The organism is Novosphingobium malaysiense (assembly GCF_000802225.1).
GTDB lineage: Bacteria > Pseudomonadota > Alphaproteobacteria > Sphingomonadales > Sphingomonadaceae > Novosphingobium > Novosphingobium malaysiense.
This window is the reverse complement of sequence record NZ_JTDI01000005.1, coordinates 1-459,273: the sequence shown is the minus strand read 5'-3', so window position 1 is coordinate 459,273 and position 459,273 is coordinate 1. Positions and strand designations below refer to the sequence as shown.

General features: G+C 61.5%; 415 protein-coding genes, 6 pseudogenes and 1 riboswitch. Of the genes and pseudogenes, 182 read left to right on the top strand and 239 right to left on the bottom strand.

Annotation, left to right across the window (positions count from 1 at the left end; all coding sequences use genetic code 11):
* Together LK12_RS24710 and LK12_RS25375 are read left to right on the top strand one after the other, a co-directional pair.
* Positions 1-893: cytochrome P450 (locus LK12_RS24710; RefSeq protein ID WP_231568410.1), on the top strand; the 893-nt coding region annotated here is incomplete at its 5' end.
* The gene (locus tag LK12_RS25375) at positions 814-1,260 is read left to right on the top strand and encodes a cytochrome P450 (protein ID WP_407938171.1); all 447 of its coding nucleotides are present in this window, start codon (positions 814-816) and stop codon (positions 1,258-1,260) included. The genes LK12_RS24710 and LK12_RS25375, both read left to right, overlap by 80 nt.
* Before the next feature lie 310 nt (positions 1,261-1,570).
* Here the strand turns inward: LK12_RS25375 and LK12_RS24315 are convergent, their stop codons facing one another.
* The 4 genes from LK12_RS24315 to LK12_RS17770 all read right to left on the bottom strand — a co-directional run bounded on the left by LK12_RS24315 (position 1,571) and on the right by LK12_RS17770 (position 6,556).
* A complete protein-coding gene (locus LK12_RS24315; protein ID WP_082010609.1) occupies positions 1,571-2,629 on the bottom strand; it encodes a TetR family transcriptional regulator in 1,059 nt (352 codons plus the stop codon).
* 157 nt (positions 2,630-2,786) lie between these two features.
* Positions 2,787-3,596 carry an enoyl-CoA hydratase/isomerase family protein gene (locus LK12_RS17780; RefSeq protein WP_039286757.1) on the bottom strand — a complete coding sequence of 270 codons (810 nt, stop codon included), beginning with the start codon at positions 3,594-3,596 and terminating at the stop codon, positions 2,787-2,789.
* Between the two features lie 120 nt (positions 3,597-3,716).
* Positions 3,717-5,123 carry an MFS transporter gene (locus tag LK12_RS17775; RefSeq protein WP_039286754.1) on the bottom strand — a complete coding sequence of 469 codons (1,407 nt, stop codon included), beginning with the start codon at positions 5,121-5,123 and terminating at the stop codon, positions 3,717-3,719.
* A 149-nt stretch (positions 5,124-5,272) separates the two neighbouring features.
* Positions 5,273-6,556: an amidohydrolase family protein gene (locus LK12_RS17770; RefSeq protein ID WP_039286751.1), complete on the bottom strand. Its 1,284-nt coding sequence runs from the start codon at positions 6,554-6,556 to the stop codon at positions 5,273-5,275.
* A 390-nt stretch (positions 6,557-6,946) separates the two neighbouring features.
* Here LK12_RS17770 and LK12_RS17765 point away from each other — a divergent pair, with 390 nt between their 5' ends.
* On the top strand, positions 6,947-7,771 hold the full coding sequence (locus tag LK12_RS17765; protein ID WP_039286748.1) for a coniferyl-alcohol dehydrogenase: 825 nt from the start codon (positions 6,947-6,949) through the stop codon (positions 7,769-7,771).
* Positions 7,772-7,810: 39 nt separating this feature from the next.
* Here the strand turns inward: LK12_RS17765 and LK12_RS17760 are convergent, their stop codons facing one another.
* Together LK12_RS17760 and LK12_RS17755 are read right to left on the bottom strand one after the other, a co-directional pair.
* On the bottom strand, positions 7,811-8,125 hold the full coding sequence (locus LK12_RS17760) for a hypothetical protein (RefSeq protein WP_039286746.1): 315 nt from the start codon (positions 8,123-8,125) through the stop codon (positions 7,811-7,813).
* 79 nt (positions 8,126-8,204) lie between these two features.
* Entirely contained in the window at positions 8,205-8,993 is a 789-nt protein-coding gene (locus LK12_RS17755) for a VOC family protein (RefSeq protein ID WP_039286744.1), read from the bottom strand.
* Positions 8,994-9,223: 230 nt separating this feature from the next.
* Here LK12_RS17755 and LK12_RS17750 point away from each other — a divergent pair, with 230 nt between their 5' ends.
* Entirely contained in the window at positions 9,224-10,870 is a 1,647-nt protein-coding gene (locus tag LK12_RS17750) for a class I adenylate-forming enzyme family protein (RefSeq protein WP_039286742.1), read from the top strand.
* Between the two features lie 95 nt (positions 10,871-10,965).
* On the opposite strand, the gene LK12_RS17745 is transcribed toward LK12_RS17750, so the two are convergent.
* From LK12_RS17745 to LK12_RS17715, 7 genes are all read right to left on the bottom strand, one after another.
* Positions 10,966-11,721, bottom strand: coding sequence for an SDR family NAD(P)-dependent oxidoreductase (locus LK12_RS17745; protein ID WP_052223558.1), 756 nt, complete (start codon positions 11,719-11,721; stop codon positions 10,966-10,968).
* Between the two features lie 17 nt (positions 11,722-11,738).
* The gene (locus tag LK12_RS17740; protein ID WP_052223557.1) at positions 11,739-12,539 is read right to left on the bottom strand and encodes a carotenoid biosynthesis protein; all 801 of its coding nucleotides are present in this window, start codon (positions 12,537-12,539) and stop codon (positions 11,739-11,741) included.
* A 90-nt stretch (positions 12,540-12,629) separates the two neighbouring features.
* Positions 12,630-13,766 carry a hypothetical protein gene (locus LK12_RS17735; protein WP_052223556.1) on the bottom strand — a complete coding sequence of 379 codons (1,137 nt, stop codon included), beginning with the start codon at positions 13,764-13,766 and terminating at the stop codon, positions 12,630-12,632.
* Positions 13,767-13,794: 28 nt separating this feature from the next.
* Positions 13,795-14,886 (bottom strand): phosphotransferase, encoded by a 1,092-nt coding sequence (locus LK12_RS17730; RefSeq protein ID WP_197063581.1) that lies wholly within the window; start codon positions 14,884-14,886, stop codon positions 13,795-13,797.
* A 33-nt stretch (positions 14,887-14,919) separates the two neighbouring features.
* On the bottom strand, positions 14,920-16,224 hold the full coding sequence (locus tag LK12_RS17725; protein ID WP_052223555.1) for a dihydrolipoamide acetyltransferase family protein: 1,305 nt from the start codon (positions 16,222-16,224) through the stop codon (positions 14,920-14,922).
* 69 nt (positions 16,225-16,293) lie between these two features.
* Positions 16,294-17,310, bottom strand: coding sequence for an alpha-ketoacid dehydrogenase subunit beta (locus tag LK12_RS17720; protein WP_052223554.1), 1,017 nt, complete (start codon positions 17,308-17,310; stop codon positions 16,294-16,296).
* Positions 17,311-17,337: 27 nt separating this feature from the next.
* Positions 17,338-18,321, bottom strand: a complete 984-nt coding sequence (locus LK12_RS17715; protein WP_052223553.1) for a thiamine pyrophosphate-dependent dehydrogenase E1 component subunit alpha — start codon at positions 18,319-18,321, stop codon at positions 17,338-17,340.
* Between the two features lie 233 nt (positions 18,322-18,554).
* Here LK12_RS17715 and LK12_RS17710 point away from each other — a divergent pair, with 233 nt between their 5' ends.
* The 4 genes from LK12_RS17710 (at position 18,555) to LK12_RS17695 (ending at position 22,702) form a co-directional block, all read left to right on the top strand.
* On the top strand, positions 18,555-20,045 hold the full coding sequence (locus LK12_RS17710) for an aldehyde dehydrogenase (RefSeq protein ID WP_052223552.1): 1,491 nt from the start codon (positions 18,555-18,557) through the stop codon (positions 20,043-20,045).
* A gap of 53 nt (positions 20,046-20,098) precedes the next feature.
* Entirely contained in the window at positions 20,099-20,821 is a 723-nt protein-coding gene (locus LK12_RS17705) for a dienelactone hydrolase family protein (RefSeq protein WP_039286738.1), read from the top strand.
* Positions 20,822-20,886: 65 nt separating this feature from the next.
* A complete protein-coding gene (locus tag LK12_RS17700) occupies positions 20,887-21,654 on the top strand; it encodes an SDR family NAD(P)-dependent oxidoreductase (protein WP_039286736.1) in 768 nt (255 codons plus the stop codon).
* 91 nt (positions 21,655-21,745) lie between these two features.
* Entirely contained in the window at positions 21,746-22,702 is a 957-nt protein-coding gene (locus LK12_RS17695) for a zinc-dependent alcohol dehydrogenase family protein (protein WP_331454149.1), read from the top strand.
* A gap of 29 nt (positions 22,703-22,731) precedes the next feature.
* Here LK12_RS17695 and LK12_RS17690 read toward each other — a convergent pair whose 3' ends face one another.
* Positions 22,732-23,595, bottom strand: coding sequence for a LysR substrate-binding domain-containing protein (locus LK12_RS17690; protein ID WP_231568409.1), 864 nt, complete (start codon positions 23,593-23,595; stop codon positions 22,732-22,734).
* Positions 23,596-23,706: 111 nt separating this feature from the next.
* Here LK12_RS17690 and LK12_RS17685 point away from each other — a divergent pair, with 111 nt between their 5' ends.
* Positions 23,707-24,639, top strand: a complete 933-nt coding sequence (locus LK12_RS17685; protein ID WP_039286723.1) for an AEC family transporter — start codon at positions 23,707-23,709, stop codon at positions 24,637-24,639.
* Positions 24,640-24,675: 36 nt separating this feature from the next.
* Here LK12_RS17685 and LK12_RS17680 read toward each other — a convergent pair whose 3' ends face one another.
* The 3 genes from LK12_RS17680 to LK12_RS17670 are packed head-to-tail and all read right to left on the bottom strand — an operon-like array spanning position 24,676 to position 27,531.
* Positions 24,676-25,518: an amidohydrolase family protein gene (locus tag LK12_RS17680; RefSeq protein ID WP_039286722.1), complete on the bottom strand. Its 843-nt coding sequence runs from the start codon at positions 25,516-25,518 to the stop codon at positions 24,676-24,678.
* 25 nt (positions 25,519-25,543) lie between these two features.
* On the bottom strand, positions 25,544-26,716 hold the full coding sequence (locus LK12_RS17675) for a thiolase family protein (protein WP_039286719.1): 1,173 nt from the start codon (positions 26,714-26,716) through the stop codon (positions 25,544-25,546).
* Between the two features lie 59 nt (positions 26,717-26,775).
* Positions 26,776-27,531 carry an SDR family NAD(P)-dependent oxidoreductase gene (locus LK12_RS17670; RefSeq protein WP_039286718.1) on the bottom strand — a complete coding sequence of 252 codons (756 nt, stop codon included), beginning with the start codon at positions 27,529-27,531 and terminating at the stop codon, positions 26,776-26,778.
* A 399-nt stretch (positions 27,532-27,930) separates the two neighbouring features.
* On the opposite strand from LK12_RS17670, the gene LK12_RS17665 reads away from it, so the two are divergent.
* Both LK12_RS17665 and LK12_RS17660 read left to right on the top strand, forming a co-directional pair.
* Positions 27,931-28,257: a 2Fe-2S iron-sulfur cluster-binding protein gene (locus tag LK12_RS17665; protein WP_039286717.1), complete on the top strand. Its 327-nt coding sequence runs from the start codon at positions 27,931-27,933 to the stop codon at positions 28,255-28,257.
* Positions 28,258-28,281: 24 nt separating this feature from the next.
* Positions 28,282-29,559 (top strand): cytochrome P450, encoded by a 1,278-nt coding sequence (locus LK12_RS17660; RefSeq protein WP_231568407.1) that lies wholly within the window; start codon positions 28,282-28,284, stop codon positions 29,557-29,559.
* Between the two features lie 126 nt (positions 29,560-29,685).
* Here the strand turns inward: LK12_RS17660 and LK12_RS17655 are convergent, their stop codons facing one another.
* The 10 genes from LK12_RS17655 to LK12_RS23955 form a co-directional block, all read right to left on the bottom strand.
* On the bottom strand, positions 29,686-30,993 hold the full coding sequence (locus tag LK12_RS17655) for an amidohydrolase family protein (RefSeq protein ID WP_231568406.1): 1,308 nt from the start codon (positions 30,991-30,993) through the stop codon (positions 29,686-29,688).
* Positions 30,994-31,045: 52 nt separating this feature from the next.
* A complete protein-coding gene (locus LK12_RS17650) occupies positions 31,046-32,482 on the bottom strand; it encodes an aromatic ring-hydroxylating oxygenase subunit alpha (RefSeq protein ID WP_052223550.1) in 1,437 nt (478 codons plus the stop codon).
* A gap of 264 nt (positions 32,483-32,746) precedes the next feature.
* Positions 32,747-33,736 carry an alpha-ketoacid dehydrogenase subunit beta gene (locus LK12_RS17645; protein WP_039286713.1) on the bottom strand — a complete coding sequence of 330 codons (990 nt, stop codon included), beginning with the start codon at positions 33,734-33,736 and terminating at the stop codon, positions 32,747-32,749.
* Positions 33,733-34,671 carry a thiamine pyrophosphate-dependent dehydrogenase E1 component subunit alpha gene (locus tag LK12_RS17640; RefSeq protein WP_052223574.1) on the bottom strand — a complete coding sequence of 313 codons (939 nt, stop codon included), beginning with the start codon at positions 34,669-34,671 and terminating at the stop codon, positions 33,733-33,735. Before LK12_RS17640 ends, LK12_RS17645 begins: the two co-directional genes overlap by 4 nt.
* Before the next feature lie 261 nt (positions 34,672-34,932).
* Positions 34,933-35,718 (bottom strand): SDR family oxidoreductase, encoded by a 786-nt coding sequence (locus LK12_RS17635; protein WP_039286711.1) that lies wholly within the window; start codon positions 35,716-35,718, stop codon positions 34,933-34,935.
* A 19-nt stretch (positions 35,719-35,737) separates the two neighbouring features.
* Entirely contained in the window at positions 35,738-36,568 is an 831-nt protein-coding gene (locus LK12_RS17630) for an NAD(P)-dependent oxidoreductase (RefSeq protein ID WP_039286708.1), read from the bottom strand.
* Positions 36,565-37,311 (bottom strand): SDR family NAD(P)-dependent oxidoreductase, encoded by a 747-nt coding sequence (locus LK12_RS17625; RefSeq protein ID WP_231568405.1) that lies wholly within the window; start codon positions 37,309-37,311, stop codon positions 36,565-36,567. The genes LK12_RS17630 and LK12_RS17625 overlap by 4 nt, the downstream gene beginning before the upstream one ends.
* Positions 37,312-37,332: 21 nt before the next feature.
* Complete coding sequence (locus LK12_RS17620) at positions 37,333-38,121, bottom strand: carboxymuconolactone decarboxylase family protein (protein WP_039286702.1); 789 nt, start codon at positions 38,119-38,121, stop codon at positions 37,333-37,335.
* 2 nt (positions 38,122-38,123) lie between these two features.
* Positions 38,124-39,605, bottom strand: a complete 1,482-nt coding sequence (locus LK12_RS17615) for an aldehyde dehydrogenase family protein (protein ID WP_039286699.1) — start codon at positions 39,603-39,605, stop codon at positions 38,124-38,126.
* A 58-nt stretch (positions 39,606-39,663) separates the two neighbouring features.
* Positions 39,664-40,461: a TetR/AcrR family transcriptional regulator gene (locus tag LK12_RS23955; RefSeq protein WP_156135542.1), complete on the bottom strand. Its 798-nt coding sequence runs from the start codon at positions 40,459-40,461 to the stop codon at positions 39,664-39,666.
* A 434-nt stretch (positions 40,462-40,895) separates the two neighbouring features.
* Between LK12_RS23955 and LK12_RS17605 the strand changes: the two genes are divergently transcribed.
* Complete coding sequence (locus tag LK12_RS17605) at positions 40,896-42,302, top strand: aromatic ring-hydroxylating oxygenase subunit alpha (protein ID WP_231568404.1); 1,407 nt, start codon at positions 40,896-40,898, stop codon at positions 42,300-42,302.
* A 183-nt stretch (positions 42,303-42,485) separates the two neighbouring features.
* Here the strand turns inward: LK12_RS17605 and LK12_RS17600 are convergent, their stop codons facing one another.
* The 6 genes from LK12_RS17600 to LK12_RS17575 form a co-directional block, all read right to left on the bottom strand.
* On the bottom strand, positions 42,486-43,274 hold the full coding sequence (locus LK12_RS17600; RefSeq protein ID WP_052223548.1) for a hypothetical protein: 789 nt from the start codon (positions 43,272-43,274) through the stop codon (positions 42,486-42,488).
* Positions 43,275-43,375: 101 nt separating this feature from the next.
* Positions 43,376-44,179 carry a helix-turn-helix domain-containing protein gene (locus LK12_RS17595; RefSeq protein ID WP_052223547.1) on the bottom strand — a complete coding sequence of 268 codons (804 nt, stop codon included), beginning with the start codon at positions 44,177-44,179 and terminating at the stop codon, positions 43,376-43,378.
* Between the two features lie 290 nt (positions 44,180-44,469).
* On the bottom strand, positions 44,470-45,969 hold the full coding sequence (locus LK12_RS17590; RefSeq protein ID WP_039286696.1) for a class I adenylate-forming enzyme family protein: 1,500 nt from the start codon (positions 45,967-45,969) through the stop codon (positions 44,470-44,472).
* A 75-nt stretch (positions 45,970-46,044) separates the two neighbouring features.
* On the bottom strand, positions 46,045-46,335 hold the full coding sequence (locus LK12_RS17585) for a hypothetical protein (protein ID WP_039286693.1): 291 nt from the start codon (positions 46,333-46,335) through the stop codon (positions 46,045-46,047).
* A gap of 339 nt (positions 46,336-46,674) precedes the next feature.
* Positions 46,675-47,514 (bottom strand): CmcJ/NvfI family oxidoreductase, encoded by an 840-nt coding sequence (locus LK12_RS17580; protein ID WP_156135540.1) that lies wholly within the window; start codon positions 47,512-47,514, stop codon positions 46,675-46,677.
* 10 nt (positions 47,515-47,524) lie between these two features.
* On the bottom strand, positions 47,525-48,685 hold the full coding sequence (locus LK12_RS17575; protein WP_197063580.1) for an FAD-dependent monooxygenase: 1,161 nt from the start codon (positions 48,683-48,685) through the stop codon (positions 47,525-47,527).
* Here LK12_RS17575 and LK12_RS17570 point away from each other — a divergent pair.
* Positions 48,662-49,426, top strand: coding sequence for a TetR/AcrR family transcriptional regulator (locus LK12_RS17570; protein WP_197063579.1), 765 nt, complete (start codon positions 48,662-48,664; stop codon positions 49,424-49,426). The genes LK12_RS17575 and LK12_RS17570 overlap by 24 nt on opposite strands.
* 47 nt (positions 49,427-49,473) lie before the next feature.
* Here the strand turns inward: LK12_RS17570 and LK12_RS17565 are convergent, their stop codons facing one another.
* The 5 genes from LK12_RS17565 to LK12_RS17545 all read right to left on the bottom strand — a co-directional run bounded on the left by LK12_RS17565 (position 49,474) and on the right by LK12_RS17545 (position 56,126).
* A complete protein-coding gene (locus tag LK12_RS17565) occupies positions 49,474-50,829 on the bottom strand; it encodes an MFS transporter (protein ID WP_052223546.1) in 1,356 nt (451 codons plus the stop codon).
* 136 nt (positions 50,830-50,965) lie between these two features.
* On the bottom strand, positions 50,966-51,790 hold the full coding sequence (locus LK12_RS17560; RefSeq protein WP_197063578.1) for an MBL fold metallo-hydrolase: 825 nt from the start codon (positions 51,788-51,790) through the stop codon (positions 50,966-50,968).
* Positions 51,791-51,843: 53 nt separating this feature from the next.
* On the bottom strand, positions 51,844-52,500 hold the full coding sequence (locus LK12_RS17555) for a hypothetical protein (RefSeq protein ID WP_156135539.1): 657 nt from the start codon (positions 52,498-52,500) through the stop codon (positions 51,844-51,846).
* Positions 52,501-52,575: 75 nt separating this feature from the next.
* Positions 52,576-54,216, bottom strand: coding sequence for a GMC family oxidoreductase (locus LK12_RS17550; protein WP_039286677.1), 1,641 nt, complete (start codon positions 54,214-54,216; stop codon positions 52,576-52,578).
* A gap of 257 nt (positions 54,217-54,473) precedes the next feature.
* Positions 54,474-56,126, bottom strand: a complete 1,653-nt coding sequence (locus LK12_RS17545; protein WP_039286674.1) for an MFS transporter — start codon at positions 56,124-56,126, stop codon at positions 54,474-54,476.
* A 387-nt stretch (positions 56,127-56,513) separates the two neighbouring features.
* On the opposite strand from LK12_RS17545, the gene LK12_RS17540 reads away from it, so the two are divergent.
* The gene (locus LK12_RS17540) at positions 56,514-57,650 is read left to right on the top strand and encodes a sulfotransferase family protein (protein ID WP_156135538.1); all 1,137 of its coding nucleotides are present in this window, start codon (positions 56,514-56,516) and stop codon (positions 57,648-57,650) included.
* Positions 57,651-57,886: 236 nt separating this feature from the next.
* Positions 57,887-59,191, top strand: a complete 1,305-nt coding sequence (locus LK12_RS17535; RefSeq protein WP_231568403.1) for a malonyl-CoA decarboxylase domain-containing protein — start codon at positions 57,887-57,889, stop codon at positions 59,189-59,191.
* A 171-nt stretch (positions 59,192-59,362) separates the two neighbouring features.
* Here LK12_RS17535 and LK12_RS17530 read toward each other — a convergent pair whose 3' ends face one another.
* Entirely contained in the window at positions 59,363-60,772 is a 1,410-nt protein-coding gene (locus tag LK12_RS17530; RefSeq protein ID WP_039286668.1) for an alpha/beta hydrolase domain-containing protein, read from the bottom strand.
* A gap of 295 nt (positions 60,773-61,067) precedes the next feature.
* The gene (locus LK12_RS17525) at positions 61,068-63,440 is read right to left on the bottom strand and encodes a TonB-dependent receptor (RefSeq protein WP_197063577.1); all 2,373 of its coding nucleotides are present in this window, start codon (positions 63,438-63,440) and stop codon (positions 61,068-61,070) included.
* Between the two features lie 632 nt (positions 63,441-64,072).
* Between LK12_RS17525 and LK12_RS23950 the strand changes: the two genes are divergently transcribed.
* The 4 genes from LK12_RS23950 to LK12_RS17505 all read left to right on the top strand — a co-directional run bounded on the left by LK12_RS23950 (position 64,073) and on the right by LK12_RS17505 (position 70,139).
* Positions 64,073-64,738 (top strand): TetR/AcrR family transcriptional regulator, encoded by a 666-nt coding sequence (locus LK12_RS23950; protein ID WP_052223544.1) that lies wholly within the window; start codon positions 64,073-64,075, stop codon positions 64,736-64,738.
* Positions 64,735-67,059: an arylsulfatase gene (locus tag LK12_RS17515; RefSeq protein WP_039286663.1), complete on the top strand. Its 2,325-nt coding sequence runs from the start codon at positions 64,735-64,737 to the stop codon at positions 67,057-67,059. Before LK12_RS23950 ends, LK12_RS17515 begins: the two co-directional genes overlap by 4 nt.
* Positions 67,060-67,134: 75 nt before the next feature.
* Positions 67,135-68,601, top strand: coding sequence for an SMP-30/gluconolactonase/LRE family protein (locus tag LK12_RS17510; protein WP_039286662.1), 1,467 nt, complete (start codon positions 67,135-67,137; stop codon positions 68,599-68,601).
* 545 nt (positions 68,602-69,146) lie between these two features.
* A complete protein-coding gene (locus LK12_RS17505) occupies positions 69,147-70,139 on the top strand; it encodes an AraC family transcriptional regulator ligand-binding domain-containing protein (protein WP_039286659.1) in 993 nt (330 codons plus the stop codon).
* Positions 70,140-70,203: 64 nt separating this feature from the next.
* Here the strand turns inward: LK12_RS17505 and LK12_RS23945 are convergent, their stop codons facing one another.
* From LK12_RS23945 to LK12_RS17460, 10 genes are all read right to left on the bottom strand, one after another.
* Positions 70,204-71,037 (bottom strand): amidohydrolase family protein, encoded by an 834-nt coding sequence (locus LK12_RS23945; RefSeq protein WP_052223543.1) that lies wholly within the window; start codon positions 71,035-71,037, stop codon positions 70,204-70,206.
* Positions 71,038-71,139: 102 nt separating this feature from the next.
* Positions 71,140-72,561, bottom strand: coding sequence for an aldehyde dehydrogenase family protein (locus LK12_RS17495; RefSeq protein ID WP_039286657.1), 1,422 nt, complete (start codon positions 72,559-72,561; stop codon positions 71,140-71,142).
* Positions 72,562-72,642: 81 nt separating this feature from the next.
* Positions 72,643-74,370, bottom strand: a complete 1,728-nt coding sequence (locus LK12_RS17490; RefSeq protein ID WP_039286656.1) for an N-acyl-D-amino-acid deacylase family protein — start codon at positions 74,368-74,370, stop codon at positions 72,643-72,645.
* Positions 74,371-74,481: 111 nt separating this feature from the next.
* A complete protein-coding gene (locus LK12_RS24705) occupies positions 74,482-74,913 on the bottom strand; it encodes a hypothetical protein (protein ID WP_156135537.1) in 432 nt (143 codons plus the stop codon).
* A 6-nt stretch (positions 74,914-74,919) separates the two neighbouring features.
* Positions 74,920-76,521, bottom strand: coding sequence for a GMC family oxidoreductase (locus LK12_RS17480; RefSeq protein WP_039286652.1), 1,602 nt, complete (start codon positions 76,519-76,521; stop codon positions 74,920-74,922).
* 96 nt (positions 76,522-76,617) lie between these two features.
* Positions 76,618-77,610 carry a class II aldolase/adducin family protein gene (locus LK12_RS17475; RefSeq protein ID WP_231568402.1) on the bottom strand — a complete coding sequence of 331 codons (993 nt, stop codon included), beginning with the start codon at positions 77,608-77,610 and terminating at the stop codon, positions 76,618-76,620.
* A gap of 33 nt (positions 77,611-77,643) precedes the next feature.
* The gene (locus LK12_RS24310; protein WP_331454148.1) at positions 77,644-78,177 is read right to left on the bottom strand and encodes a lytic transglycosylase domain-containing protein; all 534 of its coding nucleotides are present in this window, start codon (positions 78,175-78,177) and stop codon (positions 77,644-77,646) included.
* A gap of 109 nt (positions 78,178-78,286) precedes the next feature.
* Entirely contained in the window at positions 78,287-81,250 is a 2,964-nt protein-coding gene (gene mobF / locus LK12_RS17470; RefSeq protein ID WP_039286648.1) for a MobF family relaxase, read from the bottom strand.
* The gene (locus tag LK12_RS17465; RefSeq protein WP_039286647.1) at positions 81,247-83,358 is read right to left on the bottom strand and encodes a type IV secretion system DNA-binding domain-containing protein; all 2,112 of its coding nucleotides are present in this window, start codon (positions 83,356-83,358) and stop codon (positions 81,247-81,249) included. The genes mobF and LK12_RS17465 overlap by 4 nt, the downstream gene beginning before the upstream one ends.
* A 157-nt stretch (positions 83,359-83,515) precedes the next feature.
* A complete protein-coding gene (locus LK12_RS17460) occupies positions 83,516-83,815 on the bottom strand; it encodes a CopG family transcriptional regulator (protein ID WP_039286645.1) in 300 nt (99 codons plus the stop codon).
* A gap of 466 nt (positions 83,816-84,281) precedes the next feature.
* Here LK12_RS17460 and LK12_RS17455 point away from each other — a divergent pair, with 466 nt between their 5' ends.
* Positions 84,282-84,638 carry a hypothetical protein gene (locus tag LK12_RS17455; protein ID WP_231568400.1) on the top strand — a complete coding sequence of 119 codons (357 nt, stop codon included), beginning with the start codon at positions 84,282-84,284 and terminating at the stop codon, positions 84,636-84,638.
* Positions 84,639-84,797: 159 nt separating this feature from the next.
* Here LK12_RS17455 and LK12_RS17450 read toward each other — a convergent pair whose 3' ends face one another.
* From LK12_RS17450 to LK12_RS17430, 4 genes are all read right to left on the bottom strand, one after another.
* A complete protein-coding gene (locus LK12_RS17450) occupies positions 84,798-85,778 on the bottom strand; it encodes a DUF2493 domain-containing protein (protein WP_039286643.1) in 981 nt (326 codons plus the stop codon).
* 410 nt (positions 85,779-86,188) lie between these two features.
* Positions 86,189-86,431, bottom strand: coding sequence for a DUF6117 family protein (locus tag LK12_RS17440; protein ID WP_039286639.1), 243 nt, complete (start codon positions 86,429-86,431; stop codon positions 86,189-86,191).
* A gap of 68 nt (positions 86,432-86,499) precedes the next feature.
* Positions 86,500-87,498, bottom strand: a complete 999-nt coding sequence (locus LK12_RS17435; protein ID WP_039286637.1) for a DUF2493 domain-containing protein — start codon at positions 87,496-87,498, stop codon at positions 86,500-86,502.
* Positions 87,499-87,591: 93 nt separating this feature from the next.
* The gene (locus LK12_RS17430; RefSeq protein ID WP_039287020.1) at positions 87,592-88,053 is read right to left on the bottom strand and encodes a DUF736 domain-containing protein; all 462 of its coding nucleotides are present in this window, start codon (positions 88,051-88,053) and stop codon (positions 87,592-87,594) included.
* Between the two features lie 194 nt (positions 88,054-88,247).
* On the opposite strand from LK12_RS17430, the gene LK12_RS17425 reads away from it, so the two are divergent.
* The gene (locus tag LK12_RS17425) at positions 88,248-88,439 is read left to right on the top strand and encodes a hypothetical protein (protein ID WP_039286635.1); all 192 of its coding nucleotides are present in this window, start codon (positions 88,248-88,250) and stop codon (positions 88,437-88,439) included.
* A gap of 84 nt (positions 88,440-88,523) precedes the next feature.
* Here the strand turns inward: LK12_RS17425 and LK12_RS17420 are convergent, their stop codons facing one another.
* The 24 genes from LK12_RS17420 to LK12_RS17305 form a co-directional block, all read right to left on the bottom strand.
* A complete protein-coding gene (locus tag LK12_RS17420) occupies positions 88,524-88,736 on the bottom strand; it encodes a DUF5818 domain-containing protein (RefSeq protein ID WP_039286633.1) in 213 nt (70 codons plus the stop codon).
* Between the two features lie 186 nt (positions 88,737-88,922).
* On the bottom strand, positions 88,923-89,084 hold the full coding sequence (locus tag LK12_RS17415; RefSeq protein ID WP_197063576.1) for a hypothetical protein: 162 nt from the start codon (positions 89,082-89,084) through the stop codon (positions 88,923-88,925).
* Between the two features lie 56 nt (positions 89,085-89,140).
* Positions 89,141-89,530, bottom strand: a complete 390-nt coding sequence (locus LK12_RS17410; protein WP_039286631.1) for a type II toxin-antitoxin system VapC family toxin — start codon at positions 89,528-89,530, stop codon at positions 89,141-89,143.
* Entirely contained in the window at positions 89,527-89,772 is a 246-nt protein-coding gene (locus LK12_RS17405; RefSeq protein WP_039286629.1) for an AbrB/MazE/SpoVT family DNA-binding domain-containing protein, read from the bottom strand. Before LK12_RS17405 ends, LK12_RS17410 begins: the two co-directional genes overlap by 4 nt.
* Positions 89,773-89,916: 144 nt before the next feature.
* Positions 89,917-90,123: a hypothetical protein gene (locus tag LK12_RS17400; protein ID WP_039286628.1), complete on the bottom strand. Its 207-nt coding sequence runs from the start codon at positions 90,121-90,123 to the stop codon at positions 89,917-89,919.
* Positions 90,124-90,293: 170 nt separating this feature from the next.
* The gene (locus LK12_RS17395; RefSeq protein ID WP_231568399.1) at positions 90,294-90,635 is read right to left on the bottom strand and encodes a DUF5983 family protein; all 342 of its coding nucleotides are present in this window, start codon (positions 90,633-90,635) and stop codon (positions 90,294-90,296) included.
* Positions 90,636-90,654: 19 nt separating this feature from the next.
* A complete protein-coding gene (locus LK12_RS17390) occupies positions 90,655-91,860 on the bottom strand; it encodes a hypothetical protein (RefSeq protein WP_052223572.1) in 1,206 nt (401 codons plus the stop codon).
* Between the two features lie 115 nt (positions 91,861-91,975).
* Positions 91,976-92,677 carry a hypothetical protein gene (locus LK12_RS17385; protein ID WP_039287013.1) on the bottom strand — a complete coding sequence of 234 codons (702 nt, stop codon included), beginning with the start codon at positions 92,675-92,677 and terminating at the stop codon, positions 91,976-91,978.
* 30 nt (positions 92,678-92,707) lie between these two features.
* Positions 92,708-93,343 (bottom strand): hypothetical protein, encoded by a 636-nt coding sequence (locus tag LK12_RS17380; RefSeq protein ID WP_039286624.1) that lies wholly within the window; start codon positions 93,341-93,343, stop codon positions 92,708-92,710.
* The gene (locus LK12_RS17375; RefSeq protein WP_039286622.1) at positions 93,336-93,821 is read right to left on the bottom strand and encodes a hypothetical protein; all 486 of its coding nucleotides are present in this window, start codon (positions 93,819-93,821) and stop codon (positions 93,336-93,338) included. Before LK12_RS17375 ends, LK12_RS17380 begins: the two co-directional genes overlap by 8 nt.
* A 113-nt stretch (positions 93,822-93,934) precedes the next feature.
* Complete coding sequence (locus LK12_RS17370) at positions 93,935-98,227, bottom strand: strawberry notch-like NTP hydrolase domain-containing protein (protein ID WP_039286620.1); 4,293 nt, start codon at positions 98,225-98,227, stop codon at positions 93,935-93,937.
* A gap of 141 nt (positions 98,228-98,368) precedes the next feature.
* Positions 98,369-100,441 carry a ParB/RepB/Spo0J family partition protein gene (locus tag LK12_RS17365; protein WP_039286618.1) on the bottom strand — a complete coding sequence of 691 codons (2,073 nt, stop codon included), beginning with the start codon at positions 100,439-100,441 and terminating at the stop codon, positions 98,369-98,371.
* 32 nt (positions 100,442-100,473) lie between these two features.
* Positions 100,474-101,400, bottom strand: a complete 927-nt coding sequence (locus LK12_RS17360; protein WP_039286616.1) for a DUF7146 domain-containing protein — start codon at positions 101,398-101,400, stop codon at positions 100,474-100,476.
* A gap of 253 nt (positions 101,401-101,653) precedes the next feature.
* Positions 101,654-102,784 carry a MucR family transcriptional regulator gene (locus tag LK12_RS17355; RefSeq protein ID WP_039286614.1) on the bottom strand — a complete coding sequence of 377 codons (1,131 nt, stop codon included), beginning with the start codon at positions 102,782-102,784 and terminating at the stop codon, positions 101,654-101,656.
* 355 nt (positions 102,785-103,139) lie between these two features.
* On the bottom strand, positions 103,140-103,979 hold the full coding sequence (locus LK12_RS17350) for an alpha/beta fold hydrolase (RefSeq protein ID WP_039286612.1): 840 nt from the start codon (positions 103,977-103,979) through the stop codon (positions 103,140-103,142).
* 36 nt (positions 103,980-104,015) lie between these two features.
* Positions 104,016-104,447 carry a lipocalin-like domain-containing protein gene (locus tag LK12_RS17345; RefSeq protein WP_039286610.1) on the bottom strand — a complete coding sequence of 144 codons (432 nt, stop codon included), beginning with the start codon at positions 104,445-104,447 and terminating at the stop codon, positions 104,016-104,018.
* A complete protein-coding gene (locus tag LK12_RS17340; RefSeq protein WP_039286608.1) occupies positions 104,444-104,734 on the bottom strand; it encodes a hypothetical protein in 291 nt (96 codons plus the stop codon). The genes LK12_RS17345 and LK12_RS17340 overlap by 4 nt, the downstream gene beginning before the upstream one ends.
* Positions 104,731-105,558, bottom strand: a complete 828-nt coding sequence (locus LK12_RS17335) for a DODA-type extradiol aromatic ring-opening family dioxygenase (protein WP_052223540.1) — start codon at positions 105,556-105,558, stop codon at positions 104,731-104,733. Before LK12_RS17335 ends, LK12_RS17340 begins: the two co-directional genes overlap by 4 nt.
* Entirely contained in the window at positions 105,558-107,276 is a 1,719-nt protein-coding gene (locus LK12_RS17330) for an FAD-dependent oxidoreductase (RefSeq protein WP_039286606.1), read from the bottom strand. Before LK12_RS17330 ends, LK12_RS17335 begins: the two co-directional genes overlap by 1 nt.
* A gap of 10 nt (positions 107,277-107,286) precedes the next feature.
* Positions 107,287-107,847: a cupin domain-containing protein gene (locus LK12_RS17325; RefSeq protein ID WP_039286604.1), complete on the bottom strand. Its 561-nt coding sequence runs from the start codon at positions 107,845-107,847 to the stop codon at positions 107,287-107,289.
* Between the two features lie 51 nt (positions 107,848-107,898).
* A complete protein-coding gene (locus LK12_RS17320) occupies positions 107,899-108,366 on the bottom strand; it encodes a flavin reductase family protein (protein WP_039286602.1) in 468 nt (155 codons plus the stop codon).
* A 28-nt stretch (positions 108,367-108,394) separates the two neighbouring features.
* Positions 108,395-109,810 (bottom strand): amidase, encoded by a 1,416-nt coding sequence (locus LK12_RS17315; RefSeq protein WP_039286600.1) that lies wholly within the window; start codon positions 109,808-109,810, stop codon positions 108,395-108,397.
* Positions 109,811-109,864: 54 nt separating this feature from the next.
* Entirely contained in the window at positions 109,865-110,359 is a 495-nt protein-coding gene (locus LK12_RS17310) for a nuclear transport factor 2 family protein (RefSeq protein WP_156135536.1), read from the bottom strand.
* Positions 110,360-110,363: 4 nt separating this feature from the next.
* Positions 110,364-112,028, bottom strand: a complete 1,665-nt coding sequence (locus LK12_RS17305) for a tannase/feruloyl esterase family alpha/beta hydrolase (RefSeq protein WP_052223539.1) — start codon at positions 112,026-112,028, stop codon at positions 110,364-110,366.
* 514 nt (positions 112,029-112,542) lie between these two features.
* On the opposite strand from LK12_RS17305, the gene LK12_RS17300 reads away from it, so the two are divergent.
* Entirely contained in the window at positions 112,543-113,019 is a 477-nt protein-coding gene (locus tag LK12_RS17300; RefSeq protein WP_156135535.1) for a nuclear transport factor 2 family protein, read from the top strand.
* Between the two features lie 53 nt (positions 113,020-113,072).
* Here the strand turns inward: LK12_RS17300 and LK12_RS17295 are convergent, their stop codons facing one another.
* The 4 genes from LK12_RS17295 to LK12_RS17280 all read right to left on the bottom strand — a co-directional run bounded on the left by LK12_RS17295 (position 113,073) and on the right by LK12_RS17280 (position 116,137).
* The gene (locus tag LK12_RS17295; protein WP_039286595.1) at positions 113,073-113,777 is read right to left on the bottom strand and encodes a carboxymuconolactone decarboxylase family protein; all 705 of its coding nucleotides are present in this window, start codon (positions 113,775-113,777) and stop codon (positions 113,073-113,075) included.
* Positions 113,778-113,859: 82 nt separating this feature from the next.
* Positions 113,860-114,504, bottom strand: a complete 645-nt coding sequence (locus LK12_RS17290) for a hypothetical protein (RefSeq protein ID WP_039286593.1) — start codon at positions 114,502-114,504, stop codon at positions 113,860-113,862.
* 67 nt (positions 114,505-114,571) lie between these two features.
* Entirely contained in the window at positions 114,572-115,348 is a 777-nt protein-coding gene (locus LK12_RS17285) for a hypothetical protein (protein ID WP_156135534.1), read from the bottom strand.
* Positions 115,349-115,375: 27 nt separating this feature from the next.
* Entirely contained in the window at positions 115,376-116,137 is a 762-nt protein-coding gene (locus LK12_RS17280; RefSeq protein ID WP_231568398.1) for an IclR family transcriptional regulator, read from the bottom strand.
* Between the two features lie 157 nt (positions 116,138-116,294).
* Between LK12_RS17280 and LK12_RS17275 the strand changes: the two genes are divergently transcribed.
* The 5 genes from LK12_RS17275 to LK12_RS17255 all read left to right on the top strand — a co-directional run bounded on the left by LK12_RS17275 (position 116,295) and on the right by LK12_RS17255 (position 122,271).
* On the top strand, positions 116,295-117,083 hold the full coding sequence (locus LK12_RS17275; protein WP_039286589.1) for a fumarylacetoacetate hydrolase family protein: 789 nt from the start codon (positions 116,295-116,297) through the stop codon (positions 117,081-117,083).
* 9 nt (positions 117,084-117,092) lie between these two features.
* On the top strand, positions 117,093-118,037 hold the full coding sequence (locus LK12_RS17270) for an acetaldehyde dehydrogenase (acetylating) (protein ID WP_039286588.1): 945 nt from the start codon (positions 117,093-117,095) through the stop codon (positions 118,035-118,037).
* Positions 118,034-119,077, top strand: a complete 1,044-nt coding sequence (dmpG, locus tag LK12_RS17265) for a 4-hydroxy-2-oxovalerate aldolase (protein ID WP_039286586.1) — start codon at positions 118,034-118,036, stop codon at positions 119,075-119,077. Before LK12_RS17270 ends, dmpG begins: the two co-directional genes overlap by 4 nt.
* Positions 119,078-119,141: 64 nt before the next feature.
* On the top strand, positions 119,142-120,584 hold the full coding sequence (locus LK12_RS17260; RefSeq protein WP_039286584.1) for an aldehyde dehydrogenase family protein: 1,443 nt from the start codon (positions 119,142-119,144) through the stop codon (positions 120,582-120,584).
* 157 nt (positions 120,585-120,741) lie between these two features.
* Positions 120,742-122,271 carry a carboxylesterase/lipase family protein gene (locus tag LK12_RS17255; RefSeq protein WP_039286582.1) on the top strand — a complete coding sequence of 510 codons (1,530 nt, stop codon included), beginning with the start codon at positions 120,742-120,744 and terminating at the stop codon, positions 122,269-122,271.
* Between the two features lie 92 nt (positions 122,272-122,363).
* Here LK12_RS17255 and LK12_RS17250 read toward each other — a convergent pair whose 3' ends face one another.
* The 3 genes from LK12_RS17250 to LK12_RS17240 are packed head-to-tail and all read right to left on the bottom strand — an operon-like array spanning position 122,364 to position 125,700.
* Positions 122,364-123,698, bottom strand: coding sequence for a hypothetical protein (locus LK12_RS17250; protein ID WP_197063575.1), 1,335 nt, complete (start codon positions 123,696-123,698; stop codon positions 122,364-122,366).
* Positions 123,695-124,240, bottom strand: a complete 546-nt coding sequence (locus LK12_RS17245; RefSeq protein ID WP_039286580.1) for a UGSC family (seleno)protein — start codon at positions 124,238-124,240, stop codon at positions 123,695-123,697. The genes LK12_RS17250 and LK12_RS17245 overlap by 4 nt, the downstream gene beginning before the upstream one ends.
* A gap of 38 nt (positions 124,241-124,278) precedes the next feature.
* The gene (locus LK12_RS17240; protein ID WP_052223537.1) at positions 124,279-125,700 is read right to left on the bottom strand and encodes an aldehyde dehydrogenase family protein; all 1,422 of its coding nucleotides are present in this window, start codon (positions 125,698-125,700) and stop codon (positions 124,279-124,281) included.
* Between LK12_RS17240 and LK12_RS24970 the strand changes: the two genes are divergently transcribed.
* The gene (locus tag LK12_RS24970) at positions 125,693-125,980 is read left to right on the top strand and encodes a hypothetical protein (RefSeq protein WP_197063574.1); all 288 of its coding nucleotides are present in this window, start codon (positions 125,693-125,695) and stop codon (positions 125,978-125,980) included. The genes LK12_RS17240 and LK12_RS24970 overlap by 8 nt on opposite strands.
* Here the strand turns inward: LK12_RS24970 and LK12_RS17235 are convergent.
* The 4 genes from LK12_RS17235 to LK12_RS17220 form a co-directional block, all read right to left on the bottom strand.
* A complete protein-coding gene (locus LK12_RS17235; protein WP_052223536.1) occupies positions 125,975-127,624 on the bottom strand; it encodes a tannase/feruloyl esterase family alpha/beta hydrolase in 1,650 nt (549 codons plus the stop codon). The two genes, LK12_RS24970 and LK12_RS17235, sit on opposite strands and share 6 nt — an antisense overlap.
* A 61-nt stretch (positions 127,625-127,685) precedes the next feature.
* On the bottom strand, positions 127,686-128,633 hold the full coding sequence (locus LK12_RS17230) for an alpha/beta hydrolase family protein (RefSeq protein WP_052223535.1): 948 nt from the start codon (positions 128,631-128,633) through the stop codon (positions 127,686-127,688).
* Positions 128,634-128,785: 152 nt separating this feature from the next.
* Complete coding sequence (locus tag LK12_RS17225) at positions 128,786-131,029, bottom strand: TonB-dependent receptor (protein ID WP_039286578.1); 2,244 nt, start codon at positions 131,027-131,029, stop codon at positions 128,786-128,788.
* Between the two features lie 445 nt (positions 131,030-131,474).
* On the bottom strand, positions 131,475-133,196 hold the full coding sequence (locus LK12_RS17220; RefSeq protein ID WP_231568397.1) for an MFS transporter: 1,722 nt from the start codon (positions 133,194-133,196) through the stop codon (positions 131,475-131,477).
* Between the two features lie 242 nt (positions 133,197-133,438).
* Between LK12_RS17220 and LK12_RS17215 the strand changes: the two genes are divergently transcribed.
* Genes LK12_RS17215 through LK12_RS17195 form a run of 5 tightly spaced genes read left to right on the top strand, consistent with a single transcriptional unit; the run spans position 133,439 to position 137,835 of the window.
* Positions 133,439-134,230 (top strand): SDR family NAD(P)-dependent oxidoreductase, encoded by a 792-nt coding sequence (locus LK12_RS17215; RefSeq protein ID WP_052223534.1) that lies wholly within the window; start codon positions 133,439-133,441, stop codon positions 134,228-134,230.
* Between the two features lie 8 nt (positions 134,231-134,238).
* The gene (locus tag LK12_RS17210; RefSeq protein ID WP_039286576.1) at positions 134,239-134,952 is read left to right on the top strand and encodes a CoA transferase subunit A; all 714 of its coding nucleotides are present in this window, start codon (positions 134,239-134,241) and stop codon (positions 134,950-134,952) included.
* Positions 134,949-135,608 (top strand): 3-oxoacid CoA-transferase subunit B, encoded by a 660-nt coding sequence (locus LK12_RS17205; RefSeq protein ID WP_407938170.1) that lies wholly within the window; start codon positions 134,949-134,951, stop codon positions 135,606-135,608. Before LK12_RS17210 ends, LK12_RS17205 begins: the two co-directional genes overlap by 4 nt.
* A complete protein-coding gene (locus tag LK12_RS17200) occupies positions 135,605-136,777 on the top strand; it encodes an acyl-CoA dehydrogenase family protein (RefSeq protein WP_231568396.1) in 1,173 nt (390 codons plus the stop codon). Before LK12_RS17205 ends, LK12_RS17200 begins: the two co-directional genes overlap by 4 nt.
* Positions 136,774-137,835 carry a phosphotransferase gene (locus LK12_RS17195; protein WP_039286574.1) on the top strand — a complete coding sequence of 354 codons (1,062 nt, stop codon included), beginning with the start codon at positions 136,774-136,776 and terminating at the stop codon, positions 137,833-137,835. Before LK12_RS17200 ends, LK12_RS17195 begins: the two co-directional genes overlap by 4 nt.
* A gap of 73 nt (positions 137,836-137,908) precedes the next feature.
* On the opposite strand, the gene LK12_RS17190 is transcribed toward LK12_RS17195, so the two are convergent.
* From LK12_RS17190 to LK12_RS23935, 10 genes are all read right to left on the bottom strand, one after another.
* Positions 137,909-139,006 carry a 6-phosphofructokinase gene (locus LK12_RS17190; protein WP_039286573.1) on the bottom strand — a complete coding sequence of 366 codons (1,098 nt, stop codon included), beginning with the start codon at positions 139,004-139,006 and terminating at the stop codon, positions 137,909-137,911.
* A 73-nt stretch (positions 139,007-139,079) separates the two neighbouring features.
* On the bottom strand, positions 139,080-140,057 hold the full coding sequence (locus tag LK12_RS17185) for a VOC family protein (RefSeq protein ID WP_156135532.1): 978 nt from the start codon (positions 140,055-140,057) through the stop codon (positions 139,080-139,082).
* Positions 140,058-140,221: 164 nt separating this feature from the next.
* A complete protein-coding gene (locus LK12_RS17180; protein WP_039286571.1) occupies positions 140,222-142,006 on the bottom strand; it encodes an N-acyl-D-amino-acid deacylase family protein in 1,785 nt (594 codons plus the stop codon).
* Positions 142,007-142,382: 376 nt separating this feature from the next.
* On the bottom strand, positions 142,383-142,703 hold the full coding sequence (locus LK12_RS23940) for a putative quinol monooxygenase (protein WP_052223532.1): 321 nt from the start codon (positions 142,701-142,703) through the stop codon (positions 142,383-142,385).
* A gap of 12 nt (positions 142,704-142,715) precedes the next feature.
* Entirely contained in the window at positions 142,716-143,696 is a 981-nt protein-coding gene (locus LK12_RS17170; protein ID WP_052223531.1) for a transketolase family protein, read from the bottom strand.
* Complete coding sequence (locus LK12_RS17165; RefSeq protein WP_039286569.1) at positions 143,693-144,556, bottom strand: transketolase; 864 nt, start codon at positions 144,554-144,556, stop codon at positions 143,693-143,695. The genes LK12_RS17170 and LK12_RS17165 overlap by 4 nt, the downstream gene beginning before the upstream one ends.
* Before the next feature lie 43 nt (positions 144,557-144,599).
* Positions 144,600-145,064, bottom strand: coding sequence for an organic hydroperoxide resistance protein (locus LK12_RS17160; RefSeq protein ID WP_039286567.1), 465 nt, complete (start codon positions 145,062-145,064; stop codon positions 144,600-144,602).
* A gap of 25 nt (positions 145,065-145,089) precedes the next feature.
* Positions 145,090-145,635 carry a nuclear transport factor 2 family protein gene (locus LK12_RS17155; RefSeq protein WP_039286566.1) on the bottom strand — a complete coding sequence of 182 codons (546 nt, stop codon included), beginning with the start codon at positions 145,633-145,635 and terminating at the stop codon, positions 145,090-145,092.
* Positions 145,632-146,615: an SMP-30/gluconolactonase/LRE family protein gene (locus LK12_RS17150; RefSeq protein ID WP_082010594.1), complete on the bottom strand. Its 984-nt coding sequence runs from the start codon at positions 146,613-146,615 to the stop codon at positions 145,632-145,634. Before LK12_RS17150 ends, LK12_RS17155 begins: the two co-directional genes overlap by 4 nt.
* Entirely contained in the window at positions 146,540-147,904 is a 1,365-nt protein-coding gene (locus LK12_RS23935) for an LLM class flavin-dependent oxidoreductase (RefSeq protein ID WP_197063572.1), read from the bottom strand. Before LK12_RS23935 ends, LK12_RS17150 begins: the two co-directional genes overlap by 76 nt.
* A 343-nt stretch (positions 147,905-148,247) precedes the next feature.
* Here LK12_RS23935 and LK12_RS17140 point away from each other — a divergent pair, with 343 nt between their 5' ends.
* Together LK12_RS17140 and LK12_RS17135 are read left to right on the top strand one after the other, a co-directional pair.
* Positions 148,248-149,033: an HpcH/HpaI aldolase family protein gene (locus LK12_RS17140; protein ID WP_052223529.1), complete on the top strand. Its 786-nt coding sequence runs from the start codon at positions 148,248-148,250 to the stop codon at positions 149,031-149,033.
* Between the two features lies 1 nt (position 149,034).
* Complete coding sequence (locus LK12_RS17135; RefSeq protein WP_039286563.1) at positions 149,035-149,787, top strand: IclR family transcriptional regulator; 753 nt, start codon at positions 149,035-149,037, stop codon at positions 149,785-149,787.
* Positions 149,788-149,988: 201 nt separating this feature from the next.
* Here the strand turns inward: LK12_RS17135 and LK12_RS17130 are convergent, their stop codons facing one another.
* Positions 149,989-150,798, bottom strand: coding sequence for a phytanoyl-CoA dioxygenase family protein (locus LK12_RS17130; protein ID WP_039286561.1), 810 nt, complete (start codon positions 150,796-150,798; stop codon positions 149,989-149,991).
* A gap of 381 nt (positions 150,799-151,179) precedes the next feature.
* On the opposite strand from LK12_RS17130, the gene LK12_RS23930 reads away from it, so the two are divergent.
* Positions 151,180-152,064: a phytanoyl-CoA dioxygenase family protein gene (locus LK12_RS23930; RefSeq protein WP_197063571.1), complete on the top strand. Its 885-nt coding sequence runs from the start codon at positions 151,180-151,182 to the stop codon at positions 152,062-152,064.
* 85 nt (positions 152,065-152,149) lie between these two features.
* Here the strand turns inward: LK12_RS23930 and LK12_RS17120 are convergent, their stop codons facing one another.
* The 7 genes from LK12_RS17120 to LK12_RS23925 form a co-directional block, all read right to left on the bottom strand.
* Positions 152,150-154,369, bottom strand: coding sequence for a DUF6351 family protein (locus LK12_RS17120; protein WP_052223527.1), 2,220 nt, complete (start codon positions 154,367-154,369; stop codon positions 152,150-152,152).
* Positions 154,370-154,444: 75 nt separating this feature from the next.
* Entirely contained in the window at positions 154,445-155,962 is a 1,518-nt protein-coding gene (locus LK12_RS17115; protein ID WP_039286559.1) for an amidase, read from the bottom strand.
* Positions 155,963-156,019: 57 nt separating this feature from the next.
* Positions 156,020-157,126 carry an alpha/beta hydrolase family protein gene (locus LK12_RS17110; RefSeq protein WP_039286557.1) on the bottom strand — a complete coding sequence of 369 codons (1,107 nt, stop codon included), beginning with the start codon at positions 157,124-157,126 and terminating at the stop codon, positions 156,020-156,022.
* Between the two features lie 51 nt (positions 157,127-157,177).
* Positions 157,178-159,079, bottom strand: a complete 1,902-nt coding sequence (locus LK12_RS17105) for a tannase/feruloyl esterase family alpha/beta hydrolase (RefSeq protein WP_039286555.1) — start codon at positions 159,077-159,079, stop codon at positions 157,178-157,180.
* Positions 159,080-159,141: 62 nt separating this feature from the next.
* The gene (locus LK12_RS17100; protein WP_039286553.1) at positions 159,142-160,419 is read right to left on the bottom strand and encodes an MFS transporter; all 1,278 of its coding nucleotides are present in this window, start codon (positions 160,417-160,419) and stop codon (positions 159,142-159,144) included.
* A 103-nt stretch (positions 160,420-160,522) separates the two neighbouring features.
* Positions 160,523-163,543, bottom strand: a complete 3,021-nt coding sequence (locus LK12_RS17095; protein ID WP_156135530.1) for a TonB-dependent receptor domain-containing protein — start codon at positions 163,541-163,543, stop codon at positions 160,523-160,525.
* A 362-nt stretch (positions 163,544-163,905) separates the two neighbouring features.
* Positions 163,906-164,775, bottom strand: a complete 870-nt coding sequence (locus LK12_RS23925; protein WP_052223526.1) for an SMP-30/gluconolactonase/LRE family protein — start codon at positions 164,773-164,775, stop codon at positions 163,906-163,908.
* Positions 164,776-165,169: 394 nt separating this feature from the next.
* Between LK12_RS23925 and LK12_RS17085 the strand changes: the two genes are divergently transcribed.
* The gene (locus LK12_RS17085) at positions 165,170-165,853 is read left to right on the top strand and encodes an SDR family NAD(P)-dependent oxidoreductase (RefSeq protein WP_039286549.1); all 684 of its coding nucleotides are present in this window, start codon (positions 165,170-165,172) and stop codon (positions 165,851-165,853) included.
* Positions 165,854-166,087: 234 nt separating this feature from the next.
* Here LK12_RS17085 and trxB read toward each other — a convergent pair whose 3' ends face one another.
* The 6 genes from trxB to LK12_RS17055 form a co-directional block, all read right to left on the bottom strand.
* Positions 166,088-167,050, bottom strand: coding sequence for a thioredoxin-disulfide reductase (gene trxB / locus LK12_RS17080; protein WP_039286547.1), 963 nt, complete (start codon positions 167,048-167,050; stop codon positions 166,088-166,090).
* A 14-nt stretch (positions 167,051-167,064) separates the two neighbouring features.
* Positions 167,065-167,259: a hypothetical protein gene (locus LK12_RS17075; protein ID WP_231568395.1), complete on the bottom strand. Its 195-nt coding sequence runs from the start codon at positions 167,257-167,259 to the stop codon at positions 167,065-167,067.
* Between the two features lie 9 nt (positions 167,260-167,268).
* Positions 167,269-168,246: a winged helix-turn-helix transcriptional regulator gene (locus LK12_RS17070; protein WP_039286544.1), complete on the bottom strand. Its 978-nt coding sequence runs from the start codon at positions 168,244-168,246 to the stop codon at positions 167,269-167,271.
* Positions 168,247-168,315: 69 nt separating this feature from the next.
* Positions 168,316-169,809 (bottom strand): class I adenylate-forming enzyme family protein, encoded by a 1,494-nt coding sequence (locus LK12_RS17065; protein WP_197063569.1) that lies wholly within the window; start codon positions 169,807-169,809, stop codon positions 168,316-168,318.
* Between the two features lie 93 nt (positions 169,810-169,902).
* Complete coding sequence (locus tag LK12_RS17060) at positions 169,903-170,616, bottom strand: SRPBCC family protein (protein ID WP_039286541.1); 714 nt, start codon at positions 170,614-170,616, stop codon at positions 169,903-169,905.
* The gene (locus LK12_RS17055; RefSeq protein WP_039286539.1) at positions 170,616-171,758 is read right to left on the bottom strand and encodes a zinc-dependent alcohol dehydrogenase family protein; all 1,143 of its coding nucleotides are present in this window, start codon (positions 171,756-171,758) and stop codon (positions 170,616-170,618) included. Before LK12_RS17055 ends, LK12_RS17060 begins: the two co-directional genes overlap by 1 nt.
* Before the next feature lie 130 nt (positions 171,759-171,888).
* Here LK12_RS17055 and LK12_RS17050 point away from each other — a divergent pair, with 130 nt between their 5' ends.
* The 8 genes from LK12_RS17050 to acs all read left to right on the top strand — a co-directional run bounded on the left by LK12_RS17050 (position 171,889) and on the right by acs (position 180,487).
* On the top strand, positions 171,889-172,359 hold the full coding sequence (locus LK12_RS17050) for an acyl-CoA thioesterase (RefSeq protein ID WP_039286537.1): 471 nt from the start codon (positions 171,889-171,891) through the stop codon (positions 172,357-172,359).
* A complete protein-coding gene (locus LK12_RS17045; RefSeq protein ID WP_039286535.1) occupies positions 172,356-173,135 on the top strand; it encodes an enoyl-CoA hydratase-related protein in 780 nt (259 codons plus the stop codon). Before LK12_RS17050 ends, LK12_RS17045 begins: the two co-directional genes overlap by 4 nt.
* Position 173,136: 1 nt before the next feature.
* Entirely contained in the window at positions 173,137-174,015 is an 879-nt protein-coding gene (locus tag LK12_RS17040; protein ID WP_039286534.1) for an FAD binding domain-containing protein, read from the top strand.
* The gene (locus LK12_RS17035; protein ID WP_039286960.1) at positions 174,012-174,500 is read left to right on the top strand and encodes a (2Fe-2S)-binding protein; all 489 of its coding nucleotides are present in this window, start codon (positions 174,012-174,014) and stop codon (positions 174,498-174,500) included. The genes LK12_RS17040 and LK12_RS17035 overlap by 4 nt, the downstream gene beginning before the upstream one ends.
* Positions 174,497-175,258: an N-acyl homoserine lactonase family protein gene (locus LK12_RS17030; RefSeq protein WP_039286532.1), complete on the top strand. Its 762-nt coding sequence runs from the start codon at positions 174,497-174,499 to the stop codon at positions 175,256-175,258. Before LK12_RS17035 ends, LK12_RS17030 begins: the two co-directional genes overlap by 4 nt.
* Positions 175,255-177,657 carry a xanthine dehydrogenase family protein molybdopterin-binding subunit gene (locus LK12_RS17025; protein WP_039286530.1) on the top strand — a complete coding sequence of 801 codons (2,403 nt, stop codon included), beginning with the start codon at positions 175,255-175,257 and terminating at the stop codon, positions 177,655-177,657. Before LK12_RS17030 ends, LK12_RS17025 begins: the two co-directional genes overlap by 4 nt.
* Positions 177,654-178,412, top strand: coding sequence for an SDR family NAD(P)-dependent oxidoreductase (locus tag LK12_RS17020; RefSeq protein WP_039286528.1), 759 nt, complete (start codon positions 177,654-177,656; stop codon positions 178,410-178,412). Before LK12_RS17025 ends, LK12_RS17020 begins: the two co-directional genes overlap by 4 nt.
* A 125-nt stretch (positions 178,413-178,537) precedes the next feature.
* Positions 178,538-180,487, top strand: coding sequence for an acetate--CoA ligase (gene acs, locus LK12_RS17015; protein ID WP_039286525.1), 1,950 nt, complete (start codon positions 178,538-178,540; stop codon positions 180,485-180,487).
* 144 nt (positions 180,488-180,631) lie between these two features.
* On the opposite strand, the pseudogene LK12_RS17010 reads toward acs, so the two are convergent.
* Together LK12_RS17010 and LK12_RS25205 are read right to left on the bottom strand one after the other, a co-directional pair.
* A pseudogene (locus tag LK12_RS17010) lies at positions 180,632-180,976 on the bottom strand (ATP-binding protein); the annotation flags it as partial.
* A gap of 2 nt (positions 180,977-180,978) precedes the next feature.
* Positions 180,979-181,580 (bottom strand): annotated as a pseudogene (locus LK12_RS25205) (IS630 family transposase); the annotation flags it as partial.
* Between the two features lie 174 nt (positions 181,581-181,754).
* On the opposite strand from LK12_RS25205, the gene LK12_RS17000 reads away from it, so the two are divergent.
* Together LK12_RS17000 and LK12_RS16995 are read left to right on the top strand one after the other, a co-directional pair.
* Entirely contained in the window at positions 181,755-182,036 is a 282-nt protein-coding gene (locus tag LK12_RS17000; RefSeq protein WP_039286523.1) for a type II toxin-antitoxin system RelE/ParE family toxin, read from the top strand.
* Between the two features lie 11 nt (positions 182,037-182,047).
* On the top strand, positions 182,048-182,335 hold the full coding sequence (locus LK12_RS16995; RefSeq protein WP_039286522.1) for a HigA family addiction module antitoxin: 288 nt from the start codon (positions 182,048-182,050) through the stop codon (positions 182,333-182,335).
* Positions 182,336-183,231: 896 nt separating this feature from the next.
* On the opposite strand, the pseudogene LK12_RS24300 reads toward LK12_RS16995, so the two are convergent.
* From LK12_RS24300 to LK12_RS16970, 6 genes and pseudogenes are all read right to left on the bottom strand, one after another.
* Positions 183,232-183,462: pseudogene (locus LK12_RS24300) on the bottom strand (SMP-30/gluconolactonase/LRE family protein); the annotation flags it as partial.
* A 45-nt stretch (positions 183,463-183,507) separates the two neighbouring features.
* On the bottom strand, positions 183,508-184,629 hold the full coding sequence (locus LK12_RS16990) for an NAD(P)/FAD-dependent oxidoreductase (RefSeq protein ID WP_039286521.1): 1,122 nt from the start codon (positions 184,627-184,629) through the stop codon (positions 183,508-183,510).
* 1 nt (position 184,630) lies between these two features.
* Complete coding sequence (locus LK12_RS16985; RefSeq protein ID WP_039286519.1) at positions 184,631-185,719, bottom strand: type III polyketide synthase; 1,089 nt, start codon at positions 185,717-185,719, stop codon at positions 184,631-184,633.
* Complete coding sequence (locus LK12_RS16980; RefSeq protein WP_039286518.1) at positions 185,716-186,933, bottom strand: beta-ketoacyl-[acyl-carrier-protein] synthase family protein; 1,218 nt, start codon at positions 186,931-186,933, stop codon at positions 185,716-185,718. Before LK12_RS16980 ends, LK12_RS16985 begins: the two co-directional genes overlap by 4 nt.
* Entirely contained in the window at positions 186,930-187,160 is a 231-nt protein-coding gene (locus tag LK12_RS16975) for an acyl carrier protein (RefSeq protein ID WP_039286515.1), read from the bottom strand. The genes LK12_RS16980 and LK12_RS16975 overlap by 4 nt, the downstream gene beginning before the upstream one ends.
* Positions 187,157-187,588, bottom strand: coding sequence for a DUF2147 domain-containing protein (locus tag LK12_RS16970; RefSeq protein WP_039286514.1), 432 nt, complete (start codon positions 187,586-187,588; stop codon positions 187,157-187,159). The genes LK12_RS16975 and LK12_RS16970 overlap by 4 nt, the downstream gene beginning before the upstream one ends.
* A gap of 421 nt (positions 187,589-188,009) precedes the next feature.
* Here LK12_RS16970 and LK12_RS16965 point away from each other — a divergent pair, with 421 nt between their 5' ends.
* Positions 188,010-188,675, top strand: a complete 666-nt coding sequence (locus LK12_RS16965) for a methyltransferase domain-containing protein (RefSeq protein ID WP_156135549.1) — start codon at positions 188,010-188,012, stop codon at positions 188,673-188,675.
* A gap of 394 nt (positions 188,676-189,069) precedes the next feature.
* Here the strand turns inward: LK12_RS16965 and LK12_RS16960 are convergent, their stop codons facing one another.
* The 5 genes from LK12_RS16960 to LK12_RS16940 all read right to left on the bottom strand — a co-directional run bounded on the left by LK12_RS16960 (position 189,070) and on the right by LK12_RS16940 (position 193,858).
* Entirely contained in the window at positions 189,070-189,483 is a 414-nt protein-coding gene (locus tag LK12_RS16960; RefSeq protein ID WP_052223525.1) for a cupredoxin domain-containing protein, read from the bottom strand.
* A gap of 103 nt (positions 189,484-189,586) precedes the next feature.
* Positions 189,587-190,573 carry a CDF family Co(II)/Ni(II) efflux transporter DmeF gene (dmeF, locus tag LK12_RS16955; protein WP_039286510.1) on the bottom strand — a complete coding sequence of 329 codons (987 nt, stop codon included), beginning with the start codon at positions 190,571-190,573 and terminating at the stop codon, positions 189,587-189,589.
* 10 nt (positions 190,574-190,583) lie between these two features.
* Positions 190,584-191,153 (bottom strand): TMEM165/GDT1 family protein, encoded by a 570-nt coding sequence (locus LK12_RS16950; protein ID WP_039286508.1) that lies wholly within the window; start codon positions 191,151-191,153, stop codon positions 190,584-190,586.
* A 1-nt stretch (position 191,154) separates the two neighbouring features.
* A riboswitch (yybP-ykoY riboswitch) is annotated at positions 191,155-191,343 on the bottom strand.
* Positions 191,344-191,571: 228 nt separating this feature from the next.
* A complete protein-coding gene (locus tag LK12_RS16945; RefSeq protein WP_082010588.1) occupies positions 191,572-193,284 on the bottom strand; it encodes a M61 family metallopeptidase in 1,713 nt (570 codons plus the stop codon).
* Between the two features lie 94 nt (positions 193,285-193,378).
* A complete protein-coding gene (locus LK12_RS16940) occupies positions 193,379-193,858 on the bottom strand; it encodes an Lrp/AsnC family transcriptional regulator (RefSeq protein ID WP_039286506.1) in 480 nt (159 codons plus the stop codon).
* 136 nt (positions 193,859-193,994) lie between these two features.
* On the opposite strand from LK12_RS16940, the gene LK12_RS16935 reads away from it, so the two are divergent.
* Together LK12_RS16935 and LK12_RS16930 are read left to right on the top strand one after the other, a co-directional pair.
* Entirely contained in the window at positions 193,995-194,963 is a 969-nt protein-coding gene (locus LK12_RS16935) for an ornithine cyclodeaminase family protein (RefSeq protein WP_039286504.1), read from the top strand.
* On the top strand, positions 194,963-197,053 hold the full coding sequence (locus LK12_RS16930; protein WP_039286502.1) for an amidohydrolase family protein: 2,091 nt from the start codon (positions 194,963-194,965) through the stop codon (positions 197,051-197,053). The genes LK12_RS16935 and LK12_RS16930 overlap by 1 nt, the downstream gene beginning before the upstream one ends.
* A gap of 42 nt (positions 197,054-197,095) precedes the next feature.
* Here the strand turns inward: LK12_RS16930 and LK12_RS16925 are convergent, their stop codons facing one another.
* The 5 genes from LK12_RS16925 to LK12_RS16905 form a co-directional block, all read right to left on the bottom strand.
* Positions 197,096-198,412, bottom strand: coding sequence for an APC family permease (locus LK12_RS16925; protein WP_039286500.1), 1,317 nt, complete (start codon positions 198,410-198,412; stop codon positions 197,096-197,098).
* Positions 198,409-199,950, bottom strand: coding sequence for a S10 family serine carboxypeptidase-like protein (locus LK12_RS16920; protein ID WP_231568394.1), 1,542 nt, complete (start codon positions 199,948-199,950; stop codon positions 198,409-198,411). Before LK12_RS16920 ends, LK12_RS16925 begins: the two co-directional genes overlap by 4 nt.
* Positions 199,947-201,113 carry a pyridoxal phosphate-dependent aminotransferase gene (locus LK12_RS16915; protein ID WP_039286943.1) on the bottom strand — a complete coding sequence of 389 codons (1,167 nt, stop codon included), beginning with the start codon at positions 201,111-201,113 and terminating at the stop codon, positions 199,947-199,949. The genes LK12_RS16920 and LK12_RS16915 overlap by 4 nt, the downstream gene beginning before the upstream one ends.
* An 80-nt stretch (positions 201,114-201,193) precedes the next feature.
* Complete coding sequence (locus LK12_RS16910; protein WP_039286498.1) at positions 201,194-204,220, bottom strand: TonB-dependent receptor domain-containing protein; 3,027 nt, start codon at positions 204,218-204,220, stop codon at positions 201,194-201,196.
* A gap of 146 nt (positions 204,221-204,366) precedes the next feature.
* On the bottom strand, positions 204,367-205,821 hold the full coding sequence (locus LK12_RS16905; RefSeq protein ID WP_231568393.1) for a S10 family serine carboxypeptidase-like protein: 1,455 nt from the start codon (positions 205,819-205,821) through the stop codon (positions 204,367-204,369).
* Positions 205,822-206,013: 192 nt separating this feature from the next.
* On the opposite strand from LK12_RS16905, the gene LK12_RS16900 reads away from it, so the two are divergent.
* Both LK12_RS16900 and LK12_RS16895 read left to right on the top strand, forming a co-directional pair.
* On the top strand, positions 206,014-207,288 hold the full coding sequence (locus tag LK12_RS16900) for an aminotransferase class V-fold PLP-dependent enzyme (RefSeq protein WP_039286495.1): 1,275 nt from the start codon (positions 206,014-206,016) through the stop codon (positions 207,286-207,288).
* Positions 207,289-207,296: 8 nt separating this feature from the next.
* Positions 207,297-208,808 carry a S10 family serine carboxypeptidase-like protein gene (locus LK12_RS16895; RefSeq protein WP_082010617.1) on the top strand — a complete coding sequence of 504 codons (1,512 nt, stop codon included), beginning with the start codon at positions 207,297-207,299 and terminating at the stop codon, positions 208,806-208,808.
* Positions 208,809-208,975: 167 nt separating this feature from the next.
* Here the strand turns inward: LK12_RS16895 and LK12_RS24700 are convergent, their stop codons facing one another.
* From LK12_RS24700 to LK12_RS16880, 4 genes are all read right to left on the bottom strand, one after another.
* Positions 208,976-209,116, bottom strand: coding sequence for a hypothetical protein (locus LK12_RS24700; RefSeq protein WP_156135529.1), 141 nt, complete (start codon positions 209,114-209,116; stop codon positions 208,976-208,978).
* 134 nt (positions 209,117-209,250) lie between these two features.
* Entirely contained in the window at positions 209,251-209,931 is a 681-nt protein-coding gene (locus LK12_RS16890) for a glutathione S-transferase family protein (protein WP_039286493.1), read from the bottom strand.
* On the bottom strand, positions 209,931-210,263 hold the full coding sequence (locus LK12_RS16885) for a putative quinol monooxygenase (RefSeq protein ID WP_039286491.1): 333 nt from the start codon (positions 210,261-210,263) through the stop codon (positions 209,931-209,933). Before LK12_RS16885 ends, LK12_RS16890 begins: the two co-directional genes overlap by 1 nt.
* 55 nt (positions 210,264-210,318) lie before the next feature.
* Complete coding sequence (locus LK12_RS16880) at positions 210,319-210,606, bottom strand: putative quinol monooxygenase (RefSeq protein ID WP_039286489.1); 288 nt, start codon at positions 210,604-210,606, stop codon at positions 210,319-210,321.
* 110 nt (positions 210,607-210,716) lie between these two features.
* Here LK12_RS16880 and LK12_RS16875 point away from each other — a divergent pair, with 110 nt between their 5' ends.
* Positions 210,717-211,499: a dienelactone hydrolase family protein gene (locus LK12_RS16875; RefSeq protein WP_082010586.1), complete on the top strand. Its 783-nt coding sequence runs from the start codon at positions 210,717-210,719 to the stop codon at positions 211,497-211,499.
* Between the two features lie 51 nt (positions 211,500-211,550).
* Here LK12_RS16875 and LK12_RS16870 read toward each other — a convergent pair whose 3' ends face one another.
* The 4 genes from LK12_RS16870 to LK12_RS16855 all read right to left on the bottom strand — a co-directional run bounded on the left by LK12_RS16870 (position 211,551) and on the right by LK12_RS16855 (position 215,694).
* Positions 211,551-212,297, bottom strand: coding sequence for an enoyl-CoA hydratase/isomerase family protein (locus tag LK12_RS16870; RefSeq protein WP_052223524.1), 747 nt, complete (start codon positions 212,295-212,297; stop codon positions 211,551-211,553).
* Positions 212,278-213,909, bottom strand: coding sequence for an AMP-binding protein (locus LK12_RS23920; RefSeq protein WP_052223523.1), 1,632 nt, complete (start codon positions 213,907-213,909; stop codon positions 212,278-212,280). The genes LK12_RS16870 and LK12_RS23920 overlap by 20 nt, the downstream gene beginning before the upstream one ends.
* Before the next feature lie 117 nt (positions 213,910-214,026).
* On the bottom strand, positions 214,027-214,485 hold the full coding sequence (locus LK12_RS16860; protein ID WP_052223522.1) for a VOC family protein: 459 nt from the start codon (positions 214,483-214,485) through the stop codon (positions 214,027-214,029).
* Between the two features lie 36 nt (positions 214,486-214,521).
* Positions 214,522-215,694, bottom strand: a complete 1,173-nt coding sequence (locus LK12_RS16855; RefSeq protein WP_039286485.1) for an LLM class flavin-dependent oxidoreductase — start codon at positions 215,692-215,694, stop codon at positions 214,522-214,524.
* Between the two features lie 340 nt (positions 215,695-216,034).
* Here LK12_RS16855 and LK12_RS16850 point away from each other — a divergent pair, with 340 nt between their 5' ends.
* From LK12_RS16850 to LK12_RS16825, 6 genes are all read left to right on the top strand, one after another.
* Positions 216,035-216,841 (top strand): IclR family transcriptional regulator, encoded by an 807-nt coding sequence (locus LK12_RS16850; protein ID WP_197063567.1) that lies wholly within the window; start codon positions 216,035-216,037, stop codon positions 216,839-216,841.
* 45 nt (positions 216,842-216,886) lie between these two features.
* Positions 216,887-217,318: a PaaI family thioesterase gene (locus LK12_RS16845; protein WP_052223521.1), complete on the top strand. Its 432-nt coding sequence runs from the start codon at positions 216,887-216,889 to the stop codon at positions 217,316-217,318.
* Between the two features lie 9 nt (positions 217,319-217,327).
* Positions 217,328-217,738 carry a PaaI family thioesterase gene (locus LK12_RS16840; RefSeq protein ID WP_039286481.1) on the top strand — a complete coding sequence of 137 codons (411 nt, stop codon included), beginning with the start codon at positions 217,328-217,330 and terminating at the stop codon, positions 217,736-217,738.
* A gap of 100 nt (positions 217,739-217,838) precedes the next feature.
* Positions 217,839-218,732 carry a nuclear transport factor 2 family protein gene (locus tag LK12_RS16835; protein ID WP_197063566.1) on the top strand — a complete coding sequence of 298 codons (894 nt, stop codon included), beginning with the start codon at positions 217,839-217,841 and terminating at the stop codon, positions 218,730-218,732.
* 51 nt (positions 218,733-218,783) lie between these two features.
* Positions 218,784-219,539: an SDR family NAD(P)-dependent oxidoreductase gene (locus tag LK12_RS16830; RefSeq protein WP_039286925.1), complete on the top strand. Its 756-nt coding sequence runs from the start codon at positions 218,784-218,786 to the stop codon at positions 219,537-219,539.
* A gap of 50 nt (positions 219,540-219,589) precedes the next feature.
* Complete coding sequence (locus tag LK12_RS16825) at positions 219,590-220,825, top strand: MFS transporter (RefSeq protein ID WP_039286477.1); 1,236 nt, start codon at positions 219,590-219,592, stop codon at positions 220,823-220,825.
* Here the strand turns inward: LK12_RS16825 and LK12_RS16820 are convergent.
* The 4 genes from LK12_RS16820 to LK12_RS16805 form a co-directional block, all read right to left on the bottom strand.
* Positions 220,822-221,388: a nuclear transport factor 2 family protein gene (locus LK12_RS16820; RefSeq protein WP_039286474.1), complete on the bottom strand. Its 567-nt coding sequence runs from the start codon at positions 221,386-221,388 to the stop codon at positions 220,822-220,824. The genes LK12_RS16825 and LK12_RS16820 overlap by 4 nt on opposite strands.
* Before the next feature lie 18 nt (positions 221,389-221,406).
* The gene (locus LK12_RS16815) at positions 221,407-222,252 is read right to left on the bottom strand and encodes an SDR family NAD(P)-dependent oxidoreductase (protein WP_039286472.1); all 846 of its coding nucleotides are present in this window, start codon (positions 222,250-222,252) and stop codon (positions 221,407-221,409) included.
* 7 nt (positions 222,253-222,259) lie between these two features.
* Positions 222,260-222,787: a YybH family protein gene (locus tag LK12_RS16810; RefSeq protein WP_039286470.1), complete on the bottom strand. Its 528-nt coding sequence runs from the start codon at positions 222,785-222,787 to the stop codon at positions 222,260-222,262.
* Between the two features lie 124 nt (positions 222,788-222,911).
* On the bottom strand, positions 222,912-225,308 hold the full coding sequence (locus tag LK12_RS16805; RefSeq protein ID WP_039286468.1) for a TonB-dependent receptor: 2,397 nt from the start codon (positions 225,306-225,308) through the stop codon (positions 222,912-222,914).
* A gap of 355 nt (positions 225,309-225,663) precedes the next feature.
* On the opposite strand from LK12_RS16805, the gene LK12_RS16800 reads away from it, so the two are divergent.
* Both LK12_RS16800 and LK12_RS16795 read left to right on the top strand, forming a co-directional pair.
* A complete protein-coding gene (locus LK12_RS16800) occupies positions 225,664-228,018 on the top strand; it encodes a molybdopterin-containing oxidoreductase family protein (protein WP_082010583.1) in 2,355 nt (784 codons plus the stop codon).
* A 75-nt stretch (positions 228,019-228,093) separates the two neighbouring features.
* On the top strand, positions 228,094-228,498 hold the full coding sequence (locus tag LK12_RS16795; protein WP_039286466.1) for a nuclear transport factor 2 family protein: 405 nt from the start codon (positions 228,094-228,096) through the stop codon (positions 228,496-228,498).
* Positions 228,499-228,515: 17 nt separating this feature from the next.
* Here LK12_RS16795 and LK12_RS16790 read toward each other — a convergent pair whose 3' ends face one another.
* Entirely contained in the window at positions 228,516-229,283 is a 768-nt protein-coding gene (locus LK12_RS16790; protein ID WP_039286464.1) for a GntR family transcriptional regulator, read from the bottom strand.
* Between the two features lie 301 nt (positions 229,284-229,584).
* Entirely contained in the window at positions 229,585-230,088 is a 504-nt protein-coding gene (locus tag LK12_RS16785; protein ID WP_039286462.1) for a nuclear transport factor 2 family protein, read from the bottom strand.
* A 103-nt stretch (positions 230,089-230,191) separates the two neighbouring features.
* On the opposite strand from LK12_RS16785, the gene LK12_RS16780 reads away from it, so the two are divergent.
* From LK12_RS16780 to LK12_RS16720, 13 genes and pseudogenes are all read left to right on the top strand, one after another.
* Positions 230,192-231,418 carry a CaiB/BaiF CoA transferase family protein gene (locus tag LK12_RS16780; protein ID WP_197063564.1) on the top strand — a complete coding sequence of 409 codons (1,227 nt, stop codon included), beginning with the start codon at positions 230,192-230,194 and terminating at the stop codon, positions 231,416-231,418.
* Positions 231,418-232,110, top strand: a complete 693-nt coding sequence (locus LK12_RS16775) for a GntR family transcriptional regulator (RefSeq protein ID WP_197063563.1) — start codon at positions 231,418-231,420, stop codon at positions 232,108-232,110. The genes LK12_RS16780 and LK12_RS16775 overlap by 1 nt, the downstream gene beginning before the upstream one ends.
* A 5-nt stretch (positions 232,111-232,115) precedes the next feature.
* Positions 232,116-232,697, top strand: coding sequence for a cysteine hydrolase family protein (locus tag LK12_RS16770; RefSeq protein ID WP_039286917.1), 582 nt, complete (start codon positions 232,116-232,118; stop codon positions 232,695-232,697).
* 156 nt (positions 232,698-232,853) lie between these two features.
* Positions 232,854-234,062, top strand: coding sequence for an FAS1-like dehydratase domain-containing protein (locus LK12_RS16765; protein WP_039286459.1), 1,209 nt, complete (start codon positions 232,854-232,856; stop codon positions 234,060-234,062).
* A gap of 11 nt (positions 234,063-234,073) precedes the next feature.
* Positions 234,074-235,258, top strand: coding sequence for a CoA transferase (locus LK12_RS16760; RefSeq protein WP_039286457.1), 1,185 nt, complete (start codon positions 234,074-234,076; stop codon positions 235,256-235,258).
* A gap of 4 nt (positions 235,259-235,262) precedes the next feature.
* Positions 235,263-236,456 (top strand): CaiB/BaiF CoA transferase family protein, encoded by a 1,194-nt coding sequence (locus LK12_RS16755; protein WP_039286455.1) that lies wholly within the window; start codon positions 235,263-235,265, stop codon positions 236,454-236,456.
* 49 nt (positions 236,457-236,505) lie between these two features.
* Positions 236,506-237,429, top strand: a complete 924-nt coding sequence (locus tag LK12_RS16750; protein WP_052223519.1) for an NAD(P)-dependent oxidoreductase — start codon at positions 236,506-236,508, stop codon at positions 237,427-237,429.
* 22 nt (positions 237,430-237,451) lie between these two features.
* Positions 237,452-238,402, top strand: a complete 951-nt coding sequence (locus tag LK12_RS16745; RefSeq protein WP_039286453.1) for an SMP-30/gluconolactonase/LRE family protein — start codon at positions 237,452-237,454, stop codon at positions 238,400-238,402.
* 3 nt (positions 238,403-238,405) lie between these two features.
* Complete coding sequence (locus tag LK12_RS16740; RefSeq protein ID WP_052223518.1) at positions 238,406-239,728, top strand: MFS transporter; 1,323 nt, start codon at positions 238,406-238,408, stop codon at positions 239,726-239,728.
* Complete coding sequence (locus tag LK12_RS16735; protein WP_156135527.1) at positions 239,725-240,555, top strand: FAS1-like dehydratase domain-containing protein; 831 nt, start codon at positions 239,725-239,727, stop codon at positions 240,553-240,555. Before LK12_RS16740 ends, LK12_RS16735 begins: the two co-directional genes overlap by 4 nt.
* Positions 240,555-241,364: an HpcH/HpaI aldolase/citrate lyase family protein gene (locus LK12_RS16730; RefSeq protein ID WP_039286449.1), complete on the top strand. Its 810-nt coding sequence runs from the start codon at positions 240,555-240,557 to the stop codon at positions 241,362-241,364. Before LK12_RS16735 ends, LK12_RS16730 begins: the two co-directional genes overlap by 1 nt.
* A gap of 55 nt (positions 241,365-241,419) precedes the next feature.
* Positions 241,420-242,898 carry an aldehyde dehydrogenase gene (locus tag LK12_RS16725; RefSeq protein ID WP_039286447.1) on the top strand — a complete coding sequence of 493 codons (1,479 nt, stop codon included), beginning with the start codon at positions 241,420-241,422 and terminating at the stop codon, positions 242,896-242,898.
* Between the two features lie 451 nt (positions 242,899-243,349).
* A pseudogene (locus tag LK12_RS16720) lies at positions 243,350-243,772 on the top strand (IS5 family transposase); the annotation flags it as partial.
* A 130-nt stretch (positions 243,773-243,902) separates the two neighbouring features.
* Here the strand turns inward: LK12_RS16720 and LK12_RS16715 are convergent.
* Together LK12_RS16715 and LK12_RS16710 are read right to left on the bottom strand one after the other, a co-directional pair.
* Positions 243,903-244,628 (bottom strand): hypothetical protein, encoded by a 726-nt coding sequence (locus LK12_RS16715; RefSeq protein WP_156135526.1) that lies wholly within the window; start codon positions 244,626-244,628, stop codon positions 243,903-243,905.
* Between the two features lie 249 nt (positions 244,629-244,877).
* Positions 244,878-245,438 (bottom strand): TetR/AcrR family transcriptional regulator, encoded by a 561-nt coding sequence (locus tag LK12_RS16710; RefSeq protein WP_039286441.1) that lies wholly within the window; start codon positions 245,436-245,438, stop codon positions 244,878-244,880.
* Positions 245,439-245,722: 284 nt separating this feature from the next.
* Here LK12_RS16710 and LK12_RS25200 point away from each other — a divergent pair, with 284 nt between their 5' ends.
* The 3 genes from LK12_RS25200 (at position 245,723) to LK12_RS16690 (ending at position 249,272) form a co-directional block, all read left to right on the top strand.
* Complete coding sequence (locus LK12_RS25200; protein WP_039286439.1) at positions 245,723-246,004, top strand: SDR family NAD(P)-dependent oxidoreductase; 282 nt, start codon at positions 245,723-245,725, stop codon at positions 246,002-246,004.
* A 19-nt stretch (positions 246,005-246,023) separates the two neighbouring features.
* Positions 246,024-248,333 (top strand): outer membrane protein assembly factor BamB family protein, encoded by a 2,310-nt coding sequence (locus tag LK12_RS16700; RefSeq protein WP_052223517.1) that lies wholly within the window; start codon positions 246,024-246,026, stop codon positions 248,331-248,333.
* A 333-nt stretch (positions 248,334-248,666) separates the two neighbouring features.
* Entirely contained in the window at positions 248,667-249,272 is a 606-nt protein-coding gene (locus tag LK12_RS16690; RefSeq protein ID WP_039286435.1) for a TetR/AcrR family transcriptional regulator, read from the top strand.
* 12 nt (positions 249,273-249,284) lie between these two features.
* Here the strand turns inward: LK12_RS16690 and LK12_RS16685 are convergent, their stop codons facing one another.
* Complete coding sequence (locus tag LK12_RS16685; protein ID WP_039286434.1) at positions 249,285-250,571, bottom strand: hypothetical protein; 1,287 nt, start codon at positions 250,569-250,571, stop codon at positions 249,285-249,287.
* Positions 250,568-251,743 (bottom strand): sulfotransferase family protein, encoded by a 1,176-nt coding sequence (locus tag LK12_RS16680; protein WP_052223516.1) that lies wholly within the window; start codon positions 251,741-251,743, stop codon positions 250,568-250,570. Before LK12_RS16680 ends, LK12_RS16685 begins: the two co-directional genes overlap by 4 nt.
* A 506-nt stretch (positions 251,744-252,249) precedes the next feature.
* Here LK12_RS16680 and LK12_RS16675 point away from each other — a divergent pair.
* Together LK12_RS16675 and LK12_RS16670 are read left to right on the top strand one after the other, a co-directional pair.
* Positions 252,250-254,643 (top strand): TonB-dependent receptor, encoded by a 2,394-nt coding sequence (locus LK12_RS16675; protein WP_052223515.1) that lies wholly within the window; start codon positions 252,250-252,252, stop codon positions 254,641-254,643.
* A 105-nt stretch (positions 254,644-254,748) separates the two neighbouring features.
* Entirely contained in the window at positions 254,749-255,966 is a 1,218-nt protein-coding gene (locus tag LK12_RS16670) for a cytochrome P450 (protein ID WP_231568392.1), read from the top strand.
* Between the two features lie 58 nt (positions 255,967-256,024).
* Here the strand turns inward: LK12_RS16670 and LK12_RS16665 are convergent, their stop codons facing one another.
* Genes LK12_RS16665 through LK12_RS16650 form a run of 4 tightly spaced genes read right to left on the bottom strand, consistent with a single transcriptional unit; the run spans position 256,025 to position 259,377 of the window.
* A complete protein-coding gene (locus LK12_RS16665) occupies positions 256,025-256,954 on the bottom strand; it encodes a TIGR03619 family F420-dependent LLM class oxidoreductase (protein ID WP_039286430.1) in 930 nt (309 codons plus the stop codon).
* A 52-nt stretch (positions 256,955-257,006) separates the two neighbouring features.
* Positions 257,007-257,822 carry an SDR family NAD(P)-dependent oxidoreductase gene (locus tag LK12_RS16660; RefSeq protein WP_082010580.1) on the bottom strand — a complete coding sequence of 272 codons (816 nt, stop codon included), beginning with the start codon at positions 257,820-257,822 and terminating at the stop codon, positions 257,007-257,009.
* Between the two features lie 40 nt (positions 257,823-257,862).
* On the bottom strand, positions 257,863-258,480 hold the full coding sequence (locus LK12_RS16655) for a sulfotransferase family protein (RefSeq protein ID WP_039286428.1): 618 nt from the start codon (positions 258,478-258,480) through the stop codon (positions 257,863-257,865).
* A gap of 27 nt (positions 258,481-258,507) precedes the next feature.
* Entirely contained in the window at positions 258,508-259,377 is an 870-nt protein-coding gene (locus LK12_RS16650) for an SDR family NAD(P)-dependent oxidoreductase (RefSeq protein WP_039286426.1), read from the bottom strand.
* 136 nt (positions 259,378-259,513) lie between these two features.
* On the opposite strand from LK12_RS16650, the gene LK12_RS23915 reads away from it, so the two are divergent.
* Positions 259,514-260,359 carry an IclR family transcriptional regulator gene (locus LK12_RS23915; RefSeq protein WP_156135523.1) on the top strand — a complete coding sequence of 282 codons (846 nt, stop codon included), beginning with the start codon at positions 259,514-259,516 and terminating at the stop codon, positions 260,357-260,359.
* Positions 260,360-260,471: 112 nt separating this feature from the next.
* On the opposite strand, the gene LK12_RS16640 is transcribed toward LK12_RS23915, so the two are convergent.
* The 7 genes from LK12_RS16640 to LK12_RS24695 form a co-directional block, all read right to left on the bottom strand.
* Positions 260,472-261,308 carry an SDR family NAD(P)-dependent oxidoreductase gene (locus tag LK12_RS16640; protein ID WP_052223512.1) on the bottom strand — a complete coding sequence of 279 codons (837 nt, stop codon included), beginning with the start codon at positions 261,306-261,308 and terminating at the stop codon, positions 260,472-260,474.
* Positions 261,309-261,392: 84 nt separating this feature from the next.
* Complete coding sequence (locus LK12_RS16635) at positions 261,393-262,340, bottom strand: LLM class F420-dependent oxidoreductase (protein WP_052223511.1); 948 nt, start codon at positions 262,338-262,340, stop codon at positions 261,393-261,395.
* 4 nt (positions 262,341-262,344) lie between these two features.
* Complete coding sequence (locus tag LK12_RS23910; RefSeq protein WP_052223510.1) at positions 262,345-262,833, bottom strand: VOC family protein; 489 nt, start codon at positions 262,831-262,833, stop codon at positions 262,345-262,347.
* Between the two features lie 24 nt (positions 262,834-262,857).
* Complete coding sequence (locus tag LK12_RS16625) at positions 262,858-263,370, bottom strand: VOC family protein (protein ID WP_039286424.1); 513 nt, start codon at positions 263,368-263,370, stop codon at positions 262,858-262,860.
* A gap of 12 nt (positions 263,371-263,382) precedes the next feature.
* Positions 263,383-264,609, bottom strand: a complete 1,227-nt coding sequence (locus LK12_RS16620) for a sulfotransferase family protein (protein ID WP_197063562.1) — start codon at positions 264,607-264,609, stop codon at positions 263,383-263,385.
* A 9-nt stretch (positions 264,610-264,618) separates the two neighbouring features.
* Positions 264,619-265,449, bottom strand: coding sequence for an SDR family NAD(P)-dependent oxidoreductase (locus tag LK12_RS16615; protein ID WP_082010577.1), 831 nt, complete (start codon positions 265,447-265,449; stop codon positions 264,619-264,621).
* Positions 265,391-266,650 carry a hypothetical protein gene (locus LK12_RS24695; protein ID WP_052223509.1) on the bottom strand — a complete coding sequence of 420 codons (1,260 nt, stop codon included), beginning with the start codon at positions 266,648-266,650 and terminating at the stop codon, positions 265,391-265,393. The genes LK12_RS16615 and LK12_RS24695 overlap by 59 nt, the downstream gene beginning before the upstream one ends.
* A 347-nt stretch (positions 266,651-266,997) precedes the next feature.
* On the opposite strand from LK12_RS24695, the gene LK12_RS16605 reads away from it, so the two are divergent.
* Positions 266,998-268,305 (top strand): cytochrome P450, encoded by a 1,308-nt coding sequence (locus LK12_RS16605; protein ID WP_039286418.1) that lies wholly within the window; start codon positions 266,998-267,000, stop codon positions 268,303-268,305.
* A 34-nt stretch (positions 268,306-268,339) separates the two neighbouring features.
* On the opposite strand, the gene LK12_RS16600 is transcribed toward LK12_RS16605, so the two are convergent.
* The 7 genes from LK12_RS16600 to LK12_RS16570 form a co-directional block, all read right to left on the bottom strand.
* The gene (locus LK12_RS16600; RefSeq protein ID WP_039286416.1) at positions 268,340-268,804 is read right to left on the bottom strand and encodes a hypothetical protein; all 465 of its coding nucleotides are present in this window, start codon (positions 268,802-268,804) and stop codon (positions 268,340-268,342) included.
* Positions 268,805-268,892: 88 nt separating this feature from the next.
* Positions 268,893-271,238 (bottom strand): TonB-dependent receptor, encoded by a 2,346-nt coding sequence (locus LK12_RS16595; RefSeq protein ID WP_197063561.1) that lies wholly within the window; start codon positions 271,236-271,238, stop codon positions 268,893-268,895.
* Between the two features lie 224 nt (positions 271,239-271,462).
* Complete coding sequence (locus tag LK12_RS16590; protein ID WP_039286413.1) at positions 271,463-272,221, bottom strand: SDR family NAD(P)-dependent oxidoreductase; 759 nt, start codon at positions 272,219-272,221, stop codon at positions 271,463-271,465.
* Between the two features lie 331 nt (positions 272,222-272,552).
* Positions 272,553-273,218 carry a TetR/AcrR family transcriptional regulator gene (locus LK12_RS16585; protein ID WP_052223508.1) on the bottom strand — a complete coding sequence of 222 codons (666 nt, stop codon included), beginning with the start codon at positions 273,216-273,218 and terminating at the stop codon, positions 272,553-272,555.
* A 127-nt stretch (positions 273,219-273,345) separates the two neighbouring features.
* Positions 273,346-273,696: a 2Fe-2S iron-sulfur cluster-binding protein gene (locus tag LK12_RS16580; protein WP_197063560.1), complete on the bottom strand. Its 351-nt coding sequence runs from the start codon at positions 273,694-273,696 to the stop codon at positions 273,346-273,348.
* Entirely contained in the window at positions 273,693-274,199 is a 507-nt protein-coding gene (locus LK12_RS23900; RefSeq protein ID WP_052223507.1) for a nuclear transport factor 2 family protein, read from the bottom strand. Before LK12_RS23900 ends, LK12_RS16580 begins: the two co-directional genes overlap by 4 nt.
* Positions 274,200-274,347: 148 nt before the next feature.
* Positions 274,348-274,848: a TetR family transcriptional regulator gene (locus LK12_RS16570; RefSeq protein WP_039286411.1), complete on the bottom strand. Its 501-nt coding sequence runs from the start codon at positions 274,846-274,848 to the stop codon at positions 274,348-274,350.
* 145 nt (positions 274,849-274,993) lie between these two features.
* Here LK12_RS16570 and LK12_RS16565 point away from each other — a divergent pair, with 145 nt between their 5' ends.
* From LK12_RS16565 to LK12_RS16555, 3 genes are all read left to right on the top strand, one after another.
* Complete coding sequence (locus tag LK12_RS16565) at positions 274,994-276,271, top strand: cytochrome P450 (RefSeq protein ID WP_039286409.1); 1,278 nt, start codon at positions 274,994-274,996, stop codon at positions 276,269-276,271.
* Between the two features lie 79 nt (positions 276,272-276,350).
* Complete coding sequence (locus LK12_RS16560; RefSeq protein WP_197063559.1) at positions 276,351-277,115, top strand: SDR family NAD(P)-dependent oxidoreductase; 765 nt, start codon at positions 276,351-276,353, stop codon at positions 277,113-277,115.
* Positions 277,112-278,140, top strand: a complete 1,029-nt coding sequence (locus LK12_RS16555; RefSeq protein ID WP_039286407.1) for a zinc-dependent alcohol dehydrogenase family protein — start codon at positions 277,112-277,114, stop codon at positions 278,138-278,140. The genes LK12_RS16560 and LK12_RS16555 overlap by 4 nt, the downstream gene beginning before the upstream one ends.
* A 71-nt stretch (positions 278,141-278,211) precedes the next feature.
* Here LK12_RS16555 and LK12_RS16550 read toward each other — a convergent pair whose 3' ends face one another.
* Complete coding sequence (locus LK12_RS16550; RefSeq protein ID WP_197063558.1) at positions 278,212-279,414, bottom strand: MFS transporter; 1,203 nt, start codon at positions 279,412-279,414, stop codon at positions 278,212-278,214.
* Between the two features lie 161 nt (positions 279,415-279,575).
* Between LK12_RS16550 and LK12_RS16545 the strand changes: the two genes are divergently transcribed.
* Positions 279,576-279,893 carry a DUF4286 family protein gene (locus LK12_RS16545; protein WP_082010570.1) on the top strand — a complete coding sequence of 106 codons (318 nt, stop codon included), beginning with the start codon at positions 279,576-279,578 and terminating at the stop codon, positions 279,891-279,893.
* 2 nt (positions 279,894-279,895) lie between these two features.
* Here LK12_RS16545 and LK12_RS16540 read toward each other — a convergent pair whose 3' ends face one another.
* The 5 genes from LK12_RS16540 to LK12_RS16520 form a co-directional block, all read right to left on the bottom strand.
* Positions 279,896-280,510 (bottom strand): TetR/AcrR family transcriptional regulator, encoded by a 615-nt coding sequence (locus LK12_RS16540; RefSeq protein ID WP_052223505.1) that lies wholly within the window; start codon positions 280,508-280,510, stop codon positions 279,896-279,898.
* A gap of 164 nt (positions 280,511-280,674) precedes the next feature.
* On the bottom strand, positions 280,675-283,143 hold the full coding sequence (locus tag LK12_RS16535) for a TonB-dependent receptor (RefSeq protein WP_156135520.1): 2,469 nt from the start codon (positions 283,141-283,143) through the stop codon (positions 280,675-280,677).
* Positions 283,144-283,376: 233 nt separating this feature from the next.
* On the bottom strand, positions 283,377-284,540 hold the full coding sequence (locus LK12_RS16530; protein WP_231568390.1) for a hypothetical protein: 1,164 nt from the start codon (positions 284,538-284,540) through the stop codon (positions 283,377-283,379).
* Between the two features lie 144 nt (positions 284,541-284,684).
* Positions 284,685-285,503 carry a helix-turn-helix domain-containing protein gene (locus LK12_RS16525; RefSeq protein ID WP_039286403.1) on the bottom strand — a complete coding sequence of 273 codons (819 nt, stop codon included), beginning with the start codon at positions 285,501-285,503 and terminating at the stop codon, positions 284,685-284,687.
* A 149-nt stretch (positions 285,504-285,652) separates the two neighbouring features.
* Complete coding sequence (locus LK12_RS16520) at positions 285,653-286,072, bottom strand: aldehyde dehydrogenase family protein (protein WP_039286402.1); 420 nt, start codon at positions 286,070-286,072, stop codon at positions 285,653-285,655.
* Between LK12_RS16520 and LK12_RS25195 the strand changes: the two genes are divergently transcribed.
* The gene (locus LK12_RS25195; protein WP_231568389.1) at positions 286,045-286,362 is read left to right on the top strand and encodes an AMP-binding protein; all 318 of its coding nucleotides are present in this window, start codon (positions 286,045-286,047) and stop codon (positions 286,360-286,362) included. The two genes, LK12_RS16520 and LK12_RS25195, sit on opposite strands and share 28 nt — an antisense overlap.
* A gap of 264 nt (positions 286,363-286,626) precedes the next feature.
* On the opposite strand, the gene LK12_RS16510 is transcribed toward LK12_RS25195, so the two are convergent.
* Genes LK12_RS16510 through LK12_RS23895 form a run of 3 tightly spaced genes read right to left on the bottom strand, consistent with a single transcriptional unit; the run spans position 286,627 to position 288,972 of the window.
* Positions 286,627-287,718: a DUF2332 domain-containing protein gene (locus LK12_RS16510; protein ID WP_039286398.1), complete on the bottom strand. Its 1,092-nt coding sequence runs from the start codon at positions 287,716-287,718 to the stop codon at positions 286,627-286,629.
* The gene (locus LK12_RS16505) at positions 287,718-288,137 is read right to left on the bottom strand and encodes a cupin domain-containing protein (RefSeq protein ID WP_039286395.1); all 420 of its coding nucleotides are present in this window, start codon (positions 288,135-288,137) and stop codon (positions 287,718-287,720) included. The genes LK12_RS16510 and LK12_RS16505 overlap by 1 nt, the downstream gene beginning before the upstream one ends.
* 16 nt (positions 288,138-288,153) lie before the next feature.
* Positions 288,154-288,972 carry an alpha/beta fold hydrolase gene (locus LK12_RS23895; protein ID WP_052223503.1) on the bottom strand — a complete coding sequence of 273 codons (819 nt, stop codon included), beginning with the start codon at positions 288,970-288,972 and terminating at the stop codon, positions 288,154-288,156.
* A gap of 71 nt (positions 288,973-289,043) precedes the next feature.
* On the opposite strand from LK12_RS23895, the gene LK12_RS16495 reads away from it, so the two are divergent.
* Positions 289,044-289,751 (top strand): TetR/AcrR family transcriptional regulator, encoded by a 708-nt coding sequence (locus LK12_RS16495; RefSeq protein WP_039286393.1) that lies wholly within the window; start codon positions 289,044-289,046, stop codon positions 289,749-289,751.
* Positions 289,752-289,759: 8 nt separating this feature from the next.
* On the opposite strand, the gene LK12_RS23890 is transcribed toward LK12_RS16495, so the two are convergent.
* A complete protein-coding gene (locus LK12_RS23890; protein ID WP_197063557.1) occupies positions 289,760-290,680 on the bottom strand; it encodes an isocitrate lyase/PEP mutase family protein in 921 nt (306 codons plus the stop codon).
* Positions 290,677-292,041, bottom strand: a complete 1,365-nt coding sequence (locus tag LK12_RS16485; RefSeq protein WP_052223501.1) for an MmgE/PrpD family protein — start codon at positions 292,039-292,041, stop codon at positions 290,677-290,679. Before LK12_RS16485 ends, LK12_RS23890 begins: the two co-directional genes overlap by 4 nt.
* A 151-nt stretch (positions 292,042-292,192) precedes the next feature.
* Between LK12_RS16485 and LK12_RS16480 the strand changes: the two genes are divergently transcribed.
* The 7 genes from LK12_RS16480 (at position 292,193) to LK12_RS16450 (ending at position 298,671) form a co-directional block, all read left to right on the top strand.
* A complete protein-coding gene (locus tag LK12_RS16480) occupies positions 292,193-293,089 on the top strand; it encodes a TauD/TfdA dioxygenase family protein (RefSeq protein WP_052223500.1) in 897 nt (298 codons plus the stop codon).
* A 176-nt stretch (positions 293,090-293,265) separates the two neighbouring features.
* Positions 293,266-293,505 (top strand): hypothetical protein, encoded by a 240-nt coding sequence (locus LK12_RS25190; protein WP_039286391.1) that lies wholly within the window; start codon positions 293,266-293,268, stop codon positions 293,503-293,505.
* A gap of 286 nt (positions 293,506-293,791) precedes the next feature.
* Complete coding sequence (locus tag LK12_RS16470; RefSeq protein WP_039286389.1) at positions 293,792-294,814, top strand: ketopantoate reductase family protein; 1,023 nt, start codon at positions 293,792-293,794, stop codon at positions 294,812-294,814.
* A 197-nt stretch (positions 294,815-295,011) separates the two neighbouring features.
* Complete coding sequence (locus LK12_RS16465; protein ID WP_039286387.1) at positions 295,012-295,218, top strand: SDR family oxidoreductase; 207 nt, start codon at positions 295,012-295,014, stop codon at positions 295,216-295,218.
* 162 nt (positions 295,219-295,380) lie between these two features.
* Complete coding sequence (locus LK12_RS16460) at positions 295,381-296,595, top strand: thiolase family protein (RefSeq protein WP_039286385.1); 1,215 nt, start codon at positions 295,381-295,383, stop codon at positions 296,593-296,595.
* Between the two features lie 2 nt (positions 296,596-296,597).
* On the top strand, positions 296,598-297,011 hold the full coding sequence (locus tag LK12_RS16455; protein WP_039286383.1) for a Zn-ribbon domain-containing OB-fold protein: 414 nt from the start codon (positions 296,598-296,600) through the stop codon (positions 297,009-297,011).
* 358 nt (positions 297,012-297,369) lie between these two features.
* Entirely contained in the window at positions 297,370-298,671 is a 1,302-nt protein-coding gene (locus tag LK12_RS16450) for a glycosyltransferase family 4 protein (protein WP_039286381.1), read from the top strand.
* Here the strand turns inward: LK12_RS16450 and LK12_RS16445 are convergent.
* Positions 298,658-299,641 carry a glycosyltransferase family 2 protein gene (locus LK12_RS16445; protein ID WP_231568388.1) on the bottom strand — a complete coding sequence of 328 codons (984 nt, stop codon included), beginning with the start codon at positions 299,639-299,641 and terminating at the stop codon, positions 298,658-298,660. The two genes, LK12_RS16450 and LK12_RS16445, sit on opposite strands and share 14 nt — an antisense overlap.
* Before the next feature lie 155 nt (positions 299,642-299,796).
* Between LK12_RS16445 and LK12_RS16440 the strand changes: the two genes are divergently transcribed.
* From LK12_RS16440 to LK12_RS16430, 3 genes are read left to right on the top strand one after another with little or no spacing between them, the layout of a single operon-like run.
* Complete coding sequence (locus LK12_RS16440; RefSeq protein ID WP_039286858.1) at positions 299,797-300,951, top strand: glycosyltransferase family 2 protein; 1,155 nt, start codon at positions 299,797-299,799, stop codon at positions 300,949-300,951.
* Positions 300,948-302,936, top strand: a complete 1,989-nt coding sequence (locus tag LK12_RS24285; protein WP_082010566.1) for a glycosyltransferase family 2 protein — start codon at positions 300,948-300,950, stop codon at positions 302,934-302,936. The genes LK12_RS16440 and LK12_RS24285 overlap by 4 nt, the downstream gene beginning before the upstream one ends.
* Positions 302,929-304,722 carry an ABC transporter ATP-binding protein gene (locus LK12_RS16430; protein WP_039286377.1) on the top strand — a complete coding sequence of 598 codons (1,794 nt, stop codon included), beginning with the start codon at positions 302,929-302,931 and terminating at the stop codon, positions 304,720-304,722. Before LK12_RS24285 ends, LK12_RS16430 begins: the two co-directional genes overlap by 8 nt.
* On the opposite strand, the gene galE is transcribed toward LK12_RS16430, so the two are convergent.
* Together galE and LK12_RS16420 are read right to left on the bottom strand one after the other, a co-directional pair.
* Entirely contained in the window at positions 304,705-305,700 is a 996-nt protein-coding gene (gene galE, locus LK12_RS16425; RefSeq protein ID WP_039286375.1) for a UDP-glucose 4-epimerase GalE, read from the bottom strand. The two genes, LK12_RS16430 and galE, sit on opposite strands and share 18 nt — an antisense overlap.
* Positions 305,697-306,674 carry a UDP-glucuronic acid decarboxylase family protein gene (locus LK12_RS16420; RefSeq protein WP_039286372.1) on the bottom strand — a complete coding sequence of 326 codons (978 nt, stop codon included), beginning with the start codon at positions 306,672-306,674 and terminating at the stop codon, positions 305,697-305,699. The genes galE and LK12_RS16420 overlap by 4 nt, the downstream gene beginning before the upstream one ends.
* 372 nt (positions 306,675-307,046) lie before the next feature.
* On the opposite strand from LK12_RS16420, the gene LK12_RS16415 reads away from it, so the two are divergent.
* Both LK12_RS16415 and LK12_RS16410 read left to right on the top strand, forming a co-directional pair.
* A complete protein-coding gene (locus tag LK12_RS16415) occupies positions 307,047-308,357 on the top strand; it encodes a UDP-glucose dehydrogenase family protein (RefSeq protein ID WP_039286371.1) in 1,311 nt (436 codons plus the stop codon).
* A gap of 142 nt (positions 308,358-308,499) precedes the next feature.
* Complete coding sequence (locus LK12_RS16410) at positions 308,500-309,609, top strand: GGDEF domain-containing protein (RefSeq protein ID WP_231568387.1); 1,110 nt, start codon at positions 308,500-308,502, stop codon at positions 309,607-309,609.
* Positions 309,610-309,619: 10 nt separating this feature from the next.
* Here LK12_RS16410 and LK12_RS24690 read toward each other — a convergent pair whose 3' ends face one another.
* Positions 309,620-309,796, bottom strand: a complete 177-nt coding sequence (locus LK12_RS24690; protein ID WP_156135519.1) for a hypothetical protein — start codon at positions 309,794-309,796, stop codon at positions 309,620-309,622.
* A 231-nt stretch (positions 309,797-310,027) separates the two neighbouring features.
* Here LK12_RS24690 and LK12_RS16405 point away from each other — a divergent pair, with 231 nt between their 5' ends.
* The 12 genes from LK12_RS16405 to LK12_RS16350 all read left to right on the top strand — a co-directional run bounded on the left by LK12_RS16405 (position 310,028) and on the right by LK12_RS16350 (position 322,845).
* Complete coding sequence (locus LK12_RS16405) at positions 310,028-310,480, top strand: helix-turn-helix domain-containing protein (RefSeq protein WP_052223499.1); 453 nt, start codon at positions 310,028-310,030, stop codon at positions 310,478-310,480.
* Positions 310,481-310,739: 259 nt separating this feature from the next.
* Positions 310,740-311,204, top strand: a complete 465-nt coding sequence (locus LK12_RS16400) for a formate dehydrogenase subunit gamma (protein WP_082010565.1) — start codon at positions 310,740-310,742, stop codon at positions 311,202-311,204.
* Positions 311,201-312,754 carry a formate dehydrogenase beta subunit gene (locus LK12_RS16395; RefSeq protein ID WP_039286369.1) on the top strand — a complete coding sequence of 518 codons (1,554 nt, stop codon included), beginning with the start codon at positions 311,201-311,203 and terminating at the stop codon, positions 312,752-312,754. The genes LK12_RS16400 and LK12_RS16395 overlap by 4 nt, the downstream gene beginning before the upstream one ends.
* 162 nt (positions 312,755-312,916) lie before the next feature.
* A complete protein-coding gene (gene fdhF / locus LK12_RS16390) occupies positions 312,917-315,757 on the top strand; it encodes a formate dehydrogenase subunit alpha (protein WP_039286367.1) in 2,841 nt (946 codons plus the stop codon).
* Between the two features lie 11 nt (positions 315,758-315,768).
* Complete coding sequence (locus tag LK12_RS16385) at positions 315,769-315,999, top strand: formate dehydrogenase subunit delta (protein WP_052223498.1); 231 nt, start codon at positions 315,769-315,771, stop codon at positions 315,997-315,999.
* Positions 316,000-316,126: 127 nt separating this feature from the next.
* Positions 316,127-317,059 (top strand): MBL fold metallo-hydrolase, encoded by a 933-nt coding sequence (locus tag LK12_RS16380; protein ID WP_039286363.1) that lies wholly within the window; start codon positions 316,127-316,129, stop codon positions 317,057-317,059.
* A gap of 150 nt (positions 317,060-317,209) precedes the next feature.
* Positions 317,210-318,022 (top strand): bifunctional DNA-formamidopyrimidine glycosylase/DNA-(apurinic or apyrimidinic site) lyase, encoded by an 813-nt coding sequence (gene mutM, locus LK12_RS16375; protein ID WP_039286361.1) that lies wholly within the window; start codon positions 317,210-317,212, stop codon positions 318,020-318,022.
* 135 nt (positions 318,023-318,157) lie between these two features.
* Complete coding sequence (gene rpsT, locus LK12_RS16370) at positions 318,158-318,418, top strand: 30S ribosomal protein S20 (protein ID WP_039286359.1); 261 nt, start codon at positions 318,158-318,160, stop codon at positions 318,416-318,418.
* 541 nt (positions 318,419-318,959) lie between these two features.
* Entirely contained in the window at positions 318,960-320,393 is a 1,434-nt protein-coding gene (dnaA, locus tag LK12_RS16365) for a chromosomal replication initiator protein DnaA (RefSeq protein WP_039286357.1), read from the top strand.
* A 286-nt stretch (positions 320,394-320,679) separates the two neighbouring features.
* Entirely contained in the window at positions 320,680-321,534 is an 855-nt protein-coding gene (locus LK12_RS16360) for a GGDEF domain-containing protein (RefSeq protein WP_039286355.1), read from the top strand.
* Between the two features lie 125 nt (positions 321,535-321,659).
* A complete protein-coding gene (locus LK12_RS16355; RefSeq protein ID WP_039286353.1) occupies positions 321,660-322,058 on the top strand; it encodes a DUF983 domain-containing protein in 399 nt (132 codons plus the stop codon).
* Positions 322,059-322,071: 13 nt separating this feature from the next.
* Entirely contained in the window at positions 322,072-322,845 is a 774-nt protein-coding gene (locus LK12_RS16350; protein WP_039286351.1) for a HesA/MoeB/ThiF family protein, read from the top strand.
* 292 nt (positions 322,846-323,137) lie between these two features.
* On the opposite strand, the gene LK12_RS16345 is transcribed toward LK12_RS16350, so the two are convergent.
* On the bottom strand, positions 323,138-323,479 hold the full coding sequence (locus LK12_RS16345) for a GFA family protein (protein ID WP_052223497.1): 342 nt from the start codon (positions 323,477-323,479) through the stop codon (positions 323,138-323,140).
* Complete coding sequence (locus tag LK12_RS16340) at positions 323,476-324,174, bottom strand: NAD-dependent deacylase (protein WP_039286349.1); 699 nt, start codon at positions 324,172-324,174, stop codon at positions 323,476-323,478. The genes LK12_RS16345 and LK12_RS16340 overlap by 4 nt, the downstream gene beginning before the upstream one ends.
* Before the next feature lie 104 nt (positions 324,175-324,278).
* Between LK12_RS16340 and dapB the strand changes: the two genes are divergently transcribed.
* The 5 genes from dapB (at position 324,279) to LK12_RS16315 (ending at position 327,905) form a co-directional block, all read left to right on the top strand.
* A complete protein-coding gene (dapB, locus tag LK12_RS16335) occupies positions 324,279-325,007 on the top strand; it encodes a 4-hydroxy-tetrahydrodipicolinate reductase (RefSeq protein ID WP_039286347.1) in 729 nt (242 codons plus the stop codon).
* Positions 325,008-325,016: 9 nt separating this feature from the next.
* A complete protein-coding gene (locus tag LK12_RS16330) occupies positions 325,017-325,790 on the top strand; it encodes an ion transporter (RefSeq protein ID WP_197063556.1) in 774 nt (257 codons plus the stop codon).
* Complete coding sequence (gene nth / locus LK12_RS16325; protein ID WP_039286343.1) at positions 325,787-326,458, top strand: endonuclease III; 672 nt, start codon at positions 325,787-325,789, stop codon at positions 326,456-326,458. The genes LK12_RS16330 and nth overlap by 4 nt, the downstream gene beginning before the upstream one ends.
* Positions 326,459-326,540: 82 nt before the next feature.
* On the top strand, positions 326,541-326,936 hold the full coding sequence (locus LK12_RS16320) for a hypothetical protein (protein WP_039286341.1): 396 nt from the start codon (positions 326,541-326,543) through the stop codon (positions 326,934-326,936).
* Between the two features lie 222 nt (positions 326,937-327,158).
* Positions 327,159-327,905 carry a lipoyl protein ligase domain-containing protein gene (locus LK12_RS16315; protein ID WP_039286339.1) on the top strand — a complete coding sequence of 249 codons (747 nt, stop codon included), beginning with the start codon at positions 327,159-327,161 and terminating at the stop codon, positions 327,903-327,905.
* Here LK12_RS16315 and LK12_RS16310 read toward each other — a convergent pair.
* Positions 327,875-328,837, bottom strand: a complete 963-nt coding sequence (locus tag LK12_RS16310; RefSeq protein ID WP_039286337.1) for a helix-turn-helix domain-containing protein — start codon at positions 328,835-328,837, stop codon at positions 327,875-327,877. The genes LK12_RS16315 and LK12_RS16310 overlap by 31 nt on opposite strands.
* Positions 328,838-329,123: 286 nt before the next feature.
* On the opposite strand from LK12_RS16310, the gene LK12_RS16305 reads away from it, so the two are divergent.
* Both LK12_RS16305 and LK12_RS16300 read left to right on the top strand, forming a co-directional pair.
* Entirely contained in the window at positions 329,124-329,549 is a 426-nt protein-coding gene (locus LK12_RS16305) for a cupin domain-containing protein (RefSeq protein ID WP_039286335.1), read from the top strand.
* A 32-nt stretch (positions 329,550-329,581) separates the two neighbouring features.
* The gene (locus tag LK12_RS16300) at positions 329,582-331,204 is read left to right on the top strand and encodes an AMP-binding protein (protein ID WP_039286333.1); all 1,623 of its coding nucleotides are present in this window, start codon (positions 329,582-329,584) and stop codon (positions 331,202-331,204) included.
* A gap of 97 nt (positions 331,205-331,301) precedes the next feature.
* On the opposite strand, the gene LK12_RS16295 is transcribed toward LK12_RS16300, so the two are convergent.
* The 6 genes from LK12_RS16295 to LK12_RS16270 all read right to left on the bottom strand — a co-directional run bounded on the left by LK12_RS16295 (position 331,302) and on the right by LK12_RS16270 (position 337,906).
* Positions 331,302-331,532 carry a biotin/lipoyl-containing protein gene (locus tag LK12_RS16295; RefSeq protein WP_039286331.1) on the bottom strand — a complete coding sequence of 77 codons (231 nt, stop codon included), beginning with the start codon at positions 331,530-331,532 and terminating at the stop codon, positions 331,302-331,304.
* Positions 331,529-332,560: an alpha-ketoacid dehydrogenase subunit beta gene (locus LK12_RS16290; protein WP_039286329.1), complete on the bottom strand. Its 1,032-nt coding sequence runs from the start codon at positions 332,558-332,560 to the stop codon at positions 331,529-331,531. The genes LK12_RS16295 and LK12_RS16290 overlap by 4 nt, the downstream gene beginning before the upstream one ends.
* Positions 332,547-333,536, bottom strand: a complete 990-nt coding sequence (locus LK12_RS16285) for a thiamine pyrophosphate-dependent dehydrogenase E1 component subunit alpha (RefSeq protein ID WP_197063555.1) — start codon at positions 333,534-333,536, stop codon at positions 332,547-332,549. Before LK12_RS16285 ends, LK12_RS16290 begins: the two co-directional genes overlap by 14 nt.
* On the bottom strand, positions 333,533-334,324 hold the full coding sequence (locus LK12_RS16280) for an SDR family oxidoreductase (protein WP_039286328.1): 792 nt from the start codon (positions 334,322-334,324) through the stop codon (positions 333,533-333,535). Before LK12_RS16280 ends, LK12_RS16285 begins: the two co-directional genes overlap by 4 nt.
* Before the next feature lie 128 nt (positions 334,325-334,452).
* Positions 334,453-335,637, bottom strand: coding sequence for a thiolase family protein (locus LK12_RS16275; RefSeq protein WP_039286326.1), 1,185 nt, complete (start codon positions 335,635-335,637; stop codon positions 334,453-334,455).
* A 28-nt stretch (positions 335,638-335,665) separates the two neighbouring features.
* Positions 335,666-337,906 carry a TonB-dependent receptor gene (locus LK12_RS16270; protein WP_039286324.1) on the bottom strand — a complete coding sequence of 747 codons (2,241 nt, stop codon included), beginning with the start codon at positions 337,904-337,906 and terminating at the stop codon, positions 335,666-335,668.
* Between the two features lie 433 nt (positions 337,907-338,339).
* Here LK12_RS16270 and LK12_RS16265 point away from each other — a divergent pair, with 433 nt between their 5' ends.
* Positions 338,340-339,794 carry an aromatic ring-hydroxylating oxygenase subunit alpha gene (locus LK12_RS16265; RefSeq protein ID WP_039286323.1) on the top strand — a complete coding sequence of 485 codons (1,455 nt, stop codon included), beginning with the start codon at positions 338,340-338,342 and terminating at the stop codon, positions 339,792-339,794.
* A 232-nt stretch (positions 339,795-340,026) separates the two neighbouring features.
* Here the strand turns inward: LK12_RS16265 and LK12_RS16260 are convergent, their stop codons facing one another.
* From LK12_RS16260 to LK12_RS16240, 5 genes are all read right to left on the bottom strand, one after another.
* A complete protein-coding gene (locus tag LK12_RS16260; protein WP_039286321.1) occupies positions 340,027-340,962 on the bottom strand; it encodes a TauD/TfdA dioxygenase family protein in 936 nt (311 codons plus the stop codon).
* Between the two features lie 177 nt (positions 340,963-341,139).
* Positions 341,140-341,775 carry an NrsF family protein gene (locus tag LK12_RS16255; RefSeq protein ID WP_039286319.1) on the bottom strand — a complete coding sequence of 212 codons (636 nt, stop codon included), beginning with the start codon at positions 341,773-341,775 and terminating at the stop codon, positions 341,140-341,142.
* A 3-nt stretch (positions 341,776-341,778) separates the two neighbouring features.
* Complete coding sequence (locus LK12_RS16250) at positions 341,779-342,309, bottom strand: sigma-70 family RNA polymerase sigma factor (protein WP_039286317.1); 531 nt, start codon at positions 342,307-342,309, stop codon at positions 341,779-341,781.
* On the bottom strand, positions 342,299-342,763 hold the full coding sequence (locus LK12_RS16245; protein WP_039286315.1) for a DoxX family protein: 465 nt from the start codon (positions 342,761-342,763) through the stop codon (positions 342,299-342,301). The genes LK12_RS16250 and LK12_RS16245 overlap by 11 nt, the downstream gene beginning before the upstream one ends.
* 6 nt (positions 342,764-342,769) lie before the next feature.
* The gene (locus LK12_RS16240) at positions 342,770-343,057 is read right to left on the bottom strand and encodes a BufA1 family periplasmic bufferin-type metallophore (protein WP_039286313.1); all 288 of its coding nucleotides are present in this window, start codon (positions 343,055-343,057) and stop codon (positions 342,770-342,772) included.
* Between the two features lie 169 nt (positions 343,058-343,226).
* On the opposite strand from LK12_RS16240, the gene bufA2 reads away from it, so the two are divergent.
* From bufA2 to LK12_RS16200, 9 genes are all read left to right on the top strand, one after another.
* Positions 343,227-343,511 carry a BufA2 family periplasmic bufferin-type metallophore gene (gene bufA2, locus LK12_RS16235; RefSeq protein WP_039286311.1) on the top strand — a complete coding sequence of 95 codons (285 nt, stop codon included), beginning with the start codon at positions 343,227-343,229 and terminating at the stop codon, positions 343,509-343,511.
* A gap of 88 nt (positions 343,512-343,599) precedes the next feature.
* On the top strand, positions 343,600-344,439 hold the full coding sequence (gene bufB, locus LK12_RS16230) for an MNIO family bufferin maturase (RefSeq protein WP_039286309.1): 840 nt from the start codon (positions 343,600-343,602) through the stop codon (positions 344,437-344,439).
* Entirely contained in the window at positions 344,436-345,239 is an 804-nt protein-coding gene (locus tag LK12_RS23885) for an HvfC/BufC N-terminal domain-containing protein (RefSeq protein WP_052223495.1), read from the top strand. The genes bufB and LK12_RS23885 overlap by 4 nt, the downstream gene beginning before the upstream one ends.
* Before the next feature lie 172 nt (positions 345,240-345,411).
* On the top strand, positions 345,412-345,738 hold the full coding sequence (locus tag LK12_RS16220) for a UrcA family protein (protein WP_039286307.1): 327 nt from the start codon (positions 345,412-345,414) through the stop codon (positions 345,736-345,738).
* Positions 345,735-345,881, top strand: a complete 147-nt coding sequence (locus LK12_RS24685) for a hypothetical protein (RefSeq protein WP_156135517.1) — start codon at positions 345,735-345,737, stop codon at positions 345,879-345,881. Before LK12_RS16220 ends, LK12_RS24685 begins: the two co-directional genes overlap by 4 nt.
* Before the next feature lie 198 nt (positions 345,882-346,079).
* Positions 346,080-346,673 carry a CC0125/CC1285 family lipoprotein gene (locus tag LK12_RS16215; RefSeq protein ID WP_231568386.1) on the top strand — a complete coding sequence of 198 codons (594 nt, stop codon included), beginning with the start codon at positions 346,080-346,082 and terminating at the stop codon, positions 346,671-346,673.
* Between the two features lie 38 nt (positions 346,674-346,711).
* Positions 346,712-347,416, top strand: coding sequence for a hypothetical protein (locus tag LK12_RS16210; protein ID WP_156135516.1), 705 nt, complete (start codon positions 346,712-346,714; stop codon positions 347,414-347,416).
* A gap of 281 nt (positions 347,417-347,697) precedes the next feature.
* Positions 347,698-350,088 carry an outer membrane beta-barrel protein gene (locus LK12_RS16205; RefSeq protein ID WP_039286304.1) on the top strand — a complete coding sequence of 797 codons (2,391 nt, stop codon included), beginning with the start codon at positions 347,698-347,700 and terminating at the stop codon, positions 350,086-350,088.
* Between the two features lie 152 nt (positions 350,089-350,240).
* Positions 350,241-351,359 (top strand): hypothetical protein, encoded by a 1,119-nt coding sequence (locus LK12_RS16200; protein WP_156135515.1) that lies wholly within the window; start codon positions 350,241-350,243, stop codon positions 351,357-351,359.
* 145 nt (positions 351,360-351,504) lie between these two features.
* Here the strand turns inward: LK12_RS16200 and LK12_RS16195 are convergent, their stop codons facing one another.
* The 3 genes from LK12_RS16195 to LK12_RS16185 are packed head-to-tail and all read right to left on the bottom strand — an operon-like array spanning position 351,505 to position 354,723.
* On the bottom strand, positions 351,505-353,709 hold the full coding sequence (locus tag LK12_RS16195) for a xanthine dehydrogenase family protein molybdopterin-binding subunit (protein WP_039286302.1): 2,205 nt from the start codon (positions 353,707-353,709) through the stop codon (positions 351,505-351,507).
* The gene (locus tag LK12_RS16190; RefSeq protein ID WP_039286301.1) at positions 353,706-354,188 is read right to left on the bottom strand and encodes a (2Fe-2S)-binding protein; all 483 of its coding nucleotides are present in this window, start codon (positions 354,186-354,188) and stop codon (positions 353,706-353,708) included. Before LK12_RS16190 ends, LK12_RS16195 begins: the two co-directional genes overlap by 4 nt.
* A 49-nt stretch (positions 354,189-354,237) precedes the next feature.
* Entirely contained in the window at positions 354,238-354,723 is a 486-nt protein-coding gene (locus tag LK12_RS16185) for a c-type cytochrome (RefSeq protein ID WP_039286300.1), read from the bottom strand.
* Between the two features lie 151 nt (positions 354,724-354,874).
* Here LK12_RS16185 and LK12_RS16180 point away from each other — a divergent pair, with 151 nt between their 5' ends.
* The 9 genes from LK12_RS16180 to qhpE all read left to right on the top strand — a co-directional run bounded on the left by LK12_RS16180 (position 354,875) and on the right by qhpE (position 365,362).
* A complete protein-coding gene (locus LK12_RS16180; protein WP_039286299.1) occupies positions 354,875-355,537 on the top strand; it encodes a TetR/AcrR family transcriptional regulator in 663 nt (220 codons plus the stop codon).
* A 77-nt stretch (positions 355,538-355,614) separates the two neighbouring features.
* Positions 355,615-356,799: a hypothetical protein gene (locus tag LK12_RS16175; protein ID WP_052223494.1), complete on the top strand. Its 1,185-nt coding sequence runs from the start codon at positions 355,615-355,617 to the stop codon at positions 356,797-356,799.
* 461 nt (positions 356,800-357,260) lie between these two features.
* Positions 357,261-358,982 (top strand): quinohemoprotein amine dehydrogenase subunit alpha, encoded by a 1,722-nt coding sequence (gene peaA / locus LK12_RS16170; RefSeq protein WP_039286298.1) that lies wholly within the window; start codon positions 357,261-357,263, stop codon positions 358,980-358,982.
* Positions 358,979-360,445 carry a quinohemoprotein amine dehydrogenase maturation protein gene (peaB, locus tag LK12_RS16165; protein ID WP_231568385.1) on the top strand — a complete coding sequence of 489 codons (1,467 nt, stop codon included), beginning with the start codon at positions 358,979-358,981 and terminating at the stop codon, positions 360,443-360,445. Before peaA ends, peaB begins: the two co-directional genes overlap by 4 nt.
* Positions 360,442-360,774 carry a quinohemoprotein amine dehydrogenase subunit gamma gene (gene qhpC, locus LK12_RS16160; protein ID WP_039286296.1) on the top strand — a complete coding sequence of 111 codons (333 nt, stop codon included), beginning with the start codon at positions 360,442-360,444 and terminating at the stop codon, positions 360,772-360,774. The genes peaB and qhpC overlap by 4 nt, the downstream gene beginning before the upstream one ends.
* A 50-nt stretch (positions 360,775-360,824) precedes the next feature.
* Positions 360,825-361,910, top strand: a complete 1,086-nt coding sequence (locus LK12_RS16155) for a YncE family protein (RefSeq protein ID WP_039286294.1) — start codon at positions 360,825-360,827, stop codon at positions 361,908-361,910.
* A gap of 14 nt (positions 361,911-361,924) precedes the next feature.
* Positions 361,925-362,920 carry a hypothetical protein gene (locus LK12_RS16150; RefSeq protein ID WP_052223493.1) on the top strand — a complete coding sequence of 332 codons (996 nt, stop codon included), beginning with the start codon at positions 361,925-361,927 and terminating at the stop codon, positions 362,918-362,920.
* Complete coding sequence (locus tag LK12_RS16145) at positions 362,917-364,653, top strand: ABC transporter ATP-binding protein (protein WP_052223492.1); 1,737 nt, start codon at positions 362,917-362,919, stop codon at positions 364,651-364,653. Before LK12_RS16150 ends, LK12_RS16145 begins: the two co-directional genes overlap by 4 nt.
* Before the next feature lies 1 nt (position 364,654).
* The gene (qhpE, locus tag LK12_RS16140) at positions 364,655-365,362 is read left to right on the top strand and encodes a subtilisin-like serine protease QhpE (protein WP_082010559.1); all 708 of its coding nucleotides are present in this window, start codon (positions 364,655-364,657) and stop codon (positions 365,360-365,362) included.
* A 106-nt stretch (positions 365,363-365,468) separates the two neighbouring features.
* On the opposite strand, the gene LK12_RS16135 is transcribed toward qhpE, so the two are convergent.
* Positions 365,469-368,069, bottom strand: coding sequence for a TonB-dependent receptor (locus tag LK12_RS16135; protein WP_052223491.1), 2,601 nt, complete (start codon positions 368,067-368,069; stop codon positions 365,469-365,471).
* Positions 368,070-368,627: 558 nt separating this feature from the next.
* Between LK12_RS16135 and LK12_RS16130 the strand changes: the two genes are divergently transcribed.
* On the top strand, positions 368,628-370,676 hold the full coding sequence (locus tag LK12_RS16130) for a tetratricopeptide repeat-containing sulfotransferase family protein (protein WP_039286288.1): 2,049 nt from the start codon (positions 368,628-368,630) through the stop codon (positions 370,674-370,676).
* A gap of 238 nt (positions 370,677-370,914) precedes the next feature.
* Here the strand turns inward: LK12_RS16130 and LK12_RS16125 are convergent, their stop codons facing one another.
* The 3 genes from LK12_RS16125 to LK12_RS16115 form a co-directional block, all read right to left on the bottom strand.
* Positions 370,915-372,192: a cytochrome P450 gene (locus LK12_RS16125; RefSeq protein ID WP_039286286.1), complete on the bottom strand. Its 1,278-nt coding sequence runs from the start codon at positions 372,190-372,192 to the stop codon at positions 370,915-370,917.
* A gap of 192 nt (positions 372,193-372,384) precedes the next feature.
* On the bottom strand, positions 372,385-373,437 hold the full coding sequence (locus LK12_RS16120; protein WP_039286284.1) for an NAD(P)H-dependent amine dehydrogenase family protein: 1,053 nt from the start codon (positions 373,435-373,437) through the stop codon (positions 372,385-372,387).
* 11 nt (positions 373,438-373,448) lie between these two features.
* Complete coding sequence (locus LK12_RS16115) at positions 373,449-374,255, bottom strand: SDR family NAD(P)-dependent oxidoreductase (RefSeq protein ID WP_039286282.1); 807 nt, start codon at positions 374,253-374,255, stop codon at positions 373,449-373,451.
* Positions 374,256-374,673: 418 nt separating this feature from the next.
* On the opposite strand from LK12_RS16115, the gene LK12_RS16110 reads away from it, so the two are divergent.
* The gene (locus LK12_RS16110) at positions 374,674-375,531 is read left to right on the top strand and encodes an SDR family NAD(P)-dependent oxidoreductase (RefSeq protein WP_039286827.1); all 858 of its coding nucleotides are present in this window, start codon (positions 374,674-374,676) and stop codon (positions 375,529-375,531) included.
* 67 nt (positions 375,532-375,598) lie between these two features.
* Here LK12_RS16110 and LK12_RS23880 read toward each other — a convergent pair whose 3' ends face one another.
* Positions 375,599-376,231 (bottom strand): TetR/AcrR family transcriptional regulator, encoded by a 633-nt coding sequence (locus LK12_RS23880; RefSeq protein WP_197063553.1) that lies wholly within the window; start codon positions 376,229-376,231, stop codon positions 375,599-375,601.
* Between the two features lie 88 nt (positions 376,232-376,319).
* Between LK12_RS23880 and LK12_RS16100 the strand changes: the two genes are divergently transcribed.
* The 4 genes from LK12_RS16100 to LK12_RS16085 are packed head-to-tail and all read left to right on the top strand — an operon-like array spanning position 376,320 to position 378,771.
* On the top strand, positions 376,320-377,024 hold the full coding sequence (locus LK12_RS16100) for a hypothetical protein (protein WP_052223488.1): 705 nt from the start codon (positions 376,320-376,322) through the stop codon (positions 377,022-377,024).
* Positions 377,021-377,869 (top strand): hypothetical protein, encoded by an 849-nt coding sequence (locus LK12_RS24960; RefSeq protein WP_197063552.1) that lies wholly within the window; start codon positions 377,021-377,023, stop codon positions 377,867-377,869. Before LK12_RS16100 ends, LK12_RS24960 begins: the two co-directional genes overlap by 4 nt.
* Before the next feature lie 14 nt (positions 377,870-377,883).
* Positions 377,884-378,495, top strand: a complete 612-nt coding sequence (locus LK12_RS16090) for a cytochrome c oxidase subunit 3 (protein WP_052223486.1) — start codon at positions 377,884-377,886, stop codon at positions 378,493-378,495.
* A gap of 3 nt (positions 378,496-378,498) precedes the next feature.
* On the top strand, positions 378,499-378,771 hold the full coding sequence (locus LK12_RS16085) for a cytochrome C oxidase subunit IV family protein (RefSeq protein WP_039286280.1): 273 nt from the start codon (positions 378,499-378,501) through the stop codon (positions 378,769-378,771).
* A gap of 30 nt (positions 378,772-378,801) precedes the next feature.
* Here LK12_RS16085 and LK12_RS24280 read toward each other — a convergent pair.
* Positions 378,802-379,130: pseudogene (locus LK12_RS24280) on the bottom strand (acyl-CoA dehydrogenase family protein); the annotation flags it as partial.
* 101 nt (positions 379,131-379,231) lie between these two features.
* On the opposite strand from LK12_RS24280, the gene LK12_RS16080 reads away from it, so the two are divergent.
* Positions 379,232-380,158: a LysR family transcriptional regulator gene (locus LK12_RS16080; protein ID WP_052223485.1), complete on the top strand. Its 927-nt coding sequence runs from the start codon at positions 379,232-379,234 to the stop codon at positions 380,156-380,158.
* Positions 380,159-380,431: 273 nt separating this feature from the next.
* On the opposite strand, the gene LK12_RS16075 is transcribed toward LK12_RS16080, so the two are convergent.
* From LK12_RS16075 to LK12_RS16060, 4 genes are read right to left on the bottom strand one after another with little or no spacing between them, the layout of a single operon-like run.
* Positions 380,432-380,833: a thioesterase family protein gene (locus tag LK12_RS16075; RefSeq protein WP_039286278.1), complete on the bottom strand. Its 402-nt coding sequence runs from the start codon at positions 380,831-380,833 to the stop codon at positions 380,432-380,434.
* The gene (locus LK12_RS16070; RefSeq protein WP_197063551.1) at positions 380,830-382,503 is read right to left on the bottom strand and encodes a thiamine pyrophosphate-binding protein; all 1,674 of its coding nucleotides are present in this window, start codon (positions 382,501-382,503) and stop codon (positions 380,830-380,832) included. Before LK12_RS16070 ends, LK12_RS16075 begins: the two co-directional genes overlap by 4 nt.
* A 25-nt stretch (positions 382,504-382,528) precedes the next feature.
* Positions 382,529-383,731 (bottom strand): CaiB/BaiF CoA transferase family protein, encoded by a 1,203-nt coding sequence (locus LK12_RS16065; RefSeq protein ID WP_039286274.1) that lies wholly within the window; start codon positions 383,729-383,731, stop codon positions 382,529-382,531.
* 37 nt (positions 383,732-383,768) lie between these two features.
* Positions 383,769-384,725, bottom strand: a complete 957-nt coding sequence (locus LK12_RS16060) for a TauD/TfdA dioxygenase family protein (RefSeq protein ID WP_052223484.1) — start codon at positions 384,723-384,725, stop codon at positions 383,769-383,771.
* A 119-nt stretch (positions 384,726-384,844) separates the two neighbouring features.
* Between LK12_RS16060 and LK12_RS23875 the strand changes: the two genes are divergently transcribed.
* Entirely contained in the window at positions 384,845-385,804 is a 960-nt protein-coding gene (locus LK12_RS23875) for a LysR family transcriptional regulator (protein WP_052223483.1), read from the top strand.
* Positions 385,805-385,959: 155 nt separating this feature from the next.
* Here the strand turns inward: LK12_RS23875 and LK12_RS24955 are convergent, their stop codons facing one another.
* Complete coding sequence (locus LK12_RS24955; protein ID WP_197063550.1) at positions 385,960-386,169, bottom strand: hypothetical protein; 210 nt, start codon at positions 386,167-386,169, stop codon at positions 385,960-385,962.
* Between LK12_RS24955 and LK12_RS16050 the strand changes: the two genes are divergently transcribed.
* From LK12_RS16050 to LK12_RS16035, 4 genes are all read left to right on the top strand, one after another.
* Entirely contained in the window at positions 386,147-386,761 is a 615-nt protein-coding gene (locus LK12_RS16050; protein ID WP_039286272.1) for a TetR/AcrR family transcriptional regulator, read from the top strand. The genes LK12_RS24955 and LK12_RS16050 overlap by 23 nt on opposite strands.
* 118 nt (positions 386,762-386,879) lie before the next feature.
* Positions 386,880-388,220, top strand: coding sequence for an aromatic ring-hydroxylating oxygenase subunit alpha (locus LK12_RS16045; protein WP_039286271.1), 1,341 nt, complete (start codon positions 386,880-386,882; stop codon positions 388,218-388,220).
* A 9-nt stretch (positions 388,221-388,229) separates the two neighbouring features.
* Entirely contained in the window at positions 388,230-389,000 is a 771-nt protein-coding gene (locus LK12_RS16040) for an SDR family NAD(P)-dependent oxidoreductase (protein WP_039286269.1), read from the top strand.
* Positions 389,001-389,094: 94 nt separating this feature from the next.
* Complete coding sequence (locus tag LK12_RS16035) at positions 389,095-391,260, top strand: TonB-dependent receptor (protein WP_231568383.1); 2,166 nt, start codon at positions 389,095-389,097, stop codon at positions 391,258-391,260.
* A gap of 93 nt (positions 391,261-391,353) precedes the next feature.
* Here LK12_RS16035 and LK12_RS16030 read toward each other — a convergent pair whose 3' ends face one another.
* A complete protein-coding gene (locus tag LK12_RS16030; protein WP_039286264.1) occupies positions 391,354-392,316 on the bottom strand; it encodes an AraC family transcriptional regulator in 963 nt (320 codons plus the stop codon).
* A gap of 152 nt (positions 392,317-392,468) precedes the next feature.
* Between LK12_RS16030 and LK12_RS16025 the strand changes: the two genes are divergently transcribed.
* Positions 392,469-393,932 (top strand): flavin-containing monooxygenase, encoded by a 1,464-nt coding sequence (locus tag LK12_RS16025; RefSeq protein ID WP_039286262.1) that lies wholly within the window; start codon positions 392,469-392,471, stop codon positions 393,930-393,932.
* A 71-nt stretch (positions 393,933-394,003) separates the two neighbouring features.
* Here LK12_RS16025 and LK12_RS16020 read toward each other — a convergent pair whose 3' ends face one another.
* From LK12_RS16020 to LK12_RS16010, 3 genes are read right to left on the bottom strand one after another with little or no spacing between them, the layout of a single operon-like run.
* A complete protein-coding gene (locus LK12_RS16020) occupies positions 394,004-394,645 on the bottom strand; it encodes a TetR/AcrR family transcriptional regulator (RefSeq protein WP_052223481.1) in 642 nt (213 codons plus the stop codon).
* Between the two features lie 12 nt (positions 394,646-394,657).
* Positions 394,658-395,827, bottom strand: coding sequence for a hypothetical protein (locus tag LK12_RS16015; RefSeq protein WP_052223480.1), 1,170 nt, complete (start codon positions 395,825-395,827; stop codon positions 394,658-394,660).
* An 18-nt stretch (positions 395,828-395,845) separates the two neighbouring features.
* Complete coding sequence (locus LK12_RS16010) at positions 395,846-396,829, bottom strand: phosphotransferase family protein (RefSeq protein ID WP_039286260.1); 984 nt, start codon at positions 396,827-396,829, stop codon at positions 395,846-395,848.
* A gap of 179 nt (positions 396,830-397,008) precedes the next feature.
* Here LK12_RS16010 and LK12_RS16005 point away from each other — a divergent pair, with 179 nt between their 5' ends.
* Both LK12_RS16005 and LK12_RS16000 read left to right on the top strand, forming a co-directional pair.
* Entirely contained in the window at positions 397,009-399,039 is a 2,031-nt protein-coding gene (locus LK12_RS16005) for an oxidoreductase (RefSeq protein WP_039286258.1), read from the top strand.
* A gap of 21 nt (positions 399,040-399,060) precedes the next feature.
* Complete coding sequence (locus LK12_RS16000) at positions 399,061-400,245, top strand: acyl-CoA dehydrogenase family protein (protein WP_039286256.1); 1,185 nt, start codon at positions 399,061-399,063, stop codon at positions 400,243-400,245.
* A gap of 17 nt (positions 400,246-400,262) precedes the next feature.
* Here the strand turns inward: LK12_RS16000 and LK12_RS15995 are convergent, their stop codons facing one another.
* From LK12_RS15995 to LK12_RS23870, 4 genes are all read right to left on the bottom strand, one after another.
* A complete protein-coding gene (locus LK12_RS15995) occupies positions 400,263-400,979 on the bottom strand; it encodes a TetR/AcrR family transcriptional regulator (protein ID WP_052223479.1) in 717 nt (238 codons plus the stop codon).
* Between the two features lie 87 nt (positions 400,980-401,066).
* Positions 401,067-401,864, bottom strand: coding sequence for a helix-turn-helix domain-containing protein (locus LK12_RS15990; protein WP_052223478.1), 798 nt, complete (start codon positions 401,862-401,864; stop codon positions 401,067-401,069).
* Positions 401,865-402,096: 232 nt separating this feature from the next.
* On the bottom strand, positions 402,097-403,095 hold the full coding sequence (locus LK12_RS15985) for a cyclase family protein (RefSeq protein WP_039286253.1): 999 nt from the start codon (positions 403,093-403,095) through the stop codon (positions 402,097-402,099).
* A gap of 2 nt (positions 403,096-403,097) precedes the next feature.
* A complete protein-coding gene (locus LK12_RS23870; RefSeq protein ID WP_052223477.1) occupies positions 403,098-403,502 on the bottom strand; it encodes a nuclear transport factor 2 family protein in 405 nt (134 codons plus the stop codon).
* 108 nt (positions 403,503-403,610) lie between these two features.
* Between LK12_RS23870 and LK12_RS23865 the strand changes: the two genes are divergently transcribed.
* Positions 403,611-404,084 (top strand): acyl-CoA thioesterase, encoded by a 474-nt coding sequence (locus tag LK12_RS23865; RefSeq protein WP_052223476.1) that lies wholly within the window; start codon positions 403,611-403,613, stop codon positions 404,082-404,084.
* Between the two features lie 7 nt (positions 404,085-404,091).
* Here the strand turns inward: LK12_RS23865 and LK12_RS15970 are convergent, their stop codons facing one another.
* On the bottom strand, positions 404,092-405,639 hold the full coding sequence (locus LK12_RS15970) for an AMP-binding protein (RefSeq protein ID WP_039286251.1): 1,548 nt from the start codon (positions 405,637-405,639) through the stop codon (positions 404,092-404,094).
* Between the two features lie 217 nt (positions 405,640-405,856).
* Here LK12_RS15970 and LK12_RS15965 point away from each other — a divergent pair, with 217 nt between their 5' ends.
* From LK12_RS15965 to LK12_RS15955, 3 genes are read left to right on the top strand one after another with little or no spacing between them, the layout of a single operon-like run.
* Positions 405,857-406,237 (top strand): nuclear transport factor 2 family protein, encoded by a 381-nt coding sequence (locus LK12_RS15965; RefSeq protein ID WP_082010548.1) that lies wholly within the window; start codon positions 405,857-405,859, stop codon positions 406,235-406,237.
* 11 nt (positions 406,238-406,248) lie between these two features.
* Positions 406,249-407,073 (top strand): sugar phosphate isomerase/epimerase family protein, encoded by an 825-nt coding sequence (locus LK12_RS15960; protein ID WP_052223475.1) that lies wholly within the window; start codon positions 406,249-406,251, stop codon positions 407,071-407,073.
* Complete coding sequence (locus LK12_RS15955) at positions 407,070-407,948, top strand: SMP-30/gluconolactonase/LRE family protein (protein ID WP_039286247.1); 879 nt, start codon at positions 407,070-407,072, stop codon at positions 407,946-407,948. The genes LK12_RS15960 and LK12_RS15955 overlap by 4 nt, the downstream gene beginning before the upstream one ends.
* A 27-nt stretch (positions 407,949-407,975) precedes the next feature.
* Here LK12_RS15955 and LK12_RS15950 read toward each other — a convergent pair whose 3' ends face one another.
* On the bottom strand, positions 407,976-408,716 hold the full coding sequence (locus LK12_RS15950) for an SDR family NAD(P)-dependent oxidoreductase (RefSeq protein WP_156135514.1): 741 nt from the start codon (positions 408,714-408,716) through the stop codon (positions 407,976-407,978).
* Positions 408,717-408,937: 221 nt separating this feature from the next.
* Here LK12_RS15950 and LK12_RS15945 point away from each other — a divergent pair, with 221 nt between their 5' ends.
* A complete protein-coding gene (locus LK12_RS15945) occupies positions 408,938-409,732 on the top strand; it encodes an SDR family oxidoreductase (protein ID WP_039286243.1) in 795 nt (264 codons plus the stop codon).
* Positions 409,733-409,812: 80 nt separating this feature from the next.
* On the top strand, positions 409,813-410,631 hold the full coding sequence (locus LK12_RS15940) for an enoyl-CoA hydratase-related protein (protein WP_052223562.1): 819 nt from the start codon (positions 409,813-409,815) through the stop codon (positions 410,629-410,631).
* A 48-nt stretch (positions 410,632-410,679) separates the two neighbouring features.
* On the opposite strand, the gene LK12_RS15935 is transcribed toward LK12_RS15940, so the two are convergent.
* The 3 genes from LK12_RS15935 to LK12_RS15925 all read right to left on the bottom strand — a co-directional run bounded on the left by LK12_RS15935 (position 410,680) and on the right by LK12_RS15925 (position 414,152).
* Complete coding sequence (locus tag LK12_RS15935; protein ID WP_039286241.1) at positions 410,680-411,678, bottom strand: Rieske 2Fe-2S domain-containing protein; 999 nt, start codon at positions 411,676-411,678, stop codon at positions 410,680-410,682.
* Positions 411,679-411,775: 97 nt separating this feature from the next.
* Positions 411,776-413,014 (bottom strand): acyl-CoA dehydrogenase family protein, encoded by a 1,239-nt coding sequence (locus LK12_RS15930; protein WP_039286240.1) that lies wholly within the window; start codon positions 413,012-413,014, stop codon positions 411,776-411,778.
* Positions 413,015-413,027: 13 nt separating this feature from the next.
* The gene (locus tag LK12_RS15925; protein WP_039286238.1) at positions 413,028-414,152 is read right to left on the bottom strand and encodes an acyl-CoA dehydrogenase family protein; all 1,125 of its coding nucleotides are present in this window, start codon (positions 414,150-414,152) and stop codon (positions 413,028-413,030) included.
* A 261-nt stretch (positions 414,153-414,413) separates the two neighbouring features.
* On the opposite strand from LK12_RS15925, the gene LK12_RS15920 reads away from it, so the two are divergent.
* Positions 414,414-415,268 carry an amidohydrolase family protein gene (locus LK12_RS15920; protein WP_039286236.1) on the top strand — a complete coding sequence of 285 codons (855 nt, stop codon included), beginning with the start codon at positions 414,414-414,416 and terminating at the stop codon, positions 415,266-415,268.
* A gap of 18 nt (positions 415,269-415,286) precedes the next feature.
* Here the strand turns inward: LK12_RS15920 and LK12_RS15915 are convergent, their stop codons facing one another.
* The 3 genes from LK12_RS15915 to LK12_RS23860 are packed head-to-tail and all read right to left on the bottom strand — an operon-like array spanning position 415,287 to position 417,519.
* Positions 415,287-416,057 carry an SDR family NAD(P)-dependent oxidoreductase gene (locus LK12_RS15915; protein ID WP_039286787.1) on the bottom strand — a complete coding sequence of 257 codons (771 nt, stop codon included), beginning with the start codon at positions 416,055-416,057 and terminating at the stop codon, positions 415,287-415,289.
* Between the two features lie 5 nt (positions 416,058-416,062).
* Positions 416,063-417,199: a thiolase family protein gene (locus LK12_RS15910; RefSeq protein WP_197063548.1), complete on the bottom strand. Its 1,137-nt coding sequence runs from the start codon at positions 417,197-417,199 to the stop codon at positions 416,063-416,065.
* On the bottom strand, positions 417,199-417,519 hold the full coding sequence (locus LK12_RS23860; protein ID WP_082010547.1) for a Zn-ribbon domain-containing OB-fold protein: 321 nt from the start codon (positions 417,517-417,519) through the stop codon (positions 417,199-417,201). The genes LK12_RS15910 and LK12_RS23860 overlap by 1 nt, the downstream gene beginning before the upstream one ends.
* A gap of 329 nt (positions 417,520-417,848) precedes the next feature.
* On the opposite strand from LK12_RS23860, the gene LK12_RS15900 reads away from it, so the two are divergent.
* From LK12_RS15900 to LK12_RS15880, 5 genes are all read left to right on the top strand, one after another.
* The gene (locus LK12_RS15900; RefSeq protein WP_039286232.1) at positions 417,849-419,945 is read left to right on the top strand and encodes an acetate--CoA ligase family protein; all 2,097 of its coding nucleotides are present in this window, start codon (positions 417,849-417,851) and stop codon (positions 419,943-419,945) included.
* Entirely contained in the window at positions 419,942-420,850 is a 909-nt protein-coding gene (locus LK12_RS15895; protein WP_052223471.1) for an enoyl-CoA hydratase, read from the top strand. The genes LK12_RS15900 and LK12_RS15895 overlap by 4 nt, the downstream gene beginning before the upstream one ends.
* The gene (locus tag LK12_RS15890; protein WP_039286230.1) at positions 420,847-422,007 is read left to right on the top strand and encodes an acyl-CoA dehydrogenase family protein; all 1,161 of its coding nucleotides are present in this window, start codon (positions 420,847-420,849) and stop codon (positions 422,005-422,007) included. Before LK12_RS15895 ends, LK12_RS15890 begins: the two co-directional genes overlap by 4 nt.
* A 5-nt stretch (positions 422,008-422,012) precedes the next feature.
* The gene (locus tag LK12_RS15885) at positions 422,013-423,041 is read left to right on the top strand and encodes an acyl-CoA dehydrogenase family protein (RefSeq protein ID WP_039286228.1); all 1,029 of its coding nucleotides are present in this window, start codon (positions 422,013-422,015) and stop codon (positions 423,039-423,041) included.
* Between the two features lie 117 nt (positions 423,042-423,158).
* On the top strand, positions 423,159-423,365 hold the full coding sequence (locus tag LK12_RS15880) for a hypothetical protein (protein ID WP_197063547.1): 207 nt from the start codon (positions 423,159-423,161) through the stop codon (positions 423,363-423,365).
* A 103-nt stretch (positions 423,366-423,468) separates the two neighbouring features.
* Here LK12_RS15880 and LK12_RS15875 read toward each other — a convergent pair whose 3' ends face one another.
* Positions 423,469-423,894, bottom strand: a complete 426-nt coding sequence (locus LK12_RS15875; RefSeq protein ID WP_052223470.1) for a nuclear transport factor 2 family protein — start codon at positions 423,892-423,894, stop codon at positions 423,469-423,471.
* 137 nt (positions 423,895-424,031) lie between these two features.
* On the opposite strand from LK12_RS15875, the gene LK12_RS15870 reads away from it, so the two are divergent.
* Positions 424,032-425,180, top strand: a complete 1,149-nt coding sequence (locus LK12_RS15870) for a CaiB/BaiF CoA transferase family protein (RefSeq protein WP_231568382.1) — start codon at positions 424,032-424,034, stop codon at positions 425,178-425,180.
* 3 nt (positions 425,181-425,183) lie between these two features.
* Here the strand turns inward: LK12_RS15870 and LK12_RS15865 are convergent, their stop codons facing one another.
* From LK12_RS15865 to LK12_RS15855, 3 genes are read right to left on the bottom strand one after another with little or no spacing between them, the layout of a single operon-like run.
* Positions 425,184-425,978 carry an enoyl-CoA hydratase-related protein gene (locus LK12_RS15865; protein ID WP_039286224.1) on the bottom strand — a complete coding sequence of 265 codons (795 nt, stop codon included), beginning with the start codon at positions 425,976-425,978 and terminating at the stop codon, positions 425,184-425,186.
* A gap of 57 nt (positions 425,979-426,035) precedes the next feature.
* Positions 426,036-426,971 (bottom strand): alpha/beta hydrolase, encoded by a 936-nt coding sequence (locus tag LK12_RS15860; RefSeq protein WP_039286222.1) that lies wholly within the window; start codon positions 426,969-426,971, stop codon positions 426,036-426,038.
* A 4-nt stretch (positions 426,972-426,975) separates the two neighbouring features.
* Positions 426,976-427,761 carry an SDR family NAD(P)-dependent oxidoreductase gene (locus tag LK12_RS15855; protein WP_052223469.1) on the bottom strand — a complete coding sequence of 262 codons (786 nt, stop codon included), beginning with the start codon at positions 427,759-427,761 and terminating at the stop codon, positions 426,976-426,978.
* 353 nt (positions 427,762-428,114) lie between these two features.
* On the opposite strand from LK12_RS15855, the gene LK12_RS15850 reads away from it, so the two are divergent.
* The 3 genes from LK12_RS15850 to LK12_RS15840 all read left to right on the top strand — a co-directional run bounded on the left by LK12_RS15850 (position 428,115) and on the right by LK12_RS15840 (position 431,227).
* Positions 428,115-429,602 carry an aldehyde dehydrogenase gene (locus tag LK12_RS15850; protein ID WP_039286220.1) on the top strand — a complete coding sequence of 496 codons (1,488 nt, stop codon included), beginning with the start codon at positions 428,115-428,117 and terminating at the stop codon, positions 429,600-429,602.
* 103 nt (positions 429,603-429,705) lie between these two features.
* Complete coding sequence (locus LK12_RS15845; RefSeq protein WP_039286218.1) at positions 429,706-430,782, top strand: Zn-dependent alcohol dehydrogenase; 1,077 nt, start codon at positions 429,706-429,708, stop codon at positions 430,780-430,782.
* 37 nt (positions 430,783-430,819) lie between these two features.
* Complete coding sequence (locus LK12_RS15840) at positions 430,820-431,227, top strand: GFA family protein (RefSeq protein ID WP_039286216.1); 408 nt, start codon at positions 430,820-430,822, stop codon at positions 431,225-431,227.
* 68 nt (positions 431,228-431,295) lie between these two features.
* Here the strand turns inward: LK12_RS15840 and LK12_RS15835 are convergent, their stop codons facing one another.
* Complete coding sequence (locus tag LK12_RS15835; protein WP_197063546.1) at positions 431,296-433,467, bottom strand: TonB-dependent receptor; 2,172 nt, start codon at positions 433,465-433,467, stop codon at positions 431,296-431,298.
* A 524-nt stretch (positions 433,468-433,991) separates the two neighbouring features.
* Between LK12_RS15835 and LK12_RS23855 the strand changes: the two genes are divergently transcribed.
* Genes LK12_RS23855 through LK12_RS15815 form a run of 4 tightly spaced genes read left to right on the top strand, consistent with a single transcriptional unit; the run spans position 433,992 to position 438,919 of the window.
* Positions 433,992-434,963: an acyl-CoA dehydrogenase family protein gene (locus LK12_RS23855; RefSeq protein WP_052223468.1), complete on the top strand. Its 972-nt coding sequence runs from the start codon at positions 433,992-433,994 to the stop codon at positions 434,961-434,963.
* Between the two features lies 1 nt (position 434,964).
* Positions 434,965-436,143 (top strand): acyl-CoA dehydrogenase family protein, encoded by a 1,179-nt coding sequence (locus tag LK12_RS15825; RefSeq protein ID WP_039286212.1) that lies wholly within the window; start codon positions 434,965-434,967, stop codon positions 436,141-436,143.
* Between the two features lie 3 nt (positions 436,144-436,146).
* A complete protein-coding gene (locus tag LK12_RS15820) occupies positions 436,147-437,238 on the top strand; it encodes a Gfo/Idh/MocA family protein (protein WP_082010544.1) in 1,092 nt (363 codons plus the stop codon).
* Positions 437,239-437,251: 13 nt separating this feature from the next.
* Positions 437,252-438,919 carry an AMP-binding protein gene (locus LK12_RS15815; RefSeq protein ID WP_039286210.1) on the top strand — a complete coding sequence of 556 codons (1,668 nt, stop codon included), beginning with the start codon at positions 437,252-437,254 and terminating at the stop codon, positions 438,917-438,919.
* Between the two features lie 10 nt (positions 438,920-438,929).
* On the opposite strand, the gene LK12_RS15810 is transcribed toward LK12_RS15815, so the two are convergent.
* From LK12_RS15810 to LK12_RS15790, 5 genes are all read right to left on the bottom strand, one after another.
* Positions 438,930-439,805: a MaoC family dehydratase gene (locus LK12_RS15810; RefSeq protein ID WP_052223466.1), complete on the bottom strand. Its 876-nt coding sequence runs from the start codon at positions 439,803-439,805 to the stop codon at positions 438,930-438,932.
* Positions 439,806-440,021: 216 nt separating this feature from the next.
* Positions 440,022-440,705, bottom strand: a complete 684-nt coding sequence (locus tag LK12_RS23850; RefSeq protein ID WP_052223465.1) for a TetR/AcrR family transcriptional regulator — start codon at positions 440,703-440,705, stop codon at positions 440,022-440,024.
* Between the two features lie 203 nt (positions 440,706-440,908).
* Positions 440,909-442,609 carry an FAD-dependent oxidoreductase gene (locus tag LK12_RS15800; protein ID WP_039286208.1) on the bottom strand — a complete coding sequence of 567 codons (1,701 nt, stop codon included), beginning with the start codon at positions 442,607-442,609 and terminating at the stop codon, positions 440,909-440,911.
* A gap of 136 nt (positions 442,610-442,745) precedes the next feature.
* Positions 442,746-443,636 (bottom strand): crotonase/enoyl-CoA hydratase family protein, encoded by an 891-nt coding sequence (locus tag LK12_RS15795; RefSeq protein WP_039286206.1) that lies wholly within the window; start codon positions 443,634-443,636, stop codon positions 442,746-442,748.
* Positions 443,633-445,324 (bottom strand): class I adenylate-forming enzyme family protein, encoded by a 1,692-nt coding sequence (locus LK12_RS15790; protein ID WP_197063545.1) that lies wholly within the window; start codon positions 445,322-445,324, stop codon positions 443,633-443,635. Before LK12_RS15790 ends, LK12_RS15795 begins: the two co-directional genes overlap by 4 nt.
* A gap of 519 nt (positions 445,325-445,843) precedes the next feature.
* Here LK12_RS15790 and LK12_RS15785 point away from each other — a divergent pair.
* Positions 445,844-447,820 carry a flavin-containing monooxygenase gene (locus LK12_RS15785; RefSeq protein ID WP_052223464.1) on the top strand — a complete coding sequence of 659 codons (1,977 nt, stop codon included), beginning with the start codon at positions 445,844-445,846 and terminating at the stop codon, positions 447,818-447,820.
* Between the two features lie 72 nt (positions 447,821-447,892).
* Here the strand turns inward: LK12_RS15785 and LK12_RS15780 are convergent, their stop codons facing one another.
* Positions 447,893-448,960 carry a cyclase family protein gene (locus tag LK12_RS15780; RefSeq protein WP_052223463.1) on the bottom strand — a complete coding sequence of 356 codons (1,068 nt, stop codon included), beginning with the start codon at positions 448,958-448,960 and terminating at the stop codon, positions 447,893-447,895.
* A 156-nt stretch (positions 448,961-449,116) separates the two neighbouring features.
* On the opposite strand from LK12_RS15780, the gene LK12_RS15775 reads away from it, so the two are divergent.
* The 4 genes from LK12_RS15775 to LK12_RS15760 all read left to right on the top strand — a co-directional run bounded on the left by LK12_RS15775 (position 449,117) and on the right by LK12_RS15760 (position 453,379).
* Positions 449,117-450,343: a CaiB/BaiF CoA transferase family protein gene (locus LK12_RS15775; RefSeq protein ID WP_156135511.1), complete on the top strand. Its 1,227-nt coding sequence runs from the start codon at positions 449,117-449,119 to the stop codon at positions 450,341-450,343.
* Between the two features lie 29 nt (positions 450,344-450,372).
* Complete coding sequence (locus tag LK12_RS15770) at positions 450,373-450,708, top strand: hypothetical protein (RefSeq protein ID WP_039286200.1); 336 nt, start codon at positions 450,373-450,375, stop codon at positions 450,706-450,708.
* Positions 450,708-451,808: an epoxide hydrolase family protein gene (locus LK12_RS15765; RefSeq protein ID WP_052223462.1), complete on the top strand. Its 1,101-nt coding sequence runs from the start codon at positions 450,708-450,710 to the stop codon at positions 451,806-451,808. Before LK12_RS15770 ends, LK12_RS15765 begins: the two co-directional genes overlap by 1 nt.
* 191 nt (positions 451,809-451,999) lie before the next feature.
* Positions 452,000-453,379 (top strand): aromatic ring-hydroxylating oxygenase subunit alpha, encoded by a 1,380-nt coding sequence (locus LK12_RS15760; RefSeq protein ID WP_052223461.1) that lies wholly within the window; start codon positions 452,000-452,002, stop codon positions 453,377-453,379.
* A 137-nt stretch (positions 453,380-453,516) separates the two neighbouring features.
* On the opposite strand, the gene LK12_RS15755 is transcribed toward LK12_RS15760, so the two are convergent.
* Both LK12_RS15755 and LK12_RS15750 read right to left on the bottom strand, forming a co-directional pair.
* Positions 453,517-454,839: an amidohydrolase family protein gene (locus LK12_RS15755; protein WP_039286196.1), complete on the bottom strand. Its 1,323-nt coding sequence runs from the start codon at positions 454,837-454,839 to the stop codon at positions 453,517-453,519.
* A 43-nt stretch (positions 454,840-454,882) separates the two neighbouring features.
* On the bottom strand, positions 454,883-456,124 hold the full coding sequence (locus tag LK12_RS15750; protein ID WP_039286194.1) for a cytochrome P450: 1,242 nt from the start codon (positions 456,122-456,124) through the stop codon (positions 454,883-454,885).
* A gap of 260 nt (positions 456,125-456,384) precedes the next feature.
* Between LK12_RS15750 and LK12_RS15745 the strand changes: the two genes are divergently transcribed.
* The 5 genes and pseudogenes from LK12_RS15745 to LK12_RS15725 all read left to right on the top strand — a co-directional run.
* The gene (locus LK12_RS15745; protein WP_039286191.1) at positions 456,385-456,585 is read left to right on the top strand and encodes a ferredoxin; all 201 of its coding nucleotides are present in this window, start codon (positions 456,385-456,387) and stop codon (positions 456,583-456,585) included.
* A 41-nt stretch (positions 456,586-456,626) separates the two neighbouring features.
* Positions 456,627-457,142 carry a cupin domain-containing protein gene (locus LK12_RS15740; protein ID WP_039286189.1) on the top strand — a complete coding sequence of 172 codons (516 nt, stop codon included), beginning with the start codon at positions 456,627-456,629 and terminating at the stop codon, positions 457,140-457,142.
* Between the two features lie 122 nt (positions 457,143-457,264).
* Positions 457,265-458,122 (top strand): enoyl-CoA hydratase, encoded by an 858-nt coding sequence (locus LK12_RS15735; protein ID WP_039286187.1) that lies wholly within the window; start codon positions 457,265-457,267, stop codon positions 458,120-458,122.
* Between the two features lie 42 nt (positions 458,123-458,164).
* A complete protein-coding gene (locus tag LK12_RS15730) occupies positions 458,165-458,938 on the top strand; it encodes an SDR family NAD(P)-dependent oxidoreductase (protein WP_039286185.1) in 774 nt (257 codons plus the stop codon).
* A 47-nt stretch (positions 458,939-458,985) separates the two neighbouring features.
* A pseudogene (locus LK12_RS15725) lies at positions 458,986-459,273 on the top strand (acyl-CoA dehydrogenase family protein); the annotation flags it as partial.

Below are 459,273 nucleotides of genomic sequence, written 5' to 3'. Positions count from 1 at the left end.
CCTTGCGCAGCCACTTCGAATTTATGAGTTCACGACCTAAAACGGGAGCGTATATGGATTTGAAGGGCAGTGAAACGTTCAGGTTCAGGCTGGCGAACGAGGTTAGCCTCGACGACAACATCGACTATGATCGCGATGACATTCCCGACTGGTTCGAGCGTCTGGGCCGCTTGCGGGATGAAAAGGGCGCTGTATGGCTGCGCCGGGGTACGGAGGCGCGACTGACGCTTTTGCGCTATGACGATATTAGAGAAGCCTTTCGCAATTCAGCTGTCTATTCCAAGTCACTGGTACTTCGCCCGGCTACCTTCCCGTTCATGGGCCCTAATATCCAGGGGTACGATGGTGCCGAACATCGGCGGAAGAGGGCGCTGGTGCTGCCCGCCTTCACAAAGCGCAAGGTTCCAGAATACGTAGTTCCCATGTTCCGGCCAATTGCTGAAGCGCTAGTCGATGAGTTCGTGCAATCTGGCGAAACCGATCTCGTCACCAGCTTTTCGCGAAAGTATCCACTGCGCATCACGGCCCAACTTTTGGGCATCCCGGCTGACCATGAGGATTGGCTGGAGCGGTGCGCTCTTGCGATGCTGGCATATCCAGACGTCGAAACCGTCGCACAGGCCAATCGGGACTTCACGAACTTCATTTTGCCAATCATCGAGAAACGGCGCTCAAACCTTGGCGAGGACCTAATTTCTGAATTGTTGCGTACCGAGGGTCGATGGCGAGTGGCTCGACGAGGAGGAGATCCTCGGTTTCCTTCGATTTTTGTTTCCTGCCGGGATCGACACGACTTGGTTGACGCTCGGCAGCATGATGATGGCCGTCCTGGATCAGCCCGCCATTCATCCGCGCCTCCTTGCCCATGCGGAAGAACGCAAATGGGCTGTTGAAGAGAGCTTACGCTGGAGCGCAGCGACAACTTCTGAGCCGCGCATGACCTTGAAGGACGTGATTGTCAGCGGCGTTGAAATTCCGGCTGGAGAGGTTGTCAGTCTCTGCCCGCCTATCGGGAATCGCGATCCGTCAGTCTTCACTGATCCCGATCGCTGGGACCTCGACCGGCGTCCAGGAGAGCACGTCGCGTTCGGTTTGGGGCCGCATTTGTGCCTAGGAGCCTTTCTGGCCCGGGAAGAGCTTGCAGTGGCGCTCGAGGTCCTGCTCCGGCGTCTTCCAAACCTGCGCCTGTCCCGGCCGGCAGTGATTACGGGCGCGATGCTTCGGGGCCCAAGATCGCTTTGGGTGCAATGGGACACCTAGTCGGCGGTAGTGAGAATGCCTAGCTGCGGGGCAAGTCAGGTCCTCTCCATCTCCTGGTGCCGGCCCCAATTGGGATGACGCCTCGGTCCGAACATTGCCATGCACGACACAAAGCTGGCCGCAATGCAAAAATAAATCAACAACGCATAACTGCCAGAGAGGTCATCGGTGACCCGACGGACCAAAGCCGGCTCAAGCCGCGAATTTCACGTCGCAGGGCTATGCTTCAAGCGTCCGGACAACGATGGAGTCATAAACTCCAGGGTTGGCCTAAGCCGAATAGCTGTTGCCCTTACCGGAGCCCCGCAGCTCAGGCCCCTGCCTGCTTTCGAGTGGCACGCCCCTTGCGCGGCGCAGATTTGGGTTTTGCTACTTCAACATGAGATGCGTTCTCGCCACTCAGGAAAAGTGAAATAACGGCATCAGCAATATCGTCGGCAGAAACTGTGCCCTGAGGTCTGTACCATTCTTTGATCCAGACCAAACACCCCATCAGAAGTTGCCGTTGAACGCCCGGGTCTATGTCGGCCCGCAAGGATTTCTCGGCAGCAGCTTCCCGGATGAGTGTTCTCCACACCTCAAAATAACCTTTGGCCTCGTCCCGGACACCTGCCCTCAATTCGGGCGAAACTTGATCATAAATTTTCCAGAATGCCGCGCCCACGTCGTCCCGGATGGAATCGACCTGCACATATTTGCGGATCATGACCTTCAGCTTTTCGGAAGCCGACTGGCCATCCATTTCCTCAACGAGAGCCTGATAACGTGAGTGAAGCCGGGTCGCCGCATATTTTAGCAGCGCATCAACCAGTGCATCACGGCTCTCGAAATAATAATAGAGTCCAGCTGTATGAATTTTCAGCTTCTTCGCCACATCGACGAGCGTTGTCTCGGCGTAGCCTTTGCGCGCAAAAATCGAGGCAGCCGCTACAATGATTTCCTGTCTCTTGGCATCGGCCTTGGACAGCTCCGGGACACTGGCCGTATTCACGCGCTTTGTCTTTGTGACGCGCCGCCGCTTCTGCGGGCCGCTTGCGGAGGGAGCCTGTGGCCGCCCTTTCTCGGCAGATGCGGCATTCTTGCCATTGCTGTCATCGGCAGCACCAGCCGCAGCAGCACTGCGCGTGCCGCGGCTGCCACTCGCCCCCTTGCTGCGCCGGGGCTTATTGCTCGGAGAAGCCCCCGCAACCGAATGTTCCGCGCCAGCGACCTGAGGTACAGTCACATCTTCAGCCAAAGCTGCCCGACCGGCGTCTTTCCGCGCAGACACCCCGCTCGTTGCCACTTCTTGCTTTTTTGCAGCAGCCTTGGGACGCGAAGCCCTCGCCTTGACCGCGGCTCGCTCTGCCGATGATGCACCGCGTGCCATCTTGCCTCCAAATTCAATCTTAAATTAACAGAAATTCCTATCGAATGGACTGCCTGCAGACAAGCGCTTTAACCCGCCCGTCAACAACTACATTGGCAACCATATTGACAACGTGCATGGGCTCGTCCCGCAACTCGTTGCGGTTTCGGAACAGGGCTCATTGCTCCAGCGGATCCGGCCACCCACCCGCAAAACGCGCCTCTCGCTTTTCCGAGAACGCCTTTATCCCCTCAACCATATCGCCAGACAAAAGCACTCGGTGGGCCACCGCCTCGTAGTGGCGATAGTGCTCGCTGAGCATGAGATCACGCCAATAACGCAGAACCAGCTTGGTGCCCCATAAGGCTGATTGCGAAGACTTCGCTATCGATTCCGCTCGCCGCATCACTGCTGCCATCAAATCACCTCTTTCCGTCACCTCCTGGACAAAGCCGAACCGAAAGGCATCGTGGGCAGTGAGGCGTTGCCCGGCCAACATGATATCTGCTGCCACACCGTAAGGCAGATGGCGCGGCAGGTTCATAGCCGACACCCCCGCGATAAACCCGCGCTGCACCTCGGGCAGTCCAAACCAAGCTTCTTCGACTGCAACCCTGATGTCGCAGCATTGAGCAATCTCGAAACCACCCCCAACAGCCAAGCCGTTAATCGCTGCGATTACAGGCTTCTCACACGTTGCAAGCCCATACATTTCGGCCGACTTGGCGATTGGAAGAGAGCGCTTCTGATCACCTCCTCCCAGCTGTTCTTGAGCGCCTCGGGCACGCTTCAAATCCCAGCCGGAACAGAATGCCTTTTCCCCTGTCCCGGTGACGACGAGAACACGCTGATCCCCATCAGCCTTGAAGTCCGCGACCGCCTCAGCCATCGCCGCAGAAAGCGATGGTGAAAGTGCATTGTGCCGCTCGGGACGATTGAGCGTCAACGTCGTTATGCCTGCCCTGCTGTCGATAATGAGATCCGGCATCCTCAAGTATCCTCCTTGCTGGAAGGTGCCGACGCGTCGCCCCTCCCACCGGCCAACCTGGCCTCAACCGCACTGACTGCTTTACGCATATCGCGGCTCCATATTCGAAATTTCCATTATTTAATTTGAATTCATATTTTTATCAACACTTAAGCATTGTCCATCCGTAGCGGCCCTGATCTTCCGGGGCATGGCAAAGGCGAGCACTGCAGCAAATCCCGACAAAGACGCGATCCAAAGCATCACGGACCGAAAGGACTGCGCCGACGGAAGCATGACGCCACTCTGAGAAACTGCATGACTCGCGAACAGGATCGTCACGATCTGTGCGCCTGCTCCCATGAACAGGCCACGCAGGACAATCATTGCTCCAATGACATCGCCCGTGCTGTTGACCGGGACGGCCGCCACCATGGCATTGGGAATGGCCGCAAAGAGAATGGTGGTGCCAAAGGACACGCCGCAGATCAAAGCGACGACAAGATATATGTTGTCCGGAAGCACAGTCGCTGCAAGCCAACTCACCGTGACCAGGACCGTGCCAGACAGCAATGCAGTGCGGTTCCCGGCCCGTTGCGTCAGCCATCCCGAGAATGGCCCGGCGAAGAATGAAAGGAAATTTGACGGAAGTTTGGCAAGCCCAGCCACCGTGGCGCTAAGCCCCAGGCCAACCATCGTCCAGGAGGGCGACTGCACATAGGACGAAAAGACCAGGGTAATCTGCATCGTTCCCAACGCGACCAGGACAGTGATCAGATTGGGTATCGCAACATTTCGCCTCGCCAGCAGCCGAAGATCAAGGAAGGGATGGCTCAGGCGCAAGCTGCGCCATCCCCAGAAAACGAGCGCAAAGCCTCCTCCGGCCAGCAGACCAAGAACAAGCGGATCGCCCCAGCCGGACTGCCTGGCACTGCTGACTGCCAAGAGGATTGCACAGATAGCAGGAACGGGGAGGAAACCGTCGATCAGATCGATCCGGGGTACGACTTCCTGGCGCTCCCCGCCGTGCACGAGCAGCCGGACGGCCAGCCACGCACAGCATAGCAGAAGCGCTGATGCGCCGAACATCCAGTGCCAGTCGAAATTATCGAGAATGATACCACCCAGGACCAAGCCCGATGCGGCACCGATGGAAGCGGCTGAAGTGATCAGACCCAAGCCGACCGGAATGCGTTGAACAGGCCAATGCACACGCAGCAGGCTGATGGATAGGGGAAATACGGCGGCGCCGACACCCTGCAGGGAACGCCCGGCCATGAGCATCGGAAAGCCGTTGCTGAATGCACATATGGAGGAGCCTGCCATAGCGCAGGCCAGAAACGCCAGCATAGACCTGCGCACGCCGAACATCGCCCCGATACGCCCCGCCATCAGTGCAGCGCTTGTCGCGATCAGACTATGGCCGGTGACGAGCCAACCTACCGTCACCGGATCGCCGAATTCGCGCATCAGGCGAGGCAGCGCGGCATAAACGATCGTCCCGCCGAAACTCTCGGCCAATTCGGCGGCGAACAGTGCGAGAAGCAACAGGTTTTCCGGACGCAAAAACCGCCTCGCCCCCATGCGCCTCCCCTCTCAAACCTGACGCGCGAGCGGTGCCTGCCCCCGTTGAGATGCAGGCCCGCCCATCGTCATCTGTTCAGTGCGAGTAACCCCGCACCGATTTTTTCCCTGCGTCAGAACGGCAGATTGTAGAGTTCCACAGCATTGCGCTCCAGAACCTGCTTGCGCACTTCGTAGGGGTGGTCGCCAAGCACCTTGACAATGTGATCCTGCACGCCCGGATAGAGGCAGGTCGGGTGCGGGAAATCGGTCTCGAACATGACGTTGTTGATGCCGATCTTGTCCAGCATGTGCTTGGGCGCGTACTCCTCGAACCAGAAGGTGACCTTGAAGTGGTCGTGGAAGTATTCCCAGGGACGGCGCTTGGGCTGAACCTTGCACGCCCCCATCATCTCGCGGAACTGGTGTTCAAGGGCTTCGATCGCGAACGGCACCCAGCCGATACCGGTTTCGATCAGGCCGATCTTCAGCTTGTCGAACTGGTCAAGGCGGCCCGAAACGATCCAGTTGCCGATCGTGGCGGAATTGCAGATCGAGTACATCGTGGCGACGACAGACAGAACCTGCTCGAACTCAAAGCCCTTCCAGACCATGCCGTCCGGATTGACGGCGGCGTTCAGGTGGAAATTAAGCGGTGCACCGCGATCATTGCAAAGCGCGAGGAAATTGTCCCAGTAGCTTTCGTTGAACGAGGGAATCCCGAGCCGCTCAGGCGTATCGGGAAGGACGAAGCCCTTCAGGCCAGCATCGAGAACGCGCTCGGCCTCTGCTTCCATCGCCGCCTTGTCCCAGATCGGCAGGTGGGCCATCGTGAAAAGCCGCTGGCCGGATTCCTCTTGACGCTGGATCGACGCGTCGTTGTACATTCGCAGAACCGTCTTCGCGAGTTCGTTGTCGCCAAGCGACATCAGCGAGCCGGCCTGCGTGACGCCGGAATTCTGGAAGCAGATTTGGGCATAGACACCCATGTCGTCCATCGCCTGCAGGCGGTCCTTGATCTGCCAGGCTCCGGGATGCCCCTGCTCCAGCTTCGGGAATGACAACCGGCCGAGGAGCTTCTGATGGTCGGCACGAATGACGTTGCCGCCCAGCGAACCGAAGTCACGATCGCCCACCTTCCAGCGGTCCACGCCATTGACGCGTACGACGCGCGGAAGCTTGTCCTTCAACCCTACAGGAGCGTTCGCAAAGATGTCCGGTGATTCGACGATGTGCGTATCGGTATCGACGATCTTGATGCCCTCGAGTTCTTTGGGAAGCCCTTTTGCCAGGCCCGCGTAGTCCACTTTGCGAAGTACGCCGCCTTCGGAATAACCCGCTTCCATCCAGTAGCTGGCCGCATCGTCGGCGATATCGTTCTTTTCCTTTTCGACGGTTTCAACTTGGCTGTCAGACATCTCTCATCCTCCATTGGGCTGGCTTCGATCTCCCCGGGGAGGCCGCCCGAATCAGGACGGCATCGACCTAGGGTGGTCACGTCACCAACCTTCTAACAATTTTTTTAAACACAAATCAAATTATAACGACAAGCCCAACGTCTGCAACTTTCGCACGATGCGCGCGAGCAGGTGATACCTGGCTTCATTGTGGTGGCGAACTCAAACCGTCATGCTCGTTTTGCACGGCAAAGCAGACGCCCGGTGGCAGCCGCAGCAGCGTGTCCACAGCCTCATGCTTGACGCGCCGCACCGATGTTATTTTAATCTAAATTATATTTTCTGCATGGAGTCGCTTGCTCGCAACAACGCGCACCGATAACAGGCGCAACAATCAGGAAAGGATCGAAGATGTCTGATTTTCTAGGCTATCAGGGCAAACGCGTCATCGTCAGCGGGTGCTTTTCCGGCATGGGTGAGGCGACCGCACGCATTCTGCTCGACCTCGGCGCCGAGGTGCACGGCTTCGACTACAAGGACTGCGCGCTTCCTCTCGCCTCCTTCACTCGCCTCGATCTGCGAGACGAGGCTGCAATCGACAGTGCCGTAGCCGGACTTTCTGGCAAGTTTGACGCGCTTTTCAATTGTGCCGGCCTGCCCAATATTGCACCTGTCCTCGACATCATGAAGGTGAACTTTCTGGCTGCGCGCAAGATGACGCAGGCGATCACCCCGCTGCTGAAGGAAGGTTCTGCCGTCGCCAGCATCGCCTCGACCGCCGGCGCCGGCTGGCCGATGCGTCTGGAAACGCACAAGGCGCTGGCCTCGACGCCTGATTTCGCTTCGGGCCTGAAGTGGTGTGAAGAAAACATCGGCGAGATTTGGGAAGGCTATGCCTTTGGCAAGGAAGCTCTGATCGTCTGGACGATGATGGAGGCTTGCCACCTGATCAAAAAGGGCATTCGCCTGAACTGCACGCTGCCTGGCCCGACGCAGACGCCGATGATGCCCGATTTCGAGAAGGCCGCCCCCAAGAGCGTGATCGACGGCATCACGCAGCCCATCAACCGCTATGCAACACCGGAAGAACAAGCCCGGCCGATGATCTTCCTAAACAGCGAGGCAGCCTCGTACATCAACGGCGTTCCCCTGCTGGTCGATGGCGGCTTCACTGGCGGCAGTGCCACCGGCCAGATCGACATGAGCTTCATGTCGGTATTCCAGGAGGAAGCCTGAGTCCACACCAGGCGCGGCTTGTCCGCGCCTGGTTCCGGTTCAGAGCGCCTGGTATAGCCAGATCTTGACGCTCGACATGTCCAAGGCAGGGGACAGGCCGATCTCCCCCGTTTCGGAACGCCGGACAATTTCGGCCAGAACGCCTTGCGGATCTTCGGTCTCGATCTGATAGATTGCCAGAAACTCCGCAGGAGGTACATCATCCGTCAAGGCCTGCGCCTCGTAGCGGGAAGCGACCTGCACCCCGGGTACCTTCAGCAAATCGGCCAGATGCTGCCCACCGTACCAACTGTTGTAGGCGCCAGCCTGACCTTCAACCGGGCTACTCGGAATGACGAGAATATACTGACCCACACTAAGCTCCTGTTACCGAATTACAATATCACGCTCTTGCTACGCGCCTGTTAAATGCGCGGAATGTACCGGTTTCCCCTCAGCGTTCCGCCTCTATCTCAAAGATTGCACCGGCATTCGCTTCCGAGGGAATGGAAAGTCGGCCTTCGCACGACCCGGCGCCCACCAGGATGCCGTGCTGATCGAACCAGTCCCGCACCAGATCAAGATCGCGCGCTGCAAAGATCGTGGAGTGAATGCCTTGGCCATACCGCGCCAGGAACCGAGTCAGTGCCCCTTCTCTCTCCGGAGCCACGAGTTCGATGCGGGAATCGGCCAGGTCCAGGCAGATCGCGCGGGCTCCAAGCGCGGGGCGCGTTTCCTCGCCCAGCACAGTGCAATCGAACAGCGCCGACATGCGCGCCAGCGCGGCATCGATATCATCGACCGCTATCGCAAAGCCTTTCAGGCGCGACAGCCCAAGCGGATGCTCATTGCGCCAGAAGGATGGAGGCGCCATCGGCCTTCCCAGTTCTGGAAAAACCTTCTCCGTGAACTGCAGACCATAAAACTCGAACGAAACCCCAAGAGTATCGTCGGGATGCGTGTGCAGCGCTTTCCCGAGATCCCGGATGAGCCTGACATCATGCGATGCCAGTACGTCGCGTACTTCGTTCATGTCCGCCTGGTATTCAACCCCCAGATGGAATGGCCCGAATCGCGCCGAGAGGAGCCAGGCGTTCGGCGCAAACAGTTCGAACATGCCGCCACCGAAACCAAGCAGGCAGGCATGAAACTCCGCCGAAGGGAGATCGGCCAGAAACTCGGCGCCGTATACGCGTTCAAAATGTGCTACCGCGGCCTCGAAGTCTCCCACGACCAGATTCATGTGGTTGAGCCGCAGGGGGCTTATTCTTCGTGTCATTCTTCCCCCTCCTGTCACTCCGCCTACTGGCATGGAGCTGACCGTTCGGCTACGCATTGCGAGAAAATTTGACTTTGAACTAAAATCCCATCTACCGGAAGAGCAAAGAGGACGGCGAAACGGCAAGCCTGCACGCAACAGTTCGGGTATGAACCGCCGCTTTTCTCCGGGCAAAGTTTGAATGAGGATCCAGCATGAAATCCCTTCCGCGTCCTGTCGACCCCGGCTTCGTGCCGACGGTTCCGAACCTCATTGCCCATGCTTCCGCGGGATTTGCCGACCGCCCTTTCCTGATCGACAACGAACGCACGATAAGCCATGCTGGCGCTGAACGAGCTTCTGCCGCGATCGCGCGCGGTCTTCTGGCGCTTGGCGCCTGCAAAGCATCACGCGTCGCACTGCTGGTTCATAACTGCATCGAGTGGGTGCTGTGCTGGCAAGGAGCTGCCCGCATGGGAGCGCTGACCCAGCCATTCAGCACGCTCTACAAGCCCGCCGAAATTGCGCACGCGCTCGATCACAACGACACCGAAATCCTCTTTCTGGCATCGCAATATGCCGGAACCAACTTCATAGAACGCATCGAGGCGGCGATCCCCGGCCTTGCGGCCCAGAACGGCACGACGTTGCACCTGAGCAGTCATCCCTACCTGCGCCACATCATCGTTCTGGGCGATTGTGACCGCCCCTGGGCGATCAAGGGGTTGGATGGCCTCCAGGCAGTCGGCGATGCCGCCTCCAACATTTCCGATGAATTTCTCGCGCAGGTGGAGAAACGGGTCACACCGGCGGACCTAGCTGTCACGATTTCCACTTCGGGCACCACGGCCTATCCCAAGTCCGTCGTGCACACCCACGGGACGACCGTTCGGGTGCCCCACGAGTTTCTCGACTACATCGATTTCCTGCCTGACGATCGCAATCTGGTGAACATGCCCCTGTTCTGGGTGGGCGGCTTCAATGGCAATCTCATTCCCGCCCTGCATTCCGGCGCAGCCCTGGTTTTCGCGCGCGGTCCTGGCATGGCCGACATGATCGATGCCATCGAGCGGCACCGCGTTACCCGCATGCCGGGCTGGGTCACCCAGCGCGAGGAACTTGTCAGGACAGCTGCCGCCGCCGGTGCCGACCTTTCGTCCATCCGTGGCCGTCTTGACGCCTTCGTGGACGAACATGGCAAGGTCATTCCCGTGCCTTTGCGCGGCGGCAATTTCGGCATGACCGAGACGTTCGGTATGCACACCATCGAAAGGCGCCGAAACGCTATCCCCCGCTCCAAGGCGGGCGCCATGGGCCGCCAGTTGCCGGGTATCCAGCGCCGTATCGTTGATCTGGATACTGGCGCCGAGTTGGGGGCCCGCCAACAAGGCGAATTGCAGGTTCGCGGCTACTCCATGATGTCCGGATACTACAAGGTCGAACGGGAAGACTGCTTTCTGGCGGGGGGCTGGTTTGCCACCGGCGACGTCTGCTCGATCGACGAGGATGGATATCTCTATTATCACACCCGCAGCACCGAAATGATCAAGACAGCCGGTGCGAACGTGGCTCCGCTGGAAGTCGAACGTGTTCTGAAAACCGGCGAAGGCGTGATCGAAGCCTATGTGTTCGGCCTTCCCCACCCGAAACGGGGTGACGCGGTCACGGCCGTCGTGGTGGGAAAACCGCAAACGACGCTCGACACGGCAGTGCTCCTGCAACTGACCAAGGACCAGTTGTCGTCGTACAAGGTGCCGCTGGCGATCATCCAGATGGAAAGGGAAGACATTCCCCGCACCGCGGCTGGTAAGGTCAACAAAAATGCCCTGGCGAATGCCGTTTCCGGCATGATCGATTGGTAAGAGTTTCGACAGCCGGCCCGCTTTTGCGCCGGCTCTGATCAATACCACACGTTGGCGGCGCACGGACGCAAACCGTCCGCGCGCCTTGCATCACATTAGATCTTCCACAATTGCCCGCTGATCATCTTGGCATCGTCCGACGCCAGGAATTCCACGACGGCCGCAATGTCGGCGGGCCGCGTTGCTTCCTTCATCAGCGTGTGACTGACGAACTGCTCGATCTGCTCTTCAGTGAAGAGGGCTTCGAGACCTTTGGTCAGCACTGCCGGGAGGATCATCGTGTTGCAGCGGATCTTGTACGGCGCAAACTGGGTGGCCATGTAGTGCGTCATGGAGTTGAGCGCGCCCTTGGACGCGCCATAGGCCGACATCGTCAGTTGCCCGTGACCGGACGCCCCGGAAGACGAGTTGATGATGGCCCCGCCTTTTCCCCGTGCGATCATGTGCGGCGCAGCCGAGCGAACCAGTTCCATGCCTGCTCGCACATTGCCTGCGAAAATGTTGTCCCACACCGTACTGTCCATTTCCAGGAAGCCGCCGTCGGCGTTGAATGCTTCGGGTGGATTATAGACGGCATTGTTGTGAAGGACATCAATCTGGCCGAACTCGGCCATGGTGACCGACACAAGATCATTGATACTGACGGTATCCAGCAGATCAAACTGCACGGCGACAGCGCGGTCACCGCCAGCGCAAATTCCATCTGCGATCTTGCGGGCGCTTTCAATGTTGATGTCGGCGACGACCACTGCAGCACCCGCTTTCGCCAAACGCTCGCAGGTCGCCTCGCCGATGCCGCCCGCCCCGCCGGTGATGATTGCAACTTTGCCTTCAAGCCTTCGCTGTCCCATAGCTTCTCTTCTTTCCGTCATCTTCCAACCAGACGATAAATTGCGATCAGTGCCGGAAGCACCATCGAGAACAAACTGCCGATCAGGGCCGCTTCATGAATGTCCGCAATGACGAACGTGCTTTCACCCAAGTTTACCGTTCCGCCTGGCGCGCCGAGCCACGAGAACACGAACTGCAGCGGCATCGCCAGCCACATCAGGCAAGGCAGCAACCAGTACCTGCGGGACTGGACAGCCTCACAAGGAGGAAATCGCTTCTCGATGAGGCTGAACAACTGAAACAGCACCCAGCCGGTGAATATCCAGCCCAGATAGTTCGAAAGCGGCACTCCAAACTGGCCGCCGGGATGTGCGTACGTCCAATCCCCCTTGATGGTCGCACCGATTGGATCGTTTGGATAGTCAAGACCGCAAAGGATGAATGCCGCGACCAGCGGCACTGCCACGTATCCGGCGCCACCGATGCGATCCGGCTGATCCAGCAGGATCGACCTGCCGATCGCCCAGGCATACCAGCCAGCCAGCACATAGACCACGATCGCCTGGATCGGCACGCCCAGCGGTTTAGGGCCCGGCGTATTATGGACATAGCTGCCGAAGGGAAAGCCATTGGCGACGCTGCTGGCTTCCAGCCCGAAACCTATGGCCGTTCCCATGGCCAAGTAGACACCAAAGCCGGGCCAGCCGTAGAGCATCGAGCCGTGCACCGCCACGATGGCGATCAGCATCAGCACCATGATGCCGCCCGCTGCGGCACCTGCCCCCGTACCGGCCATCAATTGGGACAGGAGAAACGAAACGAACCAGATGGTCCCCATCGCCCAGCAAATCCGCAACCGCATGCTACCGTCTCTCGCGCTTGCCTTCGCTTTGTCAATCACGCTTGAGCACCCTCCCCATTCTTCCGGTCAGGCTTCGCTCGCGCCAAGCGGCGCCAGCCCAGGACCGAAACCATAGCGGTGATGCGGTCCGATCACGGACTGCTCAAGCACGCCGTGGCCGACCCGGTCACCATGGGTGACACGGATGACCTGCTGACAGTGCTGAAGATGCGGCGTGAGCTTATCGACGTCGTTGACGTTCCAGTGCTCGCTGGTCCAGGCGAGATCGCCCTTCCACATGCCATGACCCCATTCCGGATGGGCGTAACCGATGCCGTACATGTGGAAGCGCAACAACGGCTCCACCTTCACAGTGATCAATTCCCCATTGTCGATGAGATCGAACTCGCCGCCTGTGACGAAACGGGATTCCGGATCGTTGAATTCCAGCCGATGCTGACCCGCTTCGATATTCCGGAACCCTGTGGGATCCATCACATCGAACTCGGTGTTATTGTCATACAAGGGGAAGATCTGGGCGAAGCTCTTGAGCGGCACGCCATCGGCGTTTTCCCAGGTGCTGTAATGCGTGCAGCGATCATCCCAGAATATGGGGGCCCACAGGTAGAATGCCTGAGATGGACGAAGGCGGTGCGTGCCGCCCTGCGGCTCTCCGCAGAATCGCCAACCCCAGGAACGGTCGCGCATGCCGCAGGCATTGACGATCGCCTGCTTTTCACCCTTCACCCCAATGAACCCGTTCCAGCGGCCAAACTGGGTATAGCGCTTCATCTGGGCCACCATGCGGACCGCCCCTTCCTGGCGGACGCGGTCTGTGGGCTCCTCGTGCACGGGCGACGTCGCTGTGAACGTAAGGTCGGCGGTAATCCCCGTGTCGTTGTCCTCGATGGTCACGCGCAGCACGCGCATCAACTCGGTGATTTCCAGCTTCAGTGGCCCGACCTGCATCTCGGTGCGATCGATCGGGCACCGCCGGGAGGCGCGAAAACTATCCTGGGAACCGTCCTTGCGCACAACGCTGAGCGCGCAGTCCATCACTTCCCGGTTGGGATACATCGCAAACGCGATCCCGAAATAGAATTCGCCTTCCGGATCGTATCCGTTGAACCAATAGCGCCCGTAAGCGTCGCGATCACTCGTATCCAGGTAGGCAAGCGATTCCACGGTTTGCTGCAAAGGCAAGTCGTCGTACTTGATCAGCATTTTGAAATCCTTCAGGAAAAATCCACGGTCAGAGCAAAAATTCACCGGCTCCGAGGTCTATGATCTGTCTGGCATGGCGCTGCGCCATCGCCGTGAACAGCCGGTCGCCGCGTTCCGTCTGTTTTGCGAAGACCATGCCAGCCATGGCGTTCATGAGGCCGTGATAGGAGGCCTGCCGGTAATCGGACCAGCATGTGTCGAAATCATAATCCGCGACGCCGCTTGTACAGAGCAAGGCGTGGTATTCGCGGACCAGATCGCGCTCTAGGCAACTGCGCAACTCGGGCAGCAGGCAGCCCCCGATGAAATACGATACATCGCGCATGGGATTCCCCGTGCCATAAGTCTGCCAGTCCACCACACGCAGGGTGGCCACTGCGTCAGACGGCACGAACAGGAAATTATCGAGCCGGTAGTCGTTGTGAGTCAGGCAACGTGCCTGCAGCCGAGGATGTTCACTCGGCAACTCCTCGCATTCGGCCACGCGCTGGATCAGTGCAACTTCATCCTTTTCCAGCTTGTCCGCACAACGCACCATAAAGTGCGGAAGCCCGACACGGTAGATCCGGTTCATGATGCCCCTGGCACGTTCCGGAACGCTTGTATAACTGACAAGGTTCGAACCCAGCATCGCCGAATTGTTCCAGCTTGGCGCATGCAGGCCGACGAGTTCCATGACCGCAGCCCGCGCGAATTCCGCGTCGCAACCAATGAGCTGGTCGCCTTGATCGGCAGGTGCCAGATCTTCGAGCAGCAAGGCGAACCGGCCACCGCTTTCATCGCGCTCTGCCAGATAGCTGCGCGGCGTCCTGATCGAAAGCTGTGACTGAAGACTGCGATAGAACTCGATTTCGCGCGCATAGGTCCCAGCACTGGCACCGGATGTGCGACTGGCCTCGTCGTCGGACGGAAATTTCGTCACGATCGAACGCGGCAGGCCGGCGCGCGGGCGGGAATATTCGGGCAGGATACGAAAACAGCCTGCGGCCTGCCCGGTGCCGACCGGCCTGGTCGTGAAACTGACAACCTCAGCGCCGTCGAAGCCTGCGCCTTCAAGAACCCGGCTCAGCCAGGTCGCAGATATCTCTGCGACCTGCGAGACTTCCGGTGCGTCAATCATCATCAATCATCCAATCCGCGAAGCCAAGGTCAATCAAAACAGGATCAGTTCATTCAGGTCTGCGCTGGTGTTCTCCATGATGTCCTTCAAGACGCCCAGGAACTTTTCAGCTGCAGCGCCGTCAATGACCCGATGGTCGTGCGTCAGGCTATAGGGCAGCATCGGCGCGATCAGGATGCCTTCTCCGCGCACGATGGGCTTCTTCTGTAGGCGGCCGATCCCCAGAATGCCGGATTCCGGCGGATTGATGATTGGCGTCGAATAGGAACTCACCCCCAACGATCCGAAGTTGGTGACCGTAAATGTGCCGCCCGACATTTCCGGAGCGCCCAGACGGCCTTCGCGTGCCCGCTTGCCCAGATCTTTGGTAGCCTTGGAAATCTCGACGAGCGTCATCTTGTCGGCATTTCGGATAACCGGGACAACCAGCCCCCTGGTGCCGTCGTCGCCAAGCGCTACGGCCATCCCGATATTGATTTCGCCCCAAATCCGGATTTCGGACCCAATCAGGCTCGAATTCATCAGCGGAAAGGCTGCAAGGGCTTTCGCTACTGCATGAATAACAAGGTCGGCGTAAGTGATGCGCGTTCCCAGGCGGCTTTCGTGCTGCACGAAGTTTTCCCGGTACTTGGCCATGATCGTGAGATCGTAATCACCCGACATGGTGTTGGGCGCATTGATTGCCAGGCTGCGCATCATGTTTTCGCCGATGGCCTTGCGCATACCGGCATAGGGAATCGTTTCGCGCACCCTGCGCTCGCCGGCCTCCTTTTCCGCAACGGGTGTGTACATGGCGGTCGGCACACCTTCCGGGGCGGAAACTGGAGACGGGAGCGCAGGCGATAACTTACGCCGTTCGATGGCCTTGTGCACATCGTCTCGCTGGATCCTTCCCCGCGGACCGGTACCCGCGATTGCGCCCAGATCCAGCCCAGCCTCTTTTGCCAGCCTGCGCGCTATAGGCGTTGCGAAAGTCCGCCCGGCATCGGCCTCCTCACCAGTTTCTGCACCTGCTTGCATGTCTTGCGCAAGCGCACCTTGCGGCGCCTGCGGCCCATCTGCATCGTCCGCCTCGCCGGCAGTGAGCGCCGCATATTCTTCCTCGTTCAGCGCGATGAGGCCCACCACGGTATTGACGTCGGTCTCGACGCCCTGCGGCGCAAGAATATGAAGAATGCCGGAAATGGGCGCCGGCATCTCGAAGGTGGTCTTTTCAGCTTCGATGTCGAGAACGGTGTCTCCCTTTTCAACCCGGGCACCTTCCTGGGCTTTCCATGCGGTCAAAGTGACGACCGCAGCAGCCATGCCGAGTTTGGGGACAATGAGCTCTTCTGCCATTACACAGAATCCTTGGTATCAAGGCACGGCATGGCGTGACGCTTGCTCGCGTCCGCTGCCGCACCAGTTTCACCGGCGCGCGAAGGACTTGCCGGCCTGAATGTTGACTTCGACCCGGTCGGCATGGACCAGCGACGTGACTGCGTCCGCGATTTCCTGCGGCTGCGGCAGGACGAACCTGTCCACAGACGTTGCCGGAACCCAGCCTTTCGCGCCGATGCGTTTCACGGGCTCATCAAGGTAGTCGAACGCGTGCTCCATGATCTGCATCGCGATCTCGCCGCCTACACCGCAGGTGATATAGTCTTCATCGACGACGAGAGCGCGGTTGGTTTTCTTCACCGACTTGACGATCGTTTCGATGTCCAGCGGCACCAAAGTGCGCGGATCGATCACTTCGACACTGATGCCCTTGGCCGCCAGCTTTTCCGCGACATCGAGACACAGCTTCACCTGATAGGCCGTCGCCACGATGGTAACGTCGGTTCCTTCGCGCTTGATGTCGGCAACGCCAAACGGGATCGCGCCATCGTCTTCGGAAACTTCGCCCTTTTCGCGCATCAGGCGCTTGTGAAAGAAATAGACCACAGGATTGTTGTCTCGGATGGCCGTCTTGAGCAGCCCACGCGCATCATTGACAGTGCTGGGGACCACCAGCTTGAGGCCAGGCATGTGCATGATCTGCGATTCCGGGCACCCGGAATGCTCAGCGCCCAATCCCAGATAGCCGCCCATCGTGGTGAGGATGACCATCGGGATGTTGAGCTTGCCCCCGTGCATGAAGCGATTCTTGCCCGCCACGGTCATCGCCGCATAGGCAGGCGTAAGGAAATCCGCCATCATCGGATCGATGATCGGACGGTATCCGCGCTCGGCCATGCCGATGCCCGCCGCCACCATGGTGTTTTCCACCAGCCCGGTCTCGATGACGCGGGACGGCCCGAACTTCTCGTAAAGACCTTGCGTCATACCCATTGCGCTGCCGACAACGCATTCGCCCATGTAGACGACCTTGGGATCGCGCTCCATCTCCTCTACAAGAGTCGTGTTGAGGACTTCCAGCATCGAACGTTGCTGCCTTACCATTTGACCAGTTCCTTCCCGGGATTTTTCTTATTCGGCGAACAGCAGCGACTGGAGATGCTCGAAATTGGGGATCGGCGGGGCATCCAACGCGGACTGGTAAGCCTCCTCGATCTCTTCGCGAACATCGTGCTCCATCTGATCGATGTCCGCCTGTGTCACGATCCCGCCCGCGATGAGCTCTCCACCGAACAGCTTGAGCGGATCCTTGTCGCGAAGCCACATGTCAGCTTCATCCTTGGGACGGGGCTTGTCCATCGAGACGTTCGGCCCCCCTTCGGAATGGCCACGCAGCCGGTATGTCTTGCATTCGATCATCGATGGACCACCGCCCGCGCGCGCCCGTTCGACAGCCTCCTGCACAGCGTCGAGAACCGCGACGACATCCTGGCCATCTACGATCTTGCCCGGCACGCCGATACCCTTGGCGTAATTGGCGACATCCTTGTTGAGCAGGTAAGTCTCGATCGGGGTGTGCTGGCCCATCTCATTGTTTTCGATGACGACAATGAGCGGCAAGCGATTGGCTGCCGCAAAGTTGAACGCCTCGTGGAATTCAGCCTTGGCAACCGCAGAATCGCCCTCGAAGGCGACCACGACGCGCTGCTTGCCATCGAGTTTGTGAGCCATCGCCGTCCCGCACGCCAAGCCCAGATTCTCGGCAATCAGTGCCGTGTACATCGGGAAACCCTTGTCCGGCACACAGGGATGCCACCCCGATGCACCGCCGCAGTAACCCGTCAGCTTGCCGTAATGCTCGGCCATGATCGATTCGATACTGACTCCGCGCGGAATGAGCTTGCTGATGCCGTGCCCACGATGGGTGGCATAGACGGAATCTCCATCCTCCAAGAAGGTGCATGCACCCACGCCAACCGCTTCCTGCACCTGAGTACTATGATAGAACAACGGCAGTTTACCGGCCATCAAGGCATCGATGAACCACTGATCAAGTTCCCGGACACGTATGAGATTGTTCAAAAGAGTCTTCTTTTGATCATCCGTCAGCTTCATCTGTCCTGCTCCCTATCCCGGCCTGGGCCGGCACAACATTTTTGATCCTAGATTAAAAATTTTTGCAACGCCAGTCCTCCGGCCAAGAAACCCGCCAGAATGCGATTTAATGCCGCATTGCTCGCTATTTATGCCGCAGGTGCGATGTTCCGACATGTGGCATATTGATTTAACTGCGTTTAAAATTTAAGCCTGCAAAACCCAAAATGACGCAAACACGGGAGAACGCAAAAATGGCCGGTACGGAAGGTAGTGCAACGCCATGGCTGGGAGAACTGAGCCCGGATCGTGCCTACCATCTTTTGATCGACGGCCAACTGGTCCAGGCTGAAGACGACCGCACCTTCCAGTGTGAATATCCCGCCACGGGTGAAAAATGGGGCGCAGTCCCCTCCGCCAGCATTGGCGACGTAAATCGCGCGGTTCTCGCTGCCCACCGGGCGTTCGAAAGCGGCTGGGGCCGGACGCGGCCTGCCGAACGGGCCAAGCTGCTGCGCAAGCTGGCCGAACTTCTGGCCGAGGATCGCGAAATCCTCGGCTATCTGCAGGTCCACGAAAACGGCAAGCTCCTGACCGAGATGCTGCCAACGGCCGACCGTATGGCGGAACACGCACATTTCTATGCCGGGCTGGCGGAGAGTGCCAGTGGCACATCATCGATGTCGAACCTGGCCAACATGACCAGCTATTCGGTGCGCGAGCCGATCGGCGTCGTCGCAGCGATCACCCCGTGGAACAGCCCGCTTGCACTGCTTGGCTGGAAGCTGTTCCCCGCGCTTGCGGCCGGCAACACCGTCGTTGTGAAGCCTTCGGAAGTGACTCCGCTATCAACCCTGCGCATCGGCGAACTTTGCCTCAAGGCCGGTTTTCCGGAAGGCGTGGTCAACATTGTAACCGGTGACGGGACGACAGGTGCTGCGCTGGTGGAACATCCGCTTGTCGAGAAAATCGCCTTCACCGGCGCGACCTCAACCGGGCTCAGGATCGCGCAAGTCGCGGCGGCGCGCAACGCGCGGGTTACGCTGGAACTGGGCGGAAAATCGCCCAACATCGTCTTTGACGATGCCGATATGGACAAGGCCATCAACGGCGTGATCGCCGGCATATTCACGTCCACCGGGCAGGCATGCATCTCGGGCTCCCGAATTCTTGTCCAGGATACAATCGGCGAGGATTTCTTCAAGGAACTGGTCCGCCGGGTCGAAGCGCTGCGGATCGGCGACCCGCTTGATCCTGCCTCGCAAGTCGCTCCGCTGGCCTGCCGCCCTCACTTCAGCAAGGTGACGGGCTATTTCGATATCGCCGAAAGGCAGGGCGCCGTCCCGATAACCGGTGGCGGCACCCCGAGCGATCCGGCACTCGCCAATGGCCTCTACGTCCTCCCGACACTGTACAGCGGCGTAGAAAACCATTTTCGCATCGCCCAGGAGGAAGTGTTCGGCCCCATCGGCGCGATCATCCGTTTCAAGGACGAGGACGACGCCGTCCGCATCGCCAACGATACCGAGTTCGGCCTTGCATCGGCGGTGTGGACCGAAAGCGTCCGCCGCGCGCACCGCATGGCGCCGCGCCTGCGCGCGGGAACCGTCTGGGTCAACACCTACCGTCCTGCCGAAATCGGGCGCCCCTTCGGTGGATACAAGAAGAGCGGCATCGGCAGGGAAATGGGGCCACACGCCCTTGATCACTACACTGAAGAAAAGTCCGTCTACATCGCTCACTGAAGAAATGGCTCGCAGCATTTGCACGAGGGCAACCGGGATGAGGAATTGACTGGATGATCGAAACTAGAGACCTGACCTACGACGTCGCTGGAACGATGATGAAGAGCCGCTTCTATTATGACGATGAAGCCACTTCGCAATTGCCGGGAATTCTCGTGTTTCCGGATGCAGCGGGGCTCGACGACGTCGCCTACGACAACGCTCGGCGCCTTGCCGAAGAAGGCTTCACCGCTCTGGCATGCGACTTCTATGGAGATGGCCGCTATATCGCTGATCCTGACGAAGCCATTCCACTCGCCAAGAGACGGGCCAAGGATGCCGGCCTCATGGCGCAGGCTGGCCAGGCAGCCATAACAGCCATTTCCACGCAGCCAGAAGCAGACGCAGCGAAGCTGGCAGCCATCGGCTATTGCTTTGGCGGCAACGTGGCGGTTGAAGTCGCCCGCAGTGGCTTGCCGATTGCGGCAGCAGCTGCATTCCATGGCGGTGCGGTCGCGCCCGATCCAGAGCGCAGCCGCCAGATCACGGGCAAGATCCTAGTGTGCACCGGATCCAACGATCCGATGATCCCGATCAGCATGCGCAACGCATTCGAGGAAGATATGCGTGCCGCCGATGTCGATTTCAGGCTTCACATCTACGGCCGGGTCTACCACTCCTTCACCAACCCTCGTGCCGCGGCAATCAACCGTCCGGACGCCGTACGCTACGACAAGTGCGCTGAAGAGCGATCGTGGTCAGAAATGAAAGCGTTGCTGGCGGAAGTCTTTCCCTGAAGAGAAGCCTGTTTCCCAGTTTCGCCCCCCGATCGTCCAATGAGCGGCATCCGGCCTGGAGGCACATGATGAGATACGAAGGCAAGACAGCCATCGTCACTGCCGCGAACAGCGGGATCGGGCGTGCAATCACCGAGCGGCTGATCGCGGAAGGCGCAAGAGTACTGGCTACCAGCCGCAGCGGCACGGAGGCACTGGCCGGGGAGCTCGGCGAGCGCTGCCTGCCGTTGGCGGTAGATATCGCCAGCGAGGAGGATATCGCCCGCATGGTCGATGTCGCCTGCGAGCGGTTCGGCAGGATCGATTCCTGCTTCAATGTGGCAAACACGTCGAAATTCGGGCCTATCCTCAAAGGCTCAACGGCAGACTGGAGGGTCGCGTTCGATAGTTCCGTAATCGGCACCTACAATTGCGTGAAGTATGTCAGCAGGCACATGATCGATACGGGCATCAAAGGCGCGATCGTGAACATCGCTTCCGTGAATGCCACTATGCCGGCCTACGGGCTCAGTTCCTATGCTTGCGCGAAAGCGGCCATTGTCATGCTCGGCAAATCATGCAGCATCGAACTGGGTCCACTTGGCATCCGCGTGAACACCGTTTCGCCCGGCCTCACCCATACCGCTGCCAACGCGAACATGCCCGGCGCGATGCGCTCGCTCTATCTCGAACGCATTCCGATAGGCCGCCCCGCAGCCGCAGCGGAACAGGCCGAAGCGGCCTTGTTTCTGGCCAGCCATGCGGCCTCGTACATCAATGGCGCCGATCTCGTAGTGGATGGTGGCTGGTCGAACGCCGCGTACCCGGATTTGAGCGCGTTCATCGGCGGCTGACACTTCCTGCAGAATTGGTTGAGGGCATAGGAGCAAGACTATGAAGGCAATCCGCATCGGCGCGCCTGCGTCGCTCGATACACTTGCATTCGTGGACGTCGCGGAACCGCCTGCCCCCGCTGCGGATGAAATCCAGGTGCGCTTGCACGCAAGCTCACTGAATTTTCACGACTACAGCGTGGCCGCAGGCCTGGCTCCGCGCCGGGCTGGCCTGATCCCCCTGTCGGACGGGGCGGGCGAAGTCGTCGCAATCGGAGCAGACGTGGAGGAATTCAGCGTTGGCGACACCGTGATCTCCACGTTTTTCCCCAAACCGCCCATGAGCGGAGATTTCACAACCATCTTCAAGAACGTGCCCGGCGACGGCTTGGATGGTTTCGCATGCGAGATGGTGACCGCGCCCGCCGCGAACTTCACCCGCGCCCCGCAAGGCTGGTCGTATGCGGAAGCAGCAACGGTTCCCTGTGCCGGATTGACCGCTTGGCGCGCACTGGTCGCCGACGGGCAACTTCGCGCTGGCCAGACGGTGCTGGTTCAGGGAACCGGCGGCGTTTCGATATACGCGTTGCAGATCGCCAAGGCGCTTGGCTGCAGGGTCATCGCAACATCCTCGTCCGCCGCGAAGATCGAACGCCTGCTAACCCTGGGCGCAGACCAGGTCATCAATTACCGCGATATGCCGGACTGGGGCGTGCAGGCACGTGCCCTAACCGGCGGGCGCGGGGTCGATCATGTGGTGGAAATCGGCGGCGGCGGCACTCTCGCCCAATCGATCCAGGCCTGTGCCATGAACGGCCATATCGCTGTGATCGGAAGCCTCGCGGGCTATTCCGGCCAGATTCCCACCGCCACCATCCTGGCACGGCAAATTCGGTTGATCGGCCTGTTGGTCGGCTCTCCAGCCCAACAAAGCGAGTTCGTAGCGGCTCTGGAAACAACCGGAATACGACCAGTCATTGACAGCCGCTTTCCCTTGTCTGCTCTGGCAGACGGGTTTCGCCGCCAGGAATCCGGCGCGCATTTTGGTAAGATCGTAATAGACATCTAGCAAGAGCCTAGCCGGGATTTGTCACGGCATCAGCGCGTAAAACCTGCAGCGATGTCCAGGAGCGGCGGCAGGGATGGATTGAGATTGCCTGGATGCCAGACGATCACATGCTCGACTTCAGGCGGCTCGTGCAGCTGGCGAAGCACCACCCCGGCAGGCAATTGACCACCTAGCGATTCCGGCACCAGCGCAACGCCGATTTCCTGCGCAACGAGGCTCACGATAGTCTGCTGCAACTGGGTTTCGAGCCGGATATGCGGCCGCAATCCTGCCAAGCCAAAATACGCATCAATTGCACCGCGCAGCGACGGTGCGATATCTGCCGGCGTAGCTATCAGAGGTTCATTCGCGAGTTTCGCGGCAGAGACGATCGGCGCGGCTGCAAGGCGATGACCTTCGTAGAGCGCAAGGATCAGCGGCTCACGATAAATCCGCCGGGATTTCAGCGTCCCCATGCGCGGCTGGGCGAAGGTAATCCCCGCATCGAGAGCACCGGAAAGCACCTGCTCGCCGATGGACGAAGGTATAGTCTCTTTCAGCTGCAGCTGAACGCCAGGCCTTGCCGTCAGAAATCGCTTCACAAGCGGAGGCACGCTGCTGCGAGCAGCATGCATCATGAAACCCACTGTCAATTCGCCAAGCTCGCCGTCGTGTACCTGGCGGGCATTCCGGCAAGCCTGATCCAGCGATGCGAGCACCGCCTTGGCGTCGGCCAGGAAACGTTCGCCGGCAAGCGTCAGGCTGGCCTTGCGCGAGTGGCGCTCCAGCAGTTTGACCCCCAGGCCTTTCTCGAGCGCTGCGATTTGCCGGCTGAGCGGCGGCTGGCTGATGTGCAGCTGGCCGGCCGCGCGTCCGAAGTGCAGTGTTTCGGCCACCGCCACGAAATAGCGCAACTGGCGAACATCAATCATGATACGCAAATAGCATCAATCAAGCCCAGGAAAAGCATTGGATTGCATGGATTGCTGCAGCTAACCCGACTGGCGAACTGAGCCAGGCAACCCATGTTATCCGTTCTTTCGACCGTCACCCCGATCTTTGCGCTGATATTCACGGGCTGGTCGGTGCGAAGAATGGGGATATTCAGCTCCCAAGCGGTGAGCGAACTCAACAGGTTCGTCGTCTACCTCGCGCTGCCGGCACTCCTCTTCGACATTATCGCCAAGGCGCAATGGACTGAAATCTGGCGACCAGCCTTCATGGGAACATTCGGTCTCGGCACTCTGGCGCTATTCGGCGTGACAGTGGCCATTCGCCTGCGGCGCCCCCTGCACTTGGCGGATGCTGCGATCGACGGCCTCAATTCAGCCTACGCGAATACCGGCTTCATGGGGTTCCCGCTGGCTGTCGCAGCATTCGGCCACCAGGCGCTGACGCCCACGCTGATCGCAACGATCATCACGGCATGCATCGTTTTCGGCCTTGCGATGATCCTGATCGAGGTTGGCCTGCAGTCGGAACAGCACCCCCGGCACATGGTCAGGAAGATCACAGGATCGATAATACGCAATCCGCTTATCGCGGCACCGGCAGCGGGGGCAGCCGTTATGGCCATGGGGACGGGCCTGCCCGTGCCAGCAGAGAAGTTTCTTGCCCTTTTGGGCAGCTCCGCATCGCCCTGTGCACTGGTTACGCTTGGACTGTTCATGGCCGAAAAGCGCGAAAGTGCCGCAAACGGCCATGAAGCGGTGGCTCTTTTGACCATCATGAAACTGATCGTTCATCCCGCGATGACCTGGGCGATCGGCGCATGGATATTCAGGCTGCCCAAGGACCCGCTGCATGTGGCCGTGCTGATGGCTGCCTTGCCCACCGGCACCGGGCCATTCATGGTGGCGGAATTCTACCGCCGGGAAGCGGCAACGACGTCAAAGGTCATCTTGACATCGACGATCATCTCGCTGGCGACAATCACGCTCTATCTGGGCGTCATCTGACCGAACGCCGCACGCCAAGGCTCCGGCGCAGGCAGGTCAGAGCCAGCCGAGAACTGTCCGCACCGTCTTGCCCAGCACCCATTCCAGATCGGTTTCCGACAGGTCCGGATTGCACCGCATGTAATATAGCGCCTCGGACCAGCTCACAACAGGCCCGCCTCGCATTCGCTGGATCATCGGTTCTGCCGTGAAGTCACTGGCCCACATGATCCGCTCCCTGCCAAAAGCAGACATGGCACGGTCGAGATACGGGCGGACTTCGGGATAAGGGAATGCCCCGCCACCAAATAGACAGGGGGCGTGACTCCATTTGAGATAGGCGTTGGGATACTGGGCGAGCCGCAACAACGCATCGAATGCGTCATCATCAACGGCAAAACCGCAGTGGTCGAAGACGATTGGCAGCGACGGAAATTCACGCAGGTACCGCTCGAAGAAAGGAGCCTTGGCGTGCGAGGCGACGAAAGCAGGCAGACCGTTCGCCGTGGCGGCAGCGAAAAATGCCCGGCGCCCTCCGTCCAGAACCGCCTGCTCGTCCGCGGGGCCTCCCAGCAGGTAGCGCACGGCCCGGAAACCGGGCGTGGCCGCGGCCTGCGACATCCAGTTTTCCAGATCGGGATCGAGCGGGTTCATTCGCAGCAGATAGCTGAAGCGGTCCGGATTTCGCATCGCGGCGATCTGTGCACCAGGCCCGACCGGACGATATTCGCCGGTCGGCAACTGGTAATAGGGCCGTGCGGCATGCGCAGGCCGACCTTCACCGAAGTCCCAGCATTCATCAACCAGTGCGGAGCGGATCGTCAAGGCATCCATCACCGCCAAAGCCGTGGCTTCGTCAAGCGTATGGTGCAGGTGGATCTGGGCGTCGACGATGTCCATGAGCACGCTTCACCTTACCCTGTCATCAGACTTCGATCAGCACGGCCCCGGCCTGACCTCCGCCCGCACACATGGTTGCGATTCCAAGACCACCGCCGCGACGTTTCAGGTCATAGGCAAGCGTCTGGATCATGCGGCCGCCGGATGCGCCGATCGGATGTCCAAGCGAACATCCACTGCCCGAAATGTTTACCGTATCCTCGTCAATATCCATGACTCGGCAGGCGGCTACCGGGACTGCCGCAAACGCTTCGTTGATTTCCCAAAGCGCGATGTCCTCCCGCCTCCGGCTGGTGCGTGCGAGGATCTTTTCCACCACCTTGGGGACGGACAGGCCCGTGTCCTTCGGGTCGATGCCGATCGAGGTCCAGCCGAGGATCTTCGCCAGGACATCAAGCCCCTCCTCTCGGGCGATGTCCTCCCGGGTCATGACCATGGCGACCGCCGCATCATTGGTGCCGCTGGCATTGCCAGCCGTGATGCTGAAACCCTCGATTTCCGGATGCAGCGGCTTCAGGCTGGCCAGCTTCTCCAGTGTCGAGTCGCGCCTGGGGTGTTCATCCACTTCGAAAACGAACTCATTTCCCTGAGCGTCGATCGCCATGACCGGCACGATCTGTTCCTTGAAGTGCCCCTGGTCGATCGCTGCAATTGCCCGCTGATGGGAACGCAATGCCCACGCGTCCATTTCCTCTCGAGTCAGCCCGAGAGTACTCGCTGCATTCCAGCCTACCGTGATCGACATGTCCCGGTTCGGCGCCTCCGGACTGTCAGGATGCGTTGGCGGCATCCACCAGTCTTCGGTTTCACCGGTGTAGGGATTGCGCTGCTGCATATGCGGCATCATCGAGGATGAATTGACGCCGCCCGCGACCACGAACCGCTCCATTCCGGAAATGATTGCGCCAGCGGCAACGCCAGCCGCCGTCAAGCTTCCCGCGCAATGGCGATTTACAGCCATTCCCCCGGAATTAAGCAAGCCGGCCTCGACGGCAGCGTAGCGCGCAATAGCCCCCCCTCCGGATAGCGACTCGGCCATGACCACGTCGTCGATCTGATCGAACCCGACGCCCGAACGTTCAATCGCGGCCCGCAGGACCGTCGCCGCCAGCCGCTCAGGCGGCGTATTGAAAAGCGAGCCCTTGCGGGCGGTTCCGATCGCGGTCCTCGCGGTTCCGACGATGACAACATTCGTCATAGCAGCTTCCTCGTATTCATCCGCAAGCCTGCCAGCCTGCAATTGCGTTCAATCCCGGATCAGCCAGGGTTGCCGGAAAGCGGGCGCCTTGCACCGATCGAAATCGCCTTGACCGTAAGATCCGAAGGCAAGTCGGCCAGAGCCGTGAACGTGCCAACGACCGATGAAAGTTCGCTGGCGAAGCCCATGACATCCGCTAGGCCGCGCTTCTGGCATGCTTCCACGAACCGCATTGCGGTTTCGGGCTGCCAGTTTGGCGGAGCCTTTCCTTCTTCCGTCATCGACCCCGCCCGGACAGTCGTCACGCGCACACCCATTTCCTCGAGTTCATCGGCAAGAGACTTGGAAAACCGCTCCAGTCCGGCTTTTGACGTCTGATAGAGCGAAAGCATCGCAAACGGCATTTCGACCGATTCACTGCTTACATTGATGATGCTGGCCCCTTCGTTCAGCATCGGAATGGCCGACCGGCAGCACAGGATCGGCCCGATCAGATTGGTATTGATCATGGAGTAGATCTGGCTGTCAGTGGCTTCTGCCACCGTGCAAGGTTCATAGGTTGCCGCATTATTGATCAGAACATCGATGCCGCCATGGCTCTTGGCGATCTCGGCGAATGCGGCAGTAACGGATTCCGGAGACGACACATCGCATTGCACCGCCATTGCGGCGCCATCGATCTGGCCTGCCGCTTCCTGCACCTTCGACAGGGTGCGGCCGAGCATCACGACACTGTCCCCGCGTTCGGCAAATGCCTGCGATAACGCCCGGCCAAGCCCCTGCCCGGCTCCGGTAACTACGACGACCTTTCCCATCACTATCCCGCTTTCACTGGCTCTTGCACACCGCGCGGCACCAATCCGGCCGCACAAACATGAGGCAAGGACTAGAGCCCGAATCTTCTAATGCCAATTAAAATTTTCCCCCTTTGCGCACCTCGAGAAATGTTGAATTTCATTTCAAAATAATCTAACCCACCATCACCGATGAAGATGGCACTGCGAAACGAACCCCGGGCCAGTGCATGACCGGCCAAGCGTTCCCGGATTGCGGACGGACATGGAGAACATTGATATTGGTCAAGGCTTGCCGCAATACCACTGCGCAACAATCTTGACGCCCGATGTCCGCGAATGCCGCCCGGCCTGCTGATTTTCCAGTGGTCGTGGCGGAGTTGAGAAAATTCAGGGCCGTGCCCAAACGACGAGAGAGCGATGCCGAAAGTAACCTACATTGAATCAAATGGAACCGAGCACACTGTCGATGTTGCCGAAGGCGAAAACGTCATGCGCGGCGCGCTCTACAACGGCATTCCGGGTATCGAAGGCGAATGCGGCGGAGCCTGTTCCTGCGCCACCTGCCACGTCTACATCGCCCCGGCATGGTGGGAGAAGGTCGGCGCGCCCGAGAACGAGGCCGAAACAGAACTGCTCGAAGGCGCCGCGGCACCTGTCAAGGCCGAGAGCCGCCTGAGCTGCCAGATCGAGGTCACCTCCCAGCTCGACGGTCTTGTCGTGCACATGCCCGAAACCCAATACTGACCGGTCCGGCGGGAGTATAAAATCGTGAGCGACCAAACCTTTAAGGACTATGTGCAGGATCCGGCCAATCCGGTTCCGCCCAACCTGCCGAACCAGCCCGCAAGCGCTGGCCTTCCCTCCCATGTTCCGCCAGAACTTGTCGTGACCCAATGGCCTTTGAACACGCAGGAGTTTCTGGCCGCCCCCTATCAATTCATGGCGGATATGCATAACAACTATCCGCCGGTCTATTACGGTTTGGATCCTGTGCGCAGCAGCTGGGGTCTTCTCAAACATGCCGACTGCCTGCACGTGCTGCGCAATGCGGACACGTTCCGCAACCTGGAGGCTGTGCCGTTCCCCCGGGACAAGGAGAACTATTTCTTTTTCATCCCCCAGGAGATCGATCCTCCTCATCACCGCAAGTACCGCAACATCGTCGATCCACTGTTTTCGCCGGCCGGTATCAAGAAGCTGGAAGGCAAGATCCGTGGCCGCGTCAACGAATTGATCGACCAGTTCATCGACGATGGCGAATGCGAGTTTACTCTCGCATTCGGCCGGACATTGCCCGTCTCGATCTTCCTCGACATCATGGGCCTGCCTCAGGACATGCTCTTCACTTTCGCTTCTTGGGGCGATGAGATGATCCACGGCGGTTCGCCTGAAGTCTCAGGCGCTGCCCTTGCCAAGGCAGTGGAATACCTCACTGGTGCCATCGAGGAAAAGAAGCGGAATCCGGATGATGGCGTGATCAGCCTGATCGCCCACGCCGAAATCGATGGCCGCAAAATATCCGACAAGGAAGCGTTCGGCTTCGTCTGCTTCCTGTTTCTGGGGGGACTGGACACTGTCTACGCCACGCTCAACAATATCTGGGCATGGCTTGCCCAGAACCCCGACCGCGTGCAGGAAATCATCGACCGTCCCGACACGGACATCGACAAGATCATCGAAGAGCTGCTTCGCCGCTTCTCCGTCGTCCAGGCCTCCACGCGCTTCGTGATGAAGGACATCGAAATCGGCGGCGTTCAGATCAAGGCGGGCGATCGGGTGAACACGCTGCTACCGGTGGCCAACTTCGATCCGGACGTGTTTCCCGATCCCCTGACAGTCGATTTCGATCGTCCGCGCAAGACCACGCTGGCGTTCACAGTCGGGGTGCACAGCTGCATGGGCGGCCATCTTGCCCGCATGGAAGTCAAAACCGCGCTTCAGGAATGGCTCCGCCGTATCCCGAAATTTTCGATCAAGCCCGGCGAGAAGATAGAATACAAGGCGGGCGGTGTCATTGGGCCGGACAAGGTCCCATTGGTCTGGTAAATTAGGCAACGGGCTAGCCGGGAAATACCATCGGCCTGCACAACGAAACAGGGGCCGTCCTGGTGGACGGCCCCTGTTTCGTTGTGGAAACCCGGGAGCAGTTCTGGCTGCTCCCGGTCATTTGCTTCAGGCCGGTTCCTCGGCCTTTTGTTGCGACATGACCATCCGGGCAATATCGCCGGAAGTGACAACCCGCGGGTTCTCTGTCGGCTTGACTCCGCCGTAGGATACCGGGGTGGTATCGACCCCCGCCAGACGCGCCTTCTCGCGCAGCGCACCAACAGTGATCTCCTCGCGCTTGAAGTGCGAGAACAGGTCGAAGTTGTAATGCCTCATGACGTTACCGTGGGTAATCTTGTCAATCTGCACGTCGGTGAGGTGCTTGACCGAACGCCACAGGTATTCCGGCACTTCAGGCCACAGACAATCGGAATGCGGATAGTCGCATTCATAGGCGACCATGTCCTCGTTCAGATCCTCGAGATGCTTCAGGCCGAAGATGTCGTCCACGAAGCAGATCATGAAGTGACGCTTGAAGATGTCGCTCGGCTTGTCGTTACCGAAATCGATGTGCGTCCAGGCCTTGTGCCGCCAGTTTGCATAATCGGCACGTTCCATGAGGTAGGGCACCCAACCCAGCCCGCCTTCCGAGACGCAGATCTTGAGCGTCGGATAGTCCCGCAGGGCCTTGAGATAGAGCCAGTCGGCCATGCCCACATTCACTGACATCGGCATGGTCGTGATCCACGCCTCGATCGGCGTCTCGTCCGACGCATGCGGCGCCGGATTGCCCGCACCAATGTGCAGGTTGATCACCATGTCATGATCGGCCAGAGCCTTGAACATGGGATTCCAGTACTCGTTGTGAATACTAGGCAAACCGGCCTTGGTGGGATTATCATTGAGGCTGACAGACGTGACACCCTTGGCGGCCTGCCGCTTTATCTCTGCCACGGTCTCTTCCATGTTCCAGGTCGGCAGCAGGGCGTTGGGGATCATGCGTCCAGGATAGGCCCCGCACCACACATCCAGATGCCAGTCGTTATAGGCACGAAGGTGGATGAGGGCCGCATCCTTGTCCTTGGCCTTCTGGAACAGTCCGCCATCGAAACCCGCCATCTGTGGATAGTTCAGCGAAGCGGCGATACCGTTCACATCCATATCGGCAATGCGCGCATGGACGTCCCAATGCCCGCGGCGATGCTGCGCGAGGTTGGTGGGCTCCATCCCGTATTCCTCGGGCGGCCTTCCCGTTACAGCGCCGATTCCGACATAGGGAATAATCATCCCCTGGTATTCCCAGTAGTTAGTGCCGTCCGGCGTTTCCTTGTGTTGCGGCGCGCTAGCAAGGACATCGCCCTTCAGCTGCGTTTCAAACATGTCCGGCGGCTCGATGATGTGATCGTCAACGCTGATGAGCACCATGTCGTTCATTTGCATAGTTCAATCCTTCCCAATCAAAGAGCAGAAATCCTGAGGTCAAATTTCAACCGGCGGCCACGCTGGCTGGCACCTCGCCCTGTGCGATGTAGCGATCGATCATCCGGTGCAGGTTGCGGCAGCGGATTTCGGAATAGCGTCCGAAGTGGACCGGTCCCTCACCAAGCGCACGCAAGCCCTCCTGCACGAACGGGATATTGGACTCGTCCTGATCGTAGACACCGGATAAATACCCGAGCACGTCGGTTGCCACCGACCATGGCTCGTCCGGTTCCAGCATCCGCAATTCTGCGGGTGGCGGAGGTGCCTCGTTCAGTGGGGCCAGCTTGTACAAGAAGACTTCCATCAGGCACTTCTCGTGATCGAGCCCGACCGGACGGAACCGATAGGAGATCTTGGTGGCAAGACTGCCCCAAATATGGAAGTTGGGAAACAGATCATGCGAGAAGCCGTCGGTGAAATCGGCATCGCAGCGGTTACTCAGGTCCCGGCCGGTCCGCTCGGACAAGTTCTTGCGGCCAGTCATCGCGAGGAAGTGGCGTTCGGTCATTTCCGGCCCGAACTCCAGCCCTGCTGGCTTGCCGGCCTTGTTGCCGTTCTTCATCGCCAGATCTAGGATCTCTGCCGGAGAAAGTGGCGGGCCATCATAAAGCAGGCCGGGAATACCGTGGTAGGAAACGGCGCGGGTAACATGGTCCGACAAAATGTCATACTGCGCGTTGGCATCGGGCGTATAGGGCGAGACCTGCGGGTGCGTCACTCCAACGTGATGATTTTCCAGGAACGCTTCCTGTACCACCTTCCAGTTCGCATTCAGCACCTTGCCGACATGCGCCGCCTTGTAGACGTCGTCGATCATCCAATAATCCATGTGGCGCGGAAGCGGGGCGGCGACGTCCTCGAACGGGGCGCAATGCGGATCGTAGTTCACGAACACGAAGCCGCCCCATCGAGCGACCTGGACTTCCTTTAGACCGAACTTTTCAGGTTCGATCGACGGAAAGTCCCAGGCGACCGGCCCCGGCTCGAAGCTGCCGTCAATGTTCCAGGTGAAACCGTGATAAGGGCACCAGAAGTTCGTCCTGCAGCCGCCATGATCGACGAGCTTGCGGCCGCGGTGGAGGCAGATATTCTCGAACGCCCGCACCGATCCGTCACGCTGACGCACAACCAGCAAGGGGCGCTGCACCAAGTCAAACAGATAGGTATCGCCGGTTTCCGGGATTTCCTCCTCGCGACAGGCATATTGCCAAGTCTTGAGGAAGACGTGCTCCACTTCCTTCGCGAAGAAGGCAGGGTCGGTATAGCGCTTTGCGCTGACCGGCTCTGTGCCCAGATCCACCACGCGATGTTCACGCACAATAGACGAGGTATGCTGGAATCGGTCATCGGTATCGAGGACGTCCTGATACGTCGGGCCGTCCCACCTTTCAGTTTCGAGCCGCTTGCCCGGCCTTACTTCGATGTCTGCATATGTTGCCATGTCGCAATCCTTTCCCTGCCTCGGGATTCCCCTTGCGATGGGAACCAACGGGCAGCACAGTGCGGCATCGGCCTGATCGTCAGATATGATTTTAATCAAATTTCAAATTTGAGAATCTTCAATGCTCGCAGCAATCGGTGAAACTCTACCGAAAAAAAATGGGCGGCTGCCCAAAAGCAGCCGCCCGGCATGCATCCCGGTGGAGATCAATGCAAATCCGGCGGCGTCAGCGCCGCGCGGAAATTCCAGCCTCGTCGGGCAAGATCACTCACCCTTGACGAGGGCTATCGCCGCAGCGGCAATCTTCGCAGCATCTGTCATGTGAGCTGTTTCCAGCGGCTTTGAGAAAGGTACCGGATTGAACGATGCCCCCAGGCGCTTCACCGGCGCCTTGAGTTTACCGAACAACTGATCCTGCACCACGGCCGCAATTTCCGCACCGCAGCCGAAGGGAACGACAGCCTCGTGCGCGATGAGCAGGCGCCCGGTCTTTTCGACGGAAGCAAGCACGGCCTCCTGATCCCACGGCTGTACTGTCCGCAGATCGATGATCTCCGCGCTCACCCCAGCGCCACTAATGGCCTGAAGCGCGCCGAGAGCTTCCAGAACTGTGCGCGAATAGGAGACAATGGTGATATCAGTGCCCGGCGAGAGGATATTCGCTTTGCCGAGCGGAACCCGGTGACCGGCTTCCGGCTTTGGCCCCTTGGTCCAGTAGATAGGCATGTTCTCGACGACCATGACCGGATCCGGATCATCGATAGCACTGCGCAGAAGCCCGTAGGCATCCTCGGTGGTGCTGGGGCAGACCACCTTCATGCCCGGAGTGTGCGCGAACCATGCCTCGTAATAGTCGGAATGTTGCCCACCGGTGGACATCCCCGCCCCGGTCATCGTCCGGATTACCAACGGACAATGCGTCTGCCCGCCAGACATGTAGCGCAATTTGGCGGCGTGGTTGACGATCATGTCCATTGCCACGGTGGTGAAATTCATCAGCATGATCTCGGCAACCGGCCGGAAGCCGACGAGACTCGCGCCCACCGCAGCACCGATGATCGCTTCCTCCGAAATCGGCGTGGTGCGCACCCGGAGCTCGCCAAACTTGGTGGACAACCCCTTTGTCAGGCCAACCACGCCACCTTCCTCGGGGTCGGCGATATCCTCGCCGAGCACCAGCACCTGATCATCATCGCTCATGGCATCCGATAGGGCCTGGTTGTAGGCCTGCAACACCGTGATCTGCGCACTCATGCGACTTCTCCGTAAACGTCAGTGCACGCCTCTTCAGCGGCGGGAAAAGGAGAGGCGAGAGCAAATTCCACTGCTTCATCCAGCGACGCTTCATGCGCGGCCTCGATCGCGGAAAGTTCCTCTTCGGTCGCAATCGCCTCGGCAATCAGGCGCGCCCGGAACAAGGGATAGGGATCCCTGGCCTTGGCTGCTTCCATCTCCTCCTTCGGAATGTAGCCGCTGGCATCACCGAAAACATGCCCCTGAAAACGGAAGGTAACGGCCTCGATCAATGTCGGCCCCTCTCCTGCGCGTGCACGGGCAACGGCTTCACAGAAAGCCCCATAAAGTTCGACTGGATCGTTCCCATCAACACAAATGCCCGGCATGCAATAAGCTGCGGCGCGATCCGCGATGCGTTTGGCGCTCGTTGATTTTTCGTAGGCCGTATGTTCACCCCAAAGATTGTTCTGGCACACGAAGATTGTCGGAAGCTTCCAGACTGACGCCAAGTTCAACGCCTCATGGAAAGCACCGATGTTGGACGCAGCATCGCCGAATGTGGCCACGGCGACGCGGTCTTCGCCGCGAAGCTGCGACGCCCAGGCAAGACCATTTGCAATTGGCATTGAGGCACCGACGATACCCGTGGTAACCATGACGCCGTGCTCGACATCGGTCAGGTGCATAGGCCCACCCTTACCCTTGCAGGTCCCCTCAACCCGGCCAGCAATTTCGGCCCAGAGCGACTTGAGCGGCAATCCCTTGGCAAGCATGTCGTGAATGCCCCGGTAGATCGTGCAGAGATAATCCGTATCCTTCAGCACGACTCCCATCGCGGCAGGAATCGCCTCCTGCCCGCGGTAAGAATAATAAGGCATAATGAGCCGCCCTGTGGTGATAACCTTGCGGCTGCGCTCGTCGTTGGCCTTGAGAAGTGCCATCTTGCGGAACATTTCAAGCTTGGTCGGCCCATCAGGCACATAGGTGTTGGTAGACAAGTCCCTCCCACTCCTCAATCTGCGGGTATTCCCCGGGAAATACCGTTGTTTAAAGGCTGTCGCAGGACACAGCTGCAGCCCGGGTCAAGCGAACGACCTGCGAGCATCTCCAGCCCAAGGACAGTCGAATAATTTTAATTTAATATAAATTCATGAAGCATTTTCCGCAAGGGCAATCGGCCTATCCTTTCTGGCAGGTACGATCTGCACCCACATTCACGGACGAATTACCCAGCCGCCATCAACGTGCAGCGTCTGTCCCGTTATCCAGGCGCCGGCAGATGAGCACAGGAGCATCAAGGCACCGACCAATTCGTCCGGGGTGCCGCGGGCACGCCCGGCCACAACGGAATCGAGATATTGGAGGAACGGCGAATCGTCGGGCAACAGCATGTTGCCGGCGTCGGTAGAGACACTGCCCGGCGCGATTGCATTGCAGGTGATCCCTTCCTTGCCCAATTGTTTCGCCAATGCCGTGGTCAATCCTACGAGAGCGATCTTGCCGACACCGTAAATCGATGTTGCAGGGAAAGCCCCGCCGGAAGACTGGTTCACGATCCTGCCGCCTCCCCTTGTCCGCATCATCGGGATGACGGCCTGACTGCACAGGAGCGCTCCAGTCAGGTTGACGTCGAGCATCTTGTTCCAGGCATCGAGGGGCACGTTTTCCACGGGCTCATATCCCAGTTCCACCATCAACGCGGCATTGTTGACGAGAATGTCCACGCCTCCGAAGGAAGCTTGTGCGGCTTGCGCCATGGAGAGTGTCGAAGCGCGATCGGCGACATCGACTTTCACGCCGATCGCCCTGCCGCCTGCTGCAGTGATTTCGGCAGCGATAGCCTTGGCACCATCCTCATTAAGATCCGCGACGACTACCGAGGCGCCGGCATTGGCAAGACCTACCGCGTAAGCACGGCCGATCGAATTGCCTCGTCCGCCGCCGCCGGTCACGATAGCGACCTTGCCATCGAGCCGAAACTGATCAATTGAAAAGTCCATTCTCTCCAACCTCTTGATGTTATTTTACATTGAATTCCGACAAAAATCCGTGCGCCGCCGCAGCGAGAGGCCCAGCGCCGTTGCCTTGCGGCACCACGGCTTCGAGCAAGCCGATGTCCTTGCGAAGCAGCACAGCGCCGGCCGAGAAATGGGCCAGATCAGAAAGACTGGCATAGATATCGAAACCATAACTGCGCCCGCTGCTCACTGCCACCAGTTCGGCCAATGCGGCCGTGTCAATCTCTAGCGACCGCGCCGCGGAAAATGCCGCGTGAGCCAGCCCCATGTGGGCTGCCATCAACGCGTTGTTGACGATCTTCGCCCGCTGGCCTGCCCCGGGAGGCCCCAAGCGCAACATCTTGCCTGCGAACGTTTTGAATACCGGGAGTGCCGCTTCATAATCGGCAGCGCTTGCCCCGCACATGATCGTAAGCGTGCGGTTTTCCGCACCTTCGGGCCCGCCACTCACCGGCGCATCGATCAGCGCTATCCCTTGAGCGTCGCAGATTTCCCCCAGCCGTTCGATAGTCTCCGGCAGGACAGTAGAGTGGATCGCCAGGCGAGCACCGCGGCGCATCGACGGAAGAAGCTGCTCGCAAACGTCCAGCACGTCACGATCATTCACCACGCAAATGCCGACGTGATCACTCTTCCCGGCCAGTTCCTGGATAGAACCTGCAACATTGGCCCCCGCTTTTGCGAAAGGCTCTGCCGCTTCCGGCCTCCTTGCCCAGACCGTAAGCGGGAACCCTTCTGCGGCGATACGCCGGGCTATTGGTGCCCCCTGCAAGCCGAGTCCGATGAAGCCAACACGCTCTGCTGCGGAGCCATCCTGAATACGCTCGCTCATCCTGCGGTGATCCCGGCATCGATGTTGATACAAGCACCATGGAAACTGCGGCCCGCCGGGCTGGCCAGCATCACGATTTGCGCTGCGACATCTTCCACCTGCACCAGCCCGCGCAGCCCGGAATAGCGTTTAATCAAGTCAAAGTCCGCGCCTTCAGGGGGGAGGAATGTAGCACCCATCCCTGTATCCATGCCGCCCGGCGCGACAGTATTGATGCGAATTGTCTCGTGGGAATATTCCATGGCCAAAGCCTTCGTCATGGCGACCAGCCCCGCCTTGCTGGCGCAGTAGCTTGAAGCATAGGCTTCTCCCACGAATGCGGCTGATGAAGCGACGTTGACGATAGCTCCGCCGCTTGCGATTAGGTGCGGGATGGCGGCACGGGCCAGCAGAAACGGCGCGGTGAGATTGACCGCGATGACACGGTTCCAATCTGCCAGCAGCATTTCGTGTGCGTGCGCGGCTACGATTATCCCGGCGACATTGCACAACGCATCTAGCCGTCCAAACTCGCCCACTGCAGCCTCGACAACCTGCCCGCATTGGACGGGATCGGCGAGATTCACCTGGCGGAGTTGCGCATGGCACTCCTTAGGAAGCCGCCGGGCCGTCTCCTCCAGCCCTTCCTCGTCGATATCCACAAGGCACAGACCGGCGCCGCGCTGTCCCAATGCCAGGGCACTCGCCCGCCCCAGGCCCGAGCCGGCTCCGGTGACTATGGCCACCTTGCCTTGCATATCCATCTCCATTGCTATCCCAGCCCCCTAGATTGATGCATTCCAGGCGAGGCCGGCCTCGACCTTCCTGGCCATGTCGATTACCACGGCCTGCACGAGCGATGCCTTGGGCCAACCGGCATGTGTGCCGTACTGGAGCGCAAACTCGTGCATTTCCCCAGCGGTGCAGTTGCCCGTGGCCATCGCTGCGTGAATGTGGGTCTTGAGAGGCTGTTCGGCTGCTGCATCGCAAACACTGACAAGCGTGATCCAGCGGCGGGCCCGCTGGTCGAGCCCTCTGCGGCACCACATTTCGCCGAAGACGAACTCCTGTATCTTCTCGTAATAGGGCGTAACCGCCGGCGCCGGGTCCATCAGCATCACGTCGCGGAACTCCACAGTCCCTTCAGCGCGCGAGACATCGAGTGCCCACGGCTCGCCGCGCAAGGGAGGGACGCGACCGCCGGTCATGTTCAGTCGCTGCATCGCCCGTGAGACGGCATCATCCAATGCCCTGCCCCTGGGCCAGCCGGCATATATTGCCAGCTGGAGCGCCGCCTCGCGAAGTTCGCTGGCAGTCAGCGCCTCGCTGCGCAGCGCGCCGAAAGCGAGATCCTCGATCGCCAGGGCAGTGGATCCTGCGATTATTTCTCCCGAAAGTCCAATTAGATAGCGCGATCGCATGTCCAGCGCTGGTCGGCTCCACACTTGCGCGAACACGAAGTCGCGGATGCTTTCATCCAGCAATGAGGCCGGGCTGTCCGGTGCGGAGCCCAGTACTGCCTTTGTAACGGTCATGCCCTGTTCGGCGCGCTGAACGGGGTCGAGAAGTGCCATGCTCACATCGCCTCCGGCGCAAGATTCATCCAGATATTCTTGGGCTGGAGAAATTCATGCAGCCCTTCAATCCCTCCCAGACGCCCGTGGCCGCTCTGCTTCCATCCGCCGAACGGGACGTTTGGCTGGCTCGCCTCGCCGCTGCCGTTGACGTGAATTTGACCGGCCTGCAATTGCGCAGTGACGTGATGGGCCCGCCGCAGATTGCTGGTATGGACGTAGGCACCGAGGCCATATTCGGTATCGTTGGCGAGGCAGATAGCCTCTTCTTCGCAATCAAACGGCATAACCGCCAGCACGGGTCCGAAAACCTCCTGCTGGGCGATCTCGCTCTGGCTCTCAACGCCCGCCAGCACTGTTATGGGCAGGAAGTACCCATCAGCATGCTGGCCGCTCAAGCGCGCCCCCCCGCAAATCAGTTCGCCACCGGCAGAAACGGCGCGATCCACCATCCCGAGAATCCGGGTCATCGAGTTTTCACTGATCATCGGCCCCACCGCAGTCCCTTCAGCGAAGGGATCGCCGACAGCTATGTTGCTTGCAGCCTGGGCCATGAGTTCAAGATAACGCTCGTAAACCGTCCGCTGTACCAGCAGCCTTGTGCCATTCACGCAGCCCTGGCCGCTGGCATTGATGGCGCCGGAAAGCCCTCTCCCGACCGCTCCCTGCAGATCGGCATCGTCGAACACGATCACGGCAGACTTGCCGCCGAGTTCGAGACCGCAAGGCTTGAGCGTACGGGCCGCAGCGGCAAGTACCTGCTTGGCAGTCTGGCCGGAACCGATGAACTCGATCTTGTCGATACCCGGGTGGGCGACCATCGCTTCGCCGACTTCCACCCCTCCGGTAACCAGATTGACGACACCGGGTGGCATCCCGGCCTCCAACATCAGTTCCACCAGCAGCATGACACTGTAGGGCGCCAGATTGGGAGCCTTGAGCACCACGCAATTGCCAGCCGCCAGCGCAGGCACGATGACCATCGTCGCGGCGAAGAGTGGGCCATTCCACGGGACAATCGCACCAATAACCCCATAGGGCTCGAAACTTACGAAGTCATGGGCAGGTCCAGTCCACATGGGGATCGTTCGCCCATGGATCTTGTCGGCCCAGCCACCGAAATAGCGGAATTTCTGCGCCGCATCGTAGGGCATGTACCGGGCGGCACCGAGCACCGAGCCGTTTTCGGCGACCAGCGCGGGGACAAAGCTCGCGGCCCTAGCCTCGATAAGCTCAGCGATGCGAAAGAACAGATTTCGCCTCTGATCGCCTGGCATCGAGCGCCAGGCGGCCATAGCGGCCCGGGCCGCTGCCACGGCGCGATCAACGTCCTGTGCTCCCCCCATGGCGATCTCGGACGTGACCCGCCCTGTCGCGGGATAAATATGTGGCTCCCGGGAACCCGAACCTTCATGCTCAAACTTGTCGCCGATAATCACCGGATGCAACGGCAGGTCCGCTACTGCAGGATGCTGGAATGCCATGCCCTCTCCTTAAAAATTATCATTTTTTGCCAAATTCTTGTATAAATTATCGCAAACGTCAGAATACAGAATGACTAGCACGCCGATTATTGCGTTTCGGAAAACCAGACGGGAACTCGCGTCCTTGCATCCTGGCGATCTGGTGCAGAGTACGCGCGGAAATCGGACAGGTCAGAGCTGCGGTCAGCGTATCCACAAGGTTCGCCGCAATCAAAGAGACCTCGTCCTCCCCCAGAGAGCCCTCGTTCGCGAGATGCTCAACGTTGGCCAACGCGGAGATCGCGTTGTGCATCAAGTCTCGCATGCGTGCGCGGCGAATTCCCTGGGGAAGGTAGGGCAGCAACGCCTCGATCTTCTGCGCCGCGAAATAGGCGGCGGGACTCGTCTGCTGGAGCGGTCGCACGTCCATCGATGAGAGGTGATATTGCGCGAGAAACCTGAGGTAGAAGCAGCCCATTTCGCGAGGCAGCAATAGATCGGCCAGAGGCAAAACGTAGGCCTCCACATAGAACCGGACTTCCAGCTCATGATCTGCCGCTGTGGCGAGAGCAAGCAGCTCCGACCGCCGGCCGTCGATCGCGGTCGCCCTGTAGCGGTGAACCGCCCGGCAGAGCCCTTCGCGTGAACCGAAATGGTAATGCGCGGCTCCTAAATTTCTGTGCCCCGCAGCCAGATTTACCTGACGCAGGGACACCCCGAGCACCCCATGCTCAGCCATGAGCCGCTCAGCAGCGAGAATGAGGGCAATTTCACCTGGGCCGTACTGCAGCACACTGCCATCATAATCGCGCGTTAGTACGGTTTGACCACGGAAATCAGCACCCGGCAAAGCCACAAACCCTCCCGTCGCGAGCAAGCTCAGGACCGGCAAACTACACGATTTAAATTTGAATTCAATACTGAGTTATACGCCTGCACGAAAAACCACATCACACCCAACAGTCAGCAAAGATCATAATTTTTTCCATATGAAACAACATCTTTAGGCGTGTGCGAGCGCGGCAACATCATCGTTCAGCGGCATCCTGTAACGACGAACCTCCCGCTGCTAAATCGTGTGCTTAATCGCCGGCGCCGCACAATCCCGTGCAAGGCGCACCCGATATCTGCCAAGCCGGACCGGCGTTGCCGAGACCCGCAAAAACGCACCGAATTCCCCATTTAATTTTAATCCAATTTCATATAATTGAGAAAAGTCAAAGAGCGAGCGCTCGCGAGGGCACAAACCGCCTCCATATCGAATTTCGGAGTGCGGCTCCGGCATGGGCATCCCTAACTAGGAAAACGGAAATGGCTGAGATGGATCCTGCAAAATTCACGCCTAAAAATGAGTTCAAAATCACGGACCCCGAAAGGATCCCCTCAAAGCGCTATTTCAGCGATGAGTTCTTCGAACTCGAGAAAGAGCTCCTCTGGCCGAAAGTCTGGCAGATGGCCTGCCGGCTGGAACAAATCCCCGAAGTGGGAGATTGGGTAGAGTACAAGAATCTCGACCAGACCGTCATCGTCGTGCACACCACCAGCGGCGTGAAGGCATTCCAGAACCATTGCCGCCATCGTGGCGTCAAGCTGGTGAGCGGCGACGGCAATTGCGCCAAGTCGGGCTTCGTCTGCCCGTTTCACGGCTGGCGCTGGAATATGGACGGCAAAAGCACGTTCATTTATGGCCGTGAGCGGTTTTCCGAAGAAGCCCTTGACGCCGCAGAGGTTAACCTGAAGCCGGTGCGTTGCGAAACCTGGGGCGGCTGCGCCTTCATCAATTTTGACGAGAAGGCACCGAACCTGCGCAAAACCTTTGGCTCCCAGTTGGACCAGCTCGAAGCACACGGCGTCGATAAAGTGCGTTCCCAATGGTGGTTCGGAACGGTCCTTCCGGCAAACTGGAAATTGGCCATGGAAGCCTTCATGGAAGGCTACCACGTCATGACCACACACCCGGAAATGCAGCGCGCAGCCCCTGAACTCACGAATGCACGCTACGACGAGGATACAGGCGGTCTGGGCGTGCTCTCTGACCCCGGCAAATCGACCGCGCAGCGGATCAAGGACTACATCGAATATCTTCAGGCGATCTGCACCGGTATGGGCGGCGGCATGTGTCAGGAAAAGGAAATGGAGATCATTCGCGAGCTTGCAGATCTCGAACTTCCGGACGACACAGGAGAGGCCATGCAGGCCTGGTACGGCGCGGTACATGTACGACTGAAGGAAAAGCTCGGCGAGAAGGGGGAAGTGATCCCGGACCTCAACCTGGCAGCGATGACCACCGGGCCGACGAGTGCAGTGGAATTCCTGTTCCCGCACTACTTCGTCCTGCGCATGTTCAGCAGCTACTCTTCATACCGCATACGTCCCCTGGGGCCTGAATCATGCTTCTTCGAAATCTGGTCGCTGACTCATTTCGCTGAAGGCGAGGAACCCGAGGTGCCGCACGAACCCACGGTTCTGCCGTACGACAGCAAGGAATTCCCGCTCATTCCCCAGCAGGACTACTCCAACATTCCGCTTCAGCAGATCGGTTTGCATGGTCGGGATTTCGAATACATGCGCCTCAACAAGGATAATGAAGGCATGATCAGCGATTATCAGCGGATCATCGATGGATATATCGATGGAGTGGACCAGTCTAAGCTGACTGCCGCGATCCACAAGCTGACGAACAATTTCGACGGACCAATCAACGAACTCGGTTTCTGATTCTCAAACCTTCCGATGCTGGCAGGGTGCGGCATGCCGAGCCGCTTTCCCTGCCAGATCGTGAGTTCAAATCCGCGCGCAGAGAATTGGCTGCTCTTGGCAATGCCTGAGGTTCTGCATCGCCTGCACTGTCACGCCACGCAATTCCAACGATAAAGTGATCTGCGATCAATACGATCGCCATCACAGCAGCCTATCGGGACACGCGCTTGCCTGACTCTCGGGCGCGGCTGTGAAGGCCTCGCTGCGATCCGCCAGAGGATCAGCACCAAGCACGCTCCAGTCAATGTCCGCCCCTTCACGGCGGAATGAACTCTTCGCAATGGAGGGGTCAAAATTGTAACAGCGGCCGGCCGGAAACGCGGTCGCCGCAAGGTGCGGGGGGATCACCATTGCCCTGCCCTGCGCAACCATGGCAGCCCAGCGCAGGATCCGCACGGCCTCGGCGCCCTTTCCGTCTTGCGCCGCAATGTGCGCGCCCAACTCGGTGAGTTCAAGTCCCGAAACTTCCGCTGGCCCCGTAACCATGAGACCGGTCAGGGACCACTCCAACACCAACGCGCCATCGCGCCAAAGCCGGACCATCCGCTGGCTTTCGCTGGAACCTTCAGGGACATCGCCGCAGTGTACCTCATAAGCCGTCGCCGCGCGGTCACCTGCATGCACTGCTGCGAATACCGCCAGGTCATGCAGATGGGTACAATTGCGATTCTTTTCGCCTGCGCCTGCGCAATCCGTCAAGCGACACCCCAGGAACGTTTCGCGCAGCCGCTGCATGGCCCCCGGACATCCGGTCCACGGCGACCGCTTCATCTCGCTCGTCACGTCCGTGACGACGCCGTCCGTGTGGTATAAAGATACCACCATGCGGTGATAATCGTCTTCCAGTTCGGCAACGGAGCACCCATTTTGGGGCTCGATCAGAATTCGGCGGCGATATCCCGGCCCAAGGCGGGTGGTTTGATCAGACATCGGAACCTCCCCTCCAGAGCTGTCCCATCCGTGCCGCGGCACACCCTGAACTGGCTGAAACTGCAATGATCATTCCGGACGATGTCGCCATGTCCCAGAATTCAGGCAGCGTCAAAAAACGTCTCCCCGGCCTCCTGGTATGCCAGACCACAAAGACATGACTGTATGGAATCATTAAGACATATCAAAAGGTTACTGGAATCCACATTGCCTTCGGCGCCGCAGAGGATGCCAATCACGATTGGATCGGCTTCTGGTCGTGGGGGAAGCAACGAAAACACCCCCTCGCCCCCTGGACAAAAGCCTGCTGGACCAAAAACGCCGAACTTGCCCCGCAACTCTTTGATATCATTCATCATGGCGGTAAAGTTGAATTTGTCCGCCTCACTAGCCTCCGCATTCAAGCGGCGAACGATATCCTTGCAATGCTGGGACTGAAGCGTGGACAACAACAGCTTTCCTGCGATGCTCTCAAACAGCGGCCCCTTGGCGCCACGAGCGAATACAGTTGCCGGCTCAATGCTGCGTGTGCCTCTTTTCAGAGCGACAATCTGGGCATCCACCCCCACTCTGGATAGCAGCAAAACGGTGAACCTTGTCTGCGCGGCAAGACGATCCATCAACTGAACGATGCTTCCGTCACGAAGGAACGAGGGCTGGTCAATCGTTCCCAGAAATGCTGCACGCGGTGTCAGGGCATAGGCCCGCGTTCCAGGGGCCCTGCGCACCAAACCCATTTCCAGCATAGTATTTAGCAATTCTGCAGTGCTAGTGATCGGGCGATCATAATGCCGAGCGATTTCCATCACAGTGGCTTCCAGATGACGCTCATCGAAGTAATCGAGCACTTCGAGAACCCTGGCGGCATACTTGACGTTAGCTGAGGGGGTTCTGCTTTTGGACAAGCCTGCTTTCCTCCACTTTTGCCACCAGCCGCGTCAGCATTTCACCTAGGCCATGGCAGAAACACAGCGCTTCCCGCAACGCCGGCCGATACCACATGAATGTAGGGGGCAAGCGGCCCTGGGCACCGCGCAAATTCAGTGCCTGTGCACAGAATACAGGACCAGTACCAGCACGCCCCACGCACAACACTGGATATTGAATTTTATTTTGATTTCAAGTTCTTTCAGAACTCGCCATCAACGGGCTTGCAGGAATCAGCCCATGGCCCACAAACCACCGCGACCTATCTTCAGGCACTGAATGCAACTTTCACCTTCCTGCGCAGCAACTTACCCATTTCGTTATAAGGCAGGGCGTCAACAAAAATGATCTTTTCGGGCACCCGTGATGAGCGCAGGCGCGAGCGGACAAGACTTCTGAGATCATCTTCGCTGGGCAAGTCGCAGCCCTCACGTATGACGAGCGCGGCTCCCACCGATTCCCCCCACTCAACCGAAGGGACCGCGCATGCGCAGGCGTCGGCGATTGAAGGATGCATCAGCAGCACGTCCTCGATTTCGCCTGGAGACATGTTCTCGCCGCCACGCACGATCACGTCATCTGCCCGCCCGGAGAGAAATAGATACCCATTTGCGTCGAGATAGCCTGCGTCGCGCGTAGGGAACCATCCTTCCGCATCAAGTGCGCTCTTCTCCCTGTACTCGCCGGATACCTGCTCGCCTCGGACATAGATCTCGCCCGCCTCGTTCGGCCCCAGAACCTCTCCGCTTTCGCTTCGAATTTCCAGTTCGATGGTCGGAATCGGCTTGCCCAGCGAGGTCAGGCGCGCCTGCACGTCAGGGTTCCCGGAAGCAAACGCCTCACGATGATCGTCAGGTCCCAGCAGCGCGACAGTGGAGCTCGTTTCGGTCAAGCCATAGGCATTGGTGAAACCTGCATCCGGAAAGAGTTCAAGCGCCCGCCGGATCACGGTCAAGGGCATCTTGCCGCCGCCATAGGCTATCGCGCGCAGTGTCGAGACATCGGAGCTTTGCCCACGGTCCAGGGCATCGACAATTCGCGCCAGCATGGTGGGAACGACGAAAGCGTTGGAAATCGCTTCGGCAGCTATCAAATCGAGCCAGGCTTCTGGAGAAAAGACCGGCAGCATCACGATCCGACGCAGAGAATAGACCGATGAAAGCAGCGCCGAGATGCCAGCGATATGGTAAGGCGGAACCACCACCAACGCTGAATCCGACTCCTCCGCCCCGGCGAACTCGACCGTGCCAAGAATATAGCCGAGCAAATTGGAGTGGCGCAGAATGGCGGCCTTCGGCGCAGCGGTGGTACCGCTGGTGAAAAGCTGAATAGCAACCCCCTCGCCCGGATCGTATTCACGCGAGTCGGGCTCGGGCACTGCTTCCTGCGCCTTGAGCGTAAACTCCTGCCGCGCCATGACGGTGTGTCCCTGATCGCTGGCGATCCGGGAAATCCGTTCCTCATCACCGATCACCAGCGCGGGAGATATACGGCCGAGCAAGGCTGCGAGGTCCGCATCGGGCAAGCGATAGTTCAACGGGCAATAGGGCACACCGGCCAGAGCCGCACCGAAGACGGCGATCACGGCCGCCTCGCTGCTTTCATCGAGCAGGGCTACATATTCGGCGTTGGACTGCTCGATCAGTTCAAACGCCCCGCGAGCCGCGTCGAGCAGGGCGCCATAAGTCCAGCGCTTCCCGTCGCAAACGAGACCGACGCGATCCGGGGCAGCTTCCGCCGCCATTTCGAGAAGTAGCGCTAAGTTCATTGGATCCCCTGCCCTGATCTAGGATGCCATGGTTTGAAAACGCATTTGCCTTGCGCGGCTTGTGCAAATGACAGTTCAGTCCGAAGCGGGAAGAGGCTTGGCATCCTTCACGACAAGCGCCACACCATCGACCGCAAGCGAGCCCTTCCCCGGCTTGACACACAGCAGTTCGTAAGCGCCATCAGCATCGACATAGCGCTTTCCCATCAGCGTCCCGGCTGAAAAATCAGCGGTCAGTGCAGCGGCTTCGGCCGGCCGGTCCACGCCCATCGGGGCGCCGCCGCACTCGATCTGGCCATCAGCACACCGAATGACCATGACCTCGGTATCGCAGGCGGCGCTTTTGAGACGGGAACCATGCTTCATTTTATTTTCCTTTAAAATTTTTGCCAAGTTTGTCTTTAGCTGCGCAAGCGGTGGAAGCAACGGGTAATTGCTGCATCCAAACGCCATCCCGACCGCAATAGGCCCCGGCTGCTGCAATTGGCGAAACAGGCCAGGATCGGGAAGGAAAAGTCGCGGAGCGGATTATGTTGTGCCGCACGAGGGCCTGGACGCCCGTCGCCTTGCATGCCGCACAAGTGCGAACGGGACCGCTCTGCTGTTTGCTTCGGCACTGCAGCCGTCTGCGCCGGGTCTTACAAGTTCTGTTACCGCAGTGCCGGATCATCCGATAGTACACCGGTAGGTCCGGCACCGTTCACCTCACTCGAAAACAGCCAGAATTCTGACTTCGACACTGGTTCGCGGCACGCACTGCCCGGCATCGCCCGGCGCATCGATAGCGGTGTGCGCAGAACCCACCGGAGCATTCGCGTCAAAGTCACACGAGAGGAAAACCAGCGATTCGCCAATGTGCATGTCCGGCGTGTAGTACAACGTCAGCGCCTCCTTGGGAGGCACAAGACCGATGTAAGGGTAGGAACCCGCCTTTTCTCCCACTTCGACCAAAGTGTTGCCGATCACGAAATCGTCCGGATCCAGAGCGCGGCGATCGGCTACCGCCAGTGGCTGGTCCTGCGGCGGCTTGGAGGTCGCCTTCCAGACGTTGTATATTGCGCCTCGGTGAAGCTCGATGCCCTGCTCGCGCGCTTTGCTACGTGCTTGCGCAAAGTAGGAATCGCGCGTCTGGTCCAGGTGAATGAAGCCGGCGGGGATTGAAGTCCCCTCTGCATCTGCTTTGCTGCGCACGATCGGAGGGTACATGTTCAGGGTCGCCTTGGCGCCGGTAAGCCGCTTTATCAGATCGACGCAAGAATCCACGAAGGCGCCATCCAAAAAGGCCCTGTCGTCGTAGTTTCCTTCGACATCGTGTTCGACAAGCGCAAAACCTTCCCGGTCGAGACTTGGAGCCTCAGCCAGGTTGCGAATGTTGACGACGCGCGTCGGGACTGGCTGAACACTGAGCTTCCTCAGCTTTTCGTCCCATTGTCCAAATGTGCCCGCATCGGCATGGCTCACCTGGAAATTGACGTCTGCGACAGTCACGTCTTCACTGACATCCTGCATAATCTTTCCTCTCCGCGATTTCAGATGGTCGTCCATTGGTACCGCCTCAAGCGGCTTCAGAACTCATGATCGAACATGCCTCATTGCGCCGCCTTTTCAGCAGGCTACGAGTCCCCATTCGCATCAGTTGGTGACGCAGCCGCGAACGCAAGCGGGATGACGGAACGAATACCTCTGCCTTCATCATGGTGATGATGCGGTGTTTCCGGATGAAAGGACGCATTCCGGCTTCCCAGTCGCGCAGCGCGCGCAAGATATCGCCAGGGCTGGCCGCAATGGCGTCGGCGAGTTCCACCGCCCCCTTCATCGCGGAGGTCGCCCCCATTCCGGAATAGAGCGTGAGACACCAGGCCGCGTCACCGAGCATGACAACGCGGCCCTTGTGCCATCTATCCATCTGCACCTTGTTGACCGAATCGTAGAGATATTCCCCTTCACCCTTGCGTTCGAGCTGATCGAAGATTGCGCCCAGCATCCGCTTGTGCGGAGAATCCCCGTAAACTTCCCGAACGACGTCAATGGGTCTGCGCGTAAACTGGCTGTCATCATCATCGACGCGCCACGTGAGCAGGACTGTCGGGGGTTTGTCGGACAGCGGGAAAACCCACAAGGCGCGGTCGACCTCGCAGATCATGATCCCGTCGCGCGCTTCCAGCGTCGGGATCGGCGCGTCCATTTCGAAAGCACAAATCATCGAGTTCACCGGTTTGATAAACTTCTCGCGCGGACCGAACACGATATCCCGGACAGTCGACCGCACGCCATCCGCTCCAATCACCAGATTGAAACTCTCTGTTGTCTCCGCACCGTTAGCTATGTCGCGAAGCCGCACGTTGACCACGTCGCCGCGCTCATCGATGGCACAAGGCACGGTATTGAAGCGCACCGTGCAGATATCCTTGGCCACCTGCCAAAGTCCTTCCTCAAGATCGCCGCGAAGCGCCCCCTCGATCCCCCCCTGCTCCTCATCAGCAGGCTGATCAAGAAAGCCAGGAGACCAAAGCCGGTCACCATTCGGCCTGATGTCCCAGGTTTCTGTGCCTTTTGGTGTCCGGAAATGAAACTTGTCGAAGACGCCCAATGCCTTGGCCGCCTTTTTCCCTTCAGGAAAGAACCCGACAAAATATCCGCCGCGGCGCCGTCCCGGAGCCCGCTCGACAATCACCGGCTCCCAGCCCGCCTTTTGAAGGCTGATCGCCGCAGACATTCCCGCGAGACCGAACCCCACAATCAGAACCCTCTTTCCGTCAGCCATCTGCTCAATCCCATTTTTACGACTCATAGTCGCCAAATATCATTGCGACGCATCGTCGTAAAGTGTATCGGAGTGAACATGCCGAGAATACGCGCCGGAAATATCGAAGAGCACAACAGGGCGATCTGGAGCGCTTTGGCGGCGGGGCTGGAAAAGCTGCTGACCAAAAGCCCCTACGAGGCGATCACGCTTGCAGACATTGCCGCGGAAGCCGGTATCGCCCGCAATACTGTCTACAACTACGCGAAGGACAAGCCTGCACTTGTGGCCGCATTGACGGCGGCCCAGGCACAAATTCTTTACGATGAGGTTGTCGCGATCTGCGGCACATCCGAGAATCCCGGACCACAGCTCGCTCGCGCACTTCATGCCATAGTCACTTGGTTCGGCAATGCCGAGCACCGTCATCTGATCCTTTGCGCCCTGTTCGGACCGGCGCTGAAATCGGCAACTCTGACCGCGAGCGCGCCCTTGTTGCGGATCAGCAGCGCAGTCGAAGCCGTCATTTTGCGAGGGATCGAAACCGGACATTTCCGGCCGATCCGGGATGTTCGCCTCACAGTCGACATGATGGGCAAGGCTGCCGAAGCTGCCGCATTCCACGTCGTGAAGAATCCCGAGACCCTCGAAACGACCTCGAGCGAGCTTCGGGCCTTCATCCTTCATGCGCTTGGATATCGAGGGGCGGCCTGATACGCCACCGAACGCTGCCGGCCTGAACTGTCCGGGCCTGACCGGCTTCATGGCATCTGGCACTCTTGGACGGCACGCTCAGGATCGCAGGCTTTCGAGGATGCAGGGAACGGTGGTTGCTCTGTCCGGGGACTATCGCTGCGCAATTGGGTCTGCTGCCACCCGCCGGCGCGCGGGAGCAGGAAGATCAACACCCCGGAGATCGCGCAACCAACGCCACCTCCGACAAGGAACGGGCCATAGCTGCCGAAGCTGTCGAAAATATAGCCTGCCAACAACGGTCCGATCGCCCCTCCCAGGGCGATCAGGCTGTTCATCAGCCCATAAATCGAGCCGTAGTTTCGCATGCCTGCGTGACGCACGGTCAGATAGCTGCAAATCTGGAACTTGGTCCCCTGCGTGTAGCCGTTCACCACTACAGCCAACGCGATCAGGGCAGGCGTATGAACGCCATCGATCAGCATGAAGAACGAGATGGCCGTCGCACCAAGCGTAATTCCACCTACCCAATTGGCTGAAAAACGATCAAGCAGCGCACCCGTCACCAGCTGTCCGGCAAACGCCGAACCGCCCAGCAGGCTGAACAGAACGGCCGCCTGACCGCTGCTCACGCCCGCATCGAGCAGAATCGGGACAGTGTGTATCGAAAACCCCGACGTCAGCACGAGGATGATGAGGGTCGATGTGCCGATCTGCCAGAGAGCCCGACTGCGCCATGCCTGCCCAATGGTCAGTCCAGGCAAATCCGTCCCGCCTTTTTCCGCACTTGATCTCTTAGCCGCGCCCTTGTGTGATCGGCGCTGGTTGCGCGCATCGAACAGAAACAACCAGCTCAGCGCAAAAGTCACCGCCCCCCACCCCAGGCCAAGCGCGACATAAGCCAAACGCCAGCCAAAGCCGGCCAGGAGCCAGGTCGCCAGAGGGCCTATCAGGACATGCGCACCCGCGATACCGGAGAGCGTCACTCCCAGAGCCAGCCCTTGCGCACTCGAAAATGTACTGGCGACAGGTGCCGTCCACACAGTTGGCTTGACTGAGATCGAGACGAGTGCGTAGCCGATCCACAAGGCAAACCAACCCGTCGAAGAGCCGTCGGTCAGCGAAAAGGCGGATATGGCGAGGGCGGTCAGAACGATGCCCGGCAGGGCAATTCTGCGAGATCCAAACCGATCGACCAACATGCCGAAAAACGGTGACATCGCGGCCGTGAACAGCATTGCGATCGTGAAACCCAGCGAGATGAAGGTCCGGCTCCAGCCGAATTCCTGCCCCAGGGGCTCAATGAAGAAACTGAGTGATCCGGTCTGGACGGCAAGGAAAGAGACGCCAGCAAACGTTGCCGCCACCAGGGTCCAGTGCTGTTGCCACTCCTGCCTGGCGGAAACCTGCGAATGCTTGTTCATGACCCGACGGCTCCTCCCATCGGCACCTGACATCATTTTTTCTTAATTTCAAATAAAATTTATGCAGTCCAGCACCGGGATGCGGACGGGCACTTGGCAAACCGGACCGTACTCCATGCTAGCCGGACAGCCGCAGTCAACATATGATCGCGAAACTGTCATCCCTTCGCGAGATCTTCACGCCATGCGGGGCGGAGAAATGCGCAGGAAGAAGCCATGCACCTGTTTCAGCACAGTTTTCCAACAACTCACGGCGCGTGGCTATGCCCTGTGCCGGATCCTTGTCGACAATGGCAGGCCAGTGCCACAGGGGCACTTGCACGGGAAAATGCAAGGCATCTCCGCTGAACACCGCGCGCTCTCCGCGCGATTCCAGATGTATCGCCACGTGTCCCGGTGTATGTCCATGCGCCGGTTCCAGCCTCAGTCCTGGCAGCACCACGCAGGACGAAGCGGTCAGCTCCAGGAGACCGGCCTCCTCGATCGGCAAGACGCTGTCGTTCCAGGTCATCCGCTCTATGGGGTGCGTTTCCGGGCGTGCAATGCGTGCGAGCATCGTTTCCAGTTCCTGCCGCGCCACCAAGTAACGTGCATTGGGAAATGTCGGAACCCAGCGCCCGCCTTCCTGGCGCGTATTCCAGCCGACGTGATCGACGTGCAGATGCGTGCACAGGACGATGTCCACATCCTCCGGCGAAACGCCAGCCGCATGCAAGCGCTCGAGGTAGGGGTAGTTCAACTGATGAAATCCCGGCCAGCCGGGGCGATTCTTGCCATTGCCGCAGCACGTATCGATTAGGATGACCTTGCCATCGACTCGAAGCAACCAACTGTGAATGCTGGCCATCAACTGGCCGGTCTTCCAATCATAGGCATTGGCCGGACAATGCGCCAATTCTGCCTCGAACACAGCACGATCGAACGGACCGAACCATCGTTCCGGCGTGGCCAGCGGCTCCACGACCTCTTCGATCCTGCCAATCTCGAACCGACCGATGCTGCGAAAGAAACTTGTCATTGCCCTGCTCCTGCATCCGATTCAGGAGCCCTGATGCAAACCCGGTGCCATCCCGGCGCTGGCTCTTCCAACTGGCGGTATTCGTTGACCAAGGCAGCACCGGGTCCTTCGATACTGCCCCCATCCTCGGCCCAGCACATGCGGAACACGGCGACCTCCGAGCTTTTCCGCTCAATCAAGCCCGCAGCCGTGAACCCGAGCTTGCAGCATACGTGATTGTCGATCACCCTCCGTGCTCCCGCCGGGACTGGCGGGAGTGCGACTGCATCAGCGAAAGCCGAAATCGTCTTGCCCCCCGGTGTCATCGCGCCCTGAACGAAGGGCGGTGCGATCCCCGGAACGACCTCCTCTTCGCGTTCGACGACGTAGAGTTCGAAACCTGCGAACAGATCCCGGTCGTCGGCAAGGACCATCTCGAAATCCTCCATCGAACCATACGCGGTCAGCGGATCGAGAATATCTGTCACCTTGTGAAGCCACTGCTCGGTATAGGCATCCGGCCCATTCTCAGCATGGGTGATGTTCACCCTGTAACCTGACGAACACCGCAACAGGGTGCGGCCAAGAGCCGCATGCCGGTTGACGTAATAGTCTTCGAAATCGGCCATCGCACGCGATGGGTGTCGCTTGAACGCGAATATTGCCTTCTCCACCTTCCGTTCTCCCATTTCCTTGCCAACCCCGGCACACCGGAAGAGTAAATCCGGCGAAAGCAGGGCATGGTGGCATCATCCCGCCCGAATGATGTCGCTGGCCTTCTCCGCGATCATGATCGTCGGCGCATTGGTATTGCCGGAAACGATGCGAGGCATGATGCTGGCATCTACCACCCTGAGCCCGGACACCCCGCGAACCCGCAGTTCCGCATCGACTGGTTTGTCCGGCCCCTGCCCCATCTCGCATGTTCCAACGGGATGATAGATGGTATTTCCGGCGCGGCGTGCATGGGCCAACAGTTCATCGTCGGTATTAATGGCATCGCCAGGCATCATTTCGAAATCGACAAGCTCTTTTAGCGGGGACTGGCTTGCGATCCGGCGCCCCCACTTCAATCCTTCCACCACCACTTTCTGGTCGGTTTCGGCTGAAAGGTAATTGGGCATGATCGCGGGATGATCGCGCACGTCCTGTGACTTGATGCGGACCCATCCCCGCGATTCCGGTCGAAGCTGGCAAGGCGCGATCGTCAATCCGGGATCGCGGTCAAGCTCAAGCTTCATGTTATCCTTCATGCTGCGCTTGGACGTCGCTGGCAGGATGTGGAACTGTATGTCAGGCGTCGCCAACTCCGGGCTCGACTTGCAGAAAGCGGCGACATGAGAGGATGACATGGCGAATAACCCGCGCCGCGAAGCGAGATACTCCAGTCCCTGCCCCAACAGCCGCACGCCATGCGTAAGCTCGTTGATCGACGGCACCCCGGCACGCAGACGGTAGTTTTGCGCAACAACGTAATGGTCCTGTAGATTCTCTCCTATGCCGGGCTGGTCGGAGATTACGTCGATGCCCTGACCGGCAAGAAGGGAGCCGGGCCCGATACCTGAAAGCTGGAGAATTTGGGGCGATGCGATCGAACCTGCAGCCAGGACTATCTCCGCTCTCGCCCTGATGACCTTGCGAGCGTTACCTTGCCAGTATTCCACCCCTACTGCCCGGCCTTCTTCGAACATGATCCGCGAAGCCAGAGCGTTTGAGATGACCATCAGGTTGGGCCGGTGCATGGCCGGATGCAGATAGGCAACCGACGCGGAACAGCGGCGCCCGTTGCGAATCGTGAGCTGAAACCAGGATACGCCTTCCTGCTCCGGCCCGTTGAGGTCGCGTTCCGGCAGGCCCACAGCGCGGCAGGCCTCGACTACTGCTTCGGCGACCGGATGCCGCATCGTGCTTTCCGAGACGTTCAAGGGTCCGCCCACGCCGTTGAGTTCATCCTCACCGGCTTCCTGATTCTGCGACTTGCGAAAATAGGGAAGCACATCGTCCCATCCCCATCCAGGGCAGCCCGCATCCCGCCATCCGTCGTAATCCTCGCGCTGACCGCGCACATATAGCATCCCGTTTATGGACGAGGAGCCTCCAAGGACCTTTCCTTTCGACCAGGTCACTGACCGGCCGCCGATGCCCGCATCCGGCTCTGTCTTGTACATCCAGTTGACGCTGGGGTCCTGGATGGTCTTGGCATAGCCGATCGGCACCGTGATCATGATGTTCGATATCAGCTGTTGCGGATTGTGCAGAAGCCGGTCGTCGCCGCCCGCCTCAAGCAGGATCACCTTCGAACGGCCGTCTTCGCTGAGCCGGTTGGCAAGAACGCAACCTGCCGACCCGCCCCCAACCACGACATAGTCGGCATCCAGAACATCACCCATTCCCAACTCCCGATCCAGTAGCCTGTTCGACGTCGTCGCCGTGCAAGCCTGCGCCCATTGGCGCCCGAAGCCTGCATTCCGGCATTTGCCTGCACCGCATTCGCCACATTTCTTTAATTTTTTTTTAAACTAAACAAACCAGCAAGCATTCAATCAGCAAGTCGTGACGTAATCCCTGTAAAATGTTCCCACTTGACGAAAGTGCAACGCAGACAGGCGCTGCAATAGTATCCGAAAAGGGTCATACCGCTTACATCTTATGGCGTGATCAACGCGACTTCGCCGTCCATTGTGTCCGGCGTTTCGGCATCCTGCCGGACCGAGCCCAACGGACGCTCAAGCATCCGGCGCACGCGCAAGCCCGGGACATCGTCGATTACGAACCCCTCCACCTTCTGTTGCGCCACGATATCTTCTTCCGTCAGCCGGCTACGTTGCCGCAAATAATCGCCCCAGGTCGGGCAGTGGTATCGCTCTGTCCACAATTCCCGATCTGCAAGATGACGCGCGAGCGACCAGCCGAAGGCTCCACTGCGCATTCTTGCCGAACGAACGGCTGTCATCGCATTGTAGAAGCTGCGCGCGTTGTCCGTGGCCACCCGGTAGTCGATTTCGATCACCACGGGCCCGGAACGCTCGGTGACGGCCAACTCGATTTCGGGAAGGTCAGAGGGACTATGACTATCCTGCGCAGGCACGAAGACATCGGGCATCCGCAGCCCAAGACCAATAAGAATGCAGACACCGATAGCGAATGCCGAACAAAGCAGTGCCTCCCGCAGGCCAAGATGGCTGGCGACTTTTCCCCAGAAGGCCGCCCCGAGAGTCATGCCTGCCGTCACTGAACACGTGTAAGTGCTGACAGCGCGCGCCGCGACCCAACGCGGCGCGGAAAGTTGTATGCAGACACTGCTCAACGAATTGGTCAGCATCCAAGCGGCACCGAACGCAGCGAGCGCGCAACAGCTCAGGAACAGCAGCCGCGAAGTTGCCAGCACGACCACCGCGACGCCGGCTGCCGCGAGCAGACCGCGTATCGCGGTCTCGGTAGACTGGCCGGAGCGCACCCGCTCGACAAAGAATGCGCCTATGATCGCGCCCACGCCATACGAGCCCAGCAAGAGACCATAGATGAAGGACTCACCGCCCAGCAGATCCTTGGCCACCAACGGCAGCAGGGCCATGACCGAAGAACCGGCACACCCGGCGCAAAAGGTCCTGACGAGGGAAGAACGGATGGGGGGTGAATGGAGCGCGTACCGCATGCCGGAAATCACAGCCCGCCACATTGTCTCCGGCGGCAACCGCGAGGGCTTGACTGGCCGCTTCCAGAGAACAGCAGCAAGGATCATCGGTAGGTAAAGCAGGGCATTGCTGCCGAACGCCGCAGCGGCTCCAAATGCCGCGAGGAGGAGACCGCCCAGCGCAGGCCCTAGACTGCGTGCAATGTTGTAACTGATCGAGTTGAGCGCAATCGCTGAGGGAAGGTGCGCGGACTCAACCTGCTCTGGCACCGACGACTGCATCGCCGGCGCATACAGGGCAACACCTGTTCCGATCAAAACGCAAGAACCAAGGAGCAGCGCCGGGCTGCCAACCCCGGCGATGATCGCAATCGTAAGCGATGCGGCGCAAAGACAGGCAAATGAGAGACCGAAAAGCGCCACTTTTCGCTTGTCCACCATGTCCGCCAAGGCTCCGGACGGGAGCGTCAACAGCATCATGGGAAGCATGCCCGCGCTCTGGACGAGAGCCACCATCTCGATCGAATCCGTGAGACGCGTCATTTCCCACGCCGCGCCTACGTTCTGGATCAACTGCCCGAGATTGGCCAAGAGGCCAGCAGCCCAAAGACTGCGAAACGCCGGACTCCGCCGGAGAGGATCGGAAAGTCTAACCCGCGCACTCATGGACGCACATATCGTGAATTGCTGGTCATTCGATATTTCTGAATTTGAATTTCATTTCAATAATCACGACTGAAACCTGCCAGTCAAGCGGATTGCGTGGATTCCGCTCGCGCTGGTGGGGTCGGCACAAACGTTTAAACGGTCCTGGCGGCTGCTTCGCTCCGTCGAGCCACCGCCCTCAACAGGCTCTAGCCGGGATTGCCTCACGCCTGCCAGACAAGAAATATCAATTGAATTCTATTTAAATTTATTCGACACACCAAACCCAAAATGCGCACGGCATATGCATGACCGAGAGCGGCTCGCCGCTCTCTGCAGCAAGGAACAAAATACACGGAGAGCGTAGTGCCAGTCGATTTGCGGCCCAATATTGACCAGGTGCCATTCATGGCACAGGCACAGCGGATAGCAGAAGCGTCCGATTGGGGGGACGACGGCTTTGAGGAGGCATTCACACGGTTTGCGTTGTCGCTGAACAGCGAAGCCGAGCTTGCGCCTGAAGGACTGAAGCGCATCCGCAGTCATGTCATGAAGACGCTGGTCGCACGGCTCCGCCTGATCGACGACCGCAAGAAATATCCCGCCATCGAACATGAGGCCATCGAAAGGCCGATCATCGTAACCGGACAAGCCCGATCAGGCACCTCCTACCTCAATGCCCTGCTTGCTTGCGATCCTCGCAATCTTGCCCCGCTGCACTGGCAAGTGTGGATGCCGTCCCCGCCCCCAGGTCTGGCAGACGTCGATCATGCCCCTCAGATCGCCGCAGCCGAGCGCTGCATCGAGCAGGAAGGATGGCAGGATCCTGATGTGCGCCGAACGCACGACTACACCGCCACGAACGCGTCCGAGGACACCTTCATCCAGGAAATGTCGTTCCGCGGTGTAACGCTCCCCTTCTTTCTCAACGTTCCCTCTTTCGGCAGGTGGCTCGAAACCGCCGACCGCGCGCCTGCCTATCGCATCCAGCGAAAGGTCATGCAGGCAATACAGTTTGGCCAGAAAAGGAGCCAGTGGGTCGTCAAAGGCCCGCCCCACCTCGGTATGCTTGACTACCTGTTCGGTGAATTTCCCGATGCCTGTGTCGTGGTCAATCACCGGGACCCGGTCAAAGCCTTCGCATCGTCAAAGAGCATGCTGATGGCTCATCGCGCCCAGTTCGGAAACCCGCCCCCTGAACTGCCCCGCGAAATGGCACTGGCGATGTTGCATGGGACCGCCGGAATGCTCAGAAAGATGATAGAGCGCCGCAAGAATCCCGCTGCCGAAAGACATTTTACCGATATTAGCTACAAGGATCTGGAACGAAACCCATTGGATCAAGTCGCTAAAATCTATCAGAAATTCGACATCGAATTTACGCAAGAAGCGTGCGATGCAATGAAGGCGCACATTGCCGGCAACCGTAAGGGCCAGCACGGGCAGCACCTCTACGACATCCGCGAAATGGGGCTGACCATTGAAGAGGTGCGCGAAATGTTCCGCTTCTATACGGATCATTTCGGCATCGAACTCGAGTGCTGAAAACAACGGGGGCCTCATGCCGCTGCATATCCCTTGGTGTCTTCTTCACCCTCGTTGCTGAAAGCTCATCGGCCTGCGTCCAGTGCCCGCCTGGAAATTGCGCACGGCACATGCCTCGCCCCCAACAGACTGGCGCGCGAAGCCCCGACTCGCGCGCATGAAATTTTATTTTATTTTCGTTTTAATTTTTTGGCGAAGCAGTGCTATCCTCGGGCGGTCAGTTCAAAGGGCTTCGGATGAACCTTGTAATTACTCGCCCCGCCGCGCCAGGCGAAACCCAGCCTGTAAAATCACTCGAAAAGACCATGCGTGCACGCCTGCAGCGCTTGCTCGCACGGTTAGGCATCGCAGCAACGAGCCAGCAAGACGAGGACGACCTGCTCGACCTTGCCAAGACGCTGCTTTCGCTGCGGGGTGAGGCCTCGGGCCCAGCACTCGCATCGGCACTGCTCGATCTGTATGATGCCACCCCGAAGGACGCGCGCCAAGCCTTCCTCGAGCAATTGCCGCAACATTTCGAACGGGACAGCAAGGCCATAGAGGCAGCCTTTGCCAAATGGCAGGCCAGCCGGTGTGAAGTCGATGCCATTGCCCTTGAGGAAGCCATCGAATCCCCACTTTCCCGCCTCATCCGGCGCATGAACCTCGGCCCCTCGGGCACCAGCAGACTGCTCAGGATGCGTGAGGATGTACTCGCCGCCAAGGGGCCTACCCCCGGGATGCGGGCACTCGACGATGCCTTTGAAGATGCATTCACTGCCTGGTTCAATGTCGGACTGCTCGAATTAAGGGCTATACGCTGGGATTCCCCAGGCGAACTTCTCGAACGAATTATTCGCTACGAGGCAGTCCATGCGATCCACGGCTGGGATGAATTGCGCCGCCGCGTCCAGCCTGCAGACCGGCGCTGTTATGGCTTTTTTCATCCGCAGATGAAGAATGACCCGTTAATCTTCGTCGAAGTCGCTCTAACCAGAGAAATACCCCGATCAATCGATACGGTGACTGCCAGCGAGCGAGAAATTTTATGGCCTCACGAAGCCGAATGCGCTATCTTTTATTCGATTTCCAACTGTCAGGATGGCCTTCGCGGCATTCCATTTGGTAATTATCTTATAAAGCGCGTCGTGGAATTGCTGCGTGCGGAACTTCCTCAACTCAAGCGCTTTGCAACTTTGTCGCCGGTTCCAGGTTTCGCGCGTTGGCTTGAAAGCATGACCGGCAAGGGCGCCGTCATTCCCTCTGAAAGTGAATTGGCCAAGCTTGCAGCCCATTACCTCACAACGGCTCGAAATCCCAAAGGCATGGTCCTCGACCCTGTGGGCCGCTTTCACCTTGGAAACGGTGCCAGGCTGGAGGCCATCAATACCAGTGCCGACCTCTCGGAGAACGGCCTGCGGCAGTCGCACGGCGTCATGGTGAATTACCTGTACGACCTGGACAAGATCGAAGCGAACCTGTTCGCCCTCTCTGAACTCAAGCAAGTCATGGCGTCAAAGACGGTAAAGGACCTTGCTGCATCGGCAATCTTGCCCGCCTGAATACAACCAGCCCGATTTCATAGGGGCCTCCCGCCCCCCGGGGTCTAGTGCCCCCTGTGGCCTCCCGGAGCAAGTTTGCCAATATGGCCCTCAAGTCATTGAAATGCCGCACGATGAATGTTGCAGGATAACATTTCGCATACCCTGTCGTGGCATTGGCCAGCACATACTCTATTCCTGAGAATACATCAGTTCAGCCAATTCCAAAATCTCTTCACGATCAGCCGCCAATATATGGCCACACGCAATCGACGAATCGAGGCTGGTTTCAAAAGACCGCAGATATTGGGGTTTACCCATCGGATAGAGGCACCGCAGGTGTTCATTTGAAAACATTTCAGATGAACCAAAAATGGCCGTCATGAGACTGCCCGAATTGCCCTCCCCGGCAAGGCGAGCGGTCGGCACATCGATCCACGGCGTACGAACGCCGCCTTCCGCGATGCCATTTGCATCGACCGACAACTTCGCTTCGGATTTCTCCAGTTTAATCCGGGGCGCACTGGAGGGGGGCACTCCTTCGGAAACCCAGTTGCTGAGTGCAGAAAGCGCTGCTTGAACCGTGTAATGATGCTGGGGCCCAAAATTGATCGGTGACTCAACCGGCAAGCCCATAATGCTAGACATCGGCGCGTATGCAGCCGCGAGCTGATCGATAGAAGCCTTGCCACTATCCAGAAAGGACACCGCGATCGTGTAATTGTCTGCATGCGAAGCTCCGGCCACTTCCCAGGTCCGCAGCATTTCACTGTCGGGCTGTCTCGCGGCAAAATAGCCCATTACGCCGGGAAACCCGAGAAGATCTCCTTCCGTGATGTAGTTCATGACGGGCACCCGCAAATCAGGACGGAATTGGATCGCGTTCGCCGACGTTTCGTCTTGGGCAAGATCCATTTCGCCGTGGATACTGGCCACGGCGCCAAATCTGGAATGAACGAGAAACCCGTCATAAACTTTCGCCAAGGGATCAACAGCGTTGATATAGGTGGAAAGGAACGCTGCCGACTGTGATTCGCCCACACCAATGACATGTTTCGCCTTGAGCCTGCCCAGAAGCCCGTTCGGCCCCGACAACAATGCCAGACGTCCTGCCTGTGAAAAGATATCAAAAGCGTAAGCATCACCTGGATGAGCAAGGTCGCTGTAACGTCCCGGATTCGTACTCTTGAGTGAATTATCCGGCCCCATAATGCCGCCGCCACCTTCAACGCCAGCCTCCTGCGCCGAGACGGCCATATAGGCGTAACCTGCTCTCATTATTTCTCGGTGCGCCATCAGCCAAAAGGCGGGAGAATCCGTACCGCCTGTCACGTTGAGCCATTCGACAATTACGGTACCGTTGAACCGCTCGATGTCTTCGGGCGCAAGGACGACCACCCTTGTTGTAAACGACGCGTTTTCAAAGGCTACGGCGTCCCATCGTCCGTCGGTGGGCAAGTGTCGTTGCGGCAGAACGTAAGACGTTGCCTCTCCCGAAACGAAGTATTCCTGCATTGTATAGCCGACGGTGTCGGCTTCATACGCACCGAACAGGAAGTCCGGTCTTCCGGAGATCGGCGACACTGTCGAAAACGGGATCATCGGTTCACAAACTCCCAATCTTGCGGCGCCAGACACGTGCAGTTTGTTTCGCACAAAGACGCAATGCCTCAGCGTGATCCAAATTTTCAAAATAACGCGCGTAGCAAGCTACATCGGCTCAACCTTTTTGGCAGCGGCAGCCAACTTTGGTGCGATTGTCCATTTGAAACCTGTGTTCGAAAAGGAGCGCAGCAAGCCGCCGGAAAAAGAGGGGGATCAAGCCAGCGCAGCCAGCCTGATCCCCATCACGGGCCTGAGAGAGAGAGAGAGACCAGGTCCGCAGTCCAGAAAGACCTCAGAAATCAATCGTCAAATCAACACCATAGGTTCTCGCGGGAGTATACGTCGACGTGACAATGCCGACTCGGAAATCGACCGGGAATGCGGGAACCCTCTCGTTAGTAAGGTTTCGCCCCCAAAGCGCGATCTCACCGTTGGCACCACCGATGTCGAGGTCCCGAAGTGCAATACGCCCGTTTAGCATCCAAACTGCATCAGAATACTTGACCGCATTTCCGCCAGCGGCGGAAGGAGTTCCCTGGAGGTTGGTGATTTTTGAACGGTAGTTCCCATCTACGTGGAACATAAGGTACGAATTTCCAAACACGGGAGGCGTATCATACTGCGCCGACAAGTTGACCGTCCAATCCGGCCTGAGCGTTGTTTCATATGTCGTGCGTACCAGGGGGTTGATATTCTTAATGGTCGAATCCGTGTATCCCGTCGCACCTCTCAAAGTCAGACCCTCAACTGGAAGAGCCGTCAGTTCCAACTCGAAGCCCTTGGCAGTAAGGTCTCCCTCTCGAAGAATGAGAGTTCCGACATCGTAGTTGGGTGTAGGCAGGTTCGCCCCGCCTGCAACTGCCTGCAAATTCTTGTATGTAACATCGAAAAGCGCAAGGTTGGCCTGAAGCCTGCGGCCAAACCATTCAGATTTTATGCCAGCTTCCCACGATTTTGCTGTCTCCGGCTGGTATGAAAAGCCAGAAACCGAGCCCCCCGACACGTATCCAGTCGAATACTTCCCATATAGCAGAAGCTCCTGAGTTGGGCTGTAATTCACACCGAGAGAAAATGAAGGCCGGGTATCCTTGTAAGTTGATGGATAAACGAACTGCGCATTGCTGGTAGTAGACCAGTTGTAACTTGTGTTCGATTTCTCGTCGCGTGTTATGCGCGCACCGCCCACTATGTCGAGCTGAGGTGTAGCGTGGATTTCTGCTTGCACATAGGCTGCGTAAGACTTCCCATGGTAATAGCTGACATTCTGCTGACCACTGGGGATCACGCCGCCGAACAGGAAATTTGTGAACAGAGCTCCATAGCTCACGAGATTTTCGGGAGAACCGTTGGAAGTACGAATGTCGAAATATATCCCGCCAGCAGTCAGCGTCAGGAGGTTGGAGGTATAGTTGAATTGAATTTCGTCACTCCACTGCCGCGCATGGGATTCAGAAATAGAGGTGTCGTTCGTGAACACGGATCCGGCCAGCGGTCCAAATAAATCTGGAACAATAGTATCGTAACCACCGATCGACGACACCGCGATAAGTTCACTCTTTCGATAACCGAATACATTCTTCACCGAAAGACGATCATTGATCTGGTACGTCATGGTGAGATTGTGCCCCCAGTTACGCGAAAGCCCGGGGACGGTCAGGATATTCTTGGCGGTGGACGGACCCGACTGCCCGGCCTCCACCGGCGGATCGAAAAGTTGCAGCGTCGAGATAAGGTCGCCGAAACCGGGACTGAGGTAATTGAGAACCGCAGGATCGTATCCAACGAGCTGGTTCGCCTCAGGCGTGAAGTGGTTCTGGTTCCAGTCAAACTTGTAGACGGCCTTGAAGTCACCATTGCCCGGCTCGAATTTCAGCGCGGCGAACACCGAGTCGCTGTTCCTGTCGCCGAACCGCTTGACGGTGTTCGTGTTGATTTCGTGGATCAGTGAGCCGGGCGCCGCTGCCGAGTAGTCCCAATGCACCAGCGGACTGAGGTTCTTCACATCGCCATGACGTTCACTATGGGTGTAGCTGATCGATGCGCTGAACGGTCCGATTTGGGGCAGTTCGACACGCGTCGAAGTGCGCATTTGGTCATAATTCCCAAACGTGATCTGCTGACGTCCGCCCAGTTCACCGGAAGGATCGCGGGTCACAATGCTGATGGCACCAGCCGTCGAGTTTCGGCCGAACAGGGTACCTTGCGGACCACGCAGAACTTCGACGCGGGCGAGATCGGGAAGATCGAAGGCCGAACCGTAGGCCCCACCCATGTAGACGCCATCCAGATATACCGCGATCGTCTTGTCCTGACCCGACACCGACCCGTAGGTCACCGAACCGCGCATGGTATAGCTGGGCACGTCAATACCGCCGGCGGCTGGGCGAATGGTCAGGTTCGGAGCCTGCGCACTGAGATCCAGAACGCTTGTGATACGATTCGTCGTCAGCGCTTCCGAGGTAAGGGCTGTAACGGCGACAGGGATATCCTGAACGCTCTGCTGACGCTTTTGCGCCGTGACAATGATCTCCTGAATTCCCTGCGGTTGGGAACCCGCATCCTGAGCCAGCGCCGTTCCATCAAAAGCCAAAAACGCCAACGTACTGCATCCAAGCAACGCAGCACGACGCTGACGAAGCGAAACCATCATTGTGAATTTAGTCACTTCCCTCTCCTGATCAGCCAGCCATGACAAGTGGCAACAGCCCCTCGCACCAAACGCGGGCATCGTAATTCATGTTAATTTGAATTCAAATTATATTTATGTGCGAGCGAAATCAATCCTCTTTGTATCGCGTCGCAAGGTTTTTTTGGTGAAGCGTACCCAGACCAGGATTCCAGAGGCAACGAGCCCGGCAATCTTGCCCGGGGTGGCGAAAACCGCCCGCCCCCGATCTTACCAGGCCACTGCGATAACGGGTGCGCAATTGCCCGGCCACCTCGACACGAGCCCTGCAAGCGCCAGCGCAGCCTCGAAGGACAAGGCAATCAGGTGCCCTCCATTAGAGCCTTTCGCCGCCGCACGGCCGGCAGACTGGCGTTTCCATTTTTCCCGTGGATGTTGAGAATTTAGCGACAGGGCGAGGCAACAGCGCAACAATTCGAACTGGTTGAAATGCCCTGGGTCGCCGGAAACACCAAAAGCCCGAGCGGTAAGCCCAATTACCTCACTCATCCGGGCAAGGCAGACCGGCTCGGACGCACAGCCATGCTGCGATGCCGTGACCGACCGCATTTTTTAACTTGACATTAAATAACGCATTTGCCTTATTTAATGCGGGAAGGATATCGAAGGCCATGTCAAGCAAGCAGCGTTCCCGGCGCGACCCCCGGCGTGAGGCCACGCGTTCCGCGTTGATCGAAGCGGCAGAATCTCTATTCGCCGAGGCCGGCGTGGATGGCGTTTCTACACGCCAGATCGGGGCAGCCATCGGGTCACTCAACACCAATGTCGTTGCCTATCATTTTGGCGACAAGGAGAGCCTGATCGAGGCCGTCTACCGCCATCGCCTGCCTGAAATCGATCGGCGGAGGGGCCAACTTCTGGACGAAGCGGATCTTGCGGGAACCTGCATGGACCTCACCCTGCTGGTCCGGATACTCGCCCAGCCATTTCTTGAACAAGTCGATGCTCGTGGTCAGCACACCTATGCACGATTTGTGGCCGGCTTGGAACGCTCTGGACTTAGCACGTTGCGCGGAAAATTCACCGACGACTTCCCGGCTACCGAGCGCTTAATACAGCGCATCGCCGCCTTCTTGCCGGACGGTGGGCTCACGCTCCTCCATACGCGGCTACGATTGGTAACTGCCTTGCTTTCGTCCTCCTTGCTCATGATCGACAGGGAGGCCGCCAACCCCGGTGAGGGCGAACGTCTGTTTGACGATGCTGTCGCCATGGCTGCGACCGCACTTGCCGCACCATTTCAGCCTGAATTCACTTCATTAGGATGCCCGGAATGAAGAAGCACCTCTCCATTTCCCCTTCGCTGATCGCACTGTTTGCCATGGGCGCGGCCAATGCTGAAGCGAACAGAACGACATTGCCAGTGCCACGCCCACCCTTCGACGGCAAAATTGCAGAGAACATCGTCGACTCACGCCCGTCGACGCCCAGCCCCGTCGAGGCACCTGCTGGCGCGCCAAACATCTTCCTCATGATGGCAGACGACGTCGGCTTTGCCATGTCCAGCACCTTCGGCGGCCCGGTGCCGACGCCGAACATGGACCGGCTGGCTGCTGCCGGTGAACGCTACAATCGTTTCCATACGACTGGAATATGCTCGCCAAGCCGAGCCGCGCTCCTGACAGGAAGGAATCATCACGCTAGCGGCGTCGGCTACCTGAGCGACGGATCAGTCAATTATCCAGGATACGGTGGCCGCATTCTTCCCGAAACCGCCACTATCGCGCAGGTGCTGCGGCTCAACGGCTACAACACCGCGATGTTCGGCAAGCACCACAATGCCCCCGGAAACGAGCGCAGCGAGGCAGGGCCGTTTGATGCCTGGCCAACCGGTTTGGGATTTGAGTATTTCTATGGATTCCCGGCCGGTGACAGCGATCAGTATTCACCCATCCTCTATCGCGGCACCAATCGCGTGGAAGATGATACAACCCACACCAGCCTGCTCGACGGCCGGTTGGCGGACGACATCATCCGCTGGGTACACAACCAGAAGGCGGCGGCTCCTGAAAAGCCCTTCCTCGTCTATTTCGCGCCTGGCTCAACCCATGCGCCGCACCAGGCTCCGCCGGAATACATAGCGCGCTTCAAGGGCAAGTTCGATCAGGGCTGGGACAAATTGCGAAAGGAGACCTGGCACCGCCAGCTGGCGGAGGGCATCATTCCCAAGGGGACACGCCTGACTTCGCGTCCGGCGGAAATCCCGGCCTGGACCTCACTAACACCAGCCCAGAAGGCGTTCGCGGCAAGAACGATGGAAGTCGCGGCGGCGCAGCTGGTATACCAGGATGAGCAGCTGGGCCGGGTGATGGACGAACTTCACCGCATGGGACAGTCCAACAACACATTGTTCGTGGTCGTCCAGGGCGATAACGGCGCCAGCGGCGAGGCTGGCCCCAAGGGCACCATAAACGAATTGCGATCGATCCTGGGTCATGACGAGAACGAGCAATGGATGCTCGCCAATACGGACAAGCTGGGTGGGTCAATGACCTACGAAAGCTATCCCGTCGGCTGGGCCTGGGCCATGAACACACCATTGCGCTGGGTGAAGCAGTATGCGTCGATGCTGGGCGGCATCCGTAACGGGATGATCATGTCCTGGCATGGCCATGTCGCCCATCCGGGCGGCATCTGCGCGCAGTTCGGCCATCTCGTGGACATCGCGCCCACCGTGCTGGATGCCGCCAGGCTTCCTGCACCCGACACCGTCTACGGTGTCCACCAGAAGCCCATGGATGGCCAGAGCCTGCTTGCCAGCCTGACGGCTTGCGACCCCGATCATCCCCGCACGCAGTATTTCGAGATCGGCGGGAAGGTCGGGCTTTACAAGGACGGGTGGTTCCTGAGCGGGGAGGACGGCCGCCCGTCATGGGAGGACATGCCGTCCGCCGGACCGCGACCTCCCATCGAATGGACGCTGTACGACCTGTCAAAGGACTATTCGCAAGCGACCGACCTTTCTAAGAAGGAGCCCGCCCGGCTGAAAGAGATGCGGGCCATCTGGCGGCGCGAGGCTGAGCGCAACAACGTTTTCCCGCTCGATCACCGGTTTGCTATGGCACGCACGCTCGGCGGGCCGCCCGCCGGCCCCGGCCGCAAGAACTACGACTTCTGGGGCAAGGACATCAGCCTGCCGGCCACTCACGGCCCGATTCCCATCGGACGCTCCTTCAGGCTTGATGCCGACCTGCGTCTCGACAGCGGAACCTCTTCCGGCGTGGTCATGGCCATTGGCAGCCGCTTCGGGGGCTGGAGCCTCTATCTTGACCACGGGCACCCGGTCTTCACCTGGGCACGCTCGACCGATCCGGCCGAGATGGCGACAATCCGGTCTGATCAGCTGCTGCCCCAGGGCGCATCCACGCTGACATTGCGCTTCGCGGTACCGGCACCAATGAAGCCAGCCGAAGTCATCCTGAGCGCGGATGGCAGGGAAGTAGCGCGCGGCGCCCTGCCGGGAAGCATTCTCGTCCCCTCCGGTAACGGGGAAACATTGGACACCGGGCGCGATCTCGGTGTTCCGGTGACGGATTACGCCACTCCACAGGGCGCCCTCCAGGGCGACATCGCGCATCTTTCAATTCGCTTCGACTGATCATCGACTGGCGGCGGCCAATGTCGCCGCGCTGCGCTGATGAAAATTCGTTGGCAAGACAAGGGGACAATTAACATGCTGGCTCACAAACTCGTGCCAGTCGCCACCGCTGCGGCCATTTCTCTGGCAATCGCCGGACCAGCCAGCGCAAGCGATCCCGGCGCCCTTCCGGCGACGCAAGCCATGGCAAAGGCAGACCCGCTGCCACCGCTGCCCATGCCCAAGCATCCCTTCCAGAACAACGATGGCTATGCCGGCGCGCATGCCGACAGCTATAACAGCGCAGTCATCCCGGCAGCGGGTCCGCTGAGCAAGGACACCACAATACACGCATACCGGTCGAAGCAGGTGCCAGCGTTCTGCTCGACACAGCACTTCGATTCCAAGGGACGTGTCATTACGCTGTGCGTCGGCACGCACAATCCCGGCAAGCTGTTGCTGCTCGATCCAGCCACCCTCGATGTGCTAGCAGAACAGCAGTTGCCGCCCATGGCCGGCTATTACTTCAAGCTCGACGAAAAGGGCCGCGTGGTCCTTCCGGCTGGAGATCTCTCGATCCGCAAGTACGAAATCGACGAGAGCAGCGGCGCGCCGAAGTGGCGTCTGGTCAGGAACTTCGACATCGGCGCAGCCGTGCCCGCTGCGAAGCGCGTACCGTGGTCCATCCCGCTCGACATCGTGGCGGACTGGCAGGATAACTGGTGGTTCGTCATCATGCAGCCTGCAACCGTGGGCTACGTCACTCCGGCCGGCAAGGTGCACTTCGTGCGACTCGAAGGGGAAAATATCGCCAACGGCATCGCCGCCGATCCCGACGGCGTCTATTTCGTCACCGACACCTACCTCTACGGGATGCGCGCAGAAGCGAGCGGGCCGAAGACATTCATGAAGTTCGCTTACGAGACCGGAACGGGCGACGCCGGTCCAGGTGCCGGCCAACTTGGTACCGACGACACCGGTGAACTCGACAAGGGCTCGGGCACCACGCCCACCATCTTCGGTAACAAGCTGATCGCTTTTGGTGACACCGCCGACCCGCGGCCCAATGCGGTCGTCTACCGGATCGACGACGTGCCAGACAAGGACCGCCTCGTCTGCAAGGTTCCGCTTTTCAAGCCCGGCCGCGCAGTGCTGGAAAACTCGTTCATCGGATACGACCATTCACTCGTGGTCGAGAACAACAAGGGCATGACGATGGGCGGGGATTCGTCGGAAGGCGAACCCGGATTCGTGCGCATAGACGTGCGCAAGGACCTTTCCGGGTGCGACACGGTATGGGAGAACTACGAAGTCCGCGCCGGGACGGGAGCGAAACTGTCGACCGGGAACGGCATGATCTACGTCCACGAACTCCTGAAGGGTACCGCAGACGACTGGTATCTGACGGCTATCGACTTCCGGACCGGCGACGTGGCCTGGCGCAAATATCTCGGCAAGGGACTGGACTGGGACAACGCCTTGCTTACGCTCTCGATAAGCCCGAACGGGTTGCTCACCTCAGGTATGTACGGTGGGGTCGTCTCGGCAAAGGACGCCAAATGAATGGCACAGGCCGGCATACCAATGGCCAAAACCGAAGAACCTCAAGCGCTGAGCTAAACTCTCGCCGAGACTATTTGGTATGACCTGCCGGCCGTCATTGAGCGCAGCCGCAAGCTGATGATGAATGTCGGTGCAGCACACCTCGCCGTTCAATGTGACATCCTCAGCCTGCTTCATAATTAACGCGATTGGCGCCTACCAGAACCTCGTGTTCTTCATCGGTCACTCCGTGTCCCCGCCCGCCAATCGTAACGGGAATTTTCGAACTCAGAATGGCCTAGGATGAGGGGCAGATCGCGCCGGTAGCGTTGCTCTCCGTGTCAGCGGCACATGGCCCTCCCTTACCTCTGAACACTGGATCGGCTCCGTCGTGTGGTCCAGGAGCAAGGAGCAGCTCAAGACGACAATGCACTGAAAATCAACCCGGACCACTCTGTGGGAACCGATCACAGCGAACCAATCGATCCAGCCTGATTTACAGTGAGTTGCATCCGTCGAATACGCGGTGCCAATAGAGTGGCAGCAACCACTAGACGAGTCTCGAGATGGAACCGTTTCTGATCAGGCTGGCCGAAAAGATCCAGGCCTCCAGGGCAGATGTCGTCGCAACGGTACGTGTGGACGAACTGGCTGAACCATTCGCTCGCTGGAAAGGCGAGCATTTCATGCGGTTTATCGAACGGGTACGGCAAGCGACAGGTGACGAGCACATGGGCCTTGGAGAACATCCGTGGCCGCTGGGTTCTTCCGACTTCATTGTCGAAGTGGGTGCAAGGTGCCAGACGCTGCGCGAGGCGATTGGTATAACTATACGCTACTGGGCGATGACAACCCGGAATATATTGCTGGAACTTGTGGAGTCAGAAAGTCATGCAACGCTTGTCCTTCGCCAGCCTGCAAGTGGTAGAGACGCGGAGTTCGCGCTTTCTGACTGGTCGCTAATTTCTTTGTACACGACACTGCAATGGTGGGTCCAATCAGACCTGTCCCTGGACCGGATCGAGTTTTGCCACCCGCTGGATTGTGACTACTCGGCATATTTCCAGATGTTTTCCGGCGAATGCGTGTTCAAGAGTAATGTATGCAGCATAAAATTTCCGCGTGCCTACCTAGACCGGCCCGTTCTCCGGACAGCAGAGGAGGCTGTCCGGCTGGCCCGCCACAAGGGTGGGAAATTCTCGAAGCAGGCTCTGCTCTTCCGGTCATGGCGCCAGAGGGTAAGCAATGAAATACAGCAAGGGCTGCGAGACGGCAGCGGCACTGTGACGCTTGAACAGATTGCCGCCAAATTTAACATGAGCGTTCAGACAGTACGGCGCAAACTTAGGTCGGAAGGCCAAAGCTATCGCAGTGTGAAGGCCGAGGCACGCCGGCAGGCCGCTATGCAGGTCCTCTCCAACCGCCCCCAGAACATTGAGGCAGCATCGGCCGCCGCCGGGTTTGCCGACGCGAATGCGCTCACCCGTGCCTTACGGCACAGTACCGGGCTGAGCGCGACGGAGCTGCGCGAACAAGTGCTCGGCTGGCAGGAAGATTGAACGCAGCGCCACGGCAGTGCCCGGCGAGCGCCGGTAGTCCTGGTCAGGAAGTTTCCCGAGACAATCAGTTCGCATCGGGCGGCGACCATCCATAGATCTTCTGCAGACTGCCCCCCATCAGCTTTGCTCTTTCCGTTTCGCTCAAGCGATTACTGAGTCGAATGGCATCGACGGCGTCCTGGTACGTTAGAAACTCTACGGCTCGAGTCCAGTCGCTGCCCCACATGCAACGGTCCAAGCCGAACGCATCGAATACGCGCTCCATTGGTTCCCACAGGTCCGCAAAGGGATAGCCCTCCGCCGACATGGTGCCCACGCCGGAAATCTTGATCGCAATGTTGTCGAAGGCCGCATATTCAAGAACCTGCGGCAGTTTGGCGAACGGATTAGCATGCAGCGGCGGGACACGGGGCGGCCGAACCCCCATATGGTCGATCGCGAACTGGCAATCTGAATGTGTACGAGCCAAGGTCGCGACTTGGCCGTGATGGTCGAAGGTCAGCAGGTTGACTGTCAATGAATGCCGCTGGGCCGCCGCGATGGCGCTGTGTAAGCCTGGATGGTCAGGATCTTCCGGAAATTCGAAAATGCGGATGCCAACGGCCCCATCGATGCCGGCCCATTCGTCGATCGTTTCGGCAACCGCGGGACTGGAAATATCGACTGGTGCCACCAATGCAAAACGCTCAGGGTAGGCCTGCCCGACGGACACCGCATAGGACCAGTCGTAGCGATACATCGTCCAGGCTGAGACCAGAATGGCGGCGTCCACGCCTGTACCGTCCATGGCGGCAACCAACTCTTCGCCGGTCACCGAGGGTGGCCCCGGCAGGACGTTGACCCATGGCCGGGCAGGATTATCCGCCTCGTATGCGTGGACCTGGCAATCGACGATCATCTGCGAGATTCCCTATGCATGCTTTCGCGCGCTAGCCGGACATACCTTGCCCGGAACAGGGCGGCAGGGGCCTAGCCCCCTGCCTGCTTTCGGATGGTATCTTCAGACGGCGAAGCCGGGGATCGACTTGATTTCCAGATAGTCATGAAAACCATAAGCCCCCCATTCGCGGCCGTTACCGCTAAGCTTGTAACCGCCAAAGGGTGCGTTGACGTCGAACGCGCCATTGATCGCGACCAGTCCAGCGCGGATTTCCTTGGCGATTTCGCCGCACAACTTGACGTCTGCACCGTTTACGTAGCCGGCTAGGCCATATTCGGTGTCATTCGCGATCGCGATGGCCTCGGCGATGTCTTGATAGCTCAGGATGACCAGAACCGGACCGAAGATCTCTTCGCGCGCGACGGTCATGCCCTGCGTAACATCAGCGAAAATTGTTGGCTTGACGTAATGCCCCTTTCCAAGGCCATCAGGCCGCCCAGGACCGCCTGCGACGAGCGTCGCGCCATCATCGATCCCGCTCTGGACATAACCTTGGATCTTGTCGAACTGCGCGCGCGATACCACCGGGCCGAGCGTGAAGTTGCCGGTTGGATCACCCACGGTAATTCCTTCAGCGGCAGTCCGGGCAGCGGCAATTGCTTCGTCCTTGCGGCTGGCGGGGACCAGCATACGAGTGGGGGCATTGCAGCTTTGACCCGAGTTCATCATCATCGTGGCCACGCCGCGTGCCACGCCGGCTGCAAGTTGCTCATCGTCGAGCAGGATGTTCGCGCTCTTACCCCCCAGTTCCTGGGAAACCCGCTTGACGCTGGCCGCCGCATTTTGCGCGATCGCGATACCCGCCCGGGTGGAACCGGTAAAGGACACCATGTCCACGTCCGGGTGACCGGAAAGTGCCGCTCCTACGCCGGGGCCATCGCCCTGGACCAGATTAAATACGCCAGCCGGGACGCCGGCCGCTTCAAGCACTTCCGCGAAGATCTGGGCCGAAAATGGTGCGATCTCACTTGGCTTCAGCACCATCGTGCAACCCGTGGCGAGCGCGGGATAGACTTTTACCGCGACCTGATTGATCGGCCAGTTCCACGGCGTGATCAGAGCGCAAACACCGATCGCTTCCTGGCGGATCAGCGTGGTGCCCTGCATCTTCTCGAATTCGAACGACTGCAGGGCATTTATGGCCGCATCAAGATGGGCCAGGCCGAGGCCTGCCTGCGATGATGTCGCCAGTGCCACTGGCGCGCCCATTTCCTCGGTTATGGCAGCCGCGATGTCCGCATAGCGCTTCTGGTATTCAACCTTGATAGCCTGCAGCAGCTCAAGTCGCTCCTGTCGGGACGACCTGGACCATGTGGGGAAGGCACGGCGCGCGGCCGACACCGCGCGATCAACATCCGCCGGGCCGCCCAGAGCAATGCGCCCACAGGTTTCCTCGGTCGCCGGGTTTTCGACGTCCAGGACCTTGAGTTCGAGGGGATCGGCCCATTGGCCATCGATGAAAAATTTCAGATATTCACGCATACAGGCATCTTCCTGAATCTGTGGCCATCAGCCTGCAGGGTGGCATGCGCCCTGCGGGCTTTGGTCTGGCCAGCCTAACTCTTAGCGGGCAGCCAACTGCGCGCTGCGGATCAACTGGCCAGGCAAGGCGTCGGTAGGCATGTCGAACCGCTGGGTGATCTGCCCTGTCAGAATGGTCGCATCATATCCGCGTGGGGGTTGAATCAGGCGCGCACCGCCTGCGGGAAGGTCGTTCACGACAATCGGAGGCGAAAGCGTCAGGTTGTCATAATCAATGACATTAAGGTCAGCCTTGAAGCCCGCCTTCAACAACCCGCGATCATGGAACCCATAGACCTGAGCGGTATCCCGCGTCAGCTTCTTGACCACTTGCTCCAGCGGAATGCGAGGACCTCGCTTCCTGTCGCGAGCCCAGTGCATCAGGGTTGTGGTAGGGAAGCTTGCATCGCAGATCTGGCCGCAATGCGCCCCCCCATCACCCAGCGAAAGCACGGTATTAGGGCGGTTCATGAGTTCGAAGGCATGGTCGAGATTTTGCCGGCTATAATTAATCGCAGCCAGCATAACCTTGCCCCGGCCGCCGTTCGCCATAACAGCTTCATACATGATCTCGTAAGGCGAGACACCGCGGGCCGCCGCAAGGCTTGCCACGTTCTGCGAGGGCAGCGGCTCATAGTCGACCGGGTCCGACATGGGATAGAGATGCTCGAAACGGTGGGTTGCCTCATACAGAGGAAGGCTGGGCTGGCCTTTGTCAGCCAGCAGCGCCGCCTTGACTTCGGGTTTCTGCATTTCCGCAACCCGGACCTCGAAGGGCAAGGACGCCAGTTTGTCGACATAAAAGGGCAGCGCCGAAAACGGGCACAGGCTGCTATCGAGTCCAAGCATGGCACCAACAGGCCGGTTGAAGATCTGCGCGGTAATCGTCTGGCCGTTTGCATTGTCCCGGTCGATCGACGCCATGACATCGCGCCACAAGTCAGGCGCCTCGTTCGTCGAAAGGAGGGTATATGTCAGCGGGCGGTCTGCGGCGCGCGCGATCCGGTGGAATTCCTCGAAATCCTCAAGGCATTGGTTTTCGGTGATAAGCACCGCCTGCAGCACGCCGCGTCCGGCATCGTTCATGCCCATCGCGATTTCGCGCAGTTCCTCTTCCTCGGACTTGAAGCAGGGAACCCAGCGCTTGTCCTTGGTATAGTGGAACACATCGCGCGATGTGCTGAAGCCGATCGCACCGGCTTCCATTGCCGCTTTGGTGATGGCGCGCATTTTTATGCGATCGTCTTCATTGGCCGGTTCCAGGTCGATGGCACGCTGTCCCATGACGTAGACTCGCATGGGCGAGTGCGGCAGCAGGACGGCATAATCCATGTCACGCGGCTTGCTCTCGATCGAATCGAGGAAGTCGGGGAAGGTTTCCCAGTTCCACGGCAGTCCTGCGGTCAAAACGTCCCCGGGAATGTCTTCGACGCCTTCAAACAGCTTCAGGATTTCCTCGCGGTCTTCGGGCTTGCAAGGTGCAAAGCCTACGCCGCAATTACCCATGATGCCGGTCGTGACGCCATGGGATGAAGAAGGGGTCAGCCTCTGTGACCAAGTGATCTGGCCATCGTAATGCGTATGGACATCGACAAAGCCCGGTGTGACAAGCTTGCCCTTCGCATCGATTTCCTCAGCACCGCCCCCTAAAAACTCACCGATTGCGGCGATTTTGCCATCCTTGACTGCAACATCGCCCTCATAAAGGCCAGAGCCAGTGCCATCGGCAATCGTGCCGCTCCGAATAACTATATCGAACTCTTTAGGCATTTCACTGCTCCGCTTTAAAAGGCCATTTTTCTATTTTGCTCGTTCAGATGCGACCTAGATTTATGCTGATGCGCCCGGACGTACCGAAGCCGTTTTCGGCATGGTCAATGTTCATCCGTTTACCTTTCGTGCGTCGCGCCATATTGATCCACGCTCCCGAACCGGAGCGAGTAGAGACCAGTCCCCTTCTGCGATTTCGAAACCTTTGGGATAAGGCGCGCGCACTTCCATTCCGAGAGCGCGCATCACGCGGTCGTCACGATAAAATGTCCGCGCAAGAGCGGTGGTCAGTGCCTGAAACACTGGTGCATGCTCATTCCTGGCGCAATTGATCTGCTGTTCGAGCGGCTCGTCTTGCGAGCAGGCTGCAATCATCGCACCAAGGCCATCCGGAAACTGCCCATCCGTGCAAAGCGCGGCCACCAGCCGATCAAAAATCGCGGTATCGCCCGCGCCGGGAATTCCGCATGCCTCATCAGCGGGGATCATGCGATCCACGAGCGCTTTTAAGGAATTCCGTTCGATCTCGGTCAATTCTGCCATGGCGTTTCAATCAAACAGTGTGGCGAGGCGCTGCTTCATCTGATCCGCGATGTAGAGCGCCAATGCCTGAATGGTGGAGGTGGGATTAACGCCGGCCGACGTCACGAAAATGCTGCCATCGACGATGAACAGGTTCTTGACGTCGTGGCTGCGGCCCCATTCGTTGACAACTGAACGCGCCGGATCGGTTCCCATGCGCGCAGTTCCCATCAGGTGCCAGCCGCCACCCGCGATCGGGAGTTGGCTTTGGACGTCGATCGCCCCCGCGGCGCGCAAGGCTTCGGTTGCCCGTTCCGTGCCATGGCGCAGAATCCGCCAGCTGTTTTCGCTTAAGCGATAGTGAATCTTCGGGGCCGGTATACCATTGGAATCTGTCAGTTCGGGATCGAGGGTTACACAATTGTGCTCTTCGGGCAGATCTTCGGCCATGACGATCAGCGAGGTATAATGATTAAAAAAGCGACGCATTGCTTCGTGATGGCCTTCCCCGAAGGGAATGCGGCCGGACATCATGCCCCGCAGCGCCGTCATGACCGGGCCGCTGCCCCGGTTGGCTTCCATCGTATAGCCTCGCACGAAGCCGCGCGACAGATCGGTCTCGTAGAATTCCTGGCTGGCAAGCCAGTTGTGAGGCCCCCTGAAACCGTCCTGTTCTTCCTCGAAAGTGCCCACGACATAGGCACACGGGTGGAACATGAGGTTCTTGCCGACAAGTCCGCTCGAATTGGCGAGGCCATTGGGAAAACGCCGCGACACCGAATTGAGCAGAATGCGTGGTGTGCCGACGCCATTGGAGGCCATGATGACCACCTCCGCAGGCTGGAACTGCTCGTTGCCATCCGCATCGAAGTAGGCAGCGCCTGTGGCAAAGCCATCGTCGTCGCACAGGATCCGGCTCACCCGGCAATGCGTGCGTAACTCAACCCCGGCCCGGATCGCCGCTGGCCAATAGGTAATGTCGGTACTTCCCTTGGCACCTTGCGCACACCCAGAAGTACATAGCCCCAGATTGATGCAGGGCGCGCGGCCTTCGTATTCCTGCGTCGCGATGGTGCTGTCAGTTGGCCACCAGTGCCAGCCCAGCTTGTTGAAACCACGTGCCAGCGTCTCTCCGGAACGGCCCAGCGGCAGGGGCGGCATGATCGCTTCCTTGGGCGGATAGGCAGGATCGCCTGCCAGCCCCGAAATGCCCATCATGCGTTCGTTTTCGGCATAGAAGGGGGCCAGCGTATCATAGTCGATCGGCCAGTCGTCCGCTACGTTGTCCTGCGTGCAAACCCGGAAGTCAGATGGGTGAAACCGCGGGAAGTGCCCGCCATAGAGTACTGTGCCGCCGCCAACGCCGTTGAAATTGACGATCTTGATGGGGGAATCTCCATCGTTGATCGGATAATCTTCCGGGGCCCGGCGATCATTGGGGTTCGTGTTGAAATCGGTGTATTGGCGAATTTCCCAATCGCGCTCAGTGCTGGGAAAACGCTCGGGCACGGGCCAGCCGCCCTGTTCAAGACACACAATCCGCATGCGGGTTTCCACAAGCCCCCACGCGACAGCCGCAGCGGAGGCACCGGCGCCTACAATCAGAACGTCTACCTTATCGAGTGCCAAGGGACTCTCCAGAAAATCCAAAATGCTGCCGGCAGAGAAATGCCACGTCTTCGGATTGTGGCAGTGCCTTCATGATCGCGCCGGAGGTGGCGCATCTTAGTGCCTGTATTCCGGACACAGCCGGTCAAGCTTGCGCAATATCGCGGGCCAGAACAATTGACGCGCATATTGTGCGGCATGCTTGTCCCTGCGGCCGTAGTTGTCGCGAACATCCGCGATCACCGCTTCATCAGGCCGGTGCCAGGGCAGTCCCGTCGCCAGAGTATAGACCTGATATTCGCAGGCCCGCTCCAACTGGTACATTCGCTGGAATGCTTCGGCTATCGTTGCGCCGACGGCCATCGTCCCGTGATTTCGCAGGAACATCAGGTCGTGGGCGCCAAGTGCCTTGGCCATTCGTTCGCGTTCGCCCAGACTTACGGCAGGACCTTCGTATTCATGCACGCCGATCTTGTCGCGAATGATCAGCGCGGTCTGGTTCAAGGGAAGTAACCCGTCTTCCAGAGCCGACACCGCAACGCCAAACCGCCCATGCAGATGCAGCACACACCCGGCATTTTCGCGAGCCCGATGCACCGCGCTGTGGACCACGAAACCAGCCTTGTTGACCGGATAGCCGTTATCAGAAAGGATGTTACCCTCGACATCGACCTTGACGAGCGACGAGGCCGTGATTTCCTCGAACATCAGTCCGAACGGGTTAATGAGGAAAGCCTCTGGTTGACCTTCGGTTGCGGGCAGGCGCACCGTGAAATGGGTGCCGATCATGTCATCCCAGCCGAACATGGCGGCGGCTCGGTAAGCCGCGGCCAGATCGAGGCGCAGTTGCTCTTCGGTTTGTGCGGGAAGTGCCTGCGGGTCCCCCACTTCCTCCTGTTTGCTCATGATCAGTGACGTTTTCATAATTCGCCTCGTCCCAACCTGGTTCAACCACCCTCGTCGCACGCTGCAATCCCGGGCATCTGCCTGAAACGCTGCAGCAATGCCGGAAAACGCGAACGACTTTCCATCGAGTTTCGCCCCGCATATTCCTGTGTCAGACGGTGATCCAGCGCAGAAGCGGACAGCACTGAACTCAAAATGTGCCAACGTCTCTGGGCTTGAGCGTGTTTTGTCAGTATTTCAGTGACTGCGTATTGGGACATTGTCAGGCCAATTACGGCCAGGCGAGCGTGGCGGCCGACTTACGTAGTAGACTGGTGAATGGCTGGTCTGAAATATGTCTTGACCAAATCGTTGCCACATGTGTTTTGCAACATCCAGAGAATAGCGCCGCTGCCGCCAAGCCGTCGGGCTATGATAAGCGCCAACCGCCTTCCAGAAATCACCGGTGTCTCTTAGCGCCGCGAGAAATATCCAGCGGGCCGCATCCACGTTGAAGCAGGCATCGAAGCGGAGCCAATTGCGGACCTCAGGCCCTGACCTACCCATTAGCTCTGCAATCCTCGGTACCCACCAACTGTTGATCTGCAAGGGGCCAAGATCGTGTGTGCCATTGGTGTTGCTGACTTCGGCGCCGATCCAGCCCGCCTCCTGGTCCCGCAGGCCCCAGAGGGTCTTTTCAAGCCAGGGACGGCCCGCGGCGGCGTCATGAATGCAACCGGCAATACGGGCTTCATCGGCCTTACGCACCGCGGCATGAACCGGCGTCGCCATAAGCATGAACGCCGTCGCGGGCAACCAAAGCCGAGACGCTTGCCCGAATAGCGTGGGTCGAAGGAAAGTAGTGGTCACGGGCGAACTCCCTCACGGTTGAACAATGGCATCAGCGGTCAAAGCCGGGTCGAACGTTGGAGTTCTGGTGATCTTGATCAGCGACGGGCGAAGAATGTCCCCTGCCTGCGTGCGCATGACTGCGGTCGGCGCTGGCTCGGCGCTCAAGTGCCGACTTCAGGATACGATCCATGATTTCCGCAATGCCGCGCGCGCCTTCCGCGAGATGCTCACTCAACCCCTCCGGGGAGCGGCGCTGATCAAGCTGGCGTTCCAGCAGTTGGTCGCGCCGGTCCTGACGCATGCGTTGCTGATCGTCACGCTCCTGCGCGAGGCGGCCTGCATGACGATCGGCAAGGGCGCGCGCGGTATCGCGATCGAGCCGGCCGAGCCCTTCCAACGCCGATGTCTTCTCGCCGGACCGGGCTTCCAGCTTTTCGACGAGCTTCTTCTCGTTTTCGGTCCAGAGCTTGACGCCCAGACGCGCGCGCGTGATCGCCGTGTAGTAGTTCTGGCCATTGACTAGGGCGGAATTGACCGGCGCCAGGACATAGACCCGCGCATAGGTCTTCGACTGCGCGGAATAGACCGTCTCAGCATAGCCGTGATCCCAGGTCTTATGCTCGCTAAGATCGATGGTCTGGACGCGCTCCCCGCGATCCCAGCGGATGGTGGCGAGGCTCCCTTCCAGCTTCTCGACCGTACCGCGCTCTGCGTTCTTGAGGTCCAGTTCGCAGTTGACGAGCCGCCACTGGATACGGTCGCCTTGCGCAAGGTCACGTTCCTCGCGGTGGAACACGTTGACGTGACGCGCTTGCCCCAGGCGCGGATCCCACCGGATCATGCGGCCATTCTCATCGACAAGCCTAACGACCTGTCTGCCATTGGCATCCTGGCTGAGACCGGCCACCCGGTACTCGGTGTCTCGAGCAATGCCGGGACCAGCCAAATCGCGCGCGAAGGTCACGACCTGGCCGCCAGAATAGAAGCGCGCGAAGTGCTTTTCCTGGGCGGTCATGCCTGCGGGAGTGAGCACGGAAAGGCGGGTATCTTCCGCTGCGATCGCGCTTTCGGACTTAAGGGTCTCGCGAATTTTCGCGTTGACCAGGAGTCTGGTTTCGTTTTCGAGCACGAGAATATTGGTCGTTGCGCGGGTCTCCGGCTTGAGCCGGGTCCATTCTTCGACAAGCCCTCGCGCCAGGCGCTCCGCGCTTGCCCCGCTGACCACCTTGTCGAGCTTTTCCATCGAGGCGGCATAGTTACCGGCGCGGGCTTCGGTTACCGCGGCCTTCATCGTCCGCGTTTCCTGCCGCATCGATTCCGTCAGCTCGGCGGTCGGGAGTCCCAGGCGCTGAAGGAGCCAGAACGGCTTGCCCTGCTCGATCGCGCCAGTCTGCCGGTTGTCCCCCAGCAGGATGAGCCTCGCTCCCGTCTCGCGGCTGATCTGGAGCAGGCGCTGTGCCTGCCGGTTCCCCAATTGCCCCGCCTCGTCGACCAGCAGGACGTGGGTATTGGTGATCCCGTGCCCGCCGCCTGCCAACAGGCTGGCGACAGTCCGCGCCTCCACGCGCGCCCCGTCGCCAAGATTGGCGGCAGCCGAGGAAGTCGGCGCTAGAGCGAGAAAGTGCGTTCCCGGTTCGGCCGCCTCGGCAAGCGTACACATCAGCATCGACTTGCCTGCACCGGCGACGCCATGGAGCCCCGTCACGCGGTCGCGCGATGTTGCGAGCATGACCAGCGCCTGCTCCTGCGCCGGATTGAGCCCGGCCTGTTCGAGCCGGGTCAGCAGGCGATCGGACGAAGCAATGGGCCGGGCATCATCCAGTGCAAGGGCAAGTTCGCGCGACAAGGCCTGCTCGAGGCGGGCACTGCGCCGCGTCGTGCGCCCCCTGGTCAGGGTATGATCACCGGTCGGCTCGCGTGCCGCTAGCAGCTTGTGCCGCGCTTCATGCTCGGTGATGAGCGGGCGCACATCGGTGAGGCCGACCTCCCCGACATGGCTTTCCAGCGCATGACGGTAGAGTGAGCCCAGGTTGGAGACGGCCTCGCGGGTTTCAGCTTGGCGGATTCCGAACAGGGCTGCGCGCCTGCTCACCATGGGATCGCGCTGCAGTCCCTGTACTTCGCGCTCTGCCGCTCGGGACCCAAGGTCAGCCAGCTCCTTCACATAAGGTTTTGCGCGCTCGGCCCACTGCTCTTTCAGATCCTCGAGCCCCACCTTCACTTTGGCACCGCGCGTTTCGTAGAAGGAGGCACGCCGTGCGGCCTGCCCGGCCAGGCCATGCTCCTGCGCATGAGCATCGATCTTTCGGGAACGCTGCGACGTATCGCGGATAAAGTCCTTCGGCACCCCGGCGATTTCGAAGAGCCCCCTGCGCGGGTCGAATTCGATCTCGAAGCCCTGTTGGCGCAGGTCCCGTGCGAGTTCGTTGCGATAGACCTGACCTGCCACCATCTGCTCGGCGAACATGGCCCGGGTCTCTAGGCTGGCCATGGGCCCGGCCGCTTCGCGATTGGTCATGTTGAGAACGACGACGTGCGTATGAAGGTGCGGGTCCAGGTCCCGGCTCGCATGCTCGGTAAAGCGCGCGAAGAGCAACCGGCCCGTCGTTTCGTGGATGATCTCGCCGTCCTCGCGGCGCCGGAGCGAGGCATGTTCTTCCAGATAGGAGAGCGCCGCCGTCACTGCGCGTTCGTGAGCCTCAATGATCCGATCGTCACCCGCGACCAGCGCCATGATCGAAACGGACTTGGGCGCATTGACGGCAAAATCCCATCCGGGATGGTGCTGGAGTTCTCCATCGCTGCGATGCCGCCCCAGCTGCTGGCCCGCAACGTGCCCGGCAAGCAGTTCGGCGAAGACATGGGGATCGACTTTGCCCTCAAGGCCAAGTTCAGGCGCGAGCCATCCTCCCCATTGGCTGGGTTCGTCACCGCCCTTCGTATAATAGTCGCCCACCGTGTAGTAGCGCGCGATATTACCCGAAGTGCCCTTGAGACGGCGGGGATGGATCATGCCGGCCGGGCCTTGCGATGAGGCCCGCCAGCCCGGTCATAGACGTCGATCTCGATACGCGGATGGCCGCGACGCGGTGCAAGCGAAATGCCCTGGACCTGTCGCGTTTGCGCAGGCTCCCGTTCTGGTTCGGCTCCCGCTTCGCTCTCTTTGGAGAGCGGCATTTCCTCTGGACCGGCTTCGACGGGTGCGTCGTTCTCTGACGGCACTTGCGCAAACAGGTCCGGTTGCCGCCCGCCCGGTTTGCTGTTGCTTCCCGGTTTTGGAGATTGGCGCGAACGCTTGGCCTTCTTCGCCGGGGCACTTTCCTCGCCCGGCATGCCAGAGTGATCCTCCCCTCCTTCGGCATGAAGCGTGGCGATGATCGCTTCGCCATCACTGTCGCGCACGGGCGGCGTATCGCGCTCGACGAACCCTTCCGTTACTGTCGGTACGGTGTTGAAGGTGTCGGCAAAGCGCACCACGGGAAGGTTGCGCCCGAAACGCAGGTAGCCCGAGAGGTTGGGGAGATTGGTGACCTCAGTATGCATGACCAGTGGACGCGTGACCTGCATGCGCGAGAGGTTCACCCCATCGCGCATGTCGTTGACGCCGTAGGACATTCCTTCGTTCGCCTCGATCTGCTCGACCTGCCCAAGGTTCTCCGAGACATGCTTGGCGGTGGGGGTATCGTTCGCGCGCAGCGCCACCCAGGTCGAACAGTAACCGGTGATCGCCGCGGCATCCTGTATGCCGTAGGTCGCTTCCAATTGCGGATAGGACTGGAAGCCCAGGATCCCGCAGCCACCGTACTTGCGCGCGCGGGCCAGGAAGTCGGAAAGCGAGGGCAGTTTCTGCAGCGAAGGAAGCTCGTCGATGATGCAGTAGAGCCGCCGCCTGCGATCGGGCGCCAGGCTCATGATCGCCGAGATCGCGATGTCGAGCCAGACGGTTATGAGCGGGCGGAGCGAGGGGAGCTGGTCGGCCTTGACGGTAATGAAGAGCCAGTTGTCCCCCTCTTCGTTGGTCACCCAGTCGCGGATCGAAAGACCTGTCCGGGTATCGTCGAGGTAGGAGAAGCTGCGCATTACCGAGGCGAGTTCGGCCTGGATACCGGCAGAGGTCCGTTCGCCCTCGAGGCTGATGAAGGCGGCCGCATCGGTTCCCGCAGCGAAGGCGGCAAGATCCTTGAGCCTGGAGCGCAAAAGCCGGTCGAGCAGCACCGAGACCAGCATCTCGCCTTCCCGGGCAAGCTTCCTCAGAACAGCGACAAGCGTCCCGCGTGCAGCCTTGGCCCAGAAGGGATCACCCGCCTTGTCGGGGATCGTCGATTCCGCGATCTGGTCGTAGTGATACTCGCGCGGGACGTCCCCCCACGGCGACCAATGGGCGGTGCGTGCATCGAGGGGATTGAGAATGATGTCCTTGTCCGGACGGTAGAACTTCTCGACGAATGTCCCTGCCGTGTCGTAGACGATCGCCCGCTTGCCTTCCTCGCGGATGCCATCCAGCATTTTGACGATGAGGTTGGTCTTGCCGGTACCGGGTGCGCCGCACAGCAGAATATGTTCCGGCTCGAACGCATCGGGCACAGGAACCCCGCCGATCGAAAAGCTCCCCTTCTGCTGCCTCCAGAGCGCGCGCCGCACCTGCCTGACGGTCCCGAAACGCGCCCCGCGCAGGTATTCATTGGAACCCAGCCCCCGTCCCGTCCGGGTGAAGGCGAACCAGGCGAACAGAAGCGCCACGAGCGAGAACACGCCTGCCACGATGGCCCCGTGGATGAGTTCGGTCTCGAAGGCATGGAGGGTGCCCTTCGCAAGGGGGGAGACCATCAGTGCATCAGCAGACGTCCAGTAGGGGTGGCCATCGGGCGTCTTGAACAGGACCGGATCGTTGGTCTCGGGCGCCGCATCGGTCTTGAAGCTGCCTTCCACGAGCTTCATCGCGACGTATCGCTGGTAGGCCGTGGTATGCTCGAGTGCCCACCAGACCGTGCCCATGATCCACAAGGCCAGGCCTGCCATGAAGGTCTGGAAGAAGACCTGCGTGGTCATCCTCACGTTGTGGACGATGGACTGGCCGCCCCGCGTCCAACTCCCCAGGGTGTCGTTGCGAAAGATGCTCATGACCGCCTCCCCTCCTGCGCAGAAGGGAATGCCCCAGCGCCGAAACACAGGCCGGGTTGGACCCGATCGAGGAAAGCATCGTGCCCGCACCGGCGAACAGCTGGCGTCGACCAAACCGCACCCTTTGGGTGCCGCCGGCCTCCTGACATGCTCCCCTTCATCGGTCCTGCTCCGGATCGAGGAGGCCCCGTTCGCCGAGGATCGCGCGGGCATCGAGCATCCCCCGCTCGAGAAGCTCCGGCGCGCGGGCACCGATCGAGGTGGCGAGCAAGGTCAGAATCTGGATCGAGGTCGCCAGAACCTCGTCCTGCGAGGAATAGATGTAACGCCCATCGGGATCGGCTGCTTCGCCCAGCACTTGGCGAACAAACTCGGACAAGGTGAGGTTTGCGCCGTAGGCCCGGCGCTGAAGTTGCCGGTAAAGGGTGTCGTCCACCCGAACGCTTATTCTGTGCATGCCATTGCTCCGCTGCGCGAAGCCCGGCGTCAGAATGTCATGAAGCAGGAGTTTTTTACCGCAAACCGGCAAAAAACTCAAGAAATGCGGCTGTCCGCCACGGCACACGCGAGAAAAGCGAGGAAGCCCAAGACCTTCGCAGGGCCGGGTGCCATCGCAATACTACCGGTATGACGCCAATGCGAACCAGCGGGTGACGCGGCACCCTCGGCAAGCCTCTGACCTAGCGAGAGAAATCCACGCAGCACCCGTGCGTACGGTGCATTACAAAACGGCCACGGCCGTGCGTCCTTTCATGCGCAGCGATTTCTCGCTGCGTCGCCACGTCCCGGAAGGGGCGCGGCTCCCCGAAGGGGGCCTTGTCCTTTCGCCGGTGGGACACCGGCAGGCTGATCATAGTGCCGCATAGGGGGAACCTCCGAATTCATGATGACCTCCACGTCCAGGGATTGCAGGCCGCCTTCAGGTGGCCAATAAAGGGGACGGCGGGCAGACCATCGAAGGACCGATGGACATGCCCAAGAAGACTGACCGTGAACGCCTCGCCGACCTTGAAGCGCGCCAACGCATGATGGCCGAAGAGGTGGAAAAGACCCGCCGCGCCTTGCGCGGCAAATGCGCCGAGATCGTCACTGACCTTCCAGTCGAAGACCTCACCGAACGCGAATTTCGCGATCTGCTTGCCGCCGCGATCCGATGTGGCGGCGCCGCTGCCGTGACTGCCCTTCGCGCCCTCCCGGAGGCATGCACCTCGTCCCAGCCGGGTACTCCCACGAATACCAGGTCATCCCGCAGGGATGGCCCAGCGACGAGCATGGCGTAGCCACGCGCAGGAGGCCGGAGCCACACTCGTGGCTCCGCATCGCCCCGCGACGGGCGCGAAGCCGAGAGGCTTCGGGTCCCTGAGCGGGGGTGAATTTACCGCCGGCAAAAGGAAAGGGACCGGCCGAGCCGAAGCCCGACCGGTCCCTTTCCTAGCCGTTTATGCCGCCGCCTGATTGGTGCGCTGGTCCTTCAGCGCGAAGAAGCGCGCCGGTACCCGCTTGGCCCTCACCTCACGGGCAAGATGCGACTGCAGCCCGGAACCTTCGCAGACGATCGCTTCGACCGGACACAAGCCCAGGAGTTGCTCGTTGCGGGCAAACCCCGCCCGCTTGCCGAGGCGCCGGTCGAGCGTAAAGGCGATAAGCATGGTGCCGCTGCGCGCCGCCCAGGCCGCTGCGATGGCATCGCAGCCCTTGTCCTGTGCTGTGGTCGCCAGAACCATGTTCGGCACGCGTGCCTTTACCGCATCGAGTGCGTTGGTGAGGAGTTCGTGATCCTCCCAGGACTGCCCTCCCGAGAAGATCACAACCGGACCTTGCGGGGCGTGCGCCTCGGCCTTGCGCATCCGCCGCGCGGCGAGAAAGTCCTGCGCGGCAATGACCGATGCGGTGCGCTTGGAGGAGACCAGCGAGCCCCTCGGGGAGCACCATGGCCGCCCGCTTTCGGCAAGGTAGGTTGCCGCAGCGTGATCGCGCATGCAGGCCACCGCCTCGCGCGCTTCGTCAAGCGACTGGCAGAGCACCTGCGCTTCCTCGAGTTCACCCATGAGCACCTCGCTGCCGTCGGCATCGCGGGCGAGATCGCGAACCTTCATCGCGGCCCGGTCGGCTTCGCCATCGAGCTGCTCGGCCACCTTGTGGAAGGAGTTGACGATCCCCCAGGCGAGACGCGGCGCAAGGCTTTCGATGCGGGTATCGCGCAGCACGTCGAAGAGCGTGGCGACCAGCATCTCGGTGGCGAGCTGGGCCTGCATGGCATCCGGCATGTCGCAGGTCAGTTCCTCCTCGGCGACGCCCATTCGGCTCTCATCGAGCCCGGTTTCGAAAGCGGTGGAGAAGCCATCGGCCGGTGTCAGAGTTTCCGCGGCGATGAGATCGGCGATTTCGGAAAAGTCGCGAATGGTGCGCTTGGTGTTCATCGTAGCCTCCTTGAAACTAGGAAAAGAGGCTTCCCCTCCTGCACGGGCTGCGAGCGCCGGGGTCAAGGACCGGGCGCAGCCCGGCCGCGAAGCGGGCGACGGAGGAACCGATTTGCGCAGCAAATTGGAGGGGCCGTCGATCCTTGAGGCCGGGGCTGACCCCGTGCCATACTTGGACTTGTTGGAAGAGAGAATAATACACGGGCGCCTGCCCCATACGCCCGAGCCTTGGCATGGGCTCGATGCCCATGACGGGGCTTTTGACAGCAAATGGTTGCATCTTTGACGGAGGGATCAGCGGAAGGTGTGAATTCCCCGGCAGCACAAAAGTGGGCTGGCGCGCGAGGAGTGCGGCCAGCCCGAATTGTCCGGTTCAGTCGCGCGGACGAATTATGTCTACGCCGGTGTCGTCACGCGCGCGGCTGTACCCCATCGCCTGGATCGGGCGGAATATAGTCCTCGAAAGGGTTCCCATCGCAGAGATGTCCAAACGGAGTCATGACGTAATCGCCTTCGTCGCGGCCCACGGCCGTGACGACGTAGCGGGGCACACCGGTCCGGGCATCGGTGCACTCCAGGAGTGCGAGATTGCCATCGGCCGCGGCGCGAAGCAGCGTTTGGAAATTGCGGCGATAGGGTTCAGGGATTGCCATGCGAACCTCCTGTCATGGGAATATGATTGGGCAGAACAAAGGCCCTGCCCCGGATGATCAGGCCGACTTCACGCCCGCATACGCGGGACAGCGGTGTCAGCGATCTGGTCCGCCTTGCGGAAGGCATGGATCGGAACATTGGCCTCGCGCAGAACCTGATAGAGGTTCGCCTGCAGGCCCGATCCTTCGCACAGTAGCGCTTCGACCGGCTTCAATTCAGCAAGCTTGCGGTTGCGGGTAAAGGCCGTCTTGCGCCCCGAGCCGTAGAGACCATAGGCGACGAGCGGCACGCTGTTCTCCGGCCGCGCAGCCCAGGCCGCCGCGATCGCATCGGCGCCCTTGCGCTGCCCGGTCGTCACCAGCGTCATGTGCGGTACCCGCGCCTTGATCTCGTCGAGCCGCGCCCACAGCGTCTCCCAGTCGTGCCATTGGGCTGGGCCAGAGAACACCACGACAGGTCCCCTGGGACTGTGCTTCTCGCGCGCGGCCAATTCGCGGGCGCGCAAGAAATCGAGTGCCGCGATCTGGCTGGCGGACGAGGCCGAGGAGGCCTTGCTGCCGCGCGCCGGGGACCATGGCCAGCCCGACTGCACGCGGTACATCTCGGCAGCATAGTCGCGCATGCATTCGATCGCGGCGCGCTGCTCGGCGAGCGACTGACACAGGAACTGCTTTTCTTCGAGCTCGTTGTTGTAGACCTCGCTCATGTCGGGATGGCGCGCCAGATCGCCCAGTTCGAGCGCGATGGCGTCCTCGCGCCGTTCCAGCTTTCCGGCGACGAAGTGGAAGCTGTTGACGAAGCCCCAAGCGATTTCGGCGCCAAGCGGTTCGAGCCGTGTGCCGGTGAACAGGTCGAAGATCGCGGCGATTACACCGCCGCATTCAGCCTGCGCCTCGAAGGGTTCCGGCATGTCATGTTCACCCGGTTCCTCGCCGGGCTGTGTGATGGAGACGGAAAGCGGATCGCCGAATGCCGCCTGGAATTCCGGAGTAGCGGTCATCTCGGCGTAGAGGGTCTTGAGGTCGGCGAAGCGATCGACGCTGCGCGTGAGGTTGGTGCTGGTCATGGCGAAGGCCTTTCACATTTCGGGATCTGGACAAGAAAAGGCCGGAGGCGCTGATTGCGCCCCCGGCCTTCGCAAGGTGCTGCTCGTGCAGGATCAGAACAGCGGTTCGTCGCCCTCATCGGCGCCCGCGCCCATCAGTGCGCCATCGGCTCCTGCGGTGCTGCCGCCGAAGCCTTCCTGCCCACGCTCGTCGTAGGAGCGCTGCATCCCGCCGAAGCCACCGGCAAACTCGGACCGCATGGTCTCGCGCCGCCAGGCGATGGTGTAGCCGCCGTCTTCGGTCGGGAAGAGCGCGACGGGCAGCGGTTCGGGAAGGCCCGGATCATCGACCGATCCGGCAAGGAAGGCTTCCCCGGTCTTCTTCGAGAAAGCCTCCCACAACGCTCCGATCTGCACCCAGCGCCGGGCGACGTTAAGCGCCAGGATTTCGTAGGCGGGCGCGCGGTCGCTCATGCTCTCGACCTTGCGCAAACCGATACGTGGCAGGTCGATGGTGCGGGTGGCGATGGAGCCAGTGAGGCGGCCATTGACGCTGCGGATTTCTCCAATGTTCATGATCTTCACTCCTTGATGATGTCGCTCTCGAACCATTTCTTCGCGACACCCTCTTCGGACCTCCTCTCCTCTGTATCCCGCCCGCGCGGCCTCGCCCCCGCGTGGCCGGGCGCAACGCCCTCGCCTCCCGCGGTACGCCGTCAGCCAACCTGTGCGGACTGGCCCGCTCCTCATTTCAGGGGTATTCTTGGGCGATGGACTCGGAAACGCTTCGCACCGTCGCGGACCTTGCCCGCAAGCGTGCAGCGCGCGAGTGCTCGGGCATGCATGGCGACGGCATGATGCGACTGGGGGCGGCGCGTGCTCTCACCCAGCTCGCTGTGGATCTGGAAGTTTCCGCGGCCGAACTTGAGCGCACTACCGGTTCGCGGCGTAAGCGGAACTGATCGGCGCCTTGGGGATGAAGGGGCTATCCGGTCGCGTTCCGAATCACCGCACCTCAGTTTCCAATCACACGGTGCATGTCGAGGTCAGGCTGAAGCTGAAGCGATCCAGGTCAATGTGAGGCGGTCTGGTCCGGCCATCTGGCCCTCGGCGACAACTTGTTGTTCATGGAATGGGGCAAGATCGTCCTCGGAAACGAGGAAGATCAATTCCCCATCGCCCGTTTCGAGAACGGCGCTGCGGCCGTTGAGGCGCAGCAGGCCAGTAAGGCGGCGATAGGTAGGATGGTGCGACGCCATCAAACCATGGCTTTCAAGCGCAGCGCACCGTGTGCGCCAGTGTGAGCACGGAACGTCCAGCAATTGATTCGCGGCAAGACCATGCGCCCCCTGTCCGGCGATCCTCCGCAATGATCAAGGCTTAACATATGGCAGATGCTATCCTGGTGTTTCCGCGTCGCGGCGCAGAAGAAGGCTGCAGATCGATCACCTGTTCGTAGCGCCGGCGGCGATGCCGGCGATCCGTTTGCGGGCGTTCGCGAATACCTGATCGCCGGAAATGCCGGGGCCGCTGGTGGCGCCATGCTCGATCTCGGCGCGAAGCGCATGGAGCCGCACCTGACGCGTTGCTTCCTCTTCCTTGAGCAAACCAAGGCTATCGCTAGCGGTTCGACGATAGGGTCGACGGCCCGTTCCATCCGTATTCAACGAATGGCGACCACTTCAACACCGACCTTTTCGGCAACTGCGCTCCACTGTCGGTCCGATGTCCAGGCCGGCACATTCTCGATCGAGGCCAGGGCCAGACAGAAGCGGTCGCCCAGGGACAGTCCGGCGTCGGCAGTCAAAACGCGCAAGTGCCCCGCAAGCCGCGCGATATCGGGATCAGCCGGAACAAGGGAGATTGGCAAGGGATGCAGCATGTCATCTACTTCGTGTGGGGGCATGCCATTATGAATGAAGTGGCTGACGACTTCCGCGTAGTTGACCACGCTCATGCGCGCATCGCCAAGCGCTTCGGCCACTTTGTCACCGCCCGGCTCCTCCCGGAGCATGGCCAGGAGCGCGGACGCATCGAGAATGAATGCGCTCATGCCCCGCTGTCTTCACGACGGTTCGCGAGAAACGCATCGACCGAGGCATCAGGCCGGTCAGCGGTATATTTCCGGGCGAGCGCGCGAGCATGCGCGACCGACTGGGCAACAGTGCGCAAGATCACGCCATCAGGGGTTTCCTCGACGATCAGCGAGCCGCCCCCTGCAAGGCCGAGCCGCTTGCGGATATCGGCGGGCAAGCTCAGCCTGCCGCTGGGTGTTATCGAAATCTGGATTGTCATAGCGCAGGCCTATATGGCTAATGATCAACATTGTGACATGAATGAGAATATATGCCACAACTTGCACCTCTTGTCATGCGCCGATGGTTACAGATTAGCTCTACAACGATTGACGGCAGCAGGTCAGGCGAATGGCCAGTCCCTTCATGCGACAAGCGCGAGAATGATTTCGTCGTTGCCAGGCGCCAGACAGCTTGTGCGGATAGGCTGAAACGGATTGCCGGTGGCGACGATAAACTGGCGCATGCCCGTTTGCCGGCGCGCGCGAAGGGCAACATTATAAGCCTGATCGAAGCTCGTGAGTTCTGCTCGCCGCGGCGATAGCCCGTGACTGAAATTGGCATTGTGCATGAAGCGTCTCCAGTCCGGGGGCGTGGTGATCTTCGGCTGTGCCCGAGCCAGCTGATCGTCAACCGCTCGCGCCATTCTCAAGATCGCGCAGATGCGCCATCACCGCAATTGCATGCCCTAGGGCGCAACGACAGGCACGCTCTGCGGAACGTCGGCAGGGCTCATGCCGTTCACCACGGGAACACCGGCAGGGCATCGATGACGTCGGCATCGCAGTCAAACAGCAGGTAGCTGCACCCCAGATCCCGGGCAAAGCGCATGGCCGCCAGCAGCTCGAGGGGAACCTTCCGGCGGTAAGGTTCGGGGATCTCGCGGCTGGCCACGAACCAGCCTTCATGTGTCGAAGCGACGGCCAGCGGCCGAAGCGAGCGATCGAGTCCGGCCCAGGCATCGAGCCGCTCGGCTGTGCTCAGGCGCACATGGGATGTGCTGAGCACAAGATAGCGCCCGAATTCCACAGGCACCTCCAACAGTAGTGAAAATGGAGACGTGCCGGCCAATGCGAGGATCACGCGGCCGGCACGTGGCGGTTCAATTGACCTTTTCGAGGATCTTGCGCGCCTTGCCCTCGATCTCGAGCCGGGCGTCCTGGTTGGTCTTGCTCCGCGCGTGGGCAGTAATGCCCTGCACGAAGTCATAGAGGCTCTCGGGCGGACGACCTTCCTCGGCGAGCACAGTGGCAATGATCTTGCCGGTCTCGGCCTTGGAAAAGCCGCGCTTCCTCAGGAAATCCTCGCGGTCCTCGTCCTTGCGGGCAACAATGCGCTCGCGGGCCTGTTTGATGCCGTCGACGAAGCTCCGGGGCGAGGAATCCGCGAAGTGCGCCAAGGCAGGTGCAGCCTCATGCGCGAAACGGTTTGCGGCAAATTTCGAGTGGCGGATGTTGATTTCCTCGAAGTTCTCGACGCCCCACAAGTTTCGATTCATACACACCGCGCGAAGGTAAAACGTCGCGATTCCCAGCGTCTTGGAGCCAACCTCGGAGTTCCAGGCATAGAAGCCGCGGAAGAAGAGATCGGGCTCGCCATTGGGCAGCTTGCCGGCCTCGATCGGATGGGTGTCATCGACCAGGAACAGGAAGACATCGCGGTCGGAGGCATAGAGCGTCGTCGTTTCGCTGCTGACATCGACATGGGGGTTGTAGACCATCGAGCCCCAGTCGAGCACGCCGGGGACCTTCCAGCGGGTATCGCCAACGCCATCTCCGGCAATCCGCATGACCGCGCTCACCAGTTCGTGATCCCAGATGCGGCCATAATCGGGGCCAGTGACCGCACGCAGTTCGGTGCGACCGTCGTCGGTCTGGAGCAACTTCACCTGCTCACCGCGGTGCGAGAGCAAGCCATGTTGCATGTTGATGCCGGCAAGTGCTGCGGGAAGCGTACGCAGATAGGAGGCGGGCGCGCCTACCAGGCTCGCGAGCTGCCCGAAGGACCAGTTGGTCGGCGCGATCGGCGTGTCGTCGCCGGGCGCGATCAGCGTGAGCAGTTCCGGATCCTCGCTGCGCGCCTCGACACGCACCTGCCTGCTTTCGACGATGCGTGTTGTGGCCTGGTCGGCCCGGCGGCGCACGCTGGCGTGAAGGTCGGTGAGCGAGAGATAGCGTTCATCGTCGGGGCGCGAGAACCATTCGGACGAAACGCGCGAGATATTCTGGCCGCGCGAGATATCGACGCGGTATCCGCCGCTGGCGGGCGCGTCAGACGGGTTCTCGATGATGCGGGCGAATGTGGTCATGGCAGGCTCCTCGGAAGGGGAAAGGGACATGAGCCGGAGCGTCGCTTGCCCCGCACTCGCCCTTCCCCACCTCCTCCCCTTCGCGGCATGCTTGCAGGACCTGTCCCGCACGGCGTCACCCGCCGATGGCTCGCCATTCGTAAAGGAGATGCGCATCCGGATCGTGTTCATTCCCGATCGCGATCCGCACCAGGCGTCCATCACAGGCAAAATTGCTGGCGCGCGGGAAGTCACAGTAGCTGCGCCCTTCGAACACGAAATCCCGCGAGCGGACCTGGATCACCTTGCGCGCCGCGCCCAGCGCGCGATGGTTGAAGGGCGCGTGCAGGAGAGTGAGGGTATCGCCGGGTTTGAGACGCTTCCTGAAGCTCGCGAGCGAGACGAGACTGGCGACCGGATTGGCCTTCCCGCGCCGGGTCGCAAGCGCCGCCCAGTAGGCCTGCCTTATGGCGACTTCCGCATAGAACGAGCAGTTCCAGTAATCCTGGAGCGGGTTGGTGCGGCAAAAGCCGAAGCGCTCGATCTGATCGCGCACCGTCGTAATGAACGTCTCCTGCGCGTCGCGCGTGGACAGATCGCCCGGAGCGTCGAGAACTTCGGCCGTGATCTTGCGGCCGCCGGTAAATCCCTCGCTGCGAAGGACGAAGCGGATTTCAGGGAAATAGCTTGCAAGGTGCGTTTCGATCCGGCGGCACAATGTGCTCAGGTCCTCGGACGCACGATAGAGGTCGCCCTGGTAATGGAAATTACCCCGCTCGTCGTAGGGGGTCTCGCTGTAGAGGCGCGCAGGCGCCTCCACCGGGGTGGTGGATGGCATCATCGTATCCTTTTCAATGAGGAAGGAGGGTCAGGCCCGGTCCAAGGCAACCCAGGCCCAGTAACCAAGCCGTGTGCCGCCATCGGCAACTTCGGCCTGCCAGTCGGCGACGGGGTATTCGGGATCCTCGCTCCAGCCGTTGCGGCTTTCGGCGGCAGTGGCTGCATGAGATTTTCGCGACAGCATGTCATTCAGCACGGCGCCTGTGGTCTTGAAGACCATACCATCGGCAAAGATCGCGCAGGCCCCGCCCCCGAATTCACCCACCTTGGGACGAGAGCAACTGCATGCCCATTCGAACCCGATGGGCGCCTGACGCAGGGTTTCCTGGCAGCAATGCCGGATCAGCTGCGCGAGAGCATCCGGCTGGAAGTCAGTGGTCGAATAGAGGCAGACGGTGGATAGTTCCGGACGGTCACGCGGGTTTTCGGCTTCGAATTCCACCCCGAAGTCCGGAAAATCCGGATCGGGAAAGATGGCAAGAAACCCGTTCCACAGATCGCCTGAATTGACCGGCGGAAAGGCAGCCAGAAACTCCGGGGACGGGTCCTTGGGCGTATCTTCGGCCATGAAAGCGTAGCTCGCCTCGAATGCCTCCTCGATCAGTGCCAGTTCGGCATGGGTGCAGCTGAAGGTGAAACTGCCCTGCACGTAAGAGTCAGCCATTGTCCGTCTCCCCATTCTCGACGGTGTCCGCAGTGCCACCTGCGATATTGATCGGCGGCGGCTGAAACTCCGCGCTTTCGAACCAAGCTTCGATCGCCTCCATGGTTCCGAGCGCGCGGATCATGCTCAGGGCCAAGACGATTTCCTCATTCTCGGTCATGTCGAACTGTGCAGGCGTGCCGGTGCTGAAAAAGACCACGCGCTCGGGGCCGAACGCGCCGCTGCAGCTGCCGGAATCGCGCACAAAGGCGATGCCATGGTCTTCGCAGAACTGCTCGGTCCACTCGAACATGCCGCCAGGCTGCGCATAGGCGAAGGCCGCGAGGGTCTCGCCGGAACGCAGCGATGCAGGATCGACTTGTTCGCCTTCCCAATCGGCCCGCCCTCCGTCGAGCTCGATCGCTTCGAAGAGGCCGGAAATACACGAATGAGGAATCACGCCGCCAATGCGGATCGACGCACTTGCCCGGTCAGCCATCTGGGTTCTCCTTATTTGAGGTTCAGAAATGTGCGCCCGGCCAATCGGACGCACATCCCATCCCCCACTCCCTTCACGAGCCAGGGCGTGATGGTGCGGATGCCGAAGCCGGGTCAGCCTTGCGATATCGCCGTCAGCACCTCTTCAGCCCGATCGCTGGGCACGAAAATGCGCGTGGTGTACTGGATGACCTCGGTGAAGCAGCCCCGCGCCTTGAGCCAGTCGCGGTCACCGGGGGCCGCCCCGCGCAGTTCCAGGCGGCGGCTGTTGTTGACGAAGACCGAGGCGAGACGAACGCCGTCGAGCCCGGGGACAGGAACACCACCATCGCTGCGCGCTGCGGCAACTAGTTCGGCCGGGGTCAGGCGCACCGATGCCGTCAGGCCAAATTCGGCCTGAAGCTTCTCGACGGCGGCAGGCACAACGATCCGGCCGAGAAGAGCCTCGCCGGTCCTGTCGGTAATCCTCCAGACCCGAACATCGTCCGATGGGAGCTTGTGCCAGACCGGCAGCAGGAGCCCGGTCGCCAGGCTGATGGTCTCGACATCAAGCTGGACCGAGGCTGCCGTCACTTCGGCCTCCCACAATGTGCGGAACGCATCCTGCTCGATCGGCTGCCAGTGGGTGCCCTCCAGGGCATGCGCGGACAGGCGTTCGCTTCCTGTGGGCCGGACCAGTTGGCACATGGGCACCGGGCGCCCCTCGTCATCGGTGATCGACCAGGAGGGAACCCGCAGCGCGACCTTGCCCGAGCGGCCGTTCCGCAGCCAGGCAACGCCCTCGGTACCTTCCCACATGCGCGTGAGCCGCGCCCATGACGTGGTGCGAGGCTTGGTGTGCAGTTCGAGGCGCAGTAGGCGCGTCTGTGCACCGGTGACCGGATCGGTCCGCAGGACCTCATCGCCAAGCACCACGATCCGTTCGGCGACAATGGTCTCGACCCCGAGATCGAGTGTACCCGCCTCGCGCGCAGCATCGATACGGGCCTGGATGAGGCCGCCATATTCCTCGAAGATGGCATTTTGCACCGCGATCCTGAGCGCCAGAATGCGATTGAGCCAGCGCTGGATCGGCGGCAGGCGTTCGAGCAGGGCGCCGCTGTCTTCCTCGACCAGTTTGAGACCGGTCATGTTGGTGAAGTCGGGAAGTGTTGTGCTGGAAAGCTTGCCGGCGTGCAGCAGGCGATACCACTGGGTCAGGGCTTCGCGCGCATGCGTGCTTTCCAGGCTATCAGCCGGATCGAACAGGTTCTGACCTCCGGTCTGGCGCTGGCCGCGCGTTAGTGCCCCCAGGCTGTCGAGCCGCCGTGCGATCGTGCTGATGAACCGTCGCTCGCCTTTGCAGTCGGTGGTAACGGGGCGGAAGACCGGCGCACTTGCCTGGTTGGTGCGATGGGTACGCCCGAGCCCTTGGATGGCACTGGCGGCCTTCCAGCCCGGTTCGAGCAGGAAGTGAATGCGGCGTTTCCCGGCGCTGCCGCTGCCCAGGTCCGCGTGGTAGGAACGCCCCGTGCCGCCGGCATCGGAAAAGGCGAGGATCGGCTTGCGCCCGGCCATGAAGGCATCGCTGTCAGCCTTGCGCGCGCCGGGGCTGCGCGATTCCAGTTTCTGGTTGCCGTGCGGATCGAGAACAATGCGTTTGGTCCGGCCAGTCACTTCAGCGACTGCATCGCTGCCGAAGTGGGCGATCAAGGCATCGAGCGCGGCTGGTATAGGCGGCATGCCGCACAGCTGCTCGATCAGATCGTCGCGCGCAGCCATGGCTTCGCGGCACGGCACCGGCGTACCATGTTCATCGACCATCAGTTCGGAACGGGCGGTACCGTCACTGGCCGTGAAGACCCGCATCTGCCGGGTTGGAAAGGCATTTCTGAGATAGTCGATCAGCCCGTCCCTGGGCGAAACGTCGACGACGAGATGCGCGCGTTCCTGCGCGGACAGGCCTGACAGGCGCCGTTCAAGGACGGCTTCCCCCGTCGTCACCAGTTGCACGACAGCGGCATGGCCGACCGCCACTTCGGCTTCGATCGCCCGGATCAGGCTCGGCATCTTCATCGACAGGAGCACCTGGCTGAAGAATCGCTGTTTGGCACTTTCGAAGCGGGAGAGTGCCGAACCCTTGGCCTGCGAGTTCAGGGTATCCCCCGACATGCGATCAACAATGCCTGTGGCTTTCAGGGCCTCATCCAGGTGCCTGTGAATGATGCTCCAACTATCAGCATAAGCATCATAGATCGCGATTTGGTCCGGCGTCAGCTTATGTTCGAGGGCCTCGTATTCAACGCCGGAAAAGCTGAGAGCCCGGGCGGTATAGAGCCCCATGGCCTTCAAATCGCGTGCGACAATTTCCATGGCGGCAATGCCGCCGTCCTCCATCGCCGCCATGAACCCGGCCCGGTCGCGAAAGGCCGTGCCCGGCCCCCACAGGCCGAGACGGGCGGCGTAGCACAGGTTCGCCGGATCGGTAGCGCCAGTCGCAGAGACATAGAGCACCCGCGCACGGGGAAGTGCATGTTGCAAGCGCACGCCGGCAAGCCCTTGCTCCGAGCCCTTGGCCGCGCCGAACTCGGTCTCTGTTCCCGCGGCATTGGCCATGGCGTGCGCCTCGTCGAAGACCAGCATGCCTTCGAAGTCTTCGTCCAGCCAGGCACGGATTTGCTGGAGCCGTGAGGCCTCGTCGTGACGTGAAGATCGCAAACTCGCGTAAGTCAGGAACAGGATGCCGCTCGCCATGTCAATCGGCTGGCCAAGCGGGAAGGCATCGAGCGGCTGGATATCGATGGGCAGCCCCCCGAGCGCTGCCCAATCGCGGCGGGCATCCTCGATGAGGCCGGAGGCAAGCGATATCCACACCGCCTTGCGCCGTCCCCGGTTCCACTGGTCGAGGATCGCGGCGGCGACTTCGCGCCCCTTGCCCACGCCCGTGCCATCCCCAATGAAATACCCGGTGCGATAGACATATCCATCCGCGGCTTCGGCCAGTTGATCGCCGGCTTCGTTGGGCACAAAGGCACCAGGCAGATCGCGCTCGAACGCCTCGCCGGCCTGGATCACCGTTTCGAGCTGGGCATCGGAGAGCGCGGCGACGGCACGGGCTTGCAGCATGGGATGGTAGCTGGGCACTGGCGGCAGGACCGAAGCCATGGCGATAGATTCCACGAGCTGATCGGGGTGCGCGGCAGCGCGGGGAATTTCGAGGCGGGAAAGCCGCCAGGGTACATAGATACCGGCAGGATCGCCCGCTGGCAGCGGCGTCTCGCGCACGGTGTATTCGAGCGGTTTCGCCGCATCATCGACGTGTGGGTCCCGCCTGGGTATGGTGCGACGCGACGATGCGAGCCCCGAGAACAAGGGCGAGGCGGCAGGCCGCGCCGCGGCGCGCACTGGCGGTTGCAGCAGTGCCGCCGCAGGTGGCGGTGTCGGCGAGGGATCAAGCCGGGGCGGCAGTGCCAGAATGACTGGCAAGGCCTCTTCCAGCGAATGGACGCTGTGGCGCTCCACCGGCCCCGCCCAGCCCTTGTCGTAAACAAGCAGACGCACCGCGATGCTCGTGCCGTGCTTGGCGAAAGGGCTGCCCAGGATCGTCAGTTCCATGCGCGGCGGCGCAACCTCGGCCACTGCGGTGTAGCCCGCCGAGGCGCTGCCGTCACAAGCGAAACCCGGAGGCATGATCGCCACGCAGCGCCCGCCATGGACGAGCCGCAGAAGTGCCGAGCGCAGATGGCGCGCGCCGGCATGACGATCAGCGCCGCACCCCTCGCTGCGGCTGAATGGCGGATTGATCAGAACAACGTCGGGTGAAGCGCCAGAAGGCAGTTTGTCGTGGATGAACTCGGCATCGTGCGTGTTGACCTCGCGGCCCAGCGCCATGCCCAGCAATGCGGCACGGCCGGGATCGCGTTCGTTGAGCAGCAGCCGCGCACCGGCCCGTGCCGCATGGACCGCGAGCATGCCGGTCCCCGCTGAAGGTTCGAGCACGAGGTCCGACCGCACAATTCGCGCTGCCATGGCTGCTAGCCAGGCCAGGGCTAGCGGTGTGCTGAACTGCTGCAGACCGACCTGTGTTTCGGACCGGTAGGTCTGTGTCGGCAAACATTTTTGCATGTCGAGAAGCGCAGCGAACACGGCACGGGGATCGTCACCATGCCGAGGCTCCCAGTCGTTGCATTGCAGGAACAGGACCTGCCCGGTCTCGAGAGCATCGTAGGCATCGCGCATCGACCAGGCGCCATCGGCGTCCGATGCGCCAAACGTCTCGGCCATCAGCTGCGTGAGGTCTCGGCGGAATATGGGATGAGACCGTGACAGCCTGTCGGCCAACACCCTGGCAACGTTGAGCAGCTTGTCGGCTTTGGTGGTACCGGCAGCGCCATCGGCCCCGGCGAGATTGAGAAGCGGCAGGTTCATCGAGGCGATCCTTGGGTAAATCAGGCGGCTCTTCCGCCACCTTGCCCATCCCTCCTTTCCCCCTCGGTCGTGTGAGCGGGACGCAAGGAAACGGGGCCGCGACATGATCGTCACGGCCCCGTGAGGAGGGTTCAGTCGAGTTCAGGCGGCTGCGGCGATCGGATCGCTGTCATCCTCGTCCGCCGGGGTCGGGTCGGTTTCCATGTCGGGACCGGTTTCCATTTCCGGCTCGCTGCTCGTCACCACGGTGCCGTTGTCATCATATGCGAGTGCTGCGCCGTCCGCAGTGTCGAGCGGCGCGAAGCGCATGGCATCGGGCAGCCAGGCCAAGGCTCGCTCCTTGATGTCGGACTCGACCAGAATGTCGCCGGCAAACAGCTTCTCGGCCGAGGCGGCAAGGTCGTGCTTCTTCGAGGCGCCGTAACGCTGGCGAAGTTCGCCGCCGCCGACTTCGTCGAACAGATCAAGGATCGCGGGCTTGGTGATGCGATCGAAGTAGTTGCGGGCCGTAGGCCGCCACCAGGCCGCGACATCAATATCCAGCTTCGTGCCCAGATGGTCGATGAAGGCACTGCCCGTTGCACCTGCCGGCACAGCGTCGAGCGTGCGCGCAACCGCCCACCCCAGCCAGGCCGCGATGGCTTCCTCGGGAAGCGCGCAAAAGGCATCGTAGCGCATTCGGACATCGTCGTGATCGCACCAGCTACGATCGAGTGTGCTCTCGATCCGTGCACATTCCTCGGCCGCCGGCGTGCCGCTCTCGAAGTTGGAAACGCGAGGTGATGGAACCCGGGCGCGCAGGTCGCTGGCAAGCTCCATGCCGCCGTAGAGCCGGGTTGCCGCATCAGCCATAATAAAGGTCCCGAGATCCAGCGCGAAACGCGGATCGCTCGCGACATGAACCGCCAGCATTTCCGTCTTCATCATGGCGAGTTCGTCGATGAGACGCTGGCTGTGCGCGGGCCTGGATGCGGCTTCCGTCTGAGCGTCCTCACCATCCTCGTCATCGCTGCCATGGGCTTCCAAATCATTGTCATCGCCGATCGGCTCGTCGACCGGTGCGACGTAGAGCTGTTCGTGAACCTTGGGCTGGCCGTCGCGGCCAATCACCACATAGGCGAGCGACGACGCCTTCTGCTCGTCAGTGAGGATGGGGACCCGATTCTGGATCGCTTCGTATTCCGCCTCAAGCGCCTGGACGCGGGTTTCATCATCGGCGGTGTAACCCTCGCCGTCCTCGTCGGCGGCCGTCTCTTCGATCGCCTCGATCTCGGACTGGATCGCCTCGCAGCGCGCTTCCTGCTCCTCGGTAAGCGGCGGCAGTTCGCCATCGACATGGCGCAGGGAATAGGTCTCGGTGTAAGGTATGTAGGAAGCCGGAACCGCACGGATCTGGGCGTAGCCTTCACGTGTCCGGATGGCTTCAGCGGCGGCGGTAAGCTTTTCCTCGGCGAGGTGATCGAGGATATCGCCGTCGATCCACATCTCGTTTTCCTCGTCGGAAAAGAGATCGGCATCGATACGGCCACCCGAAGCGACATAGGCTTCGCGGCCCACCAGAAGTGCTTTGGGGTCGCTGCCGCGATAGCCACCCGAGGCAAGCTGACGGCGGATTTCGCTGAGATTGCTGCGGTAGTAGCCCTGCCCCAGTTGCTCGAATACCGAGGCCTGGCGTGCGGTGTCCGACGTGCTGGCGTAGGCCATGGCGACATCGAGCGTAATCTCGCCTTCGCGCAGGGCCTCGAAGACCGGTTCGGCGAGGTTGGCCAGCCGCAAGCGGCCGAGCACGAAGCGTTCGGTGAGCCCAAAGCGCTTGGCTATGTCTGCGGGCGTCTTCTTTTCGGTCTCGATGATATCCTGGAAAGCACGGCAGGCATCGGCAGGCGACATGGTCAGCTTGAAGAAGTTCTCCGAGAGGCTGATCTCGATGGCATCGTTGGCGTCGGCGACGACCATGACCGGGAGTTCGGTATCGGCGGGAAGGTCACCCTTTTCGATCGCGCGGTGGACGGCATCGAGGCGGCGGCCGCCGGCGGTGATGCGGTAGTGGCCCTTCTTGCGCGTGACCGGCAGGCCGATGAGGTTCTGGATTACGCCGCGCGCGACAATGCTGGCTTCGAGCTGGGCGTCGGCCTCGGGATCGCTTGTCTTGCGCACGTTGCTCGGCGACTTCGTCAGTTTCGAGGCCGGGACGAAGATGATGGGCTGGGACATGGATGTTCTCCTGGCGGACGAGGCCCGACCATTCAGGCCGCTTGCCGCGTCCCCTGCCCCACCCCCTTCCTCCCTACCCGAAGGACATCATTCCAGTCGTTGAAGCCCCCAGGCGGCCAGACTGTCTCGATGCTCCGGCCTGGCAGAACATGGACCTCGCTGGCCTTGGCCGCGCCTATGCGCCCCGCCCGGTCATTGTCGGGCAGCAGGATCAGGCGCGTTACGGTTGCCGGTACAGCGACGTGAGCGAAGCGTTCACTGCCCAATGTTGCCCATACCGGGATGGCGAGCAGGAGCATGGCCGAAAGGGCCGATTCCACACCTTCGGCAAAGCCCAGCACCTCAGTCGCCGGTGCGAGCAAGACCGCGCCTCCGCCCGGTTGGGCAAGAGAGCGGCGCGGATGGGCAAGGTCACGGGCGCGGCGCGGTTCATGGGCGTCCAGAAACGTCCGCTGGAGCGCGACGAGGCGGTCATGCTCGTGGATTGCGGCGAGCATCGCGGGACGAAACACAGCAAGCTTACCTCGTCCAAGCGGCGTGCTGGGGTGATATCGCAAGACCGACGGCGTGAGCGGGATCGCGCGGCGGCGGAGGTAGGTCTGGGCCGGTGTTCCCGCGATCGGCAAAGCCTCGTCCCACAAGTCCTGTGCACGGCGTCGACGCCAGGACGGGCTGAGGGGCGAGCTGGGTGATCCGGCGAGCCTCTCGCCACCAGCAGGGATGCTCATGTCGAGACGCTGTATTGCCCGCATGACATCGATGGTCTCGCATCCCGCGAAGCATTTGAACAGAAGAGCCTTATCGCCGACACGAACCGACAGGCTCGGCGTACGATCATTGTGCGCCGGGCACCGGCACATCCCGCCGCCCGGCGACCAGATCCCGCCAAGGCGTTTAACGAGATTGGCCGCCTCGCTTTCCAGATCTCGATAGGGGTGAATGATGGACAATGTGGGCATGGCGGCTCCCCGAACGGCACATGCCCTTCCCCCTCACCTCCTCCAGCGCTCAGAAGCCATGTTCGACTATCGGTGAGTTCCGGCGGCAGGTTTCGGGGACTTGAGAGTTGGTCGATCTCGCAACCGCCACAACTCGCATATCAGCCCAATTGCCCCTCTAGAACACAAGCGCCCTGCTGGCCGATCGTGACCGACCTGCAGGGCTTCGGGGATTATTCGGACTTGTCGCGCCGATCTGTAGCTTGCCGGCAATTCAGCGATAGGCTGGTGTCAGCGTCTTGCGCTCCTTGCGGGCAGGCTTGGCCTTGGCACCGTCCTCAGACATTGCAGCCCCACCACTGGGTTTTCTGGATCTGCCCTTTGTCGGCTTGGCCGCAGCAGGTGCGGCGGCTGGACCGGCTTCGGTGGCCTCAGATGCTTCGACCGGAGCCGGAATTGCTGTAACATCGGCCGAAGTGGTCTCCGCTGCCGGTTGCCTTGCCATGCGCCGTTTGGGGGCCGGCTTTTTGGCTGCGGTCTTCTTTGGCGTTTCGACTGCCTTTGTCGTCTCTGTCTGCGGTGTGGTCTTTACCTCAGATGCCGGTGCCGGGCTGGAATTCGGGGTTTCCGGAGATGCCGGGACGGCATCGGCAGCATTTACCGGTGCGGCACTGGCCGGGGCGCCCTTAGCGCGGGGTCGCCGGGCGGGTGCCTTCGCGGGAGCAGCGGTTTCCGCGAAGGCAGCCTTCTTGGGCGGAGCCGCCTTCTTCTTCGAAGCGCTCTTTTTGGAAACAGCCTTCGATTTGACCGGCTTGGCAACTTCTTCCGTGACTGCAGGTGCCGGTGCTTCCACGGCCTTGTCCCCTGCACCGGCATCCTTGGCACTGGCATGCATCCGGGTCGCCACATCGCGACGAAGCTTGGCATAGGCCGGCGCGACCATCGGATAGTCATCGGGTAGATTGAAGCGAACTCTGTATTCGGCCTCGGTCAGACCATGTTTGGTCAGGTGCCGCCTCAACATCTTGAATTTCTCGCCCGTGATCAGCGAGACGATGACGTTGGGGTCGGCCAGTGATTCCTCGATGGACACCACGGGTGTATTGGCAGCTGAAGCCTTTGACGCGGGCTTGGGCGCCGAGGCTTTCGTTTTTGTGGCCGTTGCCGGTGCAGCCGTTGTTGCCGCAGGCTTTGTTTCAGGCGCATGTGCGGCCTCGGGTTCAGCAACAATCTCGGCCTGCTTGCCTGTCAGCTCGACGGTTTCTCTTGCCTGAACTTCAAAGCCGGAAATCGCCTTGAATACATCGCCGAGCAAGGTCGGCAGCTCGGTAGCGCTGAGCTTGTTGTTGTTCACAAACGCCGTAACCAGATCAAGCGAAGCGCGGCGCGCGTCAAAGTCGTCCATAACTGTCCATGGGGAAATTTTGTGCAAGGAGCGGTGAACACGTGCTGCCCCACGCCAGGTTGAATGTCAAATTGTGGCGTCCCTGGCCGCCATCAATGCCAGAATTTCGGATTCGACAATGCAGCACCTATGGAACGGTGGAACGTAGCCCGGTAACAGGAAGCCGTGAACACACCAATTGTGGTCGGGATGCAGGACTTGGGGGGACTATTCTGACTTGCCGCGCGGATCTGCGGCTTGCGGGATGATCAGCGATAGACCGGCGACAGTGTCCTGCGCTCCTTGCGAACGGGCTTGGCTTTGGCACCGTCCTCGGACATTGCAGCCCCACCACAGGATTTTCTGGATTTACGCTTCACCGGCCGTTTTTTCCTTCATCGAAGAAGTTTCCGACGAGCTGGGTGAAGCGGGCGGCCTGTTCGATCTGGGTCCAGTGCCCGCAATGGCCGAAGATGTGGAGCTGGGAGTTGGGGATCCAGTCGAGCATGGTGAGGGAAGTCTGCGTGGGGATGACCTTGTCGTCGCGGCCGTGGATGATGAGGGTTTCGTGGGGGATGGCGCGGATGGCCGCTTCGGGGTGGGCCATGGCCTCGACCCAGCGCTGGCGCGGGGCGGGGAACATGGCGGCATAGGCCTCCTGGACGCCTTCGCGGGCCGAGGCCTTGTAGCGCAGCTCGATGAGGTCGTCGCCGATCAGGTTCTGATTGTAGGCGAAGTAGGCCATGATCGCCTTCATGTTCTCGAACGAGGGCTCGTAGCCCCAGACCGCATCGAGCCCTTCGGTGAGTTCGAAGGGAACGCCCACCGCGCCCATGGTGACTAGGCGGCTGACGCGCTCGGGATGGGCGATGGCCAGCGCCAGCGCCATCGAGCCGCCGAAGGAGTTGCCGATCACATGGACCTTGTCGAGCTTGAGGGTGTCGAGGAAGCCGACGAGCTGCTCGAGCCAGCGCTCGCGCGAGTAGACCCCGTCTGTGGCGCGATCGGAATAGCCGAAGCCGAGCATGTCGGGTGCGAGCATCCGGTAGCGGCCCGACAGCGCGCCGATGGTCAGCCGCCAGTTCGCCCAGGCACTGACACCGGGCCCGGACCCATGGATCAGGAGCACGGGATCGCCTTGGCCCACGTCGTGGTAATTGGTCGTCACGCCGCCGGCGTTGATGGAAAGGCCGATTTCCGGATTTTCGTTGCTCATCGGTTTACCTTGTCTGGAATGGAGGAATAGTGCGGCTTAGCGCCGCCAGAGGATCCGGGCCGTGCGGGCCTGGCCCGTGCCTTCCTCGAGCCGGGCCTCCAGCGCCAGTTCACCGCCGCCGGTCGATACCAGCCTGCGCCTCTGGGTGCCGCCGATCCAGCCGGGATAGAGGCAGATCTCGACATGGTGCAGGACGTGGTCGCCGGTAAATTCATAGCGGCCGGCATAGGCGAGCATCGCCTGGTAGGCGGCGGCCTTCTCGGCGTCGCTGGCGTCCCATTGGCCGCCGGTGGTGAAGGGCGCGCGGTCCTTGCGCGAAATCATCACCGCAAAGCTGCCATCCTCGCGGTAGTCGATGAAGCCCTCGAGCGCCTCGCCCATGGGATGGATCAGGCGCCCGTCGTCATAGTCCTGCACCCAGCTGACGATGTGCCAGAGGCCGCGCAGCGAGGCGCTATCCTGCGTCATGCCGGATCCCCGGCCGTCTTCTCGCCCGCATCCTTGCCGCCGAGCAGTTCTGCCCAGCGCGCATCGATGGAAAAGCCCATCACGCGCGAGAGCTGGATCAGCGAGAAGGGATGGACCCCCATGGCGTCGAGCAGGTCGACCCGGCCTTCGAGCATGGCCTGGGCTTCATCGAGGCTCATGTCATGCGCGGTGGCCAGCTGTGCGGGATCCGATGCTCGCACCGCGGCCGCAGTTGCAGGATCGATGGTGCATTCGCGCAGGCATTTCATGATTGTATAGGCGCTCATGCTACCGTCTCCGGCTCGATATGCGAGATGCCCGCGCCGACATACCAGGGATAGAGAGGATCATAGTAGATCGACTCGGCAGGAGCGTTGCCAAGGGCACCGCGCACGGTGAGCCAGTTACGGATCTCGTGGCCGCCATTGCCAGCCAGCTCGATGATCTCGTCATCTGTAAAGCTGGTGAGCCATTCGCGGTCATTGGCCGCGAAGCGGCGCATGAACTCGTGATCGAATTCGGGGTTGAGTCGTCCGTGCTCGGGCCCGCCTAGCCAGTGCGACAGGCCGCCGCTGCCGATAATCACGATCCGCTTGTCGTCGGGGCTTGAGGCGATGGCGTTCGCCAGCGCCTCACCCAGCGCCAGCGAGCGCTTGAGCGTCGCCAGCGGGTAGGTGATGGTGTTCTGGAAAACCGGCACGATGGGAATGTCCATCTTCGGGGTGACGAAATGGAGCGGGCCGAAGAATGCGTGGTCCAGCTTCATCTCGTTCGAGAAGGCCGGCTCGAAGCCCTGCTCGAGAAGGCTGGAGATTATGTGGTTGGAAAGGATAGGATCGCCGGTGGCCTTGTACATCGGGATATTGTCGGCCCAGCCCGAATATTCCTCCGCGCGTCCTACGCACCATTGCGGATAGAGGTCGTAGAAGAAGTTGTTGAAGTGGTCCCCGCCCACGACCACCAGGCAATCGGGGGCGAGGGCCGCAATTTCTTCGCGAACGCGCTCCAACGCCGCATAGCACCGGCCGCGAACTTCGGGCTCGACGAGTTCAGGCTGGCTGACCATCATCGAGCTGTGCGAGATCGCATATCCTGCGACAATTTGTCCCATCAGTTCTTTCCAGCGATATGGTTGGCTGCCACGTAGGCAAAGGTCATGGCCGAGGAGATCGTGGCGCCGGGCCCTGCATAGCTGCGGCCCATGACCGCGGCCGAGGTATTGCCCACCGCGTAGAGGCCCGCAATGACCGAGCCATCGGCAGTGAGGGCGCGGGCATGTTCATCGGTGACGATCCCGCCCTTGGTGCCCAGGTCGCCCGGGTGGATCTTGAAGGCGTAAAAGGGCGGATGGATCACTTCGGCCAGGTTGGGATTGGGCAGCCGCGGGTCGCCGTAGTAGTGGTCGTGGACGCTGTCGCCCTTGCCGAAGTCCTCGTCGCGGCCCTTGCGGGCCAGGGCGTTGAAGCGTTCGGCGGTCTTGCGCAGCGCATCGGCGGGCACGCCGATCTTTCCAGCCAGTTCTTCCCAGCTCGAGGCGATCTGAACCAGGCCCTCCTTGATGAGGGCCGGGGGGATCTCCTGTCCGGTGGGTACCGGGGAAAACGGGATCTTCGGTAGCGGGAAGTGGCCCGAGAACATGTAGGTGCGCCACGACTTGTCGTCGATGATGACCCATGACGGAATATGGGGGATCCCGCTTTCGCGGTGCTGGCGGATCATCGCCTGTCCGAACTCATGATAAGCGGCGGCCTCGTTGACATAGCGCTCGCCTGCACCATTGACCACGAACAGGCCGGGGATCGAGCGGTCGGCCGGGCCGCAAAGGCCGATGGTCCCGCCGGGCTTGTCATAAACAGGAACCCACCAGGCATCGTCCATCAGATCGATAGCCGCGCCCACTTGCTGTCCTGCCAGAATGCCATCGCCCGTCAGTTCCGGGATTCCCGCGCTCCAGTCCTGCTGCACGGCAGGTTGATATTTCTTGCGCATCTCCAGGTTGTGGTCGAACCCGCCGCTCGCCAGGATCACCGCGCGGGCCTTGACCTCGACGGTCTGGCCCTGGTGCTCAACGATCGCGCCGGTCACCGCGCCATCGGCACCGGTCATCAGCGAGCGCATCGGCGTATCGAGCCAGATGGGAATGCCGCCCAGCGCCTTCTGCGCCAGCCTGAGGCGGGCGATCAACGACTGGCCCGGCCCGGCGATGCGTTCGCCGGTGATCCGCGTGCGCACCATCCGCCCGATGACCTTGAGCAGGCCAAGCTTGCCGCGCAGGCCATAGCCCATCGAGATGAGGTCTTCGAGATCGTTCGAGGTGACCCAGGCTCCCTTGGGCGCGCCCATGAAGCGTCCCGCCCCGTGCAGGTCCTTCTCTTCCTCGCCTAGCTTGCGCAAGTCGAGCGGCACGGCATGGATCGAACGACTCTCCGCCGAGCCGCCGGGGGCTTCTGGGTAATAGTCGGGATAGGCTATCTTGCGCTCGAAGCGAATGTCCGGGCTCAGACTTTCGAGGTATGCCAGCATCTGCGGCACCTCGCGCACGAGCGTCTCCAGCCTGGCCTGCGGTACTTCACCGCCGGTGATATGCTGCAGGTAGGTGAGCGGGGCCTGCGGGTCCTCGCTGGTCCCTCGATCCCTCACGATCACGGGCGCATTGGGTGCCCAGATCCCGCCGCCCGACGTTGACGTTGTGCCCCCGAACGTGGAAGCCTTCTCGACGACCATGACATCGAGGCCGCGGGCCTTGGCCACCAGCGCGGCGGTCATGCCGCCCGCACCGGTACCAACTACCAGGACATCGACTGTGTTCGCTGCATCGCCCGGTGCCATCGGTCCGCCTTCACTTGCCCCCTGTGGGCTCGCCGCCCTCGGCGCGGGGGACGCCCAGGTTCAGGATGTAGATCGTGCAAGGCTTGTCGGTCCGGTTCTGCCAGGCATGCATGGCCCCGTTCTGGACATAGAGATCGCCTTGCCTCAGCGTCACTTCCGCCCCGTCATCCTGGATCGAAACCAGTTCACCCTCTATCACGATCCCGAAGTCGATCGTGTTGGTCCAGTGCATTCCCGTCTCCGGATCGGGATGCACGCCGCCCGGGTCCTGCGCCTTCGCCAGCTTCATCATCTCTTCCGAGGGCATGGGATCGCCGGTCTGGGTCAATCCGAATTGTGGCGGAAAAACGATGGCGTTGATCCGCATCCCGTCCTTGCCGGGAAACACGCTGCGTGGTTCATAACTGCCTTCGTAAAGGTAAGGCAGCGTTGGCAGTTCGTCCCAACCCCAGACGCCGTACCACTTCATTCCCTGCTGCAGGTCGCGGCGGCGCACTTCCTCTACATGGCTGAACACGCTCTTGCCTTCGGGAGTCTGCCCGGTGATGACCCGGCGTACCTTATCTACCATGACCCATTCTCCATTTCCTCTCCTGCAGCCCGCTTGCGGCCCAGGGCATGATCAAGCCACTGCGGTGAAGCGGCCATCGCAATAGACCAGCGGATCGGGCTGTCCTCCGAGGATGACCTGCTCGACATTGCCGATGAATATGCCGTGGGTGCCATGCCTTATAGAATTGACATTGCTGCACACGATCGCGGCCTGCGCTTCGCCGAGAACCGGTACGTCAAGGTCCGAAGCAGACCATTCGCCAACCTCGAACCGGGCCTCACCCTTCAGCTTACCCGCGCAGCAATTGGCGATGTCCATCTGATCCTTGTTCAGGATGTTGATGGCAAACGGAGCGCCCTGCCCCAGCACTGGACAAAGCGATGCGGTCTGGTTGACGCAGACAAGCATCGATGGCGGATCGAAACTCAGTTCGCTGACCGCGGTTGCCGCCATGGCGTAACGTACACCGTCCTTCACCGTGGTGATCACGACCACCGCCTTTGCGAGGCAACGCAGTGCCAGTCTCAGATCTTCCATGGTTGCTCCTTTGCGATGATACGGGAAGTCATGCTGCCGATGCGGGCGGATAGGGCACGGGGTGCGCTTGCTCGATGGCTTGAGCGATCCGCAGCATCAGGTCTTCCTTGCCGGGAAGGACCATAATCTGCAGGCCTACCGGCAAGCCGTTGTGGAAACCGCACGGCACCGACATCGCGGCCACGCCGATCACGTTGGCGAGAGCGGTATGCGCCGAATAGCTGGTCATCGTGAAATCGCGCCCGCCAAGCCCCCATTCTGCGAGCGGCCGGGGTTCCATCGGCGTAGTCAAACTGAGAATGGCGTCATGATTTTCGAGCGCACCATAGAACTCGTCCAGAAGCGCAGCGCGCGTTTCGGCGGCCTGGCGATACATTTCCGCATCGGGTTCAGGTACCTCGGGCATGGTGAAGCCAGTGCCGTCGACCGGCCATCCCCAGGCTTCGTCGATGGCATTCACCCGCTCGCTATAGTGTTCCATGTCCATCGGCGGCTCGTAGCCCATGGCCGAGAAAATTCGGCCCAGCATGAACATGGAACCGCGCGGCTCCTGGAAGTGGAGCTGGGGCGTATCGACAGTGGCGCCCTTCTCTGCCAGTTCCATCGCCGCCTTGCGCGCGATCGCAGTCAGATCCTCGGTCTCATCCACCCACTGCGCGCGCGACCAGCCGAAATCATCGGTCCACGCGAGACGCAGCCCGTCGATGCCTTGCTCAAGCGCGGCCTGATAGTCGGGCAGAGCGAACTGCGTCGAGATGAAATCCCGTCCATCGCGTCCGCCGATTACCTGAAGGACCAGCGCGCAATCGCGCGCGGTGCGGGCGATAGGCCCCATGGTCTGCGTGAGGACAAGCGACGGATCTTCATAATCCACGTGCGCTACGAGCCCGCGAGAGGGATTTACGCCCTGACACCCGCTCCACGAGGCCGGCAGGCGGGTCGATCCTGCACCATCCATGCCGATCGCCACCGGAAGCATGCCCGATGCGACCGCCACAGCGCTGCCACGGCTGGAATTGCCGGAATCGCGCGTCAGGTCCCAGGGATTGCGCGGACGATCGAGCGGTTCCCAGTAGTACGTCGCCGTCGTTCCCACGATGATCGCACCAGCCTTGCGCAGCCTTTCGACGCACAATGCATCGTAAGCCGCGGCATCGCTGCCCCACAGCGGATTGCGAAAACCCTTGACCTTGATACCGTCCATAATGCCGACAGGAATGCCGTGCAGCGGGCCGAGCGGCTCGCCTTTGTCGACGGCCTCCTGCGCTGCCAGCGCCTGTTCCCGCGCGCCTTGCGGATCGACGACGTCGAAGGCGTGCAGCACTGGATCGAGCTTCGCGATACGGTCCAGAAAGTGATCGATGACCTCAACCACCGAAAGCTTGCGCTCTGCGATGAGGCGGCGAAGCTCATGGCCAGGCAACCAGGAAATATCTTTGCTCACGACACTGAACCTCTCTCGTTTTCTTGTCGTTCTTCGGTTTGGAACAAAGCCCTGTTAAAGGTCGATCTGTTCCGAAAAATCAGACCTATAGGCCCGATGATAGTCGAAAAAATCCTCGTAGCAGCGAATACGGGCGATCTTGCCGTCTCGAAAGTCCATCAGGATCGCTGCCATGTGGCTGGCAATCCGGATGCCGGTCTTGCGCACCGTGTACGGTGCCTCGACCAGCATGATCACGCGATCGCCATTGGCAACGAACTCCGGCTCACGCGTCCGGGGAAAGGCGGTATCTAGCCGTGCCTTTTCCTCCAGTGCCATCGCGGCGATCGCCTCCTTGCCAACCAGCGCGCGCGGGCCTTCTCGCGAAGGATCGTAAAGTGTTGTCCCGCCATAAACAGGCGTGTCGCACGGAAAGCAGAATTCAAGCACTACATCGTCCGTGAGCACATCGAGCGGCCGCTCGCTCGATCCATCTTCGAGCCCATGAAACTTGCGGGCTATACCGACATTGCGCCGGGCCAGCTCGTCCATGAAGTGCTCTGTATTCACCGGTTCATGCATCCGCGGGAAGCGCCGATGTATCCCGCACGCGCCTGGGCTCGATGCGCACAGCCTTGTAACTTGACGCGATAGCGGGATCGCCCTCGCCCTTATAGCGCGTGACATAGGGATAGGGATACGCAGGCCGCGAAGCGAGCAGCGTATCCGTCTGCGGATCGTAGCGTTCAGCCACGATTTCATCAGGGGCCACGCCATGCTCCACCCAGTTCATGAGCGCGGAAATACCCCCGGCAAGCGTAAGGCCGGGACCATAACCGAAATTGAAGCTGTGCTTGTCACCATCGGTCACGAAGAAGCGGGCGTAATCAGTCACGGCATCGAGACCGCCCATGGCCTCGACCACACGCTGATAGTAATCGACCGCACTTTCATACGGCAGAACTTCATCGTCGGCAGCCTGGCTGATGATCAGCTTGGCTCCGCTGTCGCGCAATGCGGAGAGGTCAGGATCGTTCGTTGCCGTAGAGGCAAGCTTTTCGACCCCAAGATCGAACAGCTTCTCGAACATCGCGAAGTCCATGGTCTTCCAGTCGAACGCGGGATCTTCCAGCACCCAGCGAAAATGCGCGGGCGCGATCCAGAACGGCATCGGCTCAAGGATGCCGTCGACCTCGACGGTCATGCAAATGCCAACATCGCTCCAAGCGTCGATGCCGGGCCGCAGACCGAACCAGAGGAACGAACCGTCAGCACGCCGGGGGCCTTCCCAAATCCGCCGCATCACCTCTGCATCGGTGGCTGTAATCGCCCCGGCTTCGGTTTGCTGGCCGACGATCGAGGCCGGATCGAAATCGCAAGGATCGAAAGCGCCGAGAAAGCCGTCCATCACGCCGTCGCTGCCATCGCAGGCGGAAATCGCGGCCTGACGGAATGCCTCGAACTTCACTTTGGGAATGGCATTGTTGGCCAGATGCATGACGATGGCCGGCCACAGCGCCGCCCCCATGACCTGCGGCCAGTTGATGGCAGGATCCGACGACCAGTAGCCATCGTATAGCTCGGGATGCTGCTGCGCAATCGCCAGGGTCTGGCGACCGCCGCCGGAGCATCCCATGAGGTAGGAATACTTCGGCGCCTCTCCGTAGAGGAACGTAATGATGGCCTTGGCGATAACGGTCATGTCGTGCGTACTGCGCACGACCCAGTTTTCGATCAGTTCCTCGTCCAGCGTGCCGTCCTCAGGACGCATAGCCCAATCGAACGGACGCGGATCGCGGTTCCCGCCATCGGTGGCCGCCGTCGCAAACCCGTTGCGCACTGCGTTGGGCAGGGTGAGATTGCGGATGTACTTGAGATCATGCATCTGCATGGTGCGGCTGCCCGCCCCCACTGTGCACAGAAAGCGTTCGTTCCACTGTAAGGGCGCCCACACGAAGATCTCCGCAACGTGGCCGCCGGGCGTAGTCTTGCGCGCGAGGACTTCACAAAAATCGGGGAGATCGGTCATGAGTTGTGCCGGCGGGCCGGCAGGACCGAACGGAGCAGGCGGCAGGAATTCGCCGGTACGGTTCACCCGGGCCGAGACGATCTCGTAACCATCGAATTCGCGCGTCGCATCAGCGATGGCCTCGACAGTGCAACGCTGCTCGGCAAGGCGCGATGCCGCAACATCATCGACCGAGACCCATTTCGCCCAGCCAGTATGTTCGACTTGCAAATTCCCAACCCCCTCAACCTGGCCTTACTCGCAAACCCCGGTCGACGGCGGATCAACGCTGGCGGGGAACGCAATTTGCCATGCCATTTCGAACAGCCGGAGAGACTGTGGCAGAAGCGCCGCCAGCCCAATTTCACGCGCCATTCGCTTGAGGAAGGAGCTATCCCTTCCGTAAAAATTGGGCAATGACAATACACTTGTGGGTCGGAATATCTCATATGAGAAAGCAGCTCTTTTCCCAAATTCCATATGAGAACATTTGGATTTCACTTAACAAACTCGCCGATAAATTGGATTTTTCGCTGTGAAAGGCGAATTATGCGACCGGTTGGGGATGTGGCAGCCGACCTCGAAATCAAGGTTTGCCCCCGGCCCAAGCAAATTCGACAGCTTGCCACATGCTTGTCCGCAGAGGCGATCTTGGGAAGTTCATCCCTCGCTTCTTCGTGCAGCAACGCCCGAAACGATGCCGGGAAGCATCTAAATAACAGTAGAATATTGAGGGAGGCAAAACGTGAACAGGCGAATTGTCGAGGAAATGGAGCTCATCGATCTGGTCCACTTCTATTCGACCGCGATCGACGCCAAGGAATGGACCGCGTTAAACCGCGTCTTCACCCCTGACTGCAGGATCATCTATCGCAGCGGAACGCAGAGCGGGGATGGAGTTGCCCCCATGCGGGTCTTCGAGACCTGCGACGAAATTATCGACGCCATAGCGCCCTTACACGATCACCTGGAAGCAAGCCTTCATCACATGACGAATATCGTGATCCGCTTCGAGGACGAAGATCGCGCCGTGGGCCGCACATACGGACGGATCCTCCTCATTCACAGCACGCACCCCGGCGGACCGGCCTACCAATCCGCCGGCATCTACGACGATCGTTTCGTACGCACGGCCCAAGGGTGGCGTATTGCGGAGCGGACGTGGACCCGCCTCTACGCCGAAGGCAATGATCGGATCCTGGAGAAACCGCAGACAGACTGATCAGAGGTGGTATCGGTGCATTGGCCGGCGGAAATCGCTGGCCAGCCACCAACTCACTCCGGCGTCACATCCAGATGGCGGTCGGGATGAAAGAACCAACCTTCGTATGCCTCGAGGCGCCCTTCCGGCAGCACGCCCGCCCTGGCGGCGGCCAGCATGCCCTCGATGTCGTCCCTATTGAAGCCGCGTTGATCGGTAAAGGCCTGCGCCGTGCGGATCGACATCAGGATATTCAGGATAAGCGCCGTGAATTCGACGATGGCCCGGTCGGACATTCTGCCGGCGATGGCCGCGAACTGGTCGTTGGTTACCGTGCCAGAAACGACGCCGCGCACATAGTCGACGATCGCCCGATCCGCCGGATCGATGTCATCCCGGCCTTGCCATAAGGCCTCGATCGCCTCGAGGGGAACGCCGGCGGCCAGCGCAAGGGGAAGGTGCGCGCCGACAAACTCGTAATATTCCGTATCGAACGCCACCACGACGCAGGCCAATTGATGCTCGTACTGCCCGAAACCCGGGTCGAGGCGTTGGCCCTGAATTGCCGCGATGCCGCGCGCTGCACTGGCCCAGGCCAGCAATGGGCTGAGCAGAGCCGCCCCGCCCACGCCGGCCACCTGCACCTTGGGCATGACAACGCCTGAACGAATGGCCTCGAACTGCTTTGCCCCGCTCCATTTGCCATGGAGCAGGTCCAAAGCGCGCAGTTCCTCCTCTGAAAGCTTGGAAGTATCGAGCTTGGCGAGGATTCTTGTCATTGCGGTGCAGCCATTCGATCACGTGCGTTGGTTTGTCGTCCGGACCAGGATCACAGGTAGACGGCCGATTGAAAGTCCATACTCAGGGTATGACTCGGAAAACGAAACCGTCCTCGGCTTGCCAGCGGCTGCCCGGATCGGTTTCGTCACAAATTGCAGCGTGCAACCATGTCCTGCCGTCGATGTCATTGCCGATGCTGAAGATGCGCGCAGGCCCACCTTCAAGAGTGATCGGCGGCATGGCGGCAAAGTAAAAGGAGCCGGGCCGCTGGTCGCGATGGGCAATGCGCAGGTAGGCGACATCGGAGGGACGGCACAACTCCAGCCCCAGCGCCTTGAGCCTTTGCCGATCGAACAATTCGCTTGTCTGGCCGCTTTCGGTGATGTCCTTCACCTTGGCATAGGCAAAGCTTGCCGTGTGCACCTCGCCAGGTTCGGCATTGGCGATGGCAAGCAGGTGCCGGGCGTAACCCGAAGGCCCCATCTTTTGGGCAAGCATGGCCTCGATCAGCTGATCAGACGTCATCCCACCGACTTCGATCGTGGTTCCGAACGGAAAATTGGGAGCGGTATGCGCCCAGACCGGTTCTCCATCGAGAAGCTTGCGCAGGGCAGACTTCCACGCATCGGCGTGCGGACCCGTCAAGTGACGCTGGATCATCGTCTCGGGTGTAAAATCGAGCGTCGAGAGTATCCCTGCGATCTGCTTGGTTACGATATCTGTCATTGATCCATCCTCGGGGAACAGGCTTGTGTGGCAGCCACGGCCCAAGGCCGGCCTGCCGGGAAAAATGTCAGCCGAGACGGTAGATCAACCGGTCGTGCATGCGGAAAGGGTTGGTGTAATCCGGTACGGGCCTGGTGTCGGCCCGCAGCCAGCGCCGCCCGGACTCATAGCAACCGGCGACGAATACACGCAGGCAGCCATCGGAGGCCGCGATCGGATTTCCGACGACGCAATAGGATTCGCCTGGTGCGATCTCCAGGCCGGAAAGCGCGAAATAGGGGCCGTCCTGCGCTTCGCAGGGTACTACCCCTCTGCCGTGCATGTACATTTCATCGAGGATTTCACCCAAGCACGGTGTCTCCTGAAAGATGTCGATGATGCGAAAACGCGCGAACGAGACTTCGTGTGCTGCGTCGGCAAGTTTAAAACCGGGCTGGAGTATAAGGTCGCGCGCTTCGGGATAGAGATCAAGGCTGCTCTCCAGCCGAGCGATCAGGCCTTCCTTACTATCGCCGCCGACAGCGAACGTTTCGGCCTTGAGCTCCAGCGGTGCGGGGTTTGCCTTGTGTACGAAACGGGCAAGAGTCACTTTCCAGGCTTCGCCGTCCGGCCCGTCCAGCCTTTGCTGCAATTCCGCGAGCAGGTCGGCTGCTTCGGGCTCGATCTCGGCGGTCGCCGTATCGCTCATCTCAGGTCTTCTCCCATCACGACCGATTGCCTGCTCGACCTCGCGCGGCGCGGTCGAAGCTTTAATTGCGTGTTTGACGCTAGCTGGACAACCGGCGTCTTCAAACCATTCGCCTACCCCAAAACACAATAGCACAATGAGGAATTCGGACCGCAAATATCATTGCATATGCGATTAAGTTGATCACATATCTTCGACGGGTTCTTTCGCGTCACCGACCTCGGTCGTGCACCGATAAGCTCTGGCGATGCGCTTGAGCGAACGCGCGACGCGCCGGATTGTCTCGCGATCGAGCGATCCCAACAGGAAACTCACCGAAAGTCCGCCGACAATCCTCTCGGCCGCATCGAATACCGGCACCCCGACGCAAAACAGATCCTTGCGTATCTCGTTGCGATCCAGAGCGAATCCCTGCTTGCGAACGGTCTCGAGTTCGAACCGGAGTTCATCTGCGCCTGTAATGGTATGGGGCGTAAGCGCCACGAAGGGGCCGTCAGCCAGATAGTTCTCGATCTGATCACCGGGGAGCGAGGCCAACAACGACTTGCCGATTGCAGAGCAATAGGCCTCCTGCTGACTTCGCTCCTTCGTCCAGAGTTCGCTATCGGTGCCGTTTTCCTTGATGAGGTAGGTCACCATCCCGTCCTCGAGCGTTCCGAAATGGCCGAAAGCGCGGTATCGGCGCGCCAGCCTGGCGAGCGGTGCGCGAAAGAACGCCGCCGCGGCGGACTCTCTATCCATCGCCCCGATGCCGATGCCCTGCAGCGCCGGGCCCAGTCGGTAATGCCCCTTGCGAATAGGGACGATGAAGCCTTCGTTCTGCAGGCTCAAGGCCAGGCGGTGAGCGGTCGCGAGCGGAATATCCGACGCAGCCGCAACGCCAGTCAAGCTCGTGCGCCCTTCGTCAAGCGCGATCGCCTTAAGCAGGCGCAAACCCTTCGCCAACGTAGAAGAAGGCAGCGTGACCATGCCCTTTGTTTACCATTAATCTCCCGAAATACAAGAGTTCTGCATCCTCTCAGATTGGCAACATCCTACGAAATCGGCCAACCTGTGACTCGAGCCGGCAACGTCGACCGGACGAGAGGATAGACTTAACTCCATGAATACCCGCGAAGATTTTTCGGCTGCTCTCTACAGCGCACTGCGTGATCGGCGATCAATCGCACCGCTGGTCGAGCAATGCGACTCGCTGACGGTGGACGATGCCTATGCGATCAGCCTGGGCTTTCTGGCTCGCCGGGAAGCGGATGGTGAGCGCGTTGTTGGCAAGAAGATCGGTGTGACGAGCAAGGCGGTGCAAGACATGCTGGGGGTGCACCAGCCTGACTTTGGCTTTCTGACCGACTGGATGTTCGTGGAAGGCGACATCGACGTCGAAGCCAAGAAGCTGATCGCGCCGCGCGCGGAAGCGGAAATCGCCTTTATCCTGAAGGAAGGGCTGAAAGGCCCGGGCGTGACGCCGGCCGATGTTCTGGCGGCGACGGAAAGTATCGCGCCGTGCTTCGAGATCGTGGACTCGCGCATACAGGATTGGAAAATCGCGATTGTCGACACGGTTTCCGACAATGCGTCCTGCGGCGTTTACGTTCTGGGCAAGGAGCGCCTCGATCCGGCGGGCCTCGACCTGCCGAACCTGCATGTCGCGGTGACCAAGAACGGCGAGCCGTTGTCGGAAGGCTATGGCCATGCCGTGCAGGGAGACCCGGCGCAGGCGGTAGCGTGGCTGGCGAACACTCTGGGTGCTTACGGCGTGAGCCTGGATGCCGGCGACGTGATCCTGTCGGGCAGTCTGGTGCCGTTGGCCCCTGCACAGGCGGGCGACTGCTTCGAAATGATCCTGAGTGACGCGAACGGTCCTATCGGTTCGTGCACCGCGAATTTTGTGTGAGGTGAAACTATGGCACGCGTAAAAGCGGCGATCATCGGTTCGGGCAATATCGGCACCGACCTGATGATGAAGATGATCAAGTATCCGCAGAACATGGAACTGGCCGTCGTGGTCGGCATCGATGCGAATTCCGAAGGCCTGGCGATGGCCCGTGAACACGGCATCGCCACAACGCACGAGGGGATCGAGGGCCTCAAGGCGATGCCTTGCTACGGCGAGATCGGCATCGCCTTCGATGCCACCAGCGCCTATGCCCACAAGGTGCACGACGAGGCCCTGCGCGCCGACGGCATCCAGGTCGTTGACCTGACGCCCGCCGCGATCGGGCCCTTCACCGTGCCGCCGGTCAACATGCACGCCAATCTCGATGCACCCAATGTCAACATGGTGACGTGTGGCGGGCAGGCGACGATCCCGATGGTCGCCGCGGTCAGCCGCGTTGCCAGCCGCGTTCCTTATGCCGAGATCGTGGCCTCGGTATCCTCGCGCTCGGCAGGCCCGGGCACGCGCGCCAACATCGACGAGTTCACCCGCACGACCGCCAACGCGATCGAGAAGGTGGGCGGCGCCGAAAAGGGCAAGGCGATCATCATCCTCAACCCGGCCGAGCCGCCGATGATCATGCGCGACACCGTCTTCACCCTGTCCGAAGGGGCGGACGAGGACATGATACGCCAGTCGGTCAAGGACATGGTCGCCGAAGTGCAGAAGTACGTGCCCGGCTACCGGCTCAAGCAGGAAGTGCAGTTCGAGCGCTTCGGCGACAACAACAAGCTCAAGATCCCGGGGCGCGGCGAGTTCACCGGCCTCAAGACCATGATCATGCTCGAGGTCGAAGGCGCGGGCGACTACCTGCCCAGCTATTCCGGCAACCTCGACATCATGACCGCCGCCGCCAAGGCAACCGGCGAACTGCTGGCCGAGCGGCGTATGGCCGCCAGGGAGAATGCATGATGGCCAAGTTCGATGTCGCCGCGGGCGAGAAGCTCTATATCCAGGACGTGACCTTGCGCGATGGCATGCATGCGATCAAGCACATGTACGGTCTCGACCATGTGCGCGCGATTGCCGGCGCGCTCGACAAGGCGGGCGTGGACGCGATCGAGGTCGCCCATGGCGATGGCCTGTCGGGCATGAGCTTCAACTATGGCTTTGGCGCGCATACCGACTGGGAATGGCTGGAAGCGGTGGCCGAAGTGCTGGAGAACAGCGTGCTGACCACGCTGATCCTGCCTGGCGTTGGCACAGTCGAGGAACTCAAGCGCGCCTATGACCTGGGCGTGCGCTCGGTGCGCGTGGCGACCCATTGCACCGAGGCGGACGTTTCGAAGCAGCATATCGGAATTGCCCGCGATCTGGGCATGGACGTTTCGGGCTTCCTGATGATGAGCCACATGATCGAGCCCGAGGTGCTGGCGCAGCAGGCTGTGCTGATGGAAAGCTATGGCGCGCAGTGCGTCTACGTGACGGACAGCGGCGGCGCGCTCGACATGGACGGGGTGCGCGAGCGTCTTGAAGCGTATGACCGGGTACTCCAGCCGGAAACGCAGCGCGGTATGCACGCGCATCATAACCTTGGCCTGGGCGTCGCTAATTCGATCGTGGCAGCGCAATGCGGTGCAGTGCGTATCGATGCCAGCCTTGCGGGTATGGGCGCTGGCGCTGGCAACGCACCGCTTGAAGTGTTCATCGCAGCCGCCGACCGCAAAGGCTGGAACCATGGCTGCGACGTCATGGCGCTGATGGATGCGGCCGAGGATCTCGTCCGCCCGCTGCAGGACCGCCCGGTGCGCGTCGACCGCGAAACACTGGCGCTGGGCTATGCCGGCGTCTATTCCAGCTTCCTGCGCCACGCCGAAAAGGCCGCACAGGAATACGGCATCGACACCCGCGCCATCCTCGTCGAGCTCGGCCGCCGCAAAATGGTCGGCGGCCAGGAAGACATGATCGTCGATGTCGCTCTCGACATGATCAAGGAACGCGAAACGCAATGAGCTTCCACCCGGCGTGTTGGTCCACAAGTACGCCGGGCAGATTGAAAATACTGGGAGATATGAAATGGCATTGGATCTGTTCAACGATTATACGATGACGATTGACGGCAAGGCCGAGACGGCCGCTGCTACGATCGAGGCCCACAACCCGGCGACCGAGGCAGTGATCGCCCATGTTCCCGATGCGAGCCGCGAGCAGCTTGACGCAGCGGTCGCCTCCGCCAAGGCGGCTTTCCCGGCCTGGGCCGCGCGCCCGGTTGAGGAGCGCCAGGCGCTGGTCGCGAAGATCGGTGAAGTGATGCAGGAACACGCCGAGGAACTCTCGCGCCTGCTGACGCTGGAGCAGGGTAAGGCCAAGGCCGGTGCCGACTGGGAAATCGGCGGCTCGATCGCCTGGTGCGGCGGCATCGCCACCCAGTCGCTGCCCGTGCGCATCATCGAGGAAGACGAGCACCGCACGGTCGAGATGCGCCATGTGCCGGTAGGCGTCGTCGGTGCGATCACGCCGTGGAATTTCCCGATCCTGCTGGCGATCTGGAAGATCGCGCCAGCGCTGGTGGCCGGCAACACGATGGTGCTCAAGCCCTCGCCCTATACGCCCCTGTGCACGCTCAAGATCGGCGAGATGCTGCGCGGTGTCCTGCCCGACGGCGTGCTCAACGTGGTTTCGGGCGGCAACGACCTTGGCGCCTGGATGACCGGACATCCCGATATTGCCAAGATCAGCTTCACCGGCTCGACCGAGACGGGCAAGAAGGTGATGCAGTCGGCCTCATCCAATCTCAAGGGCATCACGCTGGAACTGGGCGGCAACGATCCGGCAATCGTGCTGCCCGATGTCGATCCAAAGCAGATGGCCAAGGAACTTTTCTGGGCCGCCTTCCAGAACAGTGCGCAGTTCTGCTGCGCAGCCAAGCGCCTCTACATCCATGACGACATCTACGATGAACTGCGCGACGAACTGGTTGAATATGCGCGCACCGTGAAAATGGGGGACGGTTCGCAGCAGGGTGTGCAGCTCGGACCAATCCAGAACAAGATGCAGTTCGAGAAGGTGAAGGACCTGCTCGCCGATGCGAAGGCCAACGGGTACGAGGCCGTGCTGGGCGGCGAAGTCCCCGAGGGCGCTGGCTACTTCGTGCCGGTGACGATCTACGACAACCCGCCTGAGGATGCGCGCGTGGTCAAGGAAGAGGCATTCGGCCCGGTTCTGCCGCTGATGCGCTTCACCGACATCGAGGACGTGATCGCCCGCGCGAACGACACCGACATGGGGCTTGCCGCATCGGTATGGTCGTCGGACTGGACAAAGGCCAAGGCCATCGGCGAGCGCATCGAGGCCGGTGTCATCTGGATCAACGAAATCCACACCTTCTCGCCCTTCGCCAGCTTCGGGGGGCACAAGCAGTCGGGCATCGGCGTGACCAATGCTCATGAGGGTCTGGCCGAGTTCACCAACCTCCAGACCATCAACACGCGCAAGGAACCCGCCGTCACCATCGCGTAACGGCCAGCAAGGCAGGACGGCATCCGGTCGCCCTGCCCTTTCCCTTCCCGGCGATCGAGCCGCGGCTGCCCCGTACCTTTCGCAAGGACGGGGCATTGCCGGTGATAGAGCTTTCGCTCGACCACCTTTTTGAAATGATTGAAAGGCGAATGTCGCGATGAGCGCAGATGCAAATCCGCTTCTTGGTGTCACCCAGGTATTTCCGCCAGCGCCCAACCCACCGCTGACGCCGGTTGTAGAGACGACCCTGGGGCGCGTGCAGGGCCTGGTCGCCGCAAATGGCGTCAATGCCTATCGCGGCATACCCTATGGTGCCACGACCGGCGGCACCAACCGCTTCCTTCCGCCCAAACCGCGCGAACCCTGGACGGGCGTGCTTGACGCGAGCGAATATGGCCCGATGTGCCCGCAGCTTCCCGGTCTGCTGCCCGGCACGATTTCGGAGGACTGCCTCCGGGTCAACGTCTGGACGCCCTCCGTCGAAGGCTCGCGCCCGGTCATGGTGTGGTTCCACGGCGGTGCCTGGTATGGCGGCTCGGGCATTGTCTTCGGCGATGTCGAATCCGGCCCCGGCGAACTCGTTGCCGATGGCGATGTGGTCGTCGTCAGCATGAATCATCGCCTGAGCCTGTTCGGCTACCTCGCGCTGGGCGAGGAATTCGGCCCCGAATATGCTGACGCCGCCAATGTTGGCATGCTCGACCTCGCCGAAGCACTCAAATGGGTGCGCGACAATATCGCCAACTTCGGTGGCGATCCTTCAAACGTCACCATTTTCGGCGTTTCCGGCGGCGGTGCGAAAGTTTCGCATGCCTTGGCGATGCCCGCGTTCGAGGGGCTATTCCACAAGGCTGCAATCATTGCCGGTCACGACTTGTGGAAGCGCAATTCGCGCGAATCCGCACATCGGCACACCGATCAGTTCCTGCGTCACCTGGGCATCGCAAACGGCGATATCGCCGCGCTGCAGGACATCAACTCTGCAAAGCTCATCTATGAATTGCAGGAGATGTCGAAACAGTCTCTGCCCGATCCCGAATGGGGCGTGCCAGGGTACATCTACTACGATCACCTTGCCCCTTCCTTCGACGGGGACAGCCTGCCTGCCCGTCCGATCGATGCCGTGGCTGCCGGAGCGTCATCGAATGTTGCGCTCATGCTTGGCGCGGCGCGCTACGATCACTGGCTGCCGATGCTCAAGGCCCCTGCCAATTTCGGCAAGCTCACTTTTGAGGATATCGCTCGCGAGGCCCGTCCCTACCTGACCGACAATACCGATGCGGTGATCGCAGCCTATCGCGAAAGCTATCCCGGCGCGACGCCCTCCACCCTGTTCGCGGACATGATGACCGATCAGGACTGGTGGCTCCCCCACGTACGGATGGCCGAGGCGAAGTTCGCGGGTGGCGGCACACCGGCATGGTTGTTCAGCGACTTCCTCAACTTCGACACGAAGACCATTGCCGCGGTCTTCGGGCCGAACGAGGTGGTGGCCAAGTCGGGCCAGCAGCAAGTGCGCGATGCCTTCGTGAATTTCGCGCGTTCGGGCAATCCGAACGGTGGCTGCGTACCGGGATGGAGGCAGTTCACGGCTGATAACCGCCAGGCGCTGCGCTTCGACTATGATTCGCAAATGGTGCCGGCTTGCCCTCCGGCGATCGACAAAGCGTGGGAAAACCTGCGCTGATGCCCAAGAAAACGCCCCTTGCCACGAAATTGGCAAGGGGCGTTTTTTTTCAAGCCCGGTCAAGCCAGGGTACCGGGCGGCGGCAATAGCGACTAGTGGCCGATTTCGGCCGCTGCGGGATAGATCATTTCCACATCGCTGTCAGCAATCTCGATCCCCGCCTTGCGTATCGCGAGAGCAGCCATCGGCCCCATGATCTGCGCGGGAGCAAGACACGTCGGGCACACATCCCCGATGGGCTGAATCTCAACCGAGACCCGCCCGCCTTCGAGCGGCGTGGTGATCACGTTGTAGCCCTCGGCGACAAGCCCTGCACTGAAGCCGCTGATCGCCTGCTCCAACTGAGCCTTGTCCAGCATGGGCCGCTGTGCTGCAGCGCCAAAAGTGTCGACAGGCCGGGTAACCGCCAGAGAGTGCGAGAAGCCAGGCAGCATTGCCGAGTGCAGCGATCCTTCGGAACCGCACACTATGATGTTGAGGTCCGTCGGAGCCTGGAGCAGTTGCACGAAGCCCTTCTCGTCAGCACGATGGGCAATACTCTTGGCGTAGACGGGCGGGAATTCATCCAGCGAAAGCCCGGCCTTTTGCCAGATGAGCTGTTCGACTTCGGTGATATCGGGGTGCTCGTTCGCCACGATCGTGGCCCAGACCGGGTTGAGCGCGATCGTGAAATCGGAAAAGCGCGTGACCGCCAAAAAAGCATTCGCGCCCATGTAAGCGATCGAACGCGCCAGCATGGTGAGGATTGCATCGGCCGTATCGGCGAAGGTATCAACGATATTGGCCGTGCCCATCATCGGTATCACGGTGACGGCATCGCCGGAAACCCCGCGACGTTCCGCGAATGGAGCCCAGGGAGATTTTTCCTCCCATTCGCCCATTACCATTCCGCACACTCGCGCGGGTTGGCCGAAGACCGATTGGGAAGTCGTACCGCCTTCCTGTCCGCCAACATGGCGCATGATCAGACGCAGTGTGCGCCCTATCGCAGGAGCAGTGCTGCGCATACCGCCAAACACACTATGGGACATCGGCAAGCCAAGTTCATGGCGCATCGGACCGTTGACAATCAGGCCCTCAACCACCGGCGCAGTCGTCGAATTCACGCTGGAAAGCGCGAAATCGCCATCGCCCATCGCACGCAGTGCTGCGATGAGCAGGGGCATCGCCGCTTCGGGCGCCCCGGTCATGGCCGCATTGATCGCAACATTCTCTACCGTGCAATCGCTAAAACGCGGCGGGACGTTACACACAACAGTATCGGCGGAAATACCTGCTGCATCGATATAACGTGCCACGACCTCGGGCGTAGGCGGAAGCAAGGGCAGACCATCACCCCAGCCGATCTCCCACGCCTCGCGGTTGAAGGCATGCGCGTCCAGATCCACTTCGATCCGCTCACTGGAAAAATCAGGCAACTTGCTCATGCATAGACCTCTGCGCCCAGATAGCTGAGCATGGATTCATAGTTATCGCGCGCGATCTGCCTGATCTTCTCCTCGGGCAGACCTTCAAGCGGGTACGGCAACGGTGCGATGCGGATTTCGTCGCGCCCGCCCTGGTTCGCAAGAAGCTGATTGAACTCCACGAACTGGTCAGTCGAGACCACGACCGTCGGAATATCCTTGTCGAGCGCGCGCAAGGCGTCGTGTATCACCCACTGGCTGCACGCGCCGCAATTGGACAGGCCGACCACCACGCCATCCACTTCGGAAAGGAACTGATCAAGCTCGGAGAGCATCTGCTCCATCTGCCTGCCCGTGGGAGCATAATGGCGCCAGTAGCGCACCTCGGCGCCATCGCGCTCAGCCAGTTTGGCCCATTCGTCGGTCACTGCGTCCCAGCTGGTCCAGTAGATATCCCGACGCAGACCCAGCACCTTACCGCTGAGCGGGCCAAGCGGGGGACCGGCCGGATTGTCGGGAGCCTTGAGGCGTACCACCGGATCAAGCACATAGCCCTTGGTCATCGCGTTTCGCTCCTGTTCTTGTTTTGCCATTGCACCATTCAGAGCGCCCACTGGATATGCTGGGTCTCGAAAAAGGCCTCGATACCGTCTTCACCGAATTCGCGGCCAATACCGCTTTGCTTCCAGCCGCAGATCGGCACATCGCACCGGATCGGGCCACCGCCATTGATCGTCACGGTGCCGGCCTTGATCTGCCTGGCAACGTCGATGCAGGTATCAAGATCGGAACCCCACACCGATCCTGCCAGCCCCATCTCCGTTTCGTTGGCGATTGCAATCGCTTCCTCGACCGTGGCATAGAACATGACAGCAGCGACTGGACCGAAGATCTCCTCGCGGCAGACCTTGGCGTCATTGGTCACACCGCCGATAAGGGTCGGGTTGACATAGAAACCCTTGTCGATGGGCGGACGACCGCCACCCGCGATGATGTAACCACCTTCGGCAAGGGCGGATTCGACGTAGGCTTCGATCTTGTCGCGGTGGGCCGCCGAGATTACCGGCCCCATCACGCTGCTCTCGCTGCGCGGATCGCCCACGACGACGGTCTCGTACATGCGCCGCGTCAGCTCGATAAAGCGGTCCTTGAGCGCCTCGGGCACCAGCAGCCGCGTCGAAGCCTGGCACGCCTGCCCCGAATTGCGGATATAGCGATAGTGCAGCGGCTGGATGATCCGTTCGAGGTCGGCATCCGGCAGGACGATCGCAGCCGACTTGCCACCTAGCTCCAGTACCACGCCCTTCAGGCTGGAAGCGGCCTGCGCCATCACGATCCTGCCGATCGGCGTGGATCCGGTGAAGGTGATCCGGTCCACCTCACCACTCTGGCACAGGGCCTGCGCCACATCGACGCCGCCTGCCAGTACGTTGACAACGCCGTCTGGGAAGCCTGCCTCGCGCACCAGACGGCCAAGGATCAGGGTGGAGAGCATGGTCTGCGCCGACGGCAGCAGCACCACCGTGCAGCCGGCCGCCAACGCGGCACCAAGCTTGGCCGCGGCCATGAAGATCGGGTAGTTGTAGGGTGCGATGGCAGCTACGACACCGGCAGGCACCTTCCTGACAAGGCTGGCGCTTGGCATCGGCGGCGCGGTATCTTCGGGACGGCTGGTACGGTCCTTCGTCGCCATGTCAGCATTCCAGCGCAGGAAGCGAATGCCCTGCCCCAGCTGGAGCGGACCTGCCACAGACACGACTGCCCCGACATCCTCGATGATCGAATCTGTCATCTCTTGCGCGTTTTCTTCGAACAAGTCGGCTAGGCGATGAAGTGCCGCCTTGCGGATTTCGCCATTACGCGACCATTCGGTGGTTGCGAAGGCCCGACGGGCGGCCTGCGTGGCCTGGGCCACCTGCTGCAATGATGCCCCGCGTACCTGGGTGAGGACGTCCTCGGTCGAAGGGGATTGCGCGATAAGCGTTTCTCCTTCGCCATCGACGAGTTGGCCGTCGATGAGCAACCGCGTTTCCCACCGATGCTCAGCTACGGATGCAAATGCGGCCTCAGGCCCTGCTCCCAACATAGATATCCACCATTGTTCTTGCGGACTTCTGGCGCGGGGCATCAGTCCTGTTCTTTCTGGAATTGGCGCATCGCGCAATGGCCTGGCGCAAACCGCTCCTGCACCGACCAGTCGCATCTTAGCGAAAAATCCGGAACAAGTCGCGGATATCGGGCGCAATTTCAGAAATCATAAAGGCGATCCGGAAATCACCATCCTGATTGCTGCTTCGTCATGAAACCGCGCAAGACGACGTGAAGCTTTCGGCCTCATTGGGGTCGCCCTCACCGCGATAAACCGGCATGCAGGGATACAGATATGCCGGGCGCGTAGCAATACGTTCAAAACTGTCCCGGTCAAACCGCTCGGCCACGATCATTGCGGGAGCCTTGTCCTGCTCAACCCACTCCATCAGCGCAATCATCGCTGATGCGTTGGTAAGGCCAGGCCCGCGATTGATGCAGAAAGCATGGCCATCCCCCTCGGTCAGAAAGAACCGCGCGAATGGAACGGTCGCCGCATGGCCGCCCATCTTGGCCAGAACGCTCTCGTAGTAGCTGATGCACCCTTGCGATGGCAGAATGTCGTCATCAGCACCCTGGGTCAGCAACAGTTTTGCGCCACTTGCCGCCAGCCCGGAAAGATCCGGATCGTTGCCCGCTGCGGGCGCGACTTCCGCCAGCCCACTCTCGAACAGCTCGGCATAGCGCTCGAACGTCAGCGAATCCCAGTCGAGCGCTTCATCGTGCGCAGACCAACGCAATTGGGCGAAAGCCAGTTCGAACGGAACGGGCACAAGTTTGCCATCGCGCGTCTCCGTCCTGCACAGCCCGTCCATCCCCCAACTTTGCACGCCAGGGCGCAAGCCGAACCACAAGGGCGTACCGTCGGGCCGGCGCGGCCCATCCCAGATTTCCTGCATGACTGCAGCATCTGCCTCGGTGATGGTCCCCGCTTCGGTCTCGTTACCGACGATGGACCGAGGGTCGAAGGTGCAGCGATCGAAAGGTCCAGCGATCCCATCAGCCAGGCTCCGATCAGGGCACGATGCCGCAGCCCCGTCGCGGAAGGCGTCAAGCTTTGCGTCCGCCAAAGCCACGCCCCGTTCTTTCATGACAAGGGCCGGCCAAATGCCAGAAGCGATGGTCCTGCCCCAGTGTACGGCGGGATCGGCGGCCCAGAAGCCATCGTAGTCGTCAGGGTGATGTTGCGCCTGTGAAAGCGTCATGCGGCCACCACCGGAACAGCCTGCAAGGTAAGAGTAGGCCGGCGGCTCACCATATAGAGCCTCGATGACCGCCTTTGCCACTTTGGTCATCTCGTGGGTCGCCCGATAGGCCCAGCTCAGGATCAGGTCCTCGTTCAGCGAATCCTCGCCTGGAACGATCGCCCAGTCGAAAAAGCGCGCATCGCGGTTTCCACCATCGGTCGTCGCCGAAGCGAAGCCATTGCGGATAGCGTGCGACAGGCGCGGATTGCGGCCCGGCCATGGCGGCTCGCGCCAATAGACAGTCTGGCTGGATCCCCCTGCGGTGCCAAGGTAGCGCCCGTTCCAGACGAGCGGCGCCCAGACGTAGATATGCGCTTCGTGGCCTCCCGGCGTTTCGTAGCGGACCTGAACTTCGCAGAAGTCCGGCAGTTCCTTGTATGGCGGGGGCTTGGGCAGGGTCAGGTTGTTTATCGGCGCCGTCCAGTAGAACGGCGGCTGATATTCGCCATCGCGATTGATCCTGGCCGACATGACTTCAAACGCGCCTAGCTGCGATAGCACCGGCTGCAGGAAATCAATGGTGCATCGCTCGGCGACGCCAGCCACCTCACCAACGCCTTCCATGGACATCCAGTTCTGCCAGTCGATGTGGCGAATCTCACCCTTGAGCAATTCGTCTTTCCTCCTGCGTAAGCGAAATCGCGGCGACCGCCGTTACGGCTTCCCGCGACCTTCAGCCGTTCGCGTTGTCCGTGATCCAGTCGACCATCAATTGCGCGATCTCGTCACTGTTTGAGTTCTGCAGCATCATGTGGCCATTGCCCTCGAAGCCCAGCGCCGTCAGCACCTTGACTTCGGCATGCCCGCCCGCTGCATTGATGCCCTCGGCCATGGCACGATCCTGCTCGGCATTGCTCATCATGGCACCGGGGATGGCGTTGCGTTCTTCCGCCCAGATGCACAAGACGGGCGCATCGACATAGGCCTCGAAATTATCCGTGGGCGGCGCCGCAGGCTCCACGCCGATGACAGCCGCCACGAGGTCGGGCCGCAGACGCAGCGGAGCGAAAACCTCTCCGCCGCCCTGGGAGTGGCCGATCAGGATGGCCGGACCGATCCTCTCCAGCAACGCTACCAACGCTTCATCAACGACCGGACCACCAGCACTGATACCGTGATTACCGGGCAGCGCGAGAGTGAAGTCCGGTACGGTATCCTTGATACCGATCAAGATGTCTTCCTTGGTCGTGAGCGTGCCGAAGCCCCAGCTTCCCGCTTCCAGCACTTCCGTACAAGCCGGGCTATGAATCTCCGGGATCAACGAAGCGTCGCCCTCAAGCGCCGCGCGGTTGATCGCCGTCGGGTTGAAACCCGACCGTCCGCGCCAAGGTTTGTCGACCCAGTACGTATCGAAACCGGCTCGCACGAAGTAATTGGCCCAGCCCTCATTACCGTCGGGCTTGGTCTCGAAGCATTTACCCGTACATCCGCCACCATGAACAAACACGACCGGGTACTTGAACTTCTGCTTGGCCGGCTTGACGAACTGGACATACATCTGGTCCACCCAGATTGTCCCGGGAAACCCTTCGGTCGCGGACATGGTAGTCCTGATAACAGCCTTTTCGAGCCTTCCACCGACCATGAAGCTTCCGAATGTCGATACTTCCATCGGCTTCATCTCAGTTCCTTTTTAGCGGCCTGTACGTGCATCCATCCGAAAAGGATGCGAAAAATTTGCTGCCTGCCGTTCCCGGTCGAGTGATATCGAATCCGCACCCGGATCTCGCCCGATTTGCTAAACCCAATGGTTTGCGATCCGCAAACCCGGTTTCAATAGTTGAAGGTCAAATCGACGCCGAAAGTCCTGGCCGGAGTATAGCTTCCCACTGCGAACAACGGCGTGTTCGGCGTGGAGAAGCTGATGCCGCCCGGTGCTACGGGACCATCCGCATCGCCAAGGTTCATCACCCATGCCGAGACATCGACGGTGTGATCGCCAAGCGCGATGTTGCGCAAGGTTGCCCGGGCATTGACCACCCATTCGGACGGTGTCGTGGCCACACCCTGATACGCTGCGGGGATCGGCTGATATTCGAAGTTGTTGTAGGCACTGTGATACGTGCCGGAAAGGCGGAACATCAGCGTCGTGTCATCGAACAGCGGTAGCGTTTCATAGGTCGCACCAAGGTTGGCCGTCCAGTCCGGGCGACGCGCCAGCACATAGGGGCCGGAAGCGGTGAGCAGCGGATTGATGTTCTTCAGCTTCATGTCGGTGTAGCCGACCGAGCCGTTGAGCGTCAGGCCTTCGAGCGGAGTGGCGGTAATTTCGCCTTCAAAGCCCTTGGTCTTGAGATCGCCCGCCGAACCGATGCAGGTCACGCCGGTGGTAATGCCGATGTTGAAGCACGCGGTCGCGAACTGTTCGTCGGTGTAATCGGCCTTAAACAGGGCGACGTTCAGGCGGACACGGCGGTCAAGCAGATCCCCCTTGAAGCCCAGTTCCCAGGAGTCGACAACGGTCGGCGCAAAGTCCAAGCCGCTGAGATTGCCGCCCGAGACATAGGCATTGGCATACTTGCCATAGACGAGAACGTCTGGGTTGATCTTGTAGTTGACACCCAGCGAGTATGAAAGACGCGTGTCGGAATACTTCGAAGTATTGGCCGTCACACCATCGGTCGATGTTGACTTCTTGTCGTTGGTCAGACGGATTCCACCAATCAGGTCCAGGCTATCGGTCGCATGCAATTCGACCTGAGTGTAGCCGGCGAGCGACTTGTTGAGCGCGCGGTTGGTTGCATCGGCAAGCGGGCCCTGCGGAATTACGCCGCCCGGAATGATCGCCAGAGCCTGGGTAGAAGCCTGCCCCGGTTCGCCACCAAACGTGGTGCGGACATGAACATAGAGCGCACCGGCCGTCACAGTCACCAAGTCGGAGCTGTAGTTGATCTGCAATTCGTCCGACCACTGCTTGGCGGTTGAAACCACGCTAGCATCGAAGATACGATAGGATTCGCCGATCAGGCTGTCGAACGTACCGGCAGGGACGCCTGAGATCAATTCGAGGAAGCCGGCGTAAGCAGCGTTGACCTTGAGGCCACCCATGCCCTGCGCGAAGTTCGAATAGAGGCTGTTCTTGCGCAGGCCGAACACGTTCTTGATCGAAAGCTGGTCGGTGATGTCGTACGTGGCCGTCAGGTTATGGCCATGTGCGCGCTGCTTGGAAAGCGTCGCCCAATCGGCATTGATGGCATCGGGACGATGCAGGCCGGACAGCGGGAACGGGTTATCCGCATACATCGAAGCGATCAGGTCACCGAAGGGCGAACCCATCGATTCAGGCGTGAACTGCAGGATACCGTTCGCTTCCGGCGTGAACTCGCTGTCCATCCAGTCGAACTTGTAGACCATCTTGAACGAATCGCTGGGCTCGAATTTCAGCTGAGCAAAGACGCTTTCCTTGTTCGAGCTGCCCAGCCACTCTGGAGAGACCGCCACGCCCTGACCACTGATGTCGGAAGTGCGATCCCAGACTGTCCCCGCGCCAAGGTTGCGCACATCACCACGACGTTCGTTGTGGGTATAGCTGATGGATGCGCTGAACGGGCCGAACTGCGGCGTATCGATGCGGGTCGAGGTACGGAACTGGTCGTAGTTGCCCACGCTGATAGTGCTGCGCGCATCAAATTCACCTGCCGGATCGGCGGTAATGATGCTGATCGCACCGGCCGTCGAGTTGCGGCCGAACAGGGTCCCCTGGGGACCACGCAGAACTTCGATACGCTCAATGTCGGGAAGTTCCAGCGCCGTGCCCAACGTACCGCCAAGCCACACACCATCTAGATAGATCGGCAGCGCAGTATCCTGACCGGGGAATGGCGCGGTTACCAGTTCGCCACGCATCACGATCTGCGGCGCGTTGTTCGAGCGGTTGGCCATGAAGGTGACGTTCGGCGCGATCGAGCCGAGATCGTTGATCGAAGTGATGCGGTTGGTCTGCAGCGCGGTCTGCGACAGGGCGGTGATGGCGACCGGCACATCCTGCAGGCTCTGCTCGCGCTTTTGCGCGGTCACGATGATTTCCTCAATCTGTCCGGAGTTATTGTTGTTCGTTGATTGCGCACAGACAGGCGAGGATATTGCCATTGCCCATGCGATTGCGCCAATCGAACCCGATGCCCTGAATGTCGACATCTCTTCCCATCTCCCAAACCATGTTTTTGCGACGGTAAGAAGAGCTTCCAGTTCTTCCAGAAAGCTATCCACTACCCTTGAGCCCAGTAGCTCTCTCATTTCATTTCGCACAATATCGATCGACATCGGATTGCGCACAATCGCAGACGTGGGCGGCGTGCAATAATTTTCATCACATATGCGAAGATGGTTCGTGCAGTCCTTGAGCCAACACGCGGGACAGGGATCAATGGCATCAACAATCCCGCAGCTTGATTAAGGCCTCCAGGCGCGCACCTTCACAGCCGGCTGGCAAAGCGACGACTTCAGATGACATAACTAGCGATCATGTCCCCAAGGGGCGTCCTGATTCGATGACATTGATATCGTTATCAACGATTTCTTCGCTTGCACGTACCGAACCATAGGGGCGTTCGAGCCATCGCGACGCATGTGATTGCCCATCAATGCAGATCGCGTTGACATCGTCCTGCAACTGCATGTCAGCCAAACTGTAACGATCACGCATGCGCAGATAATCACCCCAAGTGGGGCACTGGTATCGCTCCAGCCACACACGTGGCTCGGCGATGTTGCGAGAAAGCGACCAGTTGAACGCTCCGATTCTCAAGCGCGCGCGACGCAACTTGTTCATTGCCTTGTAAAACTCACGGGCCAGGTCAGGATCGACCTTGTAAGTAACCTCGATGACGACCGGCCCGGAACGTCGCGTGATTGACATGCCCACATTCATGGCTCCGCGCGGCTCGATCTCGTCATTGGACTCTTCGCCGATATTGGGCAACCGGAACCGGAAACCGATGGCCATGCTGGCGATCGAACAGATACCCGCGATGGCGAAGGCAGGGCCAACGCCGAGTCTGTCGGCCAGCGCCCCCCATGTCAGGGCACCGATCGCGATCCCCCCTGTCATGGCAGAGGAAAACAGCGAAAGCAGGCGCGCCACCACCCATCTTGGCGCAGACATCTGGATCGTCACATTCATCAGCGCGGCAATTAGGATATAGAAAATCCCAAACATGAAGATGAGCACGGTGGTGAGAACAAGCCAAGGGCTGAGGCCGACCCCGATGATGACCAGCCCTGCCAATACCACCAGTGCCCGTATGGCTTTCTCATTCTCATATCGCTCACTGATCCGGCTGACGAACATGGCGCCACCTATTGCACCGATACCCTGGGCGCCTAGCAGAACGCCCAGCACGAAGGCGCTTCCTCCGAGGATATCTTTCACCACCAGCGGCAGCATTGCCTGGATGACCGCGTTCGTAGCAAACCCAAAGGCGAAGGCACGCAAGAGCACTGCCCGGACACCGGGAGAATGAATGGAATAACGCAATCCCGAATAGATCGCACGATCGATCCGTTCGGGCGGCAAACGAGAAAGCGTAGTCTCGCGCTTCCAGGTCAGGAATGCAAGAAATAGCGGCACATAGAAGAGCGACGTGAAGACAAACACCGCCTTGGCGCCCCATGCCACTATGATCGCACCACCAATGGCAGGCCCGAAACTGCGCGCGATATTGTAGCTGATCGATGTCAGGCTAATCGCAGCAGGAAGGTTCTCGCGCGAGACCTGCTCCGAAATGGAAGACTGCCAGGCAGGCGAGAAGATCGCGGTTCCGATGCCGATCATCACGCACGCTGCCAGCAATGCAGCCGGGGTGGTAACTCCGGTATAACTGACGAGCGAGAGAATCGCGGCCGAGACGGACGAGACCACAAGTCCGATCATTGCCAGCTTGCGCCGGTCGAACATGTCGGAAAGCGCACCTGCAGGGAGCGTCACGATCATGATCGGGATCATCATCGCTGTCTGGACGCTGGCCACGAGGCTCGACGAGTCACTCAGGCGCGTCATCTCCCAAGCTGCCCCGACCCCGAAGATGAGTTGTCCGAAATTGCTCAGCAGACTTGCCGACCAGATCCGGCGGAACACTGGCTCGCTCAAGGGGACCAGAGCACCGCCCCGCCGTTCATCACCTTCCGGCGGCTGACGCATGCGCCCCTGCTTCTCTTCCTGCCCAGAGGTCACATCGAAACCCACCGATGATGGAGGCCTTTTCTAGTGCTTAAGCTGTCCAACACTCACCCGCAATCGGGCGAACGGCCCGACCTTTTTATGAAAATTTTTGCATCTGTTAGCTCTACATCGGCGCTGACGTGCAGACTTCCCACTTGTGGCCGTTCGTATTGCATATGCGTTTTTGATTCCAAGCCACACATCGCGCATGAAATTCTCGGCGACCTCGCCCGCAACTGACGTGCATCACAACACTATCTTACGCCATGAAGCCCGCAGCGGCGGAGATCGCCGAAGTGGGGAGAATACGCTTGGAGGAACTGAACGGTAAAGTCGCGCTGGTTACCGGGGCATCGTCTGGCCTTGGAGCCGGTTTTGCAAGTACACTGGCACGGGCCGGCGCTCAAGTCGTCCTCGCTGCACGCCGGGTAAAGAAGCTGGAAGCGACAGCCGAGGCCATCCTGCGCGAGGGCGGCCGGGCCACCACACTTGCGCTCGACATTTGCAACAAGGCCGCCATCGATGAAGCGCTGACACAGCTCCCCGCACTGGACATCCTCGTCAACAACGCCGGCATCGCCCGATCCGCCGCTGCGCTCGACGTCAGTGAGGAAGATTGGGATGCGGTAATCAACACCAACCTCAAGGGCATGTTCTTCACAGCGCAGGCCGCGGCACGCCAGATGCGCGTGTATGGGCGCGAAGGATCAATCATCAACATCGCGTCGATCCTGGGGGTAAGGCAGGCAGGGTCAGTCTTGCCCTACGCGGTATCGAAATCCGGCACGATCCAGATGACCAAGTCCCTGGCTCTTGAAGTCGCGCGCTTCGGGATCCGTGTCAATGCCATCGCGCCGGGCTACATCTCGACCGAGCTGAACCAGGAATTCTTCGAGAGCGACGCAGGCAAGGCCATGCTGCGCCGCATCCCCCAACGCCGCCTGGGCGAACAGCCCGATCTCGACGGGGCGCTGCTCCTGCTCGCATCGGACGCATCGCGCTACATGACAGGCAGCGTGCTGGTCGTCGATGGCGGACATCTCCTCAGCTCGCTCTAGGAAAAGACATGGCAAGCAAGATCTATCCCGACGCGGCAAGCGCGCTCGATGGCCTGCTATTCAATGGCATGAGCATCGCGGCAGGCGGCTTCGGACTTTGCGGCATTCCCGAAACCCTGATCGACGCGCTCGTGGCAGCGGGTACAAAGGATATTACCGCGGTATCGAACAACGCAGGCGTCGATGATTTCGGCCTTGGCAAACTGCTGGACCGCCGCCAGATTCGCAAGATGATCTCGTCCTACGTGGGTGAGAACAAGGAGTTCGAGCGCCAGTTCCTCGCCGGAGAACTCGAAATCGAGTTCAGCCCCCAGGGCACGCTGGCCGAGCGCATGCGCGCAGGCGGCGCGGGTATCCCGGGCTTCTATACCCGCACAGGCGTCGGCACCGCGCTGGCGGAAGGCAAGCCGACGATGGACTTCGAGGGCGAAACCTTCGTTTTGGAACGCGGAATCGTGACCGACATCGCCATCGTCAAGGCTTGGAAAGCCGATCCGTTCGGCAACCTGATGTTCCGCAAATCGGCGCGCAACTTCAATCCGATGGTCGCCACATGCGGGCGGATCACAATTGCGGAGGCGGAAGAGATCGTCAGCCCCGGCGAACTGGAGCCGGACCTGATCCACACGCCCAGCGTGTTCGTCCAGCGGGTCATCCTTGCGACCTGCAACGAAAAGCGCATCGAGAAGATGACCGTCAGCGACCGGGAGACCCTATCGTGAGCAACCAGATCACTGGCTGGACGCGCGATCAGATGGCCGCGCGCGCCGCTGCGGAATTGCATGACGGCTATTACGCAAACCTCGGCATCGGCATTCCCACGCTCGTCGCAAACCACATTGCGCCCGACATCGACATCACCTTGCAATCGGAGAACGGAATGCTGGGTCTCGGCCCCTTCCCTGACGAAATTGACGTCGACGCCGATATCATCAATGCCGGCAAGCAAACCATCACCGAACTGCCCCGTACCAGCTACTGCTCCTCGGCGGACAGCTTCGGCATGATCCGCGGAGGGCACATCCAGCTTTCGGTGCTGGGCGCCATGGAAGTGGCCGAAAACGGGGACCTGGCCAACTGGATGGTGCCGGGCAAAATGGTGAAGGGTCCCGGCGGGGCCATGGACCTCGTCGCCGGCGTCAAGCGCATCATCGTGCTGATGGACCACGTCTCGAAGAACGGGACCCCCAAGTTCCGCAAGTCCTGTACCCTGCCGCTGACCGGTACCAACGTGGTGGACATGATCATCTCCAATCTCGCCGTTTTCGAGCGGCCCGACCGGCAATCGCCCTTCGTGCTGCGCGAACTCGCACCCGGCGCGACGCGCGAAGCCATCGCGGCGCTCACCGAAGCGCACTATCTGGAGGAACTCTCGTGATCGAACCCGTAGCCGGCAGAGCATATGGAATTGCCGACAAGGTCGAAGCCTTCGTACGCGAGACCATCATCCCCTTCGAACGCGATCCGCGCGCGACATCGCACGGGCCGAGCGATGAACTCGTCATGGAAATGCGCGCGCGGGCCCGTGAGGCTGGTGTTCTGACCCCCCATATCCTGGCCGATGGATCGCACCTCACCCAGCGCGAGACCGCCATCGTCCTCCAGCGTTCTGGCCTGTCGCCACTGGGCCCGCTGGCCTGCAACACCATGGCCCCTGACGAGGGTAACATGTTCCTGCTGGGCAAGGTCGCAACGGACGAACAGAAAGCCCGCTTTCTTGGCCCGCTGGTATCCGGCGAGGCCCGCTCGGCCTTCTTCATGACGGAACCGGCAGAGGAAAACGGGGCCGGTTCCGACCCCTCGATGATGATGACGACGTGCGTGCGCGACGGCAACGACTGGGTCATCAACGGCCGCAAGAAGTTCATCACCGGCGCTGACGGTGCCAAGGTGGGTATCGTCATGGCCCGGTCCGAGGACGGGGCCTGCATGTTCCTGACGGACTTGCCCGACCCCGCGATCCGCACCGTGCGCGTGATCGACACGATCGACAATTCCATGCCAGGCGGCCATGCTGTAGTCGACATCGTAGATCTGCGCGTGCCCGCATCTCAGATGCTCGGACAAAGCGGAGAAGGCTTTACCTATGCACAGGTCCGCCTCTCTCCCGCCCGCCTCTCGCATTGCATGCGCTGGCACGGTGTGGCCACCCGTGCCCAGGAAATCGCGACCGACTACGCGAACCGGCGCATGGCATTCGGCAAGGCACTGATCGACCATGAAGGCGTCGGCTTCATGCTGGCGGAAAATCTCATCGACCTCAAACAGGCCGAATTGATGATCGACTGGTGCGCAAGCGTACTGGACACCGGATCGGCCGGCACGATCGAAAGCTCCATGGCCAAGGCATCGGTGTCCGATGCACTGTTCCGCGTTGCCGACCGCTGCGTTCAGGTCATGGGCGGCACCGGCGTGACCGGGGACACCATTGTCGAGCAGGCCTTCCGCGAAATCCGCGCCTTCCGCATCTATGATGGCCCGACCGAGGTTCACAAATGGAGCCTCTCCAAGAAGATCAAGCGCGACTGGAAAGCGGCAAACGCATGACCGACTTGGCGCACGCGAACAGCGGCACCACAGCCGTGCGCGAAGGGTACGAGCTGGACGTCACCGTGCTGGAAGCGTGGCTGCGTGCCAACGTCGAGGATTTTTCTGGGCCCCTGTCTGTCGACCAGTTCCGCGGTGGCCAGTCGAACCCGACCTATCGCTTGTCCACTCCGCGCGCGGATTATGTGCTGCGCAAGCAGCCGCCGGGCGAACTGTTGCGCGGCGCCCATGCCGTTGACCGCGAAGCCAAGGTGCTGACCGGGCTCAGCCGCGCAGGATTTCCGGTGCCGCGCGTCCACGGACTTTGTAACGATGCCAATGTGCTCGGAACAATGTTCTATGTCATGGACTTGGTGGAGGGGCGCATCTTCTGGGACGCCACGATACAGCACGCAAGCCGGGACGAACGCGCCGCGCTGTTCGATGCCATGAATGCGACCATGGCGCAGTTGCACAACGTGGACTACGAAGCAGTTGGCCTGGGCGACTATGGTAAGCCTGGCAATTACTTCGAGCGCCAGATCTCGCGCTGGTCACGCCAATATCTTGCCGACGATCAGGCCGGACGCTACCCGCTGATGGACGAATTAGTGGAATGGCTGCCCCGGCACATTCCGGCAGGGGACGAGACTAGCGTCGTCCATGGCGATTATCGCATCGACAACCTGATCTTCCATCCCAGCGAAGCCCGGGTGCTCGCGGTGCTCGATTGGGAGCTGTCGACCCTGGGCCATCCCGGCGCCGACTTTGCGTACCATGCGATGATGTATCGCATGCCGCCCTACATCGTCGCAGGCCTTGGCGGCGCCAACATCGCGGACCTCGGCATACCGGATGAGAAGGCCTATCTCGACGCCTATTGCATGCGGCGTGGTCTCGACGCGATGCCGGGTTACGATTTCTATGTAGCGTTCAATTTTTTCCGGCTCGCTGCGATTTTCCACGGAATCAAAGGGCGCGTATTGCGCGGCACGGCTTCCTCGGCGCAGGCGAAAGAACGGGTCGCAGTCCTGCCTGAACTGATCGAGCTAGCATGGATGCAGATGGCAAAGGTCTGATCCGGATGTCGTTCCTTCAACCCCAGTCAACGGCCACAATCCGGCGCCAGGATCAACTTTTTCGACGACTGCGCTAGTACACGAACATCGGCATACCTTCTACATCGCGCAGCCTGGCACGAAAGATTGCTGGATCGTAGAGTCCTGGCACATTGACCCGCCGCGTCCCTTCCAGAAGCATCCCGGCATCGACGCAGCTGTACTTGCCGTCCTGCAAACAAACCATCTTGCCTGTACGCCCCTGTTCGATGAGTTGCACAGCATAGGCGCCATACGCGAAGCCGACCATCCGGTCGATCGCATCGGGTTCTCCCGCACGCATGAGATAGCCGATTTCCTGTACGAGCGAACTTTCCTGTGAACGGCTGGCGATCATCCGGGCAAGGCGAGTACTTACCTTCAGGTTGCGGCGCTCGATGTTGGAAACGCCCATCTCGTCATGCACATCCTCGCCCAAGATGGTGGCCCCCTCGGATATCATGCAAATCGCATATCCGTTCGGGTTGTACTTCTTGTCGTGTAACAGAAGGGACAGAAGCCCCTCGAAGTCGACAGGCACTTCTGCAATCGCGATGCGCTCAACCTGGCTGAGGAAGCCCGAAAGCAATGCCGTCTCGCCCGAGCGGCGCCCGAACAGTTCGACGATACCGATACGCTCGTGACTGGCGCAGGTCGTGCGCAGTGAATTGGTCATTGCGACAGAGCGTGTTACCGCAGTTGAAAATCCGAGGCAGTAGTCCGTCCCGAACACGTCGTTGTCCATTGTCTTGGGAACTGAAATCACCTTCACGCCGAGCTGAGCAAGATACGCCGAAAAGCGAAGCGTACCGTCCCCACCCATGGTCACGAGAGCATCGACACCCAGTCGGTCGAGATTGCGAAGGGCCAGTCCGGTCTGGTCGCCGCTGTCGGTCGTGCGCGGGTCAAGCCGGGAGCTGTGCAGGATCGTGCCGCCCACGTTCTCAATTCCTCGAACGGCATCGCGGTGGAGCATTATCGTATGACGGGCACGGCTCTCTGGATCGTCAGGATCGATCTCCAGTACGCCCTGCCAGCCCCTTTTCAAACCGATGACTTCCCAGCCCCTCTCTCTTGCAGACAGAGTAATCGCGCGGATGCACGGGTTAAGTCCGGGCACGTCACCTCCGCCCGTCAGAATACCAATTCTCACTGTATCAAAGTCTCTTTAAATCCCACTCGGGCCGCGACCATTCGCGGTCGCCGATCCGCCGCATCCGATCAGTTCATGCGAAACGTGGATCGCCCGGAATGTGGACGGAAGCAAAACCCCAGGGGATGCCCATGCTGGTTGACGGTTCGGTTATCAGCGCTTTGCCGGAGCGAGCACGGATTCGCACGCCCGCGCTTTCAAGATGGGCTGCTGCCTTGTCCAAGTCCGCCACCGTCCACGTCAACGCATGGTATGTATCGTGGCTGAAACCGGGTTCTTCGGCCTGCACAGGATAGGAATCCAGATCTCGTTCGGCATCGCTCCCTGGATCCGGCACCGCGTATTCGAACGTCGCGTCGCTCAGGGCGACATAGGTGCTGCTGGTGGCGCGAAGTTCATCGCGCCCTTCGTGGATGATAGTGCCGCCCAGCACGTCGACCATGAACTTCAGCGCTCGCGCCGGCTCTCGCGTCAGGAACGTGTGATGGCTGCAGCGTACAATGCCCAACGGATCGGCCGGGTCCTCGGGCGGGAGAGTCCAGCCCCTGTCCATCCGCTCGTCGATAGCAAGGTGGCTGCCCTTGTTCGGATTGTCCGACCGGCCGAAGCTGGTTGGCACGAACTGATAGGTGACGCCCGTATCCAGCTTCGAGGTGACGTAGTTGATCTGGCCGTTGAGCGTGAATGGTGCCGGATCTCCGCCCTGCACAGGCGGCTTGTCGCGGACCTTGCTGTCCGGGCCAACGCAGCGAATGCCCATGTCCTTTAGCCGGTAAAACAAGTCTGCGATGCGGTCCTGATCGACGTACCAGCCCGTGTGCGAAAGATGTGGTATCCCCTCTTTCGAGAAGAATTCGACGTTCATCAGTTCCTTGATGCGGATCGGACTGATCGTATCGATCAGGACGTCGCGGATCGTGGTGAACATGCCGAACGTGGATTCGATCGTCGGGAACTTGGCCAGCGAGGATGAACTTTCCTGACCAAATACGCGGCGAAAGAACGCCGCTGTTTCAACAAGATCGGGAGCCAGCAGTGTCGGGTGAAACATTTTGTTCACTCCGTAACCGGATGCAGCGTTCTGCCCTTCAGTCATCGCAATCCTCCAGATGTGGGCGAGCCTTCAATCGGGCTCGCTGCCGTGTCTACCGCCATGAAAATCCCGGTCCCGACAACGACCTCAACGATCGTGCCGGGACCGGGACTGGCGGGCTCTTACGCTTCAGCCAGTTCCTTGGGCTGCCTGACTGGCTTGGGCTGGTTGCCACGCACTAGACCACCGGGACGAACGCCGGTGCTTTCGTCATTTTCCCGCACGATCTGGCCCGACTTGATCGTGGCACGATAGCCGGCGACACCCTGGATGAAGCGGCGACCGCCCGAGGGAAGATCGTGCACGACCTTGATCGGCTTAAGCGCGAGGTTGTCGTAATCGATCACGTTTACGTCGGCGAGGTAGCCCGGGGCCACGACGCCGCGATCGAAGAAGCCGAACGCATTTGCCGTACGCTGGGTCTGGATGTGCACAGCCATTTCAAGCGGCATCTTGTCACCCTTGCGGTCGCGGACCCAATGCGTAAGCACGAAAGTCGACATGCCGGCATCGCACATCGCGGTCAGGTGGGCGCCGCCATCAGCAAGGCCCGGAATGATCGACGGATGCATGAGCAGTTCGCGCATCGAGTTGAAGGTGCCGTTCACGTCCCAGTCGAGAGCCAGGTACAGCAGGCCCAGACCGTCGTCCTCGCACATGGCGTCATAGGCAACGGCCAGCGGCGTCTTGCCTTCGCGTTCGGCAACGGCCTTCACGCTCTTTTCCGGGCCGGGTTCGTAATCCGGCGGATTGCCCAGAACGTACATCTGGCCGCCTTCCATCGCGCCGTGCATGGCGTTGACGATGTCGTGATGGGTCGGGCGATCTTCCTCGAGGATTGCCTTACGGATCTCCGGGTCTCGTAGCTTGACGATGCGCTCTTCCAGCGGGAGGCCGGCGATGGCGAGGTAGTTTTCGTGCACCGAGAAGAGGTGACGATCCGCTTCCCAGCCCAGCATGATCGAGGTCGGCTTGCCTGAAGTCTCGGGGATCAGCCAGGCACCTTCGCGGTTGCGCTGGAGAGTGCGTTCCAGCGTGCCGCGCCATGCATCAGGCACGTTCGTGCGGTTGATCAGCAGGAACATGGCCGGGCTCTGGTTATGACGCGAAACGTCGGCCAGCCAATCCAGCTCGGCTTCGGTATCTGCCCACTTGTACTCGCCGTTTTCGTCACGCTCCGGGCGGATCGGCAGGTCGCTGGCAACGAGGAACACGCGGTGCCCCATGCCCTTGATGGTGCCCGCGATTTCGGTCAGTTCCGAATAGGGCGCGAAAGTGCCCGAAGCAGGCTCGCCGTTCTTGGCGCGGTGCATCGGCATGCGGTTGGCGGAAATGCCGATCGCGCCGGCTTCGAGAGCTTCGCGCGCGAGACGGGCCATCTCGGACACTTCTTCCGGCGTTGCATCGCCGTTGTTACGCTCGGCGCCGAGCACGAAAGCGCGCAGCGGACCGTGCGCGAGCATGCATGCGACATCCAGCGCGCGCGGGGTCTTGGCGATCTCGTCGAGATACTCGGGGAACGATTCCCAGTTCCAGGGCATTCCGGCGATCAAATCCTGCGCGGGAATGTCTTCCACGCCTTCCATCTGGTCGATCAGCCAGCCCTTGTCCTCGTTGCGAACCGGCGCGAAGCCGACACCGCAGTTGCCGGTCACGATGGTGGTGACACCGTGCCAGTTCGAAGGCGTAAGGTCGGCGTCCCAGAAAACCTGACCATCGTAATGGGTATGAACGTCAACGAATCCGGGCGTGACGATCATGCCCTTGGCGTCGATGACTTTCTTTGCGGGTGCATCGATGCTGCCGACCGCAGTGATGCGATCGCCGTCGATCGCGACATCGGCGATACGACCGGCAGAGCCGGTACCGTCAAAAACCGTGCCATTCTTGATAAGGATATCGTGCATAGTACTTCACCCAAAAAGTAGTTATTTTTAGTCGTTATTCAGTCACTTGCGTATGCGCCGCAATGCTAGAACAACCGTTTGTCCCGCCTGGACATGCGAAGCCAGGCCATTAGCTCCCGGGCATGTCCGTGCCAGACGCGCTCACCGCGCAGACGGAAAGACATCGATTCGCCAGGAACGAAGGCCAGCGTACCGGAGCCGTGCCGGTCCCGCTCTTGCGTCGCCCCTGACGCGAAGACATCGGCGCGCGCCTGAGAGCGAACATGCGCATGCCGTGGCGATCCAGTCCCGGCGTACGGTTCACTTTCGGGCATCGAGCGATCATTGCTTGGCGGCTCCTGTGTTCAGCTTATCAGTTCTTTTCCATGCCGCGTCGTCAAAGAGGCGAGAACGCGGCGACTTCGTAGACATTCACCAGGCGGTCGGTAATCTGCGGCATGGCCTTCGCATCGGTGGGGCGCGAACCGGCTTCCTGAGCGCGTTCGTTCTTTTGCGCGGCAAGATGATTATCGAGCATCGCGCGTGACTGCCAGCGTTCGGAAACGACGATACGCCCGGCATCGATCGGGTCCGCCGCCACGACATATTCCAGGCAACCCTCACGCTGGCGCGAAACCTCTATCACTCCTGCAAGGAACTCAAGCATGCCGGGACGATCCTGGGGATCGACACGAAATGAGCCCTGAACAATGATCATCTCCAGCCGCGCCTACCCCAGCATCTCAATCACTGCTGCGACGATGCCGCCGCGGTCATAGCCGTATTGCGCCCAGTTCACCTGCGGGCTGCCGAAACCACTGTATATCTGCGGCACGCCGAGACGGCGGAAAGAGCGCGGCATCACGCGCTCGTCCATCAGAGCATCCGCGATGGAAGAAGCCAGGCCGCCAAAGGTAAGGTGGTCCTCTACCACGACGATATGCCCGGTTTCCTCGACGCAGCGAAGCAGAAGTTCCTTATCGAGCGGCTTGATCGAATACATGTCGACGACGCGGGCATTCACGCCGGTTTCCGCCAGAGCCTCGGCTGCCCTGAGCGCCTCGAACACAAGGTCGCCATGCGCCAAGATCGTTGCATCGCTGCCTTCGCGCGCCAAGATGCCCTTACCGATTTCCACGCTGATCGTTTCCGGATCGTACAGGCAGGGATCACCCTTGCCCACGCCGAAACGGATGTAGAGCGGGTGCGGATGATCCATGCTGGCGCGCATCAGGGCGCCGACCATGTTGGGATCGCCCACCGATACCACGTCCATGTTCACCAGCTGCTTCATCAGCGCGATGTCTTCCATCGCGTTGTGCGTGGAGCCGCCGCCGGTGGTAAGACCACCATACCAGGCCACGAACTTGACCGGCAGGTCCTGGTAGCAGACGTCCGAACGCACCTGTTCAAGCGAACGCATCGAGATGAACGGGGCCATGCCCGCCACGAAGGGGATCGCCCCTTCAAGGGCCAGGCCAGCGGCAATGCCCACCGATGTCTGCTCGGCAATGCCGACATCGATGTAGCGGTCCGGGAAGGCCTTGCGGAAAGAGCCGAGATACGTGCTCATGTCGGCACACACCGTCCACACATCCTCGTTTTCGGTGCCGAGATCGACCAGCACCTGGTCCATCACACCGCGACCGGCGGCCTTGTCGCCCAGCTTAACGACGTTTTTCGCGGGGCTGTTCATGACTGCGGTACTCATGCCACCGCTCCTTCAAGCTTGGCAGCAGCGGCATCGATCTCGGCCATGGCGATATCGAAAAACTCCTGATTGAGGTTGTTCGCGTGCCACGCGATCGAACGCTCCATGAAGGAGACGCCCTTGCCCTTGATCGTATGCGCCACGATCATCGTCGGGCGATTGCCATCGGCCGGCGGAAGGTTATCGAGCACATCGCAGATCGCAGCCATGTCGTGCCCGTCGACTTCGATGGTGTTCCAGCGAAATGCCCGCCACTTGTCGGCAAACGGTTCGAGGTTCATCGTGTTGCCGTTGAGGTTGGTCATCAGCTGCTTGTTGAAATCGACGACGCCGACAAGGTTGCCCAGTCCATAGGAACCCGCAGTGTTCGCCGCTTCCCAGATGGACCCTTCGCAAGACTCGCCATCACCGATCAGCGTGAACACCCTGTGCGTCTGCTTGCGCTGGCGCGCCGCGAAAGCCAGCCCGACCGCAATGGGCAGGCCATGGCCGAGCGAGCCAGTAGAACTTTCGAGCGCGGGAAGCTGGGTACGGCACGGATGCATGCCGTAGGCGCTGCCGAACTGGCCATAGGTCGCCAGAATGTCGTCGAATTCATAGAACCCGCGCAGGGCCATGGCGATGTACATGCCAACCGCGCCATGCCCCTTGCTGAGGATGAAACGGTCCCGTTCGGCGGCTCTGATGTCCGCCGGGTCAACATTCATTCCATAATGATAGAGTGCGATGAGCAGTTCGGTCATCGACATGTCGCCCCCAAGATGGACGGGGCCGTCGAACGAAAGTGCCAGGCGCAACAAGTTGCGCCGCATCTCGACGGCCATTCCTTCCAGATGACGGACCTGTTCGCGGTCAGCCATGCATCGCACTCCTAATCATACGGAAACTCAATCTAATTTACGATCAAGCCTGTTCAAGCTTGCTTACGCTTCCACCGGACTTGACCGACAGATCGACACTCGCATTGCCGCGCAGCGCTTCGGAATAGGGGCAAAGCTGGTGGGCGGTTGCCACAAGCTGCGTCGCCAGTTCCGCGTCTGCCTCTGGGATGGTCACCTCAAGATCGACATGCAGGCGATACTTGGGAACCGAATTCTTGGTGAGCGAGACCGACGCAACGACCGAAGGTTCGCCGACCTTGGCCTTGGCACGCATGATCGTACCCTTCAGGGCCGACAGGAAGCACGCGCCGTAACCGGCGCCGAAAAGCTGCTCGGGGTTGGTACCCGGGCCATCATCGCCACCCATGGCCTTGGGCATCGAAACAGCCAGGTCGAGACGACCGTCATCGGTCGACACAGAGCCGGTGCGACCGCCGGAGACAGTCACGTGCGTGGTGTAAATGGACTGGAATTCATCGGCACTCATAAGGTGTCCTCCATCAGGTCGAGAATTATGATTTCGGGATGATCAGGTTGCCGTCCGCATCGCGTTCCATGAAGTTCGCGTAAGGGTCCACACGGCGCTTGGCGGGATCGGCCCAGGACTGATCCGACGAAGGCGCGAAGACCCGGGGATCGAAACACATCTTGCGGAAACGCCAACCGGCGGGCGTGCGGTGGTAGACGTCGTCGTAGCGACCTAGGACCGTGTAGGCGATCCCATTAATGACGGCCTTCGCCTCCTGATAGCAGAAACCTGTTGCAAGATCGCCCGTGACCTCGACGACGTGATGGTGCGGGAACTGCTGGAAGAACTGCGAGCGGTCCTTCAAGTTGGTGAAGTATTCGCGCACATTGCTCCCGCGGCTGACCGGGCCGAAGTCCCATTCACCATCGTTGGTAAAAAGGTCGGCAATGCGTTCTGGCGTCCTTTCGTTCACGTACGTGTGGTAGAGACGCCGGATGTTCCGGATCTCCTCGATGTCCAGAAGGTAACGCACATTGGCCTCGAGTGCGGCTAACCTGCCTTCCTTCTCCCAACCTTCCATAATCGTCATTGTGCATTTCCATCCGATTTTCTGATTCCGGGTACGTCCACTCGCACGGATCTTATCCGTCCCAGTGGCGCATCGGGTTGAACGGGATAAGGTGCCTCGAGCAGAAACAGCGTACGGCCGTCTTCCCCGCCCAGTTCACAAGCAAACCCTCCCAGACCGTCTCCGTCTACCGTGGCGATGACTTCTCCCCCTTCCCGCACGTGCAGGAAGGCAGGCTGGTCGAGCGGGGTAGCGACCCAGATTGCGCCTTGCACATCCAGGCAGATCCCATCCGGCCTGATGGGAAGGTCAGCCCACACCCGCCTGTTTGCAAGCCCCCCGTCTTGATCGATATCGAATGCGGTCAGGCGCCGACCTGCCGTTTCCGCGACGATCAGGGTTCTGCCGTCTTCGGAAATGACCATGCCGTTGGGCATGTGTAGGCCGGTTGCCGCAATATTCACGCGAATATTGTCAAGATCGCGAAAATCAACACATGCAACGGCAGCCATGGGCGAATTGTCGATCCGCTCCCAGGCCGTTGCCCCCTGGCTTGCCGGGAAGCTGCCCACATAGGCCCAGCCGCGCGCATCGACGACCATGTCATTGCACCGATCCACCGCGCAATCGCCGATGGATACCAACACGTCTGCCGAGCCATCCTTGCCTACCACCCTGATCTTGCGATCGAGCATCGAGACTACGATGAGGCGCCCATCGGGCAACCAGCCGAGGCCGGAAGGTTGCTGCGTGACCCTCGCCAGCGTCGTTACGACACCGCAACCGGAAAGAGCCGCAACGCGATGGCCAAACATGTCGGAAAAGATCAGTTCACCATCCCGCCAACGCGGTCCTTCCGGCAGGACCAACCCGTCGGCACAGAGCTTGGCAGGCAATCCATGAACCACGTAGCTGCCCTTCCGGATTACTCGGCCGCCTCCACTACCGGCTCGTAGACGTAACGCTCGATCTTCTCCGGATTGGCCAGCAGGTCGGGCCATACGCGGTCCTTTTGGACTGCGGCCGGGAATGCGGGCATCACTTCCTTGGCGAAACGCTCCATCTGCTCGAGCATGATACCCGAGTGGGTCAGTTCAGGCGGATGCAGGATCAGGGTCTCGAGAGCCGGATACTTCTCTTCGAGGCGCTTAAGCGAGGCGATGATCTCGTCGGCGGTGCCATAAAGGAGGGCCGAGTTGTCCTTGGCACGCTCAGCCAGAGGCTTGTAGCCCATCTTTTTCGCAGTCGCGCGCGCGGTTGACGGATGGCCCAGCGCCATCAGGTCCTCCACAGAGTGCATGAAACGACCCTGGAAAGAGGGATCGGTCGGGAGACCGCCGATGCCGGCCTGGCGCTTGAAGCTTTCTTCCTCGAAAATCTCGACTTCGGCAGTCGCTTTTTCGCGCGATTCGGCCATATGGCAGTAGAGATAAGCGGCCATGTTCTCGCCCACGCCCAGATCTTTTCCGAATTTGCGCGCAGCTTCCTGATACATCAGGCAGATCGGATCGATCTCGTCACCATCGATCTTGATGAGCGGATGAATACCCTTGATTCCGTAGCGCGCCTGCAATTCCACGCCCTGGGCATTTCCTGTCGAGATGGGCTGCCAGATTTCCTTGTTGTACAGAGGTTTGGGGACCAGCGTGATCTGGTCCATCAGCTTGCCGCGGTAATAGGAATCGCGAGGCGGAATATTGTAGTTTTCGCTGTAGTGCGAGAAGTGCTCTTCATTGAAGGCCTTCATCAGAAGTTCCAGGTTATCCGCCATCAGCGCACGGTTGGCGCGCTGGTCGGACATCGGTGCACCGAGACATTCGGCCTCGCGCGTCTGCGTGCCACGACCCACGCCGAAGATAACACGACCGCGCGTGAGGATGTCGGCCATCGCATAATCTTCGGCCAGGCGCAGCGGGTGCCACTGTGGAAGGATGTTGACGGCCGTGCCGAAGCGCAAGTTCTTCGTAATACCGGCGAGGTGAATGCCCAGAAGCTGAAGGTTTGGAAAAACCTCGATCCCCTCAGGCTGGAAGTGGTGTTCCGTTGCGAAGAGCGCATCGTAACCGAGCGGGTCCATCGTACGCGCCATCTTCTCGAAGGAACCGTACGCGGTAGCCAGGAATTCTTTGGTGTGATGGCGCGCATCGATTGGCGTGCCTTCAAACCCAACGTCTTCCAGATCGACCCAGCCGACGAAGTTCCAAGAAATGCTCTTTAGCAATGCCCTCTCCTTTGGCGAAACTTCCAAGTTCGTTGCTCGAGCGGTGGGCCAACGCTCGAGAGCGAACAACCAAAAACAACATTGCGATCTTGGATATTTCATTGATGTTTTTCCGAGCGCTCGGCATATCATCCCTGAGATACAGGAGCCTCCTGCCGCGGTTTCGATTTGAGATGTGCGGCAGCGACTCTAAGCCGGCGAGACAGGCAACACCTGCCCGCGAATTGGGAGAGCACGGATGCGCCACAGGATTCACGCCCCGCGATGGGACGCAAGGCCTTGTGACAAGCTTGCAGGCCATATGAATGTATTCAGCTCGAACGCGACGCGATGACGTATGCGCCTTGGCTGGTGATCAATGCCGATTGCGAGCGCAGCGGCTGACCGAACATAAAATATAGAATGGAGAGCGATGCGCGAATTCCTCCCTCCCAATCCTGCCCTTCAAAAACTGCGCGCACAGGAACAGTGCACAGGCACGTTCATATTTTCAAGCGACCCGTCCATAACGGAAATCATCGGACTAAGCGGTTTCGATGTGGGCATCATCGATCTTGAGCACGCTACGACGAGCTTGGCCATGCTGCCCGGTCAGGCACGGGCAGCCCATGCCGGCGGAATGTCCTGGTGGATTCGGGTCGGCACGATCTCCCCGGAACCGATCGCCCGCTCATTGGACGCTGGGGCGCAGGGCATCATCCTTCCCCACTTCGGCCTCGACATGGAAGCGTCGATGCTGGGCTTGCGCGCTCTGAGCTATGCGCCCGACGGGATCCGTCCGTCTTGCACCGGCACGCGCGCATCCGGTTATGGCCAGGATTTCGGGTCCTACGCCAGGCGCAGCAACGACGAGGTGTTTGGTATCGGCCTGATCGAGGATGCCGAAGTTGTCGACCGCATCGAAGAGGTTTTCGACACGACTGGAATCGGCATCGTCTTGCCGGGCGGCGCCGGCGACCTCGCGACATCGCTCGGCGTCCACGGGCAAGGCAACCATCCCAGGGTGCTGGCCGCTATCGAGCGCGTTCATCGCGCAGCGAAAGCGAGGCCGCACATGCGGATCGGAGCGTATGTCTCCGATTTGTCCTCGCTTCCCGCCCTGAGGGAGTTGGGCTTCGACTTCTATATCTATTCGATCGACTACAAGGTCCTCGCCGCCGCATATCACAGCGTGTACAAAGCCATAACGGAGCGCTGAAATGACCAAACGAGATGTAAAGTCGGCGATCCGCGTTCTGGAAATTTTCGAGTTGTTTTCCGAACACCGCAAACCGCTTCGCCAGAAAGATATCATCGACGAGCTGGACTACCCGCAGTCAAGCGCCACGATCCTGCTCAAGAGCCTTACCTCACGCGGGTACCTGAGATACGATCTAAACAATCGGCAATATTTTCCGACACTTCGCTTGAGCCAGATTTCAAGCTGGATCAGCTCCGTCGTCGACGATGATCTGACCCACCTTCTGCGTGAATTGCAGCACCAGACCAACGAAACTGCCTTCATCGCGTTGCAGAACGACATCAACGTCCAGTACGTGAAGATTATAAATTCCAACCAGGAAATCCGTTTCAACGTGCGTACCGGCAGCATGCGCCTGCTGACGGAGGCCAGTGCGGGCTGGATGCTTTTAAGCCGCCTGCCGCCTGAAGAAGTGAACCGCATTCTTTGGCGCATCAACCAGACCCGATCCCAGGACGACTTGATCGACATCAGGGAATTTTCCCGGAAAATCGACGCCCTCCGAAATCAGGATCACTGCTATGTCCCAAACCTTCCCATGCTCGGCGGTGGCAGCCTGTCGATGATGATTGCTCGCCACTATCGTGATATCGACATGGTTGTGGGCGTAGGTGCTCCCACTGTTCGCCTTGAGCAGAATTTCGACAAGATTCGCCAGGCGCTTCGGGAACTTGTGATGCGCTATGACGGCAACGGCCCCACATTGACTTGATCATACCGTCAGTACCGGCGTACGCATGCGAGGTAATCGCAGATGCGATACGAGGAGCACTGTATTTTGCTCATCTCAAGTCTGCCGACGAAGCAAATTCGTCAATCGCCTTGACCGCAAAGATGAGTAGAAACGATTTTTACTGTGGCGCGATCGCAATTGACACAAATGGTACGTGGATGGCCTTTCGTCCGAAGCGTGTCAGTCTGGACGATACATCAACGTAGCTGTTGAAGTGTCGAAGGGGCCGGTGATCCGATCGCTAGCGATGAATCCCGTATATTTTGCATCGCCTGGCGTAACGGCGTGAAAATAGGCCCAGCGCGGCGCGTTGCCCTTGTTCTCCGTGGCACGATGCAACGTGAAGTTGCCATGAACCGTGGCGTCGCCCGGCATCAGGTGGGGAATTTCGGAAATCGTGCAGCGCTTCTGGTTAGACCAGGTTCCGGGAGAAACATCTGCTCCGAAATAGGCGCCGCCGCCAATTGGCCCCAGCCGATGCGACCCGTTCATGAACTGTAGCGGCCCCTGTTCGGGCTTCACTTCGTCCAAGGCGATCCAGAAATTCAACCCCATCCGATCGATCGGCCCGACAGCATCCTGATGGAAGGGCGTCGGCTTGTTCAATGGCGAATCTCCTGCCAGCTTTACAGCGATAGTGTTGGTGGCAAGGTATATCTCGCTGTCGCGCCCCAGCAGCTTCGCGGCATTGCGCCCCAGCGCGGAATGCCGCGTCAGATAGGCGAAACCGGGATCATCAAGATGAGGCTTCGAATAGGCGTTCCAGGCGTTGGAATGATCGATGCCCTCACGCGCGGTATGTGACGTTGCATCGACCCCCATCAAGCGCTTCGCAGCGGCAAGCAATTCAGCCGCGAACTCGGGATCGAGCAGCCCGCGCAGCATCGCCCAACCGTGTTCGAAGAAATGTCCGATCTCGGCATCGGTGACATCACGCATGCAATCTGCAGGGCGCACCTTCTCATCAGACATGTGTGGCTGATCGTTCATTGCCATGCCTCTCCAAGCCCTTACTGCTTTGCTTTGTTCGGTTTGCGCTTGGGGAGCCTTCCGCCCCCCCGCCTGCGCTCACACTTCTTAGTGACGAGTACAAAAGACCCGCGATTCGCAAACGCGGAATTCGTCTTCACCGACCATTATCCTGTAAGCGTTGTCCGACTGCCTCGCATGTCATATTCGCGATATTGCAGAAGATCTGATGGGTTTTCTTGACGTAGTGCGCAACTCAATCGCATTCGAGTTGCCGAACGGCGAAAGGCCGGCACGCACTTCCGGAAAAAGCCGGACAGAAAAGTCAGGTTACCGTCAGGGTCGACGAAACCGCGCTTGAACGCCTGCAGCGAGGGGATTGCGACGATGTCCACACAGGAAATGTCCAAAGATGAGTTCACGGCCGAAGATGGCCGGGACGTACCGCGCTACCAAGCCCTCAGCCGGAGCGAGATCGAAAAGATTGCTGAAAATCCAATCGAAGTACGCGATGTCACGGAGGACGAACGCAGCTTCTATTACGAACATGGCTGGGTGAAATTGCCCGAGCTCATTTCTCCAGAACAGGCGGCGGAGTTCGCACGTCTGGCAGAGGAAATTGAAGCTTCAGAGCCCCCGCTAGCCTTACCCGCGCATCAGGACGCCGGCTTCCGCGCCTGGTCCCAAGTTTCGATGAGGCATGAAGAGTTCGCTCGCCTTTGCTACGCCCCCAATCTGGGTAAGGTTGCGGCAAAGCTCATGTCGAACCCATACTTCGGGAAGCGTCAGGCGCTGCGTTCATCGGACACGCTCCAGCGCAAGGCACCGGAAAAAACCGGCGGCGCCCCCACCGACTGGCATCAGGACGTGACCTACTTCCCGCTCGACCGCGACGGCATGCTCGTCGTCTGGATCGCGCTCGTCGACATGACGCCGGACATGGGCACCATGCGCTTCGTCGACAAGAGCCACCACATGGGGCGGTTCGGCCTGTCGCCATCATTCCTCGACAACAACTTGCTGGACGTCTTCCCGGGGATCGCGGAAAACAGCACCATCTCCCCGCCACTGACCATGCGCGCAGGCGATGCCACTGTCCACGATGCTGGTACGATCCATTCCGCCCCCTCAAACACCACCGACCGTAAACGCTGGGTCTATGCCTGCGGCTATATCCCCGCAGATGCCCGCTACACCGGCGGGAAGCACCCGGCCTACGACAGGTTGAATCTTCCGGTCGGCGAACCGCTCAACCACCCAACCATGCCGCTTGTCGGCACGTTCTGAGCCAGACGCCGGTCGCACAAGTGAGGCGAGCCACCCTTTTTACCTCGGGGTTGGCTCGCCTTATCATTTGCGAAGATAATGTTCGTCAGGCCCCGCCGAGGGGAGACGCGACGCCCGGCTCAGGATACGATAGCCAGCCAGATTGCAGCGCCTGAAATCCCACGCCCGGCCTGGTGAAATCGCATACTCCGGTGGGAAAAACGACCTTCAGACGCGCTACCTGTTTCGCGTCGAGCTTGGGATAGTCAGCCGCGACGAGCGGCTTGAGCTGACACTTGAGGACATCGTCGGTCAATGGCGCGCCAGCAATCATGCGCGGATCGGATGCGTAAGGCATTACTTGTCCGCAACGACCGCCGTTGGCCGCGTCCGCCACTTCCTCGATCCGTTCGCCGTCGCTGGAATAGCAGACATCGACCATGCCGGAGGGACGGTTGGCCACGACCTTTGCGTGGGCATCAGGATACGAGCGCTTGTCTGACGCAATCGCACTGAGCCACGCATCCATAGTGTGAAGCGTCTCATCCTCCATGTGATGCCATTCCGGCGACATGTACTCATAGTTGGGATAGCGCACGATCACATGGTTGTCGGCATTGCCGTTGGCCCGGACCATGCGGGCGCGCATCACAACTGAACGCGCCGCATCGTGCAGGTTTGCCTTGTCTCCTGAATCGGCGCGGTAGTCATAGACCGGGATCGAGCCCAGGTTGCTGGCGTCGTTGATCCGGCCGAACCGATACAGGTTCTCCAGTGCCTGCCTATCCGCCTCAGTCCGGCCCGGCTGGTAGTTGCCGTCAGTATCGAACCCGCCGGCCAGTTCATTCAGTTGCACGAACTGCTCAGGCGAAATGGTCCCCGCTTGCATGGCCTTGAGCCCGTACATGACGCCCACGTTGTCAAAGGCGCGCAGGGCATATCCGGTTGCCGGATCGATGCCGATCTGGTTGCGTATCGACGAATAGATGTCGCAGCGCGCGCCCTTGGGCTTGCGACCACGGTCGTAGGTCAGCGACCGCGAAACAATGAACGAGCAATTGTTAGTGTCGGCAAGGAAATCGCCGGTTACACGAAACACCTTGTTCCGGCTTTGCATCGCCTGCGCCCACATCGGCGCATAGACTGCCCTCCACTGCCGGCAGGTTTCCGAGGTATTGTATCCCAGCGCCGCGGTTTTCTGCTCGGCCGTCCACTCGCTCTTCGAAGCCACCATGGCCTTGTCCAGCAAGGCGCAATCCAGCGTGGGGGGGACCATGCTGTGAAGATCAGGAAAGGAATTTTCAGGCGTGATGCCATCGAGAATTCCCGGGTAGTTGTTGGCGATCAGGTGCTGTTGCATCGAGCCACCCGAAAGACCCCAGCCCATCGTGTAGATCGGGGCACCCCAGGTCTCGATGAAACGCTCCTTCACCATCGATGCTGTCTCTGCCTGAACGACATCATTGGCCCGGATCGCGTTGACGTTGAGCGTCGATCCAAGCACCGCGAAACCGCGTGAAAGCATGTTGCGTTCAAGGATACCGCTTTCCAGGCCAAGGAAGCTGCCCTGCCGATAGCCCGAAGAAGCGCCTCCGCCGAACACGAAGACGATCTTTCGGTTCCAGCCTTTTTCCGCCTTCCACGGATCAGGGCCGGTTTCGCTAGTCGGATCAAACAGCACTGCCGTCTGATAGATCGCGCGGTTGATCGTGCCGGTTTCCACGCGCACGACGAAGGGAACTGTCCTTCCATCGCTTGTGGTGGTGCTGCTCACGTCTACGGGAAGTTGCTCAGTCGATTCCAGCGGTTTGAACTTCGTCTCACCGTTCGGAAGGTAGACAAAAGTCAGCTTGGTCGGCGCATTGCACTCAACGTCCTCGGGATAGCCCAGGGTCGTTCCGTCCGGCAGCTTGAAGCTGTTCGTCTCGCACACAAACGGGGCCTGATGCGGGCCGGAGATGATCGGCCCGTTGCGATCATGGTTGGAAAGCACGACAGTACCAAGCGAACGCCCTTTTGCCTTGGCGCTCACGATGGTTTCGCCCAGCGGCAGATCAGCCACCAGTCCCACGAGCCGGCCATTGGCAGGCTTGAAAGCGGCGGTGATGTCCTTGCCGCCCGCCAGTACCCGCACGTCTTGCTGGCGAATGCCTGAAGGCAGTCGTAGAGCCACTAGGGCGGATCCGTCGCTGACCATGTCGGGGCGGCTCGAAACCACTTCGAAAACCGGGCTTTGCGGGTTTGCCTTGGCGGTATCCTGCGCATGGCCCGGATGAGCGGCGGCAAGCGCCAATATCGCGGTCGTGAAAGCCAGTGTTGATTTCATGGCGTCCTCTCAATGTTCAGATTGTTTGATGTTGCGCGGGGGAGCGGTTCGTCTCGGTCGTGCCGCCCGCCTGCCTCACGCGCCGATTGATGGGGGGCGCGTGAAGGGATGGCTGTCCATGAAGGCCTGGGCAGCCCCGAGCAGTACGGGTTCGCTGTCCGGTGGCCCGATCAGTTGCAGGCCTACTGGAAGCCCGCGGACGAACCCGGCCGGTATCGACATCGCCGTCAGGCCAAGCATGTTGACTTGGATGCAATGGCTCCACGGGAAGTAGCCTTCGGTCCAGCGATCCCAGGTGATGGGCACAGTGCGAACTGTCGGACACATGATGATATCGAATGTTTCAAACAGCTTGCGCATGCGTCCCAGCAGTTCGGCGCGATGCTCCAGCGCCTGCACGAACTGGGTGTCCACCTTGAGAAGAGACGTGACACCGTCGCTGCCGGCAGACTGGTTGCAACGCGCTGTTTCCCGCCGCGATGCAGCCATTATAATGCCAGTATAGAGGTCTGCCAGTCCGTGGAGGTTGATCGAGGGCTCTTCCACGACGGCCCCCATGTCCGAGAATTCCAGTGCAGCCTTCCTCAACACGTCCAGTGTCGCAGGCGTATCGGCATCGTCGTGGTTCGATGGCATGCCCAGATCACTCGACCAAGCCATGCGCAAGCCCTGCACCCCTTTTTCCAGCCTTGCAGAATAATCCGGCACCGGTGTAGGCCAAGCGGCGAGGTTGCGGGGATCGTTGCGGGCAATGACCTGCAGCATGGTGGCCATGTCGCGCACATCGCGAGAGATCACGCCCGCGCTGCCCATGCCGCACAAGGCGAAGAAGTTGGCCGCATAGACATAGGACGGCGAACGCTGGGGCGTGGGATGGATGCCCACGAGCCCGCAGAACGCCGCAGGCATGCGGCACGACCCGCCGCCATCGGTGCCCAGCGCCAATGGCGCCACGCCGGTTGCCAGTGCAACCGCACCCCCGGCCGTCGATCCGCCCGGCATGCGGTCTGCAGCCCAGGGATTGATCGAAGGTTGCTCCACCACGCCCGGCTCGCGCCGTCCGGGCACGTTCGTCTTGCCCAGAAAGACCGATCCTGCGCTGCGCATGAACTCGACGGCGGGGTGATCGACAGGGGCGACATAATCGGCCATCGATGCCTCGCCATAGCTGCACAGCTCGCCCGAAACCTCGAGGTTATCCTTGATCGTGATCGGGATGCCATCGAGCGCGCCGCGACATTCGCCAGCAGCTATGCGCGCATCCGCTTCGGCGGCCTGTCGCAGCGCCAGTTCGGGCGTAGTCGCGAAAAAGGCATGATGGCGGCTTTCGATCCGATCCATGCGGGACAGGAAGAAGCAGGCCAGCTCGGTCGAACTCAGCTCACGACGATCCAGCATCTCGCGCAGACGCCATGCCGGAAGCCAGGCCAGGAGCTGGTCGGAACTGTCATTCTTGGCCAAACCCGCCGCATGCGCATCGGCGCCGAGGCTCGTCCCGGCGTAAAGCGCCCCCAGTCCCGCGACCGTTCCACGGATCATTGCCCGGCGCCCGATCGAACCTGCAAACGCGCCGTCCGCCATCCGATCGTCCATTGTGCTTTCTCCCTGGCCACTTTCTGATCCTCTCCGCAAATTCCGCCGCAGGGCATGTCAGCCCAGCTTGGCGGCGAGCCAATCCACCATGACTTGCGCAACCTGATCGCTGTTGGTGTTCTGCATCATCATGTGCCCGTTGCCGTGGATGCCCAGTTCGGTCAGCACCTTGACTTCGGCATCGCCGCCTGCAGCATTGATGGCCGAGGCCGTCTTGCGATCGGCCTCGGCGTTGCTCATGTGGCTGGTTCCGCCTACCACGCGCTGCTCGGCCCACAAGGTCATGATCGGCGCCCCCGTGTAGTGCTCGAAGCCTTCGGTGGGCGGGACCGCCGGTTCCACCGCCATCACGCCAGCAACAAGATCGGGCCGCTCGTGCAATGGGCCGAAAACCTCGCTGCCGCCCTGAGAATGGCCGATCAGAACGGCCGGGCCGATGCGTTCGAGCAGGGCAATCAACGCGTCGTAGATGATCGGCCCGCCATCGGTAATGGCCTTGGCGCCTTCCAGGGAGATTGTGAAGTCGGGCACCGTTTCCTTGATCCCGGTCAGGATCGTCTCACGCGTGGTCAACTCGCCAAAGCCCCATGACGCCGCGTCCAGAACTTCCTTGGCGGCCGGGCTGTGGATGGAGGGAATCAGGCTGGCGTCGTTGCTTTCCAGTGCCCGATTGATCTGGGTGGGATCGAAACCCGAACGACCGCGCCACGGCTTGTCCACCCAATAGGTATCGAACCCCTGCCGGGCGAAATAGTGCACCCAGCCTTCGCGGCCATCCGGCGTTTCCTCGAAGGACTTGCCCGTGCAGCCCCCACCATGGACGAAGACCACCGGATATTTGTGGCGCTTGTGCGCAGGTATCATGCACTGGACATACATCTGGTTTGCCCAGATCGTCGCTTCATAGTTCGCGTCGGTTCCGTCACCCAGGGTATGGCGCAGGAGGGCCGGCTTCAGCTGGCCACCCACCATGAAACTACCTACGCGTGAAAGCACGAGCGGCAGTTTCGATCCGCTTGCCGGGCCTTCCACATGCCCTGCCATCGCTGCAGGTGCAACGCCAAGCGAGGCTGTGGAAGCAAGCGCCACCGACCCGGCAAGCACAGCGCGCCGATCGATGTGCAACCCCGCTTTACGCCCCTGCTGTTCGCCCCGATCATCCATTGCCTTGCTCCATTTTGATTACCCTGACGCCAGACACCGTGTCGCACGTCGTCATTCCTGCACTCCCGCGAGACGCCCTGCTTCGCCTACCGCGAGCATCGAGCGATCACCGGCAAGGCAGGACCAGTTCTTCGCCTCGTTGATGTCGCCCGTGCCGCGATAGCGCGCCATCGCCGGGTACATGCACAAGGGCATGGTGCGCGTGGCCTGCTTGCCGACGATGGCCTCAGGGTCATCGACATCGTAAAGGGTGGCGAGCATGGTTTCCGGCGCCTGCCCACGCTCTACCCAATCCTCCATTGCCGTCAGGGAATCGAAGTTCTTGGGTCCCGGGCCATCGCCACGTCCTTCCGAGACACCGGGCAGGCCGAACAGGCGCACGTTCTTCTGCAGAGCATCGTACCCGCCAAAGCGCGACGCGGCCTTGCGGTAGTAATTGACCATCCCGTATGGCGACAGCATGCGGTCTGCGAGGCCGAGCCAGATCAGTAGCTTGCCGTCACGCCTGATGAACTTTGCCAGCCGTTCGGGCGGATCGACCCGGGCCGACTTCGTCCGTTCTGCCGCAAGAGCCGCCATCTTCGCCGGGACGACGGCATGGTAGCTATCGACTTGCCCCTTTGTGCCATCCTCGAAGCGGAACAGGCTGCGGTGGGTGTATCCGGGCACGTCGGCGAAAGCCATGTAGCGCAGCACCGGTTCGCCAAGCGACCACAACCCGTGCATCGGCCCGCCCGGGGGGTAAGGCTCGGCGGCCGCGATATCCTTGGGCCACGGCTTGAGCTTGAAGGTTTCGTGGGGAAGATAGAACTCGCCGATCGAAACGCCCGGATGCACGATCGCGCCGTTCTCGTCAGTAACGGCGGACATGGCGACGCTCAACGTGCGTATCTGTTCCGCGGTAAAGCAGCGCGTTACGGCCTGCGTTCCGTCGCAGCGGGGCAAGTCGCGATCGGCACGGAAATCGCACGCCGCCGGATTCTGGATAATGTCGTCGACAAGGCCGTCTTTGCCGTCGCATCTGGCCTTCACCACGCCATTGACGCGCGCCAGCAGATAATCGGGGACATAGGCCCCCTGCGATCTGATCTGACCAAGGCCCATGCCGATCAGGTACATGCCCAGGCCAGCCGGATCGAGCACGGGATCGCCTGCGATAATGCCGTCGAATTCTTGCGGATAGCGGGTAGCGGCGATGAGCACATCGCGCCCGCCACCGCCTGCCCCATTGAAATAGGCACGCTCGATTTCGCGCCGCCGGCCGGTGGCCAGCTCGTATATATTCACCGTGGCTTGCTTGCCCGCCACCGCCAGTTTCTTAGCCGCACGCCAGGCCCAGTCCTCAATCGCATCCTGGTTGGGCTTGCCCTCTGGCGTCACCGCCCAGAAACTGTTCGAGGAATCGTGTCCGCCGTCTGTGCCGAACGTGGCATAGCCGCGCACCAGCGGATCAAGAGGATAGCCTTCCATCGCATGGGGATTGGAATAATCCTCGATTGTGCGCACATGGCCGCAGTTGCCACCGCAACCGAACTGGAGGTACTTGCCATTCCATGCTTGTGGCAGGGTAGCAATGTAGTGCGCCGTTTTCCCCGTCTTGACATTGGTGACGAAAGTGCCGGTGAATTCACAATAGGCCGGGATCTTGCCCGCAGCCGGCACATAGCGGGCGCCGCCGGGAATAGCAGCAGCCACTATCACGCCAGAAGTTAGACGCTGGAGAATATTCGGGATCTCGCCAACCGTCATTGTGGGCGAGACACGGGCGACGGCCTTGCCCAGCACCTGAGGCGTGCAGACCGCCTGGAGGTCGGCGATCCTTGTCTTTTGGTCCGGAGTGCTCCGCGCGCCAGCAGCATGTGCACTGCCGGCGGACCAGAGCGCACAAGTCGCCGTGGCGAGCACTGCAATCCGGCGCAGGACTTGCACCACGTTCGTCGATCTTGCTGCCATTCTCCTCGCCTCTCCCTGCGATGTGGATGGTTTGTGCAATCGCACCGTTCCGTTTCAGAGCGTCACGCGACGCCTCGTGCCAGCTTGCCGCCTGCCGATTGGTCATCGGCTTGCTTGCGCCTTTGCGCGATCACGTAATGCCGCAAGGGCACGGCCATAAGCACAGTCAAAGCACCAACGATCGCGTAGACCACGAATAAGAGGTGGTAAGAGCCTGTCCGATCGTAAACTTCGCCCGAAAAGCGCATACTGACCGCGTTGATCAGCGCCATCAACGGCGCGAACATTCCGCGCGCCGTCCCGAACGATGCCGAAGTAAACAGGTCGACCAGCAGAATCTGGAACAGCGGCAGAATGACGCCATAGACTGTTCCCAGGATGATCGCGCTGATCACAAAGGTGATGTAACTGTCATCGAAGATGAACAGAACGAACAGGATCGTACAGGCAATACAGGTCACAATCGTCAGCAGCGGCCGGTCCACCCTGTCACCGAAATAGGCCAGCGCCAGCTTGGCAAGGAGCCCGGCCACAGACGCGATGGAAATCAGGCCCGCCGCTTCCAGCGCGGACATGCCTTTTTCGATGCCCAGCGGCACGAATGTGATCATGAAAGACGCCGTCAGAGCCATAACTGTCGCCCCGACCGCCGAGGCAAGCCAGAACGGAGGTGAACGCATTAGGCCGCCGACAGTCATTTTTGCCATGCCCCTCCCACCACCGCTTCCCGCGGTAGCGGCTAACTCCGGTCCGGGCTCAACGTCATCAGGCCCCGGACTCTCACGAATGATGGCTGTGCTAACGACAAAAACCGCGATTACCACAATGCCGACCGAGACAAGGGTCATACGCCAGCCCACAGCTTCAATCAGGATTGCCACCAGCGGCGGCATGGCGACGCCGCCTGCAGAGAGCCCCATGGCCGCAAGCGTCATCGCGCGGGCGCGATATTTCTTGAACCAGCGCGCGACGATATTGGGCAAGGTAATCGAAACCGTACCGTCCGCGCCGATCGGGAACAGAATGGCCAGCGCCAGCGCGCTGATCCAGATCGATGGCGAAAGGCCGATAACGATCATCGCCAGGCCGAAGCTGATGCCGGATATCAGCAGGATCGGCCGGTTTGGAAATTTGTCCAGCAGACGCCCGATGAAAGGTGCCGCTACGGCATTGCCGACGCTGGCAATGACGAAGGCGGTATTGACGTTCGCGCGGGACAAACCCAGGTCTTCGGTAACCGGCAGAACGAACAGGCCGAACGAGCTTGTGGTCGCCCCCATCACGATCATTGTCGAGATGATCGTTACGGCAACGACGACCCAGCCGTGATAAATTCTCATGCATCTCGTCCTTTTTGCCTGACAGCGACCATAGCGCGCGAAACATGTTGCAGAACTTGCAAAAAATGGGGGGCACCGCAGACACCCCCCACATTGGCTTCGCTCAGAAGGTGGCCGTAACGCCCATCGAATAGGCACGTCCGATGGGATCGTAGAGACGGAAAGACGTCAGCCCCTGCACATCGCCCAGGAAGTTGGGCTTCCTGTCGAAGACATTGGTAATTCCGCCTCGCACCGTGAAAGTATCGTTGATCTGGTAGCTCGCGTGCACATCGAATACATCGTACGAAGCGGTGTCCGGGAGTGGCGATGACGGCGATGTCACTTGCGTGAGATCCTGCATACCAGAAACATGGCGCCAGATCATGAAAGCATCGAATCCGTTGATATTGTAACCTACATTGGTGGTTGCCTTGAAGCGGGGGTGGTGATCTCCAAAGATCCCCAGGAAGTTGTCCGCCGAAAGCCCGGCGTAGTCCACGAAAGGCAGCCCTGCAGACCGCTGGAACGCGAATTCCAGAAGGAAGTTCATGTAGGTTCCCACCCGTAGTTTACCCGGTCCAAGGTCTACCTTCCAGTCGATCTGGACGTCGATGCCCTTGGTCTTGAGCGCGCCGATGTTCTGCGGAACGACGATGACATTGGACAGCAGTCCCGAAGAATCACGACTTATCTGCTGGCAGTTGATGTCGTTGGGATCGTAGCCGGGGTTCGACTTGCCATCGACGTTGTAGCATGACGTCACCACGTCCGATGCCGTGGGACGCGAGATTAACCCCTTGATCTTGATGCTGTAGAAATCAATCGTCGCATTGAAGTTGCGAACCCAGTTGGGACCGAAGTCGGGCTGGAAGACCAAGCCCAGGGTGACCGTGTCCGCCTTTTCAGGCTGGACAGTTCCATTACCCTGCGTGGTGTAAGGCAGGTAGTTCGGCAAGGCAACCGAGCCATCGTAGTATGACGACGGAACACCCGTTGCGATACACAGCTGGCGCAGGGCATTACCGCCTGCGGCATTGGCGTTCGTGTCGATGCTGCACGGATCACCACCGACCGGCGGCGTGGGCAGGAACTGGCTCTGCGTGTATGAAGGCGGAAGGAACAGTTCCGAAAAACTGCCTGCGCGAACGGCCCTTTCATATCCGCCGCGCAGCATGACCGAATCTACGGGACGATAGTCCGCCTCGACGCGATAGGTCTCCACGCCACCGGCCGTGCTGTAGTCGGAATAGCGCCCGCCGAGGTTGATGTTGAGCGAGCGGGCGAAAGGCACGTCCTGCAACACCGGGATCAGGAGTTCGCCTGCGATCTCCTTGACTGTCACTGTCCGGTAAGGAACCGCCTGGCCTCCGATGGGAACCTGAATGATGCCGTTCGCCACCTCGTCGGAGGGCGTATAGGACATACCGTTCTTGCGCCAGGTCCCGGTCAGGGCAAAACGCATGGGGCTGGCGCCGAGACCGATAGGAAACAGCTTTCCGCCGACCGTTGCCTCGACCACGTCCTGACGGCTCTTGGTCATATCTTCTGCATCGGTGGTCAGATAGTCCGCGCATTCCTGCGAGACATGCTGATACGAGAACATGTTAAGGCCGCCTTCGCAAATCGACGCGCCCCCGTCAGGCGCGTTGATCAGCGCGAGACGCCGCTTGGTGTTGATATAGCCGAAATACTGGTTCGCAAAGTCGATCGACGTATGCGAATAGTAAATATCCCAGTTGATATCAGCAAAATCGAATGTGCCCCGCAGGCCGCCCACCGCCTGCCAGGTCTGTGTTTCAGACCCCCAGTCGGTGGGAAGATCGATGAATGAGTTGAACAGTGTGAAATTGGCATCAGGGTTCGAGCGCGATGCCAGCAGAGTCTGCAGATCTGTCGGAATAAAAGGGTTCGTAACGGGAACTGAGGCGATCAGCGCCGTAGTATTGACAGCCTGACCGCGGATTTCTTTCGCCTTGGTGTAGATGCCCTGCGCATAAACGGTGACATTGTCCGTCAGTTCATAGTCCGCCTTGACGAACGCGCTGTACTTGTCCGTCTTGCTGAGTGCGAACTGGTTGGACGGGAAGCCCGCCACCACAGCTCCGTTCACGATGGAGTAGTAGCCATCGAGACCAGTCGTATCGAGATTGGTTCCCCCGACGCCCGCAAAGAGCGTACCGTCGGGGTTGATGCCGATGTTTGTCGTCGCGGGCACCGTGCCCGGGGCGAAACCGTAGCTGCCGAAGACCTGATCGATAGCCGACTGGGAAAACGGCGATCCGCCGATCACGTTGGCCGAGCCGTACAGCGGTGTCGTAGGCCGGTTCAGGTAAGGACGGGCCGGGAACTGCGCCACCTCGCCGCGCCGCGTATAAGAGCCTGCAAGCATGATGTGACCACGCTTGTCCGGACCAAAATCACCACCATAAAGTAACGAGAGGTCGACGTTCTCACCATCGCCGACTTCCGCAATGCCGTAATCGAAGCTGACCTCGACTCCGTTGAAATCATCGCGAGTCTTGATGTTGACCACGCCAGCCACGGCATCCGCCCCGTAGACCGCAGAGGCGCCGCCTGAAATCACTTCGATATTGCTGATCACCGCATTGGGAATGAAACTGATATCAGTGATACCGGGGGTAAACCCGACGATCGTCGAAGGCGGAAGGCGACGCCCATCGAGCAGCGGCAACGAGCGGATCTCGCCCAGACCGCGCAGGTTGATTGCCTTGGGCCCCGGGAATGCCGCGATGCTCGCACCGTTACCCACGCCGTTGAACTGCGGCAGCAGAGCCAGCGCTTCATCGACGTTGGTCTTGCCCGATCCCTGGAGGATATCTTCACCCACGGTAACAAGGGGGCTGGCAGTCACATAATCGCGCCGCTTGATGCGCGATCCGGTTACGATAATGGCTTCATTCGATGCATCGGAATTGTTTGACTGCTTGCCATCGGCTTTTGCAGGAACATCTTGCGCCGATGCGGGTGAACCAAGCACCAGTTCCATTGCAATCCCCGCGAAAAGCGCGCACTTAACCTGCCGCAAAAGCGTGCCTTTTGCCATTGCCCCTCTCCCAATAATGTTTACCCGCCCCACTTCTTCTTGGTGAGGCGTGGGATTTAAGTGCTGCAATCCGCGCAAGGCATGCAAGGGAGATTTCGGCTTCGGTTTTCTTATTTCCCACCAAATTTCATGAACACGGAAATATCATCAGTGGGATAAACAAGGACTTCTGCACAAAAATCTCTCGATACACGATCTCGTAAATACGAGAGACTGAATGTAAAGGCGTTACCTGCAAGCAATCGCAAACACAGTTCGCTGAATAGAGGAAGTGCACACCTCCCGAAGGAAATTAAACCTGCACCTATTTTCCGCCAGGCCGCAGAATTTTTCCTGCAGACTTTGCCCGATCTGGTGAGAAAAATGCCTGCCCAACCAGCAAGGCATGCCGGTTGGACCGGTGCTGAATACCCTGCTGCAATTGCGCTTTCAGGGAGCCTTCACACCACGCCAGGAACAGGCACTTCGACGCAGCGTATCCGCCCGCTCGTCTTGTCCTTGTGAGCCGAATTCGAAGCTTCCATGAGGAACAGCGTGCGAAGGTCCTCACCGCCAAGTTCGCAAGCAAATCCGCCGCCGTCGCTCACATCGATGGAATCTACGATCTCGCCGCCTTCGCGCACGCGCACGAAGGACGGCTTGTCCAGCGGCATCGCCACCCAGGCGGCTCCTTCGGAGTCAAGACAGAACTTGCCGGGCCGTCCCGGCAGGTCGGCCCAAGTCCGCCGGTTCGAGAGGTTACCATCCAAGCCGATATCGAACGCCACCAGTCGGCGCGCCGCTGTTTCTCCTACGATCAGGGTCGTGCCATCCGGCGTGACCTTGATACCCTGCACCATGTGCATGTCATCGACGACTACTTCGATTCCGATGTTGCTCCGATCCGATAGGTCGACCTTCACCAGCGGCGAGATCGGGCAGTTATCCACCCGGTCCGCAGGCGTTGCCCCCTCACTGTTGGGCAGGCTACCGACATAAGCCCAGCCGCCGGGATGCATGCTCATGTCATTGCATTTGTCGACGATCGCATCGCCAAGCTCGACAACCGCTTCCTCGGCCCCGTCCTTGGAGAAAATCCGCAGAGACTTGTCACGCATGCTAACTGCGACAAGTTCGCCTCCGGACAACCAGCCCAGTCCGAGCGGCCATGGCTCGACATCGGCGAACTTTCTGATCGATCCGTCAGTGCCCAGCACAGAAACGTGCCCGGCCAGCATGTCTGAAAAATAGAGTTCACCACCGTGCCAGCGTGGGCCGTCCGGCAGAAAGAGCTCTTCGGCGCACAGCTTTATAGCAGACGTGTCGATCATTAATCCTCTCCGATGGACTCCGATCGGGTCGGTCGTTCAATTCGAACGTCCGTAGCTGTGATCGAGTTGGCTTTTCTATGCAATCACCTGGGCCGGACGTCCAGCGGGACGCGATTTTTCACATTTGCAATACCGCCTGCACTTTTTCATCATCATGCGGTTGCCTGCCATCAATGAGATGCGGGAAGACCAGCAGCCCCCCAATAAGGTGGCCTCGTCGATCGAACCATGGTGCGACTTCGTCAAAAAATTCCCCATGCGCTGAGAGACGCCGCAATCGGGCTTAAAATGCGATAACGCTCAGTAGTTCACGTGGCGGCCCTTCTGCCCTGTTGCGACGGCCTGCAAAATCCCTACCCCGCTTTCGTTACTTCCAATCAGGAGCGGAAATCTCATGGCGCGTTCGGTAATCGTAACCGGTGGGTTTGGTGTATTGGGCCAAGCGGTAGCCCAATCCTTTGTTCAATCAGGCGACAAGGTAGCGCGCATCGATTATGCCGCTGCCCCAGCAGTGATGATGAGGAACGCGCTCGACATTGGCGGGATCGATCTGACAGACATTGTCGCTACTCAGTTGGCCGTCGACACGGTCATCGCCGCACATGGCGGACTGGACATTCTCATCAACATCGCGGGAGGGTTCATCTGGGAAACTCTCGAAGATGGCGATCTGGCCAGTTGGGCAAGGATGCACGCCATGAACCTCATGACCGGGGTAACGATCACCAAGCTCTCGTTGAAGGCGTTGAAAACGTCCGGGGCGGGACGGATCATCAACCTTGGCGCTGGCGGCGCCGTCAATGCGGGTATGGGCATGGCACCCTATGCCGCTTCCAAATCCGGCGTTCACCGCCTGACCGAAGCACTGGCCGAAGAACTGGCCGGCACCAGTGTGACCGTCAACGCCGTCCTACCCTCGATCATCGACACGCCGGCCAACCGGATGGACATGCCCGATGCGGATTTTTCACAGTGGGTACAACCGGATGGGATCGCGAAAGTAATCCAGTTCATCGCCTCCCAGGATGGCGGCGCAATAACCGGCGCGCTCATTCCCGTATCACGGCGAACGAACTGATTCACGTTATTTGGATGTCCCTCGACTGCGAGCATCAAGCAGCGCGATTGAGGCGGACATCCGGAAACCTTTTGCCCGCCTAGTTAGAACTAATACGACTTCCGCGGGATCGACCAGCAGCCGAACCCCACCCTCGATAGCCATCAGCCCGAGCCACTTTTAAGGCTCGAGCCGATGAGGCATGGTGTTTTGCACAGCGGACATCTCAAAGATCGGGGATTTGCCAGTGCAATACTAGGCTTGCACCGCATCCTTCGCGAAATCGAGAGTACCAAGGAAGCGTTCGGCATCCAGCGCAGCCATGCAGCCGGTACCGGCCGCCGTCACAGCTTGGCGGTACGTGTGATCCATCACGTCGCCGCACGCGAACACGCCCGGAATCGCTGTCTTGGGAGTGCCCGGTTCCACAACCAGGTAGCCACTTTCGTCCATTTCAAGCTGCCCTTTAAACAACTCGGTTGCCGGAGCATGGCCAATGGCGACGAAAGCGCCTTCTGTGGCGAAATCCTGTATCTCGCCGGAAATCGTGTCCCTTAGACGGAGAGCATTCAGCCCCTTCTCGTCTCCCAGGAATTCATCGACGGTCTTGTTCCAAAGCACGTTAATCCTGGGATCGGCGAAGAGACGTTCCTGCAAGATTTTCTCCGAACGGAGTTCTTCGCGACGGTGGATCAGGGTGACATCGTCCGAGTGGTTGGTAAGGTAGAGCGCTTCTTCGACCGCCGTGTTGCCACCGCCAATAACCACGACCTTTTTGCCCCTGTAGAAGAAGCCATCGCACGTGGCACAGGCCGATACGCCTTTACCCGAGAACGTCTGTTCGCCGGCAACACCAAGCCACTTCGCTTGCGCCCCTGTGGCGATCACCACGACATCGCCGATGTACTCATCCCCACTGTCGCCAATGGCCTTGAACGGAGAACCATTGACCAGATCGACGCTGGAGATCATGTCCCACATCATGCGTGTACCGACATGCTCTGCCTGCGCCTGCATTTCCTGCATCAGCCAGGGTCCCTGGACCACATCGCGAAAGCCAGGATAGTTCTCAACATCGGTGGTGATCGTCAGTTGGCCGCCGGGTTGCAGCCCCTGCACCACGATAGGCTTCATTCCAGCGCGCGCGCCGTAGATCGCGGCAGAAAGACCTGCTGGCCCGGAACCTATGATCAACATGCGCGTGGTATGAGTTGTCATCGCGAATTCCTTTTCTATCTGAACTTCAATTCGTGGCTTGGAGGAAGCGGAAAACCGGCTACCAAACGTGCACCGCTAGCTGTGATCTCGATGCCGCGCCACGCGAAGGGATGATTTGCTTCCAGCACCATGCCGCCTTCTGAGACGCTCCATGCGGTAACGAAATTGTCCTGATTGCAAAGATCGCCGAGCACGTTTGGCTTTGCCAATTTTTGAATTCACGCATCGCCTTCCACTTTGCCCAATAGGGCCGGAGAACGCGCAACGGCTTCCGGGAAGGCATAGTTCAGCCTGTAGCGCACGGAGCCTGCATCGACTGGCTCACGGCAATGGCTGCAGACGATGAGAGGCTGGAAATCTCTGCCGCAGGTTGTGTGAGTGAGGATCAGGGGCGCCGGATATCCTAGCCAGTGATCGCCCCATGAAAGCATCTGGATCAGCGGAAGATAGAGATCGCGACCCGCCGGCGTCAGGTGATACTCCTTGCGCACGGGACTTTCAGAATAGACCTGCTTGATCAGAATTCCCCGCCTGACCAGATGGCTCAACCGGTCGGACAGGATATTTGGTGCGATGCCCAGGTTCTCGCGCAACTGTTCGTAGCGCCGCACGCCGAAAAAGAACTCCCGCAAGATCAAGAAGGTCCAGCGTTCGGCAACGACCTCTACCGTCCGCGACACGGACGAAGGGCGGTTGCGCTCAAAGTTCTGCGCACCTTTGCGGCGCCGGCGTTGTTGTCTGTCCTGTCTCGGCGCGAACCCGGCGCCTGGCCCATCTCGATAAGTGACATTGCCCGAATGGACCGCGCCACCGCATTCAGAACAGGCAGTATCCGGCGTAAAGGGATGGCCGCACCCATTATGTATCAAGGTCAGCGGCGGGCCGTGCTCATCCAGCAGGTGCTTGTCGCCAAAACGCATCAGCGCCAGCATGACGAGATAGAGATCCTTGCCGCTCTCGGTTAGACGATATTCTGAACCACGTTTTTCGATCACGCCTGCATCGGTCAATTGCGCAAGCCGGTTCGAAAGCGTGCTGCGCGGCGGTTCAAGGGCTGCATGAATTTGCGCGAACCGGCGCGCGCCCATGTAGAATTCGCGAAGGATGAGGAATGCCCACGCGTCCCCTACAATGGCGAGGGTCCGCTCCACCGAGCAGTTGCGGATCAGGTGTGGTGGGTCTGCCTCGTTTGTCATTGCGCTACATCGAGGAAACGGCAAAGCTTTGGCAAGGCCCCCGCCATCGTGATCAAGATCCGTCGCCATTCAACTTTTGACTGCATCACGCAATTGGTAGCGAATTATCTTGCCCGACCCGGTACGCGGAATTGCCTCTACCGCATGAATCACCGTGGGCACCTTGTATGACGAAAGGTGTTGGCGGCAATGTTCGATTACCACGTCCTGATCGAACCCACTGTCGCGCGGGATCACGAACAAGCCGACGATCTCGCCCAGGCCTTCATGGGGCAATCCAACAACTGCGCAATCAACGATGCACTCCAGCTTCGCGACAACCTCCTCGACTTCGGCCGGAGCAATGTTCTGACCGCCTCGAATGATCAGTTCCTTGATCCGGCCGGTAATGGTCAGAAAGCCATTGCGATCAGACCGGGCAAGGTCGCCCGTATGATACCAGCCGTTTCGTATGGCCTTGGCTGTCTCCTCGGGCTTGTTGAGGTAGCCGGTCATCACGTTCGGGCCGCGAACGATCAATTCGCCTTCCTCACCCGGATCGCAATCGCGCATCGTTTCAGGGTTCACCACACGCACCGCCAACCCCACGATGGGTAAACCGCAGGACCCGGGCACGCGTCCGCCCTCAGGACCATTCATCGTGACCATCGTCGATGTCTCGGTGATGCCATATCCATCCAGCAGCTTAACACCGAAACGGCGCTCGAATTCGTCGTTAAGGGCAGCAGGAAGGATGGCACCTGCCGTCACGCACAAACGAAGGTTAGACAGGAGGAAATCACCTTCCTTGCGCGCCGTTTCGATCAGATAATGGAAGATCGTCGGGACGCCCGGAAACAGGGTAAATCCGCCGCCGCGCAACAGACGGGTCGCCTCACCCGTGGAGAAACGTTCCATCAGGTATATCGAGGCACCGGTCGCGACAATCGAGACGACACACAGGTTCAAGGCATAGGAATGGAACAGAGGCAGCGGCGCCAGCATCGTATCGTCAGGTCCCAGGCCAATCATCGGGGCCCAGCATGAGGCCGTGACCCACAGCATGCTGCGCTGGGTGAGCAAAACGCCCTTCGGCTGGCCGGTCGTGCCGGACGTGTAGACGATAAAGGAAGGCGCATCGATGTCCCCGCCCTCGCAGGCGGGCATAGTGCCCGGTGCCATTGCCATGTCTTCCAGGGTCAGCAAGCCTTCGCCGCCCACGGTAACGATCGCTTCCAGAGCGGAAGTTTCTGCCCTGACCGCTTCGACCACCGCGACCTTTTCCGGCAGCGTCACGACCACGCGGCACGCAGAATCGGACAACCGGTAGGAGACTTCGCCATCCTTTGAATCGATGCTGACCGGGACCGCCACGGCTCCTGCCCGGACCACGGCGAGCACGCTTTCCACCCAGGCCACAGAATTGGGCAGATATACGGCCACCGTGTCGCCCGGGACGACGCCCAGATCCGCCAGACGGCTCGCAATGTTCGCGGTGCGCTGTTCGAGGCCCGACCATGTCACACTGCCGCTTGCATCGCGGAACGCGACGCGATCCCCGCGCTGCGCGGCGTGCCGCTTCAAGTGGCTGGCAATCGGTTCAATAAGGTCAGACCGGAACATGCAAACTCCTCTTGCCCAATCATTCAAAGCCTGCCCAAATGGCAGGCCGGCGGGTTAGATCCGCCGCTGCGCGCCCGGCAATCTGGCCGCTACAAAGCCCGCCAGCGCGGCAAGCACGACGTGTGCCAGACCAATGCGGTCCTCACTCGCGGCCTCCCCGGTCAACAGGGCAATCGCACCAAGGACGATGCCCGCAAGAAGCCACAGCCAGCGCCCGGTTGGCGCCATTTCCGGCCCTGCGGACGCAGTGGCCAGTGCCGGGCGGGGCGGTGCCGATTGCTGACCTGCGGTCGCCTGAGGCGCCTTGCCCGCTGCCGCGCCCCCAGCTGGTGCGGTGACTTCCTGCGCGAACTGTTTGAAAAAGGCCCCAGCCATGGTGCGCGCCGTCGCATCGATCATGCGTCCGCCCAATTGCGCAAGCTTGCCGCCGATCTGGGCCGAAACCTCATAGGCAAGCACGGTCTCGCCGCCATCTTCGGCCAGGCGGACGACGGCACCGCCGCGCGCGTGACCGGCAACACCACCCTGTCCTTCGCCGGTGATGCGATAACCGTTGGGGGGATCCATGTCGGAGAGGGTTACCCGTCCCTGGAACCGCGCGGAGATCGGGCCGACCTTGACCAGCGCGATCGCGGTCATTTCGGTGTCGGATTCCTTCACCAGTTCCTGGCATCCGGGAATGCAACGCCGCAGGACTTCGGGATCGTTCAGCGCTTCCCAGACCTGTTGCCGCGGCGCGGGAATTCGCTGTTCGCCGGTCATTTCCATCAGGCAGCCTCCCCGAAGTCAACGACGAGGCGTACCACCTTGCCTTCGTGCAGACGGTCGAAGCCCTCGTTGATATCCTCAAGGCCGATCTTGTCCGTCATCAACCTGTCGATCGGCAGGCGGCCCCGGCGGTACAGGTCCATGTAGCGCGGAATGTCGCGCACCGGCACGCAAGTGCCGATGTAGCTCCCCTTGAGCGTGCGCTCCTCGCCCACGAGGCTGACAATGTTGACGCCCAACTGCGCATCGGGCGGCGGCAAACCGGCGGTGACCGTGGTTCCGCCCCGCTTGGTCATCTTCCAGGCGTTTTCCAGCGCACGCGGTACGCCCGCAAATTCCAGCGCCACATCCACCCCGCCGCGCGTCAATTCACGCACGGTATCGACGCAGGCCGGATCGGCGGCATTGACCGCATCGCTGGCGCCAAGCTCCCTGGCCAGAGCCAGCTTCCCATCATCAAGATCGACGGCCACGATCTGCCCTGCCCCGGCAGCCACCGCGCCCAGCACGGCGGCGAGCCCCACGCCGCCCAGGCCGATGACGGCAACGCTCTGCCCTGGCCTGACAGCTGCGGTATTCACCACAGCGCCCATGCCCGTCAGCACCGCGCAGCCAAACAAGGCTGCATGATCGAAGGGAATATCCTTGGCGACTTTCACAAGCGAATGGCGCGAGACGACAGCATGATCGGCAAAGGCCGAGCAACCTAAGTGATGATGTAGCACCTGGCCGTCGGCGATCTCATGCAGACGCAGGCCACCGGCCAGAAGCTCACCCTTCCCGTTGGCGGCAGCGCCCGGTTCGCACAAGGCGGGACGGCCTTCCGAACAAGGCAGGCAATGGCCGCAACTCGGCATGAAGACCATCACGACATGATCCCCCGGCTCGAGGTCATCGACGCCTTCACCGATCTTCACGACCACCCCTGCCGCCTCGTGCCCCAGCGCCATCGGCATGGGACGCGGACGGCTGCCGTTGATGACGGATAAGTCGGAATGGCACAGTCCGGCAGCCCGGATCGAAACGAGGACTTCGCCGCTACCCGGCTCGTCCAGTTCCACATCCTCGATCCGCAGGGGGCGGCTTTCCCCGTAAGGATGGGCTGCGCCCATCTCGCGCAAAACGGCGGCCTTGATCCGCATTGGGTATCCTCTCCAACTTGACAGCGGCGCGCTCATGCGGGCTGCCTCGGCATCGATTCACGCCTTGACTCTCCTCCAAGTAGTCCATTAATGCAAGTGGCTATTGTTAGAAGACCATGGAAGAGGCCTGATGAGCTGCGACTCCGGCAATGCGCCCACGGGCAAACAGCGCGACCAGCGCTCGGATTACGTCCGATTCCACCCGATCCTGACGCGCTGGATGGACAACGACGTCTATGGGCATGTGAATAACGTGGTCTATTACAGCTACTTCGATACCGCGGTGAACGCGGCACTCATTGCTGAGGGCCTGCTCGACCCGTTGAACAGCGAAAGCATCTGCCTGGTCGTCGAGACCGGCTGCCGCTATTTCGAAGCCCTGAGCTTTCCGGAAGAGATCGAGGCCGGCATCCGGGTCGAACGGCTGGGCAATTCCAGCGTCCGTTATGGCATCGGCCTGTTCCGCAAGGGCGAGGACATCGCCGCCGCCGAAGGCCATTTTGTCCATGTCAGCGTGAACCGCGACACGCGCAGGCCATCGCCGTTCTCGCCGGAATGGCGCAGCTTCCTGTCCTCGCTGGAAAAGTCACCGGAAGCATGAGCCACCCCGCGATCCCCGTGACCCGCGATGGCGCCATTGCCACCGTCACGCTCGAGCAGCCCGGACGCCACAACGTCGTCAACTTCAAGATGTGGCTGGCGCTGAAGGAGATCTTCGAAGGCTTTGCTGCCGACAAGACCTTGCGCGGCGTGATCCTGACTGGCGCAGGCACTTCGTTCAGCGCAGGTGCGGACATCTCGGACTTCGATGAAACGCGCGGCACCACCGAACAGGGCATTGCCTACGAAGTAGCCGTCGATGAGGCCTGCGACGCCATTGCCGCGCTAAGCGTGCCGGTAATCGCAGCGATCCGGGGATATTGCTATGGCGGTGCCTGCAATCTTGCCATGGCCTGCGATTTCCGCTTCGTGGCGCCTGACGCCAAGCTGGCCATTCCCGCCGCCAAGCTCTCCATCGTCTACAGCTCCCGCGGCATGGCCCGGCTGGTTTCCCTGGTGGGCGTGTCCGAAGCGAAGCGGATCTTCTACACGGCCCGCCCCTTCGACGCCGAGCACGCCCTGCGCACGGGCTTTGCCGACGAGATCGCGGGAGATCCGCAGGCCGCCGCGCACCAATGGCTGGATGGCATCAGCGCCCTCGCACCGCTTTCGATTGCGGGCTCCAAGGCGATCCTGACGATGATCGCGATGGCTGATCGTCCGTTCGACCTGCAGCTGGCCCATGACGTCACCGTGAAGGCCCTCGTCAGCCACGACTATTCCGAGGGCCGCCTGGCCTTTGCGGAAAAGCGCACGCCCGCCTTCCGGAACGAGTAACGTGAAGCCGGCTCCCTTCGCCTATGTCGCGGCCACCAGCGTGCAGCACGCAATCGAGGCTCTCGCTGCAGCGGGCGGCGACGGCAAGATCATCGCGGGCGGGCAAAGCCTGATGCCGATGCTCAATTTCCGGCTGGTGCGCCCCAGCGTGCTGGTGGACATCAACCGCATCCCGGGCCTCGACAGGATCGAGGATACCGGCAAGATGTTGCGTATCGGTGCGCTCGTGCGCCATCGGCTGACCGCGTCCGATCCGTTGATCGCCCATCATGTGCCCGTGCTGCACGAAGCGATGAACCACGTCGCCCATCATACGGTGCGCAATCGCGGGACTTTCTGCGGCAGTCTCTGCCATGCCGATCCGGCGGCCGAAATGCCGATGATGGCGCTGCTGCTGGACGCTGTTGTCGAAATCACCGGGCCTGCCGGCACGCGCCACTTGCCAGTACGCGAATTTCTGGTCGCCTCGCTGACCACGGACCTGGCACCCGACGAACTGGTTACCGCGGTTGAGATTGCCAAGCCCGCCCCCGGCACCGGCTGGGGCTTTGCCGAATTCGCGCGGCGCCATGGCGATTATGCGCTGGCCTGCGTCGCAGCGCTGGTCGAAAGCCGGGACGGTGCCGCCTGCAATGTCCGCATTGCCGCCATGGGCATCGGCGATACGGCTCTGCGCCTGTCAGCCGCAGAAGCCGCGCTGGAAGGCAGCGGATTTTCGGACGAGGAAATCACGCGAGCGGTGAGCGCGCTGCGCGACGAGATCGAACCCATGTCCGACTTGTCCGGCTCTGCCGATTACCGCCGCCATCTGGCCGGTGAACTGGCCCGCAATGTGCTGGGCGAGGCATGGCGACGCGCCGCGCCGGAGGTGCCGGCATGACCGATACCGGCACCGTCGCCATCACCGTTTCCGTCAACGGGGTGGCCCACACCCGCGAGGTAGAACCGCGCTTGCTGCTGAGCGATTTCCTGCGGCACAAACTGGGCCTCACTGGCACCCATGTCGGCTGCGAACACGGCGTATGCGGCGCCTGCACCGTCCTGCTCGATGGTTACAGCGCCCGCTCCTGCCTGACATTGGCCGTGCAGGTCGACGGATGCACCATCGAGACGGTGGAAAGCCAGGGCACGCAGGACGCGCTCGGGCCGATCCAGGCCGCCTTTCGCGACCATCACGCCTTGCAATGCGGCTATTGCACCCCCGGCTTCATCATGACCGTCGCCGACCTGCTCGAACACCATCCACTCGAGAACGACGAGGACATCCGCGAAGCTCTGTCGGGCAATATCTGCCGCTGCACCGGATATCAAAACATAGTCGCTGCCGTGCGCGAGCTGGCGAAAGCAAGAGGACCCCTCACATGAAAATGCATTTCCTTTCCGGTGGACGCCTGCGCATGCGCAAGTCCGTCTACTTCCCCAGCGCCGAAAAAGGCGAGACCTTCGAGCTGCCGGTGATCTGCACGCTGCTCAAGCATGAGCAGGGCAACGTCCTCTTCGACACCGGATGCAGCCCCGACGCGGCTGAAAACGGCGAGGAGCGCTGGGGCGGCATGGTCAAGGTAATGAACCCCATCTTCCGGCCCGAGGATGCCGTCACCGGCCAGCTGGACAAGGCCGGCCTTACCCCTGACGACATCGACGTCGTGATCTGTTCGCACCTGCATGCCGACCACTGCGGCTGCAACGCGCATTTCCGCAAGGCGACGATCATCGCGCACGCCGCCGAAGTCGCCGCCGCCACGGCCGAAAACGGTCCGGCGATGGGCTATCTTCCGGTCGAATGGGACCAGCCGCAGGGCTTCGACGCCTTCGAAGGCCAGCGCGACCTGTTCGGCGATGGTCGCATCATCCTGCTGCCCGTGCCCGGCCATACCCCCGGCATGACCTCCGCGCTTGTCACCCTTGACGAAGCGGGAGAATTCCTGATCGCGTCCGACGCCATCGCGGTCGAGGCCAATCTCACCGAAGGCTATGCCCCCAAGAACAGCTGGGACCTCGAAAAGGCCAACATCGCCATCGAAGAGCTGCGCAAGATCGGCGAACGCGGCGCCCAGATCATCTTCGGACATGATGATGCGCAGTGGAACCGGCTGCGCAAGGGCGCCGATTTCTACGCATGAAGGACGCTGGCCTCTCGGTTGAAATGCGGCCCAAGATGGTCGGCTCCCGCGTCAAGCGGACCGAGGACCCGCGCCTGCTTTCCGGAACCGGCCAATACGTCGACGACCTGCATCCGGCGGAGATGGTCCACGTCGCCATCGTGCGCAGCGATCAGCCCCATGCCCTGATCCGCGACATCCGGGCAGACGCCGCACTGGACGTGCCGGGGCTGATCGGTGTCTACGATTTCACCGACCTTGAAGGCGAGGTCAGCCCGGCCATCCCCTCCTCGCGCATGCGCAATTACTACGCCACACCGATCTGGCCGCTGGCGCGCGGCAAGGTGCGTTTCGTGGGCGAGGCCGTGGTCGCCGTCGTTGCCACCAGCCGCTATGCCGCCGAAGATGCGGCGGGACTGATCGAGATTGACTACGATCCCCTGCCGTTCGCATCCGACCCCGCCGACGCGGCCTGTCATGATGCGCCGCTCCTGCATGAGGAAGCCGGCACCAACGTCATCATCAGCCGCGAATTCCAGCACGGCGACATCGACGAGATACTTCACACAGCTCCCGTCGTGGTGAAGGGCCGCTTCCGCATGACGCGCAAGTCGGCCAGCGCGATGGAATGCCGCAGCTACCTGGCGCAATGGGACAAGCGCTCTCGGGCGATAACGTTCCACACCTCGAGCAACATCCCCGGGATCGTGCGCGACGTGCTGTCCTCCTCGCTCGGGCTGCCGGGCCACCGGCTGCGCGTGATCGCACCGGAAGTGGGTGGCAGTTTCGGCGGCAAGGGCTCGCTCTATGCCGAGGAAATCCTCGTCTGTGCGCTGGCCCGCAAGCTGGAGCGCCCGGTCAAGTACGTGAGCGACCGGCTGGAGGAACTGTCATCGTGCAGCCAGGCCTTTGACGAATGGATGGACGCGCAACTGGCGGTCGATGAACAGGGCCACTTCCTGGGCCTCAAGGCCGACGTCATCGGCGATATCGGCGCCTATTCGATCTATCCCTGGACCGGCGCGCTGGAACCGGTCCAGGTGATCAGCTTCATGCCCGGCCCCTATCGGGTAGAGCACTATCATGGCCGCGTGCGCGGCGTGCTGACGCCCAAGCCGGCCACTGGCCCTTATCGCGGCGTCGGCCGTCCATCCTCGACCTTCGCAATGGAGCGGCTGGTCGACATGGCCGCGCGCAAGCTGGGCATGGACCCTGCCGAAATCCGCCGCCGCAACCTGATCCGCGACGAGGAATTCCCCTATCGCACCGCACCGGGGATTATCTGGGACAAGTCCGCGTTCCAGGAATGCTTGGCCGCTGCATGCGACGGCGCAGACTACACCGCGATGCGCGCGTGGCAGGAGGAAGCCCGCGCGCAAGGCCGCTGGGTCGGCATCGGCTTCGCCAGCTACGCCGAATTGACGGGCATCGGCTCGCGCATCGCGGTGGCCCCCGGCATGCCGATCAACACCGGCACCGAAACCTCCACGATCCGCATCGATTCCACTGGTGCGATTACGGCCGACTTCGGCATCGCGTCGCATGGCCAGGGTCTGGAAACCACATTGGCGCAAGTGGTGGCTGACGAGCTGGGCTGCGCGTTCGAGGATGTGCGGGTGCGTCAGGGCGATAGCGAAGTAGCCCCGCAGAGCACCGGCACGTATGCGAGCCGCTCTGCCGTTCTGGCAGGCGGCGCGGCCACAAAGTCCAGCCGCGTGCTCAAGGCCAAGGTGCTGCGTGCCGCCGCCATGCTGCTCGACGTAAGCGAAGAGGACCTGGAGGCCAACGGCGGCGTGATCCGTTCGCGTTCCTCCAACGCCGTGCTCACCTTCCGCGAAGTGGCCGATGCTGTCTACAACCGGATGGGCGCGATCCCGCACGACAAACGCGAGGATCTCGTCTCGACCGAGACCTATGATCCCTATCTGGGCACCGCCTGCTCATCGACTCACCTGTGCATGGTGGAAGTCGATCTGCAGACCTTTGGCGTTACCATCCATCGCTATTTCGTGGCCGAGGATTGCGGGCGGATCATCAACCCGATGATAGTCGACGGGCAAGTCCATGGAGCAGTAGCGCAAGGCGTTGGCGCTGCGCTTCTGGAAGAGATCCATTACGGAACCGATGGCCAGCTTCAGACCGGCAGCTTCGTGGATTACCTGCTTCCGCTGGCCAGCAACATGCCGGATATCGGTATCGCCCATGTCGAGGCTGAATTGCCGAACAACCTCGGCGGATTTCGCGGCATGGGCGAAGGCGGCACGATCGGTGCGCCGGCGGCCATCGCCAACGCCATATCCGACGCGCTCTCCCCGCTCGGCGTCGAGATCGAGACTTTGCCGGCCACCCCGGACAGGCTCTTCAGGCTGGTTACTGCAAAGACCCAGGAAATTTCATCTCAGGAAGGAAACAAGAAATGAGCGGAACGCTCGAAGGCAAGGTAGCCCTCATCACCGGCGCGGCACGCGACGTCGGACGTGAAATCGCCCTGACAATGGCTGCCGAAGGTGCAGCAATTGCCATCAACTACCATTCCAGCGCCGAAGCCTCGGAAAAGGTCGTGCAGGAAATCACGGAAGCGGGCGGCAAGGCCAAGGCCTGGCAAGCAGACGTCGGTGACTTCGACAGCACCAAGGCGATGGTCGATGATATCGTCAAGACCTTCGGCGGCATCGATATCGTCGTCAACAATGCTGGCGTGGCCGAGCGCGCCCGGTTCGTCGAAACCACATCCGAACAGTGGAAGCGACACATCGACATCGGCCTCATGGGCACGGTCAACACTGCCCGCGCGGCACTTCCCTACATGATCGAGGCCAAGAAGGGCGGACGCATCATCTCGCTTGGCGGCGACAGTTCGCGCGTGGGTGAGGCAAACCTCTCGATGGCCGCGGCAGCACGCGCAGGCGCGATTGCCACCATCAAGTCGATGGCAAAGGAAGTCGGCCGCAACGACATTACCTGCAACGCGGTCATGCTCGGCATGATTCAGTCTGCCCACTCAGACCCGAAGTGGCTTGAGGAAATGATGCCGAAGATGGTCAAGAACTATCCCCTCAAGCGCATCGGACAGCCTTCCGATGTCGCACCGATGATCGCCTTTCTTGCCTCGGACGGTGCAAAGTGGATCACGGGTCAGACGATCAGCATCAATGGTGGCTTTGCCATGGTGTGATCGCGAGGTAGGGCGCGCAACGCCGCTCCGGCGGCGTTCGCACTCCTCTTATCCCGGCATCGACACTGACCAGTCCATTAAAATTATCCCATTTAGCAAGTCGACAAAAAGAGAGATGTGGTTCCATGGTTGACGCTGTCTATCCCGTTCTAGCCAACTGGTCTGAAGGCGCTCTGATCGATAACGATCGCTATCTGGAGATGTACGCGCGCTCGGTGTCGGACCCGGAGGGGTTCTGGCGCGAGGAAGCGCAGCGGATCGACTGGATCAAGCCGTTCAGCGTGGTCAGGCAGACGAGTTTCAACGAGGCCGATTTCGGCATTTCGTGGTTCACCGACGGCACGCTGAACCTGTCCGCCAACTGCCTCGACCGGCATCTGGCCGAGCGCGGCGATGCGGTGGCGATCCTGTGGGAACCCGATGATCCGAAGAACCCCGAACGCCGCATCACCTACCGCGAGCTGCACGAGCAGGTCTGCCGCTTTGCCAACCTGCTGAAGAGCCGCGGCGTGCAGAAAGGCGAGCGGGTCACGATCTACCTGCCGATGGTGCCCGAGGCGGCGGTTGCGATGCTCGCCTGCGCGCGGATCGGCGCGATCCACTCGATCGTCTTTGCCGGATTCTCCCCCGATGCGCTGGCAGGCCGCATCACCGACTGCGACAGCCGCGTGGTGCTCACCGCCGACGAAGGGCTGCGCGGTGGCAAGAAGGTTCCGCTGAAAGCCAATGTCGATGAGGCGCTGGCGCAGTGCGATGGCGTCGATACCGTGATCGTGCTCGAGCACACCGGTGCGGGCGTGCCGATGCATGATGGCCGCGACGTGGACTGGGCCAGTGCGGTCGCGCAGCAGAGCGCCGAATGCGCGCCCGAGGAGATGAATGCGGAAGATCCGCTGTTCATCCTCTATACCTCGGGTTCGACCGGCAAGCCCAAGGGCGTGCTCCACACCACCGGCGGCTACTCGGTCTGGGCCTCGATGACGCACGAATACGTCTTCGATTACCGCCCGGGCCAGATCTACTGGTGCGCCGCCGACATCGGCTGGGTCACCGGGCACAGCTACGTCGTCTACGGCCCGCTGATGAACGGGGCGACGACGGTGATGTTCGAGGGCGTGCCCAACTTCCCCGATCCCAGCCGGTTCTGGCAGGTGGTCGACAAGTTCGATGTCGAGATCTTCTACGGCGCCCCCACGGCGCTGCGCGCGCTGATGCGCGAGGGCGACGAATGGGTGAAGAAGACCTCCCGCAAGAGCCTGCGCCTGCTCGGTTCGGTGGGCGAGCCGATCAACCCGGAAGCCTGGGAATGGTACCACAAGGTGGTGGGCGAGGGGCGCTGCCCGATCGTCGACACCTGGTGGCAGACCGAGACCGGCGGCGTGATGATAACCCCGCTGCCCGGTGCCACCGCGCTCAAGCCCGGCTCGGCCACGCGCCCGATGTTCGGCGTGCAGCCCAGGTTGCTCGACAACGACGGTGCCGAGATCGTGGGCCCCGGCGATGGCTGCCTTGTCATCACCGATTCCTGGCCCGGTCAGATGCGCACCGTCTGGGGCGATCACGAGCGCTTCTTCCAGACCTATTTCAGCACCTTCAAGGGCACCTACTTCACCGGTGACGGCTGCCGCCGCGACGAGGACGGGTACTACTGGATCACCGGGCGCATCGACGACGTGATCAACGTCTCGGGCCACCGCATGGGCACCGCCGAGATCGAGAGCGCGCTGGTCGCGCACCACAAGGTTGCGGAAGCCGCCGTCGTGGGGATGCCGCACGAGATCAAGGGGCAGGGCATCTACGCCTTCGTCACCTGCAATGCCGAAGTCGAACCCGACGAGGCGCTGCGCAAGGAACTGGTCGCGTGGGTCCGCCACGAGATCGGCCCGATCGCCACCCCCGACGTGATCCAGTTCGCCCCGGGCCTGCCCAAGACCCGCTCGGGCAAGATCATGCGGCGTATCCTCCGCAAGATCGGCGAGAACGACTTCTCCAACCTCGGCGATACCTCAACCCTTGCAGATCCTTCCGTCGTCGATAACCTCATTGCCAACAGGCCGCAGGTGGCGTCAGTCTGATCAGACGGCCAATCGTTTTGCCTCCCGTGCTTCTGCATACTGCCGTTCTCATGGCAGCGTTGCCAACCTGTCAATGGGCACCGAAGTTTCCGCAGATGTGGGCGCCCAAAATTCCCTGTGCTGGCGTTTTGGGACGATCGGTGATCAGCCGTATTCGGGATCGGGTTTTCCTTTCGTCGGTGGTCGGCCACGGCGTTTTGGCGGTGTCGGATTGAAGGCGGCGGCGCCTCGCACGTTTTCGGGCACAAGCGCAGCGTGCTCACGCATACGGTAGCTGGAGCCTTCGATCTGGATGACGACGGCATGGTGCAGCAGTCTGTCGAGTAGCGCGGTGGCGACTACGGCATCTCCGAAGACCTCGCCCCATTCCGCGAAGCCGCGATTGGAGGTGAGGATCATGGCGCCCTTTTCGTAGCGGGCGTTGACCAACTGGAAGAACAGGTTGGCGCCGCCCGGTGTGACAGGCAGGTATCCGATCTCGTCGACGACATGTGCCACCCGGCCTGATCAAGCATGAGCACGGCGTGAGCGCCGGGTGCGACCTGGCTGCTGATTTCAGCGAGATGCATGTCCATGGCCTCGCTGTTGCAACGAGGCATGACCAGCGCGGCGCCTTTGCCTTCTGCGGGACAGATCGCCCCGAAGATCCATGCCGAAGCCCGGCGCAGATCACGGGGCGCGACGGGTCTCGTGCCGCGTTTGGCCCAGCGCCGGGTGATTTGCGTCTTCTGCCCGATCCGGGCCTCATCTTGCCACCACAGCTCTATCGGCGTGCCTTTGGGCAGGCGCTTTCGGATTTGCGCCAGACGGGCGGGGAAGGCTTTTTAAAAGCGGCAATATCTTCAGGGTGCTGCCCCTGATGGCGTGGCCGGGCCGAGAGCTTGCGATAGCCCATGGTCCGAAGTTCATGCCCCAGCGCCTGCTTGCTGATCGAGACTTCGAACTCTTCCCATAGCCATTGGACGAGGTCGATGATCCGCCAGCGAACCACACCATGAATGGCGGGAATGGGACCGGCCTCGATGATATCTGCCAACGCGCGGCGATGACAGTCGTCGAGGATGGTATCCGGCCCCGGCGCTTTGCGTGTTACCCATTCGGGCGTGAGCGGAGGTTCGAGTGTCGGGCAATGGATGGCGTATGTTGGTCGCGAGCTTCCGCAATAGTGGACGGACCGCACCTCGGGACCGAGATCTGATCGCTGTTCGTCTCATAAGGGTCGGTAAACCCCTTGCGCCATGTATCACGAGATGATACGTATCATTTTATGATACAGAGCACCAAAGGCAAGCTGGTTACACAGGTGCTGGCGGGCAAACCGGGCAAGGGCTTCCCGAACGACATCTTCCGGGCTGCGGTGCGGAAGCTGGCCATGCTTGAGGCGGCGGTAAAACTGGACGACTTGCGGTCGCCTCCGGGCAACAGGCTGGAAGCCCTATCCGATGATCGTGAGGGCCAGCATTCGATCCGGATCAACGACCAATGGCGTATCTGTTTCGTCTGGACCGACAATGGCCCGAAAGACGTAGAAATCGTGGACTATCATTGAAGGGAGTCGTCATGACCATGTTGAAAACCCCGGTCCATCCCGGCGAAATCCTCAAGCATGAGTTCCTTGAGGAGATGGGCATTTCTGCTGGCAAGCTGGCAAAGCACATCCATGTCCCTCGCACCCGCATCGAGCGGCTGTGCGAGGAGAGGACTTCTGTCACGCCGGACACGGCCAAGCGTCTATCCAAGGCACTTGGTACGACGCCGGAGTTCTGGCTCAACCTTCAGACGCATTATGATTTGCTGGTGGATCAAGCCGCCGACATCGAAGAAATCAAGCCGCTGCTGGCGGCTTGATTCTCCACGTGCGATCACAACGCTAACCTTTTTATGCGCTTCAGCCACCTGAAAGCTGGCAGGTCGATTCCGGCGAGGTTTTGGGTGCGTAGATTGGATAGCTATCCTTGCGGATCTGAAGATCGATAATTGCCTGCCGATCGGCAACAAGGGATCGCCCCCGGCATCCGACTTCGAGGTATTGGGATGTCTGCTATCCCATTTTCATGTCTGTGAAGCCTTCGCACGGGGTCGTCTTGCAAAAGACGGCATTCGAACGAACACAAATTCTCGACAAGACACTCCGTCCGGCGCAAAATACCTGCAACTCAACGAATAGTCCTAAATTAGCCCACAACGGCCAGAGATAGCTCAAAATCTCGGGCTGATTTTGTTGGCAACTAGCCAATTTTCAAATATAATTTACAATTATGTCAAATTTTTACTTCATAAATTCGAATCCTGCCGCCCCAGCCAATTTCATATTTAATAACAACTTTTTAACACAACTTCTTCAGCCAAAGATTGCATTCTAAGGTTGTGGATCCAAGCCTATGATTATCATGGAAATCATGGGATCCTGGGTAAACGGTCTCGAAAACCGTTACCCTAAGCCCATAGCCGATCACGCGAGCAAACCCGATTCACCTCGTTTCTATTAAATCAATCGCTTAGACAAATAGCGCGAACATTAGCCCCTCCTCTGAAGCGTCACTTGGACAGGGCTAGACATCTGTTGTGTCAGGATTTTCGCAGCACATGCTGAAACGAGAAGTCATTTGCCCACGTGTAGGAGTTCCTGCCGGGCAAGATAATGCCTGACCAACATATTCGTCAGAATCCGTCTCTGGAAATGCGCGCCCGGTGTGATGGCAATTTTCGCTTGGGAGAGAACTATCTCGGATTTTTATCCGATTTCAGACAGCCCGCTGAAAGTCCTGAATTCGCAGTTCGCACATCCCGGCCATTTCGAACCGATATATTGTGCGCAGCGCGGAATCGGAATGATAGAACCATCGCCCGCAGGACGAGAGAGCCGGACCATCAGGCACCATGTAGCCGCTGCCCATCAGCTCGGACGTGCCGTCCGGAGCGAGACGATAGAGTGCCCCTCGGGCTTCTTCTTTCTGAGTATCTAGGCAGCAGGCGCCGACAAAGCAGTCGTACCGCGGCCCAACACCCGCCCCGTCAGTTCATGCGGGCTGATCCGGCAACGGAGTACCACCGTCCCACTCCGGCAGCCGTGTTGCGCTGGCTGCGGCGGTAAGCAGGGGAGGATGAAGCCTTGCCAGGCTACAGGCTGCAAGGCGTAGTGCTGGTGAATTCAATGCGTTCTGAAGCAGCATCGCACGGCGAATTTGCCGGTGCGTTTGCGCGGCGAGGCGGCGATGGTAGGCCTGCATGTCCTCGCCTGCGAGGATGCATTGCGCGGCCAGGAAAGCGCTGCGCAGGGCAATGGCCATGCCATCACCTGTAAGCGATGCCGTCATTGCCCAGCGGTCGCCCAGGCGCAGCGCCGGTCCTTCGAAGGAATTTTGGGACGGCAGGCCATAGATCAGGTTGGCGATTGTTGCCGGGCGTTCGAACAGCGGCTCTGCGTCGGCCAGCATTTGCCGCAGGTGCGGGCTTTCATCGAGCCAGCCGCGCAATGATTGCCAGTCGCCGCCGAGATCCAAGAACGCCTGGCGGCGCAGCACGAGGCATAGGTTCGCGCGGCCCGCCTCGACCATCTGTAGCCCCGCATATCCGCCATCGAACAGGGCCAGCACAATTGTTCCGGCCAACCGTTGTGCGGCTGGGGGAGCAAGGCAGTAGTGCATCTTGAAGCCGATGAAGCCATTTGCCGCGCGGCCGACAGCGGCCGCCCCCTGTTCCCGAACCGGCAATTTGCCAGTTGCAAGGAGAACATGGCGGCCTTCGCGCTCTCCTCTGCTGGTGCGGGCGGTGTTGCCATTCAGTTCCAGCACGCGCACGCCCTGTTCGACTTTGACACCATTTGCCCGGGCATGGCCGAGCAACGCCTCGTCCAGTGCATATCGGCTCAGTCCGAGCGCCGTGAACGGAAGCGGTGCCTCGACCTCCATCCGGCCGCGGACGAGCCGGATCCGCTCGATCGGTACGGCGCCGAGATCCGGCGGGTCCAAGCCAAGTTGGCGCAGATGCTTCACCGTTTCGATCGACAGGAACTCCCCGCAAACCTTGTGATGCGGCCCTGCTTCGCGTTCGACCAGATGCGCATCGGTCCCGGCGCGGGCAATCAGGCAAGCTGCCGCGCTGCCAGCAATGCCGCCGCCGAGAATGAGCGCTCCGGCCACCTCAGTCCTCGATCGCGAAGCGGAAGCTTTCCGCCGCCATGCCGGGGCCGAATGCCAGCGCCAGACCCGCACCGCGCATGCCGTCCGCCAGCATCCTTGCGAGAATGAACATCAACGTGGCGGAGGACATGTTGCCCTTGTCGTAAAGTATCGACCGTGACGGCGCGAGCGCTTCGACGGGAAGATCGTAACCCTGTTCCACCGCATCCAGCACAGTGCGCCCGCCGGCATGGACCGCCCACAATGCGAAATCGTCGGGCGCCTGGCCGCGCAGCAGGCCGAGATCGTCGTTGCGCCGCGCATCAGCCGCAAGCGCCGCGGCAATGCGCGCGGGAACCTCGCCGCCAAGGTGCATGTCGAAGCCTTGGTCGCCGATGGTCCAGGTAATGGCATCTTCCGTCCCCGGAATCATCGCGGCCCGGAAATCCTGCAACGCGATGCCGCCCGGTTCGGCGCTGACGAGTGCGGCGGCGGCACCGTCGCCGAACAGCAGCATGGCAAGCAGACTGGCCAAATCCTGGCTGCGCTGGAAATGGATGCTGCAAAGTTCGAGTGTCACGACAAGCACCCGCGCGCCAGGCTCCGACCTGACAATATGATGTGCGAGCCGCAAGGAATTGACTGCGGCATAGCACCCCATGAACCCGACGACCGTCCGTTCAACGCCAGGGTCCAGACCGGCGCCTGCGACGATCGCCTGGTCCAGCCCCGGTGCCATGAAGCCGGTGCACGAGGCGACGACGAGATGCGTAATGCCCGCCTTGTCGATGTCCTTATCGAGCGCGGCGATGGCATCCAGTGCCAGGCGCGGCGCATCACGCTCGTAGCGCTGCATGCGCGCCGCGGTCGAGGGCCAGGACCCCGTGCCGTAAAAGCTGTCGGTGTCGGTCACCGTCCCGTCGCCCAACGTTACCGGCTCGAGAAAGGAATAGCGCTGCGCTATTCCAGAACGGGCCGCCATGCGCGCGAACAGGTTCCGTGTCTTCTCGTCCGGCAGTTCGGAGGTGACGAAGCGAACAAAGGCGTCGTGAACCTCGAACGGAGGATTGGCGGTTCCAATGCGGTTGATGCGAGCAATCGTGGAAGTCATGCGCGCCGCCCCACCAAAACGGTATTGAGCCCGCCGAAAGCGAAACTGTTGGATATGAGCACATCGGGCTCGAAAGCTTCCGGCTCCAGGACCAGCGGCAAGTCGCAGTCGGGGTCAGGGCCAAGATAGTTGAGTAACGGCGGCGCTGCATTGTCGGTAAGTGCCTTCAGGCCAAGCACAAATTCGATCGCGCCGGTTGCACCGATCATGTGACCGTGGGCGGACTTGGTCGCAACCACACGGTGGCGGCCAAGGGCTGTCCCGTAGACCCGATGCAAGGCAGCAGATTCTGCCGGATCGTTGAGTGCGGTGCCGGTGCCGTGCGCCGATATGAGCGCGGGAGTATCAAAGGCAACGCGGGCATCGTGATGCGCGGCGCGGATGGCGGCGGCAATCCCTTCGACATCGGGCGCAGTCATGTGAACAGCATCGCTCGACGTGCCGTAGCCGGCCAGTTCGCCATGGACACGTGCGCCGCGAGCGATGGCATGGCTTTCGCTCTCCAGAACCAGCACGGCAGCGCCTTCGCCCAGCACCATTCCACAACGATCGCGCGAGAAGGGACGGCAAGTGTCCGAGGCCAGCACGCCAAGCGACTGCCAGCCGGTGAAGGAGCCGCGGGTAAGACAGGCCTCGGCGCCGCCTGCGAGCACGACATCGGCGCGCCCGGCACGGATCATGTGCATCGCCTCGCCCAGCGCGTGGGCGGAGGAAGCACAAGCGCTGGAGAGCGTAAATACCGTACCGTGAATTCCCAGAAGCATGGACAAATGCGCAGCAGGCGCGGCAATCATCGAACTGGGGATCGTTTGGGGATGAACCTTGCGCTGGTCCCTAGCGAAAAGCCGCTCATAGGCGGTTTCGATGACGGCGTTGCCTCCGCTGCCACATCCGATCACGATTGCAGTTCGGTCTGCCAGCGACGGATGTCGATCCAGTCCCGCGTCTGCCACTGCCTCCAGCCCGGCCTCGAGCGTGAAGGCGGACAACCGGTCGAGCCGGCCCAGCCGTCGCAATCGCTCCGGTTCCACGGTACTGAGATGCGGTGCTGCTGTCGGTTCCCCTTCGACGCGTGCCGCTACGCCGGAGCCTGCCGTCATCGGGAAATCGCGAATGGCACTGCGCCCTTCACGGGCAGCCTGCCAATTCGAATCCACTCCATAGCCAAGCCCGCTTACGCAGCCCAGGCCCGTTACCAGCACGCGATCCGTCATTGCGGCACGGCTACGCCGATGCGTTCGAAAACCTGGCGCAAAGTCATCTCACGCGTGAGTTCCTCGGACTGGATTTCGATCCCGTACCTGTCCTCGAGCTCAAAGAGCATGCTGACCATGTCTATCGAGGAGATGTCGAGCGTGGCGAGCGTTGCTTCAGGGTGAAGCCGTTCGGGCGGAAGCCTTGTTTCCTGGGCAACCAGGGCCAGGATGTCGTCGTAAGTCATCCGCTTTTCTCCTCCAGCCGGGTCCAGTGCTTGGTGCGGCACAGGAACAGGACGCATCCGGTAACATCCAGCCTGCCGTCCTCCGCGAGGCTGATAGAGGCGCGGTAGCTGCGTCCGGCTTTCGGATCATAGACACGACCATCGCCCCAACCATCATCGTCGCGAACGAGGCCGGTGAGGATGGAAATGCCGACCAATGGGCGTTGGCGCTTGTCGGGATCGGGATTGTTTATGTCGCGATCGGGGGCCTTCGGGTCCCGAACGGACACAAGCTTTCCGCAAAGCGTCCTGCCGCAGGACTCGATCTTCACCACGCCGGCGCCATCATCGGTGAGCCAGCGGCCCAGCACTCCCGATTGCGCCCTCGCCGTTTGCGAGACGCCCATGCAGGCCAAAGCGCAGGCCGCTGCCATGCTTATGCGTTTCATTGCGACGCTCCCACGCGAGAAATATCTACCAGACTGCGCGCATTGCGGGGAGGCGGCAAGTCCTGCGAACGATTGACGTAAATCCTTCATCAGAAACCCGAATGATAGGACATTGATCCCGGTCCGGACGAAGAGCCCCCCGCCAAGGGATGCCGGCGGCCGTATCTGATCGCCAGCATTTGGTACACCTATCCGACGGCTAACACGATTTCGCGGCGAAGGAATTTTTTGCTAGGGCACGGGTCATGGAAACGGGCCGGGCGAAACTCAATGGCGGGAAAGGCCTCGATATTCATCTGATCTCCCGACCTGCAGGAGCATACAAGGCGCTCTGCGCCCATTTTATGCCAGCGCACAGCATGACCGGCGAGGTTGAAGTTCAGTGAACAGCCTTTCGGTTCGGTCCCACCGCGAAGAGCAGATGGATGCGCCCGATCTGGATTTGCGCACCTACGGCACAGTGTTACGCCATCTTGCGCGCGTCAACCGCTGGACCTTTACCGCTCATTCGACAATCGCCTTTCTGTCGCATGCGATCGGCGATGCGCAGACCTTCAGCCTGTTGGACGTAGGGTATGGCTATGGCGACCAGCTTCGCACGGTGGGGCGATGGGCTCAGCGGCGCGGACTGGAAGCGACGCTCGTCGGCATCGATCTCAATCCCGCAAGCGAGGAGTTGGCCCGCGCAGCCACGCCGGCGGGTTTGGGCGTGGATTACCGCACGGGAGACTATGCCGACCAGCCCGACCGCTTCGATTTCATCGTCAGCAGTCAGGTCGCCCATCACATGAGCGACGATCAGCTGACCCGCTTCGTTCGTTACATGGAGGCGACGGCACGCCGGGGTTGGCTGATCTGCGACCTGCATCGCCACGCTTTTGCGTACTACGGCTATCCGTTGCTGGCGCGTATCATGGGTGTGCATCGCATCGTGCGCGAGGATGGGCAGCTCTCGATTGCCCGGTCGCTGCGCCCGGACGAATGGCCTGCTGTATTGGCAAGGTCCGGAGTGGGGCCGGAGACGGTGCGCGTAAGTCGTCGCGCGCCCTTTCGCATAGCCGTTGAACGAATTGTCGAAGCTAGGTAATTTGCCCCGGCGCTTGCACGACGGGCCGCCAACTGCATGAAGTGCCTAATCTTCATCTACCTTCATGTTCGACCGCAACTGCCAGCCGCAATGGCCAGCAAAGCCATCGTCTGTCTGATGGCGCCGACAGAGCCGACGTTCAGTCGTTCAAATCGGCTTTTCCAAACCTTCCGTTCGTTCATCAAGCTCCCAGGGCACCGACCGACCAGATCTGGGAGCACAGCCGTCAATGCAATCATGATTGGCGAACGGCCGCTTTTGGCGGTTACCGACATTCGCCGAGCATCGAGATCGACTAGACATCGATCGCGTAGCCGAGCGCGGACCGGCGGCTTAAGAGACTTGTGGCTATGAAAGCGAACACTGCTGAGCGGTTCTCGGGCCGCGCTGCGCGTCAGCTAACGACGATCGTGCCCTTCATCCCAAGCAGTGCATGTCCGGTGTGAGTACAGATCAGGCTGAAAGTCCCCGCAGACGGCACCAGGTGGATCGTTGCCGTCTGGCCGCCGCCAAGTTCGACTTGCCCGTCGCGCACGCTGGCCACGTCCTCGGGCGCCACTCGCGAGGCCGCAAAGAACTCGGGAGCCGTAAAGTCGTGCCCGCCCGAAGCAGTGTTCACTATGTGCAGCGCGTAGGCTTTGTCGGCGTCCAGACGAATGGTTGACGGAGTGAAATCAAAGTTGCTGAGTTCGACTTCGACGACCTGAGCGTCGGCCAAGCTGGTCGAAGCTACCGTTGGATCAATGGGGTGGGTTGTCGCGCAAGCAGCAAGCAAGAATGTGAGCGGAAAAGTGAACACGGGGCGCATCGTTCGTTTCCTCGGAAGCTGCTACCTCGAATACTCCTTTGATGCGCAATGCACAAACCGCGCAGGCAAGCAGATCTTGCTCCCCGCGGGCCTGAGATGGCTTCTACCGAACGGCGGTGCCCCTGCGGGTCTCGACCGTGAGATGGACGAGTTCCTCGTGCATGCTGACGCGACTTCGATATTCGGCTGCCGGCCTCGGGTCGGTGGCTACGAGCGACACAATAGCCGAATATTTTCCCGGCCCCACCTGCCAAACGTGGAGATCGGCAATCGCGGTGTCCGCGTCTTCCATCGCATCCCGGATTTCCGCTTCGAGCGAAGGATTTCCGGCTGCGTCCACCAGCACTGCAGCCGTGTCGCGCAGTAGGCCCCACGACCATCGGCCAATCACGACTGCGCCAACAATCCCCATCAGCGCGTCCATCCAGCTCCATCCGAGGTAGAGACCGGCGCCGAGAGCGACAATCGCCAGAACGGAGGTCAGCGCGTCCGCCAGCACGTGAAAGTAAGCCGAACGCAGGTTGTTGTCGTGGTGCCCGTGACCAAGCGCGTGTTCGGTACGATGCCCATGGCCATTGTCGTGCGAGTGGCCGTGATGGTGGCCGTGCGAGTGTCCGTGCCCATGATCGTGTCCATGACCGAGCAGCCAAGCACTCGCCAGGTTCACGATCAGCCCGAGTACGGCGATCACGATAGCCTCGCCATAGGCAATGCTGCCCGGGTTGAAGATGCGCTCGATCGATTCCGCCGCGATCGCGATAGCGAAGAGCGCCAGCACCAGCGCGCTCGCAAAACCAGCGAGGTCGCCTACCTTTCCTGTCCCGAACGTAAAACGGGAATTCGCCGCATGACGGCGCGCGTAGGCGTAGGCCCAAGCTGCCACGCCGAGCGCTCCGGCGTGAGTCGCCATATGAAAACCGTCGGCCAGGAGGGCCATCGAACCTGTGATCCAGCCTGCCACGATCTCGACCACCATCATCACGGCAGTAAGCGCCACTACGTAGCGAGTTCGACGCTCATGCCTGTCGTGCGAATGGCCGAGGAAGTTATGGTCGTGTTTGAAATCCTCTAGTTCGAAGCGGGTCGCCATGTCGGCCTCCTTAGATCAGGTGAGCGGTTTCGATCAGCATCCAGGCACCGATCAGGATGAAGAGAAAAGCAGCGGCGACCCGAACCAGGCTGAGTCGCACTCGTTTGATCAGCTCGTTGCCGAGCAGGACTGCCGGCACGTTGGCGAGCATCATGCCAAGGGTCGTGCCGGCGGTGACCGCCAAGGCATCGTGAAAGCGGGCCCCCAATGCAATCGTAGCGATCTGCGTCTTGTCGCCCATCTCGACCAGGAAGAAGGCAACAAGCGTCGTCAGGAACGCGCCATGTCGTGGCGGCTTCGACTCTTCCTCTTCGAGCTTATCAGGAACGAGCGTCCAGAAACCCATCGCGATGAAGGACGCTGCTACCAGATAGCGGAACCACTCGCCGTTCAGCCAAGACGCGGCTTCCGCACCTAGCAGCGCGGCGAGGAAGTGATTGGCCAGTGTCGCGACGAGGATGCCCAGAATGATCGCCACCGGCTTGCGGAAACGGGTCGCGAGAACGATCGCGAGCAATTGAGTCTTGTCGCCGATTTCAGCGAGTGCAACGACCGCAGTCGAGGTGAGGAGGGGTTCCATCGGGACTCCTGTGCCGGGCAGACGAACAACCAAAGACGCTGTGCCTTCCCGCCCGGCAGACCGAAAGCACGGCGTCAGTGGTCTCGCCTCGACAGATCGCTCTGTCCTCCCCGCACCATGACCTCTCGGCCAAGTATGTTGATGCGGGGCTCCGCGCGAACGCGGCGGCTACTCCCCAGATGACGGTTCGGCTGGTTAGGGACAGGCGCTCACAAATGCAACCCCGCTGGGCAGCATCGCCCCAGTTGCTCATCACCGGCAGAGCACTTAACGGAAACTGCTGGAGGTAGAACGCCGCCCTCGGAACGGCCCGAATGGGCATGAGGCGGATTGTCCGCTCGGTGTGATCCGAACGGCTGCTGCTTGTCCATCTGCCAGTCTCCTGAGACCGGGATATCAAGCGACCGCCAGCAACGTCTCATCTTCGGCACTTGGCCCGTGCCGGAGCCATCTGCCATTGATAGGTGTCCAAAGATTCACCGCGCGGCGAATATGTGAGACTGAATTTTCTGTTTCCACGCTCCAGATGGAGAGTCAGCGTCGAGTGCTGATCACGTTGCAAGCCATCTTGCGGAAATCGGTTGAGGATCCGGTCGCCATTGCGCAGGCCTGCCTTTGCCGCTGCCGATCCCGGCTTGAGCCCCTCGATCACGGGATCACGACTGACCAACACGAGTGGATCGAAACCAAGATCAAAACGCTTCAACGGCTTGGTCGTTCGCTGGAAACAGGGCCCAAACGCATCAGATGGCGGGACTACGGTCCTGCCGGCCAGCATGGCATTGAAATCCGCCAGGCCCTCCGTTCCGAGTTCCGCTTTGAGCAGTCTCTTCCACAACGCGAGGTTCATCGGTTTGCCGGCTCGACGCTCGGCCAGCATGCGGCGCACGACATCGTCCAGCGAGCGGCGGCCTTCCGATGCCTTGCGGATGTCAGCATCGACTTTTGCGAAATAGAGCGAGCCGCGGTCGTAGGGCAGCACGCGGATGCGGGTGTCCTTCCAGAACCCCTTCGCGATCCGGTCGTTGGGCGTCGAGATCAGGGCGTTGGTGTAGTAGCGCGCGGCCGTGGCATTGAGATCATCGAGGAAGGCCTGGCGCGATATGAGCCCGGCACGGTACGGCAAGAGGCGTTGATAGTGGACGGCGAGGCCTTCGCCAAACCACGAAAGCGCAAGCCCCCCCGGTGCGTCCATGGAATTGCTGAGCGAGTTGATCCAGGCATGCACCATTTCATGCGCCAGCAGCCCCTCCAGGTCCCCGATCGGCGTTTGCTGGCCGAAAGTGAAGGCGAAGCTGTCGGTAAGACCGATGCCGCTGCCCGGATTGAGGCGATTGGTCCGCGCTAAGACGCCGAAACTCGCGGGGCGCTGGTGGAAGAAGGTGCCGTAGAATTTCTGGAGCCGGGCCGCCCAGTCCATGAGATCGGGACCGTCGAATCCGAAGCTCCCCTGCCAGGCGCCGAAGAAGGCGCCCTTGGCATATGTGCCGATCGGGCCGGTCATGTAATAGGTGCTGGCGATTTCCGCAGGCGTCAGGGCACGGCTGCTGTGCCTGTCGCCGATGCCAAGGCTCGAGATTCCGCGTGCGCCCGGGCCCGCCCGCTCGAGGTCCCAGTGGACCGCAACGTCGCGTTCCACTCTGTCTGCAGGCAGCACGAGGAAGGCATTGCCGGCACCCGACAGGCCGCCCTCGGCAGCACGCAATTCGTATTGCGGTTTGGCCATGTCGGGCTGCTGCGGATCGATCGGCACACGGTAAGCGACGGTCACGGAACCTGCCACCGGACGCAGAGCCCGCCAGCGGCGCTCGATGTTGTCTCCATCGGCCGCCTCGTCATGCGCCTGGACCGGGATGACCCCGCGCCTGTCAGTGAAGACCAGCCCTTGCATCGCGTCGGCAGAGGTCTTCACGGTGTTGGCCGTGACAGCAATCTCGGCAATGGCATCGCCCTGGGGAGGAGCCTCGAACCGGATGGCCACCCCAAGCCGGGTCAGCCTCCCCTGCGCATCGGCGACTGGCGCGAGCGCTATCGACAGATCGGGAGCGTCAGCTTGCGGCTCGGCCGCCAGCGATGTCGAGGCGAGCAAGGCAGCGAACGGGACGAGGCAGGCAAGGCAATGTCGTGTCATGGCCAGCAGGCTATCATCGGGCGTCTGCGCAAGATGTGCAAAGTCCCGCGCGCCGGCATGCCGGGATGCATGAACTATGCAACACCCGGGCGAATCACGAAGTTTGAGAGGGGAGCGGCAGGCGATGTGTGCATTTCAACTCGGACAACGTCGCCGTCGAACGCACGTCCTCCACACCGGGCAGACGCAGCAGGGTCCGGAACGTGAAGTTCTGGTACCAGGCAATGTTGGGCGCGAGTACTTTCAGCATCACGTCCATCTCGCCGAACAGTGTATAGGCCTCGAGAATCTCCGGAGTGTCCTCCACCGCGTGAACGAAGCGTTCACGCTCTGCATCGGAAAGGCGAGACATCTTGAGCTGGGCGAAGATGAACATGCTTTCGCCGAACTTGTCGCGATCGAGAATCGCCACCGTTTCGCGCACATAGCCCTCATCCCTGAGCCGCTGCATGCGGCGCCAGCAAGGGGATTGCGAAAGACCGACCCGCTCGGCGATTTCACCCGACGATTCCGTGGCATCGAGCTGCAGCCGGTCGAGTATCTTGAGGTCGAGCCGATCGAGTTCCGTTGGCAAGATTATGCTCCATGACACCGCTTGTTAGCTTGGACATGCCATGACAGGCTGATGACATGCAATAAAGCCCAGCATCTTTCGCGCGCGTTCGCTAGAATTGACGCGCGGTTAGGCGGCAGCGGAGACTGGCGAAGGCATGGAACGAAGCGAACTGGCGGTATTCGGAGCGCAAGAGGTTCGTGACCTGCTTGACTACCCCTCCTGCATCGAGGTCGTCCGAGAAGCGATGATGGCGCTGTCGCGGGGTGAAACGCGGCAACTGTTGCGCACAATGATCCACATGGGCGAAGGTCGCACATTCGCCCAGATGCCGGGTGCGCTTTCCGATCAGGGCATGTTCGGCGCGAAGATGATCAGCGTCTTCGCGCAAAGTGACAACCCCGGTGTGCGCCGCCATCGCGGCCTGGTCACGATGTTCGAACCGGTCGAGGGCAAACCCGTCTGCGTCGCCGACGCCGAGGAGGTCACGCATATCCGCACTGCCGCCGCCACGGCCGTCGCGACGAAAGCAATGGCTCGTGACGATTCGAGAGTGCTGCTGCTGATGGGAACCGGAGGACAGGTCCATTCGCACCTGGAAGCCCTGCCTTTGGTGGGGACCTTCGAGCGCATCCTGATCTGGGGACGGACACCGGCCAGGGCCCAGAGCGTTGTCGACGTCTGGCGCAATCGGCTGCCCGTCGAAGTTGCGACCGATGCCCAGGCCGCGGCGGTCGAGGCAGACGTCATCTGCACGCTCACCGGGGCGCATTCGCCGGTCCTGCTCGGCGAGTGGGTGCGCCCCGGGACGCACGTCAACGTGGTCGGCTCAAGCGGGCCGGGGCCAGTCGAAATCGACAACGATCTGGTCGCCGCCTCACGCTTCATAGCCGACAGCAGGGCCTCCGCGCTCGATGCCGCGGCCGAATTCCTCGCAGCCAAGGCGGCAGGCCTGATCGCGGACGATCATATCGTTGCCGAGATCGGCGAAGTCCTGCTCGGGCAGGTTCCCGGACGGCAGACCGCCGATGAAATAACCCTCTACAAGTCGCTCGGACACGCGGTGCAGGACCTGGCAGCCGCCGCCCACATCTTTGAAAAGCACCAAAGCAGGATCAAGACCTGATGCTCCACAAACGCCCCCTCGCCCTGCGCTGGTTCGCCTGCTCCGCCCTCGCTCTGTCCGCGGCTTCGCTTCATGCAGAGACGCAGCGCTTTACCGTGATCGACCACGGCGAGAACGTCGGCCACGTCTATGCCGAGGTCGACGGCAACCACGTCTCGATCGACCAGGACGTGAAAAGCAACGGGCGCGGTCCGACGACGCATGAGGACATCGTACTGGACAGCGAGGATCTTCCGACGAGCTGGACCGTGAAAGGCGCATCCTCCTTCGGCAACACGGTGGACGAACACTTCTCCGCGCAAGGCGGCACCCTTTCCTGGCAGGACATGACCGGCACCGGCACTATGGCTGCCGCGGCGCCCACACTCTATGTCGCACAGGAAGGTAGCCCGTTTTCGCTGGGCGTCTATGCCCGGGCACTGCTGGCCGATCCCGACCATACGCTGCCCGCGGCACCGGGCGGAACGCTGTCGCTTGAGCAGCAAGCACCGGTCACGCTCGATGGAACTACCTACCAGGCCTACCTCGTCAAAGGCATCGGCCTGACCCCCAGCGCGATCCTGCTCGACGACGCGGGGAACCTGATCGCGGACTATTCGCCCGGCCGGGTCACCGTGCGGGAGGATCTGGCATCCCATGCAGCCGACCTGAGCCGGATTGCCGCGACCCGCTCGGCAGAGCGCTATGCCGCAATCCAGAAGAAGGTCGCACATACCTACGACGCGCCGATCCGCATTCACGACGTGCGCCTATTCGATCCGGAGAGCAAGACGATCGGCGATCCGGTCTCCATCGTCGTGTTCCGTGAACGCATTGCCTCGGTGGAGCCGGTCGACAGCCCGCCCTCGCCCGACGAGGTAATCGTCGAAGGCGCAGGCCGCGTGGTCATTCCCGGGCTGCACGACATGCATGCCCACATGTCCCTTCAGGCCGGACTGCTATACATCGCCTCGGGCGTGACCACCGTGCGCGACATGGGCAACGACAACGCCTTTCTCCTCGATCTCACGCGGCGCATCGACGCGGGAGACGTGGCTGGCCCCCACATCATCCGGAACGGTTTCCTCGAAGGGCGCAGTCCCTATTCCTCGCGCAACGGCATCATTGTCGACAGCCAGGCCAAGGCGCTCGATGCCGTGCGCTGGTACGGCGCGCGCGGCTATTTCGAGATCAAGATCTACAACAGCTTCAATCCGGAATGGGTCCCCGCCGTCGCGCGCGAGGCGCACCGGCTGGGCATGGACGTGACCGGGCATATCCCCGCCTTCACCGATGCCGACGCGATGATCGCCGCAGGCTACGACGAGGTAACCCACGCCAACCAGCTCATGCTCGGCTGGGTTCTCAAGCCCGGCGAGGACACTCGCACGCCGCTGCGCCTTACCGCCATGCGCCGCACCGCTGGGCTCGACCTGTCCTCTCCGCGGGTGACCACGACGCTCGACACCATGCAGCGCAAGCACATCGCGCTCGGCCCGACGGCGGTTACTCTGGAACTGCTGATGCTGAGCCGCGACGGAAAGATCAGCCCGGCCGTCGCCGGCTATTTCGATCATCTGCCCGTCAGCGAGCAGCGCCGCCGCCAGCAGGGCGTTGCGCCCATCAAGTCGCCCGAGGACGCGGCAGCCTATGAAGGCGCGTTCGAAACGATCAAGGCGCTGCTCCTTAACATGCACCAGCGCGGCATCACCCTGCTGCCCGGCACGGACGACCGAACCGGGCTTTCGCTCCACCGCGAATTGCAGATCTATACCGAGGCGGGCATCTCCCCCGCCGACGTTCTGGCGATGGATACGCTGGGGATGGATCGCTACATGCGCCGCGATCAGTCGTACGGGTCCATTGCCAAGGGCAAGCATGCCGACTTCGTCCTGCTCGACGGCGATCCGCTGAAGGACATGGCCGCGATCCACCGCATGGCGATGGTGATGAAGGACGGGACAGTCTACTTCCCGTCCGAGATATGGCGCGAGGTAGGCGTGAAGCCCTTTGCCGATCCGCCGAAGATCACGGTTCCCAAGCTGGACCCGAGACCGGTGGCACTGATCCACGGTGACGGCATGGAAGCCCACGATGATTTGGCGTTCTGAACAAAAGTGCGAGGGTCGGTCCCGGGATATGAGCCGGGATCGTCAATCCGTCTGCGTGGTATCGGCGTATTTGCGAAAGGCGTACCAGACGGCGCCCACACAGCCCCAGACAAGCAGCAGCACATAGGGCCGCCAGTCCGCCTCCAGACCGACGAAGACCAGCGCTGCGGCACAGAGGGCACCGGCGCCTCCCAGCAGCGCCATGTGGCCTTGGCCCGGGCGGAACGCCGCGCTCTCGTGAAGATCGTCCCGGCCACGCGCAACGCGCATCGCGCACAGGCAGATACTGGCATATTTGGCGAGATTGGGAATGTTCACCGCCAGGAACAGGAACGTCAGTTCCATCGGCAGGAGCAGCCCTGCGCAGCCGATCGCGAAGACCGCGAGCAACGCCATGTGCGGCACGTGCCAGCGTGGATGGATGCGGGCCAGTGCCCTGGGCAGCGCCCCCGCCTCGGCCATGGCGAACAGGCTGCGGCTGAACATCGTGAAGATGGCGTTGAGGCTGGTGCCGATGGCCACGATAGCCGCGAGCACGATCACTGGAACCGCCAGCGGCCCCATGAAGGCTTTGGCCGTATCCAGGATCGGAGCCTTGCTCCCGGCCAGCGTTTCGGGTCCGAGCACGGCGAGCGCCACGAAGGCCACTGCGCTATAGAGGACAGTGGCCGAACCGATGGCCAGCGCAATGCCCAGCGGGATGTTGCGGCGCCCCTCGGCGACTTCGGCCCCCGCCTCTGTCGCGGCTTCGATCCCGAAGAACAGCCCCATAAGCAGCGGCGCAGCGGCAACGACGCCCTGCAACCCGTTCGGCAGGAACGGTTCCAGCCGCGGCGGCTCCGCCGCGGCAAATCCGCCCCACAGAGCGAAGATGGCGAACAGCACCACAAGCGCGCCGATCATCAGCGTCTGCGCGCGCGCGGCAACATGAACACCGAACAGGTTGGCCATCAGGGCGAGCACCAGGATCGCAAACATCGTCGGCTTGACCGGCAAGGGCACCAGCATCGAGACATAGCGCACCAGAACCAGCGCCAGCACCACCATCGCGCCCATGTTGGCGATGATCCGCATCCAGGCGATGAAAAAGCCCAGGGTGGGATGAAGGTAGCGCGAGGGCCAGACGAAGCTCGCACCGGAAACCGGGTCGGCGGACCCGAGATAGGCATAGCTCACCGCGATGAGGTACATCGGCAGCGCCGCGACGGCGACCGACAGCAACATTCCCGGCCCGGCAAGCGCCGTCGCGGGCGACACGGCAGAGAAGATCGAGACGCCGACCGCCGTGCCGAGCCCCATCGATACGACGCCCCATAGGCCGATGCCCTTGCGCAGTGTCTTGGGCGGGGCCTTGCTCACCGGCAACGGTCCGCCTTGATGAAGTTCACGAGGTCGCCCTGGAAGCGCTTGCGGCTGGCATCGTCCGAATAGAACACGTGGCCGCCGATATAGCGTTCGTTGCGGTAGCGTTCGCGGGGCAGGCTCGATTGGGCGAAGAGATAATCCGCCGCACCGATCGTCGTGGTGGTATCGTAGATGCCGGTGCCGACGAAGACGCGCAGGCACGGGTTGCTCTCGGCATGTCGCTCAACCGTGGCCATGAAGGGCCAGTCCGAGAATGGCGAGTCCGCGCTGCCATAGCTCCACCCGCCCTCGAAACGCGCGATGGTCTTGTAGCGCGCAGCATCCGGCACCTCGAGCGTATCGGCCAGATATTCGGTCATGGCAGTGCCGAAGATGTCCGAAATCGACGAGGAGGGATCTCCGCGCATCATCGTCGTCACCTCGGCGGGACGATCGGCGACGTAGCGCGCGTCATACCGCCCCAGTACCTTGCCCTTTGCACGCAGCAGTTCGACCCGGAAGCGTTCCTTCGAGATGCGCAGATCGTTTTCGAGGTAGAATGCCGCCGAAATGCCCGTCAGTTCTTCCAGCCGGGCCGCGATGTGCTGGCGGTCTGCGTCCGGCAGGGCGCGCCCCCGAAACAGCGCGGGCAGGTATTCCGTGCGGGCGAAGCGGGCTGCTTCGGCGGTGATCGTCTCGGCCGTGCAGGGCTTCTTCGCCATGCCGTGGTAGCAGGCGATGGCGGCCAGCGTCGGCAGCGAAACGGCATATGTCACCACATTGTCGGGCCGCTGCGAGGTCTCGATCATGTTGAGCGCCTGCCCCAACAGCACCATGCCGTGCAGGTTGGCGCCCAGCCCCCGTTTGTCGAGTGCGTCGAGCATCCCCACCGCGCGGATCGTGCCGTAGCTTTCGCCCAGAATGTAGAGGGGGGAATCCAGCCGGCGGTGCCGTTCGAGCCATTGCTGAACGAGGTCCGCCGTCGCCTCCGCATCACCCGCGACCGTGCTGTATGGCGCCGCGTCCGGCCCGATGGGGCGCTCCGAAAAGCCCGTGCCGGGCGGATCGATAAAGACCACATCGGCAATGTCGTAGAGCTTTGCGGGCCCCGCGATCGTCCCGGTCGACGCCGGTTTCGGCGCGGCGGGGTCTTGCGGAACGTGGGCCAGCTCCGGGCCAAGCAGGCCCATTTGCAAATAGGCCGCAGAGGCTCCCGGCCCGCCGTTGAAGGCGAAGACCACAGGGCGCGCGCGCCGCGCTGCCTCGGAAACGCCCGCCTCGGGCCAGGTGTAGGAAAGATAGCCGGCGGTTGCGGGCGGGGTGTCCGCGCCGGCCGAGACAGGGACAGTTCCCAGCTCGACGCGGACAGGATGCGAAAGGCCCGGCAATTTGGTCTTGGCATCGGAAAGGACCTGCCCCGGCCCCGGCGTGTTCGCCCGGGCCGAGACAGGTCCATGCAGCGCCGCCAGCAATGCAACCGCCGCAAGCGCCCCCGCGCGTTTCGGCGGTTTCCCGGTGCGACCCGAGGGCTGCGGCGCGAACATCGTGGTCATACCTGTGTCAATCTGTTCGTTTCCCGATAAGTCAGCAGGCTGTCGGTCAAGGCCCGAAGCCCGTGTTCCAGTTGCGACGGCTCCATCGCGAAGCCAAGCCGGACATGGCCTGGCGCGCCAAAGTAGTCACCCGGCGCCACAACTACGCCGCAGCGATCGGAAAGCCAGTTCGAGAAATGCAGGGTATCGCCGACCCCGACAAGGCGGGGGAAGGCAATGCAGCCGTATTCCGGAAGATCGCCCTCGACCAGACCTTGGGCCAACCACTGCTCGTGGTATGACTCGATGATCGGCCGCGCCCGCGCAAGCACCGAAAACGTGTTGTCGCGAAACCGCTGGGGCAACTCCACGACAAGCGCGGCGATGCTGTGGGCCAGAGTGGAGATGGCGAATTCGACTTCGCCGGCAAGATCGCGGATCGGCGCCACGAGAGCTTCGTCGCCCACGATCCAGCCACAGCGCAGCGTGCTGAGGCCGTAGATCTTGGTGAGACTGCTGACCGACAGGAAGTGCGGCGAAAGGTCCCGTGACGCGCCCGGACGCGCCGCGCTGCCGGCATAGGCCCCGTAGACCTCGTCGAACACGAAGATAACCCCGCGTCGTTCCGCGATGGCGCCCAGGGCCTGGAACGTCGCATCGTCGAGCATCATGCCCGAGGGATTGTGCAGGTTGCTCAGGACGACCAGGCGGGTGGCCGGGCCGATCGCCGCTTCGATCGCATCGGGATCGACGGCATAGTCCGGCGCTGATCGCTCGAAGCGATCGACTCCGTTGCCGGCCGCCTGTGCAAGGTTTGCGAAAAGATCGAAGCTGGGATTTTCGATCAGGATCCGGTCGCCCGGCTTCAGCAGCGCGCGATAGATCAGGGACAACGCGCCGGTTGCGCCCGTGGTCGTGAGAACCTGCGCCTCGCTGACCCCGTAGTCACGGGCCAGTGCCGCGACAAGATAGGGATTCCCGTTCACGAACGTGCTTGTGTAGCGCGACGTCACGCCGTCACTGAAGCCTTCAAGGATAACGTCGCGCAGAAGCTGCGTCGGCTCGGGAACCGAACTTTCGAACAGGCTGACCAGAAGGTTGTGCGCGTTCTGGTTACGCATGATCGAACGCCTGACCCATTGGGCATAGGACGTCGCGGTCTGGGTCGGTGGGCGTTCGGCCATCGTCTCGTGTCTGTCGGTTCGGAAAGGATGCTGGCGGCCTGCGGGGACCGGAACGCAATTGGCTCCGGCCCCCACGGGCATCACATCTTGATCTTGGCGCCGACCCAGAAGCGGCGGCCGAGGATGTCGCCATAGGCGATCTGCGGATACGACGGCCCCTCGTCCGTGAAGTTGTCGACGCCGCCGCGCAGCGTGAACCCGCCGACATCGACCTGGGCCGAGATCGAGTGAGTGAGGTTGCTCGACAGTGTCGGGTTCGGGTTGTTCTCTATCGTCGCGTAATAGTTGGCCCGCGTCTTATCGAGATAGTAGGCTTGGTAGCTCACCCGGACATTACCCTTCGTCCAGTCGAGATTGAGACGACCTTCCCACGTCGGTTTGAGATAGGTATTGTCGGTCCGCTCGAACGTCTCCCCGGTAACCGAGGTGGTGAGCAGCGTGTTGTGGGTGGCATTGATCCCGAGATGGAACACCCCCGCGTCACGCGGTGCGAAGGTGTAATCGAGCGCGTAGACCTCGCCGCGGTACTTCAGCACGCCGGCATTGAAAGTGGTGGTAGTCCCGGTGACGATCGTGCCGCCCGGGCTCACCCCGTCCGAAGCTGACAGCCGGGTGAAAGCATTGCAGACTGCCGGATCGGGATCGGTATTGTCATAGCAGGTCGCGGCGAAATCGGTGGTGGTGAAGGCCGAGAGGCCGTCCTTGAGGTCGATCTCGATGCGATCCGCGCTGATCGTCAGGCCGGGAATGAAGGGAGGCTGGATGACAATGCCATAGCTGAAGGTGTCCGAGATTTCGTTACGCAGATCGGGATTGCCTCCGGTGGTGATGGTGGCTCGCTCGTAATTCTCGGACGGATCCTGGAAATTGGCGAGGCGTTCTGCCGCGCTCAGCCCCGCATTGGTTCCATCGGCCTCGACGCCGTAGTTGGGGTTGGCTTGGAATGCCGCAAGGCAGTTGTCGTAGCGGACCGAGGGATTGGGACCGCTGGTGATGCGATCGGCATCGCACGGGTCGATACCCGCCGCCGCCAGCGACGTTGTGGAAGGCGCGAAGAGCATCGCCAGCGTCGGCGCGCGGAAGTTGCGGCTGCGCGAAACGCGCAGGGTCACGCCGTCCACCGGCTGCCAACGCAGCCCCAGATCCCAGACCTGCTCCTTGCCGGCGATCGAATTGTCGACCAGACGCCCCGCCGCGCTCGCTTCGAGCATCCGGATTACCGGCACGTTCATGGTCCGGTCCACCAGGGGCACGAGGAGTTCGCCCGAAAGCTCGTCGGTATTGTACCCGGCGCTCTGCGGCACTTCCATGGTGCCGCCACCGAACAGGCCCGCCTGGTTAGCCTCCAGCGGTGTGTAGGAGACGTGTTCGTCACGGTGCTCATAGGCGACACTGAACTTCATCGTCCCGCCCGGTAGGTGCGCCACGTCGCCGCCGAGCGTGGCCAGGATGTCGACCTGCTCGTTGGTGTAGTCTTGACCGGCACGTACGCTGACGTAATTGCGCGCCGCTTGCGATACGTTGCCATTGCCGAAGGGATTGATCGGCGCGCAATTCGCATCGTCGTTGGCCGGATCGGCGTCGGCATTGATGGCGCAGACGATCTGGCCGCCTGACAGCGCAGAGTTGATCGCGTTGTTGTATTTCGCGTTGTTGACTTCCCAACGACGGGTCCTGCCGTCCACGCGGGCATAACTGCCCGAGACCGTCCAGTAGAAGTCGCGATCGCCCATCGAGAAATCACCATCGACGGCAAGCAACCCGCGATAGCTATCGGTCTTGTAGGTCTGCGAGTTATCCGGTGTCAGGTCGTAGAAGTACTTCGACATGAACAGCGGCGCGCCGAAGCCGAACCCCGGGTTGGCCGCCGACAGGGCCGCCTTGGCCTGATCCGTCAGATAGGGATTGTTGATCGTGAAGATCACCGGCCCTGCATAGGTGCCGAAGTTCAGGATCGTACGGCTCTGGCCCTGCGGGATCTCGGTCCCTTCGGTACGGGCAAAGAGCATTTCGGTGCGCAGCGTGATCGCGTCGGTCAGATCGTAATGCGCGATCAGGTTGCCGGTAAGGCGCTCCGTCCCGGTGCGCAGGCCGACCAGATCGCGATAAGCGAAGCCGTCGCCACCGCTGGCGAAGGGAATGCCGACGTCGCTGCCGGGATCGAAGGGGACCACGTTGCCGCCGGGATCGAACTGCAGCGGCGTCCCGTTCGCCCGCGTAAGGAACTGGGTGAACGGTGCCGGAATGTTGAAAAGCACGCCGTTCGAATTGAATTCCCAGAAATGGGCGTCGAGCAATTCCTTGACCGAGGGGATGCCGTCGTTGGGACCGGCGTCGGCGGGGTTGCTGACGGTCAGGCGTCCAAGCGCCGAAAGCGGGCGCTGGGAAAATCTGAGGATCGGCGACTTCGCATAGCTGACATCGACCGCGATGTTGCCGCGCCCGTCGGCGAAATTGGTGCCGGCCGTGCCGCGCAGGCTGTAGGTATGGTAGTCGCCGCGCGAGGAAATGCCGTTCTGCCCGTCGAGTTCGATGCCCTCGAAGTTGTCCTTCAGCACATAGTTCACGACCCCGGCGATGGCGTCGGACCCATAGACTGCCGCGCCGCCGCCCTGGACCACTTCGACCCGGTCGAGCAGACCCAGCGGAATGATGTTGGCATCGACTTGCGCATCGCCGAGGCCCGACGACGTGGTCACCATGCGGCGCCCGTTCACCAGCGTGAGCGTCCGGCCTGCCCCAAGCCCGAACAGGTCGGGGAACTGCTGCCCCGAGCCGCTGCCGGCGCCGCTACCGTCAGCCTGCGCCAGCATCGGACTGTTGGATGTCAGTTGGTTGAGAGCCTGCGAGGCGCTGGTATAGCCCCGATCGAGAATGTCCTGGCTGTTTACGACGGCCAGCGGCGAGCTTTCCTCCGCCCGGTCGCGGCGAATGCGCGACCCGGTGACGACGATCTCCGACGCATCATTCGTTTCGCTGCCCGCGGGCGCCACGTCCTGCGCAAGCGCCGGCGCTGCGCCGGCGACGAGTGCCACGGCGGCTGTGGAAACCATGAGCGCGGCAAGCCCCGTCTTGCCGATACGCACCTGCGACTCCCTGTTGATCATCGAACTACCCCTCATGTTCTGAATGCGATGACTGTCTGTCGGAGTTCCAGACTAACCGATGTCGCGAGGCAGGTTCTTGCTTAATGACCCGAAGCGGTGGACGCGTTTGGATTGAAACGGCGCTATCCAATCCTGAGGCACATTTTTTATTCTCGGTTTCGCGAATCGCGTGAATTGCCAAAGAAGGAAGAGAGGTCTTCGGCAAATTGTCGGCCCACTTCCGGCACCTCGTACATCATGTGGCCGCCCCGATAGCAATGCGTCGCTATCCTGGCCGCCAGCGCGGGAGGAAAGTCCTGCGCAGCCGCGCGGTTTGAGAAACAGCCATTCAGCGAATCGTAAAGGCCGGTAGCCACGAAGACGCGCATTGTCGGGTCCTTGGTCAAGGCGTGCAGGACCCAGGGTCGGGAGGGACTGGGCGGCCCCTCGCCCGCCATCGCCCGGGCCAGTGATGCCTTGGTGATCGGCGCCTGATCATACTGCCAATTTCGTCCAACTGGCAGCGCTGGCACGTCTATTCCGGCGTATTGTCCGCGCGTGTAGCCAAGCGTGTGGCGATACCAGCCGATGATCGCGTCGGCTCCCGCCTGAACGTCCTCCTCGTCATCGGTGCGCCGCATGTCGAAAATGCCGAGCGTCTTGCCCTGATCGGCGAGCAGGCTCTTGCGGAAATCGCGCGGCGAAACCCAGAGGGTCTTGGCATCTATCTGGTCCGGGGAGATCCCCATGTAGAGGGACAGCCCCGCCACGATCTCCGCCCTTGCCTCGTCATCAAGCGCTTCGGGGTCGGCGAGTGCCGGATACCAGGCCTTGCGGGCCCAGTCCTCGGCAACTTCAAGGGTCGCCTCGGGATGAGACGACAGCCTTGCATTGAGCTTGCCCAGCGCCAGCGCGGTCGCCGTGCGGTTGGGCAAAGTGAACGCCCGCATCAATGCGCGGTCATGTTCCTCGCCCCTGGGAATGCCTCCGGAGATCAGCGCGATACCCGCCACCGGCTGACCGGTATCGACCAGCGCTTCCGCAACGCCCGCAGCGCGCCACGTGCCGAAGCTTTCGCCGACCAGATAGACCGGGGAGGACGAACGACCTTCGGCCTTGAGGAACTTCCGAATGAACTGTGCCGTCGCGGCGATGTCGCCAGTGGTCGAATAGAGCCGCCTGGCCGCCTCATCGGATGCCGCCCGGCTGAAGCCGGTCCCGGCGGGATCAAGGAAGATCAGGTCGGCCGAAGCGATCGGGCTTTCGGGGTTGTCGGCAAGCTCCGTGCCGTGCAGCGTCTTGGGGCCCAGGGCATGAAACTGCAGAAGCCGGGAATCCGAACCGGGCCCGCCGTTCCATATGAAGGCTATCGGGCGCTGCTGCGATCCGGGCGCAAGGTATGCGGTGTAGAACAGGTCGGCTTCCTTTGCGCCTTTTTCATCGGCGACAGCCAAAGTTCCGGCGCAGGCACGATAGGCAATGTCCTCCTGCGCCGTCGCAAGCTGCATCTGCGTGCCCACGGCGCCTTCCGGACATGCCGCAGCCGCAGCCGCCGCCTCGCCCCCTGCCTCCACATGCTGACAGGCCGCAAGCGCGATAAGCGGAAGGACAAGGCTGAGCACGAAACGGGGAGAGGGAAACATCGCTGGCCTTTCAGAACAACTTTGCGCCTCACCCTAACCGATCACGCGAGGCATATTTATGCACATCGCGCGAAAGGCCCATACGGCAAACCGGGCAATCGAGGCACGATCAGCGACAGCGGGATGAAAATCCGCAATTCTTATGCGTCAAGCTTTGTCTAGGATGCGTAAATGATCCAGCGATCCGATTCGCGCCGCTCGCAAGGCCTTTCCCGCAGGACCGTACTGCGCGGATCGGCGCTCTTGCCCCTCGCTCCAGCCATGGTGGGCAACACACTGGCCTCCGCATCCGCGACCACCGGTTCGCTGGCGCGCGCCGGTGACTTCGCCCCCATGACGACCACCTACCTCAATTCCGGCACGATGCACCCGATACCGCTACCGGCCAAGGCTTCGCTGGACGCCTATACCCAGGAGCGCGCCGAAGGCCGGATCGTGTCGAGCCACGACATGGTGATGCGAACCAAGGCCGCATTTGCACGGCTGATAAACGCCGCACCGGAAGACCTGGCCTTCGTGCAAAGCACGACGGCTGGCGAACAACTCGTTGTCGACGCAGTAGACCTGCCGGCGGCCGGGGGCAGCGTCGTTACCGATACGCTGCATTTCTTCGGATCGTTCTGGCTCTACGAGCAACTTGCCAGGCAGGGCGTCGACGTGCGTTGGATCCGTCCCGTCGACGGGAAGATCGATCCGGACGCCTACGAGAAGGCGATCGGGCCCGATACCCGACTGGTAAGCCTGTCGCTGGTTTCGACCTATAACGGTTTCGAACATGATCTCGCGCGCATTTGCGAAATCGCCCACGCCCGCGGTGCGCTGGTCTATGCGGACATCATCCACGCTGCCGGTACGGTGCCGATCGACGTGAAGGCGAGCGGCGTCGATTTCGCGTCCTGCGCGTCCTACAAATGGCTGATGGGGGATTTCGGACTGGGCTTTCTCTATGTCCGGCCCGACCGCCTCGCGCCGCTCAGACGCCCGCAATATGGCTACTACCAGATCGCGGGCTTCGAACCGCACGTCTATCCGTACGATCCGCCGGGCGAGACGATCGCCGACATAACGCCCCGCGACGATGCCGAAGGCATGTTCGCAATGGGCACGCGCTCGCACGGCGTCATGGCTCTGCTCGACTGGTCGCTTCCCCGACTGCTCGAACTCGGTGTCGAAAACATCGTCGCCCATCGCCTGCCCATGCTCAGGCGCCTGCACGAGGCCTTGCCGGCGAAAGGCTATCGCGTCGCCACCCCGCGCGACTGCCGCAGCCCGCTGTTCACGTGCGTGATGCCAGACGCCCACAAGCAGCTTTCCGAACCGCTCGATCGGGCGGGCGTAAGCATCACGCTCAGCCGCAACCGCTTCCGCATCTGTCCTTCGTGGTTCAATTCGATGGATGACATCGAAAAACTGATCGACGCCCTCCCGCTTCAAAAACCGGAATGATCCGCCCCATGCGCTCTACCATTCTGCGCGCCAGTGCCTTCGCTCTGGCTCTTGCCACCGTGCCTGCCTCGCAAGCTCTGGCGCAAGACGCGACCCTGCCTATGCCGCCGGTCTTCCTGAAAGCCATGGAACCGATGGTCGGTCGCGATGCCGCGAGCGACGAGGTAGTCGTTACGCAACACGCCGCCAGGATTGCCGGCAGGAAGATCTCCTACGACGCGATCGTGAGCGAGATGCCGGTTACCAACGACAAGGACGAAACCGCGGCGGTCGTGGTCACGTATGCCTATGTCGCCAAGCCAGCGTCGGACGAGGGCGAGAGGCCGGTACTCTTTATATTCAACGGCGGCCCCGGCGCCTCCTCCTCGCCCCTGCACCTTTCCGCTTTTGGTCCGGTGCGGATTGCGGAAAAGCAGGGCGCGCCCCCGCACCTGGCGGACAACCCCTACAGCCTGCTGGATGTCGCCGACCTGGTGTTCATCGATCCCCCGGGCACGGGCGTAAGCATGCCCATAACGGGCGCCGATACGTCCAGCCTGTTCTCGGTCGAGGGCGATGCGCGGGCCGTGGCCGACGTCGTGCAGCGCTGGCGTGAGGCCAATCATCGCACGACCTCGCCCTTCGCGCTGGTCGGAGAAAGTTACGGGACCGCCCGCGCGCTGGCGATGTTGGGCGCCGAGACCAAGACCAAGCTCCCGCTACCCGACGGCGTTGCGCTATTATCGCTTGCCATCGGCGACACCAGCGGTCCGATTATCTCGGACGTGGAATTGCTGCCCACGCTTGCCGCCGTCGCCTGGTATCACGATGCGGTCGACCGCAGGGGAATGACCGTCGAACAGTATTTCGCCGAGGCCCGCCAGTTTGCCGAAGGCGATTACGCCAAGGCCCTGATCGCGGGCGCATCGCTCAAGCCGGTCGAACGAGCCCGGATCGCGGCGCGGCTTTCAACGTTGATCGGATTGCCTGCCGCGCAGCTGGAGCAATCGGGGCTACAGATCGACCGGCACACCTTCATGCTCGGGCTTCTCGCCGACAAAGGCTTGCGCACCGGCCAGCTCGATGGGCGGGCGACGCGGGAAATCGCCAAGTCGAACATGCATCCGCCATTCGACGATCCCTCGATGACCCTCGGCGCCGAGAAAGGTTCATTGATTGCAGACTATATCAACAAGGATCTGAAGTATCCGCTGCCCAGCCCCTATCGCACGCTCAATCTCGGCATCAATTTCAAATGGGATTGGGGACGCGGGCGGGGCTATAGCGATGCGCGCTTCACTCCGTATCTGGTCCAGGCCCTTAAGCAGAAGCCGGCAATGAAGCTGATGACGGTGGGCGGATACTACGACATCACCACCCCTGTCGCAGCCGGCCAGTTCGCGCTCGATCATGCCGGAATCGGACCGGATCGTCGCACGTCGAAAGCCTATGCCGCCGGCCATTCGGTGTTCGAGGATGAGGCCGAACTCGCCCGCCTCGCCGCCGATATGCGATCGTGGGCACGGACACTCGGTCGATAGGAAGTGTCGCTCGCCAGCGCGCATTACCATAGCAGTTCCTCTTCCCGACCGAAATTTTCCGACATGACCTGCGCGCTTCCGACTACATCGAAGCAGTCGGTAGCGGGATAAGAAGCTCGCCACGTATGTCGCGCCGCTGGCGCCAAACCGTTCCCTAGCAGGCCGCATCAAGTGGCAGGGCTCAAAGACGAATTCGCGGTCGGGATCTCGTCCTCGTGCTCGCGCGCCTTGTCGAGTTCCCAGGCCGACTGCATGCACATCAGTGCGTCGGCGGAAAGCCCCGCCTGCCCGTTAAGGAGATTAGGCATTGCCGACCGCGTCCCGCCGAGCTGTCAATTCAACCGCAATTCGTTTCCAGGCGGCGAAATTCGCGATGCGCGGCGAATGGCTGTTCCTCGATGGTCTTGCAGCCACAAATCCCAAAGGGCTCCGTATCGCCAGATCAGGGAAGAAGGCGCTGCATGGCGTATCCTTCCGTCAGATTGAGCGCATTGAGCAGCGTTTCGGCGTGATTTTTCGGCATGGATTGCCTCACGCTTGCACGGTCTGCGAGTGCGGCACTCCATGCCATGACTTTCGGATAGGGTCTGAGCAAGTCGATCGCAGCCAGAGACTCGAACACCTCGAGCCTGTTGAACAAGGGAGCGAAGATCACATCGACGCAGCCGAAACGATTGCCATGAAAGTATGGGCCGACGCCCAGGCTTTTCGCTAAGTACGCGAACTTTGCAGCCACCTTGTCGCGCGCTGCAACGAAGTCATCTTCGGCCCTTGCAATCCAGATACTGTAAAGCTCCGGCAACATGGCGGATCCGAATTCCATCCAGCTACGTGCCTGCGCCCGTTCGACAGGGTCGTCTGGGTGAAGCTTGGGTCCCGGCAGCCCCTCCTCTATATATTCCAGGATCACCGAGCTCTCGAATATCGAGGCATCCGGTTTCCCGGTCTGGGAGATTTTCAGGACCGGGACTTTGCCCGAGGGCGAAATCTGCATGAACCAGTCGGGCTTTTCGGCGGTATCGACATAGACAATCCGGTAAACGGCGTCTTTCTCGCCGAGCGCGATCATGGCCCGCTGCACATAGGGGCACGATTGCTTGGAATAGAGGGTCAGTTCTGGCATCAGCCTGCTCCTTCGTCGAACGTAACGCGCTTTGTGGCAGGCCAGTTCACGGTGTTGAGCCGCGTTACCTCCATCGGCTTTGCGAACAGCGAGTGAATGATGGGCGCGCTCTCTTTCGTGTAGGCTGCCGCCTGGTGAGCCTTGATCGCCTTTTCATCGCGGTAGATTTCGAAGATCGTGAACCGATGCGTATCCTCGGGATCTTCCATCAACAGGCATAGCAAGTTACCTGGTTCGGTACGCGACATTGCGACTGCATCAAGCAATCGGGACCGCATTTCGTCGGCCGAGCCCCGTTTGGCGGTAAAATCGAGGATGAACCCAAAGGACACGATGTTCTCCCGCTAACGCTGAATTCTCTAGTCCGGAAAAAGGCTGGCTCGCGAGTCAGGGGGTCTCCAGCCATTGCACCTGCATCGGTGTTTCGAGGATGGCGTGAATCGCGGGCCCCTTCTTGATCGAGTGCTCGGCTTCGCGATGTGCAACGATCGCCGCCTGATCCGCGAATAGTTCGAACATCAGGACATCGCGGCGGTTCTCCTTGTCGCGCAGCACGTAAGTAACGAGATTTCCCGGTTCCTTTCGAACATCCTCGGCGACGTCGAGTAGCCGCTCCATCAGTTCGTCTTCCTTGCCAGCCTTGGGAATCAACCGCACAAATCCACCGATTGCCATTATCGCTCTCCTCATGCCGGAGCGGTTTGCCACGCACGCCGACATCCTCTACAATGGTCGTATATACATATACTGTATGTATATACGAACGGCGTTGATGTTCGCTCACGATGCCCTGCCAGTCAACTCACTTCTTGGGGCATCGCTTGATACTGGGCGGCTTTACGAAAAAGGGGACCGAGACCTTGCCAAACGAACTGACCTACGATTGTGACGGCGTCACTTATGCCGGTTACCTTGCAGACGGATCGGCGGAAAAAAGGGCGCCCGGGATCGTTGTCCTTCACGAAGCCGCAGGCCTGGGGCCCCATGCGCGGGCCAAGGCCGATTTGCTGGCTGCATCGGGATATGTTGCCTTTGCGCCGGATTTCTTCGGCGGTCCGGTCGAGAACATGCAGCAGGCTTCCACCCATATCGGCGAATTGTCAGGCGACATAAGCAAGTTGCGCCGTCGTTGCCGCGCAGCCCTGGATGCCCTTTGCGCATTGCCTTCGGTTGATTCCGGCAAGCTCGCTGCAATTGGGTTTTGCTTCGGCGGGCAGGCAGCGCTCGAACTGGCCAGGTCGGGGGCCGACTTGCTCGCGACGGTAGGATTTCACTCGGGGTTAAAGATGAGTGATCCGTCCGATGCCGCCAAGATCAAGGGAAAGGTTCTCGTTTGCCTTGGCGACCGTGATCCTCTGGTGCCGCGCGATGCTCGCGACACCTTCATGGACAATCTCACCGACAATGGCGTGGATGCACAGATGCTGTTGCTGTCGGGCGTGGGGCACAGTTTCACCAACCCCGACGCAGAAGCCTTCGGGGTTCCCGGATGCCATTACAATGAGCAGGCGGATCAGCGTTCGTGGCAAGCGATGCAGCTTCTGTTCGCCGAGGCCTTCACTGATTGAGCTCTGTTATCGACGGGGCCGACACACCACCGACACAGGTTGTGTCTGCGCCTAGCTTTTGCCGGCAAATGCCTCCAGCCGTTCACGCACATGCGGTTGAAGCATCGTCAGATACGCGTCGGTCATGGGGGACAGGGGGCGTGTTTCATTCAGGACGACTTTCAGGTGACGGATCGCCTCGATAGAGCTGGCCTTCAAATCGCGCAGCAGCTTCGCAAGCTCAGATTCCAGATCGTCGGCCGGCACCACCTTGCTGAGCAGCCCTGAAGCCTGAGCTTCTGCGGCGTCGAACATGGTCCCGGTATACATCCAATACCGCAGCTTTGCCGGAGAAATCATTTCGCGCAGCAAGCGTGGCAGGTGGCCGTCCACGATCCCGACCTTGGCTTCCGGTATGGCAAAACGTGAACGGTCGCTCGCAATCAGGCAATCGCACATAAGCGCCATCGTCAGGCCGCCGCCAATACACAGACCGTCGATGCAGGCCACCGTCGGCTTGTTAAGCGTGCGCACGGTCTCGAAAGGCAGGTAGTCCTCGTAATCGAGCAACTTGCTAGGGTCGGAACGGAGCGCATCGAGCATTTCCTTAAGGTCCCCGCCAACGGCAAAAGCTCCCCCTACCCCCTTCAGAACAACGGCATCGACGCCATCATCTGCCTGAGCGGCAAGACATGCGTCGCGCACCGCCGCATACATGGACTTGGTCAGTGCGTTCTTCGCTTCGGGGCGGCAAATGGTGACATAAGCCACGCGATCCGCAACATTCATGACAATGCGGTCATCGCTGTTCAGCTTCATTCCGCTTCCTTTCAGTATGCAGTATTGGGGATGACGCGGTGCAGGCATCCAAGCCCTCTGGAGGACTGCCGAGACGGAATGCCGTGTAGGCATCACGGGGAAGAGCCCGCAATTCGTCCTTCTTCACCTTGGCAGTAGGCGTACGCGGCAGGTCGTCGACGACGCGCATGAGGGTGGGAACGGCATATCCCGGCAGACGTTTGCTCGCGAAACTGTGAATGGCCTCAAGATCGGCTTCGCGATCCGAGCACACAATGCTGGCGGCGACGTCCTCCTCGTTGTCGGCAGCCGCAAGGCCGTAAACTGCGGCTTCGGCGACGGCCGGATGTTTCTCGATCACGCTTTCCACTTCCCAGGCCGAAATGTTTTCGCCGCGCCTGCGGATGGAATCCTTGCTGCGCTCTTCGAAATAGAGATGTCCCTGGCTCGATAGATATCCGCGATCGCCTGTGTGGAACCAAAGGTTCTGCAGGGCCGCGACGGTCGCTTCCGCCTTGTTGTGGTATCCGAGCATGAAGATGTCGGGGCGACGGGGGCGCAGCACGAATTCGCCGGTTTCGCCGGCCGGTAGATCGTTGTCGGCTTCGTCGAACACGCGCACCTCGAAAAGGTCGCTCGCCCGGCCGGCCGACCCTACCGGACAGCGATCCGGGCCCGGAATGTTGATCGTTGCCATCGGGGCTTCGCTCAGCCCGTAGGTTTCGAACAGCCGGATGCCCAGACGGTCCTCGAATTCGGACCATGCAGCCGGCGGAGCACCGGCACCGAACGCGCGGTTCACGGTATGCATTCCCTTGCGCAAGTCCGGATCGGTGGCGTTGAGGATCATCCGAAGAACCGATCCGAGATAATTGAATGCCGTTACCCCGTCCCGGTTGCAGATCTCCCAGAACCTGCTGGTGCTGAGCTTTCTTTCGATGCGAATGCTAGCGCCTGCGCACAGGGCCGGCACCACGCCGGTATATCGCGCATTTTGATGAAAGAGCGGGAAGAAGTTGAGCAACCTGTCTTCGGTTCGATAATCGAGCACAGACGCGTTGTATCGCGCCAGGTTCAGCATCGAGCGTTGCGTGTGGATCACGCCTTTCGACGGTCCGGTCGTTCCGGAAGTGTAGAGGATAACGCGCTCGCCCGCGCTGGAAGGTCCCTCGAATTGCGTGCCGCTTTCACAATCCGCCAGCGAATTCACGGGCAGCCGGGATCGCGGCGTGTCGAGCAGATCTCCATTCACGATGATCTGCTTCAAGCCGGGAAGGCGTGGCGCGACTTCCAGCAATCCGGACAGATAGTGCGCGTCGCAGACCACCGCTGTCGCTTCGCTATCCTCCAGTAGATATTGCAGCAAGTCACCGCGATATTGAGGATTGATCGGTATATCGGTGCAGCCCGTCAAAGTGCTTGCCAGCCACACCAGTATACACTCGAGCGAGTTGTCCATGATGAGCGCGAGCCGGCAGTCTGCTGCGATACCGCGGGTTGCGAAGCCGGACGCGAACGCTTCGGCCCGCGACAGCAACTGCGCATAGGACATAACCTGATCGTCGAACCGGATGGCCGGGCGATCGACATGGCGCTCCGCCGAAGTTCGCAGCAAGTCGTGGAAACTGGTCATCGTCTCACGGCAATCTCGGCGAGGATCGGCTGAGCGGTGACTGAGACAGGCACTGTCAGCCTCCCATTGAGGACATCATCCAGCGGAAGGTGCACGGCAACGCGCATTGCCCCCAATTCAATCCCGCTGGATCTGAATAAGTTCGACGAAGAAGCCATCTGGATCCTTCGCAAACGCCACTTTCGGACCGCCGGCCATCAGGACCTTGGGCTGGTCCGCAATTTCGTAACCCGCATCCTCGATCCTGCGCACGACGTCTTCCAGATCCGCAACTCCGATCGCGACATGTCCGAAGGCCTCGCCATGCTCGTATCGGTCGACATCCCATTTCTGGGTCAGCTCCAGCAAGGCCGACTGGCGATAATTTCCATATCCAACGAACATTCCCGTAGCGCGGCGGGATTCCACGTCGAAGCGGTCCAGGACCTTCATTCCGAGGGTGTCGCAATAGAAGCGCAGCGATTCCGCGAAATCGGTTACGCGCAGCATGGTATGCAGCAATCGCGGGGTCTGTTCATCCTCGCCCCAGACCCAAAGTTTCGGATCGACCTCGTCCGACTCCTGATGGTTAGCCAAGTGCACCTCCCCTCGAATTCCAGTCAGATCGCACCGTCAAGCGCGCAGCTTCTGGTCGGGCAGAGCCGCAGCATGCAGCGGCGCATCCATTTTGTGGACAACCGGCAGCACTTCCTTCGCGAACAACTTCACGCTCTCGGCCGCCTCCTCGTAGGGCATGGTACCGAACTGCGGCATCAACGTAATTTCCGAGAACGAGCAGGCCTTCTGGTTCTCGATGATGCGTTCGATGATCGTTTCGGGCGTTCCGATCATCAGGTTTGATTGATCGTATCCCTTGGGGGCGGGCTTGTTAGTTTCCTTCGCGGCCTCGCCCGGAGCAGTGGCGCTGCTGGCTCTGTCGGCATAGCTTTCATAGCCCTTCACGCCGGCGAAGTTCGAAGGATCATTGAGGCCATAGGCCAACGCCACGTCTCGATTGGCCGTGGCAAGATATTCGTCGGCCTTCGCGGCTTCTTCCTTGCTCGAAACGCAGAAGGTGAACAGGATATTCTTGGGCTGGCAAGGCGGCAGCCCTACCTCCTGGCGCATGGTATTGACCTTGCGCACATCCTTGGCCGCTTCGCTGAGCGGCTTGTTACCCACGAACAGCGGCTTGACCCCCTTGCGCGAGATCATTTCCAGCGAAGGCCCGGTAGCCGAAGCGCCGTAGAGCCGCGAGAACAGGTCGGAGCTTTTCGGCGCGGGGCGAATTTCCGTCTCGGGAATTTTGAAGATCTCACCCTCGTAGGAGAACCGGTCCTGCGAGAAGGCCAGCTCCAGGATTTCGATCGTTTCCTCGAACCGCTTCATGCTCGTCTCACGCGGGATACCAAGCGAGTCGAACTCGCTCTTGGCCACGCCACGGCCCAACCCGATCGTCTCGTAACGGCCGTTGGAGATGATATCGAGGTAGCAGATCTGGTGGATCAGACGCACCGGATTCCACCACGGCACCACCACGATCTGCGTTCCGAAGCTGATACGCTCCGTCCTTCCGGCAAAATAGGAGAGCAGCTGAAGCGGATTGGGCGTCATTCCGTAGGGCGTGCCAAAATGTTCGGGCACCCAGATACCGTCATAGCCAAGCGGCTCGGCCAGATCGCCGAGCGCCAGCGCCTGTTCGACGATGCGCCAGTCGGCGGTCTTCGGGCGGCTGTCCAGGTCACCATCGATAATACGCTGCCAGTCCGCGGAATTTTGCGATGCAATGCCGAGATTTACCTTCATGTCCTGCCCTATTCCTGCCTCATCCCGTTCAATCTCATGTCCGGTGCAAATGCTGACGGCTGCGTACCGCCCTTGCGGTTTCACCATGGCCTGATCGAGACCCGTTCTGCGATCCTGTTCGGCGCCTCAACATCCCAGCCTTGACATGCAACCTATATTCGCATATTCGAACATTATTCGTATATGTGTTCTTATAGGTGTTTTTGAACGGGAAGGCAAGAAGCCCGCACGGATCCCATTGCGGCACGATGCAAGACAGGTGCTAGGGAAGCCAAACCGTGTGGAGCTGAACGACCCGCTGCGCGGTGAATGAGGGAAGTTTCTACAGGATATGTCCAACATGACGACCAAAGCTGTCAGCGGCAAAGCGCCGCTGTCCGTTTCCCGTGTACTGCAGATATTGAAGGTCCTGAGCCTCGCAGAACAGCCGATCGGCCTTGCCGAGCTCAGCCGTCGGCTTGCCACGCCGAAAACTAGTCTGATCGGCCTGCTGCGCGGTCTCGTCGACATGAACTACATAGTTTTTTCCGATGGCACATATCGGCTGGGGGGCAGCGCATTCGAACTGGCGAACCAGGTGCTGTCGGCACGACAGCGCCTGCACATGGGCGATTATGTACGGCAAGGCATGAACGCCCTGAGCAACCGCTCGGGGGAAACCGTCCTCTACGGCATCACGACCGGAGAAGACCCGCCGGTCATGACTTATGTGGGCGTTGTGGAAAGCCGCAGCGCCATCCGGATCTCGGTGGGCATCGGCGACAGGAGTCAGCTGTACTGCACTGCCGGCGGGCGCGTTCTACTGGCTGCCATGTCGGATGAGGAGGTACGTCAGTATCTGAAAACGGCGCCACTCAATCAGATAAATCCTCAAACGCAAACGGACCCGGACGCGCTATTCGAGCTGATCCGCAAGACCCGCGAAGAAGATTTTTCCTGCGTTGCCGACCAAATGATCCAGGGCATCACGGGGATGGCCGCTCCCGTACGCGACAGTTCGAACGAGGTCGTCGGTGCGCTAATCATGGCAGGGCCGACCTCACGCATGATGGGCGAGGAGACCACGCTTCGCTCGATGGTGCTGGAAGCGGCACATGGCATTTCAAACAGCCTTGGTCACCACGGTCGTAGGGAGGCTCACAGATGAGCCAGGCCGGCATATTGCCCCAAGCACAGGACAGGAGAGATCGTTTTGACCAGCGACGCTGAATGGAAGTTCGTTCCCTCTGAGCTGGATGAGTTTCTGGCCGACAAGGGAAATAACGCACTTCTCGGCATTCGTTACCACGCACATTCCCCCGAGTGGATCGAACTTGCCATGCCATGGTCGGAAGCGTTCGTGGACGATCCTGCGGCGGGTTCGATGGCGACCGGTGCGATTATGACTCTGCTGGACAACACCGCCGGTACCTCGATCTACCTGCAGCGTGGCGGGTTCCTGCCGCAGGTCACACTGGACCTGCGCGCCGATTATCTACGGCCCGCCAAACCGCGTTCGACAATCATCTGCCGAAGCGAATGCTTCAAGTGGAACGCCTCGACCGCGCTGACCCGGGGCATCGCCTACGACGAGACTCCGGAAGACCCGGTGTGCCACGTCACTGCAACTTTCATGCTTTTGTGAGGAACGGACATGGCCAACCTCGAACTACACTTGCCGACATATGCGCAGACCATCGGCATCGGGATCGACCGCTGGGAGACTGGCTCGCCAGTCCTGGGTATTGATTACAAACCTGAAATTTGCGGCAATCCGGGCATGTTGCACGGCGGCGCGGTCAGCACCCTGCTGGAAGTCACGGCGATTGCATCTCTCGACGCGGAATTGCGCTCTGAACATGGACCGGTCAGCCTGACGCCGCTCAATTCCACAATTCAATTTCTTCGCGCCGCTGGAGAGGGACGTACGTTCGCTTCCGCGACCGTGGTCAAGGCGGGACGGCGCCTTGCGAACGTCGCCGCGACGGTATGGCAGGACACCCCCGACAAGCCGGTCGCCACTGCGGTCGTCAACGTCGCTCTCGCGCCCAGGACCGCCGAGTAACCCGTCCCGTGAAGGGTGACGCGAAAAGTCGTGGGCCCCGTCAATACAGGGACGCAAGTGGAGAGGATTGAAGATGTCATCACAAGACCTGACGGAACCGATGCTGCGAAGCATCATGAAAGCCGAGCGCCACATCCGCAGCGAGTATGGCACCCGCATGGTCGGCGTCATGGACACGATCGGGGCACACCCGCATTTCGCCATGATGCTGCAACCCGGCATGGTCACGGTGCTTTCGGGCCGCGACGATATCGACACGATGTACAAGGGGTCGGTCGAGAATGCCGCTCCGCAGGCCAGCCGTCTGCTGTCGCAGAGGGCGACAGACTGGTACGTCTTCGTCGAAAACGTCCCGACACGTCTCTGGGTACAGAGTGGCGAGTTCAAGACAGTGCAGACGGTGACGATGTTCGTTACCGACGACGAGAACGGCATCACCGGCGAGTATGCCTGGCAACGATACTATCCGCCTACGCCTCCGGTCGAGACGGACGGAGAGCTTCTGCCCGACCGCTCGCTGCGCAACCTCCAGATGCACGAGGATCTGTTGGACGCCGTTTGCCGCGGCGATGCGGCAGCCCTGTCTGCATCACTGACACCCGACTGCATCTGGGCGCAGCGCGATTACCGTTCCAGCACCGAGGGCGGGGAGATCGTGAACCTGCAGAGCGCACCGGCCGCGGCCGATTTCGTCTGCAAGTGCCACGCAGCGCTCAATCCCGTGCACGTCTCGATCCTCAACCGGCAGGTGACCGACTGGTTTGTATTCGCCGAGGAATTGTGGGTCGTCGAACCCGAAGCGGGCGAGCGCCGGCAATACCGGACTGCCGTGGTATATGCCGTCGACGAGAACGGAAAATTCGAGGCGGTGCTCGGTTTCGGCAAGGCCATGGAAGCGCTCTCTCCCTCTGCTGGCAAGAAAATGGGCCTGGCGTTCTGGCCGGAGGGGGTCGGACCCGACCCCCGGTCTCACAAGGGCTACCCCGAAGGTTAGGCGGCAATTCCGTCACGACAGATCGGTGTGCCGGCAGAAGGGATCAAGACGATGCGCAGACTTGACGGCAAAGTAGCATTGATCACCGGCGCGGGTCAGGGCGTTGGCCTGGGCATTGCGCTTGCCTTCGTGAACGAAGGGGCATCGGTGGTGATAACCGGACGCGACGAGGCCAGGCTGCATCACGCGGCGGGTATCATCGAGGATCGCGGCGGCAAGGTCATCGCCTGTACCGGCGACGCAAGCCGGCGTGAGAGCGCGAGGCAGGCCGTAACAGCAGCCGTCGAGGCATTCGGCAGTCTCGGCATTCTCGTCAACAATGCGCAGGCGCGTCGCTCGGGCGTACCCTTCAAGGAGATAACCGAGGAAGATATGGAGCTGGCATTCGGCTCCGGCCCTGTGGCCACCATGCTGCACATGCAGGAAGCCTTTCCGCACATGAAGAATGGGGGCGGATCGGTTATCAATTTCGGATCAAAGATGGGAATGCTGCCGATGCCCGGCATCGCTTCCTATGCGGCCGCCAAGGAAGCCATCCGCGCCCTCACCCGCAGCGCTGCACGGGAATGGGGCAAATACGGCATTCGCGTCAACACGCTGAACCCGGCGTCGCTCGGCGACAGCGGGAAGGCCTATTTCGCTGACCGTCCGGCGGAATTCGAAAAGCTCTGCGCGGACGTCTCGCTCGGCTATTTCGGCGATGCGGAAACCGATATCGGCGCTGCCGCCATTTTCCTTGCCAGCGACGAAAGTCGCTACGTGACGGGACAGACACTCAACGTCGATGGCGGACAGTTGATGTTGTGAGCCCCTTGGAACCCATTTCCACCACAAGATAAACGAACGGGAGAAGATACTTGCACTTGCAGGCTGGCGCCGCCGAGGAGTGGCGGCAATTCTGGTTTCTCCCCTTGCTGGCCGCGCTCGGTTACTCAAGCGCGGTGTTGCACACTTACGGCGTCGGCCCGTTCATCGAGCCTATCCAGGCGGAATTCGGATGGTCGCGCGCAGGAATGTCATTCGGCCTGACGATCGTGGGAGCGGTCGGCGCCTTGCTGGCCATCCCCATGGGCATGGTGGTCGATCGCCTCGGCCCGCGACGCGTTGCGCTTGTCGGAACAATTCTTATGCCGGTGTCCATGGGTCTGTTGGGCACGACATCCGACAGCCTGGCCCACTGGTACATGTTGTGGGGTCTGGTCGCCTTTGCAAACCTGTGGATGCAGGCGACGGTTTGGACAAGCGCACTCGCCAGCCGGTTCGAAAAGTCGCGCGGCATGGCCTTTGCCGTGTGCTTTTCAGGCGCTTCGTTCACCGCGACTGTACTGCCTTTTATAGCCACGTCGCTCATCATGGCGTTCGACTGGCGCACTGCCATCATGCTGATCGGCGCGATCTGGACGGTTGCCGTGTTTCCGCTGATGTTCTTCTTTTTCCGCGGTGCGCAGGACGTGAAAGCGGCAGACGGCAAGGTTTCGCAGGCACCGCCAGTTTCGTTGCCCGGCGCCACGGTTGCCGAAGCACTGCGATCCTTTTCCTTCTACAGCCTCTTTCTTGCGAGCCTGCTGTTCACCACGACCGCCGTCGGCATGATAGTGCACATTGTGCCGATCCTGAAAGACCAGGGGGCCACCGCACTCGGAGCAGCAGGCATTGCTTCGCTGGTCGGAATATTCTCGATCATCGGACGGCTCGGCACAGGTTTCCTTCTCGACCGTTTTCCGCCAAATCTGGTCGGGGCGCTTTCGTTCATGTTGCCGGTCATTGCTTGCCTTCTGCTGCTTTTCGACGGCGCCAATCCCGTTAGCCAGTCGGTCGCCGCGTCGCTCTTCGGGTTCACGCTGGGTGCGGAAGTGGACGTCATCGCCTACCTTGCCACGCGCCAGTTCGGTCTCAAGAACTATGGTGTAATCTTCGGCGCGATCGTGACGGCCATGGCGGCAGGCGGGGCCATCGGTCCTCTCGTCGCCGGCTTCGCCTATGACATCTATTCCGGCTATTCGCAGTTCCTGATGCTGACGATGGCACTGATGGTCATCAGCGCCGCCGCAGTCATCTGGCTAGGAAAGCCCGGTGTGTGGCGGAATGACTAGCGACTGCGGTCACCGCCCATCAGGGCGTAGCTAGGGTCGTCGGGCTTGCGCAGGCCAAGGCTGAGAGGTTCGGCCTTCCCGTATCCCAGCTTGCCCGGAAGTTGCCCCTTGTCCCACTCGCTGCTGTCGGGAAATTCGCGAAACCAGTCACGCACGACTACTCGCCGCTTGATCCGCCATTCGCCCGCGCGCCTTTCCATCCGGTCTATGAAGCGGCTGGAAGACATGTGATCGTAACGGCTGCCGTCCTCGCGGGACATCCGGTGAAAGGCCTGGATATAGGATTCGACCCACGCTTCTTCGCCTCGGATGTCGATCAGGATATTGCCTAGGAAATGCGTAGTCAGATCCATCGACTCGATGATCGGCACGGCGTGATCGACAAATTCCTGCGCCGAATTGGCGAGGAAATTACCATGTTCGTCGGTCGCGTCGGGCCAATAGGCGGATAGGATCAGTTCAGTATCCAGCCGGTCTATTCCGCGGCAATACCGGTAGAGGCAATCGCGGATGCATTCCCGGTCGGCGAATTCTTTCGCTACCTCCTCAACCGTTCGGATCATAGAGCATCCCCTTCTGCCTCATTCCCTGCGCCAGCGGTCCAGAAAACTTCGGTCGCGGGCATAGGCGGGGCAATTTTCCGCATCGAGGTGCGACCACTTCACACTGACGCCGCCGTCAACGACCAGACATTGGCCGGTCATGTAACCTGCCATGTCGGAAAGCAGGTAGAGCACACTGGATGCCACCTCCTCCGCGCGCCCCTGCCTAGCCATCGGAACGGCCCAGCGGTCGCGCTCCTTGTCCGGACCCAATCCGGCAGTCGGCGTGGCAATCGCGCCTGGAGCGACGCTGTTGACGCGAATATTATCGGCGGCCAGTTCCAGTGCCATGGTCTTCACTACTGACAGCACGGCGGCCTTGGCGGCTCCGTAGCCGATGTGGAAGGGGGTCGCCGTCAGTCCGCTAATCGACGCTATCGAAACCAGCGATCCGGGCAGCCTGCGCGCACGCAGTTCACGAGCCACGGCCTGTGTCAGAAAGAACATCGAATCCAGATTATAGGCGAAGAGCCATTGCCATCCCTCCCGCGTGACTTCTGTCGCCGCCCCCCAGTATGCATCGGGCACGCCGCCTACGATCGTGACGAGTCCGAAGAGATCATCCGGCTCAGCCAATGCACGCACCATGATTTCCTCGACCCCCTGCTCGGTGCCGATGTCGGCCTGGACCGGCACGATCGAAAGACCTTCGGACCGAAGCGACTGGACATGCTCCTCTAGACTGGCGCGCGAATTATCGACCGCGATCACGGTCGCTCCGGCACTGGCGACAAGTCTGGTCAGGATCGTGCCCATTCCGCCCCCGCCGGCACCTGCAACGATGATCGTGCGGCCCGTGAGATCGAGGAGCGTTTCAGCTGTCATCACCTGACTAATCTCTCGTATCGCCTTTCGCGCCTGTAAGGATTCCCGACCGATCGAAGGTAGGCTGGTCGAGCGCAGGCATGGCCGGCGGCGGACCAAAATCGGGATTGTCGTAAAACGTCCCCGACATGTCCGGCGGACCGATGTAGTCGCTCATGAACAAGCGCCATGAGAACTTGAGCGCACCGTCCACTACGGCAAATCGGTCATAGTAAGTGCCGATAGGCCCATAGGCCTGTCCGTTGGCAAGAACACTGCGTTCCGAGACATATGTCCGGGCGACAATTTCACCCTCCTCGACGACATCGACGATCGGCGAGCGGAACGTCAGGAGAATCCGTCGGTATTTGTCGAACGCCGCCGCCATGAACCTGGCAATATTGGCGCGGCCTTCAACGACGATACCGGACAGCCTCCATTGTGCGTCGTCGGTAAAGCAGGCGCCGAACGCATCGACGTCCTTGCGCCACACCGCGTCGGTGTACAGCGCATGCAGCCGGCGGACTGCGGCTTCCGCGGCAATGTCATCGGTCATCCGCGCACTGTCCCCTTTCCCTGTTCGGCAACCTTGCCAAAACAAAATGCAAGCGCCGAGACATGCACCGTCGCAGGTACGATGCATGCCCGGAGCAAATGCATGTCGGTGCGGTTCGCTATGGTCAGAAGCGAGCCGTCGCCTGAATGACCACTTCCCGCGGACGGTTCCAGAACGCTACATACTGATCTGGATTGCCCGCGGCCGTCCATGCGAATGCCTGCAGCTTGTAGTAGCTGTCGGTAAGGTTCCGGCCGATGAGGGCGAATTCGTAGGAACCGTCTTCCGGGCCCACCTTGAGCGCGGCGTTCAGCAGCCAGTAGCTTTTCTGGACCCCGCCCGGAGCGTTGTCGGTCGTCGCCTGATAACTGGAAGTATAGGCACCGGATGCCGAGATCGACGTGTCCCAGCCGGAAATCAACTGCGGCTGATACTCGCCGCCGATGGTAAAGGTCAGCTTTGGCGCCCGAATGAGGCGCTTCCCGGATAGGTCCTGCACCCTGAAAGTGACGTTGGGATCCGGATCGATATCGACACAGCCCTGGGCCTCGGTCTGGAACGCGAAGCACTGGGCATTATCGTATTTGGTGTATTTGGCGCTGTTCAGGCCAAGGTTGCCATGCAGCCGGAGCGCATCCGTCGCCTGCCAATTGGCTGAGGCCTGTATGCCCTTCACTCGCGAGGCAGCGGCGTTGGTCAGGTTGAAGTCCTGCAGAATGCCGCTGTTGTCGGCCGAGACGACCTGAAGATCGTCATACTTGTAGGTATAGGCATTGATATCGAAACGTAGCGTGCCGCCAGCCAGTGTGGCCTTGTAGCCGACTTCAAACCCTTCCGCGATTTCCGGCCGGAAAAGCAGGTCGTCCGCTGTGTCGGTGGCATTGAGAAGGAAGGGGTTGGATATGCCCCCCGCCTTGTAGCCGGTCTTGTACGCGACGTAGGCGGTATGGTTCGCATTCGGCCGATAGGTCAGCGTCACTTCGGGCGAAATGTGGTTGTCGCTATAGTCCACGTAAAGTGGGTCGCCGGGCGCCCGCAGTTGCTGCCAGGCTGGCCCCACACTGAGGTTGACCTGACGCATTTTCTTTTCATCGCGGCTCCAACGCGCGCCGCCGGACAGCTCGAGTTGGGGGGTGATGTCCAGGGTCAGTTCGGCGAAGGCGGAATAGTAATTTCCTTTCGTCACGGACGACATGTCTGCGCTGATATAGTTGTCGGCATCCGGATTGTAGACGTGGAAGATTTCCGGAACATTGTCGAATGGACGCTTCGAATGTTCGTAATAGCCGCCGACCATGAAATTGAGTGGTCCATCGAAATCCGATGCCAGCCGCAGCTCTTGCGTGAAAAGTTCGTATTGGTAGCGCGCCGCCGCCCAGATCGTCGCGTAGGCAGACCAGTCGGTGACGTTCATCAGCTTGAAGTCTTCGTCGTAGTAACCGGTGTTGGATGTCAATTCGAGATTGCCGAACGACTTCTGGAGTTCCAGGACAGCAAAGTGGAAAAGCCTGTCGTTATACGGCCTGCCGCCATTCGCGAAGCGCGCATTCCGTGCGTAGATCGGTGCCGCCGCAGCGTGGGACGTGCGCCTGTCGGCATAGCAGTCGGCTCCGGGTGAAGGAACCACGCCCACGATTACAGGAGCGTTCGCAGCCAGCGTGTCACCGATACAATAGGGCTCGGTATTGCCGTTGCCGGTGTTCGTCTCGACCGAGTTGATCGTATATTTGAATTTCGCGCTGAAGCTGTCCGAAGGCTCCCAGAGCAGGCTCACTCTGGCGGCCAATTCATCGGAAGCGGGCATGCGCTTGGGAATCGCGCCGGTGGTGGTCGTCGCCGCGCCGAAGATATCTGGAACGACGGGAGCATAGTTGCGCGTCCAGCCTTTCTGGGTGCTGGTTCGCAAGGCGACGCGTCCAGAAAGTGTATCCGTAAGCGGGCCGGAGATGGCGGATTCGGTATAATATTGGTCGGCGGTAAATTCGTAGCCCGCCTTTGCGTAGGCTTCGAAAGTCGACGTTGGGTCTGCCGAATTGATCGAAATGACGCCTGCAGGAGAATTCTTGCCAAAGAACAGCGCCTGCGGACCAGCAAGAACCTGAACATTGGCGACGTCGAACAGGCGTGCACCGATTATCGTGCCGCGACTGAAGGGAACCCCGTCCATTTCCACCAGCACGCTCTGGTCAAAACCCGCATCGCTCGACGACGAACTAATGCCGCGGATGGAAATGACGGCACCGGTGCCCGAGCCGCCTTCGCCAACCGAGACTTGCGGAGCGAGTTCGGCAAGCTTCGTCAGATCTTGGGCCAGATTGTCCGAAAGCGATTCCGAACCGATGGCGGTAACGGCCACAGGGACATTCTGCAGTGTTTCGTCACGCTTTCTCGCGGTAACGACGATCTCATCGAACACATCGTTCGACGCCGCATCGCGAGTGTCGCTCGACTGGGCCATAGCGTTGCCGCCGGGCAGCACCAAGGCCGCACCGCAAAGCAGGTAAACCAACCTTCTGTTCATTTGACATCCTCCCTCGGTATTTCCTGAGCGCGATCCGCCATGCCTCTTCGGGGCTTATGGTCCGATCTGCCGAGGCCGGTAATCAGGCCTGAACCGCGCTTCCCCCAACCTCAAAATATTCGTATATACGTATACTATTCGAATATGCAGTCTTTTAAGGCATCGGTCACACAATGGCAAGCTGCCGATTGGCAACTCACAGCTTTGCCCTGCCCTTGCTGCCTCATTTCAACCTGACTATTTGTATGGACATAATTTGCAAAATCAGGCGAAGTCAATGTCGCAACATACCTCTCGCACGAAAGGCATTGGGTCCTTAGGTTCAAATCACGATGCGTGAGCTGCATCTGCGAAAATGGAGGATATTGGTTGCATATCTGCACGTTTCCGCGCCTCGCCTGAACGCCCGCTTCGCGCGCGCCCTATTGACCGAGATGCCCGCAACGTTATCATTGTCCATACATTTCTAGTTATAGTACGCTGGGAACAGGCGAGTACGGATAAGCGAACCGCTCGGCAGTGCGGAGAGGTGCTGACTTTGAAGCAAGCGAGAACAATCTGCCGGTCATGCAACGCCTTCTGCCCGATCCAAGTAACCATAGACCAAGCACGGGCAACCAGGGTGATCGGAAACCGGGCAGCGCCGCTCTACAAGGGCTACACCTGCCCGAAAGGCAGGGCCCTGCCGAGCGTTCACAACCGTCCGGACCGTTTGAAGTCGTCTCTAAAGCGGCAGGAAGACGGCAGCTTCATCCCTATATCCAGTGAAGACCTGGTGGGGGAATTGGCTGAGCGTATCCGCGTTCTGATTGACAGGCACGGTCCTCGCTCGGTTGCGGCCTATCTTTCTGGTGGCGTAATCGAGCAACCGGCCGCGTCGACGCTGATGATCTCCTTTCTCGAAGCGATCGGGTCGCCCATGCTATTTTCGGCATCGACGATCGATCAGCCCGGGATGACAATCGGCTATGCATTACACGGTCGATGGCACGGCGGCCGTATCCGTCCCCAAGAGCGCGACCTCTTCATGATCGTGGGCGGCAATCCGATCAATTCGAAGCAGTACCTTCCGCAGAATCCCGGCATGCAGATCAAGGCCATGCGCAAACGGCGCGGCAAACTGATCGTGATCGACCCGCGCCGAACAGAAACGGCGAGGCTGGCCGACATCCACCTCCAACCCATCCCGGGCGAGGATCCGACGATATTGGCGGGCCTCGTCCATCTGCTGGTGCGCGAAGACGGTGTCGACCGGGCGTTCGTCGACACCAATGCGAATGGACTTGCTGCGCTTTCGGCAGCTGTCGAACGTTTCACTCCCGAATACGTGGCTGCGCGCGCCGGAATTTCGGCAGCGGACTTGCACGCCGTAGCCAAAGCCCTGATGCAGGCGAAACGTGGCGATATCGGGCTCGGGACGGGACCGAGCATGGCAACGCGCGGGTTGCTCAGCAGTTACCTGGCGCTTTGCCTCAACACCCTGCGCGGCTTCTGGGCCGGTGAAGGGCAACAAGCGATGCACCCCAGTGTGCTGCTTCCCGAACGGGAATTCCGGGCCCAGCCCATTGCGCCCTATCCGGCCTGGGGTTTCGGCAAGAAGATGCGGGTTGGAAACTGTGAGCCGACGCCTGCTGGCATGCCGCTGGCAGCGCTGCCGGATGAAATACTCACGCCAGGCGCGGGGCAAGTGAAGGCGCTGTTTCTCCACGGCGGCGCGGTACAAAGCTGGCCTCAACACGACAAGACGGTCGAGGCCTTGCGCGCGCTTGACCTGCTCGTCATACACGATCTTGTCCTTTCGCCCACGGCCAAGCTTGCCGACTACGTGATTGCGACCAAGGCGCAGTTCGAAATTCCGGCGATATCGGTACTGAACGAAATCATCTCGAATTCGGGACATTCAGGCTACGGCTGGGCGGAGCCATTCGCGTACTGCGGCCCAGCCCTGCTGGAACCGCCGGAGGGTTCCGACCTGCTCGAAGCTTGGCAGATCTACTATCGGGTTGCCCAGCGACTGAACCTGCCGCTCAAGATCACGAACTGGCGTTCGGCCCAGAAAGTCGAACCTGAACTCGACATGCAACATGAGCCGAACACGTCGCAAATCTACGACATGATGTGCGCAGGTTCGGCCATCCCGCTCGACGAGGTTCGGCGCCATTCGTACGGGCATGTCTTCGAGGCTGCGCGCAAGCAGGTCCTTTCGCGCGACCCGGCATGCACCGCCCGCCTCGACCTGGCGAATGCCGACATGCTTCGCGAACTGGCCAATGTCGCGCGCGAAGACCCCGAAGTACGCAGGGGCATCGATACGGAGTTCGCCTTCCTGCTCATTCCCGGACGCCTCCAGAATGCGACCAACACGTTCGCGAAGGCTCCGGGCATTCTTAAATGGTCCTACAATCCTGCGTTCATGCATCCTCGCGACATGGCTGAAATCGGCGTCAGCCCGGGCGACGAAGTGCTGATCCGGTCTCGCCACGGCCAAGTGCGTGCCATCGCGGAGAAAGACGAAGGGCTGCGTCGCAAGGTCGTTTCCCTGATGCATGGCTTCGGCTCGTCGCCATCGCCGCAGGCTGACCCGCGCATCGACGGCACCAACGTCAATCATCTGACGTCCTGGCAGGACGATTTCGAGGAGCATACCGGCATGCCGAGGATGGGCGCGCTGCCGATCTCAGTGACACCCGCAGCCGTTGCGGGAACCTGACGTATCGTAATCCGGACGTGAGACCTCCGACCAAGCCGGAAACCTCCGACGAAATTATTAGAGCAGGGTCGAACATTGGAACAGAGTGAAGAAGCCAATATCGCCGTCGTAAAGCGTTTCTACGAATATCTGAAGCGAGGCGATCGCGACGGTGCGTACGCCAACACGATGGCGGACGATTGCGTGCTGCACGAGGCGCCCGCGCTCCCCTATGGAGGAATATTCGAAGGCCGCGAGCGAATGAAAGAGGCGTTGGCGGGTGTCCTGTCAAACTTCGACGAGTTCGAGGTTGAAATTTACAATTATCTCGCCGGCGGCGATGAGGTGGTCGTCCATCTGGGCATCAAGGGCGTCGGGCGGATCAGCCGGCAGCCCTTCGCGACCGACATCATGGAACTCTGGCGCATCAGGAACGGCAAGGCGGTGGAAATGCGTCCGTTTCTCTACGATGCGCAATCCATAATCGCCGCCATCACCTAGGCTGCGTCGCGCAAATACTAACGAGCACCGGGATCTGGCCGGGGTGGTACGTCTTCGCTGCGGTGCAAGCTCACTTGATACCGGAAGCGTGCGGCGGGATAGGTCTCAAGTGCGCTTTCGACAATACGCCCGTCTGCCGCCTTGAAGGCTCTACGCACCACTATGGCGGGGCTCCCCGGATCCACTTCCAGCATTTTGGCAAGCTTGCCTGTAATCAGCTCTGCCGAGATTTCCTGCGTCAGTTCCACGATTTTCTCGCCGAACATATCCTCGATGAGCTTGAACACCGGCCCCGGATGAGTCGGAATCAGCCGCCCGATGGCGGCGAAGTCCTGTTTCACGAACATCTGCACCCAGCATTCGGGGTGCTTGGCACCATGCGTTCGCGAAAGCCCCTGGATCGTCAGCCAATCTTCCTCCTGCGGAACGTCCAGCCAATCAGCGAAATCCTTCGGCAGGTTCCTTAATTCTATGACATCGATGTCAAATTTCCAGCGCTCGGCATAGCTCTGGAAATCGTCGATCGTCATGGCATGGAGAAAGTTGGAGTTGCTCGACTGGGGCGGAAGAATGCGCGTACCCGAACCACGCCTGGACTGGATCAGCTTCTCATCCCGAAGTTTCCTCAGCGCCTCGCGGACAGTGTTGCGACTGACATCGTATTTCTGCGCAAGCAGCATTTCCGTCGGGAGACGAGACCCCACCGGATAATGGCCCGCGAATATATCGCGCTTCAACTCACGAGCGATTTGCAGGTATACGGGCGTTCCGTTCTCGTCGATCACCGCTCCGTCATTTGCGTTCGTCAGGTTCGCCTCCCCAATCGCCCTCTCCCACGCCAAAAGCCGGCTTCCTCGTGAGGACGCCGACCGACGCACTGCTACAACGGCTGAATGCAGGCAACGCATCGGCACGCGAAGATGACGTCGATACAGACTGGCGCGGACAATGCCAGTACAACTTACTGTCGGCCTGTACAGCGGGAACGGATGACGAACACGGTCCGTTAAAGGTCGTCTGCGGCTGCACCGAAAGGCAAGTGCCGGCATAGCGGTGGCGCCTTGAACGGCCAAGGGTTAGCCATCCTCACACGTTGCGCAGATAGGACGGGTCGCTGCGATCGCGCCGTCCCAGCTCTCCCTTGGGAGCTGCCTGTCCGGCATCCACGGGGTCGGTCCGCATCCAGTCGACAACCAGCTTGCGCATCGCGATCTTCCATGTCCCTGCCCGCCTTTCGAGGCGATCGATATATCGAAGGCTCACCACATAGTCGCGCAAGGTTGCCTCGTCGGTTTCGGATAACCGGTGCGTTGCCAGAGTATAGTGCTCTGCCCAAGCACAGTCGCCATTGATTTCCACCAATTGATTAGCGGTAGAGTGTGTGGTGACCAGAAATGTCTTCAGGCCCTCTTCCGCACCTGCAATCAAATCGTCGACTGTGGTTCCGAACTGGCCATAGTCAACTACGGCATCTGGATGGAAAGAACTGCGCATGAGATCGAAATCCATTCTGTCTGCACCGCGACAATAGCGAATATGCAAGTCGCGAATTTCAGCTTCGGCTAACAGATCATCGATGGTTCTGGTCACGGTCTGTCCTCTCCTCGCCAGTCAGCGCCGGGCGTTCCCGGCGCCAACTGGATTCTTCGCGAAGTCTATTGATGCATAATGCATTATATGTAAACAGACGCGCATGAGCGAACCTTACATGTCTTTGGCCGGCAAGCGCGTGCTCGAACTGGGCACGATGATCGCCGCGCCGTTTGCGACACACATCCTTTCGCAGCTGGGCGCCGAGGTCATCAAGATCGAGCCGCCCGCGGGTGATACCACGCGCTCGCTGGTGCGTGGCGGGCCATCCGGCACGATCGTGGCCTACGGCCATTCCAAGCAGGCGATTTGCCTCGACCTGACGACCGGGGGCGGCAAGGAGGTGTTCGGCAAGCTCGCAGCAAGCGCCGACGTGGTGATCCATAACCTTGCCCCCTCGGCGGCACGCAAGCTGGGCGTGACCGCAGACGACTGCATGGTGGTGAACCCGGACATCGTGCACGTCCATATCAAGGGCTATACCCACGGCCCGCAGGCCGACGACCTGATGACCAACCCCATCGCCGAAGCCGCGACAGGCGCCATGGACGACCACCGCGTCGATGGCCGCCCCACCCGCTTCGGGCCCTCCTATCACGACCAGTTTGCCGGCACTTACGCCGTGATCCGGGTGCTCGCGGCCATGCTCGATCCCAACGCGAGTGCGGCCGACCGGCGGATCGAGATCGGCCTATACGAGACCGGCCTTCACCTCGCCGCGCGCGATCTGGCGGGCATGCAGCTCAAGACGCAGCTGCTCGGACGGCTGGAGAAGGAAGGCGGCGGCGAATTCTCGATGCCCGGCTACGGTTCCTATCTCACGTCCGACGAGCGCTGGGTCTATCTGCTGATCCTCACCGATGCGCATTGGGCAAAGCTGACCGGGGCGCTCGACATGCCCGAGGACGGCAATCCGCAATTTGCCAAGCTGCGCGACCGCAAGAAGGCGCGCGACACGGTCGAAGCCGCCGTGCGCGCGGCCGTTGGCAAGTTCGATTTCGACGAGGTGGAACGCCGCCTGCGCGCCGCCGGGCTGGGCTTCAACGAAGTCATGCCGCTCGAACGCGTGCTCGAAAAGCCGCAGGCACACCAGCCGGGCAAGCTGCGCGAACTGGACTTTCGCGGGCTTCATTTCGAAGTGCCCGAATTCCCCGGCCAGATGCAGGTCAGCCCCAACCTGCCCCCGCCCGAAATCGGCGAGCATACCGGCAGCCTGCTTGCCGAACTGGGATACGCCCCCGACGAAATCGAGAGCTTGTTGTCATCGGGTGCCGCCAAGGCCTATCAACCCGGCGATTTCGCCTGGGCACCGGTGCGGCAAAAGGGATGATGAAACAGATGATGCAGTTTCGCACGAAGGAAGAGCAAGTCGCTGATTTCCTGCGTGAAGGCATCATTTCCGGCCGGTATCCGCGTGGAACGCGGCTCAAGCAGCAGGAAATCGCGACCATGCTGAACACCAGCATCACGCCGGTGCGCGAGGCGCTCAAGCTCCTGGCCGCCGAAGGATACGTGCTGGGCGACAGCTATCGCGGCGCAACCGTCGCGCCCTTCGACATCGAGGCTTCGCGCGAGGTTCTCTCGCTGCGCATCCTGCTCGAAACCCAACTTGTCAAAGGCGCGGTGGAACGCGTGACCGGCGAGGACATCGCCGAACTCAAGGTGCTCGCCAGCGAGTTCGCCACCGCTTTCGAGGCGGGTGACAATGAAGCGGCACGCGCCGCAAACTACCGTTTCCACCACCGCATGTTCGAAGTCGCCGCCCTGCCGCAGACCCTGCACTTCGTGCAGATTCTCTGGGCCCGTTACCCGTTCGATCTCATCAACCGCCTCAAGGGCCGCGTCAGCCGCGCCGCCGACGAACACGACGAGATGCTCGCCGCCCTGATCGCCGGGGACAGCGCAGCCGCCATGCTCGCGACGCGCCAGCATATCGAGGCCGGATTCAACGAGCTGCGCCAGTCTGTCGCGCAGGATCGTGCGACAGACACGCCGGTCACCCCCAACCGCACGGAGAAATGATCGCGATGAAAAAGACGCTCTTCCTCGTCATGGACATGATGAACGACCTCGTCGCCGAGGACGGCTTCAACGCCCAGACTTACGGCGTGGAGGTGAAGGAACGCGGCGTGCTGGACAGCACCAAGGCAGCCATCGCGGCGGCGCGCTCGGCCGGGGCGCTGATCGGCTATGTCCGCGTGGGCTTTTCCAGCGACTACCGCGAAGCACCCGAGGCCTCCCCGATATTCTCGGGCGCGCGGAAAAACGGGATCTTCCAGCTCGGCACCTGGGGCACCGAAGTGCACGCGTCGATTGCGCCCGAGCCGCAGGACTTCGACATCGTCAAGCACCGCGTAAGCCCCTTCTACGCCACCTCGCTCGAAGCGATCCTGCGCGCCACCAAGGTTGAGCGCATCGTCATGTGCGGCGTTTCGACCAATGGCGTGGTCCATTCCGGCGCGCGCGAAGCGCATGACCGCGATTACGAGGTGGTAATCCTCGAGGATTGCTGCGCCGGGGTCACGCCCGACGAGCACATGCACGCGATCGCCTGCCTGGGCCGCTACGGACAAATCGTGGCGAGCACCGAGTTCGACTGGGCGGCCTGACCGCCCTCACCTGACATCACCGAGGCGATACCGCGCTGCGGACCGACCGGTCCGGGACTGGACTCTTCGCCTTTCGACAAATAATGCATTATCCATTATACATGAACACGGCGACGGGCATGGTTCCCGATCGAGCGCCGACACAAGGAGCCACCAATGACCGTTGAAACGAAGGAAAAGGATGTCGGCGGCGCGCCGGCCGAGGGGAAGATCACGCCCGAGGCGATCAAGGCCGCCGAAAACATGATCGGCATGCAGCTGCGCCCCGAAGGCCCCTATCTCCAGGACGCCACGGCCGACACCATGCGCAACTGGTGCAACGGTATCGGCGATCTCAACCCGCTCTACCGGGACGAGGAACATGGCCGCCTGTCGCGCTACGGTTCGATCGTCGCGCATCCGAATTTCCCGATGGCGTTCGGCTGGGTCGGCCGCACCCGCTGGGGCCTTCCCGGTGTCCACGGCTTCTATGCCGGTAACGACTGGGAACTGTTCCGCCACGTGCGCCCCGGCGACCGCATCACCGCGATCGAGCGCGTCGTCGGCATCGACGTCAAGGAATCGAAGTTCTCCGGCACGCTGGTGCTCCAGTACGTCGAAGCCAGCTATGCCAACCAGAACGGCGATCTGGTCGCCCGCGCTCTCGGCACCTGCACCCGGCACGAACGCAAGGCCGCACGCGATGCCGGCAAGTACTCCGAGATCAAGACGCACGAATACTCGGCCGAGGACTTCGCGAAGATCGATAATGCGATCCTGAACGAAGAAAAGAACATGCGCGGCACCAACGTGCGCTACTGGGATGAAGTGCAGGAGGGCGAGGAACTGCCCGAGATCGTGCGCGGCCCGCTCAGCCTGATGGACACGATGGGCTTCCTCGTCGGGTCGGGCCGTGGCCACACGCATGGCGTGATCTTCAAGAACGCGGTCAAGCACCCCGGCCACTTCTTCCGAAACCCCGAAGCGGGCGGCGGCATCGAATACACCGGCATCGGCCACCACCGCGAATCCACCGCCAAGGATGTGGGCGTTCCCGGCGTGTACGACTACGGACCGCAGCGCAGCTCGTGGATGGCCTCGCTGGTCACCAACTGGATGGGTGACGCCGCGTTCCTCAAGCGCGTGCGCACGCAGATGCGTGGGTTCAACATCATGGGCGATTGCACCTGGGCGCGCGGCAAGGTCACGCGCAAGTACGTCAAGGACGGCCATGCCCTCGTCGACATCGAGATCCGCGGCGAGAACCAGCGCGGCGAACTGACCACGCCGGGCCTCGCCACGGTGCTGCTTCCCTCGCTGAACCCGGAGCACAAGGTATTCTTCGACGGTCGCGACTGCGACCTCGAACTGCCCGTCGTGCGCTGAGGACAGCGGCAATGACCGGAGAGGATGGCACACCATTGTCCGGCCTGAAGGTCGTCGTTCACGCTTCCGGCGTGGCGGCGGCCTATGCCGGGCGCATGCTGGGAACGATGGGCGCGCAGGTCCTGCTCGTCGAACCCGAAGGCGGCACTCCTCTCCGCAGGCAGCCCCCATTTCTTCCCGATGCAAGCGGCAACGAGAGTAAGGAGAGCGCTCTTTTCGCCTACCTTGCAGCCGGGATGGAGAGCGGGGTGATTGATCTCACCGCGCCCGAAGGACAGGCCCGCCTCGCCGAATGTCTGACCGGCTCCGACGTGTTCATCGACGACACGCCGGTTGCTGCGAGGGAGAAGCTGGGCATCGACGAGACGAGCCTGTCCGAACAGTTCCCGAACCTCGTCCACGTCTCGGTCCTGCCTTTCGGCGCCTATGGCCCCAAGGCGGACTGGAAAGGCGAGGACGTAGTGATCCAGCACGCCGGCGGCGAAGGCAACCTGTTGCCCAACGGCCTGGCCGTGGAGATGTTTCCGGACCGCGCCCCGCTCAAGATAGGGGGGCATTTTGGCGCCATGCAGGGCGGAATCGCGGCGGCGCTGGGGGCCCTCTCCGCGCTCTGGGCACGCCCCGAATGCGGCGGCCAGTACGTGGACATATCCTGCCAGGATGCCAATCTTGCCGTCGGCGCCTTTGCCATCCAGCGTCTTGGTGACGGATCGATAGAACATCGCGTCGAACGCAGTTTCCGCTACGGCGGCGTAATCCCCTGCGCGGACGGCTACCTTGAAATGCTGACACTCGAACAGCGCCAGTGGGACGGGCTTGTGGAACTGCTCGGATGCCCCGAATGGGCTCTCGACCCGGCGCTGGCCGACAGTCTCGAGCGCAGCCGGCGGGGACCGGAGATCAACCGCCACATTCGCGAATGGGCATCGGTCCGCAAGGTCGATGACATCGTCAATGCGGGGCAGAAACTGGGGGTACCGCTGGCCCGCTACAAGACCCCGGCCGAGATCCTCTCAGGCGATCAGGAATGGCACCGCGGCCTGTTCCAGAAGGTGAATATCGATGGCGCGGGACCGGTCGACGTGCTGGTTTCGCCCTTTCACTTCGACGAGACCCCGCTCTCGCTGCGCGCTGGCCCGCCTGCACTGGACCCCGCACTCGACACGGCGCGCGAAGCCGCCTCGGCGGAGGGCTGATCCGATGAAACCCCTTTCCGGTATCCGCATCGCCGACTTTACCGTGCACAATGCCGGGCCGTTCTGCACCCATCTGCTTTCGCAGCTCGGTGCGGAAGTCATCAAGATCGAAAGCGCCATGCGCCTCGACGCCTTTCGTAAGCCGCATCCGGTCTATGGCCGCATGGGCCCTGCGACATTCGATCAGGTGGCCTCGACCAAGCTGTCGGTTCGCATCAACCTGAAGAAGAGCGAGGGCATTGCACTAGCCAAGCGCATCGTGGCGGTGAGCGACATCGCTTCCGAAAGCTTCCGGCCCGGTGTGATGGGCCGGCTCGGACTGGGGTACGAGGCGTTGAAAGCGGTGAAGGATGACATCGTCATGCTTTCCGTTTCTTCCTCCGGACAGAGCGGCCCGGACTCGCACTTCGCCGGCTATGCGCCGCTGTTCGGTGCCTGGGGCGGGCTCGGCGAGCTGACCGGATATGAAGACGGCCCGCCGGTCGAGATCCGGCACGTCATGGACCATACCGTGGGCATGAACGCGGCCACCGCTGTCATGGCCGCACTGCATCGGCGCCGCGCCACCGGACATGGCAGCCACGTAGATGTCGCCGCGCGCGAAGTCGCTGCCTCGCTGGTGGGCGACATGCTCCTGCTTGCCGCTGCCGGCGGAAAGCCCCACCGCATGGGCAACACGCACCCGCGCATGGCCCCGCACGGGGTCTATCCGGCCAGCGGCGAGGACCGCTGGCTGGCGCTGGGAGTCGATAACGACGCCGAATGGCGCGCACTGGCGAACCTCATCGGCCAGCCGGAGCTTTCCGACGACGCCCGCTTCGCAACCGCCGAAGCGCGCCGCGCCAACAGCGAGGCACTCGATGCGATCGTTTCCGGTTGGACGGCCACGCAGGATGCAAACGCGGCCGCCGAGCGCCTGCAGTCTGCCGGCATCGGCGCCCATGCCTCTTGGACGACGCCCGAGATCGCCGCCGATCCGCACCTTCACCAGCGCCACGCCATTGTCGAGGTTTCCGAACCGGACGGCAAGCGCCGCGCCGCGGTGGGCGTGCCCATGCGCCTGTCGAAAGGCGCGGAGATCGGCATCGATCGCGGGACACCCAAGCTCGGGGAACATGAGGATTTCGTCTATGGAGACCTGCTCGGAATGAGTCAGGCAGAACGCAAGCGACTGGAAGAAGCCGAAGTGATCTACTGACCACGAACCGGCAGGCGCCCGGAACACAAGAAAGAGGGCCTTGGGAAGGATGAACGAAACGGCATCTCCGGCATGGGCCGGAACGAACACCGAAGCTGACACGCCGGTTCTGGGCTTCATCGGCCTGGGAGTGATGGGTGGCGGCATGTGCGCCAACGCGGTGAAGAAGCACCCTGCCCCTCTCCATGCCTTCGACATGAACCCCGACGCGCTGGCCGCGCAGGTCGCCGGTGGCGCGAAGGCGGCCGGGTCGGTCGCGGACGTCGCGCGAAACGCGCAAGTCATCTTCCTCTCGCTGCCCGGCGGACAGCAGGTCATGGCCGTGTGCGAAGAGATCGCCGCGCATGCCGGACCGGACACCGTGGTCGTCGATCTTTCCACCACAAGCGTGGCGGATGCACGGGCCGCAGCCGCCATTGTGGCCGACAAGGGCCTGTCCTTCGCCGACGCGCCCGTTGCGCGTACCCGGCAGGCCGCGATCGACGGCACGCTCTCAATCATGGTCGGCGCAAGCGAGGCGCTCTTCGCCCGGATCGAACCGTTGCTGCGCTATATGGGCTCGGACGTGACCCTATGCGGCGATGTCGGCTGCGGGCAGGTGGTCAAGCTCATCAACAACACGCTGCTGTTCGAGCAGGTCGCCGCCATTGCCGAGATGATGGTGGTGGCCGAACGCGCGGGCGTCACCGCCGAAAAGCTCATCGAGGCCGTGGGGCTCGGCTCGGGCAATTCCTTCGCGCTTCAGACCCACGCGAAGAAGGCCATGGCCCCACGCGAGTTCCCGGCGAAGGCCTTCCCGATGCCCTACGCCCTCAAGGACATCGGCTACACCATCGAACTGGCCGAACAGATGGGCGTGGAACCCCGCCTGCCGCGCCTTGCCGCCGAATACTATCAGGCCGCCATCGATAGGGGGATCGGGGAGAAATACTTCCCGGCGATCATCGAAGTCATCGACGCGAAGAAGCCGTAAAGGCCGGATGGGGAGAGGAAGGATGGAACGCCGGAAACTGGAATACCGGGTAATCGCGGAGGGGCTGGAATTTCCCGAAGGGCCGATCGCGCTCGCTGACGGTTCGGTGCTGGTGGTGGAGATCAAGGGCGGGCGTCTCATCCGCGTTCAGCCCGACGGGTCCAAGCAGGTGACGGCCGAACTCGGCGGCGGCCCCAACGGCGCCGCGATCGGCCCTGACGGCGCCTGCTACGTCTGCAACAACGGCGGTTTCCACTGGCTGAGCGAAGACATCTTCGGCGTGAAGGGCTACCGCCGGCCCCACGGCCGGGCGGACGATTATGCCGGCGGCTCGATCCAGCGCGTCGATCTGGATAGCGGTGAAGTCACCACGCTCTACACCCATTGCGAGGGCAACCAAATCATGGGGCCCAACGACATCGTCTTCGATGCCAATGGCGACATGTGGTTTACCGATCACGGCAAGACCTATGGCCGGGTGATGGACTGCGGCGCGGTCTATCATGCGGCGGCGGATGGCTCGTGGATCAGGCAGGTCATCTTTCCGATGCTGACACCCAATGGTTGCGGCCTGTCGCCCGACGAAGGGACGCTCTACGTCTCGGAAACCGAGACCGGACGGCTGTGGCACTGGCCGGTCACCGGGCGCAGCGAAGTGGGCAAGGTGCCCTGGCCTTCGCCCAACGGCGGCAAGCTGATCGGCCAGGCGACCGGCTACCAGCGCTTCGATTCCATGGCGCTCGAGGAAAACGGCAACATCTGCGTCGGCACGCTGGTCACCGGCGGGATTACCGTGTTCTCTCCCGAAGGCGAGAAGCTGGAATACTGGGAAGGTCCCGAGCCCTACTGCACCAATATCTGCTTCGGTGGGCCTGACATGAAGACGGCCTACATCACCGTATCGGGCGGCGGCCTGCTTGTCGCCGTGGACTGGCCGCGCGCGGGCCTGCCGCTGCTCCACCAGCGGGGCTGAGCGATGCCGGGCGCGCCTGCGACGTTGGCGAAAGCCGGCCACGGCCCGATGCGGGCCAAGCGGCGCGTGCTCGCAGCCGCGCTGATGGGGACGGCGGTCGAGTTCTACGACTTCTTCATCTACGGCACCGCAGCCGCGCTGGTGTTCGGTCCGTTGTTCTTTCCCGCCTCCTCCCCCGCCGCGCAGACACTGCTGGCCTTCGCCAGTTTCGGCCTTGCGTTCCTTGCCCGGCCTGTCGGTGCCATCGCCTTCGGCCATTTCGGGGACCGGGTGGGCCGCAAGTCGACGCTGGTCGTCTCTCTGCTGATGATGGGTCTGTCGACATTCGCCATTGCCCTGCTGCCTACCTATGCGACGGCGGGCTGGATCGCGCCTGCCCTGCTGTGCCTGATGCGCTTCGGACAGGGCTTCGGACTGGGCGGCGAATGGGGCGGTGCGGCGCTGCTCACTGCCGAACATGCGCCTTCCGGGTGGGAGGGGCGCTTCGTTTCGATCATGCAGCTCGGCTCGCCGATAGGCTTCTTTGCCGCAAACGGCGTGTTTCTCCTGCTCGGCGTCCTGCTCGACGATGCCCAGTTCATGGCCTGGGGCTGGCGCATCCCATTCCTGGGCAGCGCTGTGCTCGTCATGCTTGGCCTGTGGATCCGCCTGAAGATCGAGGAGACGCCCCAATTCCAGGCCGCGCTCGACAAGGAAGAGGTGGTCCGCATTCCGCTGTTCGAGATCATTGGGCGCCATGGCCTGCAGGTCCTCGCCGGGGCGGCGGGCGTGGTCTCGACTTTCGCGGTGTTCTACCTCGCGACATCCTTCGCGCTGGCGCTGGCGGTCGACCAGATCGGCTTTGCGCGCGCGGACTTCCTGATGCTGCAGATGATCGCGAACTGCTTTTACGTCGTGGGGATCCTGCTCGCCGGCATCCTGGCGGATCGCATCGGATCGCGCTTGGTTCTTGCGGGCGGTGCCTGCGCGACGATCGCCGTCGGCACGGTGTTCGAGGCGGGCCTGCGATCGGGATCGTTGACGCTCGCCGGGGAGACCCTGTGTGCCGCGATGCTGGTGCTGGGCTTCAACAACGGACCGCTGGGCAGCTGGCTGGCGACGCTCTTTCCAGTGCGTTCGCGCTACACCGGCGTTTCGCTCGCCTTCAACCTCGGCGGCATTCTCGGCGGTGCGGCGGTGCCGTTCATCGCGCAGCTTCTCGTCGTGCAGGGCTCGTCGCAGACGACCGGTGTGCTGCTGCTGACGGCGGGCCTTGCCACTCTTGCCGGAACTCTATTCGGCCGCAGCCGCGCGGCCGTCGACATGCAACAAGGACAGACAGCGTGAGCGAATTCGAAGACTGGATCGGCCGCAACCAGACCGTGACCGACGTTCTGGAGCCCGCGCGCAGCAATGCGCTCGACGTGGCGCTCGGCGGCGAAGGCGCGCTCAAGCCAGGCGATCCGATACCGCTGCTGCATCACTGGCTCTACTTCTGGGACGTGAAGCCCCCCGCCGGCCTCGGCACCGATGGCCATCCGGCCAAGGGCGGCTTCCTGCCTCCCGTTCCCCTGCCCCGCCGCATGTGGGCAGGCGGCAGGCTCAGCTTCCACAAGCCGCTCATCCTCGGCGCGCAGGTCACGAAGACCTCGACGATCACCACCATCAAGGAAAAGACCGGCAAGAGCGGTACGCTGGTTTTCGTGACCGTGCGCCACGAACTCGACGGCGGCGATGGCCTTGCCGTGAGCGAGGAGCAGGATCTGGTCTATCGCGAACCCGCGGCCAGAACCCTGCCCGCCCCGGTGCCTGCCCCCGCACCCGCCGTGCCGTGGGTGGAAAGCGTGAATCCCGATACGGTCCTGCTGTTCCGCTATTCCGCGCTGACCATGAACGGCCACCGCATCCACTATGACCGCCCCTACGCGATGGGCGAGGAAGCCTATCCGGCCCTTGTCGTCCACGGCCCCCTGCAGGCCACACTGCTGATGCGGCTTGCCACGGCGAACCTGTCCGCGCCCGTCACCGGCTTCGATTTCCGTGGCCAACAACCTGCTTTCGACGGCGCCATGCTGCATGTCTGCGGCGCCCCCAACGCCGATGGCGCCGAGATCTGGACGCAGCAGGGTGAGGCAAAGAACATGGTCGCCGCCGTCCGTACGGGCGCGGCCTGATGGCATCCGTCCCGCGCAGCCTGCTGTTCACGCCCGGTTCGCGGCCCGACCGCTTCGCCAAGGCCGGTGCCACGGCAGCCGAAAGCCTCATCCTCGATCTGGAGGACGCCGTCGCCGAGGCAGACAAGGATGCCGCGCGCGCCAATGTCGCCGCATTCCTGTCTGCCCGGCAGGGCGTGGCGCAGGACGTGACGGTCCGGATCAATCCGCTGTCGCGCGCTTGTGGTCTGCTCGATCTGGCGATGCTCGCCACGGCACCGGCAGCGCCCGACTACATCCTGCTGCCCAAGGCGGAAACGCCCGCGCAGATCGCGCTAATGGCACAGGTGCTCGACGATGCCGGCTCCCCCGCAAGGATCGGAGCGCTGGTGGAATCCGCGCGCGGCGTTGCCGCAGCCGCCGCACTGGCACAGGTGCATCAGCGCCTCGCCTTCCTCATGTTTGGGGCTGCGGACTATGCGGCCGACCTGGGCCAGCAGGTGGAAACCTTCCAGCCCGATCACGCACGCGCCGCCATCGTCAACGCCGCAGCCTGCGGCGGCGTGGTGGCCATCGATTCCCCGTTCTTTGCCATTGACCGTCCCGCAGGTCTCGAAGCGGACTGCGCTGCGGGCAAAGCGGTCGGCTTCCACGGCAAAGCCGCGATCCACCCGTCGCAGATTGATCCGATCAATAGCGGCTATTCGCCCAGTGAGGCGGAGCGCACGCGGGCGCGACGCATCCTCGAAGCCGCCCCCGACGGCGTGGGCGTGCTGGACGGCAAGATGGTGGACATCGCGATGGTGCGCTGGGCCCGCAGTGTACCCTGAGGCCGCAAGAGGGCATCGATCTGCGTACCCAGGCTATTGAGTTTTGGAGAGAAAGATGAACGTAAACTACGAGCTCTTCATCGACGGCACCTGGCGCGCTGCGTCCGGAGGCGAGACGATGCCGGCCATAAACCCGTTCAACCAGGAGATTCACGGGCAGGTCGCGGTTGCCACGGAAACGGACGTCGAGGATGCGATAACCGCAGCGCGGCGCGCGTTCAACAGCGTGTGGCGCAAGACCACGCCGGGCGAACGCGCAAGGCTGCTCAACAAGGCCGCCGATCTCATCGACGCCGATGCCGATCGCCTCGCGCTGCTGGAGACCACCGACAACGGCAAGGTGATCCGCGAGACCCACAACCAGATGGGCTATGCCGCGCGCATCTTCCGGTACTTTGCCGCCTGGGCGGACAAGCTCCACGGCGACGTGGTGCCGCTCGACCAGAAGGACACGCTCGAACTGACCATGCGCGTTCCCTATGGTGTGGTGGCCTGCGTGACGGCGTGGAACTCACCCGTCGCGATCCTCACGAACACGCTTCCCGCCGCGCTGGCTGCCGGAAACTGCGTGATCCTGAAGCCCAGCGAGCACGCTTCCACGACTACGCTGGAGATTGCCCGGATCTGCGAAGCGGCGGGCTTTCCGGCGGGCGTCGTGCAGGTCGTGACCGGGGCCGGCGACGTCGGCCGCTGGCTGACCTCCAGCCCCCGGATCGACAAGGTAAGCTTCACCGGCAGTCCGGGCGTCGGAAAGCTGATCGCGCAGGCGGCGGGTGCCAACCTCAAGCCGGTGACGATGGAACTCGGCGGCAAGTCGCCCAACATCGTCTTTGACGATGCCGATTTCGACCGCGCGCTGATCGGGGCGCTGGCAGGGATATTCGGCGCGACCGGGCAGACCTGCATCGCCGGCTCGCGCCTGCTGGTGCAGCGCGGCATCTATGACCGCATGGTCGAAGGCCTTGCCGCTCGGGCAAAACATATCCGCATGGGCGACCCGCGCCTCAAGGAAACCGAAATGGGCACGGCGGCCAACGAACCCCAGTTCAACAAGATACTTTCGTTCATCAAGGAGGCCAAGGGCGACGGCGCGCGGCTCGTGGCTGGCGGAGGACCTGCGGATGGACCTGGGCTGGAAAAGGGTTTCTTCGTCGAGCCGACCATCTTTGCGGACGTGCGCAACGACATGAAGGTCGCCTCCGAGGAGGTGTTCGGTCCGGTCCTCTCGATTATTCCCTTCGAGGAGGAGGAGGAAGCCATCCAGATCGCCAACGATACCGCCTATGGCCTGGCGAGCGGCGTATGGTCGGAAAACATCAGCCGCTGCATGCGGATGATGCGGGCGATCGACAGCGGTGTGGTCTGGGTGAACACCTACCGCGTCGCGGCGCCTCAGGCCCCGTTCGGCGGCATGAAGGATTCGGGCTTCGGCCGTGTCCGCGGGGAAGCTGGCATCCTCGAATTCACACAGACCAAGACCGCGTTCATCGACTTTTCAGGCGATCGTCGCGATCCATTCTCGATGAAATTCTAGTCCGATTCATTAGTTCGCCGCACTGTTCACGAGAATGTGCGCGTCAGACACCCAGCATTCCTGATGCTGGCAGGAATTGCCGCAGTACAGTCTGCCCGAGTGACCTCGTATCTGCTGTGCCCTTGCTACGCCGTCTGGTTAATGCACGCCCAAATCGGCATGTGTCGTTTTGGCAAGAGCACGATCCACGATCACACCCTGAAGCTCGGAGAACCTAGCGTCGCAGATATGTCAGGATCTGTGTCAGGATTTTTGCTGTGACGGGAGCCGACCGGAGTATCGGTTAGCAGCCCCCCTGCCCCGCCATCCTTTTGACAGCGCCTACCCTTGTCCGAATCCAAACCGCACCACTTTTCTGGTGGCAGGCCAAACACATACGGGAATTATCCCACATTTTATAAAATCAATGAAATGTGGGATAAGGGACTATGTCATTTCACGTCCGTCCCTGCGTTCCCGAGGCGGGCTCACGACCAAGATCCACGCGGTCGTCGATGCGCAAGGTCTCCCGATCCGACTGAGCCTAACGGCCGGACAAAGTCATGACGGTGAGGCCGCTGACGATCTGCTTGATTATGTTGGTGCCGGAACAATCGTGCTGGCGGACAAAGCATATGATGCAGACCGTATCCGCACACCCCTCCGCGAAAAAGGGGCGTTTGCCAACGTTCCACCCAAGGTCAACCGGCGGTCGAAACCCTACGTCAGCACATGGCTCTACCGCAAGCGCAACCTGATCGAGCGATTCTTCTCCAAGCTGAAACACTTCCGGCGCGTTGCCACCCGCTATGACAAACTGGCGGAGAACTTCCTCGCCATGGTTCAACTCGCCTCAATGCGGCTGTTGCTGCGCTCTTATGATTCTACGGCCTAGGCGGATGCCCTGACCGGCGGCCCCTCATATTCTCACCATTTGGATTCAAGGCATCCAGAAACTTCGGTTCAAGCTGTGCGGCTATGCGCCGTTAGGCTAGCAAAGTCTTATCAGGACGTCGGGCGCATTGTCAGGCTAAGGAAGATTTCGCTGCCACGGTCGGGAATGCAGGCTGCTTCCGGCTGATCGGTCGGTGACGCGGAAAGGCCCGGCGACGAGATCGCCAGCACGTTGTCGCCGGCCGTATCGAACAGCGTGCAGTTGCGGTCGTGTACTTGTTGGTCAGGTTGTTGCCGATCGCCGACAGTTCCCGTGCACCGCTGTCCGCCTTGAAATTCACGATCGCATGAGCTTGGCGAAGGCGCGCTGCAGCGAGTCGGAGCGGGTGCCGAGCGTGGTCTGGTGGCTCGACGAGTACTGCAGACTCGAGCCGAAGCTCAAGGTATGCGAAGCGCCTACGGGCAGCTCGTAGTCGAAGCCGCCGTTGATCATCCAGTCGGAGGCGCGTGCCTGAAAGGTCGCGAGCCATGGCGAGTTGGCCCGCGGGAACCGGAACGAACCTGTCGGTCGCGGTATCCACAACAAGTTTGCAGCCGTCGCTGATCGTCTGGCCGTTGTCGCAAGTAGCGCCCCTGAAGTCCTGGAAGCGGGCAAGGTTCCAGTTGATTGCAAGGCGCAGATTGTGCCCCTTGATCGACGGCGGACAATAGCTAACGTCGAATTCCACGCCATAGACCTTCGCCGATGCTGCGTTGACCGTCTTGATCAGCGTATTGCCGGTATCGGGGGCAATCGTGTTGGCGCCCACCTGCAGGCCTTCGAACTTGTAGTAATAGAAGGCCGTTTTCTTGTTCAATGCGCGGGCCCTGATGCCGATTTCGCCACAGGGCACCTTCTCGTCTCCGAGCGAGTTGTCCTTTCCGGGCGCGGGCGGTGACGTCATGATGAACGACCCCGACGCAATGCGCCGAAGAGCGTGAAGTCGTCGGTCGGGGTCCAGGTCGCTGCCAGCCGCTTCTCCGATTAGGTGCACGTTTGTGCACCTAATCGGTTGCTAAACTCCCGTCGTGTCAGTTGCCACCTGCAAAATTGCCGTCAGCAGCGGTTAGCCGGGTTGGCCGAGGTCCTGCAGGGTTTGCGTCAGCAAGGCGGCCGAACGCTTCATCTCCTTTGCATCGAGCAGCGAGCTCATGTTGCGATGGTAGATCCAGAAGCCCGTCGTCATCGCCAGGATGTTGAGGGCGCGGGCTCCCGCATCTTCGCCATCCAGCCAATCGGCCATGGGCGCGACGATCTGGTCCTTGACGACCTGCTCCGCGATCTGCCGCGCTTCGCCATCGCCAAGAGCCAGTGCGATCATCGCCGGAGCGAACATATGTGCGTCCGGGTCGACGATGGAGGCGACGATGGTCTCGCCCAGCGTGGCGCGATCCTGCTGGAACTGACGGATCGGGATGATCGCCGCAACCAGTGCTTCCTCGAACAGCTTTGCCTTTGTTCCAAAGTACTTGATAACCAGCGACGGTGCGACGCCTGCCTTCGCGGCGATATTGCGCAGACCGGCCTGCGCATAGCCCCGCGAGGAAAATACCTCCTGCGCGACCCGCAGGATGCGGGCTTTCGTATCGGTGGAACTGCGAGGGCCTGAACTGGGGGCTGACGACATGGCCTGACCGCTAGCATGTGATTGACAGCCAAGGAACCCAAAGGGTAGTGAACCAATGTTCACCATCGATGGAGCGATCGCGGGGGATTCGTGAATGACCGCAAAGGGATGTGCCTGAGACAGTATCACCTCTGCCGGAACTGCGCGGAGAGCTTCACGGGGCGGAAGAGTGCGGGCACAACGAGTACCTGTCCGCATCATGGCAACGGCGGCCGTTTAAGCTGCGGATGCGCAAGAAAAAAAACAGGCAAACAGCCTTCGATAAAGTAGAGAGAGCAGCAGGCATGTCGGGAGATCTGGAAGGGAACATGGCGCTCGTCACCGGCGCTAGCCGCGGGCTTGGCGTTCATATGGCACGCCGACTTGCGCAGGCGGGCGCTCAGGTGGCGACGAACGCCTACATCGTAGAGGATCCGGTGGCCTCGATGCAGGTGACGGACTTCACCGCGCTCGACCGGTTCGGCCAGCCCGAGGAAATCGCCGACGTCGTCTATTTCCTGGCTTCGCCCCTGGAGCGCTGGGGGACGGCGCAGCACATCGAGGCCAGTGGCGGCTTCAAGCTCTGAGCAGGCCGGAGCGCCCCAAATGACCAAGGAGACCAAGGTGATGGCGCGGATCGGAATAGCGGCGTTTGCCGCATTCCTGGCCCTTGTGGGGGCGACACTGGCCGTGGGCGGCGGTATGCTCGCCGCCGAGGGCGGTAGTCTCTACTACTTGCCCGCGGGGCTTGCAGTGCTTGTCTCGGCTTACGGTCTGCTGCGCCGCGCGCGCTACCCCGCCGCCGTCTATGGTGCGATGCTGGCGGGAACGCTGGTGTGGAGCCTCTGGGAAGCCGGGCTCGATCCCTGGGCGCTGATGCCGAGGCTGGGCGGTCCCGCGCTCGTGGGGCTCCTGTTCCTGCTGCCGGCGGTCCGCCGCGCGACGGGTGCGCCGGCCTGGTGGACCGGGCTTCCGGCAGTTCTCGCGCTGGCGTTGCTGGGCGGAACCATCATCCGCTTGCAGACTGCCGAGAGCGGCTTGCCGGGGGCTGCTTCCGTCCCTGCACTCGCCGGCGCGGATGGAACCTGGCAGCATTGGGGCAAGGACGCCGGCGGGCTCAAATATGCCGCCACGGACCAGATCAACACCGGCAATGTCGGCAAGCTGAAGCTGGCCTGGCGGTATGACTCCGATGTCCCGCCAGGGCCGCTGGTGAGCCTCGAAGCCGCCCCCATCGCCATGGACGGGCGTCTCTACATGTGCCTCGAGAGCGGCACCATGGCCGCGCTCGATCAGGACACGGGCAAGGAGGTCTGGCGATACCGGGCCTTGCCGAAGGACTCGCCGTTCCAGGGCTGGAAGTGCCGGGGCGCGGCCTATTACGCATCGGCGAAGGCGGGCGAATGCGCGAGGCGGCTGTTTATCACGACCGCAGCCGGACAACTCGCCGCGATCGATGCCGATACTGGGGGCCCCTGCAGCGGCTTCGCCAGGAATGGCATTGCCAATCTGCGCGTAGGCATGGGCAAGAAGCATATCGAAGATGCGCTTCCAACCTCCCCTCCGACCGTGGTGAACGGGGTCGTCGTGGTCGGGCAAAGCATTTCGGACTTCGGTTCGGTCGACTCTCCCTCCGGCGTCATCCGGGGGTACGACGCAGAGACCGGCGCCTTGCGCTGGGCCTGGGACGCGGGGCGGCCGGGGCAGGCGCTGCTGAAGCCCGGCGAGACTTATACGCGCGACACGCCCAATGCCTGGGGCGTGTTCAGCGGGGATGAAAAGCTGGGTCTCGTCTATGTCGGGACGGGCAACAGCCCGCCCGATTACTTCTCCGGCTTCCGCTCCGAGGTGGCGGATGATTTTACCGACAACATCGTCGCCATCGATGTCGCGACCGGGCAGATGCGCTGGCGCTTCAAGACGGTGAACCACGATCTGTGGGATTACGACATCGCCGCGCAGCCGGTTGCCGTGGATCTACCCGACAAGGTTCCGGCACTGATCGTGCCGACCAAGCGCGGACAGATCTTCGTGCTCGACCGGCGCACCGGCAAGCCGATCGATCCGGTTGTGCAGAAGCCGGTCCCGCAGGGCGGCGTGGAAGGCGAATGGACGGCCGCGACTCAGCCTTACACCACCGGCTTCCCTTCGGTGAGCGGTCCACGTCTGCAGGAAGAGGACATGTGGGGCATCACCCCTCTCGACCAAATGGCCTGCCGCATCCAGTACCGCCGGGCAAACTACAAGGGCGACTTCACCCCGATCACGATGAAGCCGACGATCACGTATCCGGCGGTCGGCGGCGGCATCAACTGGGGCAGCGTCTCGATCGATCCGCAGCGCGGTCTGATGGTGGTCAACGCCCTGCGCCTTGCCAACCTCAACCGGCTCGAACGGCGCAAGCCGGGCGAAGTGGCCAAGGGCGGCTTCGAAGGCGGGGTCATCACCTTCCCGCAGGAAGGGACGCCCTATGCCTTCAAGTCGTTCCCGTTCCTCTCGCCCATCTTCGTGCCATGCCAGCAGCCGCCCTTCGGCACGATCTCGGTGTTCGACCTCGCCACGCGCAAGCTGGTCTGGGAAAAGCCGCTGGGTACCGCTGCGGGATCGGGACCGCTGGGTCTTGCCAGCCATGTGCCGCTGCTGATGGGCGCGCCGAATTTTGGCGGATCGGTCAGCACCGGCGGTGGCCTGACCTTCATTGCGGCAGCCCAGGACCGGACGCTGCGGGCGTTCGACATCGCCAACGGCAAGGAGCTGTGGAGCGCCACGCTGCCGGCAGTCGGGGCGGCCAATCCGATCAGCTACGTCTCGCCGAAGACTGGCCGGCAGTACGTGGTGATCGCGGCGGGCGGGCACTTCTCGATTCCGGGGCCGCACGCCAGCGCGATCATGGCCTATGCCTTGCCGCAAAAATAAGCCCGGCATCTGAGGGAGAGACCTGGATGGCCCGCATCGTCCGCTTCCATGAGTTCGGTGTTCCCAAGGTTCTGCCAGTCGACGATGTCTCTGTTGGCGAGCCTGGGACCGGGTAAGTGCGTTTGCGCGTGGGCGCCTTCGGCCTCAACTGGGCGGAGATGCTTTACCGCAGCGGTCAGTTCGGCCCAGTCATCCACCAGGACATCCATAGAGCCCCAGATCAGGAGACAATCGTCCCGCTGCAACCTTGCCATTCAACTGTCGATTGCGCATCTACGCTCTCTGCACCACATGCAGCCCTCGATCATATGTTGAGTCAGGAAAGCAGTTCATATGGCGAGACAGCGCAGGATCGGACTTGCCAGTTCAGATACGCGCCGCATGCTGCTGGACGCGGCTGAAAAGATCATGATCGAGGATGGCTATGCGGCTGTCACGTCGCGGCGCGTCGGAACCAGGGCCGATCTGAAGCCGCAACTCGTCCATTACTACTTTCCGGCAATGGAAGACCTGTTCATCGCTCTGCACCGCCGCCGTCATGACAGGATGATCGTTCTGGCAACAGACATGTTGCGGTCCGATGATCCACTGGCCGTGCTTTGGGAGCAATGCTGCGACCGTTCTCACGTGAAGCTGACGATCGAGTTCATGGCACTGGCCAACCATCGCAGCGCGATCCGCGCCGAAATGACGAAAGAAGCAGAAATCTTCCGCGACATTCAGCACAGTGCATTGTCCCGCCACTTCGCGATGAAGGGCATAGAACCGCCAATCCCGGTCAGTGCGCTGATCATCCTTCTGGCAAGCGTCGGTACGCAGCTGGCCATGCAGGGAGAAACGGGCCTGTCTTTCGGCCACGAAGAAACTCGAGCGCTGATGGAGCGCCTGATCGACGATATCAGTGCAGGCAGGCCTGTCTGGCATCATCTGTCAGGTTAGGCAGCCACCGCTTCAGTCGTCGATGAACCGGCTGGCAAAGCCTTCCATGCGGGCCGCAATCTGCGCCTTGCGGCCGGCGCTGTCGATCCGGACAACCCGGCTGTCCAATTCGCGCTCCAGATCGGAAAACTTGACCAGTCGGCTGCTGATCGTCGGCGTTTCGGCAATCTTGCCGCGTTCGAAGGCCTGCCACCTGTGGCCAAAGATGGTCCGCCTTCTCCCGCCGGTATCGAGCCAGTTGTGCACACCGGGGTCCTGATGCGCGACGACATAGGTGAAACGCCCGTCCGCGTCGGCGGCCATCTGATCCGCATTCAGCGAGCCTGTCCGCGACCAGTAGTTAACGGTCTGAAAGAACATGTCGCATAGCGACGTGTTGCGGAACGTCGCACCGGCCGACGTGGTCGTGACGATCAGGGCCTCATCCGGCGCGAGCACGACATTGCTCTTGCTGCCCCACTGCGTCGCCATGCCGCCAAACGCAGCGGACGAAGCCGGTGCCCGCAACTCATTCGGCGCCTGGCCCGAGCCGGACTGGGTGCAGTAGTAAACGTAGTACATGCTCTCCATGATCTGCCTTGCGGCCTCCCGGGCGAGCGCGTCATCGCCCAGAGGATCGCGCTGTGGGCCATCGAGCTTTTCCACGCGCAATGCCCATGGCGTCTGCGCCAGCCAGTCTCCCTGTGCATCGCGGACCAGCAAATGCATGTCACCGGGCGTTGTCTGCAGATGGTTATGGAAGACCCTCTCCGGCCGTTCGTCGATAGTGATGATGAGCCGGCCATCGCTTTCCGTTTTCAGGTCGAGGCTGTCGAGCAGGCCCACGGTCTGGAGGGAAGGCATGTTCTTCATCAGCGTGAAGGTGACGCTTGGCGGCCGTTCGCATGTGGGCGTGGCGGTCACCAGATAGCGCCCGCCATGCTCGATCGGGATCAGGCGATAACAAAAGTCGGGACTGTCCCCGCCCCACCGCGACCCAGGCATGTCATGGCCGAACCAGCGGTGCGCCGGCTGCATCTTGCGCAGCACCCGCGGATAGTGCCCGTCGCTGTTTACTGCCCGCAAGACGAAATTGAACACCACTTCGTCGATGGCTTCCTCGAACCGATCCATCTGCTCGGCCGCCGGCCAGGCCATGACATTACGCCAGAGCACGCCGGAAACCTTGCGTGCGCGCTCCACCGCCGGGTGCGTGCGCAGGCGAAGCGCGACTTGCTCCAGATCGCGCTGGTCGGCATTGGCGACCGGATTGCGGCTGGAAAGAAAATAGGCGCTGTGCGCCAGTTCGCTGGCAGTCATGCGGCAACCTTCAGGCCGAAGCGCTCGCTGTACCCGTCAAACAGCTCTTCGATCCACGCCTTGTCGAGGCCGAACGCCTCGTAGGAATAAGGATAACGGCCATACCGGTCGACGCGATTGGCGGGGTCCTCCAGCCATGCCCGCATGTTGGCTTCGAATGCGGGCGTAAACTCGATACCGGCACGATCGCTGATGCGGCGGATCGCCGCGACCGGATCGGCGGACAGCTCCCGAAAGGGCAGATGGATGACGCGCGGATCATCGATCATGCGGCTCGCCATCAGCTTGTCGATCCCCGCCTTCATCTGTTCGGCGCGCTCGCGGGCCTGCGAAGCCCAGTCGATCGCGCCACCGTTGATAGCATCGAACGAACCGGCCCTCGCCGTGACATTGGAGGCGTAGATGTCCGCTATCGGTCGATGAGCCCAAACGCAAATCGCATCCGGGTAGACTTCGAACAGCGCTTCCAGGTTGCCTTGCGCGCTGCCGCTCTTGCACACCCAGCGCGAGTGGCCGGTATTCCACTGGAGGTGCTGGAGAACCTTGCGATGGAACTGAAAGCCCTCTGCGGCATCGTCTCCGAGCAGCACCATGACATCGAGCGTCGGGACGCGATAGAGCATGGACGGATAGGCATTGCGAAAATCCATCGTGAACAGCTCTTCGTCCTCGATCGTCTGGTACGCCCCGCCATCGGCGTATGGATGGATCTGGAGCGAGCCCGGACACATGTCGAGCCACTGGTCGAACTGCCGTTCGACGTAAGCGATGCGGCCCGGCGCGACCGGCCCGGCACCCGGCGGCGGAGAGATCCAGCGGGAATGCCAGGCGCGCGGTGTAAGGATTTCCGGATGCTGCGCGAAGAGGCATTGCAGCAAGGTCGTACCGGAACGCGCGAAGCCGATGACGAATATGGGACGGTCGATGCCCTCCTGCGGTATCTGCGGAAAGCGGAGCCGGTCCAGTTCCAGGCTCAACCGGTTCGCCAGCAAGTGCTGAATCTGCAGGCGCATGGCGGCTGTCTGGTCAGGCGTGTAGGGGCCCCGCGCGTTGATCCAGCTGATCATGTAGGCAACGCGCCCGCACAGGCCTGCATCAGCGAGTCCGAAGCCCCCGCTTTCGCGTTCCGCCAGAGTCATGATGGTTTCGGCGCACAGTTCATTTTGGCTCAAGTTGGGCTCCCCTCTCGTTCAAAGCACTCCCGATCACTCGCGCAACCAACAACACCTTTCAATCACAAATTTTGGCATTTGCAAAATATATGTCATTCAAACCCTCAGAGAGGAGGAGATGGCACCGACTTATTTTCCCACTATTCCTGTATCTTAGAAGGTTCTTCTCCTTTGAAGTCAAGTTTACTTACCGGCGTATGTTCGACAGATATTGTGCATTTGCCAAACTTGCGTACAACACAGCACAGGCCGCGTTGACTGGAGCATGGGGCCGCGCAAGCCCCCAAAATTTCCAGGAACGGAGCCACGAAGAAGAGAGATGGCAGCCAAAGCCGGACATAGCTCAGGCCGGTCAAACCGGACCGTCCGGGGCGGCTTCGCCTGCCCATCGCCAAAAAAGAACGCGCAGCAAGTAATGCATGCGCACAATTGGGGAGGATTTGATGCGCGTGAAGCGACTTGCGGGAGCATTGCTTGCCACAGCTTCAGGAGTTGCCACCTTTGGGATGGCCCCTGCAGCATTTGCCCAGGACACCGCCGACCCAGACAAGGATGCCATCATCGTGACGGCACGAAGAACAGCCGAACGGTTGCAGGACGTGCCCATTTCCATGACCGTGTTCGACCAGCAGCAGCTCGCCGAGCGCAACGTCGTGTCGGCCAATGACCTTGCGACATATACGCCTTCACTGACGTCCAATTCGCGCTTCGGCGCCGAGAACGCCTCCTTTGCAATCCGCGGTTTCGTGCAGGAGGCGCAGACTTCGCCATCAGTAGCCGTGTATTTCGCGGATGTCGTCGCCGCACGTGGCCAGCCCGCGCTCGGCGGCGGCAACAATGCGCTTTCCGGATCCTTTTTCGATCTGCAGAATGTCCAGGTTCTCAAGGGGCCCCAAGGGACACTGTTTGGCCGCAACACGACCGGCGGAGCGGTGCTGCTCGTCCCCACGAAGCCAACCGACCTGCTCGAGGGCTATGTCGAAGGATCGATCGGCAACTTTGGCATGCGCCGCGTTCAGGCCGTGCTGAACGCCCCGCTCTCCGACACGTTCAAGGTCCGCCTCAGCGTGGACCGCATGAAGCGCGACGGCTATTTGCGCAACCGCTCCGGCATCGGGCCTTCGACCTTTAATGACACCGACTACACCTCGGTGCGCGCCAGCATCGTCGCGGATCTGACGCCCGATCTGGAGAACTATCTCATCGCGGATTACATCCGTTCGAACACCAACGGCACTGTGCCGAAGGTGGTGCTCGCCAACACGCAGACGGTGGGTGGTGTGCCTTGCCTGCCCGGAGCGACAGCTTCCGGTGCGGCATTGCTCCTGTCGTCACTGGTTTGCAGCCAACAGCTGGCTCGAGCATCGGCAAACGGTTACGGCTACTACGATGTTGAGAACAGCAACCCCGACGCGCAGTTGAAGCAGGAACAGTGGCAGGTCATCAACACCACCACGTTCCTCGCCAGCGACACGATCACATTGAAGAACATCGTCAGCTACACCGAGATGAGGCAGCGTCAAAGCGGGTCAATCTTCGGCGAGAACATCCAGTTTCCCGTAGCAGGCGGGCTGCCGTTCGGCTTCGTGAACGTCTACCATGACAACAACCGCGACACGCTTTCGCAGTACACCTTCACCGAGGAATTCCAGCTGCAGGGTCGCAGCAGCGACGGCAAGCTCGATTTTCAGGCCGGCGCCTACTACGAGAACAGTGGGCCGCTCTCCTGGCAGGGAACGCTGACATCCATTCTCGCGAGCTGCATCAATGTACAGGCGCTACAGTGCACCGACATTCTGGGAACTCCGGCAAGCCCGGCAGGTTTCGTCCAGAACACGCTCACGCGGTACAAATTCGATAATATCGGGTTTTACGGACAAGCCACCTACAAGCTGACGGACACCCTCTCTCTGACAGGCGGCATCCGCTATACCATCGACAAGGTCGATGCCCAGGGTTCGGTGCGGATCGCCATCTTTCCCGCCCCAAACACGCCCTTCTTCATCTGCACATCGACCGGGCTGCCTGCGGCAAATCCGTCGGATTGTGTTGTCGAATTGAAGCAGAAGTCCGAGAAGCCCACTTGGCTGATCGATCTCGATTACAAACCCAGCCCTGACACGCTTCTCTACGCAAAGTACGCAAGAGGTTACCGCCAGGGCAGCGCAAACCCCTCCAACACCATCCCCATCACCTGGGGCCCCGAGAAAGTCGACACTTACGAAATCGGCGCCAAGCTGACGCTTCGCGGCGCGGTCAATGGCTACTTCAACGTCGCGGCGTTCTACAATGACTTCACCAGCCAGCAGCTTCAGGCGAACCTGATCCCGGACGGCACCAACCCGGCAGCATCACCGTCGGCAGCTATAGTCAATGCCGGCACCTCAAGGATCAAGGGCGTTGAAGTTGAGGCCATGATCCGTCCGTTTGCGGGATTTCGCCTCTCGGGAGGGTATACATACCTGGACACCAAACTGTCCTCCTACAGCCCCCCGGTATTTCCCGGCTTCCTGCCTCCACTGCCCACGTCCCAGATAGGCGGCGACCTTGCGCTTTCGCCGCACCACAAGCTTTCGGCCACCGCTGAATATACGCTACCGCTACCCGAGAACGTTGGCGAGATCACCTTTGGCGGGACCTATATCTATACCTCGTCGCAGATTGCATCCGCAGACTCGCCGATCGGCCTTCTGCCCTCGACAAATCTGGTCAACCTGAATGCCAGCTGGAACGGAATCGCCGGGATGCCGGTCGATCTTGCGGTGTTTGCCACCAATGTGACCAAGGAGAAATATCCGGTCTACGTCGGCGGCTCATATGTGTCCGCTGGGTACGATAGCATGCTGCTTGGACCGCCAAGGATGTACGGACTTCGCCTGCGCTACCGCTTCGGGAGCTGACGGCAAGGTGTATCCGGCTGACTTCCTCCCAGCCGGATACACCCTTTTTCCTTGTCGGTGAATTCTCCGGGAACGGAGGTGCCGACTGACGACGGGAGACTTGGTGTGGACGTCGAAAAGGCAATCTGTCCCATGGACAACGGGCGTGATGACCGGAAGAGCGGCGCACTGGCCGCCGCAAACATCAAACCGCGCAACGGTGCCCGAACGATCGGCCGGTATACGGCTGGGCGAGATATCCTGCGCTCGACGAAAGTCAGGCAGGCGGGTGCCATCGACGCTGACGAACGGTCCACAGCCGACCCCGACAAAACGTCATTTTTCTTTCTCGACGGTGAAGAACACCGCAAGCGCCGCGGATCGGTCGCTGGCCTTTTCGCCCCCAAAGCCATCGTGACGCGCCATCAAGCGGTTATGGAGCGGACCATGGAAGCCATTCTGGCCGACTTGCAGCGAACAGGGCGTGGCGTCCTGGACGAGATGAGCTGGCGTATGGCAGTGGATGTCGCTGCGGAGATCATCGGCCTAACCGAAAGCGACAGCAACGTAGATCTCGCCCATCGCGTCCGTGCAGTGCTGGACAATTCATTCGATCGCAAGACGGGATTGCTAAACAGTCTGATCTTCAACGCCAAGATGGCTGTGCGCGTCAGCAAGCTGTGGAAGCAGGACATTCTTCCCGCCGTCAAGGCCCGCCGGACCAAGCCCAAGGATGATGTCATCACCTACATGGTGCAGCATCGCTACTCGAAGAATCGCATGATCATGGAATGCCTTGCCTATGGAGGCGCGGGCATGATGACGACGCGAGAGTTCATTTGCATGTGCGCCTGGCACCTCTTCGAAAAGCCCGATCTTCTGCGCAAGTTCCTTGAGGATGGCGAAGCCATGCAGTTCGCCATCCTTGAAGAGATCTTGCGGCTCGAACCGGTAGTCTCGATATTGCACCGGCGGGTGGCAGAGCCCTGCCAGGACACGGACGGCGCCGAATACGAAGCGGGCGACCTGGTCGCGATCAACATTCGGGAAGGAAACCGCGACGAGGCTGTAACCGGGGTCTGTCCGCATGCCATCGATGCGGACAGGGCGAAACGGAACAAGGCGATGGGCTCGTACCTGAGCTTCGGCGATGGCCCCCATCGCTGCCCCGGCGCACAGGTGGCACTACATGAAACGCGCATCTTTCTCGATCGCCTGTTCCGGAAGCCGGGCATTCGCATGGAACGCGAGCCGCAAATGACCTGGAACAGTTATCTTCAGGGCTACGAACTGCGCGGGGCCATCGTCGTTTGCGAGCGCAGAAACCAACATCATAGCGCCTGAAGGACAAAGGCGGTGCGAAGGGGATCGGCGGGCATGACGCCCTGAAGCCCAGTGGAGCCTACAGAGAAGATTTTCCCAATTTCAGCAGGACCCGATCACCGAAATCCCGGGCAAGATCGCACCATTCTCCGCGCGTGCTGGCCGAAATGCTTACGCCTGCGGCTGACGCCCCTTTTTCCCGATAGGATGAAATGACGTCGAGCGCTTCCTGCGCGCGGTAGCCGGCCTTGATCGTGAACACGCTGGAGAGAATGATCTGCGGCGGCGTTGCGCGGCCGACCTTGGCACAGTGATCGTGAAGGTAGGCCAGCGCCTTGTCGATATCCTCTTCGGCCGCGAGCGACACGGTACGGGCTGTATCCGTTACCGACGCCGGAGCAAAAAAGGGGTGCCAGGCATCCCCCTGTTCGACTGCGCGGCGGATCGCGCGGCGCGAGTTTCCTCCCACCAGCAGCGGCGGGTGCGGATCCTGGAACGGCCGTGGCAGAACCCGGTTGCCGGGAGCCGAATAGCCCGTCCCCTCGAACGCGAAGTCTTCACCTGTCCAGGCCAGCTTCATGGCCCTTATGTACTCGTCCATAAGGTCGTTGCGTGTATCGAAATCGATGCCAAGCGCCTTGTATTCGGCCTTCAGGTATCCGGCTCCCATGCCCAGAACCACACGTCCCTTTGAAAAGACGTCCAGCGTGGACACCGCGCGCGCCGTGATGAACGGATTTCGGTAGGGCAGGACCAGGATGTTGGTCTGCAGCTTGAGCGTGGTGGTCGCCGACGCGATCAGAGACAGCATCACGAAGGGGTCCTGCGCATAGTGCCCGCCGTTATCCAGCCAGCGGGATCCGGGAACGGGGTGATCCGTCACACACCCGGCGGAAAACCCTGCAGCCTCGGCGGTCCGGCAAATTTCTCCGACAGCCTCGATCGTCATGAATTCAGCCGGGCTGTGAATATGATCGAATGGAAGACTGACACTTATCGGGTACGGCATGACTTTTCCCGGCACGAGTTATGGTGGCGCTTCGCGCGGTTTGTGTTGTCCCTCACTGTTCAGCGAGCTTGTGTTGACCGCGTGCAGCCTGGGCAGTCTGATCACGCGGAACGATGGCGTGGGTGAGCACGGTCTCGGCACGGTTATCGATGCCGTTGATCATCCTGGCGCGCTCGACGTTGCCGGGCGTGCTGACGATCCAGACCGGGCCATTGGCGATGTTGTCCAGCCCTTCCCGGGCAACGGTTTCCGGCGGTTCGGCCAGGTCGACCGGCATCCCCAGCCGGGCCATCGCCGGTGTCGCGGTAAAGCCGATGTTGAGGTGCAGGACATCCACACCCAGCGGCTTCATCTCTCCCCACAAGGCTTCTGAGAAAATGCGGCTGAAGGCCTTGGCACCGGTATAGGCGGCCAGCGTCGGCGAACCGAGGTAGCTGCTGAGCGAGCCCCCAAGGATGATACCACCGTGTCCGCGCTTGGCCATCCGTGCGCCGTAGTGCCGCGTGAAGTTTGCCTGTCCCAGCACCGTGATCGCCAGAACCGAATGCGTCACCGCCTCGGGCAGTTCGACGAACAGGCCGCGCGTGTTGTTGGCGCCCGCATTGTAGATCATCAGCCCAATCTCGACGTCATCAGTGGCCTTGCGCACCTGATCGAGAACATCGCTTTCCGACAGATCGGCGGAGACGATCCGGACTTCCGTGCCCTTGGCGCGCAGTTCATCCGCCAGTTCCCGCAGCGGCTCGGGTTTACGCGCGACCAGTACCAGCTTGAAACCATCGGCGGCCAGCATCCGCGCGAACGCCGCACCCACGCCTTCGGAACCACCGATAACGAGGGCCCAGGGGCCATATTTCTGCAAATCCATCCTTCGGTCTCCCATTCATGCGCCTGCATCCGGCGCTTTTTCAATTCGCCCGTTCGAGACCCGCTGCGAACCGGCCGAAATCTTCCTTGGCATTCGTCCGGGGCATCGGCGTTTCGGGCTCGGCCACGCCCAGGAAGCGGCATAGCGGCCCCCAGCCTTCGGCGACGTCATAAACCAGCAGGCGCTCCTTCGGGATCACACTGCGAACCATCTCATTGTGGCGGTTGAACACGTCTATCAGCCGTTCACGATCATTCATCCGCTCGTCGAAGAGCCGGTCCACCACCTTGCGCACCATGCGCTGCCAGGGATCATCCGGGTCGTCGAAAGTCCGCGCGAAGATCGTCGCCTGCGTCGAGGCGAACCATGCCTCGGGATCGCGCACTGTCAGAATGACCCGGGCCTTCGGATAGGCCCGCGCCAGTTCGCGCCAGAACGTCGCTCCGGGCCAGTCAGCAGTCGAGTGATAACCCGCGAAGACTTGCGCCCAGTCCACGGGCAAACCGTCTGCGGCCGCCTCCCACAACGCGGCCGCTCCGGGAAGACGAAGCGCTTCCACCATGTGGTAGCATGGCCCGAACCCTAGGTGTTCGAGCGCAAGCTTGAGGGAGTGCGTACCGGTCCGTCCGAACCCCGCGCCGATCACCGAAAGAGCCATCCCGGATCTCCTTGTTTCTTCCGGCGATCAGGTCTGCGCCGCCTCCGGCACGTCTTCGGAGTCCAGTTCGATCCCCATCGCCTCCATTTCGCGCTCGGCCCAGAACAGGCGGCCAGTGTACTCCCACGGGTCCTCGCAGGCGGAGAAATAGATGATCATGCGGGCGGGCACGGCCATCGGCACGGCGACGCTGGGATCGAGGCCCTTCTCCCGGACACGGATAGCTACCAGTTCGGTCGCGACCAGTCCGGGGTGCAGCCCAATGATGGCGATGTTCTTGGCGTAAAACTCGGCCGCCATGCAGTTACCGAACCGGTCCAGCGCGCGCTTGCTTGAATAGTAGCCGGGAACCGCAAGACTGAACTGCCCGACAGCTCCCAGCTTCGGCGGCTCCTCCGCCTGCCGGAATACTTCGCCGCTGCCGGTGGAGAGGCTGATGATCCGTCCCCCGCCGCGCTTTTCCATGATCGGCACGCAAAGCTGGGTGAGCGTGAAGGGAGCATGGACGTTGACTGCGAACTGGTAGAGCCATTCCTCGCGCGTCAACGCCATGAACGGCTTGCCCCAGATATCACCAGTCGTCGCGGCCGCGTTGTTCACCAGAATGTCGACGCCGCCGAAACGGTCGACAGCCTCCGCGACCAGCCGCTTCAGGTCGGCTTCCTCGGCAAGATCGGTGGCGACGGCAATGGCTTGGCCGCCGAGCATCTCGATCTCCTGCAGCGTCTCGCCGATGGTGCCGGGCAGACTCGCGTCCGCCTCTACAGTACGCGCCGCAAGCACCACTTTGGCGCCCCGCCGGGCGAACCCGATCGCCGCCTGCTTGCCCACACCCCTGCTGGCACCGGTAATGATGACGACTCGGCCTGTCAGATCCTGCTCGCGATGCCGCTCCATAAATTTTCCTCTTCCATTATTGGAATATATATATCAATAATGGAAAATTGCGCTATTAGTCCTGCGGAGTCAACAAGGCTTTCGCTGGCGCAAGGAGTATGCGTGCGTGCCTGATCCATCGAATCCCACCACCCGCGTGATCGACGTGCTCAATTTTCTGGCCGCCCATCCCATGGAATCGTTCTCGCTCGCGGACATCGCGCGCCCGCTCGGTCTCTCCAATGGTTCGGCGCACCGGATATTGACCACGCTGGCCCAGGCGAAATTTCTTTACCGCAACGAAAGCCAGCGCACCTACTCGCTGGGGATTGCGATGGTCGCGATTGGAGAAGCCGCCGTGCAGCAGCATCGGGGCGTGGATGTGGCGCGGCGCGAACTGACCCGGCTTGCCGTCGAACTGAATATGCAATGCAGCGCGAGCGCCGTTGTCGAGAACGAGATCCTGGTTCTGGTCAGGGAAGGCGTGGTTCAAACGCATCGCGGCCTTACCCGCGTCGGAGAACGGCGGCCGCTGCTGCCGCCCCTGGGCCTCTGTTACATCGCCTGGTCGAGCGAAGCGGCAATCGAAGCCTATATCGCGAAAGCAGAGCCATACATGGCACAGGATGCGCTCGAACGCCTGCGCGAAGCGTTACCTCTGATCCGTCAGCGCGGGTATGCTATCGCTGCCAGCGGGCAGGCCCCGGTGCGCTCACCCGCGAACCGCAGAGACGAGGCCTACTGGTCTTCGGTCTACGAAACGATCGCCAATCTGACCCCGAACGAGGTCCAGTTCATCGATAACGGGGAACATCACCCCAATGGCATCGCGTATATCGGCGCACCTGTCTTTTCGCCCGAAGGCGAGGTTGTGCTGCAACTTGTCGTAAGCGGCATTCCCCGCGATCTCAGCGCCCCCCGAATCCGCCATTGCGCAGATCGCCTGCGCGCAACTGCGGCAATAGTCACTAACGAGATCTACGGGCATATACCCGGGATGTAAGCTTCCACACCATTGTCCGGTGGAAGCGCCAGATCATCAGACCGGAAGACGCATGAACATCTGCCGCACCCACGCAGCAGATGCTCAAACAGACAGGGGCAGGTTTCAAACCTCATGCCGAGACAGGCTCGGCCCACCCTGTCGTGCCCATTTCCTCTGTCATTGTAGTCGTGTTGGCGCCGCCGTCGATCGGCAGAAGCGCGCCGGTCACATAACGCGCCTGATCCGACGCCAGATAGACCGCACCCCAGGCAATGTCATCCGGCTCCCCAACGAATGGGAGGGGGATATGGCTCGTTACGGCAGAAGCCATTTCGTCATTCGCAAGAATGGCCGCGACACCGCCACCATTGTTGATCAACCCCAGAACGATGGCATTCACTCTGATACCCGAGCGGGCGTATTCACCGGCCATTGACAATGTAACGCCGTTCATCGCGGCCTTGGACGCCGCATAGGCATCCATTTCTCCGCCGCCCCCTGCTCCCGCGCCCGAGGATATGTTGATGATCGAACAGTCCGTCCGACCGTTCGCCAGCATTGCGCGCAGAGCATAACGGCAACACCAGAAGAAACCGTACATGTCGCTCTTCCACATGATGTCCAGCGTCTCGTTCGACAACAGGTGCATCCGCTTGTCGGCATGGGGATGAGCGGTGCCGATCATGTGCGTCGCAGCAGCGTTGTTCACCAGCGTACTGAGCGGTCCGAACTCGCGCTCGGCAACTTCGATCATGTTCCGGCAATCTTCCTCGATGGCGAGGTCAGCCCGAACGAACATCGCCTTGCCGCCAGCATCGCGAATTTCGCGTTCCACGGCGCGGCCCAGATCCTCCGAGCGACCGGTGAAGACGACCGACGCTCCCTCTTCGGCGAAACGATGCGCTATGCCGCGACCGACGCCCTTCGTGCCGCCTGTAATGACGGCCACCTTGCCCTTCAATCTCATACCTCTCTCCCGAACCTAGTTTAAATCAAAATTGACTTTCCAAGCCCGCTGCCGCTGCCATTCGTCAGATACGGATCGAACCGGTCAGAGATCCGAGACCGCAATGACAAGTTCCTCGGCAAATCGCTGAAAGCGCGATGCCATGCCCGCTTCATCCAGTGGAATTTCCCCGCTTGAGGCAAGATTGAATTCCGTCACGCCCGCGTCGCGATAGCGCCTGAGGTCATCGAGGTGCGCATTCGAATAGATGATCTTGACGATGCGCAGATTTGCGGGATCGCGCCCTTCGGCACAGGTCAATTCATGAAGCTCGCTGATGGCTTTCTGCGCATCCCCGACCGGCAGGTTATAGGGCAGCCAGCCATCGCCAAGGCGCGCAACGCGGCGGATAGCCGCCTTGCTTTCACCACCGATCAGCACAGGTATGCCTCCTCCGGACCGGACAGGCTTGGGAAAGCTGCAGGCGTCGCGAAAATGAAAGTACTGCCCCTCGAAAGTCGAGTATTCGTCCAGCCACAACCGCCGCATCGCTTCGATCGCTTCATTGGTCCGTGCGCCGCGCTGCGCAAAATCGATACCAAGCGCGTCGAATTCTTCCTTTGCCCAACCGACGCCGACGCCCAGGATTACGCGTCCGCCCGAAAATGAATCTAGCGTTGCCAGCGCCTTGGCGAGGAACACCGGATTGCGCTGCGGCAGGACGAGGATGTTCGAACCGACCTCTATGGTCCGCGTCGCCGCCGCCGCCCAGGACATCCCAACGACAGGATCGATGAGCGGATTTCGCGGGTCGGACATCGCGTATGTATCATCGTCCCACTGCAGCGGCGCGTCGTCCGGCTGTTCGGGAAGTTGCTGTCCGCTTCCCTCGGCGTAGGGGTATTGCGATTGGCCGTACTGGGCGAACTGCACGACATGTTCGGGCATCCAGAAGTGCGCGAAACCGGCCTGTTCCGCCAGCCGGGCGGACGCCGCGATGAACGCTCCACTGGCATAGGGCCCTATGCCTCCGCAGGTTATTCCGATCTTCATGGCATCACCAGACCGGCCGGTCCTTGGGCCAGCCCTGCATTTCCCACGCCTCCGGGCTCGCCCAAACATATTCAAGGTAGTGGCCAAGGCTGTCACGGGCATCCAGGTAAATGAACAACAACCCCGGCACAGATCCTTCGAATGCCAACGGAAAGCCCAGCTTGGCAATCTCCGCACGCATTTCTGCCTCGTTCTCGCGGCGGACCGCCATATGATGGAAGCGAGGCGTCGGATCGCCCGGATCGTCCGGCAGGAACGGCAGGTAGGTGTCATTCCAGCCGCTGACCGGCTGAATGAGCTCCAGATTGAGCCCCCCTGCCCAGCCCACTGCCGCGCGCAGGCTCGATTGCTTTTCCCCTGCGTCCGTTTTCAACACCATGTCCGGCTCGAATACGATCCATTCGATCTTGCCGTATCGCGCATCAATCATCGCCATCGCCCGATCGAGGTCGTGCGTGACGTAAGCGTTCTGATAATGGCCTTCTAGAAACATTGCGGCTCTCCCTCCGCTACTGCATCACAGGTTGGGCCGCCCCTCGGGCCAGCCAACGTACTTCCAGGCTTCAGGGCTCTTCCACGTCAACTCCACGTAGTGACCGAGGGATGGACGGGCATCGAGATAGACGAAGATAAGGCTGGGTATCTCCGACTTGATGCTCAGCGGCCCTTCGAAGGCGAGGGGAAAGCCCAGTTCAGCGATGTCCCTGCGCATCTCCGCCTCATCGTCGCGCCTGAGCGAGATATGATGAAAACGCGGGACGGCGTCCGTCTTGTCCTCGGGCAACATCGTCACATAGTGATCGATCGCGCCTGAAACCGGTTGGATGATCTCGATGTTGAGCCCGCCGGCCCAATAGGAAGCAACCCGGTTGACCATCGGCCTGGGCCCATCGGCGGTTAGGACGGTCATTTCCGGGTCGAACCGGTCGAATTTCTGAACCCCGAACCGGTCGGAAATGATCTCCATCGCCTTATCAAGATCGTGGGTAACATAGGCATTCTGCATGTGCCCGCGCAGCAGGTTCTTCATTGGCATGTCCTCTCAGCGCCCTCGCCATTCGCGCCCGACAGGGCCGAAGGCATTCTCGATCCCTTCCGCGGTCCAGCCCCAGTCCTCGAGCTTGTAGCCATAGGTGCCCAGCTTGTGCCGTGGATTGTCGATGTCCCACTGGCGCATCGCCGCCTCACCTTCGCGCGTCCAGGGTAGGCCATGCGCGGCAAAGACCTCGCGCGCGACGCCGAGCCCGTCGTTGACGCAGCGCTGGTAGGGCGCCTCGATCAGTCTGATGGAATTGCCCAGCGCGGCCCGCTGCATGTGGTAGCGGTTGAGTTCGTAACTCCAGTAGTCGACCGTTTCGCGCGTGTAGCGGCGTGGAACCGGGTCATCGAACGTGTTTACGAGTATCTCGTTCATCATGCGAAAGCTCGACCCCATCGTGGATGCCAGATCGCGCTGTGAAATGACGAATGTCGCGCGCGGAAACACTTCCGCCATTTCCGCCATTTCGCCGGTGTGCCCAGGGTTCTTCAGAAGCCATGGCCCGCGCTTGCCCCCCTGCTGCCACTGCAGATATTGCAGCATGCGCTTCAGATAGGTGAGCGGCGAAGTGCGGTTCACGGTCCTTGCCCAGTCCAGATAGACCTGGTCGGGTGCCGTGGTGTACTGCATCACGTAATCGAAATTGGCGAGCGGGATGAAGCTGGACTCGTCGGGCTCATGCGCCGCGAACTCGTGCATCTTCTGGTAACTCTCGCCCGTGTTGGCGACGATCGAAGTCATGCGCGCCGCCCACTCGACACGCGGCTGGGGATTGCCCCGCTCTTCATTCGGAAAAGGCGCGGGGTTCCACATCATCCAGGCCGGCGTCGACTGCACGGCAGGATCGGATGAGAGGAAACGCTGAAGCTTGGTAGTGCCGCTTCTGGGCAGGCCCAGCACCACGATGGGATCGGATACGTCCTCCTCGAGGATTTCCGGGTGCTTTTCCAGGTCCGCTTCCCAGCGAATACGATTTACCAGCCAGCGCAGTGAATTGGCGTGCATGCCCTGCAGACCGCGCACCGAGAGATCGAGCCGTATCGGGATCTCGAGCACTCTTTCAAGGTTGGACAGGAAACCCCGATCCCGAAAATCGGTCCTGCCCGTGCCCGATTCAGCAAAGGCCTCGTCGAGTAAGACTTCGAACTTGAGAGCCCGCCTTAGTCCGGCAGCTTCACTCGAAACATCGTCCTGAGTGGCCGCCCGCCGTGCATCTTGCTGCGTCAGCACCATCGTCGATCACCTTCCTTTGAGTGGGGGCCGCATTCCGGAACCGGCTCCGGTGCCGCCATCAACCGGCAAAGCAACGCCGTTGATGAACGAGGCTGCGGGCGAAACCAGGAACTCAATGGCGGCCGCCATTTCATCGGGCTCGGCCCAGCGCTGCAAGGGAACCGTAGCCGCAAGATTGGCGTAAATCTCGGACGCGTGGGCTTCGATATCCCGTGTCATACCGGTCCCGCGGGTAAGGCCGGGACACACTGCATTGATCCGGATGCCTTCCCAGCCGTGATCGCGCGCCAGCGACTTGACCATCCCGACAACCGCATGCTTGGTCGATACGTAGGCCCAGTTTTCCGCTTCGCCGACGATCCCATGCATTGATGCGGTTACGACGATCGACCCGCCGCCACGCTTGCGCAAAGCAGGAAGCGACGCCTTGATCCCCATCACCGGCCCGTAGAAGTTAACGGCCATCGCCCGTTCCAGGGCTTCCATCGAAACCTCGTCGATGCCGCCGCCCAATGGGATCGCAGCATTGAGAATCATGGCGTCAAGCCCGCCACCCCAGTCTTCGGCGAGCGCGACCATGCCCAGGTTGGCGTCCATCGCAGTGATATCGGCCACATGAGCGAGAATGTTTGCGTCCCCCCCGGCCCAGTTCAGCGCGGCCACGTCGCGATCTACCGCCACAACCTTCCAGCCCGAACGAGCCAGGCGTTCGGCCGCGGCACGTCCAATACCTCCGGCCGCCCCCGTTACGAGGGCAACCTTGCCCGTGCCCTGCTGCTCAGAAGTCACTGAAACGACGCCTGTAGAAGGACTGACAGCGCCGCTGGAGCAACGCATGGCGTTCCTGCGGCGTTACTTTCGGCGATGCCGGCATATGGTTCTCCAGATCGGCGAACGGCACAGTGCGCAGCCTGGGACTGATAACGGCCTCCCGGGCCTTGAAGAAACGAAACGAAAACAAACTGAGAATGCGGCCGGAACAATCAAGCCAGTTCGGCACGCCCGGGTCCTGCCAGCTTGCGACCAGCCTGATCACTCCGTCGGCATCAGCGTGAACCTGGGTCATGTTGTAGGACGACAGCCGCGTCCAGAAATCGCCCGGCTCCCACTGCTGGTTGACGAGTTCCATGTTCCAGTAGAGCGCGCCCGGATCGCGGGCTTCGATGATTACGGCCTCATCGGGCGCACACCGGAAGTGGCCGTTGAAATACTGCGTGCCTTCGAAGGCGCCCGGCACGATCAGTTCGGGCACCTCCTCGGCATCGGCTGCAAGATGGGCATCGATCCCGGCCCGGCAGAAGTCGGCGTGAACGCGCAGGAAGTTGAGCAGCCGGCCAAAACGCTGTTGCGCAAGATCGCGAGACAGGATCGGCGCGGGAAATTGCTGATCCTCGCGCACGATGCGAAGATCCGCTGGCTCCTCCTTGTCCCAATCACCGTAATACTGGCGCAAGTGCAACTCGCAGATGCCTTCTGGAATCTCCATCCAAAAGGCATCCCCCAGGTTTTCCGGCTTCGTGCGGCTGAACACGACATCGATGTCCCGCCCGGGCGCGAGGTGATCCGTATCGAAGTTGTTGGCCACGCACCATGTCTTCCAATCGACAAGTTCGGCAGCGTTGCCGCGGTAGGTCGTCACCTGAAAGATCATGGCGGTGCCGCGATTGCCCTTCAGCCGGTAGCTGTAGTCACCGTGCAGAAGCGCAGTGTGATACATGCAATCGACCGATGGCAGCTGGAACTGAATCCTGGCCGTCGCGCTCATGCGCGTCAGTTCCGGATTGAGAAAGTCGGCCTCCATGTAGCTTGCGTGGCCCATGCTGACGTTACGCAGGAGGTGGCGCACTGCCTCGTAGGCATTCAGGTCGCGGTCATCGCTGGGCAACCCCTTGATCTGCCGCTCAAGCGAATAGCGCATGGACTGAGCCAGTCGATCCACCTGCTCGTTCGCCCAGGCCAGCGCCTCATCGTCGCTCCCGAACGCGCCGCCTTCGGTTTCATTCCCGACCAGCGCGGAATGGAAATTGGATTGCGCCATTACAGGCCTGGACTCGGTCATCGGTCACCCTTGCAGTTCGCAGCACCGGATGCGCATGGCGCCCGGCCGTCCGAAAGCTCTTCTCCCTCGGCGTAACGTCATCGAACGCAACGCCGTTATGAAATAAGCTTTTCGAATTATTCAACTGCTGTCAACAGAGCGTCTGAAGGCTGCATGCACAGCCAAGCCAGACACCGCTGCGGTCAATACCTAGCCATCATCTTGCCCATCCGGGAGGTGCCGATTGCCTCGAGAGCCATTTTCCGAATTTCGATTCACTGCTTGGCTGACGATGCGATATTAATTCGTTCGATTTATAATCGCACAGCGAATTTGGGAGTCGAAATATGGCCAGCTCGTCCACCGAAGTTCTAGTGAGTCCAGAAGAACGGGACCTCATCGAAAATGGCTCACTGATGGACCCCGACATCCAGGCCCACCCGCACGCGTTCTATGCCGCGCTGCGCAAAGGCGCGCCGGTCCATTTCGACGAGAGGCTGGGATCCTGGCTGATCACACGCAACGAAGACATCTGGACGGTGCAATCCGATCCGGTGACCTTTTCGGTCGAACACGGCTACCATGATTTTCAGGCGCGCGGCATGCAGGACGAATTCCGCGACATCCTGCGGCGCGAAGGGGGTGGCTATTTCCCTGATGCGATCATGTCGGACCCGCCCTATCACACGCGCATCCGCAGACTGATGGAGAGGGCCTTTACCGCGCATCGGGTGAAGGAACTGGAGCCGCGCATCCGTGACAAGGTTGTCGAACTGCTCGACAGTGTCGCTGGACGTGGCTCGTGCGACGCGGTCCGGGACATTGCCATCCCGCTCACCATTCGCGTCATCGTCGAACAGCTCGGCCTCGATCACGGAATGGAAGAGAAGATCTCTCGCTGGTCCGTCGCCGTGACGGCTCAGATCGGAGCCATGCAGTCGCGCGAAGCGATGATCGAGAATGCCCGCCAGATCTGCGAACTCCAGCACTATCTGATCGGAAAGATGAAAGCGCGCGAGAGCGAACCCGGGGAAGACATGATCTCAGACATTGTTCATGCCGAGGTGACGCACGACGACGGCACTGTCGAACGCCTCACGTTCGGCGAGGCAGTGTCTCTGGTGCGCGCCATGCTCATTGCGGGTAACGACACGACGGCGAGCGCAATCAGCAACCTTTTCTATCTGCTGGCCACTCGCCCCGAGGTTGCCGAATTACTGCACCGGGCATTGGACGACGAGCGCCTGCTCAACCGCTTCGTCGAAGAGCTGCTGAGGATGGAGCCGCCGACGCGGGCCCTGGCCCGTGCCACGACGCGGGAAGTGACCGTCAACGGTGTGACGCTGCCCGCCGGGGCGCACATGCTGCTTGTCTACGGCTCTGGAAACGACGACGAAACCGTGTTTGCTTCACCGCGCGAATTCAATGTCGAGCGCACCAACTTCCCGCGGCACGTCACCTTTGGCGGAGGTCCGCACAAGTGTATTGGCCTTGCCCTGGCACGCATGGAAATCAAGGTCATGGCCCGGGAGATTGCCCGCCGCTTTGCCGACGTGCAGCTGGCTGTCCCGTCTGGAGACATCACCTACATGCCTACAGTCGCCACGCGGACGATCGAAGCGCTCCCGATCACATTCAGTCGCCGCGAAGAGTGAACGCCATCGCCACGCCCGGGCCTTGCGCCCGGGCCTAGAAGTCGTCGATTGAGATAACGCCGTCGGCGTAGTCGATCTCACCAAGCACAAAGTGGCCCCCCATAAAGGGCCCCACCATGCGTTCACGCATCACGAGCTTGTGATGCCAGGGCGAAGCGGGATGATCGTCGAGTTCGGGGCCAACCCGATGGCCAAGCGCCTCAAGCCGTTGCTTGTGCTCCGCCATGGAATCGACCCCGAATACGATTGAGAAGAGGCCTTCGCCCTTTTGCTCGAGATGCTCGTGGAGAAAGCCGTTGAATTCCGTACGCGCTGGCATCGGAGCCAGTATCTCCAAACCTGCTTCCCAATTCACGCAAATCAGAATTCCCGCATCTTCGCGTTCAAAGCGATCAAGCTTGACGCCTGCGAGTTCCTCGATCTGCGCCACGTGACTTTCAATGGAATCGTAGTGCGCAATCCAGGCGACATGGTCCACGTGGTTCACGATCCTGCGCATTGCTCCCTCCTCATTCCGCACATTGTCCAGTAGCTGGCTCCGCCGGGCGTGACGCAAACGCCCGCCCGATGGAGCCCGCTTCACATCGCTAGATATGCAAGGTCAGACGCAGCGTGATTTCGCGGCCTCGGTCGAAAGTGCAGTGCACCTCATCAGAGCCGCCCGGCCCTTGGGTCGGGGCGCCGGAAACCACGCCAGGCAGATTTGCACCGGCATAATTGAGATTGGTGCAGTTCGCGGTCGTGTACTGATTGGTGATGTTGTTCGCGATCAATGCCGCTTCCCAAAGGCCATCGCCCCCTTCCAGCGCCACATTGGCGTTCAGCTTGATGAACTCGTTCTGGTAGAAGTCGGCACGCGGTCCGAGGTCGGTAAGCAGCCGCGAGGTATATTGACCATTGGTCCCGAATTTGAGCTCCGTGCCGTTCCCGACCGCCATTTCGTAGCTGGCGCCGAGATTGACTTGCCAGTCGGGAGCACGGGTGAGCGGGAGCCCGGTCAGATCCTGCGAGGTATAGCGCGATGGCGCCCCGCCGAAGACGTTGGGATCAGTGAACGAGATCGCCGGAAACGGATCTGTCGTCGAAACCGGAGCGGGAAGCAGATTGCAGCCCTCGGCGATTGTCTGCCCGCCATAGCAGGGCGCGCCAACGAAGCTGGTGAACCGCGCATGGTTCCAGTTGATGGCGGCGTTGATCTTCAAACCCGGAACCGGCAGCGGCTGGTAGGTCATGTCGAAATCCACGCCGTAGATCCTGGCCGTACCCGCGTTGACCGTGCGCAGCAGCGGAATGCCCGTACCTTCGGTCGCCTCATTCACGCCTACCTGCAGGCCGCTGTAATTGTAGTAGTAGAACGCACTGTTCACGAAAACCTGGCGATCGGCCAGGCGGGCCTTCACACCGATCTCTCCGCCACGAACCCGTTCGTCTCCGAAAGAATTATCCTGCCCCGGCACGAGCGGAATGATGAGGTTGTACGAGCCAGACTTGTAACCCTGCTTGAGCGAGCCGAAGATCGTGAGATCGTCGGTAGCCGTATACGTAAGCGTTAGCTCAGGCGACCAACGCTTGGATGAAATATTGGGGGGGCGGATGGCCACGTAAGGGCCGGCAAAGCCCGTGAATGACGTCAGCGCATGATCGTTGCGCCGTTCATCGGTGTACCGGGCGCCAACTGCAATCTCCAGCCTGGACCACGGCTTGTAGCGGAGCTGGCCAAATCCCGAGGCCGATTTGATCCGCACGTCCTGCGTTCCTGTCAGGAGGACCGGCGCGGTTCCGAAACCAAGCGCCTGGTTGGTCAGCAGGTCGATGTCATTGAACATCTTCCCGTCCTGATAGAAGCCGCCCAGCGTGAAGTTCAGCGGCCCCGCATAGTCCGAATTGAGGCGCAGTTCCTGAGTGATCTCACGCCGGGTGAAACTCTTCTGCGCAGCGACGAACGCAGCAGCCTGACCATTGTAAGTCCCGCCGATCATCGCGGCGGTCCTGAGCTTGTAGTAGCCCGTAACAGACGTGAGTGCGAGTTGCGGAGCAACGTTGTAGTCAAGCTCAAGGGTGCCGAACTTCTGGCGGATGTTCGTGAACGGACGTCCGCCGTTCATCACGCCGGGAAAGGCCACCGGATCGAGGTTGACCACGTTGAGAACGCGATCGCCCTTGCAATCCTCGCCTGGCGCAAAGAACGGAATGCCCAGGTAGTTGACGGTGCCGTCCGGGCACGAGGCCAGTTGGAATGGTGCTCCACCGTCGACGTCGTCGCGCGTATAATTCATCTTGAGCCTGGCGGTAAGATCGCTGGTTGGCTTGAACAGCACCGTCCCTCGCAGATAGACGGTTTCGCCACCGCCAAATTCGCGAGAAACGTCGGGAGCGGCGCCAAATTGCGTGGCAGGTACCGCGTGGTTGCGGAAATAGCCGTCGGAGTGGCTGTACGATCCCGCGACCCGCACGCCGAGGGTATCGCTTAGTGGACCAGACAGGATCATCTCGCCGCGCCATTGCCCGGCCTCGAAATCATGGCTGACACGCACGATGCCTTCCCTGGTGTCTCCCGGATCGGCCGTGCGGATCGAGATCACGCCTGCCGGAGAGTTCTTGCCGAAGAACAGCGCCTGCGGTCCCTTGAGTACTTCGATCTGCGCCATGTCGAACAGGCCGACTGAGTAGGCCATGCCATTGCTGAGCTGGAGTCCGTCGAGATTGAGCGAAACCGACTGATCAATGCCAGGATCCAGCGAGGTCGTGCCAATCCCCCGAATGGAAACCTGCGTTCCGATCTCAAGCGGCGCCTCGCCAAGCAGGAGACCGGGCGCAAGCGACGAGACATCGGTGAGGCTGGTAACCCCTTGCTGCTGGATCTGGTCCTGCGAGATCACCGTTTCCACGACGGGCACGTTGAGAATCGACTCCTGCCGTTTGCGTGCGGTCACGACAATCTCACCTGCGGTGCCCACCGCCGCGGGCCCATCGCCCGGCCGGACATCCTGAGCGAATGTCGGAGCCGCATGCGACGCCGCCATCAATCCGGCAAGCGCCACTCCTGAAAAGTATCTCCTGCTGTCCACGTTCTCTCTCCCATCCCCGATGCCGTTATTTTTCTTAATTTCCGGCGCCGGACTGAATCGCTGCCGGACCGTCGGGCCCTGCAAGCAGCTCAGCCGCCGCCCATCCACCAGCCGCCGCTTGAATCCAGAATTTGTCCTGTGATCCATTCCGCCTCATCGCTGGCCAGGAACAAGACAGCCCGGGCAATGTCGGCAGGCTGACCGACACGGCCGAGCGGAGTCATGCCCTCAAGAGTGGAAAGCATTGCCGGATCGGCGAGCAGGGTCGCGCCGGAGACCTCTCCGACCGTCAGGCCGGGCGCAACGGCGTTGATACGCACGCCCATGGGTCCCAGTTCCGTCGCCAGCGACCGGGTCAACTGGTTCATGCCTCCGCGCGTCGCGCTGTACATGGTCATCCCGGACGACGGGAATTGCGTGAACCGGCCCGCCGTCGACGAGATATTCACGACATTTCCGCCGACCTCGCGCAGATGCGGCAAGGCACGCTGAATAAGCTGCGCGGTTGAAATCAGGTTGGTATTGAAGACTTCGGCGATCTCGTCCTCGGTCTGCTCGGCGAAGGGCTTAGATATCTGACTGCCGGCGTTATTTACGAGGATGTCAAGCCGCCCATGCCGTTCAGCCGCCGCTTCAACCGCGCGAATCCGGTCTTCGCGGTTCGTCAGATCCATGCACACATGACTGATGCGCCCGGGATCGAACGAAACGGTTTCCAGTAACTTTGCTTCCCGGCGCGCCGCGATCACCACGAAGGCGCCCTCCGCGGCAAACGCTTGCGCAATTCCCTGGCCAATCCCGGTACCTGCGCCGGTTACCAAGGCCACCTTTCCTTCCAGCCGCCCCATGTGCGCCGCCTCTCTCCAAGTGCGAGGCATATTTGGCAATCAAACCGGCAGGGATGGCTATCCGCACATCGCAGCCAGCACTTCGTGCCTCGCTACGATATAAACTGTACGACTTATTTTTTCCAATCAAGCACTGAAATTGCGCAGACTTGACCCACGCCAGACGTGTGGATGTCTCTACAGGAATCTCTGATTTTTGTGACATTCGTCAGGTGTGACCACGACCTTCAGCTATGCGGACAACACAGATCCTAAGTCAGATGGATTATATTAATGCAAAGCTGTCGTGGTCACGAAAAACACACAGCATCTTGCGGCCGGATCTCAGGGACTATCTTTGATAAGCCAACAGGCCCAAGGTCGTTGTCGACAGCGGCGCGGAAATAGCCGCGGTAACCATGCTCGTGAGATCCGCGGCAATCAGTTCGACGTCATCCGCATCCAATGCGCCATTGCCAATTTCACGCTCCGCAGTCGCCAGCACGCCGTGCACGATGTTCACGAGATAACGCAGTCGCAATCTGCGGACCGGCTTGGGAAGGTAGCTGATGCATTCTTCTATCCGCTGGTAAATTTCGAGACCTGCTGGCGACATTGTTCGGGCGTGCACCTGAGCGCCCTTGTAGCGTTCATACTGCTGAACGAACTGCAGGTAGTGGTTCCCTTCCGGGCGAGGCTTGAGCTCCTCGGCCAGGGTGGACACGAGCGCCTCGACATAAAAAGGCAAGCCCTGCCCTGCTTCCGAGCGGGCCAACCACTCCTTCCGGCGGTTGTCGAGGTCGATCACACGATACTCGAGAACGGCTTCGATCAGCCCCTCTCGCGAGCCAAAATGATAATGAGCGGCGGAAATGTTCTTGTGGTTTGCCGCCTGGTTGATGCTCCGCAACGAAACTCCAGCGATGCCATGCTCCGCAAAGAGGCGCTCAGCTGCGTGTATCAGCGCAATTTCCCCTTGGGTACGGCTTGCACCTGACGTTTCCAGCACCTGACCCATTCACCTTTTTGCCTGGCCTAACCGGTTCAGTCCCAGCGGACGCCTCGATGAAACGGGCCCCTGCACTGCCTAAGTCATGCCGAAAAATCGGTACGGTCGTCAATCGCTGGAAAGGCGGGAAATCCGGTTACCGCCGAGGAACCCAGACGATCAGGCCGTCCATCGCCTCGGTTAGCGGCACTTGGCAGGACAGCCGGCTGTTGTCCTGCAAGGCCTCCTCCAAATCGAGCATGGAGGATTCGAGATCGTTCGGACCACCCAACTCCGCCAACCACTCCGGCTCGACATGTACATGGCATGTCGCGCAAGCGCAGGCTCCGCCACAATCGACAAGGATGCCAGATATTCCATTTTCCCGGCCCGCTTCCATGAGCGTCCGGCCCGGCGACACCCCGCTAATCACATGATGTCCGCCCGCGGCATCGACGAAAGTCAGGTGTATTGTGCTCATTTTCATGGCGTCCGGGATGACGTTCAAACCTTAGACAGGAAGGAGATACGGCCTGCATCTGCTTCTTCGAACAGAGCAGACAGCACATAGTTCGTGTCGACTCCGGGCATTGCCTGCATCACCGTCAGGTCGCCGTTAAATGAAACCATACGTGAAATACGGTTGCCGATGCGCCAACCCTCGGGCGTCCGCCGCAGAACGTCATCATACCAGCCGGTCATTTCGAACAGTCCCTCGCCGCCTTCGAGAACCCTGCGAAACCGGCCACAGACATAGCTGAAGCATTGCGCTTCATCGCCGTCGATGCTGACAGTGTGGCCGGATGTCATATGCTGCGTTGCAGAGAATTCCGCATGGATATCGCGATAGCTGGACATCAGCACATCAAGACCATCGATCGAGACACCCCCGCCGACGTCGAGATGCACGTCGTGGGCGAAAATCCGTTCAAACAGTTCGTAGCGATGAGAGTCCGTCGCCACAGCATACAGGTTCACGAGATTGACGATCTGCGAATAGTCGTCGGCCATCCTGATTTTTCTCCCGGTTGCGATGCTCTTTCTAAGCATTCATGACGAATCGGTGAACACTTGTTCACCTTTCAAATACACTGAACTCCCGTGCTTGCAAACCGCCGGCCTCGATATCAGTCAGAGACTTGCGTTCACGGCTGCCAGGTCAGGCCAGGTCCACCAGATCCTGAAGTGAACGCGCAAAGCATTGGCCCGAGTTGCGCCGCTCGCTTTCAGACAGAAACTGGCCCATGTTTCGATGGAAGATCGAAAACCGCATGGTCATCGCCAGAATATTGATGGCTCGCACCCTCGCATCCTCGTTGTCGAGCCACAACGTCATCGGGTCCACATCGTTTCCTGACGACGCGCTCCACAATCGCCCTCGATTCTGCATCGCCAGGGTCAGTGCGATCATGGCCGGTGACTGCATGGGCGATTGCGGATCCAGAAAGGCAGCAACGATAGCTTCACCCAACTTGGTCCTGTCCGACTGAAAGTGCCGCGACGGATGGATAGCGGCGACAAGGACCTCCTCCAAAAGCTTCGCGTTTGTCCCGAAATACTTGATCAGCAGCGAGGCGGTGACTTCGGCTTTAGCTGCACTTTCACGCAGTCCAGCGTGGGAATAGCCCTTTGTTGAAAACACGTCCTGCGTGACGAGCACGATGCGCGCTTTCGTCTCTGCAGAAGTACGCGAAGTGGCAGTTGCAGCTATTCCCGGCGGTAGCATGCGGTTGACAGAACGGGAACCGGCAGCTTAGTGAACACGCGTTCACCACCTTCAGGGAAAGTCGGGAGGGAAACTATAGATGCCGGCCCAGACCAATCCGCAGCACCCATCGGGGCATGCTGAGCCAACACGGATAGACAACCTCGACCTTCAGCACCTTGCGTGGAATTCCGCGGAATTTTCAGCCGATCCCTACGCAAGCTTCGAAGCCGCGCGCGCCGTCCATCCCTGGCTTGCAAAGGTCAACGGCGGCTATGTCGTGTTCGACCTCAAAGCGATTCGCGATTTACTGGTTCTCGACGATCAGTTCAGGACATCGTTCGACGGTGTGATCGAGATCATGGGGGCGCAGGACACGGCCTGGGGCCGCTTCGCGCAGGAGCAGATGATCGCCCTACCCGAGCGCGAACACCGCATCCTGCGAGACGCGTTCGCTGCCAAGTTTACGCCGCGCAATGCCAACCTACTTCGCCCGATCATGCGCGAACAGATGCAACGGCTGCTCACCGAATGGGCCAGCAAGGGCCAATTCGATTTCGAAGAGTTCGCCTCATACTACCCGGTCTCGGTCATGGCCCGAATGATCGGTGCACCACTCGACGCCATTCCCGGATTGCGATCGGCGATGGAAGTACTGGGGCTGGCATTCAGCCTCGACAGCAGACTGCTCCCCGATCTCGACCGGGCAATGGCTGAACTGGACGCCTTTTCCTACCAATTGATCGCAGAGCGGCGCGCGAAGCCGCACGCGCGATTCGGGACAGAACCTGACCTGCTCGACCTCCTGCTCGAAGCGGGATCAGAGCACGGCATTACCGATCGCCAGGTCGCCGATCTGCTTATCTTCCTGTTCGTCGCCGGTTACGACACGTCGAAGAACGTACTCACTTACATGATTCACGTGCTGATCAGCCATCCGCAATCCTACCAGCGCTGCGCCACCGACATGGATTATTGCCGCAAGGTCGTCGAGGAAACGCTGCGGATGTTCACGCCCGCCTTCACGTTCCGGGCGACCAAGGAGGACATCGTTTATCGCGACGTGCTGATCCCCAAGGGCACCATGATGTTCTTCGCGCTCAATGTGGCCGGCAGGATTTCCTCAGATATCGCGCATTCCTATGATTTCGACCCCGAGCGCACGACCAAGGCGGATCAGCGACACGTGGGGTTCGGGCTGGGCAAACACATGTGCCTTGGCCAGTACATCGCCCGTGCGCAGCTTCAGGAGGCACTCCACCTTATCGCGCAGCATTTGCTGCAACCGCGCGAGAGCGCCCCGCCTGGGTGGCGTCCATTCCCAGGTAACTGGGGCATCAAGGGTCTGCCTATTGAATTCGAGCCAGCTGTCCCCTGATCGCGCGCCGCCGACAGAAACAGAACACACGGTGAGCACCGAAACAAATGCCGGATGCCACCCATGGGGAGAATGGATCGTGGAAGACCTGAAGGGAAAGACTGCGCTGGTGACCGGCGCGAGCCGTGGGCTGGGCCGCGCGATGGCCATGAGGTTGGCGCAAGCAGGCGCTCTTGTCGCCATCAACTTTGCCACCAATGCCTCGGCAGCAGATGAAACCGTCGCCGCCATCGAGCGTGCCGGCGGACAGGCATTCCCGCTTCAAGGCAAGCTCGGCGGCGCCGCTGTCGCTGCAGACCTCGCAGCCCAACTGGGCCAGCATCTTTCCGAACGGACCGGGAGCGACAAACTCGACATCCTCGTCAACAACATAGGGGGCGGCGACTATGCCCGCATAACCGAGGTCGACGAGGCGGCGTTCGATTGGGGCTTTTCAAACAATGTGAGAGGCGGTTTCTTTCTCGTACAGGCCCTGCATTCGCAGATCGCGGAAAATGGCCGGGTAATCAACATCTCCTCGACCGGTTCACGTCTCACCGATCCCGGTATCATCGTTTATACCATGGCGAAGGCGGCAGTCGATGCCTTCACCCGGGTCCTCGCCGCCGAACTCGGACCGCGCGGAATTACCGTGAATTCCGTCGCTCCTGGCTTTACCGCAGGCGAAACCAACCGCCATGTTACGGATGATCCTGCCGCAGCGGCGCAAGTAATCGACAACACGGCCTTGCGGCGGTTCGGAACCCCCGAGGAAATCGCCGACATAGTTCACGCCCTGTGTTCGCCTGCGGGAAGATGGATAACCGCGCAGAACATCGACGCCAGCGGCGGGTTCAAACTATGACGTCTGCCAGCAAGGTGGAAACGACCGCCAGGGCGGTACGATTTCACAAGTTCGGCGGACCGGAAGTCCTGCGCGTCGAGGCTATCAAGATCGGCGAACCGGGGCCGGACGAAGTGCGTATCGCCGTTGCCGCGATCGGTCTCAACCGCGTCGAGACCATATATCTGCAGGGCGGCTTTGGGCCGGTCCGGTTTCCGGCCACGATAGGCTATGAGGCAGCCGGTATCATCGAAGCTGTCGGCAGCGGCGTCACCCATCTAGCTCATGGCGATCACGTGGTTGTTCTCTATGGCCTGGCCATGGAGCAGTTCGGAACTTGCGCCGATCGGATCATTTACCCCGCCGACCGTGTGGTGAAACTTCCGAGAGATATCTCGCTCATCGAAGCGGCCGCCAGTTGGATGCAGTATGGAACGGCCTATGGCCTTGTGGAAATCGCCGATATCCAGCCGGGCGACCATGTCGTCATTACCGCGGCATCGTCGTCAGTAGGCATCGCCGCGATCCAGATCGCCAACGCGCACGGGGCCATTCCGATCGCGACCACCCGCACCAGCGCCAAGAAACAACGCCTCGCCGCGCTGGGCGCCGCTCACGTGATCGTGACCGACGTAGAAGACGTCGCCGAGGAAGTCCTGGCGATGACCGGCGGCAAGGGTGCGCGTATTATTTTCGATGCGATCGGCGGACCTAATCTGGCCGAACTCACGCCGGCAATGGCACGCGAAGGCATTGCCATTGTCTATGGTCTGTTCGGCGGCATCGCCATGGAAGTGCCGCTTGCGCCGTTCATGCAAGCCAATCTGACCGTCCGGGGCTGGTCGGCAGACGTCGTGACGGCAGATCCGGCGCGCCGTGCAAGGCTTGTCGAATACCTCTTGCCGCGGCTGGAAAGCGGCGAATTACGGCCTGAAATCGCGCGCACCTTTGCACTCGACGATGTCACTCAGGCCTATGCGTATATGGAGAGCAACCAGCAGATCGGGAAGATCGTGGTGATCTCAAGGCCCGACCTCGCAGGGTAATACGACCCCCGGGAGCACTGTTCCTGCACAGTGCCCATCTGGATGCGCGCACTATGCAGCCATCGCAGCGCTCACTGCGCAGCAGCTTCCTTTGGCGAGAGATAAAACAGAACTGCAAAGACAGCAGAGAGCAGCGCGATAGCTGCCAGGGCGCCGGACGTGCCGATCGCAGGCAGAAGCGGCTCAAGCAGTGCAATGCCAAACATGGGAGCGATTGTCATCGCACTTTGGACAATGCCGACAATGCGCCCGCGATCGGCATCCGGCACCTTATCACTCAGCCGCCCCATCAGGTTTGGAACGAGCCAACCCATGCCAACGCCGGCAAGCATGAGTGTGACGATCGCAACGATGAGATTTCCGGCTACGGACAGGCCGAACAAGCCCACTGCCATTGCTCCAAATGCCGCTACAAAAACCACACGCTGCCCCAAGGCGGAAACCGTAGCGCCATAGGCAATGGATGCGATCGCTGAAACGACCGTCGCAAACGTCATGACCAGACCAATGGTCGATGACTGGCTCGCCCCGATGCCCGCAAGATGGAAAGAGAGGTATACGCCGGGAATGGAAAGAACGATCCCGATCGCGAACGCGAGGGCCACCATGCCCCAGGGGATTCCTGCATACCACCTGCGTACCCGTTTGGTCACCTCTCCCGCCACCGCAGACGGGGGAGGAAGCCGCTGCGGCAGGGCCAGTATGGCGACGGCCAAAGGCGTTATGTAAATGAGAAAGGATACGCGCCATCCGCTATCGCCCAGCCAGCCTGACAGCGGCAGCGAGACGACGGAGGCGACCATACTCGTCGCGCTTAGCAAACCGAATATCCCGGCCCGGCGGGTTTCGGGCAGATAGTCGCCCGGCATCGTATAACCGATAGTCATGAGCGCTGCTGCCGCGAGGCCAAGCAGGAACCGCGTCGCGATGATTACGTCAATACTATCGAGAAATACGGGAGCAACGCCGCTTGCAGCCGCCAGCAGCGCGAATATTCCGAGCAGACCGCGGCGGTCGAACCGGCTCGACAGCCATCCTGCAAGAGGCGCGCCCACGGCCATCGCCGGCCCCAGTATCCCCGAGACCATCTTCACCTTGAACGCACTCCCGGGATCGGAACCGAAAGCCTCGGTCATCCCGGCCAGGATAGGAATCGGAACGGTGTACACCAGTGCTGCAGTTATCTGCGTCGAGAGCAGCAGCAAGGTGAACGACAACGTGCTCCTGTCAGCAAGAGGCGCTGCAACCCTCGGTGAAGTCTGGTCACGCATCATTCGGCACTCTCCCAGAGCCTGAACGCCGCATCTGTTATTCTTCCGGCGCGTTTTCACTGGCATTAGGGCGAGTGCCCTATTACGCATATCGCCAAGAGGGCAATCGTCGATGAACCTCGACGCAATCGCCTCTCGGCGCGGCCGGGATATGAGGAGCATGCATGGCAAGTTTCGTGATGGTAGTTCAGTCCAAGGCACGTGATGGCCGTGACGAAGAGTACAACGCCTGGTACGATTCCGAGCACTTGGCCGACGTGCTGGCACTGCCCGGAGTCAAGTCTGGCAGACGCTTTGATTTCGAACGCACTATGATGGGAGAGCCCGGCCTGCCCTATCTCGCGATATTCGAGATCGAGGCCGTCGACGCCGACACGGTGATCACAGCGATGGGACAGCGATCCGCGGATGGATCTATGAGCACGACCGACGCAGTCGATGGTCCGGCAAGCGTGCTCTGGTTCTACCGGGAGCGGGACTGAATCTATTCTTCCCTTGGTGCAGCGAAGATCGCGCCAAGGCTCTTGGTGCCATCGTCTTCGCAGAGGCGCTCGAACAAGGCGAGCGTCTGCTCATGCCCGATGCGGTTCGAGCCGCGTTGCTCCATGGATATGAGCAGACCCGCACCCGCGAGCAGGACCAGCAGCGCCGCGGTGTCGATCGGCGGCTCCTTACCCAAGCGCGCGTAGTACAGGTCGAGTGCGGCCAGTTGCATCTCGCGAAGGCGGACCAGCCCGCGGTCCAGTTCTTCCCGGATCACCTTGCGATGATTGCCGAGGGCCATCAGTTCGGCGAACAGGTCAACGTCTCCGGGATGAACCGACGTCTGCCAGAGCACCTTGATGGGGTTTTCACTGCGCAGCAATTCCTCGGTTTCCGCGAGAAAGCGGATCGACGTGCGCCGGTAGAGCGTGAGGAACAGATCGTCCATCGTCGGGAAATAATAGTGCACCAGCTTCGATGACACTCCCGCCCTCACGCTGACTCGGCGAGATGTGACCGCCGCATATCCCTCCTCGCGCAGAATCGCTTCCGCGGCATCCAGTAACAACGTCCGGGTCGCTGACGTCTCGCTGCCAATCTTCTGCTTTCGTCCCATTCGTCGCGCCGATGTCCGCCTTCGCCGAGGCTTTGTCAGGTTTCCACCTCCCTCACAACTACGCGGGGTTGCCCGCCTGGGCAATTGCCCAATAAACTTAGGGCGATCGCCCCAAGTTGTACTTGTCAGCCAGACCGGCTGCCGGCACGGAAGCTGCCGTCTGACTACCTACCGAAGTTGTATCGCAGACGAATACCGTACATGCGCGGCGGCCCCAGCAGCAAGCTGTCGAAGCCCGCGGAGTAGAACGTTCCGCCGACATAGACGGGGTATTCTTCCTTGGTCACGTTAGTCGCGAAGACCGAGAGGTCTACCGGCATACCGCCGATGTCCGACCAGCTTGCGTTGAGATTGACGAGATTGGTCGAAGGCAGGAGCCCGATGGGCGAGTCCGCGGCAGCGATCTGGGTCGACGTATAGGTGTAGGTCCCGCTGAAAGTGATTCTTCCGATGCTGTCGTCCAGCGGAAGCGTGTAGGACGCCGTCGCCGACAGCTTGTGGTGCGGCGACAGGGCGAGATCACCACCAATCTGAGAGGTAGGTGTAGGCGGAAGAAAACCGGGGAAGAGAGGCGGAGAGTAGCTCTTTAGCTTGGTATCGAGATACGTATAGCCAGCGGTCAGGTCGAAGCCTGCAAACGGCTTGATTCCTGCCTCCACTTCGATGCCCTGGATCCGCGACGTGCCGGCGTTCACGATTGCCGCGGAAGGCGATGCGGCCGGATTTGTGCCGTCGGGAATAAGGTTTGCCTGCAACTGCTGATCCTGGAAGTCGTTGTAGAACGCGGCGATGTTGAAAAAGCCGCTGACCGCGCCGGCGAAGGAAAGCTTGGCGCCGAGTTCGTAGGTATCGACCTTTTCCGGCCCCCAGGTGATGGGTATGGTATTCGAAGGGTTGGTATTCCCCTGCCGATAGCCTCGGGCATACTTAGCGTAGAACAGCATGTCGGGGGTCGGCTTGAAGTCGAGGCCGACCAGCCAGGTGGGTTTTTCCGATTTCTGGTTGAGTTGCACTATGCACTGGGTTGGATCGGGAGCCGGCAAGCCTGTGGATGTACAGATGAAAACCGGAAAATTCGGCGCGGGAAATACCGCAATGCGTACCGAACCCTGAGATTTCACCTTGTCTATCGTGTAACGCAGGCCGCCGGTCATCGAGAGCGTGTCGGTGATGTTGTAGGTCGCCTGACCATAAAAGCCGATGTTCTCAAATTTGTACTTGGTTAGCGTATTTTGCACGAAGCCGGCCGGACTCGTGGGTGAGCCCAGGATGTCTGTGCATTGCAGGGACTGTACGTCGGTGCAACTCGCCAATATCGAGGTGAGCGTGCCCTGCCAGCCCAGTGGTCCGCTGTTTTCGTAATAGGCGCCGACCTGGTACTGGAGCTTGCCGCCGAAACCAAATCCCTGAAGCTGAAGCTCCTCGGTGAAAGTATACTGCGACAGGGTGTCTCGATTGTTGTCGTGATAGACGCTGACATAGCCGAACGGCAGTCCGCCTGCGACGGGGAACTGGATGTTCTCGCCCATGATCGCGCCGCTCTGGCGCTGCCGCATCTCGGTGTAGCTGGCGATGTTCTTGATCGTCAGCGAGTCCGATGCATTCCAGGTCGTGGTGTTGATGACCTGCCATTGTTCCTGGCGAAGCTGGGCGTCCGGATTGTTGTTCTCGACGTCGTAGTAGCCATAGTCGTTTGCCGCCGCGCGGGCGAGTTGCTGACTGCAGACCAGCGATGACAGGAGCAGTGCCGCGCCGGACGCGCCTGCGCCGGGAATGCAGGGAATTCCGCCGACTGTCTGGGTATTGGCGATCACCACCTTGGGGATCGTGCCATTGGTTTCCGACCTGATGTAGTCGAAGATCAGGTAATTCTCGAGATCCGGCGTCAAGTCGGCAACCACGCTACCACGCAACGAAACGTAGTCGGTATCGTTGAAAGTGGAGGGGCCGATGCCGGAGCGGTTGCGCAAGTACCCGTCGCGCTTCATGCGGTCGACGCCGAGGCGGACCTTGAAGGTGTCGGCCAATGGCACGTTCAACACCGCCTGGAACCGCTTCATGTCGAAGTTGCCCAACGAGCCCTCGACGTATCCTTCAAGGATGTCCGTCGGTTTGTTGGGAACGAGCAGCACAGCGCCACCGGTCGTGTTTCGGCCGAACAGTGTGCCTTGCGGGCCCTTGAGCACCTGGACGTTCTGCAGGTCGAAGAACGAGCCCGACAGGGCGTTGTTGCCGCCCCCCAGCGCGGGCTGTCCGCGGGCGGCGACGACGTCGGCAAAATAGACCGCGACCGAAGGAGACGTTTGCGCCTCCTGTACGAAACCACGGATCGCAAACGACGCATTATCGGTGCCGAAGCGGGAGTTGGACGTCAACGAGGGCGTGTATGTCGCCAGATCGTTGGCATTGACGACGTTGCGGTTTTCGAGCTGCTGTTGATCGTAGACCGTCATCGAGATCGGAACGTCCTGCAGGCGCTCTTCGGTGCGTCGCGCGGTGACGATGATCGCGTTGTCCTCGATGCGGGCTCCTCGCTCCGCCGAAACTTGCGCGAAGGCGGGCGTGGCTCCTGCAAGGCATGCCCCGAAGGCGCTCGTCGTAAGCAGACGCCGGGACAGTCGACTCTGTCGCATAATATCCTCCCCAATGTTCATTGCCGCCGATTGGCCGACAACCTTTCAATAGTCTTTCAGGAAGGAAATACACCCATTGGATTTCAGGCAACACCGACCGAAAAAGACCATCCTGTACTTTATATATTCTATTTTCTATACTGAAATAAGAAAAAATGGAGACCTCATTGTCACGATCGGCAATTTAGGTTGACTGTGCCCGTCTTCGCCCGCCGCTTTTCCTTCCTTGCCAGTCATGCCTGCTGTCGAAGATGATGGGTAGACCGATCCGTAAGAAGCATCGCGTCCGGCAGAGTCGAACGCTCCATCATCCCCGATGCTTCCTCATCCCCCCAGCGGTAGGTTGCATGGGACTGTGCGACGATCGGGAAATCGGGCGGCACCTGAATCATGCTGCGCGATCGCACGTTGACGTAGGATTGCCCATCTATCGCGATGCGCCGGCCGTCGAGCGTTTCGAGAACCAGCGGGACATGCTCGTCGCCGGCCACCAAAGTATGCATCCAGGGGATGGATACGGGACGTGCCGGGACGAGCTTGCCTTCGCTGTCGAAGACATAGCCTTCGGCATAGCTCGGCTTGCCATCCTTGCGAGGCGGGAAGGCGTTGAAACCGAAGGCCTTGCCGCTGGGAAACACCGCCGATTGCCAGCAATGGCCCCAGAACGTGCCGAGCCGACGGATTCCCTGGCGGCGAATGCGCAGAGCCTGGCCTTCGAACGTGAACTCGCCATCGCCCACGCGCAGCGTCCCTTTGGCGCGGCAGAGCTGTTCGTAGCGCGGGCTGATCATTTCCCCCTGCTTGCCCTTCATCGCCTCTTTCGCGGAGGGCAGCATCGAGCCGGGGACCCAGGGCGGCACGCATGGCATGAGATCGACCTTGCACGATACCGGGTGCTGCCGCGTTGCCGCCGCATCGGGATCGTCGATCAGTTGCTGGGCCGAAAACAGGCCGGCGGTACCGTCGAAGGCGGCGGTCCAGAGCTTGAAGGGCTCGACGCATTCGAAGCGGGCAGGGCCGGCCCCGCGCACCATGGGATCACCCGCTGCATTGAGCGGCGAATGGATGGGATCGGCCTCACTGCGGTAGCTGAACACGCGCCCGTCCGAGAGTGCAAGATCCAGCCAGACCGTCTGCTTGTCCCAACTGGCGCCGACCGCCTCGACGCCGATGCGCATGCCGAAATTGCCGTTGGCCTCTTCAATCCAGACATTGACCGCGTCGCGCATTTCCGGGTCGGAGGGCCGTTCGGCGAGGACGAACTCACGTTCGATCGGAAGGCCGCCCGTAAGATCGACATTGGCGGGCTTCGGCTCCTGCCCGAGCAGCCTGCCGGGCGTGCCGAGCAATGCCCCCGCGCCCGCAAGCGTGGCCATCGTGCCTCTCCGTGTCTGCATCCTGTCTCCCCAGCGTCGCTTGCTTTTTCGCGGTATCGCTGGCGTCAGGCTAGGGAGGGGATGACGAAGCGTCGACGTTCAAGAATTGACGATTTGGGCCAGATCGTACCCATTTGCGCCACGCACGATGCAATGCGCTCCCGGTTATTCGCGGACCTGCTTCTGGAACGCGGCCGGTGACAGACCTGCCATGCGCTTGAAGGCACGCGAGAACTGGCTAGGAGAGGCAAACCCTGTTTCGAAGGCGATCTCTTTCACGCTCATGCTCGAGGCGACCAGCAGCTCTCGCGACTTGGCGAACTGGAGTTCGGCCGCGAACTGCGAGGGCGATTTTCCCGTGGCGGCATGAAAGCGGCGAAGCAGCGTCCTGCGACTCATGCGGCAGATCTCCGCCATTCTGCTGACATTCGGGCCGCCGCCTCTACACGAGAGTACGTAGTCCTTGATCTGGTCCAGATCCGCCTTGCCGATCCCACCGCTGGCCGACTGCGCGGCCTTCTCCTTCAGCACATCGCGAAGCAGCTTGATGACCAGAATTTCCTTGCAGGATTCCAGTAGAGCCATGGAGGCAAAGCCAGGGGAAATCGCCTCGCGGCAAATCATGCCGGCGATTTCCACCAGAGAGGGGTCCCAGAAGAACTCCTGACTGCCGGAAGCAAGGCTGAAATCGATGCGCTTGTCCTCGAGAAACATAATGACCGCCTCAACGCCCTCGCCATCGGACTCGAATTCCCGCTGAAATGACCTGGGCAGGAAATGGAAGGATTCCGACAGAGGAAAACCGGTGACCGCGCGTGCATCGCCTGCCCTTGCTGCAGGACGTCGGCGGAACCGGCAACTCAGGATGTTGGCCGGTACGGCGACTGTGTCGCAGTATGGGCTGACCTTGTGAAATCGACGCACTTCCGTGCGCATCCCCTCGATTTCAGAGGCACCAAGCAGGTCATACGAATGTGCCCACATCATTCTCACCCATGAATTTCTATATGCGAATTTCGTAGCACTGGCCGGCAAACCGGGCAACGAATGCAATTTGGACCAGCCCTCAGAGCCCAAACACGGTAGTGGTGCCCCGAACGCAAAGCCGAACGTCAGCTTGCGCGATCATCGGCTCATAGCCTCACGACCACCGCCTTGGTGCGCAGGTAGGCCTCGATCCCTTGCCAGACGTATTCTGTGCCGACGCCCGATTGCTTGAAGCCGCCGAAGGGTATCGCCGGGTTGAAAACGTTCTGGCAATTGACCCAGATCGTGCCGGCATCGATCCGCCCTGCCAGCCGACGCGCACGGCTGAGATCGTTCGTCCAAATGGCACCGGCGAGGCCATAAGGCGTATCGTTGGCCTCGCGAACGACGTCATCCTCCTCATCGAAGGGCATGACAGTCGCCACCGGACCGAAGATTTCCTCGCGATAGAGCCGCATGTCGCGCCGCACGTTGCAGACCACCGCTGGCTCGAAGAAGAAGCCCGGTCCCTCGACCGGCTTTCCTCCGGCGACAACGCTTGCCCCGGCGTCGATCCCGTCCTGCACCAGCGCTGGCCGGCGCGGTTGCCGTCTCGCTCAGCACCTTCTCCACCCGCGGCGAACTGATCCGGGAACACCCTACGGTCGACACCGACTGGGTGGTGCCGATGGCGTTCGGCGCTACGGAGACAATGACGGTCTGCACGGGCATGCCGACAGGCACGCCCGCAGAGTACTGGGCCGGAAGCGCGGGCAAGCAGCATCCGGGCAATACCCTCAAGATCGTCGATCCCGTCACGCGCGAGCCGGTAGCGCTGGGACAACTCGGCGAAATGTGCATCAAGGGCCGACCCTGAGGAGCAGCGCGAAATTCATCGCACCACGGTCAAGGGGCCGCTTTGCCACGGATGGTGGGAAAAGCCTGTCGAGGACGCTGTCGCCTAAGGCAACGCCAGATCTCTTAGGAGCATTGCTGGCGTCCCACTGACTGCGCTGTTCGCTCAGACACCAGTCGCAAACAGGCGTGAAATGCGGTTTGAGCCGACAGTTCACGCCTGTTTCGGCGATCGCTTATCGGAACCTCAACCGCATGCGCCAATCGCCGATTGCGAGCCAAGCCTTCATTCGTACCATTCTATGTTGCCATATTCTGCGTCGGGAGTGCCGACCGCCCGGCTTTCGACTTGCCCGTTGCGATAGTGCATAATCCTTATTTCGCCTGATTTTTTCGTCGCCGACGGAGCCACGGCGCCGTTTCCGTCCTGGCCCTTCTGCCAATCGTCGAACGTATCCGACGGCTCGATCGCGATCCGCCAGAATTCGCGCGTGGCGGCATGGTCGAGCAGCACCTTCTCGAAGGCTTTTCGCGCCTCCACGGGCCAGTAGAACAGACAGGCGGAATGAAAGACGCATAGGGGATCGGGTGTATTCGCGAGCGCATCGGCCAGCATCGCAAGGCCATCACCTTCGTAAAAGGTAATGTCCGTTTCGGCGATCACGTCGAGAGCTGCGGCGAGGTTTTGCTGTTCCTTGCGCAATTCAGGAAAGCAGAGCGCTAGAAGCCACCGGCGATCCTCTTCCGATCGTGCATCGAGGATATGCAGGTCGATCCCTGCACGCTTGCCAATGCGGGGGATGAACAACTCTGGTCCGCCGCGCAATTCTCCCTGCAGGACAACCGGCGCCTCGGCGGCGCCAATGCGGCCTTGCGTGTTCAAGCGATAGGCGAACTTATCGAATGCTAGCAGCACGCCCGCGCTGCACCCGACCTCGACGAGATTGAGGGGCTCTCCTGCGGCGCGGGCAACGACCGTCATAGGCGGAAGGATCGCCCGGCAACGTTCGGCGTATGTGGTTTGCACCGAGCGGGTTCGAAGCAGCTCAAGCAGTTCCGGCCGGTGCTCGCGGCAGAACCGCGCCAGTTCCGGATAGGCGCCCTCCGGAGGCAGCGGCGCTTCGCACAGGGTGCCGAAATACCGAGCCAGCGGATCGGAGGAATCGCCCAGCAACAGGTAGTGTACAGCGCTGAACAGGTGCGCGGGTCTTGCCCCGGCCATTGCGTGGCTTGCCAGTTCGATCATCTCCACATCATCTGGCACGTGGCGGCAGAATTCGGAGAACAGGTGGGCGCCCATTACCGCAAATATCCTTTCGCTGGCACGGAACGATGCGGCGACGACCTCGGGGCTCTCCACAAGCGCAGACGCGTTCATCAATGCGACACCGAAGTATCGACGATCTTGCGACGGCCGGGAAGGTGGAACGAGTTGTCGATGTGTCCGCGGAAGTTCAGGAAATGGAGCCCCTCCGGTCCGGCGGTGAAACCGTAAAACACCCCGCCGCCAAGGTAGACCGTCGTTCCCGCCTTGAGTTCGCGGTTGTTGATGAGCATCGAGCCTTCGAGGATGTAGATCAGTTCATCCTCATCATGGCAGTGCAGCTCTGTCACTTCGCCCGGATGGAAGCGCAACTCGACCAGCTGGAGTTCGGTTTCGCTTCCCGGTTCGCGGATCTTGTAGGCGCTCCACGGCCCGCCATCGGGCTGGATCTGTCGCGACAGATCGGTCTCGACGCGCTCACCCGACACTTGCCATGGCTTCTCTTCGGGGGTGGTAATCCGGACTTTCGGCATGGTCTCTCTCCCTTGGTTATGTGGTCTCGCGGATTTTGGCAGCGAACGCCTGAATCATGTCCGCGACGGTTTTCGGCCGCTCCAGCATGGAAAAGTGGCCAGTGTCAGCAAGCAGCCTGACTTCAAGTTGCGGCACGGCCGAGCGCAGGAAATCGAGATAGGGGGTGCTCTCGTCGTGCGAAGTTAGCGATCGTCGCGGCGTTGCCGGATCGTGATACGTGCTCTGGATCGCAAGCAGTGGAACCGTCCCGGCCAGCGCGGTGAAAGCCGTATCGGCGCGCTCCATATCCCACTGCCGCATGGCGTCGACACAGGCCTGCATCACCGCCGGAGAGGCCGACGCCATGCGACGGCGCACGGCATCGCGGACATCGCTGCTGGCATGTGGCCCGATCGTCTGATCGATCACGGCGTCGAGGCTCATGGCCTCAGGCTTTACGTCTGGCGGCGGGGCAGCGTTTCCTCCGTGCCCGCGACTTCCATCGAGCAGCACCACGCCGCCAATGGTTTCGGGCGCTCGCGCTGCCACCTCTGCGACGATCCGCGAGGCGAGGCTATGGCCGACAAGTACCGGCCGCTTGCATTCGAGAGCCTTCAACAGCGTGAGAAGGTCGTCCGCCCAGCCCTCGATCGTGCAGCCGGCCATGTTTCCGACTGACCGGCCGTGCCCGCGCAGGTCGGGCGTGACGACACGGTGACGGGCAGCGAGCAGCGGGGTGAGCCGGTCCCAGTCGCGATGGTCGCACATGCCGCCATGGACGAGGATGATGGGCGGATCGCCGGTGCCGGAAACCATGTGGAATATGGTCGTATCGGGAAGCGTCAGCGTGGGCATGGCGATGCCTCCGGCAGCTTGACTCGACCGGGCAAGTAAGTCGATCCTGCCGTCCGGGAGAAACGCGAAACATGGCGAGCAGGGCCGAGACAGGTAAGCTGGACGAAGTGACGCTGGGGATCGACCCCTTCACCGCGCTGCTCGTCAAGGACGAACCGGGCGGTGGCCGTTCGCTGCGCCGGCAACGCAGGCGCCGGGCGATGGCGTTGGCTGTTACCCGAAAGGTCCTCGCCGAATCTCCCGAACAGTTCACCATGCGCCGGGTAGCCGAGGAATGCGGGGTGACCGTCCAGACCCTGCGCAACGGTTTCGGCCGTCGAGAGGACTTGCTGGTCGCCGCGTTCAATGACCACACCAGCGCGGTATGGCGCGCGCTTGACCGCACGTCGCGCGGCCCGTTCCTGTTTCTCGACCTCGCGCTGGTCTATCATCGCTGTGCCGCGCAGACGCCGCATTTCCTGCGCGCGATGGTCATGTGCGCCATGGCGAGCACCCGGCCACTCGCACTCGCGCAGCGCCATGGCGCCACGATCAAGTCTGCCCACCTGCGGTCGCTGGCCCAAAGCGGCACGCTGCGCACAGGCGTCGATGCGCAGGCGCTGGGCGCGCACATCACCCGGCTCAACACCTTCATGATGTACGAGTGGGCGCAGGGTGGCACTGCGGCGGAATTGCGCCGGGCGATGATCGACGGCAATCGCCTGCTGCTGATGGGGGCGCTGACGGGGCACGCCGCAGCCGACGTGGAGGCGTGGGAACCAGCCTGCCTGGATGGATAGCGGGCCCATCAGCTGTCCTTGTCCGTGCCGAAGCCTCGCTCGAACGCGAGATGCTCCTCGATCCCGAGGATTCGCATGATGCCCCCCGGCGCGGGCACCAAGGGAGGATTGGCGTCGCGGTAGGCTTGCTCGCTCCCGGTCTCGCGCAGCGATGCATAGGCCGCATGCATCGCGCTCGCCGCAGCCTCGATCGGGCCGCCGGTCAGTCCGACCACGCTGTAGCCGATCTCGCCCATGTCGCGCGCGGTGTAGCCTTGTGGGATCATCACTGCCTTCACGGGCCCATCGATCGCAGCCGCCAGGCGAGCGAAGACGTCCATTTGTCCGTCGGCATCCAGGTCACCGATCGGTCGGCCATCGACCAAGAAGCAGATCGGCATGGCCATGTCCGCCCCGGCCGCCAGGTAGCGATTGCTGCGCTCGATCAGGTCGGCGAACGATACGGTGTCGGCGTCCGAGCGGGCGATCACGAGGAAATCCGGATCGCGTCGGGCGGCTAGGGCTGCACGAATGCGTACGAGCTGTTCCTCACACGATACCAGGCTGCGGCCCTCTAGAGCCGGGCACCGCTTGGGATTGGCCTGGTCCTCGATCTGGATTCCGGCAATGCCGGCAGCTTCCATCTCGCGCACCAGCCGCGCTATGTTGTGCACGCCGCCGAATCCGGTTTCGCCGTCGCAGGTGACCGGTAGATCGACTGCGCCCGCGATACGCCGCGCCTGATCGACAAGTTCCGAAAGCGTCAGCAGCCCGATGTCGGGCTTACCCAGTAGTGCGGCCTCGACTCCGAACCCACTGATCGCAAGCGCCTCGAACCCCGCGTCCTGCGCCAATCGGGCAGACAGCGCATCATGGCACCCCGGCGTGACAAGGCACTGGCCTGATGCAAGCAATGCCTTGAAGCGCTTCCCGGCGGATACCGCGTTCACCATTGCGCCAGCTCCTCGCGCATGTCGGAAATATTCCCAAGCCGGTGGAGCGAGCGGAGCACGCGCTCGGGCTCGGCCACGCCGCCGTGGCGGGCGCAGTCGAGGAACTTGGCATCGAGTTCGTCGTCACTGAGCGGCAGTCGGGCATGTCCGCGTGGACGCCGGATGGGCCCACTGTCGATCGTGCGGCCATCGTGCGTTTCGATCACGACGCGATCGCATCTTGCCATACCCGGCTGGTCGGGACAGTCGCCCGCGATCGTGTCGATCCGCGTCAAACGACAGAGTGCCGCGACATCCGCGCGCTGCACGAAGGCGTCCGTCAGCTGTGCGAAACCGACTTCCCTGTCGATGATGGCCGCGGCAAGATTGTGTTGCAGGCTGAAGCGCGCTTCCAGTCCGTTGGCGGGGCTGGCGTTGTTGATGGTAGCTGCGGGTGCCGGGCCGACAGATGCGGTAATTGCCAACACGTCCTTGGCCGTGAAACCCTCGCGTTCAGCGATCGCGAGGGTCGCGTCGATCGCCCGGTGCGAAGCATAGCAGACCGGGTAGCGTTTCACGGAAAGCCCGTCTTCAAGGAACTGCCATGTGTCGGATGCAGCCCGCATCGGTGTATGGCAATCGACATTGCCCCCCGATGAGATGCCCTGGAGCAGTCCGTGCTCGCTCTCGAGCGCCTCGTCCGATCCAGTCAAACCGGCTTGGGCGAGCGCTACCGCTTCGATGGCCGATGCTGCGGCCCGCCCAGCCTGTAGCGGCTTGGCGTGCGTGCCGAAGCTGGCGATCAGCCCGCCCGCGAAGCTGGCCGCCAACGCGATGGCATTGCTGCTGCCCTTGGTGTCGAGGCCATGCAGTCGGCAGAGCGCTGCTGCCGCGGCGACAACGCCCAACACCGAGGTCGGATGCCAGCTGCCCATATGATAGGCGCCGGTCTCACGCCGGGCGAGATCGGCCCAGACTTCCTGTCCGACGGCGCAGGCATCGAGCAGCGCCTTGCCCGAAGCGCGCAGCCGCTGAGCCTCGGCAAACAGTGCGGGAACGATGACCACGCTGGGGTGTCCGTGCCGGGCAACGTCGTCATAGTCCAGGACATGGCCGGCCATCCCGTCGGCCAGCGCCGCGTCGGGCGCGCGCAAGATTCGCCCCAAGCCCAGCGAGAGGGCTTCCCGACCGCCATCCAGCGTCGCTCCCAGCAAGGCAACGGGCGGCTCGCCGCGTCCGGCTAACACGACTCCAATCGTGTCGACGATCGCGCGACGGGCAGCTTCGCGCGCGAGCTCCGGAACAGCGGACGCCGTGGCGAAGCTTGCAAGCTGCCGCGTCAGCCCATGAACTTGCGATATTGCCGGGGTCGCATCCATTACCGCCTCCTTGTTGCGACTACGCAGTTTGAACGCCAGAGCGCGCACGCCGGAAATTTGCTGTTCGCGCGGGAATGCAAAACAATAGTCGCCGCGCGCTGACGGCGAGCGGTGCTAGGGACGTGGGCCAGGGAGCCTGGATGGAGCGCCAATGCCGATAGAATTGAGTCCCGTAACCTCCGATTTCACCTGCCGCGTGACGGGCATCGATCTGCGCCAGCCGCTGTCTGCCGCCGACAAGGAGGCGATCGTGGCGGCGAGCGACGCCTATGCCGTGCTGGTCTTCCCCGAACAGCACCTGTCCAAGGAAGACCTCGTGGCGTTCGGCCATGCCTTCGGCGAAGTGGACACGACATTGCAGAAGAAGCTGATGCACCGCATCCAGAACCGGCTGGGCACAGAAGAGGTGACCGACATCTCGAACCTCGATGCAGAGGGGAACGTTGCCGGACCGGATCACTGGCAGACCATCACCACGGTCGGAAACCGCTTCTGGCACTCGGACGGTTCGTACAAGCACACACCGATCCGCTACTCGATCCTAAACGCCGTAAGGGTCGTTGAACATGGGGGAGAGACCCAGTATGCCGACTTGCGTGCTGCCTGGGATGCGCTGGACGAGGCGACAAGGAATCTGGTCGCCGACAAGGTGGGCATCTTCTGGTCTCACAACACGCGCGACCAGCTCAAGATTGCCGATTCCGAAGAAGAGCGCGCCGCCTTTCCCAAGACCCGATGGCCGCTTGTGCGCACGCATGCCGGCTCGGGCCGCAAGGTATTGTGGTGCGATAGCAAGGTCTGCGCGATCGAGGGCATGTCGGTGCCCGAAGGCCGTGCCCTGGCGCATGAACTGATCGAGCACATCGGGCAGCGCGAGCGGGTCTACAGCCACAAGTGGCAGACGGGTGACCTCGTGATGTACGACAACCGCGCCACCGTCCATCGCGGCCGCCGCTTCGATCATTCGCAACACCGCGAGATGCGCCGGGTCGAAACGGTGGACGATTCCCAGTCACTCGGCCCGGCGCCGGATCAGAACATCGTCTAAGCTGGCTTCGGCTGGGGAAGTACAACTGGCAAGTGAAATTCCCCGCTCAGGCCCTGCGCTACAAAAGTGTGCGGGCAGACTTCGCGTTTTAGTCCGACGAGCTCTCTGCCCGGTGAAGTCGCAGCTTATTTGGCCTGACTCGGCCAAGACACGGGCGATCCCCTTGCCACCGCGCCTTGTGCAATCCGCAGCGGTTTCGTCCACAGTCCCCGGAAGATCGTGACTGTCAGTCGAAGGAGCCGCATCCCGTCCTCGGCAAGGATGTTGTCGACAAGAATCTTTCCGATCGCCTGGAAAGTGATTTCCAGATCGGCAGATTCCGCGACCCGCAGTCGTTCGGCCGGAACGACCCATTCATCGATCGCGAGATTGATCGCCGCAAGGTAACGGCCTTCTTTCCCCCATACCGCTGGTAGATGGTCCGTTTGGCGATGCCGGCTTCGGAAGACAGGGCATCAATCGTCGTGCCGTCGAAACCGCGTTCGGTGAACAGCGTAAAAGCACTTCTGAGGAACTGCTCGTTGCTCAGCGACGGCCTGCCCCACGGCGTTGCGTTGCCGCTTCGCGCTGGTGGCCTTTTTCTTTCTGCTTCTCACGGTCCATCAATTGCTCCAAAAGCACTTTCATAGAAGGTTTTCTTCGGGGGGACCGCCGAAAGGCGGATAAAACGCAATACGCACGGCATGCAGGGGGAGCGTGAACATGAATCCGTCGGTTCTGATCGTGGGGGCAGGCGCTCTGGGCCTTGTTACCGGCTATCACCTTGCGCTTGCCGGAGCTCAGGTGACCTATCTCGTCAGACCTAACCGCATGGCCGCCCTGGCAGATCCGCAATTGCTGTACTGCTACGACGATCACCAGCTAAAATCGTTCGCCGATTATCGAGCCTGCGCGAGCGTCGAGGATGCCACGCAGTCCGAGCACGATTTTGTCATCGTCACCATGGACGGCGCGACGTGCAGAGGCGAGGAAGCAACCGCTTTGCTGCGCGATCTTGGTCATGCGATCCGGACCACGAATGCGATTGCCGTCATCAGCGGTGTCGGCGTGCTCGACTATTGCAAAGACGTACTGGGATTGCCTTCGGATCGGGTAATGGAAGGGACGATGGGGATTCTCGCCTACCAGTGCGATCGGACCAAAATGCCCATCATTCCGCCGACGGATGCCGGCAAGTTGTCGCAGGCTTCCCTTGCCTATCGCCACGTCGGCAAGAATCCGGGATTCATGGCGATAAAGCCGCCCAAGCGATCTGCGCGGGCCTTCGCCGAACTCTATAACCAGTGCGGGGTTTCCCGGTGCGCGGTGATGGATGCCAAGCTATTTGCGACTTTCGCATCCTCTATCTTCGTGACGATGGCGATGTTCGATCTCGCCGGATGGCCCGATGCGGCCACACTGGCGCGGGACGAAGAACTGATGACGCTGGGCGCACGAGCGACGAAGGAAGTGATGCGTCTGTCACGGCACGGCGTTGCCGGAAAGCTGGGTAGCCTGCTTGTTTCGGCAAAGTCCCTTGCGAGGACCAACGCCAAAATGGAACGCGATTGTCTGCCGGTGGACTATTCCGCGTTCAATGCATTCCATCACGGCGGCAAGGTCCGTCAGCAGGACCTTGCCTATTTGCAGGCATGCCTGAATGCCGGGACGAGGGAGGGACGGGCGATGCCAGCGCTTACCGAACTTGTACGGCGCTACGAGGCAAAAATCTCCGCAGATGACTAGCCAGAGGTTTGCGACCCGTAACCACCGGCTGGCCGGGAACGATCAGGCACCCTCCTCCACTCCGGCAATGGCGGTGCGGTGCATCATCCGGCCGGAATCGGGTGAATAGGGTATGGCCCGATGCGTGGAACTGGCCCGTAGCGGAGTCACACCGACTGCACGCTCACCGAAGGATTCCAGAACCGACCTTGACGCACATGGCGGAATGCTTCGATTGGCCAGACGACCTCGAAGAACGCGAAGCGCGATTCATGGCGCTGGACCTGTTCAATTGCACCACGACCAAGTTCGGTCGCCCGGAGGACATCGGGGCGCTCGTGGCTTTCCTTGCGAGTCCGCTCGCGGCATTCGTGAACGGCGCCAACTACCGCATCGACGGCGGCCAGGTCGAATCGGTGACTTGATCTGTGCGGGTGCTCTGAAAAACGCCGGCCGGAAAAATCATTCAAACCCGCACGTGGATTGAACTAGAGAAGTTCCCGACAGTCAGGCGAAACTCACCAGGGCCCGAGACTTCAGGGCATGACGACGCCGGCAACCGAAACAGAAAAAGAGATCCTGACGCCATGTCGAAGACAGCCGTTCCTCCCACCGTTCCGGAACTGAGCCGCGCGGCATCCATCGTCGGGTTGGGCGAAACCGACTACGGTGACGATTACAGAGCGCAACGCAACCAGCCCGAAGGATACACGCCGCCCACGCCGGAAAGTCTCACGAAGATTGCATTCGCGCGTGCGCTCGAGGATTCCGGACTTAAGCTCGGTGATATCGACGGTCTGGCCGTCTCCTATTTATACGGCGGCCCCTCACCTGCCGAAGTGGCGACGATGCTGGACCTTCGCCTCCGGCATACCATGACCGTGCACGGCATCATGGCCGGCCCGATTCCTCAGGTCTGCGCGGCCATTGCCGACGGCAAGTGCGATACCATGGCCGTTGTCTACGCTGTCGCGACGCGTTCGACCGGCCGGACGTTCGGCGGCATGTCCGCGCATCCGGACGAGGATGCAGTTCCGCCCTCATACTATTACTTCAACCCCTGGGGGTGGAGTTCGCAGGGCGCACACTGGGCCTTCTGCTGGCAGCATTACCGGCATCGTTTCGGACGGGCGGAGGAAGACCTGGGCCAGGTAGCCGTGCAGTTGCGCAAGAATGCCATGGCCACCCCGCAGGCGGTAATGCGAAAGCCGATGTCGATCGAAGACTACATGGCCTCGCGTTTCATCGTGAAGCCGCTGCGCCTGTTCGACATGTGCCTCGTCAACGACGGCGGGATCTGCTTCATCGTCACCCGCGCCGACAAGGCCAGGGACTGCGCGCAGCCGCCGGTCAGCGTTGCCGGTTGGGGCAAAGCCAATGTCAAGATGGACAAGCTCGATACTCTCATCAGGCAACAGTTGCGCCCCCAGTGCCAAGCTGCAGGCGAACAGGCGCTGCAAATGGCAGGCTTGTCGCTAGGCGATGTGGGGCACTTCGAGGCCTATGACGCCGCCACGATGCATTTGGTCAACCATATCGAAAGCCATGGCTTGGCCGAGCCGGGCACGGCGCTGGACCATTTCGCCGCCGGCGATTTCGCACCGGGAGGCCGGCTTCCGGTCAATACCGCTGGAGGCATGCTTTCGGGCAGTTACATGCACGGCTGGAACCACGTTGCCGAAGCCGTGCACCAGTTGCGCCACGAAGCCGGGGAACGGCAGACGCCGGGTCTCGAAGTCGCAATGACGTCGCTTGCGCAGACAGATCAGGTCCATCCGATCATCTTCACGAGGGGAGCATGACAATGGCCCATAGAAGACCGGACCGAACGCTTGGCCCCGGCCACGACGAGTTCTGGGCCTGGTGCGACAAGCAGGAACTGAGGCTCCCAAAATGCCAGGCCTGCGGCAAACTCGCCTGGCCCGTCACGCCGCGCTGCCAGCAGTGCGATGCGAGCAAATTCGTCTGGGTGCAGCTTTCAGGCCGCGGCTCGATCGTAAGCTGGGGCACATTCGTGCAGGACTATTATCGTGGTCAGATGGCCACACCGTACGATACCATCCTCGTGGAACTCGAGGAGGGAGTCCTGTTCATCTCCAATCCCGACGGCTTCGGGGAGCAGGACATTTCGCCCGGCATGGAAGTTTCTGTCCGGTTCATCGACTGCGAGGATTCGGCCGGCCCCTTCCGCCTTCCGGTCTTCTGCAGGTCGTCCTGATCGCGATGCACGTAGGCGCCTGGCACGCGTCCGGGGCGAACACCTCGGCCGACGAGCGTTAGACGATCCTGGTCAGCTATTATTCGAGCGACTTTGCTCGCCAGCGCTCCCGGTTGTTCCGTCATGCGGCCCAACGACGTTCGCAAATACGAAACGTCGCACGCATCGCCCGCCACGTCGCGAAAGATGCGCCTGAAAGCGTGGATTCATATCCGGGGTTTAGGGCAAACGATTGCCGCCTCGATAACCTGCCTGAACGCCAGAGAAATGTCCCAATAAAAGCCACATAGTAAATTAGTTAATGCACTTACCCTACTTGCTGATACTCTCAGCGGCACGATACGGATGAGGAGGCCATTTGCGGCTGCTTCTGATCAATCACCGGTACTTCGTCGCAAGCGGCGCTGAGCGGTATCTGTTCAACATCGAACGGATACTGCAACGCGCCGGGCATGAAACTGCCGTTTTTTCGATCGACTACGACGAAAACGAAGCAAGCCCCTGGTCCGACTACTTCGCGTCGCCGATCGGCGGACCGGAAGAAGTCTATTTCGACGAACATCGCAGAGATCCCAGGACTTACGCAAAGACCGTAGGCCGCCTGTTCTATTCCCGGGAAGTGGAACGCGATCTGGCACGCCTGATTGAGGACTTCCGTCCGGACGCCGCATACCTGATGCTTTTCCTGCGCAAACTTTCTCCATCGGTCCTGGTCGCGCTTCACAATGCAGGCGTACCGATCGTCGTGAGGGTTTCCGACTACGGATTCCTGTGTGCGGAGCACCACTTCCTGCGCAATGGCAAGACGTGCACCCAATGTCTTGAAGGACGGCTGCTTCCCAGCGTCATCCATGGCTGCGTGCACGACAGCCACGTCATTTCGCTGCTGGACGCCGTAGCCACTTGGCATCACCGCAGGCGTGGCTATTTCGACCTTGTCGATCGCTTTGTGACCACCAATCCGTTCCTGACAGACATGATGATCAAGGGCGGTTTCGCGCCCGAAAAACTGAGCTGCATTCCCACCTTCGCGGACGAGGCGATCTTTGCTGCGGCGGGCGGCTCATCAGACTACTTGCTCTATGCCGGCAGGCTCGATCCGTCGAAGGGACTGGAAACGTTGATTGCAGCCCTGGCACTGCTCAAGCGACGCTCGAACATCCCTGTGCCTTCGCTGCGAATAGCCGGCGGACCGCAATACGAAGAATACCAAAGGACGCTCGTCCGGCATGTCGAAAAGGCTGGCCTCAGCGACGAAATTCGTTTCGAAGGCGCCGTGGGACCTGACGACGTTGCAGAATTGCTGGGCGGAGCGGTCGCGTCGGTCATTCCCTCGCTCTGGTTCGAGAACCTGCCCAATTTCTATCTTGAAAGCATTTGTGCTGGCGTGCCGGTGATAGCGTCGGACCTTGGTTCGCTTGCCGCCGCGATCGAAGATGGTCATGACGGCCTGCTGTTTCCGGCCGGCGATGCCGCAGCCCTGGCAGACTGCATCGAGAGGCTCCTGTCCGAACCGCAACTGAACGAACGGCTGCGCCAAAACGGCCCCTTGAAAGCGCGTGAGAACTACTCCGCGGAACGGCACTTGGAATTGCTGACGAACCTGTTCGAAGAGGTAATTGCTGCCCATGAAGGGGCTGCTACCGTCAAAGCGGATTGAGCCCTGCAAAATCGCCGGCGGCCTGCCCCTGGTATCCACCGCTGCGCCACAGACGGCCGATTACGCCCTTGAATGCCGATATCGGCAGGGATCCGACCATAGCCGCAAAGAATAACGGATCGTACCGGACGATCGAGAGCCCCAGCCTGGCGACATCCTGCTTTCGCCCCAGGCGGATTGCCCGGTGGAACAGAAGACGGCTCAGACGATTTCGTCCCGAGCGAAAAGCCTTTGCCAGCTGCGGATGAGCAGGCAGCAGGTCTGCGGTGCACAGGTCCCTTGAACGGAGCATCTGCAGCACGTCACTGGACATGTTGTCGTCGAGATCGCGGTAGCCGGTCATCGGTGCGGGCACGACGCCGAATTGGCTGATCGCGGCAATTTCGAAATAGAGCTTCCAGTCCTCGCAGCCCTGCCCGCCACGCCCTCGCAGTGAGGGGTCGTAGCCGCCGGTGCGATCGAACACGTCCCGCCTGATCAGGGCCGAGCTCCCGTTGCCGATGAAATTCCGGTAGGCGAGCGCAGCCAGGACATCACCTTCATACCGCGGGTCGTGGCGCAACTGCACAACACGTGATTGCCCGTCGATCAGGGCGAACCAAGTATAGACCAGGCCGACGTCCTCGCCACCATCACGAAAGACCTGCAACTGCCGCTCGATTTTCGCCGGATGCCAGAGGTCGTCTGAATCGAGAGGCGCGATGAACTCGCCGTGCGATGCCGCAACCCCGGCGTTGCGCGCAGCCGCCACCCCGGCATTGGCCTGCGTGACCAGGCGGATCCGACTATCGGTAGCGGCATGGGCCCTGACGATTTCCGGGGTCTCGTCCCTGGAGCCGTCGTCGACGACGATGATCTCGAGATTGCCATAGGTCTGTGCGCTTGCGCTCCGTAGCGTTTCGCCGATCGTCCTGCTGGCGTTGTAGGCCGGTATGATGACCGAAACGGTGCTGTCCATGGCCGTTTTCAAGAGCGTCTTCCTTGCACTGATGTGGCAGACTGCCCCAAGGATACGGGCGGCGATAGTTCCATTCGCCCCAAGATTCCAACCAGCTACCGCGACTCGGGATTGTGCACTCGCAACATTCCAGCATTATCCAGCGGTAAACAACACGGGTGATCCCCATGGCGCGTATTGCCATCGAGCACATCGACGCATCTTGCGCGCTGCCTGAGCTGGCACGCGAAACGGCCCGCACGCTGATCGTTTTCTGGTGGGGGGATGTTCCCGTTGGCCAGGTAATCGACGAAGGGATTCCCGGTGAGCGCATCGACCTGGAACGGCACTGGGCAGAGTTCGCCCACTCTCCGGCCTGTCAGCGCGCAGCAAGCCGCTCTGACCACCTTCCGCGCCCCCCGCTCGACGTCTCCGTAGTGATATGCACGCGCGATCGCCCCGACGCGCTCAAGACAGCGCTGGAGTCCCTGGCACATCAGAGCCTCAAGCCGCGCGAAGTGATCGTTGTCGACAATGCGTCCGCCGACGCGCGAACGCGCGAAGTCGCGGAAGCGGCCGGGGTCCGATATGTTCGCGAGGATCGTCCCGGTCTTTCGTTCGCCCGGAACAGCGGCATTCACCAGGCTGCCGCGGATATCATCGCCTTCACCGACGATGACGTGGCCCTGCATCCGCGTTGGCTGGAGCGTCTCGCCGGGGCGCTTTGCAACAGCAAGGCCGTCGCCGTAACCGGCCTGGTCCTGCCGGCCGAACTGGAGACCGAAGCCCAGCAGCATTTCGAGACGTTCTGGAGCTTCAACCAGGGCTACGAACCGATCGAATTCGACGCCGGCTTCTTCTCTGCGGACAAGGGTTCCGGCGCTGACGTCTGGAATATCGGCGCCGGGGCCAACATGGCCTTTCACCGACGGGCTTTCGACGTGGCTGGGTATTTTGACACGCGTCTTGGCGCCGGCGCGGCGGGATGCTCCGAGGATTCGGAGTTCTGGCACCGCATACTCAGCCTGGGCGGGACCTGCCGATACGAACCCTCGGCGGTGGTCTATCATTTTCACCGGCGCGACATGGCCGGGCTGCGAAGCCAGATCTATCAGTACATGAAAGGCCATGCCGCCGCCCTGCTCGTGCAATATGAGCGCACCGGCAACCGCGGCAGCCTGCGGCGACTGCTCTTTCTGCTGCCTGCCTACGATGCCCGGCGAGTCTGGCGAAAGATCCGGTACGGCGCGCGGCCGGAAAACCGCTTCCTCTGGCAGGAGATAGCCGGGATAGTGGCAGGCATCGGGTACTACCTGCACCGCGGCAGGGCGCGGACCCCATGAAGCCGGTTTCCGTAATCATCCCCGCGCGCGACGCCCAGGCCACGCTTGCCGACGCGCTAGACAGCCTTCTGGCGCAGGATCTGCCCGATTGGCAGGCCATTATCGTCGACGACGGTTCGAGCGACGCCACGGGAGCGATCGCGGCCGGTTACTGCGAACGCGACCCGCGCTTCACCCTGGTCGCAGCGGATGGCCTCGGGGTCTCGATGGCGCGGAACGAGGGCTTGCGCCACGCTGAGGGAGAGTCCGTGCTGTTCCTCGATGCCGACGACTGGATCGTGCCCGGTCACCTATCGCGAATGGCAGCGGCGCTGGATCACGATCCCGATGCGGATGCGAGCTATTGCGGGTATGTGCGCGTCACGCCGGCGGGTCAGGCATTCTTGCCGCGCTTCGACCCGCGAGTAGCGGTGGAGCCGCGTAACGTGCTGGCACGAAGCAACCCGCTGCAACCCAATGGTGTGCTGGTAAAGCGCAAGCAGTTGGAAAGCCTTGGTGGCTTCATTCCCGGACTTCGGACCTGCGAAGACTGGGACCTCTGGCAGCGGCTGGCGCGGGGCCGTGGCAGGTTCGCGCCTGTTCCTGGCCTTTACGCCCCCTATCGGCTGCGGCCGGGCTCGGCCTCGGCCAATGTCGAGCAGCTGTATCGGGACGCAACCGTCCTTCTCGAGAACGGCGATCCCGACAAGGATGCGATGAACCTCGCCTGGTTCACCTTGTGGTGCCGGGGCGTTGCAGCGGGCCAGGACCGGCAGTTCGCCGAGGATGCATCCGCCCTGCCCGCCATCCCGGTGGGACCGGACGAAGTGCGCTCGACCGCTCTGTCCATAATGGAGGCGCTGTGCACTGGAGCCTGCTGCACGCCCAGCCGGATCGCGCGCAACTGGACAGGCAACGAGGAACGCATTGCATCGCTTCTGCAAGCGAGCGTTGAGCCCGGCGGCCATGACGCAGTCCTGGATTGCGTCGCCGATTTGCTCGGCATCGATCGAGCCAATCGGGCGGATCAGGTGAGCGTCGTCATCCCCGCCTTCAAAGCTACAGAGACCATCGGCGAGACACTGCAGAGCGTCCAGACGCAAACCCACGCTTCGCTGGATATCGTCGTCGTCGACGACGGGTCTCCGGATGGCACGGCAGAAGCGGCACTGGCCTTTGCTGCGCATGATCCCAGGATTTGCGTGATGGGACAGGCCAATGCCGGCGTCGCTGCGGCACGCAACCTGGGCTGGAAGACTGCTGCATCCGATTACATAGCCTTCGTGGACGCCGACGACCTGTGGGCGCCCGCCAAGGTCGAACGCCAGCTTGCGGCCCTGAAGGCCGAAGGAGAACAGGCAGGGCTCGCCTATACCTGGTATGCACGCATCGACGAAGGCAGCCTGATTACCAGCCGAAGCCACAAGCCGGACGCGCGGGGGGATGTGCTGCAGGCGATCTTCCTCGGTAATTTCATCGGGAACGGCAGCGCAGCGCTGATGACACGCGCGGCTCTGGAGCATGCCGGCGGCTTCGATTCCACCTTGCGCGCACGCGGAGCGCAGGGCTGCGAGGATTTCTCCATCTATTTCCGCATAGCGGAGAAGTACCGCTTCGCCCTCGTGCCCGAACCCTTGACCGGCTACCGGGTCATGGCCGGCAACATGTCGAGCGACATGCTGCGCATGCTTCGTTCCTTCGATCTGGTAGTTTCGGAAATGCTCGAGCGACACCCCCAGCATCGGGCGGACGTCATGGCCGGCCGCCGCTACTATCTGGAATGGAGCCTGCTGACCGCTATCGAACGCGGCGATTTCAAATCCGGGTTCAAACTCTTCCGTGCCTATCTGCGACAGAGCCGGCGCGACGCCGTACTTCTCCTGTCGAAGATGCCGCGCGCCATGCTCCGCGGGCTGCGACTACGCATCGTCGGTGCCCCCCGCCGGCGGCGGGATTACGCGCCTATCCGCTTCCCGATCGGCCACTATGAAGAAAGCCATGGCTGAAGCGGACAGCAAGAACCGGGGCGGAAGAATTGCCGCGCTCAAGGATCTGCGGGCACTCTTGGCCATCGTTCCGGCCGCCAGGCGCAGTGCACCGCTGCTCGTCGTGCTGGGCGTGATCGCCTCGCTGGCCGAAACCGCCGGCATCGGCCTGGTCATCTTCTTCCTTTATGCGGCGCTTGGCCAACTGGACGATCCCGGCGCGGTTACACACGACTTCGGTCATGCGGCGGCCTGGATACTGCAGACCCTGGGTGGTCCTGTCCAGCTTGCCGCTGCTATCTTCGCGCTCATCGTGCTGCGCGGCGTGATCGCCTATGTCTACAAACGCGTTTCCATGGGGCTCGGAGCGCGCATCAGCGAGATCGCCAGAAACACGATCCACAGCCAGTACCTCGACGTTTCCTACGACTTCATCCGCCGCCGCGAACAGGCCGAACTGATGGAAGTGCTGGGCACGGATAGCTGGGCCGTCGCCGCCGCCTACAATGCCTTCACCCGGCTCATCATCAACATCTGCGCGATCGGCGTCTTTGCGGCCTTCCTGCTCCTGTTGTCCTGGCGGATCACGTTGATCGCTGTTTTTTGCGCGGCCTTGGTATCGCTGTTCCTGGGTCGCCTGTCGCGGCCGGTGACACAACTGGGCGCGTCGGTGAAGGCGGAACATCAGTCCATGGGCGCACTCATGCTGATGACGATACAGGGGATGCGCGCGATCCGCGCCTACAGCCGGGAGAAGGCGCAGCATTCCGCCTTCCTCAGGTCATCGGCTGCCGCCCGGCAGAGCCTGGTGCGGATGGAAAAGCTTTCGGCAGCGATAAATCCCGCCACCGAGATCGGGTACCTGGCGATCATCTGCCTGATCGTCGGCGGCGCCAGCATGCTTCGGGTCGACTTCCATGCGACACTGACAATCGTCGCGCTGCTCTATCGGCTGCAGCCGCACCTCCAGGAATTCGAAAACAACTCCCTGTTCCTCGCGCAATCCGCCCCGCAACTGCGCTCGGTCAGGCACATGATCGCGCCCGAGGGCAAGGCGTTTCCCGATCCAGGGACCCTGCCCATGCCGGCCCGCTACGAACGGATCGCTTTTCGCGACGTGACGTTCGCCTACGATGGGAAGCCTGCTCTCGACCATGTAAGTTTCGAAATTCCCCACGGAAAGACGACGGCTCTGGTCGGTGCCAGCGGGTCGGGAAAAACGACCATCGTGAACCTTCTGCTACGGCTATATGAGCCCGAAAGCGGGGATATTCTGCTCGACGGCACGCCGCTGGGCCACATTCGCCGCGAGGAATGGCTTCAGGGGCTGGCCGTCGCCGGACAGGATATCGACGTGGTCGAAGGCACCTTGCGCGACAACGTACTCATGGCCCGGCACGACGCCGACCAGTCGGCGCTGGCGGACGCATACCGGCTTTCGGGTCTTACCGAGTTGCTGGCCGGGCTGGAATATGGCGACCGGAACTGGATCGGACAGCAGGGCCTCAATCTTTCCGGCGGAGAAAGACAGCGAGTGGGTCTCGCCCGCGCTATCCTGCGGGCCCCCGACTTGTTGATCCTCGACGAGGCCACCAGTGCGCTCGACACGGCGCTGGAAGCCCGCATCCGCACCGCACTGGACAAGAAATTTTCTGGCAAGACCGTGCTGATCATCACCCACCGTCTGGAAACGGTGCGCCATGTAGATCACGTGATCCGCCTGAATGAAGGTAAGATGCTGGGAGAAGGCACGCCTGAAGACCTTCTCGGACCGCTTTCAGGTTCGCCGCTAGCCGCTATGAACTAAATTGCTCTTCTGGTGCCAGGCAACGGCGGTGCGCACGATCGTCTCGATATCCGATACTTGAGGAGCCCAGCCCAGTTCGCTGTGCGCCTTGGCAGCGTCCGCAATCAGCACCGGCGGATCGCCGGTGCGCCGCGGACCGATCTGCGGCGGTCGCTTCACCCCGCATATCTTCCCGACGGCACGTGCAATCTCGAGCACCGTGGTGCCTTGACCGGTGCCCAGGTTGAACGGGTTGAAGCCGCGCCGATCCAGTATCCACTCGGCTGCGAGCACGTGCGCCGAAGCCAGATCCTCGACATGGATGTAATCGCGCACCGCGCTGCCGTCCCTCGTGTCGAAATCGGTACCGAAGACGGTAAAGGGGCGATCCTGCGAGAGGGCACCGGCTATGGCCAGCGGAATGGCGTGGGTTTCCGGATCGTGACATTCCCCGATCTCCCCCTCCCGATCGCATCCTGCAGCATTGAAATACCGCAAGGCGACGCTGTCGAGCCCATGCGCGGCGGCGTAGTCGGAAAGCATGCGCTCGACCATCAGCTTCGACCAACCGTATGGGTTGACCGGCCACTGCCGATGATCCTCGTCGATCGGCAACTGCTGCGGAACGCCGTAAGTGGCGCAGGTGCTCGAAAAGATCAGTTTGGATACACCTGCCGCCCGCATCCGGTCGAGCAAGGTAAAACTGCCGATACTGTTGTTGTGATAATAGATTTCGGGCTGCTGCACCGATTCCCCGACATAGGCGAAGGCCGCAAAATGGCCGACCACGTCGGGCTTGTACCGGGCAAAAACGGCATCCAGCATTTCTGCATCCAGGATGTCGCCTTCGACCAGTGGCCCCCACTTGACCGCGTCGGCATGGCCGCGCGAGAGGTTGTCCAGGGTGACGACATTCCATCCGGCCCGGGCAAACGCCTTGCAGCAATGGGATCCGACATAGCCGGCTCCACCGGTTACCAGTATGGTCCGTGCGCTCATGCAGGCACTCCGCCCAGTTTCATCAGATTGCGAAAATAGGCCACGGTGCGGACCAATCCGTCCTTCAGCGGCACTTCCGGCTGCCAGCCCAGTTCCTGCCGGGCCAGGCTTATGTCGGGCCGGCGCTGTCGAGGATCGTCCTGCGGCAGCGGCCGATATTCCAGCTTGGACGAGGAGCCCGTCAGTTCGATAACCGCCTCTGCAAGCTCTAGCATCGTGAACTCGACCGGATTGCCGAGGTTCACGGGCCCAGTGACTTCATCCGGCGTTTCCATGAGGCGGACGAGACCGTCGATCATGTCCTCGACGTAGCAGAACGAGCGCGTCTGCTGCCCGTCGCCGTAGATCGTGATCGGCTCGTCCCGCAGCGCCTGGATGATGAAATTGGAAACCACGCGGCCATCGTCGGGCTGCATGCGGGGGCCGTAGGTATTGAAGATCCGCGCCACCTTGATCGGCAGGCGGTGCTGCCTCCGATAGTCGAAGAAAAGCGTTTCGGCACACCGCTTCCCTTCGTCGTAACAGGAGCGAGGGCCGATCGGATTGACGCGACCCCAGTATTCCTCTCGCTGCGGATGGACTTCGGGATCGCCGTAAATTTCGGATGTGGAGGCCTGCAAGATCCTTGCACCGGTACGCTTGGCAAGACCGAGCATGTTGATGGCACCGTGCACACTGGTCTTGGTCGTCTGGACCGGATCGTGCTGGTAATGAATCGGACTTGCCGGACATGCGAGGTTGTAGATCTCGTCCACTTCCACATAGAGCGGGAACGTGACGTCGTGGCGCAGCAATTCAAAACGTTGATGGCCGAGCATGGAGGCGATGTTATCGCGCGTTCCGGTGAAGAAGTTGTCGGCGCAAAGGACATCGTAGCCTTCTGCCAGCAGCCTTTCACAGAGGAACGATCCCAGGAAACCGGCCCCTCCGGTCACGAGCACGCGTTTCCTGCGCAGTAGCTGCCGTTTCGCCATCTTCTAGGAGTGTTCCAATCGACACTGAAACGGCGCCCCGAACCATTCAGGTTAGCCGAAAAGCTAATTTTACCGCAAAAGGCGAACGACCAAAGCACGGTCAGACAAAGCGTGGCGCATTCGCGGCAGGCAGCGCGAAACGGGCCGCTGTCTTTCGCTGTTTTTATCGCGCAACGAGTGAAATTGCGGAAAAGACAGGCAAAACCGAGCGCGGGCTGGCACCACGCCTGCTCGAATCCGAGCGTTGGCCGTTTCTGTGCAACGGGTCGTCGCTTCTTTTCGCAAATGCAGCATTCCGTTGTGGAATCACCCTCAGGAGACTGCTTAGGACGCGGTTCAGGGTCTCCCGATTCATCAGAAGGGTTTTGATGCATGAAGATAGCGATGGTGGGGTCGGGTTATGTCGGGCTGGTATCGGGGGCTTGCTTTGCCGATTTTGGTCACGAGGTCGTTTGCATCGACAAGGACCAGGCGAAGATCGACCGTTTGCATGCGGGTGTGATGCCGATCTACGAGCCGGGTCTCGACGCGCTGGTGGCGAGCAACGTCAAGGCCGGCCGGCTGACATTCACCACCGATCTGGCCGAGGGTATCCGCGGGGCTAGCGCGATCTTCATCGCGGTGGGCACGCCTTCGCGCCGCGGCGACGGCCATGCCGACCTCTCGTTCGTCCATGCCGTCGCGCGCGAAGTGGGCGAGAATCTCTCGAACGACGCGGTGGTCGTCACCAAGTCGACCGTGCCGGTGGGCACCGGCGACGAGGTCGAGCGCATCCTGCGCGAGACCGGGACGGCGCACCGCGTCTCGGTCGTCTCGAACCCGGAATTCCTGCGCGAGGGCGCCGCGATCGGCGACTTCAAGCGCCCGGACCGCATCGTCCTTGGCGCCGAGGACGAATTCGGCCGCGAGGTCATGCGCGAGGTCTATCGCCCGCTGTTCCTCAACGAATCGCCGATCCTGTTCACCTCGCGCCGCTCGAGCGAACTGATCAAGTACGCCGCCAACGCCTTCCTCGCCACCAAGATCACCTTCATCAACGAGATGGCCGACCTGTGCGAGAAGGTGGGCGGCAACGTGCAGGACGTGGCCCGCGGCATCGGCCTCGACGGGCGCATCGGACCCAAGTTCCTGCACGCGGGGCCCGGCTACGGCGGCTCGTGCTTTCCCAAGGACACGCTCGCCCTGCTCAAGACTGCCGAGGACTATGAAAGCCCGGTGCGCATCGTCGAAGCGGTGGTCAAGGTCAACGACCTGCGCAAGCGCGCCATGGGCCGCAAGGTGGTCGAGGCGCTCGGCGGGACCGACGCGGCGCGCGGCAAGCGGGTCGCCATGCTCGGCCTGACCTTCAAGCCCAATACCGACGACATGCGCGATTCGCCGGCCATCGCCGTCGCCCAGACGCTGGCCGACGCCAAGGTCTCGGTCGCCGCCTACGATCCGGAAGGCATGGACCTGGCCCGCCCGCTGATGCCCGAGGTGGACATGGTCGAGGATCCCTACACCGCCATCGACGGCGCCGATGCGGTCGTCATCGTCACCGAGTGGGACGCCTTCCGCGCCCTCGACCTCGCGCGCGTCAAGTCGCTGCTCAAGTCCCCCGTCCTCGTCGACCTGCGCAACATCTACCAGCCCGAGGCCATGCGCGAGGCCGGCTTCGCATACACCTCCGTGGGGAGGCCGTAGCGACGCGGTGGTTTCATATGCACCGGACACAAACTACCCGAAGAACCGGGTAAGCCCGCAGTGCACATATCGAAATCGCTAACCTTTGAGCGTTAGATGGAAGGGTCTTGAATTCCATTGTACGCATCGAGGACTGGACTTTTTGCCGGATCGCAGTGCCGCTTCCCTGACCGATCGTGTCTACGTTGAGCAGGTTCGCAGCCTCTACCTCAACCTGGCCCCTTCGCTGGTCATGTGGGTGGCCTTCGCGATCAACTTCTGGCTCGCGTACGAAGCTGCCAAACCTCCAGGCTTGCTCGCTCTGGGCGTTGCGGGACTCACGGCAAGTACGGCGCGCATCGCCGTCACGGTCCGCTATCGCGACCAGGCGCTGACCGCGGCGCTCGACCGCACTGCGGCGCACCGGCTCGAGGTCCTTTTCTCGATTCCCTATCTCGCTTTTTCGGCGCTGCTCGGCGTCCTGTCCCTGCACGCTTTCCTCTGGTCGTCCCCGGAGATCCACATGCTGACGATCTGCGTGGACGTGGGATATTGCGCAGGGGTCGCCACCAATTGCAGCCTTCGCCCCCGCCTGGCGATCCCCAGTATGGTCATCGCCGTGGGACCGCCCATCCTGGCTGCAGCCACCAGGGGGGACGCCGCCTATCTTGGCGTGGCAATTATCGCCTCGGCCTTTCTGGCGGCCGGCATCCGGTCCATCCATGTCCGCTACGAGACATCGAAAACGGAAATCGGCAGGCGGCTCTCGTCCATATCGCTGGCGCGGCGCGACGTGCTGACGACCTTGCCGAATCGCCTGGCGTTGCAGGAATATTTCGATGAGAACGCGCCGCTGATTTCATCGAAGCGCTGGATCGCAGTGCATTACCTAGACCTCGACGGGTTCAAGCCGGTGAACGACCGTCATGGACACGCCGTGGGAGATGCACTGCTCCAAGCCGTTGCCGATCGCCTGCGCGGAGCCGTGCGCAGCGGCGACATGGTTGCGCGGATGGGCGGAGACGAATTCGCCGTAATCCAGCCCGGCATCCTTCACGCCGACGAGGCAAAACTGCTGGCACGCCGCATTGCCGCAACGATCGCGCAGCCGTTCACCCTCGATGGACACCGTCTTTCGATCTCAACCTGCGTCGGGACTGCCGTGAGCAGTGACCGCTCTCCGAACCTCGAAAGCCTGCTGAAGGAGTCTGATACGGCGCTTTACGAAACGAAGCGCAGGCGGCCGGTGACCGGCATGGCGATGAGTGCCTGACGGAACCGCGCTAGACGTTGGGCCCCTCATGCACGCCACTGGCCTCCGTCAGATCGTGTACTTCACCATTTTCCAAGGCGATCTGGGCAGCTTCCAGCGCGGTCGCCGCGTGCACGGCCGGAAGCTGCAAGCCCTGCTCGTCGTAAAATACGACGATCTGGCGAAGCGCCTCGATCGATGCCTTCAAGGCGTCTTCCGATGTAGCGGCCTTAGAGAACATATCTGTCACCCGTGATTTCGGCCTTTACCGTGCTGCATCCTAGCGCATTGGCGACAAGAACCTAATAAAATTCGGCAAAAGCCTCGGGTCTCCGCCAATTTCAAAGGATTGCAGTCATGGTTGCAAAAATTTTAGTTCCAAAACGGAGCTAAACGGGGTTAGTAAACCCGTAGCGGTCAAACCGCAAAAGGGGCGCACATGTACAAGACCATGACCAGCGGGGGCGAAGGTCGTGGCTTGATTGAACAATCAGGCTGCACACACGAACCCGATATCCACGAGCCATGCGGCGAAATTTCCGAAAATTTCCAAGCCGGACAAAGTGATATGGCTGCCAAGCTGTATCGGTTCCGCCGCCAGCGGGATGCCCTGTTCGAGGCAGGGCTATTCAGCGATCCTGCCTGGGACCTGCTTCTCGATCTCTATGCGGCCGAACAGTCCAAAAAGCAGGTCTGCATTACGAGTGCATGCATTGCCGCCGGGGTACCGACCTCGACGGGGCTGCGCTGGATCGGCATTCTGGTCCAGAATGGATTGGTCGAAAGGCACGATGACCACGCCGATGCCCGGCGCTCCTATCTGCTGCTGACGGACAAGGCCCGCAATGCCATGGATGCGCTGTTCGCGCGGTTCGACATCCGGACCATTTGAGTCCCGCGCTCTGCCGGAGAAGGCAGCGGGGTACTGTTTCCGCTGCCGCGCTAGGTTGAGTGATCTTGCCCCGCGACTCCGGTCGCAGTGATAGACTGCCCCTATCGCGAGCCGGTCCCGGCAGATTTTGGCGCCTTTATTGCCGCGGGAACCTGTAGCCTGCGCACACTTTTAATTGAATTCTCCTATCAGGCATTGCCCTAATCAATTTGACCGCCGGGGCCGGCTGTCGCAGCGTGGTGTCAAAGAGAAAGACGCCATGACAGAAAACGCCGGGTTCCAGACCGTCATCGACCGCCATGCTTTGCCGGACCAGCGCGGTGCGCTGCTGCCCCTGCTCCACGCGCTGCAGGAAGAATTCGGCCACATTCCGCAGCCGGCCGTGCCGCTGATAGCCGACGCCCTCAACCTCAGCCGCGCGGAAGTGCACGGGGTGATCAGCTTCTATCCCGATTTCCACACCGAGCCCCCTGCCCGTCATGTGATCAAACTGTGCCGCGCCGAGAGTTGCCAGGCACGCGGCGGCGCGGCCATCGAGGGCGAACTGGCCCGCCATCTCGGTGTCGCAATGGGCCATGCCCGCAAGGATGGGCAGGTGGCACTCGAGCCGGTCTATTGCCTCGGGCTCTGCGCCATCGGCCCCAATGCCCTGATCGACGGGCGCCCGGTGGCGCGCATCGATACCGCCGGCGTCGAAGCCATCGCCCGCGAGGTGGAGGCATGACCCGCGTCTTCATCAGCCGCGACATGGCCTCCGTCGCGCTCGGCGCCGATACCGTCGCCGAAGCCTTTGCCAAGGCGGGCTGCGAAGTGGTGCGCACCGGATCGCGCGGACTCTTCGCCATCGAACCGCTGGTGGAAGTCGAGACCGATGCCGGACGGATTGCCTATGGCCCGATCGGCCCCGGCGATGTGAAAGCGGTGCTGGACGGGACCCATGCGAACCGTATCGGGCCCATCGGGGAGCACCCGTTCTTCTCGGGCCAGCAGCGCTTTACCTTCGCTCGCTGCGGCGTGATCGATCCGCTGAGCATGCGCGGCTACGCCGCGAACGGCGGCTGGAAGGGGCTGGACGCTGCCCATGCACTCTCCCCGCAGGAGGTGGTCGACGCGGTCAAGGCCTCGGGCCTGCGCGGCCGCGGCGGCGCGGGCTTCCCGACCGGCATCAAGTGGCAGACCGTGCTCGACACCCCGGCGCACGAGAAGTTCATCGTCTGCAACGCCGACGAGGGCGACAGCGGAACCTTCGCCGACCGCATGCTCATGGAAGGCGATCCCTTCCACCTGATCGAGGGCATGGCGATTGCCGGACACGCCGTCGGCGCGCGCCATGGCTTCATCTACATCCGCAGCGAGTACCCCTTCGCGGTTGAAACCATGCACGAGGCGATTGCCCGCGCGGCGAGCAGGATCGAGCCCTTCACGCTCGAAGTGCGCGTTGGCGCCGGCGCCTATGTCTGCGGCGAGGAAACCTCTCTGCTCGATTCCATCGAGGGCAAGCGCGGCGAGGTCCGTGCCAAGCCGCCGCTGCCCGCGATCGAAGGCCTCTGGGGCAAGCCGACCGTCATCAACAACGTGCTCAGCCTCTCGGCGGTGCCCTTCATCCTTGCCGAAGGGCCGCAGGCCTATGCCGATGTCGGCTTCGGTCGCTCGCGCGGGACGATGCCGATCCAGATCGCCGGGAACGTGAAGAACGGCGGGCTCTACGAAGTCGGCTTCGGGCTGACGCTGGGCGAACTCGTCAACCAGATCGGCGGCGGCACTGCCAGCGGCCGCCCGGTGCGCGCGGTGCAGGTCGGCGGCCCGCTCGGGGCCTACTTCCCGCCCTCGATGTTCCACCTGCCCTTCGACTACGAGGCCTTCGCCGAGGCGGGCGGGCTGATCGGCCATGCCGGGATCACCGTGTTCGACGACACCGTGGACATGGCGAAGATGGCCCGCTTCGCCATGGAGTTCTGCGCGGTCGAAAGCTGCGGCAAGTGCACGCCCTGCCGCATCGGCTCGACCCGCGGCACCGAGCTGATCGACCGTATCGTCGCCAAGGCTCCGCGCAAGGCAGACACGGTCGAGACGCTCCCGCAGATGCGCAACGCCGGCACCGCGGCGCGCACGCACGACGAGGAGATCGAGCTGCTGCGCGACTTGTGCGACACGATGAAACACGGCTCGCTCTGCGCCTTGGGCGGCTTCACGCCCTACCCGGTGCTGAGCGCGCTCGATCATTTCCCCGAGGACTTTGGCAGCGCCCACGTGCATGCAGCGGCGGCGGAGTAGTTCGGTGACAGCACTCCATTCCCCCCTCAACCTCGTCGCCCCCGCGCAGGCGGGGGCCCCGCTGGCTTCCTCGGCGCCATGCTCCCAGAAGCGGGATCCCCGCCTTTGCGGGGATGACGAAGACTGGGGACGTGGATTTCAGATTCAGGTGAGTAGGACGATATGACATTCACCCGCGAAAAGGATTTCGGAACGCCGGCAAAGCACGGCGAAACCGTATCGCTCACCATCGATGGCCAGCCGGTCTCGGTTCCCGCCGGAACCTCGATCATGCGCGCGGCCGCCATGGTCGACACCGCGATCCCCAAGCTCTGCGCCACCGACAGCCTCGAAAGCTTCGGCTCGTGCCGCCTGTGTCTGGTCGAGATCGAAGGACGCAAGGGCTATCCCGCCTCCTGCACCACACCGGTCGCGCCGGAAATGGTCGTGCGCACCGAGACCGACAAGCTGCGCAAGCTGCGGCGCGGGGTGATGGAACTCTATATCTCCGACCACCCGCTCGACTGCCTGACCTGCTCGGCCAACGGCGATTGCGAATTGCAGGATCAGGCCGGCGCGGTTGGTCTGCGCGATGTGCGCTTCGGCTATGAAGGCGCCAACCACCTCGAAGGCTGCAAGGACGAGAGCAACCCCTACTTCACCTTCGATCCGGCCAAGTGCATCGTCTGCTCGCGCTGCGTGCGCGCCTGCGACGACGTGCAGGGCACGCTGGCGCTCACCGTCGACGGGCGCGGCTTCGCCAGCAAGATCGCGGCAAGCCAGGGCGAGGATTTCCTCTCCTCCGAATGCGTCTCCTGCGGCGCCTGCGTACAGGCCTGCCCGACCTCTGCGCTGATCGAGAATACCGTCATCGACAAGGGCACACCGGACAAGTCCGTCGTCACCACCTGCGCCTATTGCGGCGTCGGCTGCACCTTCCGTGCGGAGATGCGCGGCGAGGATCTCGTGCGCATGGTGCCGTGGAAGGAAGGCAAGGCCAACCACGGCCACTCCTGCGTGAAGGGCCGCTTCGCCTGGGGCTATGCCCAGCACCGCGACCGCATCCTCAATCCCATGGTCCGCACTTCGGTCGACGAACCCTGGCGCGAGGTTTCGTGGGAGGAAGCGATTACCCACGTCGCGTCCGAATTCCGCCGCATCCAGAGCAGCTACGGCACCCGCGCCATCGGCGGCATCACGTCCAGCCGCTGCACCAACGAGGAGACCTTCCTCGTCCAGAAGCTGATCCGGCAGGGCTTCGGCAACAACAATGTCGATACTTGCGCACGCGTCTGCCACTCGCCGACCGGGTACGGCCTCAAGACCACGTTCGGCACGTCCGCAGGCACGCAGGACTTCGACAGCGTGGAACAGGCCGACGTGATCCTCGTTATCGGCGCCAACCCCACAGACGGGCACCCCGTCTTCGCCAGCCGGATGAAACGGCGGCTGCGCGAAGGCGCCAGACTGATCGTCGTCGATCCGCGCCGCATCGACCTCGTGCGCTCACCGCATATCGAGGCCGCGTATCACCTGCCGCTGCAGCCGGGTACCAATGTCGCGCTGCTTACCGCCATGGCGCACGTGATCGTCACCGAGGGACTGGTGGACGAGGCCTATGTCCGCGAGCGCTGCGACGGCGAGGCCTATGCCGAATGGGCCGCCTTCGTCTCCGAACCCGCCCGCTCGCCCGAAGCCATCGAGGAGCTTACCGGCGTCCCGGCTGCCGACCTGCGCGCCGCCGCCCGGCTCTACGCCACCGGCGGCAATGGCGCCATCTACTATGGTCTGGGCGTTACCGAGCACTCGCAGGGCTCCTCGACCGTCATGGCCATTGCCAACCTCGCCATGGCGACCGGCAATGTCGGCAAGCCCGGCACCGGCGTGAATCCCCTGCGCGGACAGAACAACGTGCAGGGCTCATGCGACATGGGCAGCTTCCCGCATGAACTGCCCGGCTATCGTCACGTCTCCGACAACGCCACGCGCGCGCTGTTCGAAGCCGACTGGGGCGTGACGCTCGATGCCCAGCCGGGCCTGCGCATCAACAACATGCTCGATGCCGCGACCGACGGCACCTTCAAGGGCATCTTCATCCAGGGCGAGGATATCCTCCAGTCCGACCCCAACACGAAGCACGTCGCCGCAGGTCTCGCCGCGATGGAATGCGTCGTGGTGCAGGACCTGTTCCTCAACGAGACCGCGAACTACGCGCACGTCTTCCTGCCCGGCTCGACCTTCCTCGAGAAGGACGGGACCTTCACCAATGCCGAGCGGCGCATCCAGATGGTGCGCAAGGTTATGGAACCGAAGAACGGCTATGCCGACTGGGAAGTGGTGCAACTCGTGGCGAACGCCATGGGGTTGCGCTGGACCTACACGCACCCCTCGCAGATCATGGACGAGATCGCGCGGCTGACGCCGACTTTCGCGGGCGTCTCCTTCGATGTGCTGGAAGAGCGCGGATCGGTGCAATGGCCGATGAACGCGGCGGCGCCCGAGGGCACGCCGACCATGCACCTCGACCAGTTCGTGCGCGGCAAGGGCCTCTTCGTCGTCACCGACTATGTGCCGACCGACGAGCGCACCGGCCCGCGCTTCCCGCTGCTGCTCACCACGGGCCGCATCCTCAGCCAGTACAACGTCGGCGCGCAGACGCGGCGCACCGAAAACGGCGCCTGGCACGCGGAAGACCGGCTGGAGATCCACCCCCACGATGCCGAGAACCGCGGCATCCGCGATGGCGACTGGGTGGCGCTGCGCAGCCGCGCGGGCGAGACCACGCTGCGCGCGCTCATCACCGACCGGGTAGCGCCGGGCGTGGTCTATACGACCTTCCACCACCCCGACACGCAGGCCAATGTCATCACCACCGATTTTTCGGACTGGGCGACGAACTGCCCGGAATACAAGGTGACCGCCGTGCAGGTCATGCCCTCGAATGGTCCCTCGGACTGGCAAACACGCTATCGTGAGCAGTCCGACCGCAGCCGCCGCATCGCCACGGTCGAGCCCGCGGAATGAGTGACCATGCGATGATGAGTACCGACGAGCGCCTCGCCTATATGGCCGAGCATATCCTGCGCAATTTCGCCACGAGAGGCGAAGACGAGGCCATAGAGGCGACCGCCGAACATATCGGGCTCTACTGGGACCCGAGCATGAAGGCCCGCGCCACTGCCATGGCCGACGAGCCGGGCGTGCCCCTTTCCGAGGCCGCCCGCGCCGTGTTCCGGCGCCTTGGGGAAGAACAGCCCCTCACCTGATCCGTCATACCAGCGCAGGCTGGGATCGTTGCGAGCGAGGCGCAACACCGAGAGCGATCCCAGCCTGCGCTGGTATGACGGGTGGTATTACACTTGCGTAAATAGATATTACGCATACGCTGGCCTCATGCAGACTCTCCCGCGCGCCGCTGGCCCCCTTGCCCTTCTTGCCCGCCTGCTTCTGCCGGCCGGTGCCGCCCTTCTTGTCGCGGCCTCTCCCGTGCCGCCCGAAGCCCCGCGCTTCGAACACTGGATCGACGGCACGACAGAGAGCGAGCCGGAAATGCAGGTCCAGCAGATCGATGCGGACACTTTCGTCATTCGCCAGTCGGTCAAGACCAACTTCGAAGCACCGTTCCTGTACCTGCTGTTCGGCAACGAACGGGCGATTCTGATCGATTCGGGCGCCGGAGGGCTCAAGATCCGCCCGACCATCGACGGGCTGGTCAGCGACTGGCATGCCGCGCACGACGACCATCCGATTCGCCTGATCGTCGCCCATTCGCACGGGCACGGCGATCATCACGCCGGGGACGAGGAATTCCGCGACCGGCCGAATACCGATGTCGTGGGCCTCGAGCCCGAACAGGTCGCAGCGTTCTTCGGCATGGGCGAGGGCTGGCCGACCGAAACGGCGCGATTCGATCTCGGCGGGCGCGTGCTCGACATTATTCCGACACCCGGCCACCAGCCCGCGCACATCATGGTCTACGATGAGCGCACCAAGCTGCTGTTCTCGGGCGACATGCTCTACCCGGGGCGGCTGTACGTCCCGCACGGCGAGTTTGACACCTTCCACGCGAGCGCCGACCGGCTGGCCGCCTTCGCCAAGTCTCATCCGATCCGCGCGCTGCTGGGCGCGCATATCGAGATGACGACAACACCGGGCGAGGACTATGCGATGCAGGCACCCGAGCATCCCTCGGAGCATGTCCTGCCCCTCTCCCCTACCGTCATCAGCGAACTGCAGCAGGCCGCGGCCAACGCCGGTCCGGAACCGAAGATCGACCGCCACGCGGATTTCATCGTCTACCCGCTCGCGCCGCGCCCGACCGAGTAAACACTCCCCAAAGGAAGCTCGTCATCCCAGCGTAGGCTGGGATCGTTGTGAGCCAGGCGCAACATCGAGAGCGATCCCAGCCTTCGCTGGAATGACGGCTTGCGAGTCGCCTCATGACAGGGCCCGCCGATCGCGCTAACGCCTCGGCAAATGCCAGAGCTTCCCGAAGTCGAAACCACCGTGCGCGGGCTTTCCCGTTTTCTCGAGGGCGAACGGATCGCGCGCGTTCAGGTCAACCGGCCCGACCTGCGCCGGCCCTTCCCGCCCGATCTCGTCCAGACGCTGACCGGCGCGCGTGTCACGGGAATGGGGCGGCGCGCCAAGTACGGGCTGATCCATACCGACCGCGAGACCACCATGGTCTTTCACCTCGGCATGTCCGGCCGCTGGCGGATCGAGCCCGACCAGCCCGAGAAGCACGACCACCTCGTGCTGGAAACCGAATCGGGGCACGTTCTGGCGCTCAACGACGCCCGCCGCTTCGGCTCGGTCGATCTGGTACCGACCGAAGGGCTGCAGGCATGGGGTCCGTTTGCCGGAATGGGGCCCGAGCCGCTGGGGCCCGATCTCACGCCGCAGCACCTCAAGCGCGCCTTCAAAGGCCGAATCGCCCCCATCAAGCAGATGCTGCTCGATCAGGGCATCGTGGCCGGGCTCGGCAACATCTACGTGTGCGAGGCGCTGTTCCGCTCGGGCATCCGCCCGGACAAGGCCGCGGGCAGGGTTTCGCTGCCCGCCCTCACCCGGCTGGTCCCCGATATCCGCACCGTGCTGGGCGAATCGATTGCCGCGGGCGGCTCGACCATTCGCGACTACGCGCAGCCCACGGGCGAACTGGGATACTTCGCCGCCTCGTGGCAGGTCTATGGCCGCGAGGGCCAGCCCTGCACCTGCGGCGCCCCGGTCTTGCGCTTTGTACAAGGTGGGCGCAGCACCTTCTGGTGCCGAAAATGCCAGAAATGAGCGGGTTCGCGCCGCGCATCCTGCTTGACGCAACGCGGGGGCGACGCTAAGGGGCGCGCTTTCCGGCGAGTCCGCTCGCCATCTTCAGATTCGACAGGCAATGGGGCCGCACGGCGGCCAGACAGAGGAAATTCGATGGCCAATACGCCGCAAGCCCGCAAGCGCATCCGTCGCAACGAGCGTCGCGCTCTGATCAATACCAACCGCATGAGCCGCATCCGCACCTTCGTGAAGAAGGTCGAGAGCGCCATCGCCGGCGGCGACAAGACCGCTGCTTCGGCTGCGCTGAAGGAAATGCAGCCGGAACTGGCCCGCGGTGTTGCCCGCGGGGTCCTTCACAAGAATACGGCAGCGCGCAAGATGTCGCGCCTGACCAAGCGCGTCGCCTCGCTCTGAGTCGCGAGCCGATTCGAATCTCACGAGGCAGATTCTAGACATCTGTCTCGAGCACGAAACAGGAACGGAGCCGGGGGAAATACCTCCGGCTCCGTTTCATTTTCTGCTGCACTGCCACATGCGCGCAAGCAAAGCCCCGAAAAGGCTGTGATTCGTATCACTGCAACGCGGAAAGTGTTGAATTTTATACATAAAATTTTTCTGAACCCGGAAGGCCGCAGGCATCCGTGAGTCAACAGTCATAATTTTATTTATTTGCAGATGACCGTATTGCCTGTCGGCCAAACCCCTCCTTAAAAGGGTCATCGGCCGTCGCGGAACCGGCCGGGGAAACTACACTAGTATACGAAACGAAAGCCGCAAACTTATGTTTGCGGTGTGGGGGCGTTTTGTATCTATCGTAGGGATCGGTTCCAGGACGAAAGGCTTGGGGTCACACGAACCAGGGGAGTTCGAGCGGGTGTCAGGGTCATCATCGGGTCAGAACGCAAATTCTGCGAAAAATTCAACGAATAGGAAGTCCAAGGCGGTGCGAGCAGTGATGGAAGAGGATCAGGAAGCCGTGAATCTGGCGGCCGACTGGGCGGACATCAGTCAGGGGCTTCGCAAGGACCTGGGTCACCAGGTTCACAGCCAGTGGATTCGTCCGATTCAGCCGGGCAACTACTGCAAGGAAACCGGCACGCTAGACCTCTACCTGCCCACCGAATTTTCGGCGAACTGGGTCAACGATCGTTTTGCCGATCGCCTGTCGCTGGCATGGAAGATCGCCCGGCCCGACGTGCGTCACGTACGCATTCTCGTGCATCCGGGGCGCCGCCAGCTTCCCGAACTGCGTCTGGGCGGCGGTGGCCGTCCCTCGAGCGCGCCGGCCAACGATTCGGCGCAAGGATCGGGAGATCCGCTTTCGGCCGCGCTGGCAGGCGATTCGTTCGCCTCGCTCGGCCAGGGCCCTGCGGGCATCGATGCCTCGCAGACCTTTACCAGCTTCGTGACGGGCACTGCCAACGTTCTGGCCTTCAATGCGGCACAGCGCATGGCTGCGACCGAACGGCCGCAATTCTCGCCGCTCTACCTCAAGGCCGCCACCGGGCAGGGCAAAACGCACCTGCTGCACGCGATCGGCCATGCCTATCTGGCCAACCACCCGCATGCGCGGATCTTCTACTGCTCGGCCGAGCGCTTCATGGTCGAGTTCGTTCAGGCCCTGCGCCAGAACCAGATGATCGAGTTCAAGGCGCGCCTGCGCGGCTTCGACCTGCTGCTGGTGGACGATATCCAGTTCATCATCGGCAAGGCGTCGGCACAGGAAGAGCTGCTCTACACGATCGATGCCCTGCTGGCCGAGGGCAAGCGTCTCGTCTTCGCCGCCGACCGCGCGCCGCAGGCGCTCGACGGTGTCGAGCCGCGCCTGCTCAGCCGCCTGTCGATGGGCCTTGTCGCCGACATTCTTCCGGCCGACATCGAGCTGCGCCGCTCGATCCTCGAGAACCGCCTCCAGCGCTTCGCCTCGATCGACGTGCCGGCGGACGTGATCGAGTTCCTCGCCCGCACCATCAACCGCAACGTGCGTGAGCTGGTCGGCGGCTTGAACAAGCTGATCGCCTATGCCCAGCTCACCGGGCAGGAAGTCTCGCTGCAGCTCGCCGAGGAACAGCTCACAGACATCCTCTCGGCCAACCGCCGCCGGATCACCATCGACGAGATCCAGCGCACGGTCTGCCAGTTCTACCGCATCGACCGCACCGAAATGAGTTCCAAGCGCCGCGCCCGCGCCGTCGTGCGTCCGCGCCAGGTGGCGATGTACCTCGCCAAGGTGCTCACGCCGCGCTCCTATCCGGAGATCGGTCGCAAGTTCGGGGGACGCGATCACTCCACCGTGATCCACGCGGTACGCCTGATCGAGGAACTGCGCACGCGCGATGCCGACATGGACGGCGACGTTCGCTCGCTACTACGTCAGCTTGAGAGCTGAGCGTTTTCCCGAATCGATCCCCGGGATATCCCCCGAGTTATAGCCAGCGGCACTTCAAAAAGGCCTGCGAGACGGCAACGTCCCTCGCAGGCCTTTGGCCATGAACCTTCCGGCCTCGCACGGCCGGAAGAACGCTCCGCGAACGGGCGCGGTCTGCAAACGATTTTTCGTCGACCTCCGTCTTTTCAAGGCGCAAATCTTAACGCTTTGATAAGTGATAGCGCGCAGCCTCCGGGTGACGTCCTGCAATGCTTTTTGCTGGAACCACCGTGCAAAGAGGCCCCCCATGCGCTTCTACAGAGCCACAGCCTTTCTGTTCCCGAAACACTACGAGTATCGGATTCTGTTCATCTGCCTCGGCGCGGTCCATTTCCCGCTGATCGCCTATATCGGCCTCGAGGTCACGACCGGGCAGTGGCAGGCCGCAACGCTGGTCGTGCTGCTCCTTGCCACACTTGTCGCCGCCGGTCTCGGTCTGGCCGCCATCCGGGCCCTGCTCTCACCAGTAAGCGAGGCGACGGAGATGTTGCGCGCGGTGCAGGATGGCGAGCCGGTCGGACATATCCCGCGGGGTGCAGGCGACCTGGTCGGCCGACTGCTGGGCAGCGTCGCCACCGCCGCCAATGAGTCGGCCGCGCGTATCAAGCGCCTTGTCGACACTTCCGAGCGCGATGCCCTTACCGGCATCCGCAACCGCCGCGGATTCGTGGAATCGGCGCGCGAAGTTCTGCTCGGCAATCACACGGCCGTGATGGCCCTGATCGACATCGATCACTTCAAGCTGATCAACGACCAGTTCGGACACGACGCAGGCGACGACGTGCTCAAGACCATCGCGCTGCACCTGGAAAGCGAACTGCGCCGCAAGGATCTGGTCGGCCGCTGGGGCGGGGAGGAATTCGCCGTGCTGCTGCCCGATACCATGCTCGACGAGGCTCGGCTGATCATCGAACGGCTGCGCGCCTCGATCGCTCTTGACCGCAATCTCGACGATCGGGGTTGGCCGGTGACGTTATCGTGCGGCCTTGCGCTCATCCGCGATTTCGCGCAGTTCGACGAGGCCTGCCAGCACGCCGATACAGCGCTCTACGGTGCCAAGAGCCAGGGGCGTAACCGCATCCACATCTCGGCAACCGAGTAGACCCTCTCCTCCGGGAGCGGCCGGCTTCTCTCTCCGCAAGGGAAGCCGGCCTGTTCGCGGCCACCAGCGATCGAAACGGCAATTACGGCTTCACCGCCAGCCGCCCATGCTGTAGGCGCTGCCCCATGATACCTGCCACTTTCGTTCAGGCCGCGCTGCGCGGCATTCGCGGCAAGTGCCCGCGCTGCGGCGAAGGCCACCTGTTTCGCAAGTGGCTCAAGCCTCTGGAGCGCTGCCCGGTCTGCACGCTGGACCTGACGCCGCAGCGCGCCGACGACTTCCCGGCCTACATCGCGATTCTCGTCACCGGCCACCTCATGGCGCCGCTGATCATCGCGCTGTCGCTCGATTTCGAACTCGGCCCGCTGGCGATGGTCTCGATCCTCGTGCCGCTGGCGCTGGTGATGATGCTGGGGATGTTGCAGCCGGCCAAGGGCGCGGTGATCTCCGCGCAGTGGTGGTTCGGCCTGCACGGCTTCGTCAAGGAACGCCTGCCCGAAGACACGCCTTCGGACCCGGCCTGAAGTCCGGCCCGCAATGAGCCTTTCGCCAGACCGTCTTTCGCGTTTCGCACGCCATATCGTGCTGCCCGAAGTGGGCGGCGCCGGTCAGGTCGCGCTGGCCGATGCACACGTGGTGCTTGTCGGCTGCGGCGGGATAGGCAGTCCTGCACTGCAATACCTCGCCGCAGCCGGCATAGGACATCTGACACTGGTGGATGACGACGTCGTGGACGTCAGCAACCTTCAGCGTCAGACGATATTTGCGCCGTCTGATATCGGCAGGCCCAAGGCGGAAGTGGCGGCCGAATGGGTGCGGCGTTTTGATCTTGGCCTTGAGGTGGAGGCAGTCGTTACGCGGGTGGGGGGTGCAAACGCTGCCCGGATCCTCTCCGGCGCGAGCCTCGTAGTAGACGGGTGTGACAACTTCGCGACTCGCCTGACGGTGTCAGATGCCTGTGTCGAATTGGGAATTCCGCTTACCAGCGCCGCCATCGGCCGGTTCCAGGGACAAGTCGCCAACTTCGCCGGCCACCTGCCGGACCAGCCCTGCTACCGCTGCTTCGTGGGCGATGCCTTCGATGCCGAGGACTGCGACACCTGCGCGGCGGACGGCGTGCTCGGCGCGATGGTGGGCATGGTCGGCACATTCGCCGTCATGCATGCGATTCGCGTGCTGCTCGACGGGCATGCCGCCTTCGGCGATCCGCAATTCGGCACGCTGCACCTGATCGACGGCATGGCCCCCTCGATGCGCCCGCTGCGCATCGCCAAGGATCCCGCCTGCAAGGGGTGCGGCCAGAAGGCCTGACCGGCATCTTGCGAGGCCGGGGCGAAGACCCGCTTCCGTTCGTGTCGAGCGAAGTCGAGACACGTGGGCGCTGCAGTGTCTCGACTTCGCTCGACACGAACGGTGGGCGGTTCCCGCAGGTGAGAACCGACCCAACAAAGCGTTCGCACCATAATCGTCGCCCCCGCGCAGGCGGGTCCCGCTACTTTTCCATGCTCACTGTGTGAAAAGCGGGATTCCCGCCTTCGCGGGGATGACGGAGAATGGGGCGGGAACGCTAGCGGATAGAGATGCGCCCCCTGCCGTCATCGCACTAGAAGCTGGCGCCGTCGGTGAACTCGACCGGAATGGCGGCCAGTACGGACGGCGCGAACATCCGCATGTTCACACCCATGCGCCCGTAGTGATGATCGGCAGCCGTCCAGTGCGTCGTGCATCCGCAACTCTTGCAGTGCCAGACGGTGAGCGACCGGTCGCCCCACTGGTACCCGCCCGCATCGCCGTCCACGGTGACATCCGCCGGATCGAAGTAGCCCCACAGCGCGGCGATCCGCCTGCAGATCGAGCAGTTGCACTCGCTCACCGTTTCGGGCGCATGGGCGACGGTGAGCGTGATGGCGCTGCAATGGCAGCTGCCATGCAACACGCCCGTCATGAGAGCATCTCGTCCACCCACGCGGGCACGACCTCGCTTGCCGGACCATGGCGTGCCTCGTCGAACCACAAGGTGCCCTGCGAGGGCTCCAGGTTGAGTTCCAGCGTCGCCACGCCCAGATCGCGTGCGTTGCGCACGAATCCGGCGGCCGGATAGACCGCGCCCGAGGTGCCGATGGAGACGAACAGGTCGGCCTCCTGCAGCGCGGCGAAGATCTCTTCCATGCGATAGGGAATCTCGCCGAACCACACGACGTCGGGGCGCAAGGCGCGCTCGCCGCAGGCCGGACAGGCAGGCCCGTCGATCAGCGGGCCGGTCCAGCGCGAGCGCACGTCGCAGGCCGTGCACCAGGCATTGAGGTGTTCTCCATGCATGTGCAGCACGCGCTTGGCCCCCGCCCGCTCGTGCAGGTCGTCGACGTTCTGGGTGACGATCAGCAGGTTGCCGCTCCATTCGCTGTCGAGCCGCGCCAGCGCATGGTGCGCCGCGTTCGGCTGCTTGGTCTGGATCGCTTCGCGCCGCATGTCGTAGAAGCGCTGGACCAGTTCCGGGTCGCGCGCGAAGGCCTCCGGCGTCGCCACGTCCTCGACGCGGTGCTGCTCCCATAGGCCGCCGCCGTCGCGGAAGGTATCGATGCCGCTTTCGGCGCTGACGCCGGCGCCGGTGAGGATGACGATGTTGCGAATGGTGGACATGGCGGCATCATAGCCTGCACCGCAAGCTTGTCGAAAGGGCCTGATTGCGCCATGCGGGCGCTGAACCGCCCGGCGGCGCGCGCGGGGCAAGCGGAGAGTGCGCAGTGACGAAGATCGGAATTATCGGCAGCCAGGGCCGGATGGGCCAGGCCATTGCCGCAGCCGCTGAAGCGGCGGGCGTCGAAGTGGCCGGCGGCGTCGACAAGGACGGCGATGTCGCCGCGCTTGCCGCCAAGGCCGACGTGCTGATCGACTTTTCCAGCCCCGGCGCGCTCGAAGGCAATCTCGATGCCGCCATGGCGGCGGGCGTTCCGGTGGTGATCGGCACTACCGGGCTGGAGGAACGCCATCACTGGCTGATCGACAGCGCCGCGCAGAATATCCCCGTGCTCCAGACCGGCAACACCTCGCTCGGCGTCACCCTGCTCGCCCATCTGGTGCGCGAGGCTGCCAGCCGTCTCGGCGAGGACTGGGATATCGAGATCGTCGAGACCCACCACCGCATGAAAGTCGATGCGCCTTCGGGCACCGCCCTGCTGCTGGGCGAAGCAGCCGCCGAAGGGCGCGGCATCGCCCTCGCCGACAACTCGGAACGCGGCCGCGACGGCATCACCGGCAAGCGCGAGACTGGCACCATCGGCTTTGCCGCCCTGCGCGGCGGCACCGTCGCGGGCGATCACTCGGTGCTGTTCCTCAGCGACAGCGAACGTCTCACCCTCTCGCACATGGCAGAGAATCGCAGCATCTTCGCCAAGGGCGCGCTCAGGGCCGCCGAATGGGTGCAGGGCAAGTCCGCCGGGCGCTACACCATGCCCGAGGTGCTGGGACTCTGACCGATGGGCTTGCGGCGGCACGTTTATCATCAGCTCTTCGCTAGGGCGGACCGCAGCGACAAGCTGACGCTATTTAACCGGTTCATGATCGTCGTGATCCTCGCTGCCGTCGCCGTGACCATCGTCGCCACCGAACCCAAGATCTTCCGGCCGCACCGCGAACTGTTCATCGCGCTCGAAATGACCTTCGGCCTTATCTTCGGCGTCGAATACGTCGGCCGCATCTGGAGCGTGGCCGAGGAAGCGGGCGATGAGCCTGCCTGGAAAGCGCGCCTGCGCTTCATGGTGACGCCGCTGGCGCTGATCGATCTGATCGTGGTGGTCGCCGCGCTCATGCCGTTCTTCTTCAGCGATGTGGCCCTGCTACGGATCGTGCGGCTGATCCGACTTGCCGCGCTTGCCAAGTTCGGCCGCTTTTCCGCTGCGCTGCGCGAACTGGTGCGCGCGCTGGCCGAGCGGCGCTACGAATTGCTGGTGACGATGGCGCTGGCCGCCTGCCTGCTGCTGTTCGGCGCCAGCTCGCTCTACTGGGCCGAGCGGCACGTCCAACCCGACGCATTCGGCTCGATCCCGCGCGCGCTGTGGTGGGCGATCATAACGCTGACCACCGTCGGCTATGGCGACGCCTCGCCGATCACGCCGCTGGGCAAGTTCCTCGCCTCGATCGTCGCGCTGAGCGGTATCGGCCTAGTCGCCATGCCCACCGGCATCATGGCCTCCGCCTTCAGCGACGCCATGCAGCGCCAGCGCGGCGCGGAAGAAGACAAGCAGACGGACACATGAAAAAAGACGATATCTTCGAATTCTTCCGCCGTCTTGCCGAGCTGAACCCCTCGCCCGAGACCGAGCTGGAATTCGGCAATACCTATCAGCTGCTCGTCGCCGTGGTACTCTCCGCACAGGCGACTGACGTCGGGGTCAACAAGGCGACGCGGGCGCTGTTTCGCGAGGTGACGACGCCGCAGCAGATGGTCGATCTGGGCGAGGAAGGACTCAAGCAGCACATCAAGACCATCGGCCTGTTCAACTCCAAGGCGAAGAACGTCATCGCCCTCTCAGAGATCCTCGTGCGCGACTATGGCGGCGAGGTGCCGGAAGACCGCGACGCGCTGGTCGAACTGCCGGGCGTGGGCCGCAAGACCGCCAACGTGGTGATGAACTGCGCCTTCGGGGCCGAGACCTTCGCGGTCGACACGCATATCTTCCGCGTCGGCAACCGCACCGGCCTCGCCAAGGGCAAGACGCCGCTGGCGGTGGAGAAGCAGCTCGAAAAGAAAGTGCCCGAGCCCTTCCGCGTCGGCGCGCACCATTGGCTGATCCTGCACGGCCGCTATATCTGCAAGGCGCGCACGCCCGAGTGCTGGCGGTGCCCGGTCGTCGACTTGTGCGGTTACAAGCCGAAAGTCCTGGAGAAGGGGGCGGCAAAGAAGACTTCGAAGCCCCGGGCCTGACAGCTCCGCTCCCAAGGCGCGAATGCATGGCCGGGAACAGTTTGTGCGCTCAATCGTCGAATCAGGGAGAGGAGAGAAAGCCATGAATGCCAGAAGTCTCATACCGATGGCCCTTGCCCCGCTGGGGCTGGCCGCCTGTACCCAAGGGGAGCCCGCCCAAACGCCACCGGTAAGCCCGGCCGCCGTCGCAATCGGCCCGGCCCGTGATTGCCTGCCGCTGACCCAGTATTCAACCACGCGCATCCGCGATGATCAGACCATCGATTTCATCGGCGGTGCCGGCACGAAAGTCTGGCGGGTCACTCTTCCACACCGCTGCAACGGTCTGAAATCCGCCGACACTTTCACTTTCGAGACGTCGCTGACGCAGCTGTGCAAGCAGGACATCATCTATCCCCTGCGCCAGTACGGCAACGACTATCAGCGCGGCGCCGGCTGCGGCATGGGCGAGTTCGTACCGGTCAAGCTGGAGCGCTGAGCCCGCACCCCTCGCAGCGTTGCAAAGCGGCGACGCGGGAAATGGCAAGATCCCCGGGCCCTCGGTGATGGACCGAACGGCAGGTATGATGCCCCCTGCCCGCCAAAACACGCGGGCGCAAAGGTTGCGTCACCATCGCTCATGACCTCGGGAGCGGAGGGATGCAAATCTTGCTCCAGCGCCTGCGAGGCCAAGTCAAAGCGGATGCGAGGATACTGCGGAGTGCCGGCGGCGATCGACCCCCAACCCCATCGTGCGTTCTCGGACACATTTCTCGCGAGTATCGCCTCGGTCTGCCCGAATGCGATGTTCGACCTGGAGCTGCGTGATGGAAAAGTCGCCGACGAGGAACGACTGCTGACGAGGCTGCTCGCGAACGGCCAGGAAACCGAGGCGGTCAGGGTATGGAACGACCGGCGCCAGCTCGTCACCTCCCGCCGACTGGCAAAACGCAGCGGATTCGATCAGGCGGCCGCGGCCATGGCGGCCCTCGGTTGGCCCGTAGCAGTGCGACCGTCGGGCGGTACAACCGTGGTGCATCGTCCCGGTGTCATAAACATCAGCGTGATCCATGTTTCGCGTTCCCTGCCCGATCATCGGCAGGGCTTCGACCGTCTTTGCGAGATCATGGTCGAGGCAGCCCGGCCCATGGGCATCGAGTTAAGCGTCGGGCGACTGGCAAACGCCTATTGCGAAGGCAGCCACGATATCGGGTGGCAATGCCGCAAGGTCGCCGGAACATCGGCGCTATACCGCCACAAATCAGGCTTTCACGGCTGCCTTTATCACGCGAGCCTGGTCCTGTACGGCAATTGCGCTGCCGATGTCGACGCCATCTCCAGGTTCGAACGGTGGCTTGGCCTTCCGGCTCAATACCAGGCCGCAGACCACGCAAGCCTTTTCGATGCCTACAGCCAGCTAGGGGATTGCCGGCCGGATCACTCCACGCGGCTCTTGCCGTTCCTGTAGTCGATCGGAGCGATCCCGAATTCTTTCTTGAACGCGTGGCTGAAATGGCTCGCATCGGAAAAGCCGAAACGCATGGCCACCTCGGTGACGGCCAGCTTGGTAGCTGCGGATGGCGCCAGGGCCTGACGGGCAGCCTGCAAGCGGCGCTTGCGGATCCACTCGCCGACACTCATGTCGATCTCCTTGAACAGGCGATGCAGATAGCTGGGACTGATGCGGAATGCCGCCGCGATGCTGGAGGCGCTCAGGCCCGGATCGTGCAGGTTCGACGCCATGTAGTCCTGGATGCGGCCCATGAGAGCACGGCGAAAGCCGGAATTTCGCGCCATCGGCAATTCGGGACGGAAAGCCGCACCGACAAGCTCCATGGTCGCGCGCAGGACTGCCGGACGATCCTCATCGGCAATGGTGTCGATGCTCGCGTGAAGGCGCTTGAGATGTGATAGCAGCAGCGAACCGAGTCCAGTCGATCCATCGACGCTTGCCCCGCACAGGTCCTCGATTCCCGGCACTGCGGACAAGGCCGCCTGATGCGGAAACAGGATCGAAACCTGGCACGACCGCTCGTGCTGTTCGAAAAATGCGGGGCGGGTGCTGTCCCACAGGCAGACCGTATCCTTGCCCACATGTGACGTGTTCGCCCCCTGCTGGAAGTCCACTCGACCTTCCTCGAAGTAGAGCAGGCAGAAATAGGGTTCCTTGTCCTGGCGAATGGATTCCAGCGTGCGGCGCCCCATTACCGGGTCGGCCACGACACGCGTGAACACGAAATCGTCGATATTCCTGCGCGCCACATGCGCGGTATAGGCCCCCTTCTGCGCGCCCTTCAGGGCCCAGTGGAAATGGGTCCGGTCCAGCACTTCCTGGAAGCTATGGAATTGCCGGCTGCTTGGAATATTCGTGGTCGACCACGTTTCACCGTGTCTGATCATCGTTCGCCTCTCCCTCCATGCAGGGTTTCGCAGGATTGCAGTCCTGTCAATCGCGATCCCGCGTTCGGTCATTCCTCTTCATGCACGCGGTCACTCTAGACCATGAAGAAGCGCGGACACGGAAACGGTTCTCTCCCATCCGACAATTCCGTCATTCTCGCACATGTCGGGCCCGAGGACCTTGCCTAACGCTCTACCAGCACTCGCGGCAAAAGTCTGCGCGAATGCCGAAAGTACGTTTTAACCCGAATGCAGATCGGGGGACCCAATGGCGAGGAGAGCCCATATGTCGATGAGAACCGAGGATTTTCTGCTGACGGTGAAGGACCTTCCCTGGCATTCGCTTGGGAACGGGGCCACCTTCCGGCTGTTACGGCACAACGTCGACACGGGGCAGTACGTCATCATCCTGCGTTTGGAGGCCGGTGGCATGTTCAAGTCCCACAAACACTACGGTGCCGCCGAGTTCTATATGCTCGAGGGCGAAATGACGTATGGTGACGGTCAGAAGGCAAAAGCCGGGGATTACGGTTGGGAGGCGATGTACGCGCTTCATCCGGACACCCGCGTCGAAGTCGATACGGAGTTGTTCTTCATCGGCTATGGTCCGGTCATCTTCGATACGCCGAGCAACGAAACACCGATGATCCTGGACGGCGGCCTTCTCAAGTCCATCACCGAAGGGGCCGTGCAGGCGAGCTTCACGGCCTGATCGCGAAAAACGAAAACGTGGCGGGGAGAGAGATGAACAGAACGCCGGAGCAGCAGGTCGAAGACCTGATCGCACGTCATTCGCGGCACGAGCCCCTCGTATCGGTTCTTTGCGAGACACACGATCGCGCAGCGGTCGCCTTCCGTTTCGTCGATGCCGACATGCGCTGCACGGAGCTGACCCATGGCGAACTGGCGGATCGCTCCCGGCAACTCGCCGCAGGCCTCGTCGGCATCGGCCTAGGGCGCGGCGACCGCGTGGCCACCCTGATGGACAAGAGCGAGGACTACGTCGCCACGCTCCTCGCCATCTGGCGGCTGGGCGCCGTGCACGTGCCGCTCTTTACCGCCTTTGCCTATGCCGCCATCGAACTGCGAGTATCCGGTAGCAAGGCAAAGGCGCTGGTTTTCGATGATCGTTACCGCTCTAACCTCAGGCTAGACGGCGGCGAGGACCTGCATTCGTCGGGCATCACGATGATCGCGGCGGGTGAAGCGGAGACGGGAGAAATCGCCCTTGCCGATCTGTTTCGCGATGTCCCGCCCGAGGGCATCCCCGCGCCCGCCATCGGCCCGGACGATCCGATCATCCACATCTTCACCTCAGGCACCACTGGCAAGGCGAAGGGCGTGGTCGTGCCCAAGAGCGCGCTGGCATGCTTCGAGGTCTATGGTCGCTTTGCGCTCGATCTGCGCAAGGACGACGTGTTCTGGAACGCGGCGGATCCCGGCTGGGCCTACGGCCTCTACTTCGCCATTCTCCTGCCGATGCTGTCGGGGATTCCGTCCCTGCTGCTCAAGCCACGGTTCTCGGCGGAACTGGCCGTGGCGCTGCTGGAGACTTTCGAGGTTACCAATTTCGCCGGCGCGCCCACGATCTATCGCGCCCTCATGGCATGTGAACGGCAGCCAAGCGGCGTTAATCTGCGCTGTGCATCCAGCGCCGGAGAGCCATTGACGCCCGACGTCAATCAGTGGGCGCCCGCCGCTCTCGGTGTGGCCGTGCACGACCAGTACGGTCAGACCGAGGCCTCCATGCTGATCAACAACCATCAGCACCCCGACTTGCGCAGCCCGCTCAAGCCGGGATCGATGGGGCGGCCAATGCCGGGATGGACGGCGGAAATTCTTGCCGAAGACGAGGACCGCCCGCTGCCTGCGAACGAGAAAGGGCGCCTCGCCTTCGATCTGGAGCGCAGTCCGCTCGCCTGGTTTTCGGGCTATACCGGCATCTCGGCCCAGGAAGCGGGCAAGATCAGTGCGGACGGTCGCTGGTACATTACCGGCGATGTCGCCTATCGCGACGAGGACGGCGACTTCTTCTTCGCTTCACGCGACGACGACGTCATCATCATGGCCGGCTATCGCATCGGACCTTTCGACATCGAATCCGTACTCGTCGATCATCCCGCTGTTGCCGAAGCGGCCGTGGTCGCCCGACCGGACCGGTCGAAAGGCGAGATCGTCGCCGCCTACGTGGTCCTGAACAAGGACCGCGCTCCCTCGAACGATCTTGCCGCCGAACTGCAGGCCTGGGTCAAGACGCGCTACTCGGCGCATGCCTATCCGCGGGTGGTGGAGTTCGTGGAGACGCTGCCGCGCACGCCTGCGGGCAAGATCCAGCGCTATCGGTTGAGACAGCTGCAATCGGCCTGACGCGCCCCATTCGACATGGGCATCGCAAAAAAGGGAGCTGCGGATTCAACCCGCAGCTCCCTTTTTTCGTATCGGTCGGCGCTCGCCGCCGGAACTCTCAGGCTATGTGACCGATCACGGTCCCGCCCGCGACTTCGGCCTCCTCGCTGACGGCGATGCGCAGGCTGCCCGCGGCCGGGGCGGTCATTTCGTAGCTGGTCTTGCCGACCATCACTTCGGCGACCACGCTGCCCTCGGCAACGGCATCGCCTTCGCCATAGAGCCACGATGACAGAACGGCGTCTTCGCCGTCCTCCCACAGGCCTTCGGGGACAACAATCGGCGTCATAGGGCAGGCTCCAGCATGGCTTGGGCGGCTTCGAGTACCTTGCCGGCACTCGGCAGAACGTGATGTTCCATCGCCGGGGAAAATGGGATCGGGACGTCCGGATGGGCGATGCGGCGCGGCGTGGCCTTCAGCGAAATGGCGCCGTCCTCGCATACGCTGGCGATGACTTCGGCGCCCACGCCGTAGCTCAGGTAATCGTCGTCGACGACGAGCAACCGCCCGGTGCGGCCGACCGACTGGCGCACGGTCGCCCGGTCCAGCGGGGCGATCGAGACGAGATCGATCACCTCGGCCTCGATCCCCGACTTCGCGAGCGTTTCGGCTGCGTCCAGCGCATGGTGGACGCCGAGCCCCAGACTCACGATCGTGAGATCGCGACCTTCGCGTGCGATCTGCGCCCGATCCAGCGGCACGGTATAGTCGCCATCCGGAACATGGGTGATCGAGCGCTTGACGGTGCCGAGCCATCCCATGCCCTGCAGGGCCTTGTGGAACATGAAGATCACCGGGTTGGGATCGCGGATAGCCGCAAGCATCAGCCCCTTCGCATCGTGCGCATTGGAGGGCATGACCACCTTCATGCCGGGCAGGTGACCGAACGTCGCATAAAGGCACTGGCTATGTTGCCCGGCATCGCCGTATCCACCGCCGACCGAGGTCATCAGCACCATCGGACAGGTGACCTGACCGCCGGAGAAATAGCTCTGCTTGGCAGCGAGATTGTAGATCGCGTCCATGCATACGCCGAAGAAGTCCACGAACATGAGTTCGACGACCGGCCTGAATCCCGCTCCGGCCAGCCCCACGGCGGCGCCGATGAACCCGGTTTCCGAAATAGGCGTGTCGCGCACGCGCTCGGGGCCGAATTTCTCGAGCAGTCCGGTGGTGGTTCCGAAGACCCCGCCCAGCTTGGCGATGTCTTCTCCCATGACCATCACCGCAGAATCGGCAGCCATTTCCTGGCCGATGGCCTCGGACATGGCGCGGGCAATAGTAAGTTTGCGCGTAGGCGCTTCAGGCGAAGACATGGTCGTAGACCTCCGATGGGTCGGGCAGGGCAGCCGCGCGGGCGGCCGTGAACGCGGCATCGACCTGCCGCTGCGATTCCGCCTCTGCAGCATCGAGATCGGCGGCGTCGAACCCTTCGGCCAGCAGGCGTTCGCGGTAACGGGGGATGGGATCCAGGGCCTTCAGCCGATCGACTTCACCGGGGGGGCGATAGCCCTCGGCATCGCCCATGAAGTGGCCTTCGAGGCGGCAGGTCTCGATTTCGATGAGGCTCGGCCCTTCGCCCCGGCGCGCACGCGCGATGGCCTCACCGGCCACCGCATGAACGGCGTCGGGATCGTTGCCGGCGACGAAATGACCCGGCATCGCGTAGGCTGCAGCCCTGTCGGCATTGCGGGCCACTGCGGTGCAATCCTTCTTGGCGACCGAAATGCCGTAGGCGTTGTCCTCGATGACGAAGACTACGGGGGCATTCCAGACGGCGGCAAGGTTCAGCGCTTCATGAAAGGCGCCCTGATTGGCAGCACCATCGCCCAGGTAGGCGATCGCCACGCTGTCCTCGCCGCGCATCTTCGCTGCCAGTGCCGCGCCCACGGCGGGGCCCAGCCCCTGCGCAATGATGCCCGAACAGGCGAAGTTCACCTTGGCGTCGAACAGGTGCATGTGGCCGCCGCGGCCTCCGGACAGGCCCGTGGCTTTGCCGAAGATTTCCGCGGTCATGGCATCGAGGTCGACGCCCTTGGCGATCGCGACATGGTGCGGCCTGTGGGTGGCGGTGACTGTGTCGTCCGCCCGCAAGTGGGCGCAGACCCCTACCGCGCAGGGCTCCTGGCCATCGGAAAGGTGCATCTCCCCGGGCAGCGGTCCCTTAGCCATGTTGAAGACCGGGGTCTTGCCCTCGAAGTAAGCCGGCTTGATGCAGGCTTCGAAATGGCGGCTCTTGACCATTGTGGCATACATCCACAACCGGTCGTTCTGGTTGCTCTTGGCGTTCATTGGGCGACGTATCCTCCGTCGATGACTAGTTCGATCCCCGTTACAAAGCGCGCCTCGTCGCTGGCGAGGTAGACGGCGCCGAGAGCAATATCCTCCGGCATGCCGAGGGTTTTGATCGGGCACATCGCGCTCACCGCCCCCCATGGGTCGTCGCGAGGAAGCAGGCCGGCTTCCAGCCATTCGTCGACGACCTCCTCGAGCATGGGCGTGCGGATGAAGCCGGGATGGATGGAATTGCAGCGGATCGAATGTCCGGCAGCGGGCCAGTCGACCGCGAGGCTCTTGCTGAGATGCCGAACCGCGCCTTTCGACGTGTTGTAGGCAAGCTGGTTGGGATAGGCGACCAGCCCGGCGATGGACGAGATGTTCACCACGCTGGACGATCCGCCCCGCGCCTGCGCTGCCGAGGCCAGCGCCCCGGTCAGGATCCGGCAGCCGAGAAAGATGCCGTCGACATTGATCGCCATGAGCGAGCGCCATTCGTCCAGACTGTATTCGGCCGTCGGCTTGACGCATTCGATGCCGGCATTGTTGACCAAGATGTCGAGCTTGCCGGCATTCTGACGCGAAAGCAGCTCGGCGAGCGCCTGCCAGTCCTCTTCGCGGGCGACATCCACGCGGCGGGCGGTTCCACCGCATTCGCGGGCAACGCTATTCGCCCCTTCCTCGTCGATGTCGACAGCGATGACATGCGCGCCTTCCCGGGCCATGGCGCGAGCGATTTGCGCACCGATCCCCCGTCCCGCACCGGTCACGACGGCCATCTTGTCCGCCAATCTTCCCGCCATGCCGCCTCCCGGTCTTCCTGTCTTGCCAAAGCGTGACGCGAAACCTAGCCAGCCGCCGGGCGATTGCTTGTGCCAGACTGACGGCTCGCTTGGCTTTTCGTGGTCCGATTTCTGTACGCGTTCGGGCGCTAGACAAGCTCGAGAGCAAGAGCGGTGGCCTCGCCGCCACCGATGCACAGCGATGCCACGCCCCGCCGCAACCCGCGTGCCTGCAAGGCGGCAATGAGCGTGACCACGATCCGCGCCCCGCTCGCCCCGATCGGATGGCCGAGGGCCGTCGCGCCGCCGTTCACGTTGAGGCGATTGTCGGGAATGCCGAGTTCGCGAGCCGCAATCATGGCCACGACGGCAAATGCCTCGTTCACTTCGAACAGGTCCACGTCCGCAACGCTCCAGCCGGTCTTGCGCAGCAGCTTCTCGATCGCCGGGACCGGCGCAGTCGGGAAATCCGCGGGTGCATGGGCATGAGCCGAGGAGGCAAGAATACGCGCCGCCACCGGCAGGCCCAAACGCTGCGCCACGCTCTGCCGCGTCAGGACCAGTGCGGCGGCACCGTCGGATATCGAGGATGCATTGGCGGCAGTGACGGTCCCATCCGGCGTGAACGCCGGCTTCATCGCGGCAATGCGATCCGGCCGCGCCTTGCCGGGTTGCTCGTCGGTTTCGACCAGCACGTCCCCGCCGCGAGTGCGCACCGGAACGGGCACGATCTCGCCAGCGAAGGCGCCTCTCTCGATGGCCGCCAGCGCCCGGTCCAGCGAGCGCAGGGCATAGGCATCCTGCGCCTCGCGGGCGAACCCGAGGTTCCGCGCTGCCGCGTCGGCGAATACCCCCATGACCTTGCCGGGCTCGTAGGCGTCCTCGAGCCCGTCGTGCAGCATGGTGTCGACCAGGCCGTCGTGGCCGAGCCTTTTGCCGCTGCGGTGCCCCAGCAGGGCGAACGGCGCATTGCTCATGCTCTCCATCCCGCCGGCGACGGCGACGTCGATGCAACCGGCCGCCAGCGCCTCGAACGCCATGATGGCGGCCTGCATGCCCGACCCGCACATCTTGTTGACCGTCGTCGCCTCGACCGAGTTGGGCAGACCGGCTCCCAGTGCCGCCTGCCGGGCCGGCGCCTGGCGCAGGCCCGTGGGCAGCACGCACCCCATGTAGATGCGCTCGATCTGCTGCGGGGGCACGCCCGAGCGCTCGACTGCAGCGCCCACCGCTGCCGCACCCAAGCCGGTCGCCGGCACGGCGGACAAGTCGCCCATGAAGCCGCCCATGGGCGTACGCGCATATCCGGCGACGACTACGGGGTCATCCATCATCGGCAGGTTCCTCCGGTTCGACGCGGCCTCAGAACGAAGCGGACATGGTCACGCCATAGCTCCGCCGGGCGCCGTAGAACTGCGGCGAGAACCCGATGCTGGTGAGATCGGTCGCGTTTTGCAGGTAGGTCGTATCAGTGAGATTGCGGCCCCAGAGCGCCACTTCGAACGTGCCTCCCGGCGGCTTGATCGATAGGCGGGCATCGAGCGTGCTGTAGCCCTCGTCCCCGATCAGCTTGATCTTGGTGGAATCGAAGTAGCGCCGCCCGACGAAGCTGTAGTCCACCCTTGCGGACGCCCCCCAGCCGCTGTCGAGTTCGAGATCATATGTCGCGGCGATATTTCCGCTCCAGTCGGGTGCGCCGGGTAGCGGGTTCCCCGAAAAGTCCAGTGCCTCGCCGGTCACCGGATCGATGGCGGCATTGGGATAATCGGCAAAGCGGGCGTGCAGCCAGCCGATGCCGCCATCGATCCGGAAGTTGCGCGTCGGGCGCAGAGTGAAGTCGGTCTCGACACCATAGATGTGCGCGCTTGCCGCGTTCTGGATGGTGAGCGAGGGAATGCCGTTGGTCGTTGGACGCACGGCGAAGACCTGCATGTCTCCGTAATCGTTGTAGAACCCGGCAATATTGAAGCGCAAGGCGCCACCCAGCAGAGTCGACTTGACGCCGGCCTCGTAAGCCGTGTTCGTCTCCGGTGAAAACGGCTCGGCCTCTGCCGGCGAGGAAAGCGGCGTCAGGTAAACCCCGCCCTGCTTGAAGCTGTGACTTATGGACGCATAGGCCATCACGTCGGGCGTCACGTCGTACTCAACCGCTGCGCGGTAGGACCAGCGCCCGAAGCCCTGCTTCACCCGCCGATAGGGAATGATCGGAATCGGATCGGCGTTCGGCACATCGGGATTGAACAGGCCGTAGACCAGCGACGTGGCAACTTCGCTGTCGAGCTTGTCCTTGGTGTAGCGAAGTCCGCCGGTGATCCGGAAGTCCGGCGTCAGCGAATAGGTCGCCTGGGCATAGCCGGCATAGCTGCGCGTGGTGCGGCCCGCATCGATCGCAAGCGGAAGATCGGCGCCGAGCGGTTCGAGCTCTCCCAGCAGGTCGACCTTCACGGGGTAGTGCAGCTTGTCCCACGAATAGAACAGACCCGCGATCCATTGCAGCGGACCGGTCTCGCCCGACAGGTTGAATTCCTGCGAGAACGACCGCGTCCGGTTAAGGAAATAGACCTCGTCCAGCGATTGCGGCGAACCGTCGACGTCGGCGGGGACATAGCCCTTGGACTTGTCGTAGCCGGTCACCGACTTCAGCGCGACGGCGCCAAGCTGATACTCGATGATGTTGGTGATCCCGAGGTCCCACTGATCGGTGCGAGTGCTGATGTTGTAGTTCACGATGCGCGGATCGTCGGGATAGGGATCGGCATAGCCCAGGGCATTGACGCCACCGGGAAACGTCCCGATTGGCTTGCCCACGGGATAGTCGCTCTTGTTACGTCCGGCATAGCCGATCGTCGTGATCTTCAGGTCCGCATTCGGCTCGATCACGGAGACTATGCGGGCGGCCTGCATGTCCACGACATGCCCGCGGGAATTGTTGTAGATATTGATCCGGTCGCCGTCGGTCCGCCGCGTGCTTCCCGAAATGCGCAGGCGAAAGGCATCACTGACCGGGATGGTCACGGCCGCCTCGAAGGCACGCTCGCCGAAGCGCCCGACGGTGGCAGAGGCATAGCCTTCGAAATAGTATCCCGGCCGCCGCGAGACGTAGGACACCGCCCCGCCCGTCGTGTTCTTGCCGAAAAGCGTACCTTGCGGCCCCTTGAGAACCTCGATCCGCTGGAGATCGAAGATCGGGTAGACCTGCGAGGCTGCAGCCACCAGCGCGAATTCGTCACGATAGACCGCGATCGGCGAGACCGAGCTCGAATTGAAGTCGTTGAGGCCGATGCCGCGGATGAAGATATTGGGCGTGTTGCCGAAGATGCGCACCTGCGTATTCGGAGCGAGGCGGGCGAAGGACAACGTGTCGGTCAGGTTCGCTTCCTTGATCGTCTCGTCGGAAAGCGCCGTGATCGAGATCGGCACGTCCTGCAGGCTCTGCTCGCGCCGCTGCGCGGTAACCACGATGGCTCCATCCGGCAGGCTGTCTGTCGCATCCGCGGTCTGCTGCCCCTGGTCCATGGACTGCGCGTTGGCGCTCGTCGCGACCGGCATCAAGGCGATGGCCGTCAGCACGGAGGCCAGGTGAACGGCGGAAGGCGTTCTCATGTTGTCACTCCCATCTTTTCCGGGCCCCTTGCAGCGGACCATGCGGTTGTCAGGGATGCTCTCTATGAGGGAGCGCGCGCCTGAACATGTATGGAAGTGACGAAAAGCCATGTTCCATGCGAACGAAGAGAGCCGCCGGGCTGCGCAGCCGCTTTGCCCTTGGGTCGAGGGGAAGAACCGTAGGTCTTCGGACACTTTCCCGCTCAGGCAATTCTAAGTTGGCGGCGGTCAAGGCCCTTGTTGATTTGGGTCAAAGGCGATTCTCCCCCCTGGGCCGATCCTGATGCCGTCGGACTGGCACGGTCCGGCACGAACAAGAACAGCCGCTTCGCCGCGATGACGCGCATTTTCCGCGAGGACCGGCGAGCGACGCGCAGGTTAGCAACGGTTAGGGCATCTTTCACGTGCCTGCCACGCTCCGGGAGTACCCACCATGAACTATTCGGACCCAAAGCTGAAAGACGCGCTCGCCCCCGGCGCCGCGCGATGTCCGGCAATCAGCACGCAAGAGATCATCGCCGGTGACGCAGTCCCCGCGCCGAAGTGGGTCCGTTCGGAAAGCTACTCCTTTCTGGGCGACGAGGACATTTCCGCCGACCGCTACATCAGCGCCGACTACGCGCAGGGCGAAGTCGAGCGCATGTGGCCGCGCACTTGGCAGTTCGCCTGCCGCGAGGAGCACATCCCGGAAGTCGGCGACTACTATGTCTACGACGTCGGCCCCTATTCGCTGATCATCACACGCGTCGGCGAGGACGACATCCGCGCCTACTTCAACTCCTGCCTGCACCGCGGCACCAAGTTGCGCCATTCGGGCACCGAGGGCACCGCGAGCGAATTCAAGTGCCCGTTCCACGCCTGGAGCTGGAATATCGACGGCAGCTGCAAGACGGTGCTCGCCGACTGGGATTTCCCCCACGCCCGGAAAGAGGACCTGGACCTGCCGCAAGCCAAGGTCGCCACGCTCGGCGGTTTCGTGTTCATCAACATGGACCCGGATTCCCCAAGCCTCGAGGAGTACATCGGGCCAGAGGCGCTCGAGCACTTCAAGGCCTGGAAACTGGAGGACCGGTACGTCTTCTGTCACGTCAAGAAGCGAATTCCGGCAAACTGGAAGCTCAACCAGGAGGCCTTCCACGAGGCTTACCACGTTCTCGCAACACACCCGCAGGTATCGCCCTCCAATGGCGACGTGAACTCGCAGTACGACACGTACGGCGACCACGTGAACCGCTTCATCTCGACGCTCGGCGTGGTCAGCCCGCATCTTTACGGCAAGGTCACCGAACAGGATGTGTTCGAGCAGTTCGTCATCGGCGATCCCAGCGCTCTGGAGGGTTCCGAGCGCCGTCTGGCCGAAGGCGAGACCGCGCGGGCAGCCATGGCCCGGCTGTTCCGCAAGACGTTCGAAGAGGCAAACCACGTCGACCTTACGGATGTCTCCGATTCCGAACTTCTCGATTGCTTCAGCTACAGCGTCTATCCGAACATGTTCGTGTTCCCGGGCGTGTCGCTGCCCATGGTCTACCGCTTCCTCCCGGACCGGCACGACCATCGCAAGAGCACGATGGAAGTGCTGTTCCTGCGACCCAAGCCGAGTGACGGCAGTTCTTTCGAGACGGCAGAGATGCAAGTGCTGCGCGACGACCAGTCGTTCACCGAAGCGGAAGGCATGGACCCGGGATTCGGCGGCATCCTCGACCAGGATACCGACAACCTGCTGCTGCAGCAGGAAGGCCTGGAAGCGGCATCGAAAAAGTCGCTGACCCTGGCCAATTACCAGGAAGTGCGCATCCGGCACTGCGAGCAGTCGACGGACCGCTACATGGCGATGCCGCCGCTGGAGGTCGACTGGCACAGGCAGCAGAAGTGCGGCCGGCACTCCTGATCCGCGAAGCCGCCCGGTGGGGACCGGGCGGCGACGGCCACGGCCCGCCACCGGCATTACCGTCGGGCGATGCCAGATGCTTGCACCGCTCGGGCGCGCCTTCTCCCACGACCACCGAAACTGCTTCCTCCCGCGTCGGGAGGAAACATGCGTGACTGCACTGCCCCATCCGCACCTTTGATACGGTGAAGCCGGGACGCCAGGGGATACTCCTCGCGCCCCGCTCTGTGTCTCAGGCGATGACTGCTTCCTCGACGGGCTTTTCCCACCATCCGTGACACAGCGGCCCCTTGATCGTGGTGCGGTGAATTTCGCGCGGTTCGTCTGGATTACTGCCGGTCGCCTCGTGAAGCACGCGGGTGTTGTCCCAGACCACCATGTCGCCGGGTTCCCATTCGTGGTAGTAGACCTTCATCACGCGTTCGGCTTCTTTCCAGACTTCCTCCAGCCGGGCAAAGGCCTCGTCGCTGCGATCGCCTTCAAGGCCGCGGCAACCATAGGCACACATGTGAAACACCTTCTCGCCCGAAGGCCGGGTCCACACCGCCGGATGGACCGCGCAGGGCCCGTTCTCGTTCTCCTCGCTCAACGTGTTGTCGTGCTGCTTCACGAGACGGAAGTGATCCGGCAGGCCGAAGCGCTGGCGATCGTATCGAAGATCGAGGTTGTAGAGGACGTTCATTTCCTCTGCCTTGGCGCGAATGGCCGGGTCCATGTCGTTGTAGATCTGGACCCCGCAGGCAAACGCCGTACGCCCGCCGTCCTTCGCGATCTTGATCGAGCGAAGGACGGCGGCATACATCATCTCATCGTTATAGGCGTGGTCGAAGTGCCAGGGCTGCCACGTCACGAGCGGCTTGCCATCGATCTCGACGATGCACGATCCGGGCCCGGAAGCGATGACGATCACGCCGGGCAGAGCATCGCGGTCGGCGCGCTGCACCTGATAGACCGGATGCTCCTTGAGCGGTCCGAAAACCTCGCTCAGTTTCACCTGCATGGCACTCGTCTGCTCTATGTCCTTGCAAACGATCACGCCTTTTTCCTGCAGCAAATGCCGCAATTCGGCACGAACGCTCTCGTCGTCCAATGCCGCGCTGGTAACGCCGGTGACTTGCACCCCGAAAGGAATTGCCGTGTCCAGTGGCTGCGCTTCGATCGATGCCATAAGTCCTGTCTCCCGTATAATTCGCCCGAATTTAGGTAGAGGGGGACAGGCGGTATTTGCTGCAGATCAATTAAGGGAGGCCCGAAAGATGAATATCAGGTGGGCTGGGTCACTGCAGTCAGCGGCATCACGGAGACATTCGACCTTGCAACAGCCTGGGCCGCTGCAAGGTCCACGCTACCAGCGCAGCCAACGCGCCACCACGTAGCGCCCGACCAGGCCCGCGATCGCCACCGGGGCCACGTGCCAAATCCCCAGATGCACAATCGTGTCGACCGGGCAGGACAGCCCGTAAGCGACCGAGCCCATGGCTCCGGCCGCTGTCCCCAGATAAAGGCCGGCGAGCCGCTGCGAAACCGGCGCGCCCTTGCGCAGCCATGCGAACAGTGCGCCTGCCACCAGGAGCGATGCGGCCAGGCCCATGACCGTGCATTCCGCCCCAGCCAGATCCACCACTGGCCCCGCCCCCGGCCTGTAAGCAGCGAAGACGCCGGCCGCAGGCAGTACCCCCACCATGGCCATCGCCCACTTCGGCCCGTCGTGGTTCGAGCCGACCCGGGGTGAGGCCATGGTCACCACCGCCAGAATGCAGGCGATGCCGAGCAGGAGCAGCAGGCCGTTCACCAGGACGAAGAAGACGGACACGCCGTCATGCAGGAGGCCATGCCTGGCCCCCAGAAGAAACAGCACCGCAAGTATTGTGACCATGAATGCAAGGCCAGCCAGAGCGAGCCCCTGCCCCCGCTGCAGGGGACGAACCGGAACGGCATCGGCCGCTATCCGATCGATCAGATCCCGGGTTGCGTCGTCCATGGGTCAGTTGGCCTTTTCGATGAGCGCGGACAATTTCCGGAGACCGCGATGAATATTCACTTTGACGAGCGCCTTGCTCTGACCGCTGCGCTCGGACGCCTCGGTGATCGAGTAGCCCTCGATCCGTACCAGCTCGATGGCCTTGGCCTGCGCCGGGGGGAGTTGATCCAGCAGGCGGTCGAGGCTGATTCGCGCCAGAACGACATCGCCCGCATCGCCCGTTGTCGCCGTGTCCTCCGACAATTCCTCGGTGCGTGTGCGGTAATCGCGCCGCAGGTGATCGACCCAGCGATAGCGGGCAATCGCAGCCAGCCAGGGGAGAAACGGACGCGAAGGATCATAGCTTGAACGTTTCGCGTGAAGCGAGATCAGCACTTCCTGCACCAGGTCGTCGAGCTTTTCTGGCCCGATCCGCCGGTGAAAATAACGCCGAAGCCACTTGGCGGTCTCCTCCAGCAACACGGTATAGGCCTGCCGGTCGCCTGCTTGCGCAGCACGCATCAACCTTGCCAGAGTTGCATCGTCACCGGTCATCGGCAAACCACCGCGCGGCCACCGCGTCGACAGCGAACATCCCACTGCCCCGCGAAACGAGAGTCAGGGCCAGAGCCACCCAAAGGATATGTACACTCCACCAGGCATCGGGGAAGACAAAGATCTGGATGGTCATGGTCATGCCCAGCAGGGCCAGCGCGGAAAGGCGAGTGGCTAGCCCGAGCACGAGGAGAATCGGCAAGACCGTTTCGCAAACGAGCGCGATGTTTGCAGCCATGTCCGCAGGCAGCGGAACCCCCGAGTAATCATTTTCGAACAGATAGCGGGCGCCGTCGCTCAACTGCAGCCAAGTGCCTTCCACTACCTTGCTGCGGCCGGAGCGCCAGAAGACGCCCGCAAGCGCCAGACGCACGAAGGCCAGGGCAACCCCCTCCCCCACGCTGCCGCGCAGGAACGCGACAATGCCGCCCCAGATGATCCGCACCCGCTCCATTCCGGATCAGCGCTTGATGGGCGTCAGCGAACCGGGCCCCTTGGGCGTCTCAATCGAGGTGCAGGTTCCTTTCCGCACGAGCTTCCAGGCATTTCCCTGATAATCGCGAGTGGAAGTTCCTGCACAGCTGGTTCCCGGACCTGCAGCACAATCGTTCTTGCCGGCCTTGGCCACGCCGTAGCATTTCTCCATCTCGGTCTTGCCGGAATCGGCGGCGGACCGGCCTGCCACTCCCGCGGCAAGAACTCCCGTCAGGGCCAGGCCTGCCAACGAGGCAATCGAACGAGCCTGCATGTGTCTTCTCCTGTTGCCTGCCCCAGCCGGCGCCGGGGCTCACCGGGACATTCGGTCGCCATGCCCGGAAGGTTACAGGGCGAAAAAATTGCCGAGCTGTAACCCACGGCGCCTCTCCACCGAATGACCCCACGCCCGTCGAGGCAAACAGTCATTCAGGAGATCATCGATGCCGATTTCGCGTAAGACCGCTTTCGCCGCAGCCGCTGCCAGCATGGCGCTGTCCTCCGCTGCGGCCTTCGCCGCGCAGTCCCCGGCCGGGAGCAGCGGTGCCGCCGTCGGGGCAGCCGATACCGTCCACTGCTACGGCGTGAACGCCTGCAAGGGTCACGCCGACTGCAAGACGACGCTGCACGAATGCAAGGGCATGAACGCGTGCAAGGGCCAGGGTTTCAAGGCCATGGCCGCCGGCGCCTGTCTGACCAAGGGAGGCACGATCAGCGATCTCAACTGATCTGCCCGCCCCGGCGGCCCGGCCCTGGCTCTAGCCCCCGCCTCGCCGGGGCCGGGTCGCCGCTTCCCTCCGTGGAGACCCTGCAAGAATGACGGACCTCGCACGCTTCGAAGGATTCGGACTGGGGCTTCGCCGTCCCCACTACCGCCAATTCACAAACGACAAGATCGACGTAGATTTCGTCGAGGTCATCTCCGAAAACTTCATGGTCGATGGCGGGCAGCCGCTCGCCGTGCTCGAAGCTGTCCGCAGCAGGCACGAGGTCGTCCTGCATGGGGTATCGCTTTCGCCCGGCTCGGCGCACGGTCTGGACAGGGATTATCTCGCGCGGCTCGCGGCACTGGCAGACCGGATCGAACCCTTGTGGATTTCCGATCACTTGTGCTGGACCCGCACCAGCGCCCACAACAGCCACGATCTCCTGCCCCTGCCCTATACCGCCGAAGCACTGGATATCGCCTGCACCAACGTGGCTATCGCACAGGAGCAGCTACGCCGGCCGATCCTGCTGGAAAATCCCTCCAGCTATCTCAGCTTTCCCGAAAACGAGATGGCTGAGTGGGAATTTCTCGCGGAAGTGGTCGGCCGAACGGGTTGCTACCTGCTGCTCGATGTCAACAACGTCCATGTCAGCGCCCACAATCACGGATTTGCGGCAAGCGAGTATCTGGATGGCCTGCCGCTGGACCGGGTGCGACAGATACACCTGGCCGGCCACACGCCTGGCAAGATCGCGATCGACACGCACGACCGCGAAGTGTGCGAGGCCGTGTGGAACCTGCTGGCCGATGCACTCGGCCGCACAGGTCCGACCGCCATCATGATCGAGCGCGACGATGCCATTCCGCCGCTTCCGGAGCTGCTCGACGAGCTGGTCCGGGCCCGCCACATCGCTGCCCTCGCAAACGGGGAGCTGACCACCGCATGAGACTCGCCCTGCTTCAAAGCCAGTTTCTCGAAGGGTTGAGATCGGATGCGAGCGCCCTTCCCGCGCATTGGAAGCAGCGTGAAAGGGCCGGCTATGCAATCTACCGCGAGGCCTATCGCGCGCGGCTGATCGCGGCCTTGCACGAAACCTATCCACGCACGGCCCGCCTTGTCGGCAACGAGGCCTTCCAAAAGGCGGCGGCTCATCACGTGATCACGTCACCGCCGACAAGCTGGACGCTCGACGATGCAGGCCGCGGATTTGCGCAAACTCTCGAAGACCTGTTCCGACGCGACCCCGAAGTTGCCGAACTGGCCTGGATCGAATGGGCCATGCAGAACGCCTTCTCCGCCCGCGACATGTCGCCGCTGGATGCCAGCGGGTTCTCGAATGTCTCGGCGCAGTTCGCGGACGAGGACTGGCATGACATGCGACTGGACTTCGTGCCTGCGCTCGCACTTCGGCAGGTAAACCACGATTGCCGAACCCTCTGGCGGGCCCTGGCGCAAGAGCGCGCGAATGCAGCGGTGCCCAGCTCCCCACTTCTGCCCGAACCGGCAGGATGCGCGGTCTGGCGCGAAGGGTTGCGCGCCACCTTCACGATGCTCGACGGCGCCGAAGCCCGGGCCCTGGCAATGATGATCGATGGCGCCGGATATGGCGCGGCCTGCGAGCTACTGGTCGCACTGATGGGGGAGGAGCAGGCCCTTTCGGTCGCGAGCGCGATGCTGGGACGGTGGCTCTCCCACGGCTGGATTGCGTCGGTCAACTCGTCGAGCGAAGGGGCGTCGCACGATTAGCCGACGCGGGAACTCGTCCGGGGCGCCAGCGTTAATCTTAGGCCTACATAGGCGCCAGAAACGCGCAGGGCATATTCCGGATCGCTGCGGAATGGTTCTGAACTCCAAAGCCAGACAGTTCCATTAGCCTCCCGATACCTGCTCGTGCGCAGAAACATTGGGAGAGCCGAACATGATCAAGCCAGCAATAGTCCTGCTCGCGACGATTTCGGCCTTCGCCGGACTTGTTCCGACCCAGGCGGAATCGCGGATTCAGCGCACAGCCGTTGTCAAATACAGCGACCTCGACTTGCAGCAGCCACGGCAACTCGCGGTGCTCGACCGCCGCTTGCGCGAAGCAGTCTGGCAAGTCTGCGGCAAACCAGTCATGCCCGGCCTGAAAAGGTTCGACGACTGGCATCGCTGCGTGGGCGAAGCCCGCAAATCGGCCGAGGAGGGGCGCGAATACGCCCTGGGCAATGCGACAAACGCCAAGACCCGCGTGCTCATAGAAAGTTGAAATTAACTTTCGAAGGCCACGCCCTGCCCATTGCCGGCAATGGGGCGGTATTTCCCAGCGGTAAGGCTTTCGGCTTCAACGCCTTCCTGCCTCGCAACGACGACAAGGCGAACGATGCCGAGGGTGATTTCTTCGAAGGCTAAGGCAAGCCTGGCACATAGCAGGCTATCGATATCCCGACATCAAGTGCGTGATTGCCCAACCGTCGGGTAGCTGTCGGCACCAATGCAGGGGAAGGTGGAAATTTCTGATTTTTGTCAAGGAATGGTCAGCTTGAAACTTCATATAAGAAAACGGTAATAGAATCACGGAGGCGACGGTCGTCGCCCAGGAGGATGTTCATGCGGTTCGGCAAACGGGGTATGCTAGCGACCGGAATGACGGCGCTGTCGTTCGCGCTGGCAGCATGCAGTACCATGGGAAGCACCCCATACCAGCCGCTGAGCGCCACCAGTCCGGCAGCAGGCGGATTTTCCGAAATGCGTATCGCTCCGGACCAGTACCGGGTGACGTTTGCGGGGAACCGCCTGACCTCTCGCGAGACCGTGGAATCCTATCTGCTGTACCGGGCTGCCGAACTCACTGTCGAGCAGGGGTACGACTGGTTCGCCATCGTCGACCGCGAGGTCGAGCACCGGGTCGATCGCAGCACCTATCCCGATCCCCGCTACGACCCGTGGTTCGCACCCGACTATGTCTATTGGCGGCCTTACTGGCGTTACTATGCCCCCGGCACCGGATGGAACAGCTGGTACCCCTATTACGGCGATCCGTTCTGGGCGAACCGGGTGCAATCGCAAACCGTCGAGCGCTTCGAAGCGACTGCTGAAATCCACATGGGGCATGGCGCCATGCCGGCGACGAATGTGCGGGCATTCGATGCGCGCGACGTGATTGCCCGCATCGGCCCGGATATCCGCAGACCCCGCGACTGAGCGGGAATAACCTTGGGCTTTCAGGAGGAGACGAGGAAATGAAGGCAAACACTTCCATGGCTCGGGCAATGGCCAGCGTCCTGGCCACGGTGTCGCTGGCGGCCGTGACCGTGCCCGCTCTGGCGGATAGCGGCCCGGGTGGCGGCGGTGGCGCCGGCGGTATGGGCGGCGCGGGCCCGGGCGGCGCAATGCCGTCCAGCCAGGGGACGATGGACCGCACCAGGGATCAGGACCGGTTGCAGGACGGCACCGGCGATCAGGACAGGGATCGCGACCGGGATCGCCTGCAAGACGGTTCGGGCGACCGCGATCAGGACCGTTTGCGGGACCGCGACCGGATCAACGTGGATCAGGCAGTCGTCGGCCAGATGGCAAGCTGGCAACTGCTCAGCGATCAGGAACGCCTGCAGTTTCACAACCGGATGCAGCAGGCAACGTCCGCAGAGGAGCGGAACCGGATCCGCTCCGAGTTCCAGAACACGATTCGCGAGCGCGCCGGCGACCTTGGGGTATCGGCACCGTTCGGCCCGCAGCGCCCCGGATCCGGCATGCGCGATGGCTACTACCTTGCCCAGATGCTGACCGCGCAGGAACGCCTGGCGTTCCACCAGCGTATGCGGGCCGCGAACAGCAGCGAGGAACGCAATCGCATTCGCACGGAGATGCAGACGACCGCGCGCGAACGGGCACGCGAAATGGGCATAGACGTGCCCGCGTGGTTCGCTGGCGGGCCGAACAAGTGAGAGGCTTCCCCTCGGGCGCGGGACTCCAACGGGTCCCGCAACTGAGGGGCTCTCGTGGTGCAGGCGATGGTACGCTCGCCGTCCGGGTGCATTCTTGAGGCGCAGGCGCAAGGGGAAAGGACCAGTCAGGCGGAAGCACGATTTCAGCATTCGGGACATTAACGAAGCAATTCGCCGGGGCCGCCACTCGAACGTGGCGGCAATATGGGGCGATGCAAAAGGCGACAGGGGGACTTGGGGGAATGCACAGGGCGCGGCAGGCAAGCGCAGCAGTGCTAACGATGGCCTGCGGGCTGCCGATGCCGGCATTTGCGCAGGCATCGAGAAACACAGATGCGAAAGAAGCCCGGCCGGCAGCATCGAAAGAGCAAATCGACGCGGGAATCGAGTTCGGCGCGGGCTACAACGACAACATCTATGTGACGCGCAATCGCGAGCAGGACGATTTCTACTTTTTCGTGCGTCCCTTTGTTCGGGCCGAAATCGGCTCGGCGACAACCAGTCTGACGGTTCGCGGGGACGGTGAAATCGGGCGTTACGCGGACCTTGGCAGCGAGAATTACGAGGATTGGTCGCTGGCGGCGGACGGCAGGGCCCGCCTGTCCGCAGCCTTCTCGATGATCGGTGGTGGGGAATGGGAATGGGAGCACGAAAACCGCGCTTCGCCCGAAGCCGTGGCCGGCACCGAGCCCACGAGATACCAGCGCGGCTACGGCTACCTCGGGCTGCTGGGCTCATCCGGCCAATTCAGCAGCAGGCTTGCCGGCACCGTGACTCGCTATGTGTTCAAGGACGTTCCAGGGGCCGGCCAAACCATCAACAACGACGACCGCGATCGCGTGCAGAGCGAGATCGGCGCACGCGGCGGGGTGAAGCTCAAGTCCGGGGCCGAACTCTTCGCGCAAGGCACGTTCAACTGGCGCGATTACGACAGCCGGTTCGACGATTGGGGCTATCAACGAAATTCGCATGGCTATTCGGCCGGCATCGGTCTGCGCGGCAAGCTGGGCGAAGAGCTGAGCGGCGAGGTCTTTGCCGGCTGGATGGAACAGGATTACCGCGACGTTGCGCTGCCCGGCGTCAGCACGTGGGATTTCGGCGTGGTGCTGGACTGGCAAGGTAAGCACGGCCTCGGCGGATCGGTGCGGATTGATCGCAGCGTCGAGGAGACCACGCTTCCGGGCGCGTCTGCCTACATTCTGACCTCGGGCCGAGTTTCGTTGCGAAGCGACCTTTCCCCGCGGGTCAGTGCCGGGATCGGCGTGAGCGGAAACCATTATCACTACGTCGGGGCGGACCGCACGGAATTCGTGATCGGCGGTGACGTGTGGGGGCGCTACTGGCTCAACCGGCACCTCTATGTCGGCACCAGCTACATGTATGGCGAGCGCAACTCCAATGCAGCAGGTTTCGACTACGAACAAAGTCGCTTCCAGATCAGCATAGGCGCCGAACTGAGTCCGCATTTTGCCGCCGATACGCCCCGCCTCGCGCTGGGCGGCTCGGTCCCGGCTGGCGCCTACGCCGGTATCCTGTTCGGGCAAGGAACGCTGATTACCGGTCTGGACGGCCCTCGCGGCCAGGGCGAAAACACGGCGGACTTCGGCGATCATGGGGCTGCGGCAGTGGCGGTGGCCGGTTTCGGCGCTCTCGCCGGCTCGCTGTATCTCGGTGCGGAAGTGGAAGGAACCCTCGGCGGGCCAGACTGGAAGCATTCGGGCGACCGCATGTTCTCGCTGGGCAAGGACGATGCCTTTGGGGTCTCCGCTCGACTTGGCTGGGCGACTGCGCAACGCAACCTCGTCTACGGAAGGTTCGGCATGCTCTCGACACGCTTGCGCACCGCCTACATCTACGAAGAAAATGTCTATTCGGAAGCAGCCCGCCACACAGGGCTGTCCGCCGGGATCGGCGTCGAAGCCCCAGCCGGAGCTGCCGGGTTCATACGCGCTGAATACATCACCGTGTCCTATGACGATTACGATGTTCCTGCCAGCGCAGGGGCGTTCGACAACTTTTCATCGAGCGAAACCCAGTTCCGGATCGGCGGCGGCGTTCGCTTCGGCCGGGCCCCATCTGCGGACGACGCCTTGCCGCCAGTCGAGTTCGGCGGCCCCTATGTGGGCCTGGAGGTGGGCCATGGCGCCCTGACCTCCAGCAACCAGGGCACACGCAGCGGTGGCGCGGAGCTGGACGTCACGCGCGCCAGCCGTGGCGGCCTGATCGGCCTCTACGCAGGTTTCGGCGCGGTCATCGACCGAACCTATCTGGGCGTGGAAGCGGAAGGGGACGTTTCGACGGTCAACTGGAACATCGAACGGGACCCTTCGGGCCGGGTCTATTCCGCGGATCACGACTATTCCTTTGGTGGCTCGGCCCGTGCGGGGGCCCTGATCGGCGATGCAGCGCTGGTCTATGGCCGCATCGGCGTGGTCCGCACCCGTTTCGACATTCGATACGCGACGTCATCCCAGGCCGTTCGATCGACCGAGACCCGCACGGGCCTGCGCTATGGTGTCGGGCTCGAGATCGGGCTTGGCGGGCGAGCTCGGTTACGGGCCGATTACGCGATCACCGAGTATAGTGCCTACGACGTCGAGTACGCGGAAAATTCCGACCGTTTCAAGCATGGCGAAAGTCTCTTCAGACTCGGACTGTCGTGGTCACTTTAGCATCGCGAGGGGCGAGAAGCCGGTTTTGATTTCCATCATTGAGCGCGCTCGGCATTATATTAGATTATCACAATTCATGGAGGGGAAGATAGAGAATGCGTAGATTTATGAAGAATGTCGCTACTGCAACGGCCCCGGCTGCTCTGATAGCGATGAGCGTAGGCGTCGCGGCACTCGTTCCGGTGGGCGCGTCCGCACAGGAGCACGGCGGACACGAGAGCGGGAGCGATCACAGTCACGAGGATCACGGCGGACAAGGCCAGAAGGGTGGCAAGGGCCGCGCGCCTGGCGAAGCATCCGCCGGTGGACACCGCGGAATGGAGGACATCTTCCGCGATATCGGCTCTGCCGACGAGGACTCCGACCGCCCAAGCTGGGCCGGTGAAAAGGGAGGCAAGAACGAACACGGCGGCCAGCCCGGCTCTGCCGGGAGCACGCGCGGTGACCTTTACGGCGATCTCTACGTCATCCTGCGCGACGACGACGGCGTTCCGATCCTGAACGAGGACGGTTTCGTCCAGCCGATCGATGCCGAGGGCAATCCCATCCCGCTCGACGACGAAGGCGCGCCGATCGACTTGAGCCTGGTCCAGGAAGTCGAGATGGGTCGCCTGAATGTCGGACGGGCGCCCACGTCGGTGCTCATTCAGCGTGCGGACGAAGTCGTGGCTCTGCTCAGCACGGCCACGGCGATTACCACCGATGCCGCGGGACGATTGGTCGTGACCAACCCTGACGGGACCACCAAGACGATCGATGCGCCGCTGGAAAACCTGGCGCTCTACGTCGCGCTGATGACCGAAGGGACGATTCCGGGAGTTACCGACCTGCCCGGGACCGATTTCGACTTTCTCGTCGATGGCGAACTCACGCCGGAGGACATGGCTGTCGCGACCAGTCTTCTGGCCGGCGCATCCGACAAGTTCGAGACCCTCTCGCCGGACGCCGTGGCATACATCAATGCCATCCTCGACATCAACGACACGACGGTCGGGGACGTGACCTACTCGGATGTCGATTACAGCACCTACAACTACGACCGGTCCGACACTTACGGCGACGTGACCACAACGGTGCTGATCAAGCAGGACGACGGCAGCTGGCTCCCGACCGAAGTCAACATCTACGACGCGGTGTTCGGCAACGAGGACTACAGCGGGACCGGCACCTTCACGGCGTTCGCGACCGCGGTGGACGATGCCCGAACGGTCATCAACTACATCCACGAATACGCAGTGCCGGCAGACACGCCGGCCGAAGCGGAAGAATAAGACAGGGCAAACACTTCGGCGGCGGGGCGAGTTCGATGGACTCACCCCGCCAGCCCGCTGCCTTGTGCCGGCATGCAGGCCGATCGGTGCCGTCCACGGCCGCATCGACCGGTTTGATAACGACCGACAGCCCCCGGCCCGCGTGTCAGGCAGTCTGGCCTTGCAGTTGCATCGGGAGGGAACGAATCCTCTTGCCGGTGGCCGCATAGATGGCATTGGCAAGAGCCGGAATGACGGGCGGCAGCGCGGGCTCGCCGAGGCCGGTTGGCGGGAACGGCGAAGTAACGAACGTCACCGCTACGTCCTGCGGCGCCGCTTCGATGCGCAGGAGGGGAAAACTGTCGAAGTTCTCCTGCACTATAGCGCCGTCGACCTGATCCACCTTCTGACCGATCATTGCCTGGGCCAATCCCTCGATAGCGGCTCCCTGAACCTGGTGCAGGGCATTTACGGGATTGATCACATGGCTGCCGATGTCACCGGCAACCCAGATCTTGTCGACCTTGACGGTTCCGCCCTCGGACACCGTGGCATCAAGAATTTCGGCAAAATAACCTGCATGGCTGAAATAGAAGCCGAAGCCCCTTCCCCTGCCGCCGGCGCCGGATGGACGTTTCGCGTCCCAGTTTGCGAATGTGCAGACTTCCTCGATAACCTTGCGGGCACGGCCGGTGTTGAACTGGTTGGCGCGGCCGACCTTGGGCAGCAGACGGTCCTCGCCCAGAATGCGCAGGACGAATGTCGGCAGGTCGACCCCGGCGGCTTCCGCCAGTTCATCGAGGAAGGACTGGAACACGAACCCCATGGCATTGGAGGTCGGCGCACGCAGCCAGCCGGTGGGAAGGTTGGTCGGCAGATAGGTCGCACCGAAATGCACGTCGGAGACAATCTGCGCCGGGAACTCGGTTTCCTCCAGCTCCGCCGCGCGCACGGGTTCTCCATCGGCACCGAAACTCACGAAGTGATCCTTGAGCGCGACGAGACGGCCTTCGTTGTCCAACCCGGCGGTCAGTTCATGCCATCCGCCCGGCCGGTAGTAATCGTGCCGCATGTCGTCGCCACGCGTGTAGATCAACTTCACAGGCTTGCCGGGAACGGCTCGGGCAATCTGGGCGGCCTGGACCATGTAGTCGTTCATCAGCCGCCGGCCAAAGCCACCGCCGATCCGGGTCATGTGGATCTTGATCGCATCCGGCGCGAGATCGAGCATCGCGGCAACTTCCTGCCGCCCTCTTTCCGGCGACTGCGATGGCGCCCAGAGAGTGAGTTGCCCGTCCTCGTAAAGGCCCGTGCAGTTCTGCGGTTCGAGCGTGCAATGCCCAAGGAACGGATAGTCATAGCGCGCCGTTACTGTCCGGGCGGCACCGGACAATTGCCCTTCGACGTCGCCCTTGCTCAGGATTTCGGCCTCCGGCGCTTGGGCAAGGGCCGTGTCGGCCTGTTCGGCGTAGGCTTCCGTCGAGAATTGCGTGAGCGTACCGGTGTCCCAATCGACCTTGAGCCTGCTGCGGGCCTGCTGCGCGGTCCACCAGCTGTCGGCGATGATCGCGAGGGCATCGAAACTACCCTTGGGCACAAGGCCGGTATTGATTGGCACCACGGCAAGTACGCCCTTGACCGCCTTCGCCGCCTGGTCGTCAACCGCGGCGATCGTGCCCTGGAACACCGGGCAGGCCTCCAGCGCGGCATAAACCATGCCGGGCAGCTCGGTATCGATGCCGAACAGGGGCTGCCCGCGAACAATGGCGGGCGTGTCTACACCGCGCCGCGAAGTCCCTATGATCCTGAAGGCACTGTCGGGCTTGAGCGGCACGGCGTCCAGCGCCGGTGGCGCGATCTTCACGGCCGCTTCAGTCAGCGAGGCATATGTCGCGGTTCGGCCGGATGCTGCATGACGAACCATGCCGCTGCCGGCGGTGAGCGTCTCGAACGCGACACCCCATTTGGTGGCTGCTGCCATGACGAGCATGCTACGGGCAGCCGCGCCGGCCTGCCGCATTGGCAGCCAGTTGACCGGTGTGGAACGGCTGCCGCCCGCGCTCTGCCTGCCGTATTTCTGTTCGTTTGCCAGGGTCTGCTCGATCCGGACCTGCTCCCAATCGACGTCGAGTTCCTCAGCGATGAGCATGGGCAGCATCGTCTTCACGCCCTGGCCGATCTCCGGGTTCTTGGCGCCGATCACCACACTGTTGTCCGGGTTGATGCGAATGAAGGCATTGAGCATCGCGCCGCTGCTACCCGCCTCTGCCTCGTCCGACAGCGCCAGCCAGGCGCCGAAGCTGAGAACCGCACCACCTACCAGCGATACCGAGAGAAACGATCGGCGGCTGATTTCGAGCGAGCCACTCATACCGCTGCTCCCTTTGCCTTGGCGGCCTGCCTGATCGCCTCGCGGATGCGCAGATATGTGGAGCAGCGGCAGATATTCCCGCTCATCACGGCATCGATATCTTCGTCCTGCGGATCAGGCATCTGCTCCAGAAGCCAGGTCGCCGTCATGATCTGTCCCGCCTGACAATAGCCGCATTGTGGCACGTCGAGGTCTTCCCACGCCGCCACGACATGCGGTCCTGCAGGCTGGGAGGTGACATCCTCGATTGTGGTAATCGTCGCCTCGCCGACGGCTCCGACCGGTGTCTGGCAGGAGCGGACTGGCTGGCCATCGAGCAGGACCGTGCAGGCTCCGCACAGTCCCGCCCCGCATCCGAACTTCGTGCCAGGCAGGTGAAGATCCTCGCGCAGAACCCACAGCAGCGGCTTTTCCGGATCCACCGAAATGCTGTGGCTGCCCCGATTGACTGTCAGATCCATCGACTTTCTACCCTCCATTGGCCGATCCCGGCCAAACTTTCCTTGCAAGGTTGGATCACGCCGCGGTTCAGGGAATTGCGCCCTTGGCAGCAAGAGCGGCCCGCTGCTTTGCCACTTGGGCTGCGGACAGACGCCCCGCATTTCGCACATGCTTGACTTCGGCTGCGGTGAACGCCGCTATCTTCTTGCCGGGCTTTTCCAGCGCGACGGTAAAGTTCAGCGTGTCCGCAATGTCCTGATCGCTGAGCGACCCCATTGGCGGCATCATTCCGTTGAGTTGTCGTCCATCGACGCTGACGGCACCGAAAATTCCGTAAAGCAGCACCGAGATCAGGTAGCTTCGCCCGTCCTTCGACGTGGCAATCTGACCGACACGGCCCTTGAGGCGTGGAAACTGGCCAAGGACCCCGGCGCCGTCGGCCTTGTGGCATGCCGAGCAACGCGAGGAATAGACCTCGGCTCCATCGGCATGCGCCGACGAGGCATGGACTGCCGGCAGCAGTCCGGCGGCCACGAGCACGATACGGCTAAGCTTGGACACTTTGTCCGGCATTAACGCTCCTCGGGAATGGGGGATATAGGCACGGGCTGAAACTTGGACAGTCATCAAGATTTCGTCAAGAAGCAATTGCCGTCCGCAATCCAATCGGCCCGCAATGTCAGGGGGGGGTGGCCCGATGAGTGATTGAAGCGTATCAAGCCCTATGACCGATACCGAAGTTGCGCCTACGCGTCCGGGAATCTATTCGCGCGGCACCGAAACCGTCGATGCTATTCTAAAGGCTGCTCTAAATGTCCTGATCGAGGAAGGGGCAGAGGCCTTCAGCGTTCGCCGGATCGCGACCGAATGCGGGCTGCGCGTTGGCAACGTCAGCTACCATTTTCCGAAAAAGGAGATGCTCGTTCAGGTGCTGCTGGACGAGATCATGGATAACTACAACACCAAGCTGGAAGTGAGCGTACGCCAGCCGGAGCTCTCCGATGAAGATCGCCTCCGGCTCGTCATCGTCATCTGCCTCGATGACATCTGCTCAAAGCGAACCACGCACCTGTTCACCGAGCTTTGGGCGCTGGCCAATCACAACGACTTCATCGCCGATCGGGTGCACAGCTTCTATGCAAAGGTCCACGATGTGATCGGCGAGTACGTCCAGCGGATCAATCCCGACCTGAGCAGCGACGAGGTGCACACGCTTTCGCTGTTCATCAGCGCCTCCATGGAAGGCACCACCCCCTTCCTCGGCTACCAGAAACCATGGAACGACAAGATGGGCGCCATAAAGGCGCTTTCGGCGTCCTGGTTCATTGATCTTGTCAAAACGGTAAAGCCGGGTGACATTGCCGATCTGACAAAACGTTTATCCTGATCGAATCGGAGGGGTGCCCTGCGGGCTAAGCGCGTTGAGCGCTGTCGCACTGTTGTTGGGGGTGTCCAGTGATTCGAATGTCCGGCGAACGTCTCGTCCTTCCTGCCATTATTCTGGCCTGTGTCGGCTGCCTGCAGCCAGGCATCGATCCGGTCTTCCTCACCCTGCTCTCCTCCGTCCATGGGTTGGCACCGGAATTTCACGGCTGGGTCGTCAGCGCCACGCAGTCGGGCATGGCTATCGGATCGTTGCTGACCTGGCGTTGGGGGGCACGCATTCCCCAAGCTGGTTTCATGCTCGCGGCAGGGTTTGCGGCAATCGCCGCACTGGCAACGCCTCACGCCACGCCATTGCCGGCCTTGCTGGCCTTACGCGCCCTTTACGGGGCCACGATGGGAATGCTCTACACACAGGCGATGAGCAATGCGGCGATGAATCGCCCGCATGGAGCCTACGGCGCGGTTTTCCTGTGCCAGTTGATGCTTTCAACGGCCATCGCCATCGGCCTGCCGGCCATCTCCGGTGTCGCCGGTCCGGCCACGGCGCTCACTGCCCTGGTCGCGGCCCCGCTTGGCGCACTGATGCTCGTCATGTTCTCGTCGCAATCCACAGGCCAAGGCCTACATCGTCCGGAACCCGCTGATCCGCAGGAGCTGGAAGCGACGAGCTTTCGCGCCTGGGCTACGGCAGGTGCTACCTTGCTGTTCATCTGCTCGACGATGATGGTCTGGACCTTCTCCGGCGCGCTCGCCGTGGAAGCAGGCATTTCGGAAGCCGTCATCGGCCAGGCCGTCGCGCTCGGATCGCTGGCCGGAGCAGCCACCGCGTTCCTCGTCATGCGGGAGCGGGCCGTCGTTCCGCCACCGCTCACCGGATTGCTGGCAGGTATTTCGCTGCTCGCCCCGATTGCTGCCACCCGCAGCGGGGACGACATGCTGTTCATCGTGGCCATCGTTCTGCTCAATGTCGGCTCGACGGCCATCATCGTGCGCAGTTCCGGTCTTGCCAGTGCCGCCAGCCGCGGCAGCCTGTTCCGCCGCTTTGTTGCCTGCACGCATGCCCTTGGCATGATCATGGGCCCTCTCACAGGATCGCTGGCAGCGGGAACCTTCGGGCGCACAGGCTTGCTTGTGGCCGCGGTACTGACGATTACCACGGCGTGCCTGTTGTTGCTGTTCGCTGAAGCAAGGTCGCTCAAGCTGCGCCCCTGGACGATCCATCGGGAAGCACTCGACAAGTTTTTGCTCAGCGCCCGCTCCTAGCTTCGTACGTTCACCGCCGCACGAAGCCATAGCCCATGGCATGCCGTTCCCTAACCGTTGGCCGCATGCCGTCGAGGCGAAAACAATGGGCAACCACGCGGCGACATCGGTCGGACTCCTGCCGTTTCAGCTAAGGGCGCGCCCGCGGTTCGTCAGGTCAGGTTAGGTCACATCAATCCATACCCAGCGCAGCCTCGAGTGGCAGGAACGCAACCAGGCCCCTTCTTCGCAAACGCACAAAAATTGTCGCTTGACCTAATTTTGACATTCGTCCTATATTTGAATCGCTGGATCGAGATTCCGCAGTTTTTCTGGTCTTTGGGGGCATTTCAAATATGACCGCTTCACACGAGGATATGGACGGAAAGATATGCGGCAGCACAACAAACGAACATTCCTCGGAGGTGGCCGCACGAGCCGCCCGGACGGGCACTTGGCGTCGCGCGGGTGCGCGGAAATTCGTGCTGGCTCCGTTGCTGGCAACAAGCGTCCTTTCCGCTTCGATCGTCGTCGCGCAAGTCAAGACGGACAACGAGGCTGACCTCGATCCGGCGGACTGGATCGAAAGGGAAGCCGGCATCCCGGTGACCGACAAGTTGACCATCGAGAAGTGCGGCTCGTGCCACGCCCCTGACGACAAGGGCAATCTCTCGCGCATTTCGTGGATCCGCGCGACGCCCGAGGGGTGGTCTCAGGCGATCAAGCGCATGGTCAAACTCAATGGCCTGTCCATCACGCCGCAGGAAGCGCGCGACGTGGTCAAGTACCTCGGGACCTGGCACGGGCTCTCGCCCGAAGAGGCCAAGCCGGTCATGTACTTTACAGAGCGCCGGATCCAGGATGAGACGATCATTCCCAACGAAGCGGTGCAACATGGCTGTGCATCGTGCCATGCCTTTGCCCAGCCGATGTCCTCGCGCCGCAGCCGCCGCGAATGGGGCTTGCTGCAAAACATGCACAAGGCACTCTACTCGCAGGCCGACTATCAGATGAGCCAACCGGCCGAGGGGCAGCCGGAACCCGAGGATTCGTCCAAAAAGCCGATCACCCGCGGCGAAGTCGCGCTCGACTGGCTGAGCAAGGAGGCCAACCTCCACAGCGCGACATGGGCCGACTGGCGCCCGCGCATCCGGACGCCGAAGCTTGCCGGCACATGGGTGCTCTCGGGCAAGCTGCGCGGACAGGGGCGGTTCGTGGGCGAGATGACGATTGCCCCGGCGGGCGACGACTTCACCACGACCACAACCTTGCGTTCGCTTGAAACCGGCCAGACCATGACCCGCTCGGGCAAGGGCCTCGTCTACGCGGGCTATTCCTGGCGCGGCACTTCAACCGGAAGCGGCCAGCCGGCCAAGCCCGACGACATGGCAGGCACATTGCGCGAGACGATGTGGTTCGCACCCGACCAGTCCAGCGCCCAGGGCCGCTGGTACTGGGGCGAATATCACGAATTCGGCGTAGACGTGACAATGACCCGTGTTACCGGGGGGCCAGTGCTGGCCGCGGTTTCGCCGCTGGGCGTGAAGACCGGATCAAAGGGCACAGACCTTCACATTTACGGCGCTTCGCTTCCTTCAGACCTGTCGACGGCCGACCTGGACTTCGGCGGCGGGGTTACAGTGCGCAAGGTCACTGTGCTGTCTCCCGGCGAAGCCGTGGCGACCATCGACGTTTCGCCGCAAGCCATCGTCGGCCTTCACGACGTCGCGCTCAACGGCACCGTCCTGCCCAAGGCCCTGCCCGTCTACCGCTCCGTCGACTACATGAAGGTCACGCCCGAGACCGCGCTGGCCCACCTCGGCGGCATAAAATACGGCAAGGGTTACGAACAATTCGAGGCCACCGCCTGGTCGAAGGGACCGGACGGCAAGCCTGGCACCGACGACGATTTCCCCATCATGCCCGTGGATGCCAACTGGGCCATGAAGGAATTCCCGACCGTTACGTACGACAACGACATCAAGTTCGTCGGGCAGCTCGACAATGCTGGCTTCTTCACGCCGAACGTCGAGGGGCCGAACCCGGAGCGCCGCTTCAGCCGCAACAACTATGGCGAAGTCTGGATCGTCGCGACCGCCAAGACACTGAACGGCAAGGACGGCAAGCCGCTGAGCGCGCAGGCCTACCTCGTCACGACCGTGCCCGCCTACAAGCGCTGGGATCAGCCGGAGGTTTCGCAATGAACGATATGACCATCATTCCCTCGGGCCACTACCGCCTCGGCGAAATGCATGAATTCAGCGCGGCCGATCAGCCCTTTATGTATCTGGTTTCCGCCGGCGCCATCTTTGCGCTCGACGAAGGTGCCCATGCCGTCCTGCGCAGGCTGGAAACCGAAAGCCTGAGCCATGGCGAACTCGTCAATGCCCTGCTGGAAAGCGGATATACGCGCCAGGACGCCGAGGAACTGATCCGCGAACTTCTGTTCGTGCACGGGATCGTGTCCGACAAGGTCAGCCTTTCTCCCACGCCCGCGCCCAGCGCGCCGCCGGCCGACTTTCCGCTGCAGGCGCTGGTGCTCAACATCACCAACCAGTGCAATCTGGCCTGCACCTACTGCTACGAGTTCGGGGCGGACAAGATCGCCACGCCGCAGGGCAAGCCCAAGTTCATGTCGCTGGAAACGGCCAAGACTTCGGTCGACTTCCTCCTGCGCAAGTCCGCCGGCAGGCAGGCCGTCCACATCACCTTCTTCGGCGGCGAAACACTGATGAACTTCCCGCTGCTGCGCGAAGTGGTCGCCTATGCCCGCGAACAGGCCGAGGCGCAGGGGCGCGGCATCGGCTTCAGCCTGACGACCAATGCCACGCTGCTGACCGACGAGATCATCGCGTTCCTTTCCGACAACGAGATCGGCGTCACCGTCAGCATGGACGGTCCGCCCGATCTTCAGGACAAGCGCCGCGTCTACAAGTCGGGCAAGGGCAGCTATGCCGTCATCGAGCCGCGCCTGCGCAAGCTGATCGCCAACCACCGGACCCGGGCCATCACCGCGCGCGTGACGCTGACCGACGGCGTCACCGACGTGATCCGGATCTTCCGCCACCTGAAGGAAGACCTTGGCTTTCACGAGGTGGGTTTTGCTCCCGTCACCAATTCCGGCGAGCAGGACTATAGGATCGACGACAACGGCATGGACGAGGTCCTGCGCCAGTTCCATGAACTGGCCGATGAATGGCTCGAATATGCGTTGCGCGGCGAGATGCATGGCTTCTCCAACGTCAGCGAGACGATCGGCGAACTGATCCAGGGCGTGAACAAGTCGCACCCCTGCGGTGCCGGCCTCGGTCTGCTGGGCGTCAGCCCCTCGGGCGACCTGTCGCCGTGCCATCGCTTCACCGATGCCGACACCCACACGCTGGGCCATATCTCGACCGACATCGACACCGAAAAGCGCGAGGACTTCCTCTCACGCGGGCACGTCGAGGCCAAGTACGAGTGCCAGAGCTGCTGGGCGCGACCGCTTTGCGCGGGTGGATGCCATCACGAGGCCTTCGTGCGCTATGGCGACACCGGCCACGCCAATCTCCATTACTGCGACTGGATCCGCGAATGGACCGACACGTGCCTGCGCATCTACGGCGCAGTCTCCGTGCTCAATCCCCAATTCCTGGACCGCTTTGCATCACGAAAGGGCTTGTCATGAAGCATCTTCGCCCCGTCAACCGGAAGGCAGCCCGGATTGATGAGACCGCCTCGCTGATGGAAGAGGACGTCGTCGCCCTTCAGCAGCAGGCGCCCAAGCCGCACGTGCCGATGGGCTGCACCCTGTCCTTCTCGCCCGGCTGGGAAGTCGATGCGGGCGGCGGCACCGCCGGCCTCTGCCAACCGGTCGAGCGCGACATCTACGACTGCTACGTCACCTGCTTCTGGCCGGTACAGGTCCCCGATCACGTCAACTACTCGCCCGACTGGGCCAGCAACTGCGCCGTCGCCACCAAGGACTGGCGCAACCTGGATCTGGTCTTTCCCTGATCGACGCGCCTCACCCGCCCTGACGCATTTCTCGAGGAAGAGCCCTCAGCATGAAGATGTTTCGCCTTGCACTCGCGGCCCTCGGCGCCACCACCGCCGCAGCGTCCACCCAGGCTGCCACGATCGTGCTCGGCGGCTATCCCGACCAGATCCAGATGGTGGACGACACCAGCGGCAAGGTAGTCCAGAAGGTGGATCTCAAGACCGGCCTGCCGACGAACATCCAGTTTTCGGCAGATGGGAAGCGCATCTACATCACCACGCTGACGACCGGCGGCATTGAAGTGATGGACGCGGCATCCCGCAAGATCATCTCGAGCGTCAGCCTCAACACGCCTGTGACGCGCTACCGCTTCAGCGGCGGTGTTCCCGATCAGAGCGGTCGCTATTTCTACATCGTCGGCAACCGCATCGACAAGGAAGCGGACCTCTACCGCTTCAGCAAGCCGCGCTTCATGAAGGTCGATCTGAAAAGCGGCGAGGTCGTGAAGGCGGTCGACTTCGACCCGGAGGACGAAAGCCCGGGCTATCGCACCAAGCTTGCGATAGCGCCCGATGGCAAGACCCTCTACGTCTTCCAGAAGAAGGTTCTCGTCGTCGATACCGCCGACCTCAAGGTCGTCGACCGGATCGACCTGCAGAAGCCGGATTTCCCCGGGATGCAAAACGTCGGAATGGGTGGCGGCCTGGAAACGCTGCGGCAGGCGGGCACTTACGTCTCGGTATTCAATTCCGAGGATCCCTACATCCACAACAAGGTGTTCGGCATCGCCCGGTTCGATCTGAGTGCCCGCACCTTCGACTTCGAGCCCATCGGTCCCGCACCCGAGGAGATGGCCGGGCTGGAAGTGACGCCCGATGGCAAGGACGGCTACACGGTCGCCGTGATGGGCGACCTCGGGAACAAGCGCTGCGAGTTCTGGCATTTCGACCTGACGACCAACACCGCGCTCGACAAGGCCGAGTTCCCGTGCCGCTCGCGCTTCTATTTCAGCATGTCGCGCGACGGGAAGAAGCTGTATATCTACGGCGCCGGTTACGACATCGCCGTCTACGACGCAAAAACCCTGAAGTTCGAACAGGATTGGGAACTGACGAACGACATCACGATGGCCGGACTGCTGACCTTGCCTTGAGCGTGCACTGGACGGTGGAGATCATCGGAGGCGGCGTCGCGGCGGCGTGCTGCGACCACCTTCTGACCAAGGAAGGGGCCATTCTTCAGCGCTCCCCCCATCCGCGCGTTTCGATACCCGCCCTCATGCTGAGCGATCCGGCGCGCGCATTGCTGCGGGACTGCCTCGATCTGCCCGCATTGTTCTCCGACAGGCCCCGCATAACCCGCCGTATCGTCGCATGGGGCGGGCAGGAGCCGGTGGAACTTCCGCACCATGCCGTGATGCTCGGTGCCGGTGATCTGGACTTCGCACCGTCCGGCCAGGCCCGCTACGCGGACCTCGCCGCGGGAGACGTGGAAATGACCATCACCACCCTGCGTACCGAACCCGACGACGGACTGGTGCGCTTCGGCGACAGGGCCGGCGAAACCGCGCCGGTGCGCCTGCTCGACGCCGGCGATGCCGATGCCTGCTGGGTAGAGGCGGTGGAGGAGGGCTGGCTGTTCATGATACCCTCCAGCGCCGATAGCGGCTGGCTACTTGCGATCGGCGCCCCTTGCGCCCAACTGCTGGATCAAAGCCGCCACCTCGCCCCGCGCATCATCCTCGATGCGGGCAAGGCCGCGCAATTCGACACCACGCCCCGCATGTTGCGCACCATGGCCCGGAATGGCCAGCTGGCCTGCGGCTCTGCCTCCATGGCTTTCGATCCGATCTGCGGCGACGGCACGGCATTGGCCGTGCGGCAGGCCATCCTGGTTTCGGCCATCGCCGTTGCCTATCGCGAAGGGGAAGAGCCAGAGGCGCTCCTCGGCCACTATCGGGCCATGATGACAGCGTCCATGCGGCGACACTTGCGCCTCTGCTTCGAATTCTACGCTTCCGGCGGGACCGGGCCCTGGTGGCGCGCCCAGCAGGAGACCCTGGCCGAAGGCTTCGCCGCATGCAGCGCCCGCCTCGAACGCGAGCCGCCCCCCCGCTATGCGCTGGAAGGCTTCCGCCTCGTTCCCCGGTCCCTGGCCGCATGAAGTCGGAGGCGAACGAAGCCGCCGGGAGGGCGCCCGACGACGAGATCGCCGGCTGGTCGAGCTATCGCAGGCTGCTACCGTTCCTGAAGCCCTATTACCGGCCGCTGGCACTTGTCCTGGTGCTCAGCCTGATGTCGACCTCGCTCAACCTCATGCAGCCCTATCTGTCGAAGCTGATGATCGACAAGGCTCTGCTGCGCGGCGACATGCAGGCGCTGGTCCAGATCGCGGGCGCCATGATCCTCGTCTCGCTGGGCGGCTTCGCGCTGAACATGTTCTCGAGCTACCGCTACGTATCGGCATCAGCCGACATGCTGTTCGATATCCGCGCGGCCCTGCTGCAACACCTGCAGCGGCTCTCGCCTCGCTTCTACGCGCGTTTCCGCCTCGGCGACCTGATGTCGCGGATCAACAGCGATGTGAGCGACATCCAGCGCGTAACGGCCGATTCCCTGCTCTCGGTGCTCAGCAACGTGCTCATGCTCGTCGGCTGCGTGGTGTTGATGCTCTGGCTCGATCCGGTCATGTTCCTGATCGGCGTCGTCATCATGCCGGTCTGCATCGGCCTCTTTGTTCACTACCAACGCAAGCTCACCGCGCTCACTCGGGTGATGCGCCAAAGAGGGGCGGATCTGGGCAGCTTGCTGGTCGATACCGTCATGGGGATGCGCACCGTCACCTCGCTGAATGCGGAGAGCCACGAAATCGGCCGGTTCCGCCAGCGCAACGACGCCTTCGTTTCCGCGATGATGAAGATGCAGCTCACGTCGTTTACGGCGGGCGCCTTGCCCGGCACGCTGCTGACCGCGTCGTCGTCGGCCGTCATTCTCTATGGCGGCGCGCAGATCTTTGCCGGCAAGATGACGATCGGCACGCTGGTGGCGTTCATGACTTACCAGTCGCGGCTCTTCTCACCGATACAGGTCCTGATGGGGCTGGTTTCGGGGCTCGCCTCGGCCCGCGTCTCGCTCGGCCGGATCTTCACGCTGTTCGATACCCAGCCCGACGTAACCGAATGCGCGGACGCCCTTCCCTTCGACGGCCTGCACGAAGAGCTGCGTTTCGAGCAGGTCAGCTTCCGCCATGGCGGGCGAGCCATTCTCGACGGGATCGACCTGTCCATTCCCGCGGGCCGGTTTTGCGCGATCCTCGGGCCGAGCGGCACCGGAAAATCGAGCTTGGCCGATCTCGTCATCCGTAACCTCGATCCCGACGAGGGCAGGATCACTGCCGATGGCACCGATCTGCGCTCGCTGAAGCTCAATGATCTCAGACGCGCGGTCGTCATGGTCGATCAGGCGCCGCACTTGTTCAACGACAGCTTGGCCAACAACATTGCCTTTGCCTGCCCGGAGGCAACGGACAGCGCCATTTCAGAAGCGGCCCGGCTCGCCGGTCTCGCCTCGCTTATCGCGCGGCTTCCCGAAGGGCTCGCCACCCACACCGGGGAACGCGGCCTTGCGCTTTCCGTTGGCGAGCGGCACCGTGTGGCCCTCGCCCGCGCACTGCTGCGTCGCCCCTCCGTACTCATTCTCGACGAGCCAAGCGCAGCCCTCGACGACGACACCGAGCGCGTCGTCGCGGAAGGGCTGAGGCAAGCCTTGCCGACCTCAACGATCATCGTGATCACGCACAAGCCGGCGCTGGCCTCGATGGCCGACATGACCGTCACGCTGGTCGAGGGAAAGGTGGAAACCCGGCAAAGACCGGACATGCTGAGCCAGTTCCGATAAGATGACTCTGCCGACCACAGGGCGAGGCGTTCGTATCGCCGTCATCGACAGCGGCGTCCATCCCGGGCACGATCACATCAATTCGTCCCTGCTGCTGCCCGGCGCCGCGATCGCCGGGGACGGGACGATCGATACAGGCCCCGAAGCCACCCTCGATCGAATGGGGCACGGCACGGCCGTTACCGCCGCGATACAGGAAAAGGCACCGGACGCGTCGTGCATCCCCGTCCGGGTGTTCCATGATGCGCTGAAGACGACTGGTTACGCCCTCATCACCGCCATCGACTGGGCAGCCGGGCAAGGCGCCGACATCATCAACCTGAGCCTCGGTTCGACCAACCCGGCCCACGCCCCGGCCTTTGCCGCTGCTGTCGAGAGGGCGCGCGATGCGGGCTCAATCGTGGTGGCGCCGTACGCGGTGGAAGAAACGCCCTGCTATCCCGGCGCATGCGAGGGCGTGCTGTCCGTGCGCCTCGACTGGGATTGTCCGCGCGAAACCTTCCGCGCGGCGACGGACGGGTCCGGACACTTTTCTGCATCGGGGTTGCCAAGGCCCATCCCCGGCGTGCCCCAGCGCCGCAATATCCACGGGATCAGCTTTGCGACCGCACAGATGTCGGGCTTTGCCGCGCGCGCGCTGGAAACTCTCGGCACAGCGGCCAACTGCAAGAACCGGATCGACGCGCTTCGGGCGGCCCTTCGCGCCTGATCCGGCCGCGCATGGGTTCAATTCAACGCTTCAGTCACCCCGCGCGCATAAAAAAGGCCTGCCGCGGAAATACCACGGCAGGCCCAAGAGTCTTTCCGTCAGGAACCTAGAATTTCTGGCCGAACCGAATGCCCATGAACCGGGGCTTGATCGGGTACACGCGTGAGGAATGCTCACAGACCTGGATCTGACAGAACGTGTTCTTGGTGAGCCAGCCACGCTTGTCGAACACATTCTGGACGAAGATCTCGGCACCCCATCCGTCTTTCTTCACGCCGAACGAAAGATCGAACGATGTGAAGCCACTCGTATCGCCCAGCAATTCGGCATAGGTTTCATTCAGGTCCTGCGTTGCGCCGGTCTGGTAATAGGCCACCCCCTGAACGTAGCCGGAGAGCTCATCGGAAAGGTAGGTTTCGTACCTGACAGACGTATTGCCCTTGAACTTCGGCTGGCGCGGAAGCCGCGTGCCGGACTTGGCGGCGACGTTCCCGTCTTCTTCGGTACAGCTGTCGTACTTTTCGAAGCCGGCCTCTCCGACAATGCGATAGGCGCAGAAATTGCCATCCAGCGCAGCATCGGTATAGGCGCCGGAAGTGGAAATAGTGACATCGCCCAGCTTGAGGTCGGCGTCGAATTCGACACCGTAGACACGAGCGTCACCCGCGTTGCCAGTGAAGCCGCCACCGGCCGCGCCGACCACCTGAACCCCGTACTGAATGTCCTTCCACTGTTCGTAGTATACGGCCGCGTTCAACCGGAAGATGTTGGCCCAGGTCGTCTTGAAGCCGAACTCGAAGTTGGTCAGCGTTTCGGCCTTGTAGGAAGGCGCGGGAACCGCGGTGCCGCGGATACTGACAGGCGAGTTCGCACCGCCCGGTCGGAAACCGGTCGAGTAGTTGAAGTACACCATTTTGCTGGGCTCGAACTGCCAGGTCAGAGCCAGCTTGTGGGTCTCGCCGTCTTCCTTGTACCGGTTGGTCTTGTCGGCCGCCAGCGGGTTCGTGCTGACGCAGTCCAGTCGATCCGTGAAAGGAACCGGGCAACCGACCGACATGGTCGGGAAATACCAGGCCGAAGACGAATAGCGCGCCTTGCCCGCAATACCACCCCAACCGATCAATGCCGATTCCGTCCAGAAATAGCGTATACCGGCCGTGAGCGTGAGGTTCGGCACGATTTCGTAATGGCCCTCGGCGAAGATCGCCGAGTCCTTCATCGTCAGATTGTATTCGCTCAGATAGAAGGCTTCGCGCCGCAGGGCAGCGGGAAGCGTGATCATGGTGCCGCCGTCCTCGATCGGGATCCCGAAGCCGTCGAGAGTGGTCGTGTTACCCCCTTCCGAATAGGAACCGCCGGCGGTGTAGCCGATGATGTCGTCCAGACCATGCGTGGCATAGTCGTTGTTGATCTTGTTCTTCTGCCACTGATAGAAACCGCCCACGGTCACATCGAACGGCCAGCTTTTCGGCGTTGTCAGGCGGATTTCCTGGTTGAACTTGTCCTGGAACGAATTGCCCTTGGTATACTGCGTCGGATTGATCAGTTCGCCATTCCGGTCGAAGAACTGCAGATAGTTTTCGTAGTATGAGAACTGGTCGTAGGCGACGGTATAGTAGGTATAGTCGTTGATCAGCTTGATCCGGCGCTTGTAATAGCCGGTGGACGAAACCAGATCGAAGTCGCCGATATGGCCGTGAATGGCCAGTGAGGCCTGAAACCACCTGTCGAGCTGGCGTGTCTCTTCATAATCGTGGACGACGAGATCGCCGCCGGGATTCTGGTGATCGCCCGTGATTTCGGTGGATGCGTCATAGTTGAAATAGCCGTACGCGATCTGCTCCTGGGCGGTGATCTGCGGCGTGATTTCCCAGCCCGGCGCCACTTCCCAGAGCGCCTGAATGCGGGCGCCGTAGGAATAGAGCGGGTTGTAGTTGTCCTTGACGAACTCCTCGTTGGTCATCGTGTAGCTGGTCAGAGGATTGTCATCACCCAGGTTGTACGTAAGCGTACCCGGAATGTTGTCGATGTACCCGCCGTCGTGCCGGTAGAAGCCCATGGCGCGGATCGCCAGATTGTCGGTGGCCGGGATGTTCACGTAGCCTTGGGCCACACCGCCAAAATCGCCTGCGTCGTATTTGTTGACCTCGAGATCATACCCCAGTTCGAACTTCCCGAGCACGGGCTTCTTGGTGATGAACCGGATCGTGCCCGCAAGCGAGCCGGCGCCGTAGAGCGTGCCTTGCGGGCCCGCGAGCGCTTCGACGCGTTCCAGGTCGTAGACGTGAATATCCGGAAAACCGCTGGTGATGCCCGCACTGAGCGACATCATGGGCATGTCGTCGATGTAATAGCCGGTCGCGTCATAGCGGCCGCCGGCAGGCACGATGCCCCGGAAATAGGGGTTTTGGCGCCCCGGACCAAGCCCATCGAACGAGACCGAAGGCAGCAGGTTGGCGAAGTCCGACATGCTCTTGATCTGACGCTGTTCAAGCTTCGCAGTTGCCAGCGCCTGCATCGAGATCGGAACCTTCTGCACGCTCTCGGCCGTGCGTGTCGCGGTCACGACGATGTCGCCCAGACCGCCTTGGCTACCGTCAGCCTCACCCACCGCGGCAGCGGGCGCGTCCGAAGCTTCTTCCGCCAGCGCAGTCGCCGGCGCCAGAAGAGGAGTGATGATTGCTGTCGTTGCAAGCAAGGAAACCATGCATGCTTTTCGCGACCTCGAAGGAATGCTCATGTGTTGAATGCCCCCTTGAATTACCGGATTGATCCTCTCCTTTCCCTTTGACCGTCCGCCTCTTGCGGACCGGCCCCACCGACCGTCCCCACACTCGCTTTCGAGTTGACGAAGACGCACACCTCCTGCCCCGAAGGAACCCCCTTCAGGCCCGCCTCCGGCAGAGCCGGAAACGCCGAACATTCATACTTCGAATCAAACGGACTTTTCGCGGATGCAGCATCCAGAACAACCGTCCTAAATTGAATAGTGCCACCCGAAGCAGCGCTGTCAAGCGCCTAATTCCGATGTTTGAGAAATTTTTTTGCCGGCTCTCCTCGACGAATCATAACGATCGTCCTAGGTTGACGTTGCAGTGCAAAAAAGGAATCGCATGGGGATCGCTTCCAAATTTTCACGGTCGGTCACGCTCGGAAACGCAACGGCGCAAGCGTTCCGTACGGGCTGCCTTTCCAGCGAATTGAGGTCCACTTCCGGCGGAGCAGATCCGGCCCGAGATCAGCGTTCATGAGAGCTCCTGCCAGGATGGCACATGCCCCCGCCTCAGCGCCGAACCCGCCCTTGCCCGACGCTCTGGCCCAGGCAGCAGCACTGCTGGACAACCGGCCGGAAGCGGCGTTGGCACAGGCCGAGACCATTCTGAAACGCGCGCCCGGCCTGCCCCCGGCGGAGTTGCTTGCATGCCAGGCCTTGCGCAGGATGGGCAAGCCGGCCGCGGCTCTCCCGCGCCTCGCCACGTTGGCCCGCACCCATTCGCGCGTGCCGGCGGTGCTCTGGGAACTGGCGCAGGCTGCCAGCGAAGCAGGCAAGACGCACGATGCGATCCTCGCACTGGAAAACCTGACGAGCAGCCAGCCCACCGTCGCGAGCGGTTGGTTCCTGCTGGCCAAGGAATTGCGAAAATCATGCCGCGATGAAGACGCGTGGCGCGCCGATCTTTCCGGTGTGCACGCATCCTCCCGCGATCCCGAGCTGCTCAAGGCAGCCGTTGCGATGAACGAGGACCGTCTGGACGAAAGCGCGTCCTTGCTCGAAGCCCGGCTCCAGCGGCAGCCCGGAGATCCGGCAGGCTGCCGCCTGCTGGGCGAGGTCAACTGGCGGCGCGGCGACATGACGGCGGCCCTGAGATGGGTCGAGCGCGCTCTGGAGCTGGCACCGGGTTTTGATCTTGCCCGGGACTTCCTCGTCCGCCTGCTGCTTCAGAATAACCGTCTGCGCGAAGCGCTGGAACACGCCGAGACGCTTGGCGCCTCGCCGATCAGGAGCCCTGGCCACGATCTCCTCAAGGCCTCGGTACTGGTACGGCTCGGCCATCAGGAAGAGGCGGAGCAACTTTACCAGAAGCTGCTCGCGCAAAACCCCGATCAACCTCAGGTCTGGCAAAATCTGGGCCACGTCCTGAAGACGCTGGGCCGGCAGTCGGAGGCCGTGCACGCTTATCGCCAGGCGGTATTCCACCAGCCCACCATGGGCGAAGCGTGGTGGAGCCTCGCCAATCTCAAGACGGTAAAACTGGGGCCGGACGACATTGCCGCGATGAACCAGGCTCTCGCGGACCTGGAGCGGGAAAGGGAGGACAGGCGGGAAGACATCTTCCACCTCCATTTCTCACTGGGCAAGGCGCTGGAAGATGCGACAGATTATGCCGCCTCTTTCCATCATTACGATCAGGGCAACCGCCTGCGACGCAGCATGATCCGCCATGACGCCGATGCGTTCTCTTCCGAAGCGGCAGCGGCCGCCCAGACGTTTACGGCAGATTTCATCACCCGAATGGGCACCGGCGGCTGCACGGCGCCAGACCCCATCTTCATTGTCGGCCTGCCCCGCTCGGGATCGACACTGGTCGAACAGATCCTTGCCAGCCACAGCCAGGTGGAAGGAACGATGGAACTGCCGGAAATGATGATGATCGCCGGACGGCTACAATCGCGACTGGACGAAGGCGAATTTCCCGATTTCAGCGCCCTGATTTCATCGCTTTCCCCCGCCGATCGCGCACGCCTGGGCGAAGAATATATCGAGCGGACGCGGGTGCACCGCAAGACCGGCAGGCCGTACTTTATCGACAAGATGCCCAACAATTGGCAGCATGTCGGCCTGATCCAGTTGATCCTTCCGAACGCCAAGATCATCGATGCTCGGCGACATCCGCTGTCGTGCTGTTTTTCCGGCTGGAAGCAACACTTCGCCCGAGGACAGACGTTCTCTTACGACCTCACTGACATCGGCCGCTACTACCGCGATTACGTCGACCTGATGAGCGCCTACGAGACAGCCGCTCCCGGCGCCGTGCACCGGGTCGCCTACGAGGACATGGTGACCAATACCGACGCCCAGGTCCGCCGCATGCTCGACTATATCGGCGTCCCGTTCGAACAGGCATGCTTGGAATTCTACAACAACGACAGGGCGGTAAGGACGGCGAGCTCCGAACAGGTTCGCCGACCAATCTTTACCGATGGCCTCGAGCACTGGAGAAACTACGCACAGTGGCTCACCCCATTGATAGAAACGCTCGGGCCGGCTCTCGACAGCAATGTGCAGCAATCCGCCCCCGACCGCGCCGACTGATGCAGATCACCACGATCTAGAGAGGTGGAACTCCGACTTGGAGGCACCGGGGATTCGGACCATTTCACCGTATCGATGTCGCCCAGCCCACTCCACGGTTGCTATCTCTTTCTCGGCAACGCCCATCGCCTGCCGATACCGCACGACAAGGCCGTTACGGTCGAAACCGGTGTGTAGATTCCCGAAACCCGTCTTTCAGCCGGTGTCCATCCGCCCGTTTGCTCTGGCAGACGTCGGCTCAAGGCTTCAAATCGACATGCAGCTCGGTCAGCCCGCGGACGATATAGCTGGGTTCGTAGTCCAGCCGCCGGTTGCCGAAAGGCCCATGGCGCGTTTCCGAGATCGTCATTTCGGAGGTGCGATCGAACAGCCGTTCGAACAGTACTCGCACTTCGGCGCGGGCCAGCGGGTTGCCGATGCACGTGTGGGCGCCACGGCCGAATGCGAGGTGTTCCTTGACCTTCGGCCGGTCGAGCCTGAACGTGTTGGGCTCTTCCCAACGCACCGGATCGCGGTCGGCCCCTGCCAGCGAGATCACAACCTTCATGCCTGCCTTGAAATGGAAACCGCCAACGGTCGTGTCCTTGCTTACCAGCCGGTGCGTGACTTTCGAGGAGCCTTCCAGCCGAAGCATCTCCTCAAGGAACGGGGCGATCAGGCTGCGGTCTGCCCGCAGGCGTGACTGCAGCTCCTGGTTATCGCACAGGTAGAGCACGGAATTTCCAATCAGCTTTGCGCTGGTGTCCTGCCCTGCGGAAAACAGGAATATGGCAAGCATGATCAGTTCGCTGACTTCGGGCAAAGTGCCATCGGGGAAGCGCGTGTTCGCCAGCACGCTCATCACATCGTCGCGGGGATTAGCCCTGCGGTCGACAATATAGCCACCGAACATGCGGCCCAGCTTCTCCGCCAGCGGCGCCAGTGATGCGCCCGCGTCGGCGTCGTCGACAGCGCCGGGGAGAGGCGCGTTTGCGAGGGTCTCCGTGATCTCGGCGCGATCCTCTTTCGGTACCCCGAGGAGATCAGCGATCACATAGGTGACGTAGGGCGTGGCAAGTTCGCCCATGATCTCGCACCCACCCCTGGCCACGACATCGCTCACCATGCGATTGGCAAGCTCCTGCATATAGAGTTCGTTGGCCTTCAGGCGCGAGGGGGCGAACAACCCGTTGAGCAGGGCGCGGCGAGCGGAATGTTCGCGGCCGTCATAGGACAGGAATGTCTCGTGGCCGACGAATTCATGGTGATGTTCGGCGATTTGCGCGGTGATGTCGTTGCCCTTGGGCTCAAACGGTAGCGGAGCAGTGGGGCCAGCTGCGGCAATCACCGATGAGAAATGCTCGCCATCGAGCAGTATGGCTGTCGCTTCTGCAAAACCGGTGACCATCACAAAGTCATGATTTTCCATTTGACGGACAGGTGATTGCGACCGGACCGCATCGAGAGCTTCGTAAGGGTCGAGCAGAACCGAATGATCGGTGAAGAAGTCCGGTTCCGCGAATACCGTTGTCGCCATGATTATCTCCCAGGGGAACGGGCCGGCCGATACCGGTCTCCTCGTCTTGCTGCTTGCGAATCCATAGGGCTACTCGTTCGCCCCATGGAAGAAAAACTTGGCTCCTTGGCCACGGGGCGGGTGCGCATCCCCAAGCGACCGCGCTTTCCGAGCGGCGGCGTCAGCCCGACTCGGACATTCGCAAGCCCCTCTTCATCGGCGGACAAGCCCGCGCGGTTGGACCACACCCAGATCGATGTGCGTCACCACTCCAGGAGCTGCGTCACAGACCTGCGGAACGGCCGTGCAGCCGACGAGGCCCGTCCACGGGATGCCAAGGAAGGGGTGCCGCCCGTCGGCATCTTCCATCGCCATCAGGTGACATTCTAGCGGCGGGTCGCCATGAATACGCACGCGGTACTTCGCCTCACCCTGCTCCCACAAAGGATCGAGTTCAGTGCCGAGCTGCCAGTAGAAGTGATAGACGATGAGGGGCTTGCCGCCTGACCAGGCGGTCCATTCGTAGTGCTGTCCGCCGCAAGTCCCGGCCTTCACCAGCCCGAATTCGTGGGCAATGTCGACTTTGGCCTTCGACACCTCAAACTTCACCGTCACCTCGTCGATTTCGGCTCCAAGGCCTTCGGCGATCAGCGTCATCGACGAATAGAAATGCTTGTAGGTTTCCGGCGACCGGCGCGGATTCGCCAACAGTTCGTCGCAATCGGCCCCGAAACCCATAATCTCGGTGTAGATCATCGGGTTGCGCACCTTGTCGATGATCTCGGTTACCTCGATGCAATCGATCCGGCTCATCAGCCGGGCCAGCGTGAGCGGCAGGATGTCGCCGGAATAGCCGGGATGGATACCGCAACCATGGAACGAGGCCTTGCCCGCCCGGCACGCTGCCTCGACGCGCGCCGCGTGTTCGGGAATGAACTTGTTGGGCAGGAAAGGGCCGGCCGGCGAGACGACGTTCTTGCCACTTTCCAGCAGGCGGCAGACCATGTCGATCGGCGGAGTCATCATCGAGGGCGCGAAAAGAACGCAATCCGCCTCCATGGCAAGGATCGCGTCCTCGCTGTCAGTACAAATTACCCCGGTCTTGGCCAGGCCGACGATATCGCCCGCGTCCTTACCGACCTTTTCGGGATTGGTGACAAGCACGCCGACCAATTCGGTCACCGGGTTCTCGATAAAGTACTTCAGCGCCGCCTTCCCGACCGTGCCGGTGGCCCACTGGATGACCTTGTATGTCTTCTGCGTCATCGCAAACCTCCTCAGTTGAGCCCGCGCGTCTGTCCGCCGTCCACGCGATAATTGGCCCCGGTGATGAAACCGTTGGCCGGGCTCGCGAGCATCGCGGCGACCATGGCCAGTTCCCGGGGCATGCCGAAGCGCCCGGCTGGCGGAACTTCGAATACCGCCTCGGCTGCAAGGCGATCGTTGACTTGCTCGGCAGTCAGGCTGTCATCCCCGAATTTCATCCGCCCGAACCGGACGAGACCATCGACGAGGATCACACCCGGCGTCAGCACGTTGACGCACACGTTCACCCCGCGCAGCGAACCGGCAAGGCTCAAGGTGAAGTTGTTGAGCGCCGCCTTGGCCGCTGAATAGTCCGTGCCCATGTAGTTGGGCTGCATGGCGACCGCGCTCGAAACATTGACGATCCGCCCGAAATTCGCCGCGACCATGTCAGGCACGCAGAGTTGGCAAAGCTGGACCGCGCCGAGCGTGTTGGCCTTGTAGTTCGACATGAAATCGGCAACCGGGATCTCCGCCGGAGCCTTCGCGGTATTGCCTTCGGAATTGCCCCCGGCGTTGTTGATCAGAATCTCGACGCTGCCACTGAGTGCAGCCAAGGCCTGATCATGGACCGCCTGTGCCACGCCGTCTTCGGACAATTCGCCGATCGCCACGCCCGCCGCGCCGATCTCGCCGGCCACCCGCTCGGCGCGCTCGAGATTGCGGCCATGCACGACAACGCTTGCGCCTTCCTCCACCAGCAGGCGGGCAATTGCTTCGCCAATACCGCTACTGCTGCCGGTTACCAGCGCCCGCCGCCCCTTGAGCATGAGGTCCATTCCGTTTCTCCCATCACATTCTTTGCGATCTTGTTGGCCAACAGCAGAACAAAGCCCCTGATAAACCCGGCACGCGCAAATCCTGTGACACACCGGCCGGCGTAAAGAAGCTCCCATATGGCAACAGCCATCGAACAAGCCTCCTGTGGGCGGCCGCGGTGCTGCACGCGCCGACGTTCGATAGTCTGTCGTGTGCTTTCGCGCTGCCTGATCAATGTGGCGTCCGCCGATGCCAGCTTCAGCATGCCCCGATGAAATCCCCGCTGCCACTTCAGAATCGATGTTGCGTGATGCTCTCGTGAAAAGCGTCGCATTGCGTTACCGGCAGGACATCGCCGATGAAGGATTGCGTCGTCATCAATGAATGATCGGCACCACGAAGCTGATCCAAACGGCAGCGGATCGGGAGAAGATTCGAATGACAGGCACGAAGATTCTGGCAGGCAAGACCGCTCTCGTTACGGGGGCGAGCAGCGGTATCGGGAAGGCAACGGCATTGATGCTCTCGCAAGATGGGGCCGCTGTCACGATCATGGGGCGGCGCGAGGATGCACTGCTGGCTGCACGAGACGATATCCTCGCAACGACACCCGAGGCGAGGGTCGAAGTACATGCCGGCGATGCGACGGAGGAGGAGGATGTGCGTAGGGCGCTGGCAAAGGCGCACGCTATTGCCGGTCGGCTGGACATCGTCGTTCCGGCAGTCGGTGGAAGCAATAACTATTCACCCCTGCTGATAGAACCGACCGAACACATCTTCTATGTGTTCAAACGCAACTTCCTCAGCGCGTTTCTCGCCATCCGGGAGAGTGCCCCGCTGATGGCGGCGCGGGGCGGCTCGATCGTTTGTGTCTCCACGGCAGTGGTCGCCCAGTCCTCAACCGGTCTTGCCTCCTATGCAGCGATGAAGGCCGGGGTCGAGCGGCTTGTCGAACTTGCGGCGCTGGAACTCGGCGCGGCTCGCATTCGCGTCAATTCGGTGCGGCCGGGCATGACTCGCTCGGAGGCGACCCAATTCATGTACGAGACCGAGGGCACCGAAGAACGCTACGCTGCCATCACCCCGCTCGGCCGCACCGGTGAGCCCGAAGACGTTGCCCGCGCGATCCGCTTCCTCGCCGGGCCCGAAGCAGGCTGGGTGACAGGGCAGAATTTCGCGGCCGACGGTGGGCAGCAACTCGGCGGTCTGGCACCTGACTTTCTGGACGATGCCTTTGGCAAGGAGACGATGGACAAGCTCCGTGTGGGCGATGTGCCGCAGGCATTGCGCCCCTGAGGGCAAAGGCTGGATCGGAACTGGACGGGAAGCAATCGCGCTGGGCGCCGATGTCTTGCAGCTTTCATCACGCCTCATCGATCACGCGGAAGAAACGGGCCAGCATGGCCGCAATTTCCTCGGTCGTCCTCTGCCTTTCCTTGCTGAGCCAGATGGCCAAGAGATCGAACGTGATGCTGCACAGGACAGTCGTTCCGAATGCAGGCGGCAGCCAGGTGGGTTGGGCAGGCCACCGATCGGCTTGCGCGTCGGTCCGCTGGATAAAAAGCTTTCTGACCTGTGCTGCCGCCCCGCCCGTAAGCAAAGCGGTCCAGACTTTGTCGTGTTCTGCCACATACTCACACAGCCTGAGCGTAGATACAGTGCTGTCGTTCGCCGAAAAGAGCGGCAGGGAGAGGTCGAGCAGCCGGTCAATATGGGTCTGCGCAAGATCGCCAAGCAAAGCGTCCTTGTCTGCGTAATTGCGGAAGAATGTGGTGTAGGCGACGTCGGCCCGCTCAGCGATTTCCTGCATCGATATCTGCTCGAACGGCTGCTCGAGCAACAGTTCCTGCAATGCCGAGCGCAACGCCTGCCGTGACTTGCGGACGCGGCGATCAAGTTGTCGATCCATCGGAACAGTCAATTGGGACATCCCCATTCGTTTCGGGACCTCACCTTGCCGCAAAAGCAAAGGCGTGGACACCGCAACGTTACGCATCACCACATCCTTTATGCAATATATTATTGCATAAGTGCATAGAAGCGGATACCCATTGACGATCAAGCCGGGACGTTGGGGAGAGACGATGCCCAGGATACTCGACCATACGCTGCTTCTGTCCGTGCCGGTCATCGGCATGATCTGGATTGCGGCATTCCTCGTATTTCCGACGTGGACGCCGCTGCCGCCAACGCTCTCGGCAGCCGATGTGGCCGCATTCTATTCCGACAGCGGCAATGCCACACGCGTCCAGTACGCAATGATCGTTTTCAACTGGTTCGAGATCGGGATGGTTGGCCTCTATGCCATGATCGCGCTGCAGATGGGCCGCATGTCGCATGGCGGCGGCCCGCTGGCGTGGGTCTACATGGCCGTGACGCTGGGAGGGGCCTGCATGTTCGCGGCGGCAAACTGCTTCTGGATCGTTGCCGCTTATCGCCCTGACCGCGCGCCCGAAGCGATCCAATTGCTCAACGACCTGGGCTGGATCTGCTTTTCCGTTCCCACCGGCTTCCTGATCGGGCAGGCTGTCACCCTCGCTTTCGCGGTTTTCCTCGATGACCGGGACGGTCGCGTTTTTCCCATCTGGGTTGGCTGGCTCAACGTCCTTGCCGCCATCGCCTGGGTGCCGGCCGCTTTCGGCGCGTTATACCTGACGGGCCCACTCGCGTGGAATGGATGGCTGACTTTCGATCTCAGGATCGGGACATTCGCGATCTACAATGCGGCCATGTTCGCGGCCGCCTGGACCGCGCGCAACCGGCTGGCCGAGCGGGACCTGGCGGCATGAGCGCCGCAGCGCCTCCGATCCCGTCGGGCATGGTTGCCAAGGCACGCTGGCACCTGCGCCATAACCCCAAGGCCGATTTGTGGGTAGCCTGGTGGAGCATTCCCATTGCATACAACATCATGGGAATGGTCTATTTCACCATCACCCACATGATGCCGCCGCCCGATCCGTCGAAGTCTCAAGCGGAAGTGGTCGAATTCTTCACCCGCTACGGCTTCGAGATCAGGCTGGGATTCGGGGTCATGCTGGTTTCCCTCGCCTTCCTCGTCTGGGCGAACGGCCTCATTGGCTGGTTGATCATGAAAATGGACCTGCCTCACGCAAAGGCTTGGGGATACGCCTACATGCTCGCGATGTGCGGCGGCGGATTTACCGGCGCCTACATGAGCGCGTTCACGATGTCGGTCGCCTCACTGCGGCCGGATCGTGATCCAGCCATGCTGCAGTTGCTTTATGATGCCACCTATATTTCGTTCGATGGGACGATGGGCTTCTTTCTGTTCGGGAGTCTGATCTGGACTTACGCTATCCTGGCGGACAAGAGCCGACTGTTCCCCAAGTGGTTCGGCTACACCTGCATCTGGAATTTCACGACCGAGTTTCTGGTCAGCCCGGCGGTGATCGTGCAGACTGGCCCATTCTCATGGAACGGGACGATCGCGTTCTGGATCGACACGATCGTCTACATCGGCTGGCAGGTCATTTACGTCTTCATGCTCTATTACGCCATCAAGCGCGTCGATCCGCCCAAGGACCGGTTCCGATCGATGCGCCTCGCGAACCTGCCGGGCAGCCGCGGAACCTCCGTCGCCTCAACGTCCGGCCTGTCGCCGCAACCCGCCTGAAGGAAGCGCGCACCATGGCATCGACCAACGCCGACTCGTCGCTCGACCTGACGCCTGCAGAGATCGACAAGGCCCAGCGACATGACGCCAATCCCCTCGACGGAATCTGGATCTTCATCGTCGGGGACCTGTTCATCTTCGGCAGCTATTTCGTGACTTATGCGCTGTGGCGCAACTGGCAGCACGACGTGTTCCTTTCGGCACAGCGAAACCTGAACCTCGGCTTCGGCCTGTTCAACACGATGGTGCTGCTGGTCAGTTCGTGGTTTCTCGCCGCTGCTCTCAAGGCCATGCGCGCGGCCGACTGGGATACGTCCGGCCGCTGGACGCTTGCGACAATGGCCTGCGGGCTGGTCTTCGTGGTCTCGAAAATCAGCGAATGGACGGTGGAAGTCGGGCACGGTTTTGTCTTCACCAGCAACATGTTCTCGCAATTCTACTTCTGGACGACTGGCGTCCACCTGCTGCACGTGCTGTTCGGCCTGCTGGCGCTGTTTCGGCTGTACCTGGAAGTGAAGGATCCGACATGCCGCAACGTGGCGACGGCGGAATCGGCGGCAGCGTTCTGGCACATGGTTGACCTGCTCTGGCTGGTCATTTTCGCCCTGATGTATCTGACGAGGTAGCCGATGCAGTACCTGTTCAAAGGGCGGATCGCGCCCGTGTGGCTGGGGCTCACGATCGTGACGCTGCTGTCTTGGCTGATCAGCTCAGGACAAGACAACGTCATGAAGCCTGATCTCACCGTGTCTATGGCGGTGGTCGTGATCGCAGTCATCAAGGCGCGGTTCGTGCTGCGCGAGTTTATGGAAGTCGGCCATGCCTCGCGCTGGCTGCGCGTCTTGAGCGACGTCTGGGTTGTTGGCCTTCCCCCGGCAATCCTGGTCGCCCTATCCGTTTGACGCGCCCGCACAAGCAGTCAACATCGCCCACGGCAAGTATTTCGCCTTGTGCGCATCCGCACCCCAGCGACGGATCTGGTTACGCACAAGTTGGAATGCGCGCCATAGGACAGACCGACCGGTGCCAAGGCGCTGCTCACCTCGTCCACAGCGATGACATGTTCGAGATAGCCGCGCCAGATACCGCCCCAGTCCCCCTCGACGGTGATACCATGGAGGGCTCGGCTGCCGTTCGCCAGCTAGAGATTGCGCGGAAACCAGTCGTCGGCATCCAAGTTCGCAGCGAAGCGCGCAACCGCCTCACAAATCATCTGCGCGCTTGCGCTCAGTCCGAGGCCGAAATCCGACTTCGCCCGCATGCGATGCCCGCTCTCGATCGCTTGCGTATTTCCGTGTTGGATACAGGGCGGTTTTTCATTAAAAAATCCAAACAACGATCCAACTCAAATAGATTTCTTCTATGCTAAAACGCGCACATGTCCGGCAGTTCCTTGCCGTCGTCGATACGGGCAGCTTCACCCATGCAGCCGCCCGCATCCGGCTGACACAACCTACACTTTCGGCCGGGATCGCAGAGCTGGAGAGAAACCTGGGCCACAGGGTCTTCGTGCGCGATCGCAAGGGCGTACACCTGACCGAGACGGGTGCGAGGCTGCTGCCGATCGCGCGCGCAATCGAAAATGGATTCACCGCGATCGACAAGATCGGCGAGGATGACGCAGAGGCCTGGCCGGCCTTGCGCCTCGGGCTGCTGAAGACGCTCGCAAAGCCTGTGGCCCGTCGGGTGCTGTCGGCCCTGCCGGATTCGCTTGAAGTCATCGACGGCAGCAACGCGGAGTTGCGCAAAGCGCTAGCCTCTGGCCGGGTGGACATGATCGTGACGACCCTTGCCAGGCATGACCGCAGCACCAATGCAATCCCGATCCTCGACGAGCCTTACGAGATGTTCGTTTCCGCGGCGCATCGTCTAGCCGGGACCGAGCGCGTCTCACCCCACCAGCTTGGCGGCGAAGTCATGATCGCACGACGATCCTGTGAGGCTCTCCACGAGACGAGCCGGTTCTTTACCCGGCATGGCATCCGCCCCCGTTTCGCACTGCGAAGCCACGACGAAGACCTCTGCATGCAGATGGTAGCTCTTGGCAGAGGGATCACGATCGCCCCGCATTCCTACAAGGCGGCAGGCATCGTGCCCGTCTGGGTCGAGGGTTACGAAATGAGACGCACCCTCGGGATCATCACCGACACCGGCAACGAAACGACCTCGACTGAAGCTCGCAATAGTCTGCACGACGCAATCGCCGCAGCCATTTTGGACGACGACGTACCGGACATCGACCAAGGCGACGGCGGTACAAGAGCCACGAGAAGCCAGTTTGAACGATAAAGGTCGGGATCCGGGGTCTCTCCGCCCCCGATGCGCTGCTACTTCTCCTGCGCACTGCTATGATCGGGTAATTGCCGAAAGGGCGCGCTGCGATGAGCCTGCGAACATCATTGATATAAAGAGAAAATCACTGATCGATCAAAACGAAAAATTCACGCTGATACCTCGCTGTCGCGCGACATAAACAATTAGGGCACCGCCATCAGTTTGTACTGATCCACGAATCCCTCAAGGGATCAACACCGCCTGGCTCTGGAATTACAGATGCTGAGCCTAGTCCCGGCGCTGTTGCACGCGCATCAAAAAGGTCTCGCGCTCGACCAGGAATCGCTCGATAGTGCCGCGCCCAGCCAGAATATTTCCATCGAGCACTTCAACGGCAAACGTGAGCGCCCGGCCATCCACGCCGGTCAGTTCGGCCCGAACCCGCAAAGTTCCACCCTGCGGTGTTGGTGCCAGATGTCGCATGTCCACGCGTGTTCCCACACTAGTCCACCCCTCATCCAAGGCACCAGACAGAGCCTTCATCGTCGCAGCCTCGGCCAAAGCAATCATTCGCGGTGTGCCCAGCACAGCGACGTCGCCTGAGCCCAATGCAGAGGCCAGATCGTCTTTCGTGACAATGGCTTCGATCTGCGCAGCGAGACCTGGCACAAGCGAACTCACCGTTTTCACTCCCTCGTCTCTTTCCCTGTAGCGTAAGAGGCACTCATAACACCTGCAAATCCGAGATGCGTTGCCGAAGCGCAATACGGGTCAACGATCACATTGACGATGGCTGGCTTCTCTGAATCGATTGCACGCTGCAGTGCCGGGGCAATGTCGTCGACGCGAGACACACGCTCGCCGTAGCCACCGAAGGCCGTTGCCACCATCTGATAATCCGGCGTGCCAAGATCCTGCCCGGGCATCATGGCGGAGGGATCATTCGGGCGCGCCGTAATCCCGGCATTGTTCACGATCACGCAAACGAAAGGCAAATTGTGACGGCAGGCGGTATCGATTTCGAGACCGTTCCAGCCGAACGCGCTGTCCCCAGAGACAACAACAACCTGACAATCGGGCTTGGCTGCCTTGGCCCCGATCGCGAACGGCACGCCGAGACCGACGTTGCCCATCGTGCCCGGGTTTATGCGGTGTCCGGGCCGGTGCGACTTCAGCGAGTGGCGGCAGAAGCCCAGCGTATCGTGACCATCCTCGATCAGGATCGCATCCTTGGCGAGCACCTTCTCGATTTCGCACATCAGGCGCAGCGGATGAATAGGCTGCGCGTCGTTGCACGCCATGGCCTCCATTTTCGCTTTTGCCGTGGCATCCTTTTCCCGCAGATGCGCGATCCAGGGGGCGAAGCGCGATCCGTCGAAACCCCGTTCGCGAATACGCGCGACCAGTGCGTCAAGAGTGACCTTCACATCGCACTGGATCGGAATCGCCGGCGCTGTCTTTGCCAGCTCCTCGCTATCCAGATTGACCATCGCCACGGTCAGGCCTGCTGCCCAGCGCGGTGGCGTCAGATGGCCGATGATGAAATTCGAACGCGTGCCGAGCGACAGTGCGAAGTCCGCTTCCCGGAACGCCATCGTGCGGGCGCCGAGAATGGCCATGTCATGATCTTCCGTTACGACCCCGCGCCCTTGGGGAGTCGTGTAAAACGGCACGCCGCACAAGCTAACGAATTCTTCCATGGCCTCGCTTGCACCGGACCAGATAACGCCGCTGCCGCTGACAATCACGGGCCGTTCGCTCGCCGCTAGCGCATCGAGAACAGCGTCGACCTGCCCAGCCGATGGTGCCGCCAGTTCCATGCATTTGAACGGCGACGGTCCGACCTCGACCTCTCCGGAAAGCGCATCGTTGAGAACGTCACCCGGCAAGTCCAGATAGACCGGCCCTTGCCGCGGTTCGGTCGCCATCACCAGCGCCCGGTCGAACAGCGCACTGGCCTCGTCCGGACTGGTCAATTGCAGCGTACCTTTCACGGCGGGCTCGAACAGGCGGACCTGATCGAGTTCCTGGAAAGAGCCGGTGCCGCGGGTGGCAAGCGGAGAGGAACCGCCGAGCAGGATGATTGGCGTTTCCTCCGCCACGGCGTGAACCGCGGTCGGAATCATGTTGACCGCACCGGGGCCTGCAGGGGCGAGACACACCGCCGGTTTACCGGTCACGCGTGCATGCGCGAAGGCCATGCCGGCCGCCGCGATTTCATGGCGCGCGCCAACCAGTTCGATACCCAACGCCTCGCATTCTCGGGTGAGCTGGATGTTGGGCGCACCGGTGATGTGATAGACGGTCGTGATGCCGCGCGCCTTCAGGGTGCGGGCCAGCAATGCTGCAGCAGTCGGCAAGGTCTTCTCCCTTGTATGCAATTATCTAAAGCACGCCCTTGTCACGCAGCGCGCTGATCTCGTCCCATTCGTAACCAGCCTCGAGCAGGATCATCTCGGTATCCTGCCCCAGCTCGGGGGCGGACGACCGGGCTCCGCCCGGCGTTGCACTGAAGCGGATGGGCATGCCGATCTCACGGATACGGCCGAGATGCGGGTGGTCCAGTTCCTCGATGTAGCCATTGGCGACAACCTGGGGATCGCTGACGACGTCCGCATAGCTATTCACCGGCGAACAGGGGATTCCGGCCTCTGTGAAGCGCGCGAGAAGATCTGTCCGGGTGAAACGAACAAAGGCTTCGTCGAGTTGTCGGACCAGCTCGCGGGTCGCGGCGGTGCGCTGCTGCATCGTGGCATAGTCCGGGTCCCTGCCCAGTGCCTCCAGCCCCAGAATGGCGCAGAAGTCAGGCCAGTATCGATCGCCCTGCAGCCCACCGACGGCGATCCATTCGTCGTTCGCGCAAGCATAGAGGTTGAAGACGGGATTGCGCGGCGCATCCCGGCGGGACATCGCAGGTTCGTAACCGGTAATGAGATGCCGGGTCAGTCCCATTTGCTGCAGGGTGAGCATCGCCCCCAGCTGAGAGACCTCCACTTCCTGCCCTTCACCCGTGCGTTCACGTGCAAAGAGAGCCGCCGTTACCGCCTGAGCCAGCAGGATGCCGCCTGTCTGGTCCGCCAGACCGAAGGCATTGTTGTATTCGGCAGGCGCTCCGGGCTCACGCAGGGCGTGCAACACGCCCGATCGCGCTTGCCCCAGAATATCGAAGACCCCAACACGCGCATCCGGCCCCTTGGGCCCGAAACCGGTCGCGCTGGCATAGATGAGGCGCGGATTGCCTTCCTTCAGATCCGCGTAGGCAATCCCGAGCTTTTCCGCGACGCCCAAGCGAAAGTTCTGGACCACCACGTCCACACCGGCAGCCAGGCGATGAAACACCGCGCGGCCTTCTGGTGACTTGAGGTCGAGCGTGATCGAGCGCTTGTTGCGATTCATCGCCTCGAAATAGCCGGAAACCCCGGCGGGCCCGGACGCATCCATGAACCCGCGCCCGGGATCACCCGTGGCGCGATCCTCGACCTTGATCACATCGGCGCCGAGATCCGACAGCATGACGGTAGCAAACGGTCCGTTCTGCCAGATCGTGCAATCCAGAATGGTGACGCCCGAAAGCGGTCCTTTGTTCACGCCCGTCTCCCCCTCATTCACTGCACCGCCGACGCCTTCAGGCGTCGAAACGGGGCAGCTTGTCGTTGCCGTCGAGATCCTGGCCCAGCGCGTAGTCACCGTGGATGGTCGTGCGCTCCATCAGGCGGGTATCGTCGGGCTCGACACCGGCTGCGCAGTGGAGCGTGCGCCAGTTGTCCCACAGGACCATGTCGTCCTCCTCCCAGTCATGGAAATAGGTACGGTCCGGATCGACGCAGTAGCTGACGACTTCCTGCAGCAGGGCATCGCCTTCCGGGCCACCCATTTCGTAGACACCTTCTGCAAATCCCGGCGATACGTTGAGCACCTTGCGGCCCGTCTCGGCCTGCGTGAAAACCATGGGGTGAATGACGCGCGGATATTGATAGATCCGCTTCATGATGCGGCTCCAGCTCTGCGCACCGCGAACGAACTTGATCTGCACATCGCCGGCAAAGCGGGCGTGCGCGTAATTGAGGTCCGCCGAATAGACGACGTGCAGGTTTTCGATCCTGGCCTTCAGGTCCTCGGGCAATCGCTCATAAGCGGAAATCTGGTCGGCATAGCCAGTCGCGCCGCCACCCTTGGCAGGCAGGGTATGCGGTCGGAGAATGCCGCCCCGGTTGAGCTTGGAAAAATAGACCATGTCCGTGTGCCACGGGATCCAGCCGCCGATGACCTTGCCATCGACCTCATAGGCGGTGCCATCCTCCGGATAGTACTTGATGTTCACCAGTTCCGGGAATTCCTCGGACCGCGATTCCTTGAACGGAAACTCTTCCGGCGTTCCGAAAACCCGGCTGAGTTCGACCTGCATCTGCCGTGAGGATTCACCACCCCGAAACAGGATCACGCCTTTGTCGATCCAAAGGTCGGCCAGCGCCTTGCGCACATCGTCGCGCTCCAGGTCCTCTAGACGCAATCCGCTGACACGCGCGCCGAACTCCAGCCCCGGAGCCAGTTCTCCGACCGAAAATCCCAAAGCAGTCGCCATTTTCTCAGCCTCCACCCAGCTATGCTATTTTGCAGCGTGGAATGGAAAATAGTGCCTCGATAGCCGCCAGAAAAATGCCGATTGCGATTCCATGTCTATACCATATAGGTATACCCGGTATGGATTTTCGTCTCCTTCGCTACTACATCGCGGTTATCGAGGAAGGCTCGATCCAGTCCGCAGCCCGGCGCATGAACGTCGCACAACCCGCCATGTCACGGCGAATCCGCGATTTGGAGCTGTCGCTTGACTGCCGCTTGCTCGAACGAGGCGTGCGCGGCGTCACGCCTACCCGAGCGGGACAAGCATTCTATCTGAACGCCATTGCGCTGGTGAAGCATCTGGAAGGCGCCATACTCGATGCCCAGCGGCTCGATCTGGAACACAGCAATGACGTGCGAATCGGCCTTGTGCACAGCGCGCGCAGATACGCCTTCCTGCAGCGAGCAACGGCGCGCTATAGGGAGCGTCCCGGCTTGCCCCGCCTCAGCCTGCAGAGAGGCTATTCAGCTGAACTGGCCGAACTGTTGCGCGACAACCGGCTGGAGATGTCCTTGCTGTTCGAACATCGGAGCGGATCTCCGCGGCTACGCGACAGACTCATCCATCGCGAACGCTATGTCCTTGCGGCCCACCCCGCCCATCCGCTTGCGCAGGAGGTGCCGCTGGACCTTGCCGCACTGGCCAAATTCCCGCTGACCTGGCTGGCGCGCCAATTCGAAGGCGGCGAACAGGACATATTGCTCCAGTTGTGCCGGCGGCATGGGCTTGAGCCACTCATCGAACGCCGGGTCGCCACGCACGAAGAGCAGATCGACCTGACGATCGTGAGCGGCGGCATCTGCCTGACACCGGCATCGACCATGCTATCGACACCGCGCGGGCAATTCGTGTTCCGCCCTATCCCCGATTTCCCGATGACGCTGGAATTGTCGCTTGGCTGGCAGCAGGAATTCGAAAACCCAGCTGCCGCCGCGTTGCTCGAAGAGCTATGCACCGCGATCGACGAACATCAAGGCAGTTTGAAAACGCCCGATAATCCGGTCATCCTTTGCGGAATTCCATTGCTGGAAAGCTGACTTCCAATCCTGCCGAGCGGACACGGCTCCCGGAAATACCGCGTTTTGCCAAATAGTGTTTGCGCGTCTCGAAGAACGCCATGAACGCTTCCTGTTATTCAGCAGCCTGCAGCATTTCACCGAACCTGCTCGCAACGGCGACCCACCGGCAGCATTCAAACCGCCGCAGGCTTGCCGAAATCCTGACGGAACGGCAGAATGTTGCGCCACATTGCACCCGGAGCCTGCTTGCCGCCAACGCCCCGGGCCATCGCCTCCCCTTTTGCTGCGCCAACGAGAAAGTCATTAATTTTGAAAAATGTAGCCAACAAAACGCAGCGCAAAAAAAAGACCACGCAGAGGATGAAAAAGGCCGAACGGCGCATACAGCTCCTTCGTACGGCTCGCGAGATCATAGTGAAGGACGGGATAGGGGGACTGACCATGTCCGCGCTGGTGGAACGGTCCGGCGCATCAAGGCCTGTAGTCTATGAGCACTTCAAGAACAGCGAAGCCGTGGCTGTCGCCCTTGTAGATCAGTTTTTTCAAGAGACGGCCCGTTTCGTCGTGCCGCGCGTCGACAAGTCCGAAACGATCTTCGAGTACATGGACGTCTTGATCGACGCCCTTTTCGAATATCGCAAAGCCGACGAATTTCACGCATACCTGATGACCAACGGCCATTCGAGCGCAATGCCTGAACTCAACCGGGTGTCTTTGCTGTACAAGCAGCGTGCCATCGACATCTTTTCGTCACTGCTCGAGGGGCAAGGCGTCGAACCGGAGCTTTGCAAGGGTGCAGGCTATGGCCTGCACGAACTGGTCACGAACACAGTCTATGCTTTCGGCGCCTCGGATGATGCGAGCCAGGCGAAAAGAGCCTTGAAAATCATGGTCGCGGGGTCCCTTCGGGCCCTTGTAACCGGCCCCGGCACCCGCCCCATCACGCCATCGGAACTCATCAAGCCACTGGCGTGAGTCTTGCAAAAATAATGCACGTACCATTGTTCATTTCTCGTTGATCGAACACCTACATTGGTGTAGGTTTTGATTCATCGATCGGGCACAAATGCCCTTTTGCCTATGGGAGAGTGGAATGAACGACGTCGGCGGCAAGCTCGACGAAGCGATCGAAGCACCGGTGCGCCTGCATGTCGAACCGTATGTCTCGAAAGCCTATGCCCGCGAGGAAAAGGACAAGCTCTGGAGCAAGGTCTGGCAGTTGGCCTGCCGCGAAGAAGAGATTCCCAACCCCGGCGATTACTACACTTACGACATTCTCGATCAGTCGTTCATCGTGCTGCGCGCCGAAGATGGCGGGATCGTTGCACACCACAACGTGTGCCGGCACCGCGGCAAGAGACTGACTTCCGGAACCGGCCACGTTTCCCACCTTCACTGCGGCTATCACGGCTGGCAATGGAACCTGCGCGGCGAGAACATTCGCGTCCTCAACAAGGAGCACTGGTGCGGAGGTCTGGACAAGGTCGATCTCAGCCTGGCGTCCGTGAAGGTCGGCCGCTGGGGCGGTTACGTTTACATCAACCTCGATCCTGACTGTGAGCCGCTCGAAGAGTTTCTCGCCCCTGTCATCGACGTTATCGGGCCCCTCGACCTTGGCGGCATGCGCTACAAGTGGCGTAAGTGGCTTCGCTATCCGGCCAATTGGAAGGTCGTAACCGAGGCGTTTATCGAGGGCTATCACGCTCCGGCCACCCACCCTCAAACCGCAAAATTTGGTACCGGCGTGACGGCGGGAAGTGCCGAAGGAATTCATGCAAAGATGTGGGCTGTAGGCGTTGAAGGAGGCGGCATCGGTACTGGCATTGGCGCGACATCAACGCACAAGCCAAAGGACCTGCCCTTCCTAGGAATTCAGCAGGCTGCGGAAACCGTATGGGCGAACTATTCCGAAACCCTTCTTGAAGCGGCGAGACTGACGGCACAGGCCTTGCCCGAGAGCGCAACGCCCGCCGAAGTCGGCGCGGATCTGATGCGCAGGGCGCATGCCATCGACGCCGCCCGCGGCGTCGAATGGCCGGAGGTCGCGCCAGAACACATGGCCCGTGTCGGTATCAACTGGCACGTCTTCCCGAACCAGGTCATCCTTCCCAACCTCACTTTCGCACTTGGCTTCCGCGTGCGTCCGGACGGTTTCGATCCGAACAGCTGCATCACAGAAATCTACGCGCTCGAACGGTATCCGGACGGGCTCGAGCCCAAGACCGAGTGGGTTGAATCGCCCGACATCACCTCGAAGGAACAGTGGCCTCTACTGCTGCGGCAGGACTTCCGCCAGATGCACGAGATTCAGCAAGGGATGGTGTCGGGCTCGATCGAGTACATGTACCCCAATCCGCTGCAGGAAGCCGGGGTCGTCAATTTCCAGCGCAACCTCGCGGACTACATGGGCTGCTGCGCGCCTGAAGTGCTCTAGGACCAGAAAGTGCGAACAGATCCAGCCGGAAAGTATCGGCTCGACGGTCAATGCGCGATCGTAACCGGTGGCGCGGCAGGCATAGGCTTCAGCGTAGTGTCCTTGCTCTTTGCAGCAGGAGCGAACGTCGTCGCCGTCGATCGCGATGCAGATGCCTTGGCACAAGCGATCGCGCGCATCGCATCAGACAAGGGCCGGGTCATCGCGTATCGGGCCGACGTCTCCGATGAAGGCGGTGCCCAGACGATCGTCGACACGGCGCTCGCCGAATTCGGCAGAATTGATGTTCTGGTCAACAATGCCGGCATCTATCCGCCTTCACCGCGCCTACCCGACATGAATCTCGAGACGGCCGAGCGTGTGTTTTCCGTGAACCTGTTCGGGGCGATGCGGCTTGCCGGGGCTGCAGCTGCGGCGATGCCCGCGGGCGGACGCATCATCAACATGTCGTCCATCGAATCGTTGCGCCCCAGCAGTCCTTCGAATTCCTACTACGGGACATCGAAGGGCGCCATGAACGCATTCACCCGTGCCGCGGCGCTCGATCTGGCACCGCGCGGCATCCGGGTAAACGCAGTTCTGCCCGGGATTATCGCGACGGAAGGGACCTCAGCCATTCCCGATCCGCATCTGGCAGCCCTTGCGAGCCGAGCACCGTCAGGTCGAATAGGCAAACCGCACGACATTGCCGAGGCCGTTCTGTTCCTGGCGTCAGGCGCGTCGGACTATGTGAACGGGCATTGCCTGGTCGTCGACGGCGGCCTATCGGCGGTCGGATAAGAATGAATCTTTCTCGGGTCATATTTGCCCGGATATGATGAGGAACCACGGCCATTTGAGCCGCTTTTTTGGGGAGGATAATGCAATGCATTTTGTGAATTACCAAAAATTCCTGCTTGCGGCCCTGCTGGGCACGTCGAGCCTGGTCCTGGCGCCGGCGGCCCATGCTGCAGACGATGAGGACACGGCGTCGGGCAGCAACGACATCATCGTGACCGCGCAGCGCCGTTCGGAACGGCTGCAGGACGTTCCGATGTCGGTGGCGGCTCTTTCGACCGACGACCTGGCCAAGGCCGGTATTGCCAGCACCGCCGATCTGGCCAAGGCCAGCCCGGCGATCACCGTCCCGCAGTACGGCGCATTCATGCAGCCCTCGATCCGCGGCGTTTCCTCGACCGGCGCCAACATTGGCGACAGCAGCAACGTGGCCCTCTATATTGATGGCGTTTATCAGCCCCAGCAGATTGCCTCGCTGATTGACCTGCCCGACGTTACCCAGGTCGAAGTCCTTAAAGGTCCTCAGGGCGCACTCTACGGTCAGAATGCAACCGGCGGCGCCATTCTCGTGACCACTCGCTCGCCGAGTTTCACCACGACCGGCTCGTTCAGCGCGGGGTATGGCAATTACAATAACGTGCAGTTCCGGGGATATCTCTCGGGCCCCGTCACCGACACGCTGGCCGTCAGCGTATCCGGCGGATACCAGGATCACGACGGCTTCCGCAGACACGTTATCACCGGCCAGCGCGACCTCGGCCTCAGCTCGAAGGTGGTTCGCGGCAAGATCCTGTTCGAACCGTCCAGCGACGCGAAAATTACCCTCACCGGCTATTACTCCGACCGCAGGGATTCCGCCGCCTATGCCGCGTTCGCCTATCAGGGCAATTCCATTGGCTACGCGCTTGCGCCAACGGCCCCCAAGGTTACTGATCCCAGCCAGTTCGCGACCGATCCGAACGTCTTTTCGCGCACCAAGGCGCGCGGTGTTGTCCTCAATGGCGAGTTCCGTGCCGGTCCGGGAACACTTACCAGCATCACGGGCTACAGCTACAACAAGACCCGCTACCTCGCCGACGCCGATTTCAGCCCGCTGAACTTTGCCGAGGCCAGCACGGACCATCTCTCGGCAAGCTACTTCAGCCAGGAAATCAACTACCTGACCGACAGAATGGGTTCGCTGACTGTCCTCGTCGGCGGCTTCTTCCTGACTGGCGAGGAGGTATTCAAATACAGCACCTTCACCCTTCAGGTTCCCACGCTGCCGCCGGCTGACCGTGGACCCTACACCCTCGTCCTCGACGACTATGGCCGGATCGAGAAGCGGATTTTCGCATTCTATGGCGATGCGACCCTCAACATCACCGACAATCTGACCGTAACCGCAGGCGGGCGCTACACGATCGAACGTCAGCGCGGCTACACGGCCCCGTCACGCACGGCTGCAATCATTGAATACGGACAGGATCCGGTCACGTTCAAGAAATTCACGCCGCGCGTCACCGCGCGATATGAAGTCCTTGCCGATGCAAACATCTATGCAAGCTGGGGCAAGGGCTTCAAGAGCGGCATTATCAACACCAAGAATTTTGCCCAGGACCCGGTCAAGCCCGAGGTGATTGACGCTGTCGAAGTCGGGTTCAAGGGGCGCATTGCCACTATCCTGTCGCTCGACATTGCAGCGTTCCACTACGACTACAAGGACCTTCAGGTCGTGGCCTACAGCCCGCCCGATTACATCCAGCAGAACGCCGCCTCCGCACGAATCAAGGGCGTGGAACTCAACGCCTCTCTCGACGTGACCGAGGACCTGAAGATTGGCGGCGGCTTTGCCGTCCTGGATGCGAAGTACAAGGACTTCCCCGCAGCGGCGGTGTTCGTGCCTACCGGTTTCGGCAACACGCAGGTGACAATGGATCTGTCCGGCGGTCAGATGCAGCGCGCACCCAAGTTTACCGGTAATGTCTCTGTCGATTACAGCGTCGACACCGCGATCGGCCGTATCGGCGCCTTCGCCTTGCTCTACCACAACTCGGGATCAAGCTTCGACGTTTCGAACCGCCTGCGCCAACAGAGCTACACCACTGTCGATGCGCAATTGAGCCTGGAACCTGCAGGCATCGACGGCCTACGCCTGACCCTTTGGGGCAAGAACCTCGGGAACAAGGCCTATTTCGCCAGCTTCCTCAACTCGCAGTTCGCCGATGGCGTGAGCTACGCCGAACCTAGGACCTACGGTCTGCGGGCCGAATACAGATTCTGACCAACTCCCAACGGTGCCGTCTCCTTCGGGAGACGGCACTCGGATTTCAACGCAAGACAGCATATTTGCGGCGTACGCAACTGAGGCGCAGCACTATGCGCCATCCATCTGCGCCTGCCTTCGCCACACCGACGGTGCGCAATGGTGCAAGCGGTGGAAGAACCGGCGAAATGCATACGCATCGCTGAACCCAAGGCGAGCCGCCACTTCGCCCACCGGCTCACCATCCTTCAGCCATCCGCCCGCGAGGTCATCGAAGACTTCGTCGCGAATCTCGCGGAAGGTCACGCCTTCAGCCTTCAGGCGCCGGCGCAGCGTGGCATCGCTCACCCCCAGCGCAGCGGCCAGATCTGAACGGCCTGTCTCACGAAAATCCGGTGCCTGCTTGTGCTGGCGGATCAGGCCGGCGACCAGTTCGCGCATCCGCGGTGCGGGTTTCGCCGCCCCTAATGTCATCGGCAGCAGTTCCCGGAAGAATTCGGGTAGATCCTTGCCCTGGGCGGTTACCGGTCGGCGCATGTCGCTTAGCGGGACCAGCAAAGCGACTTCGTCCTGCTCGAACACGATGGGCGAATGGAACAGCAGACCCGCCACACCTTCCGGTAAACACGATGCGTGACGAACGCGGCCCGATGCATGAAAAAACCGCGCGCCGGCCAGAAATTCCAGCGTGCTCAGGATCAAAGACTGCATCCACAAGGCGGCTGTCAGCCCTGCAGCCCCTTCCCGATGCGGTTCATTGAAAACAAGAGCCGTACATCCTTGAGCGGAGCGCGTGCCCGCAAGCGCGCGTTCTCCCCACACGACACGGGAGAACCGCACCAGTAGTTCAACGGCCTCCTCGATCGTGGCGGCACTGACCATGCAATGCACGAGCATTTGCCACTGCTCGACCTGCTCTTGCTGCGTGCCCAGTTCTCCGCGCTCCAGCGCGATCCATTCCCGGTAGACGCGAACGAAATGCGACAGAGGCCCCAATTCGCGTGCGCCCACCGTGGCGCGGGCGCTGTCGATCAGCCGTTCACTGGCCCGTCCAAGGGGATCACTTGCCGTCAAGATTCAGCCTTCATCAGCACTTTATGCCGCTCCAACACGAACAATGAAATCATTTTGATCCAAATTGTAGCGATTATGAGCATGCCAAGTGCTTTTTGCGCAACCGCCTCCTGCGTAAATCCGGAGGGAAATCCAGGAGAGGAAACGGCAGCATGGCGGGACGCGAGCTTCGGAGCATCATCATCGGCGCGGGCATGGCGGGCTTGCTTGCAGCAATCCGGCTTAAAGCGCGGGGCGAAACCGATTTCACGATCTACGAAAAGGGCGATAAAGTCGGCGGCACCTGGCGCGAAAACACCTATCCGGGGCTGGCCTGCGATACCCCTGCCCACAGCTACACCTATTCCTTCGCCTACAACCCTGACTGGAGCGCCTACTACGCACCGGGACCGGAGATCCGGGAGTATTTCGAGAGGGTCGCTCGCGAACACGGCATTCTCGAACACATCCGCTTCAACACCGAGGTTGAAAGCGCCGAATGGAAAGACGGCCAATGGCATGTCCGCACGCGCGATGGAACCGAAGACCATGCTGAAGTGTTGGTCGCGGCCACGGGCGTTCTGCATCACCCCCTGATCGCGGACATCCCCGGTCTCGACACTTTCGAACGACCCTGGTTCCATTCGGCCCGTTGGGATCATTCCATACCGCTGGACGGCAAACGGATCGGCGTCATCGGGTCTGGATCCACCGGTGTGCAGATCATCGCCGCACTCAGCACCCGCGCCGGTCGGCTCGTCCATTTCCAGCGCACCGCCCAGTGGATCATGCCCTGTCCCGCGACGAAGTATAGCGCGGAGGAGCGACGCGCATTCCGCGAGAACCCTGCCCTGATCGACGAGGTGCGCAGTGGCCCGGATGCCGCCGCCCGCCGCGCCCGCTTTCAATCTGCGATCATCGACGCGAATTCCCCGCAGCTTCTGGAAATTCAGGATATCGTCGAGAGGAACCTCGACGAAAGCGTGAAGGACCCGGCCCTGAAGGCCAAGCTGACGCCCAACTACCGGGCGGCGTGCAAACGAATGATCTTCTCACCCGACTACTACGCCGCCATTCAGCGGCCCGGCGTCTATCTGGAAAATGGCGAGATCGACCGCATCATGCCCAAGGGGGTGCAGATGAAGGACGGCACGTTCCACGAACTCGACCTGCTGGTCATGGCGACCGGCTTCAGGGTCGACCAATTCGTGCGCCCCATGAAGGTGTTTGGGGAGGACGGGCTGGCTCTTGACGATTTCTGGGCCAAGGGACCGCGTGCCTACTACGCTGTCACAGTACCGGGTTTTCCAAATATGGTCCTGCTCAACGGACCGACAGGCCCGGTCGGCAACTTTTCCTTGATCGATGTTGCCGAACTGCAATGGAACTATTTCGACCAGTTGCTGGATAGGGTTCGCAGCGGCTCCGCGACAGGTGTCTCGCCAACACTGGCCGCGCTCGAACGTTATGAAAGCGAACGGAACGAAGCGGCGCGCAAGACCGTTTTCGCATCCGGCTGCAAGAGCTGGTATCTTGACGCCAATGGCATACCGCAGGTGTGGCCTTGGAGTTGGGCCCATTTCACCCAGGTCATGGAGCACCCCTGCCTCGAGGACTACCACATCAATACCGCCTGATCGGCACGACCGGCCAAACACCCCCTGAGGGGACGGCTCCGGTCAGGGAACTACCCTGCAGCACACTTGCCTCACCCCCTTGTCAGAAGCCCCGCAAGCAGGGACAGGAACGCCGCGCTAACCGCCTGTTCGGTCTCAACGGGAGACTGTGAATTGGCGATGTCGAGCGCCGCATCGTTGAGGGCGGCCTGAAGCAAGTGGGCAAGAGGCATCGGCGGCTGCCGCGCCACCAGCCCCTCGTTCATCATCATATCCAAGGCATCGGCAGTGCCCGTGGCCACGAACTCCGACATCAGTGCGCGCCATCGCAACCAACCCAAAACGGCCGGCCCGTCGATCAGCAGGATCCGCTGATATTCCGGTTCGTTGGCGATACGGTTCAGGTACTGGCGGAATGCCGCGCAGACCTGCGGCCACAAGTCCCCAGACATGTCGGCTACCGAGGCATTGGTCTTCGCCACCAGTTCCGCAAGGACTTCACGGAAGACCTCGGCGAACAGGTCCTCCTTGTCCGCGAAGTGGTGATAAAGCGCGCCGCGCGTAAATGTGGACCGAGCCACGATCTCGGTCGTACCTGTGGCATGATAGCCCGCCTCGCCGAACAACGCGCGCGCCGTGGCCACGAGCGCGGCCCGCGTGGCCGCCGCGCGTTCACGCTGCGCTTCGGGAGCACCGCCTCGGTTGCTGGTTCTGGGTTTGACCGTGCGTGGCATCGGGGTCCGCTATCAGACGAAAGTCACGCCCGGATAGTCACCCAGGATGATGCTTTCCATATCCCCGAAGCCCGAATTTTCCCCCTCCCGGATGCGCACAGGGCGGTCGCGGATCTGCCAGCGATATGTTTCCGCGAGCTTCGCGGGACTGTTGACGTCCTCGATCGTTTCTCCGTCAAGGAAGCTTTCGCCCTTGTAGCTGCCGTGGATCTGCCCTTTCCATGCGCCATACATGCCGGGATGCAGCCGGAACCCCATGTCGGGATCGATCGCCTCGAATTCGAACGTGCGGGTCTGCGTCGAGGCTCCCTTCCCGGCAAGGACGGCATGAATGCGGCCACGCATCGCCGCACGGTCGGAAGCGCGGTATTCCACCTCCGGATAGAGATGCAGAATAGGGATCTGCCGGCCGTCACTTTCATTGATGTAGCCACTGAAGAATTCGGGCGGTCCTTCCCCGCCGAAATCACGGAAATAGTAGGCCAGATCATAGGCGCTGCCGTCGGGCCGCTCGATGCGGGAAACGAGCCAGTTGAAGTGAAATGCGCTGCCAGCCTTGTTGCCGCCGCTAGCGCCGATGTTGCCCGGTACCAGATCGGCCGGGTCCTGCCCCACATGTTCGCGAATGCCCCAGCTGCGGTCGCGAAAGCCGAACCAGTCATCCGGACGCACGTCATGGCGCTGCCCCTCGATCTCGATCCAGCCGGAAACGGTTCCGGCCTGATGGAAGCGGATGACATCGGAGGCCACGCGCCCCTGATGGATCACGACATCGCGCTTTTCGAAGAAGGCGGGCATCGTCGCGGTAAAGGTCAGGTCGAAGCGCAAGGGCTGCGCCTCGTTTTGATCCAGCGTCAGCCGGATCGCTTCGAGCGGCGTCACCACCGCATAGCCCAGCGGCCCCACGCCCATGCTTCCGGGTTCCGATGACAGCATCCGGCTGGCGCGCACGGTCATTTGCCGGGTGCCGATCTGGACACCGGCAAACCCGTCCACGACGTTGCGGTTGGCATATTTGCCGAGCCCGAAGCTGGCCTGCAACGAGCCGTCCTTGCGCATCAGCGCGAACCAGGCCTTTTCCGTCCAGCCCCGGTCAGCCGTGCCGACGGCCGCGAAGGTGTTGACGATTTGGTGATTGAAGAACTCGTCTTCGCCGGTCAGTTCGGCAATGGTCGGGATCACGGTGCGATGCTCCTGTGTTCAATAACCGCCGCCCACGAGCATTCGGTCCAGAACGTCGAGGTAGTGGTCGAGATTGGCCTTGAAGTAGGCGAGCTTGGGATCGCTGCTGCGCCCGGTGTCGAACATGTTGCAGCCCTCGGCGATGATCGCGGTGATTTTCGCGATCTGGGCGATCTCGTGCCAGAACACACCGTCCGCGCTGCGCCCGGAGGCCGCTTCCCAGCATGCGATGGCTTCCGCCCGCCCGATCATCCCCGGCAAGCGCGGCGCGCGCGTGGCTTCGTGATAGTCGCTCTCAAACAGATAGAGCATGTAGCCGAGATCGGAGAGCGGCTCTCCATTGAGGCTCATTTCCCAGTCGAGCACCGCACTGATCCGGAAGTCCTGCCACATCAGGTTGGACAGCTTGGTATCGCCATGCACGACCGCGGGCGGCCCGCTGAGCGGCGCCGCACTCTGTAACAGCCGGCCGATCGCCTGCGCCAGCCGGGGGCATTGCGCCGCCTCGGCAAAGCGCTGCCATTTGCGCAGGTCGTCCTCGGGCGAAACCGGCGCGCCCAGAACATCCAGCACCGGCAGCCGAGCCAGCGCCGCGAAGGCCGATACCCAGTCGATCGACATCTGGCGGCGCGCCGCGTCGGATGCGCCGGTAAACCAGTCCTGCATGGCGATATCGTTGACGGATTCGCCGGGAACGCGCGCCATCACGAAGAACGGCTCGCCAATCCGCTCCGCCTCCTCCTCGACATGAACGACGGCGGGGACCGGTGGGCCCACTGGCTGGCGCGCCAAGGCTTCATAGATGCGTGCCTGCGCGATCACGTCATGGCCATCGAGCATGGCCCCTGCGGCAGGCGGCAGGCGCAAGATCAGGTCCGCCCCCTCGACGAGATAGGTTTCGTTCGAAAAACCGGTGGTGAGCGGAGAAACACCGGTCACCGCGTCGCCGCCGCCAAGCGCCTCACGCAGCGCCCGTGCGATTATGCCCGTGTTGCGTTTCATTACCCTCTCCTTCGCCGCTGCAGCCCCGACCGCAGAAAACTGCGCCATTCAACCATTCTCGAGACGTCGTCGGGGCGTCCGCGACGGGCGACATACAAGTTGTATCTCGGTTGGTACTCGCCTAGTCAAGAGCCAGACGACACAGCGGGGAATCGGCCCGCGAAAGACGAGGATGCCCCGTGCAAACTTCCCAGACCGATCCCCTGCTAGAACCGTTTTCAACCGCGCGCCTGACCTTCAAGAACCGCATGGTCCACGCGCCGACGACGATGAACATGTCCGATGATCGGGGCTATGTGACGCGTCAGACAGTTGGCGCCTATGAAGCGCTGGCAGCGGGCGGTTTTGGCGCCGTCTGCGTGGGCGCAACCTGCGTGCGCTGGGACGGTTTGATCAACGAGCGCATGCTCGGCTTCTACGATGACACCTACATCATCAGCCAGCGCGAGCTGGTAGAAGTGATCCACAACAACGATGCGCTAGCCGGCATTCAGCTCTTCTACGGCGGCCTGATCCCCGGCGTCGGCGCGACCTTCCCGCTGGAACCGGGCAAGGGCTGGATCCCCGGGACGGTCTCTTGGGGGCCATCGGGCAAATACCCAATCGGCAACCAGCAGCCGGGCGTTGTGCCGACGGAAACCTATCGCGAACTGGTGGAAGCCTATGCGCAGGCAGCCCGCCGGGCGAAGGAAGCAGGATACGACTATGTATCGTTTCACTTCTGTCACGGCTCGCTCCCGCACGTGACATTGTCCCTGCTGGAGAATCAGGGCCGCAACGACGAATATTCCGACCGCTTCCTGTTCTGCGAGCAGATCCTGCAGCGCACGCAGGAACTTTGCGGCAAGGACTTCCCGTTGATCCCGCGCCTCGTGTGCGACGAGAACTTCGTCGGCGGCTACGACCTCGACTATTTCATCGAGCACTACGCGCCGCGGCTTCATGCGCTGGGCATCGACGCGCTCGATTGCACTTTCGGCTCGATGCTACCTGCCCAGAGCCGCGATCCGGAAGTGTCGTCGGGTGAAGTGATCGGCGGCGGCTTCTACGTGCCCAATCTGGTTGCCCTGCCCTATATCAAGCGGATGCGCGAAGGGCTTGCGGCCAGGGGCATCGCCATGCCGCTGATGGGATCGTGCAACATCAATACGCCCGAACAGATGCGCGCGATGGTGGGCGATGGAGCAGCAGATTTCTTCGCCTCGTGTCGCCAATCGCTCGATGACCCGGACTTCCCACGCAAGATCACCGAGGGCCGGGAAGAGGAAATCCGCAAATCGACCCGCACCGGCGCATCGCTGCTGGCAGGCAATATCTTCGGCAAGGGCGTGGCCGGTTCGGCCCAGAACGCGGCCTTCAGCCGCGACCGCGAATATCGCCTCGTTCCGACGCTGCAGCCGAAAAAAGTGCTGATCGCCGGCGGCGGCTCGGGAGGCATGGAATATGCCATCACCGCTCGGCAGATCGGCCATGATGTCACGCTCTACGAAAAGGGCGGCGAACTGGGCGGCGTGATGGCCTGGGCTGGCAATTACCGCACACTGCCGAACATGGAGCAAATCGCCTACCAGCCGGACTGGCACAAGCTGATGATCGCCAAACTGGGCGTCGATGTACGGCTGAACACCGAAGTCACCGCCGATCTGGTTCTGGCCGAAAAGCCCGACATCGTCGTCGTCGCGACTGGTGCGGTGCCCGCCCTTCCCGACGTGGCCGGGCTCGATGCGGCGCTGGCCAGCGGCTTTGCCCGCACCATCGACCGGGTGCTGCGCGAGGGACCGGAGACGCTGCCCGAAGGGCCGATCGTCGTCTGGGGATCGGGCGAAGGTATCGAACTTGCCCTCGATCTTGCCCGCGCGGGCCGCCAGGTTCGCCTGCTGGATGCCGCCGAGCGCTTCGTTCCCGCCGCCTATATCGGTTCGCGCTCCAAGGCGGTCCTAAACTGGGCAGGCAAGGCCGGGCTGGAGACTGAACAGGGCGTGCGGCTGGAAGACGTGGGCAATGGAAGCCTGCGCATCGTCAAGGACGGCAAGGCGGAGGCGCTTGCCTGCGCAGCCCTCGTCGTCGCGCCCGGACGGACCGCGCACGATCCGCTTTCACAGGCCCTGCGCGGCTCCGGGATTACGGTCCAGCGGGTCGGTGATGCTCGCACGCCGCGTTCCTACGGCAATGCCATTCACGAGGCCGCTTATCTGGTCCGGCATATCTGACAACATAACCGGGAGAATGGGATGGACTGGCTGAGCGAAGACCAGCGCGCCCTGCGCGACATGGCGGAGACCTTTGCGCGCAAGGATGTCGAGCCGCTGGCGAACCAGATCGACATCGAAGAGGAAACACCCGACGATCTGATCCGCAAGGCCGCCGAAATCGGCCTGTTCGGGCTCTACACCTCACCCGAATACGGCGGTGCCGGTGCCGATCTCGTATCCGTCTGCCTTGTCAGCGAGGAACTGGCCAAGGCCAGCCCGGCCTTTGCCGGGATGCTCACGGTGCAGATGGTGCTGTGCCCGAAGACGGTCGAAATCCTCGGCACAGAAGAGCAGAAACAGCGCATCCTCCCGGCCAATTCCAGCGGCGAGCGGCTTATGGCCTATTCGCAGAGCGAACCCGGCGGCGCTGCCAACATCGCCGCACACCTCACCCGGGTCGTCCCCGAGGGCGAGGGGTACCGCATCGACGGCTCCAAGCTGTTCTGCACGCAAGGCACGGCAGAAACCTACCTCGTCATGTGCAAGACAAAGGACCGCGCCGGCAACGAAGGCTATGGCTGCGTGATCGTCGAACGCGAGGACGAAGGTTTTCAGGTCCACCCCTACGAGAACAAGCTGGGTTGGCGCGGAACCAACACCGGGCCGATCTCGTTCGACAACGTCTATCTCGACGAAACCGACATTCTGGGCGACCTTTTGACCGGCGGTTTTTCTCACCGCGCCGCCAATCATGCCAACCTTCTGTCCCACGTGGCGACTTCGATCGGCTGCGCGCAGGGCCTGTTCGACAAGACGCTGGAAAACGTGAAGCAGCGCCGCCTCTACGGCAAGGACATGGCGGAACTGCAGCCCGTCTCTTATTGGCTCGCCGAAGCGCATGCAAAGATACAGGCCTGCCGGGCGCTGCTCTACAACACCGTGCGCGAATTCGAGGCCGGAACCATGGCGCCGGAAATGCCGAACGTGTGCAAGGCCTATATCGGCGAAACCGCATTCGACGTCTGCGTCAGGCTGGTCCAGCTATGGGGCGGCAGCGGCATCATGAATTCCACCGGCGTGAACCGCTACATGCGCGATGCCCGCGCCAAGTGCGTGGCCGAAGGCGCCACCGAAATGCACTACGCGATCATTGCCAACCAGCTTCTGCACGGTCAGCCGACACTGGTTCCGAACGGCATAGTCAAAACGAAAGACGGGCGCTAACGGAGCACTCGGCGAGATCAGGCGGCAATCGAAGCCTGTGCATTGGCCACGCGGCGATGCGCGATCGTCAGGCCAATCACTTCGGCTTCGGCTTCCAGCAGGCCCTGGATCAGTTCGTCGCTGTTCCGCTCCCAACCACGTCTGGTAGCGAGCGGGAAATGCGAGCTCGTCAAGACAGTTGCCAGGCGTTCGAGGCCCGTCAGGATGACTGTCGCCACGTTGCCGTTGTGCGCTTCCAGAGAATCGGCCGGGCAATCCATCTGGGCAATCAGCAGGTCAAGCAGCGGTCGCGTCGCTTCCGAACGATAGACGAGAAGGCGTTCGTCGGCCGCATCCGCCATGGCATTGCGCAAGTGCAGGATACGCGCGTTTTGCTGCCAAAATTCGTGATAGTGGCACAGAAACTCCAGGCAGGCCTGACGCAATCCTTCATCAGGCCAGCGCGCCCGCAATTTATCGAGATAGGCCCTTTCTGCGGTTTCCATTACCCGCGATAGCGCCACCAGCACGAGCTCTCCCATATCCGGGAAATAGACATAAAGGTTCGGCAGTTGGATCCCGGCCTCCCTCGCCACACCCGTTAGCGTGACAGCGGGCCCGGCCGGATCGCCGACAAGTCTGAGCATGGCGCAAATGATACGCTCGCGCGTTTCCCGCCCCTTGCGCCCCAGCCGCTTGCCGACAGTGTTGTGGGCGGCAGTGTCCTGACTGCCGGAGATTACGGACCGTGACACGTTCTTCTCCGTTCAGCGAGCGGGCATCCGCTCCCTGCGGTAAATTCGGCACAGGCAGCAAGGCTGCAGTGCCCAGCTCAGGCGCGATCAGGCAGTCGCCAGCTCGCGCAGCAGCGGCACTGCAATGTCTGCGGCTTCCCGCCCAAGGTTCTCCGCACCGTGCTGCAGGGTCGCCAGGAGCGCCGTCCGGTCGATAGACGCGGAGGCGGGATAGAGCGCGGCCAGAACCAGCCCGCGTTCTCCCAGATCGTCCGGGAGCATCACCGCCGTCGCATCCAGCTCATTCCCGAAACCCGACGGCCCGGCGACATGGCCTTGGTGGCAGAGCTTGGCGACGTCGCGCGTCGCCGCAGCCAGGTCGAAACGTTCCCGCTCAGGCGCCTCGGCATTGAGCCTCCACAGGATCCGGTTCGCCTGATTCACGCCCAGCGAAGAGAGCAACAGGCGGCCGATCACACCAGCCGACAATAGTTCGCTGGCGCCACATTCGAGATCTTCGTCCGGAGCACTGCCGCCCGGCGACACGCGAAAAATCTGCGCGTGGGTGCCGACCATTCCGAACAGCCCGACCGAGCAGCGTGTGGTCTGCGCAAGGGCGTCCATGTAGCCGAACAGGCGCCCGCTTCGGATCGGATCGGGCTGAGCCGCGAAGCCAAGCGCAGCAAGCCGGGGCGTGGGAGCATAGGTGCGTGACTGAGGGTCTTTGTAGAGGAGGCCAATCTCAACCAGTGAGCACAGCAATTCTGATGTACTCGACTGCGGCCTTCCATAGCGCCTGACGATGTCCATTACCGTCGCCCGCCGGTTCACGGTCGAGAAGAACTCAAAGACCTCGACCACGCGCTTGGCGATCTTCGTCTTGTTTGAATTCAGTGCCGTTGCCATTTTGCATTTCCTCTCGCTCGATGCATTATTGCAGGAAGCAGTGGCACACCGTCAACGCAAAAAATTAACGTGCTTAAATTTTCTTTTTATTTATATTTATCAATAATATAAGAGCTATGAGCTGTGGTCTCAGTCTGACAATCTAAGCGCCCCCATCAGATTAATGCAATTATTGAATGTCATTTTTCGAATCATACTCCTCCGTTCACACTTGTTCGCGATTGCTGAATGGCTAGATCGTACCGACAGGAGTGACAGGCGATCCGACGGCACCAGGAAGATTGAGTGGCGGCGCCGTCAGCAGGAAGCTCGAACGCTGCCGCTCAGCAAGCGCACTGGCCAGTCTCGCGAAGTGCCAGAATTCTCCGAGATGGACGCCCAAGCGGACGAGACAATGTTCGTGCAATGGCATCATCGGCACGCCGGCGCAGCGGTCAACGCCGGCGATTTTTTCCACCATCGAATTGTCCGCGCAAATCGCCGCGATGCCGGATGACCCGATCCAGGTCAGCAAGGATTGATCCGTCCCGTCAAGGCCAGGGCAAGCGCCCAGGGCAGACTGATCTACCTGAGCGCCATCGCGCAAAAGCAGGTCCGCGTACCCTGTGTAGATGCAGAGAAAATCGCCTTCGCCCACATCTACACCTTGCGCCTCGATCGCGTGCATCAAGGCATCGTACCCCACCATGCCTGTGACGTTGTCGCCAGCGCTTCGCAGGTCCACAAGGACACCCCTGCCCTGTACGCAGGTCTCCGCCAGTTTCTCGATGCCTAGCGCCAGCGCCGCAGGCGATGTTGCCGCGTCCGGCAGTACGAAATCCCGGTCCATCCGGTATCCGTTGTAAAAGACCTGCTCTGCCACGCCGTCCCCATCGGCATCGAAACACGTCCCATAGTGACTCAGACCGTCCCATTGCGTGGAGAATTGCAGGCCCAGCAGGACCTGATCGTCATTGACGACATCGATCGGCCCACCCGTCGGCTTCCAGCCGTACATTGTACGCCCGTCAGCGCTCTGCGTTGGAGACAGGACCGGCGGGTTGCGGCCCGCGAAGACCCGCTGCCGCGGATAGTCCAGCGGCAACCCCAGCGGAATGGCGATCCCTTCAACGGCTTCACGGATGGCCGCAAGTCTATGCTCGGGCGTGACGAGGTTCATCCGCCCAATCTGGTCATCCTCCCCGAAATCCCCCCAGTTCGAACCTTCGGGCCGGTGCAACCATCTCCGCATGGCTAGATATCCTCCAAACCGGGTGCCATCGGCTTACCTTCACCCAAAATTTCGAATGTTCCCGCACGGTCGATGTATTCGTCGAGGCGGCTAATTCGCCCGTCCTTGATCCGTACCACCACGCAGGCGGGCCATGCGATCCGCCGCCCGTCATGCCGGCGCACCATCATCACGTGCTGCTGGACATAGCCGGAAACCGTCTTCTGCCTCCGGACATCAGCGAATCGGACTTCGGAAAAATCGCAAGCAAGCGCCTGCCACTGGGGTTCGATCGCATCCAAATCGTGGGCGGTCTGGTCGAAACTGTGCCAGAAACGAGCGCTGGCCGTGCAGCAGGCCCGGACTTTAGCCAGATCTCCTGCAGCCAGAGCTTCGAAAAAGCGTTCCAACACATCCTTTCGCAGCATCGACACCTCGCCACGCCACGGCCCGCAGTGCCGCCCGTCATCTTGCGTTTACGAATAGACTCTGTGCTAATGCATTAATGCCGTGACCATCAAGGGATAGTTCCAACAATGACTTCGATGCCAGAACTTCCGGGGCGGATAGACCGCACTCTGCTCGACAATGCGCAGTTTCCCTGCACCTATACCATGCCTATCCGGTTCGAGGATCTCGACGTTCAATGGCACGTCAATAACACCAAGGTGCTGGTACTGCTGCAAGAGGCCCGGGTCGATTTCGCCATGGTGCGAAAACTGCCGGCACTGGGGGACAAAATTCGGCCCGTCGTGGGCGGGATGACGATCGAATATGCCCACGAAATACGATTTCCCGGCGATGTTGAGATTGCAACGGGCATTCTCCACATGGGCCGGTCATCAACGGTCTATGCGCATCTGGTGCGGCAAAATGGGCTGCCATGCGCTTATGCGCTGGTAACAATGGTAGCGACACAGGACGGGACACCTTGCGCCCTCCCGGCCGAATGGCGCACCGCGCACGAAGAGCGCGCCATGCTCCACCTGCCGGCCTTTCCAACGGTCTGATTTCGGTTCAGTTGGAGTAGAGTGCCTTGAGCGCTTTCTTGTCCGGCTTCCCGACCGGCGAAAGCGGGATCTCGCCAACGAAATCGATCGACTTGGGCGCTTGTACCGATCCTTTCTCGGCCTTGACCTTGGCAATCAATTCATCGGCGCTGACCGGATTAGCCGCATCTGCCACGACGACCGCTTTGACGGCTTCCCCCCACTTGGAATCGGGAACGCCGAACACGGCCACCCGCTTCACGCCCGGATGCGCGGCGATCACGTCCTCCACCTCTCGGGCATAGACATTGAACCCCCCGGTCACGATCATATCCTTCTTGCGATCAACGATGCGCAGAAAGCCATCCTCGGCATTGCGGACCGCAACATCGCCGGTGTGCAGCCAGCCGCCCTCAAATGCCTTTTCGGTCTCCTCGGGCTTGTTGAGATAACCGCCCATCAGGAGCGGCCCCTGCACGCAGATCTCGCCGGGCTCGCCGTCGGGAACCGGTTTGCAGTCATCGTCAAGCAGGGCGACGCGTACCCACGGCGTGGGGCGTCCGCAGGATGACAGACGGAAAGGATCGTCCACCAGATGATCGGCCTTGCGCATGACGGTAACCGACATCGGCGCTTCCGCCTGTCCATAGAACTGGAAGAAGACCGGGCCTAGCTTGTCGATCGCCTCCCTGAGACGCGCCGCGGGAAAAGCCGATGCCCCATAGAAGACCGTTTGCAAGCTCGACAAATCGAACTCGCCGAACCGCGGGTGATCGAGCAATGTCAGCACCATGGTCGGAACCATCAGCGCCGACGTAATCCGGTGTTTTTGGACGGCTTCCATGAAACTCACCGGGTCGAAGCCCCCAAGGACCATCATGGATCCACCCTTCTGAAGGATAGCGGTCAGAACCGAAGCGCCAGCGTGGCTCAGAGGCGAGCAAATCAGGTGTCTGATCTCATCCGGCCATTCCCATTCCGTAAGCTGGATCAACGTCGAGGTGACAACACCGCGCTGGGTAACGACAATCCCCTTCGGCTTTCCCGTGGTTCCTCCGGAATAGGCGATCCGGGCGATCGCTTCGGGATCGGCGCGCCGCGGCATGAGCGAATGCGGGATGAAACCGGAGGCAAGCTCCTCCAGCGCCGTTCCTGTCCCCCCTTTGCCGATCGCCACGAGATGCTTCAGCCGCGATGCACGACGGTACAGTTCCTGGGCCTTTTCCTCGAAACCATCGTCGTAGACCAGCAAATCTATTTCAGCATCCTCGATCACGTAAAGGAAATCCTCTATCGACCCGAGCGGATGCAGGGCAGTGGAAATGATCCCCGCGAATGATATCGCATAGAAGACCGCCGGCACCTCCACCCTGTTCTTGGACAGAAGCGCAGCACGCACCGGCGGCGGTTCGAGGCTCTGGAATGCCTGGGCATAGCGGCTGATATCATCACGCAATCGCCGAGCAGTGATCACACCACCGTCGTCAAGGTAGATGACCGGTCGGTCCAGATCGCGGCTGAGAGCTTCCGCCACCAGATCGCCTCCCAGGTTCGGCTGATACAGTGCGTCGTCCACCCGTCGCTCTCCCCATTGCGCTACGGCAAGTTAATGACTTATCTCTGACGCATTATACCACCGACAGAAAATCCGGAGCAACGGCCGACACGGCATCGCCCCCACGGTTTGTCACGTGATTCTCATAAGACCTGCCACTGCCGGTCGCACTTCCGGAGAACGATATATTAGCATATGCACATTGCATTAATCCAATGTCACCGAGAGAGGCCCTGAGATGACCACAACCGCAGCCACTGCTGTAAGGGAGGCGGAAAAGCGCCGTTGCAGCGCCATGCTCGCAAACGACGCCGACGAGCTAGACGCCCTGCTGGATGCAGGATTGCAGTTTCATCACTCCAATGGCGCGGTCGACGACAAGGAAGCCTACCTTGCCAAGATGGCGGGAGGACGCATCCGTTACCGAGGTGTCGCGTGGGAAGAAGATAAGGTCGTTGAACCCGGTGCCGGTACGGCTCTGCTGACGGGCAAGATGATCACGGACGTGAGCGTCGAGGGCGTCGAAAAACGGCTCGTGAACCGGGTGATCACAGTCTGGGCAGAGCGCGGCGATGGTTGGAAATTGGTGGCCTTCCAGTCGACGCCAATGGCCGCCTAGGCGGCGGCCCTATGCACAGCCGCGTATCAATCAACACGCTTAGCCTGGCCCCTGCTCCGTTGCCGGACCTTGTCCGGACCGTTGCGGGGATCGGCGCCCGGGGCATCAGCCCCGATCTCGAACAGCTTGCCGACTATGGTATCGCCTCGTCCCAACGCCTGCTCCGCGACTGTGGCCTGGCAGTGGCCACATTGACTCACCGCGACTTTGCCTTCTCGACCGCAGAAGAAGCCGCAAAAGGCCGGAAGCGGCTGCTCGCAACGATCGACATTGCGTCGGAATGCGGCGCGCAGTCCATTATCATGACCACGGGCGGACGTGGTGCGCTGGCCTGGCCGGCGGCCGGTTCCCGGTTTGTCGAGACCGTACAGCCCTGCGTGGAAGCGGCACGGGCTGCCGGCATCGAACTCGGCATCGAACCAACATCCCACCTCTATGCGGACGCGTCCATCGTGCACCGGCTGTCCGACGCAACAGCGCTGGCCCGATCCGCCGGGATCAGCGTGATGATGGACCTGTTTCCCTGCTGGTGCGATGCAGACATTGAGGCAGCCATTGCGCAGGCGGTACCCCTCGCGCCGCTCGTGCAGGTCAGTGACTACGTCTACGGTGATCGGGCGCTCCCATGCCGCGCGGTGCCAGGGGACGGTGTCATGGGCTGGGACGGACTGATTCCGAAGATCGTCCATGCCGGGTTTACCGGCTGGTTCGATCTGGAGATCATCGGCCCGCGGCTGCAAGCCGAAGGACAGGAACAAGGCCTGCGGCGGGCAGCTCAAGTGGTGGGCGCCTTGCTTGAGGAAGCAGGCATGCGTGGCGAGGAAACGAAAGCATGACCGAAGTGCAAATCGCATTGGATGCCCAAAACCATCTCGGCGAAACACCTGTTTGGTCGGTCGCGGAACAGGCCTTGTGGTGGGTCAACTGCGAACACCCTCCCGAAATCCACTGCTGGCATCCCGGCACCGATGAGCATCGCGTCTGGCCCTTGCCCCAACGTGTCGGCGGCATTGCCCTTGGGCCGAACGGTGGCTTGCTCGTGGTACTCGCGGACGGCATCTATGATTTCGACGCCGGGACGGGCTCGCTCCGCCTTCGCGCACCCTCCCCGCTGCCTCGGGGAGTCAGCCTCCACGAGTGCACGTGCGACCGGCAGGGACGGCTGTGGGTAGGTGGCTTCGATCATGCCTTCCCCGCCGACCGTAATGCCGCGGGCGCTGCGATCTGCCGCCTGGAGGACGGCAGCCTTGTCCCGGTCATCACCGGGATCGCGGTTGCCAACGCGATGGCGATCAGCCCGGACGGACGGACCTTCTACTTCGCGGACTCACCGAAGCGCAAAGTGGAAGCCTGCGATCTCGATCCTGAAACCGGCGCGCTCACCAACCGGCGCACGTTCCTCACCCTTAAGGACGGCGAAGGGTTCGTCGATGGCGCCACCGTCGATTCAGCTGGCGGCTACTGGCTCGCCAACGTCGGCGCGGGCGCATTGCGCCGGTACACCCCCGACGGCACGCTGGACCGTATCGTTCCCCTGCCCTTTTCGAACCCGACCAAGCCCGCATTCGGCGGGGCCCGGCTGGACGTGCTCTACGTGACCAGCACGTCCATGCAGATGGGACAGTTCACACAGCCGACGATCGAGAACGGAGCGGTTTTCGCACTGACGCCCGGAGAGACCGGTCTCGCAGAGCCGACACTCCGGAAGTAAGGGATCGACAGCAGCCTTAGCTTGGTATCAGCGCCAGGAAAAGCCGCCGTCCACCGGCAGTTCGGTCCCGGTCGTGAACCCGGAATCCTCGCAGGAAAAGAAAAGCGCCGCGCGCGAAACATCGGCAGTGTTCCCGAGCCGCTTCAGCGCCACCCGCTCGGCAGCACGTTCATGGTGCTCGGGATTCTCCCAGAGATACCGGGTCATTTCCGTGCGGATCACGCCCGGGCAGATCGTATTGGCGCGGATCGTGGGGCCAAGATCCATCGCGATCGACTTGGTCAGCATCGTCAGGCCCGCCTTGCTGGCCGAATAGCCGGCGGTGCCGGGCATTGGCATCAGCGCGCTGACCGATGCGATGTTGACGATCGTCGCCGTCGGGACGCCCTGGAGGAACGGCAGCGCGGCCTTGATGACGTTGAATGGCCCGGTCAGGTTGACTGCCAGCATCCGGTCCCAGCTGGCAGGGTCAAGATCGACGAAAGGCGTAATGTCCAGAATGCCGGCGGCATTGACGATGCCATCGATACCGCCAAGCCCCTCTCCGGCAGCCGCAACCGTCGCGTTCACCGCTTCCCGGTTCGTCACATCGCAGGCCCACGAGGGCATCCCGAGCGCCTGTGCCGCAGCCTTCAGCCCGGCCGCATTGTAGTCAACAAGCGCGACCTGCGCGCCTTCCGTGACGAACAGTTCGGCAATATCCTTGCCCATCCCACTGGCAGCCCCGGTCACCAGAATTTTTCGTCCGGAGAGTTTTTGCTCCGTCACTGCATCCACCTTATTGCAATTTCATCGATTCATTTAATAATACCCCCTCTACACGGAGCAAGACCGCCGGCAAAGACAAACCATCGCCCGAGAACCGGAACGTTGGAGGATCTCCGCCAAAAGCAAAGCACGGGTGGAGGAATCGACGCACCACATGGCTAGCGCACCACACCCGGCCGCCAATTCGCCAATCGAACCCTTTCATGAGAGGATGATACCAAATGAAAATCGAAGATTCCCTCGCCGCCATCGTCACTGGCGGCGCTTCCGGTCTCGGCCGGGCCAGCGCGGAGGCTCTGGCCGCCGCAGGCTGCAAGGTCGCCATCTTCGACATCAACGAGGAAGCCGGTGAGGCGTTCGCAAAGGAAATCGGCGGCGTGTTCTGCAACGTCGACATCATGTCGGAAGAAAGCGTCGAGGCGGGCTTTGCAAAGGCCCGCGAAGCGCATGGCCAGGAGCGCGTTTTGGTGCACTGTGCCGTCGTGGCCGCTGCCGGCAAGACGGTCTCGTACGACAAGACCACCGGTGGCTACAAGCGCATGCCCACTGCCCTCGTCGCGCGCGCTGCCGAGGGCGTCTTCACCGCCTCCTACCGCGTCGCCTCCATCGCCGCGCTGGGCATGGCCAATGCCGAACCGCTCAACGAGGATGGCGAGCGTGGCTGCATCGTCCTCACCTCCTCGGCCGCGGCGCAGGATGGCCAGATCGGCCAGGTCCCCTACGGCGGCGGCAAGGGCGCGGTGAATTCGATGGTGCTGCCTATGGCCCGCGACCTGATGGACCTCGGCATCCGCGTGAACGCGATCATGCCGGGCACTTTTGCCACCCCGCCGATGCTGGGCATGAAGGAACGCGCGCCCGCCATGTACGAAGCGCTCGGCAATGCGGTGCCCTTTCCACGCCGCCTCGGCAATCCGCCGGAATTCGCCTCGCTGGTGATGGAACTGGTGCGCAACACCTATTTCAACGGCCAGTGCATCCGCCTCGACGGTGCCATCCGCATGCCGCCGAAGTGAGGCCCTAAGGTCAAGACCTAGAACAATCGCCGCCGGCACATTCGAGATGCCGGCCGTCAACACATATGGGCGAGGACTGCATGGCCGAAATCACGGGTAATGAGGCTGTCCAAACCTCGCTCGAACGCGGGGTCCTGACCGTAACCCTGAACCGCCCCGACCGGGGCAACGCCTGGAATGGCGCCATGACGCGCGGCTATTTCGGCGTGCTCGATCAGGCCGCCCGCTGCGGTGACGTCCGCGCGATTGTCGTCACCGGACAAGGCAAGGCCTTCTGCGTCGGCGGGGACAGCGAGAAACTCTCCGAAGCTTCCGAATCTGGACAAGCGGCATCTTCGGTCGCCCTGCCGTTCTGGCATCCGATGACCATCGCCAAGCCCATTATCGCCGCGATCAATGGCGCCTGCTTCGGCATCGGCCTGCAACAGGCGCTGTGCTGCGATCTGCGCTTTGCCTCGAACGACGCCAAGTTCTCGACCGCCTATGCCCGGCGCGGGCTGGTCGCCGAATTCGGCATGAGCTGGCTCCTGCCCCGCCTCGTCGGCACCGGGCACGCTATGGACCTGCTGCTGTCCGCCCGGCTCGCGCGGGCAGAGGAAGCCGACCGGATCGGCCTCGTCAACCGCGTCGTACCAGCCAAGGACCTGCTGGACGTGGCGACCGGCTATGCCCGGGATCTGGCCAGCCAGTGCTCGCCCCGCTCGATGCAGGCGATCAAGTATCAGCTCTGGCAGGACCTGATGAGCGACATCGCATCAAGCGCCACCCGCTCCGAAGACCTGCTGGCCCAGGCGGCCTCAGGCGAGGACTTCAAGGAAGGCCTCAAGAGCTGGATGGAAAAACGCCCGCCGGCCTTCCCGCCACTGCCAGAGGATCTCGCGTTCCTATCCTACGAATAAGGCCCGACCCGGGGTGCGGGACGGGCCTGAATTTTCGAGGGTCCAGTCTCAGGCCGAGGCGGCTTCCGGAACCGGGTCCTCATCGAACTGGTAGTAGCGCTCGTACTGGCGGCGATAGGCGAGAATCGGACCATCGCCCTTGACCAGCAGCGGGCGCGTTTCGCACTTCTTGCTGTTCCAGATCGGAATGTCCTGCTCCACCTGCCGCACGAGATCGCGCATCCGGGCCTGCGTCACACGCAGCTTGCCATCGCTCAGGCCGGGGATGTGGTAGAGCTGCCAGCGCAGGTGCGAGCGGCTGGAGGTGATCGGCGTAACCTGCTGGTTCATCACCACGTGGGTCACATCGACGAACTCGGTCATCGACTGGCCGGGGCCGGTCGCGGTGACATCGATCTTGCCTTCCATCAGCCCCTTGGGCGTCTTCATATCGGCAACAACCGTGTTGCGGCGCACGTAGCCATCGATCTTGAACTCGGTCGCCGGCGGGTTCGGCACGCCGTGAACGGCACCGAAGTGTGCATAATCCTGCCCGTTTTCAGGGATTTCCGAACAGTGGATGTCGATTTCCCATTCATAGGTGCCTGCAAGAACCCAATCGCCATCGGGGCACTGCGGAATGTGGGCGACGTCCCACTTGGGCGCGGCTTTCTTCGGATGGTACCAGACATAGGCCACGCCATCGACTTCGGTGATCGGCCAGGTCTGGAGACAGCCGCGGCGCAGAGCCGGGGCGATAGTGTCGGTATAGGGGATCTTTGTCACCCCGCCCTCACCGTTGAAGCGCCAGTGATGGTAGGGGCAGCGCAGGTCGTTGCCGAGAACCACGCTGTTCACGCCAAGGTGTGCGCCCAGGTGCGGGCAGAACGGATCGACCGCATTCAGGTTGCCGTCCCCGCCGCGCCAGACGACGAACTCCGTGCCGAAGTAACGCATCGTCTTCACCTGACCATTATCGATCTCGTTGGACCGCGCGACGGCAAACCACCCGAATGGAATCGGCATTTGCGAATAGCCACGGTCGATCATGGGCGTTTCCGTACTCATCGCTGTCTCCCAATACCCGGAGCGAGGGCGCCGAGTCAGTAATGCAATAATTGTATTTCATTCTACACCTTGCCTTGACCGGGGTCAAAAAGCCCCGTCAGCGCCCGTGCGGAATGTCGCGGAACGGCACGTTCTTGTCGACCCGGATATCTCCGGGCAGGCCGAGAACGCGCTCGGCAATGATGTTCTTCATGATTTCGTCGGTCCCGCCGCCCAGCCGCAGCCCGGGCGACCACATGAAGCGGTGCTGAAAGGCCCCGCTGGCAGCGGCGATCTCGGGATCGTCGACCATCCCGAAATGGTCGAGCACATTGAGCACCACGCTCGTCATGTCCTGCGTGGTGCTGGACCAGAGCAGCTTGCCCGCCGAACTTTCCGGCCCGGGCGCATGCCCCTTCGACAGCGAGGTGAGCGTGCGGAAACTGGTCAGGCGGATCGCTTCGGACTGGACGTAGTAGTCCGCCAGCCATTCGCGGAACGCCGGATCATCGAGCGCCATGCCGTCAAACGAGGGGGTTTCGCCCGCCAGCTTGATCACATCGCGCCAGTTTAGGCCGGTGCCCGAACCCAGGGCGGCGCGCTCGTTCATCAGCGTGGAGATGACGACCTTCCAGCCGCCGTCCACTTCGCCAACGCGCTGGTTGTCGGGAATGAACACGTCGGTGAGAAACACCTCGTTGAGTTCGTTGTCGCCGGACATCATGCGGATCGGACGCACCTCGAGGCCCGGCGCCTTCATGTCGGTCCAGAACACCGTCAGGCCCTTGTGCTTGGGCGCGTCGGGATTGGTTCGTGCGACGACCATGCCGAAATCAGCGGCCTGCGCGCCACTGTTCCACACTTTCTGGCCATTGATCCGCCAGCCCGGAACACCATCGACTTCCTCGCGCACCGCCGCGCAACGCACGCCCGCCGAATCGGAACCGCTCGACGGCTCGGAGAAAAGCTGACACCAGATGGTGTCGCCGCGCACGGCGGGCGCTACCTGCGCTAGCGAGGCGGGGTCCGAGCTGTGCTCCATGAGCGCCGGCAGCAGCATGTGCAGCCCGGTCATGAAGTAGGTGAACTGGACGCCAGCGCGCGCCTCTTCCTGATTGAAGATAGCTTCCTCGATCGCTGTCCCCCCGGCCCCGCCACGCTCTTTCGGCCAGGAAATGCAGGCATAGCCGGCATCGGCCTTGGTCGCCTGCCAGGCGCGCGCGACCTCCTTGTGGCGGGGATGCCAGTTGCGACGCTCCTCGGCCGTCAGGTGGCTAAGGTCCGGGGCATTGGCGGCAATCCACGTCCGCACTTCGGCGCGGTAAGCTGCTTCTTCGGCGCTATCGTCGAAATTCATCGGCCGATCCCTTTCAATCTACTTCCGCGGCAACGCGCGCTTCGAGGCGCGTGGCGAGACGGCGTTTCCAGTCCCTCGGCGAGCCGATCACAAGCCCCAGATGGCGCGCCCGGCGGTAGAAGAAGTGGCAATCCGCTTCCCAGGTGAAGCCGATGCCGCCGTGGGTCTGGATGTTCTCCTTGGCCGCATGCCAGTACGCCTCGCAGGCCGCGACACGCGCGGCGGCCGCGGCAAGCGGCAGTTCGGGCGCATCGGTCGAAAGCGCCCATGCGCCGTAATAGGCATTGGCCCGCGCGACCTCGTTCTTCACGAAGACGTCGGCAAGCTTGTGCTTGATCGCCTGATAGCTGCCGATCTGCCGCCCAAAGGCATAGCGTTCCAGGGCATAGTCGCGCGCCATTTCCAGGCAACGATCCGCACCGCCCAGTTGCTCGAACGCCATCAGCACGGCGGCGCGGTCCTCGATCCCGGAAAGCGCGGCAATCCCGTCGACGCCATCACCGAGCGGCTGCGCCGGCGCATCGTCGAACACGATCCGCGCTTCCCCGCGCGTGGGATCGATCGTCGAGACCTTTTCGCGCGTGATGCCCTCGCCGCCAAGATCGACAAGGAAGAGGCCCGGCCCCGTATCGGCCGCTGCGAGCACTACGGCCTTGCCTGCAACCAGTCCGTCCACCACGGGAACCTTTGCGCCGCTGATCCGACCGTCCGCGAAGCGCGTGGCGATACGCTCGGGCGTGAGCACCCCGGCCCCTTCCGAAACCGCCAGCGTTCCGATCAGGTCTCCCGAACATACCTGCGGGAGCAGTTCTTCCTTCTGGGCATCGGTTCCCACGGCCAGTAGCGCCTCGGCGAAACAATAAACGGTGGAGGCGAACGGCACCGGAGCCAGCGCCCGCCCGAGTTCCTCGGCCAGCGCGCAAAGCTCGACATAGCCCATCTCGAGCCCGCCGTAGCTTTCCGGGATCGCCGCCGCACACCAGCCCTGCTCGCCGATCTGCTTCCACAGACCGGAATCGCAACCATCGCCATCCGCCTCCAGAACCGCGCGCACGACCGTGATCGGCGAAACCGCGTTCAGATAGCGCCGCGCCTCATCCTTCAGGCTCTTCTGGTCTTCCGTGTAATCGAAGTTCACGCGTATCCCTCTCCGGATCCCTTCCCGATTTCGGGCTTGAACACTGTTTTCGCCGCTATCCCGTCAATGCGCAGCGCCTTTGGGCCCGGACCAAAATCGTGCCCGGCAATTGCTCGCACACCGGCCCCTTGCCTTGCAAATCGGCGCCTCGCATACCGGCCCGGCGATTGGATGCGGCCCTGCTTTACAATACCATTCATGTGTTGCAATGCCGACATGCCCCGTGCGGGCGATAAGATAAAACGGAAAGGATGACCGAAGGTGCCACGGCCCACAGATATCCCCGTCATCGACACCCTGATCGGGTTCCGCGACACACATCAGATGGGCGTTGCCAGCACCAAGGGCGACTGGACCCGCCACCCGGCGGAGTACATGTTCAAGGACATTCCGGAGGAACTAACCGAGCAGGCCGACCGCATGGATTCGATCGCGGAAACCGTGCGCGAGATGGACGCGCACAACATTCGCGTGGGCGTGATCCACATGTCGGATGACCGCACCGAAGAGGCCTTGCGCCGGTTCCCCGGCCGCTTCGCCGCGATCCGGCCGGTCAATCCCAATACGGGCATGGACGCAGTCCGCATGATCCAGCGCGAATTCGACGAAGGCAAGATCAAGGGCGTCTCGTTCTTTCCCTCGGGCCAGCAGCCGCCGGTGGCGATCGACCACCGGCTGGCCTATCCGATCTATGCCAAATGCGTGGAACTGGACCTGCCGATCTTCATCAATGTCGGCTTTCCCGGCCCTCGCGTGCCAATGATGGCGCAATGGGTGGGCCACCTCGATCAGGTCGCCTACGACTTCCAGGAACTGAAGGTCGTCATGCGCCACGGGGCGGAACCGGACGTGGACCTCGCCGTCAAGCTTCTGCTCAAGTGGCCGAACCTCTACTATTCCACCTCCGCCTTTGCCCCCAAGTACTGGCCCGAGGAAATCATCCGCTTCGCCAACTCGCGCGGCAGCGGCAAGGTGCTCTATGGCGGCTACTTCCCGATGGGGCTGGAACTCAAACGCATCTTCGCGGAAATGGACAATGTTCCGTTCAAGGACGAGGTCTGGCCGAAATTCCTTTATCAGAACGCCGCCAAGGTCCTGAAACTCGACATCAGCTGACGCCGCGCCTTGCGTCGATCAGGCGGAGGCCGCCCGATCGACGACAATGCCAGTACCGGCAATGAAGCTCGCCCGGTCCGAGCACAGATACACGACGACATCAGCCACTTCCGAGGCCGTGCCGAACCGGCCCGTGCTCATCTTCTGCTCGACGGCCTCTTTCGAGCCCAGAACGCTGTAGATCTCGCAGAAATCATCGGCCATCGCAGTATCGATCACACCGGGATGGACCGAGTTGATGCGTATGTCGTGGCCTGCCCTCACTGTTTCGAGCGCGGCACTGCGCGTGTAATGTGCAATTGCCGCCTTGCTGGCCCCGTATGATGCCATGATCGACGCCCCCGACAGCGACGCGGCCGACGAGATATTGACGATCGCGCCCTTGCCCTGCCTGCGCATGAATGCCAGCGCCGTGCGCATACCCAGCAGCGAACCTTCGACATTGACGGCAAAGATACGCTGATATGTTGCCGTATCGGCATCGCCGACCCGGTCGGAGCTCACGATTCCCGCGCTGTTCACCACGATGTCCAGCCTTCCGAAAGTCCGCTCGATCCAGGCTTCGCATTCGCGCCATGCCGCATCGCTCGTCACGTCGAGCGCATGGGCATGCGCCCCGGGAGTGCAATCCGCCACGGCCCCTGCCCCGGCCGCGTCCCGATCTGTTGCAATGACGGTGGCTCCAACCTCGGCAAGCCCTGCGCAGCAGGCGCGTCCGATACCCGATGCCGCGCCCGTAACCAGCGCGACTTTCCCGCTGAGGTCGATCCATGGCTTCATTCCGGCCATGCCCGTCACGCCTTTTCGAGTATATGGACGCCGGCGGCTGCACCGAAACCCAGCACGTGCGCGAGCCCGATGCGAGCCCCGTCGACCTGCCGCGCACCCGCCTGCCCGCGCAGATGCTCGACGATCTCGACAATGTTGGCGACGCCGGTGGCCCCGATCGGATGCCCCTTGGAGAGCAGACCGCCCGAGACATTGACCGGAATCGCCCCGCCAAGCGCCGTGGCACCGGAATCGATCAAGCGGCCTGCCTCGCCATCGCCACAGAGCCCGAGGTTCTCGTAGTGCAGCAACTCGGCGGTCGCGAAACAATCGTGCAGTTCGACCAGATCGAGCGCATCCGGCCCCAGCCCGGCCATCTCGTAAGCCTGGGCGGCTGCAAGGCGCGTCACTGAATTGGGATCGAACATTTCCGGATTGCGCGGCTCGTAGGGGTCGGACGCCAGCACCGAGGCGCGAATGCGCACGGCCCGTCCCATACCCAGTTCGCGCGCCTTGCGTTCGGATACCAGAACCACTGCGGCAGCACCATCGACATTGGCCGAGCACATCAGCTTGGTCAGTGGCTCGGCGATTATCTCGCTCGCCAGCACTTCCTCCAGCGGCGTTTCGCGCCGGTAATAGGCCTTGGGGTTCATCGTCGCGTGGTGGTGGTTCTTGACCGCAACCTGTGCGAACTGCTCGACCGTCGTGCCGTACCTGGCGGCATGTACCATGCCCGCTTCCGCGAAAACGGCGGGCATTGATTCCGATCCGAACAGCCCCTCGGGCGGCGGACCGAACGGCGGCGCACCGCCTAGCATCCCGCGCGGGTTCTGCTCGGCTCCGACGGCGATCACGGCATCGTAGAGCCCACTCTTGATCGCAACGAAGGCCTCCCGCACGGCCGTCGCGCCCGAAGCGCAGGCGTTGGAAACGTTGATGCAAGGCACACCCGTCTGCCCGATCTCCTTAAGCATCTTCTGCCCCAGCATCGACTGGGCATTGAACACGGACGAAGCGTATACCGCGCCCATATCCTTGATCGACAGCCCTGCATCGTCGAGCGCCATGAGAGCGGCTTCGGCGCCAAGCTGGAAATAGGCACGATCCGGATAGCGCCCGAAGGCAATCATGTCTGCACCCGCAATATAGACATCGCTCATCATGCATCCCCCTGCGGCACGAAATGGAATCCGACGTAAGGGACTCCTTCCTTGTCATGCGCACCGCCGGCATCGTCGAACACCAGCCGCACCGGCAGGCCCTGCCGCAATCCTGACGTATCGACACCGCGCAGCGTGCCCTTGAGTGTCAGTCCGTCATCCAAATCAACGATCACCGAAATGAAAGGCACGGCCACTCCGGGATAGCTGCGATGCACGACAGACCAGCTCCACAGCTTTCCCGTGCGCCCCACTCCAAAGGACGCGGGCGGCTTCCGGCTGGCGCAGGCCCGGCAGGCCATGGTCTGGCTGTCGGTCACCGCTCCACAGTTCTCACAGCGATAGGCCTCTATTCGGGGCCGACCATCCTCTGCGATTCGCACGATCCTGTGCGCTGGTCTTGCCTTCACGGTACAATCCGCTGCCACCGGCCCTCTCCCTCTTTCGTCCCGCAGCGCGCAACTTCTTCCACTTACGTGCCATCCGGCAAACCGTATACGCGATACCTTCGATTAATGAAATGCGTCTATTGCAATATTTGCGATAAAGGCTAGTTGGTCCATGCAGGCCGCTTTGGCCACCACCGCACTCGGCGGTGATCAGACAAGCACGGCATCAGACGAAACTGGAAGGAGGGGCAACCCGCGACATGAGCATGCAGGCACTTCTCGGCCCGCGCTCGATTGCAGTCATCGGCGCGTCGGACAACAAGGCGCGCATCGGTGGCGTACCGGTCGACCTCCTGAAGCGCGCGCGATTTGAGCGGCTCTATCCGGTCAACCCAAAGAACGAGACGATCCAGGGCCTCAAGGCCTATCCCGACATCGAGAGCGTGCCGGAAAAAGTCGATCTGGTGATCATTGCATTGTCCGCCGACGCCACGCTGCCCATGCTCGAACGCTGCCATGCACTCGGCATACCTTCGGCACTCGTTTACGCTTCCGGCTACGCCGAGACCAACGAGCCCGAGGGAAACGCGCGGCAAGATGCCCTTATGGCTTTCGCGCGCTCCAGCGGAATGCGCATCGCCGGCCCGAACTGCATGGGCAACGCCAACTTTACCGATGCAATCTTCACCTCGTTCGGCCAGTCCTTCCAGCCCGGCGAACCGGCAGGCCATACTGCCTTGCTCACCCAGAGCGGCAATATGTGTGCAACCGTGTTCCGCATGGCCCGGCGCGCGGGGGTGACGTTCAGCCACGTGATCAACACCGGCAACGAGGCATGCGTCGATTTCAGCGACTATCTCGACTATCTGGCCGCCGATTCCGCCACACAGGCAGCAGTATGCTACATTGAGGAACTGCGCGATGGCGCCAAGTTCCTGGCCGTCGCAGCGCGTTTTCGCGCTGCTGGCAAGATGCTGGCGGTGTACAAGGTGGGTGCCAGCGAAAAGGGCGCTGAGGCCACCCGTTCGCATACCGCCGCCCTCGCCGGTGACAGCGCAGCCTATGATGCAGCCTTTGCTCGCGCGGGGGTTGTCCGCGCCGGTGAATTGTCCGGCCTTGCCGATCTCGCCTACCTGCACACGCTGGGCGACAAGATCGGCGGCAGCAACTGCGCAGTTCTATCGATTTCGGGCGCAGCCGGGGCGATTCTGGCCGATGCGCTGGCGCTCGGCGGCGGCGATGTCCCCACCCTGCCCCCCCACGTGCAGCAAGGGCTCTCGGCGCAGATTCCGGGCCATTCGATGGTCTCTAACCCAGTGGACCTGACAGGCAACATCGTCAATTCGAACGACTTCCTCTCGGAATGCATCAGGCTTGCATCGGAGCCGGACGACATCGACGTGGTGCTGCTCTACCTGCCGGGCAACTTCCTGACGCAAGCCCTCGACCAGGTTGAGAAGGCCGCCGCAGCAAGCAGCAAGGCGTTCATCGTCATCGACACCTTTGCCATGGCCGACCGCGAACGGCTGGCGGCCCACGGCATCGGCTATTTCGATGATTTCGACCGCTGCGCCCGTGCCATCTGCGCTTATGGCGCATGGAAGAAGAACGACGAAATTCCCATGCCTCCCGGCGCTCCCTCGGCAGCATGGCCGGAGATCGCGGCGGACCGCATGGCCCTCTCCGAAACCGAGAGCAAGGATGCCCTCGTCGCCTTCGGCGTGCCCGTCGTTCACGACGCCGTAGTGCAGACGGCCGACGAAGTCCGCGCGGTCGCATCGAAGATCGGCTTCCCGCTCGTCGCCAAGCTGGTCAGCCCCGACGTCGCCCACAAGACCGAGCATGGCCTGATTCGTCTCGGCCTCAAGAACGAGGCGGAAACGCTCGAGGCGTTCGAGACGATAATGGCCAAGGCCGCCTCCATGAACGTGCGCATCGAAGGCGTAACGCTCGAGCCGAACCTGTCGGGCGGGGTCGAGATTCTTGCCGGCGCAACCCACGATCCGGTCTTCGGCTGGATGCTGACGGTGGGCCTCGGCGGCATCTGGACCGAACTGATGAAGGACGCGTGCAACGCGCTCCTGCCGATCGACGCCGCCGGCGCCGAAGCCATGCTGCGCAGCCTCAAGGGCTTCAAGCTGCTCGACGGCTATCGCGGTGCGCCGAAGGCCGACGTCAAGGCAGCCGCCCAGGCAATCGCCGCACTCGGCGACGCGGTCATGGCCGGTGGAGAACGCCTGCGCGAAGTCGAAATAAATCCGCTACTTGTGATGCCGGAAGGCCAAGGCGCCGTTGCAGTCGATGCATTGGTCCTGCTCAATGCGAAAACCGGCACGGAAGAGAAGGAACTGGCATGACCACGGAACAGAACGACGGGATCGTCGAACCGACCCCGAGCGAACATGTCTACGAAACCGATACGCCGATCCTCTACGAAGCTGCGGACGGCATCGCCTGGATCACGCTAAACCGGCCCAAATACCATAACGTCCAGAACAGCCAGATGACCTATGCGCTTGACGATGCCTTCAAGCGCGCGGTCGATGACGACGACGTCAAGTGCATCGTGCTCAAGTCCGATGCCAAGCACTTCAGCGCGGGCCACGACATCGGCTCGCCCGGGCGGGATTTTCACGCCAGCGTCGACCGCCGCCTCATGTGGTACGATCACGCCAACAAGGCGGGCGGCGAAAAGGCCTATATCCGCGAGCAGGAACAGTACCTGGGCATGTGCAAGCGCTGGCGCGATATTCCCAAGCCGACGATCGCGCAGGTCCACGGTGGCTGCATCGCGGGCGGCCTGATGCTCGCATGGGTCTGCGATCTGATCATCGCCTCGGACGATGCGTTCTTCCAGGATCCGGTCCTGCAGATGGGCTTTCCGGGCCTCGAATATTTCGCACATTGCCACGAACTCAACGTGCGCATCGCCAAGGAATTCCTGTTCCTGGGCGAACGCATGGGTGCTGCACGCGCCTACGAAATGGGCATGGTCAACCGCGTCGTCCCACGCGAGGAACTGGCGGACGAAGTGCGCAAGGTCGCCCACCGCATCGCCGAACAGCCGCGCCTTGCGCTGCAGCTTGCCAAGCAGGCCTGCAACCACATGGAAACGCTGTCTGGCAAGAACGCGGGCATCGATGCCGCCTTCGGCTACCACCACTTCGCGCATGCCAACAACACGCTGGTGAAGGGCGATTACATCGCCGGCTTCGACGGCAAGAAGATGGCCGACGCCAACAAGAAACAGGCTGGCGAATGAATCTCGAATACACTCCCGAACAGCGCGCCTTCCGCATGGAAGTGCGCGAATGGATGGAAGCCAACGTCCCCAAGGAACCGCTGCCCTCCTTCGACCTCACGCGTGAGGGTTTCGAGGCGCACCGCGACTGGGAACGCAAGCTCAACGAAGGCCGCTGGGGCATGGTCACCTGGCCGGAGGAACTGGGCGGGCGCGGTCTCGACCTGATCCGATGGCTGATCTTCGAGGAAGAATACTACCGCGCCAACGCGCCGACGCGCGTCAACCAGAACGGCATCTTCCTGCTGGGCCCGACGATGATGGAATTCGGCACACCCGAGCAGAAAGCCAAGTACCTGCCTTCGATGGCCGCCGGTGACATTGTCTGGGCGCAGGCCTGGTCCGAACCCAGCGCGGGCAGCGACCTTGCCGGCGTGCGCTCCACCTGCACCCGCGAGGGCGACGAATACGTGCTCAACGGCCAGAAGATCTGGTCCACACGCGCGGTCTACGCCGACTGGGCCTTCGGTCTGTTCCGCGAACCAGGGTCCGAGCGGCACAAGGGCATGAGCCTGATCCTCTTCCCTCTCGATGCCCCGGGCGTCACCCGCCGCGCGATCGAGCGCATGGACGGGGAAAAGGTCTTTGCCGAGATCTTCCTCGACAACGTGCGCGTGCCAGTGTCCGACCGTCTGGGCGGCGAAGGCGAAGGCTGGAAGGTCTGCATGGCCACCGCCGGTTTTGAACGCGGCCTGCTGCTGCGCTCGCCCGCCCGCTATCAGGAAGCCGTGCGCAAGCTGATCGCGCTCTACGAGCGGCACAAGCACGATCTCCCCGCTTCGGTGGGTGAGCGCGTTGCCCGCAGCTGGATGGATGCCGACGCCTATGCGCTGACGATCTACGCCATGTGCTCGCGCCTCGCGGCTGGCGGCACGATCGGTCCGGAAAGCTCTACCAACAAGATCTTCTGGTCCGAACTCGATCTTGCCTTGCACGAAACAGCGCTCGACATCCTCGGCCCCCGCGCCGAGCTGATGAAGTCCGCCCCGGATGCCGGCGATGTCGACGGCTGGCTCGACGGCCACATCTTCGCACTGGCCGGGCCTATCTATGCCGGTTCCAACGAGATCCAGCGCAACATCATCGCCGAGCGCATGCTTGGCCTGCCGAGGGCCTGATACCAATGGAATTTGCCTTCACCGAAGACCAGCGCGCGATCACCGAAGCCGCGCGCGACATGCTGATCGAAAGCTGCACCCCGGCCGATCTGCGTAGGTTGCTCGAAACCAATACTGCTGTCGACGCAGCACGCTGGGAAACGATCCGCGAAATGGGTCTGCTCGCCATGTGCGCACCTGAGGATGCGGGCGGGCTTGGCATGGGGCCGGTCGATCTCGTCGGAATCGCCGAAGCGGCCGGTTATGTCGGCCTTCCCGAGCCGCTGATCGAACAGGCGGGCGTGGTCGTACCTCTGCTGGCCGGACTCGATAACGACAAGGGCTGGCTGGAACGCGTCCTTGGCGGAGAGACCGTCGCGATCGGCCACCCGGTCAATCCCTTTGTCGCCGATGCGGACAACGCGGGCGCGCTGCTGCTTGGCCACGGCGATGAACTGCACCTCGTCGCGCGCGCAGACGTGACTCTGGTCCAGCAGGAAAGCTTCGACGCCTTCCGCCGCCTGTTCCGCGTCGACTGGCAGCCCAGCCCGGCCACGCAGGTCGGCAGCGGCTGGGGCGACACCGCGGAACGTGGCGCCCTGCTGGCCGCCGCGCAACTGGTCGGCATCGGCCAGCGCGCCATCGACATGTCGGTCGCCTACGCGAAAGACCGGCAACAGTTCGGCAAGCCGATCGGCAGCTACCAGGCCGTCAAGCACCTTGCCGCCAACGCACAGGTCAAGGTCGAATTCGCCCGGCCCGTGGTCCACGCTGCGGCGGCAGAGCTTTCCCTTGGAACGTTGGCGGGCCGCGCGCGCCTTGCGCATGCCAAGATCGTCTCGGGAGAAGCCGCCGACCTTGCCACCCGCAACGCAATTCAGATTCACGGCGCGATGGGGATTACCTGGGAAGTAGACCTGCACTTTTTCGTAAAGCGCGCGCTCGCTTTGCGGTACGCCTGGGGTACATCGGCCAGCCATTTCGAGACGGTCCTTGAACGGATGACCTCGCTGCCGACGGGAACGGACTACACTTTTGCGAGCGAAGTCGCATAGCCGGAGTTCCGCCGCCCGCAGCATCTTAATTAAATACTACTGCGTCATTTCGTATTCTGATCTAGACTGACCTGCAACCCGCACCCCAAGGAGCGGGAAAACCCATTGGGTATGCCGGTGACGCTGAGCACAGCGTCCGCTGCCATCATGATCTTTGGCCTGACACTGGGTGCCGAACTCGACATCCTCGCCTATCTGACATCGCACCACTGCTCGCGAGAAAACTTCGGATTCCTGTTTGGTGTTATGAGCGGGCTGGTAACCCTTGCTGGCGGAACTGGGCCGGTCATGCTCAACACCGTGTTCGACCATACCGGCAGCTAACGCGCAGCGCTGCTCGGCGGTATGCCACTCTGCATTCTAGCAGCCAGTCTGTTTCTGCTACTCGGGGCCGATGAAACCCCGGCCTGCCTGAGCCCACTGCCGTTTAGGCAGGCTGCGCGGTATCCAGCAGCGGCGGCGTGCCAGTGCCGATCTTCTGCATCTTCACCCGCATATGGGCAATCTTCCATCCTGCGCCGGTGCGGACCAGCGTCCGGAAATACCAGCCCATATTCCAGGCGGCGTCTTCCGATCCGATGAACAGATAATTCTGCACTGTCTCCGCCTTGTCGCCATCGAGTGTAACGCGCGCCGGGCCTCCGATATGAATGCCGTGCGGTGCCAGCGAAAGCATCGCGCGCACTTCATCCTTGCCGCTGAGCGTCCGGCGGAACACGTCGTACTGGATATCGTCGGTAAAGAGCTCCATCCAATACTCGAAATTATCGACTTCGAGACGCAGGCAATATTCGTTCAGCACCGCCCGGACCGCCATTTCATCGGCCAGCTTCTGCAGTTGTTCGAGTTCCATGGCCCTATCTCCCTTTGCCGGACATTTCAGATGGTTCCGGCACCTCTCATCGACTAATGAAATTGTCTCGTTGCAATAATGCCGTTCAGAAGCGAGAGGAGCAAGCGGGAAATCCGTATTGGGACAGGACAAGCAGGATGCCGATGGAAGACAGCAACGGCCCGTTGAAGGGAATCCGCATCGTGGAACTGGCCGGAATCGGCCCCGCACCGTTTGCAGGCATGATGCTCGCAGACCATGGCGCCGACATCATCCGCATTGATCGCCCGCAACCCTCCGCAGCTTTCCCGACCGACATCCTGAACCGGTCACGCCGCTCGATCATACTCGACCTCAAGCACTCCGAAGGCGTTGAGGCGGTGCGTGCCTTGTGCCGGACCGCCGATGGTTTCATCGAAGGCCTGCGCCCTGGCGTCACCGAACGCCTGGGCATCGGTCCGGAGGTTCTCCTGAGCGACAACCCGAAGCTGGTCTATGGCCGTATCACCGGGTGGGGCCAGACCGGTCCTCTCGCACAAGCGGCGGGGCACGACATCAACTATCTGGCCCTGTGCGGCGCCCTGCACCCCATGGGGAAGGCCGGTGAAAAACCGCCAGTCCCGCTGAACCTCGTGGCCGATTTCGGCGGCGGCGGCATGATGCTGGCCTTCTCTATGCTCGCCGCCCTGCTTGCGGTGCGCGCGGGGAGACCCGGCCAGGTCATCGACGCAGCCATGACGGAGGGCGCCGCGTTGCTGGCCGCAACATTCTTCAACCCCGGACAACTCGCGGGCCTCGATGCGCCGCGTGGCCGCAACATGCTGGGCGGCGGAGCCCCGTTCTACGATACTTACGAAACGCGAGATGGAGAGTTCATCGCGATCGGCGCCATCGAACCCCAGTTCTACGGCCTGCTGCTTGAGACCACCGGCCTGGCAGGCGATCCCGACATGGAAGGCCTGCAAGGCGAGCCTGAACGCTGGAGCGCCGCCAAGGCGAAACTGGCAGCGGTCTTTCGCCGACAGGACCGTGCCTACTGGTGCGCCAAGCTGGAACGCTCCGATGCCTGCTTCGCTCCGGTGCTCTCGCGCCGTGAGGCCCCGCACCATCCCCAGCATCTGGCGCGCGGAAGCTTCGTAGAGGCTTTCGGCGTCGTCCAGCCGGGTCCGGCCCCGCGCTATTCGGAAAGCCGCACACGGACGCCTGCCCTGCGCCCGCCCGGTGCCGACGGCGAAGAAATCCTTTGCGAAGCGGGCTACTCGACCGAGCAAATCGCCAGTCTCCGGGAGGCTGGCGTCCTGCTCTGAGGGTTAACGCCCCTTCCAGACCGGCTCGCGTTTCTCGACGAAAGCGCGAGGTCCTTCGCGGAAATCCTCAGTCTTGCGCAGCAGACCCATCCATTCATCGGCGGAGGCGCGGGCCGCTCCGTCTGGCATTGCCGCCCCGGCCTTTGCCGCCGCCAGCGAGTACTGCACCGCAACTGGCGCATTGCCGACGATCCGGTCAGCCAGCGCGCGCGCTTCTGCAAGCGCTTGGCCCGGCTCGGCCAGACTGTTGATCAAACCCGCGTCGTAGGCGCGCTGTGCATCGATGGGATCCCCGGTCGCGATCATCTCGGTTGCAAGGGCCATCGGCACGCGGTTGGGAAGGCGGTGGACGCCCCCGGCCCCCGCCATCAATCCGCGCTTGACTTCGGGCAAGCCAAAACGGGCATTGCGTGAAGCGACGATCATGTCGCAGGCGAGAACAATCTCGAAACCACCGGCGACTGCCATGCCTTCGACCGCGACGATCCAGGGCTTGCGGCGCACGGCATAGGCGATGCCTGCAAAGCCCCCCAACGGCGTACTGATCGCAGCACCCTTGCCGCTCGCCACTGCGGCAAGATCCGCGCCAGCGCAGAACACGCGGTCGTCGCAAGACGTCAGAATGACCACACGAATTTCAGGGTCATCCTCGGTCTTTTTGATGATCGCGTCGAGTGTGCTGGCGACCTCTCCATTGACCGCATTGCGCTTGTCCGGACGGTTCAGCGTTACGAGCGCCATGTTCGGCGTAAGCAATTCGAACAGGACGACGGGTTGTTCCGGCGCGGATTCAGTCATCGTGCGGTTATTCCTTGTCTTGTAGTTTCTTGCGCTGCCCCGGGTATCCGGACCGCGCTAGTTCAGGCCTTCCCCATCCAGCCGCGCACGAATCCAGCGCCCGGATTCCGAGACGGCTTGCGCGGCCGCTGGAATGGCTGCCGCCGCACCGAGATAGCCGTGAACCACGCCGGGATCGCAGCGCGTGGTCACGGCCACACCGGCCGCCGCGAGCCGGGCGGCATAAGCCAGCCCCTCGTCGCGGAGCGGATCAAGCTGCGCGACAACGATCATCGCAGACGGCAGACCAGAGGGGTCAGACACTCTCAGTGGGGAAAGTTCGGGAACGGCCCGGTCGATGCCAGGCGGGCAGTAGTGATTCCAGAACCACTTCATGTCTGGCGTCGAAAGCAGCAAGTTGCGCTCGCCGAGGTCCTGATGAGAAGCGGTATCGCAGGCATGGTCCGTCACCGGATACGCCATCCACTGCCCAGCAATGGCTGGCCCGCCGAGCGCCTTAGCCCTGATCGCGCAAGCCGCAGCCAGATTGCCGCCTGCACTTTCTCCGGCGACGACAATGCGCCCGGGATATTGCGCCGCAGCCCATTCCAGTGCGGTAAAGGCATCGTCGAGCGGCTGCGGATAGGGATGTTCGGGGGCCAGCCGATAGTCGACGCTGACGAGAACACATCCCGCCGCAGCGCTCAGTCGCCTGCATGTCGCATCGGAAAAATCGAGATCGCCAATGACCCATCCACCGGCATGGAAATAGACACAGACACCCGCCCTGCGCTCCACCGGCGTGTAAATGCGCAAAGCGATGGCGCCGTTCGGCCCATCGATCTGGCAATCAACCACCGATTCCATCTCCGGCAGCCCAGTAGGTGCAGGTGCTGCCGCCATCGTCGCGCGCAACATCGCGCGCGCCTCTTCGGGCGTACTCTCGTGATACGCCGGACGGCCCGCGGCGGCATAAGCATCAAGGATAGCCTGATAGTAGGGATGCGGCTCCATCGCCTCAGCCCTGCCGACTGGCGCGCAGCTTCTGGCGGATAGGTGCATTGGGTTGCCCAGTGTGAGCGGTAATGCCTCCATCTGCGACTACGATCGACCCCGTCATATAGGAAGCATCCTCCGAGGCCAGGAAAGTGATGACGCCCGCCAATTCTTCCGGCTGCGCAGCACGGCCCATCGGAATCCGGTCAAACCAGAACTCGCGGTCGATCGGATCGGCGATGGCCCGCTTGGCCATCTCGGTTTCAACCAGCCCCGGACAGACCGCATTCACCCGGACGCCGCGCGAAACGCAATCGAGCGCCAGCGAACGGGTGTAGTTCACCACCGCCGCCTTCGAGGCATTGTAGGCCCCCATGGCGAAGTCCGCAAAAAGGCCAGAGATCGAGGCCACATTCACGATCACGCCACTGCTTTCCTCGAGGGCAGGCAATGCCGCCTTCGAGCACAGGAAAATGGCCCTTGTGTTGATGGCAAAGACCTTGTCCCAAAGGTCGGCCTCCATGTCGGCGATGTCCGCCAGCGCGCCCACGCCCGCGTTGTTGACAAGGATATCGATCCGCCCCCAACGCTCACGGGCAGCGGCGATCATGGCCGCAATGCCATCGCTGCTGGTGACATCCGTACGCTGAAACACGGCGCCTTCCACCATGCTGGCCGGCTCGTTGACGTCAGCAACCATGACATGCGCGCCTTCGCTGGCAAGGCGCGCGACAACGGCAGCGCCGATCCCGTTTGCGCCCCCTGTGACGATCGCTGCTTTACCCGCAAATCTGCCCGTGAACGTCATGGATCACCCTCGCCTAATGCTCCCCCGTCTTTCACGGGGGAATTTGCGCCCCTTTTACAATGCCAAATATATATTGCATTAGAGATCGTGCAGCATCGCGGGGACGGTGATCCCCTGAAATGTCCGTCGGCTCATCCGCAAGGCGCCTGCCACCACCCACGCGCCATCCGCAACGGTGGCACGATATCCGAGCGCAACCTGCCCGCCGGACCCGCGATTTCCCGGGTTTTCCGCCCGCCCTGCCCCGCAAACACGATGGACGCAGCAAGTCCCGAACGCTAGACATCCCAGAAATTATTTACGCCGCTGACATTGCATTAAAACGCGGCGCCGGGATGCTGAGGAGACCGATAATGACCACCCTGACCGCAAGCCGTCCCCAGCACGTCCGGCATCCGGAAAAGCTGTTCATCGCAGGCGAATGGGTCACCCCCTCATCCAGTGCGACGATCGATGTCGTAGACAGCGCGACAGAAGAAGTCTTCCTGACAGTTGCCGAAGCGCAGCAGCCCGACATCGAACGCGCGGTGGGCGCCGCACGCGACGCCTTCGACAACGGCCCATGGGGGCGAATGAGCCCGGCGGAGCGGGCGGTCTATCTCAACCGGATCGCCGACGCATGGACCGCGCGGGGCGAAGCCCTGGCGGATACCTGGTCCATGGAATCGGGCGTCCTCCACAAGATCACCGCCCATGCGGCGCAGGGGCTCGCCGAGATATTCCGCTACTATGCCAGCCTAGCCGACAGCTTTGCCTGGGAAGAAAAGCACACGTCGATGATGGGCCAGCCCGCGCTGCTGGTGCGCGAACCCGTTGGCGTGGTAACCGCAATCGTGCCCTGGAACGCCACGAACTCGCTGATGGCCTACAAAGCCGCACCCGCGCTGATCGCCGGGTGCACGCTCATCATCAAGGCATCGCCCGAGGCTCCTGCCTCGCCGCTGCTCTTCGCTGAAATCTGCGAGGAAGTCGGGCTGCCCGCCGGCGTCGTCAATGTTGTCACCGCCGATCGCGACGTCTCGGAACTGCTGGTGCGACACCCCGGCGTCGACAAGGTCAGCTTCACCGGTTCGACGGCCGCAGGCCGCAAGATCGCCTCGATCTGCGGAGATCGCATCGCGCGCTGCACACTTGAACTGGGTGGCAAGTCCCCTGCAGTGATCCTCGACGACTACGACCTCGCTACTGCCGCGCAGACGATTGCGCGCTACGCACCGATCATGACCGGGCAGGTCTGCTCCTCGCTGACCCGCATCATCGTCACCAAGGACCGGCACGACGACCTTGTGGACGCCCTCGCCGACACGTTCGGCAAAATCAAGGTCGGCGATCCCTTCGATGCCGCCAGCCAGATGGGCCCGCTGGCCATGGCCCGCCAGCGCGACCGGGTCGAGGACCTGATCGCAAAGGGCAAGGCGGAAGGCGCACGGCTGGCAACAGGTGGCGGCCGCCCGGCCGATCTCAACTGCGGCTACTACATCGAACCCACCGTGTTCGGAAACGTCAGCAATGACTGCACGATCGCCCGCGAGGAGATTTTCGGCCCGGTGCTGAGCGTCATCCCCGCGCTTGACGAGGAAGACGCGATCGCCATCGCCAACGCGACGATCTACGGCCTTAACAGCTCCGTCTTCACCAACGATCCCGAACGCGCCTATGCCGTGGGCCGCCGCCTGCGTGCGGGGACCGTCGGCCATAACGGCTTCAAGACGGACTTCACGATTTCCTTCGGCGGCTTCAAGCAGTCCGGCATCGGCCGCGAGGGCGGCATCGAGGGCTTGCACCCTTACCTGGAAGCCAAGACCATGATTTTCGAGACGGCACCGGCCGCCGCCCAATGACCTGATGGCGATGGCGAAAATCTGAAGTGACCTGCTGCCCACAAAATCACGCCACCGCCGAACACCAACAAGCAAAAGCGGGCCTTGCGGGAGGAGACGGAGAATGAAAGCTGCAGTTTTGCGCCAGATCGGCCAACTCGATATCGAAGATGTCGATCTGGACGGCCCGCGCCGCGACGAAGTGCGCATCCGCGTGCTCGCAAGCGGCCTGTGCCACAGCGATTATCACTTCATCGCGGGCGACTTCCCCGTCCCTCTGCCAGCAGTGCTCGGCCATGAAGTGGCCGGCGAGATCATCGCCGTAGGCGAAAACGTCGGAGGCTTTGCCATCGGGGATCGCGTCGTCACCTGTCTTTCCGCCTATTGCGGCCAGTGCCGTGAATGCCAGACCGGGCACAACCACCGCTGCGAGGACAAGCCCGGCGCACCGGACCGCCCGGCGGGGTCGCGCATCACCAAAGGTGGGGAAGCGATCCGGCAATTGGGCAACCTGGGCGGCTTCGCCGAGGAGATGGTGATCCATCACCGCGCGGTCACGAAAATATCCCCCGAAGTGCCGCCATCGTCCGCAGCCCTTCTGGGGTGTGCCGTCATCACGGGCGTGGGCTCGGTCCTCAACAGCGCGAAAGTGCCACCCGGATCGACGGTTGCGGTCATCGGTTGTGGCGGCGTTGGCCTGAACGCCATTCAGGGTGCGCGGATCGCCGGTGCCAGCCGCATTATCGCAGTCGACAAGAACGCCGCAAAGCTGTCCGCCGCCATAGCATTCGGCGCAACCGATACGGTTCTCGGCGGTCCCGACACCGCAGGCGAAATTGCCGAACTGACCCGGGGCGGTGTCGACTTCGCCTTCGAAGTCGTGGGCAGCGAGGCCACCGCCCGATTGGCCATGGACGCCACGCGGCAAGGCGGCACCACCGTTCTGGTCGGGCTTGGCACACCGGATCTGACGGTCGCGCTGCCAATCACGACATTTGCCATGACGGAAAAGCGCGTAATGGGCTCGCTGATGGGCAGCGCGGCCTACCAGCTGTTCCTGCCGCAACTGGTCACCTACTACCAGCAGGGCCGGCTCAAGCTGAACGAGCTCGTATCGCGCGAAATCCGGCTCGATCAGATCAACGAGGGATATGCGAGCATGGCCAACGGCGAAGTGGCCCGAAGCGTCATTGTATTCTGAACCGGAAAACCGGCCAAAACGGCAAAGGAGAGAGCCCATGACACTCGAAGGCGGATGCTATTGCGGAACCGTGCGCTACGCGGCCGGTGGAACACCCGGGCTCAAAGCGGAATGCCACTGCCGCGAATGCCAGTACATCACGGGCGGCGGTCCGAACTATTTCATGATGATGCCGGTCGCTGAGTTCTCCTACACCAGGGGTGCACCGGCCCGTTTCACCCGGGATGATATTCCGAATCCCGTAACCCGCGAATTCTGTCCCAAGTGCGGCACCCATCTGGCGACGCGGATCCCTGGCTTGCCGACGCTCGTGCTCAAGGTCGGCGGTCTCGACGACCCTGCCCAGTATGGCAAGCCCGGCACAGCGATCTACCTGTGCGATGCCCAGCCGTTTCACATGGTACCGGATGGGATCGTCCGCTTCGAGACGGTGCCGGGCGCGTGACCCGAACCGCGCTAAGACGGGCCGCAACCGGCGCGCGCTCGCGCGCCGGTTGAAATTCATCCCAACAGTCAGAAGAACTTGTATCCCAAGCGGATTCCATAAGTGACCGGCGCCGCGCGAACGTAATAGTCACCGAAGTACGATGTGCCGTTATACGTGGCGAGATATTTCTCGTTCGTGAGGTTCTTCCCCCACACCCCGATCGAATAGCGGTCGCTGGGGTCCGTCCAGTTAATCTGCGCGTCGAGCAGGGTGGTCGCGCCTTGCCGGAAGCGTTGCTTGTTCGCGAGGTCCGCACCTGCCAGCGGCCCATAGAGCGACGGATTGCTGATGACGTAGCCATCGGAATACTTGAGATTCGCCGACAGCTCGAGTTCGCCACCGAACAGTTCCAGCGAATGACTGGCCGAAACATTCGCCGAGAAGTTCGGAGCCCGCGACATTTGCTGCCCACTCCAGTCCTGGGTCTGCGTGACGTTCAACCCGGTCGCCGCATTGAGTCCCGTGCCCACGGCGTTGTCAAAAGTGCCATAACGGGCATGCAGCCATGCCGCACCGATCGTCAGTTGGGTCCTGTCGGTGGGCATGTAGGTCAACTGCCCGTCGATGCCATAAATCGTGGCTCGGGGAGCGTTGCCCAGAACGGTAGTCGGCAATCCGGTCAGCGGGTTGGGAATCGTCAACGAGACATTGTAGTTGGTGTATTTGTAGTAGAAGCCGGCCAGATCGAAGCGGAAGTTGTCCTGCGCCGTCTTGAAGCCAAGCTCCCAGCTCTTCAGCGTTTCCGGTTTTACCGGGATGATCAGCGAGGGATCGGCAACTGTATTGCTGTTGTAGGACCCGCTCCTGTATCCAACCGAATACGTCGCATAGATGTTGGTTCGCGGCGCTATCTCATAGCGGACGGATGCGCGCGGCGTGAACTTATGGAAGTTCGCACTGTCGGATGTAACGGGCAGAATGTAGGCGCCGGTTGAAAGCGAGGTGATGGACTCGGTCACGCCGCGATGATCATGGTTGTACCGGCCTCCGACATTGACCGTCAGCCGATCCGTAACGTGGATGTTCGCATCGGCATAAACGGCATAAGCTTCGGTCCGCAGCGCGGTGGTGGCGCCGGTGCTTGGCGTCAGCCCAGCAGAATAGGACACGGATGCGTAGTCGGCGTCGGGATCGACGCGATCATGATAGTAGAAGGCCCCTATGAGCAAATCGACCCCGTCGATAGCATTGATCGCATAGTCCAACGATTGCTGGAATGTGCGCGATTTCTGCCGGTTAACGCTGTACGTGAAGTCGGCATAGCTACCATCGAAGTCGAAATCGTAAGCCGCCTTCTTCGCGTTGTAGCCAGTGCGCGATGTCAGGGTGCCCAGCGCATTTCTCCATGCCAGGGTCAAAGTCGCTTCCCGGGTAGTGGACCGCGTCTTGCTGGGGTAGTTGTACGACGCGGTCATCGGATCGGTCGCGATGCCGGGAGGAGCCGGCAAATAGGACGGCTTGTGGTCGCGCGGAGTAAAGAGCGTACCGCGCGGATCGTCTGCAAGGCCATAGTTCAGACCGATCGTCGCAGTCAGATTGTCGGTAAGGTCAGCCTGAAGCTTGAAACGCACGGACTGGTTGGTGAAAGGCGCCGCATTGCCGGTGGTTTCGCCTACATGCAATGGGTCGGCGAGACGGATGTATCCATCGCCATGGCGAGATGAGGCGGCCAGACCGAACCGGACGCGGGCGCTGACGGGACCCGAGATGTATCCCTTGAATGCATACTCGTTGAAACGGCCGAACTCGAACCCGGCGTTGCCGGTAAACACTGGCGAAGGATCAAGCGTGTTGATCAGGATCGCACCGCCGGTGGCATTGCGCCCATAAAGCGTCCCCTGCGGCCCCTTTAGCACTTGAACATCCTTAATGTTCACGAGGTCCGAATTTATCGACAAGGTATCGTTGACGTAAAATCCATCGACATAGATGCCGATGTTGTTCTCGTTAAATGCACCGTTGGTTAGTGTTGTCACACCGCGCACCGCGGGCTGCGTCGAAAGGCCCGCAAAATTGACCTGCACGCCGGGCGCGACGGCCCCGAGATCCTGAATACCGGTCACGCCAGCTTTTTGGATCGTGTCCCCTGACAATGCCGTAACAGACATTGGCACATTTTCGAGACGTTCAGCGCGGCGCTGCGCGGTGACGATGATCTCCGTTGCTGATGCGCCCGGCGGCTCCTGCGCTTCCGCCACCTGCGGTATCGAAAATAGGCCTGCTGCGACAGAACACGAAAGCCAGATCGGCCTGCGGCATTGCCGTGTTCCAGGCGCACACGCGCTTGCCGCGCGAAAGGTAGAGACCTCTCCCATCATCATCTCCCTATGGCACTTTGATTATGACTATGCTGGCCGTCTGGTACGCCGCATATTTTTTCAATGCAATAATCTCATTTCATATTTTTTCCCGACATTTCTGGAACGGCGCGCCAGTTCATGCCAAAAGACCGGTTTCGACGCGCCCTCCGCATCTGCTCATGCAAACCACCAAAAAATCCATAGGCAGCGGCCGCCGTCGCGGCCATTATGCGCGCAGATTGGCTCGTGCACGCATATATTCCCCTACCCCAGAAAGGCCATATGCCAGCCTCCCATAAAATAGCACTTATGTGTTGCAATTAGCCGAACAGGGCCTATCAAGAAGCCCACAAACTTAATGCATAAGCATCGGATCATTCTTACAATGGACTATCACGGGGTCGGTGACGAGAGGCGGCTCAATGTACCTTGCACCTGAAGGCGACGAACTCGAAATCGTCAATGCCGCGAGCGACTTCCTGGTCGGTACGACGCCGATTTCCAGGCTTCACGAAGCAGGATGCGCTGACCTTGCGCCATCAGCTCGGGAAGCATTTGGCGAAATGGGCTGGTTTGCCCTTGCAGTCCCTGAGGAGCAGGGGGGCAGTGGCCTGTCTGCGGTCGAGCACACTCTCTTTTTCAGGGAAGCCGGGCGTCAATGCGCTCCGGTTGACCTGCTGGCCCAATGCCTGCTGGCCAATGCTGATCTCGACTCCGGCCTGCGCGAAGACGTGATCGCCGGCACAGCGGGCGCTGCGCTGCTTGTCCCGTCCGGTGCATCATGGCGCCTTCTGGGCAGTTCCGAAGCCCGCTGGGCATTGCTGGTCGAGCGGACGGGTGGTGCCGTCTACAGCATGGACGCCATAGCCTTGCAGGAGCGCCCTGCCCTCGACCCGACAAACTCGCTGCATGTCGCAGAAAGTCTCCCTCAGCCGATGCATGTGTTCGAGGGACCGACCGTATGGCAGCTAGGCCAGCTCGCTGTAGCTGCCATGCTCGTCGGCATAGCGGAGACCGCCCTCGACCTGATAGTCGAATACGCCAAGGTGCGCGAAACTTTCGGACGCAAGATCGGTTCCTATCAAGCCGTACGGCACCCCTGCGCTGACATGGCGGTCAGGACGGAAGCTGCCCGCTCGCAGCTATGGTACGCCGCTACGGCCGCCAAGGAGGAAAGGGCCGACGCTCAGGTCCATCTGGATGCCGCCAAGCATCTGGCCAATCTGGCAGCCATGTCGAACAGCGATACGAGCATTCAACTTCACGGCGGCATCGGCGTGACAGACGAGCACGACTGCCACCTCCTCTTGAAGCACGCGATGACGTTGTCCCGCCTGTTCGGAGGCAAGCGCGATTTGCTGGGGCGGCTGCTCAAGGCACAAGTAGCGGACTGATATGGATCTTCATTTCTCCGAAGCGGATCATGAATTCCGCGCCCGGGCACGCACATGGCTCAAGGCTCATGTACCAACCGATTCCCGCCCCGCACACGGGGAGGCCTCTGCCCGCTTCGATCGCGACTGGCAGCGCAAGCTCTATGAACACGGCTGGGCCGGCGTGGCCTGGCCCAAGGAATATGGCGGACTGGGCCTGTCCGGGCTGCAGCAGGTCATCTGGTACGAGGAACTGGCGCGGGCCCAAGCGCCGCATCATATCAACACGACTTATGTGGCGATGATGCACGCCGGGCCGACTCTCATCACTCGCGGCACCGAGGAGCAGAAGGCCTTTCACCTTCCCCGGATTCTCTCCGGGGAAGCGCTCTGGTGCCAGGGATTTTCGGAACCCAACGCCGGTTCGGACCTTGCGTCGCTCAAGACGCGTGGAGTCGTTGATGGTGACGTTGTCGTCGTCACCGGCTCCAAGATGTGGACCACAGACGCCCAGCATGCCGACTATCAGGAATTGCTGGTGCGTACCGACCCGCAGTCCGAGCGTCACAAGGGTCTCACCTGGCTGATCTGCGACATGCGTTTGCCCGGCATCGACATCAAGCCGATCCGCACGATGATGCAGGACGAGCACGTGAATTCCGTGTTTTACGACGAAGTCCGCATCCCCCTGTCGAATGTCGTCGGCGAAGTCGGCGGTGGCTGGTCGACTGCGCTGGCGACCCTGTCCTTCGAACGCGGCCTCGGCTTCATCGGCGATCAACTGGAACTCTACGAACGCGTCAACCGCGTGATCGATCTCGCCGAGCAGGTCGAATTCGAGGACGGCAGACGGGCGATTGAAGACAGCGCCATTTCGCAGCGGCTCGCTGCCATCAAGGCCGATGCCATCGCCATCCGTGCGATGACGCTTGCCGATATCGCTGAGACCGACCGGACCGGCATGCCGGGGCCCAAGGGGTCGATGATGAAACTCCTCGTCACCCAGACGCACAAGGCGCTGAGCGAAGTGGTCGGCGAGATCCTCGATTGGGACTTCCTGGAATTCAACGGCGACCGCAGCAACAACCCCTGGATTTACGAGTACCTGTGGAGCTGGATCTTCTCCATCTCCGGTGGCACCAGCGAAATCCAGCGCGAGATCACCGCAGACCGCGTGCTCGGCCTGCCTCGGGCGCGCTGAGAAATGCCACGGCCGCTTCGCGTCGGTTTCGCGGGCGCAAACGTTGCGCGAGGATGGGCGCGAGACGCCCACTTCCCGGCATTGGGCACATTGCCCGGTCTTTTGGTCGAGGCTGTTTCGGCGCGCACGCAGGATAGCGCGCGCGCCGCTGCGCAGGCGTTCGGCGCGGCGCGGGCCTACGACGATTCCCTGGTTCTGGCGCGGGATCCGGACATCGATATCCTGGCCGTCACGGTGAAGGTGCCTGAGCATCGCCAGATTGTCCTGGCAGCGCTCGATGCCGGAAAACACGTCTACTGCGAATGGCCGCTCGCGCGGGACATCGACGAAGCCGAGGAACTGGCCGCTGCCGCCCGGCGGGCCGGAACGCATGTCGCCATCGGGCTTCAAGGCGCCAATGCCACGGCCGTCCGGCAGGCCGCAAAGCTCGTGCAGGATGGCGCAATCGGCAATCCTCTCACTCTCTGTGTCACGTCATCAACTGCGGGCTGGGGGACTCAGGCCCCCCCGCACTACGCCTACCTCCAAGACCGTCGGAATGGCGCGACTCTGGCGACTATCGCCGGCGGGCACACCCTTGCCATGGTTGAAGCTGTCGTAGGATCATTTGCGGACGTGTCATCGCGAAATTCCATCCTGCGTCGCAAGGTTGCGATTACAGGCACGGACGAGGTCGTGGAACGTACATGCCCGGACCATATGATCATCCACGGGGTGCACGAAACGGGTTGCGTATCGAACGTGGAAATCATCGGTGGCGATCACGCCCCGCTGCGCTTCGAGCTGCGCGGCACACTTGGGAAACTCGAAATCCGGGGCAGCCACCCGGGCGGCTATCAATGCGGCGCACTCGAAGTCGTGACGCGAACCTCGGCGTCCAATACAGATCCTGCGCCTGCCAATGGCCTGACAGGCCCTGCGCTCAACGTGGGTGAACTGTGGCGGCGCTTCGAACACGATATCCGGACCAACGAGAGAACCGTCCCTGATTTCGAACAGGCCGTTCGTCTGACGCAGTTGCTGGATACGATCGAACGAAGTTCGTCGGAGGGGCGCACTTTGATGCCATGGCCCTCCTCGCACAGCACCAATTAACGGAGGCGCAAACATGCAATGGACGAAGAAACGCGATCCCAGCGGCTTCGAGACGCGCTGGTGCCCGCAGTTGGCGAAGGCCTACCTAGACGCTGGGCACTGGGCTGACACGACCGTCGTTGCCGCTGCCCGCGCAGCTGTAGAAGCAGCGCCCGATCATGTCTTCCAGATCGAGGGCGATGCCTCCATGACGCGTGCGCAGGTCTGGGAACAAGCACTACGCCTCGCTGGCTTCTTCCGGAACCGAAAGCTTGTGCCGGGTGACGTCGTGTCGCTGCAATTGCCGAACTGGATGGAGACCGCCGTGATTGCGCTGGCGGCGCGGATGTGCGGTCTCGTCATCAATCCGATTCCGCCTATCTACCGTGAAGCTGAACTGGCCTATATTCTTGCCGACTGCCGCTCCAAAGCCATCTTCGTGCCCGGTGTCTTCCGCCGTCACGACCACTACGCGATGGTAAAGGACCTGCAGGAAACACTGCCCGATCTGGCTGACACGATCGTGGTGCGCGGCGAAGGCGACCTTGACTGGGACACTGCACTCGCGAACCCGCCGGCCGATCCGGATACCCTGCCGGAGGTCGATGCGGGTTCGGTGCTCATCGCGATGTACACTTCGGGCACCACTGGAAAGCCCAAGGGTGTGCTGCACACCCACTATACCTATGATCACCGCGTTCGCGCGATGGCCGAGGCCTGGAAGATCTGCCAGGACGATGTCGTATTCATGCCCTCGCCCGTAACCCACGTGACCGGTTCGATCTGGGCATTCGACATGCCATGGGTGGCCGGCAACACCAGCGTCCTGATGGACGTTTGGACGCCCGACGCAGGGATCGCCTGTATCGAACGCAACTGTTGCACGGTAACGGGCGGCGCAACACCGTTCCTCCAGCAGATGCTCGACATTGCCCAGGCCACCCCGGAACGCCTCGCCAGCCTGCGCCTGTTTTTCTGCGGCGGCACGACAGTGTCTCCCGATCTCATTCGCAGAGCGAGCGCCACTCTGCCGAACGCGATGTTCTTCCGGTGCTACGGTTCCACGGAGATGCTGACTGCCTCACTTGGCATTCGCGATCGCTCGCAAATGGAAATGGGCGCTGAGACCGACGGCGAAATCGTACCGCCAGTCGAAATGCGTATCCTCGATGCGACCAGCGATGAACCGCTACGCGAGGGCGAGGAAGGCGAAATCGTGATGCGCGGCCCCGGTCTGTTCGCAGGCTATATCCACGAAAACGACAATGCCGGGAGCTTCCTTGAAGATGGATTCTTCCGCATGGGCGATCTCGGGCGGCAGGTTACCGGCAGCGATGGCGGAAAATATGTCGTCATCACCGGCCGCAAAAAGGACATCATCATCCGCTCGGGCGAAAACATCAGCCCGAAGGAAGTGGAGGACGTGCTCTCCCAGCACCCGGCGGTGGCCGAAGTGGCGATCGTCGCCATGCCTAGCGCCAAGACGGGCGAGATGGGCTGCGCCTTCATCATCCCGCGCGCGGACAGGACTATCGATCTGCCAGAAGTCCGGCGCTATCTGGATGAAGCCGGACTGGCCCGCCAGAAGTTCCCCGAACATCTCGTATTGGTTGAAGACCTGCCGCGTGTACCGTCAGGCAAAGTCCGGAAGGATGTTCTGCGCAACGAGGCCAAAGCGCTGGCGGAAAGCCTTACTGCCTGACGGCGTCCGGTCAGAATAGCTTCGCCTGACCGCTGTCAATGACAGCATCTCCGCCGCCATCCAGCATGCGGAAGTAAAGGTGCCCGCCCGCCAGCAACCAGATCTCGGTAACGAGCGTATCACCGGGATAGACGGGCTTGCAGAAACGGCCTGACATGGCACGCAAGCGGTGGGCATCGCCGCCAGCGGTGCCACTGATGATGGCTCTGCAAGCGAAGCCATAAGTGCTCAAACCGTGCAGGATCGGCCGTTCGAATCCGCGTTCGCGCGCGAAGGCTGGATCGCTGTGCAGCCGATGGCCGTCACCCGACAGGCGATAGATCAGCGCCTGTTCCGGTCGGGTACCATAAGCCACGCGGCAGTCCGGCTCCCTGTCCGGCTTCGCCTGCGGGCGCGCAGTGCCCCGAGGCCCTCCAAAGCCCCCGCCCCCGCGCACGAATGTGCTCATCCGGCTCTGGCCAATCACGTTTTCACCCTGCTCGTCGCCGCTGAGCGTAGCCAGCGTAGTGATGATGGCATTTGCCCCCTTGTCGAGAACTTCGACAATTTCATTGCGAAGCCAGCCTTCACCGCTGGGAGCTAGGGGCCGCGGCAACTCTATTGTCTGTTGTGCGTGCAAGAATCGTCCGTAATCGAGATTTCGCATTGCCGGCGGCCTGTTTCCCTGCGTCAGGATCGTCAGGAAGCTGGGGAGTGCCCGCAGGGTGATTCCCGCCGTGTTTTCAGTCGTATAGGCAAGATCGCTTTCCGGATCGCCCAGCCCTGCCCCGACACCGATAGCATAGAGCATGGCTTCATTTTCATGCCATGCGAGACGGCGCACTTCGCTGCGCGAGCCGATCATCTCCATGGTTACTCGCGCGCCTTCGGGCCGCAGATCTTTCATGCTTCCCCATCTCCCTATCCGCCCTCGACCTTTACATGTTGCTGGAGGTATTTCCGAAACATTGCAACACGTGCATTTCATTATAGCAATCGGGTTGTGTAAACAGGGATGATCCGCTCGAAGTGCAGTAGGGATGACGTGTCTTGAACTCGCGCCCAGAAGGCGCACGCGAAACAACGGACGAAAGCCGCAAATCGCCGCTTCCGTCGGAGTTTCTTACGCCTGGGAACGCTTTTTTGCCGGCTTCTTGATCATCTCTTGCGAACCAAAACGGCCACGAACAAATAGGTCGATCTTTAGGTCAATTTCTTGATCGCTCGGGGTTGCCGAAACCCAGCCGAAGTAGATCATGACGGTCTGGTTCCCAAGCAGCAGATCAACAAACAGCGAAGCCGATTCATCATGATCGTCCTGCGGGATCAGCCCAGCATCTGCAAGTTGCCTGAATACGGCGGCAACATTGGCCTTGAAGCGCGAAAAGATCGTGTTCGCGACCTTTCCCATCATTTCGGGAAAACGCGCGCTTTCGGCGATCATCAGGCGCATCAGTTCGATAGATTTCGGCCTAAGCGCCACCTCGTAACTGTACGCGGCGACACGACGCAGAGCGGACTTCAGGTCTTCACCCGCTTGGAGGACCGGGGCATCCACGACCGCAGCGTCCCTGGCGAAAATGACTTCGCGGAAGAGCGCTTCCTTGTCCCCGAAATGCTGATAAAGCGTGCGCGTTGCGACACCTGCCTGCTTGGCAATGTCGAGCAGCGTCGTCGCAGCGAAGCCTTGATGCACGAACATCTCGGTAGCCACTTCCATCACGCGGGACTTGCGCCGTTCCAGTTCCTCCGCGGTCGGACGTCCCGCACGATTCCGTTTGCGCCGGCCAGCCGGTTTGGCCGGCATGGAACTCTTGCTCCGATTTCCGGTCGATTTCGTCACACGTCCGCTCAACTCTACCCCCGCTTCAAATACGCTGGATGACGGATAAAAGGGCTATCGAACAGAAACCGTTGATCTAAAATGCAACGCAAAACAAGCTTTTCATGCCATTTCCCCACAGGAAGGACCGGGATCCCGCGATTGCCGCATCGCTGTTATCCGAGCCGTCAGCCGCGGTTGTGCGCGTGCAATGCATGCCGGGCGGCGATGTAGCCGAACACGAACGAAGGCCCGATGCTTGATCCGGCGCCCGGATAGATCCGTCCCATGACCGATGCCGTGCTGATACCCGTCGCGTAAAGCCCTTCGATCGGCGTTCCATCCTCCCGAAGGACCCTTGCGTTCGCATCAGTGACGACGCCGCCGTAAGTACCGACATCGCCTGGCACGACAGGGGCGGCGTAGAAAGGCCCTTTCTCGATCGGGCCCAGCGTATGCGAACCTTCGCGATGGAAGTCGCCAAGCCAGTTGTCATAAGCGCGATTGCCCCGGCCAAACTCAGTGTCTACGCCCTTGCGCGCCCCTTCGTTGAACCGCTCGACGGTTTCGCGCAGCGTTTCCGGCGCGACACCGATCTGACCGGCAAGCCCGTCGACCGTGTCCGCACGCTTGAGGAAACCGGAGTCGTACCATTCCTGCGGCTTTTTCGTTCCCGCCATGGTGCCGGTGTACATGTAGGTATCCATGTACTGCTGATCCACGATCCACCAGCTCGGCACGGCAGGCACCGTCTTGTCGCGCCGGAGCATGTTCTGGCAGAATTCCATGTAGGATCCCGCCTCGTTCATGTAGCGCACACCGGACTGGTCAACCACGATCGAATAGGGTTTGGTAATGTTCATCTGACCGCCGACATTGCCGAGCGACACGCCGTTACCGGTGTTTTCCGATCCCGGCGGGATCGACATCTGGTTGCCGACCATTTCCTCCATCTGCCCGATTGCGGCCCCGATCTTCATCATCTCGATGATCATTTCGCCAGTGCTGCCGGGAGTGGCGGCAGTCCATTTCGCCGAAGTCCCCGGCTGATATTTATCGCGCATGGCCTGATTGTGGCTGAATCCGCCGGCGTTCACGAGCACGCCGTTGCGGGCACCGATGCGCCAGGTCCTGCCGTCTTTTAGGATTTCGACGCCTTTGACCGCGCCATTGTCCATGACAAAGGCTTTCACACCGCTGTCCGTGCGAATATCGGCGCCGGCCTTGAGACAGGCCTGCAGCATCCGCCCTTGCAGCGCACCGCCTGCCTGCGTCAGCCGCTTGCCGGTCAGCTTGGCGCCGACCATGCGCAGAGCGACCTTTAGCATGGCCAGCTTACCCTTCCAGGAGGACTTCATCAGCGCCAGTTCGAACCCTTCCGAGTGATAGGCCGGAACCGACAGGAAATTGGGCTCCAGCTTGTCGCGCCATTCGCCCAGTTCATTGGTATCGAAAATGTCAGCCAGGACCGTTCGTCCGGGGACAGATCCGCCTGGCCGGTCGTCATAGTAGTCCGGCCACAAGGGCGCACGGCGCAATTTTATCCCCTGATCGACCAGAAAATCGACCATCCTGGTACCTTCGGCCACATAGGCCCGGCGCTTCTCAAGCGACGTCCCCGGTGCATCAATCGATTGCCCCGCAGTCGCTTCCATATATTCGATGGATTTCTCGAAACTGTCCTCGATACCTTCCTGCTTCATGAAGCGATTGTTGGGGATCCACATGACACCGCCCGACCGTGAGGTCGTGCCGCCGATCAACGGCATTTTCTCCAGGACAGTGACAGTCTTACCCAAGGTACGCACATAGAGTGCCGCGCACATCGAGCCGCCGCCACTACCGACCACGACGAAATCGAAGGTTTCATCGAATTCCAGATCGCTCATAGCACCCTCTCTTCCCCGGTTTCCGGCAGTCTCATCCCGCAGGCGCACCGCCCCTTCATGAGACATCCTCGCCTATTATTGCAATTCGCTCAATGCATTATTTTTATAGCGCACCCCACTGTGTGGGGGAGGTGGGTCAACTGTACCGGGGCTCGTCCCACCAGGGATAGAAATCAGGCATCTGCGTCGAGACTTTCTCGGGAAAGACTGGCAAACGCTTTTCCATGTAGGCCCGCACACCTTCCACCACGTCGGCGGCACGCGCACGCGAATAAGTCGCGCGGCTCTCAATCCGGTGCGCTTCCATCGGATGAGGCGCTTCGAGTCCGCGCCAGAGCATTTGGCGGGTCAGAGCAATCGAGACCGGTGCCGAGTTCTCGATGAACTGGCGGGCCAGAAGGCGAGCCTGCGGCATAAGGTCTTCGGGAGGATAGACTGCCGAAACCAGCCGTTCCCGCAACGCCTCCTGCGCGTCGACGAGGCGACCCGAGTAGCACCATTCCAGGGCCTTCGCGATACCGACAATGCGCGGAAGGAAGAAGCTCGAGCACACCTCAGGCACCATGCCGCGCCGCGCATAGACAAAGCCGAACCTGGCCGCTTCACTGGCCAGGCGGATGTCCATCGGCAGTGGTAGGCTTGCACCCATGCCTGCGCAGCCGCCATTGATTGCAGCGATCACGGGCTTTTTCATGCGATAGAGCCGCAAGGCAATCTCGCCCCCCGGTTCGCGTGCTTCTTCCCGGCCATAGACATCCTCGCCACCCGCCGGATCGAGACCTTGCGTACGAGCAGCGACGAATGTGGCCTCGCCCCGGGTCAGGTCTGCTCCCGAACAGAAGGCCCGCCCTTCTCCGGTCACGATCACGGCCCCAACGGCATCGTCGGCATCGGCAAGTTCGAACGCCTGCAGCAGTTCCTCGATCATCTGCCCGCTGGCGGCATTCAGCTTCTCCGGGCGCCAAAGCGTGATCGTGGCGATGCCCTCTTCAACCGCAAAGCGGATATGCCCGAACGCGACCGTCATGCCGCGGCCTTTGTGCGCAGAAAGGTCCCGCGATCGATCTTTCCCGATGCCGTGCGCGGAAGAAGATCTGCACGCACCCGCACCTCGCGCGGTACCTTGTATATGGCCAGGTGTTCCCGGCAATAGGCCTTGACGGCATCCTCGTCTGCATCCTGCCCCGCATCGAAAACGACGGTGACCGTCAGCCTCTCGCCAAGGCGCTCGTCCGGCTCCCCATAGGCGATGCATTCGCGCACGCCGGGCATGGCTCCCACCACCCGCTCGACCTCGGCGCAGTAGATGTTTTCACCGCCCGAGATGACCATGTTCTTCTTGCGGTCGACGATGGTAAAAATGCCCTGTTCGTTGACCGTGGCAATGTCGCCAGAGGCGAGCCAGCCGTCCTGCAAGGCCTCGGCCGTGGCTTCCGGATCGCCGACGTATTCATTCATCACCATGGCACTGGACACCCACAGCTCGCCGGGTTCGCCAATCTCCGGCTCGCTGCCGTCGTCGCGCCGCAACTGAACTTTCACGGTAGGCGCGGCGAAACCGCAGGCCGCCGGATGCTGGAGATAGATGTTGCCGCTGATCCCGCAGGTCCACGCCGTACCCTCGGTCTGGCCATAGCCGTTCGACAGCTGGCAATTGGGCATGCGCTTGCGAATTTCGTCCACGAGTTGGAGATTGAGCGGCGCGGCACCATTGACCATGTAGCGCACCTTGCGCAGCAATTCGGGCGTGGCCCGTTCCGAACGGAACATGTCGAACAGCATGGCCGGCACAAAAGAGAGCCGCGTCATGCCGACATTCTCGATCATGTCGAAGGCTACATCCACGTTCCACTTGCCCAGAATGTGGATGGTGGTACCCACGCTCAGCGCCCGCAGGATCGGCATGATGCCGGAGAGGTGGAACATCGGCCCCAGAATGACGGCCGGCGTAGCCATGGAGCGGCTTTCAGCAGGCAGCGTCTCCCCGCTTTCCTCCTCGTAGCGCAGGTCTTGCAACGCGCCCATCATCGTTGCCACGGACACCGAATGCGCCAGCGCGCCGTGACTGAGGAGCGCACCTTTCGGGAACCCGGTCGTGCCCGATGTGAAGAGAATAATCGCGCCTTCCGTCGGGTCCATGTCCAGCGGCTCGAACGTCACGCCCGCCTGCGGGGCAGAGAGTTCGGCAAAATCGGCGTCCTTTCCAGGTCGCAACGGGTTCTGCGGCGAGCCGATCACGATGCGCGGCCATTGGGGATCAGGCCGTTCCACCGAGATTACCTCGTCGCGTTCAGCATCGAGAATCACAATCTTGCTTTCGACATTCTCGATCGCGCGCAACATCTCTTCGGCCACGCCGCGGCTGTTCACCAGCGCTGCACGGGCTCCTATGGCCGTAATCGCCAGCGTCGCGATGATCCATTCGGCGCGATTGCTGGTGGCCACGGCGACGCTATCCCCCCGCGCCACGCCGAACCGGTCACGCAAAGCCCGGGCAAGCGCCGCCGCCCGCGCAAATCCTCCCGAATAGGTGATCTTCAGATCCCCCTGCACGACCATGAGCCGGTCAGGAAACGCCATGCCGCGCCGGTACAGCCCCGCCAGATTGCGGGGCGCCCCCTTGAACACCTCGCATTCCCGCCCGCCGACATCGACCGTCTCGATTTCATAGGCCTTGCCGGGACCAATCAGGCGTTCACAGAGCGGGTCTCTCACGTTCCCCCGCCATGCAGCAACGCCCCGATTCCCATTCTCGATCGTTGCCGCCATCATCACTCCCCGTGTTCTTATGAAAATTACACTTCATGCGTAGCAATATTCTTGTTTTCACGGGAATGCAAAGACCTCACGGAAATCCTGGATCGTACGCACGATACCGGCGAAAACAGCAGCCTCAAAGAGCAGAAATCCGCTGCAACCACCCCAGCCCATCAACCCGGCATGGATTTTAAACCTGTTTACAAACAACATGTTGAATAAATTTTTCCGGATCAAGCCTACACTCGTGTATGTTCGTGCTGGACGGCAACCCTCTCAGCCCTGTATTGATATGCATCAACCATGTTGCATTGTTTTTGCTGCATGGGTGTGCAACCTACTCCGCACCGACCGGCTTTCGATTCCGGGACGTCGGGCAGGCCATGGGACCGGTTTCCTGAACCGCTTCCGGACAAGCACGAAAACGGGATCACACGCCGGCCTGACGAAGCCGGCCATGCGAGGATGACAGTATTCATGGATGAGCAAACGAAGCCGACCCCGCTTCCCGAGCATCGCGAGGGCGCGCTGCAGGATCTTCTCCGCCGCGAGGCCGAACTGGAACGCCATCTCATCGATCTGGACGTCCAGCCGCTTCTGCTGGTCTATGGCCATCTCACCGGAGACACCGCAACTCTCGACCGGTTTGCCCCCTACATCAAGGGTGCCTGGGGCTTCGAGGAAGAAGTGCCCGAGGAGATGAAGGCCGAATTGCGGCGGAAGCTAGTTGAGGCATTCCGGGATTACGCGAAAAGCGGCCGCCCGCTTCCGCCGGCTCCGTCGACCGAACTGCTGCAGAAAATGGCTGACACCGCGGTCGGCACGCACGTGCCCGAAGCCTACTACCCGATGATCTACGATGAGCTGAACTTCGACGGGAAGGACGCGAAAACCGTAAAGTGGCGCAAGCCCCCGCCCGCAGCGCGGCTTGCGAACTTCAAGGTGCTGGTCATCGGCGCTGGCTTTTCGGGCATTGCCATGGGCGCCAAGCTCAAGGAGGCCGGGTACAACTTCGTCATCGTCGAAAAAAACGACAAGGTCGGCGGGACCTGGTACGAGAACACCTATCCCGGCGTCGCTGTCGACACGCCGAACCACTTCTATTCCTACTCGTTCCGCATGGACCCGAACTGGGACCACTATTTCGCACGCGGCCACGAGATTCTGAACTATATCAACACCTGTTACACAGAGATGGGCATTTCGGATCATGTGCGTTTCGAGCAGGAGGTCGTATCGTGCACCTGGAATGGCAAGGACGCCGTCTGGGACGTGAAGATCCGCGACAAGCACGGCAACGTTTCCGAAGAACGCTACAATGCCGTGATCAGCGCCGCCGGGCTCCTTAATGTTCCTGCTTATCCGAACATTCCCGGCATGGATGACTTCAAGGGACCGATGTTCCACTCGGCCCGCTGGGACCACAGCGTGGACATCAAGGGCAAGACGGTCGCCCTGATCGGAACCGGCGCATCAGGCCAGCAGATCGCCCCGGCCATCGCCCCCGAGGTGGAGAAGCTGGTCGTTTTCCAGCGCTCGCCGCACTGGGCCCGGCCCAACCCGCTCATTTTCAAGCAGGTTTCGGACAGCTGGAAGTGGGCACTAGCGAACATCCCTTACTACAACAAATGGTACCGCTTCCTCCTGCTGTGGGCCACCGCCGACGGTCTGCTGCCGCAGATGCGCACGGACCCGAACTGGCCGGAAACCAAATCGCTCAATGCCGAGAACCAGCGCATTCGCGAATGGCTGGAAGCGAATATCCGAGAACAGTGCAATGGCGACGAGGAACTGATCGCCAAGGTCACGCCGAAGTTCCCGCCTTACGGCAAGCGCATGCTGCGGGACGGCGGCTTCCTGAAGTCGCTGACGCGGGACAACGTCGAACTCGTTTCGGGCCCGATCCAGAAGTTCACTGAACACGGCATCGTCGATGAAAACGGCGAGGAGCATCAGGCGGACGTGATCGTGCTGGCCACCGGCTTCAAGGCACAATGCCCCCTTTACCCGATCGAAGTGACCGGCACGAACGGCACGATCCGCGACCACTGGGGCGAAGACGATCCGCGCGCGCATCTGGGCATCACCGTGCCGGATTTCCCGAACCTGTTCCTGATCTACGGGCCCAACACCAATCTCGGCCACGGCGGCTCGGCCCTGTTCCATTCGGAATGCCAGATCCGTTACATCATGCAGGCCCTACGCGAGATGGTGGAAAACAACATCGATGTGCTGTCGGTCAAGCACGAGCCCTTCGAAGCCTATAACGCCAAGCTCGATGCCGAGTTCGAAGGTATGGTCTGGAAACATCCCGGCGTGACAAGCTGGTACAAGAACAAATCCGGCCGCGTCGTGACCAATTCTCCCTGGGCCCTCAGCGTCTACCATGCGCTGACTGCCGAATTTGATCCCGGCGAATTCGAGCAGGAAAAGGCTGACGTGGAAGCCGCCTGACCGGCGACATCGCACAGCTCTTGAAAGGGCCGCTTCATTCCTACGAGTGAAGCGGCCCTTTTCCCATTCCGCCTAGACGGTGCCTACCCCTGTCACCGGGGAGCCGACCGCGCCGGGCAGCCGCAAGGGCGGCGCGGTGAACAAGAACCGGCTCCGCCCGTTGGCCCGCAGCCAGTCGGCAAGATCGCTCAGCAAAAAGAATTCGCCAAGCGGAATGCCCAGCTTGAACAGGCAGAGATTGTGCAGAGGCACCCGGATGCCGTGTGCGTTCTCCTGCTGAAAGTCGGGAGACACCTCGACCGCTTCGTTGTCCGAGACCAGCGCCGCCGCACCGCAATCGTCAATCCATTGCAGCAAGCGCTCGTCGAAGCCATCGAGCCCAGCGCAATCGTGCGGGTCGAGCACGATCGAGGGATCGGCGTATTGGGTCAGCAGTTTGCGGTCGAAGCCAGTGCGGAGGCACAGGACATCGCCGGGCTCGACCATCACGCTATCGGCTTCGAGGATGCGCATGAGCATGTCGTAGCCTACCGGCACTCGCCCCTCACCCACATGCGCAGCAAGGTCGATCATCACGCCGCGCGCCTGCAGCCCGGTTTCGGCAAGACGTTCGATCCCCAGCGCCATCGCGCCATGCGGCCCGGCCTGCTCAGTACGGTCGTGGAGGTAGTCGAACGGCCCCTTCACATCGCGGTTTGCGCGATAGCCGTTATAGTAGGTGACTTCCTCTCCGTCGCCGCCGGAATCGTAAAGGCAGCCCATGTGGCACAGCGCATCCCACTGCGTGGAATATTGCAGCGACAGCGTCGCCCGGTCATCGCAGACCGTCTCCTTCATCCCGGGAATGGCGCGGGCATAGGGATAGTTCATCACCGGGTCCTCGCCGCGCATCGAATAACCGATCTGCGGCGGAAAACGCCGTGGATTGAACTGCTGGCGCGGGCAATCGAGCGGAAGGGAAAGGCAGAAGGCGATACCCTCGCGCACTTCGGCAGCCGCCGCGCGGCGCCGCTCCGGCGTGATGAGATTGAGGCGGCCGATCTGATCGTGCGGCCCGAAATCGCCCCAGTTCGATCCCTCCGGCCGGTTCTTCCAGCGCTGCGCGGTGTGCGTCCCGCTTTCGTTTCCGAACGTGCTCATAGAAATTTTCTCCAGTTTTCCGGCCGATCATCGCTGTGCGCAGCTAGATCGTGGCCGCGATAACGCCTGCGCGAGCCGAGCGGCGGCGTGCCACGGCGACCATACACAAGTAAAAGAGTGCAAACAGTGCATTTCATTATGGGGAGAGCAGGCGTCATGACACAGGTAATGAAGGGCATTCGCGTCCTCGAAGTCGCGCAGTTCACGTTCGTGCCCGCAGCCGGGGGCGTCCTGACCGACTGGGGAGCGGATGTCATCAAGATCGAGCACCCCGTCCGTGGCGACACCCAGCGCGGCTTCATCAATTCCTTCGGCGCGCAGATCGATCCCCTGCGCAACGGCATGATCGAGCACCCCAACCGCGGCAAGCGCAGCGTCGGCGTCGACGTCTCGACCGAGGAAGGCCAGAAGCTGATCTACGAGATCGCAAAGACCGCCGACGTCTTCCTGACCAACTACCTGCCCGCAGCCCGCAAGAAGCTGAAGATCGACGTCGACGATATCCGCGCGATCAATCCGAACATCATCTATGCGCGCGGCTCCGCGTTCGGCGACAAGGGCCCCGAACGCGAAGCGGGCGGGTTCGACAATACCGCCTTCTGGACCCGTGGCGGGCTGGCCTATTCGACCACCCCGGAAGAGCTGGGCGGTGCCTTCATGCAACCGATCGCCGCCTTCGGGGATTCAATCGGCGGCATGAACATCGCCGGCGGTATCGCGGCCGCCCTGCTTCACCGTGAACGGACCGGCGAAGCCCTGGAAATCGACGTTTCGCTGCTGTCCACCAGCTGGTGGGCCTGCGGGTCTCAGATCGACATGGCGCTGGAATCCGGCATCACGCCACGTGCGCACATGCCGATGTCCGGATCGATGCCGGGCAACCCCTTCCTCGGCAATTACACCACCTCGGACAAGGGCGTGATCAACCTGTGCACGCTCACCCCCGGCCCCTATGCGAAGAGCCTCTACGAGCACCTCGGCATGGGCGAGATGATGGACGACGCCCGCTACAACACGGCCGAGGCGATCATGCAGAACTGGCAGGATGTCAGCGCGCGGATCGCCGATGCCATTGGTGCCAGGCCATTCGACTACTGGCGCGAACACCTCAAGACCTACACCGGCCAGTGGGCACCGGTGCAAAGCCTGCTCGATCTCGCTAGCGACACCCAGGCGCTCGCCAACGACATGTTTTTCGAAGTCGAAGCGCTCGACGGCGGCGATCCCTTGCGGCTGGTACGAAACCCTGTGCAGTTCAACCACCAACCGGTAGAGAACAACCGCGCCCCGCAGGCCTCGGAACACACTGAAATGTTCCTGATGGAACTGGGGCTCGAATGGGACCGCATCGAGGAACTGAAAGCGTCCGGCGTCATTGCCTGAGCCAGCGCATCAGAAAGGCGACTTACCTCTTGGCACGTTTCACCTACACGATCCTCTCCCGCGCCACGCTAGGGCAAGAGGAAGAATTCATCGACTGGTACAGCAACCAGCACCTTGGCGATGTCCTGCAAATGCCGGGCGTGGTGAGCGGGCGATTGTTCCGGCTGGACTTCCAGCGCGTCTACGATCTGGATGCCCCGCAATGGACGTTGATGACCATCTATGAACTGGAGGGAGACGATCCCGAGGCCATCATCAATTCGATCAAGGCAGCTTCCGGGTCCGATTCCATGCCCATGAGCGATGCTCTATCCAAAGCCGGAATGATCCAGGCGGCAGGGCACCTGATCGCAGCCAGCGGCTGATGCTGGAGAGATTTACGCTCGCCCCGCCACAGGAGCGGCTGGACTGGATCAAGCGCCGGGTGGCCGATGCCGTCATTGGCTATGCCCCCGATGATGACCACGACTGGAAATACGGCACCGACGCCGCCTACCTTGCGGAATTCCGAGACTACTGGCGCGACGAATACGAATGGTCTGCAGCGCAGGAGCGCTTCAATGCCCTGCCTCAATTCACGGCGATGATCGAAGGCATCCCGATCCGCTTCTACCATGTGAAAGCAGCGAAAAGCGGTGGTTATCCCATCATCCTGAGCCATGGCTGGCCCGGTTCGGTTCTGGAATTCCTCGAGGTCATCCCCTTGCTGGTCGCACGCGGTTACGACGTGATCGCCCCTTCGCTGCCCGGCTACGGCTTCTCCGGGCGCCCTGCACGACCCGTGTCGGCCGCCGACATTGCACGAATGTGGCGCACACTGATGACCGACGTGCTTGGCTACCGACGCTTCGGCGCCCAGGGCGGCGACTGGGGTGCCTCGGTAACGACGGCGCTCGCGCGCGATCACGGTGATGTCGTCGGCGCATTTCACCTCAATTACCTTGCCCACACCCCGCGCGGCACGCCATCGAAAGAAGAAGAAGCATGGCTCAAGGCCTCCCGCCGCCGGTTCCGCGAAGTAGGCAGCTATTCGCAGCAGATGACCTGGCGCCCGCAGACGCTGGGCCTGGCACTGTCGGACACGCCTGTGGGGTTCGCATCGTGGGTTCTCGAAAAGTACCGGGCCTGGTCCGATTGTGACGGAGAAGTCGAGCGGGCATTCACCAAGGATCAGCTTGTCACCAGCGTGATGACGTATCTGGTGAACGACAACGTGCAGGCTGCCATGTGGCTCTATGCCAGCATGACGAATGCCCGGCCCAGCGCGTTCGCGGGCCGGGTAGAGGCGCCGTTCGGGCTTGCAGTGTTCCCGCGCGAAACCGCCCCGCCGCCGCGATCGGCAGTCGAAGACCGCTTCAACATCGTTCACTGGCGCGAAATGCCCCGCGGCGGTCATTTCGCTGCGTGGGAACAGCCAGCGTTGTTCGCCGATGAGGTTGCAGGGTTCTTCGAGGCTTGGAGCTAAGCCGCGCCGCAACTGCAAACACCAGCCCCCCTTCCCCTTCAACGAGAGGATCGGCAACGAGAGGATCGGCGGGACGATACCGCCCGACCCAAAAAAAGTAATTCACATCACTCGTTGCATTTTGATAGACAAGCCACCTGGCCGCGCGCGAATGATGGCTGCATACGCGTTCGCGGCAAGGGAGACCTTTGATGACACAAGATACCGCCCCGGCACTGGCATCGGTTCCGCACCGGATCGAAAACCCCGAGCTGATCCCCGCCCAGCGTTATTACGACCCGCACTTCTTTGAACTGGAAAAGGAACATCTTTGGCCGCACGTCTGGCAAATGGCGTGCCGGCTTGAGGAAATCCCCAACACCGGTGACTATGTTGAATACACGATCCTCGACAAGTCGGTGATCATCGTGAACACCAAGGCCGGGGTGAAGGCGTTTCACAATGCCTGCCGCCACCGCGGCGTAAAGCTGGTCGAAAGCCCCGGCAACTGCGGAAAGAAGGGCTTCATCTGCCCCTTCCACGGCTGGCGCTGGGACGAACATGGCGAATGCACATTCGTTTTCGGCAAGGAAATCTTCAATCCCGACCTGCTCGATCAGGACGAGATCGGCCTGGCTCCCTGCCGGGTGGAAACCTGGGCCGGATGCGCGTTCATCAATTTCGACGACGATGCATCCTCCCTGCTGGAATCGTTGGGGCCGGTGGCCGAAACGCTGAACGCGCGCAACGTCGACAAGCTGAAGATGGAGTGGTGGTACGGCACCATACTTCCGGTGAACTGGAAGCTCGCGATGGAGGCCTTCATGGAAGGCTACCACGTGATGCGCACCCACCCCCAGCTCCACGACCTGGCGCCGATGAGCGCCTATGGCCAGGACGTCGGCTCGATGCCGAAACGTAATCTCGACAGCAAGCAGATGGTCGCGACGATGGCCGACTTTTATGCCCGCCTCTCCTCGGGCATGGCCGGCATGGTCCACGAGACGGAAGTCGCGGTCATGGACAAGCTGCGCGACATGGATGTTCCCGAAGATCCAATGGCCGCGCTCGGCGCCTTCATCGCCAAGGCCCAGGAAGAAATCACCAGGGACGGCCTCGCCCGCGGCGCACCGATGTTCGACATCCCCTCGGTGAACAAGTCGCATCCCTTCCACGACGTGGAATTCATGTTCCCGCACTTCTTCCTGCTGCCTTCGTTCGCGGCCATGTCGTCGTACCGCATCCGTCCGATTTCGCCGGAGTCCTGCAAATTCGAAATCTGGTCGCTGGTCCTGCGCCCCGAAGGCGAGGAATACGACACCCCCAAGGCGCCGACGATGTTGGACTACGATTCCAAGGAATTCCCCGAGATCCCGATGCAGGACTATTCCAACCTCCCCCGGCAGCAGGAGGGGCTTCATGCCGGCGGGTTCGATTACATGCGCCTGTCACGCGAACAGGAAGGCATGATTAGCAACTACCAGCGCCTGATCGACGGCTACATCGCCGGCCTAAACACCGAAACGCTGACCAAGGCGCAGAACGTGGTGAACAGCGGTTATAACGCGCCGGTACTCGATATCGGTTTCTGAACAAGCTTCAGCGAGCGGCGAACGCTCCCCCGCCGCCCGCGGTAGGCCTGAAGAAGAAGACCCTCGTCTCCTGCCGGAGACGAGGGTCTTCTATCATCGAGGGACGGCACCCGCGCGCCTGTCCCTCAACTATCCGTTCAGGCAGCCTCGGAATGCTTCTGGAACATCGCAACGATGTCGCCCGAAGTCACCGGACGCGGCGTTTCGCCTGCGGCCAGCGGTGCCGCCCCGCCGCCGACCGACTTGACCGAGGTATCTACGCCCTTGGCCCGGGCCTGCTCACGCAACGCGCCTACCGTGTACTTCTCGCGCGGACCGTATGAGAACAGCTCGAACTTGTAGTCCCGCATGGCATTGAGGTGCGTGATCTTGTCGATCTGCTCGTCCGTCAGCGCCTGAATCGACTCCCACAGCACTTCCGGCGCATTCGGCCAAGGCGTGTCCGAGTGGGGATAATCGACCTCGTAGCAAACCGCATCCTCGCCGATCAGGTCGAGGTTACGCAGACCATAGGCATCGTCGATGAAGCAACTGGTAAAGTGCTGCTTGAACACCTCGCTGGGCTTGCGGCCCCTGAAATAAGTGTCCGAATGGGTCCAGGCGCGGTGCTGTTCATTGCTGTAATCCGCACGTTCGAGCAGGTACGGAATCCAGCCAATGCCGCTTTCCGACAGGGCGATACGCATGTCCGGGTAGCGGTTGAACGCAGACAGATTGAGCCAGTCTGCCGCCCCGAACGCCACGGCCATCGGCATCGTCGCGATATTCACTTCGATCGGCGATTCCATTGAAGGGTGCGGCGAAGTGTTGCCGACGCCGATGTGCAGGCAAATCGTCGTCCCGCAATCCGTCACGGCCTTCCAGAACGGTTCCCAGAAGTCGCTGTGAATGCTGGGCAGGCCGCGCTTGGTGGGATTGTCGTTGAAGCTGACTGCATGGCAGCCCTTGTCAGCCAGGCGTCGGACTTCAGCGGCCATCAGATCGGCATCCCAAAGCGGCAGGATACCGCAGGGAATGAAGCGATCCGGCGCGGCACCGCACCACTCGTCGATATGCCAATCGTTGTAAGCCCGCAGATGGGTCAGCGACATGTCCTTGTCGGGCACGCTGGTGAACAAGCTGCCGTCGATGCCGGCGAAGCTCGGAAAATTGAGCGAGGCGGCAATGCCGTTCACATCCATGTCATCGACGCGGGCCTGTGCGTCCCAGCATCCCTTGCGAAGCTGATCGAGCGAGGTCGGCTCCATGCCGTATTCCTCGCGCGGGCGGCCAACTACGGCATTGAGCGCGACGGAGGGAATCTTGAGCCCCTGGTATTCCCAGTAGTTCGTTCCGTCCTGCTTGGCGCGCAGCTTGGGCGCCGTTGCCAGCGCCTTACCCGAGAGCTGGCGGTCATAGATGTCTGCGGGCTCGGTGATGTGATCATCGACGCTGATCAGCACCATGTCTTCCATTTTCATAGGCACCTCCTTGAGGTTATAATTTTCTGTTTCTTGTGCTCACTCAGTCCCAACGGATAGGCAGGGCTTCCATCGCGAGGATGTTGCCGCCGCGGAAGCGGGCCGGCTGTTCCGGATCGAGGCGGAATTCGGGAAGGCGCGCCAGCATCTGTTCGTAGATGACCTGCAGTTCGATGCGGGCGAGGTGCGACCCCAGGCAGCGGTGCGGGCCGACGCCGAACGCGATATGGACGTTGTTCTCACGTTCCATGTCGTAGACTTCCGGATTGGCGAATTCGCGCGGATCGAGGTCTGCGCCCGGCAGGAACAGCATGATCCGGTCGTTTTCCTTCATCTGCTGCCCGGCGAATTCCACGTCCCTGGTCACGCGGCGGGTCGGTACGGTGAAGGTATAGCGGCGCAGGATTTCCTCGGCCGCCTCCACGATCAGCTTGGGATTGTCCCGCAGCCGAGCCTGAAAATCGGGATTTCGGGCGAGGTGGCGGATACCGTAGCCCATGCCATTGATGACCGTGTCGAGCCCCGCAATGAACAGCAGGACGCCGAAGTCCTCCATCAGTTCGAACGTCATCGGCTTGCCGTCGATTTCGGTCTTCCAGAGCAGGCTGAGCAGATCGTCCCTGGGATCCGTGCGGCGCGCCTCGATATCTCCCTTCATGGCATCAGCGACCTTGCGCATGCGCAGGACCGGATCGATCTGACTTGAGGAAGGCGCGAGGAATTCGTGCACGAGGACACGGAATTCCGACAGACGGTCGAGCGGGAGTCCGAGCATCTTGAGGAACACCTTGACCGGCAGCGGCTCCGCGACAGAGGCAATGAAATCGCAATGCCCCTGCTCCACAACGTCGTCGATCAACGAATTCGCCAGCTCGCGGATCTCTTCCCGGCGCGCCATCATCGCGCGCGGCGAGAAGACACCCTGCAAAGGCGCGCGGTAGATCGTGTGCTGGGGCGGATCCATATTGATCGGGGTCGGCAGCGGAATGTGCCCGAAATCCGGCGGAAGCATCGGCCGCGCCATCTCGATCATTTCCGGTGGCACCAGAACGCTTGAGAAGGTTTCGGTATCGCGCGAGGCATCGTAGTTTTCCTTGAACCCCGTCAGCATCCAATGGCCGCCGTTGCGCGGCGTCCAGAACACTGGCGGCGCCTCGCTCACCAATTCGCGCGCACGTTCATGCGGATCGGCCAGTAGGCCCGGATCGAGGAACATATCGAAGTCATACACCACCGCGTCGGAGACGTGGGCCGGTTTGGGAGCCGTGGGGCTCAACGCGTTCATCTGAAACTCTCCTTTGACTCGCCTTTTTCAGGCAATCGGGCGGTTCACACCCTTGAGAAAAAACGCAGATCCGTTAATAAAATAGATGCGGAGCATTTCTTACGCCCACCACGAGACAAACGACAGCGATTCAGCCGAGTTCCGCCAACAATCGTGGGGACGATTTGCAGAAAGCAGCGTTGATCGAACCCCGGCAATCAGCCCAATATGAAGCACATAAGACGCAATAAGCAGCCCCTTGCACATATGGGTGAAACATCATGAAAATCAGGATCGAAAAAGCGCAGTGCGTCGGCAATGCCCGCTGCCATGCCGTCGCTGAAAAGCTCTATGTTCTGGATGACGATGGCTATATCTCGAGCGAAGGCTTCGCTGTGGCCCCGGAAGACGAGCTGCTGGCGCGCAGGGGCGCACGCGCATGCCCCGAACGCATCATTACGGTCATCGAAGAAGAAGGCTGAAAACGCAGCCAGAAGATGGGCCAGAAAACGGGTAGAGGAACATGAGCGACAACGAGACCGATACCGCCAAATTCCAGATCTTCCGTGCGGCAGACGCACCTTCCCTGATGGAAGCCGAATGCATGACCGTGGAAGGCTACACACCGGTCCAGCGCGAAGGCATGGACAAGCTGCTGGCGGCCGGTTTCCTTGAGGGCGATGAGGTCAAAGTCCTCGTCGACCTACCGGGTTTCAGCCTGACACACGTCTGGTTCAAGGCGGGCTACCCCCTCCCCCTGCATAGCCACGACGTTGATTGCCTTTACTATATCATCGCCGGAACCATTCGCCTCGGCACCGAGGAACTCGGCCCGCGCGACAGCTTCTTCATTCCTTCCGGCGTGCCCTATGCCTACAAGCCCGGGCCCGACGGTGTCGAACTGCTGGAATTCCGGCACGAAGGGAAGTTCAACTTCGTGAACCTCGCCAAAAATGCAACCTTCTGGGAAAAGGCCGCAGAACAGGCGGCTGAACACCGCGAAGGCTGGAAGACGGCCAAGCGCCCCCGGCTGAACTAGCCAGGCGGCGCGCACTGCGCGCGATACCGGCGGTGCGTTGCCTGAGGCATTCAAGCCATAAGGGGTTGCTCCTCGGGTGGAATGGGGGCATCGCCAAATGCAACACCTATGAGGCATTTGTTATGACCGAACCACTTGCACGTTACGAACTCCCCGCGCCGGGAGTTGCCCGCATTGTCCTTGACCGCGCCGACAAGCACAATGCCATCAACCCGCAGATGATCTTCGACGTCAACACCGCGTTCGACAAGGCGCTGGCCGACGATACGGTCAAGGTCATCATTCTCGCGGCGGACGGTCGCAATTTCTCGGCCGGGCACGACATCGCCGACACGGTCGAGAACTATCAGGCGGACATGCAGGAACGCAGCCCGCGCCTCTCGACGTGGAGCGGGTTCGAGGAACCGGCCACGCACGGCTGGTACGCCTCGGAAAAGGAAGGCTATCTCGAAAGCGCAAAGCGCTGGCGTAACATCTCCAAGCCGACGATCTGCGCGGTACAGGGCAAATGCATTGCGGGCGCGCTCATCTTCGCTTGGGTCTGCGACATCATCATTGCCGCCGAGGATGCGAAGTTTTCCGATCCGGTGATGACCTTCGGCATGCCTGCGGTCGAATGGCTGGGCCACCCCTGGGAACTGGGCCCGCGCAAGGCCAAGGAATTTCTGTTCACGTCGGACATGTGGGATGCCAACGAGGCGCACCGCCTCGGCATGGTCAACCACGTCGTGCCGCGCAGCGATCTTGAGGACTTCACGTTGGCCATGGCGCAGAAGGTTGCTTCCAAGCCCAGCTTCGCGCTCAAGATCGCCAAGGAGGCGGTCAACAAGACGCTGGACATCCAGGGCCAGATGAACGCGATCGATCAGGCCTTCACGCTGCACCATCTCTGTCATACGCAGAATTTCCGCCTCTTCGGCTGGGGCATGGACCCGACCAGTGTCCCCGGACTAGCCAAGGTACCGGAAAAGCCGGAATAATCCGGCATCCCGACCTGCGCGGAGCTTGAAAACGAAAAAACCATGGCGAGCGATCCCCTTTCCCTCTCCGGCAGAACATGTCTCATCACCGGCGCATCGTCCGGGTTGGGAGCCCATTTCGCGCGGATCGTCTCGACGGCGGGCGCGCGGGTCGTTCTCGCTGCCCGGCGCCTCGAGCGGATCGCCGCCCTCGCCGACGATTTGCGTGCGAAAGGGATGCAGGCTCTCGCCGTGGCCATGGACGTCACTGACGAAGCTTCTGTGCTGAGTGCATTTGATGCCGCAGAAGCTGAGTTCGGCACCATCGATACTGTCATTGCAAACGCGGGCGTTTCCGCCCCCGGACGCTCGATCGATGTGTCCTCCGATAGCCTGCGAGGCCTGATGGAAACCAACGTTCTCGGCATCATGCTGACGGCTCGCGAGGGCGCCCGCCGCATGATCGAGGCAGGCAGTCGCGACAGCGGCAAGGGCCGTATCCTGCTGGTCGGATCGATGGGCGCGATTGCCTCGATCCCCGGCGAGACCTTCTACTGCGCAAGCAAGGCTGCCGTGGCCAGCATGGGCCGCAACCTCGCCCGCGAATGGGTGCGGCTGGGGATCAACGTCAATGTGATCCAGCCCGGCTTCATCCTCACTGAAATGGCTGCCGACTGGTTCGCCTCCGAGGGTGGAAAGGCCCAGATCGCGGGCTTCAACCGGCGCAGGCTGCAGGACATCGCTTCGCTCGACAGTACGGTACTCCTGCTGCTTTCGGACGCCGCAGAAGCCCTAACCGGTTCCGTCATCACGATCGACGACGGGCAGTCGCTGTGACCGTTCTTCAGACCAATCCCTCTGCGATATCCGACTACGCACGTGATATGGGCGCGCGCGTCGAGGCTTTCGTGCGCGAAGTCGTCGTGCCTTACGAGAAGGACCCGCGGCGCGATCATCACGGCGCGCCGACCGATGAACTCGTGATGGAAATGCGCGAGAAGGCGCGCGCCGCCGGCGTGCTGACGCCGCACATTCGCGACGACGGCTCGCATCTGACCCAGCGCGAGACGGCCTATGTCCTGATCAAGTCCGGCCTCTCGCCGCTCGGCCCGCTGGCCTGCAACACCTTCGCCCCCGACGAGGGCAACATGTACCTGATCGGTCATGTCGGC

What these genes read in the sequence shown, in the direction of transcription:
- LK12_RS25375 (WP_407938171.1), top strand. Translation starts at nt 814, where the DNA reads ATGATGATGGCCGTCCTGGATCAGCCCGCCATTCATCCGCGCCTCCTT.
- LK12_RS24315 (WP_082010609.1), bottom strand. Translation starts at nt 2,629, where the DNA reads ATGGCACGCGGTGCATCATCGGCAGAGCGAGCCGCGGTCAAGGCGAGG.
- LK12_RS17780 (WP_039286757.1), bottom strand. Translation starts at nt 3,596, where the DNA reads ATGCCGGATCTCATTATCGACAGCAGGGCAGGCATAACGACGTTGACG.
- LK12_RS17770 (WP_039286751.1), bottom strand. Translation starts at nt 6,556, where the DNA reads ATGTCTGACAGCCAAGTTGAAACCGTCGAAAAGGAAAAGAACGATATC.
- LK12_RS17765 (WP_039286748.1), top strand. Translation starts at nt 6,947, where the DNA reads ATGTCTGATTTTCTAGGCTATCAGGGCAAACGCGTCATCGTCAGCGGG.
- LK12_RS17755 (WP_039286744.1), bottom strand. Translation starts at nt 8,993, where the DNA reads ATGAATCTGGTCGTGGGAGACTTCGAGGCCGCGGTAGCACATTTTGAA.
- LK12_RS17750 (WP_039286742.1), top strand. Translation starts at nt 9,224, where the DNA reads ATGAAATCCCTTCCGCGTCCTGTCGACCCCGGCTTCGTGCCGACGGTT.
- LK12_RS17745 (WP_052223558.1), bottom strand. Translation starts at nt 11,721, where the DNA reads ATGGGACAGCGAAGGCTTGAAGGCAAAGTTGCAATCATCACCGGCGGG.
- LK12_RS17740 (WP_052223557.1), bottom strand. Translation starts at nt 12,539, where the DNA reads ATGGGGACCATCTGGTTCGTTTCGTTTCTCCTGTCCCAATTGATGGCC.
- LK12_RS17735 (WP_052223556.1), bottom strand. Translation starts at nt 13,766, where the DNA reads ATGCTGATCAAGTACGACGACTTGCCTTTGCAGCAAACCGTGGAATCG.
- LK12_RS17730 (WP_197063581.1), bottom strand. Translation starts at nt 14,886, where the DNA reads ATGATTGACGCACCGGAAGTCTCGCAGGTCGCAGAGATATCTGCGACC.
- LK12_RS17725 (WP_052223555.1), bottom strand. Translation starts at nt 16,224, where the DNA reads ATGGCAGAAGAGCTCATTGTCCCCAAACTCGGCATGGCTGCTGCGGTC.
- LK12_RS17720 (WP_052223554.1), bottom strand. Translation starts at nt 17,310, where the DNA reads ATGGTAAGGCAGCAACGTTCGATGCTGGAAGTCCTCAACACGACTCTT.
- LK12_RS17715 (WP_052223553.1), bottom strand. Translation starts at nt 18,321, where the DNA reads ATGAAGCTGACGGATGATCAAAAGAAGACTCTTTTGAACAATCTCATA.
- LK12_RS17710 (WP_052223552.1), top strand. Translation starts at nt 18,555, where the DNA reads ATGGCCGGTACGGAAGGTAGTGCAACGCCATGGCTGGGAGAACTGAGC.
- LK12_RS17705 (WP_039286738.1), top strand. Translation starts at nt 20,099, where the DNA reads ATGATCGAAACTAGAGACCTGACCTACGACGTCGCTGGAACGATGATG.
- LK12_RS17700 (WP_039286736.1), top strand. Translation starts at nt 20,887, where the DNA reads ATGATGAGATACGAAGGCAAGACAGCCATCGTCACTGCCGCGAACAGC.
- LK12_RS17685 (WP_039286723.1), top strand. Translation starts at nt 23,707, where the DNA reads ATGTTATCCGTTCTTTCGACCGTCACCCCGATCTTTGCGCTGATATTC.
- LK12_RS17680 (WP_039286722.1), bottom strand. Translation starts at nt 25,518, where the DNA reads ATGGACATCGTCGACGCCCAGATCCACCTGCACCATACGCTTGACGAA.
- LK12_RS17675 (WP_039286719.1), bottom strand. Translation starts at nt 26,716, where the DNA reads ATGACGAATGTTGTCATCGTCGGAACCGCGAGGACCGCGATCGGAACC.
- LK12_RS17670 (WP_039286718.1), bottom strand. Translation starts at nt 27,531, where the DNA reads ATGGGAAAGGTCGTCGTAGTTACCGGAGCCGGGCAGGGGCTTGGCCGG.
- LK12_RS17665 (WP_039286717.1), top strand. Translation starts at nt 27,931, where the DNA reads ATGCCGAAAGTAACCTACATTGAATCAAATGGAACCGAGCACACTGTC.
- LK12_RS17655 (WP_231568406.1), bottom strand. Translation starts at nt 30,993, where the DNA reads ATGAACGACATGGTGCTCATCAGCGTTGACGATCACATCATCGAGCCG.
- LK12_RS17650 (WP_052223550.1), bottom strand. Translation starts at nt 32,482, where the DNA reads ATGGCAACATATGCAGACATCGAAGTAAGGCCGGGCAAGCGGCTCGAA.
- LK12_RS17645 (WP_039286713.1), bottom strand. Translation starts at nt 33,736, where the DNA reads ATGAGTGCGCAGATCACGGTGTTGCAGGCCTACAACCAGGCCCTATCG.
- LK12_RS17640 (WP_052223574.1), bottom strand. Translation starts at nt 34,671, where the DNA reads ATGTTCCGCAAGATGGCACTTCTCAAGGCCAACGACGAGCGCAGCCGC.
- LK12_RS17635 (WP_039286711.1), bottom strand. Translation starts at nt 35,718, where the DNA reads ATGGACTTTTCAATTGATCAGTTTCGGCTCGATGGCAAGGTCGCTATC.
- LK12_RS17630 (WP_039286708.1), bottom strand. Translation starts at nt 36,568, where the DNA reads ATGAGCGAGCGTATTCAGGATGGCTCCGCAGCAGAGCGTGTTGGCTTC.
- LK12_RS17625 (WP_231568405.1), bottom strand. Translation starts at nt 37,311, where the DNA reads ATGGATATGCAAGGCAAGGTGGCCATAGTCACCGGAGCCGGCTCGGGC.
- LK12_RS17620 (WP_039286702.1), bottom strand. Translation starts at nt 38,121, where the DNA reads ATGGCACTTCTCGACCCCGTTCAGCGCGCCGAACAGGGCATGACCGTT.
- LK12_RS17615 (WP_039286699.1), bottom strand. Translation starts at nt 39,605, where the DNA reads ATGGCATTCCAGCATCCTGCAGTAGCGGACCTGCCGTTGCATCCGGTG.
- LK12_RS17605 (WP_231568404.1), top strand. Translation starts at nt 40,896, where the DNA reads ATGGCTGAGATGGATCCTGCAAAATTCACGCCTAAAAATGAGTTCAAA.
- LK12_RS17600 (WP_052223548.1), bottom strand. Translation starts at nt 43,274, where the DNA reads ATGTCTGATCAAACCACCCGCCTTGGGCCGGGATATCGCCGCCGAATT.
- LK12_RS17590 (WP_039286696.1), bottom strand. Translation starts at nt 45,969, where the DNA reads ATGAACTTAGCGCTACTTCTCGAAATGGCGGCGGAAGCTGCCCCGGAT.
- LK12_RS17585 (WP_039286693.1), bottom strand. Translation starts at nt 46,335, where the DNA reads ATGAAGCATGGTTCCCGTCTCAAAAGCGCCGCCTGCGATACCGAGGTC.
- LK12_RS17580 (WP_156135540.1), bottom strand. Translation starts at nt 47,514, where the DNA reads ATGGACGACCATCTGAAATCGCGGAGAGGAAAGATTATGCAGGATGTC.
- LK12_RS17575 (WP_197063580.1), bottom strand. Translation starts at nt 48,685, where the DNA reads ATGTCTGCGGCGATCAGCCTTCAAAAGGCGGGCTGGGAGCCGGTGATT.
- LK12_RS17565 (WP_052223546.1), bottom strand. Translation starts at nt 50,829, where the DNA reads ATGAACAAGCATTCGCAGGTTTCCGCCAGGCAGGAGTGGCAACAGCAC.
- LK12_RS17550 (WP_039286677.1), bottom strand. Translation starts at nt 54,216, where the DNA reads ATGGGTGATGTTCTGGATGCCGACTATGTCGTGGTTGGGGGCGGGTCG.
- LK12_RS17545 (WP_039286674.1), bottom strand. Translation starts at nt 56,126, where the DNA reads ATGAGTGCGCGGGTTAGACTTTCCGATCCTCTCCGGCGGAGTCCGGCG.
- LK12_RS17540 (WP_156135538.1), top strand. Translation starts at nt 56,514, where the DNA reads ATGGCACAGGCACAGCGGATAGCAGAAGCGTCCGATTGGGGGGACGAC.
- LK12_RS17535 (WP_231568403.1), top strand. Translation starts at nt 57,887, where the DNA reads ATGAACCTTGTAATTACTCGCCCCGCCGCGCCAGGCGAAACCCAGCCT.
- LK12_RS17530 (WP_039286668.1), bottom strand. Translation starts at nt 60,772, where the DNA reads ATGATCCCGTTTTCGACAGTGTCGCCGATCTCCGGAAGACCGGACTTC.
- LK12_RS23950 (WP_052223544.1), top strand. Translation starts at nt 64,073, where the DNA reads ATGTCAAGCAAGCAGCGTTCCCGGCGCGACCCCCGGCGTGAGGCCACG.
- LK12_RS17515 (WP_039286663.1), top strand. Translation starts at nt 64,735, where the DNA reads ATGAAGAAGCACCTCTCCATTTCCCCTTCGCTGATCGCACTGTTTGCC.
- LK12_RS17510 (WP_039286662.1), top strand. Translation starts at nt 67,135, where the DNA reads ATGCTGGCTCACAAACTCGTGCCAGTCGCCACCGCTGCGGCCATTTCT.
- LK12_RS17505 (WP_039286659.1), top strand. Translation starts at nt 69,147, where the DNA reads ATGGAACCGTTTCTGATCAGGCTGGCCGAAAAGATCCAGGCCTCCAGG.
- LK12_RS23945 (WP_052223543.1), bottom strand. Translation starts at nt 71,037, where the DNA reads ATGATCGTCGATTGCCAGGTCCACGCATACGAGGCGGATAATCCTGCC.
- LK12_RS17495 (WP_039286657.1), bottom strand. Translation starts at nt 72,561, where the DNA reads ATGCGTGAATATCTGAAATTTTTCATCGATGGCCAATGGGCCGATCCC.
- LK12_RS17490 (WP_039286656.1), bottom strand. Translation starts at nt 74,370, where the DNA reads ATGCCTAAAGAGTTCGATATAGTTATTCGGAGCGGCACGATTGCCGAT.
- LK12_RS24705 (WP_156135537.1), bottom strand. Translation starts at nt 74,913, where the DNA reads ATGGCAGAATTGACCGAGATCGAACGGAATTCCTTAAAAGCGCTCGTG.
- LK12_RS24310 (WP_331454148.1), bottom strand. Translation starts at nt 78,177, where the DNA reads ATGGCGACGCCGGTTCATGCCGCGGTGCGTAAGGCCGATGAAGCCCGT.
- mobF (WP_039286648.1), bottom strand. Translation starts at nt 81,250, where the DNA reads ATGATCCATCCCCGCCGTCTCAAGGGCACTTCGGGTAATATCGCGCGC.
- LK12_RS17465 (WP_039286647.1), bottom strand. Translation starts at nt 83,358, where the DNA reads ATGAGCATCTTTCGCAACGACACCCTGGGGAGTTGGACGCGGGGCGGC.
- LK12_RS17460 (WP_039286645.1), bottom strand. Translation starts at nt 83,815, where the DNA reads ATGCACAGAATAAGCGTTCGGGTGGACGACACCCTTTACCGGCAACTT.
- LK12_RS17450 (WP_039286643.1), bottom strand. Translation starts at nt 85,778, where the DNA reads ATGAACACCAAGCGCACCATTCGCGACTTTTCCGAAATCGCCGATCTC.
- LK12_RS17440 (WP_039286639.1), bottom strand. Translation starts at nt 86,431, where the DNA reads ATGGCAATCCCTGAACCCTATCGCCGCAATTTCCAAACGCTGCTTCGC.
- LK12_RS17435 (WP_039286637.1), bottom strand. Translation starts at nt 87,498, where the DNA reads ATGACCAGCACCAACCTCACGCGCAGCGTCGATCGCTTCGCCGACCTC.
- LK12_RS17430 (WP_039287020.1), bottom strand. Translation starts at nt 88,053, where the DNA reads ATGAACATTGGAGAAATCCGCAGCGTCAATGGCCGCCTCACTGGCTCC.
- LK12_RS17425 (WP_039286635.1), top strand. Translation starts at nt 88,248, where the DNA reads ATGGACTCGGAAACGCTTCGCACCGTCGCGGACCTTGCCCGCAAGCGT.
- LK12_RS17420 (WP_039286633.1), bottom strand. Translation starts at nt 88,736, where the DNA reads ATGGCGTCGCACCATCCTACCTATCGCCGCCTTACTGGCCTGCTGCGC.
- LK12_RS17410 (WP_039286631.1), bottom strand. Translation starts at nt 89,530, where the DNA reads ATGAGCGCATTCATTCTCGATGCGTCCGCGCTCCTGGCCATGCTCCGG.
- LK12_RS17405 (WP_039286629.1), bottom strand. Translation starts at nt 89,772, where the DNA reads ATGACAATCCAGATTTCGATAACACCCAGCGGCAGGCTGAGCTTGCCC.
- LK12_RS17400 (WP_039286628.1), bottom strand. Translation starts at nt 90,123, where the DNA reads ATGCACAATGCCAATTTCAGTCACGGGCTATCGCCGCGGCGAGCAGAA.
- LK12_RS17390 (WP_052223572.1), bottom strand. Translation starts at nt 91,860, where the DNA reads ATGACCACATTCGCCCGCATCATCGAGAACCCGTCTGACGCGCCCGCC.
- LK12_RS17385 (WP_039287013.1), bottom strand. Translation starts at nt 92,677, where the DNA reads ATGCCATCCACCACCCCGGTGGAGGCGCCTGCGCGCCTCTACAGCGAG.
- LK12_RS17380 (WP_039286624.1), bottom strand. Translation starts at nt 93,343, where the DNA reads ATGGCTGACTCTTACGTGCAGGGCAGTTTCACCTTCAGCTGCACCCAT.
- LK12_RS17375 (WP_039286622.1), bottom strand. Translation starts at nt 93,821, where the DNA reads ATGGCTGACCGGGCAAGTGCGTCGATCCGCATTGGCGGCGTGATTCCT.
- LK12_RS17370 (WP_039286620.1), bottom strand. Translation starts at nt 98,227, where the DNA reads ATGAACCTGCCGCTTCTCAATCTCGCCGGGGCCGATGGCGCTGCCGGT.
- LK12_RS17365 (WP_039286618.1), bottom strand. Translation starts at nt 100,441, where the DNA reads ATGTCCCAGCCCATCATCTTCGTCCCGGCCTCGAAACTGACGAAGTCG.
- LK12_RS17360 (WP_039286616.1), bottom strand. Translation starts at nt 101,400, where the DNA reads ATGCCCACATTGTCCATCATTCACCCCTATCGAGATCTGGAAAGCGAG.
- LK12_RS17355 (WP_039286614.1), bottom strand. Translation starts at nt 102,784, where the DNA reads ATGGACGACTTTGACGCGCGCCGCGCTTCGCTTGATCTGGTTACGGCG.
- LK12_RS17350 (WP_039286612.1), bottom strand. Translation starts at nt 103,979, where the DNA reads ATGAGCAACGAAAATCCGGAAATCGGCCTTTCCATCAACGCCGGCGGC.
- LK12_RS17345 (WP_039286610.1), bottom strand. Translation starts at nt 104,447, where the DNA reads ATGACGCAGGATAGCGCCTCGCTGCGCGGCCTCTGGCACATCGTCAGC.
- LK12_RS17340 (WP_039286608.1), bottom strand. Translation starts at nt 104,734, where the DNA reads ATGAGCGCCTATACAATCATGAAATGCCTGCGCGAATGCACCATCGAT.
- LK12_RS17335 (WP_052223540.1), bottom strand. Translation starts at nt 105,558, where the DNA reads ATGGGACAAATTGTCGCAGGATATGCGATCTCGCACAGCTCGATGATG.
- LK12_RS17330 (WP_039286606.1), bottom strand. Translation starts at nt 107,276, where the DNA reads ATGGCACCGGGCGATGCAGCGAACACAGTCGATGTCCTGGTAGTTGGT.
- LK12_RS17325 (WP_039286604.1), bottom strand. Translation starts at nt 107,847, where the DNA reads ATGGTAGATAAGGTACGCCGGGTCATCACCGGGCAGACTCCCGAAGGC.
- LK12_RS17320 (WP_039286602.1), bottom strand. Translation starts at nt 108,366, where the DNA reads ATGGAAGATCTGAGACTGGCACTGCGTTGCCTCGCAAAGGCGGTGGTC.
- LK12_RS17295 (WP_039286595.1), bottom strand. Translation starts at nt 113,777, where the DNA reads ATGACAAGAATCCTCGCCAAGCTCGATACTTCCAAGCTTTCAGAGGAG.
- LK12_RS17290 (WP_039286593.1), bottom strand. Translation starts at nt 114,504, where the DNA reads ATGACAGATATCGTAACCAAGCAGATCGCAGGGATACTCTCGACGCTC.
- LK12_RS17275 (WP_039286589.1), top strand. Translation starts at nt 116,295, where the DNA reads ATGAATACCCGCGAAGATTTTTCGGCTGCTCTCTACAGCGCACTGCGT.
- LK12_RS17270 (WP_039286588.1), top strand. Translation starts at nt 117,093, where the DNA reads ATGGCACGCGTAAAAGCGGCGATCATCGGTTCGGGCAATATCGGCACC.
- dmpG (WP_039286586.1), top strand. Translation starts at nt 118,034, where the DNA reads ATGATGGCCAAGTTCGATGTCGCCGCGGGCGAGAAGCTCTATATCCAG.
- LK12_RS17260 (WP_039286584.1), top strand. Translation starts at nt 119,142, where the DNA reads ATGGCATTGGATCTGTTCAACGATTATACGATGACGATTGACGGCAAG.
- LK12_RS17255 (WP_039286582.1), top strand. Translation starts at nt 120,742, where the DNA reads ATGAGCGCAGATGCAAATCCGCTTCTTGGTGTCACCCAGGTATTTCCG.
- LK12_RS17250 (WP_197063575.1), bottom strand. Translation starts at nt 123,698, where the DNA reads ATGAGCAAGTTGCCTGATTTTTCCAGTGAGCGGATCGAAGTGGATCTG.
- LK12_RS17245 (WP_039286580.1), bottom strand. Translation starts at nt 124,240, where the DNA reads ATGACCAAGGGCTATGTGCTTGATCCGGTGGTACGCCTCAAGGCTCCC.
- LK12_RS24970 (WP_197063574.1), top strand. Translation starts at nt 125,693, where the DNA reads ATGAGCAACCGCGTTTCCCACCGATGCTCAGCTACGGATGCAAATGCG.
- LK12_RS17230 (WP_052223535.1), bottom strand. Translation starts at nt 128,633, where the DNA reads ATGAAGCCGATGGAAGTATCGACATTCGGAAGCTTCATGGTCGGTGGA.
- LK12_RS17215 (WP_052223534.1), top strand. Translation starts at nt 133,439, where the DNA reads ATGAAGCCCGCAGCGGCGGAGATCGCCGAAGTGGGGAGAATACGCTTG.
- LK12_RS17210 (WP_039286576.1), top strand. Translation starts at nt 134,239, where the DNA reads ATGGCAAGCAAGATCTATCCCGACGCGGCAAGCGCGCTCGATGGCCTG.
- LK12_RS17195 (WP_039286574.1), top strand. Translation starts at nt 136,774, where the DNA reads ATGACCGACTTGGCGCACGCGAACAGCGGCACCACAGCCGTGCGCGAA.
- LK12_RS17185 (WP_156135532.1), bottom strand. Translation starts at nt 140,057, where the DNA reads ATGTTTCACCCGACACTGCTGGCTCCCGATCTTGTTGAAACAGCGGCG.
- LK12_RS17180 (WP_039286571.1), bottom strand. Translation starts at nt 142,006, where the DNA reads ATGCACGATATCCTTATCAAGAATGGCACGGTTTTTGACGGTACCGGC.
- LK12_RS23940 (WP_052223532.1), bottom strand. Translation starts at nt 142,703, where the DNA reads ATGATCATTGTTCAGGGCTCATTTCGTGTCGATCCCCAGGATCGTCCC.
- LK12_RS17170 (WP_052223531.1), bottom strand. Translation starts at nt 143,696, where the DNA reads ATGAGTACCGCAGTCATGAACAGCCCCGCGAAAAACGTCGTTAAGCTG.
- LK12_RS17165 (WP_039286569.1), bottom strand. Translation starts at nt 144,556, where the DNA reads ATGGCTGACCGCGAACAGGTCCGTCATCTGGAAGGAATGGCCGTCGAG.
- LK12_RS17160 (WP_039286567.1), bottom strand. Translation starts at nt 145,064, where the DNA reads ATGAGTGCCGATGAATTCCAGTCCATTTACACCACGCACGTGACTGTC.
- LK12_RS17155 (WP_039286566.1), bottom strand. Translation starts at nt 145,635, where the DNA reads ATGACGATTATGGAAGGTTGGGAGAAGGAAGGCAGGTTAGCCGCACTC.
- LK12_RS17150 (WP_082010594.1), bottom strand. Translation starts at nt 146,615, where the DNA reads ATGGCCCGACCTGCTGGCCAATCCGGAGAAGATCGAGCGTTACGTCTA.
- LK12_RS17140 (WP_052223529.1), top strand. Translation starts at nt 148,248, where the DNA reads ATGCGCGAATTCCTCCCTCCCAATCCTGCCCTTCAAAAACTGCGCGCA.
- LK12_RS17135 (WP_039286563.1), top strand. Translation starts at nt 149,035, where the DNA reads ATGACCAAACGAGATGTAAAGTCGGCGATCCGCGTTCTGGAAATTTTC.
- LK12_RS17130 (WP_039286561.1), bottom strand. Translation starts at nt 150,798, where the DNA reads ATGAACGATCAGCCACACATGTCTGATGAGAAGGTGCGCCCTGCAGAT.
- LK12_RS23930 (WP_197063571.1), top strand. Translation starts at nt 151,180, where the DNA reads ATGTCCAAAGATGAGTTCACGGCCGAAGATGGCCGGGACGTACCGCGC.
- LK12_RS17120 (WP_052223527.1), bottom strand. Translation starts at nt 154,369, where the DNA reads ATGAAATCAACACTGGCTTTCACGACCGCGATATTGGCGCTTGCCGCC.
- LK12_RS17115 (WP_039286559.1), bottom strand. Translation starts at nt 155,962, where the DNA reads ATGGACGATCGGATGGCGGACGGCGCGTTTGCAGGTTCGATCGGGCGC.
- LK12_RS17110 (WP_039286557.1), bottom strand. Translation starts at nt 157,126, where the DNA reads ATGGATGATCGGGGCGAACAGCAGGGGCGTAAAGCGGGGTTGCACATC.
- LK12_RS17105 (WP_039286555.1), bottom strand. Translation starts at nt 159,079, where the DNA reads ATGGCAGCAAGATCGACGAACGTGGTGCAAGTCCTGCGCCGGATTGCA.
- LK12_RS17100 (WP_039286553.1), bottom strand. Translation starts at nt 160,419, where the DNA reads ATGAGAATTTATCACGGCTGGGTCGTCGTTGCCGTAACGATCATCTCG.
- LK12_RS23925 (WP_052223526.1), bottom strand. Translation starts at nt 164,775, where the DNA reads ATGATCGACACGTCTGCTATAAAGCTGTGCGCCGAAGAGCTCTTTCTG.
- LK12_RS17085 (WP_039286549.1), top strand. Translation starts at nt 165,170, where the DNA reads ATGGCGCGTTCGGTAATCGTAACCGGTGGGTTTGGTGTATTGGGCCAA.
- trxB (WP_039286547.1), bottom strand. Translation starts at nt 167,050, where the DNA reads ATGACAACTCATACCACGCGCATGTTGATCATAGGTTCCGGGCCAGCA.
- LK12_RS17070 (WP_039286544.1), bottom strand. Translation starts at nt 168,246, where the DNA reads ATGACAAACGAGGCAGACCCACCACACCTGATCCGCAACTGCTCGGTG.
- LK12_RS17060 (WP_039286541.1), bottom strand. Translation starts at nt 170,616, where the DNA reads ATGGAAATGACCGGCGAACAGCGAATTCCCGCGCCGCGGCAACAGGTC.
- LK12_RS17055 (WP_039286539.1), bottom strand. Translation starts at nt 171,758, where the DNA reads ATGCGGATCAAGGCCGCCGTTTTGCGCGAGATGGGCGCAGCCCATCCT.
- LK12_RS17050 (WP_039286537.1), top strand. Translation starts at nt 171,889, where the DNA reads ATGAGCTGCGACTCCGGCAATGCGCCCACGGGCAAACAGCGCGACCAG.
- LK12_RS17045 (WP_039286535.1), top strand. Translation starts at nt 172,356, where the DNA reads ATGAGCCACCCCGCGATCCCCGTGACCCGCGATGGCGCCATTGCCACC.
- LK12_RS17035 (WP_039286960.1), top strand. Translation starts at nt 174,012, where the DNA reads ATGACCGATACCGGCACCGTCGCCATCACCGTTTCCGTCAACGGGGTG.
- LK12_RS17030 (WP_039286532.1), top strand. Translation starts at nt 174,497, where the DNA reads ATGAAAATGCATTTCCTTTCCGGTGGACGCCTGCGCATGCGCAAGTCC.
- LK12_RS17025 (WP_039286530.1), top strand. Translation starts at nt 175,255, where the DNA reads ATGAAGGACGCTGGCCTCTCGGTTGAAATGCGGCCCAAGATGGTCGGC.
- LK12_RS17020 (WP_039286528.1), top strand. Translation starts at nt 177,654, where the DNA reads ATGAGCGGAACGCTCGAAGGCAAGGTAGCCCTCATCACCGGCGCGGCA.
- acs (WP_039286525.1), top strand. Translation starts at nt 178,538, where the DNA reads ATGGTTGACGCTGTCTATCCCGTTCTAGCCAACTGGTCTGAAGGCGCT.
- LK12_RS17000 (WP_039286523.1), top strand. Translation starts at nt 181,755, where the DNA reads ATGATACAGAGCACCAAAGGCAAGCTGGTTACACAGGTGCTGGCGGGC.
- LK12_RS16995 (WP_039286522.1), top strand. Translation starts at nt 182,048, where the DNA reads ATGACCATGTTGAAAACCCCGGTCCATCCCGGCGAAATCCTCAAGCAT.
- LK12_RS16985 (WP_039286519.1), bottom strand. Translation starts at nt 185,719, where the DNA reads ATGACTTCCACGATTGCTCGCATCAACCGCATTGGAACCGCCAATCCT.
- LK12_RS16980 (WP_039286518.1), bottom strand. Translation starts at nt 186,933, where the DNA reads ATGACGGATCGCGTGCTGGTAACGGGCCTGGGCTGCGTAAGCGGGCTT.
- LK12_RS16975 (WP_039286515.1), bottom strand. Translation starts at nt 187,160, where the DNA reads ATGACTTACGACGACATCCTGGCCCTGGTTGCCCAGGAAACAAGGCTT.
- LK12_RS16970 (WP_039286514.1), bottom strand. Translation starts at nt 187,588, where the DNA reads ATGAAACGCATAAGCATGGCAGCGGCCTGCGCTTTGGCCTGCATGGGC.
- LK12_RS16965 (WP_156135549.1), top strand. Translation starts at nt 188,010, where the DNA reads ATGGATGCGCCCGATCTGGATTTGCGCACCTACGGCACAGTGTTACGC.
- LK12_RS16960 (WP_052223525.1), bottom strand. Translation starts at nt 189,483, where the DNA reads ATGCGCCCCGTGTTCACTTTTCCGCTCACATTCTTGCTTGCTGCTTGC.
- dmeF (WP_039286510.1), bottom strand. Translation starts at nt 190,573, where the DNA reads ATGGCGACCCGCTTCGAACTAGAGGATTTCAAACACGACCATAACTTC.
- LK12_RS16950 (WP_039286508.1), bottom strand. Translation starts at nt 191,153, where the DNA reads ATGGAACCCCTCCTCACCTCGACTGCGGTCGTTGCACTCGCTGAAATC.
- LK12_RS16945 (WP_082010588.1), bottom strand. Translation starts at nt 193,284, where the DNA reads ATGACACGACATTGCCTTGCCTGCCTCGTCCCGTTCGCTGCCTTGCTC.
- LK12_RS16935 (WP_039286504.1), top strand. Translation starts at nt 193,995, where the DNA reads ATGGAACGAAGCGAACTGGCGGTATTCGGAGCGCAAGAGGTTCGTGAC.
- LK12_RS16930 (WP_039286502.1), top strand. Translation starts at nt 194,963, where the DNA reads ATGCTCCACAAACGCCCCCTCGCCCTGCGCTGGTTCGCCTGCTCCGCC.
- LK12_RS16920 (WP_231568394.1), bottom strand. Translation starts at nt 199,950, where the DNA reads ATGACCACGATGTTCGCGCCGCAGCCCTCGGGTCGCACCGGGAAACCG.
- LK12_RS16915 (WP_039286943.1), bottom strand. Translation starts at nt 201,113, where the DNA reads ATGGCCGAACGCCCACCGACCCAGACCGCGACGTCCTATGCCCAATGG.
- LK12_RS16910 (WP_039286498.1), bottom strand. Translation starts at nt 204,220, where the DNA reads ATGATCAACAGGGAGTCGCAGGTGCGTATCGGCAAGACGGGGCTTGCC.
- LK12_RS16900 (WP_039286495.1), top strand. Translation starts at nt 206,014, where the DNA reads ATGATCCAGCGATCCGATTCGCGCCGCTCGCAAGGCCTTTCCCGCAGG.
- LK12_RS16895 (WP_082010617.1), top strand. Translation starts at nt 207,297, where the DNA reads ATGCGCTCTACCATTCTGCGCGCCAGTGCCTTCGCTCTGGCTCTTGCC.
- LK12_RS24700 (WP_156135529.1), bottom strand. Translation starts at nt 209,116, where the DNA reads ATGCCTAATCTCCTTAACGGGCAGGCGGGGCTTTCCGCCGACGCACTG.
- LK12_RS16890 (WP_039286493.1), bottom strand. Translation starts at nt 209,931, where the DNA reads ATGCCAGAACTGACCCTCTATTCCAAGCAATCGTGCCCCTATGTGCAG.
- LK12_RS16880 (WP_039286489.1), bottom strand. Translation starts at nt 210,606, where the DNA reads ATGGCAATCGGTGGATTTGTGCGGTTGATTCCCAAGGCTGGCAAGGAA.
- LK12_RS16875 (WP_082010586.1), top strand. Translation starts at nt 210,717, where the DNA reads ATGCCCTGCCAGTCAACTCACTTCTTGGGGCATCGCTTGATACTGGGC.
- LK12_RS16870 (WP_052223524.1), bottom strand. Translation starts at nt 212,297, where the DNA reads ATGAAGCTGAACAGCGATGACCGCATTGTCATGAATGTTGCGGATCGC.
- LK12_RS23920 (WP_052223523.1), bottom strand. Translation starts at nt 213,909, where the DNA reads ATGACCAGTTTCCACGACTTGCTGCGAACTTCGGCGGAGCGCCATGTC.
- LK12_RS16855 (WP_039286485.1), bottom strand. Translation starts at nt 215,694, where the DNA reads ATGAAGGTAAATCTCGGCATTGCATCGCAAAATTCCGCGGACTGGCAG.
- LK12_RS16850 (WP_197063567.1), top strand. Translation starts at nt 216,035, where the DNA reads ATGACGACCAAAGCTGTCAGCGGCAAAGCGCCGCTGTCCGTTTCCCGT.
- LK12_RS16840 (WP_039286481.1), top strand. Translation starts at nt 217,328, where the DNA reads ATGGCCAACCTCGAACTACACTTGCCGACATATGCGCAGACCATCGGC.
- LK12_RS16835 (WP_197063566.1), top strand. Translation starts at nt 217,839, where the DNA reads ATGCTGCGAAGCATCATGAAAGCCGAGCGCCACATCCGCAGCGAGTAT.
- LK12_RS16830 (WP_039286925.1), top strand. Translation starts at nt 218,784, where the DNA reads ATGCGCAGACTTGACGGCAAAGTAGCATTGATCACCGGCGCGGGTCAG.
- LK12_RS16820 (WP_039286474.1), bottom strand. Translation starts at nt 221,388, where the DNA reads ATGATCCGAACGGTTGAGGAGGTAGCGAAAGAATTCGCCGACCGGGAA.
- LK12_RS16815 (WP_039286472.1), bottom strand. Translation starts at nt 222,252, where the DNA reads ATGACAGCTGAAACGCTCCTCGATCTCACGGGCCGCACGATCATCGTT.
- LK12_RS16810 (WP_039286470.1), bottom strand. Translation starts at nt 222,787, where the DNA reads ATGACCGATGACATTGCCGCGGAAGCCGCAGTCCGCCGGCTGCATGCG.
- LK12_RS16805 (WP_039286468.1), bottom strand. Translation starts at nt 225,308, where the DNA reads ATGAACAGAAGGTTGGTTTACCTGCTTTGCGGTGCGGCCTTGGTGCTG.
- LK12_RS16800 (WP_082010583.1), top strand. Translation starts at nt 225,664, where the DNA reads ATGGAGGATATTGGTTGCATATCTGCACGTTTCCGCGCCTCGCCTGAA.
- LK12_RS16780 (WP_197063564.1), top strand. Translation starts at nt 230,192, where the DNA reads ATGAGCGAACCTTACATGTCTTTGGCCGGCAAGCGCGTGCTCGAACTG.
- LK12_RS16775 (WP_197063563.1), top strand. Translation starts at nt 231,418, where the DNA reads ATGAAACAGATGATGCAGTTTCGCACGAAGGAAGAGCAAGTCGCTGAT.
- LK12_RS16770 (WP_039286917.1), top strand. Translation starts at nt 232,116, where the DNA reads ATGAAAAAGACGCTCTTCCTCGTCATGGACATGATGAACGACCTCGTC.
- LK12_RS16765 (WP_039286459.1), top strand. Translation starts at nt 232,854, where the DNA reads ATGACCGTTGAAACGAAGGAAAAGGATGTCGGCGGCGCGCCGGCCGAG.
- LK12_RS16760 (WP_039286457.1), top strand. Translation starts at nt 234,074, where the DNA reads ATGACCGGAGAGGATGGCACACCATTGTCCGGCCTGAAGGTCGTCGTT.
- LK12_RS16755 (WP_039286455.1), top strand. Translation starts at nt 235,263, where the DNA reads ATGAAACCCCTTTCCGGTATCCGCATCGCCGACTTTACCGTGCACAAT.
- LK12_RS16750 (WP_052223519.1), top strand. Translation starts at nt 236,506, where the DNA reads ATGAACGAAACGGCATCTCCGGCATGGGCCGGAACGAACACCGAAGCT.
- LK12_RS16745 (WP_039286453.1), top strand. Translation starts at nt 237,452, where the DNA reads ATGGAACGCCGGAAACTGGAATACCGGGTAATCGCGGAGGGGCTGGAA.
- LK12_RS16740 (WP_052223518.1), top strand. Translation starts at nt 238,406, where the DNA reads ATGCCGGGCGCGCCTGCGACGTTGGCGAAAGCCGGCCACGGCCCGATG.
- LK12_RS16730 (WP_039286449.1), top strand. Translation starts at nt 240,555, where the DNA reads ATGGCATCCGTCCCGCGCAGCCTGCTGTTCACGCCCGGTTCGCGGCCC.
- LK12_RS16725 (WP_039286447.1), top strand. Translation starts at nt 241,420, where the DNA reads ATGAACGTAAACTACGAGCTCTTCATCGACGGCACCTGGCGCGCTGCG.
- LK12_RS16710 (WP_039286441.1), bottom strand. Translation starts at nt 245,438, where the DNA reads ATGTCGTCAGCCCCCAGTTCAGGCCCTCGCAGTTCCACCGATACGAAA.
- LK12_RS25200 (WP_039286439.1), top strand. Translation starts at nt 245,723, where the DNA reads ATGTCGGGAGATCTGGAAGGGAACATGGCGCTCGTCACCGGCGCTAGC.
- LK12_RS16700 (WP_052223517.1), top strand. Translation starts at nt 246,024, where the DNA reads ATGACCAAGGAGACCAAGGTGATGGCGCGGATCGGAATAGCGGCGTTT.
- LK12_RS16690 (WP_039286435.1), top strand. Translation starts at nt 248,667, where the DNA reads ATGGCGAGACAGCGCAGGATCGGACTTGCCAGTTCAGATACGCGCCGC.
- LK12_RS16685 (WP_039286434.1), bottom strand. Translation starts at nt 250,571, where the DNA reads ATGACTGCCAGCGAACTGGCGCACAGCGCCTATTTTCTTTCCAGCCGC.
- LK12_RS16675 (WP_052223515.1), top strand. Translation starts at nt 252,250, where the DNA reads ATGGCCCCTGCAGCATTTGCCCAGGACACCGCCGACCCAGACAAGGAT.
- LK12_RS16665 (WP_039286430.1), bottom strand. Translation starts at nt 256,954, where the DNA reads ATGCCGTACCCGATAAGTGTCAGTCTTCCATTCGATCATATTCACAGC.
- LK12_RS16660 (WP_082010580.1), bottom strand. Translation starts at nt 257,822, where the DNA reads ATGGATTTGCAGAAATATGGCCCCTGGGCCCTCGTTATCGGTGGTTCC.
- LK12_RS16655 (WP_039286428.1), bottom strand. Translation starts at nt 258,480, where the DNA reads ATGGCTCTTTCGGTGATCGGCGCGGGGTTCGGACGGACCGGTACGCAC.
- LK12_RS16650 (WP_039286426.1), bottom strand. Translation starts at nt 259,377, where the DNA reads ATGGAGCGGCATCGCGAGCAGGATCTGACAGGCCGAGTCGTCATCATT.
- LK12_RS16640 (WP_052223512.1), bottom strand. Translation starts at nt 261,308, where the DNA reads ATGAGATTGAAGGGCAAGGTGGCCGTCATTACAGGCGGCACGAAGGGC.
- LK12_RS16635 (WP_052223511.1), bottom strand. Translation starts at nt 262,340, where the DNA reads ATGAAGATCGGAATAACCTGCGGAGGCATAGGGCCCTATGCCAGTGGA.
- LK12_RS23910 (WP_052223510.1), bottom strand. Translation starts at nt 262,833, where the DNA reads ATGTTTCTAGAAGGCCATTATCAGAACGCTTACGTCACGCACGACCTC.
- LK12_RS16625 (WP_039286424.1), bottom strand. Translation starts at nt 263,370, where the DNA reads ATGAAGAACCTGCTGCGCGGGCACATGCAGAATGCCTATGTTACCCAC.
- LK12_RS16615 (WP_082010577.1), bottom strand. Translation starts at nt 265,449, where the DNA reads ATGCGTTGCTCCAGCGGCGCTGTCAGTCCTTCTACAGGCGTCGTTTCA.
- LK12_RS24695 (WP_052223509.1), bottom strand. Translation starts at nt 266,650, where the DNA reads ATGGCGCAATCCAATTTCCATTCCGCGCTGGTCGGGAATGAAACCGAA.
- LK12_RS16605 (WP_039286418.1), top strand. Translation starts at nt 266,998, where the DNA reads ATGGCCAGCTCGTCCACCGAAGTTCTAGTGAGTCCAGAAGAACGGGAC.
- LK12_RS16600 (WP_039286416.1), bottom strand. Translation starts at nt 268,804, where the DNA reads ATGCGCAGGATCGTGAACCACGTGGACCATGTCGCCTGGATTGCGCAC.
- LK12_RS16590 (WP_039286413.1), bottom strand. Translation starts at nt 272,221, where the DNA reads ATGGGGCGGCTGGAAGGAAAGGTGGCCTTGGTAACCGGCGCAGGTACC.
- LK12_RS16585 (WP_052223508.1), bottom strand. Translation starts at nt 273,218, where the DNA reads ATGGGTCAGGTGCTGGAAACGTCAGGTGCAAGCCGTACCCAAGGGGAA.
- LK12_RS23900 (WP_052223507.1), bottom strand. Translation starts at nt 274,199, where the DNA reads ATGGCCGACGACTATTCGCAGATCGTCAATCTCGTGAACCTGTATGCT.
- LK12_RS16565 (WP_039286409.1), top strand. Translation starts at nt 274,994, where the DNA reads ATGCCGGCCCAGACCAATCCGCAGCACCCATCGGGGCATGCTGAGCCA.
- LK12_RS16555 (WP_039286407.1), top strand. Translation starts at nt 277,112, where the DNA reads ATGACGTCTGCCAGCAAGGTGGAAACGACCGCCAGGGCGGTACGATTT.
- LK12_RS16550 (WP_197063558.1), bottom strand. Translation starts at nt 279,414, where the DNA reads ATGATGCGTGACCAGACTTCACCGAGGGTTGCAGCGCCTCTTGCTGAC.
- LK12_RS16545 (WP_082010570.1), top strand. Translation starts at nt 279,576, where the DNA reads ATGGCAAGTTTCGTGATGGTAGTTCAGTCCAAGGCACGTGATGGCCGT.
- LK12_RS16540 (WP_052223505.1), bottom strand. Translation starts at nt 280,510, where the DNA reads ATGGGACGAAAGCAGAAGATTGGCAGCGAGACGTCAGCGACCCGGACG.
- LK12_RS16535 (WP_156135520.1), bottom strand. Translation starts at nt 283,143, where the DNA reads ATGCGACAGAGTCGACTGTCCCGGCGTCTGCTTACGACGAGCGCCTTC.
- LK12_RS16530 (WP_231568390.1), bottom strand. Translation starts at nt 284,540, where the DNA reads ATGCAGACACGGAGAGGCACGATGGCCACGCTTGCGGGCGCGGGGGCA.
- LK12_RS16525 (WP_039286403.1), bottom strand. Translation starts at nt 285,503, where the DNA reads ATGTGGGCACATTCGTATGACCTGCTTGGTGCCTCTGAAATCGAGGGG.
- LK12_RS16510 (WP_039286398.1), bottom strand. Translation starts at nt 287,718, where the DNA reads ATGAACGCGTCTGCGCTTGTGGAGAGCCCCGAGGTCGTCGCCGCATCG.
- LK12_RS16505 (WP_039286395.1), bottom strand. Translation starts at nt 288,137, where the DNA reads ATGCCGAAAGTCCGGATTACCACCCCCGAAGAGAAGCCATGGCAAGTG.
- LK12_RS23895 (WP_052223503.1), bottom strand. Translation starts at nt 288,972, where the DNA reads ATGCCCACGCTGACGCTTCCCGATACGACCATATTCCACATGGTTTCC.
- LK12_RS16495 (WP_039286393.1), top strand. Translation starts at nt 289,044, where the DNA reads ATGGCGAGCAGGGCCGAGACAGGTAAGCTGGACGAAGTGACGCTGGGG.
- LK12_RS16485 (WP_052223501.1), bottom strand. Translation starts at nt 292,041, where the DNA reads ATGGATGCGACCCCGGCAATATCGCAAGTTCATGGGCTGACGCGGCAG.
- LK12_RS16480 (WP_052223500.1), top strand. Translation starts at nt 292,193, where the DNA reads ATGCCGATAGAATTGAGTCCCGTAACCTCCGATTTCACCTGCCGCGTG.
- LK12_RS16470 (WP_039286389.1), top strand. Translation starts at nt 293,792, where the DNA reads ATGAATCCGTCGGTTCTGATCGTGGGGGCAGGCGCTCTGGGCCTTGTT.
- LK12_RS16465 (WP_039286387.1), top strand. Translation starts at nt 295,012, where the DNA reads ATGGCGGAATGCTTCGATTGGCCAGACGACCTCGAAGAACGCGAAGCG.
- LK12_RS16460 (WP_039286385.1), top strand. Translation starts at nt 295,381, where the DNA reads ATGTCGAAGACAGCCGTTCCTCCCACCGTTCCGGAACTGAGCCGCGCG.
- LK12_RS16455 (WP_039286383.1), top strand. Translation starts at nt 296,598, where the DNA reads ATGGCCCATAGAAGACCGGACCGAACGCTTGGCCCCGGCCACGACGAG.
- LK12_RS16440 (WP_039286858.1), top strand. Translation starts at nt 299,797, where the DNA reads ATGGCGCGTATTGCCATCGAGCACATCGACGCATCTTGCGCGCTGCCT.
- LK12_RS24285 (WP_082010566.1), top strand. Translation starts at nt 300,948, where the DNA reads ATGAAGCCGGTTTCCGTAATCATCCCCGCGCGCGACGCCCAGGCCACG.
- LK12_RS16430 (WP_039286377.1), top strand. Translation starts at nt 302,929, where the DNA reads ATGGCTGAAGCGGACAGCAAGAACCGGGGCGGAAGAATTGCCGCGCTC.
- galE (WP_039286375.1), bottom strand. Translation starts at nt 305,700, where the DNA reads ATGAGCGCACGGACCATACTGGTAACCGGTGGAGCCGGCTATGTCGGA.
- LK12_RS16420 (WP_039286372.1), bottom strand. Translation starts at nt 306,674, where the DNA reads ATGGCGAAACGGCAGCTACTGCGCAGGAAACGCGTGCTCGTGACCGGA.
- LK12_RS16415 (WP_039286371.1), top strand. Translation starts at nt 307,047, where the DNA reads ATGAAGATAGCGATGGTGGGGTCGGGTTATGTCGGGCTGGTATCGGGG.
- LK12_RS16405 (WP_052223499.1), top strand. Translation starts at nt 310,028, where the DNA reads ATGTACAAGACCATGACCAGCGGGGGCGAAGGTCGTGGCTTGATTGAA.
- LK12_RS16400 (WP_082010565.1), top strand. Translation starts at nt 310,740, where the DNA reads ATGACAGAAAACGCCGGGTTCCAGACCGTCATCGACCGCCATGCTTTG.
- LK12_RS16395 (WP_039286369.1), top strand. Translation starts at nt 311,201, where the DNA reads ATGACCCGCGTCTTCATCAGCCGCGACATGGCCTCCGTCGCGCTCGGC.
- fdhF (WP_039286367.1), top strand. Translation starts at nt 312,917, where the DNA reads ATGACATTCACCCGCGAAAAGGATTTCGGAACGCCGGCAAAGCACGGC.
- LK12_RS16385 (WP_052223498.1), top strand. Translation starts at nt 315,769, where the DNA reads ATGATGAGTACCGACGAGCGCCTCGCCTATATGGCCGAGCATATCCTG.
- LK12_RS16380 (WP_039286363.1), top strand. Translation starts at nt 316,127, where the DNA reads ATGCAGACTCTCCCGCGCGCCGCTGGCCCCCTTGCCCTTCTTGCCCGC.
- mutM (WP_039286361.1), top strand. Translation starts at nt 317,210, where the DNA reads ATGCCAGAGCTTCCCGAAGTCGAAACCACCGTGCGCGGGCTTTCCCGT.
- rpsT (WP_039286359.1), top strand. Translation starts at nt 318,158, where the DNA reads ATGGCCAATACGCCGCAAGCCCGCAAGCGCATCCGTCGCAACGAGCGT.
- dnaA (WP_039286357.1), top strand. Translation starts at nt 318,960, where the DNA reads ATGGAAGAGGATCAGGAAGCCGTGAATCTGGCGGCCGACTGGGCGGAC.
- LK12_RS16360 (WP_039286355.1), top strand. Translation starts at nt 320,680, where the DNA reads ATGCGCTTCTACAGAGCCACAGCCTTTCTGTTCCCGAAACACTACGAG.
- LK12_RS16355 (WP_039286353.1), top strand. Translation starts at nt 321,660, where the DNA reads ATGATACCTGCCACTTTCGTTCAGGCCGCGCTGCGCGGCATTCGCGGC.
- LK12_RS16350 (WP_039286351.1), top strand. Translation starts at nt 322,072, where the DNA reads ATGAGCCTTTCGCCAGACCGTCTTTCGCGTTTCGCACGCCATATCGTG.
- LK12_RS16345 (WP_052223497.1), bottom strand. Translation starts at nt 323,479, where the DNA reads ATGACGGGCGTGTTGCATGGCAGCTGCCATTGCAGCGCCATCACGCTC.
- LK12_RS16340 (WP_039286349.1), bottom strand. Translation starts at nt 324,174, where the DNA reads ATGTCCACCATTCGCAACATCGTCATCCTCACCGGCGCCGGCGTCAGC.
- nth (WP_039286343.1), top strand. Translation starts at nt 325,787, where the DNA reads ATGAAAAAAGACGATATCTTCGAATTCTTCCGCCGTCTTGCCGAGCTG.
- LK12_RS16320 (WP_039286341.1), top strand. Translation starts at nt 326,541, where the DNA reads ATGAATGCCAGAAGTCTCATACCGATGGCCCTTGCCCCGCTGGGGCTG.
- LK12_RS16310 (WP_039286337.1), bottom strand. Translation starts at nt 328,837, where the DNA reads ATGATCAGACACGGTGAAACGTGGTCGACCACGAATATTCCAAGCAGC.
- LK12_RS16305 (WP_039286335.1), top strand. Translation starts at nt 329,124, where the DNA reads ATGTCGATGAGAACCGAGGATTTTCTGCTGACGGTGAAGGACCTTCCC.
- LK12_RS16300 (WP_039286333.1), top strand. Translation starts at nt 329,582, where the DNA reads ATGAACAGAACGCCGGAGCAGCAGGTCGAAGACCTGATCGCACGTCAT.
- LK12_RS16295 (WP_039286331.1), bottom strand. Translation starts at nt 331,532, where the DNA reads ATGACGCCGATTGTTGTCCCCGAAGGCCTGTGGGAGGACGGCGAAGAC.
- LK12_RS16290 (WP_039286329.1), bottom strand. Translation starts at nt 332,560, where the DNA reads ATGTCTTCGCCTGAAGCGCCTACGCGCAAACTTACTATTGCCCGCGCC.
- LK12_RS16285 (WP_197063555.1), bottom strand. Translation starts at nt 333,536, where the DNA reads ATGAACGCCAAGAGCAACCAGAACGACCGGTTGTGGATGTATGCCACA.
- LK12_RS16280 (WP_039286328.1), bottom strand. Translation starts at nt 334,324, where the DNA reads ATGGCGGGAAGATTGGCGGACAAGATGGCCGTCGTGACCGGTGCGGGA.
- LK12_RS16275 (WP_039286326.1), bottom strand. Translation starts at nt 335,637, where the DNA reads ATGATGGATGACCCCGTAGTCGTCGCCGGATATGCGCGTACGCCCATG.
- LK12_RS16270 (WP_039286324.1), bottom strand. Translation starts at nt 337,906, where the DNA reads ATGAGAACGCCTTCCGCCGTTCACCTGGCCTCCGTGCTGACGGCCATC.
- LK12_RS16265 (WP_039286323.1), top strand. Translation starts at nt 338,340, where the DNA reads ATGAACTATTCGGACCCAAAGCTGAAAGACGCGCTCGCCCCCGGCGCC.
- LK12_RS16260 (WP_039286321.1), bottom strand. Translation starts at nt 340,962, where the DNA reads ATGGCATCGATCGAAGCGCAGCCACTGGACACGGCAATTCCTTTCGGG.
- LK12_RS16255 (WP_039286319.1), bottom strand. Translation starts at nt 341,775, where the DNA reads ATGGACGACGCAACCCGGGATCTGATCGATCGGATAGCGGCCGATGCC.
- LK12_RS16250 (WP_039286317.1), bottom strand. Translation starts at nt 342,309, where the DNA reads ATGACCGGTGACGATGCAACTCTGGCAAGGTTGATGCGTGCTGCGCAA.
- LK12_RS16245 (WP_039286315.1), bottom strand. Translation starts at nt 342,763, where the DNA reads ATGGAGCGGGTGCGGATCATCTGGGGCGGCATTGTCGCGTTCCTGCGC.
- LK12_RS16240 (WP_039286313.1), bottom strand. Translation starts at nt 343,057, where the DNA reads ATGCAGGCTCGTTCGATTGCCTCGTTGGCAGGCCTGGCCCTGACGGGA.
- bufA2 (WP_039286311.1), top strand. Translation starts at nt 343,227, where the DNA reads ATGCCGATTTCGCGTAAGACCGCTTTCGCCGCAGCCGCTGCCAGCATG.
- bufB (WP_039286309.1), top strand. Translation starts at nt 343,600, where the DNA reads ATGACGGACCTCGCACGCTTCGAAGGATTCGGACTGGGGCTTCGCCGT.
- LK12_RS23885 (WP_052223495.1), top strand. Translation starts at nt 344,436, where the DNA reads ATGAGACTCGCCCTGCTTCAAAGCCAGTTTCTCGAAGGGTTGAGATCG.
- LK12_RS16220 (WP_039286307.1), top strand. Translation starts at nt 345,412, where the DNA reads ATGATCAAGCCAGCAATAGTCCTGCTCGCGACGATTTCGGCCTTCGCC.
- LK12_RS16215 (WP_231568386.1), top strand. Translation starts at nt 346,080, where the DNA reads ATGCGGTTCGGCAAACGGGGTATGCTAGCGACCGGAATGACGGCGCTG.
- LK12_RS16210 (WP_156135516.1), top strand. Translation starts at nt 346,712, where the DNA reads ATGAAGGCAAACACTTCCATGGCTCGGGCAATGGCCAGCGTCCTGGCC.
- LK12_RS16205 (WP_039286304.1), top strand. Translation starts at nt 347,698, where the DNA reads ATGGCCTGCGGGCTGCCGATGCCGGCATTTGCGCAGGCATCGAGAAAC.
- LK12_RS16200 (WP_156135515.1), top strand. Translation starts at nt 350,241, where the DNA reads ATGAGCGTAGGCGTCGCGGCACTCGTTCCGGTGGGCGCGTCCGCACAG.
- LK12_RS16195 (WP_039286302.1), bottom strand. Translation starts at nt 353,709, where the DNA reads ATGAGTGGCTCGCTCGAAATCAGCCGCCGATCGTTTCTCTCGGTATCG.
- LK12_RS16190 (WP_039286301.1), bottom strand. Translation starts at nt 354,188, where the DNA reads ATGGAGGGTAGAAAGTCGATGGATCTGACAGTCAATCGGGGCAGCCAC.
- LK12_RS16185 (WP_039286300.1), bottom strand. Translation starts at nt 354,723, where the DNA reads ATGCCGGACAAAGTGTCCAAGCTTAGCCGTATCGTGCTCGTGGCCGCC.
- LK12_RS16180 (WP_039286299.1), top strand. Translation starts at nt 354,875, where the DNA reads ATGACCGATACCGAAGTTGCGCCTACGCGTCCGGGAATCTATTCGCGC.
- LK12_RS16175 (WP_052223494.1), top strand. Translation starts at nt 355,615, where the DNA reads ATGTCCGGCGAACGTCTCGTCCTTCCTGCCATTATTCTGGCCTGTGTC.
- peaB (WP_231568385.1), top strand. Translation starts at nt 358,979, where the DNA reads ATGAACGATATGACCATCATTCCCTCGGGCCACTACCGCCTCGGCGAA.
- qhpC (WP_039286296.1), top strand. Translation starts at nt 360,442, where the DNA reads ATGAAGCATCTTCGCCCCGTCAACCGGAAGGCAGCCCGGATTGATGAG.
- LK12_RS16155 (WP_039286294.1), top strand. Translation starts at nt 360,825, where the DNA reads ATGAAGATGTTTCGCCTTGCACTCGCGGCCCTCGGCGCCACCACCGCC.
- LK12_RS16145 (WP_052223492.1), top strand. Translation starts at nt 362,917, where the DNA reads ATGAAGTCGGAGGCGAACGAAGCCGCCGGGAGGGCGCCCGACGACGAG.
- qhpE (WP_082010559.1), top strand. Translation starts at nt 364,655, where the DNA reads ATGACTCTGCCGACCACAGGGCGAGGCGTTCGTATCGCCGTCATCGAC.
- LK12_RS16135 (WP_052223491.1), bottom strand. Translation starts at nt 368,069, where the DNA reads ATGGTTTCCTTGCTTGCAACGACAGCAATCATCACTCCTCTTCTGGCG.
- LK12_RS16130 (WP_039286288.1), top strand. Translation starts at nt 368,628, where the DNA reads ATGGCACATGCCCCCGCCTCAGCGCCGAACCCGCCCTTGCCCGACGCT.
- LK12_RS16125 (WP_039286286.1), bottom strand. Translation starts at nt 372,192, where the DNA reads ATGGCGACAACGGTATTCGCGGAACCGGACTTCTTCACCGATCATTCG.
- LK12_RS16120 (WP_039286284.1), bottom strand. Translation starts at nt 373,437, where the DNA reads ATGACGCAGAAGACATACAAGGTCATCCAGTGGGCCACCGGCACGGTC.
- LK12_RS16115 (WP_039286282.1), bottom strand. Translation starts at nt 374,255, where the DNA reads ATGGACCTCATGCTCAAGGGGCGGCGGGCGCTGGTAACCGGCAGCAGT.
- LK12_RS16110 (WP_039286827.1), top strand. Translation starts at nt 374,674, where the DNA reads ATGACAGGCACGAAGATTCTGGCAGGCAAGACCGCTCTCGTTACGGGG.
- LK12_RS23880 (WP_197063553.1), bottom strand. Translation starts at nt 376,231, where the DNA reads ATGCGTAACGTTGCGGTGTCCACGCCTTTGCTTTTGCGGCAAGGTGAG.
- LK12_RS16100 (WP_052223488.1), top strand. Translation starts at nt 376,320, where the DNA reads ATGCCCAGGATACTCGACCATACGCTGCTTCTGTCCGTGCCGGTCATC.
- LK12_RS24960 (WP_197063552.1), top strand. Translation starts at nt 377,021, where the DNA reads ATGAGCGCCGCAGCGCCTCCGATCCCGTCGGGCATGGTTGCCAAGGCA.
- LK12_RS16090 (WP_052223486.1), top strand. Translation starts at nt 377,884, where the DNA reads ATGGCATCGACCAACGCCGACTCGTCGCTCGACCTGACGCCTGCAGAG.
- LK12_RS16085 (WP_039286280.1), top strand. Translation starts at nt 378,499, where the DNA reads ATGCAGTACCTGTTCAAAGGGCGGATCGCGCCCGTGTGGCTGGGGCTC.
- LK12_RS16080 (WP_052223485.1), top strand. Translation starts at nt 379,232, where the DNA reads ATGCTAAAACGCGCACATGTCCGGCAGTTCCTTGCCGTCGTCGATACG.
- LK12_RS16060 (WP_052223484.1), bottom strand. Translation starts at nt 384,725, where the DNA reads ATGGCGACTGCTTTGGGATTTTCGGTCGGAGAACTGGCTCCGGGGCTG.
- LK12_RS23875 (WP_052223483.1), top strand. Translation starts at nt 384,845, where the DNA reads ATGGATTTTCGTCTCCTTCGCTACTACATCGCGGTTATCGAGGAAGGC.
- LK12_RS16050 (WP_039286272.1), top strand. Translation starts at nt 386,147, where the DNA reads ATGAAAAAGGCCGAACGGCGCATACAGCTCCTTCGTACGGCTCGCGAG.
- LK12_RS24955 (WP_197063550.1), bottom strand. Translation starts at nt 386,169, where the DNA reads ATGCGCCGTTCGGCCTTTTTCATCCTCTGCGTGGTCTTTTTTTTGCGC.
- LK12_RS16045 (WP_039286271.1), top strand. Translation starts at nt 386,880, where the DNA reads ATGAACGACGTCGGCGGCAAGCTCGACGAAGCGATCGAAGCACCGGTG.
- LK12_RS16025 (WP_039286262.1), top strand. Translation starts at nt 392,469, where the DNA reads ATGGCGGGACGCGAGCTTCGGAGCATCATCATCGGCGCGGGCATGGCG.
- LK12_RS16020 (WP_052223481.1), bottom strand. Translation starts at nt 394,645, where the DNA reads ATGCCACGCACGGTCAAACCCAGAACCAGCAACCGAGGCGGTGCTCCC.
- LK12_RS16010 (WP_039286260.1), bottom strand. Translation starts at nt 396,829, where the DNA reads ATGAAACGCAACACGGGCATAATCGCACGGGCGCTGCGTGAGGCGCTT.
- LK12_RS16000 (WP_039286256.1), top strand. Translation starts at nt 399,061, where the DNA reads ATGGACTGGCTGAGCGAAGACCAGCGCGCCCTGCGCGACATGGCGGAG.
- LK12_RS15990 (WP_052223478.1), bottom strand. Translation starts at nt 401,864, where the DNA reads ATGGCAACGGCACTGAATTCAAACAAGACGAAGATCGCCAAGCGCGTG.
- LK12_RS15985 (WP_039286253.1), bottom strand. Translation starts at nt 403,095, where the DNA reads ATGCGGAGATGGTTGCACCGGCCCGAAGGTTCGAACTGGGGGGATTTC.
- LK12_RS23870 (WP_052223477.1), bottom strand. Translation starts at nt 403,502, where the DNA reads ATGCTGCGAAAGGATGTGTTGGAACGCTTTTTCGAAGCTCTGGCTGCA.
- LK12_RS23865 (WP_052223476.1), top strand. Translation starts at nt 403,611, where the DNA reads ATGACTTCGATGCCAGAACTTCCGGGGCGGATAGACCGCACTCTGCTC.
- LK12_RS15965 (WP_082010548.1), top strand. Translation starts at nt 405,857, where the DNA reads ATGACCACAACCGCAGCCACTGCTGTAAGGGAGGCGGAAAAGCGCCGT.
- LK12_RS15960 (WP_052223475.1), top strand. Translation starts at nt 406,249, where the DNA reads ATGCACAGCCGCGTATCAATCAACACGCTTAGCCTGGCCCCTGCTCCG.
- LK12_RS15955 (WP_039286247.1), top strand. Translation starts at nt 407,070, where the DNA reads ATGACCGAAGTGCAAATCGCATTGGATGCCCAAAACCATCTCGGCGAA.
- LK12_RS15945 (WP_039286243.1), top strand. Translation starts at nt 408,938, where the DNA reads ATGAAAATCGAAGATTCCCTCGCCGCCATCGTCACTGGCGGCGCTTCC.
- LK12_RS15940 (WP_052223562.1), top strand. Translation starts at nt 409,813, where the DNA reads ATGGCCGAAATCACGGGTAATGAGGCTGTCCAAACCTCGCTCGAACGC.
- LK12_RS15935 (WP_039286241.1), bottom strand. Translation starts at nt 411,678, where the DNA reads ATGAGTACGGAAACGCCCATGATCGACCGTGGCTATTCGCAAATGCCG.
- LK12_RS15930 (WP_039286240.1), bottom strand. Translation starts at nt 413,014, where the DNA reads ATGAATTTCGACGATAGCGCCGAAGAAGCAGCTTACCGCGCCGAAGTG.
- LK12_RS15915 (WP_039286787.1), bottom strand. Translation starts at nt 416,057, where the DNA reads ATGGCCGGAATGAAGCCATGGATCGACCTCAGCGGGAAAGTCGCGCTG.
- LK12_RS15910 (WP_197063548.1), bottom strand. Translation starts at nt 417,199, where the DNA reads ATGAGCGATGTCTATATTGCGGGTGCAGACATGATTGCCTTCGGGCGC.
- LK12_RS15900 (WP_039286232.1), top strand. Translation starts at nt 417,849, where the DNA reads ATGAGCATGCAGGCACTTCTCGGCCCGCGCTCGATTGCAGTCATCGGC.
- LK12_RS15895 (WP_052223471.1), top strand. Translation starts at nt 419,942, where the DNA reads ATGACCACGGAACAGAACGACGGGATCGTCGAACCGACCCCGAGCGAA.
- LK12_RS15890 (WP_039286230.1), top strand. Translation starts at nt 420,847, where the DNA reads ATGAATCTCGAATACACTCCCGAACAGCGCGCCTTCCGCATGGAAGTG.
- LK12_RS15885 (WP_039286228.1), top strand. Translation starts at nt 422,013, where the DNA reads ATGGAATTTGCCTTCACCGAAGACCAGCGCGCGATCACCGAAGCCGCG.
- LK12_RS15875 (WP_052223470.1), bottom strand. Translation starts at nt 423,894, where the DNA reads ATGGAACTCGAACAACTGCAGAAGCTGGCCGATGAAATGGCGGTCCGG.
- LK12_RS15870 (WP_231568382.1), top strand. Translation starts at nt 424,032, where the DNA reads ATGCCGATGGAAGACAGCAACGGCCCGTTGAAGGGAATCCGCATCGTG.
- LK12_RS15865 (WP_039286224.1), bottom strand. Translation starts at nt 425,978, where the DNA reads ATGACTGAATCCGCGCCGGAACAACCCGTCGTCCTGTTCGAATTGCTT.
- LK12_RS15860 (WP_039286222.1), bottom strand. Translation starts at nt 426,971, where the DNA reads ATGGAGCCGCATCCCTACTATCAGGCTATCCTTGATGCTTATGCCGCC.
- LK12_RS15855 (WP_052223469.1), bottom strand. Translation starts at nt 427,761, where the DNA reads ATGACGTTCACGGGCAGATTTGCGGGTAAAGCAGCGATCGTCACAGGG.
- LK12_RS15850 (WP_039286220.1), top strand. Translation starts at nt 428,115, where the DNA reads ATGACCACCCTGACCGCAAGCCGTCCCCAGCACGTCCGGCATCCGGAA.
- LK12_RS15845 (WP_039286218.1), top strand. Translation starts at nt 429,706, where the DNA reads ATGAAAGCTGCAGTTTTGCGCCAGATCGGCCAACTCGATATCGAAGAT.
- LK12_RS15840 (WP_039286216.1), top strand. Translation starts at nt 430,820, where the DNA reads ATGACACTCGAAGGCGGATGCTATTGCGGAACCGTGCGCTACGCGGCC.
- LK12_RS23855 (WP_052223468.1), top strand. Translation starts at nt 433,992, where the DNA reads ATGTACCTTGCACCTGAAGGCGACGAACTCGAAATCGTCAATGCCGCG.
- LK12_RS15825 (WP_039286212.1), top strand. Translation starts at nt 434,965, where the DNA reads ATGGATCTTCATTTCTCCGAAGCGGATCATGAATTCCGCGCCCGGGCA.
- LK12_RS15820 (WP_082010544.1), top strand. Translation starts at nt 436,147, where the DNA reads ATGCCACGGCCGCTTCGCGTCGGTTTCGCGGGCGCAAACGTTGCGCGA.
- LK12_RS15815 (WP_039286210.1), top strand. Translation starts at nt 437,252, where the DNA reads ATGCAATGGACGAAGAAACGCGATCCCAGCGGCTTCGAGACGCGCTGG.
- LK12_RS15810 (WP_052223466.1), bottom strand. Translation starts at nt 439,805, where the DNA reads ATGAAAGATCTGCGGCCCGAAGGCGCGCGAGTAACCATGGAGATGATC.
- LK12_RS23850 (WP_052223465.1), bottom strand. Translation starts at nt 440,705, where the DNA reads ATGCCGGCCAAACCGGCTGGCCGGCGCAAACGGAATCGTGCGGGACGT.
- LK12_RS15800 (WP_039286208.1), bottom strand. Translation starts at nt 442,609, where the DNA reads ATGAGCGATCTGGAATTCGATGAAACCTTCGATTTCGTCGTGGTCGGT.
- LK12_RS15795 (WP_039286206.1), bottom strand. Translation starts at nt 443,636, where the DNA reads ATGACGGTCGCGTTCGGGCATATCCGCTTTGCGGTTGAAGAGGGCATC.
- LK12_RS15785 (WP_052223464.1), top strand. Translation starts at nt 445,844, where the DNA reads ATGGATGAGCAAACGAAGCCGACCCCGCTTCCCGAGCATCGCGAGGGC.
- LK12_RS15780 (WP_052223463.1), bottom strand. Translation starts at nt 448,960, where the DNA reads ATGAGCACGTTCGGAAACGAAAGCGGGACGCACACCGCGCAGCGCTGG.
- LK12_RS15775 (WP_156135511.1), top strand. Translation starts at nt 449,117, where the DNA reads ATGACACAGGTAATGAAGGGCATTCGCGTCCTCGAAGTCGCGCAGTTC.
- LK12_RS15765 (WP_052223462.1), top strand. Translation starts at nt 450,708, where the DNA reads ATGCTGGAGAGATTTACGCTCGCCCCGCCACAGGAGCGGCTGGACTGG.
- LK12_RS15760 (WP_052223461.1), top strand. Translation starts at nt 452,000, where the DNA reads ATGACACAAGATACCGCCCCGGCACTGGCATCGGTTCCGCACCGGATC.
- LK12_RS15755 (WP_039286196.1), bottom strand. Translation starts at nt 454,839, where the DNA reads ATGAAAATGGAAGACATGGTGCTGATCAGCGTCGATGATCACATCACC.
- LK12_RS15750 (WP_039286194.1), bottom strand. Translation starts at nt 456,124, where the DNA reads ATGAACGCGTTGAGCCCCACGGCTCCCAAACCGGCCCACGTCTCCGAC.
- LK12_RS15745 (WP_039286191.1), top strand. Translation starts at nt 456,385, where the DNA reads ATGAAAATCAGGATCGAAAAAGCGCAGTGCGTCGGCAATGCCCGCTGC.
- LK12_RS15740 (WP_039286189.1), top strand. Translation starts at nt 456,627, where the DNA reads ATGAGCGACAACGAGACCGATACCGCCAAATTCCAGATCTTCCGTGCG.
- LK12_RS15735 (WP_039286187.1), top strand. Translation starts at nt 457,265, where the DNA reads ATGACCGAACCACTTGCACGTTACGAACTCCCCGCGCCGGGAGTTGCC.
- LK12_RS15730 (WP_039286185.1), top strand. Translation starts at nt 458,165, where the DNA reads ATGGCGAGCGATCCCCTTTCCCTCTCCGGCAGAACATGTCTCATCACC.